Source organism: Pelotomaculum schinkii (assembly GCF_004369205.1).
GTDB lineage: Bacteria > Bacillota > Desulfotomaculia > Desulfotomaculales > Pelotomaculaceae > Pelotomaculum_C > Pelotomaculum_C schinkii.
Genome location: NZ_QFGA01000001.1, coordinates 980,415 through 1,441,787 on the forward strand (window position 1 = coordinate 980,415; position 461,373 = coordinate 1,441,787).

General features: G+C 48.3%; 413 protein-coding genes, 4 tRNA genes, 6 pseudogenes and 2 riboswitches (2 of these 425 running past the window's edge). Of the genes and pseudogenes, 139 read left to right on the forward strand and 284 right to left on the reverse strand.

The genetic code is table 11. The features are described 5' to 3' along the window. The 3 genes from Psch_RS04720 to Psch_RS04730 form a co-directional block, all read right to left on the reverse strand. Positions 1 to 40, reverse strand: the start of a protein-coding gene (locus tag Psch_RS04720; protein WP_190239304.1) for a DUF2284 domain-containing protein. Its footprint begins 470 nt before the window's first position; 40 of the gene's 510 nt are visible here — the first part of the coding sequence; the start codon lies at positions 38 to 40; the stop codon falls past the left edge of the window. A 771-nt stretch (positions 41 to 811) separates the two neighbouring features. After that, on the reverse strand, positions 812 to 1,576 hold the full coding sequence (locus tag Psch_RS04725; protein ID WP_190239305.1) for a MerR family transcriptional regulator: 765 nt from the start codon (positions 1,574 to 1,576) through the stop codon (positions 812 to 814). A gap of 178 nt (positions 1,577 to 1,754) precedes the next feature. Continuing rightward, a complete protein-coding gene (locus Psch_RS04730; protein ID WP_190239306.1) occupies positions 1,755 to 2,186 on the reverse strand; it encodes an acyl-CoA thioesterase in 432 nt (143 codons plus the stop codon). Between the two features lie 304 nt (positions 2,187 to 2,490). Between Psch_RS04730 and Psch_RS04735 the strand changes: the two genes are divergently transcribed. Further along, positions 2,491 to 3,126, forward strand: coding sequence for a flavodoxin family protein (locus tag Psch_RS04735; protein WP_190239307.1), 636 nt, complete (start codon positions 2,491 to 2,493; stop codon positions 3,124 to 3,126). Between the two features lie 395 nt (positions 3,127 to 3,521). Continuing rightward, positions 3,522 to 4,034, forward strand: coding sequence for a hypothetical protein (locus tag Psch_RS04740; RefSeq protein WP_190239308.1), 513 nt, complete (start codon positions 3,522 to 3,524; stop codon positions 4,032 to 4,034). Positions 4,035 to 4,159: 125 nt separating this feature from the next. Here the strand turns inward: Psch_RS04740 and Psch_RS04745 are convergent. From Psch_RS04745 to Psch_RS04800, 12 genes are all read right to left on the reverse strand, one after another. Beyond that, positions 4,160 to 4,236, reverse strand: a tRNA-Arg gene (locus Psch_RS04745). Positions 4,237 to 4,241: 5 nt separating this feature from the next. Continuing rightward, a tRNA-Gly gene (locus Psch_RS04750) sits at positions 4,242 to 4,315 on the reverse strand. Between the two features lie 100 nt (positions 4,316 to 4,415). Beyond that, positions 4,416 to 4,883, reverse strand: a complete 468-nt coding sequence (locus Psch_RS04755) for a metallophosphoesterase (protein WP_243124033.1) — start codon at positions 4,881 to 4,883, stop codon at positions 4,416 to 4,418. Then, entirely contained in the window at positions 4,870 to 5,502 is a 633-nt protein-coding gene (locus Psch_RS04760) for an XTP/dITP diphosphatase (protein WP_190239310.1), read from the reverse strand. The genes Psch_RS04755 and Psch_RS04760 overlap by 14 nt, the downstream gene beginning before the upstream one ends. A 3-nt stretch (positions 5,503 to 5,505) precedes the next feature. Then, on the reverse strand, positions 5,506 to 6,249 hold the full coding sequence (rph, locus tag Psch_RS04765; protein ID WP_190239311.1) for a ribonuclease PH: 744 nt from the start codon (positions 6,247 to 6,249) through the stop codon (positions 5,506 to 5,508). A 166-nt stretch (positions 6,250 to 6,415) separates the two neighbouring features. Continuing rightward, positions 6,416 to 7,186, reverse strand: a complete 771-nt coding sequence (locus tag Psch_RS04770; protein ID WP_190239312.1) for an MBL fold metallo-hydrolase — start codon at positions 7,184 to 7,186, stop codon at positions 6,416 to 6,418. Between the two features lie 17 nt (positions 7,187 to 7,203). Then, positions 7,204 to 7,980, reverse strand: coding sequence for an acyl-CoA dehydratase activase (locus Psch_RS04775; protein WP_190239313.1), 777 nt, complete (start codon positions 7,978 to 7,980; stop codon positions 7,204 to 7,206). A 6-nt stretch (positions 7,981 to 7,986) separates the two neighbouring features. Next, the gene (locus tag Psch_RS04780) at positions 7,987 to 8,964 is read right to left on the reverse strand and encodes a 2-hydroxyacyl-CoA dehydratase family protein (RefSeq protein WP_190239314.1); all 978 of its coding nucleotides are present in this window, start codon (positions 8,962 to 8,964) and stop codon (positions 7,987 to 7,989) included. A 385-nt stretch (positions 8,965 to 9,349) separates the two neighbouring features. Beyond that, entirely contained in the window at positions 9,350 to 11,152 is a 1,803-nt protein-coding gene (locus tag Psch_RS04785) for an N-acetylmuramoyl-L-alanine amidase (protein WP_190239315.1), read from the reverse strand. Positions 11,153 to 11,405: 253 nt separating this feature from the next. After that, positions 11,406 to 12,764, reverse strand: coding sequence for an APC family permease (locus Psch_RS04790; RefSeq protein ID WP_190239316.1), 1,359 nt, complete (start codon positions 12,762 to 12,764; stop codon positions 11,406 to 11,408). A gap of 1 nt (position 12,765) precedes the next feature. Then, positions 12,766 to 13,119 (reverse strand): SCP2 sterol-binding domain-containing protein, encoded by a 354-nt coding sequence (locus Psch_RS04795; protein WP_190239317.1) that lies wholly within the window; start codon positions 13,117 to 13,119, stop codon positions 12,766 to 12,768. 50 nt (positions 13,120 to 13,169) lie between these two features. Continuing rightward, positions 13,170 to 14,081, reverse strand: coding sequence for a quinate 5-dehydrogenase (locus Psch_RS04800; RefSeq protein WP_190239318.1), 912 nt, complete (start codon positions 14,079 to 14,081; stop codon positions 13,170 to 13,172). 509 nt (positions 14,082 to 14,590) lie between these two features. On the opposite strand from Psch_RS04800, the gene Psch_RS21365 reads away from it, so the two are divergent. After that, a complete protein-coding gene (locus tag Psch_RS21365) occupies positions 14,591 to 14,725 on the forward strand; it encodes a hypothetical protein (protein WP_282432420.1) in 135 nt (44 codons plus the stop codon). A 39-nt stretch (positions 14,726 to 14,764) separates the two neighbouring features. Here the strand turns inward: Psch_RS21365 and Psch_RS04805 are convergent, their stop codons facing one another. Continuing rightward, positions 14,765 to 15,277: a nitroreductase family protein gene (locus tag Psch_RS04805; protein ID WP_190239319.1), complete on the reverse strand. Its 513-nt coding sequence runs from the start codon at positions 15,275 to 15,277 to the stop codon at positions 14,765 to 14,767. 103 nt (positions 15,278 to 15,380) lie between these two features. After that, a complete protein-coding gene (locus tag Psch_RS04810) occupies positions 15,381 to 16,790 on the reverse strand; it encodes a DNA recombination protein RmuC (RefSeq protein ID WP_190239320.1) in 1,410 nt (469 codons plus the stop codon). A 463-nt stretch (positions 16,791 to 17,253) separates the two neighbouring features. Here Psch_RS04810 and Psch_RS04815 point away from each other — a divergent pair, with 463 nt between their 5' ends. After that, on the forward strand, positions 17,254 to 18,891 hold the full coding sequence (locus Psch_RS04815; protein WP_190239321.1) for an AMP-binding protein: 1,638 nt from the start codon (positions 17,254 to 17,256) through the stop codon (positions 18,889 to 18,891). Positions 18,892 to 18,959: 68 nt separating this feature from the next. Here Psch_RS04815 and Psch_RS04820 read toward each other — a convergent pair whose 3' ends face one another. The 10 genes from Psch_RS04820 to Psch_RS04865 form a co-directional block, all read right to left on the reverse strand. Continuing rightward, positions 18,960 to 19,778, reverse strand: a complete 819-nt coding sequence (locus Psch_RS04820; RefSeq protein WP_190239322.1) for a DUF3307 domain-containing protein — start codon at positions 19,776 to 19,778, stop codon at positions 18,960 to 18,962. Between the two features lie 44 nt (positions 19,779 to 19,822). After that, entirely contained in the window at positions 19,823 to 20,455 is a 633-nt protein-coding gene (locus Psch_RS04825) for a SatD family protein (RefSeq protein WP_190239323.1), read from the reverse strand. 1,117 nt (positions 20,456 to 21,572) lie between these two features. Further along, positions 21,573 to 22,190, reverse strand: coding sequence for a YigZ family protein (locus Psch_RS04830; protein WP_190239324.1), 618 nt, complete (start codon positions 22,188 to 22,190; stop codon positions 21,573 to 21,575). Next, positions 22,187 to 22,432, reverse strand: a complete 246-nt coding sequence (locus Psch_RS04835; RefSeq protein ID WP_190239325.1) for a hypothetical protein — start codon at positions 22,430 to 22,432, stop codon at positions 22,187 to 22,189. The genes Psch_RS04830 and Psch_RS04835 overlap by 4 nt, the downstream gene beginning before the upstream one ends. Before the next feature lie 286 nt (positions 22,433 to 22,718). Beyond that, complete coding sequence (locus Psch_RS04840) at positions 22,719 to 23,555, reverse strand: sulfurtransferase (protein WP_190239326.1); 837 nt, start codon at positions 23,553 to 23,555, stop codon at positions 22,719 to 22,721. Continuing rightward, the gene (locus Psch_RS04845) at positions 23,539 to 24,252 is read right to left on the reverse strand and encodes a TVP38/TMEM64 family protein (protein ID WP_190239327.1); all 714 of its coding nucleotides are present in this window, start codon (positions 24,250 to 24,252) and stop codon (positions 23,539 to 23,541) included. Before Psch_RS04845 ends, Psch_RS04840 begins: the two co-directional genes overlap by 17 nt. A 36-nt stretch (positions 24,253 to 24,288) precedes the next feature. Beyond that, entirely contained in the window at positions 24,289 to 25,293 is a 1,005-nt protein-coding gene (locus Psch_RS04850; RefSeq protein WP_190239328.1) for a biotin synthase BioB, read from the reverse strand. 25 nt (positions 25,294 to 25,318) lie between these two features. Further along, entirely contained in the window at positions 25,319 to 26,263 is a 945-nt protein-coding gene (locus Psch_RS04855; protein WP_282432421.1) for a lysylphosphatidylglycerol synthase transmembrane domain-containing protein, read from the reverse strand. A gap of 213 nt (positions 26,264 to 26,476) precedes the next feature. After that, positions 26,477 to 27,016: a CDP-diacylglycerol--glycerol-3-phosphate 3-phosphatidyltransferase gene (gene pgsA, locus Psch_RS04860; protein WP_190239330.1), complete on the reverse strand. Its 540-nt coding sequence runs from the start codon at positions 27,014 to 27,016 to the stop codon at positions 26,477 to 26,479. A 63-nt stretch (positions 27,017 to 27,079) separates the two neighbouring features. Next, positions 27,080 to 27,766, reverse strand: a complete 687-nt coding sequence (locus Psch_RS04865) for a TIGR04282 family arsenosugar biosynthesis glycosyltransferase (protein ID WP_190239331.1) — start codon at positions 27,764 to 27,766, stop codon at positions 27,080 to 27,082. A 64-nt stretch (positions 27,767 to 27,830) separates the two neighbouring features. On the opposite strand from Psch_RS04865, the gene Psch_RS04870 reads away from it, so the two are divergent. Next, the gene (locus Psch_RS04870) at positions 27,831 to 28,523 is read left to right on the forward strand and encodes a TIGR04283 family arsenosugar biosynthesis glycosyltransferase (protein WP_190239332.1); all 693 of its coding nucleotides are present in this window, start codon (positions 27,831 to 27,833) and stop codon (positions 28,521 to 28,523) included. On the opposite strand, the gene Psch_RS04875 is transcribed toward Psch_RS04870, so the two are convergent. Both Psch_RS04875 and Psch_RS04880 read right to left on the reverse strand, forming a co-directional pair. Next, on the reverse strand, positions 28,509 to 28,958 hold the full coding sequence (locus tag Psch_RS04875) for a C-GCAxxG-C-C family protein (RefSeq protein WP_190239333.1): 450 nt from the start codon (positions 28,956 to 28,958) through the stop codon (positions 28,509 to 28,511). The two genes, Psch_RS04870 and Psch_RS04875, sit on opposite strands and share 15 nt — an antisense overlap. A 314-nt stretch (positions 28,959 to 29,272) precedes the next feature. Then, on the reverse strand, positions 29,273 to 29,749 hold the full coding sequence (locus Psch_RS04880; protein WP_190239334.1) for a hypothetical protein: 477 nt from the start codon (positions 29,747 to 29,749) through the stop codon (positions 29,273 to 29,275). A gap of 60 nt (positions 29,750 to 29,809) precedes the next feature. Between Psch_RS04880 and Psch_RS04885 the strand changes: the two genes are divergently transcribed. Further along, entirely contained in the window at positions 29,810 to 30,412 is a 603-nt protein-coding gene (locus Psch_RS04885; RefSeq protein ID WP_190239335.1) for a TetR/AcrR family transcriptional regulator, read from the forward strand. Positions 30,413 to 30,726: 314 nt separating this feature from the next. Here Psch_RS04885 and Psch_RS04890 read toward each other — a convergent pair whose 3' ends face one another. The 5 genes from Psch_RS04890 to Psch_RS04910 all read right to left on the reverse strand — a co-directional run bounded on the left by Psch_RS04890 (position 30,727) and on the right by Psch_RS04910 (position 36,185). After that, a complete protein-coding gene (locus Psch_RS04890) occupies positions 30,727 to 31,332 on the reverse strand; it encodes a hypothetical protein (RefSeq protein ID WP_190239336.1) in 606 nt (201 codons plus the stop codon). Positions 31,333 to 31,554: 222 nt separating this feature from the next. After that, positions 31,555 to 31,629 (reverse strand) — tRNA-Arg (locus Psch_RS04895). A 269-nt stretch (positions 31,630 to 31,898) separates the two neighbouring features. After that, positions 31,899 to 33,104, reverse strand: coding sequence for an RNA-guided endonuclease InsQ/TnpB family protein (locus tag Psch_RS04900; RefSeq protein ID WP_190239337.1), 1,206 nt, complete (start codon positions 33,102 to 33,104; stop codon positions 31,899 to 31,901). Between the two features lie 476 nt (positions 33,105 to 33,580). Continuing rightward, on the reverse strand, positions 33,581 to 34,819 hold the full coding sequence (locus Psch_RS04905; RefSeq protein WP_134217047.1) for an IS110 family RNA-guided transposase: 1,239 nt from the start codon (positions 34,817 to 34,819) through the stop codon (positions 33,581 to 33,583). A gap of 433 nt (positions 34,820 to 35,252) precedes the next feature. After that, positions 35,253 to 36,185 (reverse strand): L-lactate dehydrogenase, encoded by a 933-nt coding sequence (locus Psch_RS04910; protein ID WP_427910087.1) that lies wholly within the window; start codon positions 36,183 to 36,185, stop codon positions 35,253 to 35,255. A 177-nt stretch (positions 36,186 to 36,362) separates the two neighbouring features. On the opposite strand from Psch_RS04910, the gene Psch_RS04915 reads away from it, so the two are divergent. Further along, positions 36,363 to 36,623 carry a hypothetical protein gene (locus Psch_RS04915; RefSeq protein ID WP_190239339.1) on the forward strand — a complete coding sequence of 87 codons (261 nt, stop codon included), beginning with the start codon at positions 36,363 to 36,365 and terminating at the stop codon, positions 36,621 to 36,623. 337 nt (positions 36,624 to 36,960) lie between these two features. On the opposite strand, the gene Psch_RS04920 is transcribed toward Psch_RS04915, so the two are convergent. The 27 genes from Psch_RS04920 to Psch_RS05050 all read right to left on the reverse strand — a co-directional run bounded on the left by Psch_RS04920 (position 36,961) and on the right by Psch_RS05050 (position 70,048). Continuing rightward, positions 36,961 to 37,197 (reverse strand): MoaD/ThiS family protein, encoded by a 237-nt coding sequence (locus Psch_RS04920; protein WP_134218859.1) that lies wholly within the window; start codon positions 37,195 to 37,197, stop codon positions 36,961 to 36,963. Positions 37,198 to 37,209: 12 nt separating this feature from the next. Next, positions 37,210 to 38,958, reverse strand: a complete 1,749-nt coding sequence (locus Psch_RS04925) for a sigma 54-interacting transcriptional regulator (protein WP_190239340.1) — start codon at positions 38,956 to 38,958, stop codon at positions 37,210 to 37,212. 314 nt (positions 38,959 to 39,272) lie between these two features. Then, a complete protein-coding gene (locus tag Psch_RS04930) occupies positions 39,273 to 40,973 on the reverse strand; it encodes an aldehyde ferredoxin oxidoreductase C-terminal domain-containing protein (protein WP_190239341.1) in 1,701 nt (566 codons plus the stop codon). A gap of 30 nt (positions 40,974 to 41,003) precedes the next feature. After that, complete coding sequence (locus Psch_RS04935; RefSeq protein WP_190239342.1) at positions 41,004 to 42,434, reverse strand: permease family protein; 1,431 nt, start codon at positions 42,432 to 42,434, stop codon at positions 41,004 to 41,006. Between the two features lie 134 nt (positions 42,435 to 42,568). Beyond that, positions 42,569 to 43,735 (reverse strand): iron-containing alcohol dehydrogenase, encoded by a 1,167-nt coding sequence (locus Psch_RS04940; protein WP_190239343.1) that lies wholly within the window; start codon positions 43,733 to 43,735, stop codon positions 42,569 to 42,571. Positions 43,736 to 44,064: 329 nt separating this feature from the next. Continuing rightward, a complete protein-coding gene (locus Psch_RS04945) occupies positions 44,065 to 44,577 on the reverse strand; it encodes a hypothetical protein (protein WP_190239344.1) in 513 nt (170 codons plus the stop codon). Positions 44,578 to 44,663: 86 nt separating this feature from the next. After that, the gene (locus tag Psch_RS04950) at positions 44,664 to 45,983 is read right to left on the reverse strand and encodes an MFS transporter (RefSeq protein WP_190239345.1); all 1,320 of its coding nucleotides are present in this window, start codon (positions 45,981 to 45,983) and stop codon (positions 44,664 to 44,666) included. A 752-nt stretch (positions 45,984 to 46,735) separates the two neighbouring features. Then, a complete protein-coding gene (locus Psch_RS04955; RefSeq protein WP_190239346.1) occupies positions 46,736 to 47,563 on the reverse strand; it encodes an ABC transporter permease subunit in 828 nt (275 codons plus the stop codon). After that, the gene (locus Psch_RS04960; protein ID WP_190239347.1) at positions 47,535 to 48,470 is read right to left on the reverse strand and encodes an ABC transporter ATP-binding protein; all 936 of its coding nucleotides are present in this window, start codon (positions 48,468 to 48,470) and stop codon (positions 47,535 to 47,537) included. Before Psch_RS04960 ends, Psch_RS04955 begins: the two co-directional genes overlap by 29 nt. A gap of 171 nt (positions 48,471 to 48,641) precedes the next feature. Beyond that, on the reverse strand, positions 48,642 to 49,787 hold the full coding sequence (locus tag Psch_RS04965) for an anti-sigma factor family protein (protein WP_190239348.1): 1,146 nt from the start codon (positions 49,785 to 49,787) through the stop codon (positions 48,642 to 48,644). 1 nt (position 49,788) lies between these two features. Beyond that, a complete protein-coding gene (locus Psch_RS04970) occupies positions 49,789 to 50,322 on the reverse strand; it encodes an RNA polymerase sigma factor SigX (RefSeq protein WP_190239349.1) in 534 nt (177 codons plus the stop codon). A 134-nt stretch (positions 50,323 to 50,456) separates the two neighbouring features. Further along, positions 50,457 to 50,933, reverse strand: coding sequence for a ribosomal protein S18-alanine N-acetyltransferase (rimI, locus tag Psch_RS04975; RefSeq protein ID WP_427910072.1), 477 nt, complete (start codon positions 50,931 to 50,933; stop codon positions 50,457 to 50,459). A gap of 5 nt (positions 50,934 to 50,938) precedes the next feature. After that, positions 50,939 to 51,649: a tRNA (adenosine(37)-N6)-threonylcarbamoyltransferase complex dimerization subunit type 1 TsaB gene (gene tsaB, locus Psch_RS04980; RefSeq protein ID WP_190239350.1), complete on the reverse strand. Its 711-nt coding sequence runs from the start codon at positions 51,647 to 51,649 to the stop codon at positions 50,939 to 50,941. Further along, positions 51,630 to 52,115, reverse strand: coding sequence for a tRNA (adenosine(37)-N6)-threonylcarbamoyltransferase complex ATPase subunit type 1 TsaE (gene tsaE, locus Psch_RS04985; protein ID WP_427910073.1), 486 nt, complete (start codon positions 52,113 to 52,115; stop codon positions 51,630 to 51,632). Before tsaE ends, tsaB begins: the two co-directional genes overlap by 20 nt. Before the next feature lie 145 nt (positions 52,116 to 52,260). Further along, positions 52,261 to 52,668 (reverse strand): response regulator, encoded by a 408-nt coding sequence (locus Psch_RS04990; RefSeq protein WP_190239351.1) that lies wholly within the window; start codon positions 52,666 to 52,668, stop codon positions 52,261 to 52,263. 120 nt (positions 52,669 to 52,788) lie between these two features. Further along, the gene (locus Psch_RS04995; RefSeq protein WP_190239352.1) at positions 52,789 to 53,931 is read right to left on the reverse strand and encodes an amidohydrolase; all 1,143 of its coding nucleotides are present in this window, start codon (positions 53,929 to 53,931) and stop codon (positions 52,789 to 52,791) included. Between the two features lie 117 nt (positions 53,932 to 54,048). Further along, positions 54,049 to 54,399, reverse strand: a complete 351-nt coding sequence (locus Psch_RS05000; RefSeq protein WP_134218846.1) for a type II toxin-antitoxin system PemK/MazF family toxin — start codon at positions 54,397 to 54,399, stop codon at positions 54,049 to 54,051. Positions 54,400 to 54,401: 2 nt separating this feature from the next. Continuing rightward, positions 54,402 to 54,677, reverse strand: a complete 276-nt coding sequence (locus Psch_RS05005) for a CopG family ribbon-helix-helix protein (protein ID WP_243123949.1) — start codon at positions 54,675 to 54,677, stop codon at positions 54,402 to 54,404. A gap of 83 nt (positions 54,678 to 54,760) precedes the next feature. Beyond that, positions 54,761 to 55,252 carry an acetolactate synthase small subunit gene (gene ilvN / locus Psch_RS05010; RefSeq protein ID WP_134218844.1) on the reverse strand — a complete coding sequence of 164 codons (492 nt, stop codon included), beginning with the start codon at positions 55,250 to 55,252 and terminating at the stop codon, positions 54,761 to 54,763. A 324-nt stretch (positions 55,253 to 55,576) separates the two neighbouring features. Continuing rightward, the gene (locus tag Psch_RS05015; RefSeq protein WP_190239354.1) at positions 55,577 to 57,061 is read right to left on the reverse strand and encodes a glutamate synthase subunit beta; all 1,485 of its coding nucleotides are present in this window, start codon (positions 57,059 to 57,061) and stop codon (positions 55,577 to 55,579) included. A gap of 28 nt (positions 57,062 to 57,089) precedes the next feature. Beyond that, a complete protein-coding gene (gene gltB, locus Psch_RS05020; RefSeq protein WP_243123950.1) occupies positions 57,090 to 61,679 on the reverse strand; it encodes a glutamate synthase large subunit in 4,590 nt (1,529 codons plus the stop codon). A 205-nt stretch (positions 61,680 to 61,884) separates the two neighbouring features. Further along, a complete protein-coding gene (glnA, locus tag Psch_RS05025) occupies positions 61,885 to 63,216 on the reverse strand; it encodes a type I glutamate--ammonia ligase (RefSeq protein WP_190239356.1) in 1,332 nt (443 codons plus the stop codon). 394 nt (positions 63,217 to 63,610) lie between these two features. Then, the gene (gene glnA / locus Psch_RS05030; protein WP_190239357.1) at positions 63,611 to 64,942 is read right to left on the reverse strand and encodes a type I glutamate--ammonia ligase; all 1,332 of its coding nucleotides are present in this window, start codon (positions 64,940 to 64,942) and stop codon (positions 63,611 to 63,613) included. A gap of 312 nt (positions 64,943 to 65,254) precedes the next feature. Continuing rightward, positions 65,255 to 65,830 carry an ANTAR domain-containing response regulator gene (locus tag Psch_RS05035; RefSeq protein ID WP_134218839.1) on the reverse strand — a complete coding sequence of 192 codons (576 nt, stop codon included), beginning with the start codon at positions 65,828 to 65,830 and terminating at the stop codon, positions 65,255 to 65,257. Between the two features lie 254 nt (positions 65,831 to 66,084). Further along, positions 66,085 to 67,728 (reverse strand): glutamate synthase-related protein, encoded by a 1,644-nt coding sequence (locus tag Psch_RS05040; RefSeq protein WP_134218838.1) that lies wholly within the window; start codon positions 67,726 to 67,728, stop codon positions 66,085 to 66,087. Between the two features lie 176 nt (positions 67,729 to 67,904). Then, positions 67,905 to 69,233, reverse strand: a complete 1,329-nt coding sequence (glnA, locus tag Psch_RS05045; protein ID WP_243120621.1) for a type I glutamate--ammonia ligase — start codon at positions 69,231 to 69,233, stop codon at positions 67,905 to 67,907. 176 nt (positions 69,234 to 69,409) lie between these two features. Then, positions 69,410 to 70,048 carry an ANTAR domain-containing response regulator gene (locus tag Psch_RS05050; protein ID WP_243120614.1) on the reverse strand — a complete coding sequence of 213 codons (639 nt, stop codon included), beginning with the start codon at positions 70,046 to 70,048 and terminating at the stop codon, positions 69,410 to 69,412. A gap of 269 nt (positions 70,049 to 70,317) precedes the next feature. On the opposite strand from Psch_RS05050, the gene Psch_RS05055 reads away from it, so the two are divergent. The 6 genes from Psch_RS05055 to Psch_RS05080 all read left to right on the forward strand — a co-directional run bounded on the left by Psch_RS05055 (position 70,318) and on the right by Psch_RS05080 (position 76,910). Next, complete coding sequence (locus Psch_RS05055; RefSeq protein WP_243120613.1) at positions 70,318 to 71,439, forward strand: PRK06851 family protein; 1,122 nt, start codon at positions 70,318 to 70,320, stop codon at positions 71,437 to 71,439. 334 nt (positions 71,440 to 71,773) lie between these two features. Next, positions 71,774 to 73,024: a sensor histidine kinase gene (locus tag Psch_RS05060; protein ID WP_134218837.1), complete on the forward strand. Its 1,251-nt coding sequence runs from the start codon at positions 71,774 to 71,776 to the stop codon at positions 73,022 to 73,024. 11 nt (positions 73,025 to 73,035) lie between these two features. After that, positions 73,036 to 73,734 carry a response regulator transcription factor gene (locus Psch_RS05065; protein ID WP_134218836.1) on the forward strand — a complete coding sequence of 233 codons (699 nt, stop codon included), beginning with the start codon at positions 73,036 to 73,038 and terminating at the stop codon, positions 73,732 to 73,734. A gap of 183 nt (positions 73,735 to 73,917) precedes the next feature. Then, complete coding sequence (locus Psch_RS05070) at positions 73,918 to 75,243, forward strand: glutamine synthetase family protein (protein WP_134218835.1); 1,326 nt, start codon at positions 73,918 to 73,920, stop codon at positions 75,241 to 75,243. 119 nt (positions 75,244 to 75,362) lie between these two features. Then, complete coding sequence (gdhA, locus tag Psch_RS05075; protein ID WP_134218834.1) at positions 75,363 to 76,703, forward strand: NADP-specific glutamate dehydrogenase; 1,341 nt, start codon at positions 75,363 to 75,365, stop codon at positions 76,701 to 76,703. Between the two features lie 51 nt (positions 76,704 to 76,754). Beyond that, positions 76,755 to 76,910 (forward strand): hypothetical protein, encoded by a 156-nt coding sequence (locus Psch_RS05080; RefSeq protein WP_190239358.1) that lies wholly within the window; start codon positions 76,755 to 76,757, stop codon positions 76,908 to 76,910. Positions 76,911 to 77,010: 100 nt separating this feature from the next. Here Psch_RS05080 and Psch_RS21605 read toward each other — a convergent pair. The 3 genes and pseudogenes from Psch_RS21605 to Psch_RS05090 all read right to left on the reverse strand — a co-directional run. After that, positions 77,011 to 77,322 (reverse strand): annotated as a pseudogene (locus Psch_RS21605) (IS3 family transposase); the annotation flags it as partial. Between the two features lie 199 nt (positions 77,323 to 77,521). Next, entirely contained in the window at positions 77,522 to 77,839 is a 318-nt protein-coding gene (locus Psch_RS05085) for a hypothetical protein (protein ID WP_190239359.1), read from the reverse strand. A 110-nt stretch (positions 77,840 to 77,949) separates the two neighbouring features. Continuing rightward, a complete protein-coding gene (locus tag Psch_RS05090; protein ID WP_190239360.1) occupies positions 77,950 to 80,370 on the reverse strand; it encodes an O-antigen ligase family protein in 2,421 nt (806 codons plus the stop codon). 893 nt (positions 80,371 to 81,263) lie between these two features. On the opposite strand from Psch_RS05090, the gene Psch_RS05095 reads away from it, so the two are divergent. From Psch_RS05095 to Psch_RS05125, 7 genes are all read left to right on the forward strand, one after another. Next, positions 81,264 to 83,138 (forward strand): ABC transporter ATP-binding protein, encoded by a 1,875-nt coding sequence (locus tag Psch_RS05095; protein WP_190239361.1) that lies wholly within the window; start codon positions 81,264 to 81,266, stop codon positions 83,136 to 83,138. Continuing rightward, on the forward strand, positions 83,089 to 85,077 hold the full coding sequence (locus tag Psch_RS05100; RefSeq protein ID WP_190239362.1) for a radical SAM peptide maturase, CXXX-repeat target family: 1,989 nt from the start codon (positions 83,089 to 83,091) through the stop codon (positions 85,075 to 85,077). Before Psch_RS05095 ends, Psch_RS05100 begins: the two co-directional genes overlap by 50 nt. Before the next feature lie 128 nt (positions 85,078 to 85,205). Continuing rightward, positions 85,206 to 86,744, forward strand: a complete 1,539-nt coding sequence (gene istA, locus Psch_RS05105) for an IS21 family transposase (RefSeq protein WP_134220420.1) — start codon at positions 85,206 to 85,208, stop codon at positions 86,742 to 86,744. Continuing rightward, positions 86,738 to 87,484 (forward strand): IS21-like element helper ATPase IstB, encoded by a 747-nt coding sequence (gene istB / locus Psch_RS05110; protein ID WP_134220419.1) that lies wholly within the window; start codon positions 86,738 to 86,740, stop codon positions 87,482 to 87,484. The genes istA and istB overlap by 7 nt, the downstream gene beginning before the upstream one ends. Positions 87,485 to 87,975: 491 nt before the next feature. Further along, a complete protein-coding gene (locus tag Psch_RS05115) occupies positions 87,976 to 88,269 on the forward strand; it encodes a CXXX repeat peptide modification system protein (protein WP_134220253.1) in 294 nt (97 codons plus the stop codon). A 392-nt stretch (positions 88,270 to 88,661) separates the two neighbouring features. Continuing rightward, positions 88,662 to 89,793 (forward strand): IS630 family transposase gene (locus tag Psch_RS05120; protein ID WP_190240231.1). Its coding sequence is split into 2 segments (ribosomal slippage): positions 88,662 to 89,092 and positions 89,091 to 89,793, totalling 1,134 coding nucleotides; the frame shifts between segments, so codons are not numbered across the junction. 169 nt (positions 89,794 to 89,962) lie between these two features. After that, positions 89,963 to 90,133, forward strand: coding sequence for a type II toxin-antitoxin system RelE/ParE family toxin (locus Psch_RS05125; protein ID WP_190239363.1), 171 nt, complete (start codon positions 89,963 to 89,965; stop codon positions 90,131 to 90,133). A gap of 59 nt (positions 90,134 to 90,192) precedes the next feature. Here Psch_RS05125 and Psch_RS05130 read toward each other — a convergent pair whose 3' ends face one another. The 6 genes from Psch_RS05130 to Psch_RS05155 form a co-directional block, all read right to left on the reverse strand. After that, positions 90,193 to 91,791 carry an S-layer homology domain-containing protein gene (locus Psch_RS05130; protein WP_190239364.1) on the reverse strand — a complete coding sequence of 533 codons (1,599 nt, stop codon included), beginning with the start codon at positions 91,789 to 91,791 and terminating at the stop codon, positions 90,193 to 90,195. Positions 91,792 to 92,233: 442 nt separating this feature from the next. Continuing rightward, the gene (gene asnB, locus Psch_RS05135; protein WP_190239365.1) at positions 92,234 to 94,081 is read right to left on the reverse strand and encodes an asparagine synthase (glutamine-hydrolyzing); all 1,848 of its coding nucleotides are present in this window, start codon (positions 94,079 to 94,081) and stop codon (positions 92,234 to 92,236) included. A 19-nt stretch (positions 94,082 to 94,100) separates the two neighbouring features. Continuing rightward, entirely contained in the window at positions 94,101 to 94,337 is a 237-nt protein-coding gene (locus tag Psch_RS05140) for a hypothetical protein (protein ID WP_190239366.1), read from the reverse strand. 35 nt (positions 94,338 to 94,372) lie between these two features. After that, complete coding sequence (locus tag Psch_RS05145; RefSeq protein ID WP_190239367.1) at positions 94,373 to 95,518, reverse strand: zf-HC2 domain-containing protein; 1,146 nt, start codon at positions 95,516 to 95,518, stop codon at positions 94,373 to 94,375. Continuing rightward, positions 95,508 to 96,044 carry an RNA polymerase sigma factor gene (locus Psch_RS05150; RefSeq protein ID WP_243120823.1) on the reverse strand — a complete coding sequence of 179 codons (537 nt, stop codon included), beginning with the start codon at positions 96,042 to 96,044 and terminating at the stop codon, positions 95,508 to 95,510. Before Psch_RS05150 ends, Psch_RS05145 begins: the two co-directional genes overlap by 11 nt. Positions 96,045 to 96,554: 510 nt before the next feature. Continuing rightward, positions 96,555 to 97,400, reverse strand: coding sequence for a beta/alpha barrel domain-containing protein (locus Psch_RS05155; RefSeq protein ID WP_190239368.1), 846 nt, complete (start codon positions 97,398 to 97,400; stop codon positions 96,555 to 96,557). 300 nt (positions 97,401 to 97,700) lie between these two features. On the opposite strand from Psch_RS05155, the gene Psch_RS05160 reads away from it, so the two are divergent. Further along, positions 97,701 to 98,960, forward strand: coding sequence for an IS110 family RNA-guided transposase (locus tag Psch_RS05160; protein WP_190239369.1), 1,260 nt, complete (start codon positions 97,701 to 97,703; stop codon positions 98,958 to 98,960). 915 nt (positions 98,961 to 99,875) lie between these two features. After that, on the forward strand, positions 99,876 to 101,108 hold the full coding sequence (locus Psch_RS05165; protein WP_134220441.1) for an IS110 family RNA-guided transposase: 1,233 nt from the start codon (positions 99,876 to 99,878) through the stop codon (positions 101,106 to 101,108). A 212-nt stretch (positions 101,109 to 101,320) separates the two neighbouring features. Here Psch_RS05165 and Psch_RS05170 read toward each other — a convergent pair whose 3' ends face one another. The 30 genes from Psch_RS05170 to Psch_RS05315 all read right to left on the reverse strand — a co-directional run bounded on the left by Psch_RS05170 (position 101,321) and on the right by Psch_RS05315 (position 132,005). Next, on the reverse strand, positions 101,321 to 102,091 hold the full coding sequence (locus tag Psch_RS05170; RefSeq protein ID WP_190239370.1) for a radical SAM protein: 771 nt from the start codon (positions 102,089 to 102,091) through the stop codon (positions 101,321 to 101,323). A 392-nt stretch (positions 102,092 to 102,483) separates the two neighbouring features. Further along, positions 102,484 to 103,773 carry a nitrogenase cofactor biosynthesis protein NifB gene (nifB, locus tag Psch_RS05175; protein ID WP_190239371.1) on the reverse strand — a complete coding sequence of 430 codons (1,290 nt, stop codon included), beginning with the start codon at positions 103,771 to 103,773 and terminating at the stop codon, positions 102,484 to 102,486. Between the two features lie 202 nt (positions 103,774 to 103,975). After that, positions 103,976 to 104,239, reverse strand: coding sequence for a ferredoxin III, nif-specific (fdxB, locus tag Psch_RS05180; protein WP_190239372.1), 264 nt, complete (start codon positions 104,237 to 104,239; stop codon positions 103,976 to 103,978). Beyond that, a complete protein-coding gene (gene nifX, locus Psch_RS05185) occupies positions 104,218 to 104,625 on the reverse strand; it encodes a nitrogen fixation protein NifX (protein WP_190239373.1) in 408 nt (135 codons plus the stop codon). Before nifX ends, fdxB begins: the two co-directional genes overlap by 22 nt. 24 nt (positions 104,626 to 104,649) lie before the next feature. Then, a complete protein-coding gene (nifN, locus tag Psch_RS05190) occupies positions 104,650 to 105,936 on the reverse strand; it encodes a nitrogenase iron-molybdenum cofactor biosynthesis protein NifN (RefSeq protein WP_190239374.1) in 1,287 nt (428 codons plus the stop codon). Further along, positions 105,933 to 107,294 carry a nitrogenase iron-molybdenum cofactor biosynthesis protein NifE gene (gene nifE / locus Psch_RS05195; protein WP_190239375.1) on the reverse strand — a complete coding sequence of 454 codons (1,362 nt, stop codon included), beginning with the start codon at positions 107,292 to 107,294 and terminating at the stop codon, positions 105,933 to 105,935. Before nifE ends, nifN begins: the two co-directional genes overlap by 4 nt. A 170-nt stretch (positions 107,295 to 107,464) precedes the next feature. Next, positions 107,465 to 108,898 (reverse strand): nitrogenase molybdenum-iron protein subunit beta, encoded by a 1,434-nt coding sequence (gene nifK, locus Psch_RS05200; RefSeq protein WP_190239376.1) that lies wholly within the window; start codon positions 108,896 to 108,898, stop codon positions 107,465 to 107,467. Then, on the reverse strand, positions 108,898 to 110,307 hold the full coding sequence (gene nifD, locus Psch_RS05205) for a nitrogenase molybdenum-iron protein alpha chain (RefSeq protein ID WP_190240232.1): 1,410 nt from the start codon (positions 110,305 to 110,307) through the stop codon (positions 108,898 to 108,900). The genes nifK and nifD overlap by 1 nt, the downstream gene beginning before the upstream one ends. 71 nt (positions 110,308 to 110,378) lie before the next feature. Continuing rightward, entirely contained in the window at positions 110,379 to 111,233 is an 855-nt protein-coding gene (nifH, locus tag Psch_RS05210; RefSeq protein WP_134219996.1) for a nitrogenase iron protein, read from the reverse strand. 35 nt (positions 111,234 to 111,268) lie between these two features. Beyond that, the gene (locus tag Psch_RS05215) at positions 111,269 to 111,655 is read right to left on the reverse strand and encodes a P-II family nitrogen regulator (protein ID WP_190239377.1); all 387 of its coding nucleotides are present in this window, start codon (positions 111,653 to 111,655) and stop codon (positions 111,269 to 111,271) included. Positions 111,656 to 111,669: 14 nt separating this feature from the next. Beyond that, positions 111,670 to 111,987: a P-II family nitrogen regulator gene (locus tag Psch_RS05220; protein ID WP_134219998.1), complete on the reverse strand. Its 318-nt coding sequence runs from the start codon at positions 111,985 to 111,987 to the stop codon at positions 111,670 to 111,672. A 362-nt stretch (positions 111,988 to 112,349) separates the two neighbouring features. Then, positions 112,350 to 112,688 (reverse strand): P-II family nitrogen regulator, encoded by a 339-nt coding sequence (locus Psch_RS05225; RefSeq protein ID WP_190239378.1) that lies wholly within the window; start codon positions 112,686 to 112,688, stop codon positions 112,350 to 112,352. A gap of 87 nt (positions 112,689 to 112,775) precedes the next feature. Beyond that, a complete protein-coding gene (locus tag Psch_RS05230) occupies positions 112,776 to 114,185 on the reverse strand; it encodes an ammonium transporter (RefSeq protein WP_190239379.1) in 1,410 nt (469 codons plus the stop codon). Positions 114,186 to 114,674: 489 nt separating this feature from the next. Continuing rightward, on the reverse strand, positions 114,675 to 116,648 hold the full coding sequence (locus tag Psch_RS05235; RefSeq protein ID WP_190239380.1) for a molybdopterin-dependent oxidoreductase: 1,974 nt from the start codon (positions 116,646 to 116,648) through the stop codon (positions 114,675 to 114,677). A gap of 236 nt (positions 116,649 to 116,884) precedes the next feature. Further along, positions 116,885 to 118,198: an ammonium transporter gene (locus Psch_RS05240; protein ID WP_134220002.1), complete on the reverse strand. Its 1,314-nt coding sequence runs from the start codon at positions 118,196 to 118,198 to the stop codon at positions 116,885 to 116,887. 130 nt (positions 118,199 to 118,328) lie between these two features. Then, positions 118,329 to 118,667 carry a P-II family nitrogen regulator gene (locus Psch_RS05245; RefSeq protein WP_134220003.1) on the reverse strand — a complete coding sequence of 113 codons (339 nt, stop codon included), beginning with the start codon at positions 118,665 to 118,667 and terminating at the stop codon, positions 118,329 to 118,331. A 185-nt stretch (positions 118,668 to 118,852) separates the two neighbouring features. Continuing rightward, positions 118,853 to 119,980: an alanine racemase gene (gene alr, locus Psch_RS05250; RefSeq protein ID WP_190239381.1), complete on the reverse strand. Its 1,128-nt coding sequence runs from the start codon at positions 119,978 to 119,980 to the stop codon at positions 118,853 to 118,855. A 546-nt stretch (positions 119,981 to 120,526) separates the two neighbouring features. Then, positions 120,527 to 122,074: an NAD(P)H-hydrate dehydratase gene (locus Psch_RS05255; protein ID WP_190239382.1), complete on the reverse strand. Its 1,548-nt coding sequence runs from the start codon at positions 122,072 to 122,074 to the stop codon at positions 120,527 to 120,529. Beyond that, positions 122,071 to 122,487: a holo-ACP synthase gene (gene acpS / locus Psch_RS05260; protein ID WP_243120698.1), complete on the reverse strand. Its 417-nt coding sequence runs from the start codon at positions 122,485 to 122,487 to the stop codon at positions 122,071 to 122,073. The genes Psch_RS05255 and acpS overlap by 4 nt, the downstream gene beginning before the upstream one ends. A gap of 230 nt (positions 122,488 to 122,717) precedes the next feature. Beyond that, positions 122,718 to 123,503 (reverse strand): LytR/AlgR family response regulator transcription factor, encoded by a 786-nt coding sequence (locus Psch_RS05265; protein WP_134219417.1) that lies wholly within the window; start codon positions 123,501 to 123,503, stop codon positions 122,718 to 122,720. Next, positions 123,493 to 124,806: a histidine kinase gene (locus Psch_RS05270; RefSeq protein WP_190239383.1), complete on the reverse strand. Its 1,314-nt coding sequence runs from the start codon at positions 124,804 to 124,806 to the stop codon at positions 123,493 to 123,495. Before Psch_RS05270 ends, Psch_RS05265 begins: the two co-directional genes overlap by 11 nt. Before the next feature lie 111 nt (positions 124,807 to 124,917). Next, entirely contained in the window at positions 124,918 to 125,859 is a 942-nt protein-coding gene (locus Psch_RS05275) for an MBL fold metallo-hydrolase (RefSeq protein WP_243124034.1), read from the reverse strand. A gap of 376 nt (positions 125,860 to 126,235) precedes the next feature. After that, positions 126,236 to 126,448, reverse strand: coding sequence for a sulfurtransferase TusA family protein (locus tag Psch_RS05280; protein WP_134219391.1), 213 nt, complete (start codon positions 126,446 to 126,448; stop codon positions 126,236 to 126,238). Next, positions 126,408 to 127,517 (reverse strand): YedE family putative selenium transporter, encoded by a 1,110-nt coding sequence (yedE, locus tag Psch_RS05285; protein WP_190239385.1) that lies wholly within the window; start codon positions 127,515 to 127,517, stop codon positions 126,408 to 126,410. Before yedE ends, Psch_RS05280 begins: the two co-directional genes overlap by 41 nt. A gap of 335 nt (positions 127,518 to 127,852) precedes the next feature. Next, on the reverse strand, positions 127,853 to 128,962 hold the full coding sequence (locus Psch_RS05290) for a DUF4097 family beta strand repeat-containing protein (protein WP_190239386.1): 1,110 nt from the start codon (positions 128,960 to 128,962) through the stop codon (positions 127,853 to 127,855). Continuing rightward, entirely contained in the window at positions 128,946 to 129,569 is a 624-nt protein-coding gene (locus Psch_RS05295) for a B-box zinc finger protein (protein ID WP_190239387.1), read from the reverse strand. The genes Psch_RS05290 and Psch_RS05295 overlap by 17 nt, the downstream gene beginning before the upstream one ends. Continuing rightward, on the reverse strand, positions 129,550 to 130,050 hold the full coding sequence (locus tag Psch_RS05300; RefSeq protein ID WP_190239388.1) for an anti-sigma factor family protein: 501 nt from the start codon (positions 130,048 to 130,050) through the stop codon (positions 129,550 to 129,552). The genes Psch_RS05295 and Psch_RS05300 overlap by 20 nt, the downstream gene beginning before the upstream one ends. Then, complete coding sequence (locus Psch_RS05305) at positions 129,995 to 130,603, reverse strand: RNA polymerase sigma factor (RefSeq protein ID WP_190239389.1); 609 nt, start codon at positions 130,601 to 130,603, stop codon at positions 129,995 to 129,997. The genes Psch_RS05300 and Psch_RS05305 overlap by 56 nt, the downstream gene beginning before the upstream one ends. A gap of 203 nt (positions 130,604 to 130,806) precedes the next feature. Then, positions 130,807 to 131,337, reverse strand: a complete 531-nt coding sequence (locus Psch_RS05310; RefSeq protein ID WP_243123951.1) for an O-acetyl-ADP-ribose deacetylase — start codon at positions 131,335 to 131,337, stop codon at positions 130,807 to 130,809. A gap of 101 nt (positions 131,338 to 131,438) precedes the next feature. After that, positions 131,439 to 132,005: a flavin reductase family protein gene (locus Psch_RS05315; protein WP_134219396.1), complete on the reverse strand. Its 567-nt coding sequence runs from the start codon at positions 132,003 to 132,005 to the stop codon at positions 131,439 to 131,441. Between the two features lie 219 nt (positions 132,006 to 132,224). On the opposite strand from Psch_RS05315, the gene selD reads away from it, so the two are divergent. The 3 genes from selD to Psch_RS05330 all read left to right on the forward strand — a co-directional run bounded on the left by selD (position 132,225) and on the right by Psch_RS05330 (position 137,334). Further along, the gene (gene selD / locus Psch_RS05320) at positions 132,225 to 133,256 is read left to right on the forward strand and encodes a selenide, water dikinase SelD (protein WP_190239390.1); all 1,032 of its coding nucleotides are present in this window, start codon (positions 132,225 to 132,227) and stop codon (positions 133,254 to 133,256) included. A gap of 231 nt (positions 133,257 to 133,487) precedes the next feature. Then, entirely contained in the window at positions 133,488 to 135,617 is a 2,130-nt protein-coding gene (locus Psch_RS05325) for a molybdopterin-containing oxidoreductase family protein (RefSeq protein ID WP_243123952.1), read from the forward strand. A 451-nt stretch (positions 135,618 to 136,068) separates the two neighbouring features. Continuing rightward, positions 136,069 to 137,334, forward strand: coding sequence for a double-cubane-cluster-containing anaerobic reductase (locus Psch_RS05330; RefSeq protein WP_190240234.1), 1,266 nt, complete (start codon positions 136,069 to 136,071; stop codon positions 137,332 to 137,334). 46 nt (positions 137,335 to 137,380) lie between these two features. Here Psch_RS05330 and Psch_RS05335 read toward each other — a convergent pair whose 3' ends face one another. After that, entirely contained in the window at positions 137,381 to 137,638 is a 258-nt protein-coding gene (locus Psch_RS05335) for a hypothetical protein (RefSeq protein WP_190239392.1), read from the reverse strand. Positions 137,639 to 137,812: 174 nt separating this feature from the next. Between Psch_RS05335 and Psch_RS05340 the strand changes: the two genes are divergently transcribed. From Psch_RS05340 to Psch_RS05400, 12 genes are all read left to right on the forward strand, one after another. Then, complete coding sequence (locus tag Psch_RS05340; RefSeq protein ID WP_190239393.1) at positions 137,813 to 138,970, forward strand: double-cubane-cluster-containing anaerobic reductase; 1,158 nt, start codon at positions 137,813 to 137,815, stop codon at positions 138,968 to 138,970. A gap of 5 nt (positions 138,971 to 138,975) precedes the next feature. Next, the gene (locus tag Psch_RS05345) at positions 138,976 to 139,746 is read left to right on the forward strand and encodes an acyl-CoA dehydratase activase (protein ID WP_190239394.1); all 771 of its coding nucleotides are present in this window, start codon (positions 138,976 to 138,978) and stop codon (positions 139,744 to 139,746) included. A 91-nt stretch (positions 139,747 to 139,837) separates the two neighbouring features. Continuing rightward, a complete protein-coding gene (gene saoT, locus Psch_RS05350; RefSeq protein ID WP_190239395.1) occupies positions 139,838 to 140,092 on the forward strand; it encodes a thioredoxin-like (seleno)protein SaoT in 255 nt (84 codons plus the stop codon). A 5-nt stretch (positions 140,093 to 140,097) separates the two neighbouring features. Further along, entirely contained in the window at positions 140,098 to 141,186 is a 1,089-nt protein-coding gene (gene saoE, locus Psch_RS05355; RefSeq protein ID WP_190239396.1) for an efflux transporter SaoE, read from the forward strand. Beyond that, entirely contained in the window at positions 141,183 to 141,665 is a 483-nt protein-coding gene (saoC, locus tag Psch_RS05360; protein WP_190239397.1) for a Cys-Cys-COOH (seleno)protein SaoC, read from the forward strand. Before saoE ends, saoC begins: the two co-directional genes overlap by 4 nt. Positions 141,666 to 141,685: 20 nt before the next feature. Next, a tRNA-Sec gene (locus tag Psch_RS05365) sits at positions 141,686 to 141,781 on the forward strand. A 36-nt stretch (positions 141,782 to 141,817) separates the two neighbouring features. Continuing rightward, complete coding sequence (saoX, locus tag Psch_RS05370) at positions 141,818 to 142,954, forward strand: ABC transporter substrate-binding subunit SaoX (protein ID WP_190239398.1); 1,137 nt, start codon at positions 141,818 to 141,820, stop codon at positions 142,952 to 142,954. A gap of 160 nt (positions 142,955 to 143,114) precedes the next feature. Beyond that, positions 143,115 to 143,918, forward strand: a complete 804-nt coding sequence (gene saoB / locus Psch_RS05375; RefSeq protein WP_190239399.1) for an ABC transporter substrate-binding (seleno)protein SaoB — start codon at positions 143,115 to 143,117, stop codon at positions 143,916 to 143,918. Then, positions 143,864 to 144,694 (forward strand): ABC transporter permease subunit SaoP, encoded by an 831-nt coding sequence (gene saoP, locus Psch_RS05380; RefSeq protein ID WP_243123953.1) that lies wholly within the window; start codon positions 143,864 to 143,866, stop codon positions 144,692 to 144,694. The genes saoB and saoP overlap by 55 nt, the downstream gene beginning before the upstream one ends. Then, positions 144,694 to 145,488 carry an ABC transporter ATP-binding protein SaoA gene (saoA, locus tag Psch_RS05390; protein ID WP_190239402.1) on the forward strand — a complete coding sequence of 265 codons (795 nt, stop codon included), beginning with the start codon at positions 144,694 to 144,696 and terminating at the stop codon, positions 145,486 to 145,488. The genes saoP and saoA overlap by 1 nt, the downstream gene beginning before the upstream one ends. Positions 145,489 to 145,586: 98 nt before the next feature. After that, positions 145,587 to 145,919 carry a DsrE-related protein SaoD gene (saoD, locus tag Psch_RS05395; protein WP_190239403.1) on the forward strand — a complete coding sequence of 111 codons (333 nt, stop codon included), beginning with the start codon at positions 145,587 to 145,589 and terminating at the stop codon, positions 145,917 to 145,919. A gap of 495 nt (positions 145,920 to 146,414) precedes the next feature. Then, positions 146,415 to 148,496, forward strand: coding sequence for a molybdopterin-containing oxidoreductase family protein (locus Psch_RS05400; RefSeq protein ID WP_190239404.1), 2,082 nt, complete (start codon positions 146,415 to 146,417; stop codon positions 148,494 to 148,496). 431 nt (positions 148,497 to 148,927) lie between these two features. Here the strand turns inward: Psch_RS05400 and Psch_RS05405 are convergent, their stop codons facing one another. Both Psch_RS05405 and Psch_RS05410 read right to left on the reverse strand, forming a co-directional pair. Continuing rightward, complete coding sequence (locus tag Psch_RS05405) at positions 148,928 to 149,134, reverse strand: hypothetical protein (RefSeq protein ID WP_134219412.1); 207 nt, start codon at positions 149,132 to 149,134, stop codon at positions 148,928 to 148,930. 63 nt (positions 149,135 to 149,197) lie between these two features. After that, positions 149,198 to 151,270 carry a thioredoxin domain-containing protein gene (locus tag Psch_RS05410; RefSeq protein WP_190239405.1) on the reverse strand — a complete coding sequence of 691 codons (2,073 nt, stop codon included), beginning with the start codon at positions 151,268 to 151,270 and terminating at the stop codon, positions 149,198 to 149,200. A gap of 179 nt (positions 151,271 to 151,449) precedes the next feature. Between Psch_RS05410 and Psch_RS21065 the strand changes: the two genes are divergently transcribed. The 3 genes and pseudogenes from Psch_RS21065 to Psch_RS05420 all read left to right on the forward strand — a co-directional run bounded on the left by Psch_RS21065 (position 151,450) and on the right by Psch_RS05420 (position 153,689). Beyond that, entirely contained in the window at positions 151,450 to 151,752 is a 303-nt protein-coding gene (locus Psch_RS21065) for a hypothetical protein (RefSeq protein ID WP_243123954.1), read from the forward strand. Positions 151,753 to 151,764: 12 nt separating this feature from the next. Beyond that, positions 151,765 to 151,971 (forward strand): annotated as a pseudogene (locus tag Psch_RS21070) (GNAT family N-acetyltransferase); the annotation flags it as partial. 374 nt (positions 151,972 to 152,345) lie between these two features. After that, on the forward strand, positions 152,346 to 153,689 hold the full coding sequence (locus tag Psch_RS05420) for a hemolysin family protein (RefSeq protein ID WP_190239406.1): 1,344 nt from the start codon (positions 152,346 to 152,348) through the stop codon (positions 153,687 to 153,689). A gap of 12 nt (positions 153,690 to 153,701) precedes the next feature. On the opposite strand, the gene Psch_RS21610 is transcribed toward Psch_RS05420, so the two are convergent. After that, a complete protein-coding gene (locus Psch_RS21610; RefSeq protein ID WP_190239407.1) occupies positions 153,702 to 153,803 on the reverse strand; it encodes a DUF255 domain-containing protein in 102 nt (33 codons plus the stop codon). Positions 153,804 to 153,937: 134 nt separating this feature from the next. Here Psch_RS21610 and Psch_RS05430 point away from each other — a divergent pair, with 134 nt between their 5' ends. From Psch_RS05430 to rnk, 4 genes are all read left to right on the forward strand, one after another. After that, positions 153,938 to 155,239 (forward strand): S8 family peptidase, encoded by a 1,302-nt coding sequence (locus tag Psch_RS05430; protein ID WP_190239408.1) that lies wholly within the window; start codon positions 153,938 to 153,940, stop codon positions 155,237 to 155,239. 330 nt (positions 155,240 to 155,569) lie between these two features. Continuing rightward, positions 155,570 to 157,210 (forward strand): ribosomal protection-like ABC-F family protein, encoded by a 1,641-nt coding sequence (abc-f, locus tag Psch_RS05435; RefSeq protein ID WP_190239409.1) that lies wholly within the window; start codon positions 155,570 to 155,572, stop codon positions 157,208 to 157,210. 269 nt (positions 157,211 to 157,479) lie between these two features. Next, the gene (locus tag Psch_RS05440; protein WP_190239410.1) at positions 157,480 to 158,847 is read left to right on the forward strand and encodes an alpha/beta fold hydrolase; all 1,368 of its coding nucleotides are present in this window, start codon (positions 157,480 to 157,482) and stop codon (positions 158,845 to 158,847) included. 247 nt (positions 158,848 to 159,094) lie between these two features. After that, positions 159,095 to 159,508, forward strand: coding sequence for a nucleoside diphosphate kinase regulator (gene rnk, locus Psch_RS05445; protein WP_134217772.1), 414 nt, complete (start codon positions 159,095 to 159,097; stop codon positions 159,506 to 159,508). 32 nt (positions 159,509 to 159,540) lie between these two features. Here the strand turns inward: rnk and spoVT are convergent, their stop codons facing one another. The 6 genes from spoVT to Psch_RS05475 form a co-directional block, all read right to left on the reverse strand. Beyond that, positions 159,541 to 160,077, reverse strand: coding sequence for a stage V sporulation protein T (gene spoVT / locus Psch_RS05450; protein WP_190239411.1), 537 nt, complete (start codon positions 160,075 to 160,077; stop codon positions 159,541 to 159,543). 564 nt (positions 160,078 to 160,641) lie between these two features. Further along, positions 160,642 to 160,839, reverse strand: coding sequence for a cold-shock protein (locus tag Psch_RS05455; RefSeq protein ID WP_134217774.1), 198 nt, complete (start codon positions 160,837 to 160,839; stop codon positions 160,642 to 160,644). Between the two features lie 227 nt (positions 160,840 to 161,066). Next, positions 161,067 to 161,666: a superoxide dismutase gene (locus Psch_RS05460; RefSeq protein WP_190239412.1), complete on the reverse strand. Its 600-nt coding sequence runs from the start codon at positions 161,664 to 161,666 to the stop codon at positions 161,067 to 161,069. 18 nt (positions 161,667 to 161,684) lie between these two features. Continuing rightward, positions 161,685 to 162,284: a superoxide dismutase gene (locus Psch_RS05465; protein WP_190239413.1), complete on the reverse strand. Its 600-nt coding sequence runs from the start codon at positions 162,282 to 162,284 to the stop codon at positions 161,685 to 161,687. A 90-nt stretch (positions 162,285 to 162,374) separates the two neighbouring features. Continuing rightward, positions 162,375 to 163,070 carry a response regulator transcription factor gene (locus Psch_RS05470; RefSeq protein ID WP_190239414.1) on the reverse strand — a complete coding sequence of 232 codons (696 nt, stop codon included), beginning with the start codon at positions 163,068 to 163,070 and terminating at the stop codon, positions 162,375 to 162,377. A gap of 3 nt (positions 163,071 to 163,073) precedes the next feature. Then, the gene (locus Psch_RS05475; RefSeq protein ID WP_190239415.1) at positions 163,074 to 164,675 is read right to left on the reverse strand and encodes a sensor histidine kinase; all 1,602 of its coding nucleotides are present in this window, start codon (positions 164,673 to 164,675) and stop codon (positions 163,074 to 163,076) included. A gap of 421 nt (positions 164,676 to 165,096) precedes the next feature. Here Psch_RS05475 and Psch_RS05480 point away from each other — a divergent pair, with 421 nt between their 5' ends. Next, on the forward strand, positions 165,097 to 165,426 hold the full coding sequence (locus tag Psch_RS05480; RefSeq protein ID WP_190239416.1) for a DUF5658 family protein: 330 nt from the start codon (positions 165,097 to 165,099) through the stop codon (positions 165,424 to 165,426). A gap of 8 nt (positions 165,427 to 165,434) precedes the next feature. Here the strand turns inward: Psch_RS05480 and Psch_RS05485 are convergent, their stop codons facing one another. The 3 genes from Psch_RS05485 to Psch_RS05495 all read right to left on the reverse strand — a co-directional run bounded on the left by Psch_RS05485 (position 165,435) and on the right by Psch_RS05495 (position 167,064). After that, positions 165,435 to 166,166, reverse strand: a complete 732-nt coding sequence (locus Psch_RS05485; protein ID WP_243123956.1) for a M48 family metallopeptidase — start codon at positions 166,164 to 166,166, stop codon at positions 165,435 to 165,437. A 63-nt stretch (positions 166,167 to 166,229) separates the two neighbouring features. Next, positions 166,230 to 166,469 (reverse strand): FmdB family zinc ribbon protein, encoded by a 240-nt coding sequence (locus Psch_RS05490; protein ID WP_190239417.1) that lies wholly within the window; start codon positions 166,467 to 166,469, stop codon positions 166,230 to 166,232. A gap of 319 nt (positions 166,470 to 166,788) precedes the next feature. Further along, entirely contained in the window at positions 166,789 to 167,064 is a 276-nt protein-coding gene (locus Psch_RS05495; protein WP_190239418.1) for a TIGR04076 family protein, read from the reverse strand. Between the two features lie 706 nt (positions 167,065 to 167,770). On the opposite strand from Psch_RS05495, the gene Psch_RS05500 reads away from it, so the two are divergent. From Psch_RS05500 to Psch_RS05530, 7 genes are all read left to right on the forward strand, one after another. Next, positions 167,771 to 168,184: an RrF2 family transcriptional regulator gene (locus tag Psch_RS05500; protein WP_190239419.1), complete on the forward strand. Its 414-nt coding sequence runs from the start codon at positions 167,771 to 167,773 to the stop codon at positions 168,182 to 168,184. A gap of 117 nt (positions 168,185 to 168,301) precedes the next feature. Further along, a complete protein-coding gene (gene cooS, locus Psch_RS05505; protein WP_190240236.1) occupies positions 168,302 to 170,161 on the forward strand; it encodes an anaerobic carbon-monoxide dehydrogenase catalytic subunit in 1,860 nt (619 codons plus the stop codon). Between the two features lie 13 nt (positions 170,162 to 170,174). Next, complete coding sequence (locus Psch_RS05510; protein ID WP_190239420.1) at positions 170,175 to 170,663, forward strand: 4Fe-4S dicluster domain-containing protein; 489 nt, start codon at positions 170,175 to 170,177, stop codon at positions 170,661 to 170,663. Between the two features lie 3 nt (positions 170,664 to 170,666). Then, positions 170,667 to 171,917, forward strand: coding sequence for an NAD(P)/FAD-dependent oxidoreductase (locus Psch_RS05515; RefSeq protein ID WP_190239421.1), 1,251 nt, complete (start codon positions 170,667 to 170,669; stop codon positions 171,915 to 171,917). A gap of 77 nt (positions 171,918 to 171,994) precedes the next feature. Continuing rightward, the gene (locus Psch_RS05520) at positions 171,995 to 172,540 is read left to right on the forward strand and encodes an NADH peroxidase (RefSeq protein WP_190239422.1); all 546 of its coding nucleotides are present in this window, start codon (positions 171,995 to 171,997) and stop codon (positions 172,538 to 172,540) included. 165 nt (positions 172,541 to 172,705) lie between these two features. Beyond that, positions 172,706 to 173,971, forward strand: a complete 1,266-nt coding sequence (locus Psch_RS05525; protein WP_190239423.1) for a hypothetical protein — start codon at positions 172,706 to 172,708, stop codon at positions 173,969 to 173,971. 367 nt (positions 173,972 to 174,338) lie between these two features. Continuing rightward, entirely contained in the window at positions 174,339 to 174,803 is a 465-nt protein-coding gene (locus Psch_RS05530; protein ID WP_190239424.1) for a YkgJ family cysteine cluster protein, read from the forward strand. Between the two features lie 141 nt (positions 174,804 to 174,944). Here Psch_RS05530 and Psch_RS05535 read toward each other — a convergent pair whose 3' ends face one another. Together Psch_RS05535 and Psch_RS05540 are read right to left on the reverse strand one after the other, a co-directional pair. Next, on the reverse strand, positions 174,945 to 175,436 hold the full coding sequence (locus tag Psch_RS05535; protein ID WP_190239425.1) for a rubrerythrin family protein: 492 nt from the start codon (positions 175,434 to 175,436) through the stop codon (positions 174,945 to 174,947). 68 nt (positions 175,437 to 175,504) lie between these two features. Continuing rightward, positions 175,505 to 176,584, reverse strand: a complete 1,080-nt coding sequence (locus Psch_RS05540; RefSeq protein ID WP_427910088.1) for a DUF763 domain-containing protein — start codon at positions 176,582 to 176,584, stop codon at positions 175,505 to 175,507. Positions 176,585 to 176,844: 260 nt separating this feature from the next. Between Psch_RS05540 and Psch_RS05545 the strand changes: the two genes are divergently transcribed. The 3 genes from Psch_RS05545 to Psch_RS05555 are packed head-to-tail and all read left to right on the forward strand — an operon-like array spanning position 176,845 to position 179,295. Beyond that, on the forward strand, positions 176,845 to 177,825 hold the full coding sequence (locus Psch_RS05545) for an ABC transporter substrate-binding protein (RefSeq protein WP_190239427.1): 981 nt from the start codon (positions 176,845 to 176,847) through the stop codon (positions 177,823 to 177,825). Next, positions 177,800 to 178,552, forward strand: coding sequence for an ABC transporter permease (locus Psch_RS05550; protein WP_190239428.1), 753 nt, complete (start codon positions 177,800 to 177,802; stop codon positions 178,550 to 178,552). The genes Psch_RS05545 and Psch_RS05550 overlap by 26 nt, the downstream gene beginning before the upstream one ends. Positions 178,553 to 178,560: 8 nt before the next feature. Then, positions 178,561 to 179,295, forward strand: coding sequence for an ABC transporter ATP-binding protein (locus tag Psch_RS05555; RefSeq protein ID WP_190239429.1), 735 nt, complete (start codon positions 178,561 to 178,563; stop codon positions 179,293 to 179,295). A 343-nt stretch (positions 179,296 to 179,638) separates the two neighbouring features. On the opposite strand, the gene gabT is transcribed toward Psch_RS05555, so the two are convergent. After that, complete coding sequence (gene gabT / locus Psch_RS05560; protein WP_190240237.1) at positions 179,639 to 180,961, reverse strand: 4-aminobutyrate--2-oxoglutarate transaminase; 1,323 nt, start codon at positions 180,959 to 180,961, stop codon at positions 179,639 to 179,641. A 779-nt stretch (positions 180,962 to 181,740) separates the two neighbouring features. Here gabT and Psch_RS05565 point away from each other — a divergent pair. The 8 genes from Psch_RS05565 (at position 181,741) to Psch_RS05600 (ending at position 191,000) form a co-directional block, all read left to right on the forward strand. Next, complete coding sequence (locus Psch_RS05565; RefSeq protein WP_190239430.1) at positions 181,741 to 183,474, forward strand: aldehyde ferredoxin oxidoreductase family protein; 1,734 nt, start codon at positions 181,741 to 181,743, stop codon at positions 183,472 to 183,474. A gap of 617 nt (positions 183,475 to 184,091) precedes the next feature. After that, positions 184,092 to 185,078: a carboxyltransferase domain-containing protein gene (locus Psch_RS05570; RefSeq protein WP_190239431.1), complete on the forward strand. Its 987-nt coding sequence runs from the start codon at positions 184,092 to 184,094 to the stop codon at positions 185,076 to 185,078. 33 nt (positions 185,079 to 185,111) lie between these two features. Beyond that, positions 185,112 to 186,095 (forward strand): 5-oxoprolinase subunit C family protein, encoded by a 984-nt coding sequence (locus Psch_RS05575; protein ID WP_190239432.1) that lies wholly within the window; start codon positions 185,112 to 185,114, stop codon positions 186,093 to 186,095. A gap of 25 nt (positions 186,096 to 186,120) precedes the next feature. Next, positions 186,121 to 186,870: a 5-oxoprolinase subunit PxpA gene (locus Psch_RS05580; protein ID WP_134217796.1), complete on the forward strand. Its 750-nt coding sequence runs from the start codon at positions 186,121 to 186,123 to the stop codon at positions 186,868 to 186,870. Further along, positions 186,791 to 187,120 (forward strand): acyl-CoA carboxylase biotin carboxyl carrier protein subunit, encoded by a 330-nt coding sequence (locus Psch_RS05585; RefSeq protein ID WP_134217797.1) that lies wholly within the window; start codon positions 186,791 to 186,793, stop codon positions 187,118 to 187,120. Before Psch_RS05580 ends, Psch_RS05585 begins: the two co-directional genes overlap by 80 nt. 22 nt (positions 187,121 to 187,142) lie before the next feature. Continuing rightward, positions 187,143 to 188,531 (forward strand): acetyl-CoA carboxylase biotin carboxylase subunit, encoded by a 1,389-nt coding sequence (locus Psch_RS05590; protein WP_190239433.1) that lies wholly within the window; start codon positions 187,143 to 187,145, stop codon positions 188,529 to 188,531. A gap of 24 nt (positions 188,532 to 188,555) precedes the next feature. Next, a complete protein-coding gene (locus Psch_RS05595) occupies positions 188,556 to 189,149 on the forward strand; it encodes a hypothetical protein (RefSeq protein ID WP_190239434.1) in 594 nt (197 codons plus the stop codon). 156 nt (positions 189,150 to 189,305) lie between these two features. Then, positions 189,306 to 191,000: a sigma-54 interaction domain-containing protein gene (locus tag Psch_RS05600; RefSeq protein ID WP_427910074.1), complete on the forward strand. Its 1,695-nt coding sequence runs from the start codon at positions 189,306 to 189,308 to the stop codon at positions 190,998 to 191,000. 61 nt (positions 191,001 to 191,061) lie between these two features. Here the strand turns inward: Psch_RS05600 and Psch_RS05605 are convergent, their stop codons facing one another. Beyond that, positions 191,062 to 191,382, reverse strand: coding sequence for a zinc-ribbon domain containing protein (locus tag Psch_RS05605; RefSeq protein ID WP_134217801.1), 321 nt, complete (start codon positions 191,380 to 191,382; stop codon positions 191,062 to 191,064). A gap of 233 nt (positions 191,383 to 191,615) precedes the next feature. Between Psch_RS05605 and Psch_RS05610 the strand changes: the two genes are divergently transcribed. The 3 genes from Psch_RS05610 (at position 191,616) to Psch_RS05620 (ending at position 193,675) form a co-directional block, all read left to right on the forward strand. Beyond that, positions 191,616 to 192,440 (forward strand): SIR2 family NAD-dependent protein deacylase, encoded by an 825-nt coding sequence (locus Psch_RS05610; protein WP_206663725.1) that lies wholly within the window; start codon positions 191,616 to 191,618, stop codon positions 192,438 to 192,440. A 264-nt stretch (positions 192,441 to 192,704) separates the two neighbouring features. Next, positions 192,705 to 193,334, forward strand: a complete 630-nt coding sequence (locus Psch_RS05615) for an energy-coupling factor ABC transporter permease (protein WP_190239436.1) — start codon at positions 192,705 to 192,707, stop codon at positions 193,332 to 193,334. A gap of 17 nt (positions 193,335 to 193,351) precedes the next feature. Next, a complete protein-coding gene (locus tag Psch_RS05620) occupies positions 193,352 to 193,675 on the forward strand; it encodes a PDGLE domain-containing protein (RefSeq protein WP_190239437.1) in 324 nt (107 codons plus the stop codon). Between the two features lie 101 nt (positions 193,676 to 193,776). On the opposite strand, the gene Psch_RS05625 is transcribed toward Psch_RS05620, so the two are convergent. After that, the gene (locus tag Psch_RS05625; protein ID WP_190239438.1) at positions 193,777 to 194,976 is read right to left on the reverse strand and encodes an SAM-dependent methyltransferase; all 1,200 of its coding nucleotides are present in this window, start codon (positions 194,974 to 194,976) and stop codon (positions 193,777 to 193,779) included. 268 nt (positions 194,977 to 195,244) lie between these two features. On the opposite strand from Psch_RS05625, the gene Psch_RS05630 reads away from it, so the two are divergent. Beyond that, entirely contained in the window at positions 195,245 to 195,838 is a 594-nt protein-coding gene (locus Psch_RS05630) for an FmdE family protein (RefSeq protein ID WP_190239439.1), read from the forward strand. Here Psch_RS05630 and Psch_RS05635 read toward each other — a convergent pair. Both Psch_RS05635 and Psch_RS05640 read right to left on the reverse strand, forming a co-directional pair. Beyond that, complete coding sequence (locus tag Psch_RS05635) at positions 195,835 to 196,146, reverse strand: LiaI-LiaF-like domain-containing protein (RefSeq protein WP_190239440.1); 312 nt, start codon at positions 196,144 to 196,146, stop codon at positions 195,835 to 195,837. The genes Psch_RS05630 and Psch_RS05635 overlap by 4 nt on opposite strands. After that, positions 196,143 to 196,592: a PspC domain-containing protein gene (locus Psch_RS05640; protein ID WP_190239441.1), complete on the reverse strand. Its 450-nt coding sequence runs from the start codon at positions 196,590 to 196,592 to the stop codon at positions 196,143 to 196,145. Before Psch_RS05640 ends, Psch_RS05635 begins: the two co-directional genes overlap by 4 nt. A 175-nt stretch (positions 196,593 to 196,767) precedes the next feature. Beyond that, positions 196,768 to 196,873, forward strand: a riboswitch (TPP riboswitch). Between the two features lie 64 nt (positions 196,874 to 196,937). Between Psch_RS05640 and Psch_RS05645 the strand changes: the two genes are divergently transcribed. The 5 genes from Psch_RS05645 to Psch_RS05665 are packed head-to-tail and all read left to right on the forward strand — an operon-like array spanning position 196,938 to position 200,398. Continuing rightward, complete coding sequence (locus Psch_RS05645; protein WP_134217808.1) at positions 196,938 to 197,228, forward strand: thiamine-binding protein; 291 nt, start codon at positions 196,938 to 196,940, stop codon at positions 197,226 to 197,228. Continuing rightward, positions 197,191 to 197,979 (forward strand): ABC transporter permease, encoded by a 789-nt coding sequence (locus tag Psch_RS05650; protein WP_427910076.1) that lies wholly within the window; start codon positions 197,191 to 197,193, stop codon positions 197,977 to 197,979. The genes Psch_RS05645 and Psch_RS05650 overlap by 38 nt, the downstream gene beginning before the upstream one ends. Continuing rightward, the gene (locus Psch_RS05655; protein WP_190239443.1) at positions 197,979 to 198,965 is read left to right on the forward strand and encodes an ABC transporter substrate-binding protein; all 987 of its coding nucleotides are present in this window, start codon (positions 197,979 to 197,981) and stop codon (positions 198,963 to 198,965) included. The genes Psch_RS05650 and Psch_RS05655 overlap by 1 nt, the downstream gene beginning before the upstream one ends. Before the next feature lie 4 nt (positions 198,966 to 198,969). Next, positions 198,970 to 199,710: an ABC transporter ATP-binding protein gene (locus Psch_RS05660; protein WP_190239444.1), complete on the forward strand. Its 741-nt coding sequence runs from the start codon at positions 198,970 to 198,972 to the stop codon at positions 199,708 to 199,710. A gap of 46 nt (positions 199,711 to 199,756) precedes the next feature. Further along, a complete protein-coding gene (locus Psch_RS05665) occupies positions 199,757 to 200,398 on the forward strand; it encodes a thiamine diphosphokinase (protein ID WP_243120513.1) in 642 nt (213 codons plus the stop codon). Positions 200,399 to 200,421: 23 nt separating this feature from the next. Here Psch_RS05665 and Psch_RS05670 read toward each other — a convergent pair whose 3' ends face one another. Beyond that, positions 200,422 to 201,408, reverse strand: a complete 987-nt coding sequence (locus Psch_RS05670; RefSeq protein ID WP_190239445.1) for an arsenic resistance protein — start codon at positions 201,406 to 201,408, stop codon at positions 200,422 to 200,424. A gap of 438 nt (positions 201,409 to 201,846) precedes the next feature. Here Psch_RS05670 and Psch_RS05675 point away from each other — a divergent pair, with 438 nt between their 5' ends. The 3 genes from Psch_RS05675 to Psch_RS05685 are packed head-to-tail and all read left to right on the forward strand — an operon-like array spanning position 201,847 to position 205,029. Next, a complete protein-coding gene (locus Psch_RS05675) occupies positions 201,847 to 202,986 on the forward strand; it encodes an acyl-CoA dehydrogenase (RefSeq protein ID WP_190239446.1) in 1,140 nt (379 codons plus the stop codon). 12 nt (positions 202,987 to 202,998) lie between these two features. Then, a complete protein-coding gene (locus Psch_RS05680; protein ID WP_190239447.1) occupies positions 202,999 to 203,787 on the forward strand; it encodes an electron transfer flavoprotein subunit beta/FixA family protein in 789 nt (262 codons plus the stop codon). A gap of 12 nt (positions 203,788 to 203,799) precedes the next feature. After that, the gene (locus tag Psch_RS05685) at positions 203,800 to 205,029 is read left to right on the forward strand and encodes an electron transfer flavoprotein subunit alpha (protein ID WP_190239448.1); all 1,230 of its coding nucleotides are present in this window, start codon (positions 203,800 to 203,802) and stop codon (positions 205,027 to 205,029) included. 197 nt (positions 205,030 to 205,226) lie between these two features. Here the strand turns inward: Psch_RS05685 and Psch_RS05690 are convergent, their stop codons facing one another. The 3 genes from Psch_RS05690 to Psch_RS05700 all read right to left on the reverse strand — a co-directional run bounded on the left by Psch_RS05690 (position 205,227) and on the right by Psch_RS05700 (position 210,769). After that, positions 205,227 to 205,433 (reverse strand): DVU_1557 family redox protein, encoded by a 207-nt coding sequence (locus Psch_RS05690; protein ID WP_190239449.1) that lies wholly within the window; start codon positions 205,431 to 205,433, stop codon positions 205,227 to 205,229. After that, a complete protein-coding gene (locus tag Psch_RS05695; RefSeq protein ID WP_190239450.1) occupies positions 205,430 to 207,742 on the reverse strand; it encodes a pyridine nucleotide-disulfide oxidoreductase/dicluster-binding protein in 2,313 nt (770 codons plus the stop codon). The genes Psch_RS05690 and Psch_RS05695 overlap by 4 nt, the downstream gene beginning before the upstream one ends. A 291-nt stretch (positions 207,743 to 208,033) precedes the next feature. Next, complete coding sequence (locus tag Psch_RS05700; protein WP_190239451.1) at positions 208,034 to 210,769, reverse strand: molybdopterin-dependent aldehyde oxidoreductase; 2,736 nt, start codon at positions 210,767 to 210,769, stop codon at positions 208,034 to 208,036. Positions 210,770 to 211,025: 256 nt separating this feature from the next. Here Psch_RS05700 and Psch_RS05705 point away from each other — a divergent pair, with 256 nt between their 5' ends. Next, the gene (locus tag Psch_RS05705) at positions 211,026 to 213,311 is read left to right on the forward strand and encodes a sigma-54-dependent Fis family transcriptional regulator (protein ID WP_190239452.1); all 2,286 of its coding nucleotides are present in this window, start codon (positions 211,026 to 211,028) and stop codon (positions 213,309 to 213,311) included. A gap of 160 nt (positions 213,312 to 213,471) precedes the next feature. Here Psch_RS05705 and carB read toward each other — a convergent pair whose 3' ends face one another. The 7 genes from carB to Psch_RS05740 form a co-directional block, all read right to left on the reverse strand. Beyond that, complete coding sequence (gene carB / locus Psch_RS05710) at positions 213,472 to 216,696, reverse strand: carbamoyl-phosphate synthase large subunit (RefSeq protein WP_190239453.1); 3,225 nt, start codon at positions 216,694 to 216,696, stop codon at positions 213,472 to 213,474. A gap of 45 nt (positions 216,697 to 216,741) precedes the next feature. Next, the gene (locus Psch_RS05715; protein ID WP_190239454.1) at positions 216,742 to 217,974 is read right to left on the reverse strand and encodes a CinA family nicotinamide mononucleotide deamidase-related protein; all 1,233 of its coding nucleotides are present in this window, start codon (positions 217,972 to 217,974) and stop codon (positions 216,742 to 216,744) included. A 54-nt stretch (positions 217,975 to 218,028) separates the two neighbouring features. Further along, positions 218,029 to 218,610 (reverse strand): TetR family transcriptional regulator, encoded by a 582-nt coding sequence (locus Psch_RS05720; RefSeq protein WP_190240240.1) that lies wholly within the window; start codon positions 218,608 to 218,610, stop codon positions 218,029 to 218,031. Between the two features lie 54 nt (positions 218,611 to 218,664). Continuing rightward, positions 218,665 to 219,774: an ABC transporter permease gene (locus Psch_RS05725; protein WP_134217821.1), complete on the reverse strand. Its 1,110-nt coding sequence runs from the start codon at positions 219,772 to 219,774 to the stop codon at positions 218,665 to 218,667. Between the two features lies 1 nt (position 219,775). Beyond that, complete coding sequence (locus Psch_RS05730) at positions 219,776 to 220,693, reverse strand: ABC transporter ATP-binding protein (protein WP_190239455.1); 918 nt, start codon at positions 220,691 to 220,693, stop codon at positions 219,776 to 219,778. Next, positions 220,694 to 221,599, reverse strand: a complete 906-nt coding sequence (locus Psch_RS05735) for an ABC transporter ATP-binding protein (RefSeq protein WP_190239456.1) — start codon at positions 221,597 to 221,599, stop codon at positions 220,694 to 220,696. Between the two features lie 256 nt (positions 221,600 to 221,855). Then, complete coding sequence (locus Psch_RS05740) at positions 221,856 to 222,830, reverse strand: HlyD family secretion protein (protein ID WP_190239457.1); 975 nt, start codon at positions 222,828 to 222,830, stop codon at positions 221,856 to 221,858. Between the two features lie 324 nt (positions 222,831 to 223,154). Here Psch_RS05740 and Psch_RS05745 point away from each other — a divergent pair, with 324 nt between their 5' ends. Next, a complete protein-coding gene (locus Psch_RS05745) occupies positions 223,155 to 224,867 on the forward strand; it encodes an IS1634 family transposase (protein WP_190239458.1) in 1,713 nt (570 codons plus the stop codon). A gap of 117 nt (positions 224,868 to 224,984) precedes the next feature. Here the strand turns inward: Psch_RS05745 and Psch_RS05750 are convergent, their stop codons facing one another. The 4 genes from Psch_RS05750 to Psch_RS05765 form a co-directional block, all read right to left on the reverse strand. Beyond that, positions 224,985 to 225,335: a diguanylate cyclase domain-containing protein gene (locus Psch_RS05750; protein WP_190239459.1), complete on the reverse strand. Its 351-nt coding sequence runs from the start codon at positions 225,333 to 225,335 to the stop codon at positions 224,985 to 224,987. 144 nt (positions 225,336 to 225,479) lie between these two features. After that, positions 225,480 to 225,944, reverse strand: coding sequence for a hypothetical protein (locus Psch_RS05755; protein ID WP_190239460.1), 465 nt, complete (start codon positions 225,942 to 225,944; stop codon positions 225,480 to 225,482). Beyond that, positions 225,941 to 226,525, reverse strand: coding sequence for a hypothetical protein (locus Psch_RS05760; RefSeq protein ID WP_190239461.1), 585 nt, complete (start codon positions 226,523 to 226,525; stop codon positions 225,941 to 225,943). The genes Psch_RS05755 and Psch_RS05760 overlap by 4 nt, the downstream gene beginning before the upstream one ends. Positions 226,526 to 226,545: 20 nt before the next feature. Then, the gene (locus tag Psch_RS05765) at positions 226,546 to 227,502 is read right to left on the reverse strand and encodes a hypothetical protein (RefSeq protein WP_190239462.1); all 957 of its coding nucleotides are present in this window, start codon (positions 227,500 to 227,502) and stop codon (positions 226,546 to 226,548) included. Between the two features lie 795 nt (positions 227,503 to 228,297). On the opposite strand from Psch_RS05765, the gene Psch_RS05770 reads away from it, so the two are divergent. Both Psch_RS05770 and Psch_RS05775 read left to right on the forward strand, forming a co-directional pair. Further along, a protein-coding gene (locus Psch_RS05770; RefSeq protein ID WP_190239463.1) for an IS3 family transposase occupies positions 228,298 to 229,447 on the forward strand; the annotation gives its coding sequence in 2 pieces (ribosomal slippage) (positions 228,298 to 228,569 and positions 228,568 to 229,447; 1,152 coding nt in all). Between the two features lie 158 nt (positions 229,448 to 229,605). Then, positions 229,606 to 231,065: pseudogene (locus tag Psch_RS05775) on the forward strand (IS1380 family transposase). A 553-nt stretch (positions 231,066 to 231,618) separates the two neighbouring features. On the opposite strand, the gene Psch_RS05780 reads toward Psch_RS05775, so the two are convergent. The 3 genes from Psch_RS05780 to Psch_RS05790 form a co-directional block, all read right to left on the reverse strand. Continuing rightward, positions 231,619 to 232,065: a DUF3888 domain-containing protein gene (locus Psch_RS05780; protein ID WP_190239464.1), complete on the reverse strand. Its 447-nt coding sequence runs from the start codon at positions 232,063 to 232,065 to the stop codon at positions 231,619 to 231,621. Positions 232,066 to 232,857: 792 nt separating this feature from the next. Continuing rightward, complete coding sequence (locus Psch_RS05785) at positions 232,858 to 233,949, reverse strand: NADH:flavin oxidoreductase (protein WP_190239465.1); 1,092 nt, start codon at positions 233,947 to 233,949, stop codon at positions 232,858 to 232,860. A gap of 336 nt (positions 233,950 to 234,285) precedes the next feature. After that, positions 234,286 to 235,572, reverse strand: coding sequence for an MFS transporter (locus tag Psch_RS05790; protein WP_190239466.1), 1,287 nt, complete (start codon positions 235,570 to 235,572; stop codon positions 234,286 to 234,288). Between the two features lie 340 nt (positions 235,573 to 235,912). Here Psch_RS05790 and Psch_RS05795 point away from each other — a divergent pair, with 340 nt between their 5' ends. Together Psch_RS05795 and Psch_RS05800 are read left to right on the forward strand one after the other, a co-directional pair. Then, complete coding sequence (locus Psch_RS05795; RefSeq protein ID WP_190239467.1) at positions 235,913 to 236,956, forward strand: inorganic phosphate transporter; 1,044 nt, start codon at positions 235,913 to 235,915, stop codon at positions 236,954 to 236,956. 13 nt (positions 236,957 to 236,969) lie between these two features. After that, a complete protein-coding gene (locus tag Psch_RS05800; protein ID WP_134219935.1) occupies positions 236,970 to 237,593 on the forward strand; it encodes a DUF47 domain-containing protein in 624 nt (207 codons plus the stop codon). A gap of 56 nt (positions 237,594 to 237,649) precedes the next feature. Here Psch_RS05800 and Psch_RS05805 read toward each other — a convergent pair whose 3' ends face one another. Beyond that, on the reverse strand, positions 237,650 to 238,120 hold the full coding sequence (locus Psch_RS05805) for a hypothetical protein (RefSeq protein ID WP_190239468.1): 471 nt from the start codon (positions 238,118 to 238,120) through the stop codon (positions 237,650 to 237,652). Between the two features lie 243 nt (positions 238,121 to 238,363). Here Psch_RS05805 and rbr point away from each other — a divergent pair, with 243 nt between their 5' ends. Beyond that, positions 238,364 to 238,936 (forward strand): rubrerythrin, encoded by a 573-nt coding sequence (gene rbr, locus Psch_RS05810; RefSeq protein ID WP_190239469.1) that lies wholly within the window; start codon positions 238,364 to 238,366, stop codon positions 238,934 to 238,936. 196 nt (positions 238,937 to 239,132) lie between these two features. Next, positions 239,133 to 239,867, forward strand: coding sequence for an HAD family hydrolase (locus Psch_RS05815; RefSeq protein ID WP_190239470.1), 735 nt, complete (start codon positions 239,133 to 239,135; stop codon positions 239,865 to 239,867). Positions 239,868 to 239,919: 52 nt separating this feature from the next. Here the strand turns inward: Psch_RS05815 and Psch_RS05820 are convergent, their stop codons facing one another. The 40 genes from Psch_RS05820 to Psch_RS06020 form a co-directional block, all read right to left on the reverse strand. Continuing rightward, a complete protein-coding gene (locus Psch_RS05820; protein WP_190239471.1) occupies positions 239,920 to 240,348 on the reverse strand; it encodes a hypothetical protein in 429 nt (142 codons plus the stop codon). A 286-nt stretch (positions 240,349 to 240,634) separates the two neighbouring features. Continuing rightward, on the reverse strand, positions 240,635 to 241,513 hold the full coding sequence (locus Psch_RS05825) for an S-layer homology domain-containing protein (RefSeq protein ID WP_190239472.1): 879 nt from the start codon (positions 241,511 to 241,513) through the stop codon (positions 240,635 to 240,637). Positions 241,514 to 241,632: 119 nt separating this feature from the next. Beyond that, positions 241,633 to 241,926, reverse strand: coding sequence for a chaperone modulator CbpM (locus Psch_RS05830; protein WP_190239473.1), 294 nt, complete (start codon positions 241,924 to 241,926; stop codon positions 241,633 to 241,635). Positions 241,927 to 241,931: 5 nt separating this feature from the next. After that, positions 241,932 to 242,915, reverse strand: coding sequence for a DnaJ C-terminal domain-containing protein (locus tag Psch_RS05835; protein ID WP_190239474.1), 984 nt, complete (start codon positions 242,913 to 242,915; stop codon positions 241,932 to 241,934). 158 nt (positions 242,916 to 243,073) lie between these two features. Next, positions 243,074 to 244,963: a molecular chaperone DnaK gene (gene dnaK, locus Psch_RS05840; protein WP_190239475.1), complete on the reverse strand. Its 1,890-nt coding sequence runs from the start codon at positions 244,961 to 244,963 to the stop codon at positions 243,074 to 243,076. Between the two features lie 206 nt (positions 244,964 to 245,169). After that, a complete protein-coding gene (locus Psch_RS05845) occupies positions 245,170 to 245,349 on the reverse strand; it encodes a class I SAM-dependent methyltransferase (protein ID WP_190239476.1) in 180 nt (59 codons plus the stop codon). Continuing rightward, positions 245,339 to 247,363: a transketolase gene (gene tkt, locus Psch_RS05850; RefSeq protein WP_190239477.1), complete on the reverse strand. Its 2,025-nt coding sequence runs from the start codon at positions 247,361 to 247,363 to the stop codon at positions 245,339 to 245,341. The genes Psch_RS05845 and tkt overlap by 11 nt, the downstream gene beginning before the upstream one ends. A 377-nt stretch (positions 247,364 to 247,740) precedes the next feature. Beyond that, a complete protein-coding gene (locus tag Psch_RS05855; RefSeq protein WP_190239478.1) occupies positions 247,741 to 249,012 on the reverse strand; it encodes a hypothetical protein in 1,272 nt (423 codons plus the stop codon). 70 nt (positions 249,013 to 249,082) lie between these two features. After that, the gene (locus Psch_RS05860) at positions 249,083 to 249,319 is read right to left on the reverse strand and encodes a MoaD/ThiS family protein (RefSeq protein WP_134219923.1); all 237 of its coding nucleotides are present in this window, start codon (positions 249,317 to 249,319) and stop codon (positions 249,083 to 249,085) included. 103 nt (positions 249,320 to 249,422) lie between these two features. After that, entirely contained in the window at positions 249,423 to 250,331 is a 909-nt protein-coding gene (locus Psch_RS05865; protein WP_134219922.1) for a glycyl-radical enzyme activating protein, read from the reverse strand. 45 nt (positions 250,332 to 250,376) lie between these two features. After that, positions 250,377 to 251,006 carry an acetate uptake transporter family protein gene (locus tag Psch_RS05870; protein ID WP_134219921.1) on the reverse strand — a complete coding sequence of 210 codons (630 nt, stop codon included), beginning with the start codon at positions 251,004 to 251,006 and terminating at the stop codon, positions 250,377 to 250,379. A gap of 19 nt (positions 251,007 to 251,025) precedes the next feature. Next, positions 251,026 to 252,288, reverse strand: coding sequence for an NAD(P)/FAD-dependent oxidoreductase (locus Psch_RS05875; RefSeq protein WP_190239479.1), 1,263 nt, complete (start codon positions 252,286 to 252,288; stop codon positions 251,026 to 251,028). A 135-nt stretch (positions 252,289 to 252,423) separates the two neighbouring features. After that, positions 252,424 to 254,418, reverse strand: a complete 1,995-nt coding sequence (locus Psch_RS05880; RefSeq protein WP_134219919.1) for an aldehyde ferredoxin oxidoreductase family protein — start codon at positions 254,416 to 254,418, stop codon at positions 252,424 to 252,426. 62 nt (positions 254,419 to 254,480) lie between these two features. After that, positions 254,481 to 255,020, reverse strand: a complete 540-nt coding sequence (locus Psch_RS05885; protein WP_134219939.1) for a 4Fe-4S dicluster domain-containing protein — start codon at positions 255,018 to 255,020, stop codon at positions 254,481 to 254,483. A gap of 55 nt (positions 255,021 to 255,075) precedes the next feature. Continuing rightward, complete coding sequence (locus Psch_RS05890; protein WP_190239480.1) at positions 255,076 to 256,128, reverse strand: DUF6282 family protein; 1,053 nt, start codon at positions 256,126 to 256,128, stop codon at positions 255,076 to 255,078. A gap of 42 nt (positions 256,129 to 256,170) precedes the next feature. Further along, entirely contained in the window at positions 256,171 to 258,639 is a 2,469-nt protein-coding gene (locus tag Psch_RS05895; RefSeq protein WP_190239481.1) for a glycyl radical protein, read from the reverse strand. Between the two features lie 176 nt (positions 258,640 to 258,815). After that, positions 258,816 to 260,270 carry a sigma-54-dependent transcriptional regulator gene (locus Psch_RS05900; protein ID WP_134219213.1) on the reverse strand — a complete coding sequence of 485 codons (1,455 nt, stop codon included), beginning with the start codon at positions 260,268 to 260,270 and terminating at the stop codon, positions 258,816 to 258,818. 66 nt (positions 260,271 to 260,336) lie between these two features. Next, positions 260,337 to 262,523, reverse strand: a complete 2,187-nt coding sequence (locus Psch_RS05905) for a GAF domain-containing sensor histidine kinase (RefSeq protein WP_134219212.1) — start codon at positions 262,521 to 262,523, stop codon at positions 260,337 to 260,339. A 256-nt stretch (positions 262,524 to 262,779) separates the two neighbouring features. Then, entirely contained in the window at positions 262,780 to 263,154 is a 375-nt protein-coding gene (locus tag Psch_RS05910; protein WP_134219211.1) for a DUF4912 domain-containing protein, read from the reverse strand. 93 nt (positions 263,155 to 263,247) lie between these two features. Beyond that, the gene (locus Psch_RS05915; RefSeq protein ID WP_134219210.1) at positions 263,248 to 263,565 is read right to left on the reverse strand and encodes a hypothetical protein; all 318 of its coding nucleotides are present in this window, start codon (positions 263,563 to 263,565) and stop codon (positions 263,248 to 263,250) included. A gap of 680 nt (positions 263,566 to 264,245) precedes the next feature. Then, positions 264,246 to 265,670 carry a hypothetical protein gene (locus Psch_RS05925; RefSeq protein ID WP_190239482.1) on the reverse strand — a complete coding sequence of 475 codons (1,425 nt, stop codon included), beginning with the start codon at positions 265,668 to 265,670 and terminating at the stop codon, positions 264,246 to 264,248. Between the two features lie 226 nt (positions 265,671 to 265,896). After that, on the reverse strand, positions 265,897 to 267,288 hold the full coding sequence (asnS, locus tag Psch_RS05930) for an asparagine--tRNA ligase (RefSeq protein ID WP_190239483.1): 1,392 nt from the start codon (positions 267,286 to 267,288) through the stop codon (positions 265,897 to 265,899). Positions 267,289 to 267,467: 179 nt separating this feature from the next. Beyond that, positions 267,468 to 268,367 carry an isoaspartyl peptidase/L-asparaginase family protein gene (locus tag Psch_RS05935; RefSeq protein WP_190239484.1) on the reverse strand — a complete coding sequence of 300 codons (900 nt, stop codon included), beginning with the start codon at positions 268,365 to 268,367 and terminating at the stop codon, positions 267,468 to 267,470. A 29-nt stretch (positions 268,368 to 268,396) separates the two neighbouring features. Then, complete coding sequence (locus Psch_RS05940; RefSeq protein WP_206663726.1) at positions 268,397 to 269,158, reverse strand: creatininase family protein; 762 nt, start codon at positions 269,156 to 269,158, stop codon at positions 268,397 to 268,399. A 258-nt stretch (positions 269,159 to 269,416) separates the two neighbouring features. Continuing rightward, complete coding sequence (locus Psch_RS05945; RefSeq protein ID WP_190239485.1) at positions 269,417 to 270,601, reverse strand: ABC transporter substrate-binding protein; 1,185 nt, start codon at positions 270,599 to 270,601, stop codon at positions 269,417 to 269,419. Between the two features lie 109 nt (positions 270,602 to 270,710). Further along, positions 270,711 to 271,748, reverse strand: coding sequence for a branched-chain amino acid ABC transporter permease (locus Psch_RS05950; RefSeq protein WP_190239486.1), 1,038 nt, complete (start codon positions 271,746 to 271,748; stop codon positions 270,711 to 270,713). Beyond that, complete coding sequence (locus Psch_RS05955) at positions 271,748 to 272,644, reverse strand: branched-chain amino acid ABC transporter permease (protein ID WP_190239487.1); 897 nt, start codon at positions 272,642 to 272,644, stop codon at positions 271,748 to 271,750. The genes Psch_RS05950 and Psch_RS05955 overlap by 1 nt, the downstream gene beginning before the upstream one ends. Positions 272,645 to 272,647: 3 nt before the next feature. Next, positions 272,648 to 273,352 (reverse strand): ABC transporter ATP-binding protein, encoded by a 705-nt coding sequence (locus Psch_RS05960; protein ID WP_190239488.1) that lies wholly within the window; start codon positions 273,350 to 273,352, stop codon positions 272,648 to 272,650. After that, the gene (locus Psch_RS05965; RefSeq protein WP_190239489.1) at positions 273,345 to 274,121 is read right to left on the reverse strand and encodes an ABC transporter ATP-binding protein; all 777 of its coding nucleotides are present in this window, start codon (positions 274,119 to 274,121) and stop codon (positions 273,345 to 273,347) included. Before Psch_RS05965 ends, Psch_RS05960 begins: the two co-directional genes overlap by 8 nt. 3 nt (positions 274,122 to 274,124) lie before the next feature. Then, on the reverse strand, positions 274,125 to 274,832 hold the full coding sequence (locus Psch_RS05970) for a FadR/GntR family transcriptional regulator (protein ID WP_190239490.1): 708 nt from the start codon (positions 274,830 to 274,832) through the stop codon (positions 274,125 to 274,127). A 428-nt stretch (positions 274,833 to 275,260) separates the two neighbouring features. After that, complete coding sequence (locus Psch_RS05975) at positions 275,261 to 276,583, reverse strand: IS91 family transposase (RefSeq protein WP_190239491.1); 1,323 nt, start codon at positions 276,581 to 276,583, stop codon at positions 275,261 to 275,263. A 318-nt stretch (positions 276,584 to 276,901) separates the two neighbouring features. After that, a complete protein-coding gene (gene gltA, locus Psch_RS05980) occupies positions 276,902 to 278,314 on the reverse strand; it encodes an NADPH-dependent glutamate synthase (protein ID WP_190239492.1) in 1,413 nt (470 codons plus the stop codon). Further along, the gene (locus Psch_RS05985) at positions 278,314 to 279,177 is read right to left on the reverse strand and encodes a sulfide/dihydroorotate dehydrogenase-like FAD/NAD-binding protein (RefSeq protein WP_190239493.1); all 864 of its coding nucleotides are present in this window, start codon (positions 279,175 to 279,177) and stop codon (positions 278,314 to 278,316) included. The genes gltA and Psch_RS05985 overlap by 1 nt, the downstream gene beginning before the upstream one ends. Before the next feature lie 20 nt (positions 279,178 to 279,197). Further along, positions 279,198 to 279,833, reverse strand: coding sequence for a cyclodeaminase/cyclohydrolase family protein (locus tag Psch_RS05990; RefSeq protein ID WP_190239494.1), 636 nt, complete (start codon positions 279,831 to 279,833; stop codon positions 279,198 to 279,200). 64 nt (positions 279,834 to 279,897) lie between these two features. After that, positions 279,898 to 280,752: a bifunctional 5,10-methylenetetrahydrofolate dehydrogenase/5,10-methenyltetrahydrofolate cyclohydrolase gene (locus Psch_RS05995; protein ID WP_190239495.1), complete on the reverse strand. Its 855-nt coding sequence runs from the start codon at positions 280,750 to 280,752 to the stop codon at positions 279,898 to 279,900. 131 nt (positions 280,753 to 280,883) lie between these two features. After that, positions 280,884 to 281,816, reverse strand: coding sequence for a methylenetetrahydrofolate reductase (locus tag Psch_RS06000; RefSeq protein ID WP_190239496.1), 933 nt, complete (start codon positions 281,814 to 281,816; stop codon positions 280,884 to 280,886). Next, positions 281,813 to 282,484, reverse strand: coding sequence for a methylenetetrahydrofolate reductase C-terminal domain-containing protein (locus Psch_RS06005; RefSeq protein WP_190239497.1), 672 nt, complete (start codon positions 282,482 to 282,484; stop codon positions 281,813 to 281,815). The genes Psch_RS06000 and Psch_RS06005 overlap by 4 nt, the downstream gene beginning before the upstream one ends. A gap of 90 nt (positions 282,485 to 282,574) precedes the next feature. Next, entirely contained in the window at positions 282,575 to 284,569 is a 1,995-nt protein-coding gene (locus Psch_RS06010; protein ID WP_190239498.1) for an FAD-dependent oxidoreductase, read from the reverse strand. Positions 284,570 to 285,144: 575 nt separating this feature from the next. Continuing rightward, a complete protein-coding gene (locus Psch_RS06015) occupies positions 285,145 to 286,905 on the reverse strand; it encodes a formate--tetrahydrofolate ligase (protein ID WP_190239499.1) in 1,761 nt (586 codons plus the stop codon). Positions 286,906 to 287,587: 682 nt separating this feature from the next. Continuing rightward, positions 287,588 to 288,991 carry an alkaline phosphatase gene (locus tag Psch_RS06020; RefSeq protein ID WP_190239500.1) on the reverse strand — a complete coding sequence of 468 codons (1,404 nt, stop codon included), beginning with the start codon at positions 288,989 to 288,991 and terminating at the stop codon, positions 287,588 to 287,590. Between the two features lie 179 nt (positions 288,992 to 289,170). Here Psch_RS06020 and Psch_RS06025 point away from each other — a divergent pair, with 179 nt between their 5' ends. Next, complete coding sequence (locus Psch_RS06025) at positions 289,171 to 290,052, forward strand: RluA family pseudouridine synthase (RefSeq protein ID WP_190239501.1); 882 nt, start codon at positions 289,171 to 289,173, stop codon at positions 290,050 to 290,052. Between the two features lie 232 nt (positions 290,053 to 290,284). On the opposite strand, the gene recQ is transcribed toward Psch_RS06025, so the two are convergent. The 7 genes from recQ to Psch_RS06060 form a co-directional block, all read right to left on the reverse strand. Further along, entirely contained in the window at positions 290,285 to 292,408 is a 2,124-nt protein-coding gene (gene recQ, locus Psch_RS06030; protein ID WP_190239502.1) for a DNA helicase RecQ, read from the reverse strand. Positions 292,409 to 292,664: 256 nt separating this feature from the next. Continuing rightward, complete coding sequence (locus tag Psch_RS06035) at positions 292,665 to 292,955, reverse strand: type II toxin-antitoxin system prevent-host-death family antitoxin (protein ID WP_190239503.1); 291 nt, start codon at positions 292,953 to 292,955, stop codon at positions 292,665 to 292,667. Between the two features lie 195 nt (positions 292,956 to 293,150). After that, entirely contained in the window at positions 293,151 to 294,059 is a 909-nt protein-coding gene (locus Psch_RS06040; RefSeq protein WP_190239504.1) for a hypothetical protein, read from the reverse strand. Between the two features lie 196 nt (positions 294,060 to 294,255). After that, entirely contained in the window at positions 294,256 to 298,755 is a 4,500-nt protein-coding gene (locus Psch_RS06045) for a DEAD/DEAH box helicase (RefSeq protein WP_190239505.1), read from the reverse strand. Between the two features lie 12 nt (positions 298,756 to 298,767). Further along, positions 298,768 to 300,813, reverse strand: coding sequence for a sensor histidine kinase (locus Psch_RS06050; protein ID WP_190239506.1), 2,046 nt, complete (start codon positions 300,811 to 300,813; stop codon positions 298,768 to 298,770). Continuing rightward, positions 300,788 to 301,489: a response regulator transcription factor gene (locus Psch_RS06055; protein WP_190239507.1), complete on the reverse strand. Its 702-nt coding sequence runs from the start codon at positions 301,487 to 301,489 to the stop codon at positions 300,788 to 300,790. The genes Psch_RS06050 and Psch_RS06055 overlap by 26 nt, the downstream gene beginning before the upstream one ends. A 263-nt stretch (positions 301,490 to 301,752) precedes the next feature. Then, complete coding sequence (locus Psch_RS06060) at positions 301,753 to 301,992, reverse strand: hypothetical protein (protein ID WP_190239508.1); 240 nt, start codon at positions 301,990 to 301,992, stop codon at positions 301,753 to 301,755. Between the two features lie 183 nt (positions 301,993 to 302,175). Here Psch_RS06060 and Psch_RS06065 point away from each other — a divergent pair, with 183 nt between their 5' ends. Continuing rightward, positions 302,176 to 304,083: an S-layer homology domain-containing protein gene (locus tag Psch_RS06065; RefSeq protein WP_190239509.1), complete on the forward strand. Its 1,908-nt coding sequence runs from the start codon at positions 302,176 to 302,178 to the stop codon at positions 304,081 to 304,083. A gap of 54 nt (positions 304,084 to 304,137) precedes the next feature. On the opposite strand, the gene Psch_RS06070 is transcribed toward Psch_RS06065, so the two are convergent. The 4 genes from Psch_RS06070 to Psch_RS06085 all read right to left on the reverse strand — a co-directional run bounded on the left by Psch_RS06070 (position 304,138) and on the right by Psch_RS06085 (position 308,490). Next, complete coding sequence (locus Psch_RS06070) at positions 304,138 to 304,896, reverse strand: DUF1287 domain-containing protein (RefSeq protein WP_190239510.1); 759 nt, start codon at positions 304,894 to 304,896, stop codon at positions 304,138 to 304,140. Beyond that, on the reverse strand, positions 304,889 to 305,980 hold the full coding sequence (locus Psch_RS06075; protein WP_190239511.1) for a PdaC/SigV domain-containing protein: 1,092 nt from the start codon (positions 305,978 to 305,980) through the stop codon (positions 304,889 to 304,891). Before Psch_RS06075 ends, Psch_RS06070 begins: the two co-directional genes overlap by 8 nt. 301 nt (positions 305,981 to 306,281) lie before the next feature. Further along, positions 306,282 to 306,863 carry a Fic family protein gene (locus Psch_RS06080; RefSeq protein WP_243123959.1) on the reverse strand — a complete coding sequence of 194 codons (582 nt, stop codon included), beginning with the start codon at positions 306,861 to 306,863 and terminating at the stop codon, positions 306,282 to 306,284. Between the two features lie 349 nt (positions 306,864 to 307,212). Further along, positions 307,213 to 308,490, reverse strand: a complete 1,278-nt coding sequence (locus Psch_RS06085; RefSeq protein WP_190239513.1) for a Wadjet anti-phage system protein JetA family protein — start codon at positions 308,488 to 308,490, stop codon at positions 307,213 to 307,215. 168 nt (positions 308,491 to 308,658) lie between these two features. Here Psch_RS06085 and mntA (Psch_RS06090) point away from each other — a divergent pair, with 168 nt between their 5' ends. Together mntA (Psch_RS06090) and hepT (Psch_RS06095) are read left to right on the forward strand one after the other, a co-directional pair. Further along, positions 308,659 to 309,108 carry a type VII toxin-antitoxin system MntA family adenylyltransferase antitoxin gene (mntA, locus tag Psch_RS06090; RefSeq protein ID WP_190239514.1) on the forward strand — a complete coding sequence of 150 codons (450 nt, stop codon included), beginning with the start codon at positions 308,659 to 308,661 and terminating at the stop codon, positions 309,106 to 309,108. Further along, positions 309,101 to 309,517 (forward strand): type VII toxin-antitoxin system HepT family RNase toxin, encoded by a 417-nt coding sequence (hepT, locus tag Psch_RS06095; RefSeq protein ID WP_190239515.1) that lies wholly within the window; start codon positions 309,101 to 309,103, stop codon positions 309,515 to 309,517. The genes mntA (Psch_RS06090) and hepT (Psch_RS06095) overlap by 8 nt, the downstream gene beginning before the upstream one ends. Positions 309,518 to 309,651: 134 nt before the next feature. On the opposite strand, the gene cas6 is transcribed toward hepT (Psch_RS06095), so the two are convergent. Continuing rightward, entirely contained in the window at positions 309,652 to 310,635 is a 984-nt protein-coding gene (gene cas6 / locus Psch_RS06100; protein WP_190239516.1) for a CRISPR system precrRNA processing endoribonuclease RAMP protein Cas6, read from the reverse strand. A 159-nt stretch (positions 310,636 to 310,794) separates the two neighbouring features. Then, on the reverse strand, positions 310,795 to 311,010 hold the full coding sequence (locus Psch_RS06105; RefSeq protein WP_282432450.1) for a PdaC/SigV domain-containing protein: 216 nt from the start codon (positions 311,008 to 311,010) through the stop codon (positions 310,795 to 310,797). Positions 311,011 to 311,258: 248 nt separating this feature from the next. Between Psch_RS06105 and Psch_RS06110 the strand changes: the two genes are divergently transcribed. From Psch_RS06110 to Psch_RS06120, 3 genes are all read left to right on the forward strand, one after another. Then, positions 311,259 to 311,693, forward strand: coding sequence for an ArsR/SmtB family transcription factor (locus tag Psch_RS06110; protein ID WP_243123960.1), 435 nt, complete (start codon positions 311,259 to 311,261; stop codon positions 311,691 to 311,693). Beyond that, positions 311,690 to 311,980 (forward strand): hypothetical protein, encoded by a 291-nt coding sequence (locus tag Psch_RS06115; RefSeq protein ID WP_190239518.1) that lies wholly within the window; start codon positions 311,690 to 311,692, stop codon positions 311,978 to 311,980. Before Psch_RS06110 ends, Psch_RS06115 begins: the two co-directional genes overlap by 4 nt. 91 nt (positions 311,981 to 312,071) lie before the next feature. Then, positions 312,072 to 312,266 carry a hypothetical protein gene (locus Psch_RS06120; protein WP_190239519.1) on the forward strand — a complete coding sequence of 65 codons (195 nt, stop codon included), beginning with the start codon at positions 312,072 to 312,074 and terminating at the stop codon, positions 312,264 to 312,266. Between the two features lie 222 nt (positions 312,267 to 312,488). Here Psch_RS06120 and Psch_RS06125 read toward each other — a convergent pair whose 3' ends face one another. The 11 genes from Psch_RS06125 to Psch_RS06175 form a co-directional block, all read right to left on the reverse strand. Next, positions 312,489 to 313,460 (reverse strand): DMT family transporter, encoded by a 972-nt coding sequence (locus tag Psch_RS06125; RefSeq protein WP_190239520.1) that lies wholly within the window; start codon positions 313,458 to 313,460, stop codon positions 312,489 to 312,491. Positions 313,461 to 313,789: 329 nt separating this feature from the next. Further along, positions 313,790 to 314,203 carry a type II toxin-antitoxin system VapC family toxin gene (locus Psch_RS06130; protein ID WP_190239521.1) on the reverse strand — a complete coding sequence of 138 codons (414 nt, stop codon included), beginning with the start codon at positions 314,201 to 314,203 and terminating at the stop codon, positions 313,790 to 313,792. A gap of 1 nt (position 314,204) precedes the next feature. After that, the gene (locus tag Psch_RS06135; protein ID WP_190239522.1) at positions 314,205 to 314,444 is read right to left on the reverse strand and encodes an AbrB/MazE/SpoVT family DNA-binding domain-containing protein; all 240 of its coding nucleotides are present in this window, start codon (positions 314,442 to 314,444) and stop codon (positions 314,205 to 314,207) included. A 196-nt stretch (positions 314,445 to 314,640) separates the two neighbouring features. After that, the gene (locus Psch_RS06140) at positions 314,641 to 315,549 is read right to left on the reverse strand and encodes a hypothetical protein (protein WP_190239523.1); all 909 of its coding nucleotides are present in this window, start codon (positions 315,547 to 315,549) and stop codon (positions 314,641 to 314,643) included. A 47-nt stretch (positions 315,550 to 315,596) separates the two neighbouring features. Further along, positions 315,597 to 317,345, reverse strand: a complete 1,749-nt coding sequence (locus Psch_RS06145; RefSeq protein WP_190239524.1) for a YcdB/YcdC domain-containing protein — start codon at positions 317,343 to 317,345, stop codon at positions 315,597 to 315,599. An 82-nt stretch (positions 317,346 to 317,427) separates the two neighbouring features. Then, complete coding sequence (locus Psch_RS06150; RefSeq protein WP_190239525.1) at positions 317,428 to 319,989, reverse strand: protease complex subunit PrcB family protein; 2,562 nt, start codon at positions 319,987 to 319,989, stop codon at positions 317,428 to 317,430. 39 nt (positions 319,990 to 320,028) lie between these two features. After that, positions 320,029 to 322,335: a serpin family protein gene (locus Psch_RS06155; RefSeq protein WP_190239526.1), complete on the reverse strand. Its 2,307-nt coding sequence runs from the start codon at positions 322,333 to 322,335 to the stop codon at positions 320,029 to 320,031. Positions 322,336 to 322,647: 312 nt separating this feature from the next. Then, positions 322,648 to 323,649, reverse strand: coding sequence for a DUF4179 domain-containing protein (locus Psch_RS06160; protein WP_134220193.1), 1,002 nt, complete (start codon positions 323,647 to 323,649; stop codon positions 322,648 to 322,650). Further along, positions 323,649 to 324,194: a sigma-70 family RNA polymerase sigma factor gene (locus tag Psch_RS06165; protein WP_134220192.1), complete on the reverse strand. Its 546-nt coding sequence runs from the start codon at positions 324,192 to 324,194 to the stop codon at positions 323,649 to 323,651. Before Psch_RS06165 ends, Psch_RS06160 begins: the two co-directional genes overlap by 1 nt. Positions 324,195 to 324,469: 275 nt before the next feature. Beyond that, entirely contained in the window at positions 324,470 to 326,371 is a 1,902-nt protein-coding gene (locus Psch_RS06170) for a YcdB/YcdC domain-containing protein (RefSeq protein ID WP_190239527.1), read from the reverse strand. A 32-nt stretch (positions 326,372 to 326,403) separates the two neighbouring features. Further along, positions 326,404 to 328,104, reverse strand: a complete 1,701-nt coding sequence (locus Psch_RS06175; RefSeq protein WP_190239528.1) for a YcdB/YcdC domain-containing protein — start codon at positions 328,102 to 328,104, stop codon at positions 326,404 to 326,406. 945 nt (positions 328,105 to 329,049) lie between these two features. Between Psch_RS06175 and Psch_RS06180 the strand changes: the two genes are divergently transcribed. From Psch_RS06180 to Psch_RS06190, 3 genes are read left to right on the forward strand one after another with little or no spacing between them, the layout of a single operon-like run. Beyond that, a complete protein-coding gene (locus Psch_RS06180; protein WP_243120712.1) occupies positions 329,050 to 329,391 on the forward strand; it encodes a sigma-70 family RNA polymerase sigma factor in 342 nt (113 codons plus the stop codon). A 54-nt stretch (positions 329,392 to 329,445) separates the two neighbouring features. Then, positions 329,446 to 329,787 carry a glutaredoxin family protein gene (locus tag Psch_RS06185; protein WP_190239529.1) on the forward strand — a complete coding sequence of 114 codons (342 nt, stop codon included), beginning with the start codon at positions 329,446 to 329,448 and terminating at the stop codon, positions 329,785 to 329,787. A gap of 18 nt (positions 329,788 to 329,805) precedes the next feature. Beyond that, positions 329,806 to 330,405 carry a hypothetical protein gene (locus Psch_RS06190; protein ID WP_134219476.1) on the forward strand — a complete coding sequence of 200 codons (600 nt, stop codon included), beginning with the start codon at positions 329,806 to 329,808 and terminating at the stop codon, positions 330,403 to 330,405. 46 nt (positions 330,406 to 330,451) lie between these two features. Here Psch_RS06190 and Psch_RS06195 read toward each other — a convergent pair whose 3' ends face one another. Further along, a complete protein-coding gene (locus Psch_RS06195; RefSeq protein WP_190239530.1) occupies positions 330,452 to 331,021 on the reverse strand; it encodes a hypothetical protein in 570 nt (189 codons plus the stop codon). A gap of 37 nt (positions 331,022 to 331,058) precedes the next feature. After that, entirely contained in the window at positions 331,059 to 331,319 is a 261-nt protein-coding gene (locus tag Psch_RS06200; protein ID WP_134219478.1) for an RNA polymerase sigma factor, read from the reverse strand. Between the two features lie 577 nt (positions 331,320 to 331,896). Between Psch_RS06200 and Psch_RS06205 the strand changes: the two genes are divergently transcribed. The 4 genes from Psch_RS06205 to Psch_RS06220 all read left to right on the forward strand — a co-directional run bounded on the left by Psch_RS06205 (position 331,897) and on the right by Psch_RS06220 (position 333,610). Next, a complete protein-coding gene (locus Psch_RS06205; protein ID WP_190239531.1) occupies positions 331,897 to 332,199 on the forward strand; it encodes a hypothetical protein in 303 nt (100 codons plus the stop codon). Between the two features lie 5 nt (positions 332,200 to 332,204). Further along, complete coding sequence (locus Psch_RS06210) at positions 332,205 to 332,396, forward strand: helix-turn-helix domain-containing protein (RefSeq protein WP_190239532.1); 192 nt, start codon at positions 332,205 to 332,207, stop codon at positions 332,394 to 332,396. A 138-nt stretch (positions 332,397 to 332,534) separates the two neighbouring features. Beyond that, on the forward strand, positions 332,535 to 332,981 hold the full coding sequence (locus Psch_RS06215; protein ID WP_190240243.1) for a sigma-70 family RNA polymerase sigma factor: 447 nt from the start codon (positions 332,535 to 332,537) through the stop codon (positions 332,979 to 332,981). Positions 332,982 to 333,277: 296 nt separating this feature from the next. Beyond that, the gene (locus Psch_RS06220) at positions 333,278 to 333,610 is read left to right on the forward strand and encodes a hypothetical protein (protein WP_190239533.1); all 333 of its coding nucleotides are present in this window, start codon (positions 333,278 to 333,280) and stop codon (positions 333,608 to 333,610) included. A gap of 90 nt (positions 333,611 to 333,700) precedes the next feature. Here Psch_RS06220 and Psch_RS06225 read toward each other — a convergent pair whose 3' ends face one another. Both Psch_RS06225 and Psch_RS06230 read right to left on the reverse strand, forming a co-directional pair. Then, positions 333,701 to 334,729 (reverse strand): DUF4179 domain-containing protein, encoded by a 1,029-nt coding sequence (locus Psch_RS06225; protein WP_190239534.1) that lies wholly within the window; start codon positions 334,727 to 334,729, stop codon positions 333,701 to 333,703. Beyond that, the gene (locus Psch_RS06230; RefSeq protein WP_190239535.1) at positions 334,717 to 335,301 is read right to left on the reverse strand and encodes an RNA polymerase sigma factor; all 585 of its coding nucleotides are present in this window, start codon (positions 335,299 to 335,301) and stop codon (positions 334,717 to 334,719) included. Before Psch_RS06230 ends, Psch_RS06225 begins: the two co-directional genes overlap by 13 nt. Positions 335,302 to 335,497: 196 nt before the next feature. Here Psch_RS06230 and Psch_RS06235 point away from each other — a divergent pair, with 196 nt between their 5' ends. Both Psch_RS06235 and Psch_RS06240 read left to right on the forward strand, forming a co-directional pair. Further along, the gene (locus Psch_RS06235; protein WP_190239536.1) at positions 335,498 to 335,755 is read left to right on the forward strand and encodes a type II toxin-antitoxin system HicA family toxin; all 258 of its coding nucleotides are present in this window, start codon (positions 335,498 to 335,500) and stop codon (positions 335,753 to 335,755) included. A 3-nt stretch (positions 335,756 to 335,758) separates the two neighbouring features. Further along, positions 335,759 to 336,118 (forward strand): type II toxin-antitoxin system HicB family antitoxin, encoded by a 360-nt coding sequence (locus tag Psch_RS06240; RefSeq protein ID WP_190239537.1) that lies wholly within the window; start codon positions 335,759 to 335,761, stop codon positions 336,116 to 336,118. 273 nt (positions 336,119 to 336,391) lie between these two features. Here Psch_RS06240 and Psch_RS06245 read toward each other — a convergent pair whose 3' ends face one another. Together Psch_RS06245 and Psch_RS06250 are read right to left on the reverse strand one after the other, a co-directional pair. Then, positions 336,392 to 337,738, reverse strand: a complete 1,347-nt coding sequence (locus tag Psch_RS06245) for an ArnT family glycosyltransferase (protein WP_190239538.1) — start codon at positions 337,736 to 337,738, stop codon at positions 336,392 to 336,394. 59 nt (positions 337,739 to 337,797) lie between these two features. Continuing rightward, a complete protein-coding gene (locus Psch_RS06250; RefSeq protein ID WP_134219486.1) occupies positions 337,798 to 338,514 on the reverse strand; it encodes an SH3 domain-containing protein in 717 nt (238 codons plus the stop codon). A gap of 665 nt (positions 338,515 to 339,179) precedes the next feature. Here Psch_RS06250 and Psch_RS06255 point away from each other — a divergent pair. The 3 genes from Psch_RS06255 (at position 339,180) to mutY (ending at position 343,266) form a co-directional block, all read left to right on the forward strand. After that, positions 339,180 to 339,875, forward strand: a complete 696-nt coding sequence (locus Psch_RS06255; RefSeq protein WP_190239539.1) for a response regulator transcription factor — start codon at positions 339,180 to 339,182, stop codon at positions 339,873 to 339,875. Beyond that, entirely contained in the window at positions 339,850 to 341,835 is a 1,986-nt protein-coding gene (locus Psch_RS06260; protein ID WP_134219490.1) for a sensor histidine kinase, read from the forward strand. The genes Psch_RS06255 and Psch_RS06260 overlap by 26 nt, the downstream gene beginning before the upstream one ends. A gap of 297 nt (positions 341,836 to 342,132) precedes the next feature. Continuing rightward, entirely contained in the window at positions 342,133 to 343,266 is a 1,134-nt protein-coding gene (gene mutY, locus Psch_RS06265; protein WP_243123961.1) for an A/G-specific adenine glycosylase, read from the forward strand. A gap of 122 nt (positions 343,267 to 343,388) precedes the next feature. On the opposite strand, the gene Psch_RS06270 is transcribed toward mutY, so the two are convergent. The 14 genes from Psch_RS06270 to Psch_RS06335 form a co-directional block, all read right to left on the reverse strand. After that, entirely contained in the window at positions 343,389 to 343,628 is a 240-nt protein-coding gene (locus Psch_RS06270) for a type II toxin-antitoxin system prevent-host-death family antitoxin (protein WP_134219491.1), read from the reverse strand. Positions 343,629 to 343,639: 11 nt separating this feature from the next. Continuing rightward, positions 343,640 to 345,400, reverse strand: coding sequence for a YcdB/YcdC domain-containing protein (locus tag Psch_RS06275; RefSeq protein ID WP_134219492.1), 1,761 nt, complete (start codon positions 345,398 to 345,400; stop codon positions 343,640 to 343,642). Positions 345,401 to 345,646: 246 nt separating this feature from the next. Then, complete coding sequence (locus tag Psch_RS06280) at positions 345,647 to 346,591, reverse strand: hypothetical protein (protein ID WP_134219493.1); 945 nt, start codon at positions 346,589 to 346,591, stop codon at positions 345,647 to 345,649. Between the two features lie 93 nt (positions 346,592 to 346,684). Next, positions 346,685 to 346,873 (reverse strand): hypothetical protein, encoded by a 189-nt coding sequence (locus Psch_RS06285; RefSeq protein ID WP_134219494.1) that lies wholly within the window; start codon positions 346,871 to 346,873, stop codon positions 346,685 to 346,687. A gap of 13 nt (positions 346,874 to 346,886) precedes the next feature. Beyond that, on the reverse strand, positions 346,887 to 348,254 hold the full coding sequence (locus Psch_RS06290; protein WP_134219495.1) for a TolB family protein: 1,368 nt from the start codon (positions 348,252 to 348,254) through the stop codon (positions 346,887 to 346,889). A gap of 48 nt (positions 348,255 to 348,302) precedes the next feature. After that, entirely contained in the window at positions 348,303 to 349,016 is a 714-nt protein-coding gene (locus Psch_RS06295; protein WP_190239540.1) for a TolB family protein, read from the reverse strand. A 30-nt stretch (positions 349,017 to 349,046) separates the two neighbouring features. Beyond that, complete coding sequence (locus Psch_RS06300; RefSeq protein ID WP_190239541.1) at positions 349,047 to 349,364, reverse strand: hypothetical protein; 318 nt, start codon at positions 349,362 to 349,364, stop codon at positions 349,047 to 349,049. After that, positions 349,319 to 350,968: a CapA family protein gene (locus Psch_RS06305; RefSeq protein ID WP_190239542.1), complete on the reverse strand. Its 1,650-nt coding sequence runs from the start codon at positions 350,966 to 350,968 to the stop codon at positions 349,319 to 349,321. Before Psch_RS06305 ends, Psch_RS06300 begins: the two co-directional genes overlap by 46 nt. Continuing rightward, entirely contained in the window at positions 350,969 to 353,101 is a 2,133-nt protein-coding gene (locus Psch_RS06310; protein WP_190239543.1) for a DUF3160 domain-containing protein, read from the reverse strand. A gap of 337 nt (positions 353,102 to 353,438) precedes the next feature. Next, positions 353,439 to 354,149 carry a DUF881 domain-containing protein gene (locus tag Psch_RS06315; protein WP_134219500.1) on the reverse strand — a complete coding sequence of 237 codons (711 nt, stop codon included), beginning with the start codon at positions 354,147 to 354,149 and terminating at the stop codon, positions 353,439 to 353,441. A 32-nt stretch (positions 354,150 to 354,181) separates the two neighbouring features. Further along, positions 354,182 to 354,910: a DUF881 domain-containing protein gene (locus Psch_RS06320; RefSeq protein WP_243120715.1), complete on the reverse strand. Its 729-nt coding sequence runs from the start codon at positions 354,908 to 354,910 to the stop codon at positions 354,182 to 354,184. A gap of 569 nt (positions 354,911 to 355,479) precedes the next feature. Next, on the reverse strand, positions 355,480 to 355,926 hold the full coding sequence (gene hepT, locus Psch_RS06325; RefSeq protein ID WP_190239544.1) for a type VII toxin-antitoxin system HepT family RNase toxin: 447 nt from the start codon (positions 355,924 to 355,926) through the stop codon (positions 355,480 to 355,482). Beyond that, on the reverse strand, positions 355,919 to 356,356 hold the full coding sequence (gene mntA, locus Psch_RS06330; RefSeq protein WP_243124036.1) for a type VII toxin-antitoxin system MntA family adenylyltransferase antitoxin: 438 nt from the start codon (positions 356,354 to 356,356) through the stop codon (positions 355,919 to 355,921). Before mntA (Psch_RS06330) ends, hepT (Psch_RS06325) begins: the two co-directional genes overlap by 8 nt. A gap of 82 nt (positions 356,357 to 356,438) precedes the next feature. Then, positions 356,439 to 356,855, reverse strand: coding sequence for a hypothetical protein (locus Psch_RS06335; protein WP_190239546.1), 417 nt, complete (start codon positions 356,853 to 356,855; stop codon positions 356,439 to 356,441). Between the two features lie 132 nt (positions 356,856 to 356,987). Continuing rightward, positions 356,988 to 357,076: riboswitch (cyclic di-GMP riboswitch) on the forward strand. A 52-nt stretch (positions 357,077 to 357,128) separates the two neighbouring features. On the opposite strand from Psch_RS06335, the gene Psch_RS06340 reads away from it, so the two are divergent. Together Psch_RS06340 and Psch_RS06345 are read left to right on the forward strand one after the other, a co-directional pair. After that, entirely contained in the window at positions 357,129 to 357,713 is a 585-nt protein-coding gene (locus tag Psch_RS06340; protein ID WP_190239547.1) for an RNA polymerase sigma factor, read from the forward strand. A 2-nt stretch (positions 357,714 to 357,715) separates the two neighbouring features. Continuing rightward, complete coding sequence (locus Psch_RS06345) at positions 357,716 to 358,501, forward strand: DUF4367 domain-containing protein (protein WP_190239548.1); 786 nt, start codon at positions 357,716 to 357,718, stop codon at positions 358,499 to 358,501. 23 nt (positions 358,502 to 358,524) lie between these two features. Here the strand turns inward: Psch_RS06345 and Psch_RS06350 are convergent, their stop codons facing one another. Next, the gene (locus tag Psch_RS06350) at positions 358,525 to 358,986 is read right to left on the reverse strand and encodes a DUF6147 family protein (RefSeq protein WP_190239549.1); all 462 of its coding nucleotides are present in this window, start codon (positions 358,984 to 358,986) and stop codon (positions 358,525 to 358,527) included. Positions 358,987 to 359,235: 249 nt separating this feature from the next. On the opposite strand from Psch_RS06350, the gene Psch_RS06355 reads away from it, so the two are divergent. Both Psch_RS06355 and Psch_RS06360 read left to right on the forward strand, forming a co-directional pair. After that, positions 359,236 to 359,571, forward strand: a complete 336-nt coding sequence (locus Psch_RS06355; RefSeq protein ID WP_190239550.1) for a hypothetical protein — start codon at positions 359,236 to 359,238, stop codon at positions 359,569 to 359,571. Positions 359,572 to 359,636: 65 nt separating this feature from the next. Continuing rightward, the gene (locus Psch_RS06360) at positions 359,637 to 360,035 is read left to right on the forward strand and encodes a hypothetical protein (protein ID WP_190239551.1); all 399 of its coding nucleotides are present in this window, start codon (positions 359,637 to 359,639) and stop codon (positions 360,033 to 360,035) included. Positions 360,036 to 360,333: 298 nt separating this feature from the next. On the opposite strand, the pseudogene Psch_RS06365 reads toward Psch_RS06360, so the two are convergent. Further along, positions 360,334 to 360,766, reverse strand: a pseudogene (locus Psch_RS06365) (transposase); the annotation flags it as partial. A 151-nt stretch (positions 360,767 to 360,917) separates the two neighbouring features. Between Psch_RS06365 and Psch_RS06370 the strand changes: the two are divergent. Next, positions 360,918 to 361,559 carry a hypothetical protein gene (locus tag Psch_RS06370; RefSeq protein ID WP_190239553.1) on the forward strand — a complete coding sequence of 214 codons (642 nt, stop codon included), beginning with the start codon at positions 360,918 to 360,920 and terminating at the stop codon, positions 361,557 to 361,559. A 188-nt stretch (positions 361,560 to 361,747) separates the two neighbouring features. Beyond that, a pseudogene (locus Psch_RS21615) lies at positions 361,748 to 361,993 on the forward strand (IS91 family transposase); the annotation flags it as partial. Positions 361,994 to 362,159: 166 nt separating this feature from the next. Here the strand turns inward: Psch_RS21615 and Psch_RS06375 are convergent. From Psch_RS06375 to Psch_RS06435, 14 genes are all read right to left on the reverse strand, one after another. Then, the gene (locus tag Psch_RS06375) at positions 362,160 to 362,615 is read right to left on the reverse strand and encodes a hypothetical protein (protein ID WP_190239554.1); all 456 of its coding nucleotides are present in this window, start codon (positions 362,613 to 362,615) and stop codon (positions 362,160 to 362,162) included. A 729-nt stretch (positions 362,616 to 363,344) separates the two neighbouring features. Then, positions 363,345 to 363,569, reverse strand: a complete 225-nt coding sequence (locus Psch_RS06380) for a hypothetical protein (RefSeq protein WP_190239555.1) — start codon at positions 363,567 to 363,569, stop codon at positions 363,345 to 363,347. Between the two features lie 69 nt (positions 363,570 to 363,638). Beyond that, positions 363,639 to 364,061 (reverse strand): type II toxin-antitoxin system VapC family toxin, encoded by a 423-nt coding sequence (locus Psch_RS06385; RefSeq protein ID WP_190239556.1) that lies wholly within the window; start codon positions 364,059 to 364,061, stop codon positions 363,639 to 363,641. After that, a complete protein-coding gene (locus Psch_RS06390; RefSeq protein WP_134218072.1) occupies positions 364,058 to 364,282 on the reverse strand; it encodes a hypothetical protein in 225 nt (74 codons plus the stop codon). Before Psch_RS06390 ends, Psch_RS06385 begins: the two co-directional genes overlap by 4 nt. 65 nt (positions 364,283 to 364,347) lie before the next feature. Further along, positions 364,348 to 364,542, reverse strand: a complete 195-nt coding sequence (locus Psch_RS06395; protein WP_190239557.1) for a hypothetical protein — start codon at positions 364,540 to 364,542, stop codon at positions 364,348 to 364,350. Between the two features lie 349 nt (positions 364,543 to 364,891). Then, entirely contained in the window at positions 364,892 to 365,035 is a 144-nt protein-coding gene (locus Psch_RS21620; protein ID WP_205079511.1) for an SEC-C metal-binding domain-containing protein, read from the reverse strand. Continuing rightward, a complete protein-coding gene (locus tag Psch_RS06405) occupies positions 365,004 to 365,372 on the reverse strand; it encodes a DUF1841 family protein (protein WP_134218071.1) in 369 nt (122 codons plus the stop codon). The genes Psch_RS21620 and Psch_RS06405 overlap by 32 nt, the downstream gene beginning before the upstream one ends. A gap of 169 nt (positions 365,373 to 365,541) precedes the next feature. After that, positions 365,542 to 365,670, reverse strand: a complete 129-nt coding sequence (locus Psch_RS21370; RefSeq protein WP_282432431.1) for a hypothetical protein — start codon at positions 365,668 to 365,670, stop codon at positions 365,542 to 365,544. Next, positions 365,667 to 366,071: a hypothetical protein gene (locus Psch_RS06410; protein ID WP_134218070.1), complete on the reverse strand. Its 405-nt coding sequence runs from the start codon at positions 366,069 to 366,071 to the stop codon at positions 365,667 to 365,669. Before Psch_RS06410 ends, Psch_RS21370 begins: the two co-directional genes overlap by 4 nt. 289 nt (positions 366,072 to 366,360) lie before the next feature. Beyond that, a complete protein-coding gene (locus tag Psch_RS06415; RefSeq protein ID WP_205079508.1) occupies positions 366,361 to 366,597 on the reverse strand; it encodes a type II toxin-antitoxin system RelE/ParE family toxin in 237 nt (78 codons plus the stop codon). A gap of 58 nt (positions 366,598 to 366,655) precedes the next feature. Beyond that, complete coding sequence (locus Psch_RS06420) at positions 366,656 to 366,919, reverse strand: type II toxin-antitoxin system Phd/YefM family antitoxin (RefSeq protein ID WP_134218069.1); 264 nt, start codon at positions 366,917 to 366,919, stop codon at positions 366,656 to 366,658. A gap of 98 nt (positions 366,920 to 367,017) precedes the next feature. Continuing rightward, a complete protein-coding gene (locus tag Psch_RS06425) occupies positions 367,018 to 367,809 on the reverse strand; it encodes a lipid II flippase Amj family protein (protein ID WP_134218068.1) in 792 nt (263 codons plus the stop codon). Positions 367,810 to 367,869: 60 nt separating this feature from the next. Then, positions 367,870 to 368,937, reverse strand: a complete 1,068-nt coding sequence (had, locus tag Psch_RS06430; RefSeq protein WP_243120542.1) for a 6-hydroxycyclohex-1-ene-1-carbonyl-CoA dehydrogenase — start codon at positions 368,935 to 368,937, stop codon at positions 367,870 to 367,872. Positions 368,938 to 368,989: 52 nt separating this feature from the next. After that, entirely contained in the window at positions 368,990 to 369,208 is a 219-nt protein-coding gene (locus Psch_RS06435; protein ID WP_134218067.1) for a hypothetical protein, read from the reverse strand. An 817-nt stretch (positions 369,209 to 370,025) separates the two neighbouring features. On the opposite strand from Psch_RS06435, the gene Psch_RS06440 reads away from it, so the two are divergent. The 3 genes from Psch_RS06440 to Psch_RS06450 all read left to right on the forward strand — a co-directional run bounded on the left by Psch_RS06440 (position 370,026) and on the right by Psch_RS06450 (position 372,938). Further along, the gene (locus tag Psch_RS06440; protein WP_134218066.1) at positions 370,026 to 370,940 is read left to right on the forward strand and encodes a metal ABC transporter substrate-binding protein; all 915 of its coding nucleotides are present in this window, start codon (positions 370,026 to 370,028) and stop codon (positions 370,938 to 370,940) included. A 239-nt stretch (positions 370,941 to 371,179) separates the two neighbouring features. Further along, the gene (locus tag Psch_RS06445; RefSeq protein WP_243124038.1) at positions 371,180 to 371,998 is read left to right on the forward strand and encodes a permease; all 819 of its coding nucleotides are present in this window, start codon (positions 371,180 to 371,182) and stop codon (positions 371,996 to 371,998) included. A 115-nt stretch (positions 371,999 to 372,113) separates the two neighbouring features. After that, entirely contained in the window at positions 372,114 to 372,938 is an 825-nt protein-coding gene (locus Psch_RS06450) for a TIGR03943 family putative permease subunit (protein WP_190239558.1), read from the forward strand. Between the two features lie 509 nt (positions 372,939 to 373,447). On the opposite strand, the gene Psch_RS06455 is transcribed toward Psch_RS06450, so the two are convergent. From Psch_RS06455 to Psch_RS06465, 3 genes are all read right to left on the reverse strand, one after another. After that, positions 373,448 to 373,693 (reverse strand): hypothetical protein, encoded by a 246-nt coding sequence (locus Psch_RS06455; protein ID WP_190239559.1) that lies wholly within the window; start codon positions 373,691 to 373,693, stop codon positions 373,448 to 373,450. Positions 373,694 to 374,127: 434 nt separating this feature from the next. Continuing rightward, positions 374,128 to 375,771 carry a TolB-like translocation protein gene (locus Psch_RS06460; protein WP_190239560.1) on the reverse strand — a complete coding sequence of 548 codons (1,644 nt, stop codon included), beginning with the start codon at positions 375,769 to 375,771 and terminating at the stop codon, positions 374,128 to 374,130. A 69-nt stretch (positions 375,772 to 375,840) separates the two neighbouring features. Beyond that, positions 375,841 to 376,023: a hypothetical protein gene (locus Psch_RS06465; RefSeq protein ID WP_190239561.1), complete on the reverse strand. Its 183-nt coding sequence runs from the start codon at positions 376,021 to 376,023 to the stop codon at positions 375,841 to 375,843. 228 nt (positions 376,024 to 376,251) lie between these two features. Here Psch_RS06465 and Psch_RS06470 point away from each other — a divergent pair, with 228 nt between their 5' ends. Continuing rightward, positions 376,252 to 376,518 (forward strand): hypothetical protein, encoded by a 267-nt coding sequence (locus tag Psch_RS06470; RefSeq protein WP_190239562.1) that lies wholly within the window; start codon positions 376,252 to 376,254, stop codon positions 376,516 to 376,518. A 57-nt stretch (positions 376,519 to 376,575) separates the two neighbouring features. Here Psch_RS06470 and Psch_RS06475 read toward each other — a convergent pair whose 3' ends face one another. Further along, the gene (locus Psch_RS06475; protein WP_190239563.1) at positions 376,576 to 376,902 is read right to left on the reverse strand and encodes a hypothetical protein; all 327 of its coding nucleotides are present in this window, start codon (positions 376,900 to 376,902) and stop codon (positions 376,576 to 376,578) included. 206 nt (positions 376,903 to 377,108) lie between these two features. Beyond that, on the reverse strand, positions 377,109 to 381,410 hold the full coding sequence (locus Psch_RS06480; RefSeq protein ID WP_190239564.1) for an acyl-CoA dehydratase activase: 4,302 nt from the start codon (positions 381,408 to 381,410) through the stop codon (positions 377,109 to 377,111). A 619-nt stretch (positions 381,411 to 382,029) separates the two neighbouring features. Between Psch_RS06480 and Psch_RS06485 the strand changes: the two genes are divergently transcribed. The 6 genes from Psch_RS06485 (at position 382,030) to Psch_RS06510 (ending at position 390,374) form a co-directional block, all read left to right on the forward strand. Then, positions 382,030 to 382,347, forward strand: a complete 318-nt coding sequence (locus Psch_RS06485; RefSeq protein ID WP_190239565.1) for an HNH endonuclease — start codon at positions 382,030 to 382,032, stop codon at positions 382,345 to 382,347. Between the two features lie 246 nt (positions 382,348 to 382,593). After that, positions 382,594 to 383,226, forward strand: a complete 633-nt coding sequence (locus tag Psch_RS06490; RefSeq protein ID WP_190239566.1) for a restriction endonuclease subunit S domain-containing protein — start codon at positions 382,594 to 382,596, stop codon at positions 383,224 to 383,226. Next, the gene (locus tag Psch_RS06495) at positions 383,198 to 384,784 is read left to right on the forward strand and encodes a type I restriction-modification system subunit M (RefSeq protein ID WP_243123962.1); all 1,587 of its coding nucleotides are present in this window, start codon (positions 383,198 to 383,200) and stop codon (positions 384,782 to 384,784) included. The genes Psch_RS06490 and Psch_RS06495 overlap by 29 nt, the downstream gene beginning before the upstream one ends. Positions 384,785 to 385,096: 312 nt before the next feature. Further along, positions 385,097 to 386,344, forward strand: a complete 1,248-nt coding sequence (locus Psch_RS06500; RefSeq protein ID WP_134218059.1) for a restriction endonuclease subunit S — start codon at positions 385,097 to 385,099, stop codon at positions 386,342 to 386,344. 163 nt (positions 386,345 to 386,507) lie between these two features. Next, positions 386,508 to 389,612 carry a type I restriction endonuclease subunit R gene (locus Psch_RS06505; protein WP_190239567.1) on the forward strand — a complete coding sequence of 1,035 codons (3,105 nt, stop codon included), beginning with the start codon at positions 386,508 to 386,510 and terminating at the stop codon, positions 389,610 to 389,612. 3 nt (positions 389,613 to 389,615) lie between these two features. Further along, the gene (locus Psch_RS06510; protein ID WP_190239568.1) at positions 389,616 to 390,374 is read left to right on the forward strand and encodes a M48 family metallopeptidase; all 759 of its coding nucleotides are present in this window, start codon (positions 389,616 to 389,618) and stop codon (positions 390,372 to 390,374) included. Positions 390,375 to 390,483: 109 nt separating this feature from the next. Here Psch_RS06510 and Psch_RS21075 read toward each other — a convergent pair whose 3' ends face one another. The 6 genes and pseudogenes from Psch_RS21075 to Psch_RS06535 all read right to left on the reverse strand — a co-directional run bounded on the left by Psch_RS21075 (position 390,484) and on the right by Psch_RS06535 (position 392,022). Next, entirely contained in the window at positions 390,484 to 390,717 is a 234-nt protein-coding gene (locus tag Psch_RS21075; protein WP_282432452.1) for a recombinase family protein, read from the reverse strand. Beyond that, a complete protein-coding gene (locus Psch_RS21080; RefSeq protein WP_243120537.1) occupies positions 390,714 to 390,950 on the reverse strand; it encodes a Fic family protein in 237 nt (78 codons plus the stop codon). Before Psch_RS21080 ends, Psch_RS21075 begins: the two co-directional genes overlap by 4 nt. Positions 390,951 to 390,983: 33 nt before the next feature. Further along, positions 390,984 to 391,313 carry a Fic/DOC family protein gene (locus Psch_RS21085; RefSeq protein ID WP_243120536.1) on the reverse strand — a complete coding sequence of 110 codons (330 nt, stop codon included), beginning with the start codon at positions 391,311 to 391,313 and terminating at the stop codon, positions 390,984 to 390,986. Beyond that, positions 391,297 to 391,488, reverse strand: a complete 192-nt coding sequence (locus Psch_RS06525) for an antitoxin VbhA family protein (RefSeq protein WP_134218056.1) — start codon at positions 391,486 to 391,488, stop codon at positions 391,297 to 391,299. Before Psch_RS06525 ends, Psch_RS21085 begins: the two co-directional genes overlap by 17 nt. Positions 391,489 to 391,553: 65 nt before the next feature. Further along, a pseudogene (locus tag Psch_RS06530) lies at positions 391,554 to 391,775 on the reverse strand (hypothetical protein); the annotation flags it as partial. Between the two features lie 37 nt (positions 391,776 to 391,812). Further along, a complete protein-coding gene (locus Psch_RS06535) occupies positions 391,813 to 392,022 on the reverse strand; it encodes a hypothetical protein (RefSeq protein WP_190239569.1) in 210 nt (69 codons plus the stop codon). A gap of 417 nt (positions 392,023 to 392,439) precedes the next feature. On the opposite strand from Psch_RS06535, the gene Psch_RS06540 reads away from it, so the two are divergent. From Psch_RS06540 to Psch_RS21630, 11 genes are all read left to right on the forward strand, one after another. Beyond that, positions 392,440 to 392,664 (forward strand): DNA-binding protein, encoded by a 225-nt coding sequence (locus tag Psch_RS06540; protein WP_345789070.1) that lies wholly within the window; start codon positions 392,440 to 392,442, stop codon positions 392,662 to 392,664. An 84-nt stretch (positions 392,665 to 392,748) separates the two neighbouring features. Next, entirely contained in the window at positions 392,749 to 399,714 is a 6,966-nt protein-coding gene (locus tag Psch_RS06545; RefSeq protein ID WP_190239571.1) for a DUF4011 domain-containing protein, read from the forward strand. A 1-nt stretch (position 399,715) separates the two neighbouring features. Further along, a complete protein-coding gene (locus tag Psch_RS06550; RefSeq protein WP_190239572.1) occupies positions 399,716 to 401,410 on the forward strand; it encodes a protein kinase domain-containing protein in 1,695 nt (564 codons plus the stop codon). A 30-nt stretch (positions 401,411 to 401,440) separates the two neighbouring features. Further along, positions 401,441 to 402,805, forward strand: a complete 1,365-nt coding sequence (locus Psch_RS06555) for a hypothetical protein (protein WP_190239573.1) — start codon at positions 401,441 to 401,443, stop codon at positions 402,803 to 402,805. Next, positions 402,805 to 403,422 (forward strand): FHA domain-containing protein, encoded by a 618-nt coding sequence (locus Psch_RS06560; RefSeq protein ID WP_190239574.1) that lies wholly within the window; start codon positions 402,805 to 402,807, stop codon positions 403,420 to 403,422. The genes Psch_RS06555 and Psch_RS06560 overlap by 1 nt, the downstream gene beginning before the upstream one ends. After that, complete coding sequence (locus tag Psch_RS06565) at positions 403,419 to 404,036, forward strand: 4Fe-4S single cluster domain-containing protein (protein ID WP_190239575.1); 618 nt, start codon at positions 403,419 to 403,421, stop codon at positions 404,034 to 404,036. Before Psch_RS06560 ends, Psch_RS06565 begins: the two co-directional genes overlap by 4 nt. 413 nt (positions 404,037 to 404,449) lie before the next feature. After that, positions 404,450 to 406,330 carry an AAA family ATPase gene (locus Psch_RS06570; RefSeq protein WP_190239576.1) on the forward strand — a complete coding sequence of 627 codons (1,881 nt, stop codon included), beginning with the start codon at positions 404,450 to 404,452 and terminating at the stop codon, positions 406,328 to 406,330. Continuing rightward, entirely contained in the window at positions 406,327 to 407,070 is a 744-nt protein-coding gene (locus Psch_RS06575) for a PP2C family protein-serine/threonine phosphatase (RefSeq protein WP_190239577.1), read from the forward strand. Before Psch_RS06570 ends, Psch_RS06575 begins: the two co-directional genes overlap by 4 nt. A 4-nt stretch (positions 407,071 to 407,074) precedes the next feature. Continuing rightward, positions 407,075 to 408,130, forward strand: a complete 1,056-nt coding sequence (locus tag Psch_RS06580; protein WP_190239578.1) for a DUF4236 domain-containing protein — start codon at positions 407,075 to 407,077, stop codon at positions 408,128 to 408,130. A 264-nt stretch (positions 408,131 to 408,394) separates the two neighbouring features. Then, the gene (locus Psch_RS21625) at positions 408,395 to 408,655 is read left to right on the forward strand and encodes a KilA-N domain-containing protein (RefSeq protein ID WP_427910089.1); all 261 of its coding nucleotides are present in this window, start codon (positions 408,395 to 408,397) and stop codon (positions 408,653 to 408,655) included. Positions 408,656 to 408,678: 23 nt separating this feature from the next. Continuing rightward, positions 408,679 to 408,936: a hypothetical protein gene (locus tag Psch_RS21630; protein WP_206663728.1), complete on the forward strand. Its 258-nt coding sequence runs from the start codon at positions 408,679 to 408,681 to the stop codon at positions 408,934 to 408,936. 84 nt (positions 408,937 to 409,020) lie between these two features. Here the strand turns inward: Psch_RS21630 and Psch_RS06590 are convergent, their stop codons facing one another. The 8 genes from Psch_RS06590 to Psch_RS06625 all read right to left on the reverse strand — a co-directional run bounded on the left by Psch_RS06590 (position 409,021) and on the right by Psch_RS06625 (position 420,087). After that, positions 409,021 to 411,114 carry an efflux RND transporter permease subunit gene (locus Psch_RS06590; protein WP_190239579.1) on the reverse strand — a complete coding sequence of 698 codons (2,094 nt, stop codon included), beginning with the start codon at positions 411,112 to 411,114 and terminating at the stop codon, positions 409,021 to 409,023. 130 nt (positions 411,115 to 411,244) lie between these two features. Further along, the gene (locus tag Psch_RS06595) at positions 411,245 to 411,499 is read right to left on the reverse strand and encodes a hypothetical protein (RefSeq protein WP_134218054.1); all 255 of its coding nucleotides are present in this window, start codon (positions 411,497 to 411,499) and stop codon (positions 411,245 to 411,247) included. A 96-nt stretch (positions 411,500 to 411,595) separates the two neighbouring features. Next, positions 411,596 to 412,507 carry a DMT family transporter gene (locus Psch_RS06600; RefSeq protein ID WP_190239580.1) on the reverse strand — a complete coding sequence of 304 codons (912 nt, stop codon included), beginning with the start codon at positions 412,505 to 412,507 and terminating at the stop codon, positions 411,596 to 411,598. Positions 412,508 to 412,752: 245 nt separating this feature from the next. Continuing rightward, positions 412,753 to 413,661 (reverse strand): PLP-dependent cysteine synthase family protein, encoded by a 909-nt coding sequence (locus Psch_RS06605; RefSeq protein ID WP_190239581.1) that lies wholly within the window; start codon positions 413,659 to 413,661, stop codon positions 412,753 to 412,755. A 171-nt stretch (positions 413,662 to 413,832) separates the two neighbouring features. Beyond that, positions 413,833 to 414,624 (reverse strand): HD domain-containing protein, encoded by a 792-nt coding sequence (locus Psch_RS06610; RefSeq protein WP_190239582.1) that lies wholly within the window; start codon positions 414,622 to 414,624, stop codon positions 413,833 to 413,835. A gap of 173 nt (positions 414,625 to 414,797) precedes the next feature. Continuing rightward, positions 414,798 to 415,808, reverse strand: a complete 1,011-nt coding sequence (locus Psch_RS06615; RefSeq protein WP_345789058.1) for an aldo/keto reductase — start codon at positions 415,806 to 415,808, stop codon at positions 414,798 to 414,800. Between the two features lie 271 nt (positions 415,809 to 416,079). Continuing rightward, on the reverse strand, positions 416,080 to 417,504 hold the full coding sequence (gene hydG / locus Psch_RS06620) for a [FeFe] hydrogenase H-cluster radical SAM maturase HydG (RefSeq protein WP_190239583.1): 1,425 nt from the start codon (positions 417,502 to 417,504) through the stop codon (positions 416,080 to 416,082). Positions 417,505 to 417,783: 279 nt separating this feature from the next. Beyond that, positions 417,784 to 420,087 carry a YcdB/YcdC domain-containing protein gene (locus Psch_RS06625; RefSeq protein ID WP_190239584.1) on the reverse strand — a complete coding sequence of 768 codons (2,304 nt, stop codon included), beginning with the start codon at positions 420,085 to 420,087 and terminating at the stop codon, positions 417,784 to 417,786. Between the two features lie 375 nt (positions 420,088 to 420,462). Between Psch_RS06625 and Psch_RS06630 the strand changes: the two genes are divergently transcribed. Both Psch_RS06630 and Psch_RS06635 read left to right on the forward strand, forming a co-directional pair. Continuing rightward, positions 420,463 to 421,683 carry a M24 family metallopeptidase gene (locus Psch_RS06630; RefSeq protein ID WP_190239585.1) on the forward strand — a complete coding sequence of 407 codons (1,221 nt, stop codon included), beginning with the start codon at positions 420,463 to 420,465 and terminating at the stop codon, positions 421,681 to 421,683. A gap of 169 nt (positions 421,684 to 421,852) precedes the next feature. Then, positions 421,853 to 423,763 (forward strand): ATP-binding protein, encoded by a 1,911-nt coding sequence (locus Psch_RS06635; protein ID WP_190239586.1) that lies wholly within the window; start codon positions 421,853 to 421,855, stop codon positions 423,761 to 423,763. A 46-nt stretch (positions 423,764 to 423,809) separates the two neighbouring features. Here Psch_RS06635 and Psch_RS06640 read toward each other — a convergent pair whose 3' ends face one another. Further along, complete coding sequence (locus Psch_RS06640; protein WP_190239587.1) at positions 423,810 to 424,910, reverse strand: NADH:flavin oxidoreductase; 1,101 nt, start codon at positions 424,908 to 424,910, stop codon at positions 423,810 to 423,812. Positions 424,911 to 425,071: 161 nt separating this feature from the next. Here Psch_RS06640 and Psch_RS06645 point away from each other — a divergent pair, with 161 nt between their 5' ends. Next, on the forward strand, positions 425,072 to 425,542 hold the full coding sequence (locus tag Psch_RS06645) for an efflux MFS transporter permease (RefSeq protein ID WP_190239588.1): 471 nt from the start codon (positions 425,072 to 425,074) through the stop codon (positions 425,540 to 425,542). Between the two features lie 8 nt (positions 425,543 to 425,550). Here Psch_RS06645 and Psch_RS06650 read toward each other — a convergent pair whose 3' ends face one another. The 9 genes from Psch_RS06650 to Psch_RS06690 form a co-directional block, all read right to left on the reverse strand. Further along, positions 425,551 to 425,976, reverse strand: coding sequence for a PepSY-associated TM helix domain-containing protein (locus Psch_RS06650; RefSeq protein ID WP_190239589.1), 426 nt, complete (start codon positions 425,974 to 425,976; stop codon positions 425,551 to 425,553). A 113-nt stretch (positions 425,977 to 426,089) separates the two neighbouring features. Then, positions 426,090 to 426,299 carry a hypothetical protein gene (locus Psch_RS06655; RefSeq protein WP_134218040.1) on the reverse strand — a complete coding sequence of 70 codons (210 nt, stop codon included), beginning with the start codon at positions 426,297 to 426,299 and terminating at the stop codon, positions 426,090 to 426,092. A gap of 317 nt (positions 426,300 to 426,616) precedes the next feature. Then, a complete protein-coding gene (locus Psch_RS06660) occupies positions 426,617 to 428,764 on the reverse strand; it encodes a Tex family protein (RefSeq protein WP_243123964.1) in 2,148 nt (715 codons plus the stop codon). A 586-nt stretch (positions 428,765 to 429,350) separates the two neighbouring features. Further along, positions 429,351 to 429,533: a hypothetical protein gene (locus Psch_RS06665; RefSeq protein ID WP_190239590.1), complete on the reverse strand. Its 183-nt coding sequence runs from the start codon at positions 429,531 to 429,533 to the stop codon at positions 429,351 to 429,353. Between the two features lie 36 nt (positions 429,534 to 429,569). Continuing rightward, entirely contained in the window at positions 429,570 to 432,404 is a 2,835-nt protein-coding gene (locus tag Psch_RS06670) for a DEAD/DEAH box helicase (protein WP_190239591.1), read from the reverse strand. Further along, complete coding sequence (locus tag Psch_RS06675; protein WP_190239592.1) at positions 432,401 to 434,017, reverse strand: SWIM zinc finger family protein; 1,617 nt, start codon at positions 434,015 to 434,017, stop codon at positions 432,401 to 432,403. The genes Psch_RS06670 and Psch_RS06675 overlap by 4 nt, the downstream gene beginning before the upstream one ends. A 212-nt stretch (positions 434,018 to 434,229) precedes the next feature. Further along, complete coding sequence (locus Psch_RS06680; protein ID WP_134218031.1) at positions 434,230 to 435,027, reverse strand: ABC transporter ATP-binding protein; 798 nt, start codon at positions 435,025 to 435,027, stop codon at positions 434,230 to 434,232. Then, on the reverse strand, positions 435,020 to 435,925 hold the full coding sequence (locus Psch_RS06685) for an ABC transporter permease (RefSeq protein WP_427910090.1): 906 nt from the start codon (positions 435,923 to 435,925) through the stop codon (positions 435,020 to 435,022). The genes Psch_RS06680 and Psch_RS06685 overlap by 8 nt, the downstream gene beginning before the upstream one ends. Before the next feature lie 32 nt (positions 435,926 to 435,957). Further along, positions 435,958 to 436,947 (reverse strand): ABC transporter substrate-binding protein, encoded by a 990-nt coding sequence (locus Psch_RS06690; RefSeq protein ID WP_190239594.1) that lies wholly within the window; start codon positions 436,945 to 436,947, stop codon positions 435,958 to 435,960. Between the two features lie 603 nt (positions 436,948 to 437,550). Here Psch_RS06690 and vanR point away from each other — a divergent pair. The 5 genes from vanR (at position 437,551) to vanT (ending at position 443,471) form a co-directional block, all read left to right on the forward strand. Continuing rightward, positions 437,551 to 438,249, forward strand: a complete 699-nt coding sequence (vanR, locus tag Psch_RS06700; protein WP_190240247.1) for a VanR-ABDEGLN family response regulator transcription factor — start codon at positions 437,551 to 437,553, stop codon at positions 438,247 to 438,249. Beyond that, positions 438,239 to 439,357, forward strand: coding sequence for a sensor histidine kinase (locus Psch_RS06705; protein ID WP_243123965.1), 1,119 nt, complete (start codon positions 438,239 to 438,241; stop codon positions 439,355 to 439,357). The genes vanR and Psch_RS06705 overlap by 11 nt, the downstream gene beginning before the upstream one ends. A gap of 147 nt (positions 439,358 to 439,504) precedes the next feature. Continuing rightward, complete coding sequence (vanG, locus tag Psch_RS06710; protein ID WP_190239596.1) at positions 439,505 to 440,554, forward strand: D-alanine--D-serine ligase VanG; 1,050 nt, start codon at positions 439,505 to 439,507, stop codon at positions 440,552 to 440,554. A gap of 20 nt (positions 440,555 to 440,574) precedes the next feature. Next, positions 440,575 to 441,312, forward strand: a complete 738-nt coding sequence (locus Psch_RS06715) for a M15 family metallopeptidase (protein ID WP_243123966.1) — start codon at positions 440,575 to 440,577, stop codon at positions 441,310 to 441,312. 5 nt (positions 441,313 to 441,317) lie between these two features. Then, positions 441,318 to 443,471 (forward strand): serine racemase VanT catalytic subunit, encoded by a 2,154-nt coding sequence (gene vanT, locus Psch_RS06720; protein ID WP_190240249.1) that lies wholly within the window; start codon positions 441,318 to 441,320, stop codon positions 443,469 to 443,471. Between the two features lie 212 nt (positions 443,472 to 443,683). Here the strand turns inward: vanT and Psch_RS06725 are convergent, their stop codons facing one another. The 6 genes from Psch_RS06725 to Psch_RS06750 form a co-directional block, all read right to left on the reverse strand. Then, on the reverse strand, positions 443,684 to 444,961 hold the full coding sequence (locus tag Psch_RS06725) for a copper amine oxidase N-terminal domain-containing protein (RefSeq protein ID WP_190239598.1): 1,278 nt from the start codon (positions 444,959 to 444,961) through the stop codon (positions 443,684 to 443,686). Between the two features lie 209 nt (positions 444,962 to 445,170). Further along, a complete protein-coding gene (locus Psch_RS06730) occupies positions 445,171 to 446,238 on the reverse strand; it encodes an alpha/beta fold hydrolase (RefSeq protein WP_243123967.1) in 1,068 nt (355 codons plus the stop codon). Positions 446,239 to 446,455: 217 nt separating this feature from the next. Further along, positions 446,456 to 446,803, reverse strand: coding sequence for a GerW family sporulation protein (locus tag Psch_RS06735; RefSeq protein WP_190239599.1), 348 nt, complete (start codon positions 446,801 to 446,803; stop codon positions 446,456 to 446,458). After that, positions 446,796 to 447,458, reverse strand: coding sequence for a DUF2953 domain-containing protein (locus Psch_RS06740; RefSeq protein WP_190239600.1), 663 nt, complete (start codon positions 447,456 to 447,458; stop codon positions 446,796 to 446,798). Before Psch_RS06740 ends, Psch_RS06735 begins: the two co-directional genes overlap by 8 nt. After that, positions 447,455 to 447,895, reverse strand: coding sequence for an anti-sigma factor family protein (locus Psch_RS06745; RefSeq protein WP_190239601.1), 441 nt, complete (start codon positions 447,893 to 447,895; stop codon positions 447,455 to 447,457). The genes Psch_RS06740 and Psch_RS06745 overlap by 4 nt, the downstream gene beginning before the upstream one ends. 1 nt (position 447,896) lies before the next feature. Continuing rightward, positions 447,897 to 448,463, reverse strand: a complete 567-nt coding sequence (locus Psch_RS06750) for an RNA polymerase sigma factor (protein WP_190240251.1) — start codon at positions 448,461 to 448,463, stop codon at positions 447,897 to 447,899. Positions 448,464 to 448,645: 182 nt separating this feature from the next. Here Psch_RS06750 and Psch_RS06755 point away from each other — a divergent pair, with 182 nt between their 5' ends. Then, the gene (locus Psch_RS06755) at positions 448,646 to 448,879 is read left to right on the forward strand and encodes a hypothetical protein (RefSeq protein ID WP_190239602.1); all 234 of its coding nucleotides are present in this window, start codon (positions 448,646 to 448,648) and stop codon (positions 448,877 to 448,879) included. Between the two features lie 46 nt (positions 448,880 to 448,925). Next, complete coding sequence (locus tag Psch_RS06760; RefSeq protein WP_190239603.1) at positions 448,926 to 449,327, forward strand: type II toxin-antitoxin system HicB family antitoxin; 402 nt, start codon at positions 448,926 to 448,928, stop codon at positions 449,325 to 449,327. Between the two features lie 129 nt (positions 449,328 to 449,456). Here the strand turns inward: Psch_RS06760 and Psch_RS06765 are convergent, their stop codons facing one another. The 10 genes from Psch_RS06765 to Psch_RS06810 form a co-directional block, all read right to left on the reverse strand. Beyond that, positions 449,457 to 450,404 carry a transporter substrate-binding domain-containing protein gene (locus tag Psch_RS06765; RefSeq protein ID WP_190239604.1) on the reverse strand — a complete coding sequence of 316 codons (948 nt, stop codon included), beginning with the start codon at positions 450,402 to 450,404 and terminating at the stop codon, positions 449,457 to 449,459. Between the two features lie 321 nt (positions 450,405 to 450,725). Then, complete coding sequence (locus tag Psch_RS06770) at positions 450,726 to 451,337, reverse strand: FmdE family protein (RefSeq protein WP_345789059.1); 612 nt, start codon at positions 451,335 to 451,337, stop codon at positions 450,726 to 450,728. 45 nt (positions 451,338 to 451,382) lie between these two features. Then, on the reverse strand, positions 451,383 to 453,095 hold the full coding sequence (locus Psch_RS06775) for an ABC transporter ATP-binding protein (RefSeq protein ID WP_190239605.1): 1,713 nt from the start codon (positions 453,093 to 453,095) through the stop codon (positions 451,383 to 451,385). Next, complete coding sequence (locus tag Psch_RS06780) at positions 453,082 to 453,936, reverse strand: ABC transporter permease (RefSeq protein ID WP_190239606.1); 855 nt, start codon at positions 453,934 to 453,936, stop codon at positions 453,082 to 453,084. The genes Psch_RS06775 and Psch_RS06780 overlap by 14 nt, the downstream gene beginning before the upstream one ends. Continuing rightward, positions 453,926 to 454,897, reverse strand: a complete 972-nt coding sequence (locus Psch_RS06785) for an ABC transporter permease (protein WP_206663729.1) — start codon at positions 454,895 to 454,897, stop codon at positions 453,926 to 453,928. Before Psch_RS06785 ends, Psch_RS06780 begins: the two co-directional genes overlap by 11 nt. A gap of 476 nt (positions 454,898 to 455,373) precedes the next feature. Continuing rightward, the gene (locus tag Psch_RS06790; protein ID WP_190239607.1) at positions 455,374 to 456,984 is read right to left on the reverse strand and encodes an ABC transporter substrate-binding protein; all 1,611 of its coding nucleotides are present in this window, start codon (positions 456,982 to 456,984) and stop codon (positions 455,374 to 455,376) included. A 348-nt stretch (positions 456,985 to 457,332) separates the two neighbouring features. Next, on the reverse strand, positions 457,333 to 459,039 hold the full coding sequence (locus Psch_RS06795) for a carbon-nitrogen hydrolase family protein (protein ID WP_190239608.1): 1,707 nt from the start codon (positions 459,037 to 459,039) through the stop codon (positions 457,333 to 457,335). Positions 459,040 to 459,061: 22 nt separating this feature from the next. Beyond that, on the reverse strand, positions 459,062 to 460,381 hold the full coding sequence (locus tag Psch_RS06800; RefSeq protein ID WP_190239609.1) for a hypothetical protein: 1,320 nt from the start codon (positions 460,379 to 460,381) through the stop codon (positions 459,062 to 459,064). Positions 460,382 to 460,396: 15 nt separating this feature from the next. Beyond that, positions 460,397 to 461,026, reverse strand: a complete 630-nt coding sequence (locus tag Psch_RS06805) for an ECF transporter S component (protein WP_190239610.1) — start codon at positions 461,024 to 461,026, stop codon at positions 460,397 to 460,399. Positions 461,027 to 461,045: 19 nt separating this feature from the next. Next, a protein-coding gene (locus Psch_RS06810; protein ID WP_190239611.1) for an ABC transporter ATP-binding protein crosses the window boundary here: on the reverse strand, positions 461,046 to 461,373 show its end. It continues 1,364 nt past the right edge of the window; only the last 328 of its 1,692 coding nucleotides appear in the window; the start codon falls outside the window, past its right edge — the gene reads right to left on this strand; it ends in the stop codon at positions 461,046 to 461,048.

Genomic DNA, 461,373 nt, shown 5'->3' on the forward strand with positions numbered 1-461,373 from the left:
CTTTAGCTAAATTAATGAAGCCCGATAAATCGCTGCCCATAATATATTCGCCCCCATACCATTATCTTGAGTGTATCATACATTAAGTTGGGCAAGCCGTAAATACTGCGGCTATTAAAAACACGAGCATGGTAATGGAGTTTATTATTAACAGTGATGAAGAAGAAGGAACATGTAGGGAATTACCAAAAGGATTTTTATTAACAATGTATAATAAATAAGCAAAAACAGTGAGGGTGTGATATTGCTATGTTTTGGTGGATTGCGGCCGCTGTAGTATGGGTAATATCTGCTGCTTGAATTTTTTATATCATGGCGGACGTGATCCGCGGTAAAGCCCCGGTCTTAAGCTCTAAATTATGGCCCGGTTATATATTTCATGGTGTTACTGCTATTTTAGTAATCGTTTTTATCTTTAAGGCTTTAAATTAATCATTGAAAATAAAATTCAGGCTGCAGGAGGGGCTGAACTTGTTGAGAATAGCTGGTTACCTACTCCTATTGTTAGGTATTGTTTGAATTGTCACGATCATGGGAGGAGTCTTCTCTCACACTTATTCCAGTATCAACCAACTATGGGGTGCGTTTGCTTTCCACCTAATTGCCATGATTGCAGGGTTAATGTGCATTGCTAAAAGCATGAACCGTCAGCAAAAAGCTTAATCAGAGGTAGAGATCGCACTTTTATGAGCTTGGCTCAGTGAGTCAGAGAGGAATCTCTGACTCACTTCATTAGCTGTCGCAAATATCAGCGCTCAATATAATTTCCTGATAAATTGTTCATTGACGGAACAACCCCTTTGTCCCAACCTTATTTCTTAAAACCAGTATATACATGGATGGCGTCTCTCAGAAATTCCGCCGTACCCGGTTGCTTTTCGTCGTAGTACGCCTTAAACCGTTCGTCATCCATATACATTTGAGCAAGACCCGCATGTGCTTCTTTACTGTACTCGCTCCAGAAATAAGTTAACCATTGCTTATGCAAATCCGCCGCTTTTTGAGCAATAGCGCCGGCAGGGTCGCCAGTTTTGAAAGCTTCGGCTAAAGTGACGTTTACTTCATTTGCCAGTCTAGTTGCCTCTTCATACTCTTCTTGTGTCATATTCTTCAGCTTTGCATTGGACTTGTTTACAGTATCAGCGCCATATTTATTACGAATTTCTTTACCGTATTTTATCTCGTTATCATCAATCAGCTTTTGCTTAAAACCTTCGAACTTTTCTTTATCGGTCATGCTCATTCTCCCTTCGGTTAAAGCCATTGTTTTTTCCACATTAGCAATTAGTAAATCTAACTGCTTTCTTTTTTCGAGGAGTTGGGCGCGATGTTCCTTAAGTGCTTCAACTCCATTGAAGGAAGGGGCGGTCACAATTTTTTTAATACTTTCCAGACTGATTCCCAGTTCTTTGTAAAACAGGATTTGTTGCAGCATGTTAACTTCCGCTTGACCATAGATCCGGTATCCCGACGAGTTCATTCTTGCCGGCTTAAGAATACCAATCTCATCATAATACCGGAGCGTTCTGGCGCTGATCCCTGCCAATCGGGCCAACTTCTGCACTGTGTATTCCATGTGGCTACCCTCCCGACAACATAACTATACACCTTTACGCAACGTCAAGGTCAATCATTTTTTCGCAGAAAAAATGACTCACAAAAGCTCATTCTGTCTAGAAAGTATTTTAGTCCTATACTACCCGAAAGCCCACAATCACTTGTGGGCTTGACATTCTAAGGTGCAAACTTATCCTTCAAGGAGCGCAACCTTCATACACTTCTATAGCATGGCGGAGAAAGTCAGGGATCGGTCTTGTCGCTTGATTGGTAAAGTCATAGCTGACATAAACATTTTCCGCCTTTAGCAACGGTTTATCTTCTCCATCTCGCGTAATAAGAAACCTCATCACAAAACTGGTATTGCCCATTTCAACAGTTTTACACCATATATTCAACCAATCATTAACGACAGCCGGGGTGTCAAACTCCAAAGTGACCTTTTTGACGATATAAGCAAATTTACCACTTTTGGCCATTTCAACCCGTTCAAGTTTCAGTCCCTCGCTAAAATACTCGCTCACAGCAATATCAAGGTAATTAAGGAAATGTGCGTGAAATACGATTTGCGCAGAATCAACTTCAGAGAAACGGACCTTCAATCTATGCTTAAAACGATAACCTGGCATTATAACACCACCACTTGTTTTTATATGGTATACTATAAACCACCTTTCCTTGTGATAAAAGCGTTTATGAGACAATTTTTTCTGATGAAGATAAAACTCTGCCCGGCAGGAGTCATGTAATGATGATGAAATCTTAATCTACTTTCATCCTCCCCTATGATCCTGCATTCCTGGAAGTTTGCCGTGAAATTGAAAAAATCTATTTATGTTTATTTATAAAGTTGACTATATATTTGCATACTGCTAATATAATTTTCATAAACATTTTTCAAGGTTTAATCAATTCTCCCAGGAGGCGATATACATGAAAGTGGTTGCGTTTAACGGAAGTCCACACAAAAACGGCAACACATATGCAGCAATAAAAATGGTCGCACAGGAACTGGAAAAAGAAAATATTGAAGTTGTAATCATTAATGTGGGCAACAAAGCAATAAGCGGATGTATCGCCTGTAACGAATGTATAAAGAACCAAAATGAAAGATGTGCAATAACCAATGACCCTGTCAATGAATGGATTCAGGAAATGAAAAATGCAGACGGCATTATATTAGGCTCTCCGGTACATTATTCGGCCATAGCAGGGACAATGAAATCATTTTTAGACCGTGCCTTTTTCGTGGCTTCTGTAAATGGCGGGATGCTCAGACACAAGATAGGCGCCAGTGTTGTAGCCGTCAGGCGCTCGGGGGGACTGCCCGCCTTCAACCAGCTCAATAATTTCATTAATTATTCTGAAATGCTGATGCCGACATCGAATTATTGGAATATAGTATATGGCACAGCACCAGGAGAAGCTGAACAGGACGAAGAAGGAAAACAAATCATGAGGGTGCTTGGAAAAAATATGGCATGGTTGATGAAACTTGTTGAGTTCGGCAAAGATAAAATCACAGCACCACCAAGAGAAAAAAAGGTGTTTACAAATTTCATAAGATAAAATGTGCTTATTATAAGAAGAAGAAATCGAAAGCCCCGCAATCGCTTGCGGGGCTTGATTGTTTTTAAAACGACCAAAAAACAATCGGTTGCTGGCCGGATCGCAGACCAGAAATCTTTTTCATACCCGCCTCTTGAGGCGGGTAAGTTTTGTTGGGTGTCTGCGGATGGACTAAACGGCCTCCCCCATTCTATTGATTTTCATTGGAACCTTTTTCTATTTTTATATTAATCTCCGATTTTTATGCAACACTAGCGACACACAAGCTAAAGTTTACTTAGATTTTGACGAATATTATAGTAGTATCAAGTAAGGGAGCAAATTTGGGGAAAACATTAGTGAAACGATATTCCAGTTAGAGTTGGACAACAAACCATAATTAATGGAGATTAACTATGAAAAAATTTATCATGGTTTTAGTCGTTTTTTTAGTTATGGCCTTTTCTATGTCTTGTGAAGCAATTGAAAAACCGCAGTATTATAATCAACCAGATTCTTTCTTAGTTTCATATATGTCCACATTCCCAGATACAGAAACTAAGATTATTAAAGCACTTAATATAATTGATATTATGTATCCTAATTGGCAAAATAATTATGAGTATGGAATTTTCGATTGTTCAGAAACGACTGAATTTGTCTGGTATTTTTTTAATAAATGTGGTATTGAATCAACTTATTGTCAAAGTAATAAATTATGGCATTGTTGGTTGGAAGTTAAAGATAATAACAAAAAAATAATTATTGAAACCACAACATTAAGTATAGTGTCTGAAGAAAACTCTGGATGGTATTATAGTGGACGCGATGTAAAATATAATAGCCATATGCGTATTGATGAAATTGATTGGTGGAATAGTAAGATTTTTAATGGTAGCTTATTATCGAGTGATTTGCTATATAGATAGCTAAAATGGGCTCTACCGACCTCTTTTCCCATCCATGTGTACATTTTATATTGCGGGAGACAGATTACTTTTCCGCTATTATTATTAAAAGCATATCTCTCCCTTAGCGGAAAGATATGCTTATCTGGCGTCCCAGGAGGGATTCGAACCCCCGACCTACGGATTAGAAGTCCGTTGCTCTATCCAGCTGAGCTACTGGGACATATATGGAGCGGGTGAAGGGAATCGAACCCTCGTAATCGGCTTGGAAGGCCGACGCTCTACCATTGAGCTACACCCGCTTGGGAAAACATCCATCCTGTTTATCGATGCATATAACATTATAACTAAAAACCGGCTCCACGTCAAAGTTATTTTACTCCAGACATCAAGCTTTTTATTTCAGACGCGGTAAATGGCCGGCCTGACCCCGTCCTCGTCAAACTCCAGGATACCGTAGCTGGGACGGTCATGGTCGCGTGGTCTGGAGATGCTGCCCGGGTTGAACAGCAGCACGCCGGCCTCCCTGGTAAACCCGGCGGTGTGGCTGTGCCCGAACACAACTATATCAGCGCCGGCCTCCAACGCCTGGAGCACCAGTTTGTCAACCCGGTACTTTGATACAAAAGTGTGACCATGCAGTAAAAGGACACGGTGGCCGGCCAGTTCGAAGACCTCCTCCAGCTGTCTCTCATCAGGGAAGTCACAATTACCCCTTACCGCCTTGACCGGCAAAGCAGTTTCGGCGGCCAGCCTGAGAGCATCCTGGTAAAAATCCCCGGCATGTATGATTAAATCCAGTGGTCCCGCTTCTTTGAGAGCACGGATGCCATTGGCCAGGTGGCCGTGGCTGTCGCTAAACACTATCACCCGCAAGCTCTTCACTCCTCGCCGCCATTTTTTTGAGGTCGGACAGGATGTCTACCGCTCCCTCCAATGCCTTGGCCCGGTGGCTTATTTTGTTTTTAATAGTAGGGTCCAGTTCGGCAAAGGTCCGATCATATGCCGGGACATAAAACAACGGGTCATAACCAAACCCCCTTTGACCACGTGGCTCCTCCGCGATAACCCCCTCGCAGGAACCCTCGGCGATATGCACCCAACCATCCGGCTCGGCAATGGCGACCACACATTGAAAGCGCGCGGTCCTGCGTTCAGCCGGAATGTCTGACAACAGTTCCAGCAGTTTACGGTTATTGGCCTGGTCGTCTTTTTCCTCCCCGGCAAAACGGGATGAGTAGATTCCCGGCGCCCCGTCCAACGCGTCGACCTCCAGACCGGAATCGTCGGCCAGCGCCAGCAGGCCGGTGTGCCCGGAGACCGCTGTTGCTTTAATCATGGCGTTTTCTCTGAAGGTGGCGCCGTCTTCGGTGATTTCACCGAGCTCCGGAAATTCACGCAGGGAGACCACCTCGAACCCGTGCGGGGCCAGTATATCTGCTATCTCCCGGACTTTACCCTCATTGCGGGTTGCCAAAACCACTTTCAATATCTAAACCTCCCCGATGCCTTTTGCGGCCGCCCCTAGTACTTCTTTCTGGTAGTTGATCAGCCATTCAATCCCCTGTTGTGCTAAATCGATCATCTCGTTTATTTCCTGGCGGCTAAAAGACGCTTCCTCGCCGGTGCCCTGCACCTCCACGAAGCGGCCGCCGCCGGTCATGACAATATTCATGTCCACCTCCGCGGCAGAGTCCTCCTCGTAACAAAGGTCCAGTATGACCTGCCCGGCACAACGTCCCACGCTGGTGGCGGCAATAAAGTCCTTTACCGGCATTGTCTTAATCAGACCCTGCGCCCTGAGGTTGTTGACCGCGTCTACCAGGGCTACAAAAGCGCCGGTGATCGAGGCGGTTCTGGTGCCCCCGTCCGCCTGGATAACATCACAGTCCAAAGTGATCGTGCGCTCACCCAGCGCCGGCAGGTCCATCACCGACCGCAGAGCGCGGCCGATCAGCCGCTGGATTTCATGAGTGCGGCCGCCGATCTTTCCCCTGACTGCTTCCCTGGCGGTCCTGGTCCCGGTGGCGCGGGGCAGCATACCGTACTCTGCAGTGACCCAGCCCTTCCCCGCTCCTCTGAGAAAAAGGGGCGGTTTGTCCTCGACCGACGCCGTGCAGATCACCCTGGTGTCCCCAACTTCAACCAGCACCGAGCCTTCTGCGTGTTTATTGTATTGTCTGGTTATACGGACCGGTCGCAATTGGTCCGGCTTTCTTCCATCAATTCTGTGCATGATATTCTCCTTTTTTTGTGCGAATGAATGCGCACCTCATTGGTTCCCTATTTTTACATTACATCGTCAAATATTTCATGGACAGCCTTATACGCTTGTCACTGCCGCTTCAACCATCCCAAAGAATTGCTATTTCGAAACAATATCGAGACTATATCGATTTTTATTATACCTTATAAATTACCCTTTCTACAGCAGCCAGAGCCGGCTTGCCGAAACCGCCGGTAGCCTGCCGGCACAGTTCTGCAGGCTCATACTCAGGCCAAAAGTGGGTCAGTACAAGACGTTTTACCCCCGCCTGTCCGGCGATTTCACCGGCTTGTCTTGCAGTCAGGTGAGAGTCGCGCAGATATTCCGCATCGCTATCCAGTCCGCTTGCTTCACACAGGAAAAGGTCGGCGCCGGCGGCCAGCTTTACGAGCTCTTCAGTCCTTGCCGTGTCACCGGAAAAGACGAACTTGCCCGGCCCCTCCACTGCTATGGAATAGGCGGGTACAGAGTGCCTGGCTCTAACAAAGCGGAACGCCATTCCGCCCCAATCCAGCCTTTGAGCCTGGAGACCACTGTCAAGCGTTTCCCAGGTCAGGGATTCAATTGAAGTAACCTCATAAGCAGCTTTATAGCATGCCAGCTCCTGATATGCCTGATCCGGGAAAGAAGGCGCCACCAGCCTGACGGGTCCGGATCTTTTACCTTCCCGCCTGGCGCCTTCTACCGCATGACGCAGCGGAAAGAGGTCCAGATAGTGGTCGTGGTGCAGGTGGGTGATAATCACGCCGTCCAGCAGTCTGAAGTCCACAAATTCCCTCAACCTGCTCAAGCTCCCATTGCCTGCCTCCAGTAATATGTTCAGCCCGCCCGCGCGGAGCAGGTAGCCCGAGCAGGCTCCTCCTCCCTTGGGATAAGGCGCCCAACAGCCCAGGATAATGATTTCCACAGTCTCCCCCCGCGAGGTTATTTTTTGCTGCTCCTGCTTGCGGCAGCGTCGACACAACAGCCCACCGCCCCGGCGTACTGCGGGTGTTCAGGGACGATCACTTGCATGCCCAGTTCCTCCCTGATGATTTTAACAAGCGCGCCGTTATGAGCCACCCCTCCTGTAAATACTATAATTTCACTGGAGAGTTTGACCAGCATGGGCTTGATCCTTTTAAATATGCTGTAATTTACGCCGGCAGCCAGGCTGGCGGTGGAATAGCCGTCAACCACGAAACCGATTAGTTCGCTTTCTCCAAAAACAGCGCAGGTGGAGGTGAGTTCCGCCGGGTCACGGCGATGCCGGCTCAATTCCTCCAAACTTATATTCAATGCCGCGGCCATATTCTCCAAGTAGCGGCCGGTGCTGGCGGCGCATTTATCGTTGGTCAAAAAATCAATCATGCGCCCCTGCCGCACCAGGGCTACCTTGCTGTCCTGGCCTCCCAAGTCCAGCAGGGTAAAATCGGACAGTCCGGTCAAGTAGGCGGCGCCAAGTACGTGGGCCTTGATTTCGGGAATAATCCGCGCTCCCTTTACGTTTACTGCCTGACGCCCGTAGCCGGTGGCAGTTATGGTTGGTTTTTCGCCGGATAAGGCTAAACCGCCGGCGTCGATGACCAGACGACCGTCTTCCCTTTTGCCATGCTCACGATAAAACCGCATTGTATCAAACTTATCCAGCCGCACTAACAAATCATCCTCCAGCAGCGCCAGTTTCACACTGCGGCTGCCGAGGTCAAGACCGATAAACACCAGGGATCACCTCAACATATCGAGAAAGACATCCAGGCGCAAGCGCGTGCGCGCGTCCAGACGGGTAGGCTTGTCGCCCTCCAGGGTCAAAACAGGCAGGTCAAGCTTCTGCCTGATAATCAGGTCTTCAATTTGGCGGAAGCAGAAGCTCTGGGCGTAGTGGATAATCCCGTCCAGCCTCCTTCTGTCCGCTTCGCGCCGGATTTCTTCGAGACGGAAGAAAATACCGTAGGGATAGGTGTAAAGCTGGTACTGCTCGACTATGTCAAGGGTAGCAAAGGGCATGGTAAACTGCCTCTGGGTCTCATTGTAGACCACGCGCGCGCCTCGTTCTTCCAGGTAACCATACAATTCCCCGACGATTGGCGGAACACCGATATAGCCCAGGCGGAGCTCCCCCTGCCGTGGTGGTTGTGATCGCGCCTTTTGCAGAAAAACCGACGCCTCATCTGCAAATTTCTCAGGCTCTCCGTTGAAATCACTGCAGCTTACCTGGTAGATATGGTTATCCCAACCACCCACAAGGTTTTCCTGCCAGGTCAACCGGTCAATTTCCCATACCTTGCTCCTGACAAAATCCAGGCGCTCCTTCTGTTCATTAACCTGATCCCAGGATACGCCAAAGCGTGACATCATCTTTTCCATCTGCAGGCGCAGCATGTCGGGATCCCGGTCATAGGGATAGGCAAACGGCACGACTTCCAAACCGGCCAACTGCAAGGTCTCCATGAGGGCATGGGTATTGCTGCAGTCGCCCTGTGTAACAGCGATGATGGTCCGGATATCCGTATTGTTTAAGACAGTGCTGTAAATACCCTTGATCCAGGCGCAAAGGTTGCGGGGATAGCCGGCCAGTTCGGCTTCCTCCACCAGCGCCTGGGGGTTTTTATCAGTTATAAAGACGTTGTTTAAATCCACGGGAACCCAACCGGCCGCATAGATTATTTCCACCGGGACGGTCGTGGTTATTCCAACCTTAGGCAAGCTCTCAGCCCCATTCTTATGCAACAGTTAAGGATGTATACGCGGGCTTTAGGCAATTTCCTATCATTATGCCCCCGCTTAACTGTAGTAATGCTGTCGGATTATCCTTTAGTTGTTGGATCCAAAATATAGATATAAAGCCAAGCCTTTTTTAATATTCACGGACAAAAGGCTGTGTTCCTCTTTTTTTCAAAAAAATAACCGGCCTGTCCCGCCTGAAAGCGGAAAAGACCGGTTCCTTGATAAAAAAATGTCCGGTACATGCAAATTCATTCGCACATCACCCCAGAGAAATGCAGTATCGGTCTTAGCTGAATCCCACGTGTCATTACCCACATCGATTAGTTTATTCTTCAACTGGTGCTATCGATAACAATATGGGTGTCTAAGCTGTTCTTTTCTGAGCAAAATAAGTACCAATACCCTTGACGATGGCTTCAGCCGCCTTATTCTTGAAGCTGTCGGTTTTGAGCAGTTTTTCTTCCGCCTGGTTAGAAATAAACGCCAGTTCCAGCAGCACTGCCGGCATATTGGAGGTACGCAATACCGCAAAGTTGGCTTGTTTGACACCGATGTCACGCAGCCCCAGGGACTTGACCATCTCAGTCTGGATGGAGCGCGCCAGCTTATTGCTTTCTTGCAGCCTGGGCGCTTCACTGGAACTGCCGGTACCACTATATATATAGGAGGTGGTGCCGCCTATGGACGGGTCCGTGTGAGCGTTGATATGGATGCTGACAAATATGTCGGCCTTGTTTTTATTGGCGATGTCGGTCCGGGCAGCCAGGCTGACATCCGTATCAGCGCTCCTGGCCATGATGACCTTGGCTTCCTGTGCTTCCAGCAGCTTGGACACTCGTTTGGCGATATCAAGCGTAACGGCCTTTTCCTGGATGCCGCTCGTCCCGATAGCGCCGGGGTCGGGGCCGCCATGCCCCGGGTCGAGCACAATGATCTTGTTTTTATAGGCTCCGTCCAGCTTGGGGATGTAAGTATCGACAGTTAGCGTCTTGTTGTTGCTGGAAAGTGAGACCTCATACTGAACCCCGCTGCACAGTTCAAACACCAGCCTGGTCACATCGGGATTCTTTTGAAAATGCCCGGACCTCACCTTGCTGACTGTTTTAGAAGACACATCTTTCGTTTGAGGGAGATCTCCGGGGGACACTCCCTCAATATCTACAACCAGCCGGTCAGGGTTACTCAGGAAAAAGGAGTTGTAGCTAACCGGAGTATCAGTCTTAATAGTGAAGGTGGTCTGGTCGGAAGCTGTTTTCTGCACATTCATTGACAGCACCTTGCCGGTGTCGCTATCATCGCTATCATTGTCATCGTCACTGTCGCCACTATCGTCTGGCCTGTCGCGACCCCTGGATACTTCACTGCCGCCAGTTTGTCCGGTCGCAGGCTGTGTAGGCGCCGACACAACATCCTTAAGCGCCACCAGCCATCCGGCCACCCAACCGTTCCCGCCGGTCGGCAGACTGACCTGGAGCCAGTCGCTCGACTGGCTTAATACCGGCAGGCTGTTCCCCTGCGTAACCGTGCCGACCACCGCGTTGGACGTACCCGGACCGCTGCGGACATTGACCACACTGCCGCTGACCACAGCCACTTTTGACCCGCCGACCGCTGTGGACGGCGCCGGCCCGGCGGCAGCCGGTTGGGAAGCCGCGGGCTGTGCGGTTTCAAGGCTGACCAGCCATCCGGCCACCCAACCGGTACCCGAACTCAACTGAATTTTGACCCAATCGCCGCTGCTTTCCAGGACCGGGAAACGTTCTCCGCTCCCGCCCTGCGTAATTACCCCGTAACTGGTGCCAGGCCCCTCCCTGACATTGATACCATTGCCGTTCAATACGGCTACCTGCCCGGCGCCTGCCGAATCAGCCCTGGGTTGCTGGATATCAACCAGCCAGCCGGCTACCCAACCCTGCCCGCCGTTGCTCAGACTAACGTTATACCAGTCGATTGATTGGCCCAGGACAGTTAGCTGGTCACCCAGATTAGCCTGGGCGATGACTCCGTAGTTGGTACCGGGTCCGTTTCGCACGTTGACTGAACTACCCGCCACTACAGCGGTTTCTCCGGCGGCCCCCGCCGGGTTTGTGCCAGAAAGGACGGCTCCAACCAGAAAGGCCAGTCCTATTAATATTGATAAAAGACAAGGTTGTGTCTTGAGTTTCATAAATAATAATACCTCCGCTTAAAACCGGTTAATTAGTTAAGATAGTTAACCTTAAATTTCTACATAATCACCCAGCATTCCTCTTGTCTGGGCAAATTTTTTTACAATAATAATATTTAGATGCCAGAGGAAAAACAAAAAAACCATATGCTGTTGAAGTTTGGCTAATCCTGCAACTTCAACTCTCATATGGTTAGACACTGCAAAATATCATTTGGTTCGAACTAATATCAGGTTTTTAGATAATCTTCGGCTATTTTCCTTCTACTCCCTCCGCGGTACGGGATGGACGGCGCCTTGCAGAAGGCCTGCGGGCCTGGTGTTTCTTTTTCAGGTAAGGCACTGCTGTATTCACGTAGACCAGGCAAACCATCAGGGAGACAGACAGATAAGCCAGCACCCACAGATTGGAGGCCAGGAGGGCCACGGCTAGAAATGCAAAAACTAGTGTGGTAAGTACCGGTATCAGATACCCGTAGGGAATCAGATAGGGGCGTGGCTCTTCCGGCATGCGGCGGCGCAGGCTGATTACCGCCAGACCTACCAGCGCATAGACGATGGATGTCACGGCTGCCGCCAGATTAACCAGCGCCATGTAGCGGTTGGTAGCCAGGGTCACCGCAGATACAGTCAGTCCGATAGCAAAAAGGGCCAAGATAGACACCCAGGGGGTAAAATAGCGCGTGCTGACCCGGCTGAAAATAGCCGGCAGGACATGTTCCCTGGCGGAGGAATACATAAAGCGGGAAACGCTGATGATACCGGCGTTAAACGTTTTCAAGGAGGTTGCCAGGATGACAACGATCATCAAGGAAGCGCCAAAGTCCCCCAGAATGGTCCGGGCAAATAACAGTTGGGGAGCAGGAGCGGCGAGCAGCGCCTCTTTGGGTACAACAGCGGTCATGGCCACTGTAAATATGGCGTAAACTACACTTAATACCCCCAGCGCAATCATCATGCCCCTGGAAATCTGCTTGACCTGGGTGACTTCTTCGACCAGCGGCGTTACCCATTCGAAACCCACGAAGAGGAACACACCCACCGCAACGGCTTGCACTACCCCCACAGCGCCACCAGGCGACAAGGGAGCTTCTAATTGAAAGCCAGTCTTATACAAGGCAAAGACGCCGATAAAAACCAGGACGGCGAGCAGACTGTAAGTCACCACATCCTGGAATACACCTGCAAGCTTAATTCCCCTAAGGTTCATTGCGGTGACCAGCGAAAGCATCACGACAATCCAGGCATAGGGCGGTATGGCAGGAAAAGCTTCATTCAATACTCTGGACAGGATATAGCTTTCCACCCCTACGACCCCGAGCACCACGATGAGCATATAAACCAATGATACAGCAATCGAGACCTGATCGTTGAAGGCGCGGCTAAAATACAGGCGTATGCCGGCTGCTGTAGGCAAAATTCCGTTCAACTCGGAAAAACAGGCTGCCGCCAGAAAACAGAGCGCCCCGCCAATCAAAATGGCAATCCAGGCAGTATCTCCCAAAACATAATTTGCTACCATTGTGGCCGCTACAAAAGACGAACTGGCCAAGCACAGGCCAGCACTGGTAGCGACTATGGTGCGCAGCGTCAGCACCCTTTTTAACTGCAAACTATTCACCCCAGATCATCAGGGAGATGAAATCAAGCCTGACAATATCGTCTTCGGAGCCCATGATACGCAGGGTACCGTTGTTATAAGGTTCGGTTGGCGTAATATCCCCATAAAACATATCAGCCAGCGTTTCACTGTCGGAAATGACCGTGAGGTCAGGCGGGTCAGATGCGCCTTCCCGTATCGAAACAACTCCGTCCTGCACGGTTAATGTGTGCAAGGATTCAATATCGTTGGCCTTGACCACGACCACGCGGTTCCAGTCCCGGTTCATTACTTTCAATCGCTCGTTTTTATTATAACTGTCCGTAAAAGCCTTGAGGCTTTCCGTTAATTCATCATGCGTAGCCATATTCACAAACCTCCTTCGCTCTGGGCAACAAGCAGCCACACCCCTAAATTTTACAACCTCAATATGCGGGGCTTGAAATTCAGCCTGTGCAGCAGGTTAAGGTATTCTTGCGGGGTGATTTCTTCCCAGGGTTTACCCAGTACAGCCAACAAGGCCGCTTCCATGACATTGGTCCCGAAGGACCTGCCTCCATACTCCGGGGTAGTGGTCACCAGGGCGCCCGCCCCCTTTGATTTCAGGAAGTCGATATCGTCCCGCGTGGTGGTATTGGTGAGAATGGTCTGCCCCTTCAGGCCCGCCGGCATGAAGCGCCGGATCAGGTGAAAATCGCCGGCGATAACTTCAGCGTCCAGGTAATAGCCGGTAAATTTTTCGACCTTGGCGTCATCCTGCGTATCCTGCTTTTTACCTGTGGGGTAAAGCATATGGAAGGGCATTTTCGTAAATTCAGGTAGAAGCCGGTTGGCAATTTCCTCAAGCTCATGCATGGTGTGGATCGGGTATGGGATGCCGGCGGCAAAAATCAGGTCGCCGAAGGTCATATCGCAGCCTATCTCAGCCATCGCCTCGGCCATGCCGAAGCGGTCCACGGAACTGACCATCAGTACTTTGGCGCCTTTCTTCAACAGGCCGGTTTCCCCGGCCAGGATGCGCACCACTTCCCTTTCCAGGGTGTTTTTGAGGCCGCTGCCGTCCACTACCGGGGTCGTTTTAACAGCTTCCATCAGCCGCAAGCCGTCCTTGACGGCGTAGCGTTTCTCTTTCACAAAAAGGTAAACGTCAATGCCGCCCAGGCCGATGGCGTCGACCTTGCCGTCGAGTTCCTGCAGCAATTCCAGGGCACGGTTAAAGTCGCCGTCCGTACCCACCCGGGCAATCTCAAAGCTCTCTCCCAAAAGTTCAGTCATAACTTTGTGGTCCCGCCTGGACGAACCCAGGCTGACGCTGACCACACGTTTCAAAATAAGACCCCCAATCACTTGCCAGGTTATTTTCTCCGCTTTTATACCTTACCATTGTATCCAATATAAGCTAAAATTACAAGTTTGCCTACCCTTTTACCTCATCTGGCAACCTATTTGATTCGTTAGTTACAAAATTGGTGCCGGGTACCAAGTTATTCACTTATTCAGTTATTGCGGAACCCATCTGCTGGTCCTTATGTATGATGCATTTCTATGGGGTCTGTGCGAATGAATTTGTACCCACATTGCTTGGGAATTACTTCGCATGCCGAACATTTGTTTTCAGGGTAGAAATTTGTCAAGGGCTCATAATTTAACTCTTGTGGTATAATTGTTGATGCTATCGATTATACCATCCCATCATGCTTTTTAATGATCAGGTCGCTAAGTAAAGCGAACAAATCAAACTCCCGTGTCTTTCATTGCGGCGACAGGATCGAACTGGCTTAGCTGGATGGAATAAACACGGCCTGTCACCGAGCAAAATATAACCGGAGGTGGTCAACTTGCCAGAAGAAAAAGATCCGAAAGAATTTAATGAAGAAGTAATAAATAAAGAGGCAACCGAAGAGGCTGCCCAGGGTTATATCAGGATTATCGAGGAAGAGGAATACGAAGAAGACCCTTTTGACTGGTTCTAAATTCGCTAAGTATTCTCTTAGACTGGCCTCGTTTCCGGTTTACCAGCGACCATACCGTACCAGCTCGGACAGCGGCTTGCGGGTTTTTGCACCCGGGGCGTCGGCCGGGTAGCCCAGTGGTGTCAGCGCTACCGGCTCCACACCATCAGGCAGCCCCAAGATTTCCTGTGTTGCAACAGGGTCAAAGGCCGCTATCCAGCAGGTACCCAACCCCTGTTCAGCCGCCGCCAGGATCAGGTGATCCATAGCGATGGCGGCGTCAACATGACCGTAATTGGCGTTGTCCTGCCTGCGGGTCCAGGCCTGCGAGCGCAAGGCACAGACACAAATCACCAGGGGCGCCTGGGTGAAAAAGGGCCTTGTGTAAATCCGCTCCAATTCCTTCTTGCGACCGGCGGTTTCGAAAATAATAAACTGGAAGGGCTGGCGGTTGGCTGCAGTAGGAGCCAACCGCGCCGCTTCGAGTACGTACTCCAGTTTTTCCTTCTCTACCGGCTCCGGCTTGTAGGCCCGCACGCTGTACCTATTTTTCATGAGGTCAAGTAATGTCACAAAACTTCTCTCCTTTTCATTTTTTCCTTAATAATCTGGGTCGAATTATGTAACCCCCTTTCATTCCTCACCGCTTTGAACGACTAATATAACCCGAAATGCATTAGTTTTTACATAATCCGTTATCCCGGTTATTCCCTTCCCCGGGTGTCAGCAGATCAGGGGCGTTGATCTGGCGGGTTGTCTTATCAATTACCTCCAGGGTGTCAATTTCAGCCCCGGTGGAAGCCCCCAGTTCTTTAAATTTACGGGCAGTAACCAGCACTCTTCCTTCCATGGAGCCCACCGCTTTGTTATATGCCTCTACTGAGCGGTCCAGGCCTTTTTTCAGGTCGGTGAAATGCCCGGCCAGGTTCCGGACGCGTTCGTACAACACCTTTCCCAGGTCACTGATAGCCTGGGCATTTTCAGCGATAAGCTCCTGTCGCCAGCCATAGGCTACAGCCCTTAATAAGGCAATCAGCGTGGTTGGAGTGGCTAAAATTACCCGCTGCTCCACACCAAACTCAATCAAAGAGGGGTCCTGTTCAAGTGCCGCGCTAAAAAACGTTTCGCCGGGTAAAAACAAAACTGCAAACTCTGGAGTCGGAGTAAACTGCTCCCAGTAGGCTTTACCGGCAAGCTGCGTCAGGTGGACCCTGATCTGCCTGGCATGGTCTTTCAGCTTGGCCACCCTGGCAGCATCGTCCTGACAATCCAGCGCCTCCAGGTAGGCCTGCAACGGGGCCTTGGAATCAACCACTATGTTTTTGCTGTTGGGCAGCTTGATTAACATATCCGGGCGCAGGCGGCCGTGTTCAGTAGTCGAGGATTCCTGCTGAACAAAATCGCAATATTCCACCATGCCGGCCATCTCAACCACCCGTTTGAGCTGTATTTCACCCCAGCGGCCCCTTACGTTAGGCGCCCGCAAGGCTTTAACCAGATTGGCGGTCTCAGCCTGGAGCTGGACCTGTGTGCCGGCCAGCGACCTGACCTGTTCAGTCAGCGTGGCGTAAGCATTTTCCCGGGACTTTTCAATTTCCTGGATTTTGCCGTCCACCTTTTCAAGAGACTCCTTTAATGGCTTTACCAGGTCATCAACGGCCTTCTGCCTGGCTTCCAAATCACTTTTCGCATTATCCTGGTATTTCTCCAGGGTTGTCCTGGCCAGTTCCAAAAAAGACTGGTTGTTACTTTTTAAAGCATCGCTTGACAGCGCTTTAAAGGCGTCGGATAATTTTTGCCGGGCCTCGTCCAGGATGGCTAACTTTTCCTCCGCAGACTTACGCTCCTCCGCAAGCTGTGTGGAAAGCCTGGTAACGGCCCTGGTTTCTTGCAGATAGGTGTTTTTTTGCTTCTCCACTTCACCTTTTAATTCATTGATTTGCAGTTCTCTGGACTGGAGCCTTTCCAGTAATATTTCCTGCTCAGTCCCCGCCTCAGCCTTGGCTTTGTTATAAGCTGCCGTGATTTTGAGACGCAGGCTCAACCAGACCACAATACCCCCGACCGCAATACCTGCCAGAAACAAATATACTTCCGTTTTTCTCCCCCCGATGCAAAGATTATTTTACTTACCATTGCTGTTGCTCTGCCACACAATACCATTTTCTCGCCTATATAATAATGTTAATTGTGGTCCGCCGACAAGCATTAATATCCAAAAACAAAAGACGACTGCTTGGGGTATGTTGACGTGTATTTAAATGTGCAAGTATGTAATGAGACATTAACGAATAAATAACAAATTTCGTTATCCCTTGATTATCAATAATGATTGATTGATCAATAAAGTTGCTATAAGAATTAACATCTGTGTTATTTTCATGCAATATAACGGTCCTTGTGAAATATTTCTCAATATGCAAAAAATTTGATGAAATTAAAGGATATTACTTTCCTTATAAAGAACTTTACACAAAGAACTTTATTATGTTTAAAGACAGGGAATAAGGTTTACTATAAATAAGTAAATTATTTTTGGGAGTGGGCTTATGGGAGCTTTCGATAAAGCCACAGTGGCTGAACTGCTTGACCGAACATCAATGCACTACCCTGATAATGACGCTCTTATTTACACCGACCGTGGCTTGAAGTATTCCTACAAAGAGTTTCGGGAGCTCTGCAACCAATTTGCCAAAGGGCTGTTAAAACTGGGGATAAAGAAGGGCGAACATATTGCCGTTTGGGCTACCAACGTGCCCGAATGGGTAATTACCCAGTTTGGCAGCGCCAGGATTGGAGCAGTGCTTGTGGCAGTTAATTATGGCTTTGAATTATTAGAGTTGGAGTATCAGCTAAAGCAGTCGGATGCAACAACCTTGATTATGATCGAAGGTTCGAAAAACTCTCATTTCAGGAGTATTATCAATGAACTATGCCCTGAATTAAGCGAATGTAAACCAGGCGAGCTGGTATCTGAGAGACTGCCTCTTTTGAAGAATGTAATCATGATCGGTAACAATAAATATCCCGGGATGTTTTCCTGGGATGATGTGCTCAAAGCGGGTGAAGATGTTTCAGATGAGGAACTGGAAGACAGGAGCGCTACCCTGGACCCGGACGATGCAGTCGTGATGGTCTTTACTTCCGGTACTACCAGTCGTCCCAAAAGGGTCATGCTGACCCATCATGCCATTATTGAGAATGCCAGGGCACAAGCTGAATGTTTAAATCTCGGTCCGTCTGACCGGATGTGTATAGCAGTGCCATTCTTCCATTGCAAGGGCGCCGTGTCCAGCAACTTGTGCTGTGTTGTTACGGGGGCAGTGATGGTCCCTGTTGAAATATTTGACGCGGCGCAAGTGCTGAAAACAGTTGAAAAAGAGCGTTGTACGGTACTGCACGGGGTACCGACCATGTTTATTCTGGAACTGGAGGAGATGGAAAAGGGTAAGTACGATGTGTCTTCCCTGCGGACCGGGATGGTTGCCGGCGATGGATGTTCCCCTGATGTTATAAAAAAAATAGCTAAAGTAATGAATATGCCAGAGGTCATTACCGCTTACGGGCAGTCCGAAGCATCACCATGTATAACCAGCACCAGGACATCCGATCCGATAGAAATAAGGGCTACCACCGTGGGACAGGCGCTGCCCGGAGTAGAAGTGAAAATCGTTGATCCCAAAACAGGAGAAGAAGTACCACGGGGAGCGCATGGTGAAATTTGGGCTCGTGGCTACAATATTACCAAAGGGTACTATAAAATGCCCGAAGCCACTGCGTCTAAAATTGACAGTAACGGTTGGGTGCATACCAGGGACCTTGGGGTCATGGATGAAAAAGGGTATTGCAAGATTATCTGCCGGTTAAAAGATATTATTATTTGCGGCGGTGAAACTATATTGCCCAAAGAGGTGGAGGAATTCCTGCGTATTCACCCTTTGATCAAGGATGTTCAAATCGTTGGCGTTCCCAGCGAAAAATTTGGCGAGGAAGTGATGGCCTTTATTCGGGTTCATGAAGGATACGCGCTCACGCCTGAATCGGTTCAGAATTTCTGCAAAGGCCAAATCGCCAGCTGGAAAATTCCAAAATATGTGGTTTTTGTGGAAGACTATCCTTATACAACCAGCGGTAAGGTGCACAAGCTTAAACTACGTGAGATGGCGGCAGAGATGATGAAGTCATAAAAATGCAAAAAGATAAGGAAATGATATAAAAGCCTCACCCGTAACTTAGGTGAGGAGTTCTAAGATAATTATTCATAATCGAAAACTGGCAAAATGCTTTGAAGCAATAAACCTCCTCCTATTGCTATCAATAAACTAACTAGAGTACCAATTAAATAGTATTCTGCAAAATCTTTGTTTTTGAGCTCGTTAAACCTGGCGATGGATTTTGCAGTAAGAACAAAAGCTACTGCTGAATAGGATCCATAGAGAACTAATGTTAAAATTATTGTTCTTTCAAATATTCCGATATATTTTCCAATATGATTGGAAGGTTTGATTATTAAACAACCATCTATAACACCTTGATTTTTCTTTGGAAATATCCAGTCAATTACCATCCTAGTTAAAATAGCGCCACCAAGTGTTATATATAAATATGCAATGACAGTAATTAGGCACTTATTAATAGGGAATATTCTTAGCAGATATTCTTTTTGATTAATGCCTATCTCCAAGGGAAACAGCCAAGAATAAAAACCCAAAATATTTGGCTCAATATTAAAATCAAATAATTCAATAAATAAAATCACCATATATAAATGGATAATTTGGTCAACAATAAATATAACCGGACTAAACCATAACTCCTTTTTCTTAACTTTAGAATATAAATAGTTTTTTGAAAAATCGATTAGTAAGTGAAACAAAGTAATTAGCAATGAAAGATATAATGCTAGCTTTAGGCCATAAAAGTGAACGGCAAAAAAAGAACAAATAAATAAAGCTATCCCGTGTTTTATAAATCCTTTCCATAGTAACTGACTTTTTTCTTCAACAATACGATCGGTTTGAAATAAAAAATCAGCCAGAACATGTGCTAAGAATAACATGTATAAAAAAGTCATAAAACCACCAGACCTTTCGCCTTGTAGACGGTGAAACCATTAATTTATCCCGTTGAAGGGTGAAATTTTTCTAGATAGGCTTGCGCCTTCGATAATGTTTTTTCAGCATGTTTTAGCTGTTTCCACTGAGCTGCCCTGCAACGTTTTTCCACATTCTGCATAGAAATACCTAGAGCCTTCGAGGCTTCTTCATAAGTACCACTCTGTTCATATTCATTCACAGCTTCCCATTGTTTTACAGTCCATTTCTTTTGAACTGCATCAATTAATAGCCATATACAATTAATAAAAGCATCAAATTCGTTAGTTCCAGTTTTCGTGATGGTTAAGGCGCCTTTGATTTTTTCAACGTCTTCGAGGGCTGCCCTAGCCAGGTAGAAAGCATTACCATTCATTTTCCAGGAATCGTCCCGAATTAGTTCCTCTTCTATAAATCCAATGCCTATTCCAACTCTTATCTGAAGTGGGCGACAAAAATATCTGAGGTATCTTATTATCTCAGGATATTTCAACCATCCCTCTATGACGCCTTGAATTTCATCACCTCTGGATACAGAGAAGGGGGTGATTATTGAAGGCAGCTTTAAAAATTTCAAGCGTTCAATCGTGGCATCTAAAAACTCTGTATTTTTCTTCGAATTAATTATATCTGCTGTAACTACTGTAATTCTTTTCATGTTATTCACCCCCCCTGAGGTGACAAAGTTGATATCACCCATTATTAGGTGATATTTTCGCTAGCGTGTAATAATTTTCCTCCATGACCCAAAAAAATCTCAAAAAACTTAACCCAATTCCCAACATCTGTTTAATACCCCTGGACTGCTCCAGTACCACCTCAAGATTATCCTCTCGCAAAATATACTTTCTTAATAATTCCAGTTTTCATGCTTTACCGGATTAAATGCTCCTTAATAATCTTACTTCTGACATTATTTTCAATGGTTTCGGCAACTACTTCTTTACTCCCTTTAATAGATAAGAAACTATTTGGTCAGTAACTTCATCCAGAGTTTCCGGTAAATCTGAGTCGTCACTTTTTATTATATCTGTCATAATGCTACCCCCTGGTTCTTATTCTACCGAAACCTTACTTTTTAATTCTTACCCACTGCCTTATGTTTAACGGCGGGGCACGATGCGGTACATAATCTCATTAACAACGCGGAGGTTGCCACAGATTTTCGGAAATTATAGGGCTGGCTATTAATCAAAGGCCGATCCCACAGAAAAGAAAGTACTCAACGGCGGGAAAGTTATACTCTACTTATAAGCCTCCCGGTATCTTTTAAAAAATATTTCACTACGCCGGAAGCATTTTTTAATTCTACGGGTAAAGGCTCAGAAGGCTCGTCGCTAGTGTTTATATTGTTATCTTGGTTATAGTTACTAAAAAACCGGAGGCGTGTATGAACGCTTCCGGTTAAATTTTAATAGCTTTTTAATTGCAACAAATGAAACACGTTGACGAATTAAAGGTTAGATATGAACTTCTTCTCTATCTTTAAAAGCATTGAAAAGGATACTAATATCGTGTTACTTTGAAAATAACCCATTAATTAATCTGTCTCCCTTGGGCAGTTCTGGAGTCAATTACCTGATGTAACAATATCGGATAAGTAGCTTCATCTATTAGTGCTTGATGAGCGTTGATATATTGCTCCTTGCCTTTATTATCTTTATATTTTACATCTACGCATAAAAGCATAACCCGAGTCCCGAGACCATTTAACTTTCTAACTAAAGGTACAAAATCGTGAAGTTCAGGTTGCCGCCTATACTGCCTCTTCCAGATTAATAATAAGTGAAACCACCCGTTTTTATAATAACCTGTCCTGAGGTAAGATCGGTTAACCTTTTTGATAGGGCTTCTAAACCTTCTGGCCGTAACAAGACTTTCAATATCACTTTCTCGCCATATTCCATAGTAAAGTTTTTCCCTCCAGCCTTTTCAACCTCCCGTTTCACCACACCCACCCAATGGTAATCCAAAGCTATGTTGAGCTCATGGTACAATAATCTTTCCACTTTACCTGCTGCCTCAATGCCCTTCACTGCCGCCTCTGAATATGCCCGCACCAAACCACCAGCGCCAAGCATGATCCCGCCAAAGTATCTGGCTACGACAATTACGGCTTTTACTAAACCCTTACGGCTAATTACATCCAATACCGGCCTGCCTGCCGTGCCGCTGGGTTCACCGTCATCACTGAAACGCTGTGTTTGTTCATTTATCACGTATGCAAAAACATTATGATTGGCCTGGCCGTGCGCCTTCTTAATTTTGCCGATAAAATGAAGCGCCTCTTCCTCGTCATCTACTGGAGAAGCTGATGCTATAAAACGTGATTTTTTAACAATGATCTCTGCCGTATTAGGATTTCTTAAAGTTTTATACCTGTCATCTTTCATAATTTAGCTTCCTGATCAGTATGTTGACTTGCTTGCAACAGCTTTTTGCCTTCCCTTGCCAACCACCTGATTTCCATTGCTACCACGGAAATGTCGATCAAACCGTGTATGTAATAGCTGCCGGTCAGTCTTGGCTGCCATTCTTCAATTGCATCTTTATATTTTTCCCAAAGCTCCTCACTGATTTCTTCCTGCTCTGCAGAAATTTTATCACAAATTAAGCCACGCAGCTTTGCATTCACCCTTTCTATTGTCACAAGTATAATATTAACATGTCCAAGCCCTTCAAAGGAACTGTTTTACAGAATAATCACCCCATCTTACAAAAAAAGAGACCTAAAGCAACCTGCTTTAAGCCTCTTTTTGTTATAATTCATGCCGGTAATTACTCTGTCACTATTGCTCTTTTTCCATCGGCATACTTAAATCCCCGCCCCACTCATAGATGGAGGCTTCATAGTTTCTTACTTTCTCAAAGCCAACGGCCCTGAGGATCATGGATGCATATCCAGATCTGATGCCCATAGTTCAGTAAACTATAAAATCATCAGCGGGCTTTACATTATAGGAAGCCATGAGAGTTTTGATCTCTTCAGGGGTCTTTATGGTACCGTCCTTGTTCAATAATTCCTGCCACAGCAGGTTTACAGCGCCTTTGATGTGGCCTCCCCGCGGCTCCCCTGCATTCTGTGAGCCTTTAAATTCCCCTTCTGTCCTGACATCAACCAACACTTGCTTGTCCAAATTGTTAAAGACATAATCCTTTGTCGCAATAAAGCTCTGATCATAATTTTTTAAGACTACACCGGTAACAGGCTTGGGCTGTGCCGCTTCTTTAGTCACCTCATAGCCCATTTCCTTCCAGTAGGATAAGCCCCCAACCAGCATCTTTACATTATCCATCCCGGCCAGCTTTAACTGCCAGACGGCTCTGCCGTCAGCGCCCGGCCCCTTAAAGACATCCGAGTAAAACACAACTGTCTTTTTGTTATCAATGCCAAGGGATTCCAGCTTCTTTTGCAAATCCTCCTTGTTTTTTACGGTTCCCCAACCCGGATCACCTATTTTACCGGATGTGTCCGAAAAAGCGTTAATCCCGATACCGATGGCGCCGGGAATATGTCCTGCTGCATAGACATCCGGTTTGTTGCAGTCCAGGAGAACCAGCTCTTCACTTCCTAGCATTGCTTGCAACTTTTGAGGAGTCATAAGAAAATCATTGTTCTGATAAACCGAGATGTCAAACTCCTTTTGATCTTGCTTGTCTACAGGCGCCGGCTGTTTTCCGCAGCCACTGGCTCCCAAAACGAGCCCCATGGCAATAAGTGCAACCAACAACTGCTTGTACTTAAATTTCTTCCACAAAAGCCTTTCCCTCCTTAATTTTTTTATCTTTCCAGACATTCTTTATCAGTACAATCAACGCGCTCAGGGCAAAGAGTATCAAGAGGCCAAAAACCATAGTCCTGACTCCACCTGTAAGCATGCCCCCGACATAGGAGTAAACAATTGTCGCCGGCAATTGACCGATTCCGGTAGCGATAAAAAACGGCCAAAAACCCATAGAAGTCAAACCGGCAGCATAACTAACTATATCAAAAGAGATAAACGGTAAGAGCCGGGCAATAAGAATGGCATATTTTCCGTAATGCTTGAAAAAATCATCTATGCTCTTAAGCGCTTTGTTGGAAGTGAATTTTACTACCGTATCCCTTCCCAGGTACCTGGCAATAAAAAAACATATTACTGCTCCGGCCATCGCGCTTGACCACGAAAGAATCGCTCCATTAACCCACCCGAAGATACCGGCATTCGCAAAAGTAATAATGAACGCCGGCAGGGGCGCCGCGATGGACTGAAGGACCATCAAGAGAAAAGAGGTAATTGGCGCCCAGACGCCAAAACCCAAAATATAGTCGCGGGCCAGAGCCACATCAACATTGCTTAAAACAAAGATCGCCTGGTTGACGTTAACCCTGATGAAGGGGACAAAATAATATAAGCAGCCAAGAATAACCAACAACGATAATTTCCCTAGATATCCGCGAAATATGTTTTTCATATACAATCACCTCCTTACTCCGATTCAAGCCTTGTATTATTTAGTAATGAAGAACTTGGACGGACCGTTTAAAACCTGCCAGCCGGCATCCACGAGGATTTCTCTGCATTTTCCCACATCATAACCACGGCTCTTCTCCGTATTGTCAACTACATCACGCGGGTTGCTGCCTGCTTCAGCCCAGAGAAGATTGGCCCCTGCCACCGCCCCCATCACGTTAGGTTCATGGGTACAGTTACCTGGTATCTCTCTTGGTGTCGCCATGCGAACTGCCGCCACAATATGCGCCATACGCGTCTCACCTAACATACCGTGCGCGCTTAAGCTTGTTCCCGGGATAGTAACACGACGCATTGCCCCGCTGAATCCGGGCTTTGCTTCCCTGGCTACGATCATTTTCTCCACTATTTCCTCATGGCTGTGTTCAGGTCCGATGGGTTCCACACACGATCCCAAAATAAGACCTGCTTTGCCGGCGGCTTCGAAGGTCTGGAGCCTGTCTTTGAGGTCAATGCGGGTAACCTTTCCTTCACCCAGGCGGGCTGCATGATAAACCCCGGTAAAGCCCGCTTTGCGCAAAGCAGCTGCCTCATCATATGAGAAATCGGCAATATTGGCGATTAACGGCACACCTGTCCGCAGTTCCCGTTGGACTACTTGCCCCATCTCCAGGAAACTTTGGAAGTTCAAATGTGCTGTGGCCATGAGGTAGATGGCATTAGCGCCCGCTTCTTCCAGGTCGAGAGCCTGTTGAAGAATGAATTCCAAAGACTCTATCCGCTGGGCATTAAAAATTTTATTGCCGGCTGCAAAGGAACAAAAAGCGCAATTACAGCTGCAGGGCCCGCTGTTCACCCCTACCTGGCCATGTATTTCCGCCTTGCCCGCACAGGCCTCCTCGCTCATCTGACGGGCTTTGTACGCAAGGTAAAAGGACTCTTCCGAACATATGTCAAGCTCTAATAGTTCCCTGATTTCCTGGCTCTCCAGGAGGGCACCGTTATACGACTTATCAATAATTTCTTTAACCCTCTTATTCATTACGCCACCCTTTTTCGTAAAAGTCTCAAGAGATACACTGCCTATCCACGCCCATTCCCCTGTTAGCCAGCCATAAAATGCCCCCATAAAGGCTGCAGAAGCTTACCAGTGCCGCAAAAAGAAGGGATGCCCCCAGAGCCACGCTCCCTGCCACCCCATAGGAGTCCAGCAGCAACACGTAGGCGCCTTCGCGTATCCCATACCCGTTAATCCCGATAGGGACCATGGCTATTGCTGAAATCGCAGGTGTTATATAAACCAGGTCCCACCAGCTTAATAAGTCAATATGAAGGCCTCTAAAAACAGCATAGTTTACAGCTACCACTGTAAGCTGGAACAACACTGACAGGCACAATACCGTGATAATCATCTTTTTCTGGCCGCGTAAAGCATGGCCATGTGAGAGAAATCCACGCGCAAAGCCGCTTAAATTGCCACCTCTTCCAGCGGCCCAGGCGGGAATTCGCCCCATCATTAAAAAGAATAATAATCCTGCCGCCACAATTATGAGCATCATAAAAAGCCAACCCACATGCCAGTTGGAGTCCGTTATTGGGAACACAACCAAACCGGTCAGGGCTAGACCCACGGTAGCCAGTAAGCGCTCGATTATAACGGAAGAAGCCGCGCCTGCAATATTGGAAATGTTACGGCCGGTCAAAAGAATTCTGATCCCGTCGCCACCGATACTGGAGGGAAGAAAGTTGTTGAAGAAAATCCCGATCCAGTATACTTTCCACAGTTGAAACCAGGGCAGATTGATGCCCTCCGCCCTTAATATCCGTGACCATTTTTCGACACTTACAACCATTGAGATAACAATGAATACCCCGGCTAAGAGAAGCCAACCAGGCTCTGCAGTCAGGAAAACGTCCCGCACAGCAATCCAATCAAAACTGTAAATTAACCAGCTCAATAACAAACCAGATACAACGATCTTTATAAGAAGAATTAAACTTTTCTTCGACACGGCATAATCACTTCATTTATATAATATATAAATAATTTAAATAATCACCTGAGAACATATAAAGTATAGCAATTTAGTATTCTTAAATCCAATAGAACTTATTAATTAGTCTCTATTATCCATATAATGAATCTTTATTACATATTTACTGAACGCATGTTTAAATCCACAAAACAAAACTAAATGAAAACGTCTTTATATTAAGTATTTCAGCTATCTTGCTTTTGTTGCAAGCCTGAATGCCAAATAATAATCCACGCCTGACCAAAGCGTAAAAACCATTGCAAATGTCAAGGCAACATAAGCAAAGGGAAAATTTATCAAATAAAAAGGAAAATTATCCAAGAGAAAGGCGCTAATAGCTATAATTTGCGCTACTGTCTTGATTTTCCCAAGACAACTGGCCGCAATGACGATCCCTTGCGCTGCTGCGACAGCTCTTAATCCGGTAACGGCAATTTCCCTGCTGACAATAATAATAGCTATCCACCCGGGTATCCTCCCTATCTCCACCAGGATAATAAGAGCCGCGGTAACAAGGATTTTATCGACAACAGGGTCTAAAAATTGGCCCAGTAAAGTTGTTTGATTCTTTTTTCTCGCGAGGTACCCGTCTAGACTATCGGTTATTGCAGCAATTATAAAAATGCCGGCAGCAATATAATCAGCGTAATGGCATTTCATTGAGGCAACCAGCAAGAATACCGGAATAATTATTAATCTGGCGACAGTCAGGCTATTAGGCAAATTCACAATCCAATCTCCCGTTGAATGTTATTCAATAGTCCCTGAATAAATAGAATTGTTCAATGCCCTTCATATAATAAGTGTTCGTATTTCGATAGATTTTAGAAACCGGATGGTCCTTGCCGGAATTAACTCAATATCTATTTTTTTATTTTCATACTGTCTCATCAAAGCCAGGAGGTCACCCGGGCGGTCAATATCCATCAAGCATTCCAGAAGTCCATAGGACAATTTGTTCTCTTCACATATTTTTAGAGTTTCTTCCAATACTCTTTCCGAACCCCAGCTGATACCGTCAAAAACCCTGCCCTGAAAGTTTCGCATTCCAATAAGGCAATAACCGCCGTCGAGCGCCGGTCCAAAAACTAAATCGCTATGCTCCAGCAAATAAAGAGCTTTTTGTAAATAAGAAGGCGGCAAGTCCGGTACATCCGTCCCGATAAAAATGACAGGGGCGTGACCGGTTAAAAACAATCTTTCAGCTATGTCATGCATACGCTGTCCCAGGTTTCCACCGGACTGGGGCATGACCCGCCCGCCAAATTCCAGCTTTTTAGCCAACTTGTTGAGATCGCCGGAAGGAGTTACAGCCAGATAGCGCTCAAATTCTGTCAGTCTACTTACTTTATCCAATGTATCTTCCAGAAAAGCCCACTGCAGGGCTTCCCGCTGAGCGGGTGACAGCACCGCGCCCAGGCGGCTCTTACCTTCTTTGGAAGGCGCCCTGGACATGATTGCCAGCGCCGGTTTAAGCATTTTTCACCATTCTCTCGCCAGTATTTTGAAGGATTAGTAAAGGATATAAAGAACTTAAATTTTTATGATTAAGACAAAGCATCCTTTAATAAGCGTAATCATTCCAACTTATAATGAGTCCGCAACCATTGAGGGAACCCTTGAACACCTGCGCCCCTGGAGCAACCTGATAGAGGTCATTATTGCGGACGCGAGCACTGACGGAACAGCCAATTTGGTCGGCCGGGATTTTTTACTTATCCAGGCTCCCCGGGGCAGGGCAAGTCAGATGAATGCCGGCGCTCAGCTGGCCGGCGGAGAGGTACTTCTTTTCCTGCACAGCGACACCCGCCTGCCAAATGACTTCATCCAACAACTTGAGCTGGCATTGTCCGACAGCAGAGTCGTCGGGGGCGCCTTTAAAATGAAAATAGATCACCCGGGGTTGTTTTTCTACCTGACCACCCTCGGTTCAAATCTGAGGGCCGCTGTCACGGGCGTATATTTCGGCGATCAGACTATCTTCGTGCGGCGGGATTGTTTCCGGCAAATCGGCGGCTTCCCGCTTATTGATTTATTGGAAGATTGGGAGTTCTCCTTGAGCATGAAAAAGATCGGGAAAACCGTGCTTCTTCCCGGTCCCGTCAAAACTTCGGCCAGGCGCTGGCTAATCCACGGCAAGTGGAGGACCACATGGCTGATGCATAAAATTAAGGTCCTTTATCTTCTAGGAACCAGCCCGGCAGACCTAAAGAGGCTGTACTCAGACAGGCGTTGACTTTTTTATCTTTGCGGCTAAAACTAATTCCATAGTCATAGCGGCTGTTGTACCGGTTATTTCCTTGCACCGGGCATTTTTTAAAGGAGATAACTTTTTCCTGAGCCCGCTGCAGCAGGCCTGGCCAAATTCATTGACAAACCGCTGATGCAGTTTTGCCGCAGTTTCTGATATCTCCTTATCAAAACCCTTGGTATCGGGATTTGCAAGCAGCAGACTGATAGCCATAACGCCTCCTGTTAAAGCGCCGCAGGCGCAACCGGCGCTTATGCCGTGACCAAAACCTGCAGCCAGTTGTATTATGCCGTCGGTTTGCCCTTTAAGCATTTCCACGTTGCTCAACGCCACTGCCTGTGCGCAATTATAGCCCTGGTTAAAATACATCATCGCTTTGCTGCGTACGTCCTCGCAAACATCCTGATATGCGTCACTCACTAGTATCCTCAACTACTTCCCAAGACGAATAGAATCACCCTTAAAACCATTCTTCATTCTAACATGAGTATTTATCATTAATCCAATAACAAATAATTATATAAAAGAACGGCAAGATAATGTTTTTCAATAGTTCCCCATCGTTTTCTTGACACTGTAACGCAAGCACGCTCACTCCAGATCGCTCTTGGCGGGAAATCCAAACCGTAGTTGCATACGAAAAAAGCCTTGCTTAGCAAGGCTTTCGCGTTTTTACATGTACGCTGGCATCTAACGTACATTGTTAACCAGAATTAACAACCTACTTAAATCGTTTATGCTTTTGTTAAAACATCTCTATTCCTAAACCCAAACAATCCGAGCCCTGTCAGTATAGCTGAAAGGCCAAGCAGCCAGAACAACGGAAGCAGCGGCAGATTTGAAATATTAATGGTATAGTGAGCATAAGAGAAGGGAGAAACACGCATCAGTGACCAATCAATGATCTGCGCTTCCCAGGCAAGCTCCAATATACTAAACGATAACCAAACCACCCATCCCAGTGCTGTTATGCGAGGCCATAAGCCATACAATAAAGATGTTACACCCAACAGTATCCATACGGGTGGGATTTTTGAAACGCTCATGCTAAAAATATGCCAAAATTCATGGCTTAGATCGCCGGTTGCAAGTCCATAAACCAGCCCCCCGGCAATGCCCATGGCTACCAGCAAGGCAGCAGAACATAAAGAGGCTACAGTTAAATGGCTGCTCATCCAGCGAACCCGACTGACCTGCTTATCCAGCAGCATCTCTGCTCGGCCTTCATTCATTATAAAACTTTTAGTATGATTAAGCTGGGGTGAAAATACATGAACGGATATGAACGTAGGACAGAGTTAAAAAAAGATAAAATACGCACTGCCGCTTTAGAGCTTTTTTGTGCGTACGGTACAGATAAAACCAGTATAAATGAAATCGCTCAAAAGGCAGGAGTTGCACCGGCCAGTATCTATAATTATTTCGGTAGCAAGGAAGGTCTGATGAAGGATACAACCATAAACCTCCTGGAAAGCGGCTGGCAAGCAAGAAAAGAACTATGGGAAACCGACCTGCCTTTTCCTGAATTGGTGAGGCGTGCCGTATCAATGAATTATGATTTCATTGATCACATCAATCTGGATACTCTAAGAGTATTGTTTAATACCGATCCGGAGATAAAGAAGCTCGCGGATGATTTTTATAAACACAGATATTCCTATATCGTAGGCCAATTCATCCAAAAAGGCCGCAGGGAAGGGTATATACGCAAAGATATTTCTATTGAAGCGGCTACGATTTATCTGAAAATGTATCAAGATGTATTTCAGCAGCCCGAAATACTGAAGAACAGCAACAAGGATTTGCTGAAAGAATTATGTGATTTGATGCTATATGGGCTGGCGGGACAGCCTATTACCGATCAGACGGAGTAAGCTGTATTCTGCTCCGGTAGTATTGAGATAGAAACAGGCTATACTTTTTTTCCAGAATTTCTAGACTAGAGAAGCAATATACCGAGTATTTATCTTGGCTAGGCAAGCCAAAACTAGTTAATAGAAAGTATGAATTGTTTCATTTTTATCCGATATACTGTCCGAAAAGCAAGAGAAACTCAGAAAAATCAAGGATTCCTTGCGAAACTGTGGCTTTCTTAGATTTAAAAAAGAAAAACCCCTTGTTGTATTTACAAGAGTTTCGTGATGAATGCTGGCAGTAGTGGTGATTTTGTATACTTGCTTTCCGATATCTAATCCTTTCTTTTGATCCACAATATAAATACGATTCCTATCAAGATGATCCCACCTATAATCAAAGGAAATGAGAGATTATTTCCCACCGTTGTAACATTATCCATCTGTTCTGCACCGTCAATTGTAATTGCTGATGCCGGCTCTTCAGGAGATGGTTCGGTGTCGTTTTTCGCATCTATTATCGCCAATCTTTCTTTTTCTTTTTCTTCAAACTTACCAGAATTCAAATATTCCTGAATTCTTTTTGACATATCATCGGTGTTTTTAATTTTTAAATTTTGTGTTTCAAGACTTGTTACTTCCCATACATAAAGTGGGTTATTTGCGTCAATAAAACCACAAAGGTATATTTCACCGATTTTTGGAGAGTCGGTAAATATAAATTCCGTGTGAGTAAACTCACTGCCTTTTGAAAATTCACCTTTAATATTTTGATGTTGAATTACAGTAATGCCCTCTTCGTCTACATTTTTAATCTCACCAAAATATACTTGTGAAGAATCATTGCCAAGCAGGGCTTCCGGTATATCTCCTGCATAACATACTATTGTTATAGACAATAGAACAAACGCACCCAGCATACAGAATAATAGCTTTTTCACCGTTCCTCCTTTTTCCTTAAACATAATATGGATAACAGAAGTTAATCTATCTTCTGTATGTCGTATTCAGGGATATTATACCAAAGCTTGTAGGCGTTTCATAGCGTTATCGATTAAATCGTCAAATTTGGTTTAGCTTCTCGCATGAAAAAAAGCCCCAAAATCGGAGCAAAAAAGGTCTAAACCCACCTTTAAGTTGGCCTTAAAAGCAGGTTTAGAAATTGGTGCGCCTGGCAGGAATCGAACCTGCGCTTCCGGCTCCGGAGGCCGGCGCTCTATCCCCTGAGCTACAGGCGCATATGCTTAAACCTTATTCAAGGTCACCTATATATTATATCTTATTTCAGTTTAATTGCAAGTGTCTGCTAAATGGCAGTGAACCTCCCCCGCTTGTAGAAGTGGGGGCTTCAGGGAGCTTACCGGTAAGAATTTCTGGCAGCAACCTGTTCAGGTAGCCTCATCCACAAAGGATGCTTTCCTTCCTGCCGATTCTCCCGACAACAATGGTACAAACGGCTTTTGCCTCCCATCGGGCCCGGTTCCAGGCTTCTACTACTTTCTACTTCTCACGAAGCAGGCCGTAGATACTTGATGTTTTCGACACTCCAATCCAGTGTTCGAATCTCGCCATATTTGTGCTTGGCGTAGATATTCCTTGCGCCATGCACATCCCGATGGGATATGTACCCGCAATGACACTGATACGTCCTGCCGGAAGGCTTTTTCTTCCGACCACAGACAGGCCATGTCTGCGTAGTGTAACTCTCATCAATCTTGATCAGGTCGATACCAAGAGCAGCCAGCTTGTATGTAAGATAAGCCTGCAACAACCCGAATGGCCATTGGCTCATCTTTTGGTTTAAGCCGCGGGAATGACGTTTCTGCTTAAGGTTTTTCTTATTGCGCCTGGACGTGTTCCTTTGCACGCCCTCTACGTCGCCGACTACGACCGTTTTGACGCCCTGGTCGTTGGCCCAGGCGACAAACTTGTGGCTCATCTTGTGCAAAATGTCCCGCTGCTGGTTGTCCGTCTTGCTGCCTATGCGAGCAATGGCACAGGTGTATTTCTTCCACTTCCGGCTGCCTTTTTTGCACCGGCTGCGCTTTTGGTATATTTCCTTGAATTTCTTGTTGCGCAGCCGTTTGACGCTGCGCAGTTTCCGGGATGTGACAACCAACGCCTCACCCGTGTCGGCTACAGCGGCAATCCCATGAATTTCGCCCATATCGATGGCGGCGATGCCTCGATTGAGGTTTTCCCGGGGCTGGGTACCATCATCGTAGCTTATCGCCAGTATCAGCTTGCGGTCCCAGACAAGTTCAATCTCTTTGACTTTTCGTGGAGGGATGCGGTGGACGTGAACAATGATAGGTTTCTCCCGTTTACCGTTGTGGATGCCCATGGATAGCTCGATCTTGCCGTTAGGCTGGATGGTGAAACCGTCTTTTTTCCACCGGGTCGGGTAATTCTTTTTCTGCCGCCATGGGTAGCGGACATGTCCATGCCCTGCTTGTTTGGCTCTGTTGGCGTTGGTCCTGGCATCCAGGTAGCGTTCCTGCACAGCTTGGATACTCTGGCTATGCATATGATACCGACCCTTAGTAAGTTTTTGCAAGTCACTCTTGCCGATCCACTTACCGTTGGTTTTGTGGTATTCCCTGGCATAGTTGAGGCAGTCGTTCCATGCTTTTGCCGATTCCCGGTTGCAGGCAAACAATCTGTCCATCTCGTGTTTTGATGTCCGGAAAGTGGTCTTAAGAACGCGGATCATACCTTTTCACCTCTTTTTATCGCGTATCGACCACTTTCATTGTACCACAAAATGCCAACGATTGAAACATATGTTCTGGGGCAGTAACCGGCATTCATCCCCCACTTTGGAAGTGGGGTCTTCTGCCGAGACGTCCTATGTCAATGTGAAAATAAGCAGGCGGTAAAAGATTAAAAATTCAGAAATCTCAACTGGGTTTTAACCTTGAAAACATTTCTTAATTTTGGAAACAAAAGAATGATTTAACAGATGAACAAAGCAGCGGCCTTGACATCCACCCCGCGTGTGGTCCAGGTAAACCAACGACAGGGCGGCTCCGGAGACATGTAACTGGATTATAAGCCCTCGTCAGCAACCCATTGTACCACACGCAGGGCGCCCCCGTCTGTCAAGACTTCCCTTGCGGCGCTGCTTTGATTTAATAAAACTCCAGAGCTCACCAGAAACATGATTAAAGGACTCCGAGGAAAGCTTTTCTAAGCCGCTGTAGAAGCTTTGTCAGCGTCTGGTTTTTGCGGGTAACTATAAGCACATTTATCACGCATAAGCACAAAGATGATATCGCACAACCGCCGCATTAAACAGATTAGTGCCTCTTTCTTGGTTTTACCTTCCGCTACTTTTCTAATGAAATAGTTGCGGGCTACAGGGTTTCGTGGCTGGCCTTTACGATCTAAGCAAATCTGGTTGAGAGCGATCTGGTAAAGCACTGTATTTAAACTACGGCGACCACCCTTAGACTTTTTAAATCGTTTCTTTTGTCCAGAACTTTTTTTGATGGGCGCCACGCCTGCGTAGCGGGCCAGTTTAGCGGATGAAGCAAACCGGGAAATGTCCTTAATGTTAGCAATTAGGGCTGCTGCAGTGATTGTATTGATGCCGTCCATAGTCTCCAGTTGAAGACCAGTTTGCTCAATAAGTAAAGCTAACTTTTCTTCAACTATCGAGAGCTCTTTTTTCAGCAACCATAGGCGCTCAACCAAACTACTAATAATAAAATCACGGGTTTGTTGGGGTAGAGATGGGTTATCATCCCGGTTTATCAGGGAAAGTATCTTTTCCGCTTTTTTCGTAGAAACCCGGTTATTGCTGTGCTTACGCAGGAAAGAAGCTAGACGGGTAACACCAATATTTTTAAGGTGTTCAGATGAAGGGAAGCGATGCCAAAAAACTAATGCAGCTTGGCCGAAAGGGTCTTTGAAAAACTGCCGGTAGTTTGCATACTGCTGGTGTATGGCAGCATGGAAGCGGTTTTTTACCTGGGTTTGCTCCTTCACCAAATGCTCGCGGTGATAGACTAACTGGGCAATAGCCAGGGGTAATTCATCTGCCCTAGCGTCAGGTAACTCATCAAAGTCATTGATCAGTACCTTGGCGACAGCCTTGGCATCATCGGGGTCAGACTTGTCAGGGTGTGGAGAGCGATTACGTTGGCGATCCGACCGAATAGAGTTAACCTCTTTAACTACATACCCGGCTTTTAAGAGAAACACTGCCAGAGCATGCCCCAGTCCACCCGTATCCTCAAGCCCAAATACCGGCGTTAAACCATTGGGTGTTGAGGCCAGCACCTGCTCCAAAAAAGCAGGAAAGGCAACTGGGTTATTGGAAGTTTCAATTACCTCTAAAGTCTTATGCCAGCAATTACAAACCGCCGCAGTATGCTGGTCCTTATGGGTATCTACGCCGACAAACACATGCTGCTGGTGCTCCATAAGGAACAACTCCTTTAAAAAAATATTTCATCACCAGTCGGGCTCTACTGTTTTAGCGTTCTAGCGCAACGTCCTATTAACCGCATCTGGTGATAGAAGGCGGACGGGCGGTAGTCTCGGCAAGAGCTTGTACCCGTGAATATGGGCCCGCAAGAGATGATAAAACCTTACCCGTCCACCAAACTTTGTTAAATTTCTCTCCCCTGCAGTAAAAACAAAAAGGTAAGGCCGGTTCCTCAAAAAAGCGTGTACTCGTAAAGAGCCCGCAAGGGAGATAACCTTACGCCTTACCCAATACCGTAGTTTAACAGAAGTTTAGGCGTAAGTCCAGTTTATAATTTTGACACTGCTTCTAAATTCAAAATAACACAGTAGAGATGATAAATCACCGTTCCGTCGTGGAAAGCAAACAGTTGCTGCTATCAAGCTCTTATTATAGATTCAGACTGGCAATTGCTTTCCTTAATACTTCCGCCGAGCGACGCAGAGCGGCCTCTTCTTCTGCTGCTAACGGCAGCTCAAGAGGGTAACCCCGCCCCCTGGAGTTGACTATTGAGGGGAGGCTGAGACAGCAGCCATCAATACCATAATGGCCGTCGACCAGGCCGGAAACAGAAAGGATGGTGTTTTCATCACGGATGACGCTTTCACAAATTCGCTTTATGGCCAGGCTGACGGCATAGTAAGTGGCGCCCTTTCTGGATATAATCTCGTAGCCTGCGTTCCTCACCTGTTTGTCCACTTCCTCACGTTTGATGGGTGGAACACCCACCAGCTCACAGAAATGGTCAATGCGGGTCCCGGCAATGTCAGCCAGGCTCCAGAGCATTACCTCACTGTCGCCGTGCTCCCCGACCACAGTGGCGTGGACGTTCCTGGGCGCGACACCGCAATGTTCGCTTAAGATATGCCTGAAGCGTGAACTGTCCAGCACCGTCCCCGACCCGAAGACTCTCTCAGGGGACAGGCCTGTTGCTTTCAAGGCGGCGTAAGTCAGTACATCCAACGGGTTGCTGGCGATGATAAGAATATTCTCATCTGTCAGGGCCATTTGGGTTAGACAATCCTTTAAAATGCGATAATTTGTTTTTAAAAGGTCCATTCTGGTTTCGCCGGGTTTTTGGCCCGCCCCGGCGGTAAAGATAATAATGCCCGCGTCGCGGCAGTCCTCAAAGTTCCCGGCATAAATCTGAATTGGTTTGATAAAAGCCGCGGCATGGGCAAGGTCCATGGCCTCTCCCTCGGCCTTGGCCTTGTGAACGTCCACCAGCGCCAGTTCTGTGGCCAACCCGCTCACGGCCAGGGCAAAAGCAGTCGAAGCCCCCACTGCCCCCACCCCCACCACGGCTATTTTACGGTTTTTGATACTCAATGCCATCAGCCCCGTCCGTATAATATCAGCTAGATTATCCCGATAACAGATTGATTATTCCAGACCGGCAAAATACCTTGACAAAAACTATCTGGATCTATAGTCTTATATGTATTATTGTGCACGGTTATCAGTCCTCGTGGACACAAATAGACGGCAGGTGATAAAATATTGACTAAATGGTATAAGAATCCTGAGATTATCAAGTGGTTGTTGCTGATAATAGCCACCATCGCCTTAGGCGCATTTATTCTTACATCACAATTGGTACCGGACAAATATAGACTCTGGCTGGCTATTCTGGATTATGCTGTTTTTACCTTTGCAAACTATAAGATAATCCATTTAAGAAATAAAGACCGCCAAAAGGCGATCCAGGACAGTGAAAACAGAGCTGCCAGACGGCAGGCGGAACGTTTGAAAAATAAATAGTCGTCCCGATATTTCTTACGGATATTAATGAAAGTATCAAAAAAATCTAAAAAAACCTGCCGCTTCCGTAACAGGACGAAAGCGGCAGGTTTTTTTGATCGCTTATGAGAGTATTTCTAATCCTTAAGAGCACTTCTCATTTGCACATGGCCCCATAGAAATGCAGCAACAGTGTCTGTAGACTCCCTTATACTGCTTCTCGTTCTAATAAAAGCGTTACCGCCTACAAGTCCGGCGCCGGCGCGCCGTATGCGGTTGAAATCGCACCCGCATTGTCAAGTTTCCAACTTCTGCCGGCGCCCATAGCGGCATGATTGTTAAATTGCACTCCCTTTTCTTAGCCCCCCTCCAGCTGCGGTATGATCTGGACCTGATCATCGTGGTTCAGCATAGCATTCCTACTGCTGAACTTTCCGTTCACCAGCACCACGCCCACATACCCGGAAGAGAGACCCAGCTTTGCCAGCATTTTTTCGATATCAGTTCCTTCGGGAACATCCAAAACCATCTTGCCGCCGGCAGGGCTCTTAAGGTATTCAACCAGTTCTCCGAAAACCTGGATCCTTACTCTCATCGAACCTCACCTCTAACCGATGTTCTGCTTATATTTTTTCAATTTCCTGACCACCGTAGGCTGGCTTACACCGAGCATTTTGGCGGTCTGGTAGGTGTTCTTGCAGTTCTCGTAAGCCGAGAGGAAAAGCTGTTTCTCGACCTCCTCTATCGCCTCCGGCAATGAGACCACGCCTGGCACAGTAACTTTATCCTGCTTGTTCAGCGGGTTAGGCAGATTATGAATATAACCCGGGAGATGCTGTGGCTCAATCAGATCGGCCGGAGTAATCACTACCAGCTGCTCAACCATGTTTTCCAATTCCCTGATATTCCCCGGCCAACGATACCTGAGCAGATAACTAAAAGCGTCGTTGCTGATCTTCTTATCCATCTGGTGTTTCTTGTTGAACTTGTCAAGGAAACATCCCAACAAGGGCACGATATCGTCTTTACGTTCCCGCAGCGGCGGTATCGTAATCGGAATAACATTGAGCCGGTAGAAAAGGTCCTCCCGGAACTTCTTCTGCACCACCAGCTTCTCCAGATCTCTATTGGTGGCGGCAATGATCCTGATATCGACCTCAATGGCTTTGGTGCCGCCCACCCGGTAGAAGGTCCTCTCCTGGATCACCTGAAGCAGCTTGGCCTGTAATGCAAGCGGCATCTCTCCAATCTCATCCAGGAAAAGTGTCCCGTGGTTGGCCAGTTCGATCAAGCCCACCTTGCCCTTTTTCAAGGCCCCGGTAAAGGCCCCCGGCTCGTAGCCGAAAAGTTCGGATTCCAGCAGATTTTCCGGGATGGCGGCACAGTTGATCTTCATGAAAGAGCTCTTTTTTCTGGTGCTGTTCCGGTGGATGAACTTGGTTACCACTTCCTTGCCGACCCCCGATTCGCCCCTCACCAGTACGGTGGAATCGGTACGGGCCACTCTCATGGCCAGTTCTACGACCTGCTGCATCGCCGCCGAGCGGGCTATGAAATTACCCTCTCCACGGGTCATCTGTCTAACCCGCATCTCTACCAGTTCCGAATAGTAATGGTCCTTTAAGCGACGCTCCTCTTCGGTCTGATTTTTCCACCGGTTCAGTTCAGTGATATCCCTGGCGCTACTCACCACCCGCCAGATATTGCCTTGCTCGTCGAAAAGCGGCGTCCCGGTTACGATCACTACTCGATCTGTAACATTCTGCAGGATCGTAACCTTTGATTTCGTTTTCAATACCTCCAGGGTGCTCGATTTATTAAATAACCCCTTGGCAACAATATCCTTAACATTCAATCCGACCACTACATCTTTCTCAAGGCCGGTGGTCCTGTTGCAAGCAGCATTGATCCGCAAGGTTTTACCTTCGCCGTCTGTGATATACATACTGTCAGAAGAGGTGTCAAGAACTGCATCAAGTTCCTTGTAAGCTTCTTCCATCTTTTTCCGGACAGAGATATCCCGGCAAACCAATATTCCACCGAGGTTTCTTTTTCTCCCCAGTATGATGGGTTCGAACTTAAGCAGATAGTGGGTTTTATCTACTATTATCTCTTTTTCCAGGCTTCGTTTACCGGCCAAAGCATCCACAATTTCATCAATATCGTTGATCAATTCTTCTATCCTGGAACCAGCAAGCTCATTCTTTTTGCGCCCCAGCCATTTGGCAGCTTTCTGATTGACCAGGGTAACTATTCCTCTGCTGTCGATGATAAGTACCATGTCATTACTGGTCTTTAGCATCCTGGATAACAGCAGCTTGAGCATCTTGTCCCGGCTGTAATTGATTTTGCTCAATTTTACACCCCCTATAATGACCACTGATGCAACTAAAAATGGGCCTGTGACCGGAGAATTGTGCCAACATAGGACAGCAATATGATAATTAAGTGATAATTACGCGCTAATGGAAAATTAATTATATTGTTAGTAAGTGTTTTGTATTTTATTTACAAATTCTATTATGGTTAAAGAAATTATGACATCAAACGACATAAAGTGAGTTTATATAATTATTCGACTAATATTTCATACTCCCTTCTATTTAAAAAAAAAATTCAAAGGAAGCGCTATGACTAACGCCTCCTTTGAATAGTGTTTCTAGTAACGAATTAGAAATTGAGAACAGCATCAAGCTCTTCAGGTGTTATATCGAAAACGACTCCCTTTGGTTCAAGCGGTTCATTGCTGAAAAATTCAGGCAGCCTGTTATCAGCATTGGTGAAGCCTGCTAGTTTATTAAAGGACATTTCTACCCTGAGGAGATCTTTGCCCCTTTCCAGAAGCTCATCTAGAGTGATATCCTTACCCACATACTTTGAAAACACCTTGACCAGTGTATCCATGGTCGGCGGCATCGGTCCTATAAAGAGGCACAACCCAAGTCCGTCCACAACGGCGGTCATGATCTGCAGTTTGCGGGAGATTTCCACCTGTTGATCCTTACTGTTGGTATCAACACCGAAGCGTCCCGGCAAGCCGTTGCCTAGAGTGTGGTCGGCGCCCTGCGTCCCGGTAGCGTAGGTAACGCCGGTCCCTTTCAAGGCTCTCGGGTCATATGCCGACATATTCTGTCCCTTGGAGGCCGGTACACGGGTTACGCCCAGGACCTTGCCGGTAATGGTAGAACCATTACCGAGAAGCCTGCCGAGAATAGTGCCTTTACCAATCTGTTCCACCATATCTAAGGCTGCTTCTTCATCGCCAAAACTGGCAATTCCTGCTTCCATAGCAACGCCCACAGCCCCGCCGACGTCCATCGTGTCGACACCGTAGTCGTTGCAAAGCCTGTTCAACCTGGCAATAGTTTCCAGGTTATCGATATCAAGATTGGATCCAAATAGTGCGACGGTCTCGAACTCAATCGCCGAAACAACGTACTTGCCGTCTTTATCATGGTAAACATTGGAACACCTGACGACACAACCAGGGGAGCAGGCATGTCCCACTCTACCGCCGTTTCCTATACATGCCGCAGCTAGAGCCTGACCATTGATTTTTTCAAACCTGTCATAGGAGCCCTGGCTAAAGTTTTTGACAGGTAGTCCGCCCACCGCATTAATCGGGTTGACCAGGTTGGTGGTTCCGAAATTCTTCAGACCAACGGTGTTTGCGGCCAGTGTCTTGGTCCATTCCTTGCAGACTTCATTGAAACCTTCCGGATCGGCGATCTCGGCTATGGCATCGTCGGCGCCGGTGTCATCCACCACAATCGCCTTAATCCTCTTGGAACCCAACACGGCGCCCATTCCACCCCGTCCGCAGTGCCTGTTAGGAAGCCCGTCCGGGTCGCTGACCGCTACTGAAGCAGCAGAAAGCATCATTTCACCCGCTTGGCCAATAGACATGATCCCGACTTTAGCGCCATAGGATTCATGCAGGCTCTCCATGGTCTTGTAGTTGCCTAAGCCCACCAGTTCCTGTGACGGTACCAGTATGGCTTCATCCTTCTTGATCACCAGGACATTCCAGGCATCTGAAGCAGGCTTACCTTCAATAATGATACCCTTTATACCCAGTTTGGCCAGTTTACGAGCAACAGTGCCGCCGGCGTTACTCTCCTTGATCGTTCCGGTAAGCGGACTTTTCGCCCCTATAAAGATCCTGTTGCTGTTAGGGCAGCGTGTACCTGCGAAAAGGCCGGGAGCGATAACCAGTTTATTGAGTTCCCCCAAGGGCTCGCAGATAGGTTCCACCTCGTCCAAAACGATTTGAGATGTTAAACTGCGACCAGCCAGCAACCGATACTTTTCGGGCACATCCTCGTAATGGACCTGACCCTTTGCAAGATTAACCCGTAATAATTTTGCCATTTTTTACACCCACCACTCCTATCAAGTTTTTTATGATACTGGAGCAGTTGCTGGCTCTGCAGGCTCTTTCTTCTCAGTTTTTTGAATAAAAGCCTCTTTGCCGAGTAATAATGCGCAAAGCAAGATGCCGACTCCCAGTCCCCAGGCTGCGCCCTGAACCGCCAGAGCAGCGCCACAGATACCGGCAATACCACGCTCGGTGTTATTTGAAACCATGTTCATGGCAATGTAGACACAGGCAAAACCCTGGATCATCATGGTCAACGACAGCGCGATGGGGAGCGCCGGCTGGAAGATCAACACCAGCGGCAGGATCAAGCAACTGGCAAATTTCATATAGTTGAAGGTGCCCATACCAGAGAAGATGGAGTCCATAGCCTTGCGGCCGCCCTTGTAACGCTCGCAGATAGTAACCTGCATCGCCGTCCATGTCGGGCCGCCCAGACCGGCATGCGGGAAGAAGAAACCTTCAGCGAAGTTTCTGATAGCGCAAACTATGTTCATACGGTTGGGGTCCGAATCGACCTTTTCGTCGGGCCTGTATTGTTCGTTGGCAGTTCTCATGACCGTTTCACCAAGGATCATGTTGCCGAAAGCGATGATATAGGCAACCAGGGCCATCGGTATGGCAGCGAGCCAAACCTGGGCTGGCGGCATGCCTAATCCGACAACTGAATAATTATTTAATACTTCGCTAAATTGAGGGATAAAGAACAGTCCCGGTTGCATAACCGGCAAAGGAAGCTCGCCTGAAATCCAACCGACGATAATCCCCGCAGCAATCCCAGGCGCAATACCCAAATTGGCAACTGTCATCAGGAATTTTTTGCCGTCCATTTGGCCGCTGCGGACTTTTTCAGTAAAGCCCTTGGAATATATCAGGTAGAGCGCGAATAACCCGCCGACAGTGATGCTTAACGGATATTTCATGAGACCGGTTCCGGTCGGGGCGAATACATATGTTCCAATAAGCCCCGAGACTCCCGCTCCCAGCAAAATACCGGATTGAATCGCCTTGGGCGTGTATTCGATCAGTTTCTTGGCCAGTCCGGTGACACCTAGGACGAAATAGATAAGACCCAGCATTACCTGCAGTGCAATTAATCCTTCAATGCGGTCGGTGCCCATGGTAATCTTGTTCAAATAGGCGATAACCAGCGGCAGCGCCGGAGTGATCCAGCCGGGAACAATGGGATCGCCCAGCAACTGGTGCAGACAGTACATCAACTCGTGGAAGACAACAATGGTCATGGCCAGTTCGAAGGGCATGTCAAAGACGTCCTTCATCACCTGGATGATCCCCATGGCGGTGACAAACATAACCATCGCCTGAAGGATCTCAGAGCCTTCAATCCCCCAGTGAACAAACGGTAACCTCAGTTTGAAATTGAAAATCTTAAGCGGAATATATGGTACCTCGTCGCCATCTTTTCTTCTGGCGGTCGGCAGCATAAGCGCCATAAACGAAAACCTCCTCTTCTTCTAGGACCATATTTTATTGGGGCGGGAGGGCAGTTCAGGCTTTGGGGCCTTGAACTGCCCTCGCCAAACTCTGCTCTCAATGATAACTTCCAAAATGGTAACCTTAATACTTTTTATTTCAGCGCTAACCTGTACATATTTTCTATATCAGCAAGTTTCGTAACCCTGGGGTTAACCGCGATGTTGCCGCTGAGCATGGCGTCTTTAGACATCTGAGGAATCTTATCTTCAGTGACACCATACGCCACAAGGTTTTCCGGGATCCCTACATCCTTGGATAATTTTTTGACAGCTTCAACTGCGTAGGGAGCTGCTTCCAGATCAGTCATTCTGCTGACATCTTCGCCCAACAATTCAGCAATGATCTTATATTTACCGTGGTCAGCAAGCAAATTGAAATCCATAGTGATCGGGAGCAGAACGGAGTTGGCGACACCGTGAGGAACGTCGAAGAAACCGCCCAGCGGGTGAGCCATAGCATGGCAATCGCCAAGTCTGGAAATGTCAAAGGCAATCCCGGCCAGGTTGCTTGCTACCAACATGCCGGTCGCTGCTTCCAAATCAGCCGCTTGGCCTACAAAATGCCTGAGGTATTTGCCGATCAACCTGATCGCTTCTACAGCAAAGGAATCGGTAAAGGGGTTAGCAGCACGGTTGATATATGACTCGATCGCGTGGGTAAGGGCGTCCATACCTGTGGAAGCCGCGATAAACGGAGGCATTTTGGAGAAAATCGACGGGTCAAGCAGTGCTACGTTCGGGAGCATGCTCTTGCCCAGGATGGTCATCTTATAATTCCGGGATTTAACAGTGATGACGGTCATGGCTGTGGTTTCACTGCCGGTACCAGCCGTGGTCGGCACACAAATTGTTGGCCGGGGAGCATTTTTATATTTTTCGGGACCTTCATAGCTCTCCAGGTCTCCGCCGTTTGTCATCAGCAATGCTATAGCTTTGGAAACATCTATCGGACTGCCACCGCCAACAGCGACAACTGCGCCTGCTTCAATTTCTTGAGCCATCTCGTAGCCCTTGTAACAGCTCTCGGTTCTCGGGTTGGGCTCTACGCCGGAAAAGATCTTGTAAGTGATGCCTGCGTTTTTCAGAGCAGCTTCCGCATCATTCAGCAGGCCGGCATTCAGTACGCCAGGGTCTGTTACCAGTAAAATTCTGTCCGTACCAAGTTCTTTAACTTCAGCTGCCAGTCTGTTTTTGAGGCCTCCAGCCTCCAAAATCGTTTTGATAGGATGAGAGTAACTAAAATCTTTGATGGTACTCATTTAGAAATCCCCCTTTTGATTTGTTATTTGGAATTCCGCTAAGCTGATAAAATTATTACTCCCCCAATCCCTCCATATTAATTACTTCACTCATGGATAGGAGCAAGAAGCATACCAGTGTGACATTAAAATTTAAAAAACTAATTAGTTTTCGTTGAAACCCGGTTAACAGCACGGTTTATGGACACTAACCTCAATTACCTCAAGCCAAATAGCTCTTATAGGATCGTAATCATGCCAGGGTTTTGATACATCAATGAATCAACATGATTCATTGATGTATGAATAGCAGCAGATTTCCGGGCTGCAACTTAACCTCTTGCTGTTCCTTACGGTGAATTCTTTTTAAAACTGCGCCAACTGCCGCTAAGCTGGCCGGAAAACTCCCGGCATGCCCCGCTGTCTTTTAATTCCAGCAGGAGATTGTTCTCATCATTATTGATATCGGTGTATTTAATCAAGGTAAAATGTCTGTATTTGTCTTTAAAGACCATCGGGGCGATAGGCCCCCACAAGACCACGCTTTTATTCTTCAAGTTAGCCTTGGTGCGTGTTGTAAAATGCTCAATCTTCTTGATGCGCTGAAAGGGTATGGTACCGGCATCCCCCTTTAGGGAATAAAGCACCAGAGAGCCGCCGGCCAATCCAACTTTGAGGGGCGCCGGCCGGGGAATCGGGGGGAACCCACCGTGGTAGGAGACAGTTCCCAGCAGTTCTCCGATCTGATATTTCTCGGTGACAAGCTGGTCCATACGCTCCGCCTCTCTCATCTTAGAGCGTCCCTTTAGGTAGCTGATGGTCAACAATACCAGTACCGCAGCTCCGATCAGTATCGCTTTCATTTACGCCCCTCCCAGCATGATTAACATGAGAAAAGGGACTGGGGGCTTACCCCCAGTTCCTTAAGAGGTGTAAGCAATATCAAGACCTAATATGTTGGTTCCAATCTTTCGTATTTGCAGGTCATATAGAGAAGGGCGCCCAATGCTGAAAGAATGCACATAACAATCAAGGCCCCGTTGTAGCCAAAAGCGGTATCGACAATGATTCCGGTCACTATCGGACCCAGCAAGGAACCAAAGTTGCCGACAAAACTGTAGACCCCGCCGACACCCCCGGCCTGGCCGTAAGGAGCCACGTCGGTAGGAATCGCCCAGACGTTGGAGGCGCCGAAGGAGAAAATACCCATGGAACAGGTCAACCAGAATATGGCCATTGCCGGGGAGCTGGCGGCAGCGTGTGTCGCCAAATAGAGGGCTATGGCTCCGCCGATCATTCCCACGCCCATCCCGGTACGCCGGATGGCAGTAATCGTTGCGCCCCTTCTGAACCAGCGGTCGAAAACAAAACCTCCGAGCAACTCCATCGACACACCGGCGATATAGGGAAACATTGCTGCAAACCCCATTGATTTCAGGCTCAGCCCGCATACGTTCATCATGTACGCAGGTATCCAGGAATTAAAGGTTGTCCAGAAGTACATATAAAGAGCGTAGCCGCCGCAGAGTTGGAGGATCACCCGGTAAGTAAACAGCTTTGCAAGCGGGATCGGTTTCACCACAACCTGGCCTTCCTCTGTTAAGACCTCGTCCTGGCGGATGTAGGCCAGCTCGGAATCAGTAACTTTCGGATGCTCGTCGGGGTCCTTATATAAGTATAGCCAGACGAAGCTGTAAACTACCGCGATCATGCCGGATACAACAAATGATGCCTTCCAGCCCCAGGTAACAATGATCAAGGCCACCAGAGGCGGCGCAAAGGCGTTCCCCACCCTGGCACAGCAGTCAAAGCAGGCGGAAGCCATGGTTCGCTCACGTTTCGGCACCCATACCGACACCACCCGGGGAGCGGCAGGATAACTGGGAGCTTCCGTGATGCCAAGCCCGATCCGGACCGCCAAAAAAGAACCGAAACTATTTACCAGGGAGGTCATTACCGTCACCAGGCCCCAACCCAGGCAGGAGTAGAACATCAACATTTTGGGACCAAACTTATTTAAAAGAGCGCCGACAGGTATCATCATTAAAGTGTAGGACCAGAAGAATGCCGACATCAACACACCCATCTGAGAAGCTGACAGACCAAGAACTGTCATCAGGGTTGGTGTTGCCACAGCGATATTAACGCGGTCAATATAATTGACCGTAATTGCCATAGCGATTAGAAAAATCGCCATATAGCGATAATTAGAGGCTGGCTTGGCAGGTGTTGCTGCATCAACATCCAGGGCTGCTAAATTTGAACTCATTTGTTACAAATCCCCTCCTTTTGATTTGCTACAAATTTCATTTTACTGTTACTTGCAGATCCTCCCCCCTTTTTTTACAATGCGGCAATGAATCAGGCATCCCCCCTTAAAATAGAACAATTGCCATAAAAAAAATTTATATCTGCCGCCACCATACTCCAAAATATCATGCCAAGAACACTTCGCTTCCTTCCTTTTAAAAAGCATGGCGAAATGTTACTGTTTCTTATGCCTGTCCCAAATAAAACTACAGAAATTTTGCTATTATCTAAATATGCAACAGCTGTGCCGGGGTCTTTAAAAATGAATACAGTGGGAAATCAAATCTCAAAGCGGGAATAAACCAGGTATTCCGGGGATCTGACGTAGGAAGCCGCCGGGAGCCGGATTAACGATCGGGTAAAATTGATTCATGTTTGTATCGATGAAATCAAATCTGTATTATTGCAGCGCTTGGAAGCTATCAGGATGGGCGTCGGCAGGGATTCAGATGGGAATTAAGGCGTAAAAATACCCGCAAGTAATCTTTTCTTCCGGGTCATTTCACTGTAACAATATTTAAATTGTACTACGCGAGGATGTATCTTGCCAGAGGATATGTTTGTAATATCCCAAGATTCAGTTAAGTCTTTTCCTCTTATTTTCCAACCTCCAATTGCGCATAGGGCCGAACGAATGCTCATGTGGAGCAGTTGCTTTCTACCTCGTTTGTGCTTTGTTAATCATGAAATTTTTTTAATAAATTATCTTGACTAGATATCTCTCCGAGAAAACACGCGTACGGCCATAGCTAGAAAAAACAGCATATAAAGCCCGGTATAGACCAGCATCCATACACTTGGTTCGGAACCGGCCCCAAAGGGACCCAACATGTAAGCGGAGTAAGACGCCCCGGACGCCGACAATAAGTTGTAGACGATTTTTCTGTAAATGGCGTCGACCGGCATCACCAGGCTGGAAAATATGCCGATTTTAACAAGCACCTGGCTCCCCGCCAGGTGGCCGATTTGCTCCAGCATCCCGCCCACAAATCCGACGCTGTAAAGCATGAAGGAGGCCACCCCGTTGGCCAGGGTGGACAGAAAGGTGGTTCCCAGCAGGGTAACCGCCAGCAGAACCAGCGGCTGGAGACAAAAAAGCCCCAACGCACCCGGCCGGATCGGCACGCTCATACCGGTATTTACGCGTATGATAACCAGCACCGCAATATAAAAAAGGATGGCAAAAGCCGACAGGACTAGCCCGTAGCCCAGAAACTTGCCCAGTACAATTTCGGAGCGTCTGACCGGCCTGGGCACTATAGCGAAAATAGCGCCGTTTTCAATGTCCCCCGATATTGCCCCCACGGCGGCCATTACTGCCAGAAAGGCGATGATGAAGCTGCCGAAATAAAGGCCCAGGGCTAGAAACTGGGCAGCCATCAGTCCTTGCAGCGGTCCGGCGTGAGCCGCCATATCCCGGTAGCCATAGTGGACCCCGGTGGCGTAAAGGGCCAGGAAGACCACCGCTAAAACCAGGGTTACCAGGAGTATGCGCCGTCGTATCACCTCTTTAACAGTTAACAGGGCCACTGCCGGCATACCCCTCACCACCTCCCTGAATTAAATTGACAAACAGGTCCTCCAGAGAATTATGCCTTGTCTGCAGGCTGAACAGGTAAGCGCCTGACCGGACCACCGCCGCGGCGAGAGATGGTATTTGTTCCCGTGAGCCCAGCGTTAACCTGACCAGACTATCGTTGACATGGCATGACCTGCTCAACGCGGCAAGTTCGTTAATCAACGGCGGAGTTAGGCCTTCCACCTGCATTTCCACCGCCACTGTCTCCACCAGCAGTTCATCCATGGCACCCGCGGCCATGATTCTGCCCTGGTTGATAATAGCCACTTGGTCGCAGACCATTTCTACCTCGCTGAGCAGGTGACTGTTTAAAAATACTGTTTTACCGCGGCTGCGCAGTTCCATCATAATTTCGCGCACCTCGCGCCTCCCCAGAGGATCCAGGGCTGATGTGGGCTCGTCCAGGAATACCAGGTCGGGGTCGGGCAGCAGGGCGCAGGCCAAGCCGATCCGCTGCTGCATGCCTTTGCTGTAGGAGCCTATTTTTTGCTTTCCCTTGCCGCCCAGCCCCACCTGATTCAGGACAGCCGGTATGCGCCTCATCTTTTCCTCGCCGGTCAGCTTGTAGAGGGAGGCATGGAAGGAAAGCAGCTCTTCACCGGTCAGCCACTCCTGGTAGCGGAAATTCTCCGGCAAAAAGCCCGTCTTGCGCCTGGCCTCCAGGTCGCCCAGCGGCCGCCGCAGGACCGAGGCTGTACCGGAGGTGGGGAAAAGAAGCCCTACCAGCATCTTGACCAGCGTGCTCTTACCCGCTCCGTTGGGACCCAGAAAACCAAAGATTTGTCCCTTATCAATCGCCAGGCAGATATCGCTGCAACCGGTTTTACTGCCATACATCTTGGTCAGGTTGCTAGTCTCCAGGATCAAACGGCCAACACTCCTTTCAAAATGACATTTAGGTTAGCAATGAGAACCGTCTCCTGTCACTAAAATGCTTTCGAAAAGGCTATCCAGAACACCATAAAGCCGGGGAATGGCAATTTAAAATTTAAAGCCACTCCCCGGACATATGCCAAAAATGTTTTCTGGTCTGCCGCACTACTTCATTGAGGCGGCCATTTGTTGAGCCTGCTCCAGGTCCAGGTTGCCAGCTATGGCATAAACAACGCCATTTTCCTGCCAGATCAGGCTGTTGATGTTGCCCCGCCCATTGTGATTCCCGGCGGCGCTTGGCGTTACAAATACACCCTGCTGTCCGGCCACGCTGACTTCTTGCGAAGAACCATCTATATCAGGCACCAGGATGGTGTGCTGCCAGTCGTCAACTGCGGCCAACTGCCTGCGCAGGTTGTCCGGCAGAAAAGGCAGGGCTAAAAGCGCGTCCCTTATAGCCGCCACATCCGAACCCGGGGCCACAAGTTCAGGACTCCGCCCCTGCAGCACCATGACCCGGTTATCGTTGGCCCCGGCATATAAAGCCTGTACGGTGACCGGAAATTTGACCGTGAACATCTTGCCGTTGAGCTCGTCAGGCAATAACTTGCTGCTGCCAAGTGATTTTAGCACCTCGTTGGTTCTCATGGTATCCAGAGTGAGGTTCATGGTTCCACCGGTAGTTTTATTAAATTCCCGGACCTCAAAACCCTCGGGTATAACAGCGGGCAACTTGAGCTGAAAATCCAGGGCTTCACCCGCTTCAGCCTGCGTTACCCTGAAAGACTCTGTCTTGCCGCTGAACTCAAGCTTACCGAAATTTTCAATATTTACCTGCCCGGCGCCCTCGCGTATACTTCTTTCAATATTAGCCATATCCTCAGGCGTAATACTTATGGTTGTTACCTTCTCAACCCGGAAAATGCTCAGTAGTTCACTTGCCGCTGAACGGACGGAACCAAAACTGAAGATTGTAGCTATGGCCAGTACAACCACTGCCGAAACGGCAGCTGAACGATATTTTGCAAACATGCTAAACACTCCTTTCCCACGGCGCGAGGCGATCCGGTCCTGTAACTTGCCCCTGTTGAACCTGCTCCAGGCCAGGCCTGTGTCAACAGAGTCACTGGTCAGCGCGTGGTAATAACCGGTTAGCTTGGCGTTGGTATAGTTCTGATTATCCTTTAGACGCTCCGCTGCAGCACAACATGCATCGCAGCCCAACAGGTGTTCTTCCAGCCGCTTGCTGTCAGATTTATTTAATTCCCCGTCCAGGTAAGCCTGCAGGGTACCGATATCATAACAGCGCACCTCAATCACTTCCCTTGAACTTGGTGTATTCTACCCTGAATTTGGCGCGAGCACGGGCCAACACAGTACCTACAGAGGATTGTTTGATACCGGTGGCGCGGGCGATCCCGGCATAATCCATCCCGGAAAACCTGAGTAGAAGGCAGGCCCGGTCCCTTTCCGGGAGCTGCTCCAAGACCTCTCTGGTCAAGGCAATTTCCTCTCCCCGCACCAGTAATTCCTCCGGTCCGTCCCCGGCCAGTACCTCAGCCAGACCGGCGCTCACCTCGCGACGAGACCTGCTATTCTCACTGCGCAGGTGGTTGTAAGCGAGGTTGGTCGCAACTCTGGCCAGCCAACCGCCCATATTTGACGGTTCAGGGGGAGGCGCCTGGTAAAGCCGAATAAACGTTTCCTGGGCAATGTCCTCCGCGGCGGCGCGATTACCCAGAAGGCAGGTGAGATGGCGGCAAATGGCCGGGTAGTGGCGGTCAAAAAGCTCTCTAAAGCCGTTATGGCTGCTTATGGGCTTGTCGGCTGTCGACTGCAGGGCCATTCCCCGGTACCCCCTGGTGTTTTGGCTTTCATTTACTAAACAGAGACAAAGGGCTATTTGTGACAGGTTAGCCTTATAAATTATATCATAAAATAAATAACCGGCTGTTAAGCCGGATGACAGATGATTTTTTACTATTGGCCGGTTGAACATTCTCCTTTACCGGACAGGTTGCTTTTCCACATGATGATGGCGTCCTCGTTGTTATCCGTATAGTATTTCTTGCGGCGGCCTTTTTCCACAAAACCCAGCGCCTCGTAAAGCCGCCTGGCTGCTGTATTGGTGGGGCGGACCTCCAGGGTCATTCCGGTGGAGCCTTTTTCTACCGCCAGTCTGATCATTTCCAGCATCAACGACTTGCCGATATTTCTCTGCCGGTAGTCCGGGTGGACCGCCACGTTGGTTATATGAGCCTCGTCCAGAATCAGCCACATCCCGCTGTAACCCACCACCTTATGCCCGCTCAAGGCCACGATGTAATGGGCCAGGTTATTCTGCAGAAGCTCGTAAGCAAAAGCATAGTAGGACCAGGGCGCAGGATAGGACACTTCTTCTATATCCAGTACCTGGTTTAAGTGCTCCAGGCGCATACTTGTAAAAACGAGCTTCAAACATTTTACCCCCCCGGACAATTTTTTCGCAGCCAGGTCAACTCTGCCTCGGAAGGCCTGATGTACTCAGGCTGCAGGGCAGACGGGTCAATACCACGGCCTTCCCGCAAAGCTGCCAGACCCAGTTCCGCTACGGCCGCCCCCCTGGGAAAGCTCGCGGCCTGAGGCGCGAGTCTTGCCATGCTGCCAAGGGCATCCCGCAGCTGGGCTCCATAAACAGGGACCCCGTCACCCAAAAGGGTCACCGGCCGCTTGAATTCCAAAATAATTTCAGCCAGCCGCGACGGGCCAACGGCCGCAGGACCCTGTATACAATTAGCAACCCCACCCTGGCAATCATATATGGCGGTATAAACCTCGTTCTTGCGGGCGTTCAGTATGGGGCAGACCAGGCCGCCGCTCCCGGCCAGGGGATGCGCCAGCGCCGTCAGGGTTGAAATACCCACCACCGGAAGTCCCCAGACCCAGGCCAGCGCCTTGGCGGTGCTCATGCCGATACGCAGGCCGGTGAAAGAACCAGGGCCGCCTGAAACCGCTATACCGGTCAGCTTACGGCGGTCTATCTCCGACTCCTCCAGCACAGCCTTGAGCATTGGAAGGAGGTTTACGGAATGTGTCCGCCGGTTCAACACCATGCGTTCAGCCAAGATCCCCCCCTGGCCGGCTACCGCGACCGAGGCCACCGGTGTGGCAGACTCAACTCCCAGAACAAACAACAGACATCAACCCCTCAACCACCAGCCGGTACCTATCACCCCGCGGGAGCATCCTGATCTCCCTGAATTCGTCTTGGGTACCCCTGTTTATAAGAATTTCCAACCTTTCCGCAGGAAGAGCTTCCCGCACCCGTTCCGCCCATTCTATCAGAGTTACGCCATCTCCGTAAAAAATATCTTCATAACCAAGGTCATCCAAATCACCGGGGCCGTTAAGCCGGTAGACATCCAGGTGATAAAGCGTCAGTTTCCCGTGGTATTCATTAACCAGGTTAAAAGTGGGACTGGTCACCGGGTCTTCAATACCCATACCGCGGGCCACCCCTTGGGCAAAACAGGTTTTTCCGGCGCCAAGCTCCCCTTGCAGGCAGACTATGTCGCCGGCTGTTAGAAACGATCCCAGCATCATTCCGATCCGGGCCGTTTCTTCCGGCGACTTCGTGTTTGTGTAAAACAATCTTTTCACTCCAGTATATGACGCCTTTTGCATGATAGTATTAATATTATAACCTTTGCCGCCATGGGGCAATCCCCCCAATTACTATAATTCACCATGAAAAAACAAAACCCTCCACCGGGAGGGAGAAAGTATGGTCGAACCTGGGGACCGCTTAAGCATAATCTCTAATTAAAGTTTTTTTATAGCATGAATGCTTCCATTCCATGTTCTCCAGGAGTTCCTTGATTTTCTCTACGTCAAAGGGCTTGGCAATGCAGCACAGCGCCCCCCCTTCCATGGCCCTGGTGACGGTTTCCTCTGAACCGTATGCTGTCATGATAATCACCTCGGTTTCGGGGAGCATCGCTTTAATTTTACCAAGCGCTTCAAGGCCTCCCATCAGGGGCATCCGTACATCCATAAAAACCAGGTCAGGGTGGCTGGCTTTAGCAATATCTACAGCTTCCAGCCCGTTCCTGGCGGTATATACTTGGTGCCCCACTTCCCTGATTACAATATCGAGAAGGTAACGCACCCCGGGCTGGTCATCAACAATCAAAATTTTTAGGGGTTCTGACATTATTACATCACCTCTCAACACTGCGTTACATCTAATAACATTACAGTATAATAATACCAACATTATTATACGACATGCGTTTGCAAATTCCTTTTATAAATCCATTAAAATCTTTTAATTCTATATTTCTCCATCAAACGGAAAACACCTTTGACCATTGATAAAAACTTGCTCAACCCGTGATGAAATATCCAGGGGATAACCGTCCCAGATAACAATATCCGCGTCTTTGCCCGGCTCGATACTCCCCAGGCGACCTTCCAGTCCGAGGATGACGGCAGCGTTAATAGTTACAGCCTGCAGCGCCTGCTCATCGGACAACCCCCCCTTTTTGGCCAGGGCGGCTGAAGCTGCCAGGTACTGAATAGGGACCGCCGGGTGGTCGGTCATAATGGCGAAGGTAACTCCCGCGCCCGCCAGGACCGCTGCCGTCTTCAGGGTAATACCCTGCATTTCCACCTTCACCCTGTTGGTAATGAGCGGTCCAACCACTGCAGGTATACCTTTGGCCGCTAACTGCTTAGCCACCAGATGACCTTCCGTGCAGTGCTCAATCACCAGCTTGACCCCGAACTCACCGGCAATCCGGACAGCGGTCATGATATCATCAGCCCGGTGAGCGTGCACGCGCAACGGCGCCTCCCTTTTCAGCACCCTGGACAGCGACTCCATTTTCAGGTCCTTTTCGGGGTTCTCTTTTTTTAAATAATTTTGGCCCTTGGTCAGCGTCTCCCTTAAAAGAGCAGCTGAGGCCATACGGGTGGCGGGCATTTTTTTATCAGGCCCGTAGCTGCGCTTGGGGTTCTCCCCCAGCGCCGCTTTCAGTCCGGCCGGGAAGCGGACTATCATCTCATCTATCACAGTCCCGTGTGTTTTCATAGCCACCATTTCCCCGCCGATGATATTAGCGCTGCCCGGCCCCGTAACTACAGTGGTGACACCACCCGCCAGGGCGTCACGAAAACCCAGATCGGCGGGATTAACGGCGTCTATAGCCCTCAGGTGGGGAGTCACCGGATCGGTGTTTTCATTGCAGTCATCGCCTTCCTCCCGGTAGATCTCCTCCACGATGCCCACGTGGCTGTGGGCGTCAATTAAACCCGGCATAACAACCTTTCCTGAAACATCTACGGGCTCAGCGCCGGAAGGAACAATCACTCCTTCCATCACAGCGGTTATTTTATCCCCGTCGATCAGGACTGTGCCCCTGTCAATGACAGGCCCCGCCATCGTTATAACTCTTCCGCCTACTAGGGCCAGCACTTTATCTACTTCCTTTCCATAATATATAAGCCGTGGGCAGCCCGGCCAAAAAACTAAAACACCCTTGCCGGGTCCGGCAAAGGTTTTATTGATGTCATCCCATACGGCGCTTTAGGCTTATAAGTCAACCAGCCCGAGACTGATTTCAACGGCTTGGTTGACCCTGGCCATCATCTCACCATCCAGAGCGCTCACCTTCTCCATCAACCTGCTTTTGTCGATGGTCCTGATTTGCTCGAGGAGAATGACTGAATTCTTTTCAAGCCCCCCTGGCCCTGCCGGCATCTCGACGTGAGTCGGCAGTTTGGGCTTTTCTATACTGGAGGTTATGGCCGCCACAATTGTAGTGGGGCTGTACTGATTACCAATATCATTCTGAATAATAAGCACCGGCCTGGTCCCTCCTTGTTCGGAGCCTACAACCGGGCTTAAATCCGCGAAATAAATATCTCCCCTCCGGATCAGCATGTTTATTTTACCCCCGGAAAAGGGAGTTCGTAAATACGTGATACCTCTGCTTCAAGACGGGAGTGCTCCAGCGCCAGGGCCAGGTTAATTTTTGCCATTTCCAGGTATCCTCTTTTCATCTGTTCCCTTAAAAGTCGCCTTTTGCGCTCCGAAATATAAAGCTTCATGGCCTCACGGATAAATTCACTGCGGTTTAATTGCTCAGCGGCAGCAATCCCGTCAACTTCTTCCAGAAGTGAGTCGGGCAAGCTAATCATGACTCTCTTTACCTGGGACACAGGCGGTCCTCCCCCACGAAGCTGCATAGAACATGTATACCATATTATATACACTATGGCTTCAATTATGTCAATATCACAAGCTAATCCTTTACCGCGCCCGGACCCCGCGAGAGAACGACTTTGCCGGTCCGGACGATTTCTACAACGCCAAAATCCTGCAGCACTTCACAGAAAGCGTTGATTTTCTTTTCGTCGCCAAGGATCTCAATAACCATGGTTTCCCTGCTGACATCTATAATGTTGGCCCTGAAAACGGAGACCAGGTTGACGATTTCGGAGCGGCGGTTTGACTCCGCCCTTACCTTAATCAGAGCCAGTTCGCGGTCTACCGAAACCTCCGACTTGATTTCAACGATTTTAATCACATCAATCAGCTTGGACAATTGCTTCATGACCTGGTCCAGGATTTGCGTGTCACCGTTAACATCCAGGGTTATACGTGTTACATCCGGCTGTTCGGTATAACCGGCGGTAATGCTTTCAATATTAAAGACCCTCCTGCTGAGGAGACCGGATATGCGTGCCAGTACACCCGGTTTGTTGACAACAAGAACGGCAAGTGTGCTCTTCAAAATCAAACCCCCCGCTAACGCCCCGGCAGGGGCGAACTTTTTTAAATTCTACCATAAATTTCGCGCCCCGCCTACCCGTAAGCAAATCCGTGAAAACAAAGGAAGCAGGGGGACGGTTCTTTTGCTTCCTTAAATAATCGTACAACTACCCAGCTCACAGAGCGAATCCCCAAAAATGCAGGTGCGGATTCATTCGCAAAAATGTTAAATTAACCGCCGCAAGTCCGGTGGCGCCGCTATTGCGGCGTGGGTAACATATCATAAGTATTTGAGATCTGGTTAAAGTCATTTTGTCGGCTCAAATTTCTTCTAAGCAAACTAATTTCAGGCCAGGCTGGTCGTGCCCATCAGGAAGCGGTCGCATTCCCTGGCGGCCCCGCGCCCTTCGTTTATGCTCCAGGCCACCAGGCTCTGACCACGGCGCATGTCACCGGCGGCGAAGACTCCTTCCACGTTGGTGGTGAATTTGCCGTATTCGGCACTGGCGTTGGAGCGCCCGTCACGCTCCACGCCAAGCTGGCTTAAAAGACTGTCTTCCGGACCGGTAAAGCCCATGGCCAACAGCACCAGTTGAGCCGGCCATACCTTTTCGGTGCCTGGAATATCACGAGGAATGATGCGGCCAAGGTCATCTTTAACCCACTCCACTTCGACAGTGTGCAATTCTTTGACCTGACCGTTTTCATCCCCGACAAATTTTTTGGAGGTAATGCAGTAATGCCGGGGATCCTCCCCATACAGGCCCACTGCCTCTTCCTGACCGTAGTCCACCTTGTAAACTCTGGGGAATTCAGGCCAGGGGTTATTGTGGGCACGTTCCACAGACAACATAGGCATGATTTCTAACTGGTTAATACTGCGGCACTTATGGCGTATAGCTGTGCCCACGCAGTCAGTGCCGGTATCACCACCGCCGATAACAATCACGTCCTTACCTGCCGCAGATATAAAGTTGCCATCGGTGTGGTTGGAGTCCAGTAAACTTTTGGTATTGGCTTTAAGAAACTCCACCGCAAAGTGTATACCCTTCAGGTTTCTCCCTTCCAATGGTAAATCCCGTGGTTTGCTGGCGCCTCCGCACAGGACAACCGCATCGAAGTCTTTTTTTAGCTTTGAAACAGGGTAGTCCTTGCCAACTTCCGTGCCGGTTATAAACATTACGCCCTCTTCGGCCATCAGGTCAACCCGCCGCTGTACCACCCTCTTATGCAGTTTCATATTGGGGATGCCGTACATCAGGAGTCCGCCCGCGCGGTCGGCGCGCTCAAAAACTGTTACCCAGTGGCCGGCTTTATTGAGCTGGTCCGCACAGGCCAGGCCTGAGGGGCCGGAACCAATCACGGCGACTTTTTTGCCGGTTCGCCTGGCGGGCGGTTTGGGTACAATCCAGCCTTCTTCGAAAGCCTTGTCGATAATGGCGCATTCGATTGTTTTTGATGCCACGGGTTTAACGGCCAGTCCGGCGGCGCAGGCTCCCTCGCAGGGGGCAGGGCAGACCCGCCCGGTGAACTCAGGGAAATTATTGGTCTTTAAAAGTCGTTTCAGCGCTTCCTGCCACAACCCACGGTAGACCAGGTCGTTCCATTCCGGATTGAGGTTGTGGTTGGGACACCCGGAAACCATCCCGTTGATCATGATCCCGCTGTGACAAAACGGTGTGCCGCAGTTCATACAGCGCGCACCCTGTTCCTGAAGGGTTTCTTCAGAGATTTTATAATGGAACTCGTTCCAGTCGTTGACGCGTTCCAAGGGAGCGCGGTCCTCCGGAAGTATCCGGTCATATTCTAAAAATCCGTTCAATTTACCCATGGCGTTTCCCCCTAACCCTGTATCGTTGCTAATTACCGCTGACTCTGGACTCGTCTTTGGCGTTTTCTTCAAAGGCAACCATAATCGCTTCTTCTCCACTTAAGCCCTTCTGATAAGCGCGCTTGATGGCCCCAAGCATACGCCTGTAATCTAAGGGGATCACCTTGACAAATTTTGGGGCCATCTTCTGCCAGTTGTCAAGGACCGAGTCGGCTTTTTGGCTCCCGGTATATTTCCAGTGCCGATGAATCATATTCCATACTTCCTCGATCTCGCCGGCATCATCAAGCTTTTCTAAATCAACCATCCCCAAGTTGCAGCGTCCGGGGAACGTACCATCCTCATCCAGAACATAGGCAATCCCGCCGGACATGCCGGCGGCGAAGTTACGGCCGGTAGTACCCAGCACAACCACACGGCCGCCGGTCATGTATTCGCAGCCGTGATCGCCGACCCCTTCCACCACCGCGTTGGCGCCGCTGTTACGGACACAGAAGCGTTCTCCTGCCACACCGCGAATGTAAGCCTCACCGGAAGTGGCGCCATATAAAGCCACGTTGCCGGTAATAATATTTTCCTCAGGCACAAACGTCGCGCTTGCCGGCGGAAAGACAATCAGCTTGCCGCCGGAAAGGCCTTTACCAAAATAGTCGTTGGTGTCACCCTCTACGGTCATAGTGATCCCCCGGGGGATAAAAGCGCCAAAGCTCTGACCGGCCGAACCCTCAAAAGATAACCGGATTGTGTCTTCCGGTAGCCCTTCACCGCCGTAACGTTTGGTGACCTCATGACCCAGGATGGTGCCGACCACTCGATTGGTATTTTTGATCGGGAATTTGGCTTCCACCGGCTTACCAAGTTTTAAAGCATCCCGGCACAGTTCCAGGAGAAACTGTCTGTCCAGGGATTTTTCCAGCGCGTGATACTGCTCGGTACGGCAGTACCTGCCGACACTATCGGGAACATCGGGCTGGTAAAGCAGGCTTGACAGATCCAACCCTTTAGCCTTCCAGTGCTCGATGCCTGCTCTCTGCTCCAGTACGTCGGTACGTCCGATCATTTCGTTGACGGTGCGGAAACCCAACTGGGCCATTATTTCCCGCAGCTCCTGGGCAATAAAATGCATATAGTTTATCAAATGCTCCGGCTTACCCTTAAAATTCTTGCGCAGTTCCGGGTTCTGGGTACAAACCCCGACCGGGCAGGTATCCAGGGAACACACGCGCATCATCACACAACCCAACACGACCAGAGCTGCTGTTCCAAAACCGTATTCTTCCGCGCCCAAAAGCGCGGCCATAGCCACGTCCCGACCGGTCATCAACTTGCTGTCCGTCTCTATTACAATCCTGTCGCGCAGGTTGTTCATCACCAGGGTCTGGTGGGTTTCCGCTACACCCAGCTCCCAGGGAAGACCGGCATGGTTGGTGCTGGTGCGGGGTGACGCTCCCGTACCACCGTCATAGCCGCTTATTAAAACGACGTCGGCTCTTCCCTTGGCTACTCCGGCGGCGATAGTACCGACACCGACCTCAGAAACGAGCTTGACGTTAATCCTGGCGCCGGGATTAGAATTTTTCAGGTCGTGGATTAATTCGGCCAGGTCCTCAATAGAATATATATCGTGGTGCGGCGGGGGCGAAATTAACCCTACCCCGGCCGTAGTGCCTCTGACTTTGGCTACCCAGGGATAAACTTTTTGTCCCGGCAGTTGGCCGCCATCGCCGGGCTTGGCTCCCTGCGCCATCTTGATCTGGATTTCGTTGGCGCTGGTCAAGTACTCGCTGGTCACGCCAAACCTGCCGGAAGCCACCTGCTTGATTGCGCTGCAGGCGGAATCTCCATTGGGCAGGGGCTTATAACGAGCCGGGTCTTCCCCGCCCTCACCGGTATTGCTTTTACCGCCGATGCGGTTCATAGCGATAGCCAGGGTTTCACTGGCTTCCTTGCTGAGGGCGCCAAAGGACATAGCTCCGGTTTTGAAGCGCCGGACAATTGTTTCTACCGGTTCGACCTCATCAATCGGTACCGGTATCCGGTCTGTTTTAAATTCCAGGTATCTTCTCAAATTGGTGTTCAGAAAGTTGACCTGGCCTGAGTACTTTTTAAACAGAGCATAGTCACCTCTGCGGCAGGCCTGCTGCAGGGCTGTAATGGTCTGCGGGTTAAACAGGTGCTCCTCCCCGTCATGACGCCACTGATAATTGGAACCGGAATCGAGAGTAGGATCGATATTGTTTGCAAAGGCCCTCTGGTGGCGCAGTTCAGCCTCCCGGGCAATCTCAGCCGTACCAACCCCTCCTACCCTTGATGCAGTCCAGGTAAAATACTTGTCAATAACTGACTGATGAATGCCGACCGCCTCAAAGACCTGGGCGCCGCAGTAGCTTTGAATAGTGGATATACCCATCTTGGATGCTACTTTGACTACGCCTTTGACGGCAGCTTTGATGTAATTTTTGATGGCTTCCCGGGCGGTAAGCCCCTCTAGCAACCCCTGCTCGGTCATGTTTTCCAGGGTTTCAAAAGCCAGGTAGGGATTGACGGCGCTGGCGCCAAAGCCTAACAAAACTGCGAGGTGGTGAACTTCACGCGGTTCACCGGATTCCAAAAGAAGGCTGACCCTGGTACGGGTTTTTTCCCGGATCAGGTGATGGTGCAGGCCCGACACCGCCAGCAGGGCCGGTATGGGAACGTGCTGCGCATCTACGCCGCGGTCAGATAAAACAAGTAAGTTGGCGCCGTCTTCAATAGCCCGGTCGGCTGCCGAACACAGCTCCTCCATGGCCTTTTCCAAATTGCGGCCCTCTTCTCCCACTTTGAACAGGATCGGCAGAGTTACCGTTTTAAAGCCGTCGAGCTTGAGATGCCGGATTTTTGCCAGTTCACCGTTGGTCAGGATGGGTTTCTTTAACCTGATTTTATGACAGTTATCCGGTTCAGGTTTGACCAGGTTCTTTTCTGAACCTATGGTGGTTTCAACCGCGAAAATAATTTCTTCACGGATAGAGTCGATGGGCGGGTTGGTCACCTGGGCGAAGAGCTGTTTAAAATAATGGTATAAAAGCTGGGGTTTTTCCGACAGCACCGCCAGCGAAGCGTCGTTACCCATGGAGCCTACCGGTTCTACCTCATCCCTGGCCATACGCTCCAAAATTTTAACCAGATCCTCAAAGGTATAACCAAAAGCCTGCTGCCTCAGCAGTAATGTTTCGGGCTCAGATTCAGGGACTGCTGCCTCCGGCAGGTCCTCCAGGCCGACTAAGTATTGGTCCAGCCACTGGCGGTAAGGATGCTCCGTCACCATGCGCTGCTTCAGTTCGTTGTCGCTGATAATGCGTCCTTCACCGGTATCCACCAGCAGCATACGGCCGGGGCGAAGACGCTCCTTGAGCACCACGTCTTCAGACGGGATATCCAGCACCCCGACTTCCGAGGACAGTACAATCAAGTCGTCCTTGGTGACATAGTAGCGGGACGGTCTCAGTCCGTTACGGTCAAGGACCGCGCCAATAATAGTACCGTCTGTGAAGCCGATGGAAGCCGGACCGTCCCATGGCTCCATCATACAGCTGTGGTATTCATAGAAAGCCTTTTTCTCATCACTCATGCTTTCATGATTGCTCCATGGCTCCGGGATCATCATCATGACGGCATGGGGCAGTGTCCGCCCGGAAAGAGACAGAAATTCCAGGCAGTTGTCAAACATGGCCGAGTCACTGCCGTCGGTATCAATAACCGGAAAAATCTTGGCCATATCCTCGCCGAAAAGCTCCGACTCGCACATGGACTGACGGGTGTGCATCCAGTTGATGTTGCCGCGCAGGGTGTTGATCTCTCCGTTGTGGATGATATAGCGATAAGGGTGGGCCCGTTCCCAGCTCGGGAAGGTATTCGTGCTGAACCGGGAGTGGATCAGAGCCAGGGCAGTTTCCATGGATGGATCATTGAGGTCAAGGTAATACCCGGTAACCTGATCCGGAACAAGCATACCTTTGTAGACAATCGTCCTGCAAGAGAAGCTGGCGAAGTAGAAGGTATCCCCTTCCTCCAGGCAGTTTAAACGCACCTCTTTTTCGGCCCTTTTGCGAATCACATACAGCTTGCGTTCAAAGGCCAGCTGATCATTTATTTCCGGGTTCCCGGCAACTATCGCCTGGCAAATGTATGGTTGGGCCAGCCGCGCCGTCTTACCAAGCGCAGAGTCGTCGGTTGGAACATGCCGCCAACCTAAAAGCGTCTGCCCCTCTTGACGAATTATATTTTCAAGAAACTGCTGGCTTTTTTCCCTTTTACCCTGGTCGTGGGACAGGAAAAGCATGCCGATACCATAACTGCCCGCAGGGGGCAGGCTGATTCCCTGCTTGGCGCATTCCTTTTCGAAGAAGCCATGCGGGATTTGCATCAGGATACCGGCGCCGTCGCCGGAGTTGAGCTCAGCGCCCCTGGCCCCCCGGTGGTCCAGGTTGATCAGGACTTGTATCGCCATTTTGATAATTTTGTGTGACTTTCTTCCTTTGATATCGGCGACAAACCCCATACCACATGCGTCATGCTCAAATTGCGGGTCGTAAAGACCCTGTTTCGGGGGTAGTCCATGGCTTCCATTTTGTTGCAAAATTTTCCCCTCCTGTGTCGCTTGCATAAAACTATAAATTTAAGTATAAAAAGAAAAAAGCCTAACTACAGGCGTGTCAAAACACTGCGACTGTAGTATAGGCTTCATTGCCAAACCTTATATGGATACAACGCTGTACCCGGGTATTAAATTGCTGTTTTCTGGGAGCATCAGTATATTAAAGTATATTAAAGTATATTAAAGTTTAAAATTTAGTCAGGTATTCCTCCAACTCCCAGGGGTGAACCTGAATCCGGTAGCGGTCCCATTCAATCCGCTTGGCTTCCATATACCGGTTAAACACGTGTTCCCCTAGAGCTTCACGGATAACTGTATCTTTTTCCAGCTCCTGCAGGGCCTGATAAAGATTTTCCGGCAGGCTGCCGATACCAAGCGCTGCTCTTTCACCCGGGGTCATTTCATAAATATTCCGGTTACAGGGAGCGGGTGGCGTAATCTTATTTTTGATACCGTCCAAACCTGCTTTAAGGCTTACCGCCAGAGCCAGGTAAGGGTTGCAGGCAGGATCGGGGCTGCGCAACTCAAGCCGGGTCGACGAACCGCGCTTGGCGGGAATCCGGATCAGCGGGCTCCGGTTTTGCGCGGACCAGGCGACATACACGGGGGCCTCATAGCCTGAAACAAGCCGTTTATAAGAATTCACACTCTGGTTGGCAACAGCCGTAATGGCGCCGGCATGTTTGAGCACGCCTCCAACATAGTAGAGACACACCTCGCTTAAACCATCACTGGATGAAGGGTCATAAAAGGCATTTTCCCCGTTACGGGTGAGTGATTGGTTCATATGCATCCCGGAACCGGCAATGCCAAAAACAGGTTTGGGCATAAAGCTGGCGTGCAGGCCATGCCGCTGTGCCGTGGTTCGCACTATAAACTTAAAGGTTACAATCTTGTCTGCCGTACTTAAAGCATCCGAATATTTAAAGTCAATTTCGTGCTGCCCCGGAGCCACCTCGTGATGTGAAGCCTCTATTTCAAAGCCCATATCCTCCATAATTAAAACCATATCACGCCGGGCGTTCTCCCCTAAATCTACTGGAGCGAGATCAAAATACCCCGCCTTGTCCTGGGTAACGGTAGTGGGGCGACCTTCATTATCCAGGTGGAAAAGGAAAAACTCCAGTTCGGGTCCCGCATTCATGCTATAACCCATTTCTTCGGCTTCCTTAATCGCCCTGCGTAAAACGTTGCGCGGGTCACCCAGGAAGGGAGTGCCATCCGAATTGTAAATATCGCATATCAGCCTGGCAACGGCTCCGTCCATGGGCCGCCAGGGAAACACCGCAAACGTTGAAGGATCCGGCCTCAGGTACATATCCGATTCTTCGATCCGTACAAAGCCCTCGATAGATGAACCATCAAACATCAACTCTCCAGCCAGGGCTTTCTCCAGCTGTTCCACAGTAATGGCGACATTTTTCAAAACTCCAAAAATGTCCGTGAACTGCAGTCGTACAAACTTAACCCCTAATTCCTTGGCAAGTTTACGTACATCTTCGTTAGTAAGCTTAGCCAATTACTATCAGCACCCTTCTTAAACGATGTTGTCATGGGCGATAAGTAAAAAAAGCCGCATTAAAGGCATAATTAATCATACCCATAAACCGGCCTCATTGCCCATAGTCGGAGTACCACGCTGTACCCGTTTCTTTTTTAATTAACCATTAGTATATCATAAAATTTAAAAATAACCATAGTTTTTTGACACTTTTGACGAAACAAATTCGCCCTGTTGCCGTTGTGCTTCCCTGCCCTTTCAAAAGATTCGAGAAGCCTCCGTTTAGAGATCCGGATTGTACTCCACTATGCTGGAGGTGAGTTCCCGACTAACGTAAACTCGCCGGGCACTCATCCTAAGCCTAAAAAAGTCCCCTACCCGGTCAGAGCAGGGGACTTATAGTAAAATAATTCTAGAACTTTGTCAGGTACTCATCAACTTCCCACGTGTGAATCTGGACGCGGTAATTATCCCACTCAAGCGTTTTAGCTTCAACAAATTTCTCATAAACATGGTCGCCCAGGGCGCTCTTAATAACGTCATCCTTGGCCAGTTCCTGCAAGGCTTCCGCCAGACTGCCCGGCAGGCTGTCAATATTCAACTCTTTGCGCTCTGCCGCAGTCATATGATAAATATTCTGGTTGGTCGGCGGCGGCGCCTGAATTTTGTTCTTAATCCCGTCAAGGCCGGCTTTTAAAGCAGCGGCGATTGCCAGGTACGGGTTGCAGGCCGGATCCGGGTTCCTCAGCTCGATCCGGGTTGAACTGCCACGTTTGGCGGGGATACGGATCAACGGACTTCTATTGCGTCCGGACCAGGCGACGTATACCGGCGCCTCATATCCTGGTACCAATCGCTTATATGAGTTAATCGTGGGGTTGGTTAAAGCCGCAATAGCACGGGCGTGTTTTACCAGACCGCCAATATAGTATTTTGCCGTTTCACTTAACTGATCAGGAGTTGAGGGGTCATAGAAGGCATTTTTCCCATCCTTAAACAACGACTGGTTCATATGCATACCGGAGCCGTTGATCCCGAAAATAGGTTTTGGCATAAAGGTAGCGTGCAATCCATGGCGCTGGGCGGTAGTACGTACAACCATTTTGAAGGTCATGATCTTGTCGGCGACATCCAGAGCTTCAGAATACTTGAAGTCGATCTCGTGTTGGCCGGGCGCCACCTCGTGGTGGGAAGCCTCTATTTCAAAACCCATTTCTTCCAGGGTCAGCACCATGGCGCGGCGGGCATTTTCGCCCAGGTCTACCGGGGCAAGGTCAAAATAACCGGCGCTGTCATGAGTTTCCAGGGTGGGCCTGCCATCTTTATCCACGTTGAATAAAAAGAATTCCATTTCCGGACCGACCTGCATGGTGTAACCCATTTCCGCAGCTTCGGTCAGCACCTTTTTCAAGACATAGCGTGGATCTCCTTCAAATGGCGACCCATCAGGGTTGTACACATCACAGATTAACCGGGCTACGCCGCCCTCCCGTGGCCTCCAGGGAAACACCTCGAAACTCTTAATATCGGGACGCAGGTACATATCCGATTCTTCAATTCTGGCAAAACCATCAATTGAGGAACCGTCAAACATCAATTCATTATCAAGCGCCTTATCTAATTGTTCAACAGTAATGGCAACATTTTTCATCACGCCGAAAATGTCGGTGAACTGGAGACGGATAAACTTAACCCCAAGGTTTCTGGCTTTTTCAATAAGCTGTGTTTTTTCAGAAGTTCCCATGGTAAACCACCTTTCAAAAAAATATTATCTGATCACACCGCAAACAATTAATACTCATATGCTAAGCTCAGTGGCAGAGTATCCGCTAAACCTGATTATCCAAATTCACCCCTCCCCAGGACAAAAAGAAAACCCTTAAAAGCGGCATTAAAATGCAATGCCAACTTTTAAGGGCGCCCTTGCCCGTGTGATACAACAGTGTACCACTTTTATGCTTTTGAGTTACAGCGTCTGTACTGTGTATTATTATAACTACACCCGGCATACCCGCGGCCTATTCTGATATGGCACGCTGTTATGGTTGGCGCCGGTCTATAAGTTATGAGCGAGTATAATCGCTTCAGCCACAGCCCTCATAGAAATTCGCTTGTTCATGCTCTGTTTCTGGATACGTTTAAAAGCGTCGGTTTCAGTGATGCCCATGGTCTCCATTAAAATGCCTTTAGCCCTTTCAATTACCTTCCTGGTTTCCAGGGTTTCTTTCAATTCTTTGACCTCATTTTCCAGCCTGATGATTTCCTGATAGTTGGTCAAAGCCAGCTCAACCGCCGGGATGAGGTTGGATTCAAGCTCCGGTTTCATGAGGAAAGCAAATACCTTAGCCGCCTTGGCTTTTTCTATAATATTTTGCTTTGTGGATGAAGATACCATAATAACCGGCGCCAGCTTATCCTCGTTAATGATCTGGGCAACTTCATGCCCGTCCAGGCCAGGTAAAAAAGCTTCGATAATCACCAGGTCGGGTTGTCTGGATCTAACCATCTTCAAGCCGGATTGGCCATCCTCGGCCTCCCCGATTACCCAATAACCCATTTTTGCCAGAATACCCTTGATGTTTTTTCTCCAGGTGGCATCGTTTTCAATTACGATAACTCTTTGTTCACCCACGGTATATGCCTCCTGTCTCAAGCACTCTGCCATACCATATATCATGTGGTCATACCTGTAAAATTAAACCGGGAAGAGAAAAAATGCCCTCTACAGGTAAATCAAGACCTGATAAGGGCATCATTGCCAGAATGTTATAGGCACTTCCTCGTACCTAAAATATCAACATTACAGTGTCATTATATCTGATCCCTTCCAGGAAGGCAACCTTGTTTTAAATAATTTGGTCTAAAATTTGTTCCACTTCTTTACGCCTAGCTATTTAACATTCTCTTTGCGGCTTCATCCTGGATTTCCGTAATGAAAGGAATGCCTGTTTCTTTCTCAGTCTCCCTGTTGCCGGACGCCAGATCATATCTGGATATTTCCGGGACGGAGAACTTACGCGCTCCAGCAAGAAGCTGCTGCAAGCCGGCAGCCAATTTATCAGCGAGCGTCCAAACAGCAATTGCTCCCAGCGGAATATCCTTCATTGCGTCAGCGCCCACTTTTTTCTGAACATCATAGTAGCCCGCAAAGATTTCGTCAGCCCTCGTACCAACGTCTGATACAGACTTCGGCAATTCACTCCAGTTTCCATGCACAGCCGCTTTTCGCTCAGGCTTGAGTATGCCTTCAATATTTGCTCCCAGGAAACCGGGAATCATAGTCGCTCTGCCGATACAAATCATTTTTGTAAATGGAGCGCCCAGGGCCAAGGCCTTAAAGATCTGATCTTCTCTGGCAATTCCGCCGCCAAAAGCCAGGTCGACAACTCTTTGACCTTTTTGAGCCAGGATACTTGCATATTCATAGGACTTGGCATGGAGCAGCAGCGAAGGTACGCCCCAGCTCTCCATCATATTCCACGGGCTCATTCCGGTACCACCACCGGAGCCGTCAATTGTCAAAAGGTCCAATTTGGCGTCCGTGGCAAATTTGATTGCCATTGCCAGCGCTTCCATACCATAGGAACCGGTCTTCAAGGTAATTCTTTTATACCCTTTGCTCCTTAAATCAGCAATTGCCGTCATGAAAGAATCTCTGACCTGATCATAATTTGCAAGATCCGTATAGCCCAGGCGGCTATGACGGGCGAAAGAACGGATGGCGCCGGATTTAAAAGCTTGCTGCACTTCAGACAGGGTCGGATCCGGATCTACGATATAACCTCTGTTTTTCAAAAAAATAGCGTAATCAAGATCTCTTACCTGGATTTCGCCGCCAATATCTTTAGCGCCTTGCCCCCACTTCAGTTCGATGATCACCTTGTCACCGTATTTTTCGAGGACATAATCAGCAACGCCGTTGCGGGTATCCTCAACGTTCATCTGAACAATGATGGCTCCGTAACCATCATGATAACGAAGATAGGTTTCGATTCTGCGGTCGAGTTCAGGCGATTTCAGAATCTTACCGTTTTCGATAACCGACTCCTTGTCAACCCCTACGACGTTTTCACCGATGACAATCGGATAACCGACGAGAGCTGCGCCGACCGCAAAAGACTCCCAGTACTTTGCGGCAACGAAGGTGGAGCCCAATGCGCCGGACAGGATGGGGATCCTGGATTTTGTCTTAATCTCATTTCCAAACTCTGTTTCAATTTTAACATTGGGGAAGATACAATCATCCGCATCGCTGGAAAGACCTTGCGGGAGACCATAGGCGCCATAGTTATAACCTTGAATGCGAAGGGAATTATAGGAAACTCCCACGTGAGTGATATTGTCACTTCCCGCAGTGACGGCTCCGAAATTTCGGGGATAAAGCATTTTACGTCCTTGCATACAGGACATGAAGGTTTCACATTTCCCCTGGCAATCTGCCCGGCATAATGTACACAACCCGGATTCGGCCGGGTTGCCGCGATTCACCGTACCCAAAACATCATTAGACCTCTGCTGACCGATACTCATAAATAAACACACCCTTCTTAGAATATATTATTGCTTCATTTAATTAGCTTTGTTATACATACCGCTTAAATCATCTGCTCCCAATCAAATCCCTACTCCAGGGCTTCTCAATAATTTCCGGCTCCTCACCTCTTTAGTCAGTTAATATCCTATTTAAATTTGATGAAACGCTAATCTCAATAGTTAGCTAAATACTGCTCTACTTCCCACGGGTGCACTTCAGACTGGAACCGGTCCCATTCGCTGCCTTTCACCTCCAAGAAACGCCGTAAAATATGTTCACCCAATGCCTCATGAATGATTTTATCCGCAGCCAAAGCTCGCAACGCATCTCCCAAGCTGCGCGGCAGCCAATCTTCCTTGGCGATTTCAACAAACCCGTTGGGATCAGGGCTATCTTCCGGCAAAAATGGAACAGGCGCTATTTTATCTGTAATACCATGCAATCCTGCCTGCAAAACAGCAGCAAGGGCCAGGTATGGATTGCAGGTTGGATCAGGGCTGCGTAAGATAATCCTGGTATCATCACCACGCTGGACCGGTACACGGATCATGGTATTGCGGTTGCGTTCCGACCAGGCCACCCGGGCCGGGTAAAGCCGGTTCGGCAAGATGCGCTTATAAGAGTTCACCAAGGGATTGGCCAGGGCGGTAATCGAACGGGCATGCTGCAAGATACCTCCAATAAAGTGCTGCGCGTTTTTACTTAAGCCCAAATCACCGGTTGGATCATCAAAAATATTTTCGCCGTCACACCAGAGGGAAAGATGCAGATGCATTCCCGAACCGTTCACCTGACGCATTGGTTTCGGCATAAAAGAGGCATGCAGACCGTGCCGCTGGGCTATGTTGCGGACTACAAACTTGAAGGTAGCTATTTTATCGGCAATGGCAGGGGCCACATCTTCTTTAATAAAGATCTCATGTTGGCCGGGAGCGTTTTCGTGGTGGGAAGAGGATATTTCAAAACCCATTTCTTCCAGTGTCAGCACCATATCCCGCCTGGCATTTTCCCCCAGATCCACCGGAGACAGGTCGCAGAACCCAGCCTGGTCATGGGTAGCGGTCGTGGGCTTGCCCTGACTGTCAGTGTGAAACAGGAAAAACTCTATTTGTGCGCCCACTCGGAACTGAAATCCTGATTCAGATGCTTTTTGCAGTACCTTTTTCAATGCAGATCGCGAACAGGCCGGGTATGCTCCGCCTCCGGGGGATGTGGCATCGCATATCAGCCGGGCTACCGCTCCATCCCGGGGACGCCAGGGAAATACTTCAAAGGTGGTTGGGTCGGGATACAGGTAAATATCGTTCTCCCTGTTGCGTACAAAGCCCTCGACTGCAGAACTGTCAAACATGACCTGCCCATTCAGCGCTCTATCCAACTCTTCAACCGTGACAGCGATGTTTTTGAAAACACCGAATACATCGGTAAACTGCAGGCGAATAAATTTTACATTATACTCCCTGGCTTTTTCCAAAACCCCTTCTTTACCCAATATGTCCAGGATGCATCCCCCCAAAGAAAAATAAAAAACGCCCCAAAAGACCATATTGGAAACTGGTCTTTTAAGGACGTCTTTGCCCTCAAAATCCTTATTGCTCATTAGTATAGCATAATAGATCTGAAAATCAATGGCCTCATTGCAAGAATATTGTATACAATTATTGCATAGGCTTAAATCTATTTTTTTAAAGATATGATAATCCGGCGGGCAATCCTTGCTATCGGCACACAGTTATCCATGCTTTTTCTTTGCATATATTTGTAGGCTTCCCTTTCAGACATGTTTTTGGCTTCCATCAAAAGGCCTTTCGCCCTTTCAACCAGCTTTCTTTCCTCCAGCGTTTGCCTGAGCCTTTTGTTTTCCTCTTCCAGCTTAATAATCTTTTTATAGCTGGCTATGGCTATTTCTATAGCCATAAACAGTTGTTTTTCTTCAACGGGTTTAATCAGGTAACCAAAAATCCAGGTGGTGGCCGCTTCCGACACCAGCTCCTGCTCATGAGCCTCGGTTAGTAAAATCACCGGCGCGGCCCGGTGTTCCTCAATAATCCGGGCGATTTCCAAACCTTCCGCGCCGGGCAGCCTGGCATCCATGATGACAACATCCGGTTCGTTCTGAAAAATCACTTTAAGGGCGCTTCTCCCATCTTCAACAAGACCTACCACCATGTAGCCGGCATGAGTAAGAATTTCCTTGAATTTTTGTCGATTTTCGGGATCGCCGTCAGCGATAACTACCCGGGTTCCAAACATATGGCGCACCTTTCCAAGAAAAATTCCCAACATAATACCGGTGAAATCTTCTCTTGCTTCCATGCTACGGACCACTCCTGCTCGGTCCGTATGTAGGAGTATTTTAACATGATCACTTCAAAAATGATAGAAGCCGCTTAAAGTGTCGGACATCGCCCGGTATAATCAAGCATAATGCTGGCCGGGTATTATCCACAATAGCATTATATGGTGTTTTGAGTCCTGCTTTTTTTATCTCATTAATCTCAAAAGTTTAACATATTGTAATTAGACGGGTTATTTTTATAGACCTTAAAAACCAAATATCTCAAAAACAAGGGGGTTTTTGAAAAATGAAGGGGCAACTGGTGAAAGTTTTTCCGGGTGGCAATACGGCCTTTGGTTTTCATTCATTTTACGACAATATTATTAAAACAGACGCAAACCGAATCTATATTTTAAAGGGAGGTCCCGGCGTAGGCAAATCAACCTTCATGCGTAAAATCGGCGAAACCGTACTGGATATGGGTTACGATATTGAATTCCATTGCTGCTCTTCGGATAACGGTTCGTTAGACGGCTTGGTTATTCCCGCAATCCAGGTAGCCCTTCTGGACGGTACCAGTCCACATATTGTTGACCCGAAGAACCCGGGAGCGGTCGATGAAATAATAAATTTGGGAGAATACTGGAACGAGAAAGGAATCCGTGAAAACAGGGAGCAAATACTAGCCGTTAACAAGGAAGTCGGCCGTCTGTTTAAACATGCTTACACCTACCTTGCCGGCGCTAAAACCTTTCTGGATGAGGTTGAATCCTTCTACCTTGAAAGCGGCGCTTTCAATGCAGGCGCTTTCGATAAACTGGTCCTGGACCTGACCCTCGAAATTTTCGAAGGCAAACCCAGGTTAACCGACAATCCCAAAGCCCGCCACCTTTTCGCAACCGCCAATACCCCGGACGGTCCGGTCAGCCATCTGGAAACTGTTGTAGGACGCCTGAACAAACGTTATATCATTAACGGTGATGATGGAACAGGGAAAACCGTCCTGGTTCAACGTATAATGGATACAGCTTTAACCAGGGGCTACAATGTAACCGCCTTCCATTGTGCACTAAACCCCAACAAAATTGAGCATTTGGTTATTCACGACCTGAGCCTGGCCGTTATCAATAGCGTCGAACCGCATTTTTACCAGCCTAAAGACGGTGACACAGTTATCAATACCATGACCTGCGTGGCGCCTGTAACGAATGAAGACTATTTAGCCGAGAGGGATACGGCGCGGGGGCTGTACCGGCAGTGCATGGAACAGGCTGTGTCGTTTATCAGCCGGGCGAAAAAGAAGCATGACGAGATGGAGAAGTACTATGTTCCTTATATGAACTTTGACGGTGTCAATGCCATGAGAGAAAAGACCCTGCAGCGTATTCTGGAACTGCTTGAGGGCAGCGCCGGCACGGCCCGCGATTGAAACCAGAATCAAGCCTATCGCCGTAACAAAAACATAATTGCCTTTGAAGAAGCCTCCGGGTGTAACTAACTACTCACGGGCGGCTTCTTATTGTTTGGCAGATAAAAACATATTGACCGGTAAAACCCGGAACAAAACCATGAAATCTTAACATAAAACAGATTATTCGGAATTCGGCCCTATTTTCTAATATTTACATTTACACAGAAAAAGGGAGGAAATCAAGATAATTGCTAGAACCTTTTACGGTGTAATTTTTATAACCGGACGGGGAATTGAAATGAGAAAGTTTTCCCCCGGAAGGATGACTTATATTCCTTAAGGAGTTAAGCCCATGAGCGCAAAGAACCGCCTGAAAATTGATTATCTGTTTGATATATCAATTAAAATTCTATATTTTTCCGGCAGGTTATTAAAAGAGCATTGCAATTTGGACTGGGTTCCGGGCTGGCTCGTCAGCACCCTGGGTATTAACGGGTGCGCTGTCGGCATTAATATGACCAAGCGGTGTATTGTCTATTTTAATGCCCAAAAAAGCACTGCGGACTATACGGAAGTAGATCTGGACGTCCTGCAGTGTTTTCAACAGAATGCTTGTGCCAATAGGAACATTCCCTGCCCTATTTTAGACTGTCCGGTAAGACAAAAGGTTATAGAAAGGTGCGGTCAACCGGATTACGAGGTAACCTGTTTCCCCATGGCCTGCAGGAACGGCTTTTTAATGTCTTGCGGAGAAGGCCTGCTGTTGAATTCTTTCCCCGTTACGGAACTCTTAAGAGCGGTAACGCACGTGATCGAATGCAGCCTGGATACCATTAAAGGCACGGGGAAAGACCCCACCTGCTTCCTTCCATCCGAAGATATGGCGCAGATGTGGTCGGAAATGCTGGCAGGCTTGTCCCATGATTTGAGGACCCCTCTGGCCTGTATCAAGGGATACGTCACCACCTTGCTGCGGGATGACGTGGCCTGGGATCCGCAAACCCAAAAAGAATTCTTAAACATTATTGTAGAAGAAACAGATTATATTGAAAGCCTGATCAACAATTTGCTGGATTCTTCCACCTTGAGCTGGAAAGGTGAAATCGAGCTCAAAAAAGAACCCATATCGCTCCTTCAGATAGCCCAAAAAGTCCTCCGGGACCAGTCGTACCGCAAAAAGAACCATGAGTTTATTGTAATGTTTCCGGAAGATTTTCCAATTGTGAAAGCAGACCTGACCAGGATTGAGCAGGTGCTTCGAAACCTTGTAGACAACGCGGTAAAGTATTCAAACGAAAACACCCAAATCGTTATCAAAGGCGAACTGGCCCCTGAGGAAGTAATTGTTTCGGTAGCTGATCAGGGCATCGGTATTGGTGACGAGCATTTAAACCAGTTGTTCGAAAAATTTTTCCGGGTAAACAGCAACCTGCAGGAGCATCAAAAGGGAATGGGGCTGGGATTACCTCTGGCCCGTCAAATCATAATCAATCACGGTGGCCGGATCTGGGCCAAAAGCAAGTTAAACCAGGGAACGACCCTTTTCTTCTCGCTGCCTACCGGATCCGCAAACAGTGAATTGCCATCCACGAGAGGCAACTAGAGGTGCTTGATATGAGGCGTAAAACGATCTTAATAGTGGATGACGAACCTCGCCTGGTAAGACTGGTTAAAGTTAACTTATTGGCCAGCGGTTACGAGGTGGCGACAGCCGCTGATGGAAAAACTGCAATAAATTTATTAGAATCCTCCAACTATGATTTACTGATCCTCGATATTATGCTTCCCGGCCCTTTCAACGGCTTTGAAGCATGTAAAAGGATCCGTGAATTCTCCGATATCCCCATTATCATGTTAACGGGACGGACTCGTGAGCAGGACCGGATACGTGGTTTTGACGCGGGCGCCGACGATTATTTAACCAAGCCTTTTAGCGTTGAGGAATTACTGCGTCGCGTAAAAGCAGTCTTACGGAGAACACAGCCATCAGAGGATTATCTAAATTGCCCTGCTTATTCATTTGGCGACCTGGTAATTAATTTTGCCCAAAAGCGGGTCTATCTCAGGGGGAGAGAAGTGAGGTTAACCGCTACAGAATATCAGATCCTTTACCAGCTGGGCAGTCATGCTGGAAAAGTAATTACGCATGAGGATCTGCTGACCCGGGTGTGGGGATCAGAATACCGTAATGAGCTGCACTACCTGAGAAATTATATCAGCAGTTTACGAAAAAAAATTGAGGATGACCCGGGCAATCCGAAATATATTCTTGGTAAACACGGAATAGGCTACCAGCTGGCAACTGAATTATAAAATAATAGTCCTTTTGATACTCTGCCAAGCAAGGCAGAGTATTTTTTTTTATGAAATTCTTATATTTATAGCACTCTTTATTATGATTTATTTATGGAATATCAACTAGATTATAGTTGTTAGTTAATCATCAGCGCGTTTGTAACAATAATTACGAATGCCCTGAGTCATTTGGAGGCGCCAATGCTTACACGGGAAGAAGTTCTGGAAAAGGCTAAGGAAGAGCATGTAAAATTTCTTCGTTTGCAGTTTACCGATACTTTCGGCACATTGAAAAACATCGCTGTGACGACCGAGGATATGGAACGGGCCATGGCCGGCAAAATCACCTTTGACAGCTCTGTGGTGGATGGAGTGGTCAGCAACCATGAACAGGATATCATATTCCGTCCAGATATTTCCACTTTCGTAGTGTTCCCCTGGCGGCCCCGGAATGAAGCTGTGGCCCGCTTCATTTGTGATGTGGAGAATCCAAACGGGACTCCCTACCCTGGCTGCTCACGTAGCGTCTTGAAACAGGTACTGGATGAAGCCGCCCGGATGGGTCTTGAAATTTGGGTTGGCGCAGAGGTGGAGTTCTATCTATTAAATATAGACGACAACGGCAACCCAACCACCAATACCCATGATCGTGCCGGTTTTTGCGACTTAACCCCGGTCGACCTGGGTGAAAACGCCAGGCGTGACATGGTGCTGACCATGGAGGAAATGGGACTGGACATCGGCTTCAGCCATCATGAAATGGGGCCGGGCCAGCATGGTATCGCTTTAAAACTTGATAACGCCCTGTCTATAGCTGATAAGCTGGTAACTTTCAAGTTTATCGTACGTACCATTGCCCAGCGGCACGGTTTGCACGCTTCCCTGATGCCTAAACCACTGAACGGCATGCCTGGTTCGGCGCTATACTTTCACATTTTGCTGCGCCGCAAAGAGTCCGGGACTTTTTTGGAACCGGGGCAAAATTTACAACTGGACCAGGAGGTCGGGCACTTTATCGGGGGTATCCTGGCTCATACCCGTGCCAATACCGCCATTACCAATCCACTGATTAACTCTTATAAACGGCTGGTACCCAGCGAACGCACCCCTACTTATGTAGCCTGGTCGGAAGAAAGCCGCAATTCAGTGCTCCGCATCGTCGCGCACGACGGGCCGGGCTCCATGGTGGAAGTACGCAACCCCGATCCGGCTTGCAACCCATACCTGGCTTTAGCCTTAATCCTTAAAGCAGGTTTAAATGGCATCCGGCAGCAGCTCCCACTTCCTGCCCCTCTTTTAGAAAACACATCTCAAATACTTGCGCAACAAAATCCTGAGCTGCGAATTGCCCGCCTGCCCTTCACCCTGGAAGAAGCGCTGCGGGAACTGGCCTCTGATCCCTTGGCCAGGTCCACCCTGGGTGAATATATTTACCGGACATTCGCCAGGACCAAGGGTGAGGAATGGGAACGTTTTCAGTTATTTGTGCACCCCTGGGAACTGGAAGAATATCTCACTAACTACTAGCAATTGTTCTTACTTTTGATGGGGGGGTGATTGGCTAATCAATACATTTAAATCAATAAAGCGATAGAGCAAAATTTTCAATAAATAAATTGACACATTGGATTAAGGGGGCTTTTTAAGTGAGTTTTTCTCAACAGGTAATCAGCGAAATAATGGACGGGGTGACGAAAAGAAACCCCGGCGAACCAACGTTTCACCAGGCAGTTATGGAAGTACTTGAATCTTTAGAACCGGTAATTGAAAAACACCCTGAATATGCGGATATTCTACACAGAATAGTAGAACCGGAACGGCAGATTATTTTCCGGGTGCCGTGGGTTGATGACAACGGTAGGCTCCAGGTCAACCGGGGGTTCCGGGTCCAGTTCAACAGCGCCATTGGACCTTACAAGGGGGGCTTGCGTTTTCATCCTTCCGTAAACGTCGGCATTATCAAATTCCTGGGATTTGAACAAATATTTAAAAACTCCCTGACCGGTTTGCCCATTGGCGGCGGCAAAGGCGGGAGTGATTTTGATCCCAAAGGCAAATCAGACGCTGAGGTCATGCGTTTCTGCCAGAGTTTTATGACAGAGCTTTTCCGGCACATCGGGGCTGATGTCGATGTCCCGGCCGGTGATATAGGGGTTGGTGGCCGGGAAATCGGATATTTATACGGCCAGTACAAAAGGCTTACAGGAGTGTACCATGGCGTGCTTACCGGCAAGGGGCTGTCCTACGGCGGAAGCTTGACCAGAACCGAGGCTACCGGCTATGGGCTGGTCTACTTTCTTGAAGAAATGCTAAAGGAAAACGGCCAGGACCTGGCCAACAAGACGGTGGTCGTGTCCGGTTCCGGCAATGTGGCCATTTACGCTGCGGAAAAGGCCCGGCAGCTTGGCGCCCGCGTGGTAGCCATGAGCGACTCCAACGGTTATATTTTCGATGCCGATGGGATTAACCTGGCAACTATCAAGCAGTTAAAAGAAATTGAAAGACAAAGAATTAAAGCTTATGTTGAGCGCCATCCATCAGCCGAGTATCACGAAGGGCCAAAGGGCATCTGGTCAATCAAGTGTGATATAGCCCTTCCCTGCGCTACCCAAAATGAAATCGACGAAGAATCAGCCTCGCAGTTGGTAGCCAACGGAGTTAAATTTGTCGCCGAGGGCGCCAATATGCCCTCCACCCCGGAAGCGATAAAAGTGTTCCAGGACAACCGTATTCCTTTCGGTCCGGCAAAAGCCTCGAACGCCGGGGGCGTAGCTACCTCGGCACTGGAAATGTCCCAGAACAGCATGAGATGTTCTTGGACCTTTGAAGAGGTGGACGCCAAATTAAAGGGCATTATGATCAATATTTACCGCGAGACCAGCCGGGTAGCCAGGGAATACGGTTGTGAAGACAACCTGGTGGCGGGAGCAAACATCGCCGGCTTCCTCAAGGTGGCCGACGCCATGATGGCCCAAGGGATAGTGTAAACGCTATCCTATTACGGATAGCTAAAATTAAGAAAAGAGGGGAGAAAAACCATGACGCAATGTCCGCTGGCCTATACCGACCCCTGTTCAGAATGCGATCAATTTGGAACCTGCAGCCCAAGCCAGGCTGTACAGAAGCTGGTTATCCTGGAAAACATGGTGGAAGAACTAAAGGTGATGATACAGAGCCTTATAGATAAAAAGTAGTCCCTGTTTCATATAGTATGCTTTTCATGTGTATTAAAACCACCTTAGGGTGGTTTTTGTCATTACCTGAATGAAGAGCACGATAATACCTAACATCTCTTGAGCTAGGCTTCTGCTCAGATGGTTGGCAATAGACGCTGGCGCAATTGATGTTTAATAATTCAGCCTGGCGCTTGACACTGATATGAGCGTTGTTTTGTCAACGAAGTCTTTTCTTCCAGTCTGGCCCGATAATTTCTTCAGATTTTATTGAGTCAGTCTACCTCAGATGACCACAGTGCTTATACCATACTCAGCGGTGATTTCGTTGACAGTGGGGGCTTGCTGCAGCACCTCCACAGTGGGGGCTTGCTGCAGCACCTCCAGGACCACCTTGCATAAATTCTGCTGAATAATAGTTTCTCTTTTTCATGTTTCCAGTATAACTTACATTTTTGATTTTGTGTCTCACTCTATGGGAGCATTATAAAGTTAACTTTAAAGATTACTATGGTTTTTCATATTCGGCAGAAAAAACCTTATATGCCAGAACTGAAAACAAACAGAGTGAAAAACTATTGGCCTTAACGGGGCCACCTTTGAAATTTTATTACGGGGGTCAAAATAAAGAATTAACTAAGTAACAAAGGAGTTATTGCAAATGTAGCAGTAATATAAGAAACAGTTATACATATTAATATCCCAAGTATCCAGAACAATGGTGAGCGATTTTGTTTGGAACGAGTATAGTAACAAAGACCTGCTAGCGATAAGCCCAATAAAAGCAGGAAAGCGATTATTCCAGGCCAGAAGATAGCCAGAGTAATTGGGGATTTGGAAATTATATATTCCGGGCTGCTTACTGCTAAACGTGCCGAGGCTACAGGTACAAAGGTGGTCATTGTTAATACCACAATAACTGCAACTCTTAACAGTTTTAATTTAAGCATTCAAACAACTCCTTCCTAAGTCATAGTCGGTGGAAATCATTATTTATTTCTCTTGTCAACATTGATATTTTTAAGACATATCTTATTACTCGGATTTACCGGAGTCGAGTTCATTTCAAGATAGGCAAACTTTTAAGTTGATCATATTTATTCGCCAGCTCCGGTGACAGATTACCAGCCTGAACAAGGAGATCTTGCGATTCTTGCACCTGACCCTGCTTGTCCCGCAGGGCGGCTAACCAGAGAGAAGCCGCTCCCTTTGTCTTATTATCGGCAAGAGCAGCCTGCAGGTTGCTGTCGGCTTCAGCCCATTTCCCAAGCAGATACAGAGAAGAGCCTAAGTAAAGTTTAACCGTTGGGGTTACCGTCATCGGTGGGGCATCTTTCCAAAGGCGTTTTTCCTCTTCGCCGAGGGTTTCTATCTGTCTTTGGATTTTGGCCGGCACTCCTGCTACTTGTTCCAAATATTGTTTCGCCGCGTCGCGATTGTCGTCGGTTAGTTCGTTATATCCGGCTACGAAGTAGGCCTGGGATAGGAGCTCGTACCGCTGGATCTCGAATGGGGCCAGGGAAAGTGCTTTATGGGCGGCCTGCACGGCTTCATCATTTTTCTTCGCTGCCGCATAGATGACGGACAAATCTGCGTAGCGAACGTCGTTGTATTGACTCAACTTCACCGCCAGACAGGCCTCAGCAATGCTCTGGTCCATTTTGCCCTGAGCCAGATAAAGATGGGCCAGATCAATCCGGTAAACGGGATCAAGGTGATAAGTGGCGTTAGTTGGATTATAAACTGAAGCTTTTTGTAACAGGGCAAGGGCTTGATCATAGCTTTTAGCATGCTTTGCGTTTGTGTAACTGTTACTGGAAGCTACTAGAGCGCCGCTGAAAATAAGCAGCAAAACCGTCGCTACCGACGCTCCGACCAGAACGGCATTATTGGGCGGCACATATCTCCTGCTATTCTTCTCTTTGGCTTTGTTTGTTGCATGGCTCAAGATACCCCTTGCTAGACCGAAAAGGGTCCAGAGAACCATGGAGAGAGCAGATAAGGAAAGGTCAAAATCAATGACGGCGTGTATCCCCACTGAAAGCGCTGCTATGGTGATGGTCCAGATCAAGATCCCGGCGGAGACATCCTCCTTTGCCCCATGGCAGAGCCTGTTGGCGGTGTATAAAAAGGTGACCCATATACCCAGTATAGTAAGCAGCCCGAGGACGCCTGCTTCCACCATAATCTGGAAGTAATTCCCGTGTACCTGGTTGGAAATATAGAAATAGCCCTGGAAGGCGCGGTAGGCCTCCTGCCAGCCACCGCCGCCCCAGCCGATGATGGGACGCTCCCTGAACATCTTCATGGCATCATGATAGAAGTAAAAACGCTCGATAGCATTCCTGAACTTTAATATTATCTGTTCTGTGATTTTTTTTGCGATATCGGGATGCGTATTCAAATAATACGCCAGACCGACAGCAAGTACAATAACCACCAGCAACAAGATACCAATAGTTATTTTCTTATTTCCTTCAATCCGCCAACAAATGCCCCTTTTTTCTGCAGACAAATATAGAAATTGTCCCATTAGCGTCACTGTTAAACCAATAAAAATCCACAACCATGCCAGGACCATCTTTTGAGTGGAAACAGCTGAAAGAAACTGCCAGACGGCAATAGTCGAAGACATCCCGATAAGAGCAAAATGTAAAATTACCGGTATCCTGTTACATTTAGACAAACCAATGATGAAAAGGACAAAAACAAGTGAAAATACCAGGAGTCCACCATATGACTTAGTACCAAGAAGTACTGCAAAGAGCAGGAAATTCCCAGCGGCATAGAGATAATGGCTCATATTGTTTAAATTCAACCATGCCGGAACGTATTTTGATATTGTTCGTTTAACTACACCGTCCAACTCTTGTAAACTAGTCTTCCGCCAGAGGTAAAGCCCGATAAATATTACCGCTGCCAGATAGCTTGCCAGGGCGTTGGGGTACTGGAAGGAGGAATAAATCCGCCCGTTCAGAAAGCCGTCATTAATTTCAATGATCCCGGTGGCGGTGGCCAACCCTGCCAAAGCCACGCCGACGGCACTTATATAGATGATATGTAAAATGGTGACAATATCTTTATCGTTTCTTACGAGCCGTGAGGACAGCCAGTAAACCATAAAATACAGGGCGGTCTTGACCACCTCGTCTACCGCTAGTCCATAGTTGGCGGCCTGAAAGGCCGAAATAAGGTAGACTATGGGAAAGGCCAGGACGAAGTAGTCCAGCGGGTGGGAAAGGAAGCTGTTGTCACGCTTCGACCACTTCCACAGCCAGGCAACCCCGAAGAGAACGGTGGCAAAAAACAGTGCCCGTTCCTGCTCGGGCTGGAAGAATAATCCTCTGAAGTAAGGTGGCAGGAACAGTAAAACCCCCATTCCCCAAAAGGCAATCGCGTGGCCTAAATCCAATTGATTATTTTGGAGATTGCTCTTAACCGCTTCAATTTTCTTTTTATTCTTCGATTTCGCTGCAACCACTAGATTGGCTCCTTCTTTTTTCAATGTTATCTTTTATTAGGTTTTTACTAAATACAATGTTGTTTATTTCTGTATTAATTTACAAATACCTTCTTGGTCTGACTTTTTTGTCAAATTGGCATTTAAGTTTATTAGCAAGTTCCCGATCCTTCAGCAAACAATGATATGGCACAAGGTATTGTCAGGTGAAAATATTATAAAAAGGAGTGCAACTAATTCATCAATTGGCTATTTTGCATACATATTATATTCCTCCTCTTATATTCCTCCTCAAAATTATTTCAAACTTGGTCCTATATTACGAGGTATAATTACCTGCTAGAATTGCGATTCACTAATTCTATAATAGGGGATAAAGACTTTTTCAGTGTATTATAGGTCAGTAAAACAGTATATTAGGTAAATAATATTGATAAGCATTGTAATATCACTATAATCTAATTATAGAGAATATTGTATATTAAGTATTATTTGAGTTTACTCTTGTAGGTTACAGTATTCCTCCGTTTAGCAGGGTGAGCAATTCATCAGGCCGAACTTAACAGGAACATATATGTAGCCTCGTTACACGCAAGCCCGGTGGCCAAGCTAGTCTATGTTAGGCAAAGGCAGCATGATAAAGAGAAAAGACTAACCGTATAGCTTTTCACCCTCCTAAGGGGTATCCGGCGGCGACATGATGAAAAGAGTACGACAGCAAATATTTGACTTTGCAAATTTATACCTTAAATATTCTTGGATACAGCATTTGTATCGGACGAGACTACTGAGAGGCTGGAAGAACTATTTTTAGTATAGTTTTTCATAGTTTTTCTCCGATATTTCTAAGAATAATGGTTGTCTGAACTTATGCAAGTAATATATATTAAAAAAAGAAAACCTAAGGTTAAAATATGATAAATAAAAAATTTAATGAGAAATTAAAATATAAGTTTGCATTCTTTTGCAGAAAAGACTATCTCTATATAAAAAAAATACTTTTTTTTGTTAAACCATATAAATATTTATTTATTGCAACATTTATTATTATAATAACAGGAATTGCCTTAAGTTTAATACAACCACTGCTATGGGGTAAAATTTTATCCAGCTTATTTATGAAAAATTACGACCAATCATTTGTTTATACCTTATTTTTTTTTGTTGTATTTGCATTTCAAGCATTGTTAAGTTATATTCAAGGCTACTCATCTACTAACCTAATAAATAAAGTAATTTATGATCTGAAAAATAAGTTATATAAAAAAATTTTAAATATGCCAGTTAAATATTTCGATGAAATGGGAACTGGTGACTTTGTTTCACGTATTCACAATGATACCTCGGTTGTTTCATTCGTTATAATGAATTTATTTATTAACACAGCTGTTGATATATTAAAAATTTTTGTTGTAGGAATAACAGTATTCAATATAAACGCGTTACTGGCATCAATTGTTATTTTAGGTTTTCCATTCTCATATTTAATCTTTAAAAAATACAGTATATTGTTAAGAGAAAAGAACAATAAAATTCTAAGTCTCACGGATGACTATCTTAGTAAATTAAATGAATCAATCTGCGGAATAAGAGATATTAAAGCAATTGGATTAAAGAATATCGATTTTAGAATATTCTCTTCGCTATCTTTGGAAATAAGAAATAATAATATAGAATTAAATATTTTAAGCAATACTGCACAAACAGCGACACAAGCATTCAATTATCTATCCCAATTATTATTGATATTGATTGGTGGATACTTTGTTTGCAAGGAGACACTAAGTATTGAGTATTTTGTAGCGTTTTTCTCGTACTCCAGTATATTTAATAATTCATTATTAAATTTAACAAAGGTAAATTCAAGTTTGCAACAAGTCTTCTCTTCATCAAGAAGAATATTTGAGTTAATTGATAATTCAATATATCAAGAGGAAGAGTTTGGAGATAACGAAATTGAACAAGTTGTCGGAAAAATAAAATTTGAAGAAGTAAAATTTGAATATATGTCAAGCTTGCCAGTTCTTAGGGGGATCACTTTTGAGATACCCTGCAATAAAACAATAGCTATAGTGGGCAATAGTGGTAGTGGGAAGTCTACTATACTAAATTTGCTTCTAAGATTTTATGATCCATTATCAGGGGCCATCTATATAGATGATATCAATATAAAGGACTTAACAGAGAATAAATTAAGAAAAAATATTTCTATAGTAAGGCAAAATCCAATGTTATTTAATAAGTCAATAAAAGATAATTTAATGGAGGTAAATCCAAATGCAACAGAAGATGAAATGCTGGAATCATGTAAGTTAGCTTGTATACATGATTTTATTATGACTTTGCCCCAAAAATATGAAACATATATTGGTGAAAACGGAGTATTGCTGTCGATTGGTCAAAAACAACGAATTGCTATAGCTAGAGCTATTCTAAAAAAATCCAAAATAATACTATTTGACGAAGCAACTTCTTCACTCGATAACAATTTACAGTCTTATATAAATACGGCAATAAAAAAAATTTCAAAGAACCATACTGTAATAATTGTAGCTCATAAATTATCAGCTATTATTGAAGCTGATGAAATATTTGTACTAGATCAAGGTGTAATTTGTGATAGTGGCAAACACGAATTCCTAATTCAACATAATAGTCTTTATAATAAAATGTTCAAATTGGAAGCAGAATTATTAATAAAGAATGGAAGTTCTGAAAAAACAAAGGAGGAAATATTATATGATTTCAATGGGTCAACTACCAAAACCTTGGAAAGCGGGAATTGCTAAAGAAATTACTTTTTGTGTTACCGAAGATTGTAATTTATCATGCAAATACTGTTATATGACCGGGAAAAATAATATTAATAAAATGAGTTTTGATGTTGCGAAACAAGCAGTTGACTATATACTTGCTGATAGGGAGAATTTTAATAATGAGGCTATTGTATGGGGTTTTACGGGGGGAGAACCGTTTCTTGAAATTGAATTAATAGATCAAATAACAGATTATATAAAAATTCAAATGTATAGTTTAGAGCATCCTTGGTTTAATAATTATATGCTTCATTTTTCTACTAATGGAATTTTATATGATGCACCAAAGGTTCAAAATTATATTAAGAAAAATAAAGAACACTGTTCAATTAACATTAGTATTGATGGAAATAAAATTAAACATGACTTACAGAGAATAAAAAAAGATGGTAGCGGTTCATATGATGATGTAGTAAAAAACGTAAAGCTTTGGCAAGAACAGTTTATCGGGACTAGTACTAAATCAACATTTACTCATGAAGATTTGCCTTATTTGAAAGAAAGCATTATTAGTTTATGGGAATTAGGGATAAAGATGGTTGCTGCAAATGTTGTTTTTGAAGATGTATGGAATGATGGTGATGATCTAATTTTCGAAAGACAGTTAGTAGAATTAGCAGATTATACTATAGAAAAAAAGATGTGGGATGATTATTCTGTACGTTTTTTTTCTCCTGATATTGGTTTTCCTTTAACAGAAGAAGAAATGCAGCGAAATTTTTGTGGCACAGGTAAAATGCTAGCAATTGATTGCAATGGAAATTTTTTACCATGTGTACGATTTTTGGATATAAGCCTTAACAATAGAAACAATTATTCAATAGGGAATATATATACAGGTATTAATAAGGATAAGCTAAGACCGTTTAAAGTTTTGTCATTGAAAAATATAAGTAATATTGATTGTCTTCAATGTAATGTTGCATCGGGTTGTGGTTATTGTACAGGTTTTAATTATGATTATGCAAATACAATTTTTCAGAGAGCTACTTATGTCTGTAAAATGCATAAAGCTAATGTAAGAGCAAATAAATATTTTTGGGAAAAATTTGCCAAAACTACGGGTTTGGTTTCACCTAGGGAAGAATACTTAAGAAAAAGGAAATCACTCTCAAAGTATTTACTAATAATTACTTCTGACAAAATAACTCCACATTGTTCATATCGCAACTCACGTATAAACAAAACCGATATGAGTCAGGAGATATTATTATCTGGCTTGGATTATGCTAAGAAAAATGATTATATTCCGGTATTTTTGGGATTACCTCTATTATCCAATTTTGAAGCAAATGAACATCTTCTTATAATTGATGAAAAATCTTATAAGGGTCAAAATAATGCAATTATAATATACGATAATAACATCGAACACACTAAAATCCCACCAATTAATTCTATTTTATTAATAACACCAGATAACATTAAAAAAATCAGCAACTATATTATAAAATTAATAAACAATAATACTGAACGGATCAATTTGATCCTTGAAAATGTCGAAAATTGGAAAGATCATGATTTACATCTCTATGAGATCGAATTAAATAAAATTATTAGTTATATTGTAGAACGCTATTCAATTAACAAACATATTAAAATTAACGTACTTACTGATTTATTCGAACTTACAAAAATGAATAACTGTGATGCTGGGATTAGTACTATTTGTTTAGCACCAAACGGCAATTTTTACATTTGTCCAGCTTTTTATTTTAATAATTCCGATAACATTGTTGGCAACCTGAAAATGGGTATTAATAATAATTACTTAAATCATATTGACAAGTGGCCAATATGTTCTGAATGTGATACATATCACTGTAGAAGATGTTTATTTATAAATAAAAAATTAACAAATGAATTTTACATTCTGAATATGCCGGGTCAAACTGAACAGTTTGACCGCTGAGATTGAACAGTGTCTCCGTTTGAAACTGGACACCCTTTCCGGCAAAGTTGAACACCGGATATGACCTTTCTGCTAAATTGAATTTATGCATCTGAAAGGTGCAAATAAATTCAAGGAGGGTCATAGAGATGACCAGTTACAAAGAGATTCTGCGGCTACATAGCCTCGGAATCAACAACAGCCGCATTGCGTCTGGATGCGGATGCTCTCGAACCACGGTTATTAACGTGCTTCAAAGAGCAAAGGATCAAGGGCTAAGTTGGCAGACAGTGGCCGAAATGTCCGACAAGGAGTTGTCACAGCGCCTTTTTTCTTCGGAGAGCGCTAAGCCCGCGTACAAAATGCCGAATTACGACTACATCCATCGTGAGATGGCGAAAAGCGGTGTGACCTTAACTCTGTTATGGCTTGAATACTGCGACCAGTGTCGCGAATCCGGGCAAGTACCGTACAAGTCGACCCAGTTCAACAAATATTACGCTGACTATGTGAAAAGCACCAAGGCAACCATGCACATTCACCGTAAGCCTGGGGAAATCATGGAGGTAGACTCGGCGGGACAAACCGCCAGGATCATCGACACAGACACGGGAGAGATTATCCAAGCCTATGTGTTTGTGGCTGCCCTGCCATACAGCGGCTATGCCTATGTGGAAGCCTTCCTTTCACAAAATCAGGAGAGCTGGATTACCGCCCATATCAACGCCTATCGCTTCTTCGGTGGAATCACTCGCATTATGGTACCGGACAACTTAAAAACCGGCGTGGAGAAGGTGACGAAAGGCGAAGCAGTTATTAACAAGACCTATCAGGAGATGGCTGAACATTATGGTACAGCGGTTATTCCATGCAGAGTTAGGGCTCCCAAAGATAAACCCACGGTAGAAGGATCGGTCGGCATCATCTCAACATGGATACTCGCTGCTCTGCGTAATCAGCAGTTTTTATCGTTACGAGAGCTGAATGCTGCCATTCGGGAAAAGCTAATGGTTTTTCTAGAGAAACCTTTTCAGAAGAAGAACGGGAGCAGAGCCACCTTGTTCGATGAGGAAAAACCCTTCTTGCTGCCGTTGCCCTTAAAGCCATTTGAATTGGCGACCTGGAAGATTGCCACTGTTCAATACAATTACCATATCAGTGTGGAGACCCAGAAGTATTCGGTGCCGTTTGAATACATCAAGCAGAAAGTTGATGTCAGGATTACCCGCAATGTGATTGAGGTCTTCTTCCAAGGCAATCGCATTTGTTCTCATCCCCGGCTCTATGGTAGGAGCAATCAATACAGCACCCTGGAAGCCCATATGCCACCAGATCATCAAAAATATGTGTCTTGGAACGGCGACCGCTTTAAATCCTGGGCAGCCAAAATCGGTGAGAATACAAGCGCTGTCATTAACCTGTTTTTAGGAAGTCACAAAGTCGAGCAGCAGGGCTACAAGGCTTGTATGGCTCTTTTGAAACTGGCCGACAAATATTCGGTGGAGCGCCTTGAATCGGCCTGCACCAAAGCATTGTCCTACACTGTACAGCCTAGCTTGAAGAGCGTTCAGGCCATCTTAAAATCCGGTCAGGACAAGCTGCCGAAAGAAACCCCGGGCCATTCCTCCTCTGAGTTTGGACTCACACGAGGAGCCGATTACTACAGCAGGAGGGATGGAAAATGCTAAACGATTCAACCGTAGCCAAGCTTCACGAAATGAAGCTTAGTGTCATGGCTGCAGCATTCCGGGAACAGCTCAAAAACGCAAACTTGTCTGACATGGCTTTTGAAGAACGCTTCGGTCTGCTGATCGATGCCGAATGGGCAGCCCGTAAAAACAATCGGCTGTCGCGCTTGATCAAAAACGCGGGTTTTGCCTTCAATGACGCTTGTATTGAGAACATTGAGTATCATGACGATCGCAAACTCGACAAAGCTCAAATCATCCGCTTGGCTAGCTGTAACTACATCCAAGAAGCCCATAACATCATAATCCTTGGAGCCACGGGTAGCGGAAAAACCTACCTCTCAAATGCTTTTGGCATGGCTGCCAGCCGAAACTTTTACACGGTTAAATATGTACGGCTTCCCGATCTGCTGGGTGAATTGGCCATTGCACGCGGTGAGGGGACATACCGCAAGGTCATCAAAGCTTACAAACAGGTAAAGCTGCTCATTTTGGATGAATGGCTTCTGTTTCCGCTCAAGGAAAGCGAAGCCCGCGATCTGCTTGAGATCGTAGAATCTCGTTACAAAAAAGCTTCTACCATATTCTGTTCCCAGTTTGAGATCGGCGGTTGGTATCATAAAATTGGCGAACCGACACTGGCCGATGCCATTTCAGATCGCATTGTGCATGATTCCTACACCATTTTTATCGACGGTAAAAACTCTATGCGGGAGCGCAAGGGTATTGCCAACAGATAATTCAAAACAGCCTTACGGCTATTGAGGGCTCTGCCCTCAAACTCCCGAGGTTTATCGCTTAGTTTTCCAAAGAGAGTGATGTTATGTTGCTTTTAACAAAAAAAGAGCGACGCTCACCGGCATCACTCTCCCCGCAAAACTCTTAAGCCGCTCGGGTCACTCCTCAGTGTTGCCCTATCCTGCTTAAAAGTAAAAGCAGTTTGAGTATACCATGTGATCCTTTAGTTATCAATGTACAGCCACTACGGAATGATTGTTCAATTTAAACGGTCTTAGTGTTCAACTTCGGCGGTCTAGGTGTTTTTTCTTAGCGGAATATACATACATTCCCCCAAAAATACAATGTTTAATTAGTAATACAGAAAAAAAGGCTGCTCAAAAATTGCAAAAGCTTTTACAGGAAAAACATGATGAACATTTTGAAAATATTTTATCCATTACCGACTATCTAGATCCACTAGAAAAATTAGATAGCAAAAGGAGCATTGCTAATGAATAAAGAAAAAATTGGAATTTTAACTGAAGAAGAGAAAAACAAACTTGAAAAATTGCATCATAGAAAAGCTGCATTGAGTGAGCTATTAATGACACTCAGCGATTCCAATCTTACAAATGATGAACTTGATGAGTTGCGTAAAAAAATAACTATAGAACTTGAAATAGCAACTTTAGATTATGACGAATGGTGGAAAAAACATTCTCAAAAATATAAATGGAAATCAGCCATTAATGGAAGATGGTTAATAAATGATGAGAACGAAGTATTTTTAACAACAAGTATTTAAAGAAATTCAAATATATATAGAGAAAAAATTTCTAATCCCTATGTCAGTGATATAAATTATTTAATAATGAAAGGATGATACTAATGAAGCATCTAATGTCAAGTAAGATAAGCGATTCGTTTGAAATTGCAGCAAATTATAGCTGTATATCCTGTGATACCGTATCCCAGTGTGTGTTTGCATGTGGCAACAACTGTTCGAGTCACTGCACCTTTATAAATGCTGGATACTAAACAAAAATATTATGAATAATCTAGATTATTCATAATATTTTCCTGGCATGGGGATTTGATTTTTAAAAACTCACTAGTATTTTGTTAAATCTTAAACTATAAACAAACTCATTTTCGTGGTATACTCTTCCCAGGAGGGAGGGGTATGCCTTGCCAAAAATAAGATACCATGTACGTCTTTCTGATGAGGAGCGGAAGACCCTGCTCAAGATCGTTTCCAGAGGTTCCGCCTCGGCAAAAACCATCATGCATGCCAATATTCTGTTGGCAGCTGATGAGAACGGCACGGGCGGGCGAAAGAGCGAATTTGAAATAGCAGCGTTGTTTCATGTTCACCCGCAAACCGTTCATACCATTCGAAATCAGTACTCGGAACATGGGCTGCAGGCTGCGCTCGGCAGAAAGAAACGCGAGACGCCGCCCGTTGAACCGAAGATTACCGGTGAAGTGGAAGCAAAGATCATCGCATTGAGCTGCAGTTCACCCCCGTCGGGACGATCCAGATGGACGCTAAGGCTGCTGGCGGATAAAGCGGTTGAATTACAGTACATTGACAGCATCTCTTATGTGGCCGTTGGACGGCTTTTAAAAAAACGAACTGAAACCACATCTCCGTAAATGTTGGTGTATTCCGCCTGAACAGAACGCCGCCTTCGTCGCCTGCATGGAAGATGTTTTGGATCTGTACCAGCAGCAATATTGCAGACTATATCCGGTCGTCTGCATGGACGAAAAGCCGTACCAACTCCTTGGTGAGACCAGAACCCCGATCCCGATGAAGGCCGGAAGGCCTGAGTGTCAGGACGGTGAATATGTCCGCAACGGAACCTGCAGCATCTTTGTCTTCACAGAACCATTGGCAGGCTGGAGACATGTAACAGTCTGTGAAAGAAGAACTCGGGTTGACTGGGTAAACCAGTTCCGGGAACTGCTTGATGTTCATTATCCAAAAGCAAAAAAGATCCGGTTAGTGATGGATAATCTGAACACTCATACCACAGCATCGCTTTATGAAGCATTTACACCGGATGTAGCCAGAAGCCTCGCTAAACGCCTTGAGATCCATTACACGCCAAAGCATGGTAGCTGGCTTAACATAGCCGAAATCGAACTGAGCGTAATGTCCAAACAGTGTCTGGAGCGCCGAATTTCTTCAATTGATTCCCTTCGCCTTGAACTGTTGGAATGGGAAACTGCAAGAAACAGGAGTCAAAAGGGTGTTGACTGGCAATTTACGACCACTGATGCAACAACCAAATTAAAGCGGCTTTATCCACAGTTTAAGAGTTAACAGCGTACTAGCTTGGACTCTCTCTGGTTAACGGAAATAAAGTTGCTCCTAACTAAAAAATCAGAGTAAGCTCAAATTTGGGGTTTTTGTTGCTCTCATTGAGCTAGGTAAAAAATTCAAGCAAAATCAAAATCATTTGCAAAGCCATCCGAATATGGGTGTGGCGTGCATGGATAAAATACTTTGGCTGGAAGGCTATCGGATGCTCATTTGCGGCCATTATCTGTGCGTCTATCGATTGTTGGGCAAAACTGTTTTTGTTTATCATATCGTGGACAGCAGAGCGAATTATACCCGGCTGCTTGCGGACTTGCCGGTGCAAGATGATAGCGACAACTGATTAGGGTTGCGAAAAACAGAACCATTGAGCCGGTACAGGCTTTTAATATTCCTTATAACTTAATCGAATGTTGCTGTTATTTTTTTCTGGAGAGCGTCACAAGCGCGTATATAAAAGGCAGCCTCAAAGGTAGACCAGGGATAATCGCGGCCGGTTAAGATATAAGTACTACGGCAATTTTCTAAAAATCGATCCGCATTTGACAAATCGTCCATTATTACAGCCGCGTAACCGAGAATAACCCACGGGAAGGAGTCCCCCAATTCCAGGTCGGCCCAGCCGGGCAATTCTTCATTAAGCTTTTGATAGGCCAGTACGGCCTTTTCACTTGCCGGAGAAATTACTCCATACGTTGCGGGATATATCTGGGCAAAAAAACCGGGATATGCCTGGCCGGACTGCGGGAGAAACTTTCCGCCCGCCTGGTCAAGCGCCCAGGCGAAACAAGCTCTATCTTGGTCCCAAAAGCGATTCAGGATACCATCCTTGATTAAACCGGCTTTACTGTCGTATAACCTGCTGCGTTCCGCAAAACCCATTTCTTCCAGCAAAAGCGACCAGTCTTTCAATCCACGGTAACATTCACAGTTATCCATCAAATACTTGACCTGTTGATCCGGTTTGGCCCAGATCAAGCCATCGTCATCCTGAAGTTTCAATATTACTTCCGACACTGCCGCCAGGTCACCATAATGTGCCCGGACAAAGGTTATATCACCGGTAGCACGGTAATAACCGGCAGCCAGTGAAAGCAGGGTGGCAGCATAGCTGTCTGCGGAATCATAAGAATATACGGATTGAAGCACTCCGTCTTCCAGACGGTAATCATACATTGTACCGTTCAGGCCAAAAAGATCCGGATAGTTCAGATTTGACAGGCTCCACTCCAGATACTTTTTGACCCCGTTATTGAATACCGGCTGACCCAGCTGAGCCATTTCCGTGAGGTTTCCAAAATAAGGTATGATGTCCGGCCTGCCATCATCCAAGGGCATATAACCATCATTGCTCTGGTAAGAGGCTATCCACCGACGCTCCCGGTCAATCTGCTCTGTCAGGAGCTTATTTTTTATACGCAGAACAATGACGCAGGCCTCAGCCCTGGTTAAGCCGCTTTCTTCCCCCAAAGAACGATCAGGGTAGCCACAAATAATACCCTCTTTCTTCATAGTCGCCACCCAGTTGTTTTGCCGGTCATCTTTTGCTGCGGGAAAATCGGGCAGGTTTTCTCCCGCCATCAACCGCCCGGCCATCCCCGCCACTTCAGCTCTGGTAATAATCCGCTCCGGCTCAAATAATCGTCCGGAGTTTTTTTCCGCCAGGATGCCAATGGCATCAGCCGCTTCAACACAGCTATAGGCCCAATATTCCCGCCCGACATCCACAAAAGCAGGCTGTTCATTTTCTTTAACGGGTCCTACCCAACAAGCTTTAACAAGCATTTTGACAAATTCAGCCCTGGTAACCATTTGCTCCGGCTTAAAGAATCCGTCCGGGTAGCCGCCTGCTATGCCCAGGCTCACAACCGTTTCTATATCTGTTTTCGCCCAATGGTTTTCAATATCTCCGGCGCTTGCTGCCTGGGCGAAGGAAAGCCTGCAACTACAAGAAAAAAGTAAAGCAGCAGCGATCCAAAGGATATCTCTTCTAATTTTCAAAAACTCAATCCCCTCCCCCAAGTATATTTGGCAGTCCGCTAATGTAATTATTAGCTAAAAACATGTTTATTCCTGCCATTGACACTCCGGGAACAAACTGGCGCTTTTTAACCATCATTACCAAGCATATAACAGACTAAAAACCTCGTAGAATTATCATATAATACGACAGAACAATTCTTTACAGGGGTGCGAGTTTGTGATTATCAAATCCAAAGCTGGAACTGGTAGAACAATCCCGTCTTGCCGGCGAGCCGGCTTTTACGTTGAAGCAATCAAAACGGCGCTTAGAAGCAATCTATGCGGCGCTCTCCGCCCGATAGGCAGATTAAACAAAAGTTTCAAGTTTGGATTATAAATTATGGCAGTTACACTTTAAAAGAGCAGGCTTCCCACAGAAACCTGCTCTTTTAAAGGCTAATACTTCATAAGGGCTAAACTATCAACAAATAACCACTTGATAATTTCTAAGCCAGGTGTCCACCTGGATCAGATAGGCCAGGAACTGGGGACCCCTCATCAACTGGCCGAACCAGGGCCGGTCAAAGACGGCTGTTTCGGAGGCAGCCAGGGCGCGGACAGCTTCGATGTTGATCAACCGGCGCAGGGGGGCTTCCCGGTCGTCCAATATTTCCAGCATCTTCCTGCTTACCGCCGCCAGATAGGATGGGTTGTGGGTTTTCGGGTAGGGACTTTTGCTCCGCTCCAGCACATCATCCGGCAGCAGTCCGGACATGGCCCGGCGCAGAATGCCCTTGGACATATGGTCGCAGTTTTTCATGGACCAGGGGATGTTCCAGACATACTCAACCAGGCGGTGATCACAGAAGGGTACCCGCACCTCAAGCCCCACGCCCATGCTCATGCGGTCCTTCCGATCCAGGAGGGTCTGCATAAACCTGGTGATGTTGAGGTAGAAAATCTCGCGCATGCGGGCTTCCAGCGGCTCCTCGCCCTTTAAACGCGGCACTTCCCCGAGAGCGTCCTGGTAGCGCCCGGCGACATATTCTTCCGGCCTGATCAGATCTACCAGTTCGGCAGACAGGAACCCTGCCCGCTCCCGCACAAACTGAATCCAGGGAAAAGTGGCTTCAGTCAAGGCCGCACGGCTGCGAAACCAGGGATAGCCGCCGAAGACCTCATCGGCAGATTCACCGGAAAGGGCCACGGTGGCGTCTTTTTTTATTTCCCGGCAAAAAACAAACAGTGAAGAGTCGATATCCGCCATGCCGGGCAGGTCGTTGGCCAGTACCGCCGGGACCAGGGCCTCCGTCAGTTCAGGAGTATCTATTTCAATCCGGTGGTGGCAAGTGCCGAGAAATTCAGAGACGCGTCTTACCCAGGGGGCGTCGGAATTGGGCTGAAAGTGGTCCGGCTTGAAAAACTGTTCGTTGTCCCGGTAATCGACGGAATAGGTGTGCAGGGTTCCCAGGCCGTCCCGTTTGAAGGCCCCCGCGGCAAGGGCGGTGATGATACTGGAGTCCAATCCGCCGGACAGCAGCGTGCAGACGGGGACATCGGAAACCAGCTGGCGTTCCACCGCGTCACAAAAAAGGTTCCTGATCGTGGCCGCAGTTACTTCCAGGCTGTCTTCGTGCGGCTTGCTTTCCAGCGCCCAATAGCGGCGCAGGTGTATGCCGTTACGATCATAGAGCAGGCAATGCCCCGGCCTGATTTCCGCTACACCGCGGTAAATCCCGTGGCCCGGCGTGCGGGAAGGCCCCATCACCAGGATTTCGGCCAACCCTTGCGGATCGACCTCAGGTTTAACCGCCGGGTGGGCCAGCAGCGCCTTTAGTTCGGAACCAAAGATAAAAAGCTCCCCTTTAAGAGCGTAAAAGAGCGGTTTGACACCCAAACGGTCGCGGGCCAGGAACAAACTCTGCTCGGCTTCCCCCCATACAGCAAAGGCGTAAATGCCGTTAAACTTCTCCACACATGCCGTCCCCCATTCAATGTAGGACAACAGAAGGACTTCCGTATCAGAATTGCGGGTGAGAAAAGTATGGCCCCGTGCTTCCAGCTCCTTTCTGAGATCCATAGTATTATAGAGCTCACCGTTATAGACGATGGTATAGACGCGCTCTCCCAGCCGCCGGGTCATCGGCTGCCCGCCTCCCTCCGGGTCAACTACAACCAGCCGTCGGTGGCCCAGGGCGGCATGGTCCGACAACCATTCTCCTTCCGCATCCGGCCCGCGCCGGGACAGCGTTTTAACCATTGCCTCCAGAGTTGGCCGCTGTTGGGTTAAGTTACCATCCCAGTCAACCCAGCCTGTTAATCCACACATAAAAACCAAACACTCCCTTTCAATAATCACTTTCTTCCTTTGCCGGCGTCAACACACCTTGGATATCGCATTCAATACCGGACTTTTCTTGTTTGGTGATTGACGACTGCCTGTCTCTATAGGAAAATGAAAGTCCCGAAAGAAGGGTTATTTCTTTCGGGACTCCGTTGTCCTCGTAATATTTTCTTTTTGTAAGTTTATGCTTCAAACAAAAAAAGAGGGCATGGACACCCTCCTGGAAATTTTTATTCCCCATCCTGCTTGCCATGCCCCTTTTAACCAGCATTTGCTCTATTGTATTGACAGCGCAATCTTTAAAATTTCTCCGCGGGGGAGGTCGCCTTCAACCGTAAACACCCACTCGCCACGCTGCCATCGGACAGTGGTATAAACACTTGAAGGGTCGCCTCCGGGGCTGGTTTCTTGCAGGCGGGCTTTGGCCCCGTTAAGATCAATGAATTGGCCGCCTTCTTCTCCAATCACGCCCGCCTCAGCAACCCGGCTTTGAGAAAGCGTAAAAGATTTATGGTCCGCTATCCGGTACCCCAGGCAAACTGTCCCGGTTTCCCAGGTTACGTCTTTCAGTTCGGCCTCAGGCGGCAGGTAGCCTGGTACCGCCGGAATGAACCCCACTTCCCGGGTGGCTTCCTGCAAGGTCCCCTGGGGCAAGGCAGCCCTGCTTGACATGAACAATTTGGCAGCGCCGGAGGATTGGCTGCTTGCCATGGGTATGCTCTGTTCCTCTATGTCGGGAGCCTGCGCCAGATCGGCGGCGCCATTTTCTTTCATGTTGAAAGACTCTCCGCCCCCTTGCCCGGGAGGCGCGTTCTTCCGGGCTGCAGCCTCCGCGTCCAGGTTATCTGCATCTCGCATAATAGTGGTCGCCTCATCAGCCAGCGGGGCCTTTTCAGTCACCAATGGACTGTCGGCCTTAGGCTGAGCTTCGGTCGTAGTACCGTCTTTGACAGTTGGCTGCTCTTGACCGGCGTCAGACAGGGGCGCCGGTTCAGTCTTACCCGCGCTCTCAGAAGCAGGCTGGCTTTCAGGCACGGACATCACCACAGCAGGGTTTTTGAGGGACGGGTCGAAGAGCTTGTAGTAACCAAAGAGTCCAACCGCAGCTACCAGCATTAGCATGGCCGCCGCCAAAGCCGGAGGCTGGAACAGACCAAACAGCTTTGCCTTCCCTGGCTGCCGCTTTTTCTCCCCGGCCAAGGCCTGCTCGATTCTTTGGCTAAGGTTGGAAGGGACCTCTATTTCCGTAACCATTTCAACGACGGTTGCCCTTAATATGTCATCCGCCTTTTTGGTCAGCTGGAATTCACCCCGGCAGTTCGGACATACAGCCAGGTGTGCCTGTACCTCATGTTCCTCCTTGGCAGAGAGTGACCTGTCAAGCAGGTCGTTAAATTTACGCATTATCTTCTCACAGCGCATACTCGTTCCCTCTCTCCAATTTTTCTCTAAGCAGGTTGCGCGCCGAGTTCAGCCTTGATTTGACGGTCCCGACCGGAATCCCCAGTACTTCTGCAACCTTCTGCACGCCAAAATCGTTTCCATAAAAGAGGGTGAGTACCAGGCGGTGCTCCGGGCTCAAGGTAGAGATTGTTTCCTTCAGATCTAACCTCTGTTCCACTTCTGCCATATCCCCATTTCTCGTTACAGGGTTATTAGATATCTTATGCATCGCCAGGCTGTCCCGGTTCTGTTTGCGAAGCCTGTCATAGCATAGGTTTACCACAATCCTGTACAACCATGTTTTGAAAGAAGATTCCATACGGAAGGTATGCAGCTTGCGAAAACAGGTTAAAAAAGCCTCCTGGACCACATCCTCAACCTCGGTGTGGTCACGCAAAACCATGGACGCGGTGCGAAATGCATCGGCCGAATACAGTTGCACCAGTTGGGTAAAGGCATCACTATCACCTGATTGAGCTGCCCTGATCAGACTCGTTTCGGACAAAGTCCTATCTCCTGTCATCCCAATTTATCTTAAACGCTTTTTAGCGGCTTATAAATTTAGACGCACACTTTAGCCGCCGGGTTCATATGAATTCGGGGCGCTTGATACGTGGAGCAGATTGGCTTTGGATAGCTGCTTATTGACATAGCTGACATTGAATGTCATAATGTTAATGGCAAATTATTCCTGGGAAGTGTGTCGGGAACACAGCAGGGTCCGGGAGCCCGCTACCGGTTCGATTCCGTGTCTTCCCTAAAAACAAGGAAGCCCTGGCTTTTAGCTGGGGCTCTCCGTTTTCCGGGTCGTTCCCCACGCCGCTATGCCGGCAAAGGATAAAAACACTTTAACCCATTATAACTTAAAGGAGAACAATTAAGAGGAGGAAAATTTAGTTTGTACTTCATAAAGATTGAGGGATTATACGGGGATTGCTGATTATTATAACTTGTGATAAGAGATCATGCGTTTCCGGGCTATGTGTGGAGGTACAATTACAAATAATGACCCATGTTAATTCGCAACCACAATTTCCGGACCATACACGGCTGATGTGGCGCGTCCTGCCGCCTTGCCGACATAGTAACATAGCTGCTTGAGAAGTTTATTGTCAAACCCCAGGCCCAGCTTTTCAAAGTGGTTCAGTGCGGCGACTGCCTCCTCGAAGGAACAGTTGCCGGCACGTTCCCCGATGCCGTTTATTGTAGTGCTTAAATATTTGGCGCCGCCCTTATAGGCTGCCAGCGTGTTGGCGGTGGCCATGCCAAAGTCATTGTGGCCGTGAAATTCAATATCTATACCGGTTTCTGCTGCCAGCAGCTCAATTACCTGCCTGGTCCTGAAAGGCTCCAGCATTCCCACTGTATCTGCAAAGCGCAGCCGCGACGCTCCTTCCCGGCGGGCCTGACCGGCCAATTGGATCAAGAAGTCCAGGTCCGCCCTGGACGCGTCTTCCAACCCCACCGTAACATTACAGCCGTGCTCCTTGGCGTAAGAAACGACCCTTCTCATGCTTTCGATTACCCAGAACCTGTCCTTTCGCAGTTTATGCTTGATATGGATGTCGGAGGCAGGCAATGTTATATGAGTATTTTTCACGCCGCAGGCCAGGGAAGCCTTAATGTCGCCAATAACCATCCTGTTCCAGGTGGATACGACGGCATTCAGTCTTAAACGGGAAATGGCTGCCACCGCCTCTATTTCCGGAGAACCCATGGCAGGAACGCCGGCCTCAATCTGACTTACCCCCAGTTGATCCAGCATCCTGGCAATACAGACTTTTTCAATTACCGAAAATGCCACTCCCGGCGCCTGCTCGCCGTCACGCAGGGTGGTGTCCACAAAATAAACTTTTTCCATATAAACCTCCATTTCTCCGCCTACTGCGGGCGACACAAATAGGAATGAAAACCGGGATGTGCAGTAACCATCCTTTGGGTACAATAGCCTTGAAAGGCACACTACAAAGCACGGTGAGGTGAGTTGCAGACTGCCTCTTAGCTTAAATCAGTATGTAAACCAGTGTAAGGATCGCCTTTCAAGCACAAATAAGTGGTGCCGCGAGGCCGCACGCTAATCATTGTTTTAGCTCAGCGTTAAATGTGTGGCGGTCCAGTCACTGTCTGCTCCCTCACGATTTCAACACAAGGAGGGAGAAATTTGAAAGTCGTTTACCCCATCTGCTGTGGCATCGATGTACACAAGACATTTCTCGTCGCCACGCTCATCACAACTCAGGGCATCGTTCCCAGTTACAAGAAAAAGCGCTTTTCCACCTTCAACAATTCCATTCTGGCGTTCAAGCAATGGCTGATCGATAACAACTGCTTTGACGTTTGCATGGAGAGCACTGGGAAGTACTATATCCCCGTCTACAATTTGCTGGAATACAGCATCCACGTTACCGTCGCCAACCCCAAGTGGGTTGCCGCTGTTAAGGGCAACAAGGATGATGTCAAGGATTCCAAGTGGATTGGCGACCTGTTTCGTCTCGGTCTTGTACCCGGCAGCTTCATTCCTTCCAAGGATGTTCGCATCCTGCGGGAGTACACACGGTATCGTTTTAAGCTCGTTTCCTGCAAGTCCAGCGAGAAGAATCGCTTCCAAAACGCTTTTACCGTTTGCAATGTAGCCCTTGATGCTGTCGTTTCCGACATGTTTGGTAAATCTGCCTCATCCATCACGAACTACCTTGTAAACGCGGATTCCTTCGACCCAAAGTATTGCATTTCACTCCTGCAACGCTCCTTAAAAAAGAAAGCCGACGAAGTCATCGAATCCATTGAAGGCTTCCAAATGACCGGGGAACAAAAAGAACGCATCCGCTTCGTCCGTAGACATTTGGATTTTGTGGAGCAACTCATTGCCGACCTCGATCAAACCATCACCGGTTTGGTTGAACCCTTTGAAAGCGCCATTACCCTGCTGTGTACCATTCCCGGAGTGGATCGCAACACTGCCATCACGATCCTCTCCGAGATCGGCACTGATATGTCTCAGTTCTCGTCCTCGAAGCGCTTGTGCTGTTGGGCGGGATTAGCGCCCGGCAACAACCAATCCGCCGGTAAAAAGAAGTCTGTTCGCATCACTAGAGCCGGAGTTTACCTCAAACCCGCTCTTGTGCAAGCGGCCCATGCCGCCGTGAAATCCAAGACTTCCTCTTACTATCGCATCAAGTATGAGCGGATTGCCAAACGCAGAGGCAAGAAACGGGCCATTATCGCCATTGCCAGAATGATGCTCACTGCCGTTTATCACATGCTCCAAACCGGCGAAGTGTTTAATCCCTGCGACCTTTTTCAGGTCGATATACCGATAGAGCTTCGCAATAAGCAAAAGGAGAAAGCTTTGAGGCAGGCTGCCAAACTTTTGATTACCCAAGGCGTTATAAGCCCCCAGCATATCACGCTGCCCGCTTAACCCATTCTACGCTCTGCTTCTGTTAGGGCTTGTTTGCTATACTCTTTTTTAACCTCAGGGGCCTTCAACCCTTGCTGTGAATGTTTTCACGCTATATCACCTCGTATAATAGTATTAGAACCACCGGACAACCAAAATTCCAATTGAGGGAAATATGGGTAATCCAGATAGGTTCGGGAACCGGTTCCCAAAGTACGGGTACCGAGACCAACAAAAATCATTTGCCTATTCCACAGCGGGTATGGTCCTGGTACCGGTCAGTCGCGCGACTACTGTATTGTGGAAATAGCCATTGAAGTGGTTGGTCAACAGTACCTGAAATATGGTGGTGATACTAAGACATTAAATAATCATACAATATCAACAATCCAAGCTCTGAACGCCATTGTGCGAATGGGCAGTGAAGTCCTCTTAGATGGGTATGGGTTGTTATGATGATAATAGCTTTTATGCCGGCCCCCCAGGTCACTGTTTAGCAGCTACCTTGGCCGGGCCGGTTTTCTGTTACCTTTTTTAGTGCATTGTTTTTCAAAATAATGATAAAATCCATCTTTGCGCGAAGGATGCGTAGCATCCGTAGAGCGCACGAATTAGTTTCGGTTATTTGTCAAGCAGTGTCTGGACATGGGCGCCTTTTTACGGGACAATGTGACCAACAAGTTGGTATGGGGATATTTCTTCTTCCCCTCGTGGAGCCTTTAGGGTTACTACTTCGTGAAGCCTGTTACCCTTGGTCCGCCGTCCTTTTCTAACCGCTGGTTGTACCCCCGGCTTTATGGTGATGGGATTTTGCAGCTTCCCATTCATGCACCCACCTGACCGGGTGAGTACTTATTACGAGGCTGAGTAAGGCGGTTCCCAAGGGCGCCCAGGTCCTGTACCTTGCTTGATTTCTTTTGGAGTGGAGGTGATCTTTTGAGCAAACTTTTTGTCGGTATTGATGTTAGCCTGCGCAAAAACAATGTTCGCTGTATTAACAGCAATGGTGATACTGTACGTAAGTTTAACGTGCCCAATACTTTATCTGGAGCCCAAGCGCTGGTAGATCATGTTGCACAGGCTGCAGTACTCAACTCCTCGCAAGAGGTGGTGCTGGGCTTGGAGGCCACCTCCAATTATGGCTACCACCTGGCCTCTTTCTTTAAAAGCTCGGATAAGATGGCCCCGTTTTCACCACAGGTCCATGTGCTAAATGCCCGTGTCGTACATCAGTTCAAGAAGTCTTATAACGACCTCCCAAAAAACGACGACGTGGATGCCTGGGTTATTGCGGATAAGTTGCGCTTTGGTCGCCTCCCACAGGAGGTCTTTATGGATGAGCGTTTCCTTGCTTTACAACGGTTAACCCGTTCTAGATTTCACCTGGCGATGATGATTTCACGGGAGAAGACTTATTTTCTTAATAACCTTTTCTTGAAGTTCAGCTCTTTACGCCAGGAGAAAATTTTTTCTGACCAGTTTGGCGCTACGGCTATAGCAGTCGTGCAGGAATTTTTATCCCCGGATGAACTCGCCGCTATGCCACTGGAGAAACTGGTGTCCTTTCTGGAAGAGAAGAGCAAAAACCGTCTGGTAGACTCGGAAGGAGTAGCCAAGGCCCTGCAAAAGGCGGCCCGATCTTCCTACCGTCTGAGCAAGTCTTTAGCTGACCCGGTAAATGCTTCTCTGGCCACCAGTATCAGTGTAATCAAGGCCATGCAGTCTGAGCTTAAAAAGTTGGACAAGCTGATTGCCAAACATCTGGAGGCGCTTCCTCAAACATTGAATTCCATCAAGGGTATCGGCCCAGTTTATGCCGCCGGTATCCTGGCTGAAGTTGGCGATATCAAACGCTTTAAAAATCATAAGTCCCTGGCCAAATTTGCCGGGCTGGTATGGAATGAACAACAGTCGGGTGAGTGGAAGGCCGAGGATATCCGGCGTGTCCGCTCTGGCAACAAGTACTTGCGCTATTATCTTGTAGAGGCCGCTAACCTGATTCGGTTGCATGATCAGGAATATGGCTGTTTCTACCGGGTCAAGTACGATGAAGCCCATACTCATAAACATAAAAGAGCCCTCGTCCTTACCGCAAGAAAATTGGTCCGGCTGGTTTATGCTTTGCTGCGCACGAACCAGCTTTATACTCCCAGAAAGAGGGGTGATTAATCGCCTCCCTTAGCTGGACCACCCTCTCAGACCCAGATATTGTAATTTTCTGGGCTTAGTTTGTTATATTCTTTTGTCTCGCATAATGAAATATTTTTTCCAATTCTTTTTTAAAGTGGGCTTGACATTTTACCGCTGGGCTTTTGCTCTATTACGATGGTTAAGGGTAAACGCATCCTTGCGCCTTTACCCTTATTCGCCCCTATAGCCACTTATATCGTCTGGCGAATAATAGTCGACAATTCCCGCTTCACCTGGTGCAACATCTTTCCGCTGGTGGCAGGCAACTGGGCCAACTCCGCCTGGGGAATAAAAGGAATTACTTTCATTGTATAAGCGCCGGCCTGTTTAACCACAACAGCCACCTGTTTTAAATGCTCCTCGTTTAGCCCGGGTATTAAGACCGTGTTGACCTTAATCAGTATACCTCTTTTCCTTGCTTCTCGAATGCCGGCCAACTGCTTGTTTAGAAGAAGTTCTGCAGCGGAGATTCCCTGATAGGGCTGATTATTGTAAAAAACCCAGCCGTATATTTTCCGGCCCAGGGCGGGGTCGACGGCGTTAACCGTCACAGTGACGGCCCTCACACCAACAGCATAAAGCTTTTCAGCATAATCTTCCAAAAGCAGGCCGTTGGTGCTGACGCACTTGATCAGCTGCGGAAAGTGGTTATGCACACGTTCCAAAGTATCCAGCGTTTCCTTGTTAGCGAGAGGCTCGCCAGGCCCATTAAAGCAGACTACCCGGATACGCTCGCTCTGCCGCTGAGCGTTATGCAGCTTCTTAAAGGCTTCCCGGGGTGACAATGTTTTGCTGACGCGGCCGGGAAGATTGTCGTTCATACAGTCGTATACCCTGGAGCAGTAATGGCACCTGATATTGCAACCGGCAGCCACCGCCAGTGGATACCGGTCAAACCAGCGTTCAACAGCGGAATTGAAACAGGGGTGCTGGCTTAATATCCACTTTTCCTCAAGAGACATTGCTAACCACAACTCCTATCCTGCTATGAAAATAACTGTACAGCTGTTCAGCTCACAGAGGTGCGAATTCATTCGCACAAATGTTACATTAGCTACAACAAGTTCGGCGCTGACGCGCCGTGTGCGATTGAAATCGCACCCACATCGCCAAATTTTCATTCGCTGCTGGTACCGCCTTTAGCGACACTGGTGTCTAACTTACGATGTATTCTGTTAAGGCTTAGGTTGAAAATATAAACAGGATCGTTATATGATAATAATGGCCGCACCCGGGACCGGGCGCCTTATGGTCAGGGAGTATCCCTTCCCATCCGGACCGGGTACGGCCATATTTTATCCAGGTTGATAAATAGTAGCTCATGCTGCAAGATGTGCGGGTTTGAATGATTACCTCAACCGCTCTTTTTACTCAGCTTCCCTAATTTTTTAGCCGCGTGTTTAAGCCCGTTTTCGACGGTGTCATACAGCTCAAAACTTAATATGCCTTTTTTCAGCAGCTTTTCCCTGGCCTGATAGCCAATCCGCAGAGATAGCACAACATTGCAGTCCTGCAAAGCGTTCACGGTATTCCGCCGGTCTTCTTCATCGCAATCTTCCTTACCATTGCAGTAACGGAGCACCTTACGCTTTTCAACCAGTTGAAATACCTCACCGTCTCCCCTGTAGATGGCAAACTCCGAGGTGTGACCGAAGTGCCGGTCCACCAACCGGCCGTCACCGGTAGCCACGGCAATGCGGTATTGTTCCCGGTCCGCTTTTTCCGGGACCTCTGGGTTGGTCTCTTTGGCGACTTCCGGATCGCGAAACTCCAAAGACCGGTCATCCCCCAACAAGCCGATGGCGTCGGCCCGGCACTGCCGGCAATGGCTCATCTGTGGCAGCACAACCTCACAAATGGCCCTCATGATCTTAATATCCCTCATACTGGTCTGGGAGTAGTTTTCAAAAGTACTCCCCCCGGCCGGGATTAGCGGCATAATGTTGGTGAGCGAGGCCCCCAGATCTTTTACATTTTTGACGATAACGGGCACGTGACTGTCGTTGATACCCTGGATCATCACGATGTTGACCTTGACCAATACCCCTTGAGAAGTCAATTCCTTTATTCCTGCTATCTGATTTTGAATTAAAATGGACGCGCCATAAGCACCCTGGTACCTTTTCCCCTGATAGTGCACATGGTGATAAATTTTTTCCCCAATAGCCGGATTCAGGCAGTTAACCGTGACGGTGACATGCCGCACACCTAGTTTAACGATCTCTGAAGCATATTCCGGCAGCATCAACCCGTTGGTTGACAGGCAGAAAATCACCTCGGGGTCATACTCCTTGATTAACTCAATCGTCCTTCTGGTGCTCTCCCAGTTGGCCAGCGCATCACCCGGTCCGGCAATACCGGCTACGCTGAGGTTCTCCATATGCTTTTTGACTCCCATGTACTTGGCCAGTGCCGCTTCCGGTGTCAGGATTTCACTGGTGACGCCCGGCCTGCTTTCATGCAGGCAGTCAAATAAACGGTTGCAGTAATTACAGCTGATATTGCACGCCGGCGCAACTGGCAAGTGCATTCTGGCATATTTATGGCTGGCTCCGCATGTGAAACAGGGATGCCGGCTTGTTTTTTTCTGGATGTCCGAGGACAGGGGATGGATGTTCTTAACAGTGTTGTCTTTGCCGTTCATTTATGCTCACCTCAAACTTCCTTCAGCCAGATTGTCGCTTTCAGGCCTCGCAGTAAACATGGCGCGCGCGGTAGTAATTATGATAACTTTCCAATAGTGTGAAGGCGTGTCTCCTTACCTTCGCAGGATGGCTTTTCAACCTGTGATCAAAGATGAATCATAAAAATGAATATTGAATGCAACCGCCCGTTCCAGGGAAACGCTAAACCGCTTTGGGTTCGAAGCTATAGGCTTTTTTGACGCAGGTCATGCCGCAGGCCCTGCAACCAATGCATTTATCCTTGTTGGCAATGGATGCGCGCATCCGGTCTTCTTCCTCGTCATCAAGGTATCCAAAACCCAGAACGCCCTGAGAGCATACCTTGACACAGCGACCGCAACCGATACATTTTTCAGGGTCGATACTTGCCACGAATTTGGGAGTCCATTCCGACCCGCCGTAGTTTAATCCCTTGTACACTTGCATTCCAATGTTTCCTCCTTGATCTTCATTTCTTCAGCTAAACGTTTGCGCAACCATGGAGGCGGATTGCCTTTCAGCAGCGTGTGCAAACGCTGCAGCTCGTCTTCGATAAGGGTACTTGCGTTCACTTTGAGCGGATGAATTTTCTGCTGGACCAGCCGGGCCGCGGCCGGCCCCCCGATTTGCGTGCAGTAAACCACCGCGCATTCCCGCAGCGTCTCCGCGCGGATTTCGACCTTATCATCTTCGGAGAACTGTTCCGGGAGGTGGATCATACCGGTAAACCGGATGTTATCAGGGGTAACATCATAGACGGCAAAGGCGGGAGCCAGACCAAAGTGGGCGTCGACCCTATCTTGACCGCCCATGGTAGCAAAAGCGACACGCATGAACAGCACCTCCATAGCCGGCCGTTACTTGGCCATAGTATTTAAAACATCGATCAGAAATTGTTGGGTCCCGCGATAGCCCACCCACACTTTTTGTGGTATACCCACCCTGTCAAAAACAGGCAGCCCTGCTCTCAAGTGGGGGATCTTTTTGGGGCCGGCCACCTGACGGGCGTTGGAATTGCCAATAACCAGGTGGCTGCCGGCGGCTATGTCCTCCAGGTGTTCCAGATCGCCCACGGCAACCGGGATGCCGGGGGGCATCGCCTGCAGCCCGAGGGGTGAGGCAGTCAGCGCCCCCTGAACAATAGCTCCCACTTCCGTAAGGCTGCCGGTCAGGGCGACCAGCAAATCGGCTTCCAGGGCCAACACGACCCTTTTCGTACCTAGTTGATCGTGGTAATCGGCCATCGTATCCAACAACCGGCTGCGCTGTCTCAACAGCTTCTCCGGGATCGGTTTTTCAGAAAGCTCGGCAAGCTTAAGGATAAAAGCATCCACAGCTTCCAGGCCGGTAAGGGAGTCCACTTGATGATGCGCTACTCCATGGCGTTTTTCCAACGCCGCGCCAACTCCCGTCATACTGGGACCGAAGGAAAAGGCGGCCTTACATCCCGGCAGCCGGCGAATATCCGAAAGAGAAATCCCTCCCTGCACAACTGGAGCAGGTTCCAGCTCGTCATGGCCATCCAGGGATGTGGAAATGTCCGGCAGAGACAACGGCTCAAAACCAAAAAGGTCCAGGATTTCCTTGAGTTCTTCCACATCTGCCGGGCTAAAATGCGCCCCGGGAAACAGGGCTACCGTTTTGGCTTCGCGAGGCGCGGGTTCTGAAGCCAGGGTCTCCAACAAGGCCAATACCGCCCGAAGGTAGCCTTCTTGCAAAGAACCGATATAATCCGGGGTCTGGGCCAGCACCACCGGAGTTGCCGCAAGGTCGGGACGTTCCTGCAACAGACTCGCCCAAGCGCTGTTCATGTCGTCGCCGAAAGTTTCCGTCAACCCGGAACTCATGACCCCGATGATGCGCGGCTTAAACTTGTCGGCCGCTTTGGCGATACCTTTTTTGAGATGCTCCCATCCCCCAAAGATAGCCGTTTCCTCCAAGAGGGCCGTGGAGTTCAGTGGGATCGGCTCTTTGAAATGGCGGGACAGTTGGAGACGAATAAAAGTGGAGCAGCCTTGCGATCCATGCAGGAGCGCCAGGAGTCCGTCCACGCCCATATAAGCCATGGTGGCTCCCAGGGCGGGGCTGTTTTTCTGGGGATTCCCCGTGTAATGGCGCTCGGCCAGGCTCACGCTGTTTTTCATGCCTGCTCACCTCCCACCGGAGGGAAAGGCTGCCGCATCAGTTCCCAGACCGGACTGAATACGGTGCGGGAAACGGCTTGAGCAAAGGTGACCATGCCCTGGTATCCCGCGTAGGGCAGGTTGCGGCCGTGGTTGATATCCAGAAAAGGAGTACGGGTTTTATGCGCCGTGTATTTGATCTTGCCCCCGGCCACGATCAGATCAGGCCGCTTCTCTTCAATCAGGGTGAGAAAGCCCGCGGCGCTGGTATCTTCAATGATCTCGGCGGAGGGGTCCATGAGCGCTTTCATGCGCAGGAAATCTTCAGGTGTTGAATTCTGTGTTCCCCCGGCCAGAACCTCAATGCCAAGTTCTTTTAAGGTCGTCACCATGGACCATGTCTTAACCCCGCCGGTAAATAGAACGGCTCTTTTGCCCGCCAGGCGTTTTTGGTATGGTTCGATGATTTGACGGATCTTGGCCTCCTGTTCGCATATATGCGCTTCGGCGCGTTTCATCAAACCGGGGTCGTCAAAAGCGCGGGCAATGGCCCTCAAGGTATGACTCGTATCATGAATACCGTAAAAAGATCCTTCGATATAGGGGATACCCCACTTTCTTTCCATTTGCTTGGCCAAATTGGTCAGGCTTTTGGAACAAACCAGGATATTCAGTTGAGCCCGGTGGGCGGTGCGCAAGTCATCAAAACGCGCGTCCCCGCTGATGCAAGCCTGCAAATGAATCCCCAGAGCATCCAGGGACGGTTGTATACCCCAGAGATCACCGGCGATGTTGTACTCACCTATGAAATTGATCGCCGGTTTGTAGGTCTTTTCCGGCTCGGCGGTACCGATAACGTGACGGAACAACACCTCGCCGGAGATCCGGTTGCCGATGTTCTTGTCGCCCATGAATCCCGGGGCGTTGACCGGGATTACCGGAACGGATACATGGGGCTGCGCTTTTTGGCAAGCGGCTTCCAGGTCGTCTCCGATCAAAGCCGAAACACAGGTGGCGTAAACAAAGACAGCTTTGGGCTTGTGCTTGTTGGCAACTTCTATGATGGCCTGGGTCAGCTTGTTTTCCCCGCCGTAAACAATGTCCATCTCCACCAGATCAGTGGTCAAACCCCTGCGGAAAAGCTCCGGCCCGGAAGATTTCGCGCCCCGGTTGTCCCAGGAATTTCCCGCACAGGCAATGGGTCCGTGCACGAGATGAGCCGCGTCGGTAACCGGCATGAGGACCACCCTTGCTCCGTCAAAGGCGCAGCTGCGTTCCGCGCCTTCCCCCGGCAACGCTTTCATACACAGTTTTGGCGCCCCTTTGTCTTCCAGGGGGCAGTTGTCTTTCAGTTCCAGTTTGGAGAGAGTGACAAACACCGGGTGACCTCCTTTCTGCCTGTATAGTGGCTGATATTTTCTGGAGACTTGGTTTGTGTGTCAATATAGCTGTAGACCGTAGGCAATGTAGTCGTAAGTCGTAAGGCGTAGGGCGTATAACGATTTTCATCCCCAAAGCAGGTATGTCCCCCTGACTTTTGAATGATTTGTTATCTCAGGATTTCAAAACGTTCCTCGGGACAGTTACGGTCGTACTCGTCGATAAAGATGTTGGCAATCATGGTGATCAGGTTGATCGCCCCTTGATAGCCGACGATGGGCTGGCGGTGCAGGTGTACACGATCCGGCAGGTAATAGCCGATGCGGGCCATGGGGATATCGGCGTCTTTGGCAATCTGCTTGCCATGGGAGTCACCGATCAGCATATCCACCGGATCGGTGAGCAAGAGGGAGCGCAAATGCCAGAGGTCTTTACCGTTGTACACCTTGCCGTGAGCCCCAAAGGGGCTGGACGCCAGCAGCGCTTCCATCTCTTTGCGGAAGGGCTCGTTGCCGTTGCTGCAAACGATATGCGCCGGGACACCGCCCATATCCAGCAGGAATCCGACGAGACCAAGCAGCAAATCCGGATCGCCGTACATGGCAAAGCGCTTGCCGTGGATGTACTGGTGGGCGTCAATAGCCGCGTCCACCGCACGTCCTCTCTCAGCTTCCAGTTCGGCTGGAATGGATTTGCCGGTCATCTCATGCAGGGTCATGAGGAAGGCGTCGGTGTTGCGGATGCCGATGGGCATGGTTACCGCTTCGCTCGTGATCTTCTGCACGTTCTCGACAAACTTCCGGGTGCCCACGGTGGAATACTTCTGCATGAAGATGAAGCCGGAAGCGTTCAGAGCGTCTGCCAGTTCGCCCATGGGTGTACCGGGCTGGTACATCTTGTACTCACCGGTATGAGGAGAATCAAGGGCCTCCGTGGGATCAGGCAGCATGGTCATATAGATGCCCATACTGGTAACCAGGCGGCGGTATTCCCGCAAATTGGCGGGATAAAGGTCAAACCCCGGAACCACATATAAACGGCCATTGGTCCATTTGCCTTGGCGCGGGTCGGCCAGAGACTGCAGGAAGCCCTTTAACATGTTGTCAAAACCGGTGATGTGCGAACCCGTGAAACTCGGGGTGTTGGCAAAAGCGATGGGGAAGTCGGCCGGTATAGCCTCTTGATTTCGCGCATTGCCAATAAATGATTTCATGTCGTCTCCGATCACTTCCGCCATACAGCTTGAAAAAATAGCCATTATCGCTGGTTTGTAGGTGGCATAGGCGTTTTTCAAGCCTTCGATCAAGTTGGCCTGACCACCGAAGACCGCGGCGTCCTCCGTCATCGAGTCTGATACCAGCGGTACGGGCTCACGCACATGCCTGGTCAAGCAGGAACGGAAATAGGCGGCGCATCCCTGAGAGCCGTGCACAAAGGGAAGGCACCCGTCAATTCCCAAAGCGCAAAGCATCGCGCCAAAAGGCTGACAGGTCCTGGCCGGGTTGACGACCAAGGCTTGCCGGGCAAAATTCTTTTCTTTGTATTCTTCTGTAGCCATCCATTCCAGCACAGATTGGGTGCAATTACTGGTTGCCTCGCCCATCAGCGCACCTCCTTCTCTTTTTTCCACGGCGCTTTCGCCAACGTCCTGGTCGGGCTGTTTATGGCCATATCCATATCCCGGGCGAAGATGGGGAAGCCGTCATAGCCATGGTACGGCCCCGAGTAGTCCCAGGAGTGCATCTGGCGGAAGGGAAAGCCCGCTTTTTCAAAGACGTATTTTTCCTTGATCCCTGAACCGACGAGGTCGGGCCGCATCCTGTGAATGAATTCCCCTAACTCATGTTCAGTCGCATCATCATATATGATGGTCTCATTATTCATCTGGGGGAAGGTCCGATCATAATCGTCCTTGTGGGCAAATTCGTAACCCGTGCCGATCACTTCCATGCCCAGATCCTCATAGGCGCCTATGGTGTGACGGGGACGCAAACCGCCGACATAGAGCATCACCCTTTTGCCCTCCAGGCGGGGACGGTACTCGTCGATCACTTTCCGCATCAGCGGCTCGTACTTGGCAATGACCTCTTCACCTTTACGCTGGATGGTTTCATCAAATTGGGCGGCGATTTTACGGATGGACTCCTTAATCTTGGTCGGCCCGAAGAAGTTGAACTCCAACCAGGGAATACCGTAGGTCTCTTCCATATGCCGGCAGATGTAGTTCATACTGCGGTAGCAGTGGATCAGGTTCAGTTTGACCTGGTGGGCCGCCATCATCCCCTCCACAGTGCCGTCGCCCGTCCAGACGTTGCGGACTCTTAAACCCATCTCTTCAAGAATTTTTTTGGAAGCCCAGGCATCCCCGCCGATGTTGTAGTCACCGATCAGGGATATGTCATAAGGGCCTGCGTCATCACGTTCCCTTTTCCCCAGCAGGTGATCCCGGACCGCGTCGTTGGCGATATGGTGGCCTAAAGACTGGCTGATGCCGCGGAAGCCTTCACAGCGAACCGGAACAATGGGGACATCCAATTCCTTCATCATCTTCTTGGCTACGCTCTCGATGTCATCTCCGATCAAACCCACCGGGCACTCGGAACAAATGGAAAACCCCTGGACGCTTGGGAACAATTCTCTGGCTTCCCGCAGGACCTTTTCCAGTTTCTTATCGCCGCCATAAACAATGTCACTTTCCGAAAAGTCCGAGGTGAACTGCATCGGCGTAAAGCTTTCGACGCCCACTACGCCCTTGGTCAGGTTGCGCCGGCCTCCCCAGGAGTAATAGCCGCAACCGACCGGACCGTGGGATAGATGGATCATGTCTTTCAAGGGTCCCCAAACAACACCTTTAGCGCCGGCATAGGCGCAACCGCGGGCTGTCATCAATCCTGGAACGCATTTTATGTTTGCCTTGATGGCGCAGGTAGAACCCTCTTCCTTGACAACAATGTGTTTGGCTCTTAGCTTTCTGGCCTTTTCCGGATAAACAGATAAGACTTCTTCAACCATTGAAGCGTTAGGTTTTTCTCCCACCGCGGTCACCTCCGATTCGTTGATTTATTATTTCGGTTTATTGATCATTACACCAGCTTGGCTGCTGCGGTCGCTTCGTCTTCCAGGATGCCATACTCCATGAGGAGTTCTTCGAGTTCATCCATGGTCAACGGGGTCGGAACAACCATTTTTTTATTTTCGTCGATTTTTTTAGCCAGAGCGCGGTATTCGTCCGCCTGCGGGTGTTTTTCGTTATACTGGATGACGGTCATCCGGCGCAGTTCCGCCCGCTGAACTTCGTTGTCACGGGGAATAAAATGAATCATCTGGGTGCCCAAGCGCTTGGCCAGTTCATCAATTAACTCATATTCTTTGTCAGTTTTCCGGCTGTTGCAAATCAAACCACCCATGCGCACACTGCCGGAGGTGGCGTATTTCAAAATCCCTTTGGCAATGTTGTTGGCAGCGTACATCGCCATCATCTCGCCGGAACAAACAATGTAAATTTCCTGGGCTTTATTCTCCCGGATGGGCATGGCGAAACCGCCGCAAACCACGTCACCCAGGACGTCATAAAAGACGTAATCCAAATCCGGGGTATAGGCGCCGTTTTCTTCCAGAAAGTTGATGGCTGTGATCACACCACGCCCGGCGCAGCCGACACCCGGCTCAGGGCCGCCTGATTCGGCGCAACGAACGCCGCCATAGCCCTGATACAAAACATCACTCAGTTCCAGATCTTCCACCGTGCCTCTTTCCCTTGCCAAATCCATAACGGTGGTCTGCGCTTTGATATTCAGGATAAGTCTCGTAGCATCAGCTTTGGGGTCACAGCCGACAATCATGATCTTTTTACCCATCTCGGCTAAAGCTGCCACCGTATTTTGGGTGGTGGTGGACTTACCGATGCCGCCTTTTCCATAAATAGCAATTTGCCTCATAAGATCGCTCCTCTCTTTTAAGATGATACTATTTTCTAAGATACAGCCCGGGGACCGTTTTCACCGGTCCTTACCCTGACCACCTCTTCCAACGGGCATACAAAGATTTTCCCGTCACCGATATGTCCAGTTTGATTGGCCTTGATTAAGACGTCTACAGCCTTGGCAACTTCGTTATCCTGAACAACCAGGGTCAACATACGTTTGGGAATCCACCTCATTACGGCTTCCGGCACCAGATTTACATGTTGCAAGAGCGGATTAAGATGGGGATCCACTTCCGCAGCCCAGCCGCCCACGCCTTTTTGCTTGCCGCGTCCTTCAACACTCTGAATGGTAAGAGCGTTGAAGCCGGCATCTTCCAGAGCCTTTTTGGAAGCAGGGACCTGATGGCGCCTGATAAATGCGATAATTTCTTTCATCTGCCCTCGCTCCTTTACAGCTCAGCTTCGCCGGTTCGTACCGTATAAGCGGCCTCCACGGCTGAGACAAAGACTTTTCCGTCACCAATGTTACCCGTCTTGCCGGCTTCGATAATAATGTCCATTGCTTTTTCAAGATCTTCATCCGGAACAACTGTGAGCAACATAACTTTGGGAAACTCGTCATAACGAATATCACCGACTTGCAAACCCTTGGTCTTACCCCGGCCAAACACGTGCATCTTGGTCATGGAAACAATTCCGGATTCAGCCAATTTCTCAGCGACAGTTTCACTTTTTTCAGGTCTAACTATAGCTCGAATCATCTTCATGGGTATTTCCTCCTCTTTTTACTCGTATAAACACCAAATCGTTCCCGCTCCACCCCCGTAAGCGGCCCGACCAGCTGACGCTTTGGAGGTCCGGCATTACCCAGCCACCTTGTTTTATGTGGTGGAAGACTTACTGATCTTGTCGTAAGCACCAACCCTCCTTGATTTATCCTATTTTTGGCAATAGAAAAGGACGCCCGACCCATCTCTGGGGAATTACAGGCGTCCTTGCCCAATTTTCGTTTTCTGTCGCCGCTGCGCAAACTTACTTAAACTACACTGTTTTTACTTGCGATAGCCACCCTGGCTGAACTTAAGAAGATGTCAAGGGCGTCCCATTCCCGTCTGCCGGGAATAATAGACTAGATCGCCTCATCACCGGTTTCACCGGTTCTAATACGAATGGCGTTGTCAACCTTGTAGGTAAATATTTTACCGTCCCCGATTTCTCCCGTCCTTGCAGTATCAGTAATTATTCGAATTACCTCACTGACATTCTTATCCGGTATAACCATCTCCAACTTGATTTTGGGGAGCAGGTTGATACTGTACTCGGCGCCGCGGTAAACCTCGGTTCGTCCCTTCTGCAGACCGCAACCGATTACCTGGGTTACCGTCATGCCATGTATACCATATTCATTAAGAGCATCTTTAACGTTTTCCAGTTTGCCCGGTCGAAGTATGCATTCAATCTTGGTCAAACGGATCATCTCCTCGCAAATATTTATCCTTTCCTTATATAGATATAGCCCGTTTATGCTTTAAGCTTGAGACACATTATCATCCTTTTACAAGGCCGGCTTAACCGCACCGGCAGTTGCTTTGGCTGCCGGGACTGCAGCAAATGCGGCTAAAGTAGAACCCGAGACCAGGTCGGTATAGGCATCCTCACCGTGCTGGGTGAAATCGAGGCCGGTATCCTGTTCTTCGTCGGTAGCGCGCAGCTTGCTGAAGAGATTGATGACCTTAAGAATGACGTAAGTGCCGACGATAGCCACGCCCCAGGTTACTGCTACAGCAATGAGCTGGTTGACCAACTGTTCGGGATTCCCGAAGAAAAGTCCGTCGCCGCCGGCCGGGTTAACCGCCGTGCTGGCAAAGAGGCCGGTGGCAATGGCCCCCCAGGTGCCGCCGATACCGTGGATACCAAAGGCGTCCAGCGCATCATCATAACGAAGCTTCGCTTTTACCACACTGACCATGAGGTAGCATACCACACCGGAAATCAGACCAATCAATATGGCAGGCATTGGCCCTACAAAGCCGGCGGCGGGAGTGATGGCCACCAGTCCGGCTACCGCGCCGGAAGCAGCGCCCAGTGTGGTCGGTTTGCCATGGTGCAGCCATTCTGCCACTACCCAGGAGAACGCCGCTGCCGCGGTGGCCAGGTGAGTTACAACAAAGGCACTGACGGCAAGTCCGTTGGCGCCTAATGCGCTGCCGGCGTTGAAACCGAACCAGCCGAACCAAAGGAGCGCCGCTCCTAGTACCACAAAGGGCAGGTTGTGCGGGATCATCGGTTCACTGCCCAGGCCCTTGCGCTTGCCCAGGACCAGGCAGGCTACCAGACCCGACACACCCGAGAGGATATGCACAACGGTGCCTCCGGCAAAGTCGAGAGCGCCCAGGTTGCGCAGCCATCCGTCAACACCCCAGACCCAGTGGGCGACAGGGTCATAGACAAAGGTAGCCCAGAGCAGCAGGAACGCTATAAATGCAGGGAAACGCATCCTTTCTGCGAAGGCGCCGGAAATCAGCGCCGGGGTTATTATCGCAAACATCATTTGAAAGATCATGAAGGCTTGATGAGGTATCGTAGCCCCGTAGTCGGGATTGGGATCAATGCCGACATTGCTCAGGCCGAACCAGTCCAGACTGCCGATAATGTGGTTTATATCAGGCCCAAAGGACAGGCTGTAGCCCCATAACGGCCACTGCAGACTAATGATAACCATCGCGAAAAAACTGTACATAATAGTGCTGAGAACGTTCTTTTTCCGGGACAGGCCGCCGTAGAACAGGGCCAGGCCGGGCAGTGTCATGAGCATAACCAGCGCTGCAGAGATCAGGACCCATGATGTGTCACCTGTATCTATAGTTGCTGCTGCCTGGGCTGCATCATCCGCCCAAGCCAAGGCCGGAATGGTCATCATAAAAGTTGAAAACAAGGCAAACGTCCGCAAAAAACGACTTTTCATTTTAACTACCTCCTTAATCTGAGATAAGTTAGACTTAAGATGAGTTAAACCGCCCCGGGATCCTTGCTAAATACCTCTCATTTAAAGCTGGCGCCTGGCTTTGCCAAAGAGGATTTTTATCTTGAGGCCCCGTATAACAGAAAAACGCCCTCGCGACAGTCTTATTCCTGTCTTGAGAGCGTCACTGCTCAAAAATATACATCTTCGTCTAAAAACAAAAGCGCTTTTCAAGAATTTCCTTCTTAAAAAGCGTCATCGCCAATGTAGATACAACTTTGTATCAGTGTTTTTAATTATAGAAATATTATATAAGGCAATCCAATCACTGTCAACGTCTTTTTATGAGAACTTCTGATTTATTTTAAATATCAACTTGCAACCTGGCTATATCCATACCTTGTCCCTAAATCCACAGCGTCTCATACTGTTTCGCGGCCAACCTGGCGCCGGCGTTTCCTTAAGGGCTGAAGATACCATGGTGGAGAGTTGCTAATTGCTGTCATTTATTTCACCACATACGTTTTCAACACGCTTGATGTTTACCTTTGTTTCAAAATAAGGTGTTCCATTTCCCACTTTACTTACCAGATCGCGTGTTAACACGTTAATCCCCCTGCCGGCCTTAATCCACCCCCCCCTGGGGCATACGACAATATCCCTTCTTTGCGCATCGTCCAGCTTTAGCCTGGCCTTCATTTCCCCGGCCATACTTACAATGCGAACTGTATCTCCATCACACAAACCCAGTTTCAATCCCTCTTGTGAATTCATGCGAACCACAAGCAATTCACTCTGTTCAGACAGCGTCAACTCCGAACCAATCCAATCGCGTGCCATAACCGACATTAAATAGAATGGAAATTCTGCGTCATGGCTCGTGGTTGGTGGCTCAAACTCCGCTAAAAAAGAAAACTTGCCCGAAGGAGTCGGGAAAATCCGGCCGGCGTAAGGAACCATAGGAGCGTCCGGAACCCTTACCGGCCCCTTAGAAAGCTCCCCCAAAGCCACTCCCTTGGCAAGCAAAGGAGCCGTCAGCATAGACAACCACTCCTCCGGACTGTGGTTGAATTCAGCTCCGAAGGAGAACCTTGCAGCCAACGCATGAAACATTTCGAAATCAGACTTACTCTCACCTAAAGGTTCAATAGCGCGGTTTACCGGTCCGACATAGTTATGACCGAAACCGGCTGCAATGTCTGTCTCTTCCAGGAACGTAGTAACGGGTAAAAATATATCCGCATAGTCGGCCGTGTCATCCAGGAAGTGCCCCGCTACTACCACAAACGGGGTTTTCGCGAACGCTTTCGCCACCTTTGCAGAATTTGGAGCCATGCTTACCGGATTACCCGCGGTAACAAAAATCATCTCTACAGGCGGATCCTGGGCCATTAAGATCTCTTCCCCGATGAGCGGCATCAAAAACTTTCTGCGAGGCGGATTGAGTTCGTGTCCCATTAAATTCAGGTCATAAGGCCCGTATTCCTCAAAACCCTGACTCACGCCACCGCCAGCCACGCCAATATTACCGGTAATGGCGCTCAAAGCATCAATACTGCGAATGGTATAATGGGCATGTTCCCAACGGTGCAGCCCCCATCCCAAAAGAATAGCGGTTGGCTTTTTATTCATAAGGACTTCCGCCAGCAACTCAATTTGCCCGACAGGAACATCGCAATGGACGGCCAGTTGTTCCACTGTAAAGGAATCCAACACTTTCTTGAAGGCATCAAATCCCTCGCTATGGCGCATCAGGAAGTCAATGTCCTCTGCGCCGCGAGATAAAATGATCTTGGCTGCCGCCATCGCCAAATAGGCATCTTTCCCGGGGGCAGGCTGTATATGGTAATCACAAATACTTCTACTTTCCGATGCCACCGGATCAATTAATATGACCGGACTATCTTGTTTACGTATTTGTTTAATAACAGGCAGCAAATTTATATTGGTAATAACAGGGTTTCTTCCCCAAAGGATCAATGACTTACTGTTAAGATGATCAAATGGATCATGTGAAATGCGGCGCCCGAAATCAAGGTCTTGAGAGGCCTGGCCGGTACCGCCGCAAAGAGTGCCGTGAATAGTGGTAACCCCGCCGAATAAATTAAAAAATCTGTTATTTAATAGTTTTAGCGCCGTACGCTCCCCAAAGCCCTGATAGTACAGAATAGCTTCGGAGCCGAAACGCTCCTTAATCTTATCCATCCGCCCGGCGATTTCATCCAGCGCGTCTGTCCAGGAAATCCGCGCCCAGGCGCTGCCTTTTCTGCGCAGCGGTGTGAGTACGCGTTCAGGACTGTAAACCCGTTTCACAAACCCGGCGCACTTATGGCACACTCTACCCTGATTGACAGGATGTTTCGGGTTTCCTCTTAAGCTTACGACTTTGCCGTGTTCCACCGTAGCGATCAGGCCACAGGTATTGGTACAGTCCCTCGTGCAAGTAGTAATTACTTCTCGCTTCATCGTTCATAATCTCCTATCAAGGCAAGACATCCTTACTGGCAGATCGTCCATATCAATATTCCAAAAAGACCGGCGATTTAAAATCATCACCGGCCTTCTACATCTTTGACGCTTCACATTCTTTATCTGTAAAACCACATCCCTGGCCGTTACTGCAAAGTGCAAGTCAGTATTTTCCCCGGCGAGAATTCATCCGTCTTTGTTTACCGGTACTGCAGGCCCATTCGTAAGCCAAGTCACGACAGGCGCAGTGCAGGTTTTCTATCTTCAGCGGCGGCGTGAAGAGGGGCTTCATCCACATCGTAAAGGGGTGAGGTTACCAATCCGGTATAGGCCGGCATACCGTGTTCAATAACATCCATACCTTCGAACTCTTCCTCCACCGAGACCCTGATCCCAACTGTCTTCTTCAGAGCGCTGAGAATAAGGTAGGTTAAAGCAAAAGCCAGAACCGATACCGACACAACACCCAGAGCCTGCACCCCCAGGAGTTTAAAGCCGCCGCCGTACAACAAGCCGCCATTCTGGGCGAAAAGCCCCACGGCCAGGACCCCCCAGGTACCGTTAACACCGTGGACGGCAATGGCGCCGACCGGGTCATCAGCTTTAATCCGGTCAAAAAACGCTACCGCCAGCACCACCAGTACCCCTGCCACCGCGCCAATAATTACCGCGCTTAACGGGCTGACAAAGGCGCACCCGGCGGTTATGGCTGCCAGGCCCGCCAGCGCGCCGTTCATGGCCATGCTGGGATCAGCCTTGCCGTACCTGAACTTGGTAAAGAGGGTTCCCGCCGTCCCGCCGGCAGCCGCAGCCAGGTTCGTGGTAACGGCAATCCTGGCGATATTCATGTCGAGACCTGAAAGAGAACTGCCGGGGTTAAAGCCAAACCAGCCGAACCACAGGATGAACGTTCCCAGAAAGGCCAGGTGCAGGTTATGGGCGGGCAGCACATTCATCGACCCGTCTTCGTTATACTTGCCCGTCCGCGGACCCAACACCATAACCGCGGCCAGGGCGCTCCACCCCCCCACCGCGTGGACCACGGCAGAACCGGCGAAGTCCAGCATGCCCAGGTTATAGAGCCAACCGCCGGCGGCCCAAACCCAGTGTCCCGCCAGGGGGTAAATCAACCCGGCGGCCAGAACGGTGTAGATTATGTAGGGGCTGAATTTCATCCGCTCGGCAACCGCTCCCGAAACGATGGAAGCCATGGCCATGGCGAAAGCCGCCTGGAAAAGCCAGTAAGCGTAGATGGGCACTCTCAGTTGGATGTGCTCCAGGTTTCCTTCCATAAAAAACCCGCTGGTACCGAAAAGTCCCGCCTTGTCCAGACCGTACATAATGCCGAAGCCAAAGGCCCAATAGCTCAACATGCCTAAAGTACTGTCGGTAAAAACTTTCATGACAATATTCATGGAGTTTTTTGCTCGAATAAAACCGGCCTCTAAAAAGGCAAAGCCGCCTTCCATAAAAAATACCAGGGCTGCGCACAAAAGCACCCAGATGGTATCAATACCTGACGCCAGCTCCTTTATAGTCGGTTCCACAATAATTCCTCCTGTTAATAAAATTAAAAGCGCACTTAGAACCCTGGGTTAAAAAACCCGGTTTTAAGAGCGCCTTTGCCCGACAGGAACCATTCCTGTTATTATGCTGTTAAGTTAACCATCAGTAGATTTACAGGGCGTCTTCGCCTGATTCCCCGGTTCTGATCCGAACAACCTCTTCCACCGGGAAAATGAATATCTTGCCGTCACCAATCGCTTCAGTGCGGGCTTTTTGGCTGATGATATCCACTACATCCTTAACCCACTGGTCTTTCAGCACTATCTCAAGCTTCAACTTGGGCAGCAGATTAATGTTATACTCATGCCCCCGGTAAACCCCCACACGCCCTTTTTGCAGGCCACAGCCCACTACCTGACTCACCGTCATGCCATGAATACCGAACCTGCCCAGAGCCTCCTTAACCTCTTCCAGCTTTTCAGGGCGGATTACCGCTTCAATTTTTTTCACCCTTTGTGTACAACTCCCTTGTTGTTCGTCAATTTTGCCCAAAATAATACGATATATATCCATCCCGCAAAACCTTGCGAAACCGGCCGCCATCGGCCGCGATACAGCTTCGTATCATTGCAGTCAGATTAATTATATATTTGATAAAAAAGACCAGCAAGGGGTATTGTTAAGATTTTGTTTATTTAAACATATACCCTCGGAACACGTTGGTTGACCATGCACGTCACTTCGTAATTAATGGTGCCGATCCTGGCGGCAATATCATCAGCAGAAATTTTCTCACCGTTCTGCCGCCCGATTAGCACTGCTTCGTCCCCTATTTTTACACCGGGGATATCGCCGGCGTCCACCATCAGCTGGTCCATACACACCCTGCCCACGACCGGCGCCCGCCGGCCGTTTAACAGGACTTCCCCCCTTGATGAGAGCAGCCTTGAATAACCATCGGCGTAGCCCAAAGGGAGCGTGGCGATATTTGTGTCACGCTCTGTAGCGTAAGTGCACCCGTAGCTAACCTTGAAGCCGGCCGGGACGTCTTTTACATAGGCCACCCGGGCCTTTAGGCTCATTACCGGGCTGAGCGCAACCCTGCCGCGGTCGACTTCATCTGACGGATACAGGCCGTAGACTATGATGCCGGCCCTGACCAGGTCAAGGTGGGTTTCCGGCAACTCCATTATCGCCGCGCTGTTGGCCGCGTGCCGCAAGGGAAACTCCAGCCCGTTTTGGCGCAGCTTTTCAATGATTTCCATGAACTTTTGAAATTGCCGCTGTGTGTATTGTTTGTCCGCAGCATCGGCTGCGGCAAAGTGGGTAAAAATCCCTTCTATTTCCAGGTTGGGGTTGCGGGCCAGTTCCAGGGTTTCCTGTATCACGCGGGATGGCTCTGTCCAGCCAATCCGCCCCATCCCTGTATCAACCTTGAAATGGACCCTCGCTTTGGTCCCTGCCCGGACGGCAGCTTCCGCCAGAGCAAGCCCCATTTCCCGGGTGTAAACAGCTTGCGTCAGCCGGCGCCGTACCACCTCATCACACTGCTCAGGCGTTATGTATCCCAGCACTAAAACAGGCGCTTCTATGCCCGCCTCGCGCAGAGCCGTACCTTCCGCCACGCGGGCTACACCCAACCAGTCCGCGCCGTTAGCTAGGGCTACCCGGCTGACCTCCACGGCCCCGTGCCCATAAGCATTGGCTTTGACCACAGCCATGACCCGGGCTGTGGCAGCGGTAACCCTGCGAATTTCCCGCATGTTCCCGGCAACCGCCTGTAAATCAATTTCTGCCCACACCGGAAACGGCTGCAAATTCATCCACCTTCTCTGCTATGAAAATAAATGTTCAGCATACGGATTAGTTCCCCATAAGCTCATACATAGCTATGATTTCATACTCAGCGGGTCACGTCAACGACATTCTTTTATCTGTTTTATATTCTCATTAACAATAGCATTTCCTTCATAAAAAAGCAAAACCCTGGCGCCCAGGGTGAGGTTACAAAAGAAACCTTATGATAGAACTGTTTAGTTATCTTTAGGCCGGGAACTAGCGGTGCTGCAAATGCCTGTCATCCCAAGCTAAAAAGCGGTAGACTAAATAATATACACCCGCGGTGGCCAGTGAGAACAAAAAGTAGTTCACTCTACAGACCTCCCTTCAATGTACTATTAATTTATATTGTATACAATATTATGTAATACGCAATACTTTATACAGTATTCATAATTGCAAGTTTATTTTGAAAGAAAAAAAAATTCCGGTATTGCGCCAGAATTTTTTAAATCCAGGATGGGATCGGTCGATTCTTTTACTTCCGACTACCATATTGATTCCCAATCAAACAATGAACGGGTGAACTCTCAGCCAATCTCCATGGTGGCTTCCGGCAGGGCCGCGGCGATGTCTCCTGCTACCAGACCTATCATGCCTTTGCGGCGTGCGGCCAGGTCACCGGCCAAACCGTGGATATAGGCTCCGGCCGCAGCAGCCCGGGACGCTTCCAGTCCCTGGGCCATGAGGGCTGCGACGGCCCCGGTCAGGACATCGCCGCTGCCCGCCGTGGCCATGCCCGGGTTGCCGGTCGGGTTGATGAAAACCGCTCCTTTCGGCGCGGCCACAACCGTCCTGGCCCCCTTCAGGAGGACCACCACGTTCCAGGCAGCAGCCGCGTTGGCGGCGACAACAAGCCTGTCATGCTGTATTTCACGTATTTTAGTCCCCGTTAACCTGGCCATTTCTCCGGGATGCGGCGTAACGACCACAGGGGCCTGAACCTTTCTAAGCGTTTCCCCGTCTCCGGCCAGGGCGTTGAGGGCATCAGCGTCCAGGACGCAGGGAACGTGTACCGCAGGAAGCAGTTCCTTGACTAAGGCCACCACTTCCGGGTCGGTCGAAAGACCCGGACCGATGGCTAAAACATCCTTATCTTCCAACAGCGATATAATACGCTGCTTGGCTTCCCTTACCAGCTTGCCGTTCCCGGAGTCAGGCAGGGGGGCTGTCATAACCTCCGTAAGTTTGGCTTCCATTATACTGTGGAGTGTTTCCGGCACAGCCACCGTTACCAAACCTGCCCCGACCCGCAAGGCTGCTTCTCCGCACAGGCTGGCCGCTCCGGTCATGCCGCGGGATCCGGCAACCACCAGGACCCTGCCAAAATCACCCTTGTGGGCGGAAGACCGGCGGTTGGGCATCCATTCCTTCACCAGCTCGCGGGTGGTCAGGTACCTCTGTGGTCCGTCCTTTTCCACCAGGCCGGAGGGGATAGATATGTCCACTACGTGCAAGTTGCCCGCATAATCAGCACCGGGCTCAAGTATCAGCCCCAGCTTGGGCAGACCGAAGGCGACGGTGTGATCAGCCTGGATGCAGGGCCCGTTGACCCTGCCGCTGTCGGCTTCCAGGCCGGACGGAATATCCACGGCCACTATCGGCTTGCCGCTGCCGTTTAAAACCTCAATAATACGGCCGGCCTTCTCCCCGATCTTGCCTTTGAAGCCGGTCCCATAGATAGCGTCTACAATCAGGTCGGTATTCATCAGGATCAGCCTTACGATATTGATGCCGTCGCCATGCTGGAGGGAGTATATCTTCTGCTCCATCTTACGCCAGATTTCCAGATTTATTGCTGCGTCGCCTGAGATTTCTTCGATATTGGCCAGGGCCAGCAGTTTAACCACGGCGCCCATGTTCAGAAGATGGCGCGCGACAACCAGTCCGTCCCCGCCATTGTTGCCCTTGCCGATAAAAACGGTAACTGTCTTGTCCCGTACATCTCCCAATACTTGTTTGACAACTTCCACCACATGGCGGCCGGCGTTTTCCATCAGGACTAGGCCTGGTATGCCGTAATCCTCAATGGCGGTCCTTTCCAACGCCTTCATTTCTTCAGCGGTAACCACCCTCATGCGTTAGCCCCCCGTCCGGTGGCGACAGCAAAAGCCACCGCAAATTCACGACTATGTGATAAGGTGATGTGCAATGATCCAATTCCTCTCTTGGCTGCCAGAGCAGCTGCGGCTCCGTGCAGTAAAACTCCGGGCGGGCCCTCCCGGCTGCGGCTGACCTCCACTTCCACCCAGCGACAACCCGAAAGGCCGCTCCCGATAGCCTTCAAAACCGCTTCTTTGGCTGCAAAACGCGCGGCATAGCAGGAAATGCGGTCACGTCTGGCCTCGCAATAAGCAATTTCCGCGGAGGTATAGACCCGCTCCAGAAACCGGCTGCCTGACCGTTCCACAGCAAGCTTGACCCGGTCGATTTCGATAATATCGGTTCCTACACCAATTATTGAATCATCACGTTTATATTCTTGGACCAAAACCGTTTCTCCCCAAAAATGCTATCTGAAAATACAAAAGCCTTCTTAAAAAAAGTTGGCGTGAATTATTCGCACAAATGAAGCATTAGCTATAATTAAAAAATTCGCCGGCGCCGGTAAAAAACCTGCCTCAACCTTATCTGACTTAACAGACAAGCATTCTATTAAAAACCTTACAACTGCCCGCCTATACACAAAAGCCCTCTAACCGCTGCTGATTAGAAGGCTCTCTACAGGCCCAGGATCTTTTTCAACTTTTTGGCCTGGGCCCGGCTGACCGGCACCTCACTGGTCTCCTGGTCCTCAACGGTAAGGTTATAGGTCCCGTTGAAGAAAGGCACAATCTCTTTTACTTTGTGCAGATTGACCAGGTAACAGCGATGGGTCCTGAAAAAAACGTTGGGGTTTAAGCGGGCCTCCAGTTCCTTCAGGGTAAAACGGGTGAAAAGCTTGTTATTAAACGTTTTGATGTAGACATAATCCTGCTCTGTAAAGGCATAGAAGATATCGGACTCTGCAACCAGGATAGTTTTACCCTGCTTTTCCGCGGGAACACGTTCGATCCTGATCTGGTTTGGGGGTGGGCCTGTTTTGAGTTCGGCTTCGCGCTCGGCTCTGACCTCGCCTGCGCTTTGAAGGACGCCGGCCTCCTGGGTTATTTTAACAACCTTGTCAATCGCTTTCTTTAACCGCTTCGGCTCAAATGGCTTAAGGATATAGTCCACAGCGTTAACTTCAAACGCAGAGACCGCGTACTCGTCATAAGCCGTAACAAAAACAATATGCGGCCGTCTGGGCAGTTCCTGGATGACCGCTCCCAGTTCCAGCCCGCTCATGCCGGGCATGGATATATCCAGAAAAAGGACCTGGTAATCCAGCGCCTTAATCAGGGCAAGGGCTTCCTGGGCATTGGTAGCCTCACCGACGATTTCCACATCTTCGGTGCTGTTCAAAGCATGTCTAAGCTCCTGTCTGGCTGGGTATTCATCATCCACGATCAGCGCTTTAAGCTTCAACAACAGCCCCCTCCTCCCGGTGTTTCTTCAGGGGTATCCGTATATACACCGAAGTGCCTTTGTCGACCTCACTCACTATTTTTAGACCGTAATCCTCTCCATACAGGCTCTTTAAACGTTCGTGCACGTTGCTCATACCAACCCCGTTGCCGGAACCAAAACCCGGCAGCAGCACCTTGGGCAGTCTGTCCCGGCTGATTCCCACCCCGTCGTCCTCAATGATAAAGAGCATTTCTCCATTGTCCAGTCGCGCTGTAATTTTAACCGTGCCAGGCCCGATCATAGGCTGGACGCCGTGTTTGATGGCGTTTTCCACCAGAGGCTGCAGGGTCAGCACGGGTACCTGATACTCAAGGAGGGCCGGGTCAATATCCTTTTTGATCCTGATCTTTTCCCGGAAACGGGCCTTTTCCAGCACAAGGTAGGTATTTACATATTCTATTTCTTCTTTTAAACTGTTAAAATGTCCTTGCCTTTTGAGTGCCTGCCGGAAAAATGAAGCAAGGCGGATTAAAAGCCTTCTGGCAGTTTCCGGGTGCGACCTGCTGTAGCTTATTATAGCATTCAGGGTATTGAATAAAAAGTGAGGGTTTATCTGGGCATGCAGAGCGTCAAGCTCGGCAATCGTGACCAATTGAGCCTGCCGGTCCAACTCCGCCAGCTCCATCTGCATACCAAGGAGCTGCGCCACCGCCAGCGCCATCTTCACAACGGAAGGCTGCAGGTCACCCTGATTGGTCTGATAAAGCTTCACCGTGCCGGCCACTTCGCCCTTGCATTTCAGCGGGGCGATGACAGCTGCCTGCAGGGTGCAGTTCTTTTCCGGGCAATTAAGTCCTTTCTTATCCTTGACAATCATCAACTCACCGGTGGCTATGGCCTGCATGGTAGAATGGGTGAGAATCGGTCCCCCGGCCTTGTGATGATCCGAACACTCACCGATATACGCCAACACCTTCTCCCGGTCGGTAATGGCCACAGCCGACACTTCGCTGATTTTCTTGATGATTTCCGCTGTTTTCTGCGCCGTTTCTTCATTGAGCCCTCGTCTCATAAACGGCAGGGTCTCGTTGGCAATCTGCAGGGTAGGGTCCATGGGGTGTTCGTCCAGCTTTAAGGCGGCCACTTTATGCCTTTTAATATAGTCAACCACAAAGTAGGTCCCCACGGCGTTGACGAGGATAATTAAGGCCAGCAAGCCCCAGAGTCCCGGCTTGGCAAAAAAAACAACCGCTGCAATTAGGAGCTGCGCCAGGCCCCATCGTAGAACGATGCCTCCGGCCGGCTGGCTGAACTGGTTCACACCTTCACCCGCCTAAAAAGTTAATAGTAAAAATGCACAAATATCCTCAATTTATTGCCGGTATATATTCTTCAATATGTGCATAAAGCTTTCCTGCATATACATACCGGGTTATCTCTTTTTCATTCTTTCAAAATAGTTGACAATCCCACCAGCGTTAAGTCCCATATCCGTGGCCAGCAACTCTATAATTGACTGTTCCTGTTTGAATTCTCCATACTGGGACAGCTCACCCCACAACATGCTCCACAGGGCTTCTTCAATATCTTTCAGCCCGCCCCCTGAAGCAAGCATGTGCCGCCCCGTCTCGGCGTAGACCCGCACCAGATCCCTGTTGCGGGCGATTACCTCGGACGCGCCCGCTACCTTGCCGAAATGGGTAAAGTAGACATCCTCCAGGTCCAGACGGTTCAAGCGGTTAAAGGTTTCCATAAAGGCCGCGGGATCAAATTCTGAGGGTGGGGTAATCGGAAGTACATACGGACGCCCGATCAACCGGCTTAACAAAGGGTAATGGCCGCCCAGGCAGTCGCCGCTAAAAATGCCGCGGCTGGCCGGGTCGTGTAAGACCATGTGGTGGCGGGCATGCCCCGGCGTGTGGTAAATGGTCAGCACTCTCCCACCTCCGAGGTCCAGGGCCTCGCCTTCCTCGGGGGTATGTATCCGCTCTTCGGGCACAGGGTAGATGTCGCCAAATAAAACGTCAAAAGATGCTCCATAAAGCTGCCTGGCAGCATTAATCAGGCGGGAAGGCTCAACCAGATGCCTGGCTCCGCGCGGATGTACCAATACCCGGGCGTTGGGGAACTCCCGGGCTAGCGCTCCGGCGCCGCCCGAATGGTCCAGGTGGATATGTGAGACTATGATGTAAGCCAATTGCCCTGGGGGCACTCCCAGGTCTTTGAGGGCCTCCACCAAACGGCCAATGCCCGGTGTCGCGCCGGTTTCAAAAATAGCGGCCTTCTCCGCCAGGATAATGTAGCAGGATGTACGCTCAGGCTCACCCTGGTAGTTGACATCCACCTGATAAATATTTTCACCCAAGCTAATCACTGACAACTCATATCCCCCCCGTTATTTAAAAGTGGGCTTACACAACTAGAATATCTGAAAAGTTTGAAGATTGTCAACATATATTGTATCAACCATATTTACAATAATAAGACATTACAGGTTATTTCACCCTCCGGGCCGTCATTAGATGCCTCAATCATATTTGACTGCGGCAACCTGTTGGCATTCAGGCGTACTCATGTCCGCCAACTATAAATGCACGGTATGATTTGCCTGAAGGCAAGGAAATTACCAAGCGCTTTACTCTTTAAAGCGGTATTCTAGCTTATCTTCGGACTCAATTAAAAATGACCGCCCATTTAGCTCTGGCGATCATTATGGTGTTTTATTCAGTTTTTGGTATGAATACCGGCTTTTACTTCGTTAGCTGCAGTAAAAATTCTTCCCCGTCCTGGGTAATGTCAATGTTCCACTTTTGATTTTTTGCCAGCCGGGAAATATTATCCCGTGCGGCCGCTGAATCTACAAGCACTTTGATCGTGCCCGTACCCAGCCGGTCCATCTCCTTCTTGACGATCAGGAGCGGTTCAGGACAGAGAAGCCCTCTCGCGTCCTTGACTTCCTGCATCAGCTTTCACCCCCCGAACTGACAGATTAGCTTTGCAAACAAAGAATGCTATCACAAAGACTGCGGCAAAACCGATCAGGACCGCCGTCTGCCCTGCCGCCGGGACACCCTTGGCGCTGGCAGCCAGGCCGAAGTTATGGGCGAAAGCGGCGCCGGCTATTAAACCGAGCACCGTTACGGCGGAATCGGTATTCCCCTCTGAAGCGGAAATAAGCTGGCGGAGCGGACAGCCGCCCAGCAACACCGCGCATAAACCAGCCAGGGCCATACCGAGGAAATTCCAGGGACCGTCGCTGTGCGCGATAGGTTGACCTTCAAAACCCAGTTTAAAAGTACCCATAGTTAAATTACCGATAAGTGCCACAATCAGGATTGCCGCAAAGCCGTAAAGCAGGTAAGAGTCCCGGAATAGAATAAAATCACGGATACCGCCAGCCAAACAGAGCCTTGAACGCTGGGCCAAAACACCCACGATAACGCCTGCCATAAGCGCCAGCGCCAGGGGCGCGCGCATGGAAGCAGGACCTTCCGTACTGAAAATAATATAGGCCGGCTTGGCCAGCAGGAGAATAAACACAGTAATAACCATGCCGATAAAAACATAGCCGTTCGATTTGTTTTGAGGCATGGCCCGGCCCAGGGAAAATCCCTTGCGTAAGAAAGGCAGGCCCAGCCCAACTCCCGCAATCAGCCCGGCAATACCCCAGAGGGCATTCAAGTCACCTCCGGCGAGGCGCAAAATGGCTCTTAATGGGCAGCCCAGGAAAACCAGCATGCCGATCATGGCTATAAAACCGAGCAAGAACCTGGTCAAGGCGCTGGACCCGCCCAGAGACTTGAATTCCCTGGTAGCGACAGCCGCCCCAAAGGCTCCCAGCACCATCCCAATGATTTCCGGGCGTATATACTGCACTGTCGCTACTTTTTGCAAGCCGAGTCCTCCGGAGATATCCCTGAGAAAACAGGCAATACAATAGCCCATGTTAGCAGGGTTACCGTATTTCACCAGCAGGATCGCCATAAGACCGGTAATAGCGCCGGCAATAATGATCGTCCATTTTTGCTTCATCTAAGATTCACCTTTCTTTTGCTGGAATGCTTTCCCACTCAACTGTAACTACCTACCTCAAAATACGTTATAATTTAAGCCCTCCTCCCCTTAATATTGCTCACAAGTTTTATATAAATTTTATTTCTCTGATAATTTTCAATATGACGGCTTAGTAATCCTTTATTAAGATTATTCGATATTTTTATAACACTTGGTACTCCTAATTACTTGCTTTTATACGTTATTATCATGATAAGATAACTATGGATTTAAATCGAAACCCAAAAGGGAGGTAAGGCCTGAGCCGTTACCTCCCTTTTTATAATTTTACTTTGCCAATATAACGGTAAATCTCAATTAATGTTTAACTCTATCGGACCGTTTTGTGTGCTCAGCTTGGCCTGGCCTTTCCCTGCACCAAGCTTTAGCTCATAGCCCTTGACACCAGGGTCGGGCTCGGGACCTTTCCCTGCTACCGAGATTGAGCCATTACTGGTCCTGGCTTCCAGCTCCAGGCTGGACTGCCCTGGGATGGTTAAAGTGAGCGCACCATTAACAGAACGCAGATCATAAACCTTTTCCAGCGGCAGTTCTGAAATAAGCTCCACCAGGCCGTTCCGGCTTTCCACCTTGACACTGCCTTTCGGGTTCTCCACCCTTACCTCTCCATTTTCAGAGGTAAGCTTTAAATCTCCGCTTATCCCGACGGCTGTTAAGCGGCCGTTCTCGCCTTTCACTTCCAGACTGCCGTCAAGATTACTTACAATGACGTCGCCGTGAAGAGAGTTAATGTTCATGTTTCCGGATAAATTTCCGGCCTCAATTTCCCCGTTGCCGCCAGCCAGTTCCAGGGTCAACCCGGGTGGCGCCTCCACCGCCAGGATCACCTCTCCCGGAGTTCTGCGAGCAGCTTCAGAAAGGCTGGTAAATATCCTGGTGGTTGAGCCCTCCTCCACGGTGACCTCAAACTTATCGGCGCTAGCCGTGGCCTTTTCCTCATTCGGCCCGTAAGAGATAATCTTAGCCATGGCGTGCAGTTCGCCGTCCTGGGAAGGTTTAATCAATATCGAACCCAACTGGTTATCCACCTTCAGCCGGGACCCTTCAGCCAGGCTGACGGGCTTGGACTCCCACTGCCTGGTATAGCTGTACCGGTTTTCAAAAAGGGACTCTTCTATAATCCGGTTCAACTCAAGAGAAGGCAGCGCGTTGATAACCAACCCGGCTAAAACCAGGAGGCCAACAACCAGGATGCTTGGGATGTGAAAGACTACTTCCCGGTCCTTGTTGGTGTATCGCCTGATAAAGAACTCCGCCCCCAGGGCAATTAAGAGCAGGGGCCAGAACCTCCAAAAGATTTTCGGTGATTGGAACCCGCCAAAATTGTAAACAAGCATGCCCACGCCGGCAGTGACCAATCCCAGCGCCAAGGTTAAAGGCCCGGCTTTAATCTGAGTCGCCATTTTGCTCCCCCCTTCTGGTATTCTTATAAAGCATGTAAATGCCCAAAGCCAGAATTAACAACGGGGGTACCAGACGGTTCATCAGGTAGTGATAGGGCAGGTAATTAGGCAAGAGGTTATTCAAAAGGGCCAGAGCGCCGACAACGATTAAGGCTATACCAACCAGGCCACCCCTGGATTCCAGAAAGCCTGTCTCAATCAGAGGGCTGTCTTCCACCGCCTGTCCCTGGTTAATTTGCTTTAGCAACTGCAAGGTGTCAAAGATGGTGTAAAAGATCACCACCGGCAGTACCAGGGCGGTTATTGCCCCAAATTCGGTTGCCGCAGCCAGGAATATTGTACCATAAAAGATAATCATTGTCTGCAAACCGCGCTTCATTAAACCCAGATACAAGTATCCGGCGCCGGGGATGATTGAGAGAAAAAAGGCCCAAAAGGTACTTCTGGTACTGTCAGCGGTCTTCGTATCCTCACCCACCCTGCTCTCCAGGCAGTTCCGGCAAAACTGCCTGTTACGTAAGTTAACCAGACAGTCCTCACAGACTGGCTGGTGGCAGACTGAACAGATTGCGACAGCCTCCTGTTCTTCATGGTTGGCGCACTTCATCCTTGATCAACTCCTTTGTTAATAGCTCGCTGATATTCCCCATCATGGAATACGCCGTATTTACTGCTTCTTCCGATGTTGAAAAGTAACCCTGCACGGCATGCTCCACTCTCTTGCCGGCCAAGTCGAGATTGTTACTGTTTAGAATTCCTCCCCCAGCCCAAAAAAGGAGCATGCTGATGGCTGCCGCGGCGGCAAGATCCCTGAATAAACCCGGCCACCCGCCAACTGCTCTTTTCCTGACCAAAACTGCCGGCGGCCTACTGCGCTTGATAGAGTTTATAATCTCGTTAGTAAGGTCAGCATGAGGGCGCACAACAGGCAGCTTGTCCAGAAAACAGTCCACTTCCCGGAGACGCGCCAATTCTTCCCGGCAACCGGAGCAATGCGCCAGGTGGCCTTCCAATTCCTCAAGATTAAAGAAGCTATATTCCCTGGCCATGTAGTTGACCAGATTGGCCTTTGCCTTCTTGCAACGCACCCGACTCACCTCCCGCAAGCTTTTCTTTTAATATCAGCTTGGCCCGGTAAAGCCTTGTCGCCACGGTTTTTACCGGTACATTTAAAATCTCGGCAATCTCTTTATATGGCAACTGCTGGTAATGGTGGAGCACCAGTACAATCCGGTAAGTCTGCGGCAGGTCTTTAATGGCTGCCTTTAGCCTGCGGCTTTCATCCCGCCTGATAGCCGCTTCCTCCGGTCCTTCACGACAGTCGACAGGCAAAGCGTCTCCACCTCCGGGCGATAATACGACCTGCTTTTCCCTGATCTTCTTTCTTCTTAAAAAATCCAGGCATTTATTGGCGGCAACCCGGTAGGCCCAGGTCCCAAAACTAGATTCGTTTCTGAAATGGGGAAGTGACTGGTAGAGCTGCACGAAAACCTCCTGGGTGAGGTCGCGCGCATCTTCTCCGTTTGCTACCATTTTGGCGGTTAAGTTGTAGATTTTATCCTGGTGGCGCTCGACCAGAGCAGCATATGCTTCCAAATCACCATTTCTTGCCGCGTGCACCAGCAGTTCGTCCGTTGCCATGCCCAACCTTCTTCCCCGCTTCTTTCTATTTAGACGTATGTACCGGTATAATTGCTTCAAGTAAAGTGAAAAAATTTCAACCAAAAAAATAAGCGCTCATATCGCGCCTCAGTAACAAAATTAATATTCCCTTGTGTACCATTGCCCACCCGGGGTTGTCCATTGATATAGAATACCAATAATGGAGAGTCATCGGCACCTGTTCAGACATGGCCACGCGCCTGCCTGATTTCTGTCAAGGCGCTTATGTAGGCGCCCAGAGTAGCGTCATCAAAAAGCACAAAACGGACCTCCGCAAACTCATGCCCGTCAAGAAAATCAAGCACCGTCTGCAAGGCGATGCGGGCAGCCCTTTCCACTGGGAAATGGTAGATACCTGTGCTTATGGAAGGGAAAGAAACTGAACTGATTTTACGCTCCCAGGCCAGGGCCAGGCTGGTGTGGTAAGCGCTGCGGAGGAGGTCGTCTTCCCCTTTGTGGCCGCCGGACCAAACTGGACCCACCGTATGTATGACAAAGCGGGCTTTAAGAAGCCCACCCCCGGTAATAACCGCCTGGCCGGTGGGACAGCCCCCCTGCCGGGCGCGAATTTCTTTGCATTCCGCCATGATCTGGGGGCCTCCGGCTTGGTGGATGGCTCCGTCTACCCCAAATCCGCCCAAAAGCCCGGAGTTGGCCGCATTGACAATGGCCTCGGTATCCTGGGTGGTTATATCACCTTTTAGAATGCTCAAACGTGTCTTGCCTATCAAGATTTCCAGGGGGAAACCCTCCTTAATAGAAAGGACAGCCGGGCCAACAGTCCTTTGGCCTTTTATGCTCTGAGCCTTTGAACTTACTCCTTTTTAGAGAACCCGTAGGTTCCAAGTTTTTCAGTCAGCAACCGGTATTCTCCCATACAGTAACCATAAGGACTTATTTTATTAAAATCGGGCCGCCCTTTTTCGTCCAGGACATCTTCGTTGTAATGGACCACCAGGACATCGGCTATAAACACGTTGTGACTTCCAAGAGGAATTTCCTGCCTCACCCGGCATTCGAGATTAACCGGGCATTCAGCAATTAAAGGCGCCCTGACCTGTGAAGCAGGTACAGGCGTCAGGCCTGTCTTGTTAAATTTATTAAAATCCCTGCCTGTTACCACACCGCAATAGTCTACCACCCTGACCTGTTCTGACGATGGCACATTGATCACAAATTCACCGGATTCCCTGATCAGCCGGTAGGAATGCCTTCCCTCCGGCCGTACTCCTATATATACCACCGGTGGTTCAGAATTCATAATGCCTGTCCAGGCAATGGTGATAATATTGGGATCACCGCCCTCCAACCAGGATGTCACAAGCACGGTCGGGACAGGAAACAAAACCGTTGACGCTCCTCTGGTAACTTTCTTAATCATAATCACTCCTTGTTATTTTTATATATTATACCAAATAATAAAGCAATAATAATTAATTATTGTTATAGATGGTATATTTATTTGTCATAAGTATGATTGTTGTATATAATCTCCATAATAGGCTTTCATGTTTTCCAGGATGCTAATTGACTTATATTTGATAAACGCTAATTTTAGTCCATATATGTAATATTTTAGATGCGGAAGGAGGTATCATTCATGCAGAAAACCTTAACCCAGATGACCAGATTTTCCGGGTGAGCTGCCAAGGTGGGACCGGAGGTCCTGTCAAATATTTTGCGTGATCTACCTAAAAAAATTGATGAGAATTTGCTGGTCGGAGCAGACACTTCCGACGACGCGGCGGTTTACAAGCTTACCGAAGATCTGGCAGTGATCGTAACCGTGGACTTCTTTACCCCAATGGTGGACGACCCTTACCAGTTCGGGCAGATTGCTGCGGCCAACGCACTAAGTGATGTATACGCCATGGGCGGCAGGCCCCTGCTGGCTCTTAATATCTTCTGCCTGCCTAACTGCCTGCCGGCGGAATCAGCCTTAGAGATCATCCGTGGCGGGGCGGACAAGGTGCTGGAATCGGGCGCCCTGATTGGCGGCGGCCATACGGTCCAGGACGAGGAGCCCAAGTACGGCCTGGCTGTGGTTGGTCTGGTCCACCCCGAACAGGTGCTGAGCAATGCCGGTGCGCGTCCCGGTGACCTCCTGGTCTTGACCAAACCTCTCGGCACCGGTATTGTCAACACCGCCTTTAAAGGAGGGTTGGCCGAAGAAGAGGTATACCGGGCGGCTGTCGAGAACATGGCCGCATTAAACAAAGACGCGGCAGAGTGTTTGAAAGCAGCGGGCATTGCAGCCTGTACTGATATCACCGGTTTCGGCTTCCTCGGCCATGCGGCTGAAATGGCCAGGGCCAGTAAAGTCAGCCTGCAAATCAGCTCGCAGGAATTGCCTCTCTTGCCGGGAGCGCTTGATTTTGCCTGCATGGGCCTGATCCCGGCCGGCGCCTACGACAACCGCCGCTTTTTGCAGGATGACGTGGTCTTTGCAGCAGGAGTAGAACAAGAACTGCAGGATATCCTGTGTGACCCGCAGACGTCAGGGGGGCTGTTAATTCCGGTTAAACCTGAGCAGACCGGCTCTCTACTGGAAAACATGCAAAAAAAAGGTGTATCAGCAGTTGCTGTGGGCCAAGTAATCGCCCCACAGGACTTTCTGATCGAGGTTAAATGACTCTCGTTACCGGAGCCATTTGCATACTTCACAGCCAGGCTCATCCCTTCCGTTGGACTTGGCTGTTTTTTTTGCATAAACTTATTGTGCTGTAGATAAAATTTCAATATTAACTAGATAATTTAATGAAATAGTCTTTGATTATAATAAAATTAAATATTTCTGATAAAGGATATTTCAAATTAAAGTAATATATGTAATCAACTAAAAGAAGCTTATCGGAGGATGAAGATGCCGACGATTGAAAGAAGGGCCGCCATCTGCGGTATATGCCCGGGAGGCTGCGCGGTAGAGGTTACGCTGAAAGATGGCCGGTTAACCAACGTTGAACCATTAAAAGATGCGCCATACGGACACCTTTGCGTCAGGGGCAAACATGCGCCTGAGGTTGTCTATTCCCCGCACCGCTTAAAAACTCCGTTGATCCGTACAGGAGAACGTGGTAAAGGAAAATTCAGGGAAGCCGACTGGGATGAGGCGCTGGACTTCACGGTCCAAAAAATGCGAGAGCTCAAAGAAAAGTACGGGCCTCAAGCGATCGCAAGCCACTCCGGCCGGGGCGCCTTCGAACAGTCTTTAGTGGAATTCTGCAATGAACGGGACGGCGTGGCGTCAAAACTGCTGCTGCCTTTTGGCTCACCAAATATTGCCAGCACGGGTACCGTATGTTACGTTTCATTTGGTATATTAGCGCCTATGGCTAACTTTGGCTTTTCCGGCCACAGACTGCTGCCGGATGTGGAAAACTGCAATCTTCTCGTAGTTTGGGGCACCAATCCGGCTACAGATTCACCGCCTACTTTTTGGAAGAGAATAACCAGGATCCAAAAAAACAAGGTGAGGGTGATCGCCATCGATCAAATGCGCTCCGACATCGCCGACCACGCCGACCAGTGGGTAGGCGTCCGGTCAGGGACGGATGGCGCACTCATAATGGGAATGCTCCATGTGGTCATCAACGAAAAGCTTTATGATCAAGAATTTGTACAAAAATGGACCCTGGGTTTCGAAGAGCTGAGCGATTACGTACAGAAATATACACCTGAAACAGTCGAACGAATCACCCTTGTTCCATCACAAACGATCAGAACACTGGCCAGAGAGATCGCTAACACAGATAAAGTATGCCTGCACACCTATACCGGCCTGGAATACACCAACAGCGGAGTACAGAATATCAGAGCGTTATACATTCTATGGGCGATAACAGGGCATATCGACGTACCGGGAGGACTGTACATTACCGGACCGGCAAATTTGCCCATACAACGTGAAAAATTTGCAAGACCCGCCGGGATAAAGGCAATCGGCGCCGGTGAATATCCTATGTTTCATGAATTAACCGGTTGCGCCCACTACATGGAATTTCCCAAGGCCGTCTTAACAAAAACACCCTATCCCGTCAAAGGGCTGTTGATTAACGGGTCATCGACCTTGACCTCATACCCGCAGCCGGAGATTTTTGAAGAAGCATACCGCAAGCTGGACTTCATGCTGGTAATCGACCTGTTTATGACCAGGGATGCCCTGTTTGCTGACGTCGTGCTGCCTTCGGCAACTTATTATGAAATAAATTCGTATAAGCGCTATCCTGATTACGTCCGCCTGCGCAAGCGGGTAATCGAACCAGTGGGGCAAGCACGCAACTGCACCTTGATTATGGCCGAATTGGCAAAGAGGCTGGGGTACGGGCATCTATACCCGCAAAGCGAAAAAGAGTTTATAGAAAAAGCTTTTGCCGGGGATCCGGAACTTCTGGAGCGCTTAAAAAATTCTCCCGACGGGGTTCGCTTACCGGTCCAGGAGCGCACATATAAGAAATATGCATTGGGTTTATTAAGAAGCGATGGCCGCACCGGATTTCCAACGCCCTCCGGCAAGCTGGAGATCACCTCCAGCCTGATGGCTAAATATGGTTACGACGCCCTGCCGGTCTATGTGGAACCGGTGGAAGGTCCCCTGCAAGCACCGGAGCTCTATCAAAAGTATCCGCTGGTGCTGAATACCGGAGCTAGAATTCAATCCACCTTCCGCTCCCAACATTTGAACATCCCCGGTTTGGTCAAACTGCAAGATAAACCTCTGGTGTTAATTCATCCCGGGGATGCAGAAAAACGCGGCATTGTGAGCGGAGATAAAGTCCTGGTCAGCACCCGCAGGGGACAGGTAGCCTTTTATGCCGATGTAACGAATAAAGTCCTGCCGGGTCAGGTGGAGGTCAATATGGGAGGCGGCAACCCCACACAAGTTGAGGCTTGGAGACAGGCTAACGTCAATTGCCTCACGGACGCCAATAACAGAGACTATGTCTCAGGGTTCCCCGTTTTCAAGGCGTTGCTGTGCCAGGTGGAAAAAGCTTAACACTGCGCTTTTTGCGCGATTGAAATCGCGCCTGCATCAGAGATAGCAATTGAAAGTTATTTTTGTTCATGAACCCTGGATAAACCGTTACGCAACCTGCAAGCAGCATGCTCATTGCCCTAATTTATTGGTACAGGCCTAAAGTAATACAGCAATAACCACCTTGACGATAATAGAACAGTCAGGCAGCCAACTCTGCGGTTGAACCTGGCTGTTTTATTTTAATACCTGGTATTTCTCTTTACCTGAGTTTTTTTACGAACTATTAATAATATGCGTTATATCTAAATCATTTAAATAGGTGATAGGAAACCATGCAGCAATAAATAAATTAAATAACACTCATAAAGGGGTAAACATATTCCGGGACGAATAGTTTTTTAAATATATTATTTCTCCCCAAATCAATTATAAAGATGAGGTGTCAATATTGGCAAATGATTACCGCCCCATGTGGGAATCTCTCGGGCTCGACCTGGAGGCGCACGACCAACTGCTGCAGGTAATTCCGCCGGCTTTCGGGGAAGTTTATATGCAGCAGAAGAACCGGCCGGCGGAAATGGAGTATTTTGATTTTGTGATTAGCGAAATCCACGGCCTGCGCATTCAGGAACTGCAGGAACACAAGGCACGTGGTGGCAAGGTAGTCGGCGCTTTTTGCATTTTTGTCCCGGAGGAAATCGTCCGGGCCGCCGGCGGCATCTGCGTCGGACTGTGTTCCGGAGCCGAGATAGGTACCGCCCAGGCTGAAAAGGTGCTGCCCAGGAACATCTGCCCCTTGATTAAGTCCTTCATGGGTTTCAAACTCGGTCACGTCTGTCCTTATTTTGAGTCCTGTGATATGGTCGTCGGCGAAACCACGTGCGACGGCAAGAAAAAAGCTTTTGAAATCCTCAACGACTATGTGCCCGTGCATATGATGGAAACCCCTCAGATGAAAAGGGAAAAAGACAAAGCATTATGGCGCAGCGAGGTGCGGGACTTTGTAACCGAAATGGAACAGTTTACCGGGAACAATGTCACTTATGAATCCTTAAAAAGGGCCATTCAGGATGTGAACGGCAAGAGGAAGGTACTGGCACGCCTGGCAGAACTGCGCAAAAATATTCCTGCGCCCATCAGCGGCAAAGACAGCCTTTTGATTGAACAGATCGCTATGTACGACGACGTGGACAGGTTTACCGGACAGACCGCCAAACTCTGTGACGAACTCGAGGAACGGGTCCGCACAGGCGCCGGTGTGCATGAACCGGGGGCCCTGCGGATAATTGTATCCGGCACTCCCATGGCCGTCCCCAACTGGAAGGTCCCCCATATCATCGAAAGCAGTGGAGCGGTTATTGTTGCCGAGGAGCTTTGCACAGGCCTGCGCTATTTTGAGAACACCGTAGCTGAAGACGGCCACGACCTGGAACAGCAGGTAGACGCCCTAGCCAAACGCTACCTCGATATCGACTGCGCCTGCTTTACCCCTAACGCTGCGCGCACCGATAAACTGGTGCAACTAGCTGAAGAATATAAGGCTGACGGGATCATCCACTGCTCCCTGGCTTTCTGCGACCCTTATCTGGTCGAAGCAAACCGGGTTGAAAAAGTATTGAAAGAGCACAATATACCACTCTTGAGAATTGAAACGGACTATGGCCAGGAAGATTCGGGACAGCTAAAGACAAGAATTGAAGCGTTCTTTGAAATGCTTGCCGCAAAAAAAGCCTGATTGTCCCACCATCCCTGATAACGGCATTGTGGATTGGCCTTCAAATTCACACATGACCATTGAAACTACCTGAAAATGCAGGTGCGAATTCATTCGCACAAAAGTTACTGTAGATGCCCAAGTTCGGCGCTGACGCGCCGTGTGCGATTAAAATCGCACCTACATCGCTGGTATTTTCATTATACGTGGCGCCGCTGACGGCACGGGCAACTACCTTGAATAGGAACTCGCTGACAAGCAGAAAATGGCCACCTAACCTTTGAGTGGTTAATAGACCGGCCTGATGTTGCAGGCGCCAATTCATTGCGCCTGCAACATCAGGTAATTTTCTGTTGACCTGAATACATGAGGATGCAAATAAACTATTTTTATTTCCCTGTTTATTACAATAAATATATTTTATTTATATGATAGAGGAATTTTATAATAATTGGGTGAATGTTACACTCAGTCTTTTTAACCTGAAAGGTGGGCGTCTATGCGACCCTCAATGATGAAAATTTTTGATAACCTGCGTGACCAGAACATCCTCGACCTTGAGCACGCCAAAAGGGACAACAAGAAGGTCGTGGGAATGTACTGCGCTTACTCTCCCCAGGAGCTCGCGCTGGCAGCTGGAGCCATTCCGGTGTCTTTGTGCGGGACGAAGAACGAGCCGGTGGCGGCCGCTGAAAAAGTGCTGCCCCGCAACCTGTGCCCCCTGATCAAGTCCAGCTTTGGCTTTGCCATAACCGATACCTGCCCCTATTTTCGTTTTTCAGATTTTCTTGTCGCCGACACGACCTGCGACGGCAAGAAAAAAATGTTTGAAATACTGAGCAGTATTAAACCCATGCATGTCCTGCACCTGCCGCAGGGAACAGACCGTCCGGGCGCCCTGGGATGGTGGCTGGAAGAAATACGCGTCCTTAAAGACAAGTTGGAGGAAAACCTGGGGGCAACAATCGATGAGGACGGTCTGCGTGCAGCCATCAAGCTGACCAACAGAGAGCGGCAGGTGATGAGAAAACTGCATGAGATGAATAGACTTGACCCTGCCCCGCTGTCTGGAGTAGATCTGCTCACCGCTACCTGGTTGAGGAGTTTCAGCGTTGATAAGGCAGAAGGAATTGAACTAGTCGAACAACTTATAGAAGAGATCCAGGAAATAGCGGAGAAGGGACTCTCCCCCTTCCGACCGGGGACACCCCGTATCCTTCTCACCGGCTGCCCGGTGGGCAGCGGCTCGGAGAAGGTATTAAAACTCGTGGAGGAATGCGGCGGCAGCGTAGTTTGCCTGGAAAACTGCAGCGGGATCAAAACCCAGGTGTATTTGATCGATGAGGACGAAAGCAAGGACCCGCTGGAAGCTATTGCCGAAAGATACCTGCAGATCCCCTGTTCATGCATGTCCCCCAATCCCGGCAGGCTCGAACTGATCAGTAAATTAATTGATGAGTACCGGGTTGACGGGGTTGTTGACCTTACCTGGCAAGCCTGCCACACCTATAACGTCGAAGCTGAATTGGTGCGCCAACTGATCAAAGATAAGTTCGGACTGCCCTACATCCAGCTGGAAACCGATTACTCAACCTCGGATGTAGAACAGCTGAAGACCCGGGTCGCTGCATTTATCGAAATGATGGACAGGAGTTGAACAACATGATTACAGTGGGCATAGATGTCGGGTCCATTACCACCAAAGCAGTATTATTAAACGGTACGACCTGGCAGAGCCTGCTGCTGCCGACCGGCTGCAGCCCCCGGGATGCCGGTAAGAGCGTATTCGAGCAAATTCTTGACAGGGCCTCTCTATCTCCTGCAGACGTCGACTGTGTTGTCGGGACTGGCTACGGCAGGATTTCACTCCCCTTCATCGATAAGGCGATCACGGAAATCACCTGCCATGCCAGGGGCGCACTTCACCTGGTAAACGGTACCGACATGGTAATCGATATAGGCGGCCAGGACAGCAAGGTAATCATGATTGATGAGCAGGGCCGTGTTATCAATTTCGCTATGAACGACAAATGCGCCGCCGGTACCGGAAGATTCTTACAGGTTATGGCGGCTGTGCTGGGCGCCGATGTGAGCGATTTGGCGGACCTGGCGCGGGGAGCCGAGCCGGTACAGATCAGCAGTATGTGCACGGTTTTCGCCGAGTCGGAAGTGGTCAGCCTGCTGGCCCAGGGTGTGTCCAAGGAACGCATCATCTCCGGCATCCACCGTTCTGTTGCCGGTCGTGTGGCCTCTATGGCCGGAAGGCTGGGCCGGGGCAGGCGGATTACCTTCACCGGGGGCGTCGCCAGAAACGGCGGGGTAAGAGAGTTTCTTGCCCGGGAACTGGGCCAGGAGGTCACTGTGGCGCCCGAACCCCAGATGGCCGGAGCGATCGGCGCCGCACTCCTGGCCAGGGATAGATGCAAACACTAGCAAAGCCAACGCTTTTCCAAAACCCGCATACCAGCTTTATTTTTCGGATACATCGCTTGTGGTAATTATTCATTTTCAAGGAGTAATTTACATGTCAAAAACACTGGTGGAGTTCATTAATACCTGCTCCTGCTGCGATGAACATATTCAAACAATTAAAAACACGGCCCAAAAACACGGTGACCAAGTGGAAGTGAAGATTTACTACGCCGGTAAGGATGTTGATTATCTCAAAAAATATGGGATGGTAACCAAAGGCACGATGATTATTGACGGCAGAAAAAAAATTGATAACCTTTCTAAAACAATTATTGAAAAAGCTATTGAAGACGCGCTGAGGAGCTGAATTTTTTGATTTTGGAGCTACTGCAAAAGGTTATTCTGGCATCTTTTGACATCCTCAACAGCGCTTCAGTATGGCTGGTCATAAGTTTTATTCTGGCAGGCCTGATGCACAACCTCTTAAGCCCGGACCGGCTGCACCGGACGCTGGGAAACAGGAAGATATCGTCTCTGGTCAAGGCAACACTGTCAGGCATGCTCCTGCCCATCTGCAGTTGCGGTGTTATTCCCCTGGGCGTGGGGCTATATTATTCCGGAGCCTACCTGGGGCCCACCCTGGCTTTTATGACGGCTACGCCCATTATTAATCCGGCAGCCATACTCCTGGCCTATGGTTTTTTAGGGCCGCAGATAGCCACTATTTATCTCGCAACCGGGTTTGTGGCGCCAATTTTGATTGGTATGGCCGGCAACGCGCTTGCCGGGCGGGAGCTCCATGCTCCAGGCATGGAAAATCCCGTAGAGATGGTCAACCTGGAGTCCGGTGCGGAAACCAGCCTGGCACAGAAACTGAGTTCAGGCCTGCATTGGGGTTTTTTTGACATGGGTGTATCCGTCAGTAAATACGTGTGTATCGGCATGCTGCTGGCCGGATTGATGATCACGCTGGTACCGGCGTCCTTTATCCAGCAGTACCTGGGCAGCCCCGGCATGATTTCCATAGCCGGCATCGCCGTCCTGGGAGCGATTATGTACGTCTGCGCGGTGGGACACATTCCATTTATCGCTGCGCTTATAGCTAGCGGAGCGGCGCCTGGCCTGGCGATTACATTTTTGATGACCGGCGCCGCCACCAATCTACCCGAATTAATCAGTATGTATAAAATGATCGGCAGGCGAACCGTAGTCATTTATATTACTGTCTTGACTCTCTCTTCATTATTTGTTGGCTACCTGACCAATCTATACCTGCTGCCGGGCTTTGTGCCTTTCTTTGACCTGACCAGCACCCGTCAAACTATCGGTCTGGCCAACAGCTTGATTTTCTCTGCTCCCGGTCCTCTTCGCTATCTATGTTCAGCAATCATCACAGCTCTAGGCCTTCATGCTTTGTGGCCGGGCATCAAAAGAGCGCTGCTTAAAGAAAGGGTCGCATGATGCCCCGTCGTAAGCTGCTCCAGAGATTTTTTGCTTGTGTAGTTTTGGTACTGCTGGCCGGCGGCTGCGCAGCAGGGAACGGCAAGATGCCTCCTCCTGCCGCAGGTGATGAAGCCTTCCGGGGAGGCCCTATGCTTGAATATTTTAAGGCCGCCCACCCCGGTAAGGAAGTCATAATTTTAGACAAGGCCGATCTGAATAGCGACAACACTGAGGATATGGTGGTGATTTTCAGAGAGAGCAAGGAAACGAACTCGATGCTGGTCGTACTTGATTTATCAGGTTCATACCAGTGCACCAATAAGGTACCGGCGCCGGTGTCCAACCAGGTCATCCAGTTTAAGGACATCGACCAGAAACCACCTTTGGAGTTTATCGTCCAGGGCATGAAAGGCGCCAATGTCGGTTATGCAATTTATCGCGTGGAAGGAACAAAACTGGAGGACTTATTTGGAGAGGGGATGAAAGACTGCTGCTAGACATTTTAGACTGAAAACACGGGGAGAAATGGGGATGGTCCCCCGCGGGCTTCAAACCCATTTGTCTGCCTGTCATGCAGGTGGGAGTCCGGTTCGAATCCGACTTCTCCCCACCAAAACCATCTCAAGTATTACTTTCAAGGAGAGAAATTATGGATAACAAGATCAGAACTGTCATGCTGCTTATTGTGTCAATCAGCCTGCTTACGCTTTTGACCGGCTGCGGCGGGGGCGACAAGCCTGCAGACCAAAACAAAGCCACCACGAATATCGCAATACCGGAAAAAGACAAGGACTACGTGGTGCAGCTCGGTTATTACGACTGCGATCACATGACCGGCGCCTGCATCGCCAAAGATGCGGGGATATATGATGAACTGGGTCTTAAAGTTAACGTGCTCGGGAATGCCAAGGTTCCCGAAGCGATGGCGGCGGGCCAGATGGATGTGGGGTACGTAGGCAATTCCCGTATGATGCGCGCATTTTTACAGGGCTCTCCCATTGTCGTCGGCGCCAACAACCACATCGGCGGTTCCCACTATCTGGTTGCCTCCAATGATATCAAGGAACCAAAAGACTTATTGGGCAAGAAACTGGCTATCGGGACAGCCCCAGAGAAAAATAACCCTTCGTGGATTGTAATGGCTGAAAGGCTAGGACTCCCTATCGAGGGCGCGAACTACGAAGTGCTAAACATGGCCGACAAGGATGAGTACTTCGCCCTGAAGGCAGGTAAACTGGATGGGTATGCCGCCTGCGACCCCTGGGGTTCGATGGCTGAATTCGAAAAAACCGGCCACGTCCTTGCCGCTATGGATAAATTGCCAAGCGGAGAGTGGGGCGAGTGCTGCGCCTTCAACTTGAATAAGAATTTTGCCACGGAACATCCGGAGTTGGCCAAGTTGATGGTCCTGTCCCATACCAAAGCAATAGAACATATGTATCTTAAGCCTGTTCGCTCAGCCGAAATTTTTGCCGAAAATTACAAGGTGCCCATGGAAGTCGCACTGATGACCATGTGGAAGAAAACGGTTGCTGAAGGCAGGACTATCACCTGGAAAATTGACCTGAATAACTGGCAAAGACAAATAGATATGGAACTTGGGTTTGGAACACTTGATAAGGCGCCAAACGTGAATGAGTTTATTCAGCCCCAATACCTGAACGAAAGCGGGGCCGATGACTTTGACACCTTTATCAAGGAAAAAGTTGACCCGGTCTTCCCGGTAGGCATGCCTTACGAAGAGTGGAAAGCCAAAGCCTATAATCTGGAAGGTAAAACTGCATAAGATAACCTGAAAATGCAGTTGCGAATTCATTCGCACAAATGCAACAGTGGCTGCCACAAGTGCGGCGCTGGCGCGCCGTGTGCGATTGAAATCGCACCTACATCGGCTGGTATTTTCATTCTCTGCCAAGCCGCATCAGAGGCATGGATGTCTAAAAATAATGAAAAAATTATTTGTCATAGCAGCGGCAGCTGTCCTGCTGCTGACAGCCTTCTTGTACCCTCAGCGGGGAGGAGACAACGGGAAGGTTAAAATAGGTGCGCCTGACGACACAGGCGGCATGATCATACACTACCTGGTGCACGAAAAGGGCTACGGGGATGCTGAGGTGCAGCATGATTTTGAACTGTACCCGGTGAAGGATTGCTGCTCCAGCACCTCCCAGTGGGCCTTAAGCAGCAATCAGTATGACCTTGCCGTCATGTGCCCTGACGCGGCTGAAAGCCTCCTGGAAAAAGACGGCCGGTTTGAAATCGTCAGCCCTTGTCTGATGAATTCGGACATCGTGGTGGTTAAACCCGGGCTTACTCCACAAAAAATCGGGATTGCCCAGAACCGCACGCACCAGACACAAATTGTGGCTGATATTTTCGGCCAGGGGTGCGCCACAGCGCTTATGCTGCCGGCAGCCATTCCCTACGCCTATGAGAAAAACGCGGTTGACGGCGTGGTCGTGGATGCGCTGAGGGGATTTACCATGACCGGAGATAAACTGCCTGCGACTGCCGTGGAAGCAGACCACATCACCTACGTACTGGTTGTTAACAATAGCTTTAAAGATGACCCGCGTTATCAGGAATTTCTTGACTTGTTTCAGCAGTCGGTTGAAGAACTAAATAACCCGGATATCCTGATGGAGGAGATCGGGAGATACAAAAATATCGACTTTTCACGCGAGGAGGTGAACCAATGGAACCGGTTGGGGATAAAGCACGTATTTACAATTCCAGAAATGCGCGGTTAATACGCGAAAAAGTCATGGGCTCATTTGGCCAAAAACAGATATTGTACCGCTTGATTACTATTGCGGCGGTTTTCGGTATCTGGCAGTTGGCCGCCAACCACTACCACAGTGAATTTATGATGCCATCTCCTTTGAAAACGATGATTACCTTCACCTCTGTCGTAAATGACGCAGACGTCATCAAAAATCTCCTGCTTACTTTAAGGAGGGTTCTGACAGGATTTGCTTATGCTCTGATGATCGGGATCCCGCTGGGCTTTCTGATGGGCTACTCAAAAACGGCCATGCAGTTGTTTGACCCTTTGATCGATTCACTCAGGCAGATCCCGATCATGGCCTGGGTGCCGCTGACCATCGTCTGGTTTGGCCTCGGCGACGGTCCCACCGTATTTTTAATTGCTTTTACCGGAACCTTCCCCATCGTAATGAATACTATTGCCGGCGTGCAAAACATCTCCAAGGATTATTACAATGCTGCCCGCAGCATGGGCGCCAAGCCCTGGAGCATATTCGCCCACATTATCGTTCCCGCTTCCATGCCCGATATCCTGATTGGGGGCAGAGTCGCCATCGGGCTGGGCTGGATGTCGGTCATATGAGCGGAATTCATAGCGACGAGTGCCGGTTTCGGCTACTCCATGGTGGAAGCGCAGACAAGAATGCAGACCGACAAACTGGTGGCCCTTATGATCCTGGCCGCCCTTATCGGCTACTCTATTGACCGGATTCTTCAATTATTTAACAGGTCTCTAACAAAATGGAGGTTTGTTCAGTAATGGAATTAATAATTGAAAATGTCTCCAAGGTTTTTACTAATGACAATAAGGTTCATACAGTTCTCAGGGACTTGAGTTTTTCTGTGCAGGAAGGCCAGTTTGTGACCCTCCTGGGCCCTTCCGGCTGCGGAAAAACTACCCTGCTGACAATAATGGCCGGGTTCCAAGCGGCCTCCGGCGGGCGGATCCTGCTAAACGGCAGCCAGGTAACGAAACCTGGTCCGGACAGGGGGTTTGTTTTCCAGAACTACGCGCTCTTTCCCTGGATGACGGTAAGGGACAATATCCTCTATCCGATGAAACAGCAAAAAGTGCCCGCCAAGGAACAGGAACAGCGCTTACAGCGATTACTGGCAATAGCTCAGCTGGAAGGCAAGGAAAAGCTTTACCCGCACCAGCTTTCAGGGGGCATGAAACAAAGGACTGCTTTCATCCGGGCGCTGGCTGGCAGTCCGGAAGTGCTCTTGATGGACGAACCACTGGGTGCGGTTGATTTTCAAATGCGGCAAAACCTTCAAGAAGAGCTGGAGTCTTTGTGGCTAACGGCTAAAACGACCGTCATCATGGTGACGCATGATGTCGATGAAGCCATCTATCTGAGTGATAGAGTGATCGTGATGTCTGCTCTTGAAGGAAAAGTATTGGAAGACTTGTCCGTCAAACTGCCCCGCCCGCGGAACCGGAAGGACAGGGAATATATCAAGACCAAAGAACACCTTATGGATCTCCTCAAGATTGCTATCAACAAGCGGCCGGAGTCAACGGAAACCCAAAGAAAGCTATGCCTCGCGTAAGTAAGAAACTATTGTCTTGATGCCTTTGAAGCTCTAATCGTTGCAAAGATGCTTTTCCAATCGAATAATACTTTTAAAAAAACAAGGAGGTTTTATCAATGAAAGTAGCGTATATTTTTTCTTCAACCACCTCGCAGAAGATCCTGGACAACATGATTATCCCTCAGTTGGAAGGGGATACGCACGGAGCTGAGGTGGCCGGCATGTTTTTCTTCATGGACAACACCTATTTTCTTTTAGACGGTTCCGAATTGGGCGAAAGGCTGCGTCAAATACAGGAAAAGAACGGCATGCTCCTAATGGCTTGCGACAAGTGCGCCATTGAACGCGGTATTGAAAACAAACTGATCTCCGGCGCTAAAATAGGTTGTTTCCCTCAGCTTTACGCGGCCCTGGGAGGCGCGGGCATTGACCAGGTCATAACCCTATAATATCAACCGGAGGGGCAATTTTTGCACCACGGCTTAAACCGACAATGAAGCTCTTGACCCAATAGCCGGATTTCCACTACAGATCTCTGCTGACCAGGGTTAGCAAAAAAAGCAATTAAAAAGCTTATAAGCGATTCCTAAAGCAGGAACCGCTTTTTTTCCTTCATGTTTTTTACTAAAACTACCGGCGTCCTCTCCAAGTTTAACCTTTGCAAAGTCAACGATTGACAGGATTCTTCATAAATGTATAAAAAGCTACTTATTTTTCAAATATTCAAAACACATCCCGGGAAAACCATGAACCTGTAAATATGCAGGTTATATTTATATAGTATTATCCTAAATAATTACATGAATTCACATATAAATTAAAGTTAAAGCTTCCTTTTATTAATATGCGCCACTATAATGAAAATTGATTCCTACTACAAATTATATTATTATATAATGTAGGTAGTAATATTTAAAGGATCACAACTAAGAAGGATTAAGAAAATGTGTAAACTAAGCAATCCCCGTGAGCTTTCCGGGGACACGGCAGAACTGCAAACTCTCCGCACGGTCTGCGGGATCTGTGGCAGTTGCTGTGGGATGACCCTGACTTTACAAAATGGTTCGGTTATTGCTGTCGATGGCGACCCGGCTGATCCCTATAGTCAAGGACACCTATGCTTTAAGGGCAGAGCAATCATTGACTTATTGAACGCTCCGGACAGACTAAGATATCCTCTCAGTAAAACAAGGAACGGGAAATGGCAAAAATTGTCCTGGGAAGAGGCCTTTGATCTCCTCTCAGAAAGGTTAAAGACCATTAAAAACAGGTATGGCCCGCAAGCCCTGGCTGTCCATGTCGGCCAGGCCGGCGCGGGTAAAGAATTTACACATTATGTGGAGAGGTTTTGCAATATATATGGCACCCCCAATTTCTCCACACTCGGCAGCCATTCTAAACGATTAGCCCATATTTTGACCTACGGAACTATACCTGTCTCAGATTATAGAAACAGCAACTGCATCCTGCTCTGGGGTTATAATCCCACCAGGGCCTGTCCTCCCCTGTCTAAGCAAATCAGCGAAGTACACCGGAGAGGCGCTTATTTAATCGTAGTGGATCCCATCACTACCCCGCTGGCTAAAACTGCTGACTTTCACCTGCAATTAAGACCGGGGACCGACGGAGCTCTTGCGCTGGGTATGCTTCATGTGGTGATCCGTGAAAAGCTGTATAACAAAGATTTTGTCAAACGTTGGACCACCGGTTTTGACCAGCTCTGTGATTTGATCAAGGAATATCCCCCGGAAAGAGTCTCAGAAATAACGTGGGTTTCAGTGGCAAAAATCACGCTTGCAGCAAGGCTTTATGCCGGGTCGGCGCCTTCCTGCGTTACTACCGGCATAGCCACGGAACTACAGGCCAACGGGTTTCAGACCAACCGTGCCATAGCCATTCTCCAGGCCATTACCGGAAACCTGGACATTTCAGGGGGAGCTATTTTTCCGCCAGTTGCTAAACTATCCCCGCTCTCCGCTGACAATCAGTCCCTGGATAAAAAGCCGGCTGTGGGAGAATATACTTACCCCCTGTTTAAGAAGTATACCAACCAGGCGCAGGCCAACCTGTATACCAGATCTATTCTTGAAGGTAAACCCTATCCTATCAAAGGTATGGTCGTGACAGGAAGCGATCCTGTACTGACCTGGCCTAACACAGACGAGGTCAGGAAAGCATTGGGCAACCTCGAATTTCTGGCTGTGATGGACCATTTCATGACCGAAACGGCTCAACTGGGCGACTTGGTCCTCCCGGCAGCCACATTTTTATCCCGCAATGAGATCTGGCGGATTTTCATATCCAATGACGGCCCAAGACTGGGTCTTGCCCCAAAAGTACTGTCTGAAGAAGGATTGCTCACGGACTGGCAATTCTGGAATACTTTGGCCAAAAAAATGGGCTACAGCAGGGATTTTCCATGGCTTACGGAAGAGCAGGCGCTCAATTACAGACTGAAGCCAACAGGCCTGACCCTGGAAGAACTAAAAGATAAGCCTGAAGGTGTTAAGTATGCTGAGTGGGCTGAAAAAAGCTACGAACGGAAGGGATTTGACACCCCTTCCGGAAAAGTCGAGATATATTCGAAGGTTCTTCAAGATCACGGTTACGAACCTCTTCCCAACTACAGAGAACCCATTGAAAGCCCCTTATCTTTAACATGTCTTGCAGAAATCTACCCGCTGGTTTTGACCACCGGGGCAAGGAATGACGCATACCACTGCTTTCGTTGCCAAAACCTGCCGGTTTCTCACATGCAAAACCAGGAACCCATGGTTGAGGTTCACCGGGAGAAGGCCAAAGAGCTGTACCTGCAGGATGGAGAAACTGTTGTAGTTGCGTCGCCACGCGGGAGGATAGAGTTGAAAGTAAAATATACCGATAAAATTGACCCGAGAGTGATTAGCATTCCGCATGTCTGGGAAAAAGCAAATGCCAATGAATTGACGGACAATATCATTCTTGACCCCGTAACCGGATTGCCTCCGGACAGATCAATGCTTGCCAGGATCATCAAAAAGGAATAGCTAAGCGGAGCCTCTTTTTCTTTCCAAAAGTTCACCAGCCGGTACGTTGCCATGTCCTTGCCGAAAATAAGTCAGCCAGGATGTCCGCATTCCCGTATTAATAACGAATCAAATATTTTGGCAAAAAGAAAAATTTATTACTACTACAATGGATATTATTATATAATGTAATAATAAATGCGCAACAGGATTTCACATGAAGGATTGAAAAATGGGTAGATTGGTAAATCCTTGGTTTTTCAGCGATAAGACACCGAATGGTCTGCGGTATTTTTATAGCGGTTGACCATGGAGCAGCTAAAAAGTAAACCTGATCGTGTTAGGCACACTAAAGTCTAAAAAAACTGATATAGTATTTTAAAGCTCAACCTCCTCTCCATTAACCCATTTCCGTTAAACCGTTAAATTACGGGCGGATTGGGTTTCTTTTTTTAACTGACTTTAAGATAGGTTAGGGCGGCGACCAGAAGAAGCAGGATCGCCACTCCCACATAAAAATTATGCCGGTCCCTTTTAGCCTGCCTCCGCTCTCTAAGCAGTTCCTTCTTCTCAGGCGAGACGTATTTGACACTTTTCAGCTTTCTGCCTTCTCGCGGGCGGAACTCATATATTTTTGCCTGTTTCCTTTTATCCGCCATTTCACACCTGCGCCATCTTCAAGGACAGCAAATCCTTTTTCCAAGCCGTACGTTTCATTCCTGTCATCCTTTCAAAATCTCCACAAAAGCCTCAACATCATTAACAGGGGACTGGCAGGCGTAATTTTGACAGACATATGCCGTGGCCCTATCATCTGCGAGCCGCTGTTCCCGCACGAAAGGAGCCAGTTCTTCTATTTCTTTACCAGCCCCATCTTCCGGGTGAAAAACGATCACAGTCCGCGGGTTGTATTGGGTATGGACGGCGCTCAGCATCGCTTTTGTATCGGCTGAATCCTGCCTCCCGGCAATAACCACTTCCCGCGTTGGGCCCAGGTAAAAATCCACCCCCTGGAGAAATGAAGTATAACCCGGCGGGTGTTTCTCAACTTCTCCGGCGAAAGTACTAATTTGTTTCCCGGCTATTTCCGCCAGCTCTTCATCACCTGTCAGCCGCGCCAGGCGAAGCAGGTTCAACAACATGACCGAGTTTCCTGACGGGATTGCCCCGTCGTAAAGTTCCTTGGAACGGGCAATGAGTTGCTCGGCATCTTCACCGTAGAAAAAGAATCCACCGCTTTCACCATCCCAAAAAAGTTTGAGAGTATCCCGGGTCAATTCAACTCCCTTCCTTAAATAGCCTGCTTCGAAGGTCGTTTCATAAAGTTCCATCAACCCCCAAATCAGAAAGGCATAGTCGTCCAGGTAAGCGGGAAAGGCCGGCTCACCGTCACGATACCTGGCTAAAAGCCTGCCGTCGCTCCTTCTCAACTCCCTGTAAATGAAATCAACAGCACGGACCGCCGCGCGCGTATAAAGGGGCTCCCCGAGCGCGGCGCCGCCCCTGGCCAGCGCGGCAATCATCAGCCCGTTCCATGAAGTCAGTATTTTGTCGTCCTTATATGGGTGTACCCTTCTCTCCCTGGCCTCAAACAACTTGCTGCGAAGATTTTCGACGTAGGATGTGAACTCCCCTTTCTCCATTTTTAATTCTACCGCAAATTTTTCAGGAGTTTCCAGGATAAGGTTGGGAATACTGCGGCCCTCAAAATTCCCACCCAGGGTAATGTTATAAAGCCGGCAGAAAGCTTTCCCGTCCTGGTCACCCAGCACTGCCGTGATTTCCTCAGGGTTCCAGACGTAGAACTTACCTTCTTCCCCTTCGGAATCGGCGTCCTCGGCAGAATAAAACCCGCCTTCCGGTGAGGTCATATCCCTGAGGACGTAAGTAAATATCTGTTTGGCCAGCCCGGCGTAAAGCTCCTTGCCTGTCACCTGGTAGGTCTCAGTATAAGCTATGGCCAGCAGCGCATTATCGTAGAGCATCTTTTCAAAATGCGGGACCAGCCACTTTTCGTCTGTCGCATAACGTGAGAAACCATAACCGATATGGTCGTAGATCCCCCCCCGGTACATGGACTCCAGCGTCTTTTCAACCATGGAAAGGGCCTGTTTCTCCCCGCTCCTCTTCCAGTAGCGCAGAAGGAAGGTGAGGGTATGCGGCGTGGGAAACTTCGGCGCCCGGCCAAAGCCGCCGTACTGCCGGTCAAATATACCCCGCAGTATCTTAAAAGCCCTGTCCAGGACATCCGCGCCGACCTCGCCTTCCGGGACAGCGTCAAAGCGTGGCTGAATCGCGCCAACCACCTCTTCCCCGGCTTTGATCACCCTATCCCGCTGCTGCTCCCAGCTTTCAGCTACCCGGGTCAGAATATCCACCAGCCCCGGCATCCCCCGGCCTGCCTTTTTGGGGAAATAGGTCCCCGCAAAAAAAGGCTTCTTCTCAGGGGTCATCAATACCGTCAGCGGCCACCCTCCATGCCCGGTCATGGCCTGGCAGACCGTCATATAGATATGGTCAATATCCGGCCGCTCCTCCCGGTCCACTTTTATTGCAACATACTCCTTGTTAAGGATCTCAGCGACCTCTTCGTCCTCAAAGGACTCTCTTTCCATTACATGGCACCAGTGACAGGTAGAATAGCCGATACTGAGAAATATCAATTTATCTTCTGTTCTCGCTTTTTCAAAGGCCTCCTCACCCCACGGATACCAGTCCACCGGATTGTAGGCGTGCTGCAACAGATACGGCGACTTCTCCTGTGCCAATCTATTGGGCTTGTTATTCGTCGTCATCGGGCGTCACCTCCTTGTTAACTTAAATTATCCATAATTCCTTTATAAATTATTTTCAATTATTATCCATCATATTCTTTATACTATGTGTTAAATATTGTATAATGAACTGATGTAAATGAACATTGGTTTTATATTGCGTAATTTATTCTGCAAAAAATTGGGAGGAACGCAAATAAATGAAACATACTATCAGAGAATGTACGTTAGATGATATTCATATACTTCGTGAATTTTCTTACAAAACATATAATGAAACCTTTAGACATATGAATACGCCATCTAACATGAAAGCCTATCTGGAAAAGGCTTTTGATATTAATAAACTACGTGATGAACTGTTAAACAGCAGTTCATTATTTTATTTTCTATATGCCGATGAAGAATTGGCAGGTTACTTTAAATTGAATGAATACGCAGCACAGACTGATATCAATGACCCACAATCCATAGAAATTGAAAGAATATATGTGACAAAATAATTTCAAGGTAGAGGCTTCGGAAGCATTTTATTGTATAAGGCAATTGACATGGCAAGTATACGAAAAAAATCATACATATGGCTTGGCGTCTGGGAAAAAAACGATAAAGCTATTTTGTTTTATAAGAAGAATGGATTTTATGTAATCGGCCAACATTCCTTTTTTATGGGAGAAGAAGAACAAACAGATTTTATTATGCGTAAAGATTTTAAAATTTAACTACTTATGTCTCGCAACATTCATTTGAAACGTAATCATTTTGGGTAATTTACAATCTCATTACTAATTCTTCGTTGAAGTAATATTTTACGTACTGCCGTAAGTCATCTTCAGGGGCATGCTGGATACTTCGGAGTATAGATTAATTATTTTATGATAAGTAAGCCATACAGCCAGACAGTCATAGCATGTTAAAGAAAAACAACTCTCTTCGTTGGTAAAGCTTGAAATACAATGACATAACCTCTGTGGTGGTTGAATAGCAGCTTTATTTTAGTTTTATTAATATTCGTTAATTTGCTAGAATAAATATTGACTATAGTGGGGTACTCCCGCTCTGGTATTTAATAATAAAGGAGAGTGGTCCCATCATTATGGGTGACGACACGTCATTCAGTCTATTTTTGGCGCTGAAAATCTTACTGGCACTATTTCTGGTCTTTTTGAACGGCCTCTTTGTGGCAGCAGAATTTTCATTTGTTAAGGTAAGGCCCACCCGGTTGGCCCAACTGGTGGCGGAAGGGAACCCGCGTGCCAAAAGTGCCAGGATTTGTGTCGAAAACATTGATGCTTATCTTTCAGTTTGTCAACTGGGTATTACCCTGTCCAGCCTGGGCTTGGGCTGGCTGGGCGAACCGGTGGCAGCAAAACTTTTGGAACCCCTGCTGCATGCCATAGGGGTGACAGCGCCGACGGCAGTGCATTCCATCTCCTTTATAGTTGCCTTTATACTGGTCACTTTTTTACATGTGGTATTTGGTGAATTGGTGCCCAAGTCGCTGGCAATTCAGCGAGCAGAAAATATCACCCTGTGGTTGGCCGGTCTCATGCGGATGTTTTTTTATCCCTTTTACCCTGGGATTGTTGTATTTAACGGTACAGCCAACCGAATTTTGCGGCTGCTGGGGATTCAACCGGCCAGTGAGCACGAGGAAAGCCACAGTGAAGAGGAACTACAGATGCTAGTATCCGAAAGTTATAAAGGCGGGCATTTAGACAAGAATGAATGGCGTTTGCTCCAGAATGTATTTGAGTTTGAAAAACGGGTAGCCAGGGAGGTTATGTTACCTCGTCCAGAAGTTGTTTTTCTGGACAAGAGAAAGCCCCTGGAGGAAAACCTGGAAATTGCCCGTAAGACAGAGCACACCCGCTTCCCACTGATAGACGGGGACAGTGACCATGTGGTGGGGCTGGTACACATTAAGGACCTGTTTAAACTGCCAGCCGGGTCCACTATTGACCAGGTGGAACGCAATATCATGATGGTGCCCGAGGGTCTTCCTCTGGATCGCATGCTCAGGGAATTTCAACAAAATCACCAGCATATGGCGCTGGTTGTAGATGAGTACGGCGGTACCAGCGGTATTATTACAATGGAGAATGTACTAGAAGAACTGGTTGGAGAAATTCAAGACGAGTTTGACCAGGAATCTCCCCAGGTGACAACGGAAAAGGAAGGCACATTTATTGTGGACGGCCGGATGCTTCTGGAGGAGGCATCAGAAATGTTCTGCTTAAAGGTGGATGAAGAGGAAGAATACGATACCCTGGGGGGCTTTGTTTTTGGAAAACTGGGCAAGCGTCCCCGGGTAGGTGATGTGGTGGAACTGCCGGAGCACCATTTGGAGATAGCCGAAATGCGGGGCCTACGCATTCACCTCATTCGTTTAAATATATTAAACAAAAACCTGTGTGAGGACAAACTTACCGCATCATAAAAACTCCGGGCTTTAGCCCGGAGTTTTTATGATTAGGATTCCCGCAAAAAACACCGGCCTGTTTTCCTCTTTGGCTTTGTTAAACGCCTCTTCCCCCCAAGGATACCAGTCCACCTGTATCCAACCTAATAAATCTCCATAAAAAAATTAGCCGATTAGTTAAACAGTGTCAACTTTTTGGATTACAAACTATATCATGGTATATCAAACCCTTCTGCAGATATTGCCATACACTGGAGGGAACTTTAGTGATCTTCCATGAAGTTAATTGGCTTCGCGCAGGCGCCGGCAAGCTTTGCCCGCAAGTGAAAAAGGCTGCTTTGGAGTGGTATCGCCCGCTTAAAAGGGTACCCTGCTTTTTGCAAAAACCATTCAAATACCTAAAACAGCTTTGGCGTAAAATACCGGTTATTGTTCAGGTAGCGGAAAGCAGATCGGAGTCGTGCTCTTTTACGGATCTGGCAAATTCCGCGAACTGCACTGTTCAACGGACCCTATCGCTAATAAATGCATTTTCCACCAGAGTAAGCTCAAGGCAACTGGAATTATTGGCGCAAAACAAACTTGTTAAGAAAATTTGGTATGACCGTGAGGTTAGGACTGTGCTTGACGTGGCTTCTCCAGCGGTCCAGTCCGCGCCATTGTGGGAACACGATATTACAGGCAAGGGAATTGTAGTAGCGGTGTTGGACACGGGAATTTATGAGCATCCCGATTTATCCGGGCGAATTGTGGGGTTTAAAGATTTTATTAAACAAAAAAAGAAACCTTACGATGACAACGGGCATGGCACTCATGTCGCCGGAGATATAGGCTCCAACGGGAGTCAATCCTCTTTTCTATACCGGGGGCCTGCTTCCGAAGCCAGCCTGGTAGGGATAAAGGTCCTGGATAAGATGGGTTCGGGTCTACTATCCACCGTTATTGAAGGTATCCAGTGGTGTATCGACAACAAAGAAAACTTGGGCATCAGGATACTCAACATATCACTGGGAAGCACGGCTACAGAGTCTTATACCGACGACCCGGTCTGCCAGGCTGTAGACAAGGCTTGGTCAAACGGGATCGTGGTTTGTGTTGCGGCGGGAAACGAAGGACCACAGTCAACAACCATCAGTTCACCCGGCATTTCTCCCCATGTGATTACAGTTGGCGCAGTGGATGACAAAAATACAGTAGCTCTGAATGATGACCAGGTGGCTGAGTTTTCCAGCAGGGGACCTACCATTGACGGACTGATAAAACCTGATTTGTTAGCTCCCGGGGTTAATATTATTTCCTTACGTTCACCCTGCTCAAAAATTGATAAACAGAGTAAAGAATCCAGGATTGCCACCCGGTATTTAGCGCTTTCCGGAACATCAATGGCAACACCGGTATGCTCCGGGGTGGTTGCCCAAATGCTGCAGTCTGACGGCTCACTAACCCCGGACCAGGTTAAAAAACGACTTATAGAAACTTCAAAAACACTTGCCGGTCTTGATCCTAATATTCAGGGGGCGGGGGTTATAGACGCCATAAGGGCAACCGGTATAATGGCTGAAGTTTGATGCGTATCAAATATCCAGTTGGCCGATACCAAAGATGTAGGTGCGACTTCATTTTTCGTTTTATTGGAGCCGGGAAACTACAGGGCTGTTGACTTTTCCAGATGAGACGGGTAGAATTTTTTTGAGGACAAAATTTCATTTTACAAAGGAGAACTTTGATGCGCTTCTAATCCTGCTGTTACTTTAAGACAATCACATTCATTTGTGAATGCTTCTCCAGCAGGATTGGTATGCCCTTGAGGCGAATATATGTCTATTTTTTTGCTTTTATCAAAGCATATTATTCATTATGCACAGACCATCCTCTCTGGAGAAAAGGGAGGTTTTTTTATGCTTCTATTAGAGGCGAACAATATCAAAAAACAATATGGAGACCGTCTGGTTTTCAGTATCGATAGTTTAAAAATTTACCAAAACGACCGGATTGGTGTTGTCGGCATCAATGGCTGCGGGAAAACGACGCTCTTAAATGTTTTAACCGGTAATGAGTTTCCCGGGGAGGGGACAGTACGGCGTTACGGCGGACACGCCTATATCACCCAATTGGATGATCCCCCTGACCGTGCTTTGGACCGGATGATGGGTAAAAAGTTTCGCGTTCCTGATAGCGAATGGGAAACTATGAGCGGTGGAGAAAAGACCCGTTTAAAAATTGCCCGGGGATTCAGTGCCCCCTGTTCAATCCTGTTTGCAGACGAACCCACCTGCAACCTTGACCTGGACGGGATCCGGCTGCTGGAAGAACAGCTAAAAAAGTTCGAGGGAGCACTGGTGATAGTTTCCCACGACCGGTCCCTGATGGATGCGCTGTGCGCCAAAATACTGGAAATCGAAAGTGGAAAAGTGACCGAATACGCCGGCAACTACAGTGATTACAAGCGGCAGAAGGAGGCTGAAATCGAGAGGCGCCGGTTTGATTACGAACAGTATGTCAGGGAGAAGCACCGGCTGACCGCAGCCATCATAGAGATTAAGCAAAAATCTGTGGCGATGAAAAAAACACCATCCCGCATGGGCAACTCGGAAGCCCGGCTCCACAGGCGCAAGACAGGCCAAAAAATGGCCAAGGTGGATAGAGCGGCAGCGGCCATAGAAAAGAGAATCGGGCAGTTGGAGAAAAAAGAAAAACCGGCGAAACCTGTTGAGGTTAATATGTACTTGCAGGAACAAGGCCGGCTGTACTGCCGCTCAGTCATCACTGGGCAGGAAGTCAGCAAATCTTTTGGTAATAAGCTGCTGTTTGATAAAATCTGTTTTGAGGTGCCTGCCGGAAGAAAAGTCGCTCTGGTCGGGGACAACGGCAGCGGGAAAACTACTCTGCTCAAAATGATTGCGGCGGGAGAAAAAGGGATCACCTTGGCGCAAAATGCGCGTATAGGCTATTTCCGCCAGGATCTTGGCATTCTGGATGAAGAGAAAACGATTCTTGAGAATGTAATCAAAGATAGTGTTTTCACTCAGCGCGATGTTCGGTTGATGCTGGCGCAATTACTGTTTAAGGATGAATATGTCCATAAAAAGGTCAAAGTGTTGAGCGGGGGGGAAAGAGTAAAGGCAGCGCTGGCCAAAATCTTTGTCAGCGGGTATAACATTATTGTGCTGGATGAGCCAACCAATTACCTGGACATCTATTCTCTGGAAGCATTGGAAAAGGTAATGAAAGAATACATGGGCGCCATCTTGTTCGTATCTCATGACCGGAAGTTTATCGACGAAATTGCCGACCAGGTCATCGTCCTGCAAAAGGGAAAGGCCCTCCAGTATGCGGGGAATTACAGCGATTACCTGCAGTATATGGAGTCAAAAAACCAGCAAAAACCTGAACAAGAACGGATCATGCAACTGGAAAACCGTCTAAATGAAGTGGTCGGGCGTTTGTGCGTCTCAAAACAGGAAGATGTCGAAATTCTGAACACCGAGTATGAAATAATACTTAAAGAGTTAAAACGATTGAGAAAAAGTGGGTTATAGAAGCTTATCGACCTACTTGAAATTCCCCAAAAAAGATACCGGTAACGGAGCCAAAAATACTGTCTGGTATCATAAATCAAGTACTAAGACGGCGGTTATTAATTAATATAATCGCCGTATGTTTTTGCTATCACATGGGTCAACAATTAATAAGTCAATATTTATATTAATAAGTCAATTTTTATATTAATTTGTCTTATGAAATATTACATTAATGAGAGGAACTGCAAATTTTCCGCCGAAATTAACCATAAAAAGGAGGTATGGGTATGTTAAGAAAAACTGTCATGAGCATGGTACTTGTTTTCATCCTGACTCTAGCCCTTGGCCTGGTTACAGCGCAGGCTAAAACAACGGACAGCAAAACACCTGCAGTCGATGTCATGACCCAGGCAATCGGCTCGGCTGCGAAGGAAGCAGACAACAGCAGCAGCCTGGCTACCGTCACCAGGAAACAGATCAACGACAATATCTACGAGTACACTATGGTTATTAAAGTTGGGAAAGGTCAATATGATAAGATCGGCATTCACAGGATCGTAAAGGAAGAATCCCCTTGGGTCCCCATTGCGGCGGAAAAAGCAGTCATGATGATACATGGTGATTCCTGTAATTTTAACACTGCCTTCGGAACAATACCGGGTCAGCCGGCTTCGGACTCCCTGAGCGCCTTTTTAGCGCAAAAGGGCGTTGACGTCTGGGGAATCGACCTGCGGTGGACATTTGTCCCCGATACTGCAACCGACTTCTCATTTATGAAAAAATGGGATACATCAAGGCACATTAAGGACATCAAGCTAGCCGTGAAGTTTGCCAGAGCTGTCAGAGCACTGACCGGAAGCGGTCATGGGAAAATTTTCATGCTCGGTCATAGCCGGGGCGCCCAGTTCTTATACGCCTATGCCAATAGGGAATCACAACTACCGGAACCTGCCCGCGACCTCAAAGGGATTATCCCCATGGACATGGTCTACAAGTTTTCTCCGGCAGACAGTCAACTGGCCCAGGCAGCCCTGGAACGTTACCAGGCCTATAAATCCCTGTACGACTCCGGAACCTACGTGAACAGTGACGGGCAGAATCTCAAGGGCCTGGCCTGGTTGACTGCTTCCGATCCCGATGGAATATCCCCAATAATTCCGGGGTTTACCAACAAACAGGCTGCCCTGTCTGTATTAACTGCAACCTATGCCACCTACCAGCCCCTTCAGCCTATCACCCCTTTCTACCACTACCTTGCTGGTACATTTGACGAGAACGGCTTCCCGGATGGACTCCAGTATGTAGAGCAAATGGACAAGATTTTAGGAATCGCCCTTGCCAGTCCCAGTTTCCAAAGTATGGGGGAGATTATCGACGGAGAGGCCATCATTAGTGGCGCTGTTGACGTGCCCTATGACGATCACCTGGCCGACATCAAGCTTCCTGTGCTTTACGTGGGTGCGGCTGGAGGTATGGGAGAATACGGAGTCTATACCACCACCCTGCTGGGAAGCAGTGATGTAACAGTACAAGTAGTCACCTTGCTGCCGGCAGAGGCCAAAGCGCTGGACTACGGGCACGCCGACTTAATTTGGGCGGATAACGCTGAAGAGCTGGTTTGGGAGCCGATCTACAACTGGCTTGAGCTCCGATAAACACGTGAGGGAAGCTGCACAACAATATCAATCAGCGCCATATCGGCGCTGATTTTCATTATCGCGGTTGTAGAAGCTTATAGCTTTACTTAAATTTAAATAATATATATAATACTGGTAATAGGTTAAGAGCTTTGGTCTGGCATCACAAAATTCAATATTATGACGGCGGTTATTAAATAACGTAATCGCCGTATGTTTTTGCTGTTTTTTTATCAGGAGAAGTTCATGGAAAGGTGGTTTTGCAATGCCCAGGCAAATATTTATAACAGCAATAGATCAAGAAAGATTACAGAAACTCATAAATGAAGCAAAAGAGTTTAATGCAGGCAGCAAAGAATACCTCAAAAACCTTGAGCGGGAACTAAAACGGGCACATGTGGTAGCTTCCGAAAAAATTCCTCATAATGTGATTACCATGAATTCAAAGGTATCGTTGAAAGACTTAGACTCCGCTGAAAAAATGATTTATACGCTGGTTTACCCCTCTGACGCCAACCTGCTGGAAAACAAGATTTCTATACTGGCGCCTGTAGGGACGGCAATTCTCGGCTTCCGTGAGGGAGATGTCATTGAATGGGAAGTTCCTGATGGCCGGGTTAGGCTGGAAGTAGAAAAGATCATTTACCAGCCGGAGGCAGCCGGTGATTTTGATTTGTAGAAAAAGCCCCATTTACGGGGCTTTTCCTTTTCTTATGATTCCATTTGCTTGGCCAGAAACCCGGCTGCCGTTTCAGCCAGCTTGGTTTCCAGGTTCCCCAGCGCTACCCCTGGTTCTTTGGCAGCGATAATTACCGCGCCCACTGGATCACCTTCGGTAATAATCGGCGCTACCACTGCGGAACTGTAACTAATGTCCTCATCAGCAGTTAGAAAACAAGGTTCATTAAATACTACCATCTTTCTTTCAGTCATTACTTTTTCGACATCCGGGCTAACCTGTTTATTCATCAACTGCTTTTTAGGCGCCCCTGCGACAGCTATGATGGTATCCTTATCAGCAATACATGATATCTGGCCTAGTGATTCATTTAGTGAATCGGCATATTCTGTGGCAAATTCACCCAATTCACCTATCGGCGAGTACTTCTTTAAGATAACCTCCCCTTCTCTATCGGTAAATATTTCGAGGGGATCTCCTTCCCTGATCCTCATTGTCCGCCTGATTTCCTTCGGTATCACTACCCGGCCTAAATCGTCAATACGGCGAACGATTCCTGTTGCCTTCATCTTCTCTGTCACCCCCTTTCACTGTATTATACGCAGACATACCTTAAATTAATCAGGATAGGAAAACAATCTTATTTAGGGTATTTGCCAACAAATCTCCCATTCTCTGCAGTAAAGCTTATGAACTCCATTAATTACGTCCACATCTGCATAAAATGCCTGGGCTGCAAAATGCTACCGCCTGAAAGAAGCAACTTTTCATACCTTCATTTGCCATTATGCACGGTCACAGACTGTGCAATTTTGGCGCGGAATGGAAGGTTTTATCGAAGTCAAGGGACTGAAGTTGATTAACACCCCCTATGCTTTTCTTGGCAATTACCCCGGTTCCGTTATTAGTTTTCGCGAAAATGGAATTTATATTAATAAAAGATTTTCCAATTTGTGGTAGCACTGTAAAAACAACTTCCCCCTTGCCTTTGGTTAACGTAGGCGCTCGCCAGCCCGTTCGGGACTTTCACCTTATAGATGACACCCATGCCGGTCGTATACAAGCAAAAGCAGCCGTTTGGAAAACGGCTGCTTTTGCTGTGTTTCAATTATATATAAAAGAAACCTTTTATACTATAATTTAACAACATTTGAGGCCTGAGGGCCACGGTTGCCTTGGACAATGTCGAACTCCACGCTTTGACCTTCGTCAAGGGTTTTGAAACCTTCAGTTTGAATGGAGGAGAAATGTACAAATACATCCCTGCCCTCTTCAGTTTCAATAAACCCAAAGCCCTTGTCCGGATTAAACCATTTAACCTTACCAATCATGCTTTTACCTTACCTCCTAAATTTACCTCTTTTGAGGCCAACAACCCAAGTATACACCATGGCCGTCAAAATGCAAAGATAAAATTTTACATTTATCTTGTTAAATCTTTACCATTATAACCCGAAATCTCCTTTATTATTCAGCCGGCTCAAAATTTTTACAACAAACATTAATGGGATAGAAGTCACTAAGCGCTATAAGACCTCTATCCCCTATATTTAACAATTCAAGCAAGCATTGCCTCAATTCTTCTGTTTACATCGTCCCAGTTAATCAAATTCCACCAGGCCTCAACCCAGGCGGCCCTTTTGTTCTGGTATTTCAGGTAGTAAGCATGTTCCCAAACGTCTATTGTCAGCAAAGGCGCCACGCCCCACTGGGTCAGGTTCTGATGCTTTTCTGCTGTTAAGATGCTCAGTTCCTTAAAAGCCGGATTATAGCACAATACCACCCAGCCTGAACCCTCAACAGCAACGGCCGCTGCCGAAAACTGCTTTTTGAACGTTTCAAAGCTCCCAAAATGCTGCTCAATCAACTCAGCCGCTTTTCCGGTCGCCGGACCACCCCCGTTTGGCTTCATGTTATTCCAAAAGAGCGTGTGCAGGAGGTGGCCCGATCCATGGAAAGCCAGTTCCCTTTCCCAGTGCTTGATGAGGGAAAAATCACTCTTATCCCTGGCTTCCGCCAGTTTGGCTTCAGCATTGTTGAGGCCGTCTACATAGGCCTTGTGGTGAGCGTCATGGTGCAGACGCACAGTCTGTTCATCGTAGTAAGGCTCAAGAGCGTTGTAGTCATAAGGGAGCGCCGGTAGTTCATGCTTTGCCATTCATAATAAGCCTCCTTGTTATAATATCGCGGCAATGCTTTGATAGAATTCCTTCACCGCTTTGAGCCTGCGGTTCACAGCCTCCCACCGGACCAATTTCAAAAAGCTGTCAACATAGTCATCTCGTGTCGAAAAAACTTTGCAGTAGGCGTGCTCATAGACGTCCAGGACCAGCAGGGGCAAAACGGACCATACACCTTCGGAATGGTCATCTGCAAAGAAATTCCTCAGGACACCGTCTTTCAGATCAAAACCAAGGACCACCCAACCCCTTGAACACCTGGCCAGCCCGGCAAATTGTTTTTCCCATTCCTGCTTTGAACCAAAATCCCGTTCAAGCAATGACATTACCTCTGCTGACGGTTGGGAATCCTCATTACCAATATTGCCGAAATACAAATCATGCAGCCTGACTGAATTCAACGCATAAGCTTGTTCCTTTTTCAAAGAACGAAGCGGGCAGTAGGTGGGGTCCACACAGGTAGTATCGGCCCTGATTAGCCGGGCCTCAATTTCCTTGAGTTTGGCCGCGTGCACCTCAGGATAAAGCCTGTTATGTTCTTCCAGTTGCTCTTTTGAAAATTTAGGAGGGTCATTTGTATTGCCGCCAAACCTCATTAGCCACCCCCCTTTTTATACTTCCATAATATTTTAAGCAGCTTACAACTGAATTACAAAAATATTAATAATTTATTAATATTAGGTCTTCTACGTACACTCTTCACTCTCAAATTTGTACCCAATGCCCCAGACAGTTTTGATATAGCAGGGGTTTGACGGATCTTTCTCCAGCTTTTCCCTCAGCCTCCTGATATGGACGGTTACAGTATTATCATCCCCATAAAAAGCGCTGTCCCAAACCTGATCCAGGAGATTAGCCTTGGTGAATACCTTGTTGGGGTTGGAAGCCATTAACCACAAGACTTCGAACTCCTTGGGGGTCAGTTCAATCTTAAGGTTGTTTTGCGTTACTATGCGCTTGCTGTAATCCAGGATAAGGCCATCATATTTCAGGACCTGTCTTTGCTGTTTAGCCGGTTCACCAAGCCTTCGCAAAACAGCTTTAATGCGCAGGGCCAGTTCGGTCGGGCTGAACGGCTTGGTCTGGTAGTCATCGACGCCCATCCGGAACCCGACTACCTTATCGACCTCATCGCTCCGGGCCGACAATATAATCACCGGCATATCATGATACTGCGCCTTTAGCTTCTGGAAGGTTTCGAAACCATCCATGCCCGGCATCATGATATCCAAAACCACCAGTTCGGGTGGCTGGCGCCGCGCTTTTTGCAGCGCCTCTTCACCGCTAGCGGCCAAAATCACTTCAAACCCTTCCTTGCTAAGTGTATGCTGCAAGATCTTCTGTATTTTCGGGTCATCGTCAACCGCCAGTATACGTGGCATTGATCAAAACACCTCCCCCAGAATTTCCCGTCCAGCCACAGGCAGTGTAAAGGTGAAAACGCTACCCTGCGAACGCCTGCTGGATACTGTTATATTCCCTCCGTTTAACTCAACAAGCTTCTTGGCCAGAGTCAGGCCGATACCGGTTCCGCCGAAGTTCCTTGAGGCGGCGCCGTCAACCTGATAGAAAGGGTTGAATATTTTTTCCAGATCCCGCTCGTCTATGCCGATGCCGGAATCCTTGACCGATATGTTGACGGAGTCAGTCGCTTCTTCCAGACCTGCCTCAACAATAACGATCCCGTTCGGCGCCGTAAATTTGAGGGCATTGGACATAAGGTTGGTTAAGACCTGTCCGGCCTTGTCTTTGTCCGCCAAGACCTTAATACCCCCGGGGCAGGGGATTGTCTCGAGGACTACACCTTTATTTTGAAACAGCGGAGCCATACGGCGCACAATGTCCTCGATTAACTCAGCTACTAAAAACTCTTCTTTATATACCACGGTCTTACCGGCCGCGATTTTGGAAAGGTCCAGAAAGCCGTTAATCCTGACCAGCAGTTCCTTGCCGCTGTCGTTGATTTCATTCAGGTAATCCTTCTGTAAATCATTCAACTCGCCGGCAGCCGGGTCCATCAATAGTTCTGTAAAGGCAATAATGGCAGACAGGGGCGTACGCAACTCATGGTTGGTATTGGCGAGAAATTCATCTTTGAGACGGTCCTGTTCCTGCAGTTGCCGGTTGGCGTGCGCCAGCAGTTCTCTTTGTTCAGCCAGCTTGCTGTTGGTCTCATAAAGCATGCCTACGGCTTCATCCGAAAGAGCCTTGAAAATAAAAGCATAGGAAAACACTTTAAATACATGTCCCAGCAGGTTATATACGTCATACGCGTTGCTGTAAAAGGTAAAGGCCACCTCACTAAGTGCCCCGAGGACGAGGGCGAGACACAGGTAATAATCCTGTTTGGCTACTTGCTTCTTTTGAAGCAGCTTTGCCGCGGCCAGCAGCAGTAAAAAAATCACAACATATTCTAAGATCACCTTGATCTGGGTCTGACTGCCGGCAACTGGATTATACATGGGGGGGAGAATCGGCAGGAACAAGGCTACCGCCACAATCAGTACCAAAGTAGCCAGACTAAAAGAGGTCAACAGTAAAGTAACCTGTCCCACCTTCTTTACCTTACTGCCGCAAAAAATTGCCGCAACCAATCCAGAGCTGAGTAACAGGTTAAATATTATCCAGTAGGTAGATGCCTTGTTAACTGAGTTTGGCGTAATAAAAGCGGGCATACCCAGGTAAGATACAGCGTGGGCAAATTCAATAAGAGCTACCCCGCCAAAGGTGAGGCACAATATCAGCATTCTTAATTCATGCTTGTACTTATAATCGTACCAGCTCATGAGGGAAGAACAGACGGCCACGATGATACCCACAAACTCCATCACCATATGGACACCGGGGTAAACATCTTTATTAACAACCACATAAAACCTTCCCGCCAAAAAAGTAAGGAAAAGGAAGAACAAGACCGACAAGGCCAGCTTGGGCAGAAAGCTTTTGTCTGTTAGAACACGTTCCTTTACTAAACCGGCAGTAAACAATTGGAGTAGTCCTCTCTTTTTGGATAATCTCTTACCAGGTACCGTCCATGATCTTTCAATCACGAACTTATCAATGAAATTCGCTCAAAATGACAAGATACCTTTAAAAAACTGAAACCTCTGGCGTGACAATAAGAAAAGCGCCGTTAACTCATCTGAGGCACAGGCGCTCCAGTTTTTTTCAAGATAGTTACACACGCCGCTATCGCGGCGGCGTGTATTATGAAAACACCAGCGATGTAGGCGCGATTTCAATCCCACACGGCGAGCGGCGCCGAACTTGGGATCTAAAGTAACTTTTGTGCGAATGAATTCGCACCTACATTTCAGGGTAGTTCTATATACCGCATTATACCTTGGGATATAGTCGAAAATGTTGTTATGAAGATAAAAAATTCTCTTTACCCTGAAGGTGATATACATGCTTTCTTATCTGCTGGTACTGCTGTTTTGCACCATGGATCATTTATTTACCTGCTGGGAGCTCGGTACAGCATTGGCTCATGAATTAAACCCCTTACTGATAGGCCTGATGAGCCTGCCCGTGAGTACATCGCTGCCGTTAAGGCTGCTCTGGATCCTTGCAGCGCTCCTGGCATTGCGCTTCTTAACCAGATTTGAACCGGCCTTCATCGAAAAGTGCCTGGGTGTCCTGGTTGTGGTATACGGCCTGGTTATAGCATACCACGGCACGGTTATTTACAGAATTGTACATACCGTCTGGTACGTTAACCTTTCAGGCTGTGGCTAAACTAATTTTTACAGCGTCAGCAGTCTGCCGTTTTTTTTCAGCCAGGCCCGGTGTACTCTGTAGCCGGGGTAGATTTGTTCAACCAACGCCCAAAACTTTTTGGAATGGTTCATCTCCACCAGGTGGGCCAGTTCATGTGCGACAATATAATCCAGAACCGGCAGGGGGGCCATCACCAACCGCCAGTTAAAATTCAGGTTTTTTTGCTGTGAACAGCTGCCCCAGCGGGTTTTTTGTCCCTTGATAAACACCCGGTTAAAGGACAGTTTTAACTTTTCATTCATTACCCGTATTCTCTGGTTAATCAAAAGCCGGGCCATTTGGCGCAGCCACCGCTCCAGTACTGCGGAGGCGTTCCCCTCCAATCCAGGCGGAAGCACCACTACCAGCCTGGCCTCCTCCACTTCTACCGCGCCGGTAGAGCCAGTCTCTACACGGGTCTCAACCAGGTACTGCCTGCCCCGGTAAAAAACAATGCGGCCTTGAGACTGGTTGGCCTGCCTCGCGGCAGTCAGACGAGCCGCAGCCTCCAGCTTTTGAAGGATCCAGGATTTCTTTCCCGTTAGAATATCTTTTAATTCAGCCAGGTTAAAAGCTTCGGGAGCCACTACCTCAAGAGCGCAGGAATCCAGGCGCACCTGCAGGAGCAGGCGCCTGGCCCGGCTGCTTATCCTTACAGTATAAGGAACTATACAGCCGTCAAGAATAATTGAATCCCTCATTTCCCGAGATGAAGACATAACAACTCCCTGACTCTGGCGGCGCGCTGACTATACAGGACGGGACGCTAATTTCCGGGCTTCTTACTGGCTGCAGCAGGAACCAGGACCCGGGCACTCTTGAGGATTGGCAGCGCCGCAGCAGGACTTAAGTTCATCATTGGCCGGCTTACCCACCGCACTGGGTAAAAAAGGAGCCGAGATTAGCTTTTTCAAATTGGTACTGCCACACGCCGCGCATTTCAACTCACTGTCCTTGCCCGGCAGGTGGATAATTTCAAATATTTTTTTACAGTCGCTGCATTTGTACTCAAAGATAGGCATACTTTACCTCCGTAATAGATTTAAAAACCTAACATATTTTCTGCGTTTTTTGTTTGAATCCTTCACGCTAAAAAAAAATACCTATTGCGAAGTTTCACCATATGCGGTCCCACGCCAGACTGTTGGGAACCACCCTGAAAATGTAGGTGCGAATTCATTCGCTCATGACCCCATAAAAATGCAGAAAAGTCCCTGTAGAAGTCCCTTAAACTGCTCCGCAGTGCAAGTGCGATTGAAACCGCACCACATAAAGACTGGACAACTTATGAATAAAAATGGTATTCATTTTTCTGATGGTACCGTACCATTCGTATGGAAGTTATTCTGCAACAGGGACCCTGCGCAGTTCAAAAATTACCGGACGGTCAGGATCGGGGCAGGCCCAGGTGGTGCATTCACTATCCTCGCTCCACGGGAAATTGCCTCCGTACAGGAGCGCAGCCACGGCTGAGCGAAGTGAATCATAAGCAAACTGGCACAGTCCTCCGGGGGTAAACTGGGTAAATTCAAAACTCTCCCCCACCTTATGACCGTAAGAACAGCTTCCCTCTCCACGAATTTCCACAATTGTGGCGATAACCTTGAACTTATACATTTTGAGCCCTCCCGCCAGGTTAAAGCATTATTTTACGTCCGTTAAATTCTCTTGCCGGTAGACTCATTCCTGCCGCAACAAGGAAATTGCTTTTAGAAATGATGCATTAACTGAACTGGCCTGAACATAATATTTATATGAGCAAACACAGATGTCACGTTGACCGAAAAAGAAATGAATACGGTAACGCTCTGTCCAAGGCGCGCCTTGAGCGGATGGAGCGTCTTAACAAAAACGCTCCCCTGGTTGAATACAATCTCCAAACCTTTTCGGGAAAATTTGAAATTTACGACCCCAATAAGAACAAGGGGAGAAAAAGTAATATTTTACTATAATATCATAACCCCCGCGGGTTACAGACAACCGTCGGTTCGCTGCGCTATTCAATCTTTTATGTAAGTCTGCGCGCTATGGAACGTACGCAAGCGCCGTAGCGCGGGTCTAATGTTTTTTTCCGAAGGATGTATAAATCAAACCGAAACAGTTCATACTATAGCCAAAGGTCTCTAAAGGCGCCTGACGCCGGGGGACCTTATATTTTTGAATTATCTTATCACAAATTAACCTTTTTTTCACCTGGATTAATTATTATGAAGCCTGCAGAAAAAACCATAAAAAATTCCTTGACATCTCCAGGTACTTGGTGTAAATTGTAACCATAAACTATACCAATTAAGTCCACAATAACTCTTAGATAAGGTAGAGTATGAGACTAAATCAGGCGACAGACTACGCTATGCGGGCAATCCTGTACCTTTCGGGGGTGCCTTACGGGCAGGTGGTAGAAGCAAAGCTAATAGCCGAAGAAGAAAATATACCTATCCGTTTTTTGTTAAAAATCTTGCGTCTTCTGACTAAAGACGGGATCGTCGACTCCCACCGGGGTGTCAACGGAGGCTATGCCCTGGCCAGGCATCCATCAAAAATAACCTTGCTGGACGTAGTTGAAGCCATTGAAGGTCCCATAGCTATTAACCGTTGTCTCTACGCCCCGGAAGAATGTAGCAAGCGTTTCAGCGAGCACTGTCCTGTGCACGAGGCTCTTTTTGAGCTCCAAAAGTCCATAACGGAGCACCTTAGCCGCTACAATTTCCAAATGCTCCGGGAGCGGGTGAAATGATTCACCCTTTTATGAAAAGCAATAGTGTACCATTTTGGTATACAATTATTTTTACCCAAATGTATACCAAATGAGTTCACTTCATTAAAAGGAGGGAAATTAAAATTGTCCATCTGTATGTCCGCTGACAAAATCCTTTACGACTTCCTGACATTAAAAAGTGACTTGGAGACATCCTTTAACCGTGTGCCCGACCAGGCCGTTAAATGCGGCTTCGGCATGCAGGGGGTGTGCTGCAGGCTTTGTGCCAACGGTCCCTGCCGGATTACTCCCACTTCGCCCCGGGGCGTCTGCGGCGCTTCACCGGACACCATGGTGGCCAGGAACTTTCTGCGGGCTGTGGCGGCAGGAGCTGCCTGCTACTTGCACATCGTTGAAAACGCGGCCGTAAATTTGCGGGAGATTGGCAGGGGCAACACCGACCTGCCTCTGAAAGGAGCCGCCCTTCTGCTCGAAATGGCTGAACGCCTTGGGGTTGCCGGTACTGATGAAAAACAAAAGGCAGCAAATCTGGCTGACCTGGTACTGGCAGATTTATACCGCCCTCGCAGTGAAAAAATGCAATTGGTAAAGAAATTAGCCTACGGTCCGCGCTACGATAAGTGGCAGGAGCTGGGCATCCTGCCAGGCGGCGCCAAGTCTGAAGTATTTGACGCTATAGTCAAGAGCAGCACCAATTTATCCAGTGATCCTCTCGACATGCTGCTCCACGTCCTGCGCCTTGGCATTGCCACCGGCTTGTACGGACTGGCTATGACCAACCGGATTAACGACATGATCTGGGGAGAACCGGAAATCAGGACGGCCAGGGCAGGCTTCGGAGTGGTAGACCCGGATTATATCAACATCATGGTTACCGGACACCAGCAGTCCCTGGTGGGCATACTGCAGGATGCCTTACTGTCTCCCGAAGCCGACACAAAAGCCAAAGCCTGTGGGGCAAAAGGCTACAAGATTGTCGGATCTACGTGCGTCGGGCAGGATATGCAACTGCGGGGAGCGCACTGTGCAGATGTATTTGCGGGCCATACCGGCAACAACTTTACCAGCGAGGCGCTGGTAGCCACCGGCGCCATAGATCTGTTGGTATCTGAATTCAACTGTACCCTGCCGGGGATTGAAACAATTTGCGAGCAAATGCAGGTACCGCAATTTTGCCTGGACGATGTGGCCAAGAAGAAAAATGCTGGATACCTAACCTTTGATATAAAGGATCGCCACAGCATCGCCGGGATAATTATACAGGTGGGCGCTGAGAGTTTTACGGCCAGGCGTAAACATGTAACCATCACCGTACCTGCTCACGGTTACGGGGATGTGCTTACCGGTTTTAGTGAAAAAACCCTGAAGAGCTTCCTGGGCGGCAGTTACAAACCCCTTATAGAACTGATTGCCGCAGGCAAAATTAAGGGCATTGCTGCTGTAGTGGGCTGTTCCAACCTGACCGCCGGCGGGCACGATGTTTTCACCGTGGGAATGACCAGAGAATTAATCAAACGCGACATTATCGTGCTCTCGGCCGGCTGCACCAGCGGAGCCCTGGAGAATGTAGGTTTAATGTCCCCATCAGCAGCGGAACAAGCCGGGGTAAACTTAAAAGAAGTCTGCCTGCAATTGGGAATACCCCCTGTGCTCAATTTTGGCCCCTGCCTGGCCATCGGCCGCCTGGAGGAAACAGCGGCAGACATCGCGGCCGAACTGGGTGTGGACCTGCCGCAGTTGCCGCTGGTTCTCTCGGCGCCTCAGTGGCTGGAAGAACAAGCCCTGGCGGACGGCGCCTTCGGCCTGGCCCTGGGACTTACCTTGCATCTGGCCATCCCTCCCTTTATTACCGGCAGTGAAATGGTCACCAAGGTGCTGACCGGCGACCTTGAACAATTAACCGGCGGCCGCGTGATCGTCGACGGAGATATTATTTCAACAGTCAACCAGTTGGAAGCGGTGATAAATGCCAAAAGATCGGGCTTGGGCCTGTAAGAGGTGAGAAAAAATGCTGAGGATATTCATTAAGCCGGAGCTGTGCGCCGGATGCAAGAATTGTCAGGTGACCTGCCTGGCCGAACACAGCCCGTCCCGTTCGGTCTGGCTGGTTAACCTTTCCGATCAGGGCAGCCGGCCGCGCAATTTTGTTGAACTGAATAACGAAGGGCAGCCCGTGCCTCTGTCTTGCCGGCACTGCGATGAACCGGAGTGTGTCAACTCCTGTATGTCGGGGGCGCTTTACAAAGACCCCGCAACCGGTATAGTCGCCCATAATCCGGAACAATGCGCCGGCTGCTGGATGTGCGTAATGTCCTGCCCCTTTGGCATGATCTTCCCGGATGCTAGAGAAAACAAGGTTTCCGTCAAATGCGACTTTTGCGCCGGTCGGGATAAACCACGCTGCGTTGAAGCCTGTCTCACGGGAGCGATTACATTAATTGAGGTACCTTCGTCGAACATAGATGGAAAGTATCCCAACCTGGCAAGGGGTGAGTAAAAAGTGAGATATTTGATTTTGGGCGCCAGCGCAACCGGGCTTAGCGCTGCCGGCGCCATCCGCCAAAACGATCCCTGGGGCGACATAACGGTACTGTCCGGTGACAGACATATTTACTCCAGATGCCTGTTGCCGGATGTACTGGCCGGCCGGAGGGACGCCGCAGCAGCTCGCTTTGTACCTGAGGACTTTCTGAGGAGAAATGGCGTCCGTTGGGCTGGCGGGGTTAAAGCTGTAAAACTTTTACCGGAGGAGAAAGGTGTAGCTGCAGACAACGGTGACAAGTTTTTTTACGACAAACTCCTGATTGCCACCGGATCGTCCTCTTATCTACCTCCGGTGGAGAATATCAACCGGGGGCGGCAGGTCTACGGCCTGCGCAACCTTGAGGACGTATGGGATATTACCAGGGCTGCCGGAAACTGCCGTCAGGCTGTCATTATGGGTGGCGGTCTGGTTGGTGTGGACGCAGCCGTGTCCTTAAATGAGAAAGGTTTGGCGGTAGTTATAGTGGAGATAGCCGGCCATATTTTGCCTCTGCAGTTGGACCAAAGGGCGGCAGCCAGCTATGAAGCATTATTCCGTAACCGGGGCATTGAAATCATTACCGGGGAAATGATGAACCGGATAATATTGGATGATCGGCAAAATGTTACCGGTGTACAGCTAAAAAGCGGCCGGGTGATACCTTGCGGCCTGGTAGTAGCCGCCACCGGCGTCAGGCCCAACATTGACTTTTTGGAGGGCACACCTGTTGAGGTGGGCAGGGGAATCAAAGTAAACGAATACCAGGAGACATCATACCCGGACATTTATGCCGCCGGTGATGTCTGCGAGTCTTTGGAAGTCTTCACCGGCAAAGTTGCGCCCACTCCTATCTGGCCTCTGGCGGTGCTGCAGGGGCAGGTTGCGGGAACAAACATGGCCGGAGGGCGCCGGAAAATAGTAAATAATTTCGCCTTTAAAAACTCAATGGAATTTTATGGACTAAACACCGTTTCCTTTGGCTTTCCCGAGGCGCCCGATACCAGCTATACGACCTATATCATGGAGAGTCCCGGCAGCTATAAAAAGTATATATTCAAGGACGGCTGCCTGCGGGGAGCCATCCTGCAGGGCGATATATCAAGGGCAGGGGTGACCGGGGCTCTAATACGTAAAAACACACCCGTTGGAGTAGCTCCCGGGAAATTATTTGATTTGAATTACGCATACTTTTTCAACCAGCGGGAAAACGGTGAGTTTGTTTTATAAAAGAGCCGAAATTTGTAAGTATATAAATTTCAGCCAAGTAATGTCAAGAAGTATTTAAAAAAAGGAGGTCTAACAATATGAAAAAATGGCGTTGCACTGTTTGCGGTTATGTTTACGAAGGAGAAGCATCCCCTGAAAAATGTCCAAATTGCGGAGCTCCGAAGGAAAAATTCGAGCAACTGACCACCTCCGGTCCGGACCTGGTGGACTGGAATAAGATCGGCGCGGCCAAAGGCTCCGGTTTTGAAAGCGATTTGGATATGCAGTTCAAAGGAGAGTGCATGGAGGTAGGCATGTATATCGCCATGGCCCGCCAGGCCGAACGGGAAGGCTATACTGAGATAGCTGAAACCATGAAGCGTATTGCCTGGGAAGAAGCTCACCACGCGGCACGCTTTGCTGAACTACTGGGTGAAGTTTTAAGTGAAAAAACGGAGGAAAACTTAAAAAGGCTGGTGGACGGCGAAGCCGGCGCCAACAGGGGGAAAAAAGACATTGCCGTCCGTTCCAAAAAGGAAGGTCAGGACGCTGTTCACGATGCCATTCATGAAGCTTGCAAAGATGAAGCGAGACATTGCATGGCTTTCCACGGGCTATTGAAAAGATATTTTCCTCAAGCGTAAAACCCGGTTTAGGGGCGACAAAGGTCGCCCCTTCTTCGTTCTTATCATTATATAAACCATGTGAATATTTTCAATCACAGTCTGGCGAAGACGTGAGAAAAAGGAAATAATATGTCCAAACTAAACATTTTATGATACATTGGAACTGAAAGGAGATGCTGTTTGTTGGATCAAAAGGTTTATGATAGGACAATTACCAATAAATATCTTGGTGTACAGAGGATAATTAAAGGCGGCTCGCCTTTGGAAACAAGGATAAAAGCGGAATCCCAGCTGGCCAAATGGGCCAGGCAGGAAAAGCTCCATAAAGAGCGGGAACGCTTTGAATCTTTAAAGGAACTGGCAGAGCTTGACACCCGGCAGGCCGGGAATGCCATCAAAGCTTGTGACAGTATACTAAAAATCAACCTTTGTTCGGCCAGTAAACTTGATTGGGCTTCTTTTTATCATGACCAGCTATTACCACCTTTCGTTTTCAAAGAACACCCGCCCCGCTACGAGCAGGTGGTCAGGGAAATGCGCATCCCCCGTAAAAGTTTTTTTAGTGAACTTATATTCCCCTCCGCCAGAAAAAAACGGCTGGCTCTGGAGGAGGCGGCAAGAGTTGCTTTCGAGGAACAAATGCGGGATTATAACGCCAAAAAAGAATCTGCACAGACCAGTTATGAGGCGCAGCGGGCAGCCTTTATAAATGAACAGTCAAAATTTAACCGCTCCGTGGACCAACTACAGCTGGATGTGGAAAAAGTACAACCATACGCCGTGGCAAGCCTGGCGCGCATAGCTTTGGCCGGTCTCGAACTGCCGGATGAAATTGAGGTGGATTTTGACGCCCATTACCACGGAACGGAAAAGCTTATCGTAATCAGCGGCATCCTGCCCGGGCCTCTTGAGATGCCCCGGATAGTGCGGTATGAATACCACGGGGAAGAAAACGGCATTTTGCCGGTAGAAATGGACCAGGACAGCTTCGAGCATTATTATGAGTCGACCTTGCTGCAGATAGCCCTGAGCGCTGTCCATAGAATATTCACATCTATTCCTGACAGGCAAATCCATATAGTGGGATTTAACGGCCTGATCGGAGAGGGAGAATCCTGTATCTTTACCTGCAAAACATCCCGTGATCTTTTTAATCCAATAGACCTGGCCCGGAATACACCTGATATGTCGTTTCAAGCTATGCAGGGAGTTATGGTCAAACCCGTGACCGGTTTAACTCCTGTTGAACCGCTCGCATGGCCGACAAAACCTACTTTTCTCCGCCCTGAAACCGGTGAAATTATTACCAAACCGGACGGCCGGCGCCAACCGGCAGCCTACCAATCAGGCGAAATCAAGAACGCAGCCAATGATCTTTTGGTAGGTTTGCTTGATCAGCTTGAGCAGGATTTAAGCAAAAGGCCCGGCGATGGTGATGTGGTACACTAATGGACGTGAGATGTGAGACGTGGGACGTGAGTATATCCTGCATTTCTATGGGGTCTTTTTCGCATGTCTCACGTGCTCTTTTATCCTGCTTTCCACTTTCGCATTTTTCACAACACCGTCTCACATCCCACGTCTCACGTCCCACGTCCCACGTCCCACGTCCCACGTCCCACGCCTCACGTCCCACGTCCCACGTCCCACGTCCCACGCCTCACGTCCCACGTCCCACGCCTCACGTCCATATTCTACGCCTTACGCCCTACGCCCTACGACCTTTTCATGGCTCAACGCATTTCGGCAAATTTCCAACAGCCCATCTGCTATAATAAAAGCCAGGAATATACTGACGAGGTTGGGGGTGCTTAGGATGGATGCTCTGCTCAAAGATCTTGCGTCCTTTTACCGGGAGCTTGACGAGTTTTTGCAGCCTTCGAACAAAGATTGCGGACTATGCGGCGCATGCTGCCTGAGGACAACATCGCTGCGGGTGTACCCCCCGGAAACGGAAAATATCAGGCGGTACGTAAAAAACGACAGATTGTTCAAGCTCTTTGAGAAGTTTGCCAGTAATTCTATTATCAGCATCTGGGGCGATACAACCGGCCACTGTCCTTTTCAGGAGGGGTTGCTCTGCTCCGTCTATCCTGCCCGCCCCTATCACTGCCGTATCTACGGTCCTTACCACCACCAGGGACGCGACCTTCTGAAAGAGTGTGTCTACCAGGGCGCAGCCAAAAGCTACAGCAGGCGGGAAGAGCTTCCCCTGATTGAAAAGCTGGATCAGCTAATTGAGAACTATCATAAACTGACCATGGAACCACAAAGTGTGTAAACCAAAACCATGAAAACTCCCTGAGCGCTTCATACCTTCCTTAGGGACATAAAAAGCACCCCTATGGCAGTGTTCAAATCCTGCCATAGGGGTACTTTCATTGACTGTCCCTTTTCCGGGGGGGGGCAGTCTCTACCCAGCTTAACCGACGTTTTTAAAGGCTTTGGCAGTAGACCCGCAAATAGGGCACTTCTCCGGAGCGTTATTTTCATGAATGTAACCACAAACCGTACACAGATAGTAATCGGTATCCGCCTTGCTGTCCAGGGCGGCCAAAGCTTTTTTGTACAGATCGGCATGGACTTTTTCCGCTTCGTTGGCGAAGGTAAATACCTTTTTGGCCTGACTGTTCCCTTCAGCTTCAGCTGTTTGGATAAAACCGGGGTACATTTGCGTAAACTCGTAGGTTTCCCCGTCTATGGCGCTTTGCAAATTTTCCCCCGTTGTTTTTATCCCTCCCAGGGCTTTCAGTTCCGCCTGGGCATGGATCGCCTCAGCCTCAGACGCCGCCCTGAACAGTTTGGCCACACCGGGATACCCTTCATCATCGGCTTTTTTGGCAAAAGCCAGGTATTTGCGGTTAGCCTGGGACTCTCCTGCAAAAGAGTCCTTTAAGCATTTTTCCGTACTCACGTTTTTCCCTCCTATTCGTTTGAAGTTTAATTATCCCAATTTCTTTGTAAATAATACCCACATCCATTTTATACGAAGGCACTGATGCCAGCAAGCCTTTTGAGGGCTTTCAGGTTGTCGCTGTCTCCGGTCCTGGCCCGGCGTAGCGCCCTCTCCAAAATGGAGATAGAACGGTCATAATCCTGACGGTTTACCGGAAAGGGGTGCCCGTCCTTACCTCCGTGCGCAAAGCTGTAACGTACCGGATCCTTACGGCTTGCTCCCGCGTTGTAAATCACCTCGGCGACAAGGGCAAACGCCCTGACCGTAGCAGGCCCGACCCCTTCTGTCGCCAGCATCCCCTCGAAGGTGGACGGCTGAAGATCATAAAGCCTGGCCAGGGTTTTTTCAATACGGTTGGCTCCCGGAACGGGATGAGCCGCCGGGAGATTCAGCGTCTTAAACTTGTCAGCGGGCATATCCGCAATCTTTTTCAGTGTGCGAATAACCTCATCCGGCCTTTGCGCCAGGTAAAGCGAGGCTTCCCTGGCCCCGGCGCTCTCCAGGGCGACCATATTTAACACAGCCCGCGCCGGTTCACCGCATACGGCCGAATGGGGTTCTTCCACAAAGGAATCCAATTTATCCCCCAGCCAGTGGTAGCGCCGCGCCCAACCGCCCGCCTGGTCCATGCCCTGCTGGACCACAGCCCACCTGCCGTCTCCGGTAAAAGCAAAGACATGGTGGTAAATCTGAAATCCGTCCTGTACTGCTGTATTGTCAACCTTGGCCGAAAGGCGGCTGGCGTACTGCAGGCAGGGCACGTCGACGGTAAGCCCGTAACGGTCGGCGTACTCCTCGATTTCCGACGGCGTTTTGCGGGAAGCCATGGCTTTTCCCCCGGCCAGGTAAATTCCCAGATCGTGTTGCCTGGGGCGTAAACCTTGCTTTAAAGCCCCGCATAAGACAGTGGTCAGGCCGGAAGAATGCCAGTCAAACCCCACCACGCAACCCAGCGCCTGGAACCAAAAGGGGTCGGAAAGCCGCTCCAGTACTTCTCCAGGGCCATACTCCTCAACCACCGCCTCAATAATAGCCGAGCTAAGCTTAACCATCCGGTCAAAGAGCCAGCGGGGGCAATGGTGTCCATGCAAGGGCAGGTTGGCTATGCCTGTTCGCATATACATCACCTCTTTGCTAGGCCTATTATACAACGAACACCAGTTCCCGGGCAATAAAAATTACCCTCCCCGGTCGCCATCAGCAATAACCGCATTTTAAAAATCCTGAAATGATTTCTTTGGAGCCTTCCCTTGCCCCATGCTGGAGACCTAGGAAGGAAATAATCCAGGTATAGAGAATACATTCATATTCTACACAAGAGAACGGTTTTCGACATGCAAAATACTTATAAGGTGGTGTGCAAGTATTGCGGAGAACAGTCCAGTTAATGATGTTGCTTGCAGTGCTTTTATTAACGGCAGGGTGCGGCAGCCAGGGCACAGAAAGCAAGGAAGTTAAGACCGCCGTTCCTGAGAAAATTGTGGTGCAGGCCCCGTTGGGACCTCCTACCGCTCCGCTTTTCAAGATGGCTGAAGAGAACCCGCTTAAAGGTACCAAGGTGGAACTGGTGATATACAAGTCCGTAGAGGAGGCTACCACCCGTGCCGTGAAGGGTGAGGCGGACTTTACCGTACTGCCTGTAAACGTGGCAGCCAAATTATATAACAAAGGCGTCGATATTTCCCTGGCCAATGTCAGCACCTGGGGCATACTTTACCTGGTGTCAACTGACAGCGCGGTTCAAGACTGGCATGACCTGACCGGCCAGGACCTTTATGTGGGGGCCAGGGGTTCTACTCCAGACGTACTGACCCGGTATCTGCTTGATAAGAACGGGCTTAAAGCAGGCGAAGTCCGGTTGAACTACCTGGAATCGCCGGAAATAGCCCAGATGATGATCAACGGGCTGGTTACAAATGCTGTGCTACCCGAACCCATGGTAACCCAGGTCCTGTTGAACAGCAAAGAATCCCGGGTAGTCAGGGATTTCTACAGTGACTGGCAACAATTCGAAGGATACTCAGCCCAACTGCCTCAGGCCGGGATGGTTGTCCGCAACGAATTCGCCAAAGCATACCCACAAGCATTACGCGAGTTCCAACAAGCCTACGCCAGGGAACTGGATTCGACCGTCGCCGACCCGGCCGGAGCCGCCCCGCTGATAGAAAAGAACCTGAAGATGCCTGCCCAGGTGTTTATCCAAAGCATGACCCGCACCCGCCTGAAATACGTTTCCGGCAGCCGGGCAAAACCCGATGTCAATACCTATCTAACCACACTTCTTGAATTGTCGCCGGATATGGTGGGAGGAAAGCTTCCCGATGAAAACTTCTTCCTGGCCGATTAGAAGCCTGCTGCCGCTTTCCGGGCTGGTCCTGTTTATCGCTCTCTGGCAAATGCTGTCCGGCCTGTATAACCATGTAATCATACCTTCGCCTGTAGAGGTCGTGCGTTCTTTCTACTCCCTGGCAGTCAGCGGAGAACTATGGGAGCAAGGCCGCCAGTCCATCGCGCGGGGACTGGCTGGATTCGGCCTGGCAGTGGGTGTGGGCACGCCCCTCGGGCTCCTGATCGGCCTCAACCCGGTGGCAGCCAGCCTCTTCAGGCCGGCAGTGGTGGTTTTACAGGTTACCCCGCTGATTTCCTGGCTGCTTTTGGCGATGATCTGGATTGGTTTTAGCGGGGTGCCGGTCTTTATCGTTTTTGTAACTACCGTACCTCTGATCGTGATCAATGTCTTCCAGGGTGTAAACGGCATTGACCGGCAGCTTTTGCAGATGGCTTCCATCTTTGGCATCAGCAAAGCGCGGATAATACGGGAGATTTACCTGCCCCAGGTGGCTCCCTACCTCATGGCCGGAGTCTCCAACGCCCTGGGTGTTACCTGGAAGGCCGTGGCCATGGCAGAATTCTTAAGCGTTCAGACAGGCATCGGGGCCAGTATGGCTGTAGCCAGGATCAACCTGGAAACAGCCGGCCTTTTTGCCTGGACCGCTTCTCTAATCGGCCTGGGTCTGGTAACGGACCGCCTGCTATCCTACCTGACCCGCCGCAAACTGAGCCACTGGATGTGATAGTTCGCTTGATTAAATTTGAACAGGTCCATAAAACCTTGGGACAGACCAGGGTCCTGGGTGATTTTTCTTTTTCTGCCGGCAAAAACAAGATCTTCTGCATCATCGGCCCTTCGGGCTGCGGTAAAACAACTATCCTGCAGCTCCTGTCCGGGCTGGAACAGCCTGATGCCGGCCGTATTACCGGGTTGGCCGGGCTCCGGGTAAGCTATGTGTTCCAGGAGCCAAGGCTATTGCCCTGGAAAACGGTAGCCGGGAACCTGGATTTCGCACTGCAGGATGTGGTATCTCCAGCCGAAAAGCAGGAACTTATCAAGAGCTACCTCAGCACGATGGGCCTGTATGAATATCGCGACAGCTATCCCAAAGCCTTAAGCGGAGGTATGAAACAGCGCCTCGCCATCTGCCGGGCCTTTGCCTTCCCGCATGACCTTTTGCTCCTCGACGAACCCTTTAAGTCACTGGACATGCCCCTTCGGCTGGGTCTGGTACGGCACGTGGTTAAAATGTGGCAGGCTGCGCCCCGCACCATTGTCTTCGTCACCCACGATATTATGGAAGCCCTGCTATTGGGACAACGGATTATGGTCCTTTCAGCCAGGCCAACCGAAATCCTTGAGACAATTGACCTGGACCTGCCTCACGAACAACGCAATGTCGGCGAGGAACCGCTAACCTCACTTTACACCAAAATGCTGGCTATGCTGGAAACCGAAAATAAAAAATATTACCCGGGACTGTAATCCGCAAATCAGGAGCATTACCCGGGTACTTCCCTCTGTGTTGATGCGGCCCCAGCAGAGGGAAAATACAAGGTATTTCTGCCAGTCCTAAATAATAGCATTTCTATAGGTCATTGTTAACTGGTTTTCGAAAAGCCTCTGGGGTAGTGGGCTTGGGGTTATCCTCCGCTCTCTTCGCAATTCAACATTTACCTTGGGATTCAAGTTGTGGTTTTGTTTTAGGCTGTTCTTTGTTGGAAACCCTGTTAACTTGCAATGATTACCTGATCTGATGAACAAGCCCCGCGTCTTTTAATAGGACGCGGGGCTTGTTTTTCAATCAACAAATTGTCCGGCAATCTTACTAGGCCTTACATACTTCCTCCAAAGCATCTTCCATGATGACCATGGCCTCGTTCAGTTGCTCATCGGTAATGACCAGCGGGCACAAGACCCTGACGACGTTACTGTAAATACCGGCCGTAAGTATGACCAGACCGCGCTTGAAACATTCCTTTGCCAGCCTGCCGGTTAGTTCTTTGGCCGGTTCTTTTGTTTTCAAATCCTTAACCAGTTCGATCCCAACCATGGCGCCCAGACCGCGCACATCCCCAATGACCGGATATTTTTCCTGCAGTTCTTGCATTTTGTGGACGATTAAGCTTCCGATCTTGGCGGCCCTGCCGGGAAGGTCTTCTTTCTTCATCATATCTATGACTTGCAGTCCCGCCACGCAGGAGAGCGGATTTCCGCCGTAGGTCCCGCCGATTTCGCCTGGATCGCAAGCCTCCATAACTTCGGCCCGCCCGGTTACCGCGCTTATGGGGAAGCCTGCTGCCAGCGACTTGGCGATAGTCATTAAATCGGGTACCACGTTGAAATGCTCAACGGCAAACATTTTGCCGGTACGTCCGAAGCCGGACTGGATTTCATCTGCAACAAACATTATACCGTGTTTGCTGCAAATTTCCTTGAGACCCGGCAGGTATTCCGGCGGCGGTACGAGGAAACCGCCTTCACCCTGTACCGGCTCAACAATGAGAGCTGCGATGTTTTCCGCCGATGTCTCCGCCACAAAGAACCTTGCCAGGTTCTTGACACACTGCATTTCACAGGAAGGATAGCTCAAGCCGAAATAGCAGCGGTAACAGTAGGCTGAAGGAACTCTATAGACCTCTGGGGCAAAAGGACCAAAACCGTTCTTATAGGGCTTGTACTTACTGGTCAGAGACATGGTCATCAAGGTACGGCCGTGGAAAGCGCATTCCAGTCCTATAATACCCGTCCTTTTGGTATACCTGCGCGCAATTTTTAAGGCGTTTTCCACTGCCTCGGCGCCGCTGTTGGCAAACATGGTCTTTTTGGGGAAATCCCCCGGGGTCAAATCCGACAGTTCATGAGCTAAGCGAACGTACGGTTCGTACATGGCCGTATTTATGTTGGTGTGTATGTACCGGTCAAGCTGCTCCTTAACCGCGTTCACCACCTGCTCCGGGCAATGCCCGGCGTTGGCCACACCAATACCGCCGGCGAAGTCGATGAACTGGTTATCGTCCACATCAGTAAGCATAGCCCCTTTAGCTTCCTTAACAAAGAGCGGGTAACTGTAGGAAATACCTCTGGGCACATAACGATTTCTTTCTTCCATAAGCTTTAACGCGTTGGGGCCAGGAACCTCGTTTCTCATTTTGACCACTTTGTGCTCCCCCTTATAATGTAAGATTAAGGCGCCTATTTATTAGAAAAGGAAAATTCCCCCAAACTGCCTCCTTCCCTCCAGGGATTCTGTCAGCCATGAGCTCTCATCCAACTGATTCCTTAAAAGCTAAGCAAATAGTATGCCAATAAGCCTGCACAGTCAGTTAATGCGACTAAGCCTTATTATAACAGACACCAGCCCTTATAAAGACTACCAAAATAATGCATATATGCATCAACGGTAACTGTACGCTTAAATTTTTACTTGACAGAGAAAAGTCTAAATGGTAAAATCCAGACAAATTTATCATACTTTTAAGCAATGGTGCTTATGAAATTCCTGACATGAGCACTTTTTTTATAAAAATGCTAATTAACTAAATAATCAAAATGTATTAATGCATTTCTTGAATGCACAATTGCATTTAAAACAACTCAGCAAAGCTTCAGCAGATCCCAAAAAAGCTTTAAAATTAATTAAAATTTTAATGCTATACTGCATTACATAAATATCTCGCCTGTGCCTTGTAATACATTGGGAAAGCATCCTATAATATCCATTCATATGAAACCCTTAATTTACAAGGCTTCAAGGCTCCGGCAGATTTACTAAAAGCATTGAAAATAGCATGCTATATGGCATTGATCCCATGTGTTTGGGAGTACGCAATACAACAGTTATCTATAGTATACCATACGAAAAATTGTCTTAGTATTCAAACTATGTTTAGATTACATTAGATTACTTTTCATGCTGGAGGGGTATTGATGAAAGGTTTCCATGGCAAGTTGCTGAGAGTTGACCTGGAAAGCCAAACCTGCCGGGAGGAAACTTTGCCGGAAGATATTTTAAGAAGGTATTTGGGCGGCAAAGGTTTGGGTTCTCACCTATTATTGCAGGAGGTTCAAGCGGGTGCCGATCCGCTGGGTAGCGAAAACAAGGTCATCTTTACGGTTGGACCGGCTACAGGCACACGCGCGCCGGGGTCCAGCAGGTACGGCCTTTACAGCAGGTCCCCCCTGACCGGAGGATATGCCGAATCATACTCGGGCGGCAAGGTTGCGCCTAAAATCAAAGCTGCCGGCTATGACGCCATTATCCTGGAAGGTCAGGCAAAGGAACCCTTGCTGCTTGAGATTTCTGACCTCGGAGTTAAATTTCACCCGGCAAAAGATTTATGGGGTACCGATACATATACAGCTGAAGATGCGGTTTTGGCCAGGGTTGGCGTAGCAGGCGCTCAGGCGGTGGTCATCGGACCGGCTGGAGAAAACCAGGTGCGCCTGGCATGTGTGGAAAACAATTACTGGCGCTCCGCCGGACGGGGCGGCCTAGGCGCCGTATTCGGCAGTAAAAACCTTAAAGGAGTTGTATTTCACGGCAGCAAAGTTACCCCGGTTGCTGACGAAAATCTCCTGAAACAGTTTGCCTCGCAATTGTTGCGAGAAAACAAGGATTTACCCGGCGTCAAGGGTTATCAAAAGTATGGCACAACCCAGTCGGTGGCCTTGCTTAACTCAGCCAAGGCATTTCCCACCCGTTACTGGTCAAAAGGTGTCTTTGAGGGCTGGGAAAAAATTTGCGGGGAAGCCTTTGTAACCAACTTTAAGGTTAAAGCAAAGACCTGCCCCAACTGCTTCATTGCCTGCGGCAAACTGGCCGAAGTTGAGCATGGCGTACGAGCAGGCCTTAAAGTTGAAGGTCCTGAATATGAAACCATCTATGTGTTTGGCGGGCTGTGCTGTATAGATCGAATGGAAGAAATTCTTAATTTGAACGACTTATGCGATCGCTACGGAATAGATACCATGTCAACCGGCAACCTCATCGCCCTGGCCATGGAGGCTAATGCAAGAGGCATCAACACCCGTTTCCCGGCTTTCGGTGATGCTGAAGGCGCAGCCAGACTGCTGGTGGAAATAGCTACCCGCCAAGGTGAAGGGGCTGTTTTATCAGACGGCATCATTCCGGCTGCCCAAGCTCTGGGACTTGAGGATGTAGCCATTCATGTCAAGGGCATGGAACCGGCGGGCTACGACCCGCGTGTTCTCAAGGGGGTAGGGCTGGGATATGCCACCTCAGCGCGCGGCGCCTGCCACTTAAGGGCTACCTTTTACAAACCGGAATTAACCGGGGTTATTCCCAGAGACACAACGGAGGGCAAAGCCGCCTTATATATCGACTATGAAGACCGCCTGACTATTTTGAACGCCATGATTTTGTGTGTTTTTTACCGGGACATGCTCCAGTGGCCGAAGCTGCAGACACTGATCAAAGCCCTGACCGGCGTCGACTACACGGTCGAGGAACTGCGCCGGATGGCTAACGAAATTATTACCATGACCCACCAATTTAACCTTCGGCAGGGCCTCGGAAGGGACAGCGACCGGTTGCCCAAACGCTTGCACCGGGAACCGTTGCCGGAGACCGGAGCGGTGATTACGGAAGCTGAGTTAACCCGCATGGTGGATGATTATTACACTTTGAGGGGGTGGCTATAAGAAAAGTCGCAAATGCTTGGCTGGGGGTGGGAACCGCCTTTATAAGCCCAGTGATATGCGAGGCTGCATTGAATACAGGCCGCTTGACCATGACAGGTCCGGCCGACCAAATGCTTAATGATCCTGAAGTGAAAAAGGCTTACATGGGCGGTCCTTAGTCACATGCCCGCCCTGTGTGGGGCCCTTCCTCTTTAAAGACAAAGGCATACTCCTCCCAATAGTGGCATATAAGCCCTGGAAGTAACAGAATATTCTTCCAATTTTATTGGGATTTTTCCTGACAGCAATACCTGATACGGCATAAGCAAAGAATGCACACCTGGAGTGTAGGTGCGAATTCATTCGAACACGGCCCGTTGGCAACAAATTTTCTAGCATTTGATGTAAAATCCTGGTACGAATGAATTCGTGCCCACATTTGCCAGACAGTATCAAGGATGAGAATCCGGGATGTGGGATTATTCTTTCAAAGAAGAACAGTGCACAAAGCTGTGTGGGTTAATCATTCGGGCATAAAGGGGTGGTTAAATAATCTTTAGAAGAGTAGCCAGCAACCATTGAACTCTTGGTATTCATTTCGAACGCAGTATTAACATGGTAAAAGGAGGCTAAATTTCATGGAACAAAAGAACTACGACGTAATTCTTGACACCTTGCCGGAGAACGAGTCAAGGCTCGAAGTCCTCTTCCGCCAAGCCGGAGACGGTTTTCTTCAGGTAGAGTACGGGAGAGAACAAAGAGCCAATTTACAGGACTCATTCAGGATCCAGGCTATTAATGATCTGGTCCTGGCCAAGAATTTAAACGGTTTAATTGAAACAGTGCCCGGGATTAGAACAAATATGTTTCATTTTGACCCCGCAGCTCTATCAGTTCGAAAGTTAATCGGTGAAATCAAGGAAGTTGAAGATTCATTGACCTCCATTGAGGACATCGTTGTTGAATCACGCCTGATTAGTCTTCCAATAGCTTGGGAAGACAGTGAAACCAAAAAAGCTGTGGCCAAGTACGTAAAAGAAGTCCGCCCAGGCGCCCCGAATGTGATTAACGGATATAACCTTGAGTATATGGCGTTGTGCAACGGAATCTCAGTTGAAGAAATAAAAAATAAAGTACTGGGTACTGAATGGTACAACAGCGGCGGCGGATTCTGGCCTGGTGGCGGGTTCTTCTGGCCGATGGATCCCAGGTGCGCAATTGTTGTACCAAAATATAACCCTCCCCGGACATGGACCCCGGAAGGAGCGGTGGGTATTGGCGGACCTTGTATATTTACCTATACTACGCCTACCGGAGGCGGTTACCAGTTATTTGGCAGGACGATACCAACATTCCAGTTCAGCCAAAAACACCCGCTGTTCAAAGACAGCCCGTTCCTTTACAAGTCCGCAGACAGGATCCGTTTCTTTGAAGTCACGGAAAAGGATATTCTCGATATCTTCGAGCATGTCCATAACAAAACCGACTACCAGTATGAAATTAAAGAAGATCAAATTTTAGTAAAGGACTATTTGAATTTTTACAACTCAGAGGAAGTTCAAAAAGGAGCCAAGGAATTTCAGGAAAAGCAAAAAGAGGCAACCAAAACTGCGCCCCGGCTATAAACGAAAAATAAGAATCAGTTGGGAGGAAATAGTATGCTAAAGATATTGAACGGGGGAATTGAGGCAATCGTTGAAGATTGGCCGGGTAGACTGGGATATCTTGGCAAGGGAATGGCTCCTGCCGCTGCCATGGATAATGTTGCGCTTGAATTTGCAAACTTGCTTGTGGGTAACCCACCTGGTGAAGCAGGGATAGAAATTGCGGGCGGTTATTTTGAAGCCGAAATCGGCGCCGATACCGTACTCAGCATTACCGGCACCGATATGAAGCCCACCTTAAACAACCAGCCAGTCCCCGTGTGGGAATCCTTTGAAGTGAAAAAGGGTGACGTCCTGAAATTCTCTCATTTCAGTGAATTCGGCTTCAGGTCATATATTGGTGTGGCTGGCGGTATTGATGTGCCGTTATACCTGGGCAGCAAGTCAACCTGCATTTTTGGTAGTTACGGTGGTTTCAAGGGCAGGAAACTCCAGGCTGAAGACGTTTTACCATTTGGCAAGCCATATCAGGATTTGAAAAACCTGCCGGGTAGAAAGCTCAAAAAAGAGGTTATCCCGGAATATTCCCGTGTATGGAACTTAAGAGCCATCCCAGGTCCCAACACGTGCCCGGATTATGTTACAGAAGAAGGAATGGATTTCTTGTTCAGTCATTCCTTCAAGATTCAGCACAGCTCAAACCGTTCAGCTTACCGCATCGATGAGGTAAAAGGCAATTTCTTCGCCAGGGAAGACGGTGGAGTTGGCGGGAGCCATCCCTCGAACATAGTGGACCATGCTTACGCAATGCGCGGCTGCCTGAACGTCTGCGGCAACACCCCCATCATCTTAATTGCGGACGGGCCCACTCTCGGAGGATATATAAACGTTTTAAGCATAATCAATGCTGATCTGTGGAAAGTGGGCCAGGGGACTCCTTCAAGAGATTTTATTAAATTTACCATGAGCACACAAGAGGAAGCTCTCCAGGCCCGCATTGAGCAAAAGGCCTTGTTCACCGAGAAATCTCTGGCGTAAAACCGCCTGCAATGGGAGTGGAAAAATGGATCTCAATGTAGATATGGGTGAAAGCTTCGGTAGGTACAAGCTCGGCAATGACGAGGAAGTGATGAAATATATCACTTCGGCTAACGTGGCCTGCGGCTTCCACGCCGGTGATTCCCTGGTCATGCAGGAAACAGTGATGCTGGCCAAAAAGTACGGGGTTGCAGTGGGCGCCCACACCGGTCTGGAAGACAAAAGAGGCTTCGGCAGGCGCCGCATGGAAATCACCCCGGAGGAATTAAAATGCGACACCCTGTACCAGTTGGGCGCGTTGGACGCGTTCTTAAAGAGCAATGGTATGACCATGCAGCATATCAAGCCGCACGGCATACTCTACCGCATGGTCCACGATGAAGAGCGCTATGCCAGGGCCTATCTCGAAGCAGTGGCGCAATACAACCCCGGGTTGTACGTGATGATCCCGAGGAACACAGTGATCTGGAAGCTTGGACTGGAATTGGGCTTGAACATGGCCGCCGAGATCTTGATTGACTTAAGCTACGATGACGACGGCAACTGGGTCTTGGAACGGACCAAGAAAGCAAGATCGCCGGAAGAAGTTGCCGAACGCGCGATCATGGTAGCGAGAGACAAAAAAATAACGACCATCAGCGGTAAAGTTATAGACGCCGCGGGAGACACAATATGCTGCCACGGTGATTCTCCCAATGCCGCCGAGGTTGTCAAAAAAGTTAAAGAGGCTTTTGAGAAAGCAGGCATTCCGCTCAAGCAACTCGGCGCCGCTTAAAACAATAAGTAAAAAGGAGGATATCACAAAGATGGAAGTAGTAGCAAAAGCTCATATGCCGGGACTGGTAGCCCGGGTAGTTGTTAATGAAGGAGACCAGGTTAAGGCGGGTCAGGAGGTTGCAGTTATTAACTGCATGAAAACCGAGCTCTCCGTCGTTGCCCCCTCTGACGGAGTTGTAAAAACTATTTTGGTTCAAGAGTGGGATGAAATGGAAGTCGGTTCCCCGATGGTTATCCTGGAAGCTTAAGATTATAAAGGAAGATGAACAGATGAAAAAATTGCTTATCGCCAACCGTGGAGAAATTGTTAACAGGGTAATGCGGGCTTGCCGCGACCTGGGTATAAAACCCGTAACAATTTACTCCGATGCCGACAAGAACATGGGCTACCTCAAGGAAGCAGACGAGGCTTACAATATCGGCCCCGCCAACCCGGTTAAAAGCTACCTGAACATTGAGGCTATCATCAACGCGGTAAAGACATCCGGAGCTGATGCTGTTCACCCTGGCTACGGGTTCCTTTCAGAAAACGCCGCCTTTGCCAAGGCTGTCGCAGAGGCGGGCGCCACCTGGGTTGGCCCTCCACCAGCCATCTTAAAAGCTATCGACTCCAAATGCTTCTGCCGCAAGATTGCCTCGGACGCAGGCGTTCCGGTGGTGCCCGGAACCATCGACATTATTCAAGACGTGGCTGAGATTTACCAGTTTGCTTCCGAATGTGGCTATCCCATCGTCCTGAAACTGGACAAGGGTGGCGGGGGCAAAGGTATCGAACTAGTTAAAGAAGAAGCGCAGGCTAAAGAAGCTTTCGAAAGGCTTTCCAGGATCGGTCTGATGGCTTTTAAAAGCTCTGAATGCTACATTGAGAAAGAGATCCAAAACCCCAGGCACATTGAAATCCAGTTCCTTACCGACGGCAAGGGCGGCTGCGTCTGCCTGGGCGAAAGGGAATGTTCCATCCAGCGCCGTTATCAAAAAATAATCGAGGAATCACCATCACCGGTGGTCAGCGAGGAAGACCGCAAGGAGCTCTTTGACTACACCACCAAACTGGCTCTGGCCATGGACTACCACGGAGCGGGCACCATGGAGTTTCTCCGCTCGGAAGACGGTAACTTCTACTTTATGGAGGTCAACGCCAGACTGCAGGTGGAACACCCGGTAACTGAATACCTGACCAACGTGGATATAGTCAAACAGCAGTTGCTTATAGCCTCCGGCCAACCCCTTGATTTCGTTCAGAAAGACATTGAGTTTAAGGGGCACGCCATCGAGGCCAGAGTATATGCGGAAGACCCGGTCTCCTTTATCCCGTCACCGGGGACCATCACCAGCCTGGAATTTCCCCATATGGAGGCGCAGTACCTGAGAATTGACCATGCTATCGAAGCGGGTGGAACGGTCCCTCCCTACTACGACCCGCTGCTAGCCAAGGTTATCTCCTGGGGAATTAACCGGACAGATGCTATCAAAAACCTCAAGCTGGGTTTGATGGGCTTTCAAATCGGAGGCATCAAGACCACGATCCCGGCCAACCTGCTTATTGTCAGCAGCCGGGAATTTGCTGAGGGAAGCCTTGATACGGGCTTCATTGAAAAATTGTATGCCAAAGAAGGAGCAACAGGAAGTCCGGGCAAGCCCCTGTGGCCCAACATGTAAAAATTATCAAGGAGGTTAAATCTAATGGCAGAAGATGTTAATGTCAACGTAAAAATAGCTGATGCCGGACCCGCTGGTTGGCTTGCCTATTCCATCGCCACCTGGATGGCCTGGGCGTTTCTGGTAGGATATGTGAAGCCTTCGGCGCTGCTATTCATGGCTGCCCTGTCTTTAGCCTGCGCCATCCCTTATCTGATTGCGGGAATAACCCAGTTAAAGCTGGGTAATGTTGCCGGCGGCGTGACCTGGACCTATTTCGGCTCGTTCTTTGCCTTCGCCTCCGCGTTAAATTACGCCATCACCTATTTCGCACCTATATACAAGTGGGATCTGGATGCCCGCATCCTGGGTTACGAGTGGGCTATTTTGGGAATCGTGCTCATTCTGACCACACCCATTTTCGCCAAATACTCTCCCTCGGCTGCAACCATCTCGGTAATCGGCGCAGATGTCGGTATTGCCTGCCTGGCCCTGGTTTACTGGGGAGTAGGCAGTCTGGCTGCCTTAAGCGGCTGGGGATTCTTTGTCGCAGGGTTCTTCGGCATAGTCATGGCTGCAGGCGGAATCCTCGAGGGCGCCGGCATGAAGTTCCCGATGGGTAAGCCGCTATTAAAATAATCAAAACATACTCTTTGACAAAATAAATCAATATTGTTAATATATTTTAACAAGGTGAATTCTCAAGCAGCGGTGCTCATGACATCACTAATTCCTGTACATGGGCGCCGTTTTTCTTGAAAATAAGCATGGAAATCAATCAGTTGCATATTTGGGGTGTTGTTATTGCTTTGGGAGAAGTTAGTCGAAATGCTGCCGGTCGGTCTTATCGTTTATGACAAAAATAATAATGTTATTTTTTCCAATCAAGTAGCTGCTGACGCTTTGCATACAAGCGCCCGGTTGTTCACACAAATTTCAGCCGGCCAATCATTTGAAATAGCTGTTGGTGATAAAACCTATGCCGCCAACCGGGTTGACATTAATGACGGCGCTATTAGTTTTGTTATTTTACTGTCCGATATTTCCCACTGGCGCAACGAAATAGCCGAGCAAAAAGAACAGATTAATGAGTTGGAGGATATCTTCAACTCCTCCTATGATGAGATCTTTGTTATCGATGGAAATGGTTTAACCAAACGAATCAACAAGGTTGGGGAAAGCTATTACGGAGTTCCGGTCAAAACACTTCTGGGCAAAAACGTTAAAGATCTGGAAAAAAGCGGCTTTTTCAACCAATCTGTGGCCAGGATTGTTTTACAGGACCAGAAACGTGTCACCATGACGCAAACCACCAAAAGCGGGAAGCACCTGATTGTTACAGGCAACCCCATCTTTAATGAAAACGGGGAGATTACCCGTGTGGTTGTAAACTCACGGGATATATCGGAACTTTTAAACCTTAGAAAACAACTTGAAAATACCGAGCAGTTGGCGGAAAGTTACCGCCGGCAGCTGTTGAAGTTGAGCCAGGAAAAAGCCAGAAGCAGTGAGCTGATAGCCGAGAGCCCCCAGATGAAACGGGTGCTGGAAATGGTCGACAAGGTAGCCCAGGTCGATTCAACCGTGCTGATTACAGGTGAATCAGGTGTCGGCAAGGGTGTCCTCGCCTCCAGGCTGCACAAGCTGAGCAAGCGCTCGGACGGTCCTTTTATCACCATTAATTGCGGCGCTATTCCGGAAAATCTTTTAGAGTCGGAATTATTTGGCTACGAAGGCGGCGCTTTTACCGGAGCCCGCAAGGAAGGGAAAAAAGGGCTATTGGAACTGGCCAGCGGTGGTACTGTTTTTCTCGACGAGATAACCGAACTGCCTTTAGGCCTTCAGGTTAAGCTCTTGCAGGTAATCCATGAAAAAAAACTTATTCGCATCGGAGGCAGCAAGTATGTTGATGTAAATATCCGTTTTGTAGCCGCCACCAACAGGGATATCCGGCGGATGGTTGTTGAAGGCCTGTTCAGAGAGGATTTGTACTACCGGTTAAACGTGATCCCGATTGTCATCCCTCCTCTCCGCTACAGACAGGAAGACATACCGGTCCTGGTCGATTACTTTTTTGAAAAGCTTAACTCAAAATATCAGACGAATAAACAATTTACCAGTGAGGCGTTAGAAATCCTAAAAAATTACAATTGGCCCGGCAATGTCCGCGAACTGGAAAACCTTGTGGAAAGGCTCCTTGTTACCAGAGAGGACAACGAGATAGGCGTAGGCCACCTCCCCGATTATATCTTTGAAGGAAAAAGCAGGTTCCCCAACAGGATTTATGTTCTGGACATCTATCCCTTAAAGGAAGCGACCGAGGAGTTGGAAAAACAGCTGATTGTCATGGCCCACAGCCGGTACAAAAATACCTATAAAATGGCCAAGGCGCTGGAAATCAACCAGTCCACAGTGGTACGGAAATTACAAAAATACCATTTGGGCGCCTCCTCCCGGCCGGCCCCGATCAAGACGGGTAAGAAAAAATAAAAAACAAATAAGGGGGCTGTCCTTTAACAGCTCCCTTTGTTTTAAGGCTTATTTTCATGACTTAGTCGGCGTAACGACGGTAATTACGGAAGCATTCACTGCAGTAAACAGGCTTGGATCCGTCCGGCTGGAACGGCACCCTGGCTATCTGACCACAGTCATCACAGGTTGCCTCATACATCTGGCGGTTGGGCCTGTTGCCCTGCCCACCTGCGAACCTGCCCTGTTCACGACCACGGCTGTTTTTACGGGCCGCCCTGCAGGCGGGACACCTGGAAGGCTCGTTGGTAAAGCCCTTCTCGGCAAAAAACTCCTGTTCCCCGGCCGTGAATTCAAATTCCATGCCACAATCCTTACATACTAAAGTTTTGCCTGTAAACATGAAAAACATCTCCTTTCCTAGAATGCTCTGCACGGACGAATTATCAACCCTGATTAAGGAGATGTCTATCGATCTTTAGCAGGCCTTACTATTATATCATCTTTACTAACCATTTAAAACCTTAAACCCCGTATTAAGTAAAATATTTTAAACATCTGTAATTGTCTGTTATTGCAATAAAATGGATGCGGAGATATTATATTGACAGCAACTGCACGTCAGGGGGTTGCATTTTGGAACAGCGGGAAAATTTTTTAAAAGCAGCTCAAGCCCTTAAAAAAGCACGAACAATCGTGGTTACAGCAGGCGCAGGCATGGGGGTTGATTCCGGCCTGCCTGATTTTAGGGGCGACCGGGGATTCTGGAAAGCCTACCCCATGTATGAACGACTGGGACTCAGTTTTGTGGATGCCGCCAACCCTTCCCACTTTCAGGCTAACCCCGCCTTCGGCTGGGGCTTCTATGGCCATCGCGCCAACCTTTACCGCCAGACCTTGCCCCACCATGGGTTTACCCTGCTGCTGAACTGGGTTTCCCGTTACCAGCTGGACTGCTTCGTGGTAACCTCGAATGTCGACGGCCAGTTCCAAAAAGCTGGTTTTAGTGAGGAAGATATCTGTGAGGTCCACGGGTCGATCCACTATCTTCAATGTACCACCCCCTGCTCAAAAGACATCTGGGATAATAACGAGACTATCCCGGTTGATTTCTCCACCATGCTGGCCTCTCACATACCCCAATGCCCGTACTGCGGTGGTACGGCCAGGCCCAATATACTTATGTTCGGTGACTATACCTGGAACGCAACCAGGACTGCGCGCCAGGAAAGAAATCTAACGGAGTTCTTGAGAACCAACCGCCGGGAAAATCTGGTTGTAATAGAGATTGGGGCCGGAACCGCCCTACCGACCATCCGCAACCTTAGTGAGAGGCTGGGCAGAAACTACAACGCCACGGTAATCAGGATCAACCCCCGCGAACCCTTTATACCCGGCCCTCATATCTCACTGGCCGGCGGGGCTTTGGAAGGTTTGAACGGGATTAACGAATTATTATAAAACGATATGGTGAAGGCAGCGCCAATATTTCATTGACACGGCCTTTTGACTCATGTAAAATTTAAATGAAAAGGGGCGGCTGAAGCTGTCATGCATTAAAACGTATTAATCAATAAAATCTAACACTGTGAACAAACCACGGAGGTTAAGTCCTGATCATTTGGACAACCGTGGTTTTTTGTTTGTAAATGGGGTGATAGACTGATACATATATGAGTCTATAAACAAAAATAATATTTCAATTACTTGTTGGGGAGTGATATTTTGCATATACCGGACGGTTTTCTTGACGCCAAGACCTGGGTTGCCACAACAGTGGTTGGCGCCGGGGCTCTCAGCTACAGTCTGAAAAAGGTGCGGGAGGAATTCAATGAGCGTCTGATCCCGGTGATGGGAGTGCTGGCGGCCTTCATCTTTGCCGCCCAAATGATCAATTTTCCCATAGCGGGCGGCACATCCGGCCACCTGCTGGGCGCAACCCTGGCTACAGTCCTGCTTGGTCCCTGGTGTTCCGGACTGATCATTTCAACTGTCCTGATTATCCAGTGCCTTTTCTTCAATGACGGTGGTTTGACCGCCCTGGGCGCCAACATTCTAAATATGGCCTTTATCGGCAGCCTGGTTGCATATGGAGTATATAAACTTGTATCCGGCAAGAGTCGTTTTGAGCAAGCGGCTATTTTCCTGGCAGCCTGGTCCTCCGTGATCGCCGCCGCTCTGGTCGCCACAGTGGAACTGGCCTTATCCGGAACAGTCCCCTTTCATGTCGCCCTGGCGGCAATGCTCAGCTGGCATTTTTTAATCGGTATCGGCGAAGGGTTAATCACGGTAGTCGTAGTGTCTTACGTGCGGGGCGTCGGCTTGAAGCCAACCTGGCAGCAGAAAAAAGCATAGGTAAGGGGGTTCCAAGCATGAATACGAAAAAAACAGTACTAATCCTTTTATTGTCCGCCCTGGTCGTGGCCGCCCTACTTTCTCCCTTCGCCTCATCCAGTCCGGACGGGCTGGAAAGGGTTGCTGAAGACCAAGGCTTCCTCGACAAGGGCGATGAACAGGTCTTGAGCTCGCCAATACCCGATTACCTTTTTCCGGGTATCCAGAATGAAAAGGCAGCGACATCAGCCGCAGGCGTCATCGGGACCATGCTGACCTTTGGGGCGGTGTATGTACTGGGCAGGATAGTTACCGTCCGCAAAGCTAAAGCAGAGACAAAATTGCAATCAACATCTAAGTGAATAAACAGTCAGGGATGATTGTATCGAGAATAGTAATGGGTGCGAATAAATCCGCACCCTCATCATTTTATCACAAGACCCTTCTCAGGACGGATCGTCATTTAGCATTCCACCTGTCTGTATAAATGCTCACGGGTCAAGGCCAGGTTGTTGTTAAGCCCGCCTGAGAAAAGAATCTGGTGTACATTCAGTCCGCTCACCCAGAAACTGGCGGCGCAGGAATGAAGATACAGCCGCCACATCCGGACAAAGCGTTCACCGAACATCTCCCTCACCCTGTCCACATTATGTTCAAAGCCTTCAGCCCAGCGCTCCAGAGTCATGGCATAGTGGACCCGCAGGCTTTCAACATCAATGACATGAAAATCATAGTCCGCCAGTTGCCATATTGCCTCCCTCAGGGAAGGTATATAACCGCCACGAAAAATATATTTTTCGATCCAGGAGTTTACGGGACCCTCCTTGAGGTGGGAAATGGTATGCAGCAGTACCAGGCCGCCTTCCTTCAACAGTCTCCTCAAGGAGCTCATAAATTCCGGATAGTTGGCCCGGCCTACGTGTTCAAACATCCCCACACTGGCTATTTTATCAAAGACACGCCCGCCGGACGCCAGGACCCGGTAATCCATCAGCTCAACCTCCACCTGGCCGTCCAAACCCAGTTCCTTAATCCTGCGCCGGGTTTCCTCAAACTGCTCCTGACTCAGGGTAATCCCCATCGCTTTCACGCCGTATTCACGGGCGGCCCGGATAATCAGCCAGCCCCAGCCGCTGCCGATATCTAATAGAGTTTCGCCCGGCTTCAGCTCAAGTTTCTTTAAGACGTGGTCAATTTTCTGGTTTTGTGCTTTACTCAGGGAATCCGCAGGGCTCTGAAAATAGGCGCAGGAGTAGCTCATGGTCTCATCCAGCCACAATGAAAAAAAATCGTTCCCCAGATCGTAGTGCTGCTGAATGTCTTCCTGCTGCTTACGCAGGGAATTTGGTCTCAGCCTGCAGGGGAAAGACCGGGCTAAAGCATGGCCTTTGAAACGGCCTTCAAAAATCTCTTTACCCTGCAGTACAGTCTTGGTAATTTCCTCCAGGTCTCCGAAGAAGTCAATCACCCCATCCATATAGGCTTCACCCAAGGTCAGCACCGGGTCCTGGACAAACTTCCTGCCCGGTAGTTTTTCGCGGAATAACAGCTTAAAGCAAGGAGCGCCGGCGCCATACCGCTCCGTTGTACCGTCCCAATAGGTTACTTCGAATGCCGGGGACTTAATCCCGCCTAACAAATTGTGTAGTAACTGCTTTTGCATTGCCCATCTCCTCCTGATTGTTCCTGAGTAGTTGTCCATGCCGCCGGCGGCGCCGCGTATCATGAAAATAAATTTCCATCCTTCTGCTGGCGCCGCTCCTGGGGCATGGTTGTCCAATGTGGCTTTTGTGCGAATGAATTCACACCTGCATTTTTCAGGATAGGTTTTCCATCCTCTGACACGGTTATGTATCTTTACTATCTGACCGTGTTTGGCGTTATAATAGAGTAATGATCAAAATGCAAACTAGTAAAAGGAGGTAAATTTAATGTGTACAGAAAAAAGCGATTGGGATAAGGTTATTGAGTTCCACGGCCACAGTTGCCCGGGCATAGCTACAGGTTACCACGTAGCCAGAGTTGCTTTACAAAAACTACAGGCCATTCGAGCCGCCGACGAGGAGTTGATCGCTATTGTAGAAAATGACTCCTGCAGCGTGGACGCTATCCAGGTTTTGACCGGTTGCACCTTCGGCAAAGGAAACCTTGTCTTTAACGACTTGGGGAAACAGGTCTATACTTTTGTTTGCCGCAACAGCGGACGTGCTGTACGGATTGCTGTCAAAGGTTCGGCAAGGCCAAAGGCCCCTTCGTTGAAAGAGCTAAGGGATAAAGTTTACGGCGGGACAGCCTCCGCTGAAGAACGTAAAGCTTTCCACGACCACCAGCAGGAACGCATCCGCTATATCCTGGATCTGCCCGACGATGAATTTTGTGAGATCCGGGACGTTGAAATTGAATTTCCCGATAAGGCCAAGATTTACGATTCTCACACCTGTGCCGTATGCGGGGAACAGGTCATGGAGCCGCGTGTCCGTGTTAAAGGCGGCAAGATTGTTTGCATACCCTGCTCAGAGCATTAGACAGAGACTGACCGAAATATTATTCCTTCAAAAATCTGCTTGATGCCGTTTCTGCCCGGGAAAAACCCCTCTCCAAGCAGAATGTATGCGACAATACCTGCCGCAAGAGCAAGAATCACTAGAACAGCAAACCAGCGGGGTATACGCCCTCTCCAAAAAAGGCTCAGCCCAACAACAATCAAGATTACAGGCCACAGCCTGGCCGACTGGGTTAACATCTCACGCGAGGCGTACCCCGTATTGATCAAGAGCATCGCTGTCCCAAACAGGATCAGCGCCATCCCGAGAATGAACGTCCCGACACTCACCGGTCTCTCTCCTTTCCCGAGCCTTGGAACAGAATATAAATCCCCAGGGCAATGATCAACAGCGGCCAAGAAAAACGCAAAAAATAGTGAGGGACTGTTTGTCCGACCAGAAAGATGATGCCCAGCCCGATCAACAGGAGACCGGCGTTGCGCCTTCGTTTTTCCGAATCTACATGCAAGCCTTTTTTTTCACCAGGCGACTGGTACCCGGCCGTCGGCTCTCCCTGCGCCTCCTGCACTCCTTCAACAGGGATGTCCGGACGGTCGTTTTCAACAGGTATAACAACCGCTGCGATGATGTAAACAAGAATGCCGCTGCCGCCAAGCATCACCGACAGGACCCATAGCAGCCTTACAAGGGTTACATCGACCTCAAAATACTCGGCCATACCGGCAGCGACCCCTGCAATCATCTTGTTTTTACGGGATCGGTAGAGCCTGTTCATATGAATGCCCCCAAATAAAGTTGTTTTAACCACTACATTGAAAATACGGGTGCGAATTAGATTCGCAAAATATAAAAATTATTTGATTTTCATGAACATTATGGTTAAGATTAAAGTTAATGGATAATTATTTCCTGACAGTTTTTATCAGTATATTTAATTTCCCATACAATTTGTATATTATGCGGGGAGCTGAAGCTATTCGGCTGAGAAAGAACTTGGTTCTGACCCACAGACCTGATCTGGGTAATGCCAGCGTAGGGACAAGCTAGATCGTGCTTTAAGTGAGCGCGTTCGGGCCTTTTGCCTGCAGGCAGAAGGCCTAATTTAATTTAAAGGAGGTTTTTGTCAGTGCTCTATAACGTCAGTCTGCAGGTCATCCCAATCGTACCCGAGGCGGAGGTTTACCCGGTGGTAGACAAGGTAATTGACCTGATCAGGGAGTCCGGCGTCAAATATGTTGTCGGTCCCATGGAGACAACGATGGAAGGAGAACTTGACCTGCTCCTGGGAATCGTAGCCAGGGCGCAAGAGATCTGCCTGCAAAATGGCGCCACACGGGTCCTGTCGGTGGTTAAAATAGACTGCAAGGCAGGTGGTGTCACGATTGAGGAGAAAATTAACAAGTATCGTTAACGGCGCATTCCCACTGGGATTTGTAGTCCTGCTGCTGGTTACATGGGAATACCTGGTGCGCTGGAAAGCCGTCCAGGAATGGATTCTGCCCGGTCCCGCCCTCATTGCGCGAACCCTGGCAGACAACCTGCCCTTAATCCTTAAACACACGCAAACAACGCTGATGGAATGCCTGGCAGGTTTTACCCTGGCCATAATCTTGTCCTTTGTTCTGGCTTTCGTCATGGACGAGGTCCCCCTTCTGAGGAGAGCTTTGTATCCCTTGCTTATCGCCTCCCAGACCGTCCCGATCATATCAGTGGCCCCGCTTTTCATAATTTGGTTCGGGTACGGCGTCATGCCCAAAATTATCGTAGTAATCCTGGTCTGCTTCTTTCCGATTGCTTTAAGCCTGCTGGGGGGGCTGGCGGCTGTTGACAGGGAGTACCTCGAGCTCTTCAGGTCGATGAAAGCCACCCGGCTGGATATTTTCCGGATGGTCAAGCTGCCTCTGGCGCTGCCCTCCTTCTTCTCCGGGCTGAAGATAGCCGCGTCTTACAGCGTCATGGGTGCGGTCATTGGCGAGTGGTTGGGCGCCAAGGAGGGATTGGGCATGTACATGACCATTGCCCAGCGCTCGTTCCAGGTAGACCGCGTGTTCGCGGCCATCCTTACCATCACCGTTTTAAGCGCGGCCCTCTTTGCGCTGGTAGTCCTTATTGAAAGACTGGTCATTCCCTGGAACAGGTTAACAGAATGGAGGGATTTGTAATGAAAAAGATAGTTCTGGCAGTCGCTTTATTAACACTCTTGCTGGCTGCAGGCTGCGGCGGGAACAAGTCGCAGGAGGAAAAACCTCTCAAAAAGGTTTCGGTAATCCTGGACTGGACTCCAAACACCAACCATACCGGAGTCTACGTAGCTCAAAAACAAGGGTTTTATGAAGAAGAAGGACTGGACGTGGATATAGTACAGCCCAGTGAAGGCGGAGCGGCCCAGTTGGTCGCGTCGGGGCAGGGCGATTTCGGCTTCAGCTACCAGGAAGAGGTAACCATAGCCAGGACCAAGGACATCCCCGTCAAGGCGCTGGCGGCTGTTATTCAGCACAACACCTCCGGCTTTGCATCGCCAGCGGGAAAAGGGCTCAAGAGCCCCAAGGACTTTGAGGGCAAGAAGTATGGGGGCTGGGGTTCTCCAGCCGAGGAAGCCATGCTGAAGGCCCTCATGAACCAGGATCAAGCCGACTTTAATAAAGTTGAGATAATCAACATCGGCTCGGCGGACTTTCTCACCAGCGTCAGCAAAGATATTGATTTCGCCTGGATTTTCAAGGGTTGGGACGGTATTCAGTCAGAGCTCAAAGGCGTGCCCCTTAATTTCATATACTTGAGGGACTACAACGCCGCCCTCGACTTTTACACTCCGGTCTTGATTGCCAGCGAAGATACGGTCAAGAACAACCCGGAACTGGTGGCCGCTTTCATGAAAGCAACCGCGAGGGGCTATGACTACTGTATCAAGTACCCGGAAAAAGCCGGGCAGGTACTGCTTGACTGTGTCCCCGAGTTAAACAAGGAGCTGGTCATGGCCAGCCAGCAGTACCTGTCCAAGGAGTACCAGGCAGACGCCTCCCGCTGGGGTGAGATGTCCGGCGAGCGCTGGAAAAAATACGCCGACTGGATGTATTCCCAGGCTCTGATTGAAAAGCCCCTCGACTATCAAGAGGCCTACACCAACCAATTCCTGCCGAAGGAGTAGCGCCTTGCCTAAAGTCGTTGCTGAAGGAATAAAAAAGAACCTGGGGGGCGTTTTAACCCTCCAGGAAATTAATATCGAAGTAGAAGATCACGCAATCGCCGGCGTCCTGGGCCCGAGCGGCTGCGGTAAAAGCACACTCTTTAATATTATCGCGGGACTAATGAGGCCCGACCGGGGGAATGTTTACATAGGAGGGGCGGCTGTTACGGGGAACGCCGGCCTGGCCAGCTATATGCGCCAGAAGGACCTCCTGCTCCCCAACCTTAACGTCCTGGACAACGTCAGCATTCCCCTGGTCTTAAAGGGCATGCCCAAAAAAAAGGCCCGCCTGGAAGCTGAGCAGCACCTCAGTACATTCGGGCTGCAGGGCTTTGAGCACTATTATCCCGGCCAGCTTTCCGGCGGTATGCGGCAACGGGCGGCGCTTTTGCGGACCTACCTTTTTTCCAGCGGCATCTGGCTTTTGGATGAGCCGTTTGCATCGCTTGACGCCATCACCAAGAGGAAGATGCATACCTGGCTGATCCAGGTATTGGACCAATTTCAGCCAACAGTGCTGTTTATCACCCATGATGTGGACGAAGCTCTTTATCTCTGCGACAAAGTCTATGTGCTTTCGGAGCGCCCGACCGTGGTCAAGTTGGAAGTTGAGATACCCTTTTCCAGGCCGCACCACAGCCATACCATTGTTGACCCGGCCTACGGGCCGGTGCGTGACGCCATCATGGATGCCCTGTCCATCTAAACAGCGACAGTGGGACGGTTCTATCTTTTATTCCGGAGGTTTCCAGTTGAAATATCTGATCATGACCAATGGTGAATATGGGGTACCGGACTGGTACCGCAGGCAGTCCGGCAACTTTGACCGGATTATCTGTGTCGACGGCGCCGCCGGACCGGCCAGGGCTCTCGGCATTAAACCGGACTGGCTGGTCGGCGATATGGACTCCATTAAACCAGCGGACCGCACCTACATGGAACAGGCCGGTGTCCTGTTCAAGACCTTCCCCAGACATAAAGACTACACCGACACCCAGTTAGCCCTGACGCTGGCTGCTGAGGAAGGCGCCGGCAAGCTGGTGATCTGGGGCGGAACCGGCTCACGGCTGGACCATACGCTTTCCAATATCTGCAGCGCCTCTTCCTTTCTCAAGCAGAATATCGAAGTGGTATTTGACTCACCCGCAGTCACGATTTACTTGATCAACCACCGCCTGAGGCTGCCTGCCGCAGTGGGTGACACCGTGTCGCTGCTCGTACTGGGTGACAGGGCTACCGGGATAACACTGCAGGGATTCGAGTATCCCTTACAGGACACACTCCTGGAAGGCCGGTGGCAGTGGGCGGTTTCCAACGTGGTTACGGAACACAGCCCTGTTGTGGAAATTGATTCCGGTAATTTGGCGGTCTTTCACTACAAGGCGCAGGTATAAGCAGCCTCCCTTTCAGGCCTTTGTTAGTTACACTTACCTTGGGTTGACACGGGGTTCTCTTCCGGCAATATCTTATATTTCTCATTGATCCTGATGAACCAGGCGGCAGACTGGCCTTGAAACAAAAAAGCCAGCGAGACCATAAAGGCGGCAGTAACACCAAAAGCTGTGGCAGCCAGACCGATGGAAATCGCCAGGTTGCGCAATACGGTCCCAAAAACGAGCGTAAGCGCATCTTCTCTGCAGAAATACCAACGGCCTATTTTAACAGCCATGAGGTAATTCAAAAAATAAAAAACCATCCAAACTATGATTGCGATAAACAGCAAGCCGGGCTGGGAAACAATCATTTGGGCATTGGTGCTTATTCCGGTAAACATCATGTAAACCATTCCCCAGGCAGTAGTAGCCGGAAGCAAGGGTTTAACAGATTTATTGAATTCTTCCCGGGTATATTTTTTTAACAGCAAGGAATATGTTGCGAAACCCATGACCAAAGGCAAGAATATGACCATGGCCACCGTTTTAAGTACGGCAACAATATCAATGTAGATGTAGCTGCCGACCATTACCAGCAGGTACCACGGCACTGCGATTGAGCCCAGGACCAGGCTTATCACTGTAAGCTTAATAGCGGCGGGTATATTTCCCCGTGCAAAATGAGTAAATGCGATCGTCATGTTGGATGTCGGAAGTAACGAAGCAATTGCCAGTCCGGCAAAAAGCTGCGGGTCTTTCAACAAAAACACGATACCCAGAATGTAAGCAAGAACGGGTACCAGTACAAAATTTATAACCGACGCTGCAAGCAGCAATCTGGTATGGTTGAAATTTATAACTTCAGTTACCTTGTACCCAATCATTGTTGGGTAAATCATGAGTATGGTTACCAATAACAAATAGTTTTTCAAAACACTTGTATCCATTAATAAGCCAGTGACAAATCCTACCGCCAGCACCAAAGGTATCGTAACGACAATGTTTCGTGAAGGCAAAAGAAAGAGGTTCATTATTTTGCTCACACCGTTAATTTGAATTTGAATTTAATATTAAGAATTCTTGTGGATTTATCTAATATCCTTCTTAAATTTAATAAATCATTCGTATTGTTTAGCAGGTAACGAAACTAACAAGGACCCGAACCATAATAAACGAATTACTAAACTATCTTACGAAAAATGTAAATAGTTCTGTTCGTATGCTCCAAACCATTCGGGCATATTTTGTTATCTTTATACAAAAATTTCTATGATCTGTATTTAGATAATAATTATCACCTAGTTTACAATTGCATTTCATGGTAAACTAAATTTTGTCGGAAATAGTACAAAAAAGCCAAACTGTATTGACTTCTGAGTTAGAGCATCAGCATGGAAACATTTGTTTGCAGTTGGGAACCAGGTTATATGCTAAGATATTAGGTAAAGGATAATTGGGAGGAAAATATCATGGACTTTGCTTTATCACCCAAGCATGAAATGATGAAGTCAATGTTCAGGGAATTTGCTGAAAAAGAAGTTGCGCCAGTAGCCGCTGAGTTGGATGAAAAGTCCGAATTTTCCTGGGATTTATTCAGAAAAATGGGGCAACTCGGGATGTTTGGCATACCCTATCCCCAGGAATACGGCGGAGCCGGAGCGGACTATCTCACCTTCGTATTGGCTTGCGAGGAAATTGGCCGCGCTTGCACTTCCTCGGCTATGCTTTTAAATGGTCAGAACTCCATAAATAGCGGACCAATTTATAGACACGGCACAGAAGAGCAAAAAAAGAAATACCTGGTCCCTATTATTACCGGTAAAGCCCTGGGAGCCTTTTGCCTGACAGAAGCCGATGCGGGCACAGACGCGTCCAACCAGCAGACGACAGCTGTACTGGATGGCTCTGAATGGGTCATTGACGGAACCAAAATGTTCATAACCAATGCTGGTTTAGCGGATATATATATTATCATGGCCATGACCGATACCGGCAATAACTCAAAAGGCATCAGCGCTTTTGTTGTGGAAAAAGATACACCCGGACTTTCCTTCGGGAAAAAAGAAAACAAAATGGGTGTAAGGGCTTCCCATACGGCAGAAGTAATCCTGCAAGACTGCCGGATTCCCAGGGAAAACCTGCTCGGCAAGGAAGGAGAGGGCTTTAAGATTGCGATGCAAAACCTGGACAGCGGCAGGATAGGCGTAGGGGCCATATCTTTGGGTATCGCGCAGGCTGCTCTTGATGAGTCAACTAAATATGCCAAAGAGCGCCAGCAGTTCGGGCGACCTATTGGCGCAAATCAGGCTATCCAGTGGATGATTGCCGATATGGCAACCGAGCTTGAAGCCGCAAGATATCTTGTTTACAGGGCGGCATGGCTGAGAGATCAGAAAAAAGCCCACTCCAAAGAAGCTTCCATGGCCAAGCTTTTTGCTTCGGAATTGGCCATGCGGGCAAGCGTCAAAGCCGTACAGATCCATGGCGGTTATGGATATATGAAAGAATACAAAGTAGAGCGCCTGATGCGGGATGCCAAAGTTTGTGAAATCTTTGAAGGAACATCCGAGGTCCAGCGCATGCTTATCTCCCGCGCTGCCTTGACATAGGGAAGGGTGCACATGCAAATAATCGTTTGCCTAAAACAGGTGCCCAACACCAATGAAGTTAAATTTGATACCAAAACGGGAACTCTCGTCAGGGATGGAGTTGCCAGTATCATTAACCCCGACGACAAGAATGCCCTTGAGGAAGCAATAAGGCTCAAAGAGCTGAAAGGGGGAACCGTTACCGTCATCTCCATGGGACCACCCCAGGCCGAATATGCTTTAAGAGAAGCACTGGCAATGGGAGCAGATGAGGCTATTCTATTATCTGACTGGGCTTTTGCGGGCGCAGATACCTGGGCCACATCCCTGACTTTGGCTCATGCTATCAAGAAGATTGGTCGCTACGATCTGATCTTTTGCGGTAAACAGGCTATCGACGGAGACACTGCTCAGGTAGGCCCGGAACTGGCTGAGCATTTGGACCTGCCCCAGGTTACTTATGTGAAGAAAATAATTTATATAGATAACGATAAAGCTGTCGTAGAAAGAGCGCTGGAAGACGGCTACGAGGTTATCGAGGTAACCTTGCCTGCGGTTTTAACCGCTGTTAAGGAATTAAACATTCCACGTTATCCCACAACCTCAGGGATTATGGACGCTTTTAACGTCAAAAAAGTATCGGTCTGGGGAATAGCTCAGCTTGCATCTGCAGCCGGGCTTGTAGGCTTAAACGCTTCGCCGACGCAGGTTAAGAGGACCTTCAGTCCTGCGGTAAAAGGTAATGGGGAATTGTTAACAGGCAGCGTTAAAGAAACTGTGCAAACTCTGCTAAAAGAACTTCAGGAAAAACACGTGTTATAGAGAGGCAAAATTATGGCTGTAATAATAGAAATAACACAATGTACCGGCTGCGCCGCCTGTCAGGCCGGTTGCACCTTTGGAGCCATAGAAATAGACGGAGGAATTGCCGTAATTACGGATAAATGTATCTGTTGCGGCGCCTGCGTGGAAGAATGTCCGGTACAGGCTATTAGGCTGGAAAATGAAGATAATCTCATTACACCTGCTAAAGAAAAATTCCCCCTGGAAGCCTACCAGGGAGTCTGGGTGTTTGCCGAACTGCGTCATGGGGCGATAATGAATATTGCCCTTGAACTGTTAGGCGAAGGCAGAAAGCTGGCGGATACTCTTGGCGTGGAGTTAGGCGCTGTTTTAATCGGCGATAAAGTCGAACCGCTTGCCCAAGATCTGTTTGCTTATGGCGCTGACGTCGTTTATCTGGTTGAAAATGCAGAACTTGAAAATTACAGGACGGAAAGTTACTGTGCTGCCATGGAAAAGTTGATCAAAACCTACAAACCGGAAATTCTCCTGATCGGGGCTACGAATATCGGCCGGGATTTAGGCCCTAGATTAGCCGGGAGAGTCCATACCGGGCTTACCGCGGACTGCACCGTACTGGATATCGACACTGAAAAGCGGCTTTTAAACCAGACCCGGCCTGCCTTTGGCGGTAACATTATGGCAACCATCATTTGCCCCGACACCAGACCTCAGATGGCTACCGTCAGACCGGGCGTAATGAAAAAAGCTACTCCGGATTTTAACCGGACCGGGAAAATAGTAAAAGCCTTTTATCCACCTGATATTAAAGTCCGTACTATTGTCAGAGATATTGTAAAGGAAGCCAGAAAAATTGTGAACCTGGAAGAAGCTCAAATCATTATTTCCGGCGGACGTGGTGTTGGGGGACCTGAAGGCTTTAAGCTTTTAGAGCAAGTAGCTGACAGTATAGGCGCAACCGTAGGCGCCTCGCGCGGCGCCGTTGATTCAGGGTGGATTCCCTCCAATCATCAAGTAGGTCAGACAGGTAAAACAGTACATCCCAAGCTCTATCTTGCTTGCGGAATCTCCGGAGCTATCCAGCATTTAGCCGGGATGCAGCACTCCTCTGTCATCGTGGCAATTAATAAAAATCCCAATGCCCCGATATTCAAAATTGCTGATTATGGTATTGTGGGTGACCTTTTCAAGGTCCTGCCTGCATTGCTGGATACGCTAAAAGAAATAAATAACGGCAGCAACCCGTCCAGCGCAATATAGACTATGAGTTTAATGCTGTATAGCCGGTTTGATAAACACCTGACGGCAAAACAAAGAGCCCCGAAGAAAGGTTTTAGTCTTTAAAGTAAAAGAAACCTCCCGTGAGGTTTCTTATTGTTTAGTATATAAACACATGATTACCGATAATGGCGCTTGAATACCTCGTTAAAGGCTGCATACGTCATGATTGAACCTCTTTATTTATCTTCCAGAGTTTGTTCCAATTCCAGCATCTTACCACCGGCAAGCTCTTCGGGGACATAGATAAGTCCACAGCGGGGGCATCTTGGCAGGTCAGTTTTAAAGTTGTTGTCCAGGTAAGTTACTTCGACTTTGCCAATTTCCAACGGAACTTTGCATTTGAAGCAGATTACCTGCTTTTCTTCTTTTTTGCCGGATGTCACTGAGCCGCCACTTCCTCCCTGACCTGTATCCTGTGGCTGTAAGCATTATAGATGATATATCCGTCGCGCTCCGGGAGGTATTCCACCCAGTAGGTAACAAGGGACGGCTTGAGATGCGCAATCAGGTGACCGGCCTTTTGATCCAGCAGCTTCTGACCGGTTCCTTCAGCGTGCGCAATTACCTGCTTGATGTCATCGTCCAGGATCATCCTTTTTTCCAGTACATCTCTGACCTGAGATGAGATATTGAGTGTTATCGCTTCGCAGTCTTTTCTCCCGGCTATGCTCTCACCCCACACTTCTTTTAGGAACCGGTTCTTCAAGCTGACCCTTTCGTCACGCCGCTGGGTCAGGTTTGGGCCCCGGCGCAGAGCGCTCTCCCTGCTTGAATCCCCGAAAATCAAGTCCAGCAGGTGCCAGGTCGCCTTGTTCCCTGAGGCGAGGTTATCCCGGCAATTGGAACAGTAGGTCACATAGTCATGGGGGCTCTCCTCTACTCTGCGCTTTACCATCCTGGCTGCCAGATCAGCATTGACAAACGAGACCAAACCTCCAAAACCGCAACACTCGGTAAGCCGGCGGCTGTAGTGCAGCTCTTCAACCTGACAGCCAAGCTGTTCCAGGATCCGGCGCACGCTTTCTTGCATTTCTTGCTCTTCCCTGGCCGTACACGGGTCATGGACAGCCACTACCAGCGCTTTGCTTGACGCTGCCCTGTCCGGCAGCCCTTCTCTGGCAAAAACATCCCACAACGAGAGTATAGTTACCTGCGGCAGGTGCTCCTTAAAGATCTTGTAACAGGTGGGGCAAGCCAGGATCAATATGGGTTTGCCCATTTCCTGCCAGAGAGCAAGATACTGGTTTAGCGCCTCGCGGAACAGTTCCCTTCGGCCGGCCCAGAGAGCAGGCGCTCCACAGCAGCGCAGCATCAGCCCTACCCCACCCTCAAGTTTACCGGACAGGTAGGCGTAGCTCTGCATCACCTGCTCCGGCATTGAAGCGCTCAGCTGGCAGCCTGGGAAAAAAAGATATTGACTGGCTGGCTTACCAGGCTGGTGCCTGACCAAGGCAAAGCTGTCGCTGTTGCTGAATACCATATCCCGTACCGGGAAGTCATGGATCGTTAGGGGCATATAGCCCTTATCCACCATCTGTTGGCGTGCGGATAGACAGATCGCGTCCATACCGATCTCTTCAGGACAGATTTGGCCGCAAAGGCCGCACAGGGTACAGCCGTTGATCAACTTGGTGGCCGACCGCAGTCCAAATCCCGGTTGAATAATGATATTCTTGCAGATCTCTCTGATATAGTTCTTCGGGTAATTTTCAAAGCGCTCCAGCAAATCGCAGGCCTTGACGCATTCCAGACAGTTGCAGGGGAAACACCTGGCGGCCTCCGCCATCGCCTCCGTTCGGCTGTAATTCCTTCCAGAGGCCGGCTGCACGACGGAGAGAGGCTGATATTGTCCAGTGCTGGTGTAAAGACAGGTTGCGGAGACGCCCTCGCTTTCGCGCCCGCTGGTCAGTGACACCTTCTTGATGTAGCGGTCGATAGAAAGGACGGCCCGGTAACCATCCGCCAGCGAGGTGCTCGGCGAGTCGGGTCCGGTAGAACGCCGCAAGCTTCCCCCGGCAAAAACCCCCTCCCTTTCGGTCGCAAAGGTGACCGGAGCGGAACTAATCTTCAGACTGCCTGTCTGCGGTTCCCCTATACCCAGATAAACCGCCGGAAACTCACTGCAGAGCTCATCCAGCGAGACCTTGGTCCCAACCTCGTGATTGAGCCGCACCGCTATTCCGGCCTTGGCAATAAGCGCCGTCTCTTCCAGGATCACCTCGGGAGGCAGTAATGCAGCGGGATATTTCCAGAGACGTCCTCCCAAACGCTCCCTGGCCTCAAAAAGCGCTACTTCATAGCCTTTTTTAGACAATTCCATTGCTGCGGCCATTCCGCTCAACCCCCCGCCAACCACGGCCACCCGTATCTTTTTTCTAACAAAGAAGGGGTTTTTCTTGACGCGCTTATGCCCTAATTCCACACAGGCCCGCTCCAGAGCGTTAATGGCCAGCGCTTCACCCGCTTCCTTTCTCCTGCAGGCTTCCTGGCAGGGATGGTCGCAGATCCGGCTGATAATATCGGGGAAGATTACCTTTTTAGTGTAGATCTCCAGGGCGCCGTCGAAGTCCCCCCTGCTGATTGCAGTCACCAGCCCCCTGGCATCCACATGGAGCGGGCAATGAGCCGCGCATAACGGAAGGTCATCCTGCACGCACCGGTCACCGATCCGGCGCATCTCATCATGGTCCATTTCCGCTCTCCCTCACTCTTTCAGAATGACAAAAGTGGTTTAATATTTGAACGCCAGCAAGTAATGGATTTCCTGAGCCGACCGCTATCAAAGGATCTGTTCCAGGATTTCTACCGCATCCAGGACATATTTTGTGCAGCTGTTCGGCATCTCTAGCCTCTGACATCATTTCCGGGGTGATTATATCACGCTTCATCAGCTCCCGGCAAACGGTTGTTTTGTTCCGTCCGGGCAATTAGCTAAGGATGCGCCTGGCGAAAGGAAGACGCATCCTTATCTTTTTGCAAACGACTACTTGTTGAGAGCCTTCAATCCTTCCAAAACCTTCTCCGGGAGAGCAGGCAGTCTGGTGATCCGCACGCCGCAGGCATCATATATAGCATTGATGATTGAAGCGTGCGGCGAGGTGAGCGGCAGTTCGCCGCAGCCGGCGGCGCCGTAGGCGCTGCAGGAACGCGGGGTTTCGGTATAGACCAGTTCCAGCGCATCCGGAACATCCTTGATGAAAGGTAAGCCGCAGTCTTTCATGGAAGTGTGCTTCTTGATATCTTCGAAATCCTCGCTGAGAGCCAGGCCGATTCCCTGCGCCAGGCCGCCGAGAAGCTGACCGTCCACTGCCAGCTTGTTGACGACCTTGCCTACGTCGGCGGCCATCGTCATTTTTAAAACCCTGGTCTTGCCCGTTTTGACATCCACTTCAACTTCAGAGAGGAAAGCCCCGTACATGTAGGTCGCAACCGGGTTGAACTGGCCGGTCTTGGGGTCGATGACGCTGCAAAGGTCACCGGTAGAGTATTTCCCCAAATACTTGGTGGGAATCTTCTCAGCCACCATCTCCGCATAGGTGCGGAAGCTGCCGTCCGGCTTGCGCATCGCGTTTAGCAGCTGCTCACAGGCATTGTGAATGGCGTTGCCGGTCACAAGCTGGCTTCTGCTGGCAGCCGAAGGACCGCTGTTGGGACAGGTAGCGGTATCGTTCATGACCAGTCTGATCTGCTCAGGCTTGATCCCCAGCGGGCGCAGGGACTCATGGGCGCTGGCCAGTGTTCCGATGTCGCCGCCCTGGCCCTGGTCCTCCCAGGTGTTGAAGATCGAGACGGTCCCGTCGGCGTTGAGTTCGGCGGCCGCTTCTGAGACATCGTTGGAGTCCCTGCCGGAGTTGTACGTTCCGATCGTAATACCCACGCCCCGCTTCTTATCCGCGGTTGACTCTTGTCTGGCCCTCTCCAGGGCAGCTTTATACTTGGGCCGAAGCAGGTCAAGGAGTCCCGGGAAGGGATGGCAGTCAAGCTCGTTGCCGCTGGGAGTGGTGGAGCCCGGCCGGTAAACATTCTTATAGCGGAACTCCAGCCGGTCCATACCGATCTTTTCAGCCAGCTCGTCCATCAGCACCTCGCTGGCAAACTGGCTCTGGGGCGAGCCGTAGCCCCGGAAGGCTGAACCAAAGGCATGGTTGGTAAAGGTACAGCGACCAACCGCCCTGATGCTCGGAATATGATATCCTGCCGCAATATTACGGCAGCCTTTAACGGTAAGCAAATCCCCGAACTCTGAGTAGGCGCCGTGATCGACTATGAAGTCATGTTCCATTGCCAAAAGCTTACCTTCCTTATCGGCTGCGAGCTTGAGATTGATGAAGAAAGGAGAGCGTTTGCCGGTGTAAGTAATATGCTGGTAATAATTGTATTTCATAAACGCCGGCCTGCCGGTAGCCATTGTTACCACTGCCAGAATGGCTTCCATAGTCGGACTCAACTTGTAGCCGAAGGTGCCGCCCATCGGATTCTGCACCATCCTGAGCTTGTCGGGCTCAATACCCAGACCTTCATAGAGCATCCTGTGACAGCTGTAGAGACTGAGCGACTTGGAATAAACTGTAACCCTTCCCTCGTCGTCAATATTAGCGAAAGCCACATCGGGTTCAATGGTCAGGTGGGGCTGCCGCTGAATATAAAAGCTGTCCTCCACCACATAGGGAGCGGATGCCATAATAGGAGCAGTGTCCGGGCCCTTGATAACCGGCTGTTCGAAGAAAACATTCGGGGTTCCCGGGTGGATTTCTATAGCGTCATCGGCAGCCGCATCAAGGGCGTTCATGTAAGCAGGCAGTTCCTCAAGCTCGACCTTCACCTTGTCCGCGGCCGCCCGGGCGTGCGCCTCGGTATCGGCGCAGACAGCGGCAATGGCGTCACCGAACTGGAATATCTTCTCATCACAGAGGATCGGGCGGTCGTAACCGTCGTTTTTGCTCCAGGGATAAAGCACGTAACCGAAAATCCGGTTTTTTCCTTTGACGTCCTTGTGCGTCAGGACCTTGACCACACCGGGCATCTTCTCGGCTTCGGATGTGTCAATGGAGAGTATCCTGGCATGAGAAACCTTTGCCTGGGCCAGCGCCACATGCAGTGTGTCCGGCGGCAGCTTGAGTCCCAGGTCGTCGCCGTAATCGCAGTTGCCGGTAACCTTGTCGACTGCAGAGGGACGGGGATAAGCAGTGCCGATTATTCTACCGTCTTCCGGCATCTTAAATTTCAATTCGTCAATACTCATCTCGCCCCGCAGCACCTTGGCGGCAGCCATTACTGCATCCACCAGCGGTTTGTAGCCGGTGCAACGGCAGGCATTGCGGTGCTGCTGGAACCAATCCCGCACCTCTTCCCTGGTGGGGTTGAGGTTGGTATCGAGGAGTCCCTTGGCTGAAACAATGAAACCGGGGCTGCAAAAACCACACTGGGCTCCACCGTAAGCGATCCAGGCTACCTGCAGAGCGTGGAGGTTAATCGGTGTGCCGATTCCCTCGATGGTGGTGATTTTAGCTTCCGCCGGAACCCTCTTCATTTTGTAGACACAGGATCTGATCACCTTGCCGTCCATGATCACCGAACATGCCCCGCATTCACCTTTGCCGCACCCGACCTTCGTTCCGAGCAGCATCAGCTGTCTGTGCAACACATCGGACAACAGATCGTCGGGTTCAACCAGAACTGTTCTTGGGATCCCATTGACATTGATAATTCTTGTCTCCATTTCTTCAACTCCTTTATATGTTATTTTTCTATGACCAAGGCGGACCGGACTAAGGTTATCCGCGCGCCTTTGGTTGCCAGCCATAGAAATGACTCTGATGATACCGTGTCAGCTGAAGGGGCAGCTTACTATAATTAAGCGCAAAAAGTATGCCAGCTAATCAAAATTAATAAACCCGCGCCAGACAATCCGGCAAGGCGTAAAAAATGCCCGTCCCTGCTGGAGGGGCAGACAAACCAATCGTTATTGGATAGACTTGCAAATAGAAAACAGTCATGTTGACTGGATACTTTCGAACCAAACAATAAGATTGTTTTGGATAGTTTATATCCAATCAAAGAGGGATATTGGTTTTGATGAAGAATATATCTTATTATGTCGAATTTCATTATATAACTCAGTATCTCCATCTGGCACTAAACGCATATGCTGCTTAAATATGGCAATAAGAAGTATTAAAACACTACTTATAACGTCCGGGAAGGAGGTTATCTGCCATATGCCCCCAATCAATTACTCTTCAACGGAGCAGCAATTAATGCTCCTGTCCAATTTACACTCTTATTTGTCCGATGTGCGCCACAACTGGGAATATTTTATAAAGCACGGAAAAATAGATCGATGCTATGGGCTCAGGAACGAGGTCCTGCGCTCTTGGGAACGTACGGCTGCAAAAAACATCAACCCGTATGAACCAATTGACGCCGCTCTTATACCTGAACCCAGCTTAAAAAAAAGGATACTCGAAAACGAAGAGCTGATAGCAGTCGCTTCACCTTTTTTGGAAGCGTTTACAGCAACTGCAGTCGGCCCCGAATTTAGAATCGATCTTACAGACAAAGACGCTGTTATTCTGAAACAATTTGGGCACAAAAAAAACTTTAAAAATAAAGGCAGGTTCGTTATAGGTTCCTTTTGCAGCGAAGAAAGCATCGGAACAAATGCTATTGGACTTGCTGTCGTTCTCAAACAGCCTGTTCAGCTTATAGGACCTGAACACTTTAATGCGAATCTTTGCTACCGGACCTGTGCAACCAGTCCAATTTTCGACGGAAAGGGTGTTCTTGCAGGTTTTATTAATTTAGCCGGAAATTATGAAACAGCCCACATTCACACTTTAGGCATAAGTATGGCTTTAGCAAGAGGTATCGAATTAGAATTAAAGCAAAAACGTTTACTTAATGAAAAAGAAACAACAGCAAGTTATCTTAAAAAAATAGTTGACACCATACATGAAGGTGTTATTGCAACCGATAATAACGGGATAATTCAAATATTTAATCATGCTTCATCAACCATCCTGGGGATACCCGTAGAAAAGGCTTTAAGAAAAAACATTCGCGAAGTATTTGATACAAATTCTACAATAATGGGGAAAATAGATAATCATAAAAGAATTATAGATAAAAAGATGTCATTTTTCTACCAGAATAAGCGCAGGACTGTGAAAGGCAGCTCTTTCCCGCTAGAAGGCAAAGAAAATACTAACGGGGGGGCTTTGACCGTTTTTCAGGAAGATGACATCTTTCAACCAAAGAGAAACGCAACCGGTTTTAATGCCCATTTTACCTTTGATGATATTAAAGGCAAAAGCAAGAAATTCCTGGCCACTATCCAGCTAGCTAAAAAGGCTGCAGTAATACCATCAAATATTTTGCTTTACGGAGAAAGCGGAACGGGCAAAGAGCTTTTCGCACAGGCTATTCATAACGCCAGCAACTTTAGCAAAGGTCTGTTTGTCGGCATCAATTGTTCCGCAATTCCTGAAGATTTAATTGAAAGCGAGCTCTTCGGGTATGAGGGCGGCGCTTTCACCGGTTCAAGAAAGGAAGGACGAATAGGAAAATTTCAATGGGCGGACGGAGGTACTCTTTTCCTGGATGAGATTAACTCCATGCCATTATCAATGCAGCCCAAATTGCTGAGGGTTTTACAGAACCTAAGCTTTACCAGAATTGGCGGCAACACTGAAATACCGTTTAACGCAAGAATAATCGCAGCTTCTAATACCGAACTCTGGAATGAAGTCAAGGAGAAAAGATTCCGCGAAGACCTTTTTTATCGTTTGGATGTTGTTTCCATAGAGATCCCTCCTTTAAGGGAACTTGATGATATTGACGAACTAATTTCCTATTATTGCATAAAAACCACCAATCGTCTGAATTTCAACTTTAAGGTTTCTGACAAGGCTAAAGAAATTTTACTCCAATACTCTTGGCCGGGAAACACCCGTGAACTCAAGAACGTAATAGAACGCTGTGCGGTAATTGCCTTCAGCCGGAACAGCGACTGCATTGATGAAGAAGATTTACTCAGTTACAGGGGGATCCGTAATTTCCTTGAAGGGCAAAACACGACCAGTAAAATTGATGAAAGCTTTGAACCCTCCAAGCTGGATTCCCTGGAGAAAAAACATATTCAACAAACGCTGTCGCAGATGAAGGGCAACATTACAAAAACAGCAGAACGCCTGGGTATAACCCGAAAGACATTATATTACAAAATTAAGAAATACAATTTAAATCCTAAATCCGGGAACTGATTGCATCAGTACTTGACGGTATGCAAGGGCCTATAAACCTTTACTTCTAGGACCACGAGGCACAGCGTCAAAACGTGTAAAATTAAAACTGCAAATGTAAGGAGCACGTTGATTGTCACCTCAACGTGCTCCTTTGGATCATACCCGGCATGGATAATTTTTATAGGGTTATATCCGCATGATATTCCTGCAATGATTTTGCATTGGCTTTCTGAAGAGTATTTTCTTTATATGCCGCGATCCCTTTGGCGCTGGCTAAGGCTGCCGCCAGGGTGGTGATATACGGAACGTTATATTTTATCGCTGTCTTGCGGATATATGAGTCATCATGCTGGCTGCGTTTTCCGGACGGGGTGTTGATCACCAGGTGAATTTCATTATTGGTAATACCATCGACGATATTGGGTCGCCCTTCAAATATTTTTTTAATTTCTTCGGATACAATCCCATTTTCCTTCAGGAAATGGTGGGTACCTTGTGTCGCTTTAATATGAAAGCCCAGCTTGATAAATTCCCTGGCTGTTTCCAGTACTGCCGGTTTATCCGGATCGGGAACGCTGATCAGAACGGTCCCGGATACGGGAAGGGGCGTTTTGGTGGCTTCTTGAGCTTTATAATAGGCCAGACCAAATGAGTCGGCAATTCCCAATACTTCACCGGTGGAACGCATTTCCGGTCCCAGCACCGGGTCAACTTCCTGGAACATATTAAACGGAAAGACCGCTTCTTTTACCCCAAAATGCGGGATTTTTCTTGAAACCAGTCTGCTGACAGTGGTCTGCTTACCGGTTTCTGCCGCCAATATGATTTCTGTGGCAATGCGGGCCATCGAGACATTACAGACTTTTGACACCAGGGGCACGGTCCGTGAAGCTCTCGGATTGGCTTCCAGGACATATACCTTGTCGCCGGCGATGGCGTACTGTATATTCATCAGACCGACCACGTTCAGTTCTCCGGCAATCTTTTTGGTATACTGCACAATGGTTTCAATATGCCTGCCTTCTATACGAATCGGCGGAATCACACAGGCTGAGTCTCCGGAGTGTATGCCTGCCAATTCAATGTGCTCCATTACCGCCGGCACGAAAGCGTCGGCGCCGTCTGCAATGGCGTCCGCTTCCGCTTCAATGGCGTTCTTCAGGAATCTATCGATCAGGATCGGTCTTTCCGGAGTGACCCCGACTGCAGCGGCCAGGTACTGACGGAGCATTTCCTCATCGTAAACAACTTCCATCCCGCGTCCGCCCAAAACATAGGAAGGCCGTACCATCAGAGGATAACCAATCCGGTTGGCGATTGCCAGAGCTTCCTCAATATTTACCGCCATGCCTGATTCCGGCATGGGGATATCAAGTTTCTCCATAATCTGGCGGAACCGGTCGCGATCTTCGGCCAGGTCGATCGTCTCAGGCGTTGTGCCGAGGATCTTCACTCCGGCTTTAGCCAGTTCTCCAGCTATATTTAAGGGAGTTTGTCCTCCGAACTGAACGATTACCCCCAGCGGCTTTTCCTTTTCATATATACTTAAGACATCTTCCACGGTCAGTGGTTCAAAGTACAGCTTATCCGAAGTGTCATAGTCGGTGGAAACTGTTTCCGGGTTGCAGTTGACAATAACTGTCTCATAGCCCAAATCGCGCAGGGCAAAGGCTGTATGCACACAGCAATAGTCAAACTCAATTCCCTGACCGATCCGGTTCGGACCTCCGCCCAGGATCATCACTTTCCGCCGGTCGCTCGATGTGGTCTGATCCGGGGCGTTGTAAGTGGAGAAATAGTAGGCTGCGTTTTCAACACCGCTTACCGGTACAGCCTCCCATCCTTCAACTATCCCCAGAGCAGTCCTGCGCCGGCGAATTTCTGTCTCCGGAAGATTTAACAGCATCGATAAATAACGGTCGGCAAAGCCGTCCTTTTTAGCCTGAACCAGCAGTTCATCCGGTAAATGCCCCTGCTTGTATTTCAGGATTTCTTCTTCCAGCATAACAAGCTCTTTCATTTGCTGGATAAACCATGGCTTGATGTGGGTCAGCCGGAAAAGCTGTTCGATACCGGCGCCTTTGCGCAACGCCTCATACATGATAAACTGGCGTTCACTCGACGGCTCTGCCAAAAGGGACAGCAATTCTTCCAGGGAACGGCGGTTATAATCCCTGGCGAAACCCAGCCCGTAACGATTGGTTTCCAGTGACCTGATTGCTTTTTGAAAGGCTTCTTTATAGTTTTTACCGATGCTCATCACTTCGCCGACTGCCCGCATCTGTGTTCCCAGCCTGTCTATGGAACCGGGAAACTTTTCAAAGGCCCAGCGGGCAAACTTGATGACCACATAATCACCCGAAGGCGTGTATTTATCCAGGGTACCATCCCGCCAGTAGGGAATTTCGTCAAGAGTCAAACCGGCTGCCAGCATGGCCGAGATCAAAGCGATAGGAAAGCCGGTGGCCTTGGATGCTAAAGCGGAGGAACGGGAAGTACGGGGATTTATTTCAATAATGACCACCCGGCCGGTCTTGGGGTCGTGGGCGAACTGAATATTGGTGCCGCCAACTACTTCTATGGCTTCCACAACGTCATAGGAGTATTTTTGCAGCCTTTGCTGCAGTTCGGGACTGATCGTCAGCATCGGGGCCGCGCAAAAGGAATCACCGGTATGTACACCCATGGCATCAATGTTTTCAATAAAACAAACTGTAATCATCTGGTTTTTGGCGTCCCGGACGACTTCCAGCTCCAATTCTTCCCAACCCAATACCGATTCTTCGACCAGGATTTGTCCCACCAGACTGGCGGCAATGCCGCGAGTAGCGACAGTCCTTAACTCTTCAACATTATAAACCAGGCCGCCGCCGGTGCCCCCCATGGTGTAGGCGGGGCGGATAACCACCGGATAGCCAAGCTCAGCCGCAATTTTTTCCGCTTCCTCAACACTATAGGCCGGTTTGCTGCGGGGCATCTCAATACCCAGCCGGTTCATCGTTTTTTTAAAGGCGATACGGTCTTCACCACGTTCAATAGCGTCAACCTGCACACCGATTACTTTGACTCCGTACTTTTCTAAAACACCTTTTTTATATAGTTCCGAACACAAATTTAAACCTGACTGCCCGCCTAAGTTGGGCAAGAGGGCATCCGGCCGTTCTTTGGCTATAATGTCAGTCAGGCTTTTTACATTGAGAGGTTCTATGTAGGTTACATCCGCGATTCCCGGGTCCGTCATAATTGTGGCCGGATTGGAATTGACCAGGACAATCCGGTAACCCAGTTTTCGCAGTGCTTTGCAGGCCTGGGTCCCGGAGTAGTCAAATTCACAAGCTTGTCCAATTACAATCGGGCCAGAACCAATAATGAGGATTTTGTTAATGTCACTCCGTTGTGGCATGGTTACCTCCTGTTGATAATTATGGAATTCTTCTGATGCGCTAAATTAACCGATCTCCTGCAAAACCTGCCACAGCCTTACCAAAGCTGTTTCAGCCCCGCGGCGGGCAACCTCGCTCTTGTTATCCCAGAGCAGGCTTTCCTTCACAAGGATTTCATGACCCAGATCAATGCCTACTGTCATCATGTTTTTGTTGTTTACCAGGGCTTCCTGCTGGCTTGGTCCCAGAACGGCAATACCGATGCCGCTGCCGGTCAGGCGGCGTATGGCCCGGGCAAGCTGTTCCGCAGCTTTTGCTTCTGTAGTGCCCTGGGGCCGGGACAATCCTTCCGACAAGCCCTTTAGACCCGGCGTCTTACTGAGGACCACGCCACCGGCAAATACCCGGGCTGAAAATGGGTCGACCGATAACATGTGTGTCAGCAGTCCTCCGCTGCACTCCTCCTCCACCACCGCCACACTCTTGCCCCTGCGGGCGAGTTCCCGGCCGATCACACCCGGCAGGGTATCCCTGTCCGCGCCGAAAATATACTGGCCGATACGCTGCCGCAGAATGTTTTCCATGGCGGCAATATCCCGCCGGGCTCTCAGCTCATCCTCAGCTTTGGCGGTGATACTAAGATCAATATAACTTCCTTTCACACAGGTGAATACGGTCGGATATGAGCTTTTAAACAAGTCTCCCAGGGATTGGGCCAGAAACGATTCGCCGATGCCGCATAGTTTCAGCACACGGGAGTAGATAATGCCCATTTCCTCAGGGAAGCGAGACTTCAAGTACGGGACCACCTGCTCGTCAAGCATACAATTGAATTCGAAAGGCGGTCCCGGCAGCAGAAAGAAGATCTTGCCCTGATGTTCCAGGACTATTCCCGGGGCAACACCGACACGGTTATCCAGGGCTTTACCACCCACGGGTATGAGCGCCTGTTTCATGTTAACCTCCGGCATGGTGATACCGCGCGCCAGGTAAATCCGCCGCACTATGTTCAGGGCGGTTTCATCCTGGACAAGCGGTATTTGTAGGGCTTCACTCAAGGCCTCGCGGCTTACGTCATCCTCTGTCGGCCCCAACCCGCCCCCTACAAAAATCAGGTCGGCCCTGGCGGCAGCCTGGCGTATGGCCTGCGCACAACGATCCCGGTTATCCCCCACAGTTAACTGGTGGTATGAATCAATTCCCATGGAAGCAAGGGTTTGCTGGATATACTGGCCGTTGATATTTAAGATCTGCCCCAGCAGCAGCTCTGTCCCGCTAAAAATGACTTCGGCAATCATCTGTCTATCACTCCTTCCTGCGTCCGGCCTGCTCCTTATAAGCTGCGGTCGCTTTCAATGATTCAGCTCTGTTTTTTCCATTGTAATACCATTTAAAAAAAGATCAAACAGGGACCGGATGGTTTCTTCCGGGGAAAGGTTGTTTTCCATAATGAAGTTGGGGTTTACCACGGCCCGGATGCAAGCCAGGAGAGCAGCGGTAAAGATTTTGGGGTTTACCTTGCGAAAACAGTCCTGCCCGTCACCCGCCAAAAGCTCTTCGAAGATCTGCTGGATTTTTTCCGCCCTGAACTGTTCAACCCTCTCCCAAAGCTGAGGAAAATGTTTTTGCACATCGTGCAGCGCCAGCGGCTGAATCTGCCTGATATTCCGAAGGACCACCCCGATTGCCCCGGTGATTTTGTCAACGGGATGTTCTGATGCTTCCACAGCCATCCTGGTATCTTTCTCGATACCGTGCATTAAATCCTCCATTACGGCAACGATTATTTCTTCTTTGCTCCTGAAATAACGGTAAATGGTCCTCTTGCTGATACCGGTGCGGGTCGCCAGGTCATCCACCGTAACTCTGGAAAAACCCTGTACCGAAGCCAGTTCTCTTAAGGCAGCTGTTATCCTTTGACGATAGTCTATCAGCTACACCCCCTATTGGTCTGGGGAAACAGTCCCCTTGTCATTTCCATTGTCATTTTACGCTACCTTCTTCTTGAACTTGAGGATGGCCAGGGTCATCATGATTATTGAAAAAACGAGCAGCGCGGCTACCTGGGATACCAAATAGGAAAAACCGATGCCCTTCAGGACAATGCCCCTGATGATCGTCAGATAATAGGTCAGCGGGATCAGGTTGCCTATATATTGAATAATCTTCGGCATGGCTTCCCTTGGGAACATGAAGCCTGACAGCATGATGCTGGGCAACAGGACCATGAAAGACATCTGAGTGGCCTGCATCTGGGTTTTGGCTATATTGGAGATATAAATACCCATCCCCAGGGAGGCGGTGATAAAGAAGAGGGTTAAAAGATACAGCTGCAGCAGGCTGCCCCGGATGGGGACCTGGAACAACAGTACTCCCACCAACAGAGCCACGGTGATTTGCACATAGCCCAGCGCGATGTAGGGGACGACCTTGCCCAGCATCAGCTCATAAGAACGCATGGGCGTGACCATCAACTGCTCCAGGGTGCCACGCTCACGCTCCCGGACAATCCCCATCGAGGTCAGCATCACCATGGTCATGGTTACGATAATTCCCAGTATGGCGGGGACCATGTAATAGGCCGTGACGCCGTCCGGATTGTACCAGGGACGCACCCTGATATCGTACGGCAGGCTTTGGATATGCGCCTTTTGCACCAGGATATTTTGCGACTTCAAAAGGCCGATGGAGTTGGCTATGGACAGGGCGGAATTAGCCACCATATTGTCCGAGGCGTCAACGATGACCTGCACCTGGGCGGACTCGCCGCTCCTTAAGTTCTGCGCAAAATCGGCCGGAAAGATAATACCGGCTTTGGCGGCGCCGCTGTCAATCAATTTGGTTAAGTCACTGTAGCCCGTGGCGGCGTAATTTATGTCGAAATACCCGGAGGCGCTGAAGGAATCCAGCAGGTCCCGGCTTTCCGCCGATAGGGACTGGTCAAAAACAGCTGTTGGTATATGCTTGACGTCGGTCTGGATGGCGTAGCCAAAAAGGATTAATTGGAACAGGGGCAGCATAAACGTGATACCCAGGGTCAACCGGTCCCGCATCAGCTGCAGAAACTCTTTTTTTATGACAGCCAGGATTCTGCCCACCTTACGACACCTCTCTTCTTTTCTGTTTGGCCAGTGATACAAACACATCCTCCAGGGATGGCTCAATCACGCTGGCGGTGGCTCCCGTAAACTGGTTGAAGTCTTCCAGTTGGGCCTGCGATTCAAGCAGCACGTGCAAGAGCGGGCCGTGGATGGAACACTCCCTGACATAAGGAAGGTTTTCAATAGCGCTGATTCGCTGCATGGCGTCGGGCAGGTCGACCTCAACCATACAACCCTCGATGACGTTGTGCTTGAGGTTTTCCGGCGTGTCGTTGGCTATCAGTGTCCCTTCGGAGATGAAGGCAATATTATAACAGCGCTCGGCCTCGTCCATGAAGTGGGTTGTAACCATCACCGTGACTCCTTCAGCAGCTATACGCTGGATAATTTGAAAAAACATGCGCCTGCTGGTAGGACTGAGCCCGCTGGTGGGTTCGTCCAGAAATAAAATGGCGGGCCGGGATAAAATCGCGCACCCCAGGGCCAGGCGCTGCTTATACCCTCCGCTCAAATTTGCCACCAGTTCGTCTTCCCTGCCCTCCAGGAGGGACATGGCCACCATTTCAGATATTCTCTGTTTGCGTTCCTTATGGGGAATGCTGTACATCCCCGCGTAAAAATCCAGGTTTTCGTAAATTGTTAAATCTTCGTAAAGGCTGAATTTTTGGGACATGTAACCGATCCGGCGCTTGATTTTTTCGGATTCACGGGCCAGATCGTAACCCAGTACGGTACCGGAACCTGTTGTTGGCTCCAGCAGGCCGCACAACATGCGGATGGTCGTGGTTTTGCCGGAGCCGTTTGGTCCAAGAAAGCCGTAGATTTCGCCCGGCTTGATCTTGATGCTGAGGTTGTTGACGGCGGTAAAAGAACCGAATTTCTTGGTCAGCTCGTGGGTGGTTACCACGTACTCCACTTAAACCACCTCTTTTTCCGCGAGCAGGACGAAAACGTCCTCAATTGAGGGCGGCACTTCCCTGACCTGAACAACGCCGGCATTCATCCCGGCTATTTTCGCCAGGACTGCAGCTTGCGGTGTGTCCTTGTCCACCAGGACATGGAACTTGCCCCCGTAAAAATAGGCGTCTCTGACTAAATCCAGTCCATTTAAGAAACCCAGGTCACGGGTTTCAGCCTTGATTTCCAGTACCTTGTAAGGAAACCGGCGTTTGATGCTGCCCGGCGTATCGACAGCGGCAATTTTGCCCCGGTCCATAAAGGCGACCTTTTGGCAAAGTTCCGCCTCGTCCATGTAAGCAGTCGACACCAGGATGGTCATGCCTTCCCGGTTTAAATTATACAGGACCCGCCAGAAGTCCTTACGGGATTCGGGGTCAACCCCGTAGGTGGGTTCGTCGAGAATGAGCATGCCCGGCCTGGACACCAGGGCGCAGGTCAGGGCCAGCTTCTGCTTCATACCTCCGGAAAGGTTATCCGCCAACCGTGTTTTAAATTTGATCAGGTTGGTCATTTCCAATATCTCGTCGGCCCGGCTCTGGATGGTCCGGCGGTCCAAATTGTACATGGCGCCGAAAAAATTGATGTTTTCCATCACGGTCAGGTCACCGTACAGGCTGAACCGCTGGGGCATATAGCCGTAGGATTCGACCGCCTTGCGGGCATCCTTGCCGTCCATATCGAGCAGTTTAATTTGTCCGCTGGTGGGGGTAATAAGGTTGCAGAGCATGCGCATGAGGGTCGTTTTGCCGGCCCCGTCCGGTCCGACCAGGCCGAAAATCTCTCCCCTCTCTATTTTGATGGAAACCTGGTCAACCGCCGTCAAAGCGCCGAAGACCTTGGTCAAATCCGTTGTCTCAATCACTCTGACCACCTCCCCTGAAAAAACTGTTCAAATCGCCAAAGCGCTACCCCCAAAATGCAGGGTCGGATTCATTCGCCCAAATGTACCATTAGCCCACACAAGCCCGCCGCAAGCGTCATGCACGATTGAAATCGCACCTGCATCACCTGGCGTTTTTCATAAAAGATGACTGCTATTATTTTTTACGCCTTACGGCCTACAACTATTTTCAAGCCTTTTCGGGAACAAATTTTGTGATAAGCAAAACAAAAGTACCCTATTGAATAATGACATCCGCGGGCATGCCGGGCTTCAAGGCGCCAGCCTGATTGTCAACCCTGATCTTTACTGCGTACACAACATTGGTACGCTCTTTTTTGGTTTGAATCGTCTTGGGGGTAAATTCACCCTTGCCGGCGATTTCCTCCACTGTACCGGTGTACTCCACGCTGCTGCCGCTGACCGTGAAGGTTACAGACTGCCCGAGCTTGACCTGGGGCAGGTCATCGGTTGGTATATAGACTCTTATCCACATGTCGTTCAAGTTGGCCGCGGTAGCCACCGCAGAACCTGCCTGGACGTATTCGCCCTGCTCAAAATTTTTACTGAGGATAACCCCGTCTATGGGACAGATAATTTTGGTATCTTCCAGCAGTACTTCCGACGCTTTTAAGACAGCGGCGCTCTGTTCGACACCGGCCTGAGCCGCCGCAATCTGGTCGGTCCTGCTGCCGGAGCGCAGCAGGCTAAGCTTGGCATTGGCCGATTCCAGCTGGTTGGCAGCCTGCTTGTAAGCAGTGTCCGCCTTTTCCAGCTCGGCATCCGAGATCGCCATCCCCTGGTGGAGCTCCACCGCCCGGTTATAGTCTTTGCCGGCCTTCTCGTAGTTGGTCTCGGCAATGCTGACCGCTATTTCCGCATCGCGGAGTTCCTGCTGTCTGGCACCCGAAAGAAGGTCGTCCAGCTGGGCCTGGGCCTGGATTACCCCCAGAGCGTCCCTTTCTCTCTGTGCAACGAGGTCATTGCGCAGCAAGCTCCCGACGAGCTGCCCCTTCTTGACCGGGTCACCTTCCTTCACCGTAAAATCCTGCAGGGTACCCGGCAACTTGGCGGTCAACTGTACCTGGGTGGCTTCAATGGTACCCGTAGCCTGCAGACCAGCCTGCGGCGCCTGGTTATACCACCGGTAGCCCCAGTATCCGCCGGCCCCCAAGAGCAGCGCCAGGATGATGATTGGGATTTTCCTTTTCATGCTTTTCCCTCGCTTCGCAAATTAGCTAGTTGGTAAATAGTAGGTAAACCATTGGCACTTTGTTAGTTTACTTATTGCCAATATACCACCAGTCCTACAGTATTACAACAAAAAAATTCCGGAGATAAACATATTTTGCAAATTGCGCTATGCGGTAAGCTGAAAAAGGGAACCCGGGTCTTTGACACTTGCGCTAATATAGAAATCTCTACAAGCCTTGAAAACAGGGCTTTTTTTATTAAAAAAATGTCAAATTCTCTCCAATTCTTAGTGAGTAATTTTGCGTAATGTGTTATAATGTAAGGGATTGGAGGAGATTCTACTATGCGACTTAGTATATCCAAGTCTAAAAATGCTACTTCGCTTTATGTCATACAATCTGTTTATGAGAACGGTAAGCGTTCCACAAAAGTTGTTGAAAAGTTAGGAACGCTTGCTGAATTACAGCAAAATCTAAATGGGCGCGACCCTATTGAATGGGCTAAATCATACATAGAAGAGCTTAACAAAAAAGAGAAAGAGCTATTGCGTGAAGTCATCGTTAAATATTCGCCATCCAAAGTGATTTCCAAAGATCAACAACTCTTCTTCAATGGCGGTTATCTTTTTCTCCAGCAGATCTATCACGAACTCAATCTTCATAAGGTTTGCACGGAGATATCAAAAAAATATAAGTTCTCGTTTGATCTGGATGCTATACTGTCACGGCTCCTTTACGGACGAATCCTTTTTCCTTCTTCCAAACTCGCTACCTATAATCATTCCTCAAAGTTCATTGAACAAACGAACTTTGAATTGCAGCATGTGTATAGAGCACTTGAAGTCATTTCCAAAGAAATGGACTTCATTGAGTCTTCTCTTTATAGCAACAGCCTCAAAATTTCAAAGAGAAACACGGGTATTCTCTATTATGACTGTACCAATTATTTCTTTGAAATCGAACAAGAAGACGGCCTTAAACAGTATGGCGCTTCAAAAGAACATCGACCAAACCCTATCATCCAAATGGGTCTGTTCATGGATGGAGACGGCATTCCTCTTGCTTTTAGTCTCAACAGCGGCAACACGAATGAACAGATTACGCTTAAACCCTTAGAGCAAAAAATACTTTCTGATTTCAAACTTTCCAAATTTGTTGTCTGTACCGATGCAGGTCTGGCTTCTGAAAAGAACAGAAGGTTCAACAACGAAGGCGAACGCGCATTTATCACGACCCAATCGATTAAAAAACTAAAAAAGCATTTAAAGGAATGGTCTCTTGATTCAAAAGGCTGGCATCTTGCAGATCATGATAAAACTTATGATATCACCCAGCTTGACGAGGAAACTTATAAAGACAAATGCTTCTTTAAAGAACGCTGGATTAAAGAAAACGGCCTGGAACAAAAACTTATTGTAACTTACTCCATCAAGTACAAAAATTATCAACGTCAAATTCGCAATTCACAAATCGAACGTGCTCAGAAACTACTCGATTCGAATCCAACTAAAATTTCAAAAAGCAATCAGAACGACTATGAACGTTTTATTAAAAAACCCAGCTGTACGTCTGATGGTGAAATAGCTGACAATGAACTCTATGCCTTAAATAACGAAACCATCGTTGCTGAAGAAGCCTATGACGGATTTTATGCCGTTTGTACGAACCTAGAAGGTAGTGCTCAGGAAATCATCCAGATTAACCAGCGACGTTGGGAGATTGAAGAATGTTTCCGGATCATGAAAAGCGAGTTTAAAGCCCGGCCGGTGTACTTAAGTCGCGAAGATAGAATTAAAGCACATTTTACTACCTGCTTTATGTCCCTTATCCTTTATCGGTTATTGGAAAAGAAACTAGGGAATAAGTTTACATGCAGTGAAGTCATCAACGGATTGAGAGAAATGAATTTCTATGAGATCAAGGGCGAGGGATATATACCGACCTACACAAGAACTGATTTTACAGATGAGCTGCATGAATCTTTTGGCTTTCGAACAGATTACGAGATTATTAAGAAAACACAGATGAAAAAAATTTTGACCACTACTAAGAAATAAAAAAATTACTCACTTTTTTAAAATACAAAAAAGCTTGAACACCTTGCAAACACAGGGCTTTCAAGCTTTTTATATTTTTTAACTGTCAAAGATGAGATTGTACATCATTTTCAAGTGTTAAGCAAGAACAATTATTAAATCATAATTACCACCCTTGCCATATCTTAAAGCAATAGCCAACCGTAACCTTAAATCTATTCCGTACAATGGAGGTTTTAAACAGCAACGGGTGTGCCAGCAGCATCTCCTCCGGGTCGTGACTTCCTGGATCCTGTTACAGGCGTCTTCCACAGTCTTTTCATCACTGTGGGTAAGCAGTATGGCGAATTCATCCCCGCCGATGCGGGAGACAATGTCACCCTTGCGGAAAGAACGCCCGATAACACCGGAAGCCGCCACCAAAAACCCGTCTCCCGCGTCGTGTCCCAGGGTGTCACTGATAAACTTTAATAAGAGAAGGCAGAGCACAATCGCCCCGCCTCTACCAATTAATCCGTGGCTAGCATGGGGTCGTATCCCTACGTTGCCCCGGTATTCCGATAAATTAGATGATTATCCCATTTACACAAAATGGTGTTCACAAACAAGGCATGGATTTGCAGCATGTTAAAACTAAATACCATTTTTCAAACAATAGTCACTTGCCAAATGCGCAACTAATGAACGAAACAGAATCCCCTCAGTATCAAATTCGTGCTGCGAAACACCACGAGCGAGTTCAAGTTCAAGAAACAGTTTCTGACTATTCGACCACATATATTCGGTATGCTTCTCAAAAACAACATAGATAAAATCATCACCCATAATGTCATCACTATAATAATAGCTACTCTTTTCATTCTGAATTATTTGAAATGCAAGAAGCAGCATATTATCAGGCTTTACTTGCAAATCTTCATTGAGAATACAGTGGCTTGCATTATATATGGCAGTTTGCCTTGCGTAACCAGGAAGTTCGTTTGGCGCAATTTCTTTTATGTCAGCTTTCGCCTCAAGCATTTCGACCAATTCAGATATTGATTTAGGCCCAATTGGTATGAGGTGCTTGAACATCCGCACTTGCTCATTATAGTTCACAATGCCACTCCTTGACTAATTAATTGGACCGGTAGACTAATACCTGGGGCTGAAAGCCACCCAACTGGTGCGGGAGATATTCGATATCCTATTAAACCATCAATTTTTACCCTTGCTGTCGTTTCATTTACTGGAATATTAACAACACCGATTCTTACTGTTCCTACGCTACTTGCGGGTACTTTTAAAGCCGTCCAACCAAATCTTCCATATACTATGGGAGATAAAAGACTACCATTGTCGACAGTGCATGAAGAGAATCTCCATTCGTTAAATATATCACTGCCCGCCCAGTTAAGAAATACTTCACATCTCTGCGTATTTCCATCTCGTACAACACCGGGCCTAACCACAGTAACGCCTCTAGTAGAGTTATCGTCAATTGTGCCTTCCGCGTCCGGTATAATAACTCCCTCAGTCGAGGTGTCGCCAATTGCATCATCTTCGTTCACAGTAATCGGGACTGAAATAGTGAACGGCTCTTGTGCATCAATGGTAATGTCTGCCTGTGCAGAGGAGGGTCCAACGACTATAAGGCACAATAGAACTATCACTAAAAGACTATAAACACGTTTCAACAAATCGTGTACACTCCCTTAATTTATTCATCTTGTATATATAGATTTATATTTTCTTCTCTTAAATTATATTTTCTTTCATTCTTTACATCTTTTGAGAGCATTTCATAAATATATATTGTATCATTATTTTTCCATGCAGAATATATTAAAAACTCCAATTCATCTTTCTTACTTTCAGGAGGAATAATAGTATATTCTTTATCTAACTCGAAATTATATAAAATTAAACCTTGTGGAGTATTACCTGTTGAAAATAAAATATTATTGCCATTATCGGATGCTTTGAAAATATAAGTTGTACCAAGGTTTTTAACGTTAACTCTTTTTAAAATATTTCCATTGCTGTTTATTACCGTAAGAATATTTTTTTTAAGAAGTTCATCATAACAATTACATGAAAAATTATCGCCAATAAAATCAACTGAGGTAACATATTTGTAGGGCAAATTTATAATACTGTAAGAATTATTTAAAAGATCTATATAAATAAGACTTTTATTTTCATTAATGTCCTCTCTTAAAATTAACATTTTGTTATCCTTATAAGTTGCCCAATGAAGAAACCCATTGAGAGTATAAGATAATTTCTTAAATAAATCAAATGACTGATTGGTATTAATATCATAAACCACGACTTTCCCTTTATCTAAATTACTCTTATTTTCATTTCGATAACTTCTAATTGCTAAATATAAATAATTGGCATCTTCCGAAAGAAAAATATCAATAGGTGAAACATTTTTTAGTTCTTCATTCAACTCAATTTCCCCAACAGTATTATCATCTTTAATTAATAGATTTCTTCCATTTTTATAGATTTTACCATTATTACTAATTGTATATAAATTATTTATGTCTTGATCATTATTTAAAAAATTATTTGTTTTAGCTGTATCTTTATTGCAAAAATAATTATTTATAAAAATAAGAAACAAAAAAATAATTATTAAAAACAAGAATACTAATAATCTTTTCACAAAAGAACCTCCAAAATAATTTCGGTTAAACTATTTGTTTAACTTTATCCCTCCAAATTGAATAATATGTATAATAACTCATTTTTCCATCGCTTAATCCATCCTTACCAATTATCTGCCGAGTAAATAAATAAGGTTACCATAATCCCCGCCCTGTCTGCAAGGTGGGGATTATTATTTTACGCTCACTGAGAAACTTAATTTATATAATCTGATGCGGTCCCATCAACCGTAGTTATATTAGCCTGAAAATTGGCGTTACAAACGAAAGGACCTGAGTAACGACAAAAGAAACTATACTTATTGTGGATTCCAGTCTAAATCTTTTGGGTAAATAAACCACTATGAAAATTATTATTCCCGATTTCAAATGAATAACCTATTGATATCTTTCGTAAACTCTTATTTGTTAGAGTAATACTTTTATTATTAATTTTATTAATTCTTTCAAAGGAGTAAACTAACTTTTCGCCTGGTCTCAATGAAACTGATACAGGTTGGTTGCTACTATAATAATATGGTTCAGGCCAATTCTTTGGATAAACTATGTTAAGTGATAAATTATCTAAAGTGTATTCACTATTATTTAACAGGGTAAATTCAACAACAATTTTTTGTTCATTATTTTTTTCTAGCTTGCTGGTTATTTCTGCTTGGATAATATTTAACTTAGATCCGGTAAGTAAAGCCTAAAAAACCAGTCAAAATGCAGCTTGAGGCTGATATTTTCTGCAAAAAATATAATGCTCCCAAGAGGTGAGACACAGGATAATAAAAATAAGTTACAATGGGAGCATGAAAAAGCGTAATCAGTATTCAGCCGAGTTTAAAGCCAAGGTAGTCCTGGAAGTTCTCCGGGAAGAAGCCACTGTCAATGAGATAGCGTCTAAATATGGCATTCATCCTGTGATGGTCAATCGCTGGAAGCAGGAATTTGTAGACCGAGCTTCGGAGGTGTTCAAGAAAGGCCCCTCAGAAGCCGAAAAGGCTCTTGAAAAAGAGCAACAACATGTGGCAGAACTGGAGCGTAAAGTTGGTCAGTTAACATATGAAGTTGACTGGCTTAAAAAAAAATCTGACGAAATCCTCAACCGTAAACGACCGTAAGGCCTTTGTTGAGCTTAGCCATAAAAATATCACGGTAAAGCGTCAGGCTGAGTTGCTGGGGCTCAATCGGAGTAGCGCATATAGGAAACCTCCCGTCAGGACAATTAGTGATGAGGAGTTATTAATCATGCGGTTGATTGATAAAATTCATACAGATGAACCGACCTGGGGCTACCGTACCATCACGGCCATTCTCAGAAGAGAACATAAACTTGTGATTAACAAAAAACGAGTTCGCCGAATTATGCGTGATATGGGTATTTATACGTTGTATCCCAAGCCCAATCTGAGCAAACGCTACCATGCTCAATATATCCGCCCCTATCTGCTGCGCAACCTTAAAATCATCAGGCCAAACCAGGTCTGGGGTGTGGATATAACGTATTTGCGCATGAAGAAAGGGTTCATGTATCTGTTTGTCATCATCGACTGGTATAGCCGCTATATTGTAGATTACGAGCTGTCAAGTACATTGGATAAATCCTTTGTCCTGAGATGTCTAAAGCGTGCTCTAAGTTGCCAGAAGCCAGAAATTATCAATTCTGACCAGGGCAGCCATTTTACTAATCCAGACTACATCAAGTTGTTGGAAGATAATGGAGTAAAGATCTCTATGGATGGCAAGGGCCAATGTCTGGATAATGCCAGAACGGAACGATTCTTCCGCACCTTGAAATATGAACGAATCTACATAAGTGAGTACGAAACACCTCGAGAGTTGAGAATTATGCTGAATGACTACATGAAGACTTACAACACCCGCCGGCCTCATTCTTCGCTGGGTGGCGCCAGCCCAGTATCCTATTACCTCAAAAGCAAGCTCAATGAAGCTGCTTGATACATATCAACATGGGAAGGAGAAAACTTAATTTTTTATATCTGTGTTCTTGACACGGGGGGCATTATAAAATTTGACAAAAAAGAGGAACACCACTCCTAATCGGTGAATTGGTAAAGCGACCAAACAATACCATACCGAAGGAAGGTGTCCTCACAATTATGGTATCACGGTTTCTTACCAATAATCAATTAGAATCACTCAGCCGCCAACAAAAACGCGACTTGAAACATCAATACGAAAAATCAATTAAATTGTTGCAGAGGGCAACCGGCGAAGCCGATCTACCCGTTATCTTTGACAATACTACGGTTACCGGTTTCGGCAACTTTGGGTTACTTGAATCGTTAAAGAAATCGGTTGACTTCACGGGAATCGTCAACAAACACTTACGGTTCACCGACATCACAACAGTACTTACAGTGCCGCCGAACTTGTTGATACCATGGTTGACTGTGCCGCTCTTGGACTTCTACGTTTCGACCATATGAATCAGCTTAAATTCGACCCTGGATATCAGAAGATCAAAGGGATAGACCGGGTTCCCGATGAGCGAACATTGCGGTACTTGATCTCTAAACTCAACCTCGAAGATATTGAAAAGCTCAAAAAAGTTAACCAGGCCATGTTATCAATGAAAGCCAATATGGATGGCCCCAGAGAAATCTGGATTGACACTGACGACACCGTAATTACTGTTTTTGGAGCACAGCAGGGTTCCGAGGTTGGCTACAACCCACGCTATCACGGCCGCAGTTCATACAAAGCAAAAGTGGCCTTTGTATCCGGTAGTTGTGAGCTGCTAAACGCTGGTCGGTATGGCGGTAAAACCTCCAGCAACGGCGATTTCTTTGAGTTTTTCCAGGAAACTCTGTCATTAGTTGGACACAATACTGTAGCCAAAGGCGTCAGAATGGATAAAGGCTTCTTTGACCAAAAGAACTTCGCCTATTTAGAGGACAACTGCATCGAATACGTTTGTAAAGCCCGGCTAAATTCAAACATATGGAAAGTAATCAAATACCTTAACAGCCAGAATAATTCCTGGCAGGAACTTGACAACACATATGCGGTGAATGAAATCACCGTACCGCTTCAAAGCTGGGAACGGGCCAGAAGATTTGTTTTCATTAGAGAGAAAGTTAAAACAACCTCCAAAGGTAACCAAGACACTATTGCATTTACTGACTTATATGATTACGAAGCCATCGTGACAAATATGGAAGATCTCTCACCTGAGGAGATCTGGCACTGGTACAATAAGCGCTGTAACGTGGAAAACAAAATCGATGAGTTGAAAACAGGCGTAGGTATCGAGCAAACCAGCCAAAACGAAATACTAAGGAACATGGCCTTCATGTGGATAAAGATATTGTCTTACAATCTCCTGAACTGGTTTAGGTTGGCACTGTTACCGGCTGACGCATCCAGCTACGAGATCCTAACCATAAGAAGGTTAATTCTCAATATACCAGGCAATGTTGTTGGCAATGGCCGCTACCGTCATGTAAGGCTGGCAGCCAATCAGTGGTTGCAGCAGGTTGTAGATAACATTAAATACAGGCTAAAGGAATTCATATGTCAAAGAGCATGGTTACTTGTCTCACCATCTGGATGATAGCACCAAAGCTAAATAATAGTGATATTTTTACTGCCGGAATGGTCCGGCTTGTTTGATGCACCCTTTTCAAAAGCACTATAAGCTCAACTCTTTACTATGGGAAAATCAATGCTATTTGATTCAATAATTACCAGGAATAATGTGAGCCTACTTCCTTTTATTAGGTGATTGCTTCACCGCAAACAAAAAAACAGGAGTTACTTACCGAATCCAAGTTGAAAATACCTTGAGAAAGTATCTTACAATAACAGATTGTGCTTTACAGGATTTAATTAAAGAGTTCATTTCCTGTCTGCCAGCGTTTTTAAAGAGCCGGCTCCAACTTTCGTCCTGCGCAAGTTGAGTTAATAAGAATATCGGAAACAATTTCTCTACTCCAATTTGATATTTTATAAGAATTTGAGCTTACCCCATTAAACTTATTTTACATTTCATTTATGGGCAGTTGCTACTTTGGCGTATTTAATGAAAAGTTTGAATTGTTTTTATTCGTTTAATAAGGTGAGAAAATAGCAATAGGCAATACCATTAATTTTCCCATGTAGGATTTTCATTGTAAGTTTGGAGGTAGTTGGTAATCTTTTACATGCTCGAAATTTAAGACCTCCACTTTTCTAGGATTTACTTTTATTGTAATAATATCTTCTCCAACAACTATATGAGCTCCTTTATAAGGCTTTACTTTAACTTTTAGTTCAAAATCCAATGAACGATATCCTTGTACTCTTTCGGCACTTATAATATCTACGTACAAGGGATCGGTGACTACTGTGGAACCATAATGTTGTTTAATAGCCTTATCTATATACGGATTTAAAGTTGATAAAAAAATATCCTGATAGAGCTCTTCATTAGGAAATTCATTTGATTCATTATCTGTTATTGCTTTTTTTGAAGAAGTTCCATCTATATCATTTACTTGAGTTTGCTTATTACTGCACCCTATCAAAACAAGTGCGAGAATAAAAAATAATAGAAAAAGGTTTTTTAGTTTCATATCAGTTTGTTTCAACCCCAAACACTATTTTTTTGATATGTCTATCTCCAAAGATTATTTATAAGGCTGCTGGTTAACGATTACGTTGGATAATTAAAAATCCGTCCAAATAGCATTTCCTTTATCATCATAAGTCTTTTCGCCTGCATAAATAATTTTCCCAGTTTTTTCATCAATATCAACACGTGCAAAATTACCTCTAGGTGATAATCCTATTACTTCAATTATTAAATATTTTTCTCCTGGCTTATCATAATAATATGCATATTCTAGGTTAAAATGATATCCAATAGCCCAGTCCTTGCCGGGTTCTAAGTGTCATATCTCTGCCCCCCATCAAACGAATAGTATTATGTATTTTGCTAAATAGAGCTGGGTTTGCCTTTAACGCCGATAGTTTGTTATTATAAATTAGACGCGTGAAGAAGGTAAAAGGTTGCATTAATTACATAATTTTGTTAGTTATTCACTGCGTTCTAATACATGTAAAATTCGCCTCTCGGGGGAACTAGATAAACATTTAACACAGCCTAATAATTAAACGAAAAAAAGGCTTGTTAAAGGAATCGCTGTTCTTATCTTGTATGAACAACAACGTCCGTAAAAAAATAGCCGGGCGATAGATTATAATATCACCCGGCTATTTTTATTGTATAACGAAAACCACCAAACCACCATGGCTTCCCCTCAGATTTAAACTATGTACTTTGACATTAGCTACCGAAAATAATATCCTGTCCGGCCTCACCCAACGCTAACCTCCTTCAAGCAGCCGGGTTTGCCGGTTATTGTTTATCTGCCGTTTTGATCATTACAGCGAATACCTTTTGGATTAAAGCAGCCGTTGCAGGAGGCGCAGGCCGCCTTGGCCTGTCCGTTTATAAACCTTTTCACCAAATCCGGCTCTTGAATAAAAGGCCTGCATAAAGCCACCATATCGGCGATCCCTGTATCTAGAACCGATTCCATAACTGCCAGGGAGCGCAGCCCCCCCACCAAAATGACCGGACACGTTACCTCAGCTTTAATTTTTCCGGCGGCGGCGGCAAAATAGGCTTCCTTTTCCGGAGCATTGATCCCGGGCCAGGCAAATCCTTTTTTGGATTCTTTGATCCCGCCGCTTACCTCTATGGCCGCAACACCCAAACTATCCAGTAACTTAGCCGTATAGATTGCATCCTCAAGAGTCAGATACCCGGCTTCTGCAAAGCCGTCGGTTGTGTTGAGCTTGGCCAGCACGGGATAAGCTTCACCGGTCAATTTTTTGCCGCGGATGATGATCTCCCTGAGAATGCGGGTCCGGTTTTCGATGCTGCCGCCCCATTGGTCCTCCCGCCTATTGGTATAAGGTGAAATAAACTCCGACAGCAAATAGCCGTGCGCGATATGGACCTGTACCCCGTCGCACCCGGCTTTTTTGGCCCTCAGCATGGCGGCGGCGTAACAGTCGATCAGTTCCCGGATTTCCCCGTCAGTCAAAGCGCGGGGCGTCAAACTGGTGCTTTTGTCGGTGACCGCAGAAGGAGCGACGGGAACCAAACCCTCCGCCGGCACGTTAACCTGCCGGCCGGCGTGTGATATCTGTAGAACCAGCTTGGAACCGTGTTGATGCGCAATATCAGCTAACCTGCGGTAACCCTCGATAAATTGATCATCATAAATGGCATTTTGCCCGGGGGCAACCCGTCCCAGGGGATGCTGCACATAAGCATGGGCGGTGATTATCAAACCCACCTCGTTTTCAGCAAGGGTCCTGTACAGCTTTATTTCTGAATCTGATATGGTTCCGTCCGGGTTACCCATAAAATCATTGGTAGCAGAACGAACAAAGCGGTTTTTGATAACCATTGAACCGAGTGTAACAGGCTGAAAAAGAGTGCTCATAGTTTAATCCTTTCATATTTTTGTTTAGTTTCAAGATAATTTTACTTATTTACTTTAAAACAGGCTATTTTCTAATAACTGGTGAAGTATTCTTTGCCTCGAAAAAGTTTTTGACTTCCATACAAGTACATTGCTATTTATATAATTTTATCAATAAATGCTATTAATGCAAGTACATACTTTAATTAGACAAACATGCCACTAACGCAACGGCAGTAAATGTGAAGATAAGCAATGTGGGTGCGATTGGAATCGTACACGGCGCGTTAGCACTGAACTTATTCGAAGCTAATATGCATTTTTTCCATATTCACAATGCTCGCAGCAAACCTCTGATTACTCCTGCGATCGCAGTTTTTCATCATATATGGGCAGGATGATTTTCCTCAAAGCAGGAAGCCCGCTGCTAAATAGCAACGCGCCGCCAACGCTGGCGATTCCTCCAATCAGGACGGTGTTGGGAGCGCCGAGCCAACTGGCCATGGTCCCGGCAAATAGGCTGCCGAAGGGTACCACCCCCATAAAAGCAGCAGCGTACAGGCTCATTACCCGCCCCCGCTTGTCATCATCTACAATGGTCTGGACCACGGTATTGCACGAGGCCATCTGCACCATCATGCCGAAACCGGTAAACAAAAGCAGGCACAGGGAAAACAAGAAGCTGCGGGACTGTGAAAAAAAGATTAGGCCTGTGCCGAAAAGCCCTGCCGCGAACGGTATATTTTTTTCCAATCCCCTGATATTCTTCCTTGAAGCCAAATAAACGGCGCCGGTCAGGGCTCCCATGCCGGAGGCGCCCATCATAAAACCAAGGGTGTGCGGCCCGCCGTGCAGAATTTCACTGGCAAATACCGGCATCAGCACGGTATAAGGCATACCGGTAAAGCTGACTAAAGCCAGCAGCATTAAGATATAACGGATGGGGGCAAAACCCCGGACATAGGCCAGACCATCCTTAAAATGCTTAAATATATTATCCTTTGCCCCCTCAGTTTTCCTGGGCTTAACCCTCATCGCCAACAGGGCGGCGAGCACGGCAAGATAGCTGATGCCGTTAATTAAAAAGCACAGCCCCTCCCCCATAGCCGCAATCAGCACCCCGGCTACGGACGGCCCGATCAGTCTGGCCCCGTTGAACATGGAGGAGTTTAAAGCAATGGCGTTGCCCAGGTCATTTCTGTCTTCCACAATCTCCGTGACAAAAGCCTGCCGGGCAGGGGCGTCCAGGGCGTTAACCAGTCCCAGAAAAATGCTTAACGGAATAATATGCCATACCAAAATATTATCGGTTAAAACCAGCAGGGCTAAAATAAAAGCCTGGAGCATGGCCAGGGCCTGGGTAATAAGGAGAATGCGGTGGCGATTCCCACGGTCAACCAGCACACCGGCAAAAGGCGAAATCAGAAAGGTCGGGACATTTCCTGCGAAACCTACCAAACCCAGCATTAAGGCCGAACCGGTCAAACGGTACACCAGCCAGCTCATGGCGATATTCTGGATCCAGGTGCCGATCAGAGATATGCACTGTCCACTGAAGAAAAGGCGGTAATTGCGGTAATGAAAAGAGCGTAGGATAAATCTAAGACCGGATTGTTTGTTGTTGCTGGACTGCTCTGGCTTCATTGCATAACAGCTCCGGTATACAGGAAATTAGAAATACTTGGTCCGTTAAATTCATCATACCACCATTTCTCGCCAGGGTATACAGTTACGTCGGGCCTTCACAAGAACAACCGGGTTGACAAATCGCCGGATTTAGTTTCAAACTGGAAAAAATTTTACTAAACGAAGCACAATTTATAAGAATAAATCTTACAATGGAAATAAGTTTGCCGGCCAAACATGAACGATTGTTTTTTTTCCCAACTGCTCTACTAAAAAATTACTTTGAGTTTACTCTGAAAAAGATGTAAATTAAGAGATATCAAACTATTCCCAAACTTAAGACGAGGGTTATCCGCCTATGACTGCTGAGATTTACATTCTGCTGGTGGTCGTGGTCGCAGCGGCATTGCTTTTTGCTCTCACCAACGGGTTGCATGACGCCAGCTCGATTGTGGCTACCTTTATTGCCTGCGGCGCCGCTTCTCCCGGCCAGGCCGTCGTGCTGGCGGCGGTTTTCGGCTTCAGCGGCGCAATGCTGGGCGGCAGTTCTGTGGCCAATACCTTCACCAATATTGTCAGCGTTTCCATGAGTAATTCACTGCTGACTATAATATTGGCAGCCGTACTGGCGGCAGTAGCCTGGAATTTAATCACCTGGTATTTCGGGATTCCCTCCAGTTCAACCCATGCCCTGGTTGGCGGCGTTATCGGAGCGGTGTGGGCTTCAAACGGCTTTCATCAGGTATTATGGGGCTGGAGCCAACTGTTCGGGGAAACGCATGAATTGACCGGGATGATGAGGATTTTTGCCGCTCTGCTCATTTCACCGCCACTGGGCTTCATCCTGGCCTACTTACTTCAAAAGCTGCTGAGTCTGGCCTTGAGAAACGCCAGGAACACTGTCAACCGCTGGCTAAAAAGGTTGCAGTGGGTAATGGCGGCGGTGCTGGCTTTCAGCTTCGGCGCCAACGATACCCAAAAAATAATGGGATTGATCACCCTGGCTTTAATCGCTTCGGGAAACCTGCAGCAGCAAGCGGTACCCCTTTGGGTCAGGCTGAGCGGCGCCCTGGTGATGTTTTGCGGTACTGTTCTCGGGGGTTGGTCGATTATGAGAACTCTGGGCGAACGCATTTTTGACATTCGTCCCATCCACAGTCTCAACTCACAGGTTTCCTCTGGAGCAGCCATCTTAATGGCAACCTATCTTGGGGCGCCTGTCTCCACCACCCATGTGATGGCCAGCAGCATCCTCGGAGCGGGGGCAGGGGACGAACACCGTATGGTCAACTGGAATATTGGGAAGGAAATGATCGTGGCGTGGTTTGTCACCATTCCTTCCGCGGTGCTGGTAGCCGCGTTAATATACTACCCGGTCTATTGGTTAGCCGGTAAACCATAAAGGAGAGTTAGCCATGGGAATAAATATATTTAATAAAGTTTTCCCTCAGAAGTGGGATTTTGTCGGCATGCTGCGCACCCAGGCGGAATTAACAGCACAGGGGGTGCAGACCCTGCTTGACTGGCTGTTGGAGCCTTCAGCTGAAAATTATGATTTACTGCTCCAGCTGGCCGCGCAAGCAGACACTGTCCGCATGGAGATGGAGGAAAAATTGTATGAAGCCTTCGTCACCCCTTTTGACCGGCAGGAACTCTATTATATTTCGGTCCAAATGGACCGCATCGTTGAGTACGCCAAATCCACCCTGCTGTCCATTGTCGAATACAAGGTGGAGCCACGCAAATACTTTATTAAAATGACGGAGGCGCTGAGTGAGGGTACAACTATATTTGCCGGGGCTATGATCTCAATCCTCGATAACAAACCCATCGAGTCACAGACCCGCATCCAGGAGATAAGGAAAGCCCATGCGGAGATGGAAGACTATTACCGCAAGGGCATGTCGGAACTTTTTCAAACTGCCGATGCCATGGAAGCCTTGAAGCACCATGAAATATACAGCCAAATGCAGGATGCGGCCTTTTACCTGGGCAGTACTGTGGACATCTTTCACCGTATCGTTGTCCGGATAGGCTAGAACAAAGCTTTTTGCCCGGTCATCCGCAGCGGTTGGCATACAGCTAATGGGTACGTTTAAAATATCTTGCCCTTACTGCCCTCGTAAATCTTTTCCTCCCCGGTCACGGCAAAGGACAGCCATACCAGTATGGACACACCGGCGACATTGATAAAGTAATGAAGTGTTTGGTTGAAGCCGTTCTGCATCTCAAAAGCTCCCGACCTGATCAAAGCCTCGGTGGCCAGAACAAGCAGGCCGCTGAAGAGCAGCACCAGCAGCATTTTGTAAAAAGAGTTGCGCTGCATCCAATTCATCAGCAAAATCCCGCCACCCGCTCCCCCAACCAGCACAAACAAAGGGACACCGGCAATAGCGGGCGCACTTTTCGTGAAATGGTAATAACCCAGCTGGATAAAGGTAAAATTCATGGCAAAGAGCAGCAGGATTGAAACAATCGCCACTGGCCAGAGCAGCCTAAGCCTGTTAAAAGGGACCAGGATAAAAACCAGCAGCCACATCACAACAGCCCAAATCAGGTATTCCATGACTACCTCCGGGTGTTTTTATTACTATTCTCTTTATTTGCCCCTCCTTCTATGCAAAATTATTTATCATCATATTAAAAGCGCTGCGATGTAAAAGGATCGGCTACGTTTCTGTAATAAATTTTTAACCTTTACGAAATAAATTCTTAAAAAAAATATGATATTCTCGCTCTAACGTAGGTAAAATTCATTCCTGCAATATGTTCGCACAGATTAACTGAAAAAGAAATTGGGGGGACAAGAATGGAATTAAAAGGAACGAATACCGAAAGGAACCTGCTGACTGCTTTCGCAGGCGAATCACAGGCCAGAAACCGCTATACTTTCTTTGCTTCCAAGGCCAAAAAGGAGGGCTATGAGCAAATCGCGGCCATTTTCCTGGAGACCGCCGCCAACGAAAAGGAACACGCGGAGCGCTTGTTTAAATTCCTTACCGGCGGCGAGGTGGAAATTACCGCCGCATTCCCCGCGGGTATCATCGGGACAACCCAGGATAACCTGGAGGGGGCTGCCGCAGGAGAAAAGTATGAGCACACTGTTATGTATCCCGAGTTCGCTAAAACAGCTGAGGCGGAGGGTTTTGCCGAGATCGCCGCAGTATTTAGCGCTATCGCCAGGGCGGAAGTAGCACATGAAAAACGTTACTTGAAACTTCTGCAGAACATTAAAGAAGGAAAGGTATTCCACCGCGATGAAAAAGTGCTGTGGAAATGCGCCAACTGCGGTTATATGCACGAAGGTACGGACGCTCCCAACGTTTGCCCGGCCTGCGACCACCCCCAGAGCTATTATGAGCTCTGGAGCCAGAACTATTAAATGCCCGCCGGCCCCGGTTTGCCTTAACAGGTGAATCCGGGGCCGGCCTGTTTACCGGAAGGACCATTGACTTCACAATACAAGCCGGCTAATATAATTAAAAAGCAATCCATTTGTTTCAGCTCATCAAAAATGGCTCATAAGAGGTTGCTGGTTTGGCCATCAATTATTATATTTTTATATGGGAGATGTGGAAGTGCTGCAGGTAGTCCTCTTTGATCTGGATGGAACCCTATTACCAATGGACCACAGGAAGTTCATGAACGAATACTTAAAAGAGCTGTCCCTCTTCGTACGTCCGGTAATCGAACCTGACGCCTTTAAACAGGCTCTGATGGCAAGTACCTCGGCTATGGCCGCCAATAACAGCCTGGTATTTACCAACGAAGAGGTTTTTTGGAAAGATTTTGAGAATCATCTGGGAGAAAGGCTACCGTCTATCCGGCCCTTGCTTGAATTGTTTTACGCTGAAAAGTTCCGGCAATTGTCCTACGTAGCCCACCCATGCCAGGAAGCCCGCATATTGGTAAAAGCAGCCATGGAGCGCAATTTGCGTATTGCGCTGGCTACCAATCCTCTATTCCCGCTGACCGCTATACTAAGCCGGATGTCCTGGGCAGGTGTGGATGACTTTCCGTGGAATTTAATTACCAGCTATGAAGTCATGCACTTTTGCAAACCACATCCCGGGTACTACCGTGAAATTGCCGCACACCTTGGTGTGCGGCCTGAGGAATGCCTGATGGTAGGCAACAATGTGGATGAGGACTTGGTTGCTGGAACCCTTGGCATGAAGACCTACCTGGTAACTGATTGCCTGCTGGGAGACCCTGCAGGCATTTGCCGGGCGGACTGGCACGGATCAATACAGCGCCTGGCCTGGTTGTGGGAGAATCAGGGCTTTCCCGGGGAATCAAGAGTAAAGCTTTAAAAAATTATCCTGCAATGAGCCTTTAGTCAAAAGCCATGTCCTGGAGGTTTATTTAAGACAATAGTGATTTCAGTAATCCCCTAAAATAAGGTTTTGTTAAAGTTTCAACATTTAATGGTGATTTGGAGACCACTTGTTTCCAAATACCGTCCCTGTCTCTTATAAAAAATATGTTCCCTTTTTTTGTTTTCATTTCTATTTTTCCAGTTGATCCCACAACTACCCTTTTTTTGGGTATGAATTCGATTTCATCTTCTCCTGCTTTTAATTTGAATCTCTTTGAATAATAAGAGCCTAATCTTTTTCTTTCATAAGAAGTTAATATTATTTTTTCTTCAATTAAGTCTGACAGCCAATCTTCCAGTCGATCATAAAATGATTTTATCTCCACTGGACATTGTTCATTGATATCACTTGTTTGCGCTTCCTGGTCCTCCTGCAATTGTTTCTTGTTCCTCAAAAGAGCAGCCAGATCACTCATTATGATTAACCTCCTCTCAGGAATATTATATATGAATTTTCACATTATTAACAAAAATTCCTACATTTATTTTTCAAAATATTACGACACATTTCGATTTAATTCTTAGGCCTGGCTTATCCCAATCTTATACCCATAGTTCAATGAATGACGAAATGCTCTTTCATGTAATGCCTTTTTCATAGAAGGGTATACCTGACAATAAAAAGAGCCGGCGTTTAGCGCAGCCGGCTCCGGTTTGCTCCGGTGATAAAGGGCTTATCTCCGTTTACGTCTGTATTATTTGCTATTGTTCCGTATCAGACTCTGTTTCTTGCTCCGTATCCTGGATAACTTCCGTCTGGTTAATAACCCTTTCCGCAATTACCGCCATTTCAGCCCTGGTAATGGCGCTGTTGGGGTTAAACTTCCCTTCCGGTGAGCCGACAATGATCCCTTCTTGATAAAGAGCCATGATATAACCCAGGTCCTCCGGCGAAATCAGGCTGCCGTCAGCAAAAGGTATGTCCTCCGTATCGACAGGGGTCAGTTCCAGCGCTTTGGCAAGCTCAACAGCTACCAGAGCCCGGTCGGCCTGCACCTGGGATTGGAACCGGTTAATATTAACAACTCCTTTGTACACTGCTTCCCGCACTGATTCCCGGGCCCAATCGGGGACATCTTCCAGATTGAGGTCCTCAATGGTTAACTGGTTATCTTCCTGCCAGGTATTTTTGTTAGCCATTCTCATCACCAGGACCGTTATTTCAGCCTGGGTAATTGAATCCTCGGGCCGGAACGTCCCGTCTTCATAGCCCTCAAATACCCCGATAGCTTTCATTTTCTTGATACTTTCCGCGGCCCAGTGCCCATTGATATCAGGAATGTCCTCTTCCACTTCCCCCTGGGCCTGGTAGGCGTCCAGCTTTTGCTTGAACTCCTTCAACTGCTGTCCCTGATAGGACTTGTGCTCCTGGCCTGTTACCTTGCTTTCACCGTTACTTTTACCGTTACTTTCGCTGTCGGCCTGTACCGTGCTATCACCCTGCGTGCTATCACTCTGAACAGCAGCCTTTGTGTTACCGGCGTTGTCCTTCTCCCCGTCCTGGTTTTTCGCCATGGCGGCTCCGGCCGATAGCATCAACATCATTGACAGCGCAACAACTACAGACAGTACTTTCCTCACTTGGTTGTCTCCTCCTTTGTGGTTTTACCAAATATATACGAATGCTCCAATCCTTTAGGGGGGTATATCAGCTGGTAAAAAGAAATAAGACAGAGGAACGTCCCCTGTCTTTCGCCTGTCTATCCGTTAAGGCGCTCTATTTCATCCTGCAGCTTTTCAATCCGTTCCAGCAGATCCATGATGATGGCCGCAGCGTGTACATTTACACCAAGGCTGCAGCGCAGCCGCATCAGCTTCCGCACGCGAGTGGCCTGGCAGGACTGGATATGGTTCTCCCTTATTTCCACGATACCCAGTTCAGCCAGCCTTTCTGCTATCTCCGGGTGGATTTCCAGGCTGCTTATATCGACCCATTCCCCCTCCGGGCCTGTGGAAAGAGAGTGATGGTAAACCTGGAGATAATATTTCTTCACAGTGTTCACACCCCTTTCCTCAACGCGGCCAGTTGCCGGTACAGCTTTTCTTCTTCCGCCGTCAGTCGCTCAGGGATATCTATTTTTATAATTACATACTCGTCGCCCCGCCCGCCTTTATGCGGTAAACCTTTACCCCGCAGCCGCAGCCGCCTGCCGGCGCGGGAGCCTGCAGGCACTTTCATCAACACTGCTCCGTCCAGGGTCGGGACCGAGACCTGGTCTCCCAGCGCCGCCTGTTCGGGCCGCAGCGTAACCTCGGTCTCCAGATCGCTTCCCCGGACTTTGTAGAGTGGGTGTGGGAGGATGCGCACCTTCAAGTAAAGATCTCCCCTGGTTCCCCCGTTGAGACCTTCCCCACCCTGGCCTTTTAATCGAATCCGGCTGCCGTCGGCAACTCCCGGCGGGATTTTCACAGCCAGTGTTTTAGTACTTGAGGTCACCCCCGTCCCGCCACAACGAGGGCAGAAAGACTGCCCGTCATGCCCCTGGCCGCCGCAGGCTTGACATATTTCCCGCGTGGACAGCTGCAGTGATTTTTGTCCGCCCCGGTAGGCTTCCTCAAGGGTGAGTTCAACCTCGCTTTCCGCATCCTGTCCTTGTACCGGACCGCGCCTGGCGGTTCTGGCGCCGCGCCCAAAACCGCCGCCGAAGATTGCCTCGAAAAAGTCGCTGAAACCGCTCGCTCCAGCATCTCCCCCGGTGTAAAAATGAAAGCCCTCCGTATCCGGCGGGGGCTGAAAATCATCGCCTGCCCGCCAATTAGCCCCCAGGCGGTCGTATTTTTCCCGTTTTTCTTTATCGCTCAGGACCTCATAGGCTTCGTTAATCTTTTTAATTTTTTCCTCGGCCGTTTCCTTGTCCCTGCCGGTATGCAGGTCGGGGTGCCATTTACGGGCAAGCTTGCGGTAGGCGGACTTAATCTCCTTCTCCGTGGCAGTGCGGCTGACGCCTAATATTTCATAATAGTCCTGGAAAGAAACGCTCACTCAACTTTCACCGTCCTTTCGCAACCCTGACTGGTAGACCGGCAGCCGGACCGGCTGCCGGTCTATCGTAGGGCGTAAATCGCAGGGCGTTGTGTTTTCAGCTTCACCCACATTTTTGAGGCTGTTTTCCGCTCTTGGTGAAGGTAAATTCAGTTTGTTTATTTCTCCTCAAACTCGGCGTCGATGGCATCGTCAGCGGCACGATTGCCGGGGTTGCCTGCCGGCTCAGTTCCGGTTGTCCCGGCGCCTTCCCGGTAGGCGGACTGAGAGACCGTGTAGGACGCCTGCTGCAGTTCGTCCTTGAGTGCGCGGACCTGTTCGATGGACGCGTTTTCCTTGATCGCAGCTTTTAAATCTGCCAGGAGCTGTTCAATGCGCGCTTTTTCATGTACGGGGACCTTTTCACCCAGGTCTTTAAGCTGCCGTTCCACCTGGTAGGCCAGAGAGTCGGCCTCGTTGCGGGCCTCGATTTCCTGCTTGCGCTGTTTGTCCTCGGCGGCATGCATTTCGGCCTCGCGCACCATGCGGTCGATTTCTCCCTTGTCCAGGCTGGTGGAACCACTGATGGTGATAGTTTGCTCCTTGCCCGTGCCCTTATCCCTGGCGCTTACTTTCAAAATACCGTTGGCGTCAATATCGAAGGTTACCTCGATTTGCGGTACACCCCGGGGAGCCATGGGAATGCCATCCAGCTTAAACTGTCCCAGGGAGCGGTTGTCACGGGCCATTTCCCGCTCTCCCTGCAGCACGTTGATGTCGACGGCAGGCTGGTTGTCCTCAGCGGTCGAGAATACCTGGCTGCGCCGCACCGGGATGGTGGTGTTGCGCTCAATAAGCTTGGACATTACCCCACCCAGGGTCTCCAAACCCAGGGAAAGGGGAGTAACATCAAGCAGCAGGACGTCTTTGACTTCGCCGGCCAGGACACCTCCCTGGATTGCGGCCCCAATCGCGACCACCTCGTCAGGGTTGACTCCCTGGTGCGGATCCTTGCCTCCCGTCAGGCTGCGCACCATTTTCTGCACCGCCGGAATGCGGGTGGAGCCACCCACCAGGATTACCTCATCAATATCCTTTTCGGTCAGTTTGGCATCAGAGAGGGCGGCCAACACCGGCCCACGGCAGCGCTCAACCAGGCGCCGCGTGAGGTCATCAAACTTGGCCCGGGTCAACTTCATCTCCAGGTGTTTCGGACCGTTGGCGTTGGCTGTGATAAACGGCAGGTTAATCTGGGTTTCCATGGTTGTGGAAAGCTCCATCTTGGCTTTTTCTGCAGCTTCGGTCAGCCTCTGCAGGGCCTGCTTATCCCGGCGCAGGTCAATCCCGTTATCCTTCATAAACTCACCGGCGATCCAGTCCACAACCGCCTTGTCAAAATTATCACCACCCAGGTGGGTGTCTCCATTGGTGGATTTGACTTCAAAGACCCCATCGCCGACTTCCAGGATCGAGACGTCGAAGGTCCCCCCGCCCAAGTCGAACACCAGGATCGTTTCGTTGGCCTTTTTATCAAGGCCATAAGCCAGGGCTGCCGCCGTTGGTTCATTGATGATGCGCAGCACGTTCAGGCCGGCGATTTTACCTGCGTCCTTGGTGGCGTTGCGCTGGGCGTCATTAAAATAGGCCGGTACGGTGATCACCGCGTCTGTTACCTTTTCGCCAAGGTACTTGGAAGCGTCATCCACCAGCTTGCGTAAGACAAGCGCCGATATTTCCTCCGGCGCCATCAGTTTGCCTCTAACATCAAAGCGGACTGCATCATTAGGTCCGGCGGCTACTTTGTACGGTACCAGTTTGCGCTCGTCAGCCACCTCAGTGTAACGGCGGCCGATAAATCTTTTGATCGAATACAACGTGTTTTCCGGATTCAAAACTGACTGTCGTCTGGCCACCTGGCCGGCCAGCCTTTCTCCGTCCTCTTTGAAAGCAACCACGGAAGGCGTGGTGCGTGCGCCCTCGGTGTTAACAATAACAGTGGGCTTACCGCCTTCCATCACCGCTATGACCGAGTTGGTAGTGCCGAGGTCGATGCCTACTGTTTTACTCATTCCATTATACCTCCTCAAGGCGTTATAAATATTACCGCAGAATTCCTAAAAAATATTTTTGAGATTAGAACCTGCTCCTGGTAATATTATACGTCAAGAATAGTCAAAGTCAATCACCATGCAAAAAAAAATTTCGCTATTATTTTGTATGACATCCGGGCTGGTAAAAGTTGCGGGTTCAGCGAACAGCCTTTCCACAAAGGCTATCAGTTTTGTTTGCAGCCGGCAGCGGCCAGCCCAACAGCGTTTATTCCGGTACCGCCGCCCAGGTCAAGGACCTTACTGCCCTTCAGCGGGTCCAACCACTCCGGTATATAGCCGGAGTGGTCGAGGGCCACCTTTTGCATGAACTTGTCATAAAAAGGCGCCATCAGTTCAAACAGCATTTTTACACGCCTGTACCGCCTTTAAAGTCTTCTCAACGATATTTTCCACGGTGAACCCAAATTTATCAAAAAGTGTGCCGGCAGGGGATGATGCTCCAAAATGGTCGATACTGATAATCTCGCCGCTATCTCCGGTATAACGCTGCCAACCCTGGCTGCTGCCGGCCTCCACTGCCACCCGTGCTTTTATTTGTGGCGGCAAGACCTCCCGGCGGTAGTCCTCCGGCTGTCTCTCAAACAACTCCCAGCTCGGCATACTGACCACGCGGGCTGCAACACCGCTTTCCTGTAGTCTTTCCGCAGCCTGCAGGGCCAGGTGGACTTCAGAACCGCTGGCCATGATAATGGTGTCCGGACTGCCGCTGCCTATCTGATTGAGAGTATAGGCGCCGCGGTATAGCCCGTCTGCCGCGGCAAACTTCTGCCGGTCCAGCACCGGCAGGTTCTGGCGTGATAAAACCAGGACCACCGGCCCGTTTATCGTCAAAGCCACGCGCCAGGCTTCGCTTGTTTCGTTGGCGTCAGCCGGACGAATGACAGTCAGGCCAGGGATTACCCTGAGCGAGGCCAGGTGTTCTACGGGCTGGTGGGTGGGGCCGTCTTCGCCGACCCCGATGCTGTCGTGGGTAAAGACATAAATGACCTTCAACCCCATCATGCCCGACAGGCGGATAGGCGGGCGCATGTAGTCGGAGAAAACCAGAAAAGTAGCCCCGTAGGGGATTAAACCGCCGTGCAGCGCCATCCCGTTGAGGATCGAACCCATGCCATGCTCGCGGACACCAAAATGAAGGTTCCGTCCCTGGTAGTAACCGGCGGCAAAGTCACCGGCGCCTTTGATGTACGTTTTATTAGAGGGCGCCAGGTCGGCCGACCCGCCCAGCAGGTTGGGCAGGCTGCCCCAAACCGCATTGAGAAAGGCGCCCGATGCCGCCCGGGTAGCTATTCCTTTTTCGCCGGGCTGGAAAACGGGGATAGCGCTGTCCCACCCATCCGGCATGCGACCGCTCAGCCACTGCCGCCATTCCTTCGCCAGTTCTGGGAAAGCCCTGCTGTAGGAGTCAAACAGGTCCAGCCATTTGGCCTCGCGGGACCTGCCTTGCTCCAATGCCTGGCGGAAATGGCCCAGGACCTGGTCCGGGACATGAAATGCGGGAGCCGAAGGCCAGCTTAAGTTTTCTTTGGTCAACCTTAATTCATCGGAACCCAGCGGCTCACCGTGCGCGGCGGATTTACCCTGCTTGTTGGGGCTGCCGAAACCTATATGGGTACGCACCATGATCAGCGAGGGTTTCTCCTTCTCTGCCAACGCCGTTTCAAGGGCGGTCTCCAGGGCGGCGGTATCGTTCCCGTCCTCTACCCGCAAAACCTGCCAGCCGTAAGCTTCAAAGCGGCCGGACCGGTCCTCGGTAAAGGCCAGTTCGGTATCCCCTTCGATGGAAATATGGTTGTCGTCATACAGGCAGATCAGGCGTCCCAGCTTGAGGTGACCGGCCAGCGAGGCCGACTCGTGGGTGACCCCCTCCATCAGGTCACCGTCACCGGCAATCACATAAGTGTAGTGGTCAACAATATCAAAACCAGTCCGGTTGAAGTGGGCAGCCAGAAAGCGCTCGGCTATGGCCATACCGACCGCGTTGGACAGGCCCTGGCCTAAAGGCCCGGTAGTCACCTCAACTCCGGGGGTATGTCCATACTCGGGGTGGCCCGGTGTCCTGCTGCCCCACTGGCGAAAATCCATCAATTCTTCCAAAGTAAGATCATAACCTGTTAAATGCAGCAGGCTGTAAAGCAGCGCCGACCCGTGCCCGGCCGACAGAACAAAGCGGTCCCGGTCCGGCCAGGAAGGATTGGCCGGGTTGTGACGCAAAAACTTGGTCCACAACACATAGGCCATAGGGGCGGCGCCCATGGGCATGCCGGGGTGTCCTGATTTCGCCTTTTCGACAGCTTCCGCTGCCAGTATACGGATCGTGTTGATACAGAGTTGGTCCAGTTGGTTCGTATTATTCATGAAACATCCTCGCTCTTTTTCTACAAAAAATTTATTTTGCGTTAAGTTCTTTTCAACCTTAAAGATATAGTTCCTGCTTGGATAGAAATAATTCCAAGAAAATTGTCCAATAAAACCAAAATATTTTATGTTATCAATTCGCACCCACATTTTTTGGGGTTTCGCTTCTTATGTTGGACACTATTTTCATAGCAGTAAAAAATTTCTCAAGCACTGATTGATTAACAGTGCTTTGAGAAATTTTAGACAAGCTAAAAAACAATGGCAATGGCTTTATATCGAAGTCCTTGCCGTTGCCATTCCAAATTCTTTCCAATAACAATCATTAAGGTTAATACCGGTGCACAATCCACCGGTATTAACCTCATGTTCTTAGTCTATTTACACCATTGCTCCGGTAAGCCTCTGCCGTTCCAAACCAAGTCGCCGGTATCCTTCAATACCATTGTGACAGCATTTTGGGGGCAATGACCCTGGCACCAGGCACAACCCATGCAATGTTCGTTATATACAGGACCATTTTCTTTATCAACATGCACAGCACCGTAAGCGCATAGTTTTTCACAGGTGCCGCAGCGTTTGCACTTATCTAAGTCAAACTTAGGAACAACGGGTGATGGATATTGCATCGGGGCTTCTTCTTTCGGCCAATCCCTGATGTAAGAGAAGTCATCAACGCAGAGCCTGGTGAATTCTTCCACCGATTTATAGCCTTTGCGGTCCATAAATGCGCTCATGCCTTCAATACAATCCTTCAGCACGCCCACGCCGCGGGAATAAACCGCCGAGCACAGTCCGGCGACGCTGCAGCCGCCCATCATGTAGCGGACGCAGTCATCATACGTGAAGATACCACCGATCCCGATCACGGGAATTTTGGTAGTAGCGGTAATCTCAAGAACCTTGGCCAGGGAGAACAGCTGCCAGGCCCGGCCCATCAGGCCGCCGCTGGAATAAGGGCCACCGTAGAACGTGCCTGTTTCATGGTCGATCCAGGTTCCGTAGAAGGCGTTGTTTGCGGAAATACCGGCTGCTCCGGCTCTCTCCACAGCCAGTGCTAGTGCTGCCGTATTAACGCACTGCGGGGTCATTTTGAAAACAATCGGGACCTTCACGGCGTCCACACAGGCTTTGGTAACGGTATAGGCAGTGTCGGGATCGAGGGCCAGGGGGGCGCCTACATCTTTATGTGCTTCCACCGCTCCGAAGGTAGCATGGGGGCCGCCGGTGTCCAGTTCGATTACTTTAGCGCCCATGGCCTCCTGGTCTTTACACAGGGAGGTCCAGGATTCTAAATCAAGCCCGATCCCGGATACGCTGGCGATAAAAAGGACGTCGTTATCATTGCACACCTTTAAGGTCGCGGGGCCTTCTGTTTCCATGTACTTTTCATAAGGCATATTGTGGAACATCTGGCTACAGACCCAGCTGTCCCTTAATTCCGGTCCAAAATGTTTTAGTGAATAAAAATACGGCCTGGGCCAGCGGTGCGGTCCGTCAATTTTATGCACTGTCTTTCCTACCAGCCAGCCGATACCCTGGTCAATGACCCGTTTGGCTAAATAGGCGCTGCCGCCAAAGTCACATGAAGTGACCCCCACCGGATTTTTTATTTCCACACCTAAAAAATTTGTACGTAAATTTGCCATGTTATACATTCTCCTATCATTTTTTTATTTAACTAATCAACAATTTGAATTACAATACGGCCTTATGCGGTTAACCCCCATTGAGCGCTTCCAAAAGGTAAACCTTGTCCCCTTCGTTTAAGACTTTGTCAACAGTGACATGCCGCCCGTTCAGGAACAAACCAAAGACATTCCTCGGAACACCCAATTTGTCCAGGACCATTCCGATAGTTGCACCCTGGGGTACCTCTACTTTAAAAGTCTGGCCATGCCTTGCGCCTGGTATAAAAAAGGATATCTCACCATAAACCTTCATTTCAACTAGCAATATTTTCGCCCCTCCCTTCAATTTAGGCTTGATCAACCCCAGGAGCTTACAGGATATTCTCTAATACCTTGGGCAGGCCACGGCCGTTTCCAAAATAATTTTCCTACATCATTCGCCCGATTGTTGTTTTAAACCCGTACCGGGCAAATATATCCCTTGCCTTGATCACTTCCTCCTTACTTATTGCCCCAATTTCGGTATAAGGTGATGTTATGCCAAGGAATTCATATTTACTTGAGCCTAGTGAATGCAAGGGAACTATATCCACCCATTCAGCGTTAATTGTCGTTAAAAACTCCGCTGTTGCTATTAAGTTGTCACGGGAGTTGTTAAAGCCGGGTACCAATGGTACCGATATTCTTGTTTTACATTTATCCGCTATTAATTTGGCGTTCTCCAGAATTTTTTTATTTGATACCCCGGTCCATTCCCTGTGTTTTACCGGATCCATGTGCTTTATATCCAAAAGGACCATATCCGTATACTCAAGGACATCCTCAAGAACTTCCCATTTTGCATAGCCTGTTGTATCAAGGACTGTGGAAATCCCTTTTTCTTTGCTTATTTTTAGTAACTCTTTGGTAAAAACAGGTTGGTATAAAGGTTCACCTCCGCTTATGGTTAAACCGCCATCCGAACCATAGAAAGGTTTGTCCTTTTCAACCTCCTCGATGACTTCATCAACTGTCACTATCCTACCCACCTGCTTGAAGGCGGAATAAGGGCATGCTTCCACACATTTCATGCAATATGTGCATTTTTGGCGGTCAATTTTATGGTCCGTATTCGTGCTGATGGCTCCTGCCGGACAGGCATCAACACAAGCTCCAAAGTCTTTACATCTTTTAGGAATAAAATATAGCTGAGGTAAGGGTTCCTGAGTTTCGGGGTTGGCGCACCACCTGCAGCTCAAAAAACACCCCTTGATAAAAACTGTTGTTCTGATACCTGGACCGTCGTGTGTTTCAAACTTTTTGATGTCAGCAATTATACCGGTGTTTTTTGTCATCATGTTATACCCCTTATTCTCATTAACCCTTACCGCTTATTCAGCTATTTACTTGGCCGCCAGACTTACTTGCTGGCTACTTGCCGGAACAGGCTTTTTTGTAATCCAGGGCTTACCCATCCAATACACTTCGCGTCCAAAAATTTCGTTAACAACAGAACCGACTACCTGCCATACACAAGCGAGGATCACCAGGGGCAGGTCCCAACCGGCAATAGCCCAGAAAAGCTTTGTACCGGTCAAGAAATATAGGGAGGCAAAGACAAAGAATACATCTGTTACAAGCATAAATAAGGAACCGACGGTATTTTTCAACATAAAACAAGGAGTCCAACCTAACATTAGCAGGGCCATAACCCCAAACACAATACCGTCCACCACGGCGGTCGAACCTTGTATAATTTTTAGTGCTATGAGGAGGTGTTCCAGACAGCCGTACCACATAAAGGCGCTAAAGGTTAAAAAGATGTTGCCGGTCAATACAATGCCATTTCTCATGTTCATGATCCCGGCGACGGTTTGTACAATCGCACCACAAAAACCCAGAGCAACCAAAATCATACCGGCACTATGGGGAGCCATACCAGTAGCGACAGGCCACAAACATGCCAGGTAAAACGCTAACACTGCTTCGCCAGAGGGAGTAGGGTTTGCAAATGGTGGTCTATTGTCACTCATTTTTTTAGCCTCCTCGTTTTTATTTTAGGTTCATATACCGGCCAATTACGCGATAGTGCCAGGGGTAGCAGGAATTAATCAACGTTACCTTTTGCCACTGAGCCCTAAGCTCAGCTAAATCATCCTTTCTCCACATAGACCCGAATAAAATTCCCATGTCTTTGGCGAACCTGCCGACAGCGTGGGCGCCGGCTAACTTGCCTTTATTAAGGATTAACCTGCAGTAATCATTGCCGAATTCTCTCTCTATCACTTCAACATCTGTTTGATCCGCTATACCGGTTAACGTTTTTCCGATAGATACAGAATCCGTGTTAAAATAATGCGCTCTCGTAATACTCCAGGCTCCCGGGTAAACACTGGGTATCCCGGCACAGTTTTTAGCGATAACTTTACCTTGCTCCAGGGCGTTATGCCTTAGTTGGATAAGGACTCTTTCCCCCGTAATGGCGTCCGTCGTTTCAGCGCAATCACCACAGGCGTAAATATCCCGGACGGTTGTCATCATCCTCTCATTGACCTTGATACCCCGTGTCAGCCCGATTTCCGTCCCTGCCTGCCTGGCCAGCCCTGTTGATGGCGCCACACCTATGGCCAGCACGACAGTATCACACTGAATTTCCCTTTTGTCTGTCGTGACGCTATCCACCTTACTGTCACCATTGATGCTGAGAAGTCTTTCGTTGGTTAACACGTGAATACCGTTTTCAGTCAGGCCTTTTTCCAGCTTTTTGGCTGCATATTCATCAAATGTCCGCGGCATGATCCAGCCGGCCAATTCAAGCAAATATACTTCAAAACCCTTTTCTTTCAAGGCCTCGCTTGCTTCAATACCAATAAGACCGGAGCCAACGACAACGGCAGCTTTACCGTTACGGGCGTAAAGGGCGTCAGCGTCAGCAAGGACCTTGCAGCCATACACTCCTTCTTTTTCAATGCCTTTGATAGGCGGCATTACCAGATCGCCGCCGGCGGCAATTACTAAGTTGTCGTACGTCAGTTCACTGCCGCGGTCTAAATATACCTTTTTTTGTTCAGAGTCAATCTCCTTAGCCTCTTGTACGATAAGATCAATATTGTTGCTTTTATAGTCATCGAAATTATTTAAAAACACATTCTGCCTTGGTATCTTACCGCCGACATAATAAGGAAGTGCGCCGGGTTCGTATTCAGGACAGTTTTCCCGGGTGACGATTGTTATTTTAGCATTCCGGTCATAATTTCTAATGCCGAAAGCCGCAGCATTGCCGCCAATCCCGTTTCCTATAATAACTGTATGCAATATTACACCTCCTTTGGCTGAAATGTAGCCTTGCATACCGGCAGCCTGTTCCTTTCGCCCTGCAAAGACCTTTAATTGCACAGTGACCAATCAAAAAGCTCAGGCTGCCGACAGTAAGGCTCAATAATCAATTAATTATTGATTATTGATTCTGCTTAGGTATTCCCTGTACAGCTTGCGGCCGCTTTCCATGTCGGGGATGATTTCCTCAATACCAAGTTCGGTCGCTTTTTCCGGGGTAATAAAACCTTCTTCATCCCAGCCATGATATTTGTAGTATTCTGATTGCGCCCAGGCCCACTCTGCCCGGTCAATTTTCATGCCTTTATACGGGCCGTCTACGACTCCCTCGTCAAAGAACCTGTCGATATGAGTATCGTCCTGGCGGGCGCTTCCGGCGCGGTTCCAGTTGGCTCTTTCAATGTTGATTACACGCTCCGCAGCCAGGAAGATCTCCTCATCAGTCATATCAAACCCGGTCGCTTCGCGGAACAGCGGGGTATAAGCGCGCCAGTCACCGGCGCCGCCCCAGGAACCGATGGCCTGACAGCAGCAGCCGACCAGGTCGGCGACGCACTTGTTCTTTTCAGACCAGTAAACCAGCTTGGGTTTAGTGGTCAGAGTATAAAGCTCTTTTGGGAAGTCCTTCCAGAACTCCTCATTTAATTCAGGTCCCAAAGCGTCCAAAACCAACTCTTTACGGCTCATGGCGCAGCCCTGGAACTCCAGGCAGGAGTAGTTTTTCAGGTGGTCCGAACCCCTGGTGGACATCGCATAGCCCAGGCTAAAGCCCATGGCAATCCTCGGGTCGACGCTGATGTGCTCCAGTCCGCGGCAGTGAGGTACTATTTTATCAGTTCCACGTCCGATAATTTCAGCTATGCGGATATTGCCTTCAGCCAGCAGGTTTCCAAAACCCTCCCTGTACGCTATCATTTCGAGCACTTTTTTCGAGGTCTCCATGTCGGCCCATTTAAATTCAATGCCGCCGGTATCTTCTTTAGTAAGCAGGCCTTTCTCAAAAGCCTCCATTGACCAGGAAAGCGCAGCTCCCGCTGAGATGCTGTCCAAGCCCAGGTCATTTACCATGCCGCACATTATATTGACTTCATCAACATCAGTGGAATCAATTCTAGGCCCCAGGTTGCAGGCGCTCTCCATTTCCGGCCCGCCACAGTGGAAACCGGCATATTTTCCTTCCTTGATGTAGGTGTAGCGGCCGCAGCTAACCGGGCACGACCAGCAGCCTTTTCTCCTGAAGAGGTATTTACTGGCCCACTGGATACCGCCGTATGTTTCCTCTATGCCGGGCATGTAACCTGTGCTGTGGTTTTTGTGCGCGTTGATACCGATAATATTGCCGGCGTCAAAAAGGTCAAAGGTACCTTCTTCCCGCCGCCTGATGGCCGACGGGGAATTATGGACGACTTCCCGCAGCTTCCAGGCTTCCTTGGCAAATTTATCAGGATTCCCATAAGTCAGCGGCTTGGTGCCCCTGATTGCGATGGCCTTCAAGTTCTTTGAACCCATTACACAACCCATACCGGTACGTCCGCCGGAAGAACTGAAGGTATTGACCACACAGGCGAACCTGACCAGGTTTTCCCCAGCCGGGCCGATACAGGCAACTTTAACGTCGGGGTCTCCCAACTCCTCAATGAGATGTTTCGTCGCCGCTTTGACTTTTTGTCCCCAGAGGTGGCTGGCGTCCCTGATTTCAACTTTATCGTCATCGATGAAGATATAGACCGGCTTTGCAGCTTTACCCTTAACCACGATCTGGTCATAGCCGGCATATTTCAGGTAGGTGGAGAACTGTCCCCCCATGTTGGTATCACCATGACCATGGACATTAGTTCCTCTATATGAACAGGTCATCGGTGAAAGGGCGCTGACGGTTGTCCTGCCGGCCAGCGGAGCAAAAGTACCGGTCAGCGGACCCGCCGCGAAGCATAACGGGTTTGCCGGGTCAAGGGGATCCATACCTTCCCAGGTTTCGTGGTAAACGATATCGGAGTTTAAGCCCCTGCCGCCGATCCACCTGCGTAAATATTCCGGCGTCAATTTTTCTACTTTATATGTCCCTTCAGTAAGGTCAACTCTCAGTCTATTACCTGCCCAACCATGCATACCTGTTTCCTCCTTATATTTGTTTATAATACAACCAGTACTCTTTGTTTGAGTGATTATTTTTAAGAAAAACTAAAATTGAACTTGGGTTCGTCGTCGTTCTTGGCTAATTGAGGCTTGTATTCTTCTTTCATTTCCCATGCATGTTTCTTACCCGAAGTTTTGGCGACCATATATTTGGGGACATACTGGAGCGCGCCCTGCATTGTGCAGGCCTTAACACACCAGGGCATTTCCTCTCCGGCGCACTTGTCGCAGCTCATCGTCTTACCATTGTCAGGATTTATAACGGGCGCGCCTGTGGGACAAGCGTAAGAACATGCCCTGCAGCCGATACACGCATCCTCATTGGTAACCACAGCGCCGTTCTCAGTCCTGTAGCGGGCGCCCATAGGACAAACCTTGATACAGGGCGCTTCTTCGCAAGCCTGGCAGGTTACAGGAATAAAAGTATTGACTTCACGGAACTCATTGATACGGACCCTTGAATAATACGGATGAGACTTACTAAAATTCTTCATTGAACACGCCATTTCGCACGAATGGCAGCCTGTGCACATTTCAGGGTCGATTACGATCACCTTTTCCTTCAAATCCACCATTTAGTTACACCCCTTTTATATATTGATATTTTTACGGACAACCGAATCCATTCGTTTACAGACCGATTAACCTGGCCGGTACTTCCTTGGCCATGACGTTGATATCCGCTTCGCTTATCCCCTGGGCTAAAAGCGTCTTGATAAACGACTTCCAACCCGGTACAGGGTTATTTCCCGGTTGCCCGGCGTCGGTGATCAGGACGAGATGGTCCGGCCCTTTTTCTTTAATCAACTCTTTAATCAGGTTGAAGGAATAGTCAAAGGCAATAATCCAGTCCTGCATGCCGGGCCAGGGTACACACGAGCACTCGGCAAACTCAAGATAGCCGCCCTTGTCGATCATTTCCCTGGCTTCCTGCGGGGTCACAATGGTCAGTTCCTGGGTGACGTGGTCCATCAGCACATCCACGTCCATCCCTTTGGCGTTGATGTAGTCCAGGATAGCGACCTTTTCCTCGTTGGAAACATGACAGCCCGAGAGTGCGCAGCGGTCACCCTTGGAGTTCTTATTGTAATCGGCGAGCAGTTCCAGAATTTTGATCATCTCAGGGGTCAGGGTGGCGCCGTCCGCTACTTGAATCCCGCCTTCCAAACCCATCGCGTTAACCTGGTGCCTGGCATCTAATGAGGGCAGCCAGACTTCCTTGCACCTTCCATACCCTAGAGCTACTTCTACCGCTTTAGCGTTCATGCCGCCGACGGTGTTATTTAAGGTAATGCCGCCGTATACCTCAACTGGAGTGAATACCTCGCCTTTGGCCGCTCTTTCCTTTTGCATCCGCCCCAAAAAATCCTGAATAATGGTTGCGCAGTTGTTGGTCATCGTGTTGTGGTCTTTAAATACCAGCGCTTTCATGCCGGCTTCACTCGCTTCGATGCACGTTTCAACCATCGTCGGCCGGCCAGCCAGCCATGCCCCCAGCGGCGCACCGTGGATATGCACATCGATACAGCCTTTCAAGATTTCATCCACTTTTGCAGGATCAACAGGTGTTCCCGGGTTGAAATACTTGTACGGCCACACCGGACTGGTCCTTTTAGCCAGTTCTTCCTCGGTGATGGCCCTGCCGTATTTCATTTTTGTCCAATCGTCCAGCGCTTTGTTCACAACAACGGCTCCCTTCATTTAGTTTGTATGGTTACATAACATTTACAGTCCTTCGTATTCGGTCCGCTCAATAACCTGCCTCTGCACATCAGGCCCCAAATCAATGAACCTGGCTGTGAAACCGGCTACCCTGACCATTAAATCCGAGTAGTTTTCCGGGTGTTTCTGAGCGTCAATCAGCATATTCCGGTCTACAATGTTGTATTGGACTTGATAACCACCCAAGTTGAAGTAAGTGTCGTTAAGCTTAATAAATTTTTGCGCCCCGATATCCCCTTCTATGGCCGACGGGTTGAATTTCATATTGAAGAGCGTCGACTGCAGCTTATCCGCGTGGACTTTGGTGGCGGACTTGATCAGGCTGGTCGGCCCGTTCACATCTGTGCCGGGAAAAGCGGAGATGGCTCCGTCAGCCAGGAAATCTCCCGCCAGCCTCCCGTCGGGGCTGGCGCCGCAAGCCTTGCCGTGCAGCACCTGGGTGGTCACCGATAACGTGCTCGGCCTCCAGGGTTTGCCGACCCAGTTGATAACTTTTTGAGACACTTCCGACCAGATATCGTACATTTCAACCACGATTTGATCGACATAGTCATCATCGTTGCCGTATTTCGGAGCTTCCTGCAGTTTCTTTCTGAGGAGTTCATAACCCTCAAAGTTATTCTTAATGGCTTCCTTCATCTCGTCCATTGTCATAGACTTCTCATCAAACACATATTTTTTAATCGCAGCCAGGCTGTTGCCGACATTAACCAAACCGGTTGATATGACATAAGCGGGGTCGTTATAACGGCAGCCGCCCTCATAGGCATGCCGGCCCTTTTCAATGCAGTCGTCCAAAAGAGCGGTCATAAAGGGATGCACCAGCCCGATATCGTTGTGCACAAGCATAATGGCGTTCATGTATTCCTCTTCCCGCCTGACGATCAACTCGCAAACCCTCTTGTACTCCCCGACTATTTTTTCATAGGAAGCCTTGTTGAGATCAATTTTCAAGTCAACCAGCTTGTCCCCGGTAACCGGGTTGACGCCGCCGTTTAAGACCAGCTCAAATATTTTCGGGTTGTTGGTGTTGGCTACCGCATACATCGGCATCCGCTTGCCGCAAATCTGCATATCCACACAGCCGCAGGGCGCCCAGTCCCTGGCGTCTTCCAAATTGGCGCCGGTAACGCTCATAAATCTTTCAGTCGCCAGCTTGTCGTTGAACAAGGCCGGATAGCCTGAACCTGCCTTGATGCAGTCGACCACTTTCATTTTGAAACTTTCGCTTAAGTCGTCCCTCCACCTTACCGATATGGTCGGCTGCCAGGTCCTTACATTTACTCCCGCCTGCAGCACCAACTTGGAAAGCTTATTGTCGGCGGGAACGCCATACCTGTCCACACCACCCAAAGTAACGTTCTGGTAGATACTGCCGCCCAGGTAGGATTCTGTGAAGGTTGCGTGAGCCCGCGTAATTTCAGTGCATTTTACCCGCATCAGTTCCAATAGTTCCAGAGCTTTTCCCTCAGTAATGCTGCCTTTTGCAAAATCATTCCTAAAGGGCCTGTACATGTACTGGTCAAAACGCCCCGGTGAAATACCCCTGCCGTTTATTTCGATGAAAAGACAGACATGGGCAAACCAGAAGGACTGCATCGCCTCGTGGAAGGTGTCCGCCGGCTTTCCGGGGACTTTTCTGCAGATACGGGCAATTTCCAAGAGTTCCTCTTTGCGTTTTTGCTCCCGGCAAATCCCGGCTAATCTTTCCGCTTCCCCGGCGTGGTTCTCAGCGAAGTTGATCACGCCTTCCAGGGCCATAATGGTCCCCTTGTAGAAATTGTACCGGTCAAAATCTTCCTTGCTGTTTAAGCTTCCTATTGCCTTTATTTTTCCTTTGAGGCGCTCGATAATCGACTCCAGGCCTTCATCTATAACCTTTTGATAATCTACGATGAGCCTGCCTTCCGGCACGTCAAACATAAAGCGCAAAAAGACTAATTGCTTTTGCCAGTTCTCCACCTGATCGAAATCATCCATCGTTTCTTTCAGGTATCTCTCTGATAGCGACCGCCAGTCTTTGCCTTCCCAGAACCTGGCGACTTCCAGGATCTTTTCTTTATCTTCCGGATAAATCCGGTAAATCCCGAGCCTGTCTCCCTTGCGTTCCTGGAGCGTACCCTTGATGTACCTTTCTTCTTCCCTTTTGACGTTTTTAAAGCCCTCCAGCATCCAGGCTTCATATTCAGGGTATACCTGGACCCCCCTGAAATAGCGCGACATGCTTCCCACCAGCAACTCATCATCCCAGATCTTGGGTGTCAGATTGGAAAGCACGTGCTTCAACGCTCCCCCTGCCCTTAGATACATGGGCTCGGTCCAGTGTCCTTTGATATAATCCGTGTACAGTACGGCTCTTTCTGAATCGATAAAAGGCTCATTGTCCAGAAGTTCCCGGTAACGCCTGTTGACTCTTTCAGTGGAAGGGCTCCCTTTGATTTCTCTATCCACAATTTGCTTAGCCACAGCCATTAATTTGCCTACCTCCTTTCTTATATCTTAATTAGAGCAAGATGCATACCAGATTGATATCCCCGGCAAATTAAGCTTTTAGCGGGTTTTTTATCGGGGGAAAAAATAAGACTTACCGTAAAAGCGGTAAGTCTTAACGTAATCTCGTTACGAAATAACAATCTAGCGGGAATTTTTCAATGCTTTTCTTTTTTCAGATATCTTAGAGCTCGTGGTGTGGTTTTAAGAATTTCAGCAGCCGTTGGGTAATGCCCTTTGGCCTCCTTGAGAGACCTCTCAATGATTAATTGGGTGGCTGTTATCTCCATCTGCTTGAAATTTTCCAAAAACCAGGGTAGATCAAACCCGGAATCAAAATTCATAGCTTCAATAAAATTTGTAAGTTTTCCCTCCATTTCGGCGAACAAGTTTTCAACAGGTTTGACTTGTGGTTCAATCTGAGGCTGCCGCTCTGTTCCGCTTATAAGTCCTTTTTTTGAAATATTAAGCGGTAAATGCTCAGGAAGGATGACAGTACTGTCGCACACTGCCGCGATTTTCGCGATCATATTTGCCAATTCCCTGATATTACCCGGCCAATTGTAGCTTTTGAGAATATTCAACGCCTCCGTACTTAAGGAAGGCACTCTACCGGGAGGGAAATGGCGCACCATAAAATGTTCGGTCAAGAATAAAATGTCTTCCTTCCTGTCCCTAAGTGGAGGCAAGGTTAAAGTAACCACTTCGAGCCGATAGAACAGGTCCTCCCTGAAACGTTTCAATCTCATTAATTCTTCCAGATTGGCATTCGTCGCGGCAAGAATACGGACATCAACATGAATTGGTTTTTGGCCGCCAAGCCTTAATAATTCGCCCGTTTCCAAAACACGCAAAAGTTTTACCTGAATCGAATTACTGGCGTCGCCAATCTCATCCAGAAAGAGCGTTCCGCGATGGGCCAGCTCAAAAATTCCTTTTTTCTGATTTGAAGCCCCTGTAAAAGCTCCTTTTTCATAGCCAAAAAGTTCACTTTCCAGTAAATTTTCCGGTAAAGCTCCGCAGTTTACAGCCAGAAACGGCTTGTCCGCGCGAGAGCTTATGGCGTGAATAAAATGAGCAAGGACATCCTTCCCGGTTCCTGTTTCGCCGCGAATTAGAATAGTAACGTCCTTTTTGGCCAGTTTTTCCGCAACCAGGAGCAACCGCCGCATTTCTTCACTTGGTCCGGTTACCAGACCGACGGAAGCAAGTACCTGGTTTCCTTGTTCAAATGTCTCATTTTTCACAGTCGACCGGTTTAGAGCCTGGCTGATAACTGATTCCAATTCGGAAAGATCGCTGAAAGGCTTTTCGATATAATCAAATGCTCCAAGCTGGATAGCCTCAACAGCTGACTTTACAGTAGAGTAACCTGTCATTATGATCGATTCACAATCCGGCTGGAGTGATTTTAATTCCCGCAGCAAGGTAATCCCGTCAGTATCAGGAAGTTTGAGGTCAATAATAGCCAGGTGGTAAGATTCCTTAAAAGCTTCTCTGGCCTGCGCCCCGTTTACGGCTACCGTTACCTTGTAGTGGTACGGTTCTAAGAGAAACGTAAAAAATTCTCCTATTTCAATTTCATCATCAACAACCAGAATGCGGAAAGTCATAATTATCTCTCCTTGTTATCTGATTTTTTAACAAGCTAACTACCTAAAAGAGAAAATTAATGCTTTTTAAGGCTCTTCTTCAACAGGTATCATCAAGGAAAACTTGCTTCCATGACCAATCTCAGTTTCTACGGCTATCTTCCCGCCATGGGCTTCAGCGATATTTTGACTGATTGAAAGGCCTAGTCCCGTCCCCATCACTTTGGTGGTATAAAATGGGCTGAATATCTTTTTTAAATGTTCTGATTCAATACCACAACCCGTATCACGTACTTCGATATAAACAAACCGATCTTCAATTCCGGTGGTCAGATAAATATTACGGATACCTCTATCTTGAAGCGAGTCCCGGGCATTGATCAGCAGGTTAACCAAAACCTGTTCCAAATGCTGCCTGCTCCCTGTAACTTCAGGAAGTCCCCGCGCAAAATTTTTTATAATCCTGATATTATTCTTTTCAATTTCATAGGCAACCAGCGCCAGGGCGCCTTCCACAATATCATTCATATTGATTGGCTCAAACGAATATTTTTCCTGACGTACAAAGGCGCGGAGTTTAAGGATGATATTCTTGCAGCGTTCACCGCATTTTTTTATATTATCCAGAAGTTTTCCCTTCTCAGGCGGGTGGATTATAGCATCCCGCTCCAAAAGAAGGGTGTTGCCAATAATGGCAGTGAGAGGACTGTTTAATTCATGGGCAATGCCTGAAGCAATTTCCCCGATAGCAGCGAGCTTTGCCGATTGAATTAACTGCGCCTCCATGTTTACCCGCTCCGTAACCTCCCTTATTGAAACAACAACTTCGTTTACAATGCTATCTTTATTATATATCGGGTATGATGACAGATCCCATATAACACCGTTAGGAAGGTGAATACGCTTGTTGACCGGCTGTCCTTTTTCAAAAGCCTCTTTCAACAGGCTTTGCACATGATCATATTGTTCAGGGTCAAAATACTCATACCATAACTGTCCTACCTGGGGAATTATATTTCTTGCCCTTCCCAATTCCAAAACAGCCTTATTAAAGCGTACAATCTGACATCTCCGGTTGATCACGATCAGCATGTCCGTTACAGCCTTAAAGGTTTCTTCCCAGGCCCGTTTACTCATACTTTCTTCAGAGTAAAGCCTCACGTTTTCAATACATAAGGACAACTGGTCAGCAACCTGGCGCAAGAAGACGATCTCCTCTTCTTTATACGAAAAAGGTTCATGGCTTCCCAAAATTAAAGCCCCAATGGATTCGCCTTTAACAAACAAAGGCATGATAATCTGAGATTTAATATTGAGGTGAGCCAGCACAATATCTTCAGGAAAGGTGTAAGGATCCTCGAAGATATTGGGACGAACAATTATTCTTTTTTCGCTCATCACTCTAGCCGGCCCGGAATTAACCCGATCAAAGACAAAACACATGGATATGCTTTGATCCTGGGTTTCACCTCCTTCTATCACCGTGTTATTAATTATCGAGTTTTCTTTTTCTAAAAAACACAGATTTAACATGTCACAGGCGACAACTTTGTTTAATTCCACCAGGCTGCCTGCAATTTCTTCCAAGGATGTTTCAACGGTAATATTTTTTGCTATTTTATTAATAATTTCAAGCTGCAAGTTCCTTTTTTCCATTTCTTGCATCAGGACGGTCGCTATCTTATAGCTGTCTTCCCATTTCTTGCGAAGGGAAATCTCCTCCCGGTACAGCCTTGCATCTTCAGCAAGCAGCGCCAACTGATCAGCGACCTGCTGAAGAAAATTAGCGTCATCTATGGTATACTCTCCTACATTTTTACTGCCCAAATTTAAGGTGCCAATAATCCCGGTCCTTGCTATTACCGGAACAATAACCATCGACTTCATACCTATAGTTTTAAGATCCCTGGTGTAAGCCTGACCATCATTTTGTATATCCGTCCTTATGGAAAAATGTCTCTTCCTTATCACTTCCCATGCCCAGGAAATCTGCGGATCTAAGACAGTTCCTTCTTTTAAAACAGTCGTGCCCTTGGGTAGTTCCCTTTTAACCAATAGCTCTCCATGATCAAGCATACACAGATTCATAAGATCAAAAGATATGATCCTTTGCAGCTTTACTGCCACATCTTCAATCATTTCATCAAATGTCATTTCAAGCGTAATACTTTTGGCAATCTGATTAATGATTTGAAGCTGCATATTTCTTTTTATTAGCTCTCTTAATTGAGAATTAAGCAACATATTTTTAGAATTACTATGGCCTTTTTCCAATTTAGCACCTCTAACACTTCTTGGAAGTTTGGAGATTAATAATATTGGACTAATTTGATATTGTAAATAGCAATCGATAAAATCTTCTACAGAGAATCAGTACCTCCTCCTTTATTTTCACAATTGTTAAACAAAACAAAAAAGCATTATAGCAATGCTAAATATATAAATAATTGGTAATAACACCAAGTATTAATTATAGCCATAATAAAAAAATAATGCCGTAATTAATCTTTACGGCATTTGATAACCAAATTTATGGACTGATAAGGTCTGCGGAACTGAAACCGGCCTCCCCTTCCGGTTTTTCCCGCGGCGACATAACGGTATTGGAGGAAATGAACGGGTAAAAATCACCGTTGCTATCAATCGCGCTCAGATCGCAGCTATACAGTGTACCCGGGTCAACCCCGTCAAAGTAATAATTGTTGGTATTTGGGTCAATATCACATACACGGCAGGTACCGTTCCCCACTTTATTGAGTCTCAGCTTCAGGGTGCTTTTCTCAGCCAGAGCGACTTTTTGACCTGGAGAAAGCTCCCAGTAAGTATAAAGTACCCGGGGGCTTTGCGCCATTAAAATCAATCTGTTTTCAAAGTATCCGGAAGGCAGTCCAACAGGAGGAATCAAATTATCACCCTTTTATCATTCTTAAGAGCCGGATAAAATATTTATATTGCATTGCCCGTAAAAAATGACTGGATACTAGAATACAAAGCCGTACTACCGGGTTTGCTTTACTCCGAATAACCTGCGCCACCAGGGCAATTGGACCTTTCCCTGACGTATTACCATTTTGGCCTGCATTTTACGGATAGCCCTCATAATTTCCTGGTCGCGTTCCTCTATGTTTTTTTCCAAAAGCGACACACGCCGGTCAACGGCCTCCTCAACCATCTTTTGGGTGAGAGTTAAGAGAACCTTTGCGCTGTAAATGTCAATTGTAGGTACGACGGCATTGGTTCTGGATACTTCAGATATCTCTGCCTCTGTGACCCGGTCTGAATCATCCGGCCTGTTGATACAAACCAGATCTCCCATTTTTTGCTTACCCCCTTTGTTATCTCTCGTTCTATAAGCAGTGATATATATTACTTCTCCATTAAAATGTTAATTCCTTCCATTTCTGGAGCTGCCGGCATACATTTGTGTAAATATCGAGGCAGGCTGTCCCTGACCGGGCGGATACAGCGGCGGCAGTTCCACCATTGCCGGGGAAGTCCACCATGTACACTGTCCAGGATGGTGACAATTGGTGGGAAATCAGCGAAAGAGCTTACGGCGTGGGACCCTACTATTTAAAACTGACTGCTTACAACAAGATGAGTAATCAACGCCTATACAGGGGGCTGGTCGTTGAGATCCCCCCAAAGAGGTACTTGACGCCCTCCAGTAAATCATCGGAGCCTAACAAATATAGCTTGCAGGCTCCCGGAAACTGCTACTTTATTTCATTTATGATAAAATTCTAAGCGCGAGTCTGGTTTCAGGTCTGTAGCAATCCTTGCCCCGGCCCCTTTTTCGATATATATACAGCCGCCGGCTCAAACGTAATCAACCGCCGCCTTTCCTGTGACTTAAGCTGGTTTGCACAGGCAAGCGCGGCGGCATTTCAATACACTGAAAAAATACCGAAAAAAGTTATACGCTCTTTTAAAAATCATGCTAACGCAAGGGTACATATTGCTAACTTCAGGAATAAAGGATACGTTATGCGTCTTTTAGGAGTTTGGGCCCAGCGGAAACAGATAGAAACGGACCGGGCCGTAGCTGTTGGGGGCAAGCATAAAGCGCAGCAGGTGTTCGTGCTTGCCGGCTGCCGGGAAAATTCCGATAACCTGCCCGTAGCCCGGCTCCCGCAGCGCTTCAAACTCCGTGTAATATTTATCGTAATTGGGATCCCTTATGGACACGGTCTTCACCGCGCCATCGAGCCAGACCGTATTGATCTGATTGCAGGTGTCCACGAAGCCTGTCTGCAGCGCTCCCTGAAAGACCAGGGCAACCGGTCCGGTTAGTTCAAGCTTGATCGCGTACTCCGCCCCATAGCTCCCCTTATTGATCCCTGTGACACCCGGCGTATACGGGTCAAAACCGTTGAGCAGCAAGTCATTGGCAAAAACATCAGGCTCACTGGCATTCGCCGCAGCCAGGGCAAAACTTGCCGCCCCGTTCTCGAATGACGAGTAGTTGATGGTAAAGCGCTTGGACGCAGCCTCCCCTAAGGGATTGTTCGGATAACTGCCGGGAACAAATAGCCCCCTCATATGCAGGCCTTGGTTTTGCCCTGGTGATAATACCCGGCCCGAGCGCAATTGCTCTCCAAGAAAGAAATCCAGGTTGACCTCAAGCGGGGCGATAAATGTTTCCAGCCCGATCTTCTCTGCTTCGCCGCAGTCGCCCCGGACCAGGTATTGTCCGGTAGCCGTGTCCACCAGGGCCAGGTCATACATACCTACCGCCCATCCCCTTGGACCGACGTCCTCACTCAGGATCAGGCGTTCTCCCGGCTGGACCCGGCCCAGGTTGACCGGCCCGCGTTCCTCAGACAGATAAAACTCACGCACAACATAATTTCCAACCGCCGAGCCATAGTAAAGGGGCTCGCTGTCACCCGGTTTCACGGGAGCGGCATCCGCCAGAAAAAGCATGGAACCATCGGTTGCGCGGCTGCGGGCCATCGACCCGCGCACGGCATAGACGTCAAGCGTCCGGCCGGTCCGGTTTTCTACGGCAAAACCAACTGCAGCCGGCACATTTTGAGGTTCGCCGCCCGACCAATTAATCAGAAGGTTCATATGGCTGAAGAGTACCCTGACTGCGCCGGAAGCCGAAAGAACGTCGTCAGCCCGGCTCAGGATTCCCGCTTCTGAAGGGAACTCCGGAGTGTTGCTGAAAAACAGGTTATATGTATCGTCCAGCTGGAGACTTTGCCCGGCGCTCAGGGATACGGCGCCTGTCAGCAATTGGGGCGGCACCTCCCGCCCCTCCTGGAAACCGTAACTCCAAGCCTTGTCCAATGAACTGGGGATAGCCGGCTGGGGAAAACGAAGCGCCGCAAAAGTAATCAGCAACAGCCAAAATATTATGGTGGGAGCTAAGAATATCCTTTGTTTCAATGCAGGTTGCATTCTAAATCTCGGCAATATATCTGTTGCGCCTCCCGGAACCTACGGTACCCTCTGCATGTTCAGCCATACTTGACATTACCTGACAAGCTATACTCTATAATATCAAATTATGGCAAGAATACCAAGACCTTTTCTCACTCGCCCCTCCCCCCAACCGGTATAAAACACATCTCTCCCACTGCAAGGATTATATCCCATATCTTTTCAATTTTGAACTTATCTATTGCACCTTGCTTTGTCATTAAAACTCGGCATTCTTGGGAGTCCTGGGGAAGGAAATGACGTCGCGGATGTTGGTCATACCGGTCAGGTACATAATCAACCTCTCAAAGCCCAGGCCAAAGCCGGCATGACGAGCGCCGCCGTATTTCCTGAGATCCAGGTACCACCAGTAGTCTTCCTTGTTCAAACCCAGCTCGTCTATCCTTTTTTCCAAATGGTCGAGCCTTTCTTCACGCTGGCTGCCGCCGATGATCTCACCCACGCCGGGGACCAACAGGTCCATCGCCGCCACAGTCCTGTCGTCATCATTCATCCTCATATAAAAGGCCTTGATCTCTTTGGGGTAATCGGTTACGAAAACAGGCCTGCCGAAGTGCTTTTCAGTTATATAGCGCTCGTGTTCGGTCTGCAGGTCCAGTCCCCATTCGGCCGGGTACTCAAAACGCTCACCGGAATTTTTCAGGATCTCAATAGCTTTACTGTAAGTGATGTGGCCGAATTCGGCGTTAACGATGCTGCCCAAACGCTCGAGCAGTGCTTTGTCAACAAAACTATTGAAGAACTTCATTTCTTCGGGGCAGTGTTCCAGCACGTAATTTATCGTAAATTTGAGCATATCTTCGGCCAGTTTCATATTGTCGCTTAGATCTGCAAAGGCTATCTCCGGCTCGATCATCCAGAACTCGGCCGCGTGGCGCGGGGTGTTGGAGTTTTCGGCCCGGAAGGTGGGTCCAAAGGTATAAATCTTATTGAAGGCCATACAGTAGGATTCCCCTTCCAGCTGGCCGCTGACCGTCAGGTTGGTTTCCTTGCCGAAGAAGTCTTTCGTAAAGTCCACTTCTTTTTTCTCATTGCGCGGGGTTTTGTCAAAGTCCAAAGTGGTTACCCGAAACATTTCCCCGGCGCCTTCCGCGTCGCTGCCGGTGATAATGGGGGTCTGCACATAGATAAAGTCTCTTTCCTGAAAGAACTTGTGAATGGCGTATGCGGCAACCGACCTCACCCGGAACACGGCGGAAAAGGTGTTGGTGCGGGGCCTCAAATGCGCAATGGTACGCAGGTATTCAAAAGTGTGCCTTTTTTTCTGCAAGGGATAGTCGGAAGCGGCAAGTCCCTCAATTTCAATAACGGCCGCTTTTAATTCAAAAGGTTGTTTTGCGCCCGGTGATTCCACAATTTGCCCCGACACACTGATCGATGACCCGGCGCCAAGCTTTGCTATTTCTTTGTAGTTGGACAGGCCTTCATCATACACCACCTGGAGGTTTGGGAAAAATGTCCCGTCGTTTAGCTCAATAAAGCCGAAGGTCTTGGAAGACCTGAGCGTCCTGACCCAGCCGTTGATTTGCACTTCTTTATTCAGGTAGTTTTCCTTATGCGCATAAAGCTCTCTTACCGTAGTTGTCGCCATTTTGTGTCCCCCTCCCGGTAATCACTTGTATGAATATATTTGTGTCCGTCTCATTTTTACCCTGATTTGAACAATTATTCCTTTATTTTAGTATATTTTGAGTAGTATGTAAAAGGGGCAACAAAAGAGTTGCCCGTGGAAAGCCGGATCAGGCCTTTCCCTTTGACTAACGGATGACTTTAGTTACCTGTTATGCGCACCGGGATAAAATCTCCGATCACCTTGCCGTTACGGACCAGAGCCACCGGAAAACTGTTTGCATTGTGGACGGCTGCGACATTTCCTTTTGGGTCAATTGCCAGGATGCCCCCGACGGCGCCTTCTGCCGCCAAGCGCATGATGGCCGCTTTGGCGGCAAGATTTACATGGACGCCCTGCGCGAGCAGGTTTAAAACCCAGGCGGCGGCTTGCAGTCTAATAAAAGCCTCGCCCAGCCCGGTGCAGACGGCGGCGCCCCAGGGTGAAGCGTAAATCCCGCCTCCGATGACAGGCGTATCGCCAACCCTGCCGGGCAACTTTAAAAAAGAACCGCCGGTGCTGGAAGCAGCTGCGGCGCAGCCGTTTTGCACGGCAACACAACCGGTCGTATCGCAGGATTTAGGCAATCCGGTAAAGGCGCTGAGCTCTAAAGTTTCACCACGCTCGCGGGCTTCCATGACTTTTTCCCAGGAGGCCCGCTGCTGGATGGTCACCGGGTTGAAAGGAAGAAAGCCCTTGTCCCGCGCAAATTGGGCGGCGCCCTTGCCGGCCAGGAGGACATGGTTCGTTTCCTCCATAACCTTGCGCGCCACGCAGACCGGGTTCTTTACTTCCTGAATGGCCGCAACGGCGCCGCACTTCCCGCTGGCGCCGTCCATAATGGAAGCGTCCATTTCCACTTCCCCGTCCAGGTTAAGAACAGAGCCATAACCGGCGTTAAACAAAGGGTCATCTTCCAGGCTCATGATGGCCCTTTCCACCGCATCCACAAGGCCGGAGGCAAAAGCGCTATGGCCGGCCAGCGCAGACTGCCGGAGGGAGGCGAGATAGGGGGGAGCGCTGCTGGTTTCGACACTTCCATGTACTGCAATGACGTTCATATTACAAAGCCTTTCAAGCTGTCAGTATTTTATAAAGCGGATTGTTGTGAATTATAACGCCAGTCACAAGCGTCCATCTCTTCAAAAAACTTGACCAGCCGGTTTACCAGCACATCCTCCATCATACGTCCTTTTTCAACAGTGCCTTTGGTCGGGTCGCCGGTGGCGCCGCAGTCGGTCAACTCGGCAAAATTCCATTTGATTTCAACCCCGTCCGGCAAATTTGGCACTACACCGCGGGCGTATTCCATTTCAATTAACTCGGGGAAGAGGGCAAGGCCCATCGATGTCTCCCCTTCACCGGCATGGCCCAGACCGTTCCAGACCTCGAAGGTATCGGGGGGCAAAAGGTTTCCGGCGGTTACCCACCAGGCGTCTAATGAGGCGATTCTAACCTCGGGAAACTCCATTTTGATGGACCGGCTGGCAATTTCAATGGGTGCGATATTGCCGTCGTGGCCGTTCATAATGAAGATTTTTTTCATACCGTTTTTGATCACCGAGCGCATGATGTCTTTTAGTACGGCAATCAGGGTTTCCGGCTGCAAGGTGACGGTAAAGGGGAAATAGGCGTAATGCTCGCTTACGCCGACATTAACCGGCGGTAAAACCAGCAAGCCTTTTACCCGCTCAGCTACCTTTTCCGCCAGTATATTTGATACGAACGTATCGGTGCCGAATGGCAAATGATAGCCGTGGTTTTCGCAGGAGCCTACGGCAATAATTGCTTTGTCGTACTCGTGCTTGTTCTTGTGGTACTGGTTACCGGTCATTTTTTGTAAAATGCTCACCAGGCTGACCTCCTCAGTAAGAGATTGGGTTTGCGATCAGGTTACATGGCGAAAAAGTTGTATCAATATGCAACAATGTTTGGCCGGATGTACTGATAATGCAGGTGCGAATTCCCTCACGCAAATGCGATATGAACCGGGGCAAAGGTCCGGCCAGTATCGCATCATGTGAAAGAAAATCGCACCTTAAAATGCCGGTTCATCTTTGCCCCGCGAAGGCGGCAGGCTAAGCCATGAACCTGTTAGTTAGCCGGTTCCTTAGGGAGTAACTTCTTTAATAAACGTGAACTTGCCGTCAACCACTTTGAGGATGGAGACGGATTTTTGGGGCACACGCTTGCCGTCAGCATAAGTAATGGTACCGGTCACAGCCTTAAAGCCGCTTGTCTGGCCGAGGGTATCGCGAATAGCCTTGGGGTCTGTGGAGTTGGCCCGCTTAATCGCGTCTGCGATGAGGTACATCGTGTCGTAACCCAGTGCGGCAAAAGCGTTTTCAGCGTCGCGGCCGTACTCAGCTTTGTAGGCGCCGACAAATTTCTTGACGTTTTCCGCATCGCTGGTAAGGCAGGTGTGGGTGGCAAAGTAGGTATCAACATTGGCGCCTGCGCCGCCCAGTTCTACGAGCAGCGGGGTGTCAAAACCGTCACCGCTGATTACCGGGATGGTTACGCCGGCTTCACGCAACTGTCTTACGATAGGACCGCATTCCGACGGGCCGGAAGAGATAAAGAGCAGGTCCGGCTTGGTGGAGAGGGCTTTTAAGCGGGTAATCTGGGCGGAGAAGTCCTGGTCGTTGGTTTTGAAGGTGTCCTTTAAGACAATAGAGTCAGCGCCGTTCTTTGCCTTAAAGCGCTCTTCAAAGAAGGCCGACAGGTTTACTGTGAAGTCCATTGCCGTGTCGGTCAGGACGTAAGCGGTCTTGGCGTTCAGCGCTTCTGCGGCATAGTCGGCAGCAGCGTAGGCTTGCGCGTCGTCACCAAAAGCGGCCATGAAGAAGAAGTCGCCAACCTGATCGGGCAGGCTCGGCAGGGTAGCTCCCGAGGTCACGAAGGGAACGCCGGCTTTTTGGGCAATGGGCCCGGCGGCCAGAGCGTAGTTGGAATCACTGAAGCCTGCTATGGCCACAACTTTGTCGACGTCCACCAGTTTGGAGGCGGCGTTGGTTGACGATGTCTGATCGGTCTTGCCGTCGATGCTCACCACTTCGATTTTTTTGCCGAGGACGCCGCCGGCCTCGTTAATCTCCTTGGCAGCAAGTTTGAAGCCGTTTAAAGACGGGCCGTCAAGGGAAGCCTGGGCGCCGGTCACATTGTAGATCGCGCCGACCTTGATCGTGTCTCCCCCGGCCTGGGATTGCGAGGCTTGTTGTTCTTTTTGGCCGCCGCAGCCGGCCAGGACTGCAACCATGATCAGAGAGAACACCAAAACCAATAACTTTTTCATCCTTAACACCTCTTTTGCATTTTTTGTCCTTCTTAAAACCGTCAAAACGCAAGGATTAACCAATCTTTAGCTCAACCGCATCACCTCCACGGGCAAGTGGCGTTATCGCTTAATCTTCAAGTGTTTGCTTTGAAGCCTTGCGATGCAATAAATCCCAGCTGAATTCCCGTGTGCCTACAATGCCCTTGGGTCTGGTAATAAAAATGATGATGATCACCACCGCCATAATGATCTGGCTGATGCCGTAGAGCGGCGGTATGGTAAAGCTGCCTATTGTTACCCCGATTTCTAAGTTGCGCAGCATTTCCGGGATGACAGTCATCACGGCAGCGCCGGCGACGCCGCCGGTAATGCTGTTCATGCCGCCCACAATTGACATGACGACGATAAAAAAGGTGCGGTCGTAAGAAAAAGAGAGTGGGTTGATCACCGTGATCAGATGTCCCCACAGAGAACCGCCGGTGCCGGCAAAGAAAGCGCCCACGCAAAACGCCAGCAGTTTATGTAAGGTGAGGTTTACGCCCATCGCCTCTGCGGCCAGGTCGTCCTCGCGGATGGCCAGCATGCCGCGGCCGTAGGCGGAGTTGATGATGCGCCAGACGATAAAGACGGTAAGGCAGGCAAAGACCCAGACCCACCATACGTTGGTATACTGGGTAAGGCCGTTGATACCTCTTGCCCCGCGGGTAAAATCCTGGAGTTGGGTAAACACGACCTGGACAATGACCAGAAAACCCAGGGTGGCCACAGCCAGGTAATGGCCCCGCAGGCGCAAGACCGGGTAGCCGATGATGAAAGCACACAGGGCTGCGGCAAGTCCGCCGATAATCAGAGAGGCTAAAAAGTTCATTTCAATTGAGCCCAGCCATGCCGGCAGGTTGGGCAGGACAACCGCTTTCTTGGCCAGCGGCAGGGATAGGATTGCGGAGACGTAGGCGCCCACCGCCATGAAACCGGCATGGCCCAGGGAAAATACGCCGCAGAACCCGTTCGTGAGGTTGAGGCTTACCACCAGCGCGATGTTGATCCCGATTAAGTTTACAAGGCGCATGTGGTAAGAGGACAACACATTGTTCAATACGCCTAAAATGATAAACAGCGCAGCTAAGGCAATAACGGTATATATTTTCTTTCTGGCAGGGCTCATTATATCTTTCTCCCTTCAACAGAACCAAGGAGCCCGTTCGGCCGAAACAAAAGGACTACAATTAAAAGCAGAAACACGAAGGCATCCCGGTATCCCGAATAATCTACCGGCAGCAAACCTACCAGCAGAATTTCAAAAAGACCGAGGGCATATCCCCCCAGGACCGCTCCTGGGATGCTGCCGATACCGCCGATGACAGCCGCCACGAAAGCTTTCAGTCCGGGAATAAAGCCCATCAGCGGGTCGATCCGGCCGTACTGGCCGCCGAGCATGATCCCGGCCACTGCGGCTAAAGCCGACCCGATGGCAAAGGCGGCGGCTATCACAATATTGATGTCAATGCCCATCAGGCGGGCGACCTTAATATTCTCCGAACAGGCGCGCATGGCTTTGCCCAGCTTGGTGCGCTTGACAAAAAACGTCAAGGCCAGCATCAGAAAAATTGCCGAGCCGACTGTCAAAAGGGTCATATTGCTGAGACTAACTCCGCCGAGGTTGTAGGTGTGGGAGAAAACCTGCGGAAATTCAAACTTGCGCGGCTGTGCCGTTACGGTCATAATGCCTAAGTTTTCAATAAAGATAGAGACAGCCAGGGAAGTAATCAACATGGCCTCTTCACTGGCTGACCGTAAGGGTCGGAAAGCAATCCGTTCAACAAGCACTCCGATCAAGGCGGCGCAGAGCATGGCGCCCGCAATGGCTAAGAATAACGGCAGGTGCAGCGAGACAAGGAAGAACAGGGCGCAGAAGCTGCCGATCATCAGGATGTCGCCATGCGCAAAGTTGATTAGCCTTAAAATGCTGTAGGTAATTGAGAAACCGATGGCCACCAGGGCATAGATGCTGCCGAGACTGACGCCGTTGATCATTTGCTGCAAAAGATAGTTCCCGTCCATTTACTACCCCCCCAAATATGCGCGCTTGACCTCTTCGTTTGCAAGAAGTTCCTGCGGTGTGCCGGATAATTTGACCATTCCCGTTTCAAGGACATAAGCCCGGTCGGATATATGTAAGGCCTGGTAAGCGTTTTGCTCGACCAGGAGCACGGTGCGTCCCTGGTCTTTGATTTCCTTGATGACTTTAAAAATCTGCTCCACGATCAATGGCGCCAGGCCAAGGGACGGTTCATCAAATAATAAGAGCCTGGGGCGTGACATCAGCGCCCGGGCGATAGCCAGCATTTGCTGTTCGCCGCCGGACAGCGTCCCTGCCGCCTGCGCATTTCGATCGGCCAGGAGCGGGAAAAGGGTATAAACCCATTCTTCATCCTGTTTAAGGGCGGCCTTGTCGCGCCGCCGGAAAGCGCCGAGCTCAAGGTTTTCTTTTACGCTGAGCCTGCCGAAAACCTGCCGCCCCTCCGGGCAGTGGGCTATCCCCAAATCTATAATGAGGTGGCCGGGCACCTGCGAGAGGTTTTGCCCTTCAAAGGTGATTGCTCCGCTTTTTATTGGATGCATGCCGGAAATTGCCCGCAAAGTGCTGGATTTACCGGCCCCGTTGGCGCCGATTAAGGCAACCAGCTCACCCTCACCCACAGTTAATGAAACATCTTTTAAGGCGTGAATTCTATTATAGAAAAGATTGACAAGGTTTAGTTCAAGCATGCGAGGCAGCCCTCCCCAAATAAGCTTCAATTACCTGTTCATCCGACTGGATCTCGGCGGGCTTGCCTTCCGCGATAATTTTGCCGTAGCTTAAAACCTGGATGCGCTCGCAAAGGTTCATCACGAAATGCATGTCGTGTTCAATTAAAAGAACGGTCAGTTCAAACCGCTCTCTAACCCTGGATATGGTGGTAATCAACTCCCGGCTTTCGCGCGGGTTCATGCCGGCAGCCGGTTCATCCAATAGAAGTATTTGCGGTTTGGTAGCGAGCGCCCGGGCGATTTCCAGCTTGCGCTGGTCGCCATAAGGCAGGTTGCCGGCATCCAGTCCGGCCTTGTCTGATAAATCCATAGTGTCCAGCAGTTCTAAAGCCCGTTCCTGCAGTATGCGCTCGCTTTGGCGAAAAGAAGGGAGGCTTCCCAGCACGGCCGTTATTCCATACCCTTTATGAATCTGGGCGCCGATCAATACGTTGTCAAGAACGCTCAGGCTGTTAAACAGGCGCAGGTTTTGAAAGGTGCGGGCCATACCCAGACCGGCTATACGATCGGGACGAAATCCTGTAATGTCGCGCCCGTTTAAGAGAACCCTGCCGGTGGTGGGTTTTAAAATTCCGGTCAGCATATTGAACACGGTTGTTTTGCCGGCGCCATTGGGCCCGATAAGGCCTACAATGCTTCCGGCCTCCAGCTGCAGCGAATAATCTGCTACCGCCTTAAGACCGCGAAACTGTTTGCTGATTCCTTCCGCTTTCAGGAGTGGGGACATCTTTTACGGCTCTCCCTTCTCCAAATCTAATTCATCCATAATCAAGCGTACCTGCGCCAGGTGAGCCTTGATGAGACGGCGGGCGAGTTCCGCGTCGTGACTGGCTAGCGCCTCGTAAATAGCCCGGTGTTCTTGCAGGCACTCCTCCAGCCTGCCGGGCACCTCCAGCGTACGGGCCCGGGTCTTTTGCATCATGTGTCCTATGGAACGCGACAAACCGGTGAGGATCTGGTTTTTGGTGGCTGCTGCCAGGCACTGGTGAAACAGGATGTCTGATTCGATGCCGTTGCGGTTCATGCTGATATCCTCTTGCATGACTTCCAGGGCACGCTCGATGCGATTGAGTTCCATCCGGTCGGCCCGTTTAGATGCCAGCTCCACGATTTGTATTTCCAGCATCTCGCGAGCTTCCACCAGATCGAAAAAAAGCTCCCGGTCCAGTTTGCGTGGAAATTCGACATCACTCAAAACCCGGTTCAGGCTAAAACGGCGTAAGATTGTGCCTCCGTTTTTGCGCCGTTCCACGAGTCCCTCCGATTCCAGGGCTGAAAGAGCCTCGCGCACCGAAGCGCGGCTGGCGCCAAACTTTTCGGCCAGCTCGGACTCTGTAGGCAGCCTTTCTCCGGGTTTTAGTTTGCCTTCGAGTAAAAGGTGTCTTATTTGTGTTGCAATCTGGTCACTGATCCGAATGGATTTAACGTTTTGAAACACAGGCCACACCCTTTTTCTGGTACAACAGGTTTTTGATGTCAGGATGTCAGTTTGTCAGACATATAGACAAATAATTTCCATGCAACTTTGCGAATTTCCTTCCAACCTTTAGAGATACTCGCTGAATAATACAGTATACATGTATTTCACGCAGATAATGAAGCCAGAAATGCCACCCGGGGACATACAGTCCCTGTTCTCCTTCGTGATAGCAAAGAACGCTGGCTATCGTTTAAATGACCAGAACAAATTCGCCCTATCGGGCGACTTAATTAAACCGGGGATAGATTAGCTATGGGCTATCTCTATCCTCGGTTTCACCCGTATAAAACATATCCCTCCCGCACTGTGGACAATCAACGGTAGGCATTACTCCAGGCTTTTCATCCCAAGCAAATTCATCAATTATCCACGCAGGGATCCATTCGCTAAACCCACAACTCTGACAACGATACCTGTGATGTTCCCTGTCCTCTGGGCCGTCCTGAAATGGAATTACATCTTCGTCCCATATTTCGTCTGTTTTGCCCGCCATCCTCCACAACACACTCCTTCTTCATATCAGCAATGGCATCATAAATGTAGCCATAACGGGGATGCCAAATCACCCAGAGTTCCATCTCACATTTGCAACTTGGACACTTAAGGGGATTCTTACCAAAACTTTGTATCAATCGTTCTTTCCACGTCTGTTTTTTTGCCGCGGCCGGCTTCAGCTTACTTTTTATTCTCGTTTTCAGGTATTTATAAAGCCCTACTATTTTTTGAGCCAATTTGTTAAGATCACGACGGTAAATGCCATATCGCCTGACCATCTTGAAATGCTTTTTAGGTATATGCATAATCAGTTTCCCAATAAATTCGAGAGCATGCAGCTCTTCCTCTTTCCTTTGTTCATCCCTATGATCAATATACCAAAACTTTACCTTCTCACCATCATAGCCAATTATTCTAGACTCTGCTATTGCTGGCCGGGCTAAATACCGGCCTATATATTCCGCCGCTCCCTTGGCATCTCTCATCCTATTTTTAGCATGTACGTAAAAACCTTTTGGATATCTACGGTATAATTCATTTATTAGCTTCTTTATCCCCGGCTCACGTCCAAATCTCTTTTGAATAATTCCCAGCATTACTTTCTGCCAGCTTTTCCTTAAGTAATTGTAAGGAATATACCCCACGTCTTTCCAATTCTTAAACTTATCTATTGCACCTTCCGTTACCAAGGCATGAACGTGAGGATTAAAACCTAAATTACGTCCAAAGGTATGAATTGTTGTAATTATACCAACTTCATAACCCATTTTTTTGGACTTGTTCCTGTACCAGTATTGAATTACCTCTGCAACTCCGTCGCTCAGATCTTTTAGCAGTTCTCTATGCCAATAAAACTTACCCCTTAATTCTTGGGGAATAGAAAACACCGTGTGGCGATGCCCTACATCTATAATCCTTTCAACCTGTTTGTTTACCCAATTATCTATATAAATCTTACCGCATCGATTACAAAACCGGCTCTTACATGAAAATCCTACAACCCTTTGATGCTTGCCACATTCCGGGCAAATATACTTAGCATAGCCGTACCGTGGGTCACCACACTTTAACATCTTTTCAACAGATTCTATGACACTCTCAACTAGATCTTTGGGAATCTTTTGCAAATTAGTTTTTTTAAATTCTTCCCAGTGGTCAGCAAAGATCTGCTTGATTTTAATTGTCTCTATCTGCTCTCTACCATTTGCTTCCATACCATAATTCTACACTTATCCACAAACTTCGAAAAGCATAATTTCCTATACAATAAAAAAAGCGGGACTTAAGCCCCGCAGGATATTTAAACATTTACATCTTGGCCACACTTTCCGGGACAACGGAATTTATTTACAAGCTTTTTCTTGTCCGTCCCGTAATAAGACATCGGATGTCCCCCAGGGGGGGTATGCTCAGCTTGGCATACCCCCCCTGGGGTGTACCGTTTTCCGTCTTGTACTTGCGCCCTTCTTCCATATACCTCACTTTGAGTATCCGCCTGATGAGCCGCATCTGCGAATTCATTCGCATAACATCTAATCGATGCCCAACAGGTATTTATGGATGGATCTGGCCGCGGTGCGCCCCGCGCCCATGGCCAGGATGACCGTGGCGGCGCCGGTAACCACGTCGCCGCCGGCGTAAACCCCCGGCTTGGAGGTAGCGCAGGTTTCCGGGTCGGCGGTGATATTGCCTCTCCTGTTGACCGCCAGGTCGGGCGTGGTCTTGGGAATCAGCGGGTTGGGCCCCGTGCCGATAGCCACCACCATCGTGTCCACCTCCAGGATGAATTCGGAGCCCTTAACCGGCACCGGGCTGCGCCGGCCGGAAGCGTCCGGCTCGCCTAACTCATAGCGCAGGCATTCCATACCGGTTACCCAGTAGTCATCGTTATAGAGGATCCTGGTCGGGTTGGTGAGGAATTGAAACTTAACGCCTTCTTCCTCGGCGTGCTCAACCTCTTCAAACCGCGCCGGCAGCTCCACCCTGGAGCGCCGGTAGACGATCCAGGACTCCTGCGCGCCCAGGCGCAGGGCCGTGCGCGCGGCGTCCATGGCCACGTTGCCGCCGCCCAATACGGCCACCCTTTTGCCGACAAAGATGGGGGTGTCTGTTTCCGGGAAGCGGTAAGCCTGCATCAAGTTGGAGCGGGTCAGAAACTCGTTGGCCGAGTACACCCCGCAGGCGTTTTCGCCGGGTATCCGCATAAAGTTGGGCAGGCCGGCGCCGGTACCGAGAAAGACAGCGTCATAGCCATTTTCCATCAGTTCATCGATAGTGGAAAACTTGCCGACGATAGCGTTGACCTGAATATCGACCCCCAACTTCTTGAGGTTGTCGATTTCCGCCTGGACGACTGACTTGGGCAGGCGGAACTCGGGAATGCCGTACATCAGCACGCCGCCCGCGATATGCAGGGCTTCAAAGATGGTGACCTTGTGGCCGAGCTTGGCCAGGTCGGCGGCGCAGGTCAGCCCGGCCGGACCGGACCCCACGATTGCCACCTTCTTGCCGGTGGAAGATGCTGTTGCCGGAAGCTTTACCCCGGCGGCCAGTTCCCGGTCAGCCACATAACGTTCAATCCGGCCGATAGCCACCGGCTCGTATTTCTTGCCCAGGGTGCAGTACTTTTCACACTGGTTTTCCTGGGGACAAACCCGCCCGCAAACTGCCGGCAAGGCGTTCGTTTCCTTGAGTTTTTGGGCACTCCCGGCAAAGTCCCGTTCGGCAACCTTTTTGATAAAAGCTGGGATGTCAATATCTACTGGACAGCCCTGCCGGCAGGGAGCGTTTTTGCACTGGATGCAGCGCTCCGCCTCGGCGATAACGGCTTCTTCGCTGTAGCCCAGGGCAACTTCGTTAAAGTTCCCGGCTCGAATCACGGGGTCCTGAGCCGGCATGGGGTTCTTTTGGGGGATAATAGCTTTTTTTGCGTTTTCCGCAGCCATTACTCTTCACCCCCGCATCTGCACTGATGATCATGCCTGGGCCCTTTTTCTTCATACAGGTCCAGGGAAACTTTTTCCTGCGTTTTATATACTGCGGAGCGGCGGGCCAATTCTATAAAATCCACCTCGTGCCCGTCAAATTCAGGGCCGTCAACACAGGTGAACCTGGTCTCGCCGCCCACGGTCACCCGGCAGCAGCCACACATGCCTGTGCCGTCAACCATCAGGGTGTTGATGCTGACCACGGTCTTGACACCATATCTCCTGGTCAGGTCGGACACCGCCCGCATCATGGGCAGGGGCCCGATGGCGAGACACAGGTCAATTCCTTTGTCTTCAATGATTTCCTTGAGTAAGTCGGTCACGAAGCCCTTGCGCCCGTAGGAGCCGTCGTCGGTGGCCGCCAATAGTTCGTCCGATACGGCCCTCATGCGATCTTCCCAGAAAATGAGGTCTTTGGTCCTGGCCCCGATGATGCTGATAATTTCATTTCCGGCTTCTTTAAGCGCCCTGGCAATGGGGTAAACGGGAGCGACTCCCACTCCGCCGCCGACGCAGGCCACCCGGCCGTAATTCTGAATATGGGACGGGACGCCCAGCGGGCCGACAAAGTCCTTCAGGCAGTCTCCCGCCTCAAATGTGCCCAGCTCTTTGGTGGTCCTGCCCACTTCCTGGAAAACACAGGTAATGGTCCCTTCAGCCCGGTCAAAATCCGCTATGGTTACGGGTATCCGCTCACCTTCTTCATGGACACGCAGGATAACGAACTGACCAGCCAACGCTTTTGCGGCTACCAACGGGGCCTGGATCTTAATTAGTTTGATGGAAGCTCCCAGCTCTTCTTTTTCAATAATTTCGTACATCTTAATCACTCTTCTTTATATTATCCCTTCATTCTTTCTTTTACCACCGCTACAGCTTGTTCTTTCAACCGGCGGGCCTCTCCGGCGATTCTTTCCTTCTCTTCCAGGGCCTGTGACGCGAACCCCGCATCGCTGACCATAGGCAGGTTGATCTCGACATTTAAAAGAACTGCATGTACCGCGGCCTCGCACACATAGGCGGCAACTCCGGCGTCGCTGATGGCCATTTTATTGCCGATCCTGGATAACTGGGCAGTAATCGCCAGCGCTTCCAGTAATGTCACGGCAATCTCAAGCGGAGTCTCGGTTGCGCCTCGCAAGGCCTTCTGGAGAGCCTCTTCACGCTTGTCCTTTTCCTCGGTTGTACCCTTTGGCAGACGATAGGCGGCCATAAAACTGTCAAAGGCCGCTATATCATCTTCCATTAATTTTTCCAGTCTGGCCATAGTAAAGTAAGCCCTGCCGGTAATATCCTTAATCTCAGTTGCGACAGCCGCATACTGGGACTTGCCGTAGGTAAGGTTGCCTACCATGGCCGCCATGCTCACACCCAATGCGCCCACCAGGGCAGAAACACTGCCTCCCCCCGGGGTCGGGGCGTCAGAAGCCGCGGCGGCCAGTACTTTCCTGAATGAACAGTCAAACATGCCACTCATTGCTTTGCCTCCTATAATACTCCATACTAGCGTATAAAAACAAGACTTTTCAGAAAAATCTCAGTTAATGTCTTTTCTTGCTGAGCTTGATCGCCTTAAGCAGGTTTTTTATAATCAACGCCGTGGTAAGACTGCCTACGCCACCTGGGACAGGGGTAATGGCGCCGGCTACCGGCAGGACGTTGTCGAAATCGACATCTCCGCAGATGCCGCCGTCCTCCATTTCGTTGATGCCGACGTCTACCACAATGGCGCCGGGTTTAACCATATCAGCCGTGATCATCCTGGCAACACCTGCGGCGGCGATCAGTATATCAGCCTGCCGGGTGTGGTACGCCAGGTCGCGGGTCCTGGTATGACAGATGGTTACCGTAGCATTCTGATTCAGAAGCATATAAATGAGAGGTTTACCAACCGACTCTCCCCGCCCGACCAGGACAGCATGTTTACCTTCGATGGGGAGTCCGTTGCGCACCATTAATTCAATGCAGCTCTGTGGCGTGGAAGGAAATAGTCCCTCATTATTGCTGAGATTGTAAGCGCGGTTGAGGGGGTGTACGCCATCCACATCCTTTAAGGGTGAGACGGCCTCAAGAATTCTCTGCTTGTTCATCCTCTTCGGCAGCGGCAGCATGATCATAATCCCGTGGACAGAATTATCCATATTAAGCCTTTTGATGACCTCGACGACTTCGTCCTCATCCCCGGCGTCTTTAAAGGAGAACGCTTCAAAAAGAGCGCCGGCGTTGCTGCAGGCTTTTTCAATAGAACGGGTATATATTACCGAAGCAGGATCATCTCCGGCTAGAATGACCGCTAATTTGGGGTTAAGTCCCTCTTCCTTCAGGCTCGCTATCTCCGCCTTATTCTCCCCCCGGACTATAACTGCGACGGCTTTACCGTCGATAATCTTTGACATTCGAAAACGGTTCCTCCTTGTCTTTTATTAGGCGCCCATATACACTGACGCGGCGCCGGCAGAGGATGAAATCAAGTGAATATTTACACTAACTGGATGACATATATATTATTGACAATTTATCCTCTGGATTAATCCAACACAACCTCCGGCCGCGGGTATAGGCCGGCCTGTTTTACAATCTCGGGAACAATATCTTCCCAGGCTATAGCCATGATATGGACACCATGCACGCCCTTGATATTTTCCCTGATGTATTTGATCTGCTCGATACAGACAGCCACTCCCTCGCTTGGGGGGTCAGCCGCATTTTTTAGCCTGTCCACCAGGGCGTCCGGCACAATCATCCCGGCTACCTGTGTTTGCATGAATTTAGCCGCCCGCCAACTTTTCAGAGGGATTACTCCGGCCAAAATATGAGCCCTTTGGTCCAGGCCTCTTGCCCGGACCAGCTCCATAAAGCGCTCAAAGCGCTCCATATCAAAGACACCCTGGGTTTGGATAAATTGGGCTCCCGCCTTAATCTTCTTCTCCAGCCGGTCAACCCTGTATTCAAAAGGGTCTGCAAAGGGATTGGCCACCGCGCCGATGAAAAACCTTGGCTCGTATTCTTTAATCTCTTCACCGCAAAAGAACTTCTTTTCGTCCCGCATTCTGCTCATCAGGTTAACCAGCTGAATAGAATCCAGATCATAGACGTTCTTTGCCGTAGGGTGGTTGCCAAATTGCTGGTGGTCTCCGGATATACAGAGCAAGTTCCGTATGCCAAGGCTGTAAGCTCCCAGCAGGTCGGACTGGATGGCAATACGGTTCCTGTCACGACAGGTCATCTGCGCCACCGGCTCCAGAGCGTTGGCGAGGAGATGCACACCGGCGGCGATACTGGAGAGCCGGACAATTGCGGTCTGGTTGTCGGTGATATTGGCAGCGTCCACGAAATCTTTCAAGATTTGCGCGGTATATTTTAGACCATGCGCGCCGGCATGCTTCGGTGGCCCGATTTCAGTGGTGACAGCAAAGTGTCCGCCTTCCAGTACGGCCTGCAGCTTGCTTAAATATTTCACCTTGCCATCAAATCCTCTCTCAAAGCCTTTCGTGGCCCCCCGTCCCTGGCTTTCGACCAGTCCTTCAGCGGCTGGACGGCGGTCAAGTCCTGCAGCCTGCCCAGCGCCTTCATGCGGTCATAAATCAGCTGCCAGGCACATGCCACGTCTTTATCTATTTCACACCTGCCATGTTGCGAACCGCCGCAGGGGCCGTTCAGGATGCTTTTGGGGCAGCGGATAACGGGACAAATCCCGCCGGTCCGGTGCAGGATGCAGTCTCCGCATAGTCCGCATTTTTCATCCCACCTGCCGTGTTCTGTCGCTCCCCCGGCAAAAAGGGTATCCTGAGCGGGTACCACCCATTTATCCGGGTATTTCTCAGCCAGGTACTGCACGCCAACCCCACAGGCAAGTGAAATAATAGCATCCGCCTCTCCCACCAGCCCGTCCAGTGGGGTTAGAAACTCGGGGTCGCATTGCCTGGTAGCTGTGTAAGTCGAGGTTGCCAGCGGCTTTCCGGCCAGTTTCCTCATAATCCGCAGGGCAGAAGCCAGTATTTCTGTCTCTTTCTCACCGCCGGACAGACACACGGTCACACATCCGGCACAGCCGACCAGCAGCACCTTTTCACAATCTTCAACCATAGCCGCGATGTCTTTTATATTCTTTTGCCGGGCTATTATCACTGCCGCTCAACTCCTTTAGTTGAACTAACTCCTATTTAAGCGGGATATTTTGTGACCACGGTTATCATAAGGGATCATCATGGGCAGCCTTTATTTATAAGCTTCATTTAACAGCTGGAGTTTCTGGTAGAACGTTTTCAGTAGAGTAACCATATCCTCATCTTCTTCCGGCAGGCAGTAATAAAGCCGCTCCGGAGCTAAACCAATAGCCGCCATCAATCCTTTGGCCCGCGCCAGCAGTCCTTTTAAAATTCCATCCCCGCCATAGTGACGGCTGGAGTTTTCCCGGCAGCCCAGGACCGCAACCCCGGCAGCGCCGTTTTCAAACGCGCTGAGCACCCACTCCAGCTGCAAAGCGCTTACAGTGGGCACCCTGATCATAACCGCCTTTGGATCAATTGATTTCAATACATCTATACTGTTTTCCTGCCCGGTAAATATCACCAACGGGTCTTTGCCCTGCAGGCCTGCAAGCGCTTCTTTTATCTTATGTTCATATAAATTGTCTACAGTTATAGCGCAGGCGGGGCAGTACGCGGCGCATATCCCACAGGACTGACAGCCTTCCACAGGCATACGGGCCGATCCCTCCACCAGCGGCACTTCGTAAGGACAAACTCTCAGGCAGGTCAGACAGGCAACACATTTATCGGCAAGCACCTGCGCCCCAAGACCACAGCTTAGACAGCGGCCGGCCTCAATAATTGCCGTTTTCTCATCCAATCCCAGCTCATACGGCTCAAAATTCTTAACTCTTAACGCGGCCGGCAATACCGGCATTTCTCCGCGGTTACGGTGTGGCACCCGGCCGGCCACTGCGCCGGGAAGTATGCCGATGGCATCCTGTTCGGTATCCGCGGTTACCCGCCTGGCGCCATGCAAGTATTGATTTACCGCCCTGGCCGCCCTGTGTCCGGAAGCAACCGCGGCTATCGCCAGGCCCGGGCCGCTAACCACCTCTCCACAGGTAAACACGCCCTCAACACTGGTATTTAGAAAAGTTCCGTCTGCAATCACAAAACCTTTAGGACTAACTTCCAATCCGCTGCCGTTTAAAAATTCCTGGTCCGGACCCTGCCCGACAGCCAGGATGACTGTGTCACAGGGCAGGCTTAGGAAGGCATCAGGCTCATAAGCAGGATTAAACCTTCCCGAGGAATCGAACACGGATTTAACCTTCTGAGCCTTAAGGCCTGTGATCCGGCCTTCCTCAACGACAACTTCGACCGGCCCGTAACCGTTGACAATGCCGACCCCTTCTTCCAGCGCCTCTTCAACCTCCCAGGTATGCGCCGGCATCTCTTCTCGAAATTCCATACAAATTGCGGTTACCTGCCCGGCCCCCAGCCGGACCGCTGTGCGGGCCACGTCCATCGCTACGTCCCCCCCGCCGATGACCAGTACGCGGCTGCCGACAGCCGGTTTCCCGCCCAGGTTTACCTGCCGCATAAACGGCAGCGCTTTTAATACGTCCGGATGGTCAGCTCCCGGCAGAGGGAGTCCTTTGCTTTCCTGCAGCCCCGCGGCGATAACTACAGCGTCGTATTCTTCTTTGAGCTCATTTAAGGTGATATCCCTGCCCACCTCAACCCCGGTATGGACTGTTATCCCGGTGGCCAGTATAGCCTCCACGTCCTTCCGGAGGTTTTCTCTCGGAAGCCGGTAAACAGGCAGTGAGGTTAAAAAATGCCCGCCCGGAGCATGGTTTCTTTCATACACCACGACCGTATGGCCAAGATTGGCGAGGTCGTAGGCCGCTGTCAGACCACTTGGCCCGGAACCAACGATCGCTATATTTTTGCCGGTGTTCCGGGCGCGAGGTATTGCCGCGCAATTTGTTCCAGCCTTCTCAACAGCAAACCTTTTCAGGTTGCGGATTGATAAAGAGGCGTCCACATCGCCCCGCCGGCAGTGGTCTTCGCAAGGATGGGGACACACCCAGGCGCATACGGACGGAAAGGGGTTGTTGGCACGGATCAAACGGTAGGCTTCACTGTAATCCTGCCTGGCGATGGCAGCCAGATAGCCGCGCACGTCAGTTTTAACCGGACAGGCATGGGTGCATGGCGGCAATAGCTCGTTCATTCCAACATACCTCCAAGACCTCTTTGTTTCCATTCAGTCATCTACTCAGAAAAGGAAGCAGGGGGACGGTTCTTTTGCTTCCTTTTTTTGTTTCCCTGAAAACAACTGTACAGCAGTTCAACTCACAGAGCGAATCCAAAAAACGCAGGTGCAAATTCATATGAAAATAGCATCGCAGCAGCTGGGCCTCAAATCCAGGTGCGTATTTATTCACACAGCTCCACAAGGAATGCGGTAGAAATCCCTTAAAGCTATGCAGTTTTTGTCCGATCGAAATCACACCTACAGCAAAATCAGCTTAAAGATGATCATGCGGGTGCATATTTTCACTGGTAGTTTGTGATTGAAAAATCATGATTGGTTCATTCGCACAAATGTTACTCTAGCTACACAAGTCCGGCACTGACGCGCCGTACAGGATTATACCCCGCCTGGTGTTTTCATGATATGTGGCGCCGCGATAGCGGCGTGTGGAATTATCCTGTAAATAATAATAGCAGTATCGGCCAATCTCCTACCGCGGTTTTTGAACCATCCGCCAGCGGTCTCTGAGTGTCCTGTTTCAGAAATAGGCGCTAGAAGAGACCCAGGACCTTGCCGGTATCCACATCGACGTCGATCCTCCGGTAGGCCGGGTCAGAGCCGGTACCCGGCATCAGGCTGATCGAACCGGTCATAGGACAAAGGAACTTGGCTCCGGCAAAGACCAGCACGTCGCGGACAGGCAGCAACCACCCCTTGGGCACGCCCTTTATATTGGGATCGTGGGAAAGACTCAGGTGGGTCTTGACCATCATGGTGGCAAAATCGGCATAAGCCGGGTCAGACTCAAAGCGCCTGGCTTTGGCTTCTGCTTCCGGGGTCCACGAAGCCCCATCGGCGCCGTATACCTCTCTGGCGATTCTATCAACCCTCTGCCTGAGCGGCATCTCCAGCGGGTAGAGGTGCTTGAAATCAACGCGGTCAGCACAGGCGTCGATAACCGCGTCGGCCAGTTCCAGCGCCCCTTCGCCGCCTTTAAGCCAGTGTTCGGATAAGGCGCAGCGGGCGCCGGCCTGTTCAGCGTAACGGCGGACCATGGCGATTTCCTCCCTGGTATCGGTATGGAAGGCGTTGATGCAAACAACCGGGTTGATCCCCGCTTTTTTCACCGTGGCGATATGATGCAACAGGTTGGGGATACCCTTTTCCAGTAGTCCCAGGTTTTCTTTCCGGTATTCCTCAGGCAGTGGACGGCCGGGCACAACCTTCGGCCCGCCTCCGTGCATCTTCAGGGCCCGGATGGTAGCCGTGATTACAGATACATTGGGGGTGAGCCCGCTAAAACGGCACTTGACGTTCCAGAATTTTTCAAAGCCGATATCGGCGGCAAAGCCGCTTTCGGTAACGTTGTAGTCGAACATCTTCAAAGCGATACGGTCGGCAATGATGGACGATTGGCCAATGGCGATATTGGCAAAGGGGCCCGCGTGCACCAGGACAGGCTGGTACTCAACCGTGCTCATGAGGGTCGGGTTGATGGCGTTTCTCATAAAGGCCGTCATGGCCCCGGCCACTTCCAGGTCGGAGGTGGTCACCGGTTGGCCTTTTTTATCGTAAGCGACGATGATTTTACCGATACGCTCCCGCAAGTCTTTTAAGTTAGTGGCGACAGCAAGAATGGCCATCAATTCGGAACTGACCGCTATGCCGAATTTCGACTCCATCATGAAGCCGTCCATCCTGCCGCCGATCCCCATGATAATCTTGCGCAGGCCCTGAGCGCAGAAATCGATAACCCAGCCCATTTCCACATTGGTGGGATCAATGTCAAGCCTTCTTAAGTTGCGTTTGGCCAGTTCGGCGTCATTGTAGTTGCGCTCGTGCTGCATCCGTGCGTTAAGCGCAACCATGCACAGGTTGTGGGCATTCATGATGTCGTTGATGTCACCTGTCAGTCCCAGGGAAAATTCGGTCATGGGAATAGCCAGGGCGTTGCCTCCGCCGGCTGCAGTCCCTTTAATGTTCATGGTGGGACCGCCAGAGGGCTGGCGAATGGCTGCGCCAACGTTCATGCCGCGCTTGCCCAGTCCTTCCACCAAACCTATGGTGGTGGTTGTTTTGCCCTCACCCAAAGGCGTGGGGGTAATGGCGGTAACGTTGATGTATTTACCGTCCGGCCGCTCCTTTAAACGTTCCATGATTTTCATAAAATCCAGCTTGCAAATCCTGCCGTAAGGGATTATTTCATCCCTTTCCAAACCCAGTCGCTCTTGCCAAACGGCCGCTGTCGGCATATTTTTTTCGGCCAGCTCGGCAATTTGAAAATCTTTTAGTTGAGTCGCGTCAAACGGCATTCCAAAAGCCCCCTTAAATTAATCAGCCATTAAATTTATGTAAAAGGCGCTGCTCTTCCTGATTTTTGAACAGCAATAGATTGTCCTTTAGTACAAAACATCCTGGTTACTAATTATAGAATGCTTCTAAATATTTTTTCAAATATTATTATTCCTTCCATGAAGATTCTTTCACCTGCCTCAACATTATAAGTGTTCCCCCCAATAGTGATTCCGCCGCCATAAACGTACTCCTTGCGAGATTAATAAGCAATGGACTATTATATCATTTCAAGATGATTATTAAAATAGTTACGAACTATCTATAACAGCCTGGATATGCCTCAAGGGCTGTTGGCCAAGCTCGAGGGATTTCATCCAGGACTGCGGTTATTAAAGGCAGTTACGTCGAAGAGAACAGAGCTGCCGTGATCATAGCCATATATAATCCCTATGTACATATTATTACCTGGCAGGGCAGTCCGGTTTTCGTTTGTTTTTTCTGCAATTATTCACTAAATGATATAGTTGACCCTAATATAGGCGCTTCAAAGAAAAGGAGGCTATAACGAAACACAGCCACAAAAGGGAGCGCGACGAGACTATAGTTTCGTTGCGCCCCCCTTTTTTCTTTGAAACAACGTATCAACAGTTACATTAGAAACCTGGACTTTCACTTGGCCTTCCGATAAATCTTTTTTGTTTATTCGATGATTTCGAATAGCAACTTAGCTACTTCAGTATTGTCGATATACTTGCCGCGCACCGGATCGTTTTGGTCCGCATAGCTCTTAAAGATGCGGGCCGCGTCACCTTTGGCAAATAATGGGATCAGGCTGTTGGTATGGTCGCCGCTGTTCCACTGCATGCCGGGGAGGTTCCCGGCGCCGTTATTAACCAGGTCGGTCCAAACAGGTTTGACGTCTACAATGCCGGAGCCAGAGCCGGTCAGGTAGCCAGTCTCATGGTCCCCGGTTACTATAAGAAGGGTCTCGCCCCAGTTGCTGTTCTGTTCCACCCACTCACACACTGCTTCCACGCTGCGATTGAAATCGATCTCTTCTTCAATGACCCTGCCGGACTGGTTGGCATGGCCGGCCCAGTCAATGGCGCCGCCCTCCACCATGAGGAAGAAGCCATCCTTGTCGTTATCCAGAACATTCAAGGCGCCTCTGGTCATTTCAGCCAGGGTGGGGACGTTCTGGTTTAAGTCCACAACATAAGGCGCAGCATACTGATCGCCGCTGCGGGCCTGCTGCAGGGTGGTAGCGACCTGGGGAACACCAACAACACGGTTAGGTGTGCTGCCGGTCATTAAGTCAACAAATTCATCACGTGTTTGGACAACTGTCCAGGGATCGGCGATGCCGTCACCGTCAGCATCAGCCACACCCAGGTCGCCGGCGATGAGTCCTTCCCAGGTGTTCTGGCCACCAACATAGTTAAAGTTGCCAGCACTGGGTACTCTGGGCGTGTTGTTATCAGTAAAGTAGGGGTGACCGGCGCCCATAATCACGTCTGTAGCTGAGTTCTTGAGCATTTCATTGGCAATGCCCTCATAGTCATTGCGGCTTGGATTGTGCGCCACAAACCCTGCGGGAGTGGCGTGGCTGAACTCAACGGTAGTAATAACACCGGTAGCTTTGCCCAGTTCTTCAGCCTTTTCGGCAATGTGCATCAAGCTATTTCTGTCATTATCCACCCCGATGGCCGCGTCGTAAGTCTTGACGCCGGTGGACATAGCGGTAGCTGCCGCCGCTGAATCGGTAGGAGCATTTTTAACATTGTTGAAGCTGCTCCAGATATAAGCAGGGTCGTACTCACCAGCAATCGAATAGGTGCTCATGCCAAACTGGAATGGAAAACTCTCGTAAACCTGCGTGCCGGTTTCGCCATACTGGTACAGGCTGGCCGCATCCAGTTGGTTGTAACCACAACCGTCGCTGATCATCAGGATAATATTTTTGGCCAGCGGCTTATCCGGCGCTGCCAGACCTTTGGTACCTTTGGCCATGGCTGCACCAGGGGTTAGGGTGCAAAACAACACACTACCGCTTAGCGCCAGGGAAACTGCCGCCCTTTTCAAACTACTCTTGCAAAAGCTCATATTTATCCTCCCTTGTATGATTTTGCAGGCAGAGCGATAATATGAAAAACCGCCTTGTCCTGCTACAATTCATCATACAGGTGGATTGTTAAAGTATGGACAGGTTTATTTTAGAGGGAGGTAAAAAGTAGGTTATATTATTTTACAGGCACTATTTTTCAAGAATAGAGGCAGAGATATTGAAGCTAAACTATCAGGTGAAGGCAGCGGAAGCAGGACTTACTGCCGAAAAAGTCCTGCGACAAAACCTGGGGTTTTCCCGAGGCATGGTTCGCAGGCTGAAGAGGACTGGCGGAGTGCTGGTGAACGGGCAGGCGTTTTATCTAAACCGGCGACTGCAAGAAGGAGACTTGCTCTGCGTAAATCTGCATTTTGATGAATTTACCGATGCGCCGCCCCAGCCCATACCCATCGACATAGTGTATGAAGACGAGCATATTCTGGTTGTAGACAAACCACCTGACATGCTGGTCCATCCTTTAAAACACGAACCATTGAACACCCTGGCTAATGCCGTTTTATACCACTATATTGAGAATAACACGGAACCGGTGTTCCGTCCCGTATCACGCCTGGACCGGAATACTTCCGGGTTGGTGGTTGTGGCCAAACACGCGCATGCCGGGTTCCGGCTGACAAGTCAACTGGGTACGGGAGAATTGCGGCGGGAATACCTTGCTGTCGTACACGGCCTTGTAGCACAGAAGCAAGGGTCTATTGACCTGTCCATAGCCCGCTGCCGGGACAGCAAAATAAAGCAAATGGTTCATCCTGACGGCAGGCGGGCGCAAACATTTTATAACGTGGAAGAATACCTAGCAGGCAATACGCTTTTAAAACTGCGCCTGACAACCGGGCGAACCCATCAGATCAGGGTGCATATGAGCCATCTCGGGCACCCGCTGGTTGGCGACACCCTTTATGGCGGGCGTGAGGAAGGAATCAACAGGCAGGCCTTACACTGCTGCCGGATCAGGCTGCTCCACCCAATAACCGGTGGACCGCTGGTTCTGGAAGCTCCACTGCCGGAAGATATACGACGCATATTTAATAAGATATAAAACCAGGGAAAATCCCTATGGTTTGAAAACCGCAGAGGTTTTCCCGGCAATTGTTGATTCCTTGTAACTAAGTAGAGCGGCTACTAGTAAGCCGGTAATAACTATCCCATGCAATACTACGAAATAGTTGAATGTGATATTGCTAAGCATATAAAGGGTATATAGACTGCTGTCCCAGAACCGGTGAAAGAAAAAGCAATTTCCTCAGAGAATGTTCTTAACCCGCAACCCGTTAGCCGGCCTGACCCATTTTACAAAGCACGGCTTTAATGGCAAAGTAATCCACCTCAACCGGCAGCGCTTCCTTGATGGGCCTTAATTTGTGGGCGCCGATTTCTTCAATCTTCCGCCGGATCAGGGCTTCATATGCGGGCGGAATAAAGGCGTCCCAGTCAATGCTGTGTCCTTCCACGCCGCACCGGACGAGGTGATCCTGAATGGTCACCACGCTCAAACCCCTCTGTCCGGCAATCTCTTTCAGCGTGAGCCCTGACTGGTACAGTTCCAGGGTAATCAGGTGACTCGGCTTTTCATCCTTGCGGGCTTTCTCCCCGTCCGGTTTCCCCGGCTGGAGCGCAATTCCGTTGGCGGCCGCGTATTTCCTGATTAATTCCAAAAACGCTCCGCCATACAGCTCAAATTTTCTTTGGCCCACTCCCTTGATCGCAAGCATGGCATGTTGCTCCTGCGGAAGATGGCTTGACATCTCCCGCAGGGTACTGTCGGCGAAAACAATGTAAGGCGGTATCCCTTCCCTTTGCGCAATCTCCCTGCGCAGTCCGCGCAGCTGCTCAAAAAGGGCATTCTCCACGACAGCCGGCGTCTCTTTTTGCCGCGCCTTGAGATATACTTTTTCCTGTCCTTTCAGCACGCTGTAGGCGCGGGGTGTCAAGGCCGCTACGGGATACTGGCCTTCCGTTGGCTGGATGTAGCCTTCGGCGATTAGAATGTTGGCTAGATCACTGATTTGCTTGATGGTGCGGTCTTTCATCAGCCCGTAAGTGGACAGGTTGGCAAACCCGTACTGCAGCACTTTTTTATTTTGCGAACCCTTTAAAACCTCCGCCACCAGGGTGATGCCGAACTGTTCCCGCATGCGCAGGATGCAGGAAAAGATCATCTGGGCGTCCACCGTTTTATCTTCCAGCTCGTTATTGTCGTTGCAGTTGCCGCAGTTCCCGCATTCTTCCGGGACGCTCTCCTCCCCGAAATACTGCAAAATATATTTTCGCAAGCAATGGGGAGTATGGCAATAGTCAACCATCGCCCGCAACTTTTTGTACTCATTTGATTTTCTTTCCGGGGAAACCTGCGACTGCTCGATCAGGAATTTTTGGATCTGGGTGTCCTGCGCTCCAAAAAGCAGGATACATTCCCCCGGCTCGTCATCCCGCCCGGCACGGCCGGCTTCCTGATAGTAAGCTTCCATATTTTTTGGGAGATTGTAATGGATTACATAGCGGACGTTGGATTTATCAATACCCATGCCGAAGGCGTTCGTCGCCACCATAATCCTGATGTCATCGTAAAGAAACTGGTCCTGACTGCCGGCTCTCTCCTCGTCACTGAGCCCGGCGTGGTATTTCCCCGCCGCATAGCCCTTCCTGCGCAGAAACTCATAGATATTGTCCACTTCTTTCCTGGTTGCCGCGTAGATGATCCCGGCCTGGTCCTTCCTTTTGGCCAGGTAAGCAAGTAAAAATTCCTTTTTATTTTCACCCCGGAGCACCGAAAAAGAAAGGTTCTCCCGGTCAAACCCCGTCACGACACTTTTGGGATTTCTTAAACCGAGCATCCTAACGATATCCTGGCGCACCTCGGCCGTGGCCGTCGCTGTAAAGGCCGCCACCACCGGCCGGCGCGGCAATTCCTTGATAAACGGCTCAATGGCGCGGTAACTGGGCCGGAAGTCATGGCCCCACTGGGAAACACAGTGCGCTTCGTCCACTGCCAGCAAAGAAACCGGCAGGGTTCGGATACTGTTCAGAAACCTGGCTGATTCAAGCCGCTCCGGCGCCACGTAGAGCAGTTTGAATTGCCCCCGGGCAGCCTGGTTGATCCGCTCCTCCACCTGATCAAAGCTCAAGCTGCTGTTAATGAAGGCGCCTGGTATTCCCAGGCTGTCCAGGGCGTCCACCTGGTCCTTCATCAGGGAGATCAGGGGAGAGAACACCAGGGTCAGTCCGGGAAACAGCAGCGCCGGGAGCTGGTAACAGACGGACTTGCCGCCGCCGGTGGGCATGATCCCCAAAGTGTCCCTGCCCTGCAATATGCTGTCGATAATCTGCTCCTGCCCTTTTTTAAAGGAAGAGTAACCGAAATGTTCTTTTAAAATAGCCCGGGCCCTTTGCAACATCTCTTTGTTCTCCTAAAAAGATAACTGCATTTATACCTATTTTATATTCAACTACAGAATCTCTCTTCCTTCCCCAATACATGAATTTCCCGGTGACAGTTTAAATAACCGCGTCGTCACTAATTGGGAGTAACGAAAAGTTATTTAAACTTCCAAAAAGTGAAAACTGACATAGAAAAGCCGCAGGTGTCTGCGGCTTCATCCTACGGTGTTATTCTTCACCTCGTAATAGGCGGCTTCAGATAGTACGATTCTCTTACGCATTGTCTAACCTTTTTTGTATTTCTGCAAACGCTTCATCAAGATCCCGCATGGGCTTACCTGCGGCGATTTCGCGGTCGACCTCAGCCAACATTTGCCCCAGCCGTTGGCGCGCCATCATCTTCTGGTAGGCTTCGAAGCTCATGACCACCAAATCGGCTTCGCCGTTCTTCGTCACAACAACAGGAGCCTGTGTCTCGTGGCACAGCTTGGAAAATGAATTATAGTCATGCCGAATTGCAGTAGAAGGCTTAATATTTGCAATGATATGATCCTGCCGGCTCATATTTTCCACCTCCATAGCCATTATTCTGTCAATATTATAGCATATCAATTATGTAATTCAAACATCTCGATGAAGTCTCTTATATGAAAACATTCCTGTTTTTGCACACAGGTCTAAAAGACGAGTCGCAACTTAAGCTTATGGCAACCGCTAACAGAAAAAAAGTATCAAAAAGCTGATTTGGAGGTTGCCAATCTAGAGGGTAAGACGGTCTTTCAAATAAGACTCCACGATACCGTCGTGGTCGCTTGACACCTTACCCGTCAGGCAGTCCACGAGTATTGGGAACCGGTAAGATTTTTTGCTGCTGCGCGACAGAGTGAACTCCCATACCGGCCGGTAAACAACCGGGTCAGCCGAAAACACATTGCTGTATACCACCTGCGCCGAAACGAGGAAGTCGTCCGCACTATGTTCGCTGCATTTGTGCGGATCGATAAAGCTGCGTATATAGTTGAGTGAAAACAGCGCTTCGTCAAAGGTCAGTGGCTGGTATTGCGGCTCGGTGTCCAGCGGCGCAAAAGTGCTCCAACTCAGCCGGAGTTGCGGTATGCCCTCTGGGATGACACGAAGGTACAGCCCTTCCCTGTGCACGGGGATGGAATCAATCCGGTGCTCCCAGTTGAATTCATAAAAATGATTGATCTGTGTGCCGTCCTCGTCAACCGGCGCCACAAACGGCAGAGGATACTCTGTATATCGCTCGTCCACGAGGAACGCGCGCGCGTATGCGCCGGCCTGCTTAAATGCTTGTTCGGGCGATTTATCCATCGCTCTTTGTTTGGGATAGTTCTCGTTGATTTCCCATCGATATGAAAAACCGTTGCCGTATGTTTCCAATTCCTCACGGAATCTTCCATACTTGCTCTGATAGAGAGGAAGACGGTAATACATCCCATACTCGCCATGGTCGTAAGACTCGTATTCTTTGCCTTCCCATATGCGCGCCAGCAGCTCCTCTACATCCACCGGAGGCTCGGGCTGCACCATGTACTCCCATGCAGTGAACTCGGGCAATTGTGGTTTATCGCCCGGCCAGACGAGGGCAGGCAGGGCGGAATCAGGGTTGAGCGTGGCCTGCGGCATGGTTCTATTAGGAGCCATCACTCCGGTACAACCCATAAGTGCGATGCTCCCAGCAAATAAGACAGCAAGAACGGGACCAAACACCATTGTCCCTTTGCATTTCAAAATCATTGTCACTCTCCGTTTTTTTCCTGCCCGTATTTTTCTCCAGAGATTTCATTTCGGGAGGGACTAATTCCGAGGTAAGTTTAACTTCTCGCAGACACACCCCGGCCTAATATTGCCGTCTCAATACCAGACTTTTATACTCGCCGGTAAAGCCAATCCCTTGTAAAGCCTTTTTATAGGGGCTTTCCAGGGCCGGCAGGCCGTTGATGGATTCCACTACCACGCTTTTTAATGGATTAAACTCACGGGTTAAGAGAGTTTTACAAAAGGCGAAATACGCGGGTATTGCCGGATCATCGGGCCCGGTTTTGATCAAAAGCTCTTTGCCGTTGCGTTTGGCCGACACTTTCAACCGGGCGCCGTGAAACACGACAAAATTGGTCGGCAGACTGGCGGGAAGGTCTTCGTCCAAACCGGGAAGCTTGAGCCCGCAGGGCGATGCCGGATCGGCGGCGTTCAGCCAATAAATACTCTCCTCGTTCAATCCTTTGCGCAAAAAACGGTTTGCTTCCGGGGAAGCAAATTGCAAACCGGTGCTTTGTTCAAAAAAATGCCCGGCATAAATCTCCCCGGAAAACTCCATGAGGCGCAGCGTGCGAAAAATCCGCCGCCACTGCATCTCGGGCAATTCCTGCTGGACCAGTTCGCGGAAAAGCACGCCGTAGCGGGAAAAAAGCTGGCGGATCCTATCTTTGACCAGTTCCTCCCGCTCGACGGGATCCCGCTCTTCGTTTTTCGGCAAGGCATACCAGTTGCCCTGTAAAGGACGTGAAGCAGACCAGCGGCTGTATCCCGCCCGGCGGCCGAAACCACGGTTGCCTTCCACCTGGAGGGGTGTGAATTTAGTCAGGATGCCCCTGCGCAACACGGCAAAACTGTCGTTGGTGATGCTGCCCCGCCAAACATGCCGCCACAGCCTTTGGGCCAGATCATCACTGGGCAAACCCGTATGCCGGCTGAGTGCGAAGAAATCGTATTTGCCCCACGGGTCCGGAAAAAGAGCCCGGGCCTGCGCTTCATCTTCTTCTTCCTGACGCTCTTCGCCGGGAGGGAACAACTCCAAATCTTCGCGCAAACAAAAGCCTACCCGCTTGTTGCCGCAACCAAACCAGATCAGATCACTGTTTTGCATGAGGCTGTCCGTCCAGGCGGTATAATAGGGCTCCATGCGGGCGGGCAGGATGGCTTCCTCCCAAAGATGGACCTGGCCGACATAACCAAACAATTGTTCCAGGCGTCCTTGTAAATCCTCCATGGTCGTCCCTTTTTCCACAACCCCCTGGTAGGTTGCCATAAACAAGGGCAACGCGGTCACCGGCAAAGACTTGAATTCCGGCCGGCGGGCGCGCCTGGCCATCGTAAACAGGCGCTCCAAATTTTCCCGGTCGCATATTTCTTTTTCGCCGGCTCCCTGAGTAAGCACATCCGCCACGATACATTCCTCTTCCAGCAGAGTGGCCAGCACGGCCGCGCAAACTTTAGCCGGCAGACCAAGGCGCCGGCCCACAAAATCCCGGGGCACGGGGCCGTAATAGGACAACCACTGGTTCACAAAGAGGGCGGTATCGCTTCTGAACTCCCCGGACTCCGCGGTCGTCTCCTGTTTAAATAGGGCGGCAGCCTTGCTCAAGCCCGCCGACAGCTGTTCGGCTGCATGAGGGAGCAAAGGGCGCAGGGTAAGATCGGAAAAACCGACACCCAGGCCGGCGGCGATCCTGGGCAGGATTTCTAGGGCACACAAGCCCGGCTGTTCCGCTCCCGGCAGGTGAAGCCAGGCCACCTTGCCCCCCAGGGTGCGCTTAACCTTATCCATGGTTAAACTGTGATCGGTTGACTGGTGATCCTGTTCCATGGCGGCGAAGAGGGAGGCCGCTTCATCAGCGGGAATGAAAAGGCGTTCCTTGATCCAGAGCAATAGTTCCTCCCCATCAGCGGGCGCGTACCCCGGGGCGGTCCGCTTGAGTTTGCCGTCCAGTTCCCGGACCAGGGTCTCCGGGATTTCGGGCCGCAAATGAGGTGAATACACCAGCTCTTTCAAGAGCTCCCGGCTCAAACCCGACTGCTGATCGAAAAAAGGGGTGTCGTCTTCATACATGTATTTGTTGGTCTGGCACCAGATCACATCAGACGCGAAGGGAGACGGTTGGTGGGTAACCGTTTCGCTTATCCTGATCCGGCCGTCGCTTATTTCGTCCAGCAGTTGTTTGACCATTTCCAAATCGAATTCGTCCTTGAGGCAGGTGCGCCAGGTCTCAAGCATGATCGGAAAATCGGCATAGGAGATGACCGCCGCCATCAATTTTTTGGCCCTGAGGCGGTTGAGCCACAGGGGCATGCGCTTTTTAAAATTGGCCCTGGGTAAAAGCAAGGCGCGTCCCGCGTTCTCCCGGAATTTCGCTCCGAAAAAGCCTGAGCTTTCCAATTTGCTCCGCAAAAGATTCTCCAGGTTTTGTGGCGGGACCAGGGAGAAAAGATCCTGCGGCGCAAAACTGTGGGGCAGCATTAACATGATGCTGTTGTTGCCGACATAAATCTCCAGGGGGTAGCCGAACTTTCGCTCCCAGGCGGCGGCCAGAGCCATGGCAAAAGGCCGGTTGACTTTACCGCCCCAAAGAGTATGCATAATAACCTGTTTGCTGTCCGCCGTGTTCAGGGGGTCGGCAAAGTGTTCAATTAAAATATGATGGCGGTGGGGCAAGGGTTGGCCCGTCGCTTCTTTTTGCAGTTTGAGAAATTCAATAAGCCGCTCCACCGCGTACGCAGACCAGGTGTTTTTGGCCGCCAGCCGGTGCGCGAAGGATTCCGTTTCCAGGTTTTGATCCGCCTCTTCCAAAAAGAGGCCTATTTTTTCGGAATAAAAGAAATCCCGGTTTTGCTCTTCCGCCCGCCAGAAGGGGATGATGTTGATTGTCTGATCACCGGGAACCACTTCCACATCATTGTGCGTAACGCGTATAATCCGCCAGACCTGGTTGCCCAGCATGAAGGTTTCGCCCACGCTCCGCTCCCAGACAAACTCCTCATCCAGCTCACCGATCTTGGCCTTGGTGTCCGTCAGGCGGAGATCATAGTAACCCCGGTCGGGGATGGTGCCGCCTCCCAGGTAAACCAGGCGGGCCACCCCGTCACGGGCCTTGACTGTATGGTCAAGCTTATCCCAGATAATCCGCGGTTTGAGTTCGCGCAGGCGGGTGTCCGCGTAGCGGCCCGCCAGCATTTCCAGCAGCAGGTCATAACTCTTCCGGGGCAGGTTGCGATAGGGATAACTGGTCTTGAGGAAGGCGTAAAGTTCATCCACGTCCCAGGTCTGGGCGGCGGTCATGGACAAAAGCACCTGCGCCAGCACGTCCAGGGGCGCTTCAACAGGTGTGACGGGCTCGATCTCGGCCCCGGGCAGGCTGCATGAAGCCACCGCGGCTTCCACAAAATCGCGTCCGCTAATGGGAAACAAAATCCCCCGGCTCACCTGGCCCACCCCGTGGCCGGCCCGTCCGATCCTCTGGACGGCGGCAGTCAGCGAGGGCGGGGTTTGCACCAAAACCACCGCGTCCAGTTCGCCGATATCGATTCCCAATTCGAGGGAATTGGTGGCCACAATCCCCTTCAGTTCACCGTTTTTGAGCTTGTGTTCCACCGCCAGGCGGAGTTCCCTGGCCAGTGAGCCATGGTGGGAATAGACCAGGGGCTCGCCTGCGGCATCATTGATATAGCGGGTCAGTTTTTCGACCGTACGGCGGTTGTTGCAAAAAACCAGGGTGTCGGTGTTTTCTTTAACCACCTTCGTCAAGGTGGCAGCCAGGGCCTGCCAGAGGGCGTCCTGCTCTGCCTCCTCCACCCCGCCATTGTTCTGTTCAATAGCCTCAACGGTTAAGTGATAGTGTTTTTTGGCAGCCGACCTCAAAATAACCACCGGCCGCTTCTCATAATGGTAATCTTCACCGGCTTGACGTGCTTTAAAGCCACCCATAAAATCGGCCACCGGTTCCAGGGGCCGGACCGTGGCAGATAAGGCGATCCTTTGGAATTCTCCCGCCAGAGGGACAAGCCGGTCCACCGCCGTGATCAGGTGGGTGCCCCGCTTGCTGTCCAGGACGGCGTGGATTTCATCCAGAATAACCGTTTCCACCCCGTTTAAAATCTGGCGGTTGTTTTTGGAACTAAGCAGCAGGTTGAGACTCTCGGGTGTGGTGATCAGGATCTCGGGCGGCCTGCGCAGCATCTGCTGGCGCTCGTTTTGCGGGGTGTCGCCACTCCGGGTGAGTACCCGGACAGGGGGAAACAGCTCACCCGCCCCTGCAAAATACGCCCGCAACTCCTGGAGAGGCTTCAACAGGTTGCGCCGCACGTCGTTGTTGAGGGCCTTCAGGGGCGAAACATACAGGACCCGTACCCGGCCACCCGGCCAATCCCCGGTAATTAGCTTTTGCAGCGCCCAGAGAAAGGCCGTCAAGGTTTTGCCGCTGCCCGTGGGAGCTGTGATCAGGACATGCTCGCCTTTGGCGACACGGGGCCAGGCCTGGATCTGAATATCGGTAGGCATGCCGACCTTTTCGGCAAACCATTTGCGGATAAGCGGATGAAACAGATCGAGAACCGGGTGTTCCATTGGAACTTCCTTTCAGGTTATATCTAATTGTTTAAAACATAGTTCGACTTTAAATAAGTCGCCATCAATTTTAATGTTGAAACGGCCGCCACAGATCTGGGTGAAGCTTTGGGCGATGGGTAGCCCCAGCCCGGAACCTTCGCTGGTTCTGGAAGCGTCTCCTCTCGCAAAGCGCTGCAGTATTTCGTCTGCGCTAAAGCTCATTTCATAATTGGCGGTGTTTTTGATGGCGGCCCAGGCGCTTTCTCCATCTGCGGTCAGGTCGATATATACCCTTGTACCGGACAGAGAATATTTCAGAGCATTTGTAATCAGGTTTTCCCAAACCCGATACAGCTTTTTGCCGTCACTTACTATATACACAGGCCCATCAGGGATGTTGAGCCGAAAAGTGAGGCCGGAGCCGTTTATAGACTCCTCCATATCTGCCAGGGTTTGTTTAATCAACCGGGCTAAATCAAGTTGCTCCATATCCAGGGTAATATTCTCACTGTTCGCTTTGGAAAGGTCGAATAAATCCTGGATGATATTCTTCAGGCGTTCCGATTTCTGCGATAGAATTTTTACATAATCACTGGCCTGTTCGGGCAGGCCTTCTTCCCGGTTTAAAAGTTCCACGTAGCTGATGATAGAAGTCAGCGGAGTTTTTAAATCATGCGATACATTAGTTATGAGGTCTATTTTCATGCGTTCAGATTTTATCTTTTCGGCGACGGCAATACCTATACCCTCCTGGATAGAGTTAAGGTTCTGCGCGGCAGGGTAAACATTGGAATCCGCCGGAACCTCCAGCCTGGTTTTCATATCACCATTCTTAACAAGTTCAACGTGGTCCATCAGCTTGCCCAGATCGCTCAATGTCTCGTCATAGCGTTTCAGATACCGGTAAATAAGGTATATACCCGCGCCTGCTATTAATAAAGCCGCCAGTAACGCCAACTCGCCTGAACCGTTTATGGCCGCCAGTAAAAACATGACCGACATTAACGCCATAACCGCCTCGACGGCCACCAGCAAATACGCCCGGTTTAGCATCGACTTTTGCCAGGAATACCTGCTTTCATATTTACGGTACCAGGTTAAAAGGGAATTGATTGAGTTGTGGGTAAAAAAGCTCTTGCCGTTGAAGATTAGATCAACAAGCATCAGGTAAAACCACCAGAGACCAATCAGCGTAAAACCACTGACCAAGACAATACCGCACACCCACTCAAATGCAAAACTATACCCCCCGGAATAATTAGGGGAAAATCCCACAGCCACAGCCAGGCCTAAAACCAGTAGGGAAAGCACTATCTTAACTTCCAACCAAATTTTTCCTGACCAGGAGGCCAATTTTCGGTCAAATTCCCGCTTCTCCCGGCGCTTGATTATCGCATAAATTAACAATGAAATTCCCAATACCAGAAGAGCTATATAAGTCCAACCAAGGACCCTCATGAATTGCTGTTCCATAAAATATTGGGAATGTCCGTACGGGTTTTTCACCAGGGTATCTTTGACGGCCATGAAGACTTCACTATTGACCAACTCAGCAGTTTTATCGGTGTATTCCCCTGGAATAATGTTCCGGTAGCCGCTATCCAGCCGCTCGACATCGACCGGTTGCCCGTCTTCAATCACCCATACCTTTTTCCCGTCAAAATGCCAATAATATTTATAGCCGGCCGGCAAGTCCGGCATCATTTCTGCGCCTGAAATTTGCGGCAAGTCGCCTTCGATATTTTTTACCAATAGACCGCTATCTTTGTTAACCGCATAATATATCAGATTTTCCCCTTCATTATCTAAATACTTTATAGTCCCTTCCTTGCGATGAGGATCTGTAGAAGGATAAGCCACCAGATAGAAGAGTTCGCGAAAATAGTTACCGGTTCGCTCTTTGAAGGCGATACTTCTTTTATAGTCTGTAAATGGAGCTTTTAAAGCATCTACACTTCCATTAAATTGCGCTAAGGCAGACAAACCAGTTATAAAAAGGCCAGTAATAATACTTACGGCCAGAAAACAGCACAGCCAGGCTGTAAAAGGTTTAGATTTTCTCAATTTTGTATCCAATGCCCCATACCACCTTTAAGTATTTAGGCTCTTTCGGGTTTATCTCAATTTTTTCCCGGATCCGGCGAATATGTACCATGACCGTGTTTTCCACTCCATAAGCTGTTTCTCCCCAGACCCGCTCATAAATCTCCTCGGCGGGAAAGATCCGCCCCGGTGAACGCATTAATAACTCCATGATCTTGGTTTCCTTGGCGGTCAGCTTTACCAAATCGCCATCAAGCATTAACGTGTGGTTTTCCAGATCGAAACATAGCCCGCCCGATTGCAGGAGGTTCGGCCTGGCCTGCACGTTGACATCCCCCAGGCTTAGATAACGCCTTAGCTGAGACTTTACCCTGGCCATAAGCTCCAGTCTATTAAACGGCTTGGTGACATAATCATCAGCACCCATAGACAGACCCAGCACTTTATCCGTATCCTCAGATTTGGCTGACAAAATAATGATGGGGATGTTTTTTTCCGCGCGGATCTTGAGCATAGTCGACAGCCCATCCAGTTTTGGCATCATCACATCTAGAATAATCAAATGCACGCTCTGAGTGCTAATCATATCGAGCGCCTGCAGTCCGTCATAGGCCTTCAGTACCGCGTAACCCTCATTTAGCAGGTTGATAGCGATCGCATTCACTATCTCCCGGTCATCATCTACCACCAGGACGCGTTGTTTTTCCAAGTATATCACCACCTTTCACCCAGAAACTCGTAAACCCGTGAACCTTAGTCATACTATAAATGGCCTGGCTAACAAAAAAACGGATAGATTTCTTAAAAGTTTCTTAATTTCTCCCGTAAAGCTATTGTTTATAGTGGAAATACCTTTTACATCTCGTTATACCGTGAGAAATAACATCGATTTTATTTCTCCGCTGAGATGGTAGGCGCCGGACCGCAGATAGGGTACCATGGACCTGTTTCTGAGTTCCTCATAGGTATCGGTTAACGCCACCTGTTCCACCGGCTCCCGGGTGTCCATGTAGTACCGCTCAACTCTTGCTTCAGTGCCTGCTCATCCAGGTTTCTCAAACGGTAATAATGCTCGATGTAGGTGGATATTGCACCCCTAGCGGCAGCAATGATTTTCCCCTTCTCTTCTTCGTAGAGAGGGCGGTCTTGCTGCTGAGCGACAGATAACTCCGGCAGGCTTAATCTTTCCGTCCGGCAGCCGCAGATATCCACGAACCTGCCGTCCGGCCACACGTGAAAGTGCGGGCCGGAAACCTTGAGGTAATCGTAGAAGAGCGCCAGGGTAAAATCGTGGGAGAAGAGCCGCAGCTTATGGAGACGTCTCTGCGATAATGTGAACCACTGTCATGCTTTCTATCGTCCAACATGTAAACTCATGTAAAAGAGGCGAACAGAATGAAAAGAGCTTTGTTTATGTTTTTGTTGGCAGCAACTCTTCTAATTGCCCCGGAGGCAGGTCTGGCCCGGACGCCCTTTGACGACATTGCGTCGCACCAGGCTTTGGCTGATATTGAAGCCGTTTACGAAAAAGGCATTATGATTGGCACGGCAGATAACAAATTCAGCCCGGACGAAATTGTTGACCGGGGACAACTGGCTGTTTGTTTGGTTAAAACCTTTGATTTGAATTTTGACGATTTAGATTTCATAAAAGCGCCTGTCCCTTCTGACTTATATGACGATGTGGATAATGATTCATGGTACAGTCAGGCTTCAATGATCATTGGCTATGAACAAATCTTTAATATCGCTGATAGAAAATTCAAACCCCATGAAGCTGTTACCAGAGCTGATGTAGCCAGTGCAATAACCGGCTCTTTTGCAGCAAAAAAGCTATCGGTTATTACCACCATGATGTGGCCGAATTATCTCGATATAACGAATTTGACCCAAAAACAACAATCCGACATCAGTTTTGTCTTTAACACCGGTATAATGAGGTACACCGGCAACGAATTCGAACCTGAACGGGAAATAACCCGTGCGGAGCTGGCGGCCGTTCTAAACCGCACTTTACAGACTCTGGCTGTCGCCTCCCCTATCCAGGAGGCGGAACAGGGAAGTCCGCCTGCCTCCGGCGATTCAGTGCCAAATCCACCGGATGTGAATACGGCAGCCTTCAAGGATCAAGGCGACCTGGCCTTCATCCGGCAGGGTTTGCTTTACACGCTTGATAGCGAAACGGGAGAGGTCAAGCAACTGACCGTGTCCGGCAAAGCGCTGCAACCCGCCTGGTCGTATGACGGCCAGTGGCTGGCGTTTATCCGCGTCACCGACCCGGGTTCCGGTAGCGGCCAGCTCTGGCTGGTACGCCGGGACGGTTCATCGCTCCACCAGGTTCAAGACCTGCCCGGGTTGGCCAGCCGCGATAGTTTTTATTGGTCGCCCGCCTCTGACATGCTGGCGGTAGCCATGCGGGACGGCGTCTGGCTGGTACCTGCGGAAGGTGAACCAAGCCGGCTGGTCCAGTCTGAGGAAACGTATAATTTTGCCTGGTCGCCTGACGGCAAAATTCTGGCATACAATATTACGCTGCCGTCGGAGGAGCCTCAAAACCGCAGCGATGCGCTCTATACAATTGAGGTGGACAGCGGCCAGCCTGTTGAACGGCTGGTGGCCCCTCAAGCCGGGATACGGGTTACCTCCTGGTGGCCCGACGGTCAAGGGGTGCTGTACTGGCTGGATCCACTCCACTCAGCTTCCCTGGCGGCTGACGGGATGGGCCTGTTGAGCCTTCGTTTAGATGAGACCGAACCTAAGCTTCTCACCAGCGGGCTTGCCCACCGCGGTTGGCAGTCCCTGTCGCCGCAGGGGAACCTGGTAATGGTATCGGGAGGAGGGCGTATAGTCTGGGCCGGAAAGAGCCTGTCGACTATAGACCTGGCAACGGGGAGCGTCCGGGAACTCAGCAATCCCGAAGGCAGCGTCTCAATCGATCCCTCTTTTTCTCCGGACGGCCGCCGGATCGCTTTCGTTGCTGCCAAGGACCTGGGCTACGACGTGTGGGGCTTTAGCAAACCGGAGGAACTGGCTGACTGGGTGGCAACGCGCACACTCTGGCTCCGGAATGCGGACGGCTCCGGCGCTCATCTTCTGACGGCCGCCGGAACGGGCGTGTACCAGCCAACCTGGTCCAAAGATGGAGACCGCATCCTGTACGTACGGGACAACGCCCTCTGGATCATCGGAACAGACGGCGGGGAGCCGGAAAAGGTATTGGACCTGTTTTCCGAAGGAGAGGATCTCTTCGGTTTTTACGGTTATGTCTCCTGCCGTGATTTTATGGCATGGCGTCAGCCTTAAAGGCTCAGAAAAAAGATAGCCGGCGTTTACACCTGTTTGTATATACAATATATCTCAGTTTGCTTTAGGATAACGAAAGTGATATTTCAAAGTGGAAGGCCAGGAGAGAAGTCCGTTATCCTCCCTGGTTGAGGGTCCGGCATTATGGATCAGGAAAGGCACTCCGTCCGCCTGCCTCTTGTCCGAAACCACTCCTACATGGTCGTTAGGCGGGCCAAACACCACGATGTCGCCGCCCTGCCACTGCTTTAAATTTTCCGCATCCCACGGTTTAATCTCAGTGGTCAACTGTTCGGCGTATTTTTTGAAAAAGGCCTCCTGGTTCGGCACCCTGCGGAAATCGATATTGGGTTCGGGCGTGCCTGCCACACGGGGGTAATCGTCCGGATGAGCTTGTATATCCCGGTCCATCATGCGCTTTAAGTCGTAGCCCGCGTTTTGCAGCGCCCGCCAGATCACATCGGTGCAAACGCCCTCGTTTTCAGGCGGGTACCCTCCCGCATAATAGGCGTCCTTATATAAGGGCCTCGCCTCCAGGTCCTTGCGCGCCCCCTGGACAATATCGTCCAGGTCGTAGATGCCGTCACCGTCCTTGTCGCTGTCCAGAACAACCTTCTCGACAACACAGCGCTGTTCAACCAGCCCCTGTGGATCCAAGCGGGGCAGGTTGAAATAATGGTACCGCCACTCAAATAAACCAAACAACAATGCTGCGGCAACAATTAATAGTAGGCTTTTAACTACCCATAACCATGTCTTTCCTTCCTTGGCTATCCTCGTTTCGTAGGTTTTTAGAAGCTTTATTTTATTCATTGTTCAAAAAACCGAATTCGGGCCTCAGCAGATCTTTCAATGCTGAAAATTCGACCGGGAACTCCTGTATGCCGGCGGCATATGGGAAATATTCATACTGCTGGAAATAGACCACGACCGCATTATTGGACAGGTAAAAGTCCTGGTCTTCTCTGATAGCCTCAAAGGGCGCAATTGCATAATCAGGCAGGACGCCTTCCTTTACCCGCGCATCGATCTCATTCTTCACGGCATTGCTGATGAAAGAAACATAGTCCGCATCACTTTTTACCAGATCCTTAAGCTTGTATTCTTCACCCGTTTTCAGGTTGAAGGTATGGGAGCTTTGCGCCGTCAGTCCATGTGCCCCTCCGGTATACTGGTAATCGAGAAAAACAACGCTCAACAGTTCGTTTTGATTGTATTTCAGCCTGTAGTCAAAATAGGTTTCACACTTGTTTGGACTGCCGGCATACCCGGACGCTATGGCCTTTTCCATTTCATCGGCATTTTTCAGTCCTTCATTTTTGGCATCCCCGGCTAATTTGCTGAAGACTGCGTTTATCCTGTCCTGCACGGTTTTGTCAGCCAAACCGTCAACCTGCGGATACTGCAAAGTTATTTTGATTGTATCGGTATCAGAAGCTTCTTTTACTGTTGTTATGGAAATTGCATTCTCTTTTACATTTTCAAGTTGAACGATGCCATTTTGCCTGTCCCAGCGTACTGTTAGCCCAAAGTTTTCAGAGAAGAAATCCGGCCCCATGTACGTACTGTCTCCGATGATGGTGTAATCCCCGCTCATATAATAAGCATGGTCATTTGCAGTTATTTTATAGTTATTCAAATCAATTATTATATCTTTCTCAGGTCTGGAAACGGAAATCGTATTATCCTTTCCCGACCACTGTATTTCATATCCGAGCGCTTCACCAACCGCCCGCAGCGGCAAATAAACACTTCCTCCGTCAACAGAGGCGACAGCCTCAATTGCCGTACCGTTCAGCATGATTGCAGGCTGACTTTCGGCTGCAGCAAAACCATATGCATGCATAGACAGCATCAACGAAATAACGAACCCTGCCAAAAAAACCTTTTTCCCCATGAGATCATTGCTCCTTCGAAGTATAAAGTCTGTACCCTGTTGTTTGCTCACCAAATACCCGCCACCGCAGCTTTACCATCGCCATATCAATCCATCAGGATCTCCGGCAGTATAAAAATATCCTTGAATATATGACGGTTAGCGTAAAAGACAGGTTCAAATACCAATCCGATAAACGGATGCCGGTATCATTAATTTTAAAATATGGGCGCCTATTCTAACTTCCCGCTATAAATTCTTAACCTTGGCCATTTCAGGAACACTTTTCCTGACTTCTTGGTTTGTACGTAGTACCTTAGGGCTATATCCTTTTCCATCTTGCATTTCTTCCAGGCACGATGCAGTCTACTTTACCTTCATCTTTTAAAATCGCAAGGACCCTGTAAATAGTTGGTCGGCTGACGTTTGGACAAGCCTGCTCTATGTCTTGGATGAAAAAGTCCCCACTAAGGTGCAGGATTGTTTCTTTGATCATGGCTGTTTTTGAACCTCTCTGATTTTCAGCAAGATTAACCCATTCCTCAAACTCTTTATAGGCAGCTATAAGGACACCAAGAGAATATTCAATCCATGGAATAGGATTGTGTTGGTTCTCATGCCACCATTTTTCAAGTACATCATAATAGGTTACCTTGCTTTCTTCAATAATTCGTTCAAGAGAGATGAATCTCCCAACTTCAAAACCAGCCTGGTATAAAAGCAATAAGGTTAATAGACGGGATATACGGCCATTACCATCTCGAAAAGGATGGATACAAAGGAAATCAAGAATAAATGCGAAACTTAAGATAAGATCGTCAAAGCTTTCTTTTTCACGATATGTATTAAAACCGTGACAAAGTTCATCCATGGCACTGGGTACTAAAAATGCTTTGACCGGCACAAACCTTACCCCCATTGAAATATGATCAATTAATATAATCATATTACTGTAAATATTATCATAAGTGAAGGTCATGATAATATTTTTCCATTTAATGGGAGGTAAATAAACGGTTTAATTAATAGATATTGAAATCACAAAGCTCGAAAGACCATCTAGGAAAACCCTAACCCAAATCTGGCTGTTGTCCACCTGCTCGCGCTATTGTGCCAAGTAGTGTTCAATCTCAATCTTTCAGTCCCCTTGTTTTCGGGATCGGCACTGCAACAAACGTAGGCTTTATGGTGGAACCTCATGTATTTATACTCTCAGTCCCCTGATATAGAAGGGTATCCTGTTTGCAGTTCCTTTAACCTTTTCTCCTTTCAGTCCCCTGATATGTTATCGGGTTAAGCAGTGCAACGGTGGCAGTCATGACACCTGAACAGAGAAAAGTGGCCTCCAGGCCGGCCAGGTATTTGAGTATTTCCAACAGCTGCCCTTCCAGGTCCTTGCTGGAATTAAGAATATACTTCAGCTGCAGGAAGGAGGCGTTGGCGTACTGCACGTTGCGCCTGTCGATCTCCTCCAATATTTCATCCATGCCCGTGTAGGTCTGGCGGATGTAATCCAGCCGGTGGTATATTTCCTTTTCCGCCTCGGCCTGACTGGCCTGGCGGCCCCTCTCGACTTCCTGGGCGGCAGTCGCCGTCACCCAGGCCGGGTCGTGGTACCACTTGTTAATCCGTTTGATGATCTTGGGCCGGTAGCGAAAGACGTTGTCGGACGTCTTCAGGCGGTGGTAGCTCCTGTCCAAAATCTCCTGCTTGTAGTCTTCAAAGTGTATTTTTAAGATATCCTTGGGTTGTTTTTCGGCCAGCACCCGCTCTATATAGCGTTTAATATTGTGGTTTAAAGACTTTAAGCCGTTTAAGAGTTGCTCGGTCTGTTCAAAGGCCTTTTCCAGGGCCAGGCTGGCCTGCCGTTCCACATCCTCAGCGTAAAGAAGGGTGTAGGTGGCATAGACAAAGCCCTGGTACTCAGCCTGGCGGTTCTTGCGGACTTTGTCCAATGTATCAAGAATTGTAATCGCGTAATCGTTAATATTGACATACTGCTTGTAATTGTTATAGGTTTCGGTTGAAAGCCAGCCGCAGGACTCCAGTTTGCGCAGCACGAAAGCCGCCCGGTCGCGGAAACCGGCGGGGTTGTCCAGTGATTCATCCCAGATTTCGTCGTCAAGCGCCCCGGCGAACTGCCCTTCTTCTTCCCAATTTTCTTCTATGTAGTCTACAATTACGTCTATCACCACATCCCGCTCCATACCCAGGCTGGTCAGCAGGTACTGGTCATAAATTTTAAACAGGATCCCGCGGCGTAGTGCTCTTTTAAAGGGCTGGCCAGGACGCTGAAAAACCGGTCCGGTATAATGGAAAAGAGGTTCATAGTAGTACCGCCTGAATATAGAATTGATAGGCCGGTGTGATAGCTGCATAAAGCAAAGACCTGCGTTATATTTCTCGCAGGTATCAACAAATTCCTCTATCTTTCTACTAAGTCCAAGTTCGTAGTTATCCGGTATTTTAGATGATGTCCAGACCAAGGCATTTTTATCCAGTGTCTTTACAAAGCTCCATACCTGCAGCAAGTGCTGTCTTTCCCCTTGCCGTTTGGACAGCCCAGAAATGCGTATACTAAACTGACAGGATGTAATAGTTGCAAAAGAATTAAGTTTATTTTGACTTACTGTTCATGCTGCCGGCCAATTCTGACCATGTTATAATTAATTAAGTATGAAATACAGGAAGTGCCAACTATGAAACCCACTGCAAAAACAATTGAAATTGAAAAGCTGTTACCCCGGTTAAAAGAAATTTCCCGGCAATTTCCTGCGGTTGCGGCGGCATACCTCTTTGGGTCTTACGCCGGCGGACGCCCCACACCACTCAGTGATATAGATATAGGTATCATAATGGCCCGGGAATTACCGGATATGGAGTCCTTCCGCATTGAAATGAGCTTGGCGGGAGAACTGGAAAAGATATTCGAAACCGATAATATCGACCTGGTGGTTCTGAACAAAGCGCCTCTCCCCATTCAATACAACGCCACCTGCGGCAAGCTGCTTTTCAGCAACGATGAAGAAAAAAGATCCGATTTCGTAGAATATGCGAGAAAATACTACATCGACTGCCTGCCTATCTACCGTGAATACCGTGAGGAGTTTTTTAAAAGACTGCAGGAGGGGAGAAAGACGGATGGTTAATTTTCAAAAGGTAGATAAGCAGTTAAAAATGCTTGACAATTACCTGTCTATTTTAAGCCAACTCAGCAATATAAATCATAATGAATTTATTAATGACCCACGTAATTACGGCAGCGCAGAAAGGTTCCTGCAGTTAGCGATAGAAACCACCTTGAATATCGGCAACCACATCATTTCCATCTATAATTTTGAAGCTCCCAAAGATTACTCGGATATATTTATTATACTTGGAAATCATGGTGTTCTACCAAAAGATTTCGCCAAAGAATTAACCAACATGGCTCGTTTTCGCAACCGCCTGGTACATATATATTGGGAAATTGATACCAGTAGGGTTTATACTATAATACAAACAAAACTGAAGGACTTTGAGGATTTCAAGAAATATATTCTAGCTTTTCTTGCCTAGCGTTTGTCAACGGCATTTATATTCTAATATAATGTTGTGTAAAGGTTGTATTTAACTGATAGCATGGCCAGCCTGCAGCATGTGGGCAGAGGTGCGGGGTAAGTCCTACGTGCACCCGTGACACAAAGGTCATGCTATATTTCTTTATACCCAAGCTTCAAGTGCTCATACTTCCCCATCCCAAACACCGCCCCCTTGCCCACATGCACCAGTTCCCCCAGCCGCAAGAGGGGCAGAAACTCGTCCAATTCACCTTCATACTCCACCCGGCCCACCAGGCCGCCCATGTTCACCTTGTTGTCCTGGCGGGAAGAATAGCGCTCCCAGTTCACCCAACGGGTACCGTCACTAACCAGCCGGACTTCCGCCGCCCGTTCAATCAGCCCGGTAAAGTCAAGCTCCAGTTCCCAGCCATGGTGAAAATAGGCCAGTGACGAGAGCCTGCGTAAAAGGCTCCGTATGAGCATGTGAAACTCAATATGGTGGACGAAATTTTCTTCAAACTTAATCCTGGTGATGGTCAAAAAGTCCAAACCAAGGCGAGTTAAGGCTATAACTTTATCCTTCTGACGTAAAAGGTCAGCTGAGTCAAACTGGATGGCCAGATTGGTATTTCTCACAAGCTGGTCTTCCGCCTGGTACACCAATTGGCTTTCCTCGTTGTTCAAACCAATTGCCCGAATTTCGGCCAGCCGGTATTTCCTCCTCATTTTCCCGATCCCCAATTCGCCCAGTTCACGAAAGGCAACAATAAAATAAGGAAGGTAATTGATCGCCCTGCCGATCAGGATTAGATTGAAGTCCAGCTTCTCGCCGGGCCTATATTCGGTTTTGGTTTCCAGCGGGGGTTCGAGGATAAAGGGCCGGGGGATACTTTCGTAATTGCGGAGGGCTTCAGAACCGGGGGGAGGCGCGGTTTCAAAGATATAAGCATAGGGACAGCTTGTCCTTAAGAGGCAGTTGTTGCAATTGGCCTCCCTGAGTGAACAAGAGATCCTCCGAAAGGCGTTGCCGAAACCGCCTCTTAAGGTGGAACCCTTGTAAGGGGGCAGAAGCAAACCTTTCTCCCCAGCCTCTATGGTGAGTCGGTATTTAGCTATTGTAAAATATTTGGACATCGCTTTTTCTCCATTAACGGTTTCTCATACCGCAAGCGGCATCAGAATATGAAATCCATATCAAGCAATAAAAAAATAACCATACAGATATAATTTCTCCATAATGGTTATTATTTCTACATGTAGCGAGAATTCCCTATTGATTATATGCTTATTTTTTCATCCGTTTTGTTTGTATTTCAGCCTGTAGTCGAAATAGGTTTCACACTTGTTTGGACTGCCTGGATACACGGACGCCATGGCCTTTTCCATTTCATCCGCATTTTTCAGTCCTTCATTCCTGGCGCCTACGGCTGATTTCTCGAAAATGGAGTTTCTCCCATCCTGCACGGTTTTATCGTCCAACCCGTCAATCTGGGGATACTGTAGGGTTATTTGATTTTATCGGTCTCAGAAGCTTCTTTCACTGTTGTTATGGAAATTGCATTCTCTTTTCCGCTTTCAAGTTGAATTATTCCGCTTTGCCTGTCCCACCGTACTTTGAGTCCAAAGAGGACAGACAAGGTTTATTCTAAGGATAATTTCGTCTTGACATGATATTTCATATGTAATATATTTATTACAGGTGAAATATTTTAGTATTTCACACCTTTCCAGAGAGGCCTATCCCGGCAGGCAACTATTTGTTAGCAAGCCTGCTACGTCCCTGGGATGTCGTTACAAAAAGGGGGAATCAGGAAATAAATGAAAATCATTTTAAACCAGCACCACCTTCCGGAGACGCTCTGATCAAAATGCTGGAGGCCCTGGCCAACCCGCACCGTCTACAGATTATTGCTTTGCTGACAGGCAGGCGCGTTCATGTCAGTCAACTCGCCCGTGAGGCCATGATAAGCCGGCCACTGCTGTATATGCATTTGAAGCGACTGGAGAATGCTGGAATGGTGACTAGTAAAATGGAATTGTCGGAGGATGGAAAAGCAATGAATTATTACGAAATAACACCGTTTGCACTCCACTTAAGTCCGGAGAGCATCGCTGAAGCGGTCAAAACGCTCACGATTAAAAAAACTGCCGGCGCCGCATCAGACGTTAACAATGAGGGGGATAACAAATGAATGAAGAAGTTATTTTCGGAATAGGCGGAATGGGATTTGTGCTTTTTATTCTATCGCTGATTACCATAGTGGCTGTAGTTGTGATATCGCAAGTACTAAAAACCTCACGGGCTAAGGCCGCGAGCATGGCTGAAATTGCCAGGGACGAGGCTTATCGCAAGCTGGCGGAAGAAGCAGTCAAAGTACAGCAGAAGATAGCTGAGGAGCAACAGAAGATAGTCAAGGATCTATCCGAGATGAAGGAGCGAATAAATGCGATGGAAAAGATGCTTCGTGAGGTCGGTTGAAGTTTACCAGGCGACAAAGCGGCTGCATAAACACCATATAGAGCAGTCCTCTATAAATCAGAGGCTGAATTAAAAAAGAAGGAGATAGAAAATGAATGCGGCAGCCATTCATCCCCTGCAGAATCCAGCTTATTTTCACAGCCTTAAGATATTGTCCATTGGAATCATAATCAGTTTGGCTATTTTTGTATTCTTAGTAGTTATCTCAATTTTAAAGCCATGGGGGAAAAGAAAGCTCGCACAGGGGAACGGTTCTCCAAGGGATCAATCGGAAGCTTTGGCGTGAAACAGGCTCAATCGGCGGGTGTTCCATATAACCACATAACCATAACCACAGCTTCGCACCCACTATATGAACACGACCTTGCCTGGTCGCATCTGCAAATTCATTCGCACAAATGTATCATTGGCTTATAGAAGCTCTGCGCCAACGCGCCGCGTTCGATTGGAATCGAACCCACATTGCTGATTCTCATCCTCTACTGGTTTTGTTTTAGCGCATGGGTGTTCAAACGGTTTTAGCGCATTCTGGATTCCCACCTGCACTTTTCAAGGTTGATTTTTGTTTTTCCAGGTTGATAGCAATTATGACTACAATGATCATCAGTCCACCCAAAAGCTGAACAGGCAGAACAGTCTCTCTCAATACCAGGTAACCGCTGACAACGCCTACAACAGGGGTGAGGTTTAAGTAAAGCGTAGTAATGGCGACATCCAACCTTTTTAAAGCAAATATATAAAGGAAATAACAGATTGCAGAGCAGCATACAGCGAGGAATAAAATATTAGAAAATGCAGTAAAAGAGAACAAATGCCATTGTCTATACTCTATAAAAGAAGCAGGTACTAAAAGTATTGTGCCAAACAAGGTCTGGCAGGTGGTTAAAAATAAACCCGAATATTTATCTTGCAAGGCTTTGTTCAGCAGAGTATATAAAGACCATGTCAACATAGCAAAAACCATAAATAAGTTCCCCTTAAAAGTAGCTGAATTGAAAGAAAGCTGCCCATTTGCCGTAACCGCCAAATAAGCTCCTGCAACAGCGCAACCCATTCCCACAAATTTCAGGACCGAGGGTTTAGTCTTAAAAATTATCATGTCCAAAGCTATCGCGATAATTGGAGTGATTGAAGTAATCAGGGAGGCATTTGACGCCGTTGTCATTTTTACACCGCTGTTTTCAAAATAAAAATATAGCGTTATACCCAGGAAACCAGCCGTCAGCATCTTTATTCTGTCTTCTTTTTTAAGTTTCGAAGCCGGTTCCAATTTCCTTATGATAACCAGAAGTATAGCGCTTGCTATAATAAATCTTATCAAGGCCATTGTAATTGGTGGAACTTCGCTTACCGCTATTTTTATACTGATAAATGAAATACCCCAAAATAAAACAGTAATGAGCATGGCGAGATTAGCCAATAATTGCTGTTTACTCTGATCCCCCATAAATATCTTGATTTTCGTTAGTAAAGCCTGCATTGGCTTACCTCCTGTGTTCAAACTAGAAGACACCCGTACCGCTGAAGCGACACCAGTCCAGATAACGATCCACGCTTTCCCCCCGGTCAAGCCGCGAAGTTACCCATGCAAAAAAAGAAGCCGCCCAGTCAGGCGCGCCTGTCGAATAGCTGCGGGCCAAAGCATATACGTCATTTGCCGCTTCCGCTCTCGGTTTCCGCCCGAGGCAGCGGTATGCCTCTGTTAACGCTGCAGTATTTAAGGATACCTTTTCGATCAGGTTGCCTTTTAAACAGGATCCCGGCGTAGTGCTCTTTTAAAGGGCTAGCCAGGACGCTGAAAAAATTTTTTCATTTTTTCAACCCCTTTTTCTTTTTAGTTAACCAGTGAATGTTTACCTTATCAGAAACACGTTCAAACTCTGCATCTCCAGTTAGAAGCGGCGCATCTTTCTCAATAGATAAAGCGGCGGCAAAACAGTCTGCATAAGAAATACCGCCTCTTGCCTTAAGTTGCCCGGCTGCTTTCGCTCGTTCCCAAGTAGCTTCAACCACGCGAATATTTTGCGCCATGCTTAATTCCGATTCAACCAGCCTCGCAACTTCCATACCCCGTTCCCTTAAAACCGTATAATAAACCTCGCCAAGATTAACGGCGCTGATAAAAAATCTATTCCCTGGAGCTTCGAGAAGGTCTTTTACTGCAACTCCACCCTCTTCAGCCTCCAGGAATGCCAATAAGGCATAGGCGTCAAATACGTACACGTCATTTTCTTTCCTTCTCGATCTCCTTGGCATGTTCTTCTTGCAGCGACCGGGTTAAGCTTTTTTTGTCCTTTAATGCGCCATAAAGCCCCACAAATGGTTTGCCCTGTGCACGGACCAGGATCAACTTGCCGTCTACTTCCTGCAACTCAAGTCTGTCACCCTGTTTGATGTTGTACTTTTTCCTAATTTCCGAAGGTATAATAATTTGTCCCCTTGTCGATACAGTAATGACCGGCACTGCCTTACACCCCCCCTTAACTTACATTATACATGTAAGTTAATTAGAAATCAATACCATATTTACCATCTCTATTATGCCACAGAACACATGTTTTGGGAATGTATGCTGAAGATTAGCCAGTCCTTTCATATATCCGCTTTTGTATAGACGAGGTATACACATAAGCAATTCCGTATCAGTCTTACTTGTCCCCTTATGATTTGTTTGGATGACGGAAGCCGGCGGGATAGGTTGCGATATCGGGCAGCAGGGCCGCGAAATAGACGCCGCTGCCGTTGTCCGTCTGAAGGACGGATACGGATGTACCGTTGTATTTCAGGCTGACATAGCGGTTCATGCCCTGATCCGTCTGATAATTGATGTTGATGATATGGTTGTCGCGGTATAAAATATCTTTGACTGCCCCGCCTTCCGCTTCGATCTGCTTTAAGATATTGTCCGCGCCGGCAAATTCGAGTAGCTGCGCCTGCGTGATTTCGATTGCACCGTACTCATGAAAAACGTTGTCATAGTAAAGCGAGTACGGTTTCAATGTACGGCCTGTGCCGTCGGACATCATGTCAAGCGTATTTTGCTGCACAGTGAAGGTGCCGTCCGGCATCTGCCTAAGGTCCTGCGCGTCGCCCGATATGATTGATTTTGGCTTTCCGTTTTCCACATCCAGCAAAAACAGGGGCCTGCCGGTTGCATACTCTTCTTCATATTTGATAAACTTCTGATCCCCTATTTGGATCATTTCCGGAAGGGAATACAAGTACATGTTATTGAGTTTGATAACCTCGTCTTCCGAGACAAACCAGAAATCGCCGCCCTCACTGAGATTTCCTTTCCCGGTCATTACAAATGCTTCCCGTTTCCCGTCGTCGTCAAAATCATCACATTGGACGCTGATGATCTTTTCATCGGTCGCAGATTCGAGCTTTTGCAGGAACTGCCCGGGCAAAGTTTGACTTGCTGCCGCAACGTCGGCCTCGATCTGAATACCTGTGATGGGCGCGGCAATGATGCCGTCGCTGTCCGCCACCAGCGCCGGGGTATTTAAAAGCGAGAATGCCAATACCGCAGCCAATATCAGGCCAAGTAGTTTTTTTGCATTTTTCATTTCCGTCGCTCCTTAGGCCGGACCACAGGTGAACATTGTTTATAAGATTAATCATTCTCCACCATCACCGTTTTTCCGGTTAAGGCGTCAATGTAACCCCTGCTTAAACCATAGTCCGGCATATAGACCAGGAGTGGCTCAGGGGCTTTCTGACCGCAATATTCAGGCCAGATGTAGACCAGGCGCAACGGGTGGCTTTTCAAGAATTCGGCCTTGGCCGCTTCAGCCGTCACAGCACCCTTGCTGTCCGGGAGAGTAACAGATGAACTGCTGTTCTCGTCGTGAAAACCTGTAACCCTGCCAGTCAACCCGTCTACAGTAACAGAGTACGAACAATCCGAAACCGGGATGCCCTGGTGCGTTTGCGTGAATGTAAAATAAAATTCCGGTTGTGGCTTACCGTCCAATTTACTTCTGTCCACCCAGTCAGGAATGCTTTCTTCATACGCAGGATAGGCGCACATTTCCAGCTCGGCAGCGCCTTGCTCCAGATACCTCTGCACATATTGAACGGCTGTTTCCAGTGCGGTTTCCCAGGCTACTATTCCCTTTTTTCCTTGCCCGCCTTCATCCTGGATATTGAAACCAACAACCTGTCCTGTATCCGCCAACGCGCTGATATAAAGATAACGCATCGCGCTGTAATCCGGCTGGCCGTCCTGCCCCGTTGGGGGGTCGGACCTCCAGATGTATTCTTTCACTTTAATCTCCGGCTCAAAGTGCTTTCCTCGCTCTTCCTCCTGGGCAATCTTCATACCGGAAATATCCACGCCGGTCTCAGCGGCAATTAGAGAGGCTGCTTCTTCGGGGGTTCTGGCGATCAATTTCTTGCCCTCTCCAGTCAGATTGATCAGGCTGGTCTGCGGCTGCCACTGAAAATCAGCCAGCGGCTTCCCCGTTACAGCGTCAATAGGCATAATGTTCAAAGGAGTATACAGCAAGACCGGCCGGGTTGCAACCTTCTGGTTGCCAAACAACGGGTACTTCAAGGGCTGACGCCCGACATAGTTCAGCTTCATTTCCAGCGAACCGGACAAAACCTTTTCCGCCGCCTCCCGCGTCATGGCCAGGGAAGGGGCTGGGAATGCAGCCGGATCCACCCTGCTCTCTTTAATGCCTTCCTGCATTGGATAATAATCCTCTGTGTAGTATTCGGTGACATGGCCCGCGGCGTCCACGCCCACCCGAATACCGCTATTCAAAAAGGGGATACCGTTAATCAGGCGCTCAAACTGTATACTGGCCGAGGCCCAGGTTATCTCATGCCCCTTATCGTCAAATGTACTTCCACCACCATAGCTTATTGCGTCACTCATCTGGTAGTCCTTGATCTTATCTCCCAGCACCCGGCCGGCAAATTGGGCAGCTTTTTCTTTCGCCAGCCCGGGAGTTGGAAGCTCTACAGAAGCCCAATCCGGATTCTGGATATCGAACCTGATCAGTTCCCCCGTGTCATAAAAAACAAGGCTGGCGTTAACATACATAATACCGGGCGCCGCGTCACCGCTACGGTTGCTTAAAAATACTCCCCAAGTAGTCTCTCCCTCGTCATGCACATTTTCTACGGATAATTCCTTTAGTTCAGGTATGATTTGATAAATCTTTTCCATAGCCTGCTGCTGTGATTCATTTAACCCCACCTTGTCAACCAGCTTTCCGGCAGCCCCCTGGACAATCTCCGTACCTCCTTTTACTTCCTGCATATTTGACGCCTCTTTTTCCGCCGCCCAAGCGGTTGTGGACATCAGCAAGCCTGCAGCCAGCACAGCGGCTACTGCTCCCTTAATCCGTCTCAAATAACTCTCCTCCTTTATGTGTTTTGTTATAAACCGATAAACGGATACCGGTATCATTAATTTGAAAATATGGGTACCTATTCTAACTTACCTCAATAAATTCCACCGCAGCCTCATTTGCCGGAATACGGATTAAAATATACGGATGTGTGAGCGCCTGCGCCGCCAACAGCCCGGGTTGCGGGCCGTCAACCTGATAATAAACCGTTATCTTGTCCGCTCTGCCGGAGATGCCGGTAATTCCCACACAGTAGCCGGCTGTTGGTTTTTCTCCCGCGGCAACAAGCAAATAACTCCATTCTCCCATAGTCTTCGAGCCGGTAAAAGGCTGCAAAACGTTGGCGTCCACCCAATCCCTTATTTCTTGCGGCAGGTTTTGGTCCTCCCGGGACATGATTTTAAAAGGCGCCGACCATCCATAGCGGCTGCCTGGCCTATAATAAGGTGACTCCATATCCTTTAGCAGATTTTTTGCTTTTTCCAATACGTCACTATCAGGGTAATCCTCAAATATTTTTTGCACATAAGCAGCGTCGCCGGTGTATGCGCCAAGCGCCAGCAGGGCGTCATCGGCCATGGAGCTTTCCGGGTATTCCCGGACAAACTGCTGGTAGGTGGAAGTGATTCTCTTTACAAGCTCCGGCAAATTAAAGGCGAATAAAGCGTCATCACCCCACTCGTCCAGGCCGATATAGCATAGACCGGTGGAATAGAGAGCCCTGGCCTTCAACTCCGGCGCAGAGGACGGCTCCCGGTAAACCTGCTGGAAATACGGCAGGCTGTGGTTGTAGTTGATCATCTCCCGGGCAAAGGCAGCCATTTCCGCGGGCGCATGCCCCTGGCCCGTAGCGTTAATGTTTCCTAACCAGTTGTAATACTGCCGGTTCCCGGCCCATAGGTGGCTATAGTAAAGCATCTCGTTATGAAAGATGGATGCCGCCAGACTGTATAAATCAGCCGGATCTTTAGATTCTTCCCACTGTGCCTGCAAACCGGCAAGCTCCTTTACCGCGGCCAGCTGCTTTTCTACTGCGCCGCGAAAATCGTATTGATGATCGACGTTCAGCCGGGAAAAAGGCAAAATATACGGGCCGCTTGCCGGATCTTCCGGCTGTTTTAATAATTCCTCCAGTATCAGGGCGGCGCTAGCATAATGATCACGCCGTATTTCCCCGACAGCCAGGGCATAGTTGACCAAAGTGTCCAGCGGCGGCGCCAGGGTTTCCGAAGATAGCGCCTTTAACTGATCATAATTCATCCTCACATCCAGAATATAAACCAACCTGCCGTCCGCCGCATAGCGCATGTCTCCATCCGGTAAAAAACGCGCCTTTTGCATCATGCTGACGGCATCGGCAAAACGGCCCCTAATCTCGTAACAACGGGCCAGCCGGTAAGCGGCATCGTCCGCGGCCGGGTGGCGGGAGTAATCGGCCAGGAATTTTTCCCAGCCCGGAATCTCCCGGTCAGGCTCGTATTCCTCATCCCCGTAAGGAGGGGTCCAGGCGGCGGTAAACTGTTCCTCCGGACGGTCAATTTCAAAATAAGGTTTTCCCCGCACTTCTTCATAGGCCTTGATTCCCCGGCCAAGATAGCTTTGCGGATATTTTTGGGAAATATCCTTCAACAGCTGCCAGTCCGAATTAATTTGAAAAACTTGACCCTCTTGATTCAGGGCAGCCAACCCGTTTTGGTCGGTATCATGGACAAACTGTTGCAAAGCTTTTTCCTGGCCCAAATCCAGGTATAAGGCGGCAAGGGCTGTCTGACGGCAATAGGGCGACACATCCGTTCCGGCTACTTTCCACAGCCAGTCAATCAATTTGTCCTGATCAAGTTCTTCTTGCCGCCAGCGCATGATGTCGGCCATGCTACGGATCAAGCCGGCTCTGTTCTGGTCGGAAGCAATGCCGGGATAGAAGCCGTCGATCGCGTCCAGCGCTCTGGTTTCCCCCAGCCGGTAAAGGGTAACAAGCTGGTTGTAACGGTAAACGTAATCCGCTTCTTTTTCCTGCGTTCGCCACAGCCAGTCTATGATTGCCGAGCGGTTCACTCCGCTGTTTTGCTTCTGGGCAACAACACCAACCGCATTAACAAAGCTCTCCCGGGCCGCCGGGTTGTTTAGTTTGACGTACGTTTCATCCAACCACCGCGCCGCATCGGCCGGATCGGTAATAATTCTCGGCCATATCTGTTCCATAAATTGCAGGTATCCTCCGGAAAAATAACCGTCTTGCAGGGAGACCAGGGCGCTGGTCAAATCAGCCGGACTGTTGATCCGGGCAAGCAGGACAGAAACCAAATACCGGCTGATATTATCCTGATCGTAAGTATTAATATCTTTCGCCAGCTGAGATACCTGCTCGTCTGTCATCAGTTTCACCAGGGCATCCACAACGTTCCAGGCGTCAATTCTATTCTCTTCTTTCAAACCGTCCAGTAAAATCTCCGCTGCGCCGGCGTCCGGTCCGGGCAGGGAGTTAAAATCGTCAACCACCTCCCTGAACTCCTGCTCGGTGGTGACCTCCTCTATCTTCACTTTTAAATCAGCCGGCGGCTCACCGGTTGCCGAAGCTCCGGCTCCAGTTGCCAAAACAAACAGCAATATAACTGTGAGCACAGCAATCGTGACCAATTTATTCATGCCAATCACCTCATGTGGTATCAATTTTTGTATCTGGTATTATGGTCTTCCATGATCCAACGGGTTTTTCACCTTCCCGATAAACAGGATCAAGCCGGTCCGGTCGTCTCTGATGACAAATATAAAAGGTTTATTCAAATAAAACTCCGGAGGGGTGTTTTCCCTGGGCATGGAAGATCCGGCTAAAACTACCGAAGTCAGAGCGGCGGCTTCAGTGCCCTCCTCATCCACACTGATAGTACATTTCTGGGATATATCGCTGATGTACAGGTTAAAGCCTGCCGACCTGTCCGCAATCCCGGTAAAATCCGCGCTCCCGCTGTCAAAGGCGGAATCCAGCCCCATGCTTTTCAAATGACTAACCAGATCGTTTTTTTGCGCGAAGTTAAATTTGGGGAATTTTATTTTTACTTTCATATTCTCTAAGTTGCTGAGCGCTTTGTTAACTTCCGCATAGCCCACGCCGGGGAGATATGCGCCGGTACTGCTCTTGGGAAGAATGACCAGCATACTGCAGCCGTAATAATTGAAACTGCCTGCTTGAATTTGATCATCTTCATAATAACCGATCCGTCTTTCAGCGTTCATCATATCCACCTTGACCGTACTGCCGTCGCTTAGCTGAAAATCTTCCTTTTGTGTTTTGGATTTATCAAATGGGCTCTGCCACTTTCCATTGAAGTAAAGGGAACTAAACGCCACCATGGCTGTCTGGGGACTCACTTCAGATAAATAATTTTGGATCTTGTTGTGGGTTTTATCTTCAATCCACCGGTTCATGGCGGATACAGCGCTGTCATCAGCGAAGTTTACATTGTACGCATCAGCCTCGTAATAGGTTTTGGCGTCTTTTAAAAAACCGTCTTTTACTCGAAGGTTTTCCTGTATCCATAAAGAATTGGCAAGCTCCACAAGGGTGGTTTTCTTTCCGTTTTCCTCGTAGCCCGAACGTATGAGGTTGTTTATGGTGTCGCGGTATTTTTCATTCATTTCCTTCGCGGGAAGCTGTTCCGGATTGATTATTGCGCTGATTTCCGCACGGGTCTTGCCGGCCGCTCCATTTGCCAGGACTGCCAGCATGGTAGAGACACTGACGGGGGATAAGATGGTATTTTGCCCCTCTTCCTCCACGGATATCTTTTGCAGGAGCTGAATACCCGCCTTATTTATTGCCATAAACAGCTTGCCTTCACCGGACATACCGTTTTCAATATCTTCAGGCCTAGTTTGCTCTTTTACATTGTCGTTCAAGAAGCCGAAATCGTGTTTCAGCATCTCTTTCAACGCTGAAAACTCAACCGGGAATTCCTGTATGCCGGCGGCATAGGGCCAATATTCGTACTGCTGGAAGTAAACCACAACCGCGTTATTGGAAAGGTAAAAATCCTGTTCGTCCTTGATGGTCTTGAAGGGTGCATTTTCAGACAGCATTCCTTCCTTAACCCTATTATTTATCTCATTCCTGACGGTATTGTTAATAAGAGAAACATAGTCCGCGTCACTCTTTACCAGATCCTTAAGCCTGTATTCTTCCCCTGTTTTCAGATCAAAAGTATGGGAGCTTTGCACCATCAGTCCATGCGCCCCCCCTGCGTATTGGTAATCCATAAATACAACGCTCAACAGTCCGTTTTGATTGTATTTCAACCGGTAGTCAAAATAGGTTTCACACTTGTTTAGAGTGCCTGTATAACCCGACGCCACGACCTTTTCCATTTCTTCAGCATTTTTCAGGCCTTCATTCCTGGCATCCGTTGCTGATTTCTCGAAAATGGAGTTGATACTGTCCTGCACGGTTTTGTCAGCCAAACCGTCAACCTGCGGATACTGTAAAGTTACTTTGATTTTATCGGTTTCAGAAGCTTCTTTCACTGTTTTAATGGAAATTGCGTTCTCTATTACGCTTTCAAGTTGAATTATCCCATTTAGCCCGTCCCATTGAACTTTAAGCCCAAAGTTGTCGGAGAAAAAGTCCGTCCTCATGTACACTCTGTCCCCTATTGTGGTACCGCCGTTGAACCCCTTGCCTGAATAATCTCCACTCATATAACAAACATGATCATCTACGGTTATTTTATCGTTGTTCATATCAATCATTATGTTTTTTCCGGTCTTGGAGACGGAAACCGTCTTATCCTTCTCCGACCACTGTATTTCATAGCCGAGCGCTTCACCAACCGCCCGCAACGGCAGGTAAATGTCTCCTCCAAAAATATAGGCGCAAGCCTCAATTTTCGCATTATCCAGCACTATTGCGGCTTGCATTTTTTTTGCCGTAAAACCATACGCAGGCATAGCCAGAATCAAAGAAATAATGACTCCCATCATAATAGCCTTTTTGGTCATAAATCGACACCCCTTCGCCAGCACAGCCGGAAACAACCGGTTTAAAATGTGAACTCAATTTATATGACGGCGAATATAAAGAGCAGGTTCACTATATAGTCCATTTTTTGTTAACTTGCCATATATTTAAGAAAACCTAAGATTTTCATGAAGCGGTTTGCAATATTTGCCTGCCGGAGCTGAAAGTGAGAAAGGCGGTTGACTATTTTCAAGCGGCGAATGACCGGGGAAATTCCAGCCGGAAAATTGACGGCGATTTATTCAGCTGCCCCAAAACTACACCATTTTGGAGCAGCTGATCTCATCCCCAATCTATTTTACTTCAAAATCCGCCCGAATCTTTCGGCCTTCCTGTGATATAAGTTCAAAAGCCATATTCCCGGCAGGTTCTTTCATAGATGGAAAGTCGACCCGGCAGTTATCCACCCACTTTTCTCCCTCAGGCCTGCCTTGCCGCAGGGAGGAACCCGGCTCCAGTGCAACACCGCTGCTGTCAATCAGCTTGAAGGTGCAGTTTCCAACGGAATATCCACGGTATCTTTTTCTATCGCTGCCGGGTTGGATGAATTCATACTCCACCTCAGTTGCAGCAGGGGTAAAAAGCACCTTTTTCACCAGCAGAGTCCCCTCGCCGGTATCGATAGCTTTCATCACCAGCGCTTCTTTTGTTTTTTCATCAACACCGGTGCGAGATACCGGTATTTTGAAACGGTAAGGGCTTCTTTTCAATTCCTCCAGGTCATCGGTTATGACCACTTCCAGATCAAAACTATCGGGGAGGGTGAGTCCGGCGCCAGGCTGGAATTGCTCCAAACCAATATACATATTATCGATCTTGTCATGCCAGCCACCGCCCCCGCCGGAGATGGCACGCCCATTATAGTAAAAATACGCATGGAAGTTCCTTTCGTCCGACAACTCTGCGCCGCTTACCACATAACCGACAGCAAAGCCGGTCTGGTCGTAATAGGCTTCCCTGATCGCCACAGTTATGCCTTGATCGGTGATCTGCAGATCATCAAATTTAGCTACATCCTCATCAGCTAAATTTCCCAGGCCGCTCGTGGCGAATTTTTCCCTTTCAAATACCGATCCGACAAACGGTATGTTTACCAGAACTTTGGCCATTGAAGGAGCCACAAAGCCGCTGCCAAAAATACAGGCGCAGAGCAAGAGCACCGAGGCGCCCATGATCATCCGTCTTTTCGCTTTAAGGTGCTTTTGGCCTTTGCTGACAGCCTTTTGTATGACCAGATCCACCTGTTCAACTGGAACCACTATATTGTTGAAATCATCTTGATAAGTTTTACTCATTAATATCCCTCCTTCAGTTCTTGCCTTAAATCATGCAGTGCTTTATGAAGACGGGTTTTAACCGTACCAAGCGGACATGCCAGCACCTCCGCCACCTGGGACAGGGTCAGGTCCTGAAAGTATTTTAAGACGACAACAGTTCGCTGTTCCAGGCTGAGTTTGTCAATGGCATTGAATAAGTCAATGTTTGAGATTAAATCCCCATAATCTTGACTATTGTCAGCAATTTGTTCCAGCATTTCCGGATTGTCATATTTTATTTCAAAGCCGGCAATTCTCTTGCTCTTGTTTAGATGATCGATACAACAGTTTACCGTGATTCTAATCAGCCAGGTATTAAACAACTCCGGGTTTTTAAGCTTCTTTAAGGATATACACACCTTATATACAACATCATGAAGAACAGCCAGGGCTTCCTCTCTATTCTTCACATAGGTGAATGCCAGTCTGTATATATCGTCCTTTCTCTCTTGAATAAGTTCCAGAAAAGCGCTGGAGTCACCCCGGCGCGCCTTTCCAACCTTATCCGGATCCGCAAAAATCATAAAAAACCTCCCGTCTTGCCGCATTTAAAGCTTTAACCGGTTAAAAGCCTACACTCTATATAGACTTGACAACACGGCAAACGGTTTTTTATTTTTACATAAGTTAAGGGAACGGCTTTCGGCAGGATTTAATGCGGGGAAGAAAAACTGAATCTGATATGGACAAGGCTAATTTTATTGTTCTGGCCAAAAAGTTTGTCTATATACCACCTGAACACAGATAAACAGAGGTGACTTTCTCTCCCTCTGTGCAAGAAAAATTAAAATATCCCTTTCTATTTCATCTCCAAAGTCACAGTTTTTCCGGTTAGGGCGTCGATATATTGCCCGCCACCATAACTGTGGTCCTGCATGTACACCAGGAGGGGCTTGGGTGCTTTCTGGCCGAAATACTCAGGCCGGAGGTAAACCAGACGCAACGGTTGGCTTTTTAAAAATTCGGCCTTTGCCGCTTCAGGTGTCACAACATTCCTGCTGTCCGGCAGGGTGACGGGTGGACTGCTGTTCCCGCCGGAATAAGCAGTAATACCGCCTGTAAGCCCGTCTACGGTAACGAAGCTAAAACGGTCCAAAACCGGTATGCCCTGGTGTGTATATGTGAAGGTAAATTTAAATGCCGGCCGCTGCCCGTAGTATTCCAACTTGCTTCTGTCCACCCAGTCGGGAATGCTGTCATCCTGCGTTGAATAAACACACATTTCCAGTTCAGCCGTGCCCTGCTCCAGATGCTTCTGCATGAATTGAATCGCTGTTTCCTGGGCGGTTTCTCTGGATATTGTCGCTTTTTTGCCGCGCTCGGACTCATCGTAAAGACTAAAGTCGGTAACCTGGCCTGTATCTGCCAGCATGATGATAGTTAACAAACGAATGCTGTAATCCGGCATGTCTTCATTCCCCGCCCGGGATCCGGAACCCCAGTTGTACTCTATCATCTTAATCCCTGGCTTAAGGTTATCTCCACGCTCATCTTCCCTCATAAATTTCATGCCGGAAATATCTATGCCGGTTTCAGCAGCAATTAGAGCGATCGCTTCTTCAGGCGTTCCGGCAACAAGTTTTTTGCCCTCTCCTGCCAGTCTGATCAGACTGGTCGGCAGCCGCTCCTGAGATTCAGCCAGCGACTTCCCTGTTACAGCGTCTATTAACGCATATGTAGTAGGAGTATACTGCAAAACCGGCCGGGTTTCGACCTCTTCTTTGCCTGGCTCAGGATACTGCAGGAGCTTCCGCTCAACGTAGTTCAGCTTCATTTCCACCAGATTGGCATAAATCCCTTCCGCCGCCTGCTTTGTCATTGCCAACGCAGGATCAGGGAATACTGCCGGATCCTGCCCACTGTCTTTTACACTGTCGTTTCTTTTGTAATATCCTTCCGTATAATAGTCGACAACATGCCCCGCCGCATCGACGCTTACCCGAATGCAGCTGTCCAGAAAGGGGATACCGTTGATCAGGCGTTCAAACTGCACATCCGCCGTGGCCCACGCTATCTCGTTCCCCTGTTCGTCCCGTGCGCATCCACCGCCATAGCTTATCTGATTCCTCATTTGATAGTCCTTCATTTTATCTCCCAGAACCCGCCGGGCGAATTCAGCCGCCTTTTCTTTGGCCGGCCCAGCTGCCGGAAGCTCGTCTGAAGCCCAATCCGGGTTCAGGACATGAAACCCGATCAGTTCTCCTGAATTCGTTTCAAAAACGAGTTCCGCGCGAGTATGCATAATGCCGGACGGCGCAGCTCCGTCGCTGTCGTCCAGGGTTACCGTCCAAATGGCATCCCCCTCGTCACTAAGGTTTACCACGGAGAGCCCCTCTAGCTCGGGCACGATTTGTAAGATCCTTTCCAGCGCCTGCCGCTGCGACTCATTCAACGCTTTCTTTACAACCGGCTGCCCGACAAGCCCGTCTTTCAACTCTACAGTTTCCAGACCGTCCTGTACTGCCTGCATACTCGACGCCTCTTTTCCCGCCGCCCAGGCAGTTGTGAACAACAACATGCCCACAGCCAGCGCCACGGCGGCTGCCCCTCTAATCTTTTTCAACAAACTGCTCCTTTCCATTACGGGAATTCTTCCCCAAATTCCCCCCGCAACGGCCGCCGGGATGCGGACCAAGACCGGCGAACAGGTTATGGCCTGCGCCGTCATCTCCCCTTTTTTTATTTCATCTCCCCAAGTCACCGCTTTCCCGTCTTAGGCTTGTCCGGGACCTGTTAGTTCCTTTCCAGCACCACCGTTTTTCCGGTAAGCGCATCGATATAACCCCTTTCCCCGGAAACCGGGAGATAGACCAACTGGGGAGACGGCGCTTTTTGTTGATAATACTCCGGCCAGATGTACACCAGGCGCAGGGGATGGCGATTTAAATACTCTGCCTTCGCCACATCGGCTGTCACCGCGTCATTGCTGTCCGGGAGGGTAACGGATGCATTGCGGGACCCGATACCAAATTCTGTTACCTTACCGGTAAGGGCATCAACCCGAACTATATGAGAACTGTCCGCAACCGGTATGCCCTGGTAAGTCTCGCTAAATTGAATAAAGAACTGCGGCCGCTGCTGCATTTGGTCTGTCAGCTTGCTCTTATCCACCCAAGCCGGAATGTTCTCCTCACTGGGGAAAACCGTCAACTCCAGCTCGGCCGCACCCGGTTCCAGATATCTTTGAAGAAATTGAACCGCTGTTTTCTGAGCGTCTTCCTTGGATACCGTCCCCTGTTTGCCGCGTCCGGAATCATCCTGAATGCCGAAGCCTACAATTTCTCCCGTATCCGCTATAGTCTTAAGGTTTACAAAACGCACTCCGTTCCAATCCGGCTCGCTGTCCGTCTCCTGCTGCGTTTCAGAGCCCCAGGAGTATTCTTTAAACTGGTATCCCGAGGTAACAGGCAAATCATGAACCCTGACACTGCCAAACTCCATGCCGGCCATATCCACGCCGAACTCCTCCGCCAGCAGCCTGGCCCCTTCCTCGGGCGTCGCGGCGTAAAACTTCTTACCCTCCCCGTTTAGGATAACACGTTGAGATTGCTGCAGGGTCCCCCCGGAATCTTCCAACGGCTCCCCTGTTTCTGCGTCTATGAAACCTGAAAAAGACGGATAATACATCAATACCGGTATGGTTTCCTCACCGCCTTTGCAAAGCCATGAATGACTGATGTTGTAGCTCAGCTTCATTTCCACCAGCCCGGCGAAAGCCTTTTCCGCAGCATCCTTAGTCATTGCCCGGGACGGATCGGGAAACTTGGCCGGATCCGGATTGTCATCCTTCTCTTTACGGAATTCGGTAATATGGCCGGCAGAGTCAACACTTACCTGAAAGCCGCTATTTAAAAGGGGGACGCCGTTTATCAGCCGATTAAAATATACATGAGCCGAGGTCATCGTTATTATTTTGTTCCCTTTATCGTCCAGGCTACTTCCGCTGCTGTAGCTTATTGTTTCCCCCATCTCATACTCTTTCAGCCTGTCCCCGAGGAGTTTACGGGTAAATTCCGCTGCTTTCTCTTCCACCAAAGTGGCAGACGGCATCTTTTCCGCAGCCCACTCCGGGTTATAAATATCAAAATTGACCAGATCCCCCGTCTTCGCATCAAAAGCGATGCTGGCCCGAATACGCCGGTTGTCCGGGGTAACGTCCGGGGAGCCGTCGGTTAAGTATCCCCCCCAGGCTGTCTTGTCCTCATTGTATTCCACATTCTGCAAGGACAACTCCTTGAGTTCAGGTATAATTTGATACATTTTTTCCAGGGCTTGCCGCTGTGCTTCCGTTAACTCCGCTTTTGAAAACAGTTCAACGGCGTCCCCGCCTCTTTCCTGCACAACTGAGAGATCTTGTTCCGCCGCCCACGCAGGCGTTGTCAGCAGCATACTTGCCGCCAACACGGCGACTGCTGTTCTTTTAACCTTTTTCAATCATTTCTCCCCCCTGTTTGATTCGAGTCGCTACCTTTAACTATTCTTTAATTTATAACCAAACATAATGCCTATCGGAGCTGATATCAATGCAAGAATCAAAAGATAACTCTTAGCGTATTCCAGGTCGACAAGTTGAATTATAATTATCACGATAATGAATGCTATTATTTGACAAAGGCTGAATTGTGTATATGTTTTTATGAAGTTATCCATATTTTTTATTTTGCTGACATTCCTAAAATATTTGTGTTCATGATAAACTCTAACTCGATACAAACGATATATTTGTAATGCAATACCAATTAAGAACAATAATATTATAGGAGTCTTAAAAACATCTGTGGAAAGAGTATCTATATGGCCCTTCTCCTTTCTATTCAGATAAATCCTGTCGCACAGGTACAGCGCCTCTTCAACGCCATATCGCTTTTGTTCTCATTCCCTCCATCCCCTTTCTATAAGCTGTGATATCTCCTGAACAGCTACGCGCTAGTATTTCAGATGTGATGCATTGACACTTTTATGGATTACTCATTTTTCACCCCTACCTAATATGACGCAAAAAACTACCCGAACGGATGGTGCAGGTGTAAATTATTTTAAATATTCCTGTAAAACACTTTTGGAGCAAACCGGCTGATTATATGCCCCCTTGCGGACGGATCGACAGGGATGTCGCTCTCTGGCAAATCCAAGGAATTGATCAGTACCTGGCTTAAAAACTTGAAAATAAAATGTAAAACTTTTTTGGACAGGGGGGGTATCAAAAAGACCCCCTGTTTTCTCTTTATATGGCAAGAGGGCAAGTTAGTTTCATGAGGAGGTAAGATAATGCGCTAGACCTGACGTTTTTCTGGAGAACTTGAGGCTAATGCTTTTGCTCCGGAGGAAGCCCGGGCCATTGCCTGGTTTTCAACCGGCCTGCGCCGTGAAGCGATCAGATTGACTAAAAAGTACCGGCGACTGGACAAGCATGAGCTTTTGCTCCTGAATGGTCCGGTGACTCAAAACACTGATTCCGATAAGCTGACCATGCTTGATGCCATTCCGGCTCTTGTGGATGTTCCCGGTGAAGCTGCGGATATGGTATTTAGCCAGGAAGCCCTCCTGTTGCTAACACCGCAAGAACAAAGAGTGGTCCAGGCAACTATCTTGGATGGGTTTACTGAACGGGATGCGGCAAAAGAACTGGGAGTGTCACAGCCTGTGGTTCATCGCATGAAAGAGCGTGCGTTGAAGAAGTTGCGAAAACGTTTTGTCCTGGATAAGTCGATCGGCAAGTGATGTATACGACGCCATAACGACCAATCAAAATACTTGATTGGGGATGATAATTAATTGAGTTTTGATACCAAAGTTATTGAAGTGTTTACTGATGAACTCTCTCCAATTTGTAACCAAGTAAGAGCATTATTTACAGAGTTCTCCGTACCTTTTGTTGAAAGAAACATTGTCAAGGATCGCGAAGCTTTTAAAGACTTCGTGAAGTTAGAATTGCGCTTGGTTCCATCTTTCATATTTGCAGGTCGTTTATATGATGGATATAACCCTGAGCTTTGGGCAGGAATTGTAAATCGGCATTTCGATATTGTAATTCCGAAAGACCGACTACAAATAGTTTTGCCAAAGAAGCGCCCATGGATAGAAATACCAAAAAAAATAATAAGCTACAGCAAATAAAAAGGAGGAATTAAGTTTATGCCATCTTGTAGCGGAACAAAACCTAATTATGCTGGTTTCGTAAGTGATTATTTGTCTTACGCTACCACTGCGGCTTCCGAACTCGGAGTGTCAATCGCTTTTATTTTATGTCAATGGTATCAGGAGTGGGGTCTTCCCGCTAATAATCCAGCTTGGCAGGGATCTACCATGGGATATACAACATGTGGTTCGTGCGGCTCTTTCCCGATGTTTTGTAGTTTAAGTGATGGTACAGGGGCATATATTGCTCAAATGGGATACTACAATGATAATTCTTCATGGACAAACGTCTTTGGAAACCCAGTTAGCGTGTATAACTCTTATAATTGGGGATTCAATGGTGGGCAAACAGCCTATAATGTTTCTACTGATGATGGTTACTATGTTACTGCTACTAGCCAGCACTTTTATGGTGCACTTGAAAGCGGTGGTAACGGCACAACAGGAACCTATGCTGCAAATGAAGCAATTGGTGCCTCTCCCTGGAATTATGGTCACTACATGAGTTATACCTCTGGTGACACTTATCCAGGGCGTAGACTAAATGTTATATTGAACAATTCTGGTTGGGCTCCCACGTATTGCTATGTTCCGTAAACAAAAAGCCGGGCGATACTAATATATCGTCCGGCTTTTTTTATTGTTACGGACGTTGTTGCTGGTTGGTTAAAATTATCCTTGTTATTTTGTTATTTTCAAGTGAAAAGTCTAGATGGGGGTAATACAGACCATTAATTTCTTCTTTATTCGCTCCATTAATGAAAACAGACTGATATTTACTATTAGGCTGAAAGCTATAAACTACATCATATTTTTTAGTAATATATTCCAAAGAATCCCCAAGTCCAATTCCTGTATCTGTTGTTAGCTTAGAAGGTGCAGAAATTTGTATATCAACTACGCCTCCAATAACAGGTTCATTCTCACCCCTTCTATAGAATGCAACAGATAAACCCAAATCTTCATAGTACCATCTAACAAAAGGAGTTGTAGGAAACTTGTCTTTTTTTGTTGGCTCACCGTAAAGTTTCAACACCTGTTCTTGTGAATCACCGATATGAATTCCGGCAAGAGAAACGTTTTCTTTCGTCAAAGGTCCTGGACCGGCTTCGCTAGCGTTATTATTGACAATTTTAATTTTTTTTGAAGAACAACCAAAAAGCGTTAACAAGAGAAGAACCAAAACTAGACCCTTAATACCTTTTTTAAACATATGTCATTACCTCATTTCATATATTAGTTGAATTTTTTTACGGACGATTTTGTTCGTTGGATAACATTATCCTTGTTATTTTGTTATGTTCAATTTCAAAGATTAGATCTGGATACGTAATTAAATTTTTTTCTTTCGCAGTTTCTTCCGCATCATGTGGGTTGCGTAAAATCAAACAGCAGGTGCGTACGGCAGTCGTCCACTGTTCCCGGACAAACTCTTCATAAGCTGTGATATCTCCTGAACAAATACGCGATACCATTTCAGAAGTGATACATTGCTCACTTTTATGGATCACTCATTTTTCACCCCTACCTAATATGACGCAAAAAACCACCCGGACGGATGGTGCAAGTGTGAATTTTTCAAAAATATTCCCGAAAAACCCTCTTGGAGTAGACCGGCTGATATATGCCCCTGCGGATCAACAGGGATGTCACTCTCGGATTAAGGGCTACATCCCACAGGTTGTTGAAATCCTCCGTCTTCTTATTTCTTATGTTCAAAAGCCAGCCTTATCCAGTTTGATTTATAGCAAGGGCTGAAACGTGAAGCAAAATGAAAAACTTTTTGGACAAGGGGGTATCAAAGAGGTCCCTTTCTTTCTCTTTATACAGACAGAGAGGTTGTTTAGTGAAGTCACGTTTATGGTAGCTGACTGAAAAATATGTAGAACTTTTTTCGTTTTTGAATCGTCTATATATTAACAAACAAGTTAAATATAGGAATAGGGAGAAAGCTATCGAAAGCTAGAGGTGAAAACCATTGGATCTAAGATGAGTAATACATTATGACAACCTCAGCTCAGCCGTTGTTTTTTGATCTGTCCGTTTTCGTATAGTAGGTCCTTTTTTTCTTCCGGAGGTGGTGATGGAATGCAGGATCTGTTTACCTATGCTACTCTTGGCACCCTGGCCGGCGCGGTGGCTGCGACTGTTCTGGTGGTTGATTCCATTAAAGAGCTTGGTTTTTTGAAGCGTTTTTCCACTCGTTGTCTTGTGGTGGCGGTAGCTGAAGGAATCGTCTTTCTGGCCGATATCGCTGCAGGGAGTTTTACGATAAAAAATGTCCCGCTTTGTATTCTGAATGGTTTGCTGGTGGCGGCTTCCGCCATGGGAAGCTGGCAGGTGATTCATGATCGGCTGCTTGGTGGTTCTGAAAAGGCAAAGGGAGGTTGAGTGCCTTGAAGAAAAAACCGAAGTTTCATGAGTTAGTTGTCAGGGCTAAAAGCGGTGATGAGAAGGCTGTTATTCAAATAGTGTATCGGTTAAATCCGGCAGTTAAAAAATATAGCCGCCGGTCGGGGCATTATGCTGAATGTTATTCGGATCTGGTAACTTGGTTAATTGGCTCAATTAATCAGTACCCAGCTTGAAAAAGTTAAAAAACACAATTTAAAAGCAAAATGAAAAACTTTTTTTTGGCAGGGGGTATCAAAAAGACCCCCTGTTTTCTCTTTATATGGTAAGAGGGCAAGTTAGTTTCCATGATAGGAGGTGTGAGATAGTGAGCTATACCTGACGTTTCTTCTGGCGAACTTGAGGCTAATGCTTTTGATCCGGAGGAAGCCCGGGCGATTGCCTGGTTTTTAACCGGCCTGCGCCGTGAAGCGATCAGATTGACTAAAAAGTACCGGCGACTGGATGAGCATGAGCTTCTGCTCCTGAATGGTCCGGCGACTCAAGACACTGATTCCGATAAGCTGACCATGCTTGATGCCATTCCTGCCCTTGTGGATGTTCCTGGTGAAGCCGAGGATATGGTATTTATCCAGGAAGCTCTCTTGTTGTTAACGCCCCAAGAGCAAAGAGTGGTACAGGCAACGATCCTGGATGGATTTACCGAGCGAGAGGCGGCCAAGGAACTGGGGATATCACAGCCCGTGGTTCATCGCACAAAAGAGCGTGCGTTGAAGAAGCTGCGGAAGCGCTTTGCCCTGGATAAATCCGCCGGCAAGTAGAGCCTCAACTGCCACAGCATCGATGTCTCACGTGAAGTGGAAGAGTCTGGTTTTAGTCCAAATCGCCCTTTAATCGTTTTCTTCTCTTTGGAGGAAAGTGATATAAGCGACTGTTCTGGAAAGCGCTACAAAAGGAGAAGCGGCTTTGAGGCCGGGAATGTCCCGGCGGTAGTCCAAAAGGTAAAGAAGCGAGTATTGAGCATAATGCGCAAGCATTATGCAATGAGTAAGTTTACCCTAAACAAAGTTTTATAATCGCTCAACATTAAACTAAAAAATTAAGGAGGTTTTGATTTATGCCATATTTATCCTATAAATTTGATGATTTGGTTCCAGAACAGTCTATCGAAACTAAAGATACATTCACTGTATCAGAAACACAGGATGTTAATGTTGTTTTAGTGCAATGGTCGTATATTGGTGGATATCAGAATCCAGCTTGGCTTACTTACAAACTCATTGCAACAAGTGGTGGTCAATCCACTGGGGAGATACGGGTTGATGGTTTGTTTACAAGTAAAAGTATAACAATTAAGTTTGAAAATGTAGCATCAGGAACCTATAAAATGAGAATCTATAACAAAGGGGCTGGTCTTGCATACGGAAATGGCCATATATATTATCACTAAAGTGACAACCGGATAATAGGCTGAATTACTCCACCCTGAGCAGGGTGGAGTAATTCATAAAATCTAAACACAATACTTTAAGGATGCTCATTATTTTAGTGGAATTTTTATGTTTTGCTGTTGGCTGCCGGCTACCTGAGGAACAAGAACAAGAAATTCTGGTATATTTTTGGGTGCCTCACATACTAATCGGGCAACCGTAATTTTCGTATCTCCTTTAATTTGGTGGCTCAGTCTTATCGAAGCGCATTGCGGGATATTATTTCCTTTATCGTCCATTACAGCACTAAAATAAAATTCCTCTGTAAGTGGCCGAATTGATTCATATTCGATTAGCATGCTTAACGGAGAAATCTTTACTTCTTTTACCATAACAGAGGTTTCTCCAAATGTCTCTTTTTTCATTGGTGAAAATGTCCTGGTGGCCGCATCTGTGTCTTTCCTCGACACAGGAATCGGCCCAAGCAGCCATTCTCCTTGTTCCTTTCCGATTTGATAAATCGCCACCTCCAGGTTGAATGCTTCAGGTAAATCATCACTCGGGTAGATTTCCACCAATCCAACCCGGCCGTTATCCGCTTTTTCACACGTCGCTTGCTTAGTATTCTGAATAGGCTTACCATTGGCAAAAAACTGCATTCCCGGGGATCCCAAAGGAATGATCAAATCTCCGGGAAAAGTTTCGGGACTAAGGTCAGGTCTGGAAGTCGTGACTGTATAGCCAATATCGATCCTCCCCTCGTCATACAACACACCTGTAATGGTGACAGAAATATCTTTGTCCGTGGCCGTTAGGTTTGGTTTGGTCACGAACCCTTTATCCATTGCATTTTGAATTCCCCTGTCTTCGACAAAATTAAACACCGCATTGATAATGGGGATTTGCTCCAGCGCCCTGGCTATGACCGGGAAAATAAAACCGGATAGGATCACAAGCCCGCCGATTACAACTACGGCAGCAAAGCTGCAACAGATTTTGCGAATTACCGCGTTCCTCTGAAAATTTGTATCCGCGGCCGTGTTGTCAAGGGCACGCTCACGAATTTTGTCCCATGGAACGGCTTGAACCGGGTAGCGGTCGCCCTCTTTATATATTTCCTGTCTGATCATTTCATCCATGGTTCGTTCACCCCTTTGCAACATTCGTCTTGTAACGCTTGACTTTCTTTAAGCCGCCCGGCCATCTGACGGCGGGCCCTGGCGAGCCGCCACTTATATGTGCCTAGCGGCCAGCCTGCCGCAATTGAGGCTTCCCTGTCGGTTAAATCGCAAAAATAGCATAGAACCAAGGCAATTCTCTCCGGCTTGCTTATATCATGCAAGACGTCTCTTACCGCAATTCTGGTATCAGCCTGTTCAATTTTATCGCCGGGAGCTAATATTTCCATGTCAGATACGGATAAAGCTTTCGACTGACGACGCCTCCGCCGGTGCGCCGCGTTTAATAAAATCCGGTAAAACCATACGCGAAATTTATTTGGCTCCCTTAGCTGCCCACGAGACTTATACAGATTGACAAAAGCGTCCTGGGCAGCTTCTTCCGCATCATGCAGGTTGCCTAAAATCAAACAGCAGGTGCGTACGGCAGCCGTCCACTGCTCCCGGACAAACTCTTCATAAGCTGTGATATCTCCTGAACAAATACGCGATACCGCTTCAGAAGTGATGTATGGCCCACTTTTATCACGCACGCATCTTTCACCCCCCCTACCTAATATGATGCAAAAAACCACCCGGACGGATGGTTCAAGTGTTAATCTTTTAAAACAACCAAATTGATTTATTATTTATTAAAATTGCAACTATTTTTTAGTTGCAATTTTAAAGGCTTTTAGGTATAATAAGAATACAAAAACAAATCAAAAGTAATTGAAAGATTTAGAAATTATGAGCAAACGGGATAAGTTGCTGGAAAGACTATTAGAAAAACCTTCCGACTTCACCTATGTTGAAGCCAGGACCTTGTTGAGCCGGTTCGGTTACAGGGAGGATAATCGGGGACGTACATCCGGTTCAAGAGTAGCATTTGTGCACGTGCAAACAAAGCATGTGATAAGGCTGCACAAACCACACTCTGGTAATGTTTTAAAGAAGTATCAATTAGACGAGTTAACGGAAGCATTAAAGACTCAGGGGGTAATTTAAATCATGAAGGACGTCATGTTTTACAAAGACTTTATTGGTTCAATTCACTTCAGCACAGAGGATGAAATATTCTTTGGAAAGATAGAAGGTATTGATGATTCGATTGGTTTTGAAGGCAGTAGTGTCGAAGATTTAAAAAGTTCCTTCCGGGAAGCGGTTGAAGATTATATCGAATTATGCAAGTTAAACGGGAAAGAGCCGCAAAAAGTGTACAAAGGGACCTTTAATATAAGAATTTCACCGGAGATGCACAAACAAGCCGTACGAGAAGCTACAATAAAAGGGATTTCCTTAAATCAATTTGTTGAAAGCGCTATTGCAGAGAAGGTATCGGCTTCAAAAACAGCAAAAAAATCACAGTAGCAGGACTATAATTATCCACTCCCTCAAAAACATGATCCCATCAGCTAGAAGTATAAGCTTTCGTAGCCGACAAGAATCTGGTTCCTCCGATTTGCAAAACCACACCTTTTTCTGGTTTCTGTTTGGACTGCCCCCGGCAAAATGTAATTATATCAACCGCAGCAGTACACCAATCTGGATGTGAGCCCGCCGGTTAGCAGGCTTACCCTTTTGGTTCAAAACGGTCCTTATTTTAAATCTTACCGTACAATAGATTAGAAGGATTCCCGCATCTCATCTTGGCAAACGCTGAAAACTTATACCAACGTTAAAATTCCTTATTATTGTCTCCATACAGGCAACCGTAGCAATAATCAGAAAAAATAAGGCGGGAAAGTTATATCTCGGCTGTCCCTCGGTTACAAAAAAGACTGCCATAAGGAATATAATATTGAGGGTAACCACAGTTTCCCTGTATCCGATTGTTGACGATCTTTGAAAAATACCGGTAAGGATATGTTTTAGATTGACAATTGCATAAAATAATCCAAAAGAACTTAAAATGTATATAATAATATCTATGATCGCCCGAAAGAATGACAGTTTTCTTAAATTCTGCGCGGAAAAATAATCTTTATCTTTTATGATTTCATTCATCGTCCATTTTTCAACATCTTGAGCTCCGTTAAAAAAAGTATTCTTAACCCTGATTACACCCAGCTTGAAAAACTCAATTGGGTGGGCAAAGATCCACTTTTTTGCTTCGTCTTTATACAGTTTTTCCGTGTTTGCAGGATGTTCGGGAAATACGGTTCCCTTTTCCACAAACTTAGCTTTAAATTCTTCAGATACTTGGAATTCATTTGGATCCATCCAGCCGCCAACATAATTATAGTCATTGTTGTTAATATAGAGAACATATCCGCCATTGTAGGAAATGGGTATAAACGCGTTAAATACGATCCAGTTGCGATATGCCCAGGGCGCAATACACACAGCCATGACGGATGAGACAGCCAACACAGCAATCACTGTCTCTTTTACCGACTTGCTGCGCAGCCATTCCACAACAGCAAGAATTGCCGGATATGCGATAAAATAAGGCTTTGTAAGGGCTGCAAAGGCAATTAAAAATCCCAACAGCGGATAACGAAGCCTGTTATCGAATTCAGAGAATTGAACCAGAACGGTCAAGGCAACGAAAAACGTAAATAAAATTTCGGAACCTAAAACACTATTGTAGGCTATATAATTCGGTAATAAAGCTACAAGGAGATAAGCGGCAATTGCCGTTTTTTTAACGAACAGCTTATTAAAAATAAAAAATAACACAACCATCGTCGATACGGACAATAATAAGTTCAGATACTTTCCGGTCAAAACGTCCGTGTTGCCTGCCAGCTTAAAGAATAAACCTAAAACAAGGGGATAGCCCATTCCCTGAAAGGCAACAGGATTGCCCCATTGTGTAAAGCCGAGGTTGTTAAAAATATTAACGGCAATGATGTAATACCCTTCAAAATCCGATTCCAGCACATTCGGAATAGTAATTATCCAATAATACCTGAGAAGTAAGCCAATTACTGTAATGACAAGAATAGAAATAAGATATTTTTTTTCTAACTGTAAAATTTTTTTCAATTTCTTTCCTGCTCCTTTTTATCCAAAGCCTAATCATGTCCTGGCTTGTATTCAAGCACCTAGAATGGATCGTAGACGATATCTTTTTTGTAAATCCAGGCGTTCCACCCACCGGGACCGGAAACGTAAGCCATCTCCCCTATTTCCTTATCAATGTAAACCCTTTGGTCGGCAGGGTCAACCTCCTCAGGCAAACCCGCAATTTGTTCGGCATTTGGCCCGTAATAAATCTTTGTTCCGGCAGGAAGCCTGCCTTCCATGGGAACGGCTTCTTCCCTGGTGGCCAGGTATTCCCGGGATACCCAACCCCGTTGCACCCTGGGAACATCATAGACGGCGATATGCACATAGCGCCAGTTATACAGCTCTTTCTCTACCTTAACCACTTTCCCGGCAGCAAGGTCGGAAATTGGAGCATCCTGGCCGGGATAGAGATATACCGGCGCATTTTCTTTGACAACCATCAGGTACGGAGCTATATCCTGCAGCAGGTCGTTGGTATCCCTGGTCAGGTACCAGGCGGGCAACCATCCTTCGGTTGTCCCCGCCTGCACCAATACCCATGGCGATCGTTCCGCCAGCGACCTGACCTTCCGGCCGGCCTCCAGCTTTCCCGGCGAAGACAACTCGTCAGGGGAAGCATCGGCATAAAGCTCAATGGACATCCGGCAAAAAGTATTGGACATATTTCTTACCCATAAAAATGCCGATAAACTCAAGGCAGCTGCCAGAATAAAGATGAGTGACAGCCGTTTAAATATTCCAAATTTAGTCACTCAAAGATCCCCTTTAAAGCTGGTCTCACAGATACAATAAAAGTATTTCAAAACATTAAGAGCAAACCCCTTTATGATTACCCGCCATATGAGAAACTCGCAGGTGATTTAACAAGGGCTTCCTCAAGGCGGGTGAACCATCAGTACCGTTTGATATTACGAAGTTTATCGGAAAGAACATATTGTGGCTGCATTATGTGTAAAACCCAGTCAGCCTTCGGGTTAATTCTTTAAATAAATTTCCCTGGTTCCTCAAGCTTGTCCGGCAACCTGACACCTGGTTTTAGTTAAGCCTATAGTTAAGCCTAAAAGTATGACGGCGCAGTAAACAAATTGGTTCACCATTTACCTTCAAATTGTTCGATGGCGCAGCGAAAAAAGTGCCGATACACCGACTTCGAACTGTATAGGATGGCTCCGGGTTTCACTATGTAGCCATTTTTTAGTTATTTTAAAAGAAAGCAAAAGAACCGTCCCCCTGCTTCCAGAAAAAACGGCACGGCACAAGCGTCTCGTGTCTTTCGGGTTTGCCTTATTCTTAAGAAAGCCTTAAGATTTTCATGAAGTGGTTTGTAATATTCACCTGCCAGAATATTGAAGTGGAAAGGCAGGTGGCTTTATTTGAGCGGCGGGATGATCTGATTAGGATGCAACGGAGGCGTTTTATGGAAAGATTAAATGTGCTGGTGTGTGATGATGACACCGCCATCGTGGATGCGCTGGAAATCTATTTAAAACACGAAAACTACGGGGTGATCAAAGCCTATACCGGGGCGCAGGCCCTGCAAGCTCTGGCCGAACACGAAATCCACCTGATCGTATTGGATGTTATGATGCCGGAAATGGACGGGCTGTCGGCCACCATCAGGATTCGGGAGGAACGCAATATTCCTATCATCATCATCTCGGCCAAATCCGAGGATACGGATAAGATTGCCGGGCTTAATTTTGGGGCGGATGATTATGTGACCAAACCTTTTAATCCTTTGGAATTAATGGCCCGGGTCAAATCACAGATGCGCCGGTACACCACCCTGGGGAGTATCGCCCATAAAAGCGGCATTCTAAAAACCGGCGGTCTGGAACTGGGCCGGGAGGGCAAAGAGGTGCGGGTTGACGGGGAAGTCATCCGGCTGACTCCCACCGAATACGGGATCGTAGTGTTTTTAATGGAGAACATGGGGCGCGTGTTTTCCATCGCCCAAATTTATGAGCAGGTGTGGAATGAACCGTCCTATGCGGCAGAAAATACGGTGGCCGTACACATAAGGAGGATTCGGGAAAAAATTGAAATCAATCCTAGAGAACCAAAATATTTAAAGGTGGTGTGGGGCATTGGATATAAAATCGAGAAATATTAACTATTCCGGCGGAGCCAAACTGGCAGCCGTGATCATAGTCTGGCTGGGCTTTCTGGGGACTATGGGCAGTTGCCTTTTTTTGTACCGGAATCACGACATCGCCAGTTCATCAAGCTATAACGAAGTTTATTCGTTCCAAAGCAAATTTGCTTCGCTGGTGCATAACGTAGTGGAATATCATGTCTTACTGAAAAACGAAGACCATATTCAGAACTCCGGCGCAGACGGGCAAACCGCAGCCGACAATCTGCAACGCCTCCACCGCATTGAAAATAAGCTTCCCGCCATGGTCAATTTCGTTTATTATGTGCGCAATACCCAAACCGGGGAAACATGGAGCAATTTGGGCTCAGAGATAGCCGATCCGGTCAGGTTTATCCAGAAGCAACCAGCCAGAGCCTTTCTTAACGGCTGGACATCTGATGCCAGCATCCCTTTCGGAAACCTTGAAGATATGATGGCCGGCCGCCCCTATGAGGTATACGCGGCAGTAGTGGACCCGCCGCAAGCCGGGGATATGTTCTATGACAACTATCTGGATTACACCCGGACCAAAGCCCTCACCGACGCCGCCACCATTTTGGCGATGATAGCCTTCGTCCTCATGGCGGCTGCCTTTGTTTATCTGATTTATACAACCGTCCGCCGGGAACCGGAGGAATACGGGACGCCGCCCCGGCCAACCTGGCTGTACGCCGATGTCCATACGGTTCTGGTGTTGCTAGCGGCAGTTCTGTCATTGACTGTCGTCGTCGGCTTTGGCCCGGATCTATCGGATACACTGATCATAGCAGCCCTGGCCGTTGTTCTCAGCCTGGATCTATTCATTGGCTTAACCTATGTTTTGTCCATAGCCCGGCAGATCAGAGACCGGTCAATTTTTACCAACACCCTGCTGTACAAGCTCGGCTCGGCTTTAAAAGCCTTCCTGCGCCTGGCTTTCCGGGGCGAGGGCTTTAAACTGTGGATACTGCCGCTGCTTTTGGGCTACGGCTTCGCAAACGGATTGTTGTTTGTGCTTTTCCGCGAAACCTACCGTGGCTATTTCGGCGGATCCGCCTTCTTTATCCTCTTCTTATTAATCGCCTTCAATGCCGGGGTTGTCTACTTTGCCGCCAGGTCGCTGGCCGCTTTGCCGCAGATCATGGAGGCGGTCAAGGAGATCTCGGCCGGGAACCTGGACTACCCCTTGGAGAGCACCGGCATTCCCGTCAGCTTTGCGGCTTTCGCCGAAGATATCCGCAGCCTCCAGGGAGGATTGCAAAAAGCGTTGGCCCAAGCGGTCAAAGGCGAGCGGATGAAAACCGATCTGATCACCAATGTCTCTCATGATCTGAAAACTCCGCTTACTTCCATCATCAATTATGTTGACTTGCTCCAGAAGGAGCAGTTGGAGAATGAAGCGGCGGCTGAGTATGTCAATATATTGGAAGAAAAATCAGCCCGCTTAAAGCAGCTCATTGAGGACCTGGTGGAAGCCAGCAAGGCCTCCAGCGGCAATCTGGCGGTGACCGGAGAAAAAGTGGACTTGCAGGAGCTGATGATGCAGGCGTGCGGAGAATATGAGGAAAAAATCCAACAGGCAGAGCTGGATCTTCATATTCAAACTGCGGCTGAAACGGTCTGCGTATGGGCGGACGGCAAACACATGTGGCGGATAGCCGAAAACCTGTTGTCCAATGTGGTGAAATACTCCCTGCCCCATTCCCGGGTGTATATTGATATTGCCTCCAACAATGGCTATGGATCTTTCACCATTAAAAACATCTCGGCTTTTCCCCTTAATATTTCTCCCGAGCAGCTTACCGAGCGCTTCGTACGGGGGGATGAGGCCAGAAGCACCGAAGGATCGGGACTGGGCCTTTCCATTGCGCAGAGCTTAACCGGTTTGCAGGGAGGAAAATTCCGGCTGGAAATTGACGGCGATTTATTCAAAGTAACGGTAGCCATCCCTTTGTGACAGAAGAGTAAAAAGGGACATGAGACTGTATCCAAAGGTTGTTTCAATTGATTCCGCCGTGGAGCTAAGATGGATGGGCGGTTGGTTCTGATATTGCGGCAATTCTTACCACAAGAATCCAAAACCGTTATATACTTTGTCCCGATATAAGGCGGACCAACCCGGTATCAAGCGTAAAACCCCATGCCGGGTTTGCGGTCCGTCTTAAAAGAAAGCACCGTTAAAAAGCAGGCATAGAGCGGGTTTGCGGCGAAATTAGTATGCATTATACCAGTGGAAAAGGCAGAGGAGTCAAGCGTGGACGACACTGTGGCAGCAACATGTTCCGGCATGCCGGAAGCGGAGCAGATCGAAGGGCTGCGCCGGTTGGCGGAACCGATTTTAGCATGGTATGAGCAAAACGCCCGCATCCTGCCGTGGCGTGAGCAGCCTGATCCTTATAGGGTATGGATCTCCGAAATCATGCTGCAGCAAACGCGTATAGAGGCGGTACTGCCTTATTTTTATAGATTTGTGGAGGTATTGCCGGACATTCCTGCCCTGGCGAAGGCGGAGGAAGCCACTCTGCTGAAGTTGTGGGAGGGGTTGGGCTACTATAACCGGGTGAGAAACTTGCAAAAGGCAGCCCGCATTATTGTGGAGCGCCACGGCGGGAGGCTTCCGTCTTCCTATCAGCACCTGTTGAAGCTGCCCGGGATCGGAGAGTATACCGCCGGAGCGATCGCTTCCATTGCCTATCATATCCCCGTCCCGGCAGTGGATGGCAATGCGCTCAGGGTATTGGCCCGTTTGCTGGCCTGCCGGGCCGATATAGCACAGCCGCAGGCCAGGAAAACCCTGCGCGCAGCGGCTCAAGCCATGCTGCCCCGCGAACGCGCGGGGGACTTTAACCAGGCCATGATGGATCTGGGGTCCCTGGTATGCCTGCCGGGTCCGGCTCCCCGCTGTGACCTCTGTCCCGTGCGGACAGGCTGTGCCGCCTACCGGCAGGGCGTGGCGGACAAACTTCCCGTTAAGTCTCCCCAAAAGCCCCGCGCCATGCAGCAAAAAACAGTGCTGGTGCTGGCTTCTCAGGGCAAGACGCTGCTCAGGCGGCGTCCCGCAGAAGGGCTGCTGGCGGGGTTATGGGAATTCCCCAATTTGGATGGCTGGCTTACTGAGAAGGAAGTGGCCGCTTTGTTGGACGAATGGGGGATCTGCCCCGCATCGGTGCGAAGGCTGGCGGACGCACGACATATTTTTACCCATATGGAGTGGCATATGCACGGGTATCTGGTGTATGCCGCAGATGCCCTGCCTGTACCAAACTGTGTTTGGGTGGATGGGGAGGCGGTGCGCCGGGAATATGCGCTGCCCAGCGCATATTCGGCTTTTACCCGGCATCTTCCCCGCTGGCTGGCAGAAACAAAAAACAACCTTGAGATTCATTAATCAGACGTTGTTTAGGATATGAAAAACGGAAAAAAGAGTATCCCATCCAGAATTTAATGGGCATAGTAAAAGCCGCCACATTTCTGTAACGGCCTATGACATGTACTGATTCAATGTAAATTTTATTCCCGCTTTCCATGCAGTACCTCTCGGACAGCGGCCTTCATCATGGAGGATACCTCGTCAATAGAATAACCGTTTTTGCCGCTCAACCGGCCTTCCTCAGCGGCAATCAGGTTTTCCCGAAGGCGCAGCATGCTCTCGCGCCTTGCAAATGCTTCAACATCCATCACCACCAGATCGCCCTCGCCGTTCTTGGTCAGGTGCACCGGTTCTCCCGACCGCTTGCACAGCTCAGAAATCTCATTGTAATTTAATCCATCTCCGCCGTCACCGTTTTTCCGGTAAAGGCGTCGATGTACTCCATGCCTGCACCATGGTCCGGCATGTAAACCAGGACGGGCTCGGGCGCTTTCTGGCCGTAATACTCAGGCCAGAGGTAAACCAGGCGCAACGGGTGGCTTTTCAAAAATTCGGCTTTTGCCGCCTCAGCGGTCACAACATTCTTGCTGTCCGGAAGGGTGACGGATGAACTGCTGTTCCTGTCGTGAAAAGCCGTAATCCCGCCGGTAAGTCCGTCCACAGTGACAGAGTACCCCCGGTCCGAAACCGGGATGCCCTGGTGCGTGCACGTGAAGGCAAAATTATACTCCGGACGCTGCTCATTGCCTTCCAGCTTGCTCCTGTCCACCCAGTCGGGAATGCTTTCTTCCTGCGGCCAGGAGACGTACATTTCCATTTCGGCCGCGCCCCGATCCAGGTACCTTTGCAAAAATTGGATGGCTGTTTCCTGCGCGGCGGCCCTGGATACTGTCGCCTTCTCGCCGTGCCCGGCTTCGTCCTGCAGGTTGAACCCGACAACCTGTCCTGTGTCCGCCAGAGTCCTGAGATACAAATAACGCATTGTGCTGTAATCCGGCGTACCGTCCTGACCCGTTTGGGGTTCGGAGTTCAAGTGGTACGTTTTCACCTTAATTCCCGGCTGAAGGGATTCTTCCACCTCATCTTCCCCGCTAAGCTTCATGCCGGCAATATCCATGCCGGTCTCAGCGGCAAGCAGAGCGGCTGCTTCTTCGGGAGTCGCGGCGACCAGTTTCTTACCCTCCCCAGTCAGGCTTACCAGACTGATCTGCGGCGGCTGCTGAAAACCGGCCAGCGGCTCCCCCGTTACAGCGTCTATGGACGCATAGGCCGAAGGAGCGTACATCAAAACCGGACGGGTTTCGACCTCCCCGCTGCGATACTTTGGATACTGCAAAGGAAAGCTGCCAACATAGTTCAGCTTCATTTCCAGCAGCCCGGCAAAAATCTCTTCCGCAGCTTCCCCTGTTATGGCCAGGGCAGGAGATGGAAACGCGGCAAGGTCCGGTTCTTCGTATTTTATGCCGCCATTTATCTGATAAAAACCATCTGTATAATATTCGGTGACATGACCGGCTGCGTCGACATCCACCCGAATGCCGCTGTTTAACATAGGTATGCCGTTGATCAGGCGCTCAAACTGCACTCCCGCCTCGGTCCAGTTTATCTCGTTCCCCTTGCTGTCCCGCGCGCCTCCTGAACTGAAGCCTATTCCATCACTCATCCGGTAGTCCTTGATCTTATCTCCCAGAACCTGCCGGGCAAATTCATAAGCTTTTTCTTTGGCCAGTTCGGCAGGTGGGAGCTCTAAAGAAGCCCAATCCGGGTTCCGGATATCGAACCTCACCAGTTCGTTTGTACCGGTTTTAAAAGAAAGACTGGCACGAATGCACATAATACCAGACACCGCCTCACCGGCACGATTGCTCAAGGTTACCCCCCAAGCATCCTCCCCCCCTTCATGCACTCCTTCCACGGTGAGTTCCTTTAGCTCGGGCACGATTTGATAGATTTTTTCCATGGCTTGCTGCTGTGACTCAGTCAACTCCACTTCGTGAAGCGGGTACGTCCCGTTTGTCACCTGTACACTTTCCACACCGCCTTTTACTTCCCGCGCCACCACCGGCGCATCTTGTCCCGCCGCCAAAGCGGTCGCGGACAACAGCATACCCGCTGTCAGGACGGCAACCACTACGCCTTTAGCCTTTTTCAAAAAATATCTCCTCCTTTACCTGCGGGATTATCCGCTATGCAATTGGTATAAATGCCACACGACTTTAGAATAGTTGCCCACGCCGCCAACGGCGCCACGTATGATGAAACACCGGGCGATGCAGAGGCAATTTTAAAAATATCCCTATAAAATATGACGGACAGCAAAAAAGGCAGGTTCACCCAAACATCTATTCTTTTCCAGGTGGCTGTCAGACCTGGTTTGAATATGTATATGCCAAAAAAGCTACATGCTTTCAATCAAGCTTTTTCTTTCTCTCTTTAACCGTTCCAGCTCTTGTTCGCTTTTTGCCAGCGTATGTTTTAGAACTTCCAAAATGTTATCCACCTTGTCTCTCTGTAAAACTGCATTTGCCAGCGAGTTTTTTATTCTGGACTGAACAATCCAATCTGCTATGAGGCCGTCGAAAAAATAATCCGCAAAAGATGCAAAGCCCCCAATATCAATAGCCACTCCTGATTGTAAATATGGATCCACATCTTTCAGCTCTCTTGAAAATATCATTAACTTTTGCTGCACTCTATGTACTGAATCTCTGGCATCATGAACTCTTGAGTGTTTTATAGCGGTTGAGAGAAGCCCTCCGCCCAGCAGATCCCAGGTTCCCCAGCCTTGTGCGCTTCTCAAGGAGCTAATAACTCCGTTTACTTCTTTTAAAACCGCATCCCCGGCATGCATCGCTTCCTTTAACTCTCTTATATTAGATTGAATATCAGCGATCTCCTCGGAAAGCCGCAGGACTTTTTGAGAAGCGGCACTACCTTCATGTAAGACAAAATTTTCTTTCTCTCTAAATACAGCTTCATATTGCATGTCTAAATCTTTTAACTGATCAATTTTTTGATTAATATCTGCAAACTGTTCCTCCAGAGCCGAAATCGAATCTTTACATTGATCAAACCTCAGCTTGGCGGCGAGATATTCTTGCCGTTCTTTTTCCAGCTGTTCCTCCTTGCTTCCCAATATGCCCAGGAAAAGGCCGGTAAGACTTAATCCCTCCAGCTTTTGTACATCTTTGCCTTCTTTCTGCAAGCAGTTCGCAAGCTCATCCAGCCTTGCTTTTTCCGCATAAAGCTTTTGCTCTATATCATTATGAGCAGCCAAAAGTTTCTGCTTTATTCTCATTTTCTCTTTCACATCCATCAGCCGCCTGTTAAGCTCTTCCAGCAATCCTTTCCCCCCTTTAATATACTTTGATTGAATAATTTCAATAGGAATAAGGTATATTGACCCCGGAACATTCATCAAAAGGGGCCACCGGTTTTATTGCTTTTTCTCTTCCAATAACCTTCTAATTTCTTTAAGCTCACGATCCATTGCTTCCATTTTGTTGAAAATATTCTTTTTGAAAAAACACTTTAATACTATATGAATAATAACGGCGATAATGATAATTAGTATTAATAAATCAATAATCTGAGCAATAACGGTAGCGTTAAATTCCAGACCCAATTTTTCACCTCCCTTATTGGAATCTTACCGTACAACTGTTGGCAGCATATATGCTCTCCTTGGCGAATGACGCTTCGGCTTTATACAGAGGCGTTCCGGTCAATACTATACGTATTTTGACCACGGGCGGTTGAGCGGGGTTTTGCGCATCGCCCGGAGATCCCGTTAGTTGTTCCAACCTGATCTCTTTGACGTATTGCGAGCCCGGGCTCTCGATAATTGTTTTTTCTTTCAAACTGTCGGCCGGTTCCACATTTAAAAAGCTGAATACCAAATCACTTGATTGTTCGTTATACCGGACCGTTGTGTACGGCAGCCTGCTGCCGCCGGCGAGCACTTCTCCCGGCGCCGCCTCGAAATCGAAAACAACTGCCGATTCCTGAATTTCAATATTAGTGAGAATTTGCTTCCAGCCGTCCTTCCCGAAAGCAATATCTTCTTGTTCGTTCAAGGGCAGGAACGGCTCCTCCCTTCTCAATTCTTCCGTGTCGGGGTTGTAAGTCAACAGGTAGGGAAATTGGTAATTGCCGGTATCGCTGCCCCCTCTGGCGGTAAACACAAGTTCTCCGTCTTTGTATTCTTTGAATTTGGCGGTTTCAATGAAGTAGACGATGTGTTTCATACCGTTGAATGATGGGTGATCGAGGTAAAAATCATGGTCGCCGGACGTCCCCTTTTCTACCAGTATAAAGCTGTCGCCGATAGCTCTGACGTCTCTTACCTGGTTGCCGGGAAAAGGCAGGGGGTGATAAAACCCGCCAGGATACCAGGCCACTACCTCATCCCATTTATAGGCGCCGTAATAGCTCTGGGGTATATCCAATTCATCAAAAATTTGGCCAATATTTTCTCCGTCCGCTCCGGACTGCCAAATCGAGGCTTTTTCTCCCTGCACCCGCACCCACATCAGGCTCCGGCCGCTCCCGGCCCACCAGGGATGGCAGTCGGAATATCCCGGCGTCCCGTCGCCGTCGCTGATTCTTCTCGCCCCGGAACCGTCCGGCTGCGCCAGCCAGATTGCAGACGACGGCCATTCCTCGGGCTGACTAATTTCCGGCGCAGATTTCGCCCGGCTTACCGCGATGAACGCTCCTTCCGGTGACCAGGCCGGGTCGCGGTCCACATAGCCCTCGGGAGTCACCGTCACCGCCAGGTCCGGCCTGTTAACAGGCATGATCGAGAGGCGCTTGTTGGACTGCGCTTCCCTGCCGCTGCCTTCAATATACGCCACAGAGTCACCATAACAATACCAGTCGACCCAGTCGGGGTAAGCAAGCATGGTTGCCAGCTGCCGGGGAGCTTCTCCATCTATTGAGGTTACATATAAACTTACCCCGTCGGCAGTCAAGGATGCAGAGGAAGGGTATTTAAAAAAGCTCAAGTCATGCCCGTTGGGAGAAAACTTGAGACCACCCGGATAAGAAGAAATTCACGGGGGATGTCCTGCCTCAGGTGAAAATTCCGGCTCCAAGGCCAGGATCGTTTCGGCTTCGCCTCCCCTGGCAGGCATAACCTTGATGGCGGGACTTTCTTTTACATTTGGATTTTCGGCCGCCGTCGTGTAAACCAGCCTGTCGCCGGCGGGTACCCAGCAGAAATTCACTATTTTTTCAGACGCTTCCTTCAATAAAAGCGGTTCCCCGGGACCTTTGTCGCCGACATCGGCCAGTTTGAATTCGCCGCTCCTTACACTTTCACCCGGTTTTACAATAAGGTAGGCGATGCTGTTCGCCGCAGGGGACCACCGGGCGTCCAGCACCTGCCCTCCCGGCTCCAGGCCGAAAACCCCTCCGCCATCGGCGCGAGCCACCCATAAAGAGTAATTTCTCGACCATTTTTCAGCCGGGTCATATTTGTAAAAGAGCAGCCATTGCCCGTCCGGGGACCAGGCGGGAGAACTGCTGCAGCCGTCGCCGGTCAAGCGCAACGGCTCCCTCCCGCTCTCCAGCACCCACAGGTCTCCCTGCTTGAGCACAGCCAGCCGGCCGGGAAATTCTGTATTTTCCGTTGCATGTAACGCAACCTGCACGCCTCCGGCAAGGTCTTTCGCCCCTAGTCCCGTCCCGCAACCGGCCAAGGATAGGGAACATATCATTACAAGCAAAAAAATCACCATTGTGCCATGCTTTTGAAATTCACCCATGCTTTTAACCCCCATGACCGATTTGCGCAATTAAAAGAAGTTTGCCATCCCCCTATTAGTAGGTATAACTTGCCCCAGAGCGGCAATAATAGCGCAAACTGCAAGATATGATAAAATAATGACAAAAACATACCTTAGTATCTCTAAAGCGACATCTTTTTCTGCTCTTAATAGCCTGTAAGCAAGATAAAACAAGCCGACTGCGACTGCAAATAAAATGATTAAGTATAACGACATCATTTCACCACATCCTTTAATAATTAAAAAATAACAGGCCAAATATGATAACCAGTCAATAGCAATTAAAAATCTTGCGGTTCGCCATAAGCAATCTTGCTGAACCCCCAACCGTTCCACTTCCAGAGGCCTGCATCCCTCTTAGCGGGATCGGTATAGTCTCCTTCCGTGACAATCAGCTCATTTTTGCCGTCACCGTCAAGATCTGCAAGGGCCGCCTCATAATTGGGCCGGTCCAGGTTGGATGACTGCCACACCGGTTTAAAGGAACCCGCGGCCGGTTTAAAGATAAATAGATGGTTCTTGACGTCCGGGTCGTCGCCGGCAATCCAGAAGGGCTTGTGCCGGCCGAAACTGCCTGACTTCCAGACCAGCATATTTAAATCAAATACACCGTCATTGTCAGCGTCACCCAGAAAAAAATCATCCACCCACCAGTCATCCTGCGACTCCCAGATAATTTGGGCGCCGGTCGCGACCTTTAATTTCCCGTCCTGCAAGGTATAGTCTTCGCAGGCGCCGTCCTGATCCAGGTCAAATTGCAGGTTTTTCGCCAGCCTGCACTCCAGCAAAGGTTTCCGGGCATAGCATACATACCGCTTGGTTTCCCTGAAAACCCGGCTTTCCTGATCCCAAGCCGGGATAGCTGTATCTTCCAATCTTAATCCGGTATTTTCCAAAGCCATTTCAGCCTCTTCACCTTCCAAAGCTTGCGGCTGGTCCTGGTCATTGATGAAAACGGGCAGTAATTCAAACTTCTCCACACCTTCGGGGGTGATGAATATTTTAGCCGCCAGCCCAACACGGGTAGCCCGAGACCACTTTTGATCGAAAACGAAATTGCCCAGGCTGTAAAAGATGTATTTTCCTTTGTATTTCTCTATTTTCTGTACCACATGGGGGTGATGCCCCAGGACGAGATCCGCCCCGGCGTCAACAGCCAGGCGGGCCAACCTGGTTTGCGCCAGGTCCGGCCGGGTCTCGTATTCCGTACCGGCGTGCATGGACACCACCACAAAATCCGCCTTTTCCCCGGCATAACGCACGGCCGCCCTCATCTTTTCCTGGTTGAGAAAGGCAACGCCGGGATGATCTGACCGGGCCGGATAGGAATCCGGGACAATGGCCGGATCGGTAAAAGCAAGGAAAGCCACTCGCAGCCCTTTTACTTCGATAAACTCCGCGGCAAAGGCCTCTTCTTCCGTTTCCCCGGCGCCTGTATGCCCAATACCCGCGTTATTCAGATATCGTACAGTATCAAGCACGCCCTGGGAGCCAAAATCCGGCAAATGGTTGTTGGCCAGGGAAAGGACCGTGAAACCGGCGTCTTTCAGGGCTATTTCCACTCCCGGATCGGCGCGCAGGGTCATCTCCGGCATCATGATCTCCCTGCCCGGCGTGATCGGGTTCTCCAGGTTGCCGAATACAATATCGCCGCTCTTTAAGTATTTTTCAATTTGTAAAAAGGGGTGGCGCGGATCATCCCCGTGTTCTTTGATTTCTCCGGCCACGCCCCGGGAGAGCATAATATCCCCTACAGCCACCAGGCAGACCGGCTCCGTCCTGATTGGCAGCTTCAGCTTTTTCGCTTTAAAAGCCGCGAAATTTTCTTCCGGTGAGCTATTGCCCCAGGCTCCCGGCAGCAAATCTTTCTTGACCAGATAGCCCAGGCAGCCAAGCACAATGATTATGGTGATTATCAAAAACCTTTTCATTTACTGCGCAATGAAGTCGCTGGTCCAACCTGGCAGCGGGGGAGCCTGGCCGTCATTGATCATCTTGTGCCACTTGGAATCGGTCAAGCGGTCATTCAGTGACCAGGGAAATTCATAATAAGAATATACGCCGCCGATGGCGATCCTTAATTTGCCGTCCACCGGAACAACAGCATAGATCTCGAATACGTTGCCTGTCGCTTCTTCCAACACCTGTCCGCCGCCGGGATTGGTGGCCACGTCCGCCACCAGCGCGGCCGGCCGGTCAAATATCGCGGAGCGGTGGTCGATGCCCTCGTCACGCAGGGCCTCCAGCCAGAAGTGCTCCAACTGACCGCCATAAGAGCGGATTAAGTCATATTCCTCATCGGTCAAAGGGGTATTGGACAATTCCTTTTCTGAAATAGTTTTTAAGGCCAGGATCAGTTCCTCCATCCTTTCCAGGCTCTCCTTATCCCTGTCGTTCAAGAGCCCGCGCGCCTGCAAGCCGCCGGCGGTCATGTTCACCAGAGAGGCCAGGCGGGCGTAAACATCAGGGTTGGGCTCGACATAACCGCGGTCGTCAATAATCTCCCCGCCGCCTCCGGCCTCAGCGTAAACCGGCTTGGCGTAAAGAATGGTGTCATGCTTCAACTCCACCCAACTGCCCAGATAGGTATTGAGGTCTTTTCTTTCCCAGGCCTGATTGCGCATGAAGGAGGGATACCCCGCAGGTTTTTCCCAGGTCAGAGGCATAAGCGTATACAGCCAGTTCCAGTAGAGGTTTTCGGTCCAGGTCTCCTTGCTCAAATCCGCGGTATATGCTTTCATTTTGGCCATATTTTCCTGGTAGTTCCGGTAATCTGTCTCCCCTGTCGATTCTAAAATATCATAAGCCTGGGCTGAACCCATGGCGGCGGGAATATCCATCCCCCTGGGCAGCACCCTCATTTCACCCTGGCTGTTTTCCATGACTTCCGGGTAAAGCAGCCTCTGGAAAACAGAAGCGTCTAGGGTAAATCTCTGTCCCATGAACCGAAAGCCCTTGCTCTCTTTTTCCCGTTCAGCCGGCGATGTTGCGTCAATAACGGGCATGGAGTTTATGGACGGCGGCTCCAACTCCCCGGCAGCCGCTAAGAACTCGTTCCACTTCTCAGGACCGTCAACCACCGTCTGCAGACCGGCGTCCGTGCCGTATATTCTTTCAACCAGTTCTTTCAACTGATCATATGCGATATCGTCACTTTTACCGACAAAGAAGTTGGTGGTAGCATAGATCCTGTCCCACATCCGGCTGTTTTCCCCCTGGTTTAAGGCCAGGGTGATTAAGACAGCCGACTTTGTTTCGTATTCGTTTGTTACGCGAAAGGTCAGCCTGCCGTACCACATCATGGATTTAAAATAAGCTTTAAGCAAATCGGTCCTCTCGTAATGTCCCCTTGGTATGTATTGTGAGTAATCCTCCCGGAGAAGGTCGCCGGAATCACCGCTCACGCCTATGTTCATTAACGGTGAAACTGCAATGCCCTGGTGGTTTTCAATCAAGGCCAGCTCGTTTTCCACTTCACTCTTTACTACCACCGGCGCCGGCACGCCCGGGTCTAAAAGTTTCCCGGCCACTGCAAAAAAGCCGATATTTCTCCTGGCGGCGTTTTCCCAGTCAGTGTCCTTAAGAGCTTCGTACTGCTTTTGCGCCTGGGCAAGCATCGCTTTATTGAGTTCCTTCAGCTCCGGCGCGAGTCTTTCGGTTTCAACAACTCTCAGCAGGTGATCGAAGAATAAATGGTAGTTATGCAGCACCGAATCGGTGGTGACAAACAACGGCACCGGCTCGTAGCGGTTTCTTTCATAGAGTGAAAAAAATTCTTTTTCATAGCTGGTGGGAACCACCACAAAGCCGTTTTTGATTAAAAGGTCTGTGGCTGCCGGGGATAGGCGAAACATGTCTTTGTTGGTGATATTGCCCAGGTCACGGTCAACCTTGTAAGGTTTTACAGCCGGAGTTGCGTTTACCTCGACCTCTTCATAGGTGGCAAACTTGGAGGTGATCACACCCGGTGTTTGAGATGCTTTTCCCTGGTTGAAACAGCCGCTTACAGCGGTCAGGAACAGGAGCAAAACTAAACCGCATGGAATCAACAATAACCTTTTCATTGATCACACCTCATCTCTAATATTTACTTCGGGCGCCCAATCATCCCTTATGCCATAAACTGATAAATGCTCTTTCCTTTATATATATGTATATATATATTTTTGACGTTGCAGGGAACAGACAGGTTCATAAATAGTATTAGATAACCAGCCTGCTTGGACAAAATATTCAGTGAGTCAAGGCCCCCCCTGACTCACTGATCTAACTAAAACAGTTACCACTGTCAAATGGTTTTAAGAATCGTTTGTTACAGGTAACTTATCCCTAAAAACGCTTATGCGTTTTCATAGGATTATTCATTACCGGTCATGTGAAATCAGTTCATAACAACGCCGATCAAATTTTTTCTTTCACAGGCTTTGCATGTTCAAAGTATAATTCACCCATATAAGCAGGTATCGCAACTTCTTCTTTTCCCTCTATTTCAATCGAAATACCGGACTCTCTTAAAATATCGACAAGGCTTCCTCTCAACTCCAGTCTGCTCTTTAAAGCGGAGGCGTCGCCAATAGCGGAAATATGGTAAGGAGCTGATAATGGGGTCCCGTTGACGTTGATGTGGTTGCCGGCCAGTCGTATCTCGCTGATAGCCGTGATCCGCTGGCCATTTATGGCGACAGCTTCCGAGCCGGCGCTGTATAACTCGTTAACCATTTTTAAAAGCTGTTCGTCAGCGATAATGGGGACATCGGCGGCGCCAAGTCCGGCCTTCTCCATGCGGCTTTTCACAACCAGCTCAACTCCAGGCCCGGACACCGGTGATAAGCCGGCAAACCGTTTTATTTTGTCAAGTTCTCTTTCCAGCGCCTCATCCGCCTCTCTTTGTCCTATCCCGGCCTGCTCCAGTTTGGTCGATAGCTCCGAAATCTCCACCTGCAGCTTATACAAATCCTCTACCAGATTTTTTTTCTCCAGGGCTAATTCCTGTTCCCTGTCCCGGGGAACAACGTTATCGCCGGCGCTGCTGGTAGTACGAAATTGAACGCCCAGCATCATCCCCAGTACAATGGTTACAAAGCTGATAGAAAACATAAAAGCCCTGTTCAAATTAAGCCCTCTCTTTTACGCTATTCTAAAATTTATTGCGCCAAGCTGGTATCAGCATCCGCTTCAATAATATAATCTGTTTTGATGCTTCCGGAATAAGCGGGAATTGTAAGCTGCTCCAGCTTTTTAACTGAAAACTGGATGCCAAAAAACTGCAGGTACTCAGCCACCCCGCCCCTCATTTTCAAGGCGCCTTCCATTGTTTCAGGGCTGCCTATGGCGGTTATGACAAAAGGAGGAACAAGAGCTTTTTTGTTGATCCTGATGGCGGGACCACTGCAGACGATCTCGGTGCTGGCTACCAGGCGTTGACCATTTATCGCGATAGCCTCGGCCCCTGCCGCTTTGAGTTCGTTAACTACTTTTAATATGTCTTCATCATGTATGATATACAGGTTGGGATTGTCGGTGAGTTTCTGTGAGACATTGCTGTCTTTTAAGGTCACTTCCACGCCTTTGCCGGTAAGTTCGGTTAAACCGGAAAAAATTGTCGCGAGTTCCATTTCTGCTTTAATTTGAGTCGCAAGGGGTCCCGTGGACAAACTTTCAAGCTGCTCGCGCATCCTTGTTAATTGCGGTTGAAGAACATCGTGCTCCTTTTTTAGCTGGTCCACCTGTTCTGCTAATTCCTGCGTTCTCCGGATAGCTTCATTGTGCTGTATGTCCCTGGTCATGCGGAATTGCACAGCTAGAATTACTCCAATAGCAAGGCTTACCAGGGCCACCGACCAGTAGAAATTTTTTCTCTTCACTGCGCTCACCCGCTGCCCCCTTATCTTTGCCAACCTACAAGGATTATTCTTTTAGGAATTGAAGAATCCTTTGGTTTAGTAAAAAATAATACCGTCATACTCCAGCAGATCAAAGAATTCGACCCTGAAAGTATGACGGTTAAACAGCAAGGCAGGTTCACCAAAAACAACCAAAAAGTTCTATAAGGGTTATATTTTTTTATCCTCCCTAAAAACTATGACGGTATGAGAAGCAAACAGGTTCACCAAAAGTAACCAATAATGGATTATTCCGCCGAACTTATTCGACCCTTAGAGGGATAAGTCGTTTCTTTGTAGAATCTATAATTTTTTCTTTGTTATTTGCAATTACAATAGCAGGGTTTTTAATTTTTAACGAGATAAACGGGGCCTACACACATGCTTACTATTCCGCCCTGCTCTTTATACCCACATTTGCCGGTATCGTATATGGATTTTAGAGACAAAGAATATTTCGGCATTGGAAACAAAAGATGAGGGCTGTTCTAAACAAGAAAGTCCTCACCGTCTGATTAGATTATGCCCGACAACTGGTCGGCCAAAAAGATCTTTCATGTTCATTTTTTCTTGGGATTGCTCTTCATAAACTTGCGGTTATACTCGGAAACATACTTAACATATTGGTAATATAATTCAATAGCCTCTGATATGCTTTCAAAAACAATTGTATCATCAATACTTTCATAATCATGGACAATAATGTTTCTCTCCCCTGTGGATGGAGCGATCTCTTTTGCAAATATCTTTGGATAAAGTCCAATCTCTGCTGCTTCCAGAAAAGAGTTGAATGCATCCGCAGGGGGAGGTTTCCCGGCATCGACTATCGTGTGAGTGTTAATATCTACTGCTACATCTACAATGAGTTGAATTAAGCGCTCTACAGTCCGGCGATGCCGAAAATCGCTCCGGTACTCTTCTAATGTAATTTCTTTCATTTTCTCTAGCTCTATTAGATAGCCGGTCAGCTTCTGCAGCTTACGGTTGACAACTAAGGGATCAACCACCTTTTCCTCTCCTTTTAATTGCTTTCTGTAGATATTCTTCGGTTGCCCGATAAAAAATACGGGCATCATTATGTTCTCTCAAGGCACGGGAGCAGAAACCGGCGAATATTCCAGCTTCCTTTTGGTAAACCGGCTTACCGTTTCTGGCTACCTGAAATTTAAGTATAGGGGAAGCATGATTTAAAATGACCAGATCAATATTTCCTGTTCCAAGATAATTAATGAAATCCCGCAACATATGCCTTCTAGCACGGGAAACCTCGGGCGAACCTGATAACAAATCAGGCTTTTCAAGCCAGACCGCCAGGTCAAGATCACTTCCCTCGATTGCCTTTCCAGTAGCCTGTGAGCCAAAGAGTATGGCCATAGAAATACCGTGATCCTGACAAATTTTTTTAAAGCCAGGCCTATAGAGCGTATCCAAGTCCATTACTATCAATCGCTTTCTTTTGCTCCAAACTTAATACTAAAGTTATTATACCAGATCATGGAATTAATGGACAAGCGTTTGGCTAAATCAGCGAAGCGCCGCAACAGGGGTAAGTAAACTGTTTTCCACATACGCCTTCCGACCGACGCAGCGCTCCCCACCAATTTGACCAATGCATTGACAAAACCGGATAAGCTTCCCCCTGACCAGGCGGAAGATACATGAGCCTGCGTTGATCAGATACATACAGCACCCCTCCCCGGAAACCACAAGGATTACGCCCGTCCGCCAGCTTCAATAGCTGTCCCTTTCCAGAAAGATCCACTGACCAGATTTCATTATTTCCAGGTTCCTTCACTGTTGTAGCAAAGGCCCTGCTCAATGCGTTTTTCTCCTGGATCTTACCGGTAATAAGAAGCATACTGGCAAAATCCACGGATAACACTTCGGAGTTAACCTTGATTTGCATTTCAATGGGGAAAGTTTTTACCCAACTCAAAACCTTCCCCCGTTTTTTTTCATAATGGGCATAGAGCAAACAGGTTCACCAAAAACAGCCAATAATGGATTATTCCGCCGAACTTATTCGACCCTTAGAGGGATAAGTCGTTTCTTTGTAGAATCCATAATCAACAAGAAAAGGCAAACCCGTACGAAAGTCGGGGACGCAAAGCCATGGGTCTAAAGCCGCAGGGAGACTATGATCGCCAGGCTGCCGTCCGGATAAAGCAGCCTTCCCTGCCCGGAAAAGCCTAGGGAGGGGTTTTGGAATTTGAAAGAAGAAACAATTGTGCAAAAACTAAAAAACGGTGATATGCAAATTTTACGGCTGGTCTACGAGCTTTTCTATAAATCAGTCTATCAGGCAGCTTTTTTTATCACCAGCGACCCAAGCCTGGCTGAAGACGCCGTCCATGAAGTCTTTTTTAAACTTCCAAGCAGGATTGAACAGCTTGAAGACCCCTCAAAACTGGAAGCCTGGCTATGCCGTATGGCTTCCAACACGGCCAGGGATATCATCCGCCGCCACTCCAGGAGCGGTCTTTTCGCCGGGGCCAGGGATGTTTGCCCGGACAATCAGGCGGGCTCCCCGGAAACAACCCTACTGGCTAATGAAGATAAGACAACTATCAAACAGTATATCGAGCGCCTTCAACCAGATTATAAAATAGTTATTTATTTTAAATATTATCAGGACCTGAAAATTGAAGAAATAAGTAAAATCCTCGGTATACCGCTAGGTACTGTTAAATCCCGCCTGATTAGAGCAAGGGCGGAATTAAGGAAAATAATAGAGACGGAAAATCTTAATCGCCAAAATGTAAGCAGTTTACCAGACCGGAAAGGGGTGAAGTAGGCATGAAGCAGCCTTCCGGCATTGAATTGGAAAAACTAATTCAAGACAGCGTACGGGAAATGGTTGAATCGGCTGCTCCTCCCCCGCTGGAAGAATCCTGGGCGCGTTTTGAAAAAAAGCTGCACGAGCAGCAGTCCGATATCCTAAAGCATCCCGCAGGAAAAAGCAAAAATCTATTACCTATACGCCTGGCCATAGCGGCAGGTATTATGCTGCTATTAGCCGGAACCCTTTCCGTCTCTTTCCCAACAAAGGCCAGAGCGTTAGGCGTAAAAATAGTGAATATTGTTGAGACCCTGCTCAGCGGCACCCAGATGAATGTCAGGACTGAATACAAACATAATGAACCCGGCCAGACCCCGCCCGGTGAGGAAATCAGGGAAGTTGAGATTGGACAGGAAATTACCGTTTCAATAGATGAAGCAAGGGCAGTTTCTCCTTACCCCTTAGCGATTCCTGAATATTTGCCTCCCGGCTTTACCCTTGATACGGTCAAATTTCAGGAAATGGTAAAACCAATTGCAAAAGTTACGATGCGTTTTACCGGCTCTGATGCAAGTTACTTCTTGTTTACGCAGGTTAACTCACCCGGTGGATACGCCCAAGGGTACGGCTACGACCTGGAAGACACCACCGTAGAAGATTTTATTGCCGGGGAAAACAACGGCAAGCTTGTCACTTTTAAAAATAATTCGATAAAACTTTTTTGGATAAAACAGGGTGTAATTTATACGCTGGAGGGAGCTATCCCGAAAGAAGATGCCTTGAAAATAATCGAATCCATGTGAAAGGGCGCTTAACGCGCCCTTATTTAATTCGCATAAATATATCCGGAATAAGATGACGCCGACTCGTTATAACCATTTTCGGTCAAGCCATGCGTGGCCTTTGTCCTGTAATAATATCCTTTTGTCACCTGCAGATCTTTGGCCCCGGCTACATATGAGCCTGAATACCGCTCAAAGGGCCAACTCGCCATATCGACCCAATTGCTGCCGTCCCAGCGCTGTAGATACAGCCTGACCATGATGTAATCCACTGTCTGATAAGCCTGGGTGAAACCGTTAATATTCAGGTAACCGTCACCCGCATAATTTATGTCGCACCCCCAATCCTGCAGGTAAAGCAAGGACTCAATGCCTGCTTCTTTAAATGGCTCGTTTGCTCCCGGAGGCGCTTTAGTTTCGGGATCAGCAGCAAAGGCAACGCTGGTTGCCGCAAGTAAAACACCCACCAGCAGTACAAAAAAAGCACACTTCTTAAACCTCATCAAACCATTCTCCCCCCTTAAAACAATTTACTACATTAGTGACGTCTAAAAGTTTGTTTAGGATCCTTGTATAGAAAAAAATTTTTTTAATTTTTTTCCAATCTATGGATCCAAAAGCCGTTTTCATTCGTCTTAATGTGAATGCATTTTCCAGGCATGCAAAGCAATACGTTTGTAGGGGGTGTAAGCAGTGGTTTAGTTTTTTTCTCGATTAATATTAAAAACATCTTAAAAGGAAGGGGTAATTAAATAATGAAAAGAACTTTAATGCTGTTTTTTTTAATATTAATGTTTCTAATAATTTCTTTGCCCGCAGTTGCTGCTGAAACTAAAGACAAGAATACTGCAACTTTAAGTGCCAGCGAGGCGTTAGATCAACTTGAAGCAGATATGAATAGACCTACCGAAATCAGCATATTAGCGTCTAATCCAACACAGGTCAACATTGGGACAAATAAAACTTTCACTTGGGCTAACCACGGCGCGAGTATTTCTCCTGTGCCAGGTGGTTGTGCTGTTGGTTGGGGGTATGCAAATGAACCTGGTTGGGCTGCTCTCACGGCTTCTTGCGATTATAACATTTTTTAGTCTGTTTTTAATTTTCTTTAATGTTATTTGTAAATAGAATACCTTAAGTATGATGGAGAATAATCATGGTTATCGGCTGGGTTATTATTACATTTATCTTTTATATATTTATCTTCTTAATACCTCTAATATTTATAATAGTTGAGATGTTTTGCGTTTTCAAGGGGGATTCATTAGACTATATTGCTTTTATAATGCTGTTGTTGGCTACCATTTTGGGGGCAAAAATTTTTTTCCCCAGATTATCTGATTTGATAGCACTAGTTAAAGGAAAAACAAAAATTGTCGAGGGGAAAGTGATACACGTAAATTGGCCATATTGGATTAACGGTTTTTCTATAAACGTAGAAGGATATGATTTCTCCTTAAATACTCTATGCAAGCCAAAGATAGGAGTTTACTACCAAATAAAATACTTACCTTATACGAAATTTGTATTAGAGATTACCCCTCGTAAAGAATGAAGTAGAAGACGAGCTGGCCTTGATTGAAAACACCAGGGCATCGCAATCTCACAGCTTACGAACATAGATTATAATATTCCACCCTGGCTCGGGCAGACTTCATGCTCAAACTCTGTCCGACTCAATAGCCGGCAAAGCACCGGGCGCAGCTCAATCGGTATAGCGGCTATCTTCGTGTAGTGTCCTTTGATTTTCACCCGCTCGATAAAAATCAGGCAGCGGCACCAGTATATTTTTAGTGTTCAATTTTTTTGTTTGATCTCTACCTTGCAACCGTTATCCAAAGGGGTCCAGATTATAACTCCTCATCACTGATTGTCCTAACGGGAGGTTTCCTATATGCGCTACTCCGATTGAGCCCCAGCAACTCAGCCTGACGCTTTACCGTGATATTTTTATGGCCAAGCTCAACAAAGGCCTTACGGTCGTTTACGGTTGAGGATTTCGTCAGATTTTTTTTTAAGCCAGTCAACTTCATATGTTAACTGACCAACTTTACGCTCCAGTTCTGCCACATGTTGTTGCTCTTTTTCAAGAGCCTTTTCGGCTTCTGAGAGGCCTTTCTTGAACACCTCCGAAGCTCGGTCTACAAATTCCTGCTTCCAGCGATTGACCATCACAGGATGAATGCCATATTTAGACGCTATCTCATTGACAGTGGCTTCTTCCCGGAGAACTTCCAGGACTACCTTGGCTTTAAACTCGGCTGAATACTGATTACGCTTTTTCATGCTCCCATTGTAACTTATTTTTCTTATCCTGTGTCTCACCTCTTGGGAGCATTATAGTTTGTTCTGCTCCCAAATTAATAATTTAATAACTTTTTAATTAAGAAAATTATTTAAAGAATATCGAAGTATATTAAGAGGGTCGTGTTTTATTTTGCCTAAAAAGTTAATTATATTTTTAATAGTTATGGTGGCTGGAGGTATATGGGTTGGATTAGAAAAACTACCAATTAATATTTCAGACCAATTACTAACGGAATTGGCAATTGACTACTTAACAAAGAACAACTCACCAGGAACTGCTCTTAGCATAAGATACAACCTTAAGATTGAAAAGCTTGCCGAGTCACCAATTGGAAGGGGGGGAATAATATATGCACGTACCCAACTTGATGCAGTTACTAGTAATCTCTATCTAGTATCAAATCGGATTAATCCTTCGATTAAGGAAGTAATTAGTTGTCGTCCTCATCAAAATTCAGCAACCCCCATAATAGCCACTGCTCAAAAAATTTTTTTTAACAATCAAGCATATATTATTCTATATGGTGACGTATACTCTGATTTTATGAATCCAGACCAAACTGAATCTTCTCGAATTAGTATAGAACCGGCAAAACTTGAGGTAACAACAATTGACGGGAGGAAGAAAATTATTAATCTAGAGAACATAAATAATTTTATTATGGTAATTCAAGGTGATACAAAGGTGACAGAACTGGATCTCTTTGGATATAAGGATAATTTTATTGGAAATACAAAAAATGGATACAGAATTGATTTCGAGCAGTATTAAAACCCAGCGTAAAATGTCAACCTCAATAGTTATCTGTCCGATATCCATTACTGGAATGTTAGGACAATAAATGATTCTAGTGGTATGAAGAGATTGCGGGAAATTGTGTTTTTGATGTTGGTGATTGTTTTTTTTGAAGTAGTTTGTGCCATTTATGCGGTGCCGGCAGGTCCGAAAGCGCTGACGAAAATCTAATTCCGAAAAAGTTTGTCAAAATCAGGCATTATGGGCTCCTGGTCAACCGGAACAAAAAAACCAAACTTAAGCTGTGCAGAAAGCTAACCGGCAGCCCTGTTTACACACCCAAATTTGAAGGTCTCAAAACTATTGATATTCTTTGACTTCTTGCGGACAGGGATGTAACGGTTTATCCGGTATGCGGGGGAGGTAAAATCCCGACAGTGCACTCGTTATCCCCATGTGCTTCACCATGATACTGTATCTACTGGGTATATTACTTATTTGTGGGGAGGGGGCAGGTGGGCCTAAATCGAGGCAATTTGATGGAAAAAGTATCCACGATATGCAAAATACATGTTATATACGGGAAAAACCAAATCTCAAAGGCCATCGCTGGAATACGGGGGCTTATTTTGGCTATTACTTGAAAACGGGAAATATCTTTTTGCCATCGCTGGAATACTGAGCTATATTTTCTGAGTTACCAAGATCTACTACCCATTTTTCCCCATCGAAGATAACAGGATATTTCATCGTTAATGTCAGATCCTTTTCGCGTATTTCTACTATTGCGGTTGCATGTTTGTTGTCAACCTTCTGTACAGATTCAATCTGGTATCCCACAAAATTATCGATCTCATTGTCAAACTCATCGTCAAACAGTTGGCGGCGTACAGATAATGGTAGCGTATCAACACTATTGCTTACATACGCATTGAAATCTTTTTCCGATGCTGCATTTAAGAAGGCCTCAACCGCGTTACGGGCCGATTGTTCGACACGCTGTGAGACATAGGCTTGTATTGAAAAGAATAAACATATACAAATAGTAAATAGTGTTATTAACTCCCATTTAGAGTGACTAATTTTTAACATAACTCTCCTTCTTAATTTTAATGTTTTTTTATTGGTAATCTAAACAGAAATAATCCTTCAATTTGCTGCAGCTATGCGGTTTGAATATGTTAGATTATAGCTCTATTATTCCATCCGTTGGAAAAATGCTTTTACATTAAGACGATTGAAAACGGTTTTTGGTTCCCAAAATTATGAAAATTTTCCGTAAGAATGTCCCCAAACCTCAAGCTCAATCGTATTAATACAGTATTTAACAAACGATTCTTAAACCATTTGACAGTGGTAACTATTTTAGTTAGATCAGTGAGTCAGGGGGGCGCTTCCTTGACTCACTGAATGTTTTATTCAAGTAGGCCGGTTATCTAATATTATTTATGAACCTGTCTGTTACTTGCAAATCAAAAAAATATATATATTTCATTCAAAATGAAGTGCAGGAAGAAACCAAGAAAATATTGTCGAAAAAATATAAAAAGCAACAAGACCAAAAAGAAGCCATAGTAACTAAATATATCAGGGACATTAACCAGGGACAATATAGTCTGATCTTAAAATGCATAGACCAGGACGGAAATTATATATAGAACAGAAAGAGTTAAAGCCGCTTGCAAGATAATAAGACGTATTTGAACAGGCTGAAATTTTCGCAATTTTGAGTCTATGGCATTTGCTGTGCAAAAACTAGAGGAAAGAGCAATTGTTTAACTACCTGGGTGACAGCTTCGGAAATAGTTTGCATCCGGTAGGTCAGTTTCCGCCCATTTGCAGTAGATCATAAGGCATTTGCTCCAGGGGAACATCATTTACCTGTACCAGAAACCTTAGGCTTCGCTCCTCAAATGCCTTTCGATACCTGGATTCAAACAGGTATCGAAAGGCCACCGGGTCGCCGTACTGGATGAATTCCACTTGCCTGTCCTTTAAGGAAGACAGGAGGATTTCATCCAGCAGTAAATAATCCGGGTCCGCCACCAGCGAAAGCGGTGGCGCCGGTTACTGAAAATCCATCAGTACCTGATCGCGCCACGTGCTCAAAAGGGGTCACCTGTCCTTTATTACCTGACTAAAACCAAGTTTTTCAAAATTAAAATGACTGTCAAAGGCCAGTGCTTCATTGATATGCATGGCTTCCATTATTGCAAAACTCGTACAATCAGTGTAGGAAAACTCCTGATCGCTAAATTTGGCAAAGATCTCAAGTGCCCTGTCGTGATGATCCAAAGAGACAAAGATCATTTTGGCCGCCTTTTCCGTAAAAAGCTCGCGGGCCATTTCAGATGCGACGCGATGGTTTTTTAACCGGTACCTTACCAAGGTAATGGCCTCGTCAGCAACATAATCAGATGTAAAATATAAGACCTGACCCCGCATACTGGTAAAAAAATCAATGGCCGCCTGGTGGTGAGGATCACTTGAATCCTTTAGCGCATACCAGGCGCCAGTGTCAATGAATATTCGCCTCATTTATATAAAACCTCGTCATGGTGAACATTACCACCATCTCCAGCGACAGCACCCTTACTCATATCCACGGCTCCTTCAGCCTGGGCCAGTGAAATCTCTCTCTGCTTTTCCTCGATCAACTGCCGGATTACCTCAGATAAACTTATACCCTTCAATCTGGCAACTTCAGTTAAAAAACGGTGTTGTGATTCTTCAAGCATAATTTGTGTTCTTAACAGCATTGTATCATCCTCCCTAATGATGTAATTACATCATAACACAATGCAGCAGCCAGTCAATGATATGCTTATAAAATGAAATCGCCGTCTTCTTGCAGGAGGCTTTCCGGCAGACGCTGGCCAATGTCTACGATAGTTTGATAATCCTTATCCTTATCTCCCCAGGCCTTCTTAAAGCCGGCCCGGATGGCCTCGGTACGGAACTGCTTTAATTTCTTCTTGCTTTTCTTCATTTCTTCCATATAGAAAGCAAATTCGCGCACGCAGTTTCTCTAAGTCAACTTGTTTTTGGGATCCGGTACATACCAGCGGTACTTGGCTTTAGCCTGTGGCCTGGGGTCTTCTTTATCTAGCTCACGAAGATCTTTAAAGTTAGTGCTTAGGTAACTTTGGATTTGGCTGGGCACCGGACCGGTACCGTCGTACTGTATGAAGTTTTGCTGTAGTAATTCCGAAAGCTCCAGAGGCTTCTCATACTTTTGCCAGCAACTGATCTTTGTGGATGAAGCTCCTGGAAAGTCTGCGGCTTCTTGGTGAGCTGCTGTTTTAACCACTGCAGGGGGCGTCTGACATGGTAAACACCTTCGATTGTAGGGATTGCAAATATTTCCCTCATTCCTTACCCAGTATGAGCATACCGGTACCGTGGTTTACTTCCAGATACTCCCTGACTTCTTCACAACATTTCTTATATTTTTTGCCGCTTCCACAAGGGCAACGGTCATTACACCCCGCCTTTCCGAGCGTACGCCCCAGCCCGGTTTACAAAACTCTCTTCATTAAAGGGTTCCTTTTCTTTCAACGCTTTAAATATATAGGGTATCAGCAGAGAAGCTAAGGCTGCCCTGGCCGCATGACCGGAGAATCCTTCCTTTACCAATCTTTCCACCGTTTCCTTTGTTTCCGGTGGATTTTTATCCTGCAATTGTTTTTCCACAACAGCTTCCAATAAAACATGCAGTACCGGATTTATGCCGTTAATATCTATTGGAGACATTAACTTATACCGGTGCTCCGATAAGACTTTTAATTCCGGATGCTCGGATAAAATAACGTCAATATAACAGTCTTCTGTAAATTCCCTGGCAAGCAGACGCTAAATCTGTGGTTACTTCATTCTGCAATTCCTTCCCCCCAAGTGGTCTAATTTCCAAATTAATCTCGGCTGATTTATCTTTCCAACGTTTTGAGTCTGGCAACATGCTTCCAGCCTTTGCTGGTAATGTAACCGGGGACCGTGTAACATCCTGTCCCCGGCATTATTACAATATTTCACCCTGGCTCGGGCAGACTTCATGCTCAACCTCTGTCCGGCTCAACAGCCGGCAAAGCACCGGGCGCAGCTCAATCGGAATGGCGGCTATCTTCGTGCAGCGTCCTTTGATTTTCACCCGCCCGATAAATCAGGCAGCTGAATACTACGCGTCACGGGAGCTACGCGTGCGGAGTTTACAAATTCCGGCGCCCACCTGTAGTGTTCTTTGGGATAGGCTTTTTTCAAACCTTTATAATTGGCCTTCACAAGCTCTACGACACCTTTCCTGTTCCGGTAGGTCATAACAAGTCCCTTTTCCTGGAGAGCATCGATTACCTTGCCCAGACCCTCGTCATCAGCGTTGATATCGCCAAAGGTCATATGCAGACCCTGGTTTACCCTGTAGTCTTCGCCCAGTATAGCCAGGACATTTTCCTTGCTGAGTGTTAATTTCTTCTCAACAGGACCGGCCGTCGGTACCGGCACACCCAGCGTTTTGCTTATAACCCGGCGAGGCATCTGCATGTCTTTAGCCATCAGCTTGAGACCGCTTCTAAATACTACCAGCCTGCAGGCTTCCAGGGTCCCTCCTGCGATGAAATCCGTTTTGGCGACTTCAAAAATGTTTTGGATCGGGTAAAAAAACGGTTGACCCCGTCACCACCCATAACCTGTGTGGCGTCACAGCTTGACGCAAATGTGTTTTCAGCGCCAGCGGAAATCAGGGTTCTTTCAAAGCAGGTCTCCTGGCTCCGGCTATTTCTCCTTGCGTATTCCCAAAAACAGCCCACGAATGGACTGCTTTTGAGTATGCTATGTGATTTTATCAGAATTGACTTTTGGAATACCGCACCGTCACGATAACAATCTGTTTCTTGGCCGCGTCAACACGGTAGATCACGGTGAAGTTCTTGACGAAAAGCTGGCGATAGCCTTTATTGGCATACGCACCGTTTTTTCTTGGGGCGCCCCGCTGGGGCAGTTCCTCCAAACTGAAGATTGCTTCTTCTAGCGCGTCCAGCAGTTTTTGCGCCGTACTCGGCTCCAGCAGTATTTCGGCAATGTAGGCCTAGATGCCTTCCAAATCCCGATAGGCACGGGAAAGCAATTTTACGGCGTATTTATCCAAAGTGCCGCCTCTTTAATGTGGAGAGGGCTTTCCTCGCATCGAACAGCTGGCTGTCAGACGCATACTCGGCTTCGGCTTCCGCGATGGCGGTGTCAAGCTCCCGTTCTTCCAGCATGGCTTCGTAAGTTTCAATGCTCATAATTACCAGATCGCCATACCCGTTTTTTGTAATGAAAATCGGCTCTTTCTTGGCGTGGCAAATGTCCGAGATTTCGTTGGTATTTCTCAAATCCGTAATCGGTCTGATCTGCGGCACAGAGGCACCTCCTCTCTTGTACATAATTATAGCATTATTATATTCAAACACAAGACGGTACCGTTGCGTTTTCGTCTCTTGGAGCACTGTAAAGAATCCTATTGATAAAAGTGCGCTATCAAACTTGCAGCGGGCGTCAGGATGATCTGCCCTAATAACGTACCTAACAATTTTGTACCGATTAATAAAACAACCAGTGTTTTTACATCGCTGTATGGCCTATCCCCCCTAAATGCCTGATCAGTAATGATTGCGGCTTTGGGATCAACAACCAAGGTCAGTAAAATTGTAGCTACTCCGTTGATCATTCCTGAGGACGAAGAAGCCGCCAACTGATACTCTGGAGCAACAAGCGTTGCAGAATAGAAAGCGGCCAGCACCCCGACAGTGTAAATTGCTGTAAGCAATGTGTTAAAAATTAGTAACCTTTTAGGTATATCGTGCCACCGAATACTTTCAAATGTCTGTTTGGATGGCAATATACTGTTTTTGGCAATCAGCTTTATATTGTTGATACTGAGTCCCTGGATTACGAGTAAAGGTAGTGAGCCGGTTGACTCCAGCCTGGCTACTGCGGCGTGAAAAACCCTAAGAAATGTTGGGATCAGGATTATACCGGCCAATGTGCCGCCTGTCGAAGCAAATATTACTTTGCTTATTTCGTTAACCGGATCAACGCCTATTACAATACTTACGCCGATTAGCCCTCCAATTAGCGGGCCTTGCAGCATATTGGCTGTTCGCGAGATGAGCACAAAAACATTGAAAAGGGAGGTCGATAATGCAAACTGTCCGCTCTTAACTGCGCTTAGTCTAACCGAGTAAGAAAGTGTATCTATTAAGTGAATAATAAAAGTTAACGCTACTAAATTCCATAAATACCTCTCCACTCTTAAACTCCTATCCATGGTTTCTTTTCTAAAATTAATTCATATTTATATCCAGCTCGGCTAAAAATCAGGGGTTAGTACAATTCTATGCATCAAGCTCCCCCGGCGCGTTTCTTCATAAGCTTCTTTGATCCGGCTCATCGGTATGATCTTTATAAATGGCTCAATTTGGATTGTCCTGCTGAGCACCATGTCGAGGACTTCCGGGTAGTACTTGGGCAGGCAGGCCCAAGTGCCGGCAACATCGGCGTCAAGAGCCATCAGCCGGGATAGGGAGAGCTCGTTCTTATGCATCCCGTAGCCGGCGATCACCAGCTTGCCGATAAAAGGCAGTAGCTCCAGGGCTATTTCCTGCCCCTCCGCGACGCCTGTCCACTCTAAAATTTTCCAGCCGTAAAAGGGTGATATACCCTTGCTCATGCAGTAGGCGTTAAATTCGTTGCGCACGTCCTTGGCGGTCTTATTCAAACTACTGATGACGTGGGTGGCGCCAAATTTAAGCGCCCTCTTGAGCTTCGCCTGGTTACGGGCAATGCCGATGACCTCCTTTGCGCCCATCGCAGCGCAGATCTGGGTAGCGTAGATACCCGCGCCCCCTGTGGCGCCGACAACAATCACCAGGTCTCCCGGCTGCACATCCGCTCTTTTTACCGCCTGATAGGTAGAAGCGACAGCGTCGGCGACCACGGCGAGGTGCGAAAGTGGTATTCCATTTTTCTCCTTGATGTAGCACAAATCTGCTGAGGGCACAGCTATGTGGCTGGAGTTGCCGCCATAGATGCCCATAGTGTAGCCGGGTATCTTCGCCGATAAGCACCGGTTCTCCCGCCCGGCCTTGCAGATAGGACAGGTATTGTCCGGCATAACCGCAGGGACGATGACCTCTTTACCTATGAGATCGGTATCGCCGGCAACGATAGTGCCGCTAATTTCATGCCCTAATGTCCGTGGCGTCACCATCGGCATGCAGCCATAGAAGTATCTGATATCGGAGTGGCAGATGCCGCAGCCGGCTATTTCAACCAGTACCTCACCCGGTTTAAGTTCGGGAACGTCAATAGTGGCCCTCTCCATTTTACCAGGGGCTACCATCTGCCAGGTCTCAATTTTATTTGGCGCTTTCACCACTTCACTCCCACCTTCTAGCCTCAATTTCGAAGAAAGACATCAAACTTAGAGTTTATTGTTTTTCCATCTCTTTAAATGAAGTTATAGTTAGACAAAAAGAAGGCGAGGTAATAAAGTCGATAAGGAAAAAATCATCCGGTTGTTTTTCCAGTTCTTCAACAACGCTTTGAAACTCATCGATTAAGCGTTGTTTGGGGTATATGTCATTGAGTTTAAGATTGGTCAGAAGCTTCTTCTTTTTTATCTTGACATAAAAAGTCTTATTGTCCATTTAATACATCATCCCCTTTATTTAGTTCACTCATTCTCAACTAAAAAGTGTTACTTTTAATCGATTCTACAGTTTAACCAGAGCAAGCGCCCGTATAAAGACCTTATCCTTCTCTCTCCTACCTGCTTAATTGGTAAGCGGTAACCTCCTCAATGACCTCAGCTCCAGAATTGTTTTTGGCAATTTTAAAACGTTTAATGACTCTTGTTTCGGGATTCATTACCCACAGGTTCTCGCCGGATGAAGACAAGATATATGGGCCATTCTTGTATTCAACTTGAGATATTGGTGTTTCCGACGGGACAGAAACATTTATCACCGGCTGACCAAGATTTAATATGGATCGCAGCATAAAAGCGTTAGATATAATCATAATTATCAAGAGAATAATGATAAAATTATTTTTCATGTCCGCATGGTTCAAATTAAGCGCCTCAAATCCTGTAATTAACAGGTAAATTCAGCATAATTAGCAAATATCCTTGCAATATTTTATCAAAATTTTCATAAAAACAAATACCGAATGCGATTTATGCATTAACCTGCGGTCCAATTTACATCTTTGAACCGGCAGGCATGTTATTTTCCCTATAAAAATTTTTCTAAAATTTAACAGATACTTGACGATTATTATTTTGCCAGTTATAGTAATATCAACCGGTAAATAAGTATATTATTATTTAGGATGTAATACTATTTACAGGTGGATGACAGCAAAATACTGGAAGGAGGAAGGGCATATGTGGTCCAATCCATTCGTTATGGCAACATTTATATCCTGATGGTTAATAAGTAATTATGAAAGGAAGTTAATAAAATGCGCAAACCGGTATCACTGTTATTGATTGTCACTTTACTTGCAAGCGTTGCTGTTTTTTTATCAGCATGCCAGGGACAAACACCTCCGGCGGCGGAAAAAGAAGCGGAGGGTAAGCCGCTGACCATCGTCACGTCATTTTACCCTATGTACATAGCAACCATAAATATTACCAAAGACGTACCAGGGGTAAAAGTTATCAATATGACCAAACCCGTTACGGGATGCTTGCATGACTACCAGTTCACGCCGGAAGACCTGAAAACTCTCAGCGAAGCTCAAATATTCGTGATCAACGGCGCCGGTATGGAGGCATTTATGGATAAGGTAGTCAGTCAGCTACCGGAATTGAAAATTGTTGACGCTAGCAAAGACATACCACTGATAACAGGCGATGGTGAGGAAGGTGACAACCCTCATCTTTGGGTCAGCATATCGAATGCCATTCAACAAGAAAAGAATATTGGGATGCAACTCGCCACGCTTGACCCGGATCATGCCGACCAGTACAGCGCCAATGCCACAACTTACGTTGGAAAACTGGAAGAACTGCGAGCGAAGATGCACCAGGCTCTGGATGGTGTGGAGAAAAGGGACATCATCACTTTTCACGAAGCTTTCCCTTATTTTGCCAGCGAATTCAACTTAAACATCACCGCTGTGATCGAAAGGGAGCCTGGTTCCGAGCCCAGTGCCGCTGAATTGTCCGACACAATCCAAATCATTAAGAAATCCGGAATAAACGCTCTCTTCACAGAACCCCAGTATTCCGCAAGAGCCGCAGAAACCATCGCTAATGAAACCGGGGCAAAAGTGTTCATCCTGGACCCGGTAGTTTCAGGCCCCATGGAATTGGACGCATATTTAAATATCATGGAACGCAACATGAAAACCTTAGAAGAGGCCTTGAAATAAATGGCTTATAAATGCAATGGAAAATTATGTTGGGAGGAGGACTCCGGCGGGTTCTCCTTTCATTTTCCCAGATCAGAGGTTGTTGACGGACGAGGCGTAATAAAGGTGGGAGGCAATTGCGTATACTAACTGTTAATTTCAAAAAGATCGCATACTCTTTCTTTTTATTCCTGTTTTGCACATACCTTACCTGGCATCTACTCAATTTTTTTACTAAGACAATATATTTTAACTCCATGATGATTATAGAAAAAGTAAACATATCATGGTCAAATTTTTTAAATTTCAAGACAGTTTTTTTGAGTATTATTATTGAGGCTCTTCCATTTATTCTTATTGGTGTTCTTGTGTCGGCTTTTCTGCAAAACTTTGTATCTGAGGAGGCAATAAGCAAATTTTTGCCCCGAAACAGAATTCTAAACATCCTTCTGGCTTGCTTTATAGGAGTAATTTTTCCCGTTTGCGAATGCGGCATTGTACCTGTCGCCCGCAGACTGGTAAGCAAAGGCGTCCCTCTGTACAGCGCCATTACTTTTATGCTGGCAGCGCCGATCATTAACCCTGTAGTCGCTTCATCAACAGCGGTTGCGTTCAGCGGCAACCACCAAATGGTATGGTCCCGGCTGGAGTTGGCCTTTTTCGTTTCGTTCATCGCTGGATTGTTAATTAGTTGCCTGTATGATCAAAGCGCATTAAGAGCAGGTATGCTCCAAAACCACTGTGACTGTGGCTGCTCACACAATCATCATCACTCCGGCGCTGCTTTTTTGAATAAATTGATTAGCGCCTTCCCGATTGCCTGCGATGAGTTTTTTGACATGGGCAAATATCTGATTATGGGAGCCGCCCTGGCTGCAATTGCCCAAATTTTTTTATCACGTGACATTCTACTTCATATCGGACAGGATTCACTCTCCTCCATAGCGGCAATGATGTCTTTCGCCTTTGGAGTCTCTGTTTGCTCTTCGGCAGACGCCTTTATCGCAGCATCGTTTTCAGCAAACTTCACTGCCGGTTCACTACTGGCTTTTATGGTATTCGGACCTATAATCTTTTAATGCTGCTTCACGCCTTTAGAGCCCGTTTTGTGGTTTTGCTCGTCTCAATTGTTGTTCTGCTGGTTTTAGCCGGTACTTATCTGATCAATTATGTAACCTTTTTGGAGTGATGTAAATGAGAATCAACAAAGAGGGTTTTATTAGATCCCTAATCCTGTTGGGATTCAGCGCTTTACTGTTTTGGCTTATGAGAAGCAATAACATTATTTTCTATATTAACCCCCGCTATGAGCGGCTTACCGAAATAGCGGCAATTATAATATTTATTATGTTTCTGGCGCAGGCCGGCAGTTCATTGCGGCGATCAGCATTTGACCATAGCCGCTCCAATTTCAGCCAGGACATAATCAAACTTGCCTATCTCCCTTTCTTGCTCACTTTGGCAATGGCTTTTCTTCTGCCCAACAGCGCCCTGGACGCTAACCTGGCCGCCAATAAAGGAATGAACCTTAGCACGCAACCGGCAACAACCGTGCAATCAGGTTCAGCAAATACCACCTATGACTCTGCAGCGCCGATTGCTCCGCAAGCGCAAAGCCCTGCGCAGGAGCAAATCGATGAAATACGTAAGGCCGGCCTGATCAAGGTGACAGAAGAAAACTTTACTATTGTAAATAAAGAGACGTATATGTTCCCCGAACAATATGCCGGCAAGGAAATAACCATGCTGGGCTTTGTCTTTAAAGAACAGGGCATGCCGTCTAACCAGTTTGTGCTGGGCCGTTATATCATTACATGTTGTTCCGCCGACGCTTCATTGGGCGGGTTTTTATGCGAATATGGGAATACAGCCGATTTTAAAGAAGGCAGCTGGCTGATCATCAGGGGAATAATTAAAACAGGGAAATACAATGACAGTACTGTGCCCATAATTACAATCAATTCTTTTAGCCCAGCGCAAGAGCCGCAGAATCCATACATTTATCCTGTCTTTTATTAATCATGTTTAGCATATGGCTATACTACCACGCCGGCGTTATTTGACACAGAGTCATACCGACCGCCGCTGACGGACAGAAATACTTCTGCCATCCGCCATAACAGAACGTATTATTGACATTCTGAAGTTACACTGTCTAGACTATTGGCAAGCAATGTAAAGTAAACCTGGCTCTTGTAATCTCTGTTGGTAGATAAAAGAGAAAAACATATTTAAAGAAAAGGATATTTACTAAATCGCTAACCCGGCAACTAAGGAGTAGCCCCCCTAATGTTGCCTACTGGAAATAAGTCGGACTAAAATCTTGTTCTGAAAATCTATTCTCCTCTTAAATTTGCTTGGCGTTCCATAACGGAACTCGGTTAGCTGATTTATCTAGTATTTTTAGGACTTCATCACGTACATTTGAGATGTCTTCCTGCTCTTTGAGCTGAATAAACAATGAAGTGTAATCCGAAGACGGTGTTATAGAAGCCCGTTCTGGCCTTCTATTTCAAGGGCAATCAGTACTATGAATCGTTTAGCCCTTCTTTAAATTTATAATAAGTCACAATTCCTAAGCCATATAAAAATATTCCTATACCCAACATTTTAAAAGCATCTTGTGCATTTATTTCCGCCAATATTAATGTTAATACTCCTATCGCCATAAAATCAATGGACCGTTTCATATTTACTTTATCCTTTAAGGTTAATGCTGCTTTTATTGAGAAAATTACAGGAATTACTAACAATGCTTTGAAAAAAATGTTCATATTAACCTACCTTTACTTTAGATTTATAAACTGTAGTTGGTAACCAGACTGTTGATAAGTCTTGGCAAGCCGTTGGTGAATTAATAGCCGGGATTGACGACTCTGTAAAAATCTCTTCAACCAACCCAGCTTGCCTTAATCTGGTGGAACAATACTCCTTAATCTCCTCCATCTTAAGCCCATGCAAAATGTATTTAACCACCAGGCGTTACCGAAGAGGATTATTAATATTGAGCGTCAGTTTGCTGCGAATCAAAGGTTGGCCGGCTAGAATAAGAATAAATGGATTTTGAGAGTCCATTTTAAAGTTGAAAATGAGCCGCAGGTCGTCAGCATCGTGTGGTCTATGAAGTTTATCAAAAAGAACATGTTGTAAAAATCATTAGTATGTGGCTGCATTATGAATAGAATTAACCAACCTGGATTGTTATGCCCTATTTCGCCACATCAAACACCTTCTCAAGACCCGGTATCATCTCGGGAGGGTAGCCCTCCAGGTTTACCAGAGCAGGGCGGAAAGAAGACAGTGGTTCACCTTCCAGCCTAACAGCAAACAAGTTATTATTGTCCAAGAAAACACAGTCCTGCACACCCTTTAGATGTGATATACTTTGCCCGCTCTCACGATCAAAAATATCAACTGTAAAATACTCGGCTCCGCTCCCCTGCCCGCCCCAGTAGGCCACCTTTTTCCCGTCATCCGACCAGGCAAAGCCGCGCGGAGAGATATGCATCCTAAGTAAACGATCCTTCCCATCTCCGGCGGTTGATATGAGGTGAGGCCCATCGAGCCGCCCGTTATTGGTGTAAGCGATTGCCACCTCCCCACCATCGGGGGAAATGGACAGCAGCTTACCGTCAAGCGGCTCGTTTCTCAATGTCAATAATAAGTAGAAATACAACGGCTCCTTAAGAAGAAAGCGGCTTGCACCAGTATCTGAAAACCAGACGGCAGGCAAAGAATCACCGTTACTGCCGGTGGCAAAATATGCCAATGACTTGCCGCCATTAGACACGCTGGCGTAAGGCTGAAAAGTAACGGCTGATGGCAAGTACATTTCCAGTGGTGGGACCACCCACTTGCACTCACCGCTGACTAGGTTAACTACAGCAATATCAACACTACCGCTCTGCCCGCGCAATACTACAGCAAGAGCCGTTTTATCAGCAGACAGGTCGAAATGCAAGAAATTCCAGTCCTCTTTCAAAACCGGATAAGCTTCCCCCTGACCAGGCGGAAGATACATGAGCCTGCGTTGATCAGATACATACAGCACCCCTCCCCGGAAACCACAAGGATTACGCCCGTCCGCCAGCTTCAATAGCTGTCCCTTTCCAGAAAGATCCACTGACCAGATTTCATTATTTCCAGGTTCCTTCACTGTTGTAGCAAAGGCCCTGCTCAATGCGTTGTCCTCCTGGATCTTACCGGTAATAAGGAGCATACTGGCAAAATCCACGGATAACACTTCGGAGTTAACCTTGATTTGCATTTCAATGGGGAAAGTTTTTACCCAACTCAAAACCTTCCCCCATTTTTTTTCATAATGGGCATAGACCAAAACCATATTTTCTTTTCTTAGCGGCTTTTCCAGCATAGCAACATGCAGCCTGGCTGTTACCGGAAACTCCTGACCGCAATATTGAAATCCATCTGGAAAATCCAGGGAATTACGGCTTTCGTCCAGCGGAAATATACCCAACTGCATGAGTTTGTTAACAGCAATACCTTCTGTCCTTCCGTCCGAACCGGTAAGAAATTCTTCTTCCCCTAATGGCTTCCCAGCAAACCATCCTTTATCGAAGTCGTAAATGCCAATACCCGGCCCGTCTAAGTACGGATATACAAAATAAAAGTAATTTTCCTCAGCGCATAACGGTTTTCCTGAATGATTATTTAGCTGTATGCTTAAATAAAAGGGGGTTAAAACATTAGGATCATTCCCTTTTTCTTGCAGGATTCCGGTCAACTCTATGCCTTCTGGTTTTATAGTTGGTTCGAGAGAAAGCCACATCCAAAAAATGCAAATAACAATGATACCGCTTATTGCTATTATAAATACTTTCTTCTTCTTCAAAATTTCACCTCGCTTGCTTTACCGAAAGAAGATGCTTTGAAAATAATCGAATCCATATGGAAAAGGCGCCTAATTTATGTCGTACCCCCAATCCTGCAGATAAAGCAAGGACTCAATGCCTGCTTCTTTGAATGGCTCGTTTGCTCCCGGAGGAGCTTTAGTTTCGGGAGCAGCTGCAAAGGCAACGCTGGTTGCCGCAAGTAAAACAACCACCAGCGGTACAAAAAAAGAACACTTCTTAAACCTCATCAAACCGATCTACCCCTTTAAAAAAATTCACTACATTAGTGACGTCTAGGAATTTGTTTAGGATCCTTTTTTTAGAAAATTTTTAAAAGATATTTTTCTAATTTATGGATCCTAAAGCCGTGAAGGGTTGTGGCATCCATGCCAATCTTGACCTTGTCGGCGGGTAAGGCATCAGCTGCATCAACCACTTTTTCAACAAATCTTTCCGTCCCGGGGAGGTCGTTGGAGACCGTGAATCGACAGACATCTTTGCCGGTGTCATCAAGGATTTTAAAAATAAATATGACCAACTGGAAATTATACCGTTGGTCATATCATACAAGGAGTGAATTTTATGGTAAAACTAAAAAGAAATCTTTGCAGTCTACTAATAACCGTCCTTTTGTTGGGAGTAGTAACTATTCCGCAGCTGCTGCAGAGAATAAGTCCGATATATCAATAAAGATAACCAATGTTGAAAAATCAGGTACCCAAGAGATTCGTCAACTAATTTTTTAAACAATGCGGTGTTCGACAACAGCAATCGAAAAGATGGCAAATCTGTGACTTTCTATACTATTTTATGAGGCAGTTTTTAACCTTGTCTTTAATAAACCTGCCGTCCTGGACCAGTTCCTCGGCGACAAAAACAAAGGTGAGAAAATCCTTGATTCCCGCCAGTTCCATGGTCTTGTTGATATCTTCGGCGCTGCCCAGTTTTCTTACGGCTTCATAGAGAGACTCCTTCTTGGCGTCGATAAATACCCCCGTTTCTTCGAGGTATTTGCCGGTACGGCAGATCGTGCCCTCCATATTTTTAAAATACCCGAGCGCAATCAGCTCATCAATATCCTCGTCACCTTCGCCGGCCAGCAGCAGGCGCTTAAACATCTTTTCTTCCAAGGTGTTCACCCTTTCCCCGAAGACAAATTTTTACTCTTATTCTACAGTTATATTCGCCTGTTCCACCTTATTCCCTTTCGCACTGTTAAATTTTGGCGAAAACAGGTAAATTTCTGCCTTGAACCATTTCGAGGCAGTCCTGTACGTAATTCCGTTTTTGCCCTTCGTGGAAACTTTGTCCCTAAAAGGAAGTAAATTTCTACATTTTAATTAACAGTTTTAAGCCCCCTGACCTCCATAATCCGGCTGTGCAGCCTTTCCACCTGCAGGCAGAATATTTCCAGTCTGGCCTCGATGACCTGGGGAAATGCGTTCCCGTCTGTCTCCACAGCCAAAAACGGCAGTGTCGGGTACTGCTCCATAACCCTGGCCACCAGGTTTTTGTCTGTCGCGATTTCGGGTTTATGCTCATCCATTCTGGCGCCGATTATTGCTTCGGCGATCCTGCTGGGCATGCAGCCAAACGGCCCGATGGAAATAACCCCGGCCACCTCTTCCACAATTTCCGTGATGGCGGTACCTACGGTCAGAATTGTCTCCACCGTCAGGCTCGGGCTGACCAGGCCGGCGGCGTTTTTGATAATCTTGTCGACATCGACCAGGTGGGCCTCGTAGAAGCCGGACCGGGCAAAGATACCTTTGATGGTACGCTCAAAAGAATTTTTAAAAAACCCCTCGATGTAGCTGCCGATAAGCTCTTTCTTACTGACATTGCCGCTCTTGTTGGTCTTGACCATGTAATCACAGTAATAAATCCATTCAGTTATCGGGGCTGCTTTGAGAATTATACCCTGCTTGGCCAGCCTCTCCACCAGGTACTGCCTGGAGAAAGCGTCCCTCCTGACGTAAATCTCACCGACCAGGGCCGCTTTGGGAGTCTCCTCCATGGATTGCACTCTTTCAATGGCACTGAGAGCGCGGGCTGCCCGCCTCAGCGTTTCCTTTACACCCTTCCAGCTGTCTTTCTCAACGCTTTCAATTATTTGATCGCATACTTTATTGAAAACAGTCAGAGCCTTTTCCTTATCCCTGGCAATGGTCAGTACCGCGCTGTAGATATCGTCCAAAACGTCTGATATGATTACCGCCTGAAAGGCCCTGGCGGAAAAGTCCGTCCCCAGGCCGGCGTAACTGTTGTCACAGGTGAGCGTTATCTGGGTTACATCTTTAAGCCGCAGCTTTTCTATCAGGCTTTTAATGAGGATGTTATATTGTCCAAACCGGCAGGGTCCATTGGAAGTCGGCATGAAGTAAACCAGGATTTCCTCTTCATTCTCCCTGCTGTCGATATAGTTGATCAGGCTGCCGACGGTCAGGATCAGGGGCAGGCACTCCTTGCAGGAGGCGTACCCTTTACCGGTTTTCGACTCCCTGGAGGCCGGCGCCGCGGCTGCTGTGGCCCTGACGCCCAAGCGCCTTAAGGTGGCGGCCAAAAGTTTTGATCCCAAATCTCCCATGGACGGGATGACCACATGGACCCTGGGGTGGGTTAAGGGGTACCTGTTTCCACACGAATCAACCACCAGGGTCTGCCCGCATTCCATAACGATCACCGCCGGGCGAAATTCTTTTGTGCGCTCCAGCATGCTGTCGCGGTTGATTTCAATATAGCTCCTGACCACGTCCAAAAAGGCCTCAACCCTTGTGTCCAGCCCGGCGTCCGCCGAGTGGCTGTCCAGTTCCAGCGTCAGTGAAGGCTTTTGCCCCATAATGTTTCTGAAGAAAGTTACGATAAAGGAATCCGGGCCGCAGCTGAAGTTGGTAATATAGGTGGCAAACAGCTGCGGGTGTCGTTTGACAAGCCTGGCGCCTTTTAGAATGGTCTGTCCCAGCGCCCAGAACATGTCTTCAAAGGGCTCCTCACCTCCAAAGGGCAGGAAATCGTGGGGGATTACCTGGTAACCCCTGGTGGCAAACTTCTGCGGAATACCCATATTGGCCTTTCTGGTAAAGGCGTTGTAAGGCCTGCCGAACAGTACCACCGCGGTTTCCTCCGGGCGCTGTTCCAGTTCGGCCAGGAAGCTCCTGCCGGTTTCACGGCATTCATGATGAAAGTCCTCTTGAGCCTGGACAGCCAGGGTAAAAGCTTCCTTGGAAAATTTGGCCGGGATACCCAGCTGCCTTCCCACAGCCACGAACGCATTAAGCTCCTGCCGGTAGCCCTTGTCAAATTTAAGCACGGGGCACAATAGTATTTGGTTTGTCAACTCTTCAAAAGCAGCTTTGAGGTAATATGGCTCCGCCTGGACAAACGGGCAGGTAACCCTGTTGTCAATCCCGTTCTCCACCGGCATGGAACCCACATGAGGCAGGAATACGATGTCCGGGCCGGCATTGATTGAAGCGGCCAGCGCCCCGTGCGCAATCTCTACGGGGTAGCAAAATTCCGCGCCCCTTCTCTCCATACCTGCGGCGTCGATCTCTTTACTTAACACCACCTCAAAGCCCAATGCGTAAAAAAAGTTATAGTAAAGCGGGAACAGCGTGTTGACCAGCAGCGACCGGTTGATAGACACAGTCTTACCGTTGGGGGGCAAGAGGCGCCGGCCCCGCTCCAGACTGTACTTTTCAAATACCAGCTTTTCACGCAAGCTGACAAGGTCGAGTCTACCTGCGTCAGGGTTCTTCCGGTCACTGATCAGGTTGACGTACTTATTGCATGCCCCCCCGAAGGGATACATTTTTTCTTTAATGCGGATCATGCTGATCACACATTTGCGGTCGCATTTTTCCCTGCCGCCGTTGCAGGTAAAAGGCTTGGCGTAGGTAACCTCGCGCTCCGCCAGTTCCTCCAGATCAAACTCCGCCGGCTGCAAAAGGCCCAGCGCCAGCTTATTTTTTACTTCCAGGGCCACACCGAAAGCCCCCATGAGCCCCGGCTCGGGGGGCACGATAATCTCCTTGCCGGTGAGAGCCGCCATGGCCACCGGGACGGCCCGGTTGTAGCAGACCCCTCCCTGCATGAACACCTTCTGGCCAACCGTACGGTTGCCTTTAACCCGGTTGTTGTAATTCATGCATATAGAATAAACGAGCCCCGCCGCCAGGTCCTCGATGGCCGCTCCTTCCTGGATGGCGCTCTTGATGTCGCTGCTGATAAACGCGGCGCACTGGTCGCTGAAGTTAAGCGGCCGCTCGCTCTTAAGGGCCACCCCGCCGATTTCCCCGGTGTCTATATCCAGGGACTCCCTTGCCGCCTCTTCCAGGAATGAGCCGGTACCGGCGGAACAGGCTTCGTTCATGGCATAGTCGGAGGCGACACCGTTGGTAATATAGGTGTACTTGGCGTCCTGCCCGCCTATTTCAAAGATGGTGTCCACCTGGGGATCAAAAAAGACGGCGGCCGTGGCATGGGCAATGATTTCATTGATCACGGCCGGGGTCAGCGCGTGCAGACCTGCAATCTGCCTGCCCGAGCCGGTTACGCCCAGACCGGTGATACGCACCGGCGCGTCCAGCCGGTGGTAAACCTCCCGGTAGCAGTTGCGGGAAGCCTTAACCGGGTCCCCGTTGGTGCGAAGATAGCAGCTGGCCAGGATGGCGTTATCGTCAGACCTCATAACCACCGCTTTGGTTGTGGTGGATCCCACGTCAAGACCTACGATACAATCATCCCCTGATCGAGCCTGTTGGCGGATAGCCTCCTTGAAGGTAACTTTAGGCAGAAAATCTCTGATTGCAGGCAGGCGGGAAAAAGACCCTTCACTGCCGCTAAACAGTTCTTCCGGATCGTGAATTGGTTTGGTTGTGGCCTCCAACGCCCACAGGGCCGCCCCCAGGGCTTCAAAACACCTGGCATGCTCCGGTATGTAAAGCCGGGGGATATCTTTACGCAGGAAATGAATCATAGCCGTGTTGGAAGAAGCTCCCCCAACGACCATGACTCTCTCATGCCCGGTTTTCTTCAACAGTTCAGTTACCTTAAGCGCCATCATCTCGCAGAGCCCCGCGGTTACCCGCTCTTTTGGCGCGCCTTTGTTCAGGGCGTGGGTGCAGTCGCTCTTGCAGAATACCGAACACCGCCCGGCAACCTTATACGGGTTTTCCAGGTCTGGGATAGAAACCGCTTCCTCGACGCTCAAGTCCATCCTCTTAATCTGCTGCAAAAAAAACTCACCGGTTCCGGAAGCGCACTTGTTGCCGGTAAATACATCGACGACCCGGCCTGTGCCGTCCAGCTTGTAGGCCATGAAGGTTTCCCCACCGGCGCTGACAATGACGTCTGCTTCCTGACCGGAATTATGGAGGTAGCGGTAGGCGTATTCAACCGCTTCCGGTTCCGAAAGAGAGGATACGTTCAGCTTTTTTCGCAGTTTTCGCCCGGTCACGGCGATTCTATCGACCGATTGAAATAAATCCCGGTCGACCAAGCGCAAGATGGCTCCGTGCGGATTCCCTTCGTGCGGTGTCGTCTTCGTATCCAGGATCTTGATCTGGTTTGCTGCGTTATTGTCCAGCAAGACCAAACTGATGGTGGAAGCCCCTATACACAAACCCAGTGTTCTCAACCGGTTCACTCCTAGCTTTATCCTTAAAAGTAGATTTTTCTTTAACCACCTAATTATACCGCAGGTGGCGCCAGTATTGTAAATAGCTTTCAGAAAGACTTAAAAGCCCCTTTAAAACTTAGTCAATTTGGAATTATTTCCATTATTAAAATAATAATACCTGCCGCCCCGGATTGGCAAGACGGCAGGTATTTTGTTCTGCGTCACTAGGACTTCCCTATCCAGGTCATTCCTGAGACACTTTCAGAAATCTGTCTCCGGTATTTAATCCATATAATGCCTTCGTCATCCTTGGGCTGATAACAGCATGCCGAACACAAATACACACAAAAAAAGTACCTCTGGGGAAAATGTTAATGGTTAACATGCAAATAAACTATTGATAGCACATTTTTTTCTGGTATAATTATGTAGTGATTGGTTTAGTCCTTTTCTAGAGAGGGTTGAAGCCACGAATACTAGAGATAAAAAAACAAGTCCGAGAACTGGCCATTCAAGGACTTGCAGCTGAAATCAGCCCATGTGTTTGTGCAAAATCATGATATCCCAAATAACACTCCAATGCAATGGTATTTGTGGTTTGGCTGGTGGATGCGCTTTATCTCGGAAAGGAGAGCCTATGACACATCAACCAAACCGCACGTTGCTGAACGAACCTTTTGATGAGTTAAAGATACTGGCAGTCTGGAGCAAAGCAACCATCATCCCCAAACACAACCAAAACGAGCTTAGGAAAGACCAGTGCGGCGTGTGGATAAAATTCACCGATTACGGCAACCTCAACTCTGAATACGGCTGGGAAATCGACCATGTGCAGCCGGTAGCCAAAGGCGGAACAGATGAACTAAAAAACCTCCAGCCGCTGCATTGGCGCAACAACCGGGGCAAAGGCGACGACTGGCCGGATTGGACGTGTTCTTTTCAATCAGGGAAATAGACAGTATAAAGAAGCTATTAATATTGCAGAGAAATAGCAAGTCATCAAGACGTCAAGCTGGTGAATCACGGCGCAGCGTCGACTAAGACAAAAAGGCCGCGCCACGGTAATAATCCGTTCCCGCCAAAAGGTTAATTTGTTTAAATGCCAAAGCCATTCTCCCCAATGGAAGCGGCTTTGGCATACTTTTTTTGGGCGGCCTGTATACATTTATTCTCCCGGTCGCCGGTTGAAAGGGAGTGAAAAATGACCGCATTCAAAGATGTTAAGCTCGGAAAAATTGCCGACATATTAAACGGTATTCCTGATTCCAAGCAGCTTGAGTCGGCAAACAAAGCAAATATGATAACATACAACTTTATTCAGCCCAATCATCTGGGGATTTTCAATAATATACAAAGTGTCTCGGAAATCAAAAGGACAACTCCCGTTGATGAGAACTACTTCATTCGGAAAAACGATATTTTGCTTAAACGCCTTAATCCGGACGCAGCAACGCTAATAAATGAGGATATATCAAATACAACCTTTTCGAGCAACCTCTTTGTTATCCGGGTGTTCAAGGACTATTGCCCTTCCTACATAGCCTGCTTACTGGAAAACCATGGCATCACCTGGCTAAACGGTAATATTGTCGGTTCCATTGCGCCTATTAAGTCGATATCAATCAAAGCATTAGCTGAGTTGGATATACCTGTCATAGAGTATAAAAAACAAGAAGCAATTGGTCAGATGTGGCTGCTATGCAAAAAGCGAAAACAGCTGATGATCAACTTGATTGCTGAAGATCAAAGGCTTATGGCTGCCGCCATAAAAAATATTACAGAAAAAAATGTCCGGGGGGGACAGAATGATGGCGACTACCAGAAAAGATATTGAGGCCGCCCTTTGGAGAGGCGCGAATACATTCAGGGGAGCTATAGACGCGGCTAATTATAAAGATTACATATTGCCGATGCTGTTTGTTAAATATCTTAGCGACACATATTTAGAAAAGGTCGATAACTTAAAAAAAGCATACGAAAACCCCGTGAGGCTGCAAAGGGCCATCGACAGACTCCCGTTTGTGATCAAGGAAAAGCACAGTTTCGACTGGCTCTATGACAACAGATATAGCGATAATCTGGGGGAACTCATCAATGTGGCTTTACGCGGCATAGAAGATGATAATCCCTCATTATTTGCCGGGGTATTCAGAAGTATAGACTTTAATAGTGAAGCTATGTTGGGCAATCACAAGCAAAAAAATACTCGCTTGAGGGAGCTTTTGGAGGATTTTGAGTCCCTTGATTTACGCCCTTCATCTATCCAGCCGGAGGAAGGCAAGGTCCCCGCAGATACCATAGGCGACGCCTACGAATATATGATCGGCGAATTTGCCGGCCAGGCCGGGAAAAAAGCCGGCTCCTTCTTCACACCGTCCGAAGTGTCGGAACTAATGGCGCGTATTGTTGATCCCAAAATAAGCGATACCATGTACGACCCCACCTGCGGCTCCGGCTCCCTGCTCATCAAGACCGGAAAGACCGCCCAGGCCAAGGAAAACAACGCGATCAAAAAACTTACCTTATATGGTCAAGAAATGAATGGATCATCGTGGTCCATGGCGAAAATGAACATGTTTCTCCATGATATTCTGGACGCCAAGATCCTGTGGGGCGATACCCTGGCCAATCCCCTGCACCTGGATTCTGACGGCAATCTTATGCAGTTCGATGTCATTGTGGCCAACATGCCTTTTTCCCAGGACAAATGGGCGGCTGGTTTTAACACCGGCGGGGCAATGAACGGCAAAGGCAAAGAATTCAAGATGGAAGCGTCCCTTGATAAATATCATCGCTTTGATTGGGGCGTACCGCCTGCCAGTAAAGGGGACTGGGCTTTTTTGCTGCATATGATAGCCAGCCTCAAAAGCGGCGGCAGGATTGCCGCGGTAGCTCCCCATGGCGTTTTGTTCAGAGGCGCTTCGGAAGGCCGGATCAGGCAAAACGTCATCGAAAAAAATCTGCTGGACGCGGTTATCGGGCTGCCTGCCAACTTGTTTTACGGTACCAGTATTCCGGCCTGCATCATAGTTTTCAAGAAAAACCGCAATCGTGACGATGTGCTTTTCATTGACGCTTCCGGCAAGGATGAAAATGGCGTCCTCCGCTATAGAAAAGATAAGAACCAAAACCGTCTCGAGCCAAAGCACATCGAGGATATCGTAAACGCCTATAAAAACAGGACAGATATTGATAAATTTGCCCGCGTGGCAACCCTTGATGAGATAAAAGCCAATGGCTACAACTTGAATATTCCACGCTATGTTGATACTTTTGCAGAAGAAGCCCTGGTGGATATTGAAGAGGTAAAAACAAATATTGCAAATATCCAAAAGGAACTTGCCGAAGTTGAAACACAGATGGCCAAATATCTAAAGGAGTTGGGATTGTGAGTAATTCAAAAAATAACACAATGGCGAAATTTTGTAAGCGTAATTGAAAAAACAGTGGAATCCTGTGCCAAAAGTGGTATTAACGTCGATGATCATTTTGCTAACGTCAGCAAAATGATCGATCTCGCAAAAGGCGCCAAACGTGAGATTGAGTATATTGGGCTTTCGCGCTATGCCTGTTATTTAATTGTGCAAAATGCTGATCCAACACTGGATGAAAATACAAAAGTCTCGCAATTAGAGAGAAAATCAGCTAACATAATATAGGAAGAACTCCAAATTCAGTGACGGCATGAATCAAAGGAGACGGTTATGCAAAGCGGCAACAAGCATTCTATCATAAGGAGGCATTACGCAAGTTATCCGGACGACTGGATCATAACTGAATTGGGTGAGTTGCTCGAAAGGGTGGTAAAGCCCGTAGAAGTCATTCCTGATCATGAATACCGGGAAATTGGTATCCGTTCTCATGGAAAAGGTCTGTTTCATAAAGAACCCGTTACAGGAAGCGGCCTGGGGAATAAATCCGTTTTTTGGGTTGAGGTGGACTGTTTAATTATTAATATTGTTTTTGCCTGGGAGCAAGCCGTAGGAATTACTACAACCCATGAAAAAGGAATGATTGCTTCGCACAGATTCCCAATGTGGCAGTCAAAAGGAAATGTGGAGTTACACTATTTACTGAGGTTTTTTTTGACACCGTTCGGCAGGCATCTTCTTGAATTGGCCTCACCTGGTGGAGCAGGGAGAAATAAGACGCTCGTCCAGGACGAATTCAATAAAACCCTGGTCTGTATACCTTCAAATATTAAAGAACAACAAAAAATTGTTAAAATCCTCTCAACCTGGGATAACGCCATCGAATTAAAAGAACAGCTTATCGCCGAGAAAAAGCGGCAGAAGCAATGGCTAATGCAGAATCTGATGACAGGAAGAAAACGCCTCCCCGGCTTTAGCGGTGATTGGCAAAGGGTAAGATTGGGGGATGTGTGCAAAAATGTTTTTGGTGGTGGAACGCCGCCAAGAAACATTGAGCATTATTATAAGGGAAGCATCCCATGGGTTACAGTAAAAGATTTGGACGGGGTACAACAAAAATACGATTCTATTGAACATATCACCATAGATGCGGTCCAGCAAAGCACTTCAAAAATTATACAAAAAGGCAATCTGATAGTTGCAACCAGAATGGGATTAGGACGGGGTTTTATTAACATGGTTGATATGGCAATCAATCAAGATATGAAAGGCATTATACTTGATGATAAATTAGTATCTACTGAGTTCGCATATTATAGTTTTATTGAACTCGGAAGCAATTTAGAAAGACTAGGCAATGGTTCTACAGTTAAAGGGATAGATCTGCAAACACTACTTAAAATGACATTTAATCTCCCTCCCCTACCTGAGCAAGCCGCCATCGCCAAAATTTTATCCACAGCAGATCGTGAGATTAGCCTACACGAAAAACAGCTTGATGAGATAAAAAAGCAGAAAAACGCCCTGATACAGCTGTTACTAGCTGGAATAGTGAGAGTCAATGCACTGGAGGTGTCTTGATCCGCTAAGATATGAAATTAATCCGAACAAAACGAATTCTGTAATTAGCGAAAAAAGATTACCTTTTATGATTGAAACTCTAAGAAAAGTTGCCTCTGCTGTGGCGGCCAAAATGGCGCAGGGCGCAATGACTGAAATCAAATAGACAACAGAGGTGAACCTGGTGCCCGACCATACCATATTCGATGAACGGCCTGAAAGCCAGAACCGGGCGATTAAGGTCTTGGAAAAATTAGGCTATCAATATATACCCCGTTCCCATGCGGAAATTTTGCGGGGACGGCTTTCCAGTGTTCTGTTTCCTGAAGTGTTACGGGAGTTTTTGCACCGTCAGTCTTTTGTGTACAGAGGCAGGCGAACGCCCTTTTCCGACCGTACCATAGGCAAGGCCATCAATGATATTGATGTGCCGCTTTTTTCTGGTCTGATGTCCGCGAGCAGGACAATTTATGACCTGCTTACCTCCGGCAACAGCTATGAAGAGGAGTTATTTGATGGTGTCCGGCAATCCTTCGACTTAAAATTTATTGATTGGGAACAGCCGGAAAACAATATCTGGCAGGTTACCGATGAATTCTCTGTAGAATGCTCCAACGGCAAATATGCAAGGCCGGATATCGTGCTGCTGGTAAACGGTATTCCCCTGGTGGTGATCGAGTGCAAAAAATCCGGTGCGAATGTGGAGCAGGGCGTCGCCCAAAACATACGCAACTGGCAGCCTGAATATATCCCCCATCTGTTTAAATTTACCCAGATCGTCATGGCCATGAACCCCAACACCGTTAAATACGGCACCTGCGGCACATTGGCCGAATACTTTAATACCTGGCGGGAAAAAGACTATCAATGGCAGCAGGGAAAATGCAAAAATGTCAGCCCCGACGGACGGGTTATGGAGCAGGATCGGGCTATTGTTTCCCTGCTCTCCCGGGAGAGATTGCTGGAACTGATTCGCTATTTCACCCTGTATGATAACAATGTCAAAAAAATAGCCCGTTATCAGCAGTTCTTCGGTATCCAAAAAGCCATGCAGCGCATAAAAGGCGCAGATGGCCAGAATACCAAAAACGGCGTGATTTGGCATACACAAGGCAGCGGTAAATCTCTGACCATGGTCATGCTGATTAAAAAAATCCTGGCTGATCCGGATCTTAAAAACTCCCGTTTTGTTTTGGTTAACGACCGGATCAATCTGGATAAACAGCTTCGGGATAACTTTGCCAAGACCCAGCTCAGCCCAACCAGGGCCAAAACCGGCAAGGGCTTGATTTCACTTTTAAATAACAAAGGCGAAACCATCATTACCACCCTTGTGCATAAATTCGACGCAGCGGCAAAAAGCAGGGTTCAGATCACAGACGAAAATATTTTCTTGCTGGTGGACGAGAGCCACCGCAGCCAGTATGGCCAGCTGCACAACATGATGATTGACGTATTGCCGAATGCGACAAAAATTGGATTCACCGGCACGCCTCTGCTCAAGAAAGACAAGTTCAACACTTATAAAAGGTTTGGTCCGCTTATTGACAGTTACCCCATTGACCGGGCAGTTGAAGACGGTGTGATCGTTCCCCTGGTATACGAGGGCAGAATCATCCCCCAGGATGTGGCCGGCGAGAAGATAGACGATTACCTCAAATACATCATCGCGCCGCTGAATCATGAGCGGCAGGAAGATATGAAGCGCAAGTGGAGCCGCTTTTCCCCCCTGTCTCAGACACGCCAGCGTATCGACATGGTGGCTTTTGATATCCATGAGCATTTCATTCGTTTCGCCAAACCAAAGGGCTTTAAAGCAATACTGGCGTCCTCATCCCGCCCGGCCGCCATTGACCTGCATAAATCCATAAAGAAGCTTGGCGGGGTAAAAACAGCGGTGGTGATATCACCCGAAAATGTTAAGGAGGGTGAAGAGCTCACGCCTGAAAACAGGAAGAAAATCAGGGCCTTTTTCAAAGAGGAGGTCGAGCCCCTCTTCAGCAACAATTACGAGGAATATGCGGACTGGGCCAAGAACAGTTTCGTTGGCGGCGACGACATCGATATGCTGATCGTCAAAGATATGCTGCTGACCGGTTTTGACGCGCCCATCGCCGCCGTCCTGTATGTAGATAAACCCATGAAGGAACATTCATTGCTGCAGGCCATCGCCCGCGTCAACCGCGTGTATCCCGGCAAGGACTTTGGGCTCATCGTTGATTATTGGGGTATTTTCAGCAAGCTGAACACTGCCATGGATATGTACTCGGACGAAAAATCCGGTATGGATGGATATGATCAGGCTGATATCGAAAATGCAATTCTTGGCGCCGGTGATCAAAAGCTCAAGCTGGAAGCAGCCCATCAGGATTTATGGACAATATTTCAAGGAAAAGAATTGGACCGGAACAGCTCCGAGGGCTGGCAAAGCGTGTTGGCAGATGATGATTTGAGAAAGATGTTTTATGAAAGACTTTCAATATATTCACGCTTATTGGATTTGGCCATGGGAAGCTACGCGCTTTACAATGCTGTCGGATACGAGAAGGTCCAGAAATACAAGCAAGACTTGCTTCATTTCCAAAAACTCCGTGGAGCAGTTTTGCTGCGTTACAGTGAAAGAGTTGATTTCGGTATATATGAAGACGGCATTCGCAGCCTGCTGAATAACTTTGTGCTTTCCGAACCAAGCCAAATCATTGTTGAACCCGTTTCCATCCACGATACCGAAGGCATGAAAGCGCAGCTTGAAAAATTGGATAGTAAAGCCGCCAAAGGGGACTCCATTCGTACCCGCATGGATAGAGAACTGGAAACCTGCCGCTACGATGACCCTTTACTGTACGAGAAGTTTTCCGAGCAGGTCAAGGAAACCCTTGCTGAATACATGGGATCAAGAAATGATGAAACTTATCTATATGCTATGGAGAGAATGGCGGATGATTTCAAAAGAGGCTACACCGGTCACCGCTATCCCGCCTGCATAGACAATGATAGTGACGCCAAGGCCTTTTACGGGACGATTCAGAGCATCATTGCCGGGGAAATAAAGGACGTTTCAACCAAATTAGATGAAGCTATGGGACAAATGGCCATTGAGGTTAAAAAGGCAATTTTCAGCCGGGCCAAGGTGGACTGGCGTTTTAATGTGGCGGTTAATAAAGACATGCAGCAAGCGCTGGACGACCTTATTTGGGATTTTATCGAAGAACACGGGATCAAACTGTCTGTTGATAAAATTGATCTAATGCTTGAAGGACTCATGAAAACTGCAGTGAGCAGGTATTAGGCTGTGAATACAAAAAAACTATTTTTAACTAGACCATTGAGCGATGTTGAAGTAATCATTGAACGTAAAAACGTAAAAAAAATCCGGCTCAAGGTGTGCCCAAACAGCGTTATCAAGCTATCCGCGCCCCTGGGCGTGCCGGACGCGTACATCGATGATTTTCTCACCAGCAATACCCCCTGGATTGAAAAGTCCCTGCACTATTTCAAAGAAACAGAGGCCACTGAATTTGAAACAAGCATATTCAGCGGCGCGTCCACCCGCATTTTGGGCAGGCAAGTTAGAATCATTGTCAATGAAGCCAAAAAACGCATAATAGAGCAGAAAGAGGACTATATTTATATACAATCTCCTGTTGCCGGGGATCAACAGGCTTTATTAAAGCAGTTTGAGCGCTGGTGGCTCAGCCGGAGCAAGTCTTACTTTCTGGCGGTTATCGACAGGCTGTATCCGATTATCGCCAAACATGGCATCAACAAACCAAACCTGCAAGTTAGAAAAATGAAAACCCTATGGGGCAGCTGTTCAAGAAAGCACAATAAAATCAATCTAAACTACTATCTGTATAAAGCTGCACCGCCTTGTATTGACTATGTTGTTTTACATGAGCTGGCACACTTCCTTTATCCTAAGCACAATAAAGATTTCTATGATTTTCTGACCGTACACATGCCGGATTGGCAAGAGCGCAAAAGGATTCTTGACCACGAAGTTGTTAAAGGACTGGGTTATTATGCCCGTGTGCATCCCTGTCTAAAATGATTTCCGCCAGTTGACTCTCCCGAATATAGTGTCCCGTGCAGACCTCCTTACCGCGCTTCTTGTAGGTGAAACACGCGAAGTTGTTTTTCACCGCGTCCATTGTATGTGCTCAGTGTAGTACCATCGTCCCGCCGCAGTCGGCACAGTAGACCAGACCAGAGAAAATATTCTGCTCAGCCATGTTGGCTCTGCGCCGCTTATGCTTTCGGATATCCTGAACGATATCCCAGGTTTCCTTCGTCACCAGCGGCTCGTGTGTGTTCTCGAACCGCAGTTGTTCCGATTTGGGTCGCTCAATCCGTTTCTTGTTCTTCGGAAGGTTTGTCCCATCGTTAGTTCCTATAAGGGTGTAGTGATCCGCTGAAAAAGCGCATCCATTTTACCGTAATGACAGGCAAAGGCTTCCGCGCTGGCCTCTATCATTTCCTTGTCTGTAACCTGCGAAAAGTCTACCTGGTATCCCGCGTTTTCGGCAAGATATTGAATAAAAAGCCGTTGTACCCGTCCGTTGCCTTCCCGAAACGGATGGAGCATATTGATCTCACTGATAAAAGGATAGGCGGAAGGGGATCTCATTTTCCGAAGTACCGATAAGGTATGTCTCCTTTTTCAGCCTGCCAAACAGCTCGTTTGCATTGATTCTATGTACGGATAGAGGCAGAACTGATTTCCTTTGGAGACGTTTACCCATCGCAGTTTGCCTGCCCATTCATAGATATCTTTGAAAATGTACCGGTGTATGTCCTGCAGATGCTTTAAATCAAAACTGCCGGGAATAGGGTTAACCCTTGCCTCCAGTATCCGAACGGAGGTGATTTCCCTTTCCGCAATATGCAGTTGTTCGGCATCCCTTAAACCCAGTTTGTTCTTCAGAACAAAAGAATTGGGATAACAGTATCTGCTATCCCATTCATAGTCATATTTATAATTTTTGTTCATGAACACCCCTCGCTTTGACCGAATGCTTTCGTATAAGATCAGCGACAACCTGATCCGTTTTCTTTTTATCTCCGGCACAATATCGCATGCGCGCTTTATCTTCTTTTGTGAGAGGCATACCTTCCATCGCCATAGAGGCGTTCACATCCTCAATCATTCGCTCTAAATCTTTCATAAAAACACCTCGTTTTCGTATTCAGTATAGCATAAAATCTGTAAAAAATCAACCAGAGCAAGGCTTTACAGCCTTTTCCTGGCCTTCTGAAAGCGATAGACATCCTCGAAATGCACGCTGCCGACAGACCGCTTGACATCCTGCACACACTTCCTGCGGAGATTCCCCAATGTGGTCTCATCCACATCCGCATTAGCGGCAAGGATATTCATCATCATAGACATCTCCACCGCCAGCTTGAACAGCAGACGGGCGGTACGGTTTTCAGACGCGTCAACCGCGCCTGTGTATGACATTGCACCCTTACATCCTTGATTCGGGAAGCTACCAGTACCACTGGTTTCCAAGCCGCACCGATTGCGCGCCTGTATTCTTTTTTGCAATGTTGACGGTGCGTTCCGAGATGTCAAGCTCCTTGGCCCGCTGGAATACTTCCTCCACCGGAACAGGTCTGATGAGCAATTCCTTGAGCTCCTGCTCCATCTGCATGGTTTTGGTCTGCACCGAACCTGTGCCGGAAAGAACTTCATCCACCGTGGTATCGCAATAACCTTTCCACTAAAAGCCTTTCTCCGCGTCCAAAGAGAAAGTGAAGCTATCCAGTGAAACATCCGCGCAGCTCTGATCCTTGTCGTCGATGATCCGCAGCACCAGCTTGCGATTCCTTTGCTTAACCTCTTGATCAATAGATGGTGGTTCGTTTCTAGTCGCCTTTCCTGCTGTGTGGTTTCTGGCTTGCGGTAGAAATGATCGCTCAGGGATCTCAGTATGTTTTCCATAGTTCTGGCCTCCTTCAGCGACATTACAATACCACACTCAATCCGATATAGCTATGCTTATTTTGACAAAATTTTCATTTTTAAATTGATATTGTTCGTAAGTTAGAGTAAAATAATTCCATAATATTTTTGATGAACTCCGCAAAAGAAAAGGATGTTTCTAGTGGATTATATGCTTATTTCCGAGGCTTCAAAAAAGTGGGGTATCACCACGAGACGCATTCAGACCCTCTGTATCGAGGGTCGGATTAAAGATGCAGAAAAAGCAGGTAGCATTTGGCTTATTCCCAAAAATACTGAGAAACCTGCTGATGCCCGCATAAAGAGTGGAAAATATATTGGCTATTGTGAAAGATACAAAAATAAAAAGAAGCTTAACAGCGATATCGATCCATAAAAATGACAGGACATCAAAAACAATTTGTCGTAAAGCTAGATAGAAACAAAATATAAGCATTTTACCTGAAACGAGGTTTATGATATGTCTGAAATGGTGTTTATAAGCAGCTCCACAGGTTCAAAGGTTGTTGTTGTGGTATGTCCCAAATGCGGCAGGATCAGCCGTCAGATTCTCAGGGACGTATATTCGCGGCAACCTGTTTGTGCCCTGTCTGCAGAACATAAGTGTCCTGTTTGTGGTGCTATATATTCTTCATGCAACGCGGCACGAAGCAACAGTTGGGCAAACGCCTATAACCGCTATTCCAGAGATGCACAGGGGTATAATAATTCCATCAAGGAGAACTATCAGCGAAGCCTTTCAGCACAGCATGAGCCTGCCGTTGCTGCTCAAGCGCCGGCTCAATTTGCTGCCACTGCCCCCGTACAGCAAAGACAGCAAACCGCCTTTGTTCAGATGGCTCCTGTGCCAGCGCCAGCTCCCTCTACTCCGCAAGCACCGGCACAGGTAATTAATGAGGGTGCGATACGAAAGATGTCTCAAGAGACTTTGTTGGGCGCTCTACAGCAAGCCATAACTCAGATGCAGGCTGAGGAATCCAAAGCTCCGGAAGCGGCCCCTCCTCCCAAAATAGAAGACGCGATACCGCTGCCGTCTTTTACTTCGGCTCCGGTTCAGCCTCCTGCTCAGTTTGACGCCTTGGATCGAAAAATAGAGTATTGGAAGAATCAGCTTCTGGATTTCGGTAAACGCAACAAGATGATCAATTACCGCGAAACAAAGCGGGCGACGCTCCGCATCTTAGAGCCTGAGTTTTCCGAGCTGTTCAATCGCCTTGCCCTCAATGAAGAAGAACTAACCTTCCAGCGCCCAATCGATAAGGACTCTGATTTGAGAACCTTCTCGATGCTTTCGCTGCTGGAAACCTTGTCATATCCTCTTCCGGTACATATTGGAGATATTAAAACTGAAGGAACTATTTTAGAGCGGCAGAAAACACTAAAAAATCTCCGTACCAAATCCAAGCTTGCCAGAGACGAACAAGGTACAAATATACTCTACTTGTCCTTTGGGTTTATCGAATGGAAAGAGAACAATGTGGCCAGCTCCCCCTGGCTAAAATCCCCGATTCTTATGATGCCGGTTTCTCTCAAGATAGAATCTATCCAAGCCCCCTATACTATCAGTCGTTATGATGATGAGATCGAAGTCAACCCGACGCTCGACTACCTGTTTAATCAAGAATACGGCATCGATCTGCCCACCTTCGAACTCAAGGACGCATCTTCGATTGATCAGTACATGGAAGTAATCGAGGATATCGTCGACAAGCGTGGCTGGAAGCTTGTGCGAGAAGTCAGCATGGGATTGTTGTCTTTCCTCAAAATCAGTATGTACCACGATCTAAACAATAACCGCGAAAGGATGCTGAACAATCCCGTAATTCGAGCCATCACAGGAGATACCAGCGTAGCCAATGTAATCCCCAAGGAATATCTCAATTTCAGTTTTGACCGCGTGGCTCCATACGATTGGTATCAAGTAGTCAATTCAGACTCCAGTCAACAGGAAGCGATTCTGCTCTCCAAGATTGGCGTCAGTTTTGTTATGCAAGGCCCTCCCGGCACTGGCAAAAGCCAGACGATAACGAATATTATAGCCGAGGCTCTGGCAGATGGTAAAAAGGTTCTGTTTGTTTCCGAAAAAGCTGCGGCACTTCAGGTCGTTTATAAGCGGCTTTCGGAAGTTCATCTGGATGATTTCTGCCTCGCCCTGCACAGCCATAAAGCCAACAAAAAAGAGATTCTCGATAGTATTGGCGACAACTTGAAACTGCCACACAATCGTGTTAAGGACAGTGTTATGGCTGAGCTTAACGAGCTGTTCCACGACCGTGAATATCTGAATCAATATGCCCATGAGCTTCATGAAGAAGTTGCTCCCCTCGGAGAGAGCCTCTATGTCGTATTCGGGAAGCTGTCAAAGCTAGATACTGCAACGGCGATCCCGTTTGTGATCGACAATCCCACTGCCGTTTCTGCTGACCAGTTCAATACAATGATTTACTGTGTCAGGAATTATGCAAAAGCTCTTGCTAATATGGGTGGTAAACTGACAGATAACCCTTGGTATGGTTCGGTTGTGACCTCAATAAGTCAAGAATTCAAATCCCAATTATTGGCTGAAACGCAAGGCTTGGATCAGCAGCTCTCCTCATTATATGAGGCTTTATCCAATTATCAGAACAAATATGGTTTTGGCGGAGAAGCTACTTGGAACGACGTTCAGCGAATTATTTCTATGCTCAGCGAAATAGAAAAAACCCCTCTGTTCCCGTTCGACTGGTGCAGCTCGGAAAGACGTGCACAGCTTCTTTCTGCCGCAAATAAAGCCAAAAAGTTGAAGCTGAAGTATTTATCAGTGCTGACCGAAGTACAGAGTCATTTTGCAGACACCATATTTGATGTTGACTTGAACGCATGGACTGAATCTATGAACGCAAACATTGCGGCAATTCAGCAAATCGGTAATTATTCGACTTTGTTGGCCGGGGATATATTCACTAGAGTAGAAAATGTCAATGTCTATGCCAAAGCCTTAGTTACTCAGATAACAGAAATCATCGCGAAATACCATGAGGCTATTGACATTCTTCATATCGACATTACGGATACATTTGAAAACATGAGCAAGATCGGACAAATCGCAGAGGCTTTAATTACCATGACCGCTGCAAGGCGTGAATGGTTTGACACTTTTATTTATAACCAGGCTGTCCATCAAATTGATATTGCAAAGTCGCATACTGCAAGTGTTCAGGCAAAGTCGCAGGCTTTATTGGAACATTGGGAACCTGAAGTTTTTACAATTAACGCAGATTCAATGCTGGAACGTTTTATGACGAAATATAACAGCAGCTTTAAAGATTCGGTGATTGCATACAGGCAAGATGTTGAGACTATTTACGGTATGTCAAAGTCTGTTATTCAAAAAACCAGCGACGATGTTATTGTTTCGCTGTTACAAAATATCAAGGCCATTAATACAGAAAAGCAAAGGATGGCGGAAAACGAAACGCTTATATGCTCTCATTTTGGAAGTAATTACTTCGGTTTGGACACGGATTGGAATAATTTACACGCGGTTTATTCACGGGTTGGCCGTCAAATAGAAATGGTGAAATCAAACTCTGACAGCATTCACATCTGGATGCAGGCCTTATTGGAACAATGGGAGCCGGAAGTTTTCGAGATTGACACGGAAGCAATGCTGGGACGTTTCAAGACGGAGTATACTGGCATTTTCAGACGTTTAAAATCTGCATACAGAAGGGATGTTAAGGCCATTCGCTGTGTATCCAAATCTGTTGGTGGAAAAATAAATGATGATGTTATTGTTTCGCTGTTACAAGATATCAAAGCCATCAATACAGAAAAGCAACGAATGGCGGAAAACGAAACGCTAATACGCTCTCACTTCGGAAACTATTACTTTGGGTTAGATACGGATTGGAATAGTTTACGCGCGATATATTCACGGGTTGGCCGCCAAATAGAAATGGTGAAATCAAATTTTGATAATATCCAGGCCCAGATGAAGGCTCTGCTGGAGCAATGGGAGCCAGGAATATTATCCATTGACGCGGAAGCGATGTTGGTACGCTTTACGACAGAGTATAGTAGAGTTTTCACAGATTTAATGTTTGAATATCAAAAGGATGTTGAGTTCATATGTGGGATGTCTAAATCTATCAGAAAAGAAATTGGCGATGAAGAAATTATTATACTATTGCAAAAACTGAAAGATATTAATTCGGAGAAGCAATGGTTTGCCGATAACGAGCAGGTCTTGCGTTCCTGTTTTGGTGATTACTATCTCGGGATGAGTACTGACTGGCAGAGCTTAAGTACTGGACTGTCTTTTGTCGCATCTCTGTGTAAGATCTTTCCTCACGGGATTGTATCATCAAAGATTATCGACATAATCTGCGATAAGGCTTCCCACTCAGCGGAGTATTCGAAGCTTACTGGTATTGCACATACCTTGTCCCAAGAGAACATATCAGATGCTCAGATTAAATCGGGTAACGCCACTACTCACATAGCTGATTCGGCAGGACTTTCAGTTGAGAAAGACATTCTGCCTTGCTTAAGTGCGCTCAGAGCAGCAAGCGCAAAGATTATCGAATGCATCAATACGGTTCAGCGCCACGCGAAAGATGAAATTCCGCTGGCCGATATGACCATGCATATTAGTAAGGCTGTGGAAGTTAAGGCAGCCAAGGCCGATTTGCTTGCGAATGGAGCACCCAACAAAGAACTCTTTGGTGACAGGTATCAAGAGATTGAAACGGAATGGGATGCCATAATTGATGACCTAGACAAAGTCGGGGATCTGTTTGCGTGTAAAGATTTTGAGTTTACTACAGAGGAATTTATAGAATTGCTCTGCGATGATCGTGAAGTGCGTTTGGATCTGTCAAAAGCAAAAGATGACTTACAAAACAGATACACTTCTGCACAGCAACCGGTTCGTAGTTTTGTCAAGCTGTTCAGAGAAGATGCGGATTTATTCAACTCTTCTCTGATTGACCTTGCTATGCGGTTTAGACGATGCATCGATAATTACAGTATGCTAGATAAGTGGCTGGACTACACAGAAACCAAAGCCGAATGTGATAAAGTCGGCCTTTCGGACTTTACTACAAAAATTGATGCTCAAGATAACTCTATCCCAGGCGTCTCTGATGCATTCAGCAGGGGCTTTTATCGACAATGGAGTGTAGCGGTTATCGACAGCAAAGCCTCCGTGCAGCAGTTCCGGCGTCGTGTTCATGACGAGAGGATCAACAGATTTGTGGTGCTTGATGACAAGCAATTGGCAATCGCTCAAATGCGGATCCGAGACAAGATTATCAGCACTTTCCCAGATACCAATAGAGTGATGACAGCAAATGATGAGATGAGTATCCTATTGCATGAGCTTGGGAAAAAGCGCCGGATCATGCCTCTGAGAAAGTTGTTCCGTTCTATCCCCAATCTACTGCTGACACTTAAACCATGCCTGATGATGTCACCGCTTTCAGTTGCCTATTTCCTCGAAGCTGAATCTTATCAGTTTGATATGGTTATCTTTGATGAGGCGTCTCAGATTTTCCCGCAAGATGCTATAGGCGCAATATTCAGAGGCGCACAAGTCATCATTGCCGGCGACAGCAAACAGCTTCCTCCGACAAACTTCTTTGCCGCCAGCACCAATAACAGCGAGAATGACTATGATAACGAGGACGATAAGGAATATGAAGATGCAATCTACGACTCGATCCTCGAAGAAACCACAAATGTACTACCAAACCGCACTCTTCTCTGGCATTACAGGAGTAAGCATGAACATCTTATAGCATTTTCAAACCAAGAAATCTATAAAAACGAACTGGTGACTTTCCCGAGCAGTATAGAAAAAGAAGAAGATACCGGTGTTGAATTTGTCTACGTTGAACATGGCGCCTATGAAAGCGGCGGTAAAAACTGCAATGTTCAGGAAGCAAAACGCTGTGTTGAACTTGTCAAGGACCACATTAAAAAGCATCCCACTCGCTCACTTGGGATAATAGCATTTAGTGAGAAACAGCAGCAGGCCATATCTTATGAGATACAGCGTTTCAGAGAGCAGAATCCAGAATTCGAAGAATTTTTCGCTGAAGACAAAGAGGACGAGTTCTTCGTGAAGAATCTTGAAAATGTTCAAGGCGATGAACGAGATACAATTATTTTCAGTATCGGTTACGCCAAGACAAAAGACCAACGTGCAAATAACAGGCCTATGTCAATGCGTTTTGGCCCACTTGGGCATCAGGGCGGTGAGCGCAGACTGAATGTGGCAATCACCCGTGCAAAACGAAATGTCAAACTTGTGAGTTCAATCCTGCCTTCGGATATCGATCTTTCTCGCACAGAATCCGAAGGTGTGCGAATGTTACGTTCATATATCGAGTTCGCTATGAATGGGTCAGCTTCCCTTAGATCAGGACGTTCTGATGCTGGCAGCAATGATGATTTTGTGGATACTATCAGTGATTACATTGAACGAAATGGATATCGCATTAGAAAGCACGTTGGTTGCTCTGGATATAGGATCGATATCGCAGTTGAACATCCAGAGAAAGATGGACGTTTTATCGCGGGCATTGAGTGTGACGGTTTCTCATATATCGCTGTAAAAACCGCAAGGGATAGGGATCATCTTCGCAAGTCTGTACTGAAAGCGATGGGATGGAGCATCTATCGCGTCTGGTCGACGGAGTGGATTAAGAATCCAGAAATTGAAGGAGAAAAGCTCATTTCGTTCATTAAGGAAACTGTAGATAATTACCATGAGGATATTACACCAGTAATAACAGAACAGTCTGTTTCTGCGGTTCCAGACACATATGAAATAGTCGAGGAAATTAAGGAAACTCCTTCTACGGCAACAAAAAATGGAACGCCTGATAATCCATACGGTTTTGACTATTACACTGAAGCCGTATGGTCAGAAACTCCGAACATCCTGCAGTATCAGGGCACGAACAGAATAATTGAGGAAATCAAATATATAGTTGGGATCGAACAGCCCATTAGCAAGGATTTGTTGTATCAGCGAATGGCGGGAGCCTTTGGACGGCAAAAAGCTACCGCACCAGTCAGAAATACAATTAATCAAGCCTTACGCGCCACAAAAGCAAAAGAAATTCTAACCAATTCTGACGGGTTTGTGATCTTGGCTGGTTTTTCAAATTTAAGAGTTAGAATCCCCAAGCAGGGCGATACTCCAAGACCAATAAACTATATTTCACCGAGCGAAATCGGATTGGCTATGCTGACCATCGCTTCTCACACCTTTGGTCTTTCTTCAGAAGGGTTGATAGATGAAACAGCCAGAGTGTTGGGATATGCCCGTAAGGGCGAAAGAATCATGACTTGTGTGAAAGAGGCATTGTCTCGGCTGATTTCAAGCGGACAAGTCAAGCTGATCGATGGCAAGGTCAATATTGTGGAGGAAGTTTGAAATGGATAACAGAACACAGATTAATCAAGAAATTCAATCTGCCCCACAAACGGCGATAAACAGCGAAATAGCTGAACAGTATCAGGCACGAATTGAAAGTGTTTCCGAAGTAAGTACAGGACTTCTCGAAACCGGCACGATAGTATGTGATAAGTACACTATCGAAAATCGTCTGGAAGTAACATCAGGCGAGGCGGATCTATATGTCTGCTCCGCTGATGGTCATCAATATGTTGCCAAAGTCTATAAACGGAAGTTTGCCATTAAAGACGAAGTGATTCAAGCACTTCTCAGCATTGATTCTCCATATGTAGCAAAACTCTATGAAACATCAACATATAATGGATTCCCAATTGAGATAATCCCCTATTACAAAAACGGAAGCCTTCAGGGCAAGACTTGCTCCTATGATGACCTTATTCGTATGGTGATTCCCAATATAAACGAGGGACTAAAAGCATTACATGATTCCGGGATAATTCACAAGGATCTCAAACCATCAAACATAATGTTGGCTGATGACGACAAGAGTGTTGCAATTATAGACTTCGGCATAAGCTCCGTCGTGAGCGAGGGCAGCACCGTTGTAGTAACAAAGACCGGCATGACGCCCGAATACTCTGCTCCGGAAACATTTCGCAACCTATTTCTCGAAGAATCCGACTACTATTCTTTCGGGATCACGCTCTTTGAGTTGTTTTGCGGCTATACCCCTTATGCGAACATGAGCTCAGAGGAAATAGAGCAATATGTTTCAGTGCAGCGCATCCCGTTTCCGGAAAATATGCCAGCTTTGCTCCAAGACTTTATTTCTGCCCTGACCTATTACGATATCACAAACAGAAAAAACAAGAGCAATCCCAATCGTCGATGGACATATGACGAAGTGAACAAATGGCTCAATGGCGAAAGCCTTGTCATTCCAGGTGAAGGTATCGGTAATGTCGGGAAAGGCATTATGCCGACCTACATCTTTATGAATGAGTCATTTACCGATCCGGCATCCCTGGTGACGGCATTTGCGAAGAATTGGGAAGAAGGCAAAAAACAGCTTTTCAGAGGTATGGCCACCGCACATTTCCGAGCATTTAATCAGGACATTGCTAAACACTGCATTGAAGCCGAGGAAGAAGCAAGCCGCACTAACGGGAAAGACGATATAATCTTTTGGAAACTGCTCTATCAGATCAACCCGAAGCTAAAAGGCCTCTATTGGAGAGGGCAAGTTTTTGAAAGCCTTCCGGCGCTTGGGCGGGATATGCTGGAACGTCTATGGAAGAAAGACAAAAGCCAATATCCTTATTATACCAGCATACTTACCGAAAAGCTTCTATCGCAATATGTCGCTATGGCTGCCCCCAAAAACGAGAGCTTAAAAAAGGCGGCAACTGCAATCGAAGACTCATATCAGTTTGAGATTAATAATCACATGGATATGCAAAGAACGTTCTACCTGATGGCCTATACAATATCGGGGCAGAAACTTCTATGTATAGCAGGTCAACACTTTAGAACTGTTGGAGAGTTGGCGGGATATATGCGTTCACAATTGGATGAATCCTTTGAAGCGTTTGAAAGCCTCTGCCATAAGCTCGTGGACTATGATGGAAATCTGGACATTCAACTTGAAGCCTGGCTTACTGCAATTGGGAAAAAGAAAGAATTAGACAGGTGGAGATCACTCATGAACGAGTGACATCGCATAGCGAGAAAGAGGTAAATAATTATGAGTGGCCCTAAGATATCCGTATATGAACTCTCTGCTTGGGCGAGGCGCAACCTTAGTGGGCAAATCAGATGTCAACAACAGACTTTTGCTTGCGTCGAACAGATTCGCAACCTGATTCGAGAAATATTAAGCTCAAGTGGAAGCATTGATTCAATATTAAGCAATCTTTCTATGCTTCTCGAAAGAACCGGAAAAGGCGCAGAAGAAGTGCAGTTGCTGACTGATTTGAAAGCAACGCTTAAAAAGGACTGTGCAGCATTCCAGAAGGATCTTGAGGACAACATCCCACAGCCCGCAACAACGATTACAATTAGCGATGAAGCTCTTGCTGATAAGAAAGCATTATTGGGAAAAATAAAAGCAATCCAAACGGAGGCCGCTTCATATCAGGCCAATCTGTGCAAAGTATTATCTCAGGGCGGTCATCAGAATAAGGAGCATTCGGGCGAGCTTTATGATGATATCGTCTCGGATATCAACGCAGCCGCTTCGTTTGATATTGCCGTTATCGATGTTGCTAAGGATGACTTCCATACGACGTATAAAATGCTTGAAAGAAAACTTAGCTCGCTCATGCTGGACAGCTCCTGTCCAGCAGAGATCAAAGCCGAAGCAAAGAAAGCTGTAACTGCACTTGGGAAAATTACAGATCTTGATTACTTAAAGACATTTGAAGCTGTTTCTGTTAAGCCGTTGTTGAAAAAGTATCAGGATGCCGTTTCGCGCCTTTCAAAAATACAAAACGATTATCAGATGCTATTAACCCGTTATTTAGCCCTATTCACCTTGACAGGCAGCGAAGCAAAAACCGTTCCCATAACTGATGAAGCAATCTCGCTTTTACAAACCGAGATTTCCAAACTCGAGAAGCAGCTCGTGAGGCAAAAAGAGCAGGAATACATCAGCAGTTGTGTTGATCAGGTTATGGTTGAGATGGGATATGACCTCCTCGGACATCGTGAAGTAACTAAGCGAAGCGGAAAACGCTTCAGAAATGAGTTGTATTCTTATGGAAAAGGAACTGCGGTCAATGTTACCTATGCTTCCGATGGTCAAATCACTATGGAACTTGGTGGAATTGACAGAGCTGATCGCGTTCCGAATCTGGAAGAAACGGATATGTTGCGCGAAGACATGGAATCATTCTGCGAAGATTTCGCCGAAATCGAGAAAAGATTACAAGCAAAGAGCGTCATCATCGGAAAACGCATTGCCATGTCTCCGCCCTCGACAGAATACGCTTCAATCATCAACATCAACGATTATGAAGTAAAGTCATCCAAGCCAATCGCTACGATAACTGTCACCAACAAGCGCAAGAGAACGTCAGTAAAACAGACCATGAGAAGGGATGATAGCTAATGGCTTTAGAAAAATATAAGGTTTGCCCTGCTTGTGGTGAACACAATCCACCCGTTCTCTTAGAATGTAAGAAATGTGAAACCGATCTCACGGGAGTTAAGGTCGTTGACAGCGCCTCTGAGCTTAGTGATACCCTTGAAAAGGAAGACTCAGCCAAAGTCGATACCCAACAAGAGTTAGTGAAAATCTGCGATTGCGGTGCACATAATCCTCCCCAAGCAAGGAAGTGTATTTCCTGTGGAGAAGACATATCAGACATACGACCGACTGCGACCTTTCAGAAGCAAAACATATATGCGCTTCAATCCGTATCTGACGATTACTCTTTTGTCATCGATAAGCCTGTTACCATCATTGGTCGCGAGGCAGAAATGCAGGATTACCTCGCTCAGAAGCCTTATGTGAGCCGACAGCACGCTAAGTTTACCATTGTAGGAAATGAAGTTTTTATTGAGAATTTGAGCAGTACTAATCATACTTTCGTCAATAATGCTCTAATATCCAAAGAATCGCCAACTCTCCTGAAGGAAGGCGATGAAATTGGACTTGGTGGAAAGGTTATAGATGAACAGCGCCAAGCCAACGCAGCGTATTTCATTTTTAAGGTGACATCATGAATGTAGCCAGAATCCTTTATCCAGTTAAGGTGCTCGGCCCCGGCAATCGCATTGGGATTTGGCTGTGTGGATGTTCACGTGAATGCGCTGGATGCAGCAATCCAGAGCTGTGGCACATGCGGGATGAATACGAAATAAGCGTCTCACAATTATTGAATCTTATAACTGAGATAGCAAATAATCGGTATGTAGACGGCTTCACTATTACTGGCGGCGAACCTATGGATCAGAGCCAAGAACTGGCCGTCTTTATAAAATATATAAAAAAAATAAGCGATGATATTCTTATCTATTCGGGGTATACGATTGATGCTTTATATAAAAAAGATGCGCCAGACATGGGCAGCATCCTTAACTCTATTGCCATATTAATTGATGGAGCATATATCGAAGATCGCAATAACAACACGCCTCTTGTTGGCTCGGACAATCAAAAAATCAACATACTCAATTACAGATACAAGGAACGCTATGAGAAATATTTAAGTACAATAAACAATCAGATACAGAATTTCACCACGACCGATGGAGTCATTTCGGTAGGAATTCATAGAAGCAGCTTTAAAAAAGAACTTGATGAACGAATTGATTGGGTTAATAGAGATCGGGAGTAGGCTAATGAACGGGACATATAATGAAAAATTAAAAACAGGTGGAGAACTACTGGTTAGTGCAATTAATTGGTCGATACAGTACTACTTCTCTGGCCCAGAGATATAATGGAACTTTCGTAATGATTTCAGGCAATATGATTGATATCTATAGATGCATGGGATAAAAATTATAACAAATATTGTGAACTACAGCAAAGTATACCTGCTATCTGGTGGGCAATATGAAACAATTGGACTGATGAACACGTCCATCAGGATTGATGGATTCTTCGAAGGAGTTTGCCTTCAAAGTTACCTCGCTCACAAGCTGGTATTGTTGAGGTGATAAGTGATTATGAGTATGCTCGTGATCGAGCACCAAAGCTTATGGAAATGTTAAATTAATCTATAAAGGCTCAAGAGGAGGGTTTGAAATGGCTGACTATATATCAAAGTGGCACCGTGAACTCGGTATCTTTAGCCGAATTAAGCCTTTGATTATTATAGAAGGAAATGTTTTAGATGTTTATCAATACCCGTTGGAAGGAAGTATTTCCAAGGGGAGTATTCTTAGGCTTCCAGAATATCTTCATTACTATTTCAAAGACATAGGCTATCAAACCATCGTGTTCTTTGACAGCATGCAGGGCTTTTATAATACCTGTGAAGACGGCCACATTGATGAATTCGCACGCTTGAGCAATACGAGAGACGATGGTAAATTCATTCGGTCAGAATTCAAAGGCAAGACAAATTCTGCCTCTGCTATCGTGCGCTCTGCTGTAAGTCAAAATCAAAGTTCAACAGCCATTATCATGAATCTTGCCTCCCGCTACATTACTTCACCGGACAATCTGGAGCAAGCTGAGGTAGACAGCTTCACAAACTTACTGCTGGCGTCACTTGAAGGGAAAGACGTCCGGACAGAAGGAGGCGCTCTGAAGAATATCGTCGTAATGATCGTAAACAAAACCAATGACGTTCCGGTATGGTTTTACCATGACAACCCGAATGTTAAGACGATCACAATCAGCACACCTTCCAAAGAGGAACGCGAACAGCTCGTAAAAGGTGAAAATTTTACCAGTTTCTTTGCCCCAGATATATATGCGGAAGATATCGCTTACTATGAAGAACATCCAGATGAGCTTGAAAAAGTACAAGATAAATTCGTCGGTCTGACAGAAGGATTCAGCTTCACGGAGATTAACGGTCTTCGCCGCCTGTGCAAGAACGAGCGAACCCATATCCGTCACATGTCAACGGTCATTGATCTGTACAAATACGGGATTAAGGAAAACCCTTGGGATACGCTGGATGAAAACGAACTAAAAAATGCACATGAGGATTTTGAAAAGAGGATCAAAGGGCAGGACTATGCGATAACCAAAACGCTCGACGTTGTCAAACGCGCAGTGACCGGTATGGCAGGGCTACAGCACTCATCCCATACGAAGCCCAAGGGCATTCTCTTCTTTGCAGGGCCTACTGGTACCGGCAAGACCGAAACAGCCAAAACGCTTGCCGAAAAGCTGTTTGGAGATGAAAGCTGCTGTATTCGCTTTGATATGAGTGAATATGGTCAGAGCCATAGTGACCAGAAGCTCCTTGGGGCGCCTCCTGGATATGTCGGTTATGAAGCCGGAGGCCAACTTACAAATGCAGTTAGGGAAAATCCTTTCTCCATTCTGTTGTTTGACGAAATAGAAAAAGCGAATCCTTTGATCTTTGATAAGTTCCTGCAAATATTAGAGGACGGCCGTATGACCGACGGGCAAGGAAATACAGTGTATTTTTCCGAGTGTATTATTATTTTTACAAGCAACCTTGGTATCTTTACTTGGAATGCTATGGGCAGCAGAGAACCCAATGTCACCGCAGAAATGGAATACTCGGAAGTTCAAAAAAAAGTTAGGCAAGCTATTGAAGACTATTTCAAGCTGGAGCTCGGTCGTCCTGAGATTCTCAATAGAATCGGAGAGAACATCATCGTATTCGACTTCATTCGGCCACCAGTTGCTGAAATCATCTTGGATGCTTTGGTAAACAAGATAATCAAAAACCTTGCAGCGGAAAAGAGAATCGACCTGGTATTGTCAGACGAAGCGAGAGCGACGCTCCTTGAGAAGTCTCTCGGCAATCTTGCAAACGGTGCCAGAGGCATCGGTAACATCGTTGAGAGTTTGCTCATAAACCCCTTGTCTCGTTATCTCTTTGACAACTCCATAAAAGGAGATGAAAGAATTGTCATCAGATCAATCGATGCTGAGAATATCCCGTTTAATCTAAATTGTACTCGAGGTGAGGTCGAATGATTTACGTTGCCACACGAGCGGGTAACGGGAAAACAGTAAGTGAAGATCGCGTTCTTGTCGGACGTAATGTGATATGTAATGCCTCCGCTGACTTTCCTATTCCCGCAAGAGGTTTTGTTTGCGTTGCAGATGGGGTTGGCGGAAATACAGGAGGCGCTGAAGCATCTGAGTTCGTTGTCAATGCGCTGATGTCATTTGCCGAAACTAATGAAGAACTCTCCAAAGAGGCGGTCACTAAGCATTTGTGGAAGATCAATTCCGAACTGCTTTCCTTTGGTCAACAGCAAAGTGGTCGATACCAATTGGCGACAACACTGACCGGAGTGCTATTTTCCGAAACCGAAAAGTATCTCATCCATATTGGAAATACAAGAGCCTATGTTGTGCAGGCGCATTTTCTAAAGCAACTGACATATGACCATACCGTAAGCAACTGGCTAAAGAGTATGGGAAGAATTGACGAGGCTGAACAATGCAATAAGAATGAGATCACTAATTGCTTCGGCGGCGGCAATGAAACTTTGTTTAAACGGCTGGATATAAGTTCTTTACAAGCATTTCACACAATGCTATTAACATCCGATGGAGTCCATGATTTTGTAAGTGTCGCAGAATTAGAGCAATTCATGTCATCGGATATTCCGGGAAACTGTAAATGTGAGAGAATCGTTGAGTCAGCGCTGAGTGCTGGATCACAGGATGATTTATCTGTAGTCATCATCAATTCACAGGAGGGATAGAAAAATGGGTTTTCGCATGAGAAAAAGCATAAATCTCGGGGGAGGTTTCAAAATCAATCTCAGTAAATCTGGCATTGGATACAGCTGGGGTGTCCCAGGCTATAGGATCACTAAGACAGCCAAAGGAGCCACGCGCAGAACTTACTCGATACCTGGCACCGGTATTTCATATGTTGATGAAACAGGCCACAATTCGCATAACCACGCCAACAATAACGGTACAAGAACCCGCACTAATCAATATGCAGACCCATCCGGTTACATCCAGACACCAGGTTACGATCAAGTTCGAAATATCGAAATTGCAGATATTGAACAACTCAAGACAGCGGAAGCTGATAATATCACTGCAACTATAGAGAAAACGATGAGGTTCAATAAATGGGGCACAATCCTCTTGTGGTGTGGACTGTTAGGCTTTGCTCAGTGGTATTTTTTTGTTCTGCCTATTATCGGGATTGTGCTGAAAGTAGTTGCCCATAAAACCGGAGTAGTTGATCTCGACTACTCATTTGACGACGAGAAAGCAGATGAATACAATAGGCGAATAGGTGCTTGGTTGGTCTTGTCTGAAGGTGACCGAGAATGGCAAGTAATTCAAGAGGCTTCTGTATCCAACACAAAGGTTAACGCCGGAGCGGGAAGAAACATTAAGAGGGTTGTTTGTAGAATAGAGAAAGGAACTCCGTATTATATCAGGACAAATGTTGAAACAATTCAGTTAAAGCTTCAAAAAGAATTGCTTCTGTTCCTTCCGGACAAAGTATTTATCATCAGAAAAAAGAAAGTTGGTGCTGTAAACTACAGCGATGTGGTAATACGGACTTCTCAGGTCAAATTCGTTGAGACCGGCAGGGTTCCAAAAGATGCTCAAGTCGTAGACAGCACATGGCAATATGTGAACAAAAACGGAACCCCAGATCGGCGCTATAGCAATAACAGACAGCTTCCGATCTGCCTCTATGGTATAGTAACAATCACTTCACCGAATGGCATAAATGTTGAAATGCAATTTTCCAATATTCAGAAGACTCAAGATTTTGAGGCATTAGCGCGCTAATTCTGTGAGGAGGTGAAACATACCGAGTCCGGTGTGATTTTCAAATAATCCTCGCCCCATGGTTATTGGTAAGGTAGTGCATTTGAACAATGGGATGAGCTTTCACGATAGCAATTACAGTAGGAAAAATCTCAATAAAAACAGAATGAACCCTAAAAAAAGGAAACAAGAGAACCGTCCTCTTGCTTAGCAACTCATGCAAAAGGCATAGGCATTGCTATTTATACGGAAGATTTTCAAAACGAGTTTATTTCACTTACGGATATTGCAAGATATAAAAGCGATGAGCCTAAAGATGTAATTAAAAACTGGATGAGAAGCAAAGATACAATTGAATTCCTGGGTCTTTGGGAGCAATTACATAATGACAGATTTAAAGGGGTCGAATTCGACGCCTTTAGAAGACAAGCAGGTTCAAATGCTTTTACATTGTCTCCGCAGAAGTGGATAGAAAATACAAATGCAATTGGTATCGTTTCTAAATCAGGTCGCAATGGCGGAACTTTTGCTCACTCCGATTCATGACATATGCCAGTGAAGCAGATGTGTTGAATGTAGCATTGTTTGGAATCACAGCAAAGCAGTGGCGGGAAGAACATCCTGATAAGAATGGAAATATCAGAGATTATGCCACATTAAACCAACTGCTGGTTTTGGCTAACATGGAAAGCTATAACGCGATTCTGATTGAACAAGGCAAACCTCAATCAGAGAGACTTCAACTGTTGAATAAATTAGCCATTCGTCAGTTAGAAGCAATTCAGAATATTGGTATTGATACAATTAAAAAATTGGAAGGTAAATAAGAGTACTTGCATTTAAAGTTTATCTTGATGTGTGGGTGCCGCTTTAGTGGCTTGGATGTCTATTTAATAAGATGTCTGCTCACCCTAATCAAAGAATTCGGGGTGTTTTTTCCTGCGATGAGCCATTCTCTTATCCTTCCATTCAGCCAGCACGGTGTACAGCGAAGGCACCACTATCAGTGTCAGCATTGTCGATAACGCAAGACCGGAGATAATTGTCGTGGCTATCGGGGTGAAAAGCGGGTCCCCGGATAGAGCCAGAGGCATCAGGCCGGCTATGGCCGTCAGCGAGGTCAGCAGGATCGGGCGCAGGCGGGCCTCTCCGGCGTGGATGACCGCCTGTTTCAGCTCTACCCCCTTCTTCCTGGCTTGTTCTATAAAGTCGATCAGGACTATCCCGTTACGCACCACAATCCCCGCCAGCGAGATAAACCCCATCATGCTCATGAAACCCAGCGGGGTACGTGTGACAAAGAGGCCGATAAGCCCCCCTGCGACAGCCAGGTAAACCGTGCTCATAACCAGGAGCGGCAGGCTCAAGGAGTTAAACTGGATAGCGATCACGATTAGAATTAAAAATATCACCACAATCGAAAGCCTGCCCATGTCAGCGAAAATATCCGTTTGTTCCGACATCTCTCCCCCGGTTTCCCAGCGGTAACCTTCCGGCAGCTCCATCTGTCCCAGGAACTGGATAATCTCCGTCATTACCTCCGTTGCCGTGCGGTTATGGACATCGCCCGTGATGGTGACCACCCTGGACAGGTTGCGGTGAGGGATATTCTGCAGAGTAAAGGAAGGTTTGACCACAGCCAGTTCGCTCAGGGGGATCTGTTCCCCGCGGGCATTGGCCACCGTCAGGTGCTGGAAGACGGCCATGGGATCACCTTCGCCTTTCTCCATATACATTGTCATGTCGATTAGATCTTTTCCGTTATCAAACTGGCTGACCGTAATCCCTTCACTGACCAGGCGCAGGGTGCGGGATAAATCGGTGTAATTAACCAGACGCTGGTCCATCATAGGCTTGTCGACCTGAAATTCCAGGGCGTAGCTGTCAATCCCGAAGTTGTCCTGGATGTTGTAGGCGCCAGGCACCTTGGATATCCTGTCTTTAACCTCCTGGGACAGCTGGCGCAGTTTGCCGATGTCTGTGCCGTAGATGTGCACGGTTATCGGGTCGCCTACCGGCGGGCCGGTTATCAACAGCCAGGGGTTGACGTCAACCCCCGGGTACTTTTGTTTAAACTCCGCACGCCACTCTTCCGACACCTCAGCCTGGTTGACCTTGTTGGTGTCCACTTTGGCCATGACCATGGCAGATCCCTCCGACACATTGCTTAAGTCTGTGCCTCCTCCGAACCACTGGTAGGCATGACCTCCGGAAACGGCCATCACCCCGGTTACGCCCGGCTGGCCTGCTACCCAGGCCTGTAATTCCATGGTGATACGGTTGGTTTCTTCAACATCGCTGCCCTTGGGAAGGGTAATTAAAACCGGGAGCTCCTCACGGTCCGCCGCCGGGAAGAGGTCAACCGGGATAAAGGGGATCAGTCCGTAAGCTATAGTGCCGATGAAGACACCGGTCAGGCCGGTACGCAGGGGACGCTTCAGCATAACAGGCATAAGCCTTCCGGCATACCAGGCAGTCAGCCGGGTGATCTGCCTGCCCAACAGCCCGGCAGGCTTGTTTTCGCCGCCTGCCGGCGGTAGGCGGCGGCGTTCGTACCAATTGCGGAATATGGGTACAATAGTGACGGCCATGACCATCGAGGCCAGCATGGTCAGTGAAATCACGATCGGTATGGGTCTGATGAACTCGCCTGAATTACCCCGCAAGAACATCAGCGGGCCAAAGGAAAATATGGTGGCCAAGTCTCCGTCGAAAAGGCGGTCCGCTCCCTTGACCACGACCTGGTCTCCGTCTTTGACGCCGGAAAGGATCTCAAGATGGTTGTTGAAAAGCTCTCCGGTCGTCACAAAAGTTTTGACCGCTTTATCACCCACAGCTAAAAATACGTAGGGCTTCTCTTCTCCCCGGCTTAAGACCGCCTCCACGGGGACGAACAGTCCTTCCTTCATGGCAGCGGTGCGCGAGGCCTTGACGACCTGCCCGGGGAACCAGTCACGCCGGGGATTTGGCACCTCAACTTCTACGCTGATGGTACCGGTACCCATTTTCCCTTTGTTTTAACAAAGAAACAACAAAAAAACGGCTATAACGGCCGTTTTGGACATCTTACATTAAATACGTTGTTTTTTGAGAACATAAATTCTTAGGAAGCAAGAGGGCCACCCCCTTACTTCCCTACCATGCCTTCTTTTGTACTCGTTGCTCTATTTCTGACCATAACAGGTAGAATAGGCCGATAACACCAAGTGACAAACTGATCTCAGTTAAAGGCGTGTCCACAAATCTCAATGAATCCTGCACCAAGCTTTGCATGCCGCTTAAGGTTTCAATTTCTTTTTCTGAGACAAAGATTGCTGCGCTTAAATACCTGACACAAAATGTTATAACCCCTAAGGCAATAAATCCGAACCCCACGCCTCTTTTGGACATCCCAAACCCCTCTCTCATCTTATACTAAGTTTTATATAATTGCCCAAAAAACAATTTAATTATACATTTGAAGAAATTAAAACCAAATTGGTTGTTCTATGAGCGCCCTCTGAGTACGAACACGCCGGCCAGCACCACCAGCCCGCCGGCCATCTGCCAGCCCGTGAGGAGCTCGCCCAGGATTAAGAAACCAAGCACCGCCGTCGCTGCCGGTTCGAAGGTGCTGATGATGGCCGTTCGGGAGGCCCCGATTATTTTGACGCCCCGGAGTAGCGCCGCCATGGCCAGGACTGTCGATACGATGCCGAGGACGATGATGGCTAACAGCGCCTGCAGGTTAAAGTCGAAACTGACCTGGCCGCGGGCAAAAGTGATTATGACGGTTGCCAACGCCACGATAGTCGTAACGTAGGCGTTATAGACCGTGGTATCAATGTCTTTGAGCAGGCGGGTCGTCCCAACCAAAAAAATGGAATTGGTAAAGGCGGCCGCCAGTGAAAGCAGGACTCCGCGTAAATCAAGCCCGTTCAACGGCTGCCCGAGGATGATGGCGCAGCCCGCGAAAGTAAGCAATAGGGCTGCGCCTTTTCGCCAGGTAAAAGGTTCCCGCAGGACGAAAACAGACAGGACCGCGACAAGGGTGGGATAAAGGTAAAGAAATAAAATGGCCATGCCGGAAGGTATGTAACGAAAGGCCTCGAACAGGGCCAGGACGGTGAGAGTTTGGGCACCCAGGGAGAGCGCCGCGACTGCGGCCAACTGCTGTCGCGGCAGCCTGTACGCATATTTTCCCGCCTTGATAATCAGCCAAAATATAACTGCGGCCAGGATGTAGCGCAAGGTAAGCGTGATCATGACGGTGGCCCCACCCTGGTAAGCCAGCTTCGCCGCCACCGCCTCTATGCTTAGACAAATAGTCGAAAAAAGGACCAGAGCCACTCCCAGTCCCTGGCGGCTGCTTTTTTGTTCCTTTAAAATACCCGCATCACGTGTATCGCCAGGTTGCATAAATAAATCTCCTGTTAAAGAAATTGGTGAATTAATATAAGGCACGTATCATGAAAAACCAGCCGATGTAGGTGCGATTTTAATCGCACACGGCGCGCCAGCGCCGAACTTGGGTATCTAAAGGAACTATTGTGCGAATGAATTCGCACCTACATTTTTTAAATAAGATACATATATAGAAGGAACCGGCATCAGCCGATTCCAAATCCAACCTCAAATATCTTGCCCGGATGATTAACCTTTGATTAGGGGGAGCACTTGGCGCAGATGGACCGGAACAGCGTCGTGCTGAGGTAGCGGTCGCCGCGGTCGGGTAGAATCGCCACTATGACGCCTGTACTCATCCTTTCGGCTATCTTGAGAGCTCCGGCTACGGCCGCTCCGCTGGACATACCGACAAAAATTCCTTCTTTGGTGGCCAGCAACCTGGCAGTTTCGTAAGCCTCGTCATCCTCAATAGTTATGATTTCATCCAGCATGCCGGGGTTATAGATCTCCGGCACAATCGCTTCCTGCATGTTTTTGAGCCCCTGGATAGCATGGCCTACGGTAGGCTCAATACCAACTACCTTAACCCCCGGTTTTTTCTCTTTGAGATACCTGCTCGCCCCCATTAAAGTGCCTGTAGTACCCATACCCGCCACAAACACATCGATTTCCCCGTTCGTCTGGGCATATACTTCCGGCCCCAATGTCTCATAGTGGGCAAGGGAATTGTTTTCGTTGACAAACTGGTTGGGCATATAATATTTGTCAGGTTCTTCTTTAATAACCTGGTGGGCTTTGCGGATCGAGCCGTCAGTTCCTTCCTCTGCCGGAGTAATAATAACATCCGCGCCGAAGGCTTCCAGGATGCGGCTCCTCTCAACGCTGACGCAGCCGGGCACCACAAGTGTCACCTTGTAGCCCTTGGCCGCTCCAATCATAGCCAGGGCAATTCCGGTATTTCCTGAAGTCGGCTCAAGGATAATCTTGCCTTTTGTCAGTTCACCGGATTCCTCCGCTTTTTTAATTAGATAATAGGCTGTACGGTCCTTAATCGAACCGCCTGGATTACAACCTTCCAGCTTCCCTAATATCTTGACCTTCGAACCGTTGGTTAGTGATTTCAACTCAACAAGCGGGGTATTCCCGATAGAATCAAAAATATCCATTCACATGCCGCCTCCCAAGTTATGGCAATATACTGATATATATTCTGCCCTACACTGCATCTCCTGCCTAAAGGGGCATCGTATCCATTATACAGCCTTCTGGCCCATATGAAATACAAAATTTTTTTATTACCAAAAATTTGTTCCTGTCTGTTCGTAAATATACAGTTGTCATTTTCCAAGCCGGAGCCTGCCCATCAGGTAGTGCTGCAGATAGCAGTCAACCGAACGAATAATTTCTGTATCCGGCAGGCTGTCAATTATCTTATTAATATAGCCTTTTCTGGCTGCCTCCGCCAGCGAGTAAGGAAAATTAAGATCGTAAAGCCACGAGAGGAGCAGCAGCTTCCGGTCATTAAGGGTTTTTACGTCATCATAGTAGCATTTTTTTTGCTGCAGCAGGTTCTCAACCAGGACCGTTGAACATTCCCCGGTGTCGGGAAGGTTCGGCCCCAGTACGGGCTTTAGCGCCTCACTCGGACTGGTTAAAAATTGCACGGTCATCTCCAAAATATCCAGTTTGTCCGCATCCCTGATCAGGCGGGAAAACAACAACTCCCGGCCCTGCAGCGTCCCGGGCAGGTCGCAGGCATTATGATGCTCAAGGGCTGTTCTGATGACGGATTGTTCCGGCCCCGGCAAGCCACGCAGCGCCCCGACTCGATCCAGTTCCCGCAAGCCAAGCAGGGCATGGTTTTCTGAGCGCCTGTCGTTAAAAGTACGATACTGAGCATACTGTTTGAAGCGCCCGAGGTCATGCAACAAAGCTACGGCTTCAGCCAAATTCAGGTCTTCTGCCGTCAGTTGCAAGCTGCGGCCGATCTGAACAATTTGCCGGCACACTCTTAAGGTATGCTCTTCCTTCAGCCGCACCCCTATCTGCAGTTCGGGATCATCACTGTAATAACCTCTCACGTAGCCGTCAAACCAGTCTCGTAAAACCTTTAAATGAACCTGGTCCAAAATTTGAACCTCCTGCTTATCTCCAAGATCCATTATGCATACAAACTATTCCTGGGAAGAGCAATGCATTTCCTGATAACTGGCATAATTATTATCATAAGCCCAAATAATCACTCATTTTGGAGGAATGTTAACCTTCCCGGGCTGTATTCCACTTACTTCCAGGATGTGGCTCAAGCCAACCGTCCCGAAGCTTCCGCCAGCATCTCGCGGATGGGCAGGTTGTAGGGACATCTCTCCTCGCACTCGCTGCAACCGACGCATTGGTCCGCGGTTGCTTTTAAACCATGGTAGCGCTCCCTGGCCCATTCCTGCAAATTATACCTGCGGTAATAGCCGTCCAGTAAAAACACCGACGGGATATCGATGCCCTGCCGGCAAGGCCGGCAGTACTCGCACCTCCTGCAAAAAACAGTCCCCAGACGGCCACTCTCTTCATCCAGCGCTCTTCTTTCCTGTGCTGAAAGAGGCAGCGGGTCAAGCCCGGCCTTGACATTCTCCTCCAACTGCTTTAGTGAATCCATACCCGGAATCACCGTGGAAACAGGATGCTCCAGCACAAAACGCAAGGCCAGGCCGGCATTGCTGAAAGCGCCCCCGGCCAGCGGCTTCATGATAATCACACCGGTTTCTGTTTGCCCGGACAGGTCCAGCAGTTCCCGTACGCCGTTCGATTCCACGGGGTTGAACGGAAACTGGACGGTTTCTATTTCAGGAATTCGCAGGATTTCCAACAAAAATTCCTTGATGTGTCCGGTTACACCTATATGTCCGATTAACCCTGCTTCTTTGGCTTGCTGCAAAGCATCCAAAGCGCCGCCGGGGCTCAAGACCTTTTCCAGAGCAGCTTTGTGCTTGATGTTATGCATCTGGTACAGGTCGATATATTCCACTCCCATGGCTTTCAGGCTGGTCCGGATATCCGACGCCATGTCCCCAGCTGTCCGGGCCATAGATTTTGTGGCAATGATTGCTTCATTTCTACGCTGCCGCAAAACAGAGCCCAGCTTTGCTTCGCTGTCGGTATAACCTCTTGCCGTATCAAAAAAATTTATCCCCAGATCCAAAGCCTTGTGAACTATTAAACCAGCTTCGGCCGCTGAGACCCGTTGAATAGGTATACCACCAAACCCGATTACTGAAACCTGCAAACCCGTGCGACCCAATACCCTATACCTCATCATGTCCTCCCGTCATCAGCAGTCCCCTGTTCCAGGCCTTCGAAAAAATAAGTTTTAAACCCGGCGCCGTTTAATATATTCTGTTTGTTTAATACAATTTCCTCCAAGATTTTTCACCATCACGGTTATACGGATAACCTGACCAAGGCCGGTAAAACAGATTAAGATTAAGATAAAGAAAAGCTATGAAATATTTTTCTTATCATAGCCTTTCTTTATGAAAAAACTCAGTATTTATCCAGCGCATATCAATCAGAACATTAACGCGTTGGACCTAAAAATATAAGTCTCTTGTACCTTCTTCTATTTTCTTTAATTCACTAATAGTCATCTGTTTAATCCTGGGATCCGGGATCATTTCTAAATGCTTTTGAATAGTCCTCTCCCCAATTTCTCTGGTTTCCGGACCGGCGTAGTCTATCAGATATTCTTTAAACGTCAATATGGCGTTGGGCTGACAGACGTTTTGAATTTCCCCGCTTTTGGCCAGGGGCATAAACCGGTCTCCCGTTCTGCCTTTGCGATAACAGGCGGTGCAGTAACTTGGAATATAGCCGGATTCGCAAAGATGGCGGAGAATTTCATCGGGAGTCCGGGTGTCCTCCACCTCAAATTGAGGAGTGCTTTCTTCTTCCAGACTAATACCGTTTTTGATTTCCTCCAGCTTCTTCTTGTATCCGCCTATGCCGACGCAGGAAGCGGCGCTCATTTGGGATATGCCCAGGTCAATGACTTCGTCCCTGTAGCCGGGTTTTTCACGGGTAGAGATGATCAAGCCGGTATAAGGCACCGCCAGGCGGAAAACCGCCACTATTTTTTTGAACTGGTCATCGTTAACCAGATAGGGAAAGGCGCTTAAATCCACATCCTCCGCCGCTCGCAGGCGCGGGAAGGAAATGGTGTGAGGACCCACGCCAAACTTTTCTTCCAGGTGTAAAGCATGGAATATAAGAGCCACTACTTCAAACCGGTAGTCGTAAAGGCCAAAAAGCGCTCCCATCCCCACATCGTCGATGCCGCCTTCCATAGCTCTGTCCAATGCGGTGGTATGCCAGTCATAATCCCGTTTGGGACCGTAGGGATGCATTTTGGCATACGTTTCCCGGTGGTAGGTCTCCTGGAAAAGAATATACGTGCCAATACCGGCCGCTTTCAACTTTTGATAGTCTTCCACGGTAGTGGCGGCAATCTGGACGTTGATCCTCCGGATGGAACCGTTGTCCTTCATGGTATCATAAATTGTTTTCATCGCCTCTGTTACGTATTCAATAGGAGCATTTTTGGGATCTTCCCCCATATCCAGCATTACTCGCTTATGGCCTAGCTCTTCCATGGCCTCTATTTCTTCGCGGATTTCTTCCATGGACAATTTTTTGCGGACCGCGTCGCTGGTACTGTGAAAACCACAGTAAACACAGCCGTTCACACAGTAACTGCTCAAATATAGAGGCGCAAACATCACGATCCTTTTTCCATAAATCTTTTCTTTAATGTATAAAGCGGCGGCAAACATTTTTTGCAGCAACTCTGGATCTTCCAACTGGATTAAAGCCGCCACCTCACGGGGGGTTAGGCCTTTTGCCGCTTTTGCTTTTTCAATAATGGACTCCACTTCGCTATCAGGGATGGAAGCCGTTTCCTCCAACAGTTGATTGATTAAAGATTCGTTAATAAAGTCCGCACAATAGGTTTTTTCCATTTAATGCTCCTTTCTTTATTGTCCCGGACTGCAAAAAAGTAAAACCTCCCGTCTGGAAGGTTTTATTGACTAAAAATATATATCCACCATACCCCCGGGATCAGAGCAACCTCTTCCCCCTCAGATAGTCAAACCTCCCTTCCAGCCAGGCGCACCCTACCAGTCAGGACATTTTATTTATTTAATTTTGCATCCTTACCAATATCATAATCCCTATTTTTGCGCTCGTCAAATATTGTTGCAAATAATTTTTGGAACTGTTTGAAAAACCTAAATACCCTATTTCCAGCTGTTCAGAAGCTTGACCAGGGTTATGGCCGCTTCACCCCTGGATACATGGTCCTGCGGCCGGAAATAACCCTCCCGCGGCTCAAGCAGACCCATAGCAACGGAGATGGCTGCGTGCCCCCGCAGGTGTTCGGGAATTTCAGCCGCATCCTGGAAATCCAGGACGTAAATATCACTCAGCCGGGCTACCCGGTACAGGCCGATGGCGTGGATGGACCACCTGGCCATGAAAATGCGGGTGACCGGAGCGTCGGGGTCGGGCTGCTCGCCTTTTTGCAGGATACCCAGCTGCACGGCTTGTTCGTAGTAGGGCTGGTACCAGGCCTCATTATTGCCCGTTGACAGCGGTCTTACTCCTCCTTCGGAATAGGTGCCGGCCTTAACCAGCATCGCAATCAGTTCAGCCTGGGTCACCGCATCGTTTGGCCTGAATAAGCCGCCGGCGGCGCTGATAATGCCCGCGTCGGCCAGCATTTCCACGGCCTCCCGGGCAGGACTGCCGGCCAGGTCGGTAAATCCGCTCCCTTCGGAAGGCGCTTCCACAGCTTCTCCTTCAGAATTTAGGGGTTGGCCTGAAAAGGCGTCGAGCATGGTGAAATTTTGGTTGTTCAGGTGGTAGGTCAGGTAGATTTCAGCCTTAACCGTGCTTCCCTTCCACCGATCCTCCGGCCACAGGCCCAGGTAAGCCTCGGTCAGCGGCGCCTCCCGCAGAAAGACGCCGGCTGCGGCGTCAGCGTCCATAACGCCCTGGGGGTCCGGGAAGTCCACATCGTACCAGTTCATACGAAAACCGGTTATTTGCCCGGTCACTGCGTTCACATCCACGGTAAAGCCGTTGTCGGGAAACTGGATGCCGTCCCTGGCCACCCGGGACCAGACAAAGGTGTAAGCGCCGGGGAGCTGCTTTTCACTTAGATACGGTCCCATCACCGGCTGGGCGTCCTTGAAGACTACCTGTCCCCATTTCTCAGGTTGCGCTTCTTTAATAAAGCTTTCAGCAACCGTGCGGGCGTCCGCCTCGCTGAATTTGGGTTCTGTTGTTCCAAGCCTGTCCCAGATGTAGGATTCGTTCAAGTTGAAGGATACCAGTTCCCCGCTGGCGGCGTCCACGGAAATGTCCAGCCACTTCCGGTCCGGCTCGGTACCGGCCTCCCAGCTAAAATGCCAGGTCTTTTGGTCCGTAAAAAGATAGTCCTGCTCAATCCTGCTGCTGCGCAAGGCGTATTCGCCCGTCACATTTACGGCCGCCTTGGCCTTGGACAGCGCCGCATCCTGCGTCAGCAGGTTTTTGGCGCCTTCCACGGCGCTTACTTCCACCGGGTTCAGCTGATATTCTTCTCTCGCGGTACTGGGCATTTTCATCATCCCGGCGCCGCCGGCCCCGTCGTAAAGCACGTAGTAATTCCCATTATCCAGGATTTTCCCGGTCAGGGCATCGATCAGAAGCTGTGATCTTTGGTCGGGCAAGCAGTAGACGAGCTTTATAGGAACCTCGCTGCCGCCTGGTATACGCGGCCGGAAGTAGTAAAGCTGGGGGCTTGCCTGGGTACGAAAGATCTGTTCGGCCGCCGGCTTGCTGATGCTCCCGCTTGGGTCGGGAAAGCTCGCGGCGTCGTCCCAGTTCAGGTTGAATCCGGTTACTTCGCCGGTGTCACCGTTAACCGTGACGTTTATACTGTTTTCCAGGTAGGGGAAACCGTTTACCACGCGGGCAAAACGATAGCTGTATTCCACCTGGCTCCGCGTCTGGGAAAGAAGCGGCGGGAAGTAATCCCGTCCGGCCTGCAGCCGGGTTTCTTGAAAACGTGACGGCTGTAATCTCTCCGCCAGGGCGGCCGCGATACCCTGGGCCTGCTCCCTGCTGTACGCGGGCAGCCCCTGGTAGCCGCTTCCGTCAAGCGAAGGATTCCACTGTGACATGCTCCAGATTTCCCCGGTCTGGGCGTTGACTCTTACATCAAAGTAACCTCCGGTCTTGGCGCTGCGGTTCCAGTGCAGTTCCCAAAAAGACCCTTGTTCCGACTGTTCGAACCCGTTTGTGAACTTGTCAAAGTCCGCCGGGACCGGGAAAGCGCCCCGGGCAATCTTGATCGCCTGCTCCAGGCTTACGGCAGCCTGCTGTCCCGCTTCCAGTGACTTGTCATTGTTGTCTGAAGCCTGGGCTGGGGCTGCAATTTTTTCCGGGGCATCCGCAGCCGCAGCTTGTGGCGGCCCAATGGCAACCTGCGTCACAAAGAAGCCAAGGGCCAGGACCAGCGCAAACAACCTTGACGCAACCAAATCTCGATATTTCATTTTTTCCTCCTCCCTTATGTACGGGCTGGTCATGAAATGCCGCTAGTTAACCAGCTAAGGCCCACCGCCTAAACACTACCTTACTACTTTGACGTCAATAAGCCTGCCCGGGTTTAACCCAACAGTCAAAAATTCATAGAAAACTGCCGCCTATTAAAATTTTAAACATTTTACGTGCTGACGGCAATTATGATTTCAAATAAAGATTTACTTTATGGAAGTATTAAAATAAAATAAACTATTATAAAATAAAATACCGTTATCAATTGAACATGGATTATGGTCCATAATTATAGCCGAAAATTTTACCTACGTAAATGGTACCGCAGGATTAGTCTCTTGTCCCAATTGATTGGGATAGGAGGTTTTTATTTTATGGTAATAACTAACCAGGGGGTACGGATCGTGTTCGAGAATAATCAAACATGTTATACACCACAGGAGGAGCTATTCACAAGGATAGAAAGACTCCAGGGGCATCTGCTTACAGCCGGTATGCAAGCAGCCCTGATTGTGCAAAATGCCGATTTGTTTTATTTCAGCGGGACCTGCCAGGATGCCCACCTTTTGATTCCCGCCCGGGGCGAACCGCTTTTGATGGTTAGAAAAAACTATGAAAGAGCGCTTGAAGAAAGCGCCCTGGACAAAATTATCGCTGTACAAAGCTACAAAGACATCGGCAGAAGTATTGCCGGAAGTTTAAAAAACAGAGGCGGGATCGGGCTGGAGCTTGACGTTTTGCCGGCCAACCTGTTCTTCCGTTACAAAAAGATGCTCGAACCGCTGGAAATCATTGATGTATCGGGGGCAATCCGGGAAATCAGGATGATCAAGAGCCCCTATGAAATTGAATGTATGAAAGAATGCATCCGCGTGACTTCTGAAATGTACAATGAGGTTCCAAATCTGCTCAAAGAAGGCATGACCGAAATTGAACTATCCAGCAGGCTGGAACTGTTGATGCGGGTAAAAGGAAACCAGGGCAACCCTCGCTTGAGGGCATTTAACCAGGAGGCGCCCCCGCATGTCTTGTCGGGGCGAAACTCAGCCTACCCCAGTTTTTTCGACGGACCCACAGGCGGCGCCGGCCTTAGCCCTGCTTTCCCACAGGGACCGGGCTTTAAAACAATCGGCCGGAACGAACCCATCCTGGTTGATTTTAGCGCTGTTATCAATGGTTATGTGGTCGACCATACCAGAATTTTTTCAATCGGACCACTTTCTGACAAACTGGTCGAGGCGCACAACACCGCCCTGGAGATCAAGCGCAGGTTTATACAAGAAATAAAGCCCGGCGCCAACGGCAAGGATTTCTATGATATGGCGGTCAACATGGCTGAAAAGGCGGGGCTTTCCAGCCATTTCATGGGATCCGGCGTTCATTTCGTCGGACACGGCCTCGGATTGGAACTTGACGAACTGCCGGTCATAGCCAAAAATCACCATGTCACCTTACAGTCCGGCATGGTTTTGGCGCTGGAGCCAAAGTTCGTCTTTCCAGGGGAGGGGACGGTCGGTGTTGAAGACACTTTTGTTTTGACTGAAAGCGGCCTGGAGCAATTAAATATGCTTGACGACTCAATCAAGATACTGTGAGTCTCTCCAAGATAAGCTACAGCCTTTCACCCGGACTAAAAGCATAATGGTGAAAGGCTTTTTTTGCATAAAATTTTTACATATGCCAATTTTTACATAGTAAGCTGAAGGATTTTTTCTCTAATTTCATGAATTAAACAACACATTAAAAGAGGGAGTTCTATTCATAATGAAACACTTGTATGAGCTAATTAAGAACCACGAATCCTGGTTAACTTCCAGAGCGCTTTATTACGCCAAAGAACACAACTATGTAAAATACACGTCAACTTTAATTGAAGCCACGCGAAAAGCCGTTGAGGGCTTGTCGCAGGCGATTTATAGAGCTGTAAGTATTAGTGAACGGGTTCACGAATTGGGACCTGACGATGACTATACCGTCGACCCAACTGCTTCTTTTGGCATCTTGGAGGCCAAAAAACATCGTGAGCGTGGTGTCACTCTTGATATGTTTTTAGGCAGGTTGAAATACTACCGCCAAAGTTTCATCGACCTGATCCATCAGGCAGGTTTTGCAAGAGACTATGACGACCACTGCCAGCTTTTTGTCAACAGGGTGTTTGACCGTATTGAGATAGGCTTTTGTCTGGAATGGACCGGAAATGTCAGAAGTAAACTCATAAAAGATTTGCAAGACTGCAACCGGAATATAACCAATGAAAAAAATAAGTACCTAACCGTTTTCGAAAGCTTACCCAATCCGGTCATACTATTAAACAGCGATAACCAAATTGTAGTTATGAACCATGCCGCATCGGGACTACTTCTGGGGTCCTGCGCTCCAGGGGCGTATTACTACAGTGAAAAACAAAAAGAAGATCGACTGCCGTGGTTGCATGAGGAATTGATATCTTTTACAGCCTGCGATGATTCCACACTATCCTATGAATTTGAAAGAGAACTAAAAAACAAAAATGGAACCGGTTACTTTGAGGTTAAATTCACAAAAATGCTTGATGTAAGCGGTAAATTCAGCGGTACTGTTGTAATTCTCAATGATATTTCCAATCGTAAGGAGATGGAGGATAAGCTTCGCAAAGCTGAAGCTAAATTTCGTACGCTGGTTGAACAAATTCCCGCAGTCACCTATATTGAAGCACTCGATAACGCCAGGACCAAAAAATACGTCAGCCCTCAAATAGAGCAACTGCTGGGCTTTTCTCCCGCTGAAATCATAGCTGATCCCAAACTCTGGTTTAGACAAATGCAGCCTGAGGATCACCAACGCTTACTAGAAATTTATCAAGGTAAAACAAGCGATATTCCAATAAGATCCGAATATTGCATGCTGAGCCGTAATGGCCGTAAGGTATGGGTCAGAGATGAGGCTACGATCCTATCGGACGAAACAGGGCAGCCTTATATGATACAAGGCGTGCTCCTGGACATCACCGAGCGCAAACAGTTTGAAAATGAGATTGCCCGCCTGGACCGTCTAAACCTGATCGGAGAAATGGCTGCCGGAATCGGTCATGAAATCAGGAACCCGATGACCACCGTGCGCGGTTTCCTACAGTGGCTCTCGAACAAAAAAGAATGCGCTAAATATAAGGAATACTACGACCTGATGATAGATGAATTAAACAGGGCAAATTCAATCATTTCAGAATATCTATCCCTGGCCAAAAATAGAACTATAAACCTAAAGAACCAGAATCTCAATGCCATATTGGAAACTATGTTCCCTTTAATCCAGGCGGACGCCATGGTCTCTGATAAATATGTCGTTCTGGATTTGGCCGGTATTCCGGACCTGCTTCTGGATGAGAAGGAAATCCGCCAGCTTATCCTTAACCTCATTCGTAATGGACTGGAAGCAATGCCGGCCGGCTGCGCCATAACAATTAGAACGTATCAAGAAGGCAATAAAGCAATTCTGTCTATACAAGATGAAGGTCCTGGAATTAATCCCGATGTAATTGAAAAGCTCGGCACCCCCTTCTTTTCAACTAAAGAACAAGGAGCTGGTCTGGGACTGGCTGTCTGTTACAGCATCGCCACCAGGCATGAGGCTGCCATTGATGTTAAGACAAGCCCAAATGGAACCACCTTTTTTGTTCAGTTTAAGACATCAAGATAGCTCCTTAAAATGAAATGCCATGGCTTCGGCTGACACCGTGTTACCCTTAAATCTTTTTCAGTATACTGCGAAACGGATCATATTCAACGCACTTGACCGGCTGCCTGGCAATGTGATGCAGACAAAGGTTGCACGAGGTGCATTTAGACGGCCTCTTGTCGGGGCTGAATAACAGCCTCTCCGGCAGGTCCGGTTCACATATTAATGGACGGCAAATTCCTATTAAATCCACCCCTTTTCCCAGGATCTCCTCCATTACCGGCAGGGAACGGATACCGCCGGTTAACGACAGGGCTGTCCTGGCCCCTGCCACAGCCTCTCGCATGGCTTCAACAGCCTGGAGAAAATAGGCTTCTTTTGCTCCCGCCTCCGCCTTGAGTTTTGCCCGCAGCTTTGACTGCTCTTTGATCCCCCCGCTCAGTTCGATCAAGTCCACGCCCGCATCTGCCAGCCGTTTGGCCACCTGTACATAATCTTTAATGGTATTGCCGCCTTCAAGATAGTCATTCGTGTTTAGTTTCCATAAGACAGGGAAGTCCGTACCTACCTGCCCGCGGACGGCAGAATAGACTTCGAGTGAAAACCGCATCCTGTTCTCCAGGCTGCCCCCCCATCGGTCATCACGGTTATTGGTGACGGGACTAAGAAACTCACTCAACAGGTAACCGTGCGCCCCGTGTACCGCAACAGCGTCAAAGCCAGCTTCTTTGACTCTACGCGCCGCCCGGCCAAAGGCAGCTATCGTTTGTTGAATCTCATCTTCCTTTAAATCATTGAGCCTGTAGCCGCCGTCCATCGCGCCATAAGAATACCCGTAGCCTGCTGTGCCCTGGTGAAAAATCTGGACGGCACACTTGCAGCCGCCTCCGTATGTGTGCACAACTTTAGCCAATTTCTTCAGGCCGGGGATAAATTTATCATCATAAACAGACATTTGATTTACAAAAGCCCTGCCCGAGGCTTCCACAGAAGCGGCGCCGGTCACTATGAGGCCCGTCCCTCCCCTTGCCAAATCATAATACAGTTTTAACAGCGCGTCAGCGACGTACCCCTCAATATCTGCCATGTTTTCCACAGTAGCCGAGCGTAAAAACCTGTTCTTGATTTCCATACTGTTAATTTTTAACGGTTTGCCAAGTAAACCCACTTTTTTGCCCCCCTCATGAAGCTGTTTGTGCAAACTGCCTGCGATTTTTAATTCCATTTTATCCGAACAGCTATTTAAGGTCTATCTATATTAGTTAAGTTACCCCATTTGCCGCCATCACCTTTTGGATGGCCATCCGCGGCGCGGGAATGGGTCTGTGCATGATGCCTGTAACTACCGCTGGCATGAATACAGTACCGCCTCACCTGGTGGGTAAGGCATCCGCGTTGAGCAATGTGGTCCGGCAGGTCTCCGCGTCCTTCGGCATCGCCATACTTACCACCATAATGCAGAAACGGGAAGCATTCCACTTTGCCAACCTGGCTCAATCAGTAAATATGAACGGCAACGAGGCTTATGCTTTGCAGACCGCTTTGCAGGACATGGCTATCCACCAGGGACTTAGCTATGGTACCGCGCAAGGTGTCGGCCTGGGTTTAGTAGCACAAAGAGTCACGCTGCTTTCCATGGTTAACGCCATAGGCGACTGCTTTATTGTAGCGGCAGGGATGTGTCTGCTCGCACTTATACTCTGTTTTTGGCTAAAGGACAAGAAAAAACCGGTGGGACCTGCTGCAAGTTCCCCGGCTATAAAGGCGCCGGATGCAAAACCAGCTTTAAAAACACAATAGCCCATACACTAATATCTCTTTTTCGCAGCGCCCTGTGCTTTCAATGTTCTTACTGTCAGGATAATCCCGGTTGTGGTCAAAAAAATCAATCCAATTGCCGCTATATCCAGAAGGATAGAAAGGTTTGCATTGTTTACTTTTCCGGAATGCAGCGCTTTAATGAAACCCATCATATTATTTTGCCCGCTGTAATTTTTCGCGCCTCCGCCTTGGGCCGCCTCTCCTTCAGCAGCTCTTTTGAATTCCGGCGCCTCTCTTCCAGGGGCCGCACCACCCGCTCCTGTTCTGTCCACCTGCACCCGCTGCTCCATGGACGGCATACTAGCGCCGATAAGCCACGGTTCAACCATAATGAGTCCTGTGACAGCCTCAATCAGTATTAATAAAGAAGTCAACAAACCAATCCATAAATGCAGCTGACGGCATTTTTTCATCACGAATCTCCCTGGGTATTTTGTTAAACACCTTAAAACACACCTCTTGTATTATCTAATATCTATTACCATTTAGGCACTCAAACAAACCTTATCGGCCTCCAGAAAAATGTTTAAAACCTACTTAAAAAAACCTCCTTCCCGGCAACCCGCGCGACCTGTTTTTTCGCCGGTAAAGACTGCTGCGGTCTAAATCTTCTAAGAGGTTTATTATCGCTTTCCCACAAATCAAACAAATCGATAAAACACCTGTCCAACACTAAAGCCAGGGCCAGGCCTGAGATTTCTTCTGTTTTTACACCCTTTTTCTGCGAATTAAACAACTGCAGTTCCTCCCTTGCCCCATAACATTATTAGGATTCATTGTAGCCTTCCTTTCTTAATAATTCGTGAAGATTTCATGAAAGTTAGCTGAATTTTTTTGGGTAAATAAGCGCACAAAAAAGAAGCCACCTTCTGGTTGTACCATCAAGTGACTTCTTAAAGAACATGATTTACTACCTTAAAATATTTCAACCCTACTACGTTGCCCAAATGCAAGTGCGGCGCTAACGCGCCGTGTGCGATTGAAATCGCACCCACATTTCTGAGTTTTCATTCTCTGCCGGCGCCGCGTTAGCGGCATGATTGTCTAACAAAGCTACAGCCTTGTTTTCATAGAAAGAGCGACCCTGCCTCTTTCCATATCGATCGACAGCACGTATACCTTGACCACATCCCCCACTGAAACCAGGTCCATCGGGTGTCGCACACGGGTGTCCGACATTTCCGAAACGTGGACCAAACCGTCGTTTTTGATCCCAATATCCACAAAGGCGCCAAAATCAACAACATTACGGACAGTGCCGGTGAGTTCCATGCCCGGCTTTAAATCTTCAATGCTAAGTACGTCCGTGCGGAACACTGGTACCGGCAGGTCCTCCCTGGGATCCCGGCCCGGCCGGGCCAAACAGTCTACAATATCTTTAAGGGTCGGGACACCGGCGTCAAGCTGCGCCGCGATCTCCTCAACATCCACCCCGGCAATTTTCGATCTGATGCTGGAGCGGCCTATTTCATCCACCCCGGAACCGATCAGGTCGAGGAAGCGGTGGGTCAAGTCGTATGACTCCGGGTGGATTGCGGTAGCGTCCAGCCGGTCGTCTCCGTTGTTAATACGCAAAAACCCCACGCACTGCTCAAGTGTCTTGGGGCCTAGCCTGGGTACTTTGGATAACTCCTTGCGGCGCTTAAAACCACCAATCTCATCACGGTAATGCACGATATTCTCGGCAACGGTCGCTTTGATTCCGGCAACATAGCCCAAAAGCTGTGCAGAGGCTGTGTTAAGGTCAACACCCACATAGTTCACGACTGATTCAACCACCTCTGCAAGCTTTTCATCAAGGTGTTTGGGCGGCAAATCATGCTGGTACTGCCCGACACCTACTGCCCGGGGCTCAATTTTTACCAATTCAGCCAAGGGATCCTGAATGCGGCGGGCAATGGATACCGCGCCGCGTTCTGAAACGTCAAGGCCGGGAAATTCTTTTTTGGCCAGTTTGGAGGCTGAATAGACGCTGGCGCCGGCCTCGCTGACAATAGTATACGATAGGCCCGGCTTGTTGCAAGACTTGATAAAATCTGCGACAAACACCTCCGTTTCCCTGGAAGCGGTGCCATTGCCTATGACAATTGCATTAACTCCATACTTTTCTACCAGGCCGGCTAAGGCTTCTTCGGACTCCTTTATTTTTTTCAAGGGAGCAGTGGGGTAAATGACACCGGCCTCCAGGAATTTCCCGGTTTTGTCTATTACCGACCATTTGCAGCCTGTACGGTAGCCTGGATCCAACCCCAAGACCACCTTACCGCGTACCGGCGGCTGGAGCAGCAAGCTGCGCAGGTTCTTTGAGAATACCTTGATGGCCTGTGCCTGTGCTTTATCAGTTAATTCATTCCGGATATCCCGCTCAACAGCAGGAGCAATGAGTCTTTTATACCCGTCCTTAATAGCTTTTGACACGTACTCAGAGGTCGTTGAACCCTCTTCTAAAAATTTACGCTTGAGCCATTGGAGTACAGGACTTTCATCCACCTCAATGGAGACACTCAGTACTTCTTCTTTCTCACCCCTGTTAATAGCCAACACCCGGTGCGGAGGTATCCTGTTCACTGGCTCTTTGTAATCGTAATAATCCCGGTAAGTTTTGTCTTCTTCCGTCTTGCGCCCACTGGTGACGAGGAGCCCTCCCCGCCTGGTATGTTCACGCACCCAGCCGCGCACATCGGCGTCCTCGGCCACACTCTCGGCAACGATGTCCATAGCTCCCTGCAGGGCTTCTTCAACTGTGGGAACTGATTCAGATATATAGGCATAAGCCTCTTCCTCCGGGCTTTCCGACCTGGGGAAGGACAAAAGAAAATTAGCTAAAGGTTCGAGCCCGTGCTCTCTGGCAACGCCGGCCCTGGTTTTGCGCTTGGGCTTGTAGGGCAGGTACAGGTCTTCCAATTTTGAGAGTTTGGTGCAGTTAATGATTTTAGCCTGCAGCTCTTCAGTAAGTTTCCCCTGTTCGTCAATCAGGCGGATTATCTCTTCCTTGCGCTGTTCAAGACTGGTGTAGTACCTGTGCTGTTCATCAATGTTGCGGATCTGTTCTTCGTCGAGCTCTCCTGTCTGCTCTTTGCGGTAACGGGCAATGAAAGGGATTGTGTTATCGGCCAAAAGCTTGACCGTTTGCTCGACCTTATGCCGAGGAATACCTGTTTCTTTTGCTACGATAGCAATAATATCTACCTGTTTTATCAAAACGCATCCCCTTTTTCTATCATTTCTCAAGTCGTAAATTGAACCGGTCCCTTATAGTATGAATGATTTAACGGAAAGAAAAAAGGCTCTTGCCGCTTTTTATCATAACTTATGGCCTTGGACAGCAACAGTGTCTCACCATTTACGGCATAGCTTAAGTCAAGGGGCCTACTGATTTGTTCCAGCGGAACGAGCATACGGCCATCCACCTCGACTGTATCAAGAGCAAGAAAAGGCCGGCTGCTTACTTCAAGGTTGCTGATTGAGGAACTTGATGAATCTATTGGGAATACTATAGACAGCATTATCAATAAAAAAATTATTATCAAAAGTAACAACAGTACTCTTTTAAAATAAAGAAGCATCCCACCACCCCTTTAAGTGGATTATAATCCATTATATGGCTTCATGGGAATAATATGATCTTCAGAAAATTGCTTTGGAGTTATTGAAATGGATGTCCTTTATGATGACGCCTGGGAACAAAGCAACCTGCACGCAAAAGGAGATGGGCAATCCCATCTCCTTCGCTTTAGCTCCTTTAGCAACTGCAATGGCTTTCATGAAACAACATCAAAAATTTCTGTTATCGCACCTGGTCAATCACCCGACGGTAAAATTCCCGCCAGTCACCGGAGAGGTGGCTGAGGTCCGGCTGGTCGGGTTGGTCCGGCTGTACGGAACTAACGGTGGTATTTTTGGTCACGGCGCTGATATTTTTCACAGCCTGTGGCTTTTTCTTTTTTTTCTCTTTCTTCTTGCGTCCCACTTGCATGGCCTCCTTGCAACCGGCGCTGCCGGCGTTTTAGGCGCCGACCCATTCCTTGCGGAGGGAGAAAAGCTCCCGCAACTCACTGGTGGAGATCTCCGTTACCCAGGCTTCACCGGCGCCGATGATTTGCTCATTCAAGCTCGACTTGCGCTCCAGCACTTCGTCGATACGTTCTTCCATCGTGCCCAGACTGATGAATTTATGGACCATGACGTGACGGTTCTGGCCGATCCGGTGCGAGCGGTCGGTGGCCTGGTTCTCCACGGCAGGGTTCCACCAGCGGTCAAAATGAAAGACATGGTTGGCGGCGGTGAGGTTCAAGCCAAGACCGCCCGCTTTGAGTGACAGTATAAAAATATTGTAATTGTGTGAGCCTGTATCCTGGAAACGGGCTACCATTTCGTCCCGCTCCTTCCTGGGAGTACCGCCATGCAGGTAGTAAGACTCTTCTCCCAGCTCTTTTAATATAACTTCCTGCAGCAGCTGCCCCATCCTGATAAACTGTGTAAAAATGAGGCAGCGGTCGCCCTGCTGGCGCAACTCCGCGATCATTTCCAGAAGACGCTCCACTTTTTTGGAACCTGCATTGATGTTTTCAAGCGGACCTTCTTTTAGAAAAAGCGCCGGGTGATCACAGATCTGTTTCAGCTTCATCAGCGTGGACAGGATTAAACCCCGCCGGGCCATGCCGTCTGATTTCTCCAGTTTATTAAACAGGTCTTCCAATACGCTTTCGTAAAGAGACGCCTGTTCAACGGTCAAGGGAATGTATTCTTTTTGTTCCTGCTTTTCCGGCAGGTCCAGCTCGATAGCCGGGTCATTTTTCACCCTTCTCAGCAGGAACGGGCGGATCAACTTTTGCACCCGGCCGATATCTGTCGCGTCTCCTTTTTTCTCAATAGCGCTTATGAAGCTGCGGTTAAACTCCTTACTGCTGCCGAGGTAGCCAGGGTTGATAAAGTCGAAAAGCGACCACAGCTCGGTCAGGCGGTTTTCCATCGGCGTGCCGGTCATGGCTATGCGATGGCGTCCTTTAAATTTGCGTACCGCGGCGGCCTGTTTGGTGTAGGCGTTTTTAATGTTTTGGGCCTCGTCCAGGCAAATGCAGTCCCATTCCACCGCAGCCAAATCTTCTTCGTCTATGTGGGCCAGATTATAGGAAGTAATCACCAGGCCGACGCCTTCAATGGAGGATAGGAAATCAGGACCTTTTGCCCGCTGCGGGCCATAGTGAAGCTGTACCTTAAGTGAAGGCGCAAAACGGGCCAACTCCTTCTGCCAGTTGCCCAGGACTGAAGTCGGACAAATCAAAAGTGACGGGCAAGGAGGATTTTCGTTTTCTTGGACTTTTAACAAATAGGCAATCCATTGGATTGTTTTCCCGAGGCCCATATCGTCGGCCAGGCAACCGCCCAGGCCGAAGCGGCGCAAGAATAACAGCCAGGAGGCGCCTGCCAGCTGGTATCTTCTAAGCGAGCCGTAAAAAGAAGCTATCGTCTCAAGTATGGGAATCTGGTCCAGGTTGTTCAGTTGTTCCACCATCCGGGCGAACTGTCCGCTTAGCTCCACCTCCACCTGCAGAGCTTCTGCCGGGCCGGGCTCCGGTTCCAAAGAAGTTTCGTCAACCGGGGTAAGCAGGCGCATATGCAGGATTTCACCCAGCGAAATACCGTCCTTTTTACGAAGGTATTGCTGGATTTTCTTCACAAAAGCAGGGTCGAGCTGGATCCACTTGCCCTGGATCCGCACCAGCCGCCGTTTTTTTGCAACCAGCTTCCGGAACTCTTCTTCCGGCAGTTCCAGGCCGCCGACAGCCAGATTCCAGTCAAATTGCACAATCTGGCTGACACCCAGGAGGCTTTCTTTCGATGAGCCCACCGAGGAGCGGGTCCTGATTTTAAGCGACGGCACGAGCTTTTGTACTTCTTGCCACCATTTGGGCAAAAAGACGGTGTGGCCGGCCTGCGCCAGCTGGATACTGCCGGTATTGAGAAATTCCCAGGCATCAACCTCAGTAAGTTCCCGGCGCAGTCCTGCTGATCCTTCCCCGCGGCTATCCTGCAGCCACGGCAGGATGTCGATCCATTTCTGGATATCGCGTTCGACACGGTCGCTATGCTCCTGCCAATCCGGCCGCATGGCCCCGGGTTCCCAGGCTGCCAGGCTGCCGCGGTCCTCTTTGTCCTGTAAAATAATATTAAGCAGCCAGGCGGTGTCTTCGCCGTCCGGTTCCGCAAGTTCCAGGCAAGTCCGAAAAGGGGTGTGGTCCTGCTGCCAGCCGGCGGCTTCCAGCCACGTTTCTTCATCACCGGTTAAAGGCTGACTTCTATCCTGAGCGGGAATCAGTACAGGATATGACGACAGAATTTTTTCCCAGGTCCGGCCGATTTCCGGTTTTTCTTCGATCAGATTATTGATAATCAGATCAGCCCATTCATCAATAAAGGGCACTATGACCGGCAAGTCGCCGCAACCGGAGGCGCGCTCCCAGTCCATGCGCCACCCCCGCCTGCCTTCCCGCCACTTGTCGAAATCCGGCTTCCAGCAGCCGGCGGCCAGGGCTTTTCTGAACCGCGGCGCTGCTTCCATCAACGCTCTGGTTTCGTCGCTCCAACGCCAGTCCAGCTCTCCGGACCAGGTCCGGGTGGTGAAGAAGTCTAGCGAAGTCAGGGGAGAAAGGTAAAGCGCCTCCCTGCCCCGGTGGCTGCCGGTATCGATAAAGGTCCCGTAATATGAAGCTTTGTGCCTGGCAAAAAGCAGGTACTTCAATTCATGAAAAACGGTTGTATGGTCGGCTCCCGCTGCCCAGATGATGAAACCTTTACCGGGCAGCCATTCCGAAAAAACGCTGATGCGGTTATCCGTCATGAAGAAATCAGCTTTCCTTTCCGCAACTCTTCCTGCAGCGCCCTCATCCGCGGGTAACGCGCAGCCAGGCTGTAAATGAAGGTATTCCATTCCTTGATGGCTTTGCTCTTGTTATAGAGCGCGCGCAATTTTTTGAGCACTCTGACCGACGCCTGATAAGATTTTCTGGTTTTCCCTTCTATAAGCATGGCCGACCACTGGTGATAAAGGGGTATCAGGGCGGCCGGGTCCTTTGCTTCAATGAGCCGCAATACATCCTTGTCGATATTATCCCAGGTGTATCCCCGGTAGCTCATGTGTAATTCAACCCATTCCCTGAACAGGTCCTCCTCCAGAAGATATTGGGCATAGCAATCCAGGCTGCGGGGCAGCCAGGAGCGAATAAGCTTGATAAATTCCTGCCCGAATTTACTGTTTTCAACCGCCTGGAGGCAGTACTTGCAGATATCCTCCAATACAACAGCATTTGCTCCCTTTATATCGGGAGCCAGCCAGTTGACCCAAGCCAGGAGTTTTTCCCATTCCCTCGCCCGGGCAAAATACTCCAGGTAAAAGAGCAGGTCATCTATGCGCTTGTCTTTAAGCTGCCGCAGCACGGACAGGGCGTCCTCTTCCCTGTTGGCGGCCAATCTCAGGCTGGCCAGCCCGAGGACCGCGTAATAATAGCTCTGCTGGTCCGGCTCATGCCCAGCTAAGAATTCTTCCAGGTAACGTGTTTCTTTTTCCAGACAATCATTATACGAAGTGACACACAACAGGCGGTAGACCATTAACCAATTAAAAAGAGGGGTTTTCACCAGAAAAAGACGCTCGCGGGCAACTTCTATAGCCTTCTGAAAAAACGTCTGAAACAACGGTTTATTTTTTTCCCGTTGCTTATTGGACAGAATGGCGGCAAAGGACCGCATAAAATCATCCCATATTTCTTCCATTTGATAATGGTCCACGTATGCCGGTTGGACATCCTTTATTTGTTTTTCCAGCATGTCCATAAAAAACAGGTCGCTGTGAAACCGGTATAAGTCCCTGTTTAAGGAAGGCCAGCTTTGGCTGTGAACGTTCACCACGTCCATAAACTCGTCATATAACCTGGCGCTGATATACAGTTCACTGGCAAAAAAATCCGAATACGATAGAGATGGCCTCTTCCTGGATTCCCTGATCCTGCCGTAGGTGTTCTCAAAATACTCATACCAAAGCTCAACAGGTCCTTCCTTGTCAGGAGTACTCTGAACCGCCTGATTTTTTAGGTTTAGGTTAGTGTTTTTAGGGGGGGCGTTCTTGCTTGCCGAAAAATTCATCTTTGGTGAATTTTCAAATTCCATCATCCTGGGGCCGTAGTAATGAATAAAAACTGCGGCAATATGTTCACAAAGGCGTTTTTTTGCGCAAGTGCAGGTGCTTTGGGAAAAATTATCAATGTGTACCGTCACAGTATACATTTTATCGTCATCAACAGTCGAGTAAATCCTTGGCCCAAATATTTTGACCCATTTGATCCGGTCACGATCGTAGAGGGTTTTCCCCTTCTCATATACCTCCGGGGCCATACAGCGGGTTGCCTCGTCAGCCATGATCGACAATTTTTCGCTGGAGATCCGATCCTTATACATAACTAAAGACACCTTAACCATTTATGCTTTATTAATACTATCCTTTTAGTTTACCATAAACCGCTAAATCAAAGCTAAGTAGTTTTTTAAAATCACTTATCAACTGCCATCTTTTCTGCTTGTCTTGCCAGATTAAGACAGTTGTCCATAACCCCGCCCCCCTGTCAACCCTTTGTCAACAAAAAAGCCGGCGGGTGATTTCCGCCGGCGGTTTATTGGGCCAGGAGTAAACGGTCGGTATTTAAAGCTTTGCCGCTGGCCTGCTCGAACATCTTGAGCAGGTCGGGGATCTCCAAACGAGCCCTTTCCGGACCGCTGATATCGAGAATGATCCTGCCTTCGTGCATCATGATCGTACGTGTGCCTACGGTCAGCGCCTGTTCCATATTGTGCGTCACCATGAGGGTTGTCAAGTTTCCATCAGCGATAATCCTGGTGGTCAGGTCCAGCACCACCGCTGCCGTTTTTGGATCGAGCGCAGCGGTGTGCTCGTCAAGAAGCAGGAGCTTTGGTCTGGCGATGGTTGCCATCAGTACCGTCAACGCCTGACGCTGTCCCCCGGAAAGAAGGCCGACCTTGGAAGTCAGCCTGTTTTCCAGACCCAGGCCAAGCGGCTCAAGGCGCTCGCGGAACAGTTCACGCTTATTTTTTGCAGTTCCCCGCCGCAGGCGCAGCGGCTTACCGCGCTGCAGGGCCATTACCAGGTTTTCCTCGATGGTCATGGTTGCCGCCGTACCCAGATTGGGGTCCTGAAAAACGCGCCCGATATAAGCGGCCCGGACATGCTCGGGCTTTCGGCCGACCTCTTGTCCTTCAATCAGCATTTGCCCTTCGTCGATCTGAAAAACACCGGCTATGGCGTTCAGCAGGGTGGTCTTGCCTGCCCCGTTGCTGCCGATCACCGCAACGACCTCACCCGGCGCAAGATGCAGGGAAAGGTCCCGCAGGGCGGTTTTTTCATTGATATCACCGGGGTGAAAGACCTTGGTGATGTTTTTTATTTCAAGCACTCTGACCACTCCTTTCCCGGGATAACGGAAGTTTGCGGAAACGCGCCCGGAAAACGGGGAAGGCCAGGGCGACTGTCACTATAGCCGCCGTGAGGAGTTTTAAATCCGTCGCCGGCATGCCCAATTGCAGGACTCCGGCAATGACGGCGCGGTAGATGACCGAACCGACCAGGGCTGCCACAAGCGCCCGGAAGATCGTCGGAGTGCGGACCAGGACTTCTCCGATGATGACCGAGGCCAGGCCGACGACGATCATCCCGATGCCCATGCCGACATCGGCAAAGCTCTGGTATTGTCCCACCAGACTCCCGGATACGGCAACAAGGGCGTTGCTCAAGGAAAGCCCGATGAGTTTGGTGGTGTTGGTATTAACACCAAGGCTGCGGATCATCTGGGGATTATCGCCGGTCGCCCGTACCCCCAGACCAACTTCTGTTTGCAGGAAAAAGTAGAGGCCAATGACCACAAGCAGAGAGACGGCGCCGCCCAGCGCAAGGGCTGAGGCGCTTAGGCCGGTGAAACCGCTGATGGAGGAAAAAATGGTGTCCACGCGCAGCAGCGACAGGTTTGCCGTACCCATTATGCGCAAGTTAACAGAGTATAAAGCTATCATGGCAAGAATACCTGAAAGCAGGGGGTCGATTTTCAGTTGCGTGTGGAGCAGTCCTGTAACCAGCCCCGCTGCGGCGCCGGCCAGGACAGCGGCCATGGTCGCAAGCCACGGGTCGCAGCCGCCAAGAATCAGGCGCGCAGCTACCGCGGCTCCCAGGGTAAAGGAGCCGTCTACCGTGAGGTCAGGAAAGTTCAGGATCCGGAAGGTCAGGTAGACCCCCAGGATCATGGAGCCCCAGAGTAATCCTTGCTCCAGGGCGCCCATCCAAATGTGCAACGACAATATTATCACCTTTGCTGTTTAAAAAGTTGCTTTTGCTACTCGACCAGCGTGGCTTTTGCTTTAAGCTCTTCAGGCAGCGTCACGCCCATGCGCGCGGCGGCTGCGGGATTCAGCGTCAGGGTCAGTTCCTTCTGGCTCTCAATGGCCATTTCCTGCGGCTTCTCACCTTTCAGGATACGCAAGGCCATCTCACCGGTCTGGCGTCCAAGCTTATAGTAGTCGATACCGTAAGTGCCGATGGCGCCACTCTTGACCGAGTTTTCCTCAGCGGCAAAGACAGGCAGCTTGCTGCTTTCACCCACCTTGACAACGCTGGAGATGGCCGCCACAACCATGTTGTCGGTTGGGACGTAGACGGCATCACAACGGCCGACCAGGGACTGGGCCCCCTGCATCACTTCATTGCTGGCAGTAATCGGAGCTTCCACGATCTCCAACCCCAGTTCGGGGGCTATATCCTTGCAAGCCTTTGCCTGCACCTGGGAATTAATCTCGCTGGAGTTATAAATGATACCTACTTTTTTTACTGAGGGGACGATATCCTTGATAAGCTGCAACTGTTCTTTAATCGGGTTCATGTCCGTGGTGCCCGTTATATTGGTATCCGGCTTGTCCATGCTCTTGATGAGCTTTGCCTCTACCGGGTCGGTCACAGCAGTTATCAGAATAGGAATTTCACTCGTCTTGTCGGCCATGACCTGGGCGGAAGGGGTAGCGATAGCCAGGATCAGGCTCTTCTTGTCCTGGGCTAACTTGTTGGCAATGGTTTGCAGGTTGTCTTGCTGCCCCTGCGCATTCTGGTAGTCAACAGCAAGCTTATCGCCATCCTTGTAGCCGTTTTCCGCAAATACGTCCAGGAAACCTTTGCGGGCGGCGTCTAAAGCCGGATGCTCCACAATTTGAATAATACCCAACTCAACCTTTTGAGACTGCTGTTGTCCGGACGATGACTTTTCCTTGCTGCCGCATCCGGCGGCGCCCAGAACCAGAAGTACCGCCAACACTGTAAAAATTACTCTTTTCACTTATAGTCTCCTCCCCGTTTTAATACCGGCGCCACTTACCCCGCCGCCCCACAGGCCGCATGGAAGATGTTAGTTAATTGACGCCTATCATTCTAATCCTATATAACGAATATACCTATGTCAACTGACAATTTGAACAAAATCCGCCCAACACAGTTGCCGGCAAATTCATTCGCCATGCAGTTCCATACTACAATACATATATAGACTAACAAAAACGCCGGCTTTGGCGGGGATATGATAAGGAAGTAATCTCAAATAAACATTGGATAGTCGGCAAACGGTATTGTAAATAAGCTGGAAACAGCAACTACAAACGCATTGGAGCGAAAAACAAATGTAAGAGATTACTTATTCACAAGTTGGAGACTACCTGCTGCCTGATTTGGCGTTACCCGAAACTGAACACGCTACAATCGGTAAATACGGTATCGGGATGCTGCTATTAAATGGGGTATTGCAGAACGCAGGAAATAAAAACTCTGTGAAGAAAATAGGATAGATGGCGGTGTGCAATTTTGATAAGTGAAAACAGCAAAATGAATGACGGTTTTTTGATACTGATTATGGGATTTTGTTGCTGCTTAAGGGGTTGATTGGATTATAATGGGAAAAATTCTGGTGGTAGATGATGAACAGTCTATTGCAGACTTAATTGAAGTATATCTAAAAAGCGAAAACTACAATGTACTTAAGTTTTATAATGGACATGACGCCTTGCAATGTATTGAGAAGGAGAACATAGATTTAGCGATATTGGATGTCATGCTTCCCGATGTAAACGGCTTTTCAATCTGCCAGCAAATCAGAGAAAAGCATAATTTCCCTATTATTATGCTAACCGCCAAGGATGAAGAAATTGACAAGATTACCGGCCTTACGTTAGGTGCGGATGATTACATTACAAAACCTTTTCGGCCTCTTGAAATGGTTGCGCGGGTGAAGGCGCAATTGCGGAGGTTTACAAAATACAATCCGGCTGAACCGAGCCAGGAGGAAAATTCCATCGTATTTTCCGGCTTGGTATTAAATAAGGACAAGCATGAATGCATACTGAATGAAAAACCGCTTTCCCTTACTCCCACAGAGTTTTCTATTTTGTGGGTCCTGGCGTCCAATCGGGGGCGTGTTGTCAGCTCGGAAGAATTGTTCCACGAGGTATGGGGGGACAAGTATTTTACCAACTGCAATAATACCGTAATGGTGCATATTCGGCATCTAAGGGGGAAAATGCACGACAGCGCGGAACGGCCGCAATACATCAAAACGGTATGGGGGGTCGGCTATAAAATTGAAGGATAAACAGTTTCGTTCCGAATTTATGAAAAAGACGATCTTTCGGTGCGCAAGAACGGAAATCCTGGCATCGGTACTGTATGCGGCTATCATTGTTACCGCTTACTATATAGGTTACAGCATCACTTGGCAGCCCTCGCCCCTATATTATTTTTTAAATATACTTTTGGATTATGCCACCCTCTTAATCCCGCTGGTTTGGTTTGTCATGGTCCTGATCATCATTTATATTTATTGGAGCAGGACAGTCGGTTATATTGAGGATATCGCCGCAGCGAGCACGGCTCTGGTGCAGCCGGATGATATAGACATCAAGCTTCCGGCAGAGCTTCGGGAAATTGAAGACAGCATGAATCAGATCAAAAAGACTGCCCTCAAAAACGAGCGTGAGGCAAGGGAAGCGGAGCAGCGCAAAAATGATCTGGTCGTAAATCTTGCACATGATATCCGGACGCCGCTCTCCTCCGTCATCGGGTATTTGAGCCTGCTGGATGAAGCGCCCGATATGCCGGCCGAGCAACGAGCGAAATACACCGGCATTACGCTGGAAAAAGCATATCGTCTGGAGCAGCTTATCAATGAATTTTTTGAAATCACACGGTTTAATCTAAGCTCTATCGTGCTGAACAAGGGGAAAATCAACCTGTCCTTTATGCTGCGGCAAATGGCGGATGAATTCTATCCGATGCTGTCGCCGCAAAACAAGCAGGCCATTGTCCAAGCGCCGGATGAGTTGGTTTTATGGGGAGACGCGGATAAACTCTCTCGTGTGTTTAATAATATTCTAAAAAACGCGATGGCATATAGCTATGACGGCAGTACCATTGACATCACAGCTTCCGTGCAGGCGAAAGACGTCATAATAAAATTTGCAAACAAGGGCGATCCCATTCCACCACAGAAATTAGAAACCATCTTTGAAAGGTTTTTTCGACTGGATGCCTCACGTTCTTCACAAACAGGGGGCGCTGGGCTTGGCCTGGCAATCGCCAAAGAGATTGTTACCGCCCACGGCGGTACGATTACAGCCCAAAGCGACGTGAGCAAGACAACGTTTACCGTTGTTCTCCCAACTGGAGATTTGGAGTTGAGCAAAAGCAAACAACTATCTTAGGGAAATCATAAGTTCTTCATAAGTCTTTCTTAAGGTTTTGATCAGCCAAAATTCCAATATTGCCTGTCCGACTTCGGTAAGATGAAATTACCGAATCAGGGCAGGCTTTTTGTATTTTTGAAAGATCAGACCAAAGGAGTGATTTTTATGAAACAAAAAACAGTAGCCGTTTTGTTTGGCGGCCATTCCACCGAATACGAGGTATCCTTGCAATCGGCTTGTTCGGTGATAGAAAACCTTCACCCTGAAAAGTATCATGTCATTCTGCTTGGCATTACCCGTCAAGGAGAATGGATGAAATATAGTGGCAACATCCGGCAAATTCAAAACGACACCTGGCGGAAACATGATTCCTGCGTTCCGGCTGTCATTTCACCGGATCGCAATACACATGGCATTCTTGTGCTGGATGGCGGCAAGGCGACGGCGATTCCTATTGACGTAGCGTTTCCTGTTCTGCACGGTAAAAACGGCGAAGACGGCACGGTCCAGGGCTTGCTTGAAATGGCAGGCATCCCTTGTGTTGGATGCGGAACGCTTAGTTCGGCTCTGTGCATGGATAAAGATATTGCTCACAGGCTGGCACACTTGGCGGGGATAAAAACACCCAACTCCATTGTCCTGCCTTCTCAAATCCCGGCTAAGAAGTTATCAGAACAGACTGCTCATATGCAATACCCGTTATTCGTTAAGCCGGCCAATGCCGGCTCATCCTTGGGGATCACAAAGATTTACGATGCGGGTGATTTATCGGGTGCGGTTGAAGCGGCTTTTCAGCATGACTATAAGGTTATCATTGAGGAAGCCATTGCAGGTTTTGAAGTCGGCTGCGCTGTGCTCGGCAACGAAACACTTACGATTGGCGAAGTCGATGAGATTGAATTGTCACAAGGCTTCTTTGACTACACGGAAAAATATACGCTGAAAACCTCTAAAATCCATATGCCCGCCCGCATTGACGCAGATACGGCAAATCGTATCAAACAAACGGCAGCAACCATTTATCAGACGCTAAACTGTTCAGGTTTTGCACGGGTGGATCTGTTTCTGACCCCTGAAAATGAAATCGTCTTTAACGAAGTGAATACCATTCCCGGCTTTACCTCCCATAGCCGCTACCCCAATATGCTAAAAGGTATTGGGATGACCTTTGAGCAGATTGTAGATGAATTAATCAAGCTGGCGATGCAACCATGAGAACGCTCCGATTTGGGAGGATGGACATTGCCAAAGGAAATTTGATCCTTGTCAATCCATTACACCCCTTTAGGGGCGATATGTCAAAGGATTGCCTTGTATCCGTGCGCCCCAATACTACGCATATTCTTTTGGAAAGGCAAGCCGCAAAAATGCTGGCGGAGGTCACGGCCTTTTTAGGCTGCGAGCATCAGATTGTTCCGGTCAGCGGCTACCGAACCATGCGGGAACAGCAGACAATCTATGCGGATTCCCTGCATGAACACGGGGAGGATTTCACCCGAAAATATGTTGCCATTCCCGGGTGCAGCGAACACCAGACGGGCCTTGCGATTGATCTTGCCGAGAACAAGGATGATATTGATTTTATTCGCCCTGATTTTCCATACACCGGCATCTGGGGGCGTTTTCGGGAGTTCTCAATCCAATATGGATTTACCGAACGCTATCCGGCCGGGCGTGAGCAGATTACACACATTGCCCATGAACCGTGGCATTTCCGCTATGTAGGGTATCCTCATTCACAAATGATGAAAGAAAGAGCGTTGACGCTGGAAGAATATACGGACTATCTTAAACAGTACCCCTACCGGGGCGCTCATCTGCGTTTCAAGCGCAATAAACGTGATTTTGAGATTTTCTATGTTCCTGTTCAGCGTGATCATGAAACGATTATAGAAATTTCCGATGGAGTTCCTTATCAGGTTTCAGGCAACAACGAGGACGGCATTGTGGTGACGTTATGGAGGGATCGCTGATGACGATACCTCAAAAAAAAGAATACGCCGGCATTGACTATTTTAGGCTAATAGCAGCCTTCCTTGTAGTTGCGATTCATACATCGCCCTTGTCAGGACTAAATGAAACAGCCGATTTTGTTTTAACAAGGGTTCTTGCCCGTGTCGCGGTTCCTTTCTTCTTTATGGTTTCAGGGTTTTTCCTGTTTTCCAAAACGGAAGCAGAAAAGCTGAATTTCTATGGATTGGCGGTGCTTTTGAAAAAGACTGCTTTCCTATATGGCATCGCCATCCTGCTTTATCTGCCGCTGAATATCTATGCGGGAACACTGGGAGAATGGAGGTGCTTGCCCAATCTCCTGAAAGACATTGTTTTTGACGGTACGTTTTATCATTTGTGGTATCTTCCGGCGGCCATCTTCGGCGCCTGCATTGCTTGGCTATTGCTGAAAAGGCTGCCATCCAGACAGGCATTTATCATCAGTCTGATTTTGTATATCGTTGGGCTATTCGGTGACAGCTATTACGGTATTTCTGAAAAAATTCCGTTTCTAAAAGCAGTTTACCAGAACTTGTTTTGGTTTTCCGACTACACGCGAAACGGCTTGTTTTTCGCCCCTGTTTTCTTCATGCTGGGTGCGCTGCTTGCAAGACAGACGAAAAGGATACCTCTGCAAACCTGCTTAATTGGACTTGCGGTGTCCTTTGTGTTCATGCTCACAGAAGGACTGCTGCTGCACAGTCTTAAGCTTCCAAAGCACGACAGCATGTATTTGATGCTTTTGCCCTGCATGTTTTTTCTGTTTCAGAGCCTGCATTTTTGGAAAGGGAAAAACCCTAAATATTTGCGTAACCTATCCATGCTTATTTATCTGATTCATCCGGCGGTTATCGTGGTAGTTCGTGGTTTTGCGAAAGCGACTGGACTGCAAAGGCTACTGATAGATAACAGTGTCATTCATTATCTGGCCGTTGCGTCAGGCTCCTTTGCCGCTGCCATCGTGCTTGTCATGATTTTGAATAGGAAACGTACCCATAAGTCCAATTCTATGCAACGGCATAAGGATCGGGTATGGGCCGAGATCAATATGCTCAACTTGCGCCATAACGTACAGGTCCTGCGGGATGCGCTTCCTGTCGGATGCGAAATCATGGCTGTTATAAAAGCAAACGCATATGGGCATGGAGCTGCCGAAATATCGGCTTATCTGCATCGCATTGGTGTTGATTCCGTTGCCGTTGCCACGATTGATGAAGCTATCTATCTGCGCAGGAAAGGAACGAAAGGGGAAATCCTTATCTTAGGCTATACATCTGAGGCAAGAACCTCCGAGCTTTTTCGCTACCGCTTATCGCAAACCGTAGTGGATGCGGAGCACGCGCGGGAGTTGAATCGTTTTGGCAAACCGATACAGATTCACATTAAAGTGGATACAGGTATGAACAGGCTGGGAGAAAATTATCGACATGTATCTGAAATAGCTTCTATCTTTGACTGTGAAAATCTTAAGGTCAGGGGGATTTTTTCCCATATGTGTGTGTCGGATAGCACGGAAACCGGCAATGTTGCTTTTACCAAAGCACAAATTCAGCATTTCTATGAGCTTCTGGACGGGTTAAAGGCAAAACACATTCAGCTTCCCAAAATCCACATACAAAGCAGTTACGGGGTTTTGAATTATCCTGAACTACAATGCAGCTATGCCCGAATCGGGATTGCGCTTTACGGCGTTTTAAGCACATTTGATGCACAGACCAAATGCTCATTGGATTTAAGGCCCGTTTTAGCCTTGAAATCGAAGGTTGTCCTGGCCAGAACGATTGAATCAGGAGAGAGTGTTGGCTATGGCCGGGAGTTTGTCGCGGAGCGAGAAACGAAAGTTGCCGTCATTTCCACTGGCTATGCAGACGGTTTCCCGCGCAGCCTTTCCACGGGGAAAGGCCATGTTTTAATTCATGGGTGCCGCGCGCCGATTATTGGCCGAATCTGTATGGACCAGCTTATGGCCGATGTTACCGGGCTTCCTGATATAAAGAGGGGTGATGTTGTCACGCTGATTGGTAAGGATGGCTCCGAAGAAATTACAGCAGAGCAGGTGGCGGTAAACGCTGGGACGATCACCAATGAGCTGCTTAGCAGATTGAGTAATCGTTTAGAAAGGGTATTCCTTGATCTGTAAAAACCATATAGGCGGCCTGGGCATCCTGAACATCCACGAACTAACTGATGAAATGTTGCGCAAAAACAGAGAAACAGCGTAGCCCTCTGGCTGCACCGTTCCCTGTTAATAATACTTCCTTATGAACGCCGGCTTTCGCCGGCATTTGTTAGTTCATTGACTAAGTATTATCCGGCGGCTGACCGCCGGTCACGAAAAATTACAGGTCCGGTTTAATCAACAGGGTTTTTAACGCTGTCATCAATAACGGGGGCTTTAAATGGTTCGCCCAGACCGCTGATGTTAAACTGCCCGTTCATGTCATACTTAATCCTTATTTCCTCCGGAGCTTGCTCTCCGCTTTGGTCGGTGTCAGGGTCTGTGTCAGGTTCCGGGTTCTCCATAGTCAGATCCATCTTGGCATTGAAATTGATGATGTCGCTAATCAGCGTTTCCTTGTTGATCAAAATTGTGTAGAAGTAATCAAGACTGGCGTTTTCCATTATCTGTTGCAACTCCTGCTGCATATCGGCGGGATTTTCCTGTGCCGCCCCGCTGGACGCAGCCTGCATGGCCTGTTGGAACATTTCCTGGAAATTCTCCATGAACTTATTAAAATCCAGAGAAGCATTCAACACATAGTAGTCTTTGCCGTCCACTGTCGTGTCGTTGCCGTAGTTCACCAGAATCCCCATTTCCTTCATCTGCGCGATAGCTTTAAGAGGATCGGACTGGATATCCTGCTGCTGTTTCCAAAATTCGGAGGAGAAAGGCTGCCCCATGGCCTGCCATTCCTGACCGGGCATTTTCATGTACATTTTTTCTTCATCCATGTACATTTCCACAGCCATCTCAGGGATTTGGCCGGCTTCGTCGGCATTGACCTTTTGCGTTATATAAATTTGCAGGGGATCGTTCTGAATCTGACTGGTTAACGACATGCCCAGATTTTTGGGAGCGTCTTCCATAAGCTTCCCGTCGGCCATAATCTCCATGTCTATGTCGAAGGAACCGTCCATAGAATAGGTGTTAATAGCCTGACAGGCAGCATTGGACTTGGCCAGGAGCTCAAGCGGGGCCATGCCGTCCCTGGTCTCTTCTCTGACCAGCGACACCAGCAATTTCTCTGCGTCCCAGCCTACTTCAAAACCAAAAGCGCTGCTGACCGCACGGAGCGGAACATAAGCAACATTGTTGGTTTTAACCGCCGCACGAGGCAGCGCTACGGGTTGGTCTCCGAGCACGGCTTCATCTTTGCCGCTGGTCAAGGTTAGGGCCTTCCCGTTTTCGGTAATGGTCAAGACTTCCCCGTTTTCGCTGAAATCGGCGCCGGATAAACGGGCAAAAGTGCCGGCAGAAATCATTGTTACATCGTTGTCAAGGTAAAGGGCAGGTGAAGGTACCGTATCTCCGTTAACCTGCAGTTGGACCTCCCCGGCGGCAAAAGCAGGGGCAGCCAGGACCACAGTTATTAACGCCACCATAACAACAAAAAACAAACTCTTCCTCAAGGTATCATCTCTCCTTAACTATTTAAATAATTTCAGCCTACTAAATAATAACACATCCAGGGGCAATAATGTGAAGATTATATAATAAAGATAATGATATACAATTTTTCCCATCTGAAGTACTCCAGCGGATAAGCTCGGCAAGTACCTTAAGCCCAAAATCAACAGCCAGTATTCACATCATCGTGATAACTATAGTAGTTAAGCAATTACTTCTTATATGTCTCCTTTTTCGTACGCACTAATTCGTTATTAAACTTTTCTGCTTCCTGCATAAAAGGAGCATGGGCTGAGTTTTCAAACCTTACTAAATATTTTCCTTTAGGCGCATCAAGGACCTCATAATACTTTTCTACCAGTTCAAGAGGTGTATTATAATCTTTTACGCCGTTGAAGAAATATACAGGCATAAGGAACCGGGGACTTTGTTGAAAAACATTGAAGGATAAGCTGGACTTCCACATGGGGCCGCTTCCTCTATTAGCTCCTTTTAACCAGGAATAGTAATCGCTAAGCCTGTATTCAGGGGATTTCAATGCTATAAGCGCCAGTTTATCCATTCCTATATCCATTCCTCCGCCGTAGGAATCAACCATTTTAATAAACGAAACAAAGTCTTCGTGTTCAGTATAAGGAGGAGTTCCTAAATCCTTTAGACGCTTTAAATGTGCTTGATTTCCACTAAGATCAATTTCCTTTTGAAGCCAGGTATGAGCTATTTCATTACCTATTGAAGGGTCAACAACCTGGCTAACAGCGATGTATGCATAATAGTCATTCGGATAATCATACGCAACTTTGCTGCCTATCTGGGTTCCCCAGGAATGACCTACCAGGTAAATCTTCTCCTTATTAAATCTTTTCTTGAGATACTGAGTTAATTCATGGGTATCACCGCAAAACTGCTCGAAAGTCATAGTTTGCTCATCAAAATCAAGCGGATTGGACTTTCCGGCCCCGCGTTGATCCCATTGAACAATAATGAATTCTGACTCCAAAGCTCCATTATAATGCCGTGCTACCGGCATTAGTGGAGCTCCGGGACCTCCATGCAGCCAAAGCAATACCGGATTGGAAATATCGTTTCCCCGGAGCAATATCCATTGGTCCATACCACCGATTTTTGTTTTTTCCAGAGAGGCGATGCTGTTAGGCTTTATACTTCCCTTATCATCTCTAATCTTTGGAGTCCATGCGAATACTTGCTTCCATATAAATACTGCTATAAATATAATTATAATTATTCCAAAAATGATTGCTTTCTTTGATAGCATCATATTTTCCCCCTCTAGTACGAGGTTGTTACATCTTAAATCATACCCTTACTTAGCTGTTTTTGCAAAGTATGTCAGTAATTATATAGCTTGCAATATCCTTGTCCTACCGCCATTCCCGGTAAATTGAATTGCTTTATCAAAAGGGGAACAGCTACTATAAGCCGCTCCCCCAGGTTTACACCCTTCAATTTGTCCTGTTGATAATACTCCTCGTATACTAGTCGTCCTCACCGGGTTTTTTCATTTTCGACATTATCACGGGTACCAGTTCGGCCAGCTTTTCCATAGTGCCCTTCTGCGCGAGGGAATAGATCTTTACATCATCACCCTGCATTATGATCAGAGCTGTCGGCGCGAGCTTGGCGCCGGCCCCGCCGCCGCTACCCTTGCCGGTGCCCCGGCTCGGTTCGCTGCCTTCCCCGTCGCCCAGGCCGAAGCCAAAACTGGCCGTGAGGATGGGAATAATGGTGGTGTTTCCATGAATAATCGGTTCACCTATGATCGTCTTGGTTGAAACCATGTTGTTCAGGCTGGAAAGAATAGCTTCGACATTCTCCTTAAACATGCTGCGCTGCCTCCTTTTTAAACTTCATCTTGTTTTTAATGACGGACAACCATATTCTTCTGACCGGCTTCTGCCAAAGTAAGGTTAAACATATGCCCAGCAGTTCCGCAGGGATAACCCTGCTCCGCAAGGCGCCTCTTAATTCAAAAACAGCTTCCGTAAAAACAGGCTGCATCTTGAGCTTGATCCTGTCCCCGTTGATCAGAGCCACCAGTCCGGCTAATAAGCCGGTAAGGGCGGGATCGTCTGCGCCGTACCGGCCGGACAGCTTCATATCCAACCTGAAAGCCCTGACCAGACGGCGCAAAAAAGCTATACCCGCCTTAAACAGTTCTCCGTCGCTCAATAATTCAATTGTTTTACGCAAGTTAAAATCATTCTTCTTTTTGACCGTTTTTTGTTTTCCAGGGCGCGGTAAGCTTTTTTCCTTCTTCCCTCCCCGCCATAGCGTCAGCCCGCCTATGCTCAGTGTAGTATTAAAAGAACCTTCCCGTACTGCGAAGCCTATCGCCGCCAGTCCGCCGGCCCACTTAAGCCTGGCCTCAATATATTTAATGTCCCCCCATTCACCCCGGCCTGTAAAGTCAAAAGGCATGATCAGCAGGAGGACTAACATGCCTGCAGCTGCTGTCATAATTACCAGGATCGGAGTCAAGGCTTATCCCCCTTGGTCAAATTTCTCCGGGCAAACTGCCAGAGACTTTTGCTAAAAGAAATGGCGCCTGGTTTGTGCATTTTCGGATTGACAGTCTGGTTCAACCAGGGAATCAGACCTGCGCCGGGCAAAAAACTGGCCCCTAATAAAAACGGCTGCCAGGCCATCTCCAGCGTATCCCAAATGCCGGCGCTGTCTTTTTGTTCTCCTGCCCGGCCGCGGATGGTTGAAGTTATTACCTGTTGGCGCAGGTAAGGCAGTTCGGGAGGAGGCGCAACTGTCTCCGTTTCCGCCAATTCCAGCCAGATGAGCTTCAAGCGGGCCAGTTCCCGGCGGCAGGAACGGCAGGAGTTAAAATGCTTTTGCATTTCCTGCCTGGCAAAGTCATCCAGTTCATTATCCATATATGCTTGCAAGTTTTCCAGGTTGCAGTTCATTTTATCCCTCCCAGCCGTATTGCTCCGCCATACCCTGCCGCAAGCGCCGGCGGGCCCGAAATAAGTACGTTTTAACTGAACCTTCAGGCAGCCTGGTTACCTCAGCAATATCCCGGTAACTCATTCCCTCCTGGTGGCGAAGGACCAGGACCAGACGGTACAAGGCCGGCAGCCGTTCAACCATCTCCCAAAGGAGACGGCGGGTGTCCCGCCATTCCACCTCCCGGGCCGGGTCCTCAATTGCCGGCTGTACGTCAGCCAGGGTCAAGCCTTCATCAAGCGGTTGTTCGAGGGATACTCCGGCGGGCGACCGCCGGTTTAAAAAGTTGTAACATGCATTTACAGTTATCTGGCGCAGCCAGGGTTTAAAGGCCCGGTTAATTTGAAAGCCATCCAGGCCGTGGATCACTTTAATGAAGGTTTCTTGTGTTAAGTCCAGGGCGTCTTCCCGGTTACCGGTCAGACGGTAGCATAAGCTGTAGATATAGCCCTCATACCGGGCCAGCAACTGGCGGTAACCCTCTTCCCGTCCTTCCCGGCACAAGCTGATTACCTGGTGATCATCCATATCCAAGGGAGCGCCCCCCTTCCAACCGCTACTATCCAATACACGGGAAAAATTAAAAAGTTTCAGGATACGATAATTTTTCAAATATATTTTTTCTCTTCAAGACACTAATTATCGCTTCTGGAATTATATTGACATTAACTTTTGACATCATATATAATGTCATCGAGAGGTGATAGCTGTTGAGCCAGAGGCAAAAACTAATTGATAAGCTAAAAAACGCAAAAGAAGCGGACTTTGAAGATATTGACACCTTATTAAAACAGCTAGACTTCTCCCGCCGGAATGAAGGAAGTCACTACACCTATACGAAGGCGCCTAACTACATAATTGGGATAGTTCGAAGAAGCGGAAAACCGGTGAAACGGGTATACCTTGAAAACTTAAAAGACCTTCTTGAGCGGATGGGGTTATAAACCCCATCATAAGGCTATACGAAACGAACATAGGAGTGATTCAACTGTGAGTAAAAGCACAAGTAATCTTACAAGTAAAGATGCCAATAAAAATCTAAATTATTACCTCAATCTTGCTTATCCTTTCACCGTAAGACCTGATCTTGATGATGGTGGTTTTGTCGTTGAATTTCCAGACCTTCGCTATTGTGTCGGTACAGGTGATACGATAGAGGAAGCAATTAATGATTCTATGATTGCAAAAAGTGAATGGATTAAAGCAGCTTTTGAGAATCGCATAACCATACCGGAACCATCAAGCAATGAAGATTATAATGGACGTATTTCTCTAAGGATTCCAAGAAGCCTGCACAGAAAAATAGTTGAGACTGCCAAACAAGAAGGTGTTAGCGCCAATCAATTTCTATCTCATTTGATCAGTATAGGTATGGGTAAGAAATCAATATGAAATATCAAAGCCGCTTTTTGCGGCTTTGCTTTTGCTATTATTTTAAAGGCGCCCCTGGAAGTGGGCGCCAAATGGGAAGACCTGAATGGAACTATTCGGGAAATTGTAGATATCGACGCCCTAGAATCTTTAATCCTTAAACCACTTCTTGTAGATTATGTCATACTGACCGTTTGCCTTAATTGTTTGCAAACCTGAATTTAATTTCTGAAGGAGTTCCGGATTGTTTTTGGATACTGCAATACCATAATCCGCAACAGCAAATTTTTCACCCGCTAATCTAAGGTCGTAACCCTGTTTGATAAAATTTGCGGCTACTGGATAATCGCTTATCACAGCTTCAACCGTACCTTCTTCCAGCCCTAAAAAGGCTTGTTCCCAACTTCCAAATGATTTCACTTTGGCATCCGGCACCTTTTTGGCGTGCTCCTCTGCCGAAGTAACACTGAGGACTCCGATGGATTTACCTTTCAGGTCCTGTAAACTGTTGATGCTGCTGTTGTCCGGGCGGACTGCGATAATCAGTCCTGAATGAAAGTAAGGGTCTGTAAAATCCATCACCGCTTTTCTAGCTTCAATAATAGACAAGGCAGAAACGACAGCATCTATTTGCTCGCTACGCAAGGCTGAAATTAATTGGTCAAAAGGCATATCTCTAAAGTCTACCTCCAGATCCGCTGCCTCAGCTATCGCCGCCATCATATCCAAATCAAAACCTACATATCTTCCAGCCTCATCCTGATACTCAAACGGCGGATACGTTGCGTCTGAACCTACAATGATCTTTTGTTTCCCCGAACTTTTCTCACCGATAAATATACTTAAATTGTCTCCATCCCATTCCACCGGCCGGCCCAATGTCTCAGCCACAAAGCGCACGGGAACGTAAGTGACGTCGTTGTACACGAAAGCCGGCTGATCCTGCTCCAGATGCTTTTCGACTCCGTTAAAGAAAAATTTGAGAGGCAAGAAATCCACTGTGATTTGCCGTTGAGAGCCGGACGCAAAACCAATTGTGCCAAAAACCAGCGCGCCAATTAAAACACCTAAGAGTAATGGAAAGACTTTTTTTATCAATCTAGACACCTCCAGGATAAGCATGCGACATTGGATCTTGATTACTAATATGTATACTTCCACCTTTTGCGTCAAGTTTCCTTCATGGCATTGCCATTTTTTGTGGGATAAGCGACACTTCCCCGCCCAAACATAATTTCTCAGTGCCTATACCGTACAAAAAAAGAGAAACCATCACCGGTTTCTGTCAATCCAATGATGGCATAATATACATAGCAAGCGCTGACCTCAGGTTTTTGACCTGCGGAATCATTTATCTATAAAGAATTCATCCAACCATGAGAGGATGAATGCCCCCCTGTGATAACCTGACACCCCCTGCTACCAGCCACGGGTGTACTGGCCGGCGCAGGGCAGGCAGACTACCCTGCCTTCTTGCAACCTGGCGCGGGGTTCCATGACCGGCTCGCCGCATTCCGCGCAGATGAGGGTATCAAATACACGCGCCAGGGGGGGAAGCTCCACTTCTACTTGCCGGACCTCGTAAAGCTCTTCCGCCGGCATTTCGAGAATCCTCTCGGTGCGCTCCCGCTGGATTTGCCGGAAAGCCTCCCGCTCTTCCGGAGAGGCGACACCTCTGAAGTATTTGATTCTCAGTTCCTTGTGCCCGGGATGATTCCGCCAGGCCGAAGCCCTGACGGCAATACGCGCCGCCCGGCCGCTGTCGCGGCAGACAAAGGTATATACCTGCTTGCCGTGGTCACGGTAAAGCAGGTTGCCCTTGCCCAGGCTGCAGCCGGTAAGCGCCTGGACGGCGTCTACACCGCAGGCGTCGTTTTCTACAATAGCCACCAGTTCCTCATCAATTGCGCGGACCGCAGCCAGTTCACCCAAGGCGGCTTTGGACACCCGGTAGCCGATGGCCAGGCCGGGACAGGAGTGGCCATGAAACTCGACTGACTTTTCCCAATCATTTTTTTCTACACTCATCATTTCATCACTCCTTTACCGATTATAATTTTGGTTGTCTCAAAACTATCATACACAGGGCAAAGCCTCCCATCCGGCGCCGGACGGACTTTTCTTAAGCTGTTCCACAGCAGCCTGACCAGGCATGGCTGCCAGCAGGTTTCTGGTATATTCGCTGCGCGGATTTCTTAAAACTTGAGCGCATGGGCCTTCCTCGACGATCCTGCCTTGCTGTATTACCGCCAGCCTGTCGCTCACTTTCCTGGCCAGAGCCAGGTCGTGGGTTATCAACAAGATGGCCACCCCCTTTCTTTCCTGCAGGTTCAACAAAAGCTTGAGTATTTTGGCCTGTACGCTGGGATCCAGCGCCGAAGTGGGCTCATCGGCGATCAGCACTTTCGGGTTTAAAACCAGCGCCCTGGCGATCGCCACCCGCTGGATCTCGCCGCCGCTTAATTGGTGTGGATATTTACGCAAAAACAGATCGTCCGACGGCAGTTCCACATCATTCAACACACCTTTGACCTGTGCCAGTTTCTCTTCTTCTGTGTTCCTCCTGTTTATATCCAGAGGTTCCTTAACCGCCTGCAAGACATTCATACGGTGGTTGATGGACTCTCCGGGGTTTTGAAAAACCATCTGCACCCTTTCGTGGCTCCTGACATTTTTGGCTTTTTCACCCCCGCAATCCAGCAGGATCTGTCCCTCGTCGGCTTTTATCAGACCTATCACGGTTTTTGCCAGCGTGGTTTTCCCCGAACCGCTCTCCCCCACTAGAGCCAGTGTTTCTCCCTCGCAAAGAGTCAGCTCGATGCCCTGCAGAGCCATGTGGGAGCCGAACGACTTGCTCAATTTTTTAATCTCCAGCAAGGGTACGATACCGCCCCGGTGGCAGGCTATCTGACGGCCGCCAGCATTTACCAGGGGCGGTACTTCGCTGCCGCACACAGCAGCCTTCTGGGTACAGCGCGGGTGAAACGCGCAGCCGGCAGCCTCGTGCGACAACCTCCCCGGGATCCCTTGCAGGTCCTTGGTTGTATCCATACCTGGATACGAACGCAGCAGCGCCCTGGTATACGGGTGGCGCGGATTGGCCAGTAATTCCCCGGTAACGCCGGCCTCAACAATCCTGCCTCCGTACAAAACCGCCATTTTATTGGTGAGTCTGGCCGCCGTGGCAATATCGTGGGTAATCACCAGGGAAATCTTGTCTAAAGTAATCTTTTTAAGCAAAGTAATGATATGCGCCTTTGTCAGAGCATCCAGAGAGGCTGTGGGTTCGTCAAAAATCAGGACATCCGGGTTGTTGGACAGAGCCAGGGCTATCAGCGCCCTTTGTTTTTCCCCACCACTAAGGTGGTGAGGGTAAGACCGGGCCTGGCGCTGTTCAAGGCCCACCGTGGCAAGCAGCTCAAGAGCCCTGTTGCAGGCAGCGGCCCTCTCCCACAAACTGTGGATTTCCAGTGACTCGACAATCTGGCTGGCGACAGTATAAAGCGGGTTCAGGGCGTCTTCAACATTTTGAAAAACCATGGCCACCTCTTTGCCCCGCATGCGGCGGCGCTCCTCTTCCGGGCAGGTCAGAATATTCCTTTCATTGAGGATAACAGCGCCTGAGCAGCGCCCTTCCACCAGGCCGAGGATGCTTAAGCCCAGGGTTGTCTTGCCGGCGCCCGACTCACCGATTACAGCCAACACGTCTCCCCTGCGCAGCTCAAAACTCACACCGTTTATAACGGGTAAGCCGTCATAAGAAACCTCCAAATTTTTAACTTCCAGCATGCTTAACCTCTCTTCGCAAACGGGGGTTCAGGTATGTTTCAAGCGCAAAACCAGTAAAAGTGAAACCGGTTACAGTGATGGACAGAAACAATCCCGCAGGCAGCAGCCACCACTTCCAGGCGTCCAGGTAGACAAATTTAAGGGCCTGCTGCATCATCTTGCCCCAGCTGATCATAGACGGATCGCTGACACCCAGAAAAGATAGTCCCGCTTCCATAAACATGGCCCGGCGGATGTCCTGGATGATTACAGCCACCAGCACCGGCCCCAAATCCGGCACGATGTGGCGAAACAACAGGTGGCTCCAGGAGGCTCCGAAAGTGCGGGCCGCCGAAACGGACATCTTTTCTTTAAGGGAAAGGGTTTGCGCCCGTACCACTCTCGCCCCGCCCGGCCAGAGCAGGGCCGAGAGCAGGACCACCAGCAGCATCGTGTTCGGCCTTAAGTAAGCCGCCGCCAGAATAACCACAATGACCGGCGGGATAATAATAAGAGCGTCCGCCAGCCGCATCAGGACCCGGTCATAGAGGCTGCCGCAAAGGGCGGCCGTACCGCCGGCGACAATGCTCAGCATAGTTGAAAGCAGGCCCACACCGCAGCCTACGGCAAGCGACGTGCGCGCTCCATAAAGCAGGTGCGTCCAGATGTCCTGCCCCACGTCGTTGGTCCCCAGCCAGTGCCGCAGCGAGGGCGGGCTGAAGACAGGCCCCGCATAACCGGACGGCTGATAGGAGGTCAGAAGCGGGGCAAAAACGCCCATGGCCACGACCAGAACAATCAACGTGACACCGCCGCGGCCCAGGCTGTCTTGTTTGATTTCCTGCCAGTAGTTAATGTGCATAATTAACCCTCGGGTCGATTTTTGTATACAGCAGGTCAACCAGGAAATTAACCAGTAAAACACTCAGCGCAACCAGCAAAAGGATACCCTCCAGGAGAGGGTAATCCCGTGTCAAGAGGGACTTATATAAAAGCGATCCTATGCCCGGATAGGAAAATACTATTTCTATAAACAACGTGCCTGTTACCAGGTTGGCAAACTGCATTCCTGCCGCGGTGATAACCGGCAACAGGGAGTTTCTCCCGGCGTGACGGTACCTGATGGAACTATCCGTACAGCCCTTGGCCCTGGCGGTTAAGATATAAGCAGAGCCCAGCGTTGCGACCATCGTATTGCGGGTCAGCAGGTAGGCGCCGGTCATGCGCGCTATAACCAGGGCGGCCAGCGGCAAAGCAAGGTGCCGCAGGACATCCAGCGCCAGGGCCAGGCCGCTGTGCCCGGCATACGGCTCCACCGCTCCGGCCAGAGGCGCCAGGCTTAAAAACACACCAAAAAAAAGCAAGAGCAGGATCCCGACAAAAAAGTCCGGCAGCCCGCTCAAAAGCATATTGCCGCCCAGCAAAACCTTGTCCAGCAGCCGGCCCCGCCTGTAACCGGACTCAATGCCCAGAAACAGGCCGAGCAGAGTTGATAAAACCAGGGCCAGGCCGGTCAGCAACATGGTCCAGGGTAAAAACCCGAGAATAACCCCGGCCACCGGAGCATTATAAAAATAGGAGTATCCCAGGTCGCCCCGGCAAAGCGAGCCCAGGTATGAAACCAGCTGTTCGAAGGGGGAGCGGTCCAGGGCAAACCGCCTGATTAATTCTTCCTGCAGCTGGGGGGTCATGGCCAGAACAGCCTCGTCCCCGTATATGGCCTGCAGCGGGTCGCCCGGCATCAAACGCGGCAATATGAAGTTGACGGCCAGGATCACGAGCAAGGCTATCATATAATTGGCAACCAGCCCGGTCTTGTTCACTGACTGCTCCCCTTTACTTCAATTTCAGCTCCCGCAGCAAGCATCTCCATCGGCAGGAGGAAAACCAGGCGATGCGGGTCCGGTTTCAACCACACCCGGCGCGCCGGTGCCGGACTTGGGAACTAATTATGATTTTCAATCAGAAAATACAAATGAAAATGAGAACCTGATTTTTACATTCACTTTCACGCCGGGCAGCGCCTGCCTAAAAATTGATGAAACAATGGTATAGACCACGGTTTACGAAATGATATCGACCAATATTACAGGCCGGTCCGAACATGAACATGTTTGCAGCAGCTGCTTTTATGGTGGCCTTTATGGATGTTGGTTTTTCTGATTTTCGGGTGTTAAACCCAGATACGCTATGTTTCAGATTAATTCGCCCCTGCATTTTTTAGGATTCGCTCTGCGAACTGAACAGCTGTACAGTTTTTCAAGGAAAGGAAGCAAAAGAACCGTCCCCCTGCTTCCTTCTAGCGGACAAACACCATTTTATTAAACGGCAGCGGCACACCGCTTCCTATACCCTGCATGGTAAAAAACAGGTTTACCTGGCCGTTGTGAGCGTAGTACCAGTTTGGATAATACAGCGGCAGGGTGGGCATTTCCCGGGCATATAGCTCCTGGACCCGGCCGACCAGTTCCCGGCGCTTTTCTTGATCCATTTCGGCAAGCTGCTGTTTTAAAAGGCTGTTAAGCTCTTCGCTTTGCTCGTACCTGGCGCTGTTAAACCCCTTGGCGATGATGGCTTTGTTTAAATTTTCGGGATCCCCGCCCAGCCCGCCATGGCCGCTTAAGGCCAGGTCAAATTTATTTTCCAGGACGCGGTTGTCCAGGGTCTTGGCCTCCAGACTGCGTAGGTTGATCTTGATGCCGGCTTGCTCCAGTTGTCCCTTAATAAACTCGCCCTCACGTTCGCCGGGGGCCCCCTGCATGGTGGAACCGCTGCCGCTGACCAACAGTTCCAGCTCCAGCGTCTGGCCGTCCTTCTCAAAATAGCTGCCTTTTTTGACGTAACCCAGCCCGGCCAAAAGCTCTGCCGACTTGCCGGGGTCGTAGGAGTACTGTCCGTCAAGTCGCGGGTTGTACCAGGCGTTGTCCGGCGGCAAAAGCCCCGGACTGCCTGCCAGGCCGTACCCCCGCAGGCAGGTATTGACCAGCGCCTGACGGTCGATAGCGTAAGCCAGGGCCTGACGAAACTCTTGACTGTCCAGAGGCGCCTTCTGGTGGTTGATCACCATTTTGGCCACCCAGTCATGCGAGGATTCCAGGCATTTGAATCCTTCCTTCTCCAGCTCTTGAGCCATCTCCGGCGGTATCTGGGCCACACCGGCTTGCTTTTGCCGCAACGCCGCGGCCGACACTTCCCCGCCTACCTTGACGAACTTCAACTGCTTGATCCCGGGGGCGCCCTGGTAATACTGCTCGTTGGCCTCGTAGAGGTATGTACCCTGCTCCTTGTTATAATCTACCAGCTTATAAGGCCCGGTCCCGGTCAAAGCTTCTTTTTGTTGAAACTGCCGGGGCTCCTGGACGTCTTTCCAGATATGCTCGGGAAGCACCGGCAGAGTACCCCCGACCAGCTCCAAAAACGGGGCGTAAGGCTTTTCCATGTACATTTTGACGGTGTATTCGTCTAATGCTTCCACATCCTTGACAACGCCGGTGTCAACCCACTGATAAGGATGCTTTTTGGTGTAGTTGATGGTGAAGGCAACGTCCCCGGCTGTGAACTTCTGACCGTCGTGCCAGGTAACGTCCTTACGCAACCGGAACAGGTAGGCATCCTCGTCTTTTAGGTACTCCCAACTCTCCGCCAGTGCCGGTATGTAGCCGCCGGCATCTTTCCAGACCAGGGTGTCGAAGATAAAACTCATCCGCACATAACCCGGACCGCGGGCATAATGAGCGTAAGGCGATGGAAAACCCCAATCCCCGGTCGGATCGGCTATGGTATAAGTACTTGCCTCGCCTCCCGATTCCTTTACTCCTTTTTCTCCGCAGCCGGCCGTCACAAGGACATAGGCGGCAAGGACCAGCAAGCAGCCCAGCACCTTCAATACGCGCTTCCGTTTTTTTAACATCTCATCGCTCCTTTTCTTTCAAGTAATTTAAAATCAAAAAACCACGAAGTACCCGCCTGAATTCTTCAGACCGTACCTTCGTGGTTAAAATCCGGTTATAAGGATGTATGGCTTTCCCTGCTTATAAACCCTGAAAATGCAGGTGCGAATTCATTCGCACATGACCTCATAGAAATGCAGTGTGTATAAGGATCCTGAGACATAAAAGCTAAAAGGAATCAGCAATTCTTGCCGGACAGCTTCAACTGTCCCATTACGATGATTTTATAATCAACCAGGCAATGTGTCAATATATGGATCGACAATATGTTTCATTAATATGACATCGGTTGTTGCAACAATGTGTTGCTAAGGTAAGGACCGCATATATTGCAGTAGAACTTCGTAATCTATATTCTCCACAAACCTCTTATCCCTGGCTTCCTTTCCGGACAGCCGCATGATGTTAACCTTGTCACCTTCAGCAGGAGATTCCAACTTGAGCCTTTTTTCCGGATACCTGGAGTAACTGCAAATGAGACTTCCTCCCAGGGCATGAAACTTGCCGAAATCTCCCCACTGGTTGGCTACGGCCAGGTGCATCTGCTCCCCCAGTCTGGCCTCCCAGATAAACTTGCTCTCGCAGTCTCCCCAAAGGGCTGGCACACAGAGCAGGTCCGTACCCAGTTTAGCTAAAGCATCAGCGCTCTCGGGAAACATCAGGTCGCAGCCGGCCAGCATACCGACCCTGCCGAAGGGAAGATCAAAGGCAGGGGCCGCCCCTTCTCCCGCTTCAGCCCATTTTTGATCATAGGTCGACAGATGGATTTTTCTGTATTTCCCCTCTACTCCGTTGGGGCCGATCAGGACACAGCTGTTATAGAATTTTCCGGCGTGTCTTTCCGCCATCCCCAGGACAATAAAAATCTTTTTTTCCTCTGCCTTCCGGGTAAACGCTTTCGTCGCAGGACCGGGTATTTCTTCACACCACTTCGCCGCCTCCCGCCGCTCAAAAATAATTCCCGTGGCAGATAATTCCGGGAGGATAATCAGGTTAAGTGTAAAGCCCTCAGCTGCAGCCATAGCTGCGGCCTCATCGATAAGCTTAAGCATCTTCTCCGTGTTCGCCGAAGGCTCCCGGGATACAGGCCGGAATTGCAGGGTAGCGACCGTAAAGTCCGCGGGTTCCGGCAACCCGAGCAGAAAAGAAGGGTTAAAATGAGAAAAGGTATCCAAAGATATGTCGGCGTAACAATGAGGCCGCCTGCGGCCCAGGATATCTTCCGCCGCCGATGAAATAAACTTGCCGTTTTCAAGGGGCAGCGTACCGTAAACAATACTGTCATCCATTGAGCTAAACTGCCTGACCGCACCGCCGCCGGTATCAATAATAAAAGACTCCGCCGAACGGCAATCCATGCTCTTATCCTTGCCCGTCCGGTTGCAGGCCAGTACGTAAATCCCGTTTTCCGCCGCCCGCGCCCGCCAAAATTTTTCCGGATTTTGATGGTCGGGAGGCCAGTTGGCCGGCACGAGCAGGAGCCGGGCTCCTTCCAGGGCAGCTACCCTGGCCGGTTTATAGGAATAGGCGTCAGCGCAAATCATTACCCCCAACTTACCGAACTCCGTCTGCGCCACCAATATGGGAAGGTTGCCCCTGGCAGCCCACAGGTTTTCCCTGAAGGCCGGCGCCACCTTGCGATGCCTGCCTAAAACACGTCCTTTTGGCCCGATTAATGCGGCCGCATTATAAAATATGCCTGTCCCGGGAGCCACCTCCGGCAGACCAATACATATGTAGCATTCATACTTTTTCGCAATCCGGCCAAAGGCTCTGGTTGTAGGGCCGGGAATGGTTTCCATCAATGGGGCAATATCGTCCCTGCTTTCAAACGCATAGCCGGCGGTAGCCAATTCTGTGTTCAAGATAATCCGCGCTCCGGCTCCGGCAGCCATTTCATTTAAGGTCAATAATTTAGCAAGGTTTTTCTTCTTATCCTTCCAGTGGATAGCCGCATGGACCAGCGCTACTTTTACTTCTTCTCCGCATTTTCCCTGTTCATCCTCTTTGTGCACACAATTCCATCCTTTCAGATACTCATACTACATTTTCTTTTTCTAAAAAGCCCGGCTTTTTTGTGCAAGACTTTCGATAAAAAAGCAAACTTATGATAAGAATAACTGCTGCAGCGCCAATAAACCATAAAAGGGCGCCATGGAGTTTGCCATCCGATTTCAATTTTAACAGTAATATTTCGCTTCCGGCGCTTTTCTCAATTCCTTTTTTCCCCGCCACGATATAGCCGCCGTCTTTAGACTGCAAAATAGCGTAACCGCTGTTGCCGCCGGTACCATCTACTGTTTTCTCCCAAGCAAGGCCGCCGTTTTTATCTGTTTTAACCACGTAAAGATCGTAGCCACCCTCCGCAGATTCTTTCTTACCCGTCAGGATATAACCGCCGTCTTTCGCTTGACTGACAGAATAGAACGAACTTACGCTGTTGTTTCCGTATGTATTTTCCCAAAGCTCATTTCCATCGGGGTCAACTTTTATCAGAACCGCCGCAAATCCGCCGCCCTGGTCGCCGGTAATCTCCTTCTCACCGGCAATTAAAAACCCGCCGTCACCGGCTTTTACTAAAGACCAGCCGTAGTCCGAACCTTTGCCCCCGTATGTTTTCTGCCAGAGCATTTTTCCGTCGCCATCCGTCTTGAGAAGATACAGGTCAGGATTGCCGGCCCCAAAGGCCTCGGCATTCCCCGCCACAAGATACCCTCCGTCATCAAGCTGCAAAACAGCATAGCCGCAGTCGGAACCCGCCCCGCCGTAGGTTTTTTCCCAGATCTCATTACCGTTAAGATCCAATTTAATCAGGTAGACATCATAGATCCCCGCGCCAAAGGACTCCGTTCCCCCGGCAATAATGAAACCGCCTTCCTTTGTCTGCTGAACTGACCAGACATAGTCGCAGCGCTCTCCGCCGAATTCCTTTTCCCAGATCATTTCACCTTTCTCATCCGTCCTCACCACGTATACATCATGGTCATACCCGTGCCTGGATTTGGTCTCGCCGGCAATGATGAAACCGCCCTCGCTGGTTTCTTTGACGCAATGACTGTCATTGTAGCCATTGCCCCGGTATGTCTTCAGCCATAACCTGTTACCGCCGCCGTCGTACCTGGCGAGGAAAACGTCGGGCCCTTCCTGGCCTGCTTCTATCCAGCCGGATGCAACATAGCCTCCATCTTTTGTCTGTTCTACAAAATGGGCCTCTCCTCTTTCAAAAGTATTGGCCCACTCTACCTCAGGAGTTTGAGCGGATGCTGCTATTGACCTCTCAGCAAACAACAATCCTTGCACGGTAAAGCAAAAGGCCAGTGAAAATATAAAATACAGCAGCATTCTTTTCATTTTCACAAAGCATTGACCCCCTTATAAATTTTCCAGATACTGCACATCCATTTTTTTGTGGAAGTATCTCAATATCTTTATAGTCTGAGAACCCAGGGCGGCGCAAAAGAGAAGATTGCCTGCGGCGCGCATGGAATCAAAACTGAAACCTGCCACCCAGAGGAGAAAATAAGTCTTAAACGTTAACGGGTTCATAAAGGTACTCCACTGCCAGATGTCCATGACTGCTCCGTAAAGGTAGCCCCAGAAAAAACAAAGCACGGCCAGGGTTTTATTACCTGCCCCGGGGAACAAAACCTTGACCGTCGCCCCGGAGACACCCACCATACCCCAGCAAAGCATCTGCCAGGGCGTCCAGGGACCCTGCCCATTGAAAAAATTGGAAATTAAAGGTGTCATTGCGCCTACAAAGAAGCCGACCCGCGACCCGAATACAAACCCCGTTATCTCCACCAAAAACATGGTGGGCTGCAAAAAGAGCAGGGCAACGCCCGTTACCGCCCTGCCTGCTGCGCACAAAGCAGCCAGCACGGCAATGACGGATACCTGCCGCGCGTTAAAGTCTTTTTTTTTCTCCATGCCGAACATAAGCAGGGCAATGGAAAGAATGCCGATCAAGGTCATGTAAAGGCCCCAATTCGCTCCCATCATACTTTCACTCCTGCTTTTTTTAAGCTATACTTACCTTACCGGCGGCAAGAGGATAGATTTTTTCTTTCGCCTCGGCTACAGTGAGCACTCCATCGCAGATACCCCGGGTCATTTTGCTTAGCTGTGGAGCAAAAAAAACTGATTTGGCCAGCACATCGTGCTTTTCTCCATCCCTGACAATTCTCCCCGAGAACATCATCACCGCCCTTGCGGCAAATTCGGCGGCGAACTCCACATCGTGGGTTATTACAATTACCGTGCTGCCTTTTTCTGTCTCTTTTTGTAAAAATCCGCCCAATTCCGCTTTCAGGCGAAAATCAACCCCTCTGGTCGGCTCGTCCAGAATA

Excerpts from the sequence above, each read along its gene's own strand:
- Psch_RS04725 (WP_190239305.1), bottom strand. The coding sequence starts at position 1,576 with ATGGAATACACAGTGCAGAAGTTGGCCCGATTGGCAGGGATCAGCGCC.
- Psch_RS04730 (WP_190239306.1), bottom strand. The coding sequence starts at position 2,186 with ATGCCAGGTTATCGTTTTAAGCATAGATTGAAGGTCCGTTTCTCTGAA.
- Psch_RS04735 (WP_190239307.1), top strand. The coding sequence starts at position 2,491 with ATGAAAGTGGTTGCGTTTAACGGAAGTCCACACAAAAACGGCAACACA.
- Psch_RS04740 (WP_190239308.1), top strand. The coding sequence starts at position 3,522 with ATGAAAAAATTTATCATGGTTTTAGTCGTTTTTTTAGTTATGGCCTTT.
- rph (WP_190239311.1), bottom strand. The coding sequence starts at position 6,249 with ATGCACAGAATTGATGGAAGAAAGCCGGACCAATTGCGACCGGTCCGT.
- Psch_RS04785 (WP_190239315.1), bottom strand. The coding sequence starts at position 11,152 with ATGAAACTCAAGACACAACCTTGTCTTTTATCAATATTAATAGGACTG.
- Psch_RS04795 (WP_190239317.1), bottom strand. The coding sequence starts at position 13,119 with ATGGCTACGCATGATGAATTAACGGAAAGCCTCAAGGCTTTTACGGAC.
- Psch_RS04815 (WP_190239321.1), top strand. The coding sequence starts at position 17,254 with ATGGGAGCTTTCGATAAAGCCACAGTGGCTGAACTGCTTGACCGAACA.
- Psch_RS04820 (WP_190239322.1), bottom strand. The coding sequence starts at position 19,778 with ATGACTTTTTTATACATGTTATTCTTAGCACATGTTCTGGCTGATTTT.
- Psch_RS04825 (WP_190239323.1), bottom strand. The coding sequence starts at position 20,455 with ATGAAAAGAATTACAGTAGTTACAGCAGATATAATTAATTCGAAGAAA.
- Psch_RS04830 (WP_190239324.1), bottom strand. The coding sequence starts at position 22,190 with ATGAAAGATGACAGGTATAAAACTTTAAGAAATCCTAATACGGCAGAG.
- Psch_RS04845 (WP_190239327.1), bottom strand. The coding sequence starts at position 24,252 with ATGAAAAACATATTTCGCGGATATCTAGGGAAATTATCGTTGTTGGTT.
- Psch_RS04850 (WP_190239328.1), bottom strand. The coding sequence starts at position 25,293 with ATGAATAAGAGGGTTAAAGAAATTATTGATAAGTCGTATAACGGTGCC.
- Psch_RS04865 (WP_190239331.1), bottom strand. The coding sequence starts at position 27,766 with ATGCTTAAACCGGCGCTGGCAATCATGTCCAGGGCGCCTTCCAAAGAA.
- Psch_RS04870 (WP_190239332.1), top strand. The coding sequence starts at position 27,831 with ATGATTAAGACAAAGCATCCTTTAATAAGCGTAATCATTCCAACTTAT.
- Psch_RS04880 (WP_190239334.1), bottom strand. The coding sequence starts at position 29,749 with ATGCTGCTGGATAAGCAGGTCAGTCGGGTTCGCTGGATGAGCAGCCAT.
- Psch_RS04885 (WP_190239335.1), top strand. The coding sequence starts at position 29,810 with ATGAACGGATATGAACGTAGGACAGAGTTAAAAAAAGATAAAATACGC.
- Psch_RS04900 (WP_190239337.1), bottom strand. The coding sequence starts at position 33,104 with ATGATCCGCGTTCTTAAGACCACTTTCCGGACATCAAAACACGAGATG.
- Psch_RS04905 (WP_134217047.1), bottom strand. The coding sequence starts at position 34,819 with ATGGAGCACCAGCAGCATGTGTTTGTCGGCGTAGATACCCATAAGGAC.
- Psch_RS04920 (WP_134218859.1), bottom strand. The coding sequence starts at position 37,197 with ATGAGAGTAAGGATCCAGGTTTTCGGAGAACTGGTTGAATACCTTAAG.
- Psch_RS04930 (WP_190239341.1), bottom strand. The coding sequence starts at position 40,973 with ATGGCAAAATTATTACGGGTTAATCTTGCAAAGGGTCAGGTCCATTAC.
- Psch_RS04935 (WP_190239342.1), bottom strand. The coding sequence starts at position 42,434 with ATGGCGCTTATGCTGCCGACCGCCAGAAGAAAAGATGGCGACGAGGTA.
- Psch_RS04940 (WP_190239343.1), bottom strand. The coding sequence starts at position 43,735 with ATGAGTACCATCAAAGATTTTAGTTACTCTCATCCTATCAAAACGATT.
- Psch_RS04945 (WP_190239344.1), bottom strand. The coding sequence starts at position 44,577 with ATGAAAGCGATACTGATCGGAGCTGCGGTACTGGTATTGTTGACCATC.
- Psch_RS04950 (WP_190239345.1), bottom strand. The coding sequence starts at position 45,983 with ATGAGTTCAAATTTAGCAGCCCTGGATGTTGATGCAGCAACACCTGCC.
- Psch_RS04955 (WP_190239346.1), bottom strand. The coding sequence starts at position 47,563 with ATGCCGGCAGTGGCCCTGTTAACTGTTAAAGAGGTGATACGACGGCGC.
- Psch_RS04970 (WP_190239349.1), bottom strand. The coding sequence starts at position 50,322 with ATGGCCCTGCAGTCGACAGCCGACAAGCCCATAAGCAGCCATAACGGC.
- Psch_RS04990 (WP_190239351.1), bottom strand. The coding sequence starts at position 52,668 with ATGTCAGAACCCCTAAAAATTTTGATTGTTGATGACCAGCCCGGGGTG.
- Psch_RS05000 (WP_134218846.1), bottom strand. The coding sequence starts at position 54,399 with ATGCTGATCCGGAGGGGAGATATTTATTTCGCGGATTTAAGCCCGGTT.
- Psch_RS05015 (WP_190239354.1), bottom strand. The coding sequence starts at position 57,061 with ATGGGTAAATTGAACGGATTTTTAGAATATGACCGGATACTTCCGGAG.
- glnA (WP_190239357.1), bottom strand. The coding sequence starts at position 64,942 with ATGGGAACTTCTGAAAAAACACAGCTTATTGAAAAAGCCAGAAACCTT.
- Psch_RS05040 (WP_134218838.1), bottom strand. The coding sequence starts at position 67,728 with ATGAGTATCGGTCAGCAGAGGTCTAATGATGTTTTGGGTACGGTGAAT.
- Psch_RS05050 (WP_243120614.1), bottom strand. The coding sequence starts at position 70,048 with ATGGAAGCAAGAGAAGATTTCACCGGTATTATGTTGGGAATTTTTCTT.
- Psch_RS05055 (WP_243120613.1), top strand. The coding sequence starts at position 70,318 with ATGAAGGGGCAACTGGTGAAAGTTTTTCCGGGTGGCAATACGGCCTTT.
- Psch_RS05060 (WP_134218837.1), top strand. The coding sequence starts at position 71,774 with ATGAGCGCAAAGAACCGCCTGAAAATTGATTATCTGTTTGATATATCA.
- Psch_RS05065 (WP_134218836.1), top strand. The coding sequence starts at position 73,036 with ATGAGGCGTAAAACGATCTTAATAGTGGATGACGAACCTCGCCTGGTA.
- Psch_RS05070 (WP_134218835.1), top strand. The coding sequence starts at position 73,918 with ATGCTTACACGGGAAGAAGTTCTGGAAAAGGCTAAGGAAGAGCATGTA.
- Psch_RS05080 (WP_190239358.1), top strand. The coding sequence starts at position 76,755 with ATGACGCAATGTCCGCTGGCCTATACCGACCCCTGTTCAGAATGCGAT.
- Psch_RS05085 (WP_190239359.1), bottom strand. The coding sequence starts at position 77,839 with ATGCTTAAATTAAAACTGTTAAGAGTTGCAGTTATTGTGGTATTAACA.
- Psch_RS05095 (WP_190239361.1), top strand. The coding sequence starts at position 81,264 with ATGATAAATAAAAAATTTAATGAGAAATTAAAATATAAGTTTGCATTC.
- Psch_RS05100 (WP_190239362.1), top strand. The coding sequence starts at position 83,089 with ATGATTTCAATGGGTCAACTACCAAAACCTTGGAAAGCGGGAATTGCT.
- istA (WP_134220420.1), top strand. The coding sequence starts at position 85,206 with ATGACCAGTTACAAAGAGATTCTGCGGCTACATAGCCTCGGAATCAAC.
- istB (WP_134220419.1), top strand. The coding sequence starts at position 86,738 with ATGCTAAACGATTCAACCGTAGCCAAGCTTCACGAAATGAAGCTTAGT.
- Psch_RS05115 (WP_134220253.1), top strand. The coding sequence starts at position 87,976 with ATGAATAAAGAAAAAATTGGAATTTTAACTGAAGAAGAGAAAAACAAA.
- Psch_RS05125 (WP_190239363.1), top strand. The coding sequence starts at position 89,963 with ATGGATAAAATACTTTGGCTGGAAGGCTATCGGATGCTCATTTGCGGC.
- asnB (WP_190239365.1), bottom strand. The coding sequence starts at position 94,081 with ATGTGTGGATTAACAGGCTGGGTTGACTGGGATGGTAACTTAACCCAA.
- Psch_RS05140 (WP_190239366.1), bottom strand. The coding sequence starts at position 94,337 with ATGGGGAATAAAAATTTCCAGGAGGGTGTCCATGCCCTCTTTTTTTGT.
- Psch_RS05145 (WP_190239367.1), bottom strand. The coding sequence starts at position 95,518 with ATGCGCTGTGAGAAGATAATGCGTAAATTTAACGACCTGCTTGACAGG.
- Psch_RS05155 (WP_190239368.1), bottom strand. The coding sequence starts at position 97,400 with ATGGAAAAAGTTTATTTTGTGGACACCACCCTGCGTGACGGCGAGCAG.
- Psch_RS05170 (WP_190239370.1), bottom strand. The coding sequence starts at position 102,091 with ATGTCTCTTGAGGAAAAGTGGATATTAAGCCAGCACCCCTGTTTCAAT.
- nifB (WP_190239371.1), bottom strand. The coding sequence starts at position 103,773 with ATGAACGGCAAAGACAACACTGTTAAGAACATCCATCCCCTGTCCTCG.
- fdxB (WP_190239372.1), bottom strand. The coding sequence starts at position 104,239 with ATGCAAGTGTACAAGGGATTAAACTACGGCGGGTCGGAATGGACTCCC.
- nifX (WP_190239373.1), bottom strand. The coding sequence starts at position 104,625 with ATGCGTGTCGCTTTTGCTACCATGGGCGGTCAAGATAGGGTCGACGCC.
- nifN (WP_190239374.1), bottom strand. The coding sequence starts at position 105,936 with ATGAAAAACAGCGTGAGCCTGGCCGAGCGCCATTACACGGGGAATCCC.
- nifK (WP_190239376.1), bottom strand. The coding sequence starts at position 108,898 with ATGGGCGAGGCAACCAGTAATTGCACCCAATCTGTGCTGGAATGGATG.
- nifD (WP_190240232.1), bottom strand. The coding sequence starts at position 110,307 with ATGGTTGAAGAAGTCTTATCTGTTTATCCGGAAAAGGCCAGAAAGCTA.
- nifH (WP_134219996.1), bottom strand. The coding sequence starts at position 111,233 with ATGAGGCAAATTGCTATTTATGGAAAAGGCGGCATCGGTAAGTCCACC.
- Psch_RS05215 (WP_190239377.1), bottom strand. The coding sequence starts at position 111,655 with ATGAAAGAAATTATCGCATTTATCAGGCGCCATCAGGTCCCTGCTTCC.
- Psch_RS05220 (WP_134219998.1), bottom strand. The coding sequence starts at position 111,987 with ATGAAGATGATTCGAGCTATAGTTAGACCTGAAAAAAGTGAAACTGTC.
- Psch_RS05230 (WP_190239379.1), bottom strand. The coding sequence starts at position 114,185 with ATGAAAAGTCGTTTTTTGCGGACGTTTGCCTTGTTTTCAACTTTTATG.
- Psch_RS05235 (WP_190239380.1), bottom strand. The coding sequence starts at position 116,648 with ATGAAGCGAGAAGTAATTACTACTTGCACGAGGGACTGTACCAATACC.
- alr (WP_190239381.1), bottom strand. The coding sequence starts at position 119,980 with ATGAATTTGCAGCCGTTTCCGGTGTGGGCAGAAATTGATTTACAGGCG.
- Psch_RS05255 (WP_190239382.1), bottom strand. The coding sequence starts at position 122,074 with ATGAGGGTGGTTACCGCTGAAGAAATGAAGGCGTTGGAAAGGACCGCC.
- Psch_RS05280 (WP_134219391.1), bottom strand. The coding sequence starts at position 126,448 with ATGCAGGAAGTCAAGGACGCGAGAGGGCTTCTCTGTCCTGAACCGCTC.
- yedE (WP_190239385.1), bottom strand. The coding sequence starts at position 127,517 with ATGAAGCAAAAATGGACGATCATTATTGCCGGCGCTATTACCGGTCTT.
- Psch_RS05290 (WP_190239386.1), bottom strand. The coding sequence starts at position 128,962 with ATGGCGACTCAGATTAAAGCCGGGCCTTTAACCTTGGCGCTGGGATTG.
- Psch_RS05295 (WP_190239387.1), bottom strand. The coding sequence starts at position 129,569 with ATGAAGTGCGCCAACCATGAAGAACAGGAGGCTGTCGCAATCTGTTCA.
- Psch_RS05305 (WP_190239389.1), bottom strand. The coding sequence starts at position 130,603 with ATGGCAACGGACGAACTGCTGGTGCACGCGGCAAGAAATGGTGATTTG.
- Psch_RS05315 (WP_134219396.1), bottom strand. The coding sequence starts at position 132,005 with ATGATTAAGAAAGTTACCAGAGGAGCGTCAACGGTTTTGTTTCCTGTC.
- Psch_RS05325 (WP_243123952.1), top strand. The coding sequence starts at position 133,488 with ATGCCGACGATTGAAAGAAGGGCCGCCATCTGCGGTATATGCCCGGGA.
- Psch_RS05330 (WP_190240234.1), top strand. The coding sequence starts at position 136,069 with ATGTGGGAATCTCTCGGGCTCGACCTGGAGGCGCACGACCAACTGCTG.
- Psch_RS05335 (WP_190239392.1), bottom strand. The coding sequence starts at position 137,638 with ATGAATTGGCGCCTGCAACATCAGGCCGGTCTATTAACCACTCAAAGG.
- Psch_RS05340 (WP_190239393.1), top strand. The coding sequence starts at position 137,813 with ATGCGACCCTCAATGATGAAAATTTTTGATAACCTGCGTGACCAGAAC.
- Psch_RS05345 (WP_190239394.1), top strand. The coding sequence starts at position 138,976 with ATGATTACAGTGGGCATAGATGTCGGGTCCATTACCACCAAAGCAGTA.
- saoT (WP_190239395.1), top strand. The coding sequence starts at position 139,838 with ATGTCAAAAACACTGGTGGAGTTCATTAATACCTGCTCCTGCTGCGAT.
- saoC (WP_190239397.1), top strand. The coding sequence starts at position 141,183 with ATGATGCCCCGTCGTAAGCTGCTCCAGAGATTTTTTGCTTGTGTAGTT.
- saoX (WP_190239398.1), top strand. The coding sequence starts at position 141,818 with ATGGATAACAAGATCAGAACTGTCATGCTGCTTATTGTGTCAATCAGC.
- saoB (WP_190239399.1), top strand. The coding sequence starts at position 143,115 with ATGAAAAAATTATTTGTCATAGCAGCGGCAGCTGTCCTGCTGCTGACA.
- saoA (WP_190239402.1), top strand. The coding sequence starts at position 144,694 with ATGGAATTAATAATTGAAAATGTCTCCAAGGTTTTTACTAATGACAAT.
- saoD (WP_190239403.1), top strand. The coding sequence starts at position 145,587 with ATGAAAGTAGCGTATATTTTTTCTTCAACCACCTCGCAGAAGATCCTG.
- Psch_RS05400 (WP_190239404.1), top strand. The coding sequence starts at position 146,415 with ATGTGTAAACTAAGCAATCCCCGTGAGCTTTCCGGGGACACGGCAGAA.
- Psch_RS05405 (WP_134219412.1), bottom strand. The coding sequence starts at position 149,134 with ATGGCGGATAAAAGGAAACAGGCAAAAATATATGAGTTCCGCCCGCGA.
- Psch_RS05410 (WP_190239405.1), bottom strand. The coding sequence starts at position 151,270 with ATGACGACGAATAACAAGCCCAATAGATTGGCACAGGAGAAGTCGCCG.
- Psch_RS21065 (WP_243123954.1), top strand. The coding sequence starts at position 151,450 with ATGAAACATACTATCAGAGAATGTACGTTAGATGATATTCATATACTT.
- Psch_RS05420 (WP_190239406.1), top strand. The coding sequence starts at position 152,346 with ATGGGTGACGACACGTCATTCAGTCTATTTTTGGCGCTGAAAATCTTA.
- abc-f (WP_190239409.1), top strand. The coding sequence starts at position 155,570 with ATGCTTCTATTAGAGGCGAACAATATCAAAAAACAATATGGAGACCGT.
- Psch_RS05440 (WP_190239410.1), top strand. The coding sequence starts at position 157,480 with ATGTTAAGAAAAACTGTCATGAGCATGGTACTTGTTTTCATCCTGACT.
- rnk (WP_134217772.1), top strand. The coding sequence starts at position 159,095 with ATGCCCAGGCAAATATTTATAACAGCAATAGATCAAGAAAGATTACAG.
- spoVT (WP_190239411.1), bottom strand. The coding sequence starts at position 160,077 with ATGAAGGCAACAGGAATCGTTCGCCGTATTGACGATTTAGGCCGGGTA.
- Psch_RS05455 (WP_134217774.1), bottom strand. The coding sequence starts at position 160,839 with ATGATTGGTAAGGTTAAATGGTTTAATCCGGACAAGGGCTTTGGGTTT.
- Psch_RS05460 (WP_190239412.1), bottom strand. The coding sequence starts at position 161,666 with ATGGCAAAGCATGAACTACCGGCGCTCCCTTATGACTACAACGCTCTT.
- Psch_RS05465 (WP_190239413.1), bottom strand. The coding sequence starts at position 162,284 with ATGAGGTTTGGCGGCAATACAAATGACCCTCCTAAATTTTCAAAAGAG.
- Psch_RS05470 (WP_190239414.1), bottom strand. The coding sequence starts at position 163,070 with ATGCCACGTATACTGGCGGTTGACGATGACCCGAAAATACAGAAGATC.
- Psch_RS05480 (WP_190239416.1), top strand. The coding sequence starts at position 165,097 with ATGCTTTCTTATCTGCTGGTACTGCTGTTTTGCACCATGGATCATTTA.
- Psch_RS05485 (WP_243123956.1), bottom strand. The coding sequence starts at position 166,166 with ATGTCTTCATCTCGGGAAATGAGGGATTCAATTATTCTTGACGGCTGT.
- Psch_RS05490 (WP_190239417.1), bottom strand. The coding sequence starts at position 166,469 with ATGCCTATCTTTGAGTACAAATGCAGCGACTGTAAAAAAATATTTGAA.
- Psch_RS05495 (WP_190239418.1), bottom strand. The coding sequence starts at position 167,064 with ATGTATAAGTTCAAGGTTATCGCCACAATTGTGGAAATTCGTGGAGAG.
- Psch_RS05500 (WP_190239419.1), top strand. The coding sequence starts at position 167,771 with ATGAGACTAAATCAGGCGACAGACTACGCTATGCGGGCAATCCTGTAC.
- cooS (WP_190240236.1), top strand. The coding sequence starts at position 168,302 with ATGTCCGCTGACAAAATCCTTTACGACTTCCTGACATTAAAAAGTGAC.
- Psch_RS05510 (WP_190239420.1), top strand. The coding sequence starts at position 170,175 with ATGCTGAGGATATTCATTAAGCCGGAGCTGTGCGCCGGATGCAAGAAT.
- Psch_RS05520 (WP_190239422.1), top strand. The coding sequence starts at position 171,995 with ATGAAAAAATGGCGTTGCACTGTTTGCGGTTATGTTTACGAAGGAGAA.
- Psch_RS05530 (WP_190239424.1), top strand. The coding sequence starts at position 174,339 with ATGGATGCTCTGCTCAAAGATCTTGCGTCCTTTTACCGGGAGCTTGAC.
- Psch_RS05550 (WP_190239428.1), top strand. The coding sequence starts at position 177,800 with ATGAAAACTTCTTCCTGGCCGATTAGAAGCCTGCTGCCGCTTTCCGGG.
- gabT (WP_190240237.1), bottom strand. The coding sequence starts at position 180,961 with ATGAGAAACGAGGTTCCTGGCCCCAACGCGTTAAAGCTTATGGAAGAA.
- Psch_RS05565 (WP_190239430.1), top strand. The coding sequence starts at position 181,741 with ATGAAAGGTTTCCATGGCAAGTTGCTGAGAGTTGACCTGGAAAGCCAA.
- Psch_RS05570 (WP_190239431.1), top strand. The coding sequence starts at position 184,092 with ATGGAACAAAAGAACTACGACGTAATTCTTGACACCTTGCCGGAGAAC.
- Psch_RS05575 (WP_190239432.1), top strand. The coding sequence starts at position 185,112 with ATGCTAAAGATATTGAACGGGGGAATTGAGGCAATCGTTGAAGATTGG.
- Psch_RS05580 (WP_134217796.1), top strand. The coding sequence starts at position 186,121 with ATGGATCTCAATGTAGATATGGGTGAAAGCTTCGGTAGGTACAAGCTC.
- Psch_RS05585 (WP_134217797.1), top strand. The coding sequence starts at position 186,791 with ATGCCGCCGAGGTTGTCAAAAAAGTTAAAGAGGCTTTTGAGAAAGCAG.
- Psch_RS05590 (WP_190239433.1), top strand. The coding sequence starts at position 187,143 with ATGAAAAAATTGCTTATCGCCAACCGTGGAGAAATTGTTAACAGGGTA.
- Psch_RS05595 (WP_190239434.1), top strand. The coding sequence starts at position 188,556 with ATGGCAGAAGATGTTAATGTCAACGTAAAAATAGCTGATGCCGGACCC.
- Psch_RS05605 (WP_134217801.1), bottom strand. The coding sequence starts at position 191,382 with ATGTTTACAGGCAAAACTTTAGTATGTAAGGATTGTGGCATGGAATTT.
- Psch_RS05620 (WP_190239437.1), top strand. The coding sequence starts at position 193,352 with ATGAATACGAAAAAAACAGTACTAATCCTTTTATTGTCCGCCCTGGTC.
- Psch_RS05625 (WP_190239438.1), bottom strand. The coding sequence starts at position 194,976 with ATGCAAAAGCAGTTACTACACAATTTGTTAGGCGGGATTAAGTCCCCG.
- Psch_RS05630 (WP_190239439.1), top strand. The coding sequence starts at position 195,245 with ATGTGTACAGAAAAAAGCGATTGGGATAAGGTTATTGAGTTCCACGGC.
- Psch_RS05640 (WP_190239441.1), bottom strand. The coding sequence starts at position 196,592 with ATGAACAGGCTCTACCGATCCCGTAAAAACAAGATGATTGCAGGGGTC.
- Psch_RS05655 (WP_190239443.1), top strand. The coding sequence starts at position 197,979 with ATGAAAAAGATAGTTCTGGCAGTCGCTTTATTAACACTCTTGCTGGCT.
- Psch_RS05670 (WP_190239445.1), bottom strand. The coding sequence starts at position 201,408 with ATGAACCTCTTTCTTTTGCCTTCACGAAACATTGTCGTTACGATACCT.
- Psch_RS05675 (WP_190239446.1), top strand. The coding sequence starts at position 201,847 with ATGGACTTTGCTTTATCACCCAAGCATGAAATGATGAAGTCAATGTTC.
- Psch_RS05680 (WP_190239447.1), top strand. The coding sequence starts at position 202,999 with ATGCAAATAATCGTTTGCCTAAAACAGGTGCCCAACACCAATGAAGTT.
- Psch_RS05685 (WP_190239448.1), top strand. The coding sequence starts at position 203,800 with ATGGCTGTAATAATAGAAATAACACAATGTACCGGCTGCGCCGCCTGT.
- Psch_RS05695 (WP_190239450.1), bottom strand. The coding sequence starts at position 207,742 with ATGGACCATGATGAGATGCGCCGGATCGGTGACCGGTGCGTGCAGGAT.
- Psch_RS05700 (WP_190239451.1), bottom strand. The coding sequence starts at position 210,769 with ATGGAGACAAGAATTATCAATGTCAATGGGATCCCAAGAACAGTTCTG.
- carB (WP_190239453.1), bottom strand. The coding sequence starts at position 216,696 with ATGCCACAACGGAGTGACATTAACAAAATCCTCATTATTGGTTCTGGC.
- Psch_RS05715 (WP_190239454.1), bottom strand. The coding sequence starts at position 217,974 with ATGATTGCCGAAGTCATTTTTAGCGGGACAGAGCTGCTGCTGGGGCAG.
- Psch_RS05740 (WP_190239457.1), bottom strand. The coding sequence starts at position 222,830 with ATGAAAAGGAAAATCCCAATCATCATCCTGGCGCTGCTCTTGGGGGCC.
- Psch_RS05745 (WP_190239458.1), top strand. The coding sequence starts at position 223,155 with ATGCGACTTAGTATATCCAAGTCTAAAAATGCTACTTCGCTTTATGTC.
- Psch_RS05780 (WP_190239464.1), bottom strand. The coding sequence starts at position 232,065 with ATGAAACTAAAAAACCTTTTTCTATTATTTTTTATTCTCGCACTTGTT.
- Psch_RS05785 (WP_190239465.1), bottom strand. The coding sequence starts at position 233,949 with ATGAGCACTCTTTTTCAGCCTGTTACACTCGGTTCAATGGTTATCAAA.
- Psch_RS05790 (WP_190239466.1), bottom strand. The coding sequence starts at position 235,572 with ATGAAGCCAGAGCAGTCCAGCAACAACAAACAATCCGGTCTTAGATTT.
- Psch_RS05795 (WP_190239467.1), top strand. The coding sequence starts at position 235,913 with ATGACTGCTGAGATTTACATTCTGCTGGTGGTCGTGGTCGCAGCGGCA.
- Psch_RS05800 (WP_134219935.1), top strand. The coding sequence starts at position 236,970 with ATGGGAATAAATATATTTAATAAAGTTTTCCCTCAGAAGTGGGATTTT.
- Psch_RS05805 (WP_190239468.1), bottom strand. The coding sequence starts at position 238,120 with ATGGAATACCTGATTTGGGCTGTTGTGATGTGGCTGCTGGTTTTTATC.
- rbr (WP_190239469.1), top strand. The coding sequence starts at position 238,364 with ATGGAATTAAAAGGAACGAATACCGAAAGGAACCTGCTGACTGCTTTC.
- Psch_RS05820 (WP_190239471.1), bottom strand. The coding sequence starts at position 240,348 with ATGAGTGATCTGGCTGCTCTTTTGAGGAACAAGAAACAATTGCAGGAG.
- dnaK (WP_190239475.1), bottom strand. The coding sequence starts at position 244,963 with ATGAGTAAAACAGTAGGCATCGACCTCGGCACTACCAACTCGGTCATA.
- Psch_RS05845 (WP_190239476.1), bottom strand. The coding sequence starts at position 245,349 with ATGCTGTTTGAACTGATGGCGCCTTTTTATGACAAGTTCATGCAAAAG.
- tkt (WP_190239477.1), bottom strand. The coding sequence starts at position 247,363 with ATGAATAATACGAACCAACTGGACCAACTCTGTATCAACACGATCCGT.
- Psch_RS05855 (WP_190239478.1), bottom strand. The coding sequence starts at position 249,012 with ATGGCAAATTTACGTACAAATTTTTTAGGTGTGGAAATAAAAAATCCG.
- Psch_RS05865 (WP_134219922.1), bottom strand. The coding sequence starts at position 250,331 with ATGATGACAAAAAACACCGGTATAATTGCTGACATCAAAAAGTTTGAA.
- Psch_RS05870 (WP_134219921.1), bottom strand. The coding sequence starts at position 251,006 with ATGAGTGACAATAGACCACCATTTGCAAACCCTACTCCCTCTGGCGAA.
- Psch_RS05880 (WP_134219919.1), bottom strand. The coding sequence starts at position 254,418 with ATGCATGGTTGGGCAGGTAATAGACTGAGAGTTGACCTTACTGAAGGG.
- Psch_RS05885 (WP_134219939.1), bottom strand. The coding sequence starts at position 255,020 with ATGGTGGATTTGAAGGAAAAGGTGATCGTAATCGACCCTGAAATGTGC.
- Psch_RS05895 (WP_190239481.1), bottom strand. The coding sequence starts at position 258,639 with ATGGCTGTGGCTAAGCAAATTGTGGATAGAGAAATCAAAGGGAGCCCT.
- Psch_RS05900 (WP_134219213.1), bottom strand. The coding sequence starts at position 260,270 with ATGACTTTCCGCATTCTGGTTGTTGATGATGAAATTGAAATAGGAGAA.
- Psch_RS05915 (WP_134219210.1), bottom strand. The coding sequence starts at position 263,565 with ATGGGAGATCTGGTTTGTATCAACAGGCCGGATGATTCAGACCGGGTC.
- asnS (WP_190239483.1), bottom strand. The coding sequence starts at position 267,288 with ATGGCGACAACTACGGTAAGAGAGCTTTATGCGCATAAGGAAAACTAC.
- Psch_RS05935 (WP_190239484.1), bottom strand. The coding sequence starts at position 268,367 with ATGAACGTCATTGCAGTACATGGAAGTGTCGAAACCAGCAGCGCTCCC.
- Psch_RS05945 (WP_190239485.1), bottom strand. The coding sequence starts at position 270,601 with ATGAAAAAGTTATTGGTTTTGGTGTTCTCTCTGATCATGGTTGCAGTC.
- Psch_RS05950 (WP_190239486.1), bottom strand. The coding sequence starts at position 271,748 with ATGAGCCCTGCCAGAAAGAAAATATATACCGTTATTGCCTTAGCTGCG.
- Psch_RS05955 (WP_190239487.1), bottom strand. The coding sequence starts at position 272,644 with ATGGACGGGAACTATCTTTTGCAGCAAATGATCAACGGCGTCAGTCTC.
- Psch_RS05960 (WP_190239488.1), bottom strand. The coding sequence starts at position 273,352 with ATGCTTGAACTAAACCTTGTCAATCTTTTCTATAATAGAATTCACGCC.
- Psch_RS05965 (WP_190239489.1), bottom strand. The coding sequence starts at position 274,121 with ATGTCCCCACTCCTGAAAGCGGAAGGAATCAGCAAACAGTTTCGCGGT.
- Psch_RS05975 (WP_190239491.1), bottom strand. The coding sequence starts at position 276,583 with ATGGAAGCAAATGGTAGAGAGCAGATAGAGACAATTAAAATCAAGCAG.
- gltA (WP_190239492.1), bottom strand. The coding sequence starts at position 278,314 with ATGGCTGCGGAAAACGCAAAAAAAGCTATTATCCCCCAAAAGAACCCC.
- Psch_RS05985 (WP_190239493.1), bottom strand. The coding sequence starts at position 279,177 with ATGTACGAAATTATTGAAAAAGAAGAGCTGGGAGCTTCCATCAAACTA.
- Psch_RS05990 (WP_190239494.1), bottom strand. The coding sequence starts at position 279,833 with ATGAGTGGCATGTTTGACTGTTCATTCAGGAAAGTACTGGCCGCCGCG.
- Psch_RS05995 (WP_190239495.1), bottom strand. The coding sequence starts at position 280,752 with ATGTCAAAGATTATCGACGGTAAAGCCGTCGCAGTTATAGTCCGGGGG.
- Psch_RS06010 (WP_190239498.1), bottom strand. The coding sequence starts at position 284,569 with ATGAACGAGCTATTGCCGCCATGCACCCATGCCTGTCCGGTTAAAACT.
- Psch_RS06015 (WP_190239499.1), bottom strand. The coding sequence starts at position 286,905 with ATGCCGTTTGACGCGACTCAACTAAAAGATTTTCAAATTGCCGAGCTG.
- Psch_RS06020 (WP_190239500.1), bottom strand. The coding sequence starts at position 288,991 with ATGAGCTTTTGCAAGAGTAGTTTGAAAAGGGCGGCAGTTTCCCTGGCG.
- recQ (WP_190239502.1), bottom strand. The coding sequence starts at position 292,408 with ATGTTGCAAAGGGCCCGGGCTATTTTAAAAGAACATTTCGGTTACTCT.
- Psch_RS06035 (WP_190239503.1), bottom strand. The coding sequence starts at position 292,955 with ATGAGCCGGCAGGATCATATCATTGCAAATATTAAGCCTTCTACTGCA.
- Psch_RS06040 (WP_190239504.1), bottom strand. The coding sequence starts at position 294,059 with ATGGCTCCTAATAGAACCATGCCGCAGGCCACGCTCAACCCTGATTCC.
- Psch_RS06045 (WP_190239505.1), bottom strand. The coding sequence starts at position 298,755 with ATGGAACACCCGGTTCTCGATCTGTTTCATCCGCTTATCCGCAAATGG.
- Psch_RS06065 (WP_190239509.1), top strand. The coding sequence starts at position 302,176 with ATGAAAAGAGCTTTGTTTATGTTTTTGTTGGCAGCAACTCTTCTAATT.
- Psch_RS06070 (WP_190239510.1), bottom strand. The coding sequence starts at position 304,896 with ATGAATAAAATAAAGCTTCTAAAAACCTACGAAACGAGGATAGCCAAG.
- Psch_RS06075 (WP_190239511.1), bottom strand. The coding sequence starts at position 305,980 with ATGGGGAAAAAGGTTTTTTTGGCAGGGTTCGTTATTTCGTTGATGCTG.
- mntA (WP_190239514.1), top strand. The coding sequence starts at position 308,659 with ATGAAACCCACTGCAAAAACAATTGAAATTGAAAAGCTGTTACCCCGG.
- hepT (WP_190239515.1), top strand. The coding sequence starts at position 309,101 with ATGGTTAATTTTCAAAAGGTAGATAAGCAGTTAAAAATGCTTGACAAT.
- cas6 (WP_190239516.1), bottom strand. The coding sequence starts at position 310,635 with ATGTCCAAATATTTTACAATAGCTAAATACCGACTCACCATAGAGGCT.
- Psch_RS06115 (WP_190239518.1), top strand. The coding sequence starts at position 311,690 with ATGAATGAAGAAGTTATTTTCGGAATAGGCGGAATGGGATTTGTGCTT.
- Psch_RS06120 (WP_190239519.1), top strand. The coding sequence starts at position 312,072 with ATGAATGCGGCAGCCATTCATCCCCTGCAGAATCCAGCTTATTTTCAC.
- Psch_RS06125 (WP_190239520.1), bottom strand. The coding sequence starts at position 313,460 with ATGCAGGCTTTACTAACGAAAATCAAGATATTTATGGGGGATCAGAGT.
- Psch_RS06140 (WP_190239523.1), bottom strand. The coding sequence starts at position 315,549 with ATGAAAAATGCAAAAAAACTACTTGGCCTGATATTGGCTGCGGTATTG.
- Psch_RS06150 (WP_190239525.1), bottom strand. The coding sequence starts at position 319,989 with ATGAATAAATTGGTCACGATTGCTGTGCTCACAGTTATATTGCTGTTT.
- Psch_RS06155 (WP_190239526.1), bottom strand. The coding sequence starts at position 322,335 with ATGACCAAAAAGGCTATTATGATGGGAGTCATTATTTCTTTGATTCTG.
- Psch_RS06160 (WP_134220193.1), bottom strand. The coding sequence starts at position 323,649 with ATGAGTAAAACTTATCAAGATGATTTCAACAATATAGTGGTTCCAGTT.
- Psch_RS06165 (WP_134220192.1), bottom strand. The coding sequence starts at position 324,194 with ATGATTTTTGCGGATCCGGATAAGGTTGGAAAGGCGCGCCGGGGTGAC.
- Psch_RS06190 (WP_134219476.1), top strand. The coding sequence starts at position 329,806 with ATGCCATCTTGTAGCGGAACAAAACCTAATTATGCTGGTTTCGTAAGT.
- Psch_RS06195 (WP_190239530.1), bottom strand. The coding sequence starts at position 331,021 with ATGTTTAAAAAAGGTATTAAGGGTCTAGTTTTGGTTCTTCTCTTGTTA.
- Psch_RS06205 (WP_190239531.1), top strand. The coding sequence starts at position 331,897 with ATGCAGGATCTGTTTACCTATGCTACTCTTGGCACCCTGGCCGGCGCG.
- Psch_RS06220 (WP_190239533.1), top strand. The coding sequence starts at position 333,278 with ATGCCATATTTATCCTATAAATTTGATGATTTGGTTCCAGAACAGTCT.
- Psch_RS06225 (WP_190239534.1), bottom strand. The coding sequence starts at position 334,729 with ATGGATGAAATGATCAGACAGGAAATATATAAAGAGGGCGACCGCTAC.
- Psch_RS06235 (WP_190239536.1), top strand. The coding sequence starts at position 335,498 with ATGAGCAAACGGGATAAGTTGCTGGAAAGACTATTAGAAAAACCTTCC.
- Psch_RS06240 (WP_190239537.1), top strand. The coding sequence starts at position 335,759 with ATGAAGGACGTCATGTTTTACAAAGACTTTATTGGTTCAATTCACTTC.
- Psch_RS06255 (WP_190239539.1), top strand. The coding sequence starts at position 339,180 with ATGGAAAGATTAAATGTGCTGGTGTGTGATGATGACACCGCCATCGTG.
- Psch_RS06295 (WP_190239540.1), bottom strand. The coding sequence starts at position 349,016 with ATGGGTGAATTTCAAAAGCATGGCACAATGGTGATTTTTTTGCTTGTA.
- Psch_RS06305 (WP_190239542.1), bottom strand. The coding sequence starts at position 350,968 with ATGAAAAGGTTTTTGATAATCACCATAATCATTGTGCTTGGCTGCCTG.
- Psch_RS06310 (WP_190239543.1), bottom strand. The coding sequence starts at position 353,101 with ATGAAAAGGTTATTGTTGATTCCATGCGGTTTAGTTTTGCTCCTGTTC.
- mntA (WP_243124036.1), bottom strand. The coding sequence starts at position 356,356 with ATGGACTTGGATACGCTCTATAGGCCTGGCTTTAAAAAAATTTGTCAG.
- Psch_RS06345 (WP_190239548.1), top strand. The coding sequence starts at position 357,716 with ATGAAGCAGCCTTCCGGCATTGAATTGGAAAAACTAATTCAAGACAGC.
- Psch_RS06355 (WP_190239550.1), top strand. The coding sequence starts at position 359,236 with ATGAAAAGAACTTTAATGCTGTTTTTTTTAATATTAATGTTTCTAATA.
- Psch_RS06360 (WP_190239551.1), top strand. The coding sequence starts at position 359,637 with ATGGTTATCGGCTGGGTTATTATTACATTTATCTTTTATATATTTATC.
- Psch_RS06375 (WP_190239554.1), bottom strand. The coding sequence starts at position 362,615 with ATGTTAAAAATTAGTCACTCTAAATGGGAGTTAATAACACTATTTACT.
- Psch_RS06385 (WP_190239556.1), bottom strand. The coding sequence starts at position 364,061 with ATGAGGCGAATATTCATTGACACTGGCGCCTGGTATGCGCTAAAGGAT.
- Psch_RS06390 (WP_134218072.1), bottom strand. The coding sequence starts at position 364,282 with ATGCTGTTAAGAACACAAATTATGCTTGAAGAATCACAACACCGTTTT.
- Psch_RS06410 (WP_134218070.1), bottom strand. The coding sequence starts at position 366,071 with ATGGCTAAAGACATGCAGATGCCTCGCCGGGTTATAAGCAAAACGCTG.
- Psch_RS06435 (WP_134218067.1), bottom strand. The coding sequence starts at position 369,208 with ATGGACAATAAGACTTTTTATGTCAAGATAAAAAAGAAGAAGCTTCTG.
- Psch_RS06440 (WP_134218066.1), top strand. The coding sequence starts at position 370,026 with ATGCGCAAACCGGTATCACTGTTATTGATTGTCACTTTACTTGCAAGC.
- Psch_RS06445 (WP_243124038.1), top strand. The coding sequence starts at position 371,180 with ATGATTATAGAAAAAGTAAACATATCATGGTCAAATTTTTTAAATTTC.
- Psch_RS06450 (WP_190239558.1), top strand. The coding sequence starts at position 372,114 with ATGAGAATCAACAAAGAGGGTTTTATTAGATCCCTAATCCTGTTGGGA.
- Psch_RS06455 (WP_190239559.1), bottom strand. The coding sequence starts at position 373,693 with ATGAACATTTTTTTCAAAGCATTGTTAGTAATTCCTGTAATTTTCTCA.
- Psch_RS06485 (WP_190239565.1), top strand. The coding sequence starts at position 382,030 with ATGACACATCAACCAAACCGCACGTTGCTGAACGAACCTTTTGATGAG.
- Psch_RS06490 (WP_190239566.1), top strand. The coding sequence starts at position 382,594 with ATGACCGCATTCAAAGATGTTAAGCTCGGAAAAATTGCCGACATATTA.
- Psch_RS06495 (WP_243123962.1), top strand. The coding sequence starts at position 383,198 with ATGATGGCGACTACCAGAAAAGATATTGAGGCCGCCCTTTGGAGAGGC.
- Psch_RS06500 (WP_134218059.1), top strand. The coding sequence starts at position 385,097 with ATGCAAAGCGGCAACAAGCATTCTATCATAAGGAGGCATTACGCAAGT.
- Psch_RS21080 (WP_243120537.1), bottom strand. The coding sequence starts at position 390,950 with ATGAGATCCCCTTCCGCCTATCCTTTTATCAGTGAGATCAATATGCTC.
- Psch_RS21085 (WP_243120536.1), bottom strand. The coding sequence starts at position 391,313 with ATGAACAAAAATTATAAATATGACTATGAATGGGATAGCAGATACTGT.
- Psch_RS06525 (WP_134218056.1), bottom strand. The coding sequence starts at position 391,488 with ATGAAAGATTTAGAGCGAATGATTGAGGATGTGAACGCCTCTATGGCG.
- Psch_RS06540 (WP_345789070.1), top strand. The coding sequence starts at position 392,440 with ATGCTTATTTCCGAGGCTTCAAAAAAGTGGGGTATCACCACGAGACGC.
- Psch_RS06545 (WP_190239571.1), top strand. The coding sequence starts at position 392,749 with ATGTCTGAAATGGTGTTTATAAGCAGCTCCACAGGTTCAAAGGTTGTT.
- Psch_RS06550 (WP_190239572.1), top strand. The coding sequence starts at position 399,716 with ATGGATAACAGAACACAGATTAATCAAGAAATTCAATCTGCCCCACAA.
- Psch_RS06555 (WP_190239573.1), top strand. The coding sequence starts at position 401,441 with ATGAGTGGCCCTAAGATATCCGTATATGAACTCTCTGCTTGGGCGAGG.
- Psch_RS06560 (WP_190239574.1), top strand. The coding sequence starts at position 402,805 with ATGGCTTTAGAAAAATATAAGGTTTGCCCTGCTTGTGGTGAACACAAT.
- Psch_RS06565 (WP_190239575.1), top strand. The coding sequence starts at position 403,419 with ATGAATGTAGCCAGAATCCTTTATCCAGTTAAGGTGCTCGGCCCCGGC.
- Psch_RS06570 (WP_190239576.1), top strand. The coding sequence starts at position 404,450 with ATGGCTGACTATATATCAAAGTGGCACCGTGAACTCGGTATCTTTAGC.
- Psch_RS06575 (WP_190239577.1), top strand. The coding sequence starts at position 406,327 with ATGATTTACGTTGCCACACGAGCGGGTAACGGGAAAACAGTAAGTGAA.
- Psch_RS06580 (WP_190239578.1), top strand. The coding sequence starts at position 407,075 with ATGGGTTTTCGCATGAGAAAAAGCATAAATCTCGGGGGAGGTTTCAAA.
- Psch_RS06590 (WP_190239579.1), bottom strand. The coding sequence starts at position 411,114 with ATGGGTACCGGTACCATCAGCGTAGAAGTTGAGGTGCCAAATCCCCGG.
- Psch_RS06595 (WP_134218054.1), bottom strand. The coding sequence starts at position 411,499 with ATGTCCAAAAGAGGCGTGGGGTTCGGATTTATTGCCTTAGGGGTTATA.
- Psch_RS06600 (WP_190239580.1), bottom strand. The coding sequence starts at position 412,507 with ATGCAACCTGGCGATACACGTGATGCGGGTATTTTAAAGGAACAAAAA.
- Psch_RS06605 (WP_190239581.1), bottom strand. The coding sequence starts at position 413,661 with ATGGATATTTTTGATTCTATCGGGAATACCCCGCTTGTTGAGTTGAAA.
- Psch_RS06615 (WP_345789058.1), bottom strand. The coding sequence starts at position 415,808 with ATGATGAGGTATAGGGTATTGGGTCGCACGGGTTTGCAGGTTTCAGTA.
- hydG (WP_190239583.1), bottom strand. The coding sequence starts at position 417,504 with ATGGAAAAAACCTATTGTGCGGACTTTATTAACGAATCTTTAATCAAT.
- Psch_RS06625 (WP_190239584.1), bottom strand. The coding sequence starts at position 420,087 with ATGAAATATCGAGATTTGGTTGCGTCAAGGTTGTTTGCGCTGGTCCTG.
- Psch_RS06630 (WP_190239585.1), top strand. The coding sequence starts at position 420,463 with ATGGTAATAACTAACCAGGGGGTACGGATCGTGTTCGAGAATAATCAA.
- Psch_RS06635 (WP_190239586.1), top strand. The coding sequence starts at position 421,853 with ATGAAACACTTGTATGAGCTAATTAAGAACCACGAATCCTGGTTAACT.
- Psch_RS06645 (WP_190239588.1), top strand. The coding sequence starts at position 425,072 with ATGATGCCTGTAACTACCGCTGGCATGAATACAGTACCGCCTCACCTG.
- Psch_RS06650 (WP_190239589.1), bottom strand. The coding sequence starts at position 425,976 with ATGAAAAAATGCCGTCAGCTGCATTTATGGATTGGTTTGTTGACTTCT.
- Psch_RS06670 (WP_190239591.1), bottom strand. The coding sequence starts at position 432,404 with ATGACGGATAACCGCATCAGCGTTTTTTCGGAATGGCTGCCCGGTAAA.
- Psch_RS06675 (WP_190239592.1), bottom strand. The coding sequence starts at position 434,017 with ATGTATAAGGATCGGATCTCCAGCGAAAAATTGTCGATCATGGCTGAC.
- vanG (WP_190239596.1), top strand. The coding sequence starts at position 439,505 with ATGAAACAAAAAACAGTAGCCGTTTTGTTTGGCGGCCATTCCACCGAA.
- Psch_RS06715 (WP_243123966.1), top strand. The coding sequence starts at position 440,575 with ATGGACATTGCCAAAGGAAATTTGATCCTTGTCAATCCATTACACCCC.
- Psch_RS06730 (WP_243123967.1), bottom strand. The coding sequence starts at position 446,238 with ATGATGCTATCAAAGAAAGCAATCATTTTTGGAATAATTATAATTATA.
- Psch_RS06735 (WP_190239599.1), bottom strand. The coding sequence starts at position 446,803 with ATGTTTAAGGAGAATGTCGAAGCTATTCTTTCCAGCCTGAACAACATG.
- Psch_RS06745 (WP_190239601.1), bottom strand. The coding sequence starts at position 447,895 with ATGAACTGCAACCTGGAAAACTTGCAAGCATATATGGATAATGAACTG.
- Psch_RS06750 (WP_190240251.1), bottom strand. The coding sequence starts at position 448,463 with ATGGATGATCACCAGGTAATCAGCTTGTGCCGGGAAGGACGGGAAGAG.
- Psch_RS06770 (WP_345789059.1), bottom strand. The coding sequence starts at position 451,337 with ATGATGAGTGTAGAAAAAAATGATTGGGAAAAGTCAGTCGAGTTTCAT.
- Psch_RS06775 (WP_190239605.1), bottom strand. The coding sequence starts at position 453,095 with ATGCTGGAAGTTAAAAATTTGGAGGTTTCTTATGACGGCTTACCCGTT.
- Psch_RS06780 (WP_190239606.1), bottom strand. The coding sequence starts at position 453,936 with ATGCACATTAACTACTGGCAGGAAATCAAACAAGACAGCCTGGGCCGC.
- Psch_RS06790 (WP_190239607.1), bottom strand. The coding sequence starts at position 456,984 with ATGTTAAAAAAACGGAAGCGCGTATTGAAGGTGCTGGGCTGCTTGCTG.
- Psch_RS06805 (WP_190239610.1), bottom strand. The coding sequence starts at position 461,026 with ATGATGGGAGCGAATTGGGGCCTTTACATGACCTTGATCGGCATTCTT.